The 411119-nt window shown below is 53.3% G+C and carries 372 protein-coding genes, 5 tRNA genes, 1 other RNA gene and 1 riboswitch; of the genes, 154 read left to right on the top strand and 224 right to left on the bottom strand.

The window, feature by feature from the left end; translation table 11 throughout:
- Window positions 1–15: 15 nt before the first annotated feature.
- The gene (locus K4305_RS09690) at window positions 16–1560 is read right to left on the bottom strand and encodes an IS1634 family transposase (RefSeq protein WP_442880453.1); all 1545 of its coding nucleotides are present in this window, start codon (window positions 1558–1560) and stop codon (window positions 16–18) included.
- Between the two features lie 225 nt (window positions 1561–1785).
- A complete protein-coding gene (gene typA / locus K4305_RS09685; protein WP_331562210.1) occupies window positions 1786–3612 on the bottom strand; it encodes a translational GTPase TypA in 1827 nt (608 codons plus the stop codon).
- Window positions 3613–3787: 175 nt separating this feature from the next.
- Between typA and K4305_RS09680 the strand changes: the two genes are divergently transcribed.
- The 4 genes from K4305_RS09680 to K4305_RS09665 all read left to right on the top strand — a co-directional run bounded on the left by K4305_RS09680 (window position 3788) and on the right by K4305_RS09665 (window position 7770).
- The gene (locus tag K4305_RS09680; RefSeq protein WP_331562209.1) at window positions 3788–4669 is read left to right on the top strand and encodes a cytochrome C assembly family protein; all 882 of its coding nucleotides are present in this window, start codon (window positions 3788–3790) and stop codon (window positions 4667–4669) included.
- Between the two features lie 113 nt (window positions 4670–4782).
- Window positions 4783–6054 carry a glutamyl-tRNA reductase gene (gene hemA / locus K4305_RS09675; protein WP_331562208.1) on the top strand — a complete coding sequence of 424 codons (1272 nt, stop codon included), beginning with the start codon at window positions 4783–4785 and terminating at the stop codon, window positions 6052–6054.
- Window positions 6055–6079: 25 nt separating this feature from the next.
- A complete protein-coding gene (gene hemC / locus K4305_RS09670) occupies window positions 6080–7021 on the top strand; it encodes a hydroxymethylbilane synthase (RefSeq protein ID WP_331562207.1) in 942 nt (313 codons plus the stop codon).
- Window positions 7021–7770, top strand: coding sequence for a uroporphyrinogen-III synthase (locus K4305_RS09665; RefSeq protein ID WP_331562206.1), 750 nt, complete (start codon window positions 7021–7023; stop codon window positions 7768–7770). Before hemC ends, K4305_RS09665 begins: the two co-directional genes overlap by 1 nt.
- Window positions 7771–7805: 35 nt before the next feature.
- On the opposite strand, the gene K4305_RS09660 is transcribed toward K4305_RS09665, so the two are convergent.
- Both K4305_RS09660 and hisN read right to left on the bottom strand, forming a co-directional pair.
- Window positions 7806–8372, bottom strand: coding sequence for a hypothetical protein (locus K4305_RS09660; protein WP_331562205.1), 567 nt, complete (start codon window positions 8370–8372; stop codon window positions 7806–7808).
- Window positions 8369–9142 (bottom strand): histidinol-phosphatase, encoded by a 774-nt coding sequence (gene hisN, locus K4305_RS09655; RefSeq protein WP_331562204.1) that lies wholly within the window; start codon window positions 9140–9142, stop codon window positions 8369–8371. Before hisN ends, K4305_RS09660 begins: the two co-directional genes overlap by 4 nt.
- Before the next feature lie 176 nt (window positions 9143–9318).
- Here hisN and K4305_RS09650 point away from each other — a divergent pair, with 176 nt between their 5' ends.
- The 6 genes from K4305_RS09650 to aroC all read left to right on the top strand — a co-directional run bounded on the left by K4305_RS09650 (window position 9319) and on the right by aroC (window position 15188).
- A complete protein-coding gene (locus K4305_RS09650) occupies window positions 9319–10860 on the top strand; it encodes an acyl-CoA carboxylase subunit beta (RefSeq protein WP_331562203.1) in 1542 nt (513 codons plus the stop codon).
- Between the two features lie 12 nt (window positions 10861–10872).
- Entirely contained in the window at window positions 10873–11244 is a 372-nt protein-coding gene (locus K4305_RS09645) for an OadG family protein (protein ID WP_331562202.1), read from the top strand.
- A 2-nt stretch (window positions 11245–11246) separates the two neighbouring features.
- Window positions 11247–11663 (top strand): biotin/lipoyl-containing protein, encoded by a 417-nt coding sequence (locus tag K4305_RS09640; RefSeq protein WP_331562201.1) that lies wholly within the window; start codon window positions 11247–11249, stop codon window positions 11661–11663.
- 6 nt (window positions 11664–11669) lie between these two features.
- The gene (locus tag K4305_RS09635; RefSeq protein ID WP_331562200.1) at window positions 11670–12806 is read left to right on the top strand and encodes a sodium ion-translocating decarboxylase subunit beta; all 1137 of its coding nucleotides are present in this window, start codon (window positions 11670–11672) and stop codon (window positions 12804–12806) included.
- A 111-nt stretch (window positions 12807–12917) separates the two neighbouring features.
- Window positions 12918–13904: a porphobilinogen synthase gene (gene hemB, locus K4305_RS09630; protein ID WP_331562199.1), complete on the top strand. Its 987-nt coding sequence runs from the start codon at window positions 12918–12920 to the stop codon at window positions 13902–13904.
- 90 nt (window positions 13905–13994) lie between these two features.
- Window positions 13995–15188, top strand: coding sequence for a chorismate synthase (gene aroC, locus K4305_RS09625; RefSeq protein ID WP_331562198.1), 1194 nt, complete (start codon window positions 13995–13997; stop codon window positions 15186–15188).
- Here the strand turns inward: aroC and cysE are convergent.
- Window positions 15179–16009: a serine O-acetyltransferase gene (gene cysE, locus K4305_RS09620; RefSeq protein WP_331562197.1), complete on the bottom strand. Its 831-nt coding sequence runs from the start codon at window positions 16007–16009 to the stop codon at window positions 15179–15181. The genes aroC and cysE overlap by 10 nt on opposite strands.
- Window positions 16010–16161: 152 nt before the next feature.
- Window positions 16162–18666 (bottom strand): PAS domain-containing protein, encoded by a 2505-nt coding sequence (locus K4305_RS09615; protein WP_331562196.1) that lies wholly within the window; start codon window positions 18664–18666, stop codon window positions 16162–16164.
- Window positions 18667–19522: 856 nt separating this feature from the next.
- On the opposite strand from K4305_RS09615, the gene K4305_RS09610 reads away from it, so the two are divergent.
- Both K4305_RS09610 and K4305_RS09605 read left to right on the top strand, forming a co-directional pair.
- On the top strand, window positions 19523–20776 hold the full coding sequence (locus K4305_RS09610; protein WP_331562195.1) for a response regulator: 1254 nt from the start codon (window positions 19523–19525) through the stop codon (window positions 20774–20776).
- A 53-nt stretch (window positions 20777–20829) separates the two neighbouring features.
- Window positions 20830–21498, top strand: a complete 669-nt coding sequence (locus K4305_RS09605; protein ID WP_331562194.1) for a PAS domain-containing protein — start codon at window positions 20830–20832, stop codon at window positions 21496–21498.
- Between the two features lie 64 nt (window positions 21499–21562).
- Here K4305_RS09605 and K4305_RS09600 read toward each other — a convergent pair whose 3' ends face one another.
- Both K4305_RS09600 and K4305_RS09595 read right to left on the bottom strand, forming a co-directional pair.
- Entirely contained in the window at window positions 21563–21925 is a 363-nt protein-coding gene (locus tag K4305_RS09600; RefSeq protein WP_331562193.1) for a response regulator, read from the bottom strand.
- Between the two features lie 14 nt (window positions 21926–21939).
- Window positions 21940–26127, bottom strand: a complete 4188-nt coding sequence (locus K4305_RS09595; RefSeq protein WP_331562192.1) for a PAS domain S-box protein — start codon at window positions 26125–26127, stop codon at window positions 21940–21942.
- 455 nt (window positions 26128–26582) lie between these two features.
- Between K4305_RS09595 and K4305_RS09590 the strand changes: the two genes are divergently transcribed.
- Window positions 26583–28865, top strand: coding sequence for a heavy metal translocating P-type ATPase (locus tag K4305_RS09590; RefSeq protein ID WP_331562191.1), 2283 nt, complete (start codon window positions 26583–26585; stop codon window positions 28863–28865).
- Window positions 28866–28888: 23 nt separating this feature from the next.
- Window positions 28889–29317 (top strand): hypothetical protein, encoded by a 429-nt coding sequence (locus K4305_RS09585; protein ID WP_331562190.1) that lies wholly within the window; start codon window positions 28889–28891, stop codon window positions 29315–29317.
- Window positions 29318–29409: 92 nt separating this feature from the next.
- Here the strand turns inward: K4305_RS09585 and K4305_RS09580 are convergent.
- From K4305_RS09580 to K4305_RS09555, 6 genes are all read right to left on the bottom strand, one after another.
- Window positions 29410–29482 (bottom strand) — tRNA-Pro (locus tag K4305_RS09580).
- 16 nt (window positions 29483–29498) lie between these two features.
- Window positions 29499–29571, bottom strand: a tRNA-Arg gene (locus tag K4305_RS09575).
- Between the two features lie 85 nt (window positions 29572–29656).
- Window positions 29657–31042 (bottom strand): FAD-dependent oxidoreductase, encoded by a 1386-nt coding sequence (locus tag K4305_RS09570; RefSeq protein WP_331562189.1) that lies wholly within the window; start codon window positions 31040–31042, stop codon window positions 29657–29659.
- A 45-nt stretch (window positions 31043–31087) separates the two neighbouring features.
- Window positions 31088–31708, bottom strand: a complete 621-nt coding sequence (recR, locus tag K4305_RS09565; RefSeq protein ID WP_331562188.1) for a recombination mediator RecR — start codon at window positions 31706–31708, stop codon at window positions 31088–31090.
- 6 nt (window positions 31709–31714) lie between these two features.
- Window positions 31715–32050, bottom strand: coding sequence for a YbaB/EbfC family nucleoid-associated protein (locus K4305_RS09560; RefSeq protein ID WP_331562187.1), 336 nt, complete (start codon window positions 32048–32050; stop codon window positions 31715–31717).
- Window positions 32051–32110: 60 nt separating this feature from the next.
- A complete protein-coding gene (locus K4305_RS09555) occupies window positions 32111–33091 on the bottom strand; it encodes a transketolase family protein (protein ID WP_331562186.1) in 981 nt (326 codons plus the stop codon).
- A gap of 79 nt (window positions 33092–33170) precedes the next feature.
- Between K4305_RS09555 and rsmA the strand changes: the two genes are divergently transcribed.
- From rsmA to meaB, 7 genes are all read left to right on the top strand, one after another.
- On the top strand, window positions 33171–34025 hold the full coding sequence (rsmA, locus tag K4305_RS09550; protein WP_331562185.1) for a 16S rRNA (adenine(1518)-N(6)/adenine(1519)-N(6))-dimethyltransferase RsmA: 855 nt from the start codon (window positions 33171–33173) through the stop codon (window positions 34023–34025).
- Window positions 34026–34198: 173 nt separating this feature from the next.
- Window positions 34199–36121, top strand: a complete 1923-nt coding sequence (locus K4305_RS09545; RefSeq protein WP_331562184.1) for a propionyl-CoA synthetase — start codon at window positions 34199–34201, stop codon at window positions 36119–36121.
- Window positions 36118–36525 (top strand): methylmalonyl-CoA epimerase, encoded by a 408-nt coding sequence (mce, locus tag K4305_RS09540; RefSeq protein ID WP_331562183.1) that lies wholly within the window; start codon window positions 36118–36120, stop codon window positions 36523–36525. The genes K4305_RS09545 and mce overlap by 4 nt, the downstream gene beginning before the upstream one ends.
- Before the next feature lie 30 nt (window positions 36526–36555).
- The gene (locus K4305_RS09535; RefSeq protein ID WP_331562224.1) at window positions 36556–38349 is read left to right on the top strand and encodes a carboxyl transferase domain-containing protein; all 1794 of its coding nucleotides are present in this window, start codon (window positions 36556–36558) and stop codon (window positions 38347–38349) included.
- Between the two features lie 29 nt (window positions 38350–38378).
- The gene (locus tag K4305_RS09530) at window positions 38379–40142 is read left to right on the top strand and encodes a methylmalonyl-CoA mutase family protein (protein ID WP_331562182.1); all 1764 of its coding nucleotides are present in this window, start codon (window positions 38379–38381) and stop codon (window positions 40140–40142) included.
- Window positions 40139–42286, top strand: coding sequence for a methylmalonyl-CoA mutase (gene scpA, locus K4305_RS09525; protein WP_331562181.1), 2148 nt, complete (start codon window positions 40139–40141; stop codon window positions 42284–42286). Before K4305_RS09530 ends, scpA begins: the two co-directional genes overlap by 4 nt.
- A complete protein-coding gene (gene meaB, locus K4305_RS09520; protein ID WP_331562180.1) occupies window positions 42279–43307 on the top strand; it encodes a methylmalonyl Co-A mutase-associated GTPase MeaB in 1029 nt (342 codons plus the stop codon). The genes scpA and meaB overlap by 8 nt, the downstream gene beginning before the upstream one ends.
- A gap of 85 nt (window positions 43308–43392) precedes the next feature.
- Here the strand turns inward: meaB and K4305_RS09515 are convergent, their stop codons facing one another.
- Genes K4305_RS09515 through K4305_RS09505 form a run of 3 tightly spaced genes read right to left on the bottom strand, consistent with a single transcriptional unit; the run spans window position 43393 to window position 45934 of the window.
- Window positions 43393–43854 (bottom strand): universal stress protein, encoded by a 462-nt coding sequence (locus K4305_RS09515; protein ID WP_331562179.1) that lies wholly within the window; start codon window positions 43852–43854, stop codon window positions 43393–43395.
- Window positions 43855–43867: 13 nt separating this feature from the next.
- A complete protein-coding gene (locus tag K4305_RS09510; protein WP_331562178.1) occupies window positions 43868–44638 on the bottom strand; it encodes a slipin family protein in 771 nt (256 codons plus the stop codon).
- Window positions 44639–44644: 6 nt separating this feature from the next.
- On the bottom strand, window positions 44645–45934 hold the full coding sequence (locus K4305_RS09505) for an NfeD family protein (protein WP_331562177.1): 1290 nt from the start codon (window positions 45932–45934) through the stop codon (window positions 44645–44647).
- A 285-nt stretch (window positions 45935–46219) separates the two neighbouring features.
- On the opposite strand from K4305_RS09505, the gene K4305_RS09500 reads away from it, so the two are divergent.
- Both K4305_RS09500 and K4305_RS09495 read left to right on the top strand, forming a co-directional pair.
- Complete coding sequence (locus K4305_RS09500) at window positions 46220–46912, top strand: zinc metallopeptidase (protein ID WP_331562176.1); 693 nt, start codon at window positions 46220–46222, stop codon at window positions 46910–46912.
- Between the two features lie 250 nt (window positions 46913–47162).
- Window positions 47163–47957, top strand: a complete 795-nt coding sequence (locus K4305_RS09495; RefSeq protein WP_331562175.1) for a sterol desaturase family protein — start codon at window positions 47163–47165, stop codon at window positions 47955–47957.
- A 4-nt stretch (window positions 47958–47961) separates the two neighbouring features.
- On the opposite strand, the gene K4305_RS09490 is transcribed toward K4305_RS09495, so the two are convergent.
- Genes K4305_RS09490 through K4305_RS09480 form a run of 3 tightly spaced genes read right to left on the bottom strand, consistent with a single transcriptional unit; the run spans window position 47962 to window position 50075 of the window.
- Window positions 47962–48426: a rhodanese-like domain-containing protein gene (locus K4305_RS09490; protein ID WP_331562174.1), complete on the bottom strand. Its 465-nt coding sequence runs from the start codon at window positions 48424–48426 to the stop codon at window positions 47962–47964.
- Entirely contained in the window at window positions 48413–49072 is a 660-nt protein-coding gene (locus K4305_RS09485) for a 3'-5' exonuclease (protein ID WP_331562173.1), read from the bottom strand. The genes K4305_RS09490 and K4305_RS09485 overlap by 14 nt, the downstream gene beginning before the upstream one ends.
- 1 nt (window position 49073) lies before the next feature.
- Window positions 49074–50075, bottom strand: coding sequence for a radical SAM protein (locus K4305_RS09480; RefSeq protein WP_331562172.1), 1002 nt, complete (start codon window positions 50073–50075; stop codon window positions 49074–49076).
- Between the two features lie 381 nt (window positions 50076–50456).
- Here K4305_RS09480 and K4305_RS09475 point away from each other — a divergent pair, with 381 nt between their 5' ends.
- Together K4305_RS09475 and trmB are read left to right on the top strand one after the other, a co-directional pair.
- Window positions 50457–50693, top strand: a complete 237-nt coding sequence (locus tag K4305_RS09475) for a hypothetical protein (RefSeq protein WP_331562171.1) — start codon at window positions 50457–50459, stop codon at window positions 50691–50693.
- A gap of 167 nt (window positions 50694–50860) precedes the next feature.
- Window positions 50861–51469 (top strand): tRNA (guanine(46)-N(7))-methyltransferase TrmB, encoded by a 609-nt coding sequence (trmB, locus tag K4305_RS09470; protein WP_331562170.1) that lies wholly within the window; start codon window positions 50861–50863, stop codon window positions 51467–51469.
- 135 nt (window positions 51470–51604) lie between these two features.
- Here trmB and K4305_RS09465 read toward each other — a convergent pair whose 3' ends face one another.
- Genes K4305_RS09465 through K4305_RS09455 form a run of 3 tightly spaced genes read right to left on the bottom strand, consistent with a single transcriptional unit; the run spans window position 51605 to window position 53062 of the window.
- A complete protein-coding gene (locus K4305_RS09465) occupies window positions 51605–52246 on the bottom strand; it encodes an HAD family hydrolase (RefSeq protein ID WP_331562169.1) in 642 nt (213 codons plus the stop codon).
- A gap of 46 nt (window positions 52247–52292) precedes the next feature.
- Window positions 52293–52601: a thioredoxin gene (gene trxA / locus K4305_RS09460; protein ID WP_331562168.1), complete on the bottom strand. Its 309-nt coding sequence runs from the start codon at window positions 52599–52601 to the stop codon at window positions 52293–52295.
- A gap of 17 nt (window positions 52602–52618) precedes the next feature.
- Entirely contained in the window at window positions 52619–53062 is a 444-nt protein-coding gene (locus K4305_RS09455; protein ID WP_331562167.1) for an OsmC family protein, read from the bottom strand.
- A gap of 215 nt (window positions 53063–53277) precedes the next feature.
- Here K4305_RS09455 and K4305_RS09450 point away from each other — a divergent pair, with 215 nt between their 5' ends.
- Entirely contained in the window at window positions 53278–53727 is a 450-nt protein-coding gene (locus tag K4305_RS09450; protein ID WP_331562166.1) for a 6-carboxytetrahydropterin synthase, read from the top strand.
- Complete coding sequence (gene folE, locus K4305_RS09445; RefSeq protein ID WP_331562165.1) at window positions 53687–54361, top strand: GTP cyclohydrolase I FolE; 675 nt, start codon at window positions 53687–53689, stop codon at window positions 54359–54361. The genes K4305_RS09450 and folE overlap by 41 nt, the downstream gene beginning before the upstream one ends.
- 91 nt (window positions 54362–54452) lie before the next feature.
- Here the strand turns inward: folE and K4305_RS09440 are convergent, their stop codons facing one another.
- The 18 genes from K4305_RS09440 to K4305_RS09355 form a co-directional block, all read right to left on the bottom strand.
- Window positions 54453–54923 (bottom strand): HyaD/HybD family hydrogenase maturation endopeptidase, encoded by a 471-nt coding sequence (locus K4305_RS09440; protein ID WP_331562164.1) that lies wholly within the window; start codon window positions 54921–54923, stop codon window positions 54453–54455.
- 5 nt (window positions 54924–54928) lie between these two features.
- Window positions 54929–55612: a Ni/Fe-hydrogenase, b-type cytochrome subunit gene (gene cybH / locus K4305_RS09435; RefSeq protein WP_331562163.1), complete on the bottom strand. Its 684-nt coding sequence runs from the start codon at window positions 55610–55612 to the stop codon at window positions 54929–54931.
- 12 nt (window positions 55613–55624) lie between these two features.
- Window positions 55625–57343 carry a nickel-dependent hydrogenase large subunit gene (locus tag K4305_RS09430; RefSeq protein WP_331562162.1) on the bottom strand — a complete coding sequence of 573 codons (1719 nt, stop codon included), beginning with the start codon at window positions 57341–57343 and terminating at the stop codon, window positions 55625–55627.
- Window positions 57344–57360: 17 nt separating this feature from the next.
- Window positions 57361–58446: a hydrogenase small subunit gene (locus tag K4305_RS09425; protein WP_331562161.1), complete on the bottom strand. Its 1086-nt coding sequence runs from the start codon at window positions 58444–58446 to the stop codon at window positions 57361–57363.
- 228 nt (window positions 58447–58674) lie between these two features.
- Window positions 58675–60210, bottom strand: a complete 1536-nt coding sequence (locus K4305_RS09420) for an NADH-quinone oxidoreductase subunit N (RefSeq protein ID WP_331562160.1) — start codon at window positions 60208–60210, stop codon at window positions 58675–58677.
- A gap of 37 nt (window positions 60211–60247) precedes the next feature.
- Window positions 60248–61885 carry a complex I subunit 4 family protein gene (locus K4305_RS09415; RefSeq protein WP_331562159.1) on the bottom strand — a complete coding sequence of 546 codons (1638 nt, stop codon included), beginning with the start codon at window positions 61883–61885 and terminating at the stop codon, window positions 60248–60250.
- 43 nt (window positions 61886–61928) lie between these two features.
- The gene (gene nuoL, locus K4305_RS09410; protein ID WP_331562158.1) at window positions 61929–64235 is read right to left on the bottom strand and encodes an NADH-quinone oxidoreductase subunit L; all 2307 of its coding nucleotides are present in this window, start codon (window positions 64233–64235) and stop codon (window positions 61929–61931) included.
- Between the two features lie 49 nt (window positions 64236–64284).
- The gene (gene nuoK / locus K4305_RS09405; RefSeq protein WP_331562157.1) at window positions 64285–64602 is read right to left on the bottom strand and encodes an NADH-quinone oxidoreductase subunit NuoK; all 318 of its coding nucleotides are present in this window, start codon (window positions 64600–64602) and stop codon (window positions 64285–64287) included.
- Window positions 64603–64614: 12 nt separating this feature from the next.
- Window positions 64615–65136 (bottom strand): NADH-quinone oxidoreductase subunit J family protein, encoded by a 522-nt coding sequence (locus K4305_RS09400; RefSeq protein ID WP_331562156.1) that lies wholly within the window; start codon window positions 65134–65136, stop codon window positions 64615–64617.
- Between the two features lie 32 nt (window positions 65137–65168).
- On the bottom strand, window positions 65169–65786 hold the full coding sequence (locus K4305_RS09395) for a 4Fe-4S binding protein (protein WP_331562155.1): 618 nt from the start codon (window positions 65784–65786) through the stop codon (window positions 65169–65171).
- 56 nt (window positions 65787–65842) lie between these two features.
- Window positions 65843–66961 carry an NADH-quinone oxidoreductase subunit NuoH gene (gene nuoH / locus K4305_RS09390; RefSeq protein ID WP_331562154.1) on the bottom strand — a complete coding sequence of 373 codons (1119 nt, stop codon included), beginning with the start codon at window positions 66959–66961 and terminating at the stop codon, window positions 65843–65845.
- Window positions 66958–68160: an NADH-quinone oxidoreductase subunit D gene (locus K4305_RS09385; RefSeq protein WP_331562153.1), complete on the bottom strand. Its 1203-nt coding sequence runs from the start codon at window positions 68158–68160 to the stop codon at window positions 66958–66960. Before K4305_RS09385 ends, nuoH begins: the two co-directional genes overlap by 4 nt.
- Before the next feature lie 33 nt (window positions 68161–68193).
- Complete coding sequence (locus tag K4305_RS09380; protein WP_331562223.1) at window positions 68194–68712, bottom strand: NADH-quinone oxidoreductase subunit C; 519 nt, start codon at window positions 68710–68712, stop codon at window positions 68194–68196.
- 36 nt (window positions 68713–68748) lie between these two features.
- Window positions 68749–69318 (bottom strand): NADH-quinone oxidoreductase subunit B, encoded by a 570-nt coding sequence (locus K4305_RS09375; protein ID WP_331562152.1) that lies wholly within the window; start codon window positions 69316–69318, stop codon window positions 68749–68751.
- 25 nt (window positions 69319–69343) lie between these two features.
- Window positions 69344–69775, bottom strand: coding sequence for an NADH-quinone oxidoreductase subunit A (locus K4305_RS09370; protein WP_331562151.1), 432 nt, complete (start codon window positions 69773–69775; stop codon window positions 69344–69346).
- A gap of 462 nt (window positions 69776–70237) precedes the next feature.
- Window positions 70238–70837: a tetratricopeptide repeat protein gene (locus K4305_RS09365; RefSeq protein ID WP_331562150.1), complete on the bottom strand. Its 600-nt coding sequence runs from the start codon at window positions 70835–70837 to the stop codon at window positions 70238–70240.
- Complete coding sequence (locus K4305_RS09360; RefSeq protein ID WP_331562149.1) at window positions 70834–71913, bottom strand: ferrochelatase; 1080 nt, start codon at window positions 71911–71913, stop codon at window positions 70834–70836. The genes K4305_RS09365 and K4305_RS09360 overlap by 4 nt, the downstream gene beginning before the upstream one ends.
- Complete coding sequence (locus K4305_RS09355) at window positions 71895–72488, bottom strand: hypothetical protein (protein ID WP_331562148.1); 594 nt, start codon at window positions 72486–72488, stop codon at window positions 71895–71897. Before K4305_RS09355 ends, K4305_RS09360 begins: the two co-directional genes overlap by 19 nt.
- A gap of 108 nt (window positions 72489–72596) precedes the next feature.
- On the opposite strand from K4305_RS09355, the gene K4305_RS09350 reads away from it, so the two are divergent.
- The 4 genes from K4305_RS09350 (at window position 72597) to K4305_RS09335 (ending at window position 74297) form a co-directional block, all read left to right on the top strand.
- A tRNA-Leu gene (locus K4305_RS09350) sits at window positions 72597–72678 on the top strand.
- Window positions 72679–72694: 16 nt separating this feature from the next.
- A tRNA-Leu gene (locus K4305_RS09345) sits at window positions 72695–72781 on the top strand.
- A 35-nt stretch (window positions 72782–72816) separates the two neighbouring features.
- Window positions 72817–73335, top strand: coding sequence for an HIT family protein (locus K4305_RS09340; RefSeq protein ID WP_331562147.1), 519 nt, complete (start codon window positions 72817–72819; stop codon window positions 73333–73335).
- A gap of 26 nt (window positions 73336–73361) precedes the next feature.
- The gene (locus K4305_RS09335) at window positions 73362–74297 is read left to right on the top strand and encodes a class I SAM-dependent methyltransferase (RefSeq protein WP_331562146.1); all 936 of its coding nucleotides are present in this window, start codon (window positions 73362–73364) and stop codon (window positions 74295–74297) included.
- A 5-nt stretch (window positions 74298–74302) separates the two neighbouring features.
- Here the strand turns inward: K4305_RS09335 and K4305_RS09330 are convergent, their stop codons facing one another.
- From K4305_RS09330 to K4305_RS09290, 9 genes are all read right to left on the bottom strand, one after another.
- Complete coding sequence (locus tag K4305_RS09330; RefSeq protein ID WP_331562145.1) at window positions 74303–75694, bottom strand: TolC family protein; 1392 nt, start codon at window positions 75692–75694, stop codon at window positions 74303–74305.
- 83 nt (window positions 75695–75777) lie between these two features.
- Entirely contained in the window at window positions 75778–77127 is a 1350-nt protein-coding gene (locus K4305_RS09325; protein ID WP_331562144.1) for a replication-associated recombination protein A, read from the bottom strand.
- Window positions 77128–77781, bottom strand: a complete 654-nt coding sequence (locus K4305_RS09320) for a riboflavin synthase (protein ID WP_331562143.1) — start codon at window positions 77779–77781, stop codon at window positions 77128–77130. It lies immediately after the preceding gene.
- An 82-nt stretch (window positions 77782–77863) separates the two neighbouring features.
- Window positions 77864–79816, bottom strand: a complete 1953-nt coding sequence (locus tag K4305_RS09315) for an alpha-amylase family glycosyl hydrolase (protein WP_331562142.1) — start codon at window positions 79814–79816, stop codon at window positions 77864–77866.
- A gap of 189 nt (window positions 79817–80005) precedes the next feature.
- A complete protein-coding gene (tpx, locus tag K4305_RS09310; protein WP_331562141.1) occupies window positions 80006–80506 on the bottom strand; it encodes a thiol peroxidase in 501 nt (166 codons plus the stop codon).
- 278 nt (window positions 80507–80784) lie between these two features.
- Entirely contained in the window at window positions 80785–81612 is an 828-nt protein-coding gene (locus K4305_RS09305; protein WP_331562140.1) for a L,D-transpeptidase, read from the bottom strand.
- A gap of 266 nt (window positions 81613–81878) precedes the next feature.
- On the bottom strand, window positions 81879–82325 hold the full coding sequence (locus K4305_RS09300) for a DoxX family protein (RefSeq protein WP_331562139.1): 447 nt from the start codon (window positions 82323–82325) through the stop codon (window positions 81879–81881).
- A gap of 18 nt (window positions 82326–82343) precedes the next feature.
- The gene (ribD, locus tag K4305_RS09295; RefSeq protein WP_331562138.1) at window positions 82344–83471 is read right to left on the bottom strand and encodes a bifunctional diaminohydroxyphosphoribosylaminopyrimidine deaminase/5-amino-6-(5-phosphoribosylamino)uracil reductase RibD; all 1128 of its coding nucleotides are present in this window, start codon (window positions 83469–83471) and stop codon (window positions 82344–82346) included.
- Window positions 83455–83979, bottom strand: coding sequence for a deoxycytidylate deaminase (locus tag K4305_RS09290; protein ID WP_331562137.1), 525 nt, complete (start codon window positions 83977–83979; stop codon window positions 83455–83457). Before K4305_RS09290 ends, ribD begins: the two co-directional genes overlap by 17 nt.
- 220 nt (window positions 83980–84199) lie before the next feature.
- Between K4305_RS09290 and K4305_RS09285 the strand changes: the two genes are divergently transcribed.
- The 4 genes from K4305_RS09285 to K4305_RS09270 all read left to right on the top strand — a co-directional run bounded on the left by K4305_RS09285 (window position 84200) and on the right by K4305_RS09270 (window position 87653).
- On the top strand, window positions 84200–85843 hold the full coding sequence (locus tag K4305_RS09285; RefSeq protein ID WP_331562136.1) for an NFACT RNA binding domain-containing protein: 1644 nt from the start codon (window positions 84200–84202) through the stop codon (window positions 85841–85843).
- A 121-nt stretch (window positions 85844–85964) separates the two neighbouring features.
- Entirely contained in the window at window positions 85965–86330 is a 366-nt protein-coding gene (locus tag K4305_RS09280; protein ID WP_331562135.1) for an acyl-CoA thioesterase, read from the top strand.
- Entirely contained in the window at window positions 86327–86977 is a 651-nt protein-coding gene (locus K4305_RS09275; protein WP_331562134.1) for a class I SAM-dependent methyltransferase, read from the top strand. The genes K4305_RS09280 and K4305_RS09275 overlap by 4 nt, the downstream gene beginning before the upstream one ends.
- 16 nt (window positions 86978–86993) lie before the next feature.
- On the top strand, window positions 86994–87653 hold the full coding sequence (locus K4305_RS09270) for an HAD family hydrolase (protein WP_331562222.1): 660 nt from the start codon (window positions 86994–86996) through the stop codon (window positions 87651–87653).
- Between the two features lie 117 nt (window positions 87654–87770).
- Here K4305_RS09270 and K4305_RS09265 read toward each other — a convergent pair whose 3' ends face one another.
- Entirely contained in the window at window positions 87771–88616 is an 846-nt protein-coding gene (locus K4305_RS09265; protein ID WP_331562133.1) for a phosphatase PAP2 family protein, read from the bottom strand.
- 94 nt (window positions 88617–88710) lie between these two features.
- Here K4305_RS09265 and K4305_RS09260 point away from each other — a divergent pair, with 94 nt between their 5' ends.
- Window positions 88711–89922, top strand: coding sequence for a Pycsar system effector family protein (locus K4305_RS09260; protein ID WP_331562132.1), 1212 nt, complete (start codon window positions 88711–88713; stop codon window positions 89920–89922).
- Between the two features lie 23 nt (window positions 89923–89945).
- On the opposite strand, the gene K4305_RS09255 is transcribed toward K4305_RS09260, so the two are convergent.
- From K4305_RS09255 to K4305_RS09240, 4 genes are all read right to left on the bottom strand, one after another.
- The gene (locus K4305_RS09255; protein WP_331562131.1) at window positions 89946–91031 is read right to left on the bottom strand and encodes an adenylate/guanylate cyclase domain-containing protein; all 1086 of its coding nucleotides are present in this window, start codon (window positions 91029–91031) and stop codon (window positions 89946–89948) included.
- Between the two features lie 245 nt (window positions 91032–91276).
- Window positions 91277–94030, bottom strand: a complete 2754-nt coding sequence (locus K4305_RS09250) for a BamA/TamA family outer membrane protein (protein WP_331562130.1) — start codon at window positions 94028–94030, stop codon at window positions 91277–91279.
- 201 nt (window positions 94031–94231) lie between these two features.
- Window positions 94232–95122 carry a hypothetical protein gene (locus K4305_RS09245; protein WP_331562129.1) on the bottom strand — a complete coding sequence of 297 codons (891 nt, stop codon included), beginning with the start codon at window positions 95120–95122 and terminating at the stop codon, window positions 94232–94234.
- Window positions 95123–95164: 42 nt separating this feature from the next.
- On the bottom strand, window positions 95165–96238 hold the full coding sequence (locus tag K4305_RS09240; protein WP_331562128.1) for a metallophosphoesterase: 1074 nt from the start codon (window positions 96236–96238) through the stop codon (window positions 95165–95167).
- Between the two features lie 411 nt (window positions 96239–96649).
- Between K4305_RS09240 and trmH the strand changes: the two genes are divergently transcribed.
- Window positions 96650–97309, top strand: a complete 660-nt coding sequence (gene trmH / locus K4305_RS09235) for a tRNA (guanosine(18)-2'-O)-methyltransferase TrmH (RefSeq protein WP_331562127.1) — start codon at window positions 96650–96652, stop codon at window positions 97307–97309.
- On the opposite strand, the gene K4305_RS09230 is transcribed toward trmH, so the two are convergent.
- Complete coding sequence (locus K4305_RS09230) at window positions 97261–97626, bottom strand: hypothetical protein (RefSeq protein ID WP_331562126.1); 366 nt, start codon at window positions 97624–97626, stop codon at window positions 97261–97263. The two genes, trmH and K4305_RS09230, sit on opposite strands and share 49 nt — an antisense overlap.
- Before the next feature lie 247 nt (window positions 97627–97873).
- Between K4305_RS09230 and K4305_RS09225 the strand changes: the two genes are divergently transcribed.
- Complete coding sequence (locus tag K4305_RS09225; protein ID WP_331562125.1) at window positions 97874–98062, top strand: 4Fe-4S binding protein; 189 nt, start codon at window positions 97874–97876, stop codon at window positions 98060–98062.
- A 78-nt stretch (window positions 98063–98140) separates the two neighbouring features.
- Here K4305_RS09225 and trxB read toward each other — a convergent pair whose 3' ends face one another.
- The 4 genes from trxB to K4305_RS09205 form a co-directional block, all read right to left on the bottom strand.
- On the bottom strand, window positions 98141–99076 hold the full coding sequence (gene trxB / locus K4305_RS09220) for a thioredoxin-disulfide reductase (protein ID WP_331562124.1): 936 nt from the start codon (window positions 99074–99076) through the stop codon (window positions 98141–98143).
- A gap of 76 nt (window positions 99077–99152) precedes the next feature.
- Entirely contained in the window at window positions 99153–99482 is a 330-nt protein-coding gene (gene trxA, locus K4305_RS09215; protein WP_331562123.1) for a thioredoxin, read from the bottom strand.
- A 140-nt stretch (window positions 99483–99622) separates the two neighbouring features.
- On the bottom strand, window positions 99623–103192 hold the full coding sequence (locus K4305_RS09210; protein WP_331562122.1) for a DNA polymerase III subunit alpha: 3570 nt from the start codon (window positions 103190–103192) through the stop codon (window positions 99623–99625).
- Between the two features lie 235 nt (window positions 103193–103427).
- A complete protein-coding gene (locus tag K4305_RS09205) occupies window positions 103428–105791 on the bottom strand; it encodes a glycoside hydrolase family 65 protein (RefSeq protein ID WP_331562121.1) in 2364 nt (787 codons plus the stop codon).
- Window positions 105792–106036: 245 nt separating this feature from the next.
- Between K4305_RS09205 and K4305_RS09200 the strand changes: the two genes are divergently transcribed.
- Window positions 106037–107239: a leucine-rich repeat domain-containing protein gene (locus tag K4305_RS09200; protein ID WP_331562120.1), complete on the top strand. Its 1203-nt coding sequence runs from the start codon at window positions 106037–106039 to the stop codon at window positions 107237–107239.
- Window positions 107240–107344: 105 nt separating this feature from the next.
- Here the strand turns inward: K4305_RS09200 and K4305_RS09195 are convergent, their stop codons facing one another.
- The 5 genes from K4305_RS09195 to K4305_RS09175 all read right to left on the bottom strand — a co-directional run bounded on the left by K4305_RS09195 (window position 107345) and on the right by K4305_RS09175 (window position 113216).
- On the bottom strand, window positions 107345–108895 hold the full coding sequence (locus K4305_RS09195; protein WP_331562119.1) for a sodium ion-translocating decarboxylase subunit beta: 1551 nt from the start codon (window positions 108893–108895) through the stop codon (window positions 107345–107347).
- Between the two features lie 41 nt (window positions 108896–108936).
- The gene (locus tag K4305_RS09190) at window positions 108937–110772 is read right to left on the bottom strand and encodes a biotin/lipoyl-containing protein (protein WP_331562118.1); all 1836 of its coding nucleotides are present in this window, start codon (window positions 110770–110772) and stop codon (window positions 108937–108939) included.
- Between the two features lie 58 nt (window positions 110773–110830).
- Window positions 110831–111112 carry an OadG family protein gene (locus tag K4305_RS09185; protein ID WP_331562117.1) on the bottom strand — a complete coding sequence of 94 codons (282 nt, stop codon included), beginning with the start codon at window positions 111110–111112 and terminating at the stop codon, window positions 110831–110833.
- 70 nt (window positions 111113–111182) lie between these two features.
- A complete protein-coding gene (locus K4305_RS09180; RefSeq protein WP_331562116.1) occupies window positions 111183–112703 on the bottom strand; it encodes a fumarate hydratase in 1521 nt (506 codons plus the stop codon).
- A 48-nt stretch (window positions 112704–112751) separates the two neighbouring features.
- On the bottom strand, window positions 112752–113216 hold the full coding sequence (locus K4305_RS09175; protein WP_331562115.1) for a universal stress protein: 465 nt from the start codon (window positions 113214–113216) through the stop codon (window positions 112752–112754).
- Between the two features lie 229 nt (window positions 113217–113445).
- On the opposite strand from K4305_RS09175, the gene K4305_RS09170 reads away from it, so the two are divergent.
- Complete coding sequence (locus K4305_RS09170) at window positions 113446–115002, top strand: bifunctional aminoglycoside phosphotransferase/ATP-binding protein (protein ID WP_331562114.1); 1557 nt, start codon at window positions 113446–113448, stop codon at window positions 115000–115002.
- Window positions 115003–115046: 44 nt separating this feature from the next.
- Here the strand turns inward: K4305_RS09170 and K4305_RS09165 are convergent, their stop codons facing one another.
- The 10 genes from K4305_RS09165 to K4305_RS09120 form a co-directional block, all read right to left on the bottom strand.
- Window positions 115047–115922, bottom strand: coding sequence for a VIT1/CCC1 transporter family protein (locus tag K4305_RS09165; RefSeq protein WP_331562113.1), 876 nt, complete (start codon window positions 115920–115922; stop codon window positions 115047–115049).
- Window positions 115923–115961: 39 nt separating this feature from the next.
- Window positions 115962–117839, bottom strand: coding sequence for a molecular chaperone HtpG (gene htpG / locus K4305_RS09160; RefSeq protein WP_331562112.1), 1878 nt, complete (start codon window positions 117837–117839; stop codon window positions 115962–115964).
- 452 nt (window positions 117840–118291) lie between these two features.
- Window positions 118292–119194 carry a hypothetical protein gene (locus K4305_RS09155; RefSeq protein ID WP_331562111.1) on the bottom strand — a complete coding sequence of 301 codons (903 nt, stop codon included), beginning with the start codon at window positions 119192–119194 and terminating at the stop codon, window positions 118292–118294.
- 102 nt (window positions 119195–119296) lie between these two features.
- A complete protein-coding gene (locus K4305_RS09150; RefSeq protein ID WP_331562110.1) occupies window positions 119297–119944 on the bottom strand; it encodes a hypothetical protein in 648 nt (215 codons plus the stop codon).
- A 233-nt stretch (window positions 119945–120177) separates the two neighbouring features.
- Window positions 120178–121047 carry an N-acetylneuraminate synthase family protein gene (locus K4305_RS09145; RefSeq protein ID WP_331562109.1) on the bottom strand — a complete coding sequence of 290 codons (870 nt, stop codon included), beginning with the start codon at window positions 121045–121047 and terminating at the stop codon, window positions 120178–120180.
- Between the two features lie 56 nt (window positions 121048–121103).
- Window positions 121104–121634 carry a KdsC family phosphatase gene (locus tag K4305_RS09140; RefSeq protein ID WP_331562108.1) on the bottom strand — a complete coding sequence of 177 codons (531 nt, stop codon included), beginning with the start codon at window positions 121632–121634 and terminating at the stop codon, window positions 121104–121106.
- A gap of 571 nt (window positions 121635–122205) precedes the next feature.
- Entirely contained in the window at window positions 122206–123609 is a 1404-nt protein-coding gene (gene fumC, locus K4305_RS09135; RefSeq protein WP_331562107.1) for a class II fumarate hydratase, read from the bottom strand.
- 4 nt (window positions 123610–123613) lie between these two features.
- A complete protein-coding gene (locus tag K4305_RS09130) occupies window positions 123614–124510 on the bottom strand; it encodes an ADP-polyphosphate phosphotransferase (protein ID WP_331562106.1) in 897 nt (298 codons plus the stop codon).
- A gap of 201 nt (window positions 124511–124711) precedes the next feature.
- Window positions 124712–125245, bottom strand: coding sequence for an inorganic diphosphatase (locus K4305_RS09125; protein WP_331562105.1), 534 nt, complete (start codon window positions 125243–125245; stop codon window positions 124712–124714).
- A gap of 126 nt (window positions 125246–125371) precedes the next feature.
- A complete protein-coding gene (locus K4305_RS09120; RefSeq protein ID WP_331562104.1) occupies window positions 125372–126703 on the bottom strand; it encodes an alanine/glycine:cation symporter family protein in 1332 nt (443 codons plus the stop codon).
- Window positions 126704–126898: 195 nt separating this feature from the next.
- Here K4305_RS09120 and K4305_RS09115 point away from each other — a divergent pair, with 195 nt between their 5' ends.
- The 3 genes from K4305_RS09115 (at window position 126899) to K4305_RS09105 (ending at window position 130769) form a co-directional block, all read left to right on the top strand.
- Window positions 126899–128497 carry a peptide chain release factor 3 gene (locus K4305_RS09115; protein WP_331562103.1) on the top strand — a complete coding sequence of 533 codons (1599 nt, stop codon included), beginning with the start codon at window positions 126899–126901 and terminating at the stop codon, window positions 128495–128497.
- 332 nt (window positions 128498–128829) lie between these two features.
- Entirely contained in the window at window positions 128830–129714 is an 885-nt protein-coding gene (locus K4305_RS09110; RefSeq protein ID WP_331562102.1) for a DNA-methyltransferase, read from the top strand.
- Window positions 129715–129836: 122 nt separating this feature from the next.
- The gene (locus K4305_RS09105) at window positions 129837–130769 is read left to right on the top strand and encodes an Abi family protein (RefSeq protein WP_331562101.1); all 933 of its coding nucleotides are present in this window, start codon (window positions 129837–129839) and stop codon (window positions 130767–130769) included.
- A 70-nt stretch (window positions 130770–130839) separates the two neighbouring features.
- Here K4305_RS09105 and K4305_RS09100 read toward each other — a convergent pair whose 3' ends face one another.
- From K4305_RS09100 to K4305_RS09045, 11 genes are all read right to left on the bottom strand, one after another.
- Entirely contained in the window at window positions 130840–131259 is a 420-nt protein-coding gene (locus K4305_RS09100; protein ID WP_331562100.1) for a hypothetical protein, read from the bottom strand.
- 56 nt (window positions 131260–131315) lie between these two features.
- Window positions 131316–131873, bottom strand: a complete 558-nt coding sequence (locus K4305_RS09095; protein WP_331562099.1) for a uracil-DNA glycosylase — start codon at window positions 131871–131873, stop codon at window positions 131316–131318.
- Window positions 131874–132074: 201 nt separating this feature from the next.
- The gene (locus K4305_RS09090; protein WP_331562098.1) at window positions 132075–133250 is read right to left on the bottom strand and encodes a DUF3322 domain-containing protein; all 1176 of its coding nucleotides are present in this window, start codon (window positions 133248–133250) and stop codon (window positions 132075–132077) included.
- Entirely contained in the window at window positions 133247–136612 is a 3366-nt protein-coding gene (locus K4305_RS09085) for an ATP-binding protein (protein ID WP_331562221.1), read from the bottom strand. The genes K4305_RS09090 and K4305_RS09085 overlap by 4 nt, the downstream gene beginning before the upstream one ends.
- Window positions 136605–137237, bottom strand: coding sequence for a DUF4194 domain-containing protein (locus tag K4305_RS09080; RefSeq protein ID WP_331562097.1), 633 nt, complete (start codon window positions 137235–137237; stop codon window positions 136605–136607). Before K4305_RS09080 ends, K4305_RS09085 begins: the two co-directional genes overlap by 8 nt.
- A gap of 2 nt (window positions 137238–137239) precedes the next feature.
- Window positions 137240–138685 carry a DUF3375 domain-containing protein gene (locus K4305_RS09075; RefSeq protein ID WP_331562096.1) on the bottom strand — a complete coding sequence of 482 codons (1446 nt, stop codon included), beginning with the start codon at window positions 138683–138685 and terminating at the stop codon, window positions 137240–137242.
- A 573-nt stretch (window positions 138686–139258) separates the two neighbouring features.
- Window positions 139259–139579 (bottom strand): hypothetical protein, encoded by a 321-nt coding sequence (locus K4305_RS09065; RefSeq protein ID WP_331562095.1) that lies wholly within the window; start codon window positions 139577–139579, stop codon window positions 139259–139261.
- A gap of 222 nt (window positions 139580–139801) precedes the next feature.
- A complete protein-coding gene (locus K4305_RS09060; RefSeq protein ID WP_331562094.1) occupies window positions 139802–140068 on the bottom strand; it encodes a hypothetical protein in 267 nt (88 codons plus the stop codon).
- Window positions 140065–140262: a hypothetical protein gene (locus tag K4305_RS09055; protein ID WP_331562093.1), complete on the bottom strand. Its 198-nt coding sequence runs from the start codon at window positions 140260–140262 to the stop codon at window positions 140065–140067. Before K4305_RS09055 ends, K4305_RS09060 begins: the two co-directional genes overlap by 4 nt.
- Window positions 140259–140510, bottom strand: coding sequence for a hypothetical protein (locus K4305_RS09050; RefSeq protein ID WP_331562092.1), 252 nt, complete (start codon window positions 140508–140510; stop codon window positions 140259–140261). Before K4305_RS09050 ends, K4305_RS09055 begins: the two co-directional genes overlap by 4 nt.
- Before the next feature lie 17 nt (window positions 140511–140527).
- Window positions 140528–141157: a glycoside hydrolase family 108 protein gene (locus K4305_RS09045; RefSeq protein ID WP_331562091.1), complete on the bottom strand. Its 630-nt coding sequence runs from the start codon at window positions 141155–141157 to the stop codon at window positions 140528–140530.
- Between the two features lie 97 nt (window positions 141158–141254).
- Here K4305_RS09045 and K4305_RS09040 point away from each other — a divergent pair, with 97 nt between their 5' ends.
- Window positions 141255–141413: a hypothetical protein gene (locus tag K4305_RS09040; protein WP_331562090.1), complete on the top strand. Its 159-nt coding sequence runs from the start codon at window positions 141255–141257 to the stop codon at window positions 141411–141413.
- 14 nt (window positions 141414–141427) lie between these two features.
- Here the strand turns inward: K4305_RS09040 and K4305_RS09035 are convergent, their stop codons facing one another.
- The 29 genes from K4305_RS09035 to K4305_RS08895 all read right to left on the bottom strand — a co-directional run bounded on the left by K4305_RS09035 (window position 141428) and on the right by K4305_RS08895 (window position 173368).
- Window positions 141428–141679 carry a phage tail assembly chaperone gene (locus tag K4305_RS09035; RefSeq protein ID WP_331562089.1) on the bottom strand — a complete coding sequence of 84 codons (252 nt, stop codon included), beginning with the start codon at window positions 141677–141679 and terminating at the stop codon, window positions 141428–141430.
- On the bottom strand, window positions 141676–141939 hold the full coding sequence (locus tag K4305_RS09030) for a hypothetical protein (RefSeq protein ID WP_331562088.1): 264 nt from the start codon (window positions 141937–141939) through the stop codon (window positions 141676–141678). Before K4305_RS09030 ends, K4305_RS09035 begins: the two co-directional genes overlap by 4 nt.
- A 2-nt stretch (window positions 141940–141941) precedes the next feature.
- Window positions 141942–143438, bottom strand: coding sequence for a hypothetical protein (locus K4305_RS09025; protein ID WP_331562087.1), 1497 nt, complete (start codon window positions 143436–143438; stop codon window positions 141942–141944).
- A gap of 63 nt (window positions 143439–143501) precedes the next feature.
- Window positions 143502–155729, bottom strand: a complete 12228-nt coding sequence (locus K4305_RS09020) for an LPD38 domain-containing protein (protein WP_331562086.1) — start codon at window positions 155727–155729, stop codon at window positions 143502–143504.
- Window position 155730: 1 nt separating this feature from the next.
- The gene (locus K4305_RS09015; protein ID WP_331562085.1) at window positions 155731–156627 is read right to left on the bottom strand and encodes a hypothetical protein; all 897 of its coding nucleotides are present in this window, start codon (window positions 156625–156627) and stop codon (window positions 155731–155733) included.
- 2 nt (window positions 156628–156629) lie between these two features.
- A complete protein-coding gene (locus tag K4305_RS09010) occupies window positions 156630–157340 on the bottom strand; it encodes a hypothetical protein (protein WP_331562084.1) in 711 nt (236 codons plus the stop codon).
- Window positions 157337–157741, bottom strand: a complete 405-nt coding sequence (locus K4305_RS09005; protein WP_331562083.1) for a hypothetical protein — start codon at window positions 157739–157741, stop codon at window positions 157337–157339. The genes K4305_RS09010 and K4305_RS09005 overlap by 4 nt, the downstream gene beginning before the upstream one ends.
- Complete coding sequence (locus tag K4305_RS09000) at window positions 157738–157956, bottom strand: hypothetical protein (protein WP_331562082.1); 219 nt, start codon at window positions 157954–157956, stop codon at window positions 157738–157740. The genes K4305_RS09005 and K4305_RS09000 overlap by 4 nt, the downstream gene beginning before the upstream one ends.
- A gap of 1 nt (window position 157957) precedes the next feature.
- The gene (locus K4305_RS08995) at window positions 157958–159262 is read right to left on the bottom strand and encodes a hypothetical protein (protein WP_331562081.1); all 1305 of its coding nucleotides are present in this window, start codon (window positions 159260–159262) and stop codon (window positions 157958–157960) included.
- A gap of 71 nt (window positions 159263–159333) precedes the next feature.
- Window positions 159334–159756 (bottom strand): hypothetical protein, encoded by a 423-nt coding sequence (locus tag K4305_RS08990; protein WP_331562080.1) that lies wholly within the window; start codon window positions 159754–159756, stop codon window positions 159334–159336.
- A 1-nt stretch (window position 159757) separates the two neighbouring features.
- Window positions 159758–160057, bottom strand: a complete 300-nt coding sequence (locus K4305_RS08985; protein ID WP_331562079.1) for a hypothetical protein — start codon at window positions 160055–160057, stop codon at window positions 159758–159760.
- Window positions 160058–160136: 79 nt separating this feature from the next.
- Window positions 160137–161399, bottom strand: a complete 1263-nt coding sequence (locus K4305_RS08980) for a P22 phage major capsid protein family protein (RefSeq protein ID WP_331562078.1) — start codon at window positions 161397–161399, stop codon at window positions 160137–160139.
- 30 nt (window positions 161400–161429) lie between these two features.
- Window positions 161430–162356, bottom strand: a complete 927-nt coding sequence (locus tag K4305_RS08975) for a hypothetical protein (protein ID WP_331562077.1) — start codon at window positions 162354–162356, stop codon at window positions 161430–161432.
- Between the two features lie 139 nt (window positions 162357–162495).
- The gene (locus tag K4305_RS08970; RefSeq protein WP_331562076.1) at window positions 162496–164568 is read right to left on the bottom strand and encodes a portal protein; all 2073 of its coding nucleotides are present in this window, start codon (window positions 164566–164568) and stop codon (window positions 162496–162498) included.
- 19 nt (window positions 164569–164587) lie between these two features.
- The gene (locus K4305_RS08965; RefSeq protein WP_331562075.1) at window positions 164588–165982 is read right to left on the bottom strand and encodes a hypothetical protein; all 1395 of its coding nucleotides are present in this window, start codon (window positions 165980–165982) and stop codon (window positions 164588–164590) included.
- The gene (locus K4305_RS08960) at window positions 165963–166502 is read right to left on the bottom strand and encodes a terminase small subunit (protein WP_331562074.1); all 540 of its coding nucleotides are present in this window, start codon (window positions 166500–166502) and stop codon (window positions 165963–165965) included. Before K4305_RS08960 ends, K4305_RS08965 begins: the two co-directional genes overlap by 20 nt.
- Window positions 166503–166558: 56 nt before the next feature.
- Complete coding sequence (locus K4305_RS08955; RefSeq protein WP_331562073.1) at window positions 166559–166849, bottom strand: hypothetical protein; 291 nt, start codon at window positions 166847–166849, stop codon at window positions 166559–166561.
- On the bottom strand, window positions 166846–167241 hold the full coding sequence (locus K4305_RS08950) for a hypothetical protein (RefSeq protein ID WP_331562072.1): 396 nt from the start codon (window positions 167239–167241) through the stop codon (window positions 166846–166848). The genes K4305_RS08955 and K4305_RS08950 overlap by 4 nt, the downstream gene beginning before the upstream one ends.
- Window positions 167234–168088, bottom strand: a complete 855-nt coding sequence (locus tag K4305_RS08945) for a YdaU family protein (protein WP_331562071.1) — start codon at window positions 168086–168088, stop codon at window positions 167234–167236. Before K4305_RS08945 ends, K4305_RS08950 begins: the two co-directional genes overlap by 8 nt.
- A gap of 201 nt (window positions 168089–168289) precedes the next feature.
- Window positions 168290–168817, bottom strand: coding sequence for a hypothetical protein (locus tag K4305_RS08940; protein ID WP_331562070.1), 528 nt, complete (start codon window positions 168815–168817; stop codon window positions 168290–168292).
- Complete coding sequence (locus tag K4305_RS08935; protein ID WP_331562069.1) at window positions 168814–169242, bottom strand: hypothetical protein; 429 nt, start codon at window positions 169240–169242, stop codon at window positions 168814–168816. The genes K4305_RS08940 and K4305_RS08935 overlap by 4 nt, the downstream gene beginning before the upstream one ends.
- Before the next feature lie 24 nt (window positions 169243–169266).
- The gene (locus K4305_RS08930; protein WP_331562068.1) at window positions 169267–169689 is read right to left on the bottom strand and encodes a hypothetical protein; all 423 of its coding nucleotides are present in this window, start codon (window positions 169687–169689) and stop codon (window positions 169267–169269) included.
- Window positions 169686–170270, bottom strand: a complete 585-nt coding sequence (locus K4305_RS08925; protein WP_331562067.1) for a 3'-5' exonuclease — start codon at window positions 170268–170270, stop codon at window positions 169686–169688. The genes K4305_RS08930 and K4305_RS08925 overlap by 4 nt, the downstream gene beginning before the upstream one ends.
- On the bottom strand, window positions 170267–171490 hold the full coding sequence (gene bet, locus K4305_RS08920; protein WP_331562066.1) for a phage recombination protein Bet: 1224 nt from the start codon (window positions 171488–171490) through the stop codon (window positions 170267–170269). Before bet ends, K4305_RS08925 begins: the two co-directional genes overlap by 4 nt.
- The gene (locus tag K4305_RS08915) at window positions 171442–172191 is read right to left on the bottom strand and encodes a siphovirus Gp157 family protein (RefSeq protein ID WP_331562065.1); all 750 of its coding nucleotides are present in this window, start codon (window positions 172189–172191) and stop codon (window positions 171442–171444) included. Before K4305_RS08915 ends, bet begins: the two co-directional genes overlap by 49 nt.
- On the bottom strand, window positions 172188–172562 hold the full coding sequence (locus K4305_RS08910) for a hypothetical protein (protein ID WP_331562064.1): 375 nt from the start codon (window positions 172560–172562) through the stop codon (window positions 172188–172190). The genes K4305_RS08915 and K4305_RS08910 overlap by 4 nt, the downstream gene beginning before the upstream one ends.
- A 120-nt stretch (window positions 172563–172682) precedes the next feature.
- Window positions 172683–172961, bottom strand: a complete 279-nt coding sequence (locus K4305_RS08905) for a hypothetical protein (RefSeq protein WP_331562063.1) — start codon at window positions 172959–172961, stop codon at window positions 172683–172685.
- Window positions 172962–172991: 30 nt separating this feature from the next.
- A complete protein-coding gene (locus K4305_RS08900; protein WP_331562062.1) occupies window positions 172992–173231 on the bottom strand; it encodes a helix-turn-helix transcriptional regulator in 240 nt (79 codons plus the stop codon).
- On the bottom strand, window positions 173228–173368 hold the full coding sequence (locus K4305_RS08895; RefSeq protein ID WP_331562061.1) for a hypothetical protein: 141 nt from the start codon (window positions 173366–173368) through the stop codon (window positions 173228–173230). Before K4305_RS08895 ends, K4305_RS08900 begins: the two co-directional genes overlap by 4 nt.
- A gap of 338 nt (window positions 173369–173706) precedes the next feature.
- Between K4305_RS08895 and K4305_RS08890 the strand changes: the two genes are divergently transcribed.
- On the top strand, window positions 173707–174063 hold the full coding sequence (locus K4305_RS08890; RefSeq protein ID WP_331562060.1) for a helix-turn-helix domain-containing protein: 357 nt from the start codon (window positions 173707–173709) through the stop codon (window positions 174061–174063).
- 191 nt (window positions 174064–174254) lie between these two features.
- The gene (locus K4305_RS08885; RefSeq protein ID WP_331562059.1) at window positions 174255–174830 is read left to right on the top strand and encodes a Panacea domain-containing protein; all 576 of its coding nucleotides are present in this window, start codon (window positions 174255–174257) and stop codon (window positions 174828–174830) included.
- 494 nt (window positions 174831–175324) lie between these two features.
- Here the strand turns inward: K4305_RS08885 and K4305_RS08880 are convergent, their stop codons facing one another.
- The 5 genes from K4305_RS08880 to K4305_RS08860 form a co-directional block, all read right to left on the bottom strand.
- The gene (locus K4305_RS08880) at window positions 175325–175747 is read right to left on the bottom strand and encodes a hypothetical protein (RefSeq protein WP_331562058.1); all 423 of its coding nucleotides are present in this window, start codon (window positions 175745–175747) and stop codon (window positions 175325–175327) included.
- Complete coding sequence (locus K4305_RS08875; protein WP_331562057.1) at window positions 175744–176031, bottom strand: hypothetical protein; 288 nt, start codon at window positions 176029–176031, stop codon at window positions 175744–175746. Before K4305_RS08875 ends, K4305_RS08880 begins: the two co-directional genes overlap by 4 nt.
- Before the next feature lie 65 nt (window positions 176032–176096).
- A complete protein-coding gene (locus tag K4305_RS08870; RefSeq protein WP_331562056.1) occupies window positions 176097–176606 on the bottom strand; it encodes a hypothetical protein in 510 nt (169 codons plus the stop codon).
- A complete protein-coding gene (locus K4305_RS08865) occupies window positions 176588–177418 on the bottom strand; it encodes a hypothetical protein (RefSeq protein ID WP_331562055.1) in 831 nt (276 codons plus the stop codon). The genes K4305_RS08870 and K4305_RS08865 overlap by 19 nt, the downstream gene beginning before the upstream one ends.
- A 24-nt stretch (window positions 177419–177442) precedes the next feature.
- Window positions 177443–177685, bottom strand: a complete 243-nt coding sequence (locus K4305_RS08860; RefSeq protein ID WP_331562054.1) for an Ada metal-binding domain-containing protein — start codon at window positions 177683–177685, stop codon at window positions 177443–177445.
- 249 nt (window positions 177686–177934) lie between these two features.
- Here K4305_RS08860 and K4305_RS08855 point away from each other — a divergent pair, with 249 nt between their 5' ends.
- Window positions 177935–178573, top strand: coding sequence for an NYN domain-containing protein (locus tag K4305_RS08855; protein WP_331562053.1), 639 nt, complete (start codon window positions 177935–177937; stop codon window positions 178571–178573).
- Between the two features lie 864 nt (window positions 178574–179437).
- Here the strand turns inward: K4305_RS08855 and K4305_RS08850 are convergent.
- The 4 genes from K4305_RS08850 to bcp form a co-directional block, all read right to left on the bottom strand.
- Window positions 179438–180646: a tyrosine-type recombinase/integrase gene (locus K4305_RS08850; protein WP_331562052.1), complete on the bottom strand. Its 1209-nt coding sequence runs from the start codon at window positions 180644–180646 to the stop codon at window positions 179438–179440.
- A 189-nt stretch (window positions 180647–180835) separates the two neighbouring features.
- Window positions 180836–181238, bottom strand: a transfer-messenger RNA (tmRNA) gene (ssrA, locus tag K4305_RS08845).
- Between the two features lie 192 nt (window positions 181239–181430).
- On the bottom strand, window positions 181431–181994 hold the full coding sequence (locus K4305_RS08840) for a YqgE/AlgH family protein (RefSeq protein WP_331562051.1): 564 nt from the start codon (window positions 181992–181994) through the stop codon (window positions 181431–181433).
- 8 nt (window positions 181995–182002) lie between these two features.
- Window positions 182003–182473, bottom strand: a complete 471-nt coding sequence (gene bcp, locus K4305_RS08835; RefSeq protein WP_331562050.1) for a thioredoxin-dependent thiol peroxidase — start codon at window positions 182471–182473, stop codon at window positions 182003–182005.
- Window positions 182474–182548: 75 nt separating this feature from the next.
- On the opposite strand from bcp, the gene K4305_RS08830 reads away from it, so the two are divergent.
- A complete protein-coding gene (locus K4305_RS08830; protein WP_331562049.1) occupies window positions 182549–183082 on the top strand; it encodes an NUDIX hydrolase in 534 nt (177 codons plus the stop codon).
- Here K4305_RS08830 and K4305_RS08825 read toward each other — a convergent pair.
- The 4 genes from K4305_RS08825 to K4305_RS08810 are packed head-to-tail and all read right to left on the bottom strand — an operon-like array spanning window position 183079 to window position 187867.
- The gene (locus K4305_RS08825; protein WP_331562048.1) at window positions 183079–184359 is read right to left on the bottom strand and encodes a mechanosensitive ion channel family protein; all 1281 of its coding nucleotides are present in this window, start codon (window positions 184357–184359) and stop codon (window positions 183079–183081) included. The two genes, K4305_RS08830 and K4305_RS08825, sit on opposite strands and share 4 nt — an antisense overlap.
- Window positions 184360–184366: 7 nt before the next feature.
- Window positions 184367–186160 carry a HAMP domain-containing sensor histidine kinase gene (locus tag K4305_RS08820; RefSeq protein WP_331562047.1) on the bottom strand — a complete coding sequence of 598 codons (1794 nt, stop codon included), beginning with the start codon at window positions 186158–186160 and terminating at the stop codon, window positions 184367–184369.
- A 1-nt stretch (window position 186161) separates the two neighbouring features.
- Complete coding sequence (locus tag K4305_RS08815) at window positions 186162–186863, bottom strand: response regulator transcription factor (RefSeq protein WP_331562046.1); 702 nt, start codon at window positions 186861–186863, stop codon at window positions 186162–186164.
- A gap of 23 nt (window positions 186864–186886) precedes the next feature.
- Window positions 186887–187867 carry an ABC transporter ATP-binding protein gene (locus K4305_RS08810; protein ID WP_331562045.1) on the bottom strand — a complete coding sequence of 327 codons (981 nt, stop codon included), beginning with the start codon at window positions 187865–187867 and terminating at the stop codon, window positions 186887–186889.
- Window positions 187868–187935: 68 nt separating this feature from the next.
- On the opposite strand from K4305_RS08810, the gene mfd reads away from it, so the two are divergent.
- From mfd to K4305_RS08790, 4 genes are all read left to right on the top strand, one after another.
- Window positions 187936–191262 (top strand): transcription-repair coupling factor, encoded by a 3327-nt coding sequence (gene mfd, locus K4305_RS08805; protein ID WP_331562044.1) that lies wholly within the window; start codon window positions 187936–187938, stop codon window positions 191260–191262.
- 150 nt (window positions 191263–191412) lie between these two features.
- Window positions 191413–192087, top strand: coding sequence for a 2Fe-2S iron-sulfur cluster-binding protein (locus K4305_RS08800; RefSeq protein WP_331562043.1), 675 nt, complete (start codon window positions 191413–191415; stop codon window positions 192085–192087).
- A 171-nt stretch (window positions 192088–192258) separates the two neighbouring features.
- Window positions 192259–193071 (top strand): 2Fe-2S iron-sulfur cluster-binding protein, encoded by an 813-nt coding sequence (locus tag K4305_RS08795; RefSeq protein WP_331562042.1) that lies wholly within the window; start codon window positions 192259–192261, stop codon window positions 193069–193071.
- A gap of 114 nt (window positions 193072–193185) precedes the next feature.
- The gene (locus K4305_RS08790) at window positions 193186–194397 is read left to right on the top strand and encodes an alanine dehydrogenase (protein ID WP_331562041.1); all 1212 of its coding nucleotides are present in this window, start codon (window positions 193186–193188) and stop codon (window positions 194395–194397) included.
- Between the two features lie 94 nt (window positions 194398–194491).
- Here the strand turns inward: K4305_RS08790 and K4305_RS08785 are convergent, their stop codons facing one another.
- Window positions 194492–196003, bottom strand: a complete 1512-nt coding sequence (locus K4305_RS08785; protein ID WP_331562040.1) for a phytoene desaturase family protein — start codon at window positions 196001–196003, stop codon at window positions 194492–194494.
- Window positions 196004–196148: 145 nt separating this feature from the next.
- Here K4305_RS08785 and K4305_RS08780 point away from each other — a divergent pair, with 145 nt between their 5' ends.
- From K4305_RS08780 to pscD, 6 genes are all read left to right on the top strand, one after another.
- Window positions 196149–196778 carry a sigma-70 family RNA polymerase sigma factor gene (locus tag K4305_RS08780; RefSeq protein WP_331562039.1) on the top strand — a complete coding sequence of 210 codons (630 nt, stop codon included), beginning with the start codon at window positions 196149–196151 and terminating at the stop codon, window positions 196776–196778.
- A gap of 28 nt (window positions 196779–196806) precedes the next feature.
- Entirely contained in the window at window positions 196807–197070 is a 264-nt protein-coding gene (locus tag K4305_RS08775) for an anti-sigma factor family protein (protein ID WP_331562038.1), read from the top strand.
- A gap of 141 nt (window positions 197071–197211) precedes the next feature.
- Window positions 197212–197601 carry an ArsR/SmtB family transcription factor gene (locus K4305_RS08770; protein ID WP_331562037.1) on the top strand — a complete coding sequence of 130 codons (390 nt, stop codon included), beginning with the start codon at window positions 197212–197214 and terminating at the stop codon, window positions 197599–197601.
- A gap of 398 nt (window positions 197602–197999) precedes the next feature.
- A complete protein-coding gene (locus K4305_RS08765; RefSeq protein WP_331562219.1) occupies window positions 198000–198404 on the top strand; it encodes an Hsp20/alpha crystallin family protein in 405 nt (134 codons plus the stop codon).
- Between the two features lie 84 nt (window positions 198405–198488).
- Complete coding sequence (gene dnaK, locus K4305_RS08760) at window positions 198489–200408, top strand: molecular chaperone DnaK (protein WP_331562036.1); 1920 nt, start codon at window positions 198489–198491, stop codon at window positions 200406–200408.
- Between the two features lie 579 nt (window positions 200409–200987).
- Window positions 200988–201422 carry a photosystem P840 reaction center protein PscD gene (gene pscD, locus K4305_RS08755; RefSeq protein WP_331562035.1) on the top strand — a complete coding sequence of 145 codons (435 nt, stop codon included), beginning with the start codon at window positions 200988–200990 and terminating at the stop codon, window positions 201420–201422.
- A 95-nt stretch (window positions 201423–201517) separates the two neighbouring features.
- Here pscD and K4305_RS08750 read toward each other — a convergent pair whose 3' ends face one another.
- From K4305_RS08750 to K4305_RS08680, 15 genes are all read right to left on the bottom strand, one after another.
- Window positions 201518–202024 carry a flavodoxin gene (locus tag K4305_RS08750; RefSeq protein ID WP_331562034.1) on the bottom strand — a complete coding sequence of 169 codons (507 nt, stop codon included), beginning with the start codon at window positions 202022–202024 and terminating at the stop codon, window positions 201518–201520.
- A 58-nt stretch (window positions 202025–202082) separates the two neighbouring features.
- Complete coding sequence (locus K4305_RS08745; protein WP_331562033.1) at window positions 202083–202361, bottom strand: hypothetical protein; 279 nt, start codon at window positions 202359–202361, stop codon at window positions 202083–202085.
- A gap of 149 nt (window positions 202362–202510) precedes the next feature.
- Complete coding sequence (locus K4305_RS08740) at window positions 202511–202735, bottom strand: FeoC-like transcriptional regulator (RefSeq protein ID WP_331562032.1); 225 nt, start codon at window positions 202733–202735, stop codon at window positions 202511–202513.
- A gap of 79 nt (window positions 202736–202814) precedes the next feature.
- The gene (feoB, locus tag K4305_RS08735) at window positions 202815–205175 is read right to left on the bottom strand and encodes a Fe(2+) transporter permease subunit FeoB (RefSeq protein ID WP_442880457.1); all 2361 of its coding nucleotides are present in this window, start codon (window positions 205173–205175) and stop codon (window positions 202815–202817) included.
- A 2-nt stretch (window positions 205176–205177) separates the two neighbouring features.
- Window positions 205178–205405: a FeoA family protein gene (locus K4305_RS08730; RefSeq protein ID WP_331562218.1), complete on the bottom strand. Its 228-nt coding sequence runs from the start codon at window positions 205403–205405 to the stop codon at window positions 205178–205180.
- Entirely contained in the window at window positions 205405–205704 is a 300-nt protein-coding gene (locus K4305_RS08725) for a FeoA family protein (protein WP_331562217.1), read from the bottom strand. The genes K4305_RS08730 and K4305_RS08725 overlap by 1 nt, the downstream gene beginning before the upstream one ends.
- A gap of 20 nt (window positions 205705–205724) precedes the next feature.
- Window positions 205725–206720: an LbtU family siderophore porin gene (locus tag K4305_RS08720; RefSeq protein WP_331562030.1), complete on the bottom strand. Its 996-nt coding sequence runs from the start codon at window positions 206718–206720 to the stop codon at window positions 205725–205727.
- Between the two features lie 176 nt (window positions 206721–206896).
- A complete protein-coding gene (gene ybgF, locus K4305_RS08715; protein ID WP_331562029.1) occupies window positions 206897–207649 on the bottom strand; it encodes a tol-pal system protein YbgF in 753 nt (250 codons plus the stop codon).
- 66 nt (window positions 207650–207715) lie between these two features.
- Window positions 207716–208225: a peptidoglycan-associated lipoprotein Pal gene (gene pal / locus K4305_RS08710; RefSeq protein WP_331562028.1), complete on the bottom strand. Its 510-nt coding sequence runs from the start codon at window positions 208223–208225 to the stop codon at window positions 207716–207718.
- Between the two features lie 79 nt (window positions 208226–208304).
- Complete coding sequence (pal, locus tag K4305_RS08705; RefSeq protein WP_331562027.1) at window positions 208305–208763, bottom strand: peptidoglycan-associated lipoprotein Pal; 459 nt, start codon at window positions 208761–208763, stop codon at window positions 208305–208307.
- 36 nt (window positions 208764–208799) lie between these two features.
- Window positions 208800–210128, bottom strand: coding sequence for a Tol-Pal system beta propeller repeat protein TolB (gene tolB / locus K4305_RS08700; RefSeq protein WP_331562026.1), 1329 nt, complete (start codon window positions 210126–210128; stop codon window positions 208800–208802).
- 200 nt (window positions 210129–210328) lie between these two features.
- The gene (locus K4305_RS08695; RefSeq protein ID WP_331562025.1) at window positions 210329–211216 is read right to left on the bottom strand and encodes a cell envelope integrity protein TolA; all 888 of its coding nucleotides are present in this window, start codon (window positions 211214–211216) and stop codon (window positions 210329–210331) included.
- Window positions 211217–211225: 9 nt separating this feature from the next.
- Window positions 211226–211648, bottom strand: coding sequence for a protein TolR (gene tolR, locus K4305_RS08690; protein WP_331562024.1), 423 nt, complete (start codon window positions 211646–211648; stop codon window positions 211226–211228).
- Window positions 211645–212322 carry a protein TolQ gene (gene tolQ, locus K4305_RS08685; protein ID WP_331562023.1) on the bottom strand — a complete coding sequence of 226 codons (678 nt, stop codon included), beginning with the start codon at window positions 212320–212322 and terminating at the stop codon, window positions 211645–211647. The genes tolR and tolQ overlap by 4 nt, the downstream gene beginning before the upstream one ends.
- Window positions 212323–212344: 22 nt before the next feature.
- Entirely contained in the window at window positions 212345–213922 is a 1578-nt protein-coding gene (locus K4305_RS08680; protein WP_331562022.1) for a DUF92 domain-containing protein, read from the bottom strand.
- Between the two features lie 511 nt (window positions 213923–214433).
- Here K4305_RS08680 and ilvD point away from each other — a divergent pair.
- The 8 genes from ilvD to cimA are packed head-to-tail and all read left to right on the top strand — an operon-like array spanning window position 214434 to window position 224027.
- On the top strand, window positions 214434–216131 hold the full coding sequence (gene ilvD, locus K4305_RS08675) for a dihydroxy-acid dehydratase (protein WP_331562021.1): 1698 nt from the start codon (window positions 214434–214436) through the stop codon (window positions 216129–216131).
- Between the two features lie 9 nt (window positions 216132–216140).
- On the top strand, window positions 216141–217862 hold the full coding sequence (ilvB, locus tag K4305_RS08670) for a biosynthetic-type acetolactate synthase large subunit (RefSeq protein ID WP_331562020.1): 1722 nt from the start codon (window positions 216141–216143) through the stop codon (window positions 217860–217862).
- Window positions 217863–217870: 8 nt separating this feature from the next.
- Window positions 217871–218350, top strand: coding sequence for an acetolactate synthase small subunit (gene ilvN, locus K4305_RS08665; RefSeq protein ID WP_331562019.1), 480 nt, complete (start codon window positions 217871–217873; stop codon window positions 218348–218350).
- Window positions 218351–218392: 42 nt separating this feature from the next.
- Window positions 218393–219385, top strand: a complete 993-nt coding sequence (gene ilvC / locus K4305_RS08660) for a ketol-acid reductoisomerase (protein ID WP_331562018.1) — start codon at window positions 218393–218395, stop codon at window positions 219383–219385.
- A 17-nt stretch (window positions 219386–219402) separates the two neighbouring features.
- Window positions 219403–220458 (top strand): 3-isopropylmalate dehydrogenase, encoded by a 1056-nt coding sequence (gene leuB, locus K4305_RS08655; protein WP_331562017.1) that lies wholly within the window; start codon window positions 219403–219405, stop codon window positions 220456–220458.
- Window positions 220459–220509: 51 nt separating this feature from the next.
- Entirely contained in the window at window positions 220510–221805 is a 1296-nt protein-coding gene (locus tag K4305_RS08650; RefSeq protein WP_331562016.1) for a 3-isopropylmalate dehydratase large subunit, read from the top strand.
- A 40-nt stretch (window positions 221806–221845) separates the two neighbouring features.
- Entirely contained in the window at window positions 221846–222424 is a 579-nt protein-coding gene (locus K4305_RS08645) for a LeuD/DmdB family oxidoreductase small subunit (RefSeq protein ID WP_331562015.1), read from the top strand.
- Entirely contained in the window at window positions 222417–224027 is a 1611-nt protein-coding gene (cimA, locus tag K4305_RS08640) for a citramalate synthase (RefSeq protein WP_331562014.1), read from the top strand. The genes K4305_RS08645 and cimA overlap by 8 nt, the downstream gene beginning before the upstream one ends.
- A 91-nt stretch (window positions 224028–224118) precedes the next feature.
- On the opposite strand, the gene K4305_RS08635 is transcribed toward cimA, so the two are convergent.
- Window positions 224119–225444, bottom strand: a complete 1326-nt coding sequence (locus K4305_RS08635; RefSeq protein WP_331562013.1) for an NAD(P)/FAD-dependent oxidoreductase — start codon at window positions 225442–225444, stop codon at window positions 224119–224121.
- Window positions 225445–225748: 304 nt separating this feature from the next.
- Here K4305_RS08635 and K4305_RS08630 point away from each other — a divergent pair, with 304 nt between their 5' ends.
- From K4305_RS08630 to K4305_RS08620, 3 genes are read left to right on the top strand one after another with little or no spacing between them, the layout of a single operon-like run.
- Entirely contained in the window at window positions 225749–227197 is a 1449-nt protein-coding gene (locus K4305_RS08630; RefSeq protein WP_331562012.1) for a circularly permuted type 2 ATP-grasp protein, read from the top strand.
- Window positions 227198–227218: 21 nt separating this feature from the next.
- Window positions 227219–228286 (top strand): alpha-E domain-containing protein, encoded by a 1068-nt coding sequence (locus K4305_RS08625; RefSeq protein WP_331562011.1) that lies wholly within the window; start codon window positions 227219–227221, stop codon window positions 228284–228286.
- A 52-nt stretch (window positions 228287–228338) separates the two neighbouring features.
- Window positions 228339–229175, top strand: coding sequence for a transglutaminase family protein (locus tag K4305_RS08620; protein WP_331562010.1), 837 nt, complete (start codon window positions 228339–228341; stop codon window positions 229173–229175).
- Window positions 229176–229298: 123 nt separating this feature from the next.
- Here K4305_RS08620 and K4305_RS08615 read toward each other — a convergent pair whose 3' ends face one another.
- Entirely contained in the window at window positions 229299–229811 is a 513-nt protein-coding gene (locus K4305_RS08615) for a CIA30 family protein (RefSeq protein WP_331562009.1), read from the bottom strand.
- 144 nt (window positions 229812–229955) lie between these two features.
- Between K4305_RS08615 and K4305_RS08610 the strand changes: the two genes are divergently transcribed.
- Window positions 229956–230450 carry a YqhA family protein gene (locus K4305_RS08610; protein ID WP_331562008.1) on the top strand — a complete coding sequence of 165 codons (495 nt, stop codon included), beginning with the start codon at window positions 229956–229958 and terminating at the stop codon, window positions 230448–230450.
- A gap of 19 nt (window positions 230451–230469) precedes the next feature.
- Here the strand turns inward: K4305_RS08610 and corA are convergent, their stop codons facing one another.
- Together corA and K4305_RS08600 are read right to left on the bottom strand one after the other, a co-directional pair.
- On the bottom strand, window positions 230470–231627 hold the full coding sequence (gene corA, locus K4305_RS08605) for a magnesium/cobalt transporter CorA (RefSeq protein WP_331562007.1): 1158 nt from the start codon (window positions 231625–231627) through the stop codon (window positions 230470–230472).
- A gap of 150 nt (window positions 231628–231777) precedes the next feature.
- On the bottom strand, window positions 231778–236037 hold the full coding sequence (locus K4305_RS08600; protein WP_331562006.1) for an autotransporter outer membrane beta-barrel domain-containing protein: 4260 nt from the start codon (window positions 236035–236037) through the stop codon (window positions 231778–231780).
- 328 nt (window positions 236038–236365) lie between these two features.
- Here K4305_RS08600 and K4305_RS08595 point away from each other — a divergent pair, with 328 nt between their 5' ends.
- The 3 genes from K4305_RS08595 (at window position 236366) to dxs (ending at window position 240303) form a co-directional block, all read left to right on the top strand.
- Window positions 236366–237829, top strand: coding sequence for an alpha-amylase family glycosyl hydrolase (locus K4305_RS08595; protein ID WP_331562005.1), 1464 nt, complete (start codon window positions 236366–236368; stop codon window positions 237827–237829).
- A 13-nt stretch (window positions 237830–237842) separates the two neighbouring features.
- On the top strand, window positions 237843–238268 hold the full coding sequence (locus K4305_RS08590) for a secondary thiamine-phosphate synthase enzyme YjbQ (protein WP_331562004.1): 426 nt from the start codon (window positions 237843–237845) through the stop codon (window positions 238266–238268).
- Window positions 238269–238371: 103 nt separating this feature from the next.
- Window positions 238372–240303, top strand: coding sequence for a 1-deoxy-D-xylulose-5-phosphate synthase (gene dxs / locus K4305_RS08585; protein WP_331562003.1), 1932 nt, complete (start codon window positions 238372–238374; stop codon window positions 240301–240303).
- Here the strand turns inward: dxs and K4305_RS08580 are convergent.
- From K4305_RS08580 to K4305_RS08570, 3 genes are all read right to left on the bottom strand, one after another.
- Window positions 240282–240758 carry a phosphatidylglycerophosphatase A family protein gene (locus K4305_RS08580; RefSeq protein ID WP_331562002.1) on the bottom strand — a complete coding sequence of 159 codons (477 nt, stop codon included), beginning with the start codon at window positions 240756–240758 and terminating at the stop codon, window positions 240282–240284. The two genes, dxs and K4305_RS08580, sit on opposite strands and share 22 nt — an antisense overlap.
- Window positions 240759–240763: 5 nt before the next feature.
- The gene (gene pgsA, locus K4305_RS08575) at window positions 240764–241360 is read right to left on the bottom strand and encodes a CDP-diacylglycerol--glycerol-3-phosphate 3-phosphatidyltransferase (RefSeq protein ID WP_331562216.1); all 597 of its coding nucleotides are present in this window, start codon (window positions 241358–241360) and stop codon (window positions 240764–240766) included.
- Between the two features lie 119 nt (window positions 241361–241479).
- Complete coding sequence (locus K4305_RS08570) at window positions 241480–243870, bottom strand: endonuclease MutS2 (RefSeq protein ID WP_331562001.1); 2391 nt, start codon at window positions 243868–243870, stop codon at window positions 241480–241482.
- Window positions 243871–244070: 200 nt separating this feature from the next.
- Between K4305_RS08570 and K4305_RS08565 the strand changes: the two genes are divergently transcribed.
- From K4305_RS08565 to K4305_RS08530, 8 genes are all read left to right on the top strand, one after another.
- On the top strand, window positions 244071–244790 hold the full coding sequence (locus K4305_RS08565; protein WP_331562000.1) for a pyridoxine 5'-phosphate synthase: 720 nt from the start codon (window positions 244071–244073) through the stop codon (window positions 244788–244790).
- On the top strand, window positions 244787–245485 hold the full coding sequence (gene rdgB / locus K4305_RS08560) for an RdgB/HAM1 family non-canonical purine NTP pyrophosphatase (RefSeq protein ID WP_331561999.1): 699 nt from the start codon (window positions 244787–244789) through the stop codon (window positions 245483–245485). Before K4305_RS08565 ends, rdgB begins: the two co-directional genes overlap by 4 nt.
- A gap of 18 nt (window positions 245486–245503) precedes the next feature.
- On the top strand, window positions 245504–246352 hold the full coding sequence (gene uppP / locus K4305_RS08555; protein WP_331561998.1) for an undecaprenyl-diphosphatase UppP: 849 nt from the start codon (window positions 245504–245506) through the stop codon (window positions 246350–246352).
- Between the two features lie 137 nt (window positions 246353–246489).
- Entirely contained in the window at window positions 246490–247350 is an 861-nt protein-coding gene (locus tag K4305_RS08550; protein WP_331561997.1) for a PHP domain-containing protein, read from the top strand.
- 109 nt (window positions 247351–247459) lie between these two features.
- A complete protein-coding gene (locus tag K4305_RS08545) occupies window positions 247460–248254 on the top strand; it encodes an MlaE family ABC transporter permease (protein WP_331561996.1) in 795 nt (264 codons plus the stop codon).
- Between the two features lie 4 nt (window positions 248255–248258).
- Window positions 248259–248993, top strand: a complete 735-nt coding sequence (locus K4305_RS08540) for an ABC transporter ATP-binding protein (RefSeq protein WP_331561995.1) — start codon at window positions 248259–248261, stop codon at window positions 248991–248993.
- Between the two features lie 21 nt (window positions 248994–249014).
- A complete protein-coding gene (locus tag K4305_RS08535) occupies window positions 249015–249893 on the top strand; it encodes an MlaD family protein (protein ID WP_331561994.1) in 879 nt (292 codons plus the stop codon).
- Between the two features lie 10 nt (window positions 249894–249903).
- Window positions 249904–251037, top strand: a complete 1134-nt coding sequence (locus K4305_RS08530) for a serine hydrolase domain-containing protein (protein WP_331561993.1) — start codon at window positions 249904–249906, stop codon at window positions 251035–251037.
- Between the two features lie 194 nt (window positions 251038–251231).
- On the opposite strand, the gene K4305_RS08525 is transcribed toward K4305_RS08530, so the two are convergent.
- On the bottom strand, window positions 251232–253166 hold the full coding sequence (locus K4305_RS08525; protein WP_331561992.1) for an FAD-dependent oxidoreductase: 1935 nt from the start codon (window positions 253164–253166) through the stop codon (window positions 251232–251234).
- Between the two features lie 128 nt (window positions 253167–253294).
- Between K4305_RS08525 and queG the strand changes: the two genes are divergently transcribed.
- A complete protein-coding gene (gene queG / locus K4305_RS08520) occupies window positions 253295–254323 on the top strand; it encodes a tRNA epoxyqueuosine(34) reductase QueG (RefSeq protein ID WP_331561991.1) in 1029 nt (342 codons plus the stop codon).
- Between the two features lie 95 nt (window positions 254324–254418).
- On the opposite strand, the gene purH is transcribed toward queG, so the two are convergent.
- Window positions 254419–255996, bottom strand: coding sequence for a bifunctional phosphoribosylaminoimidazolecarboxamide formyltransferase/IMP cyclohydrolase (gene purH, locus K4305_RS08515; RefSeq protein ID WP_331561990.1), 1578 nt, complete (start codon window positions 255994–255996; stop codon window positions 254419–254421).
- Between the two features lie 208 nt (window positions 255997–256204).
- Between purH and K4305_RS08510 the strand changes: the two genes are divergently transcribed.
- Window positions 256205–257389, top strand: coding sequence for an iron-containing alcohol dehydrogenase (locus tag K4305_RS08510; protein ID WP_331561989.1), 1185 nt, complete (start codon window positions 256205–256207; stop codon window positions 257387–257389).
- A gap of 284 nt (window positions 257390–257673) precedes the next feature.
- On the opposite strand, the gene K4305_RS08505 is transcribed toward K4305_RS08510, so the two are convergent.
- From K4305_RS08505 to K4305_RS08495, 3 genes are all read right to left on the bottom strand, one after another.
- Complete coding sequence (locus tag K4305_RS08505; protein WP_331561988.1) at window positions 257674–258156, bottom strand: toll/interleukin-1 receptor domain-containing protein; 483 nt, start codon at window positions 258154–258156, stop codon at window positions 257674–257676.
- A 66-nt stretch (window positions 258157–258222) separates the two neighbouring features.
- Entirely contained in the window at window positions 258223–260217 is a 1995-nt protein-coding gene (locus tag K4305_RS08500) for a tetratricopeptide repeat-containing protein (protein ID WP_331561987.1), read from the bottom strand.
- Between the two features lie 19 nt (window positions 260218–260236).
- On the bottom strand, window positions 260237–261406 hold the full coding sequence (locus K4305_RS08495; protein ID WP_331561986.1) for a patatin-like phospholipase family protein: 1170 nt from the start codon (window positions 261404–261406) through the stop codon (window positions 260237–260239).
- 283 nt (window positions 261407–261689) lie between these two features.
- Here K4305_RS08495 and purN point away from each other — a divergent pair, with 283 nt between their 5' ends.
- The 4 genes from purN (at window position 261690) to nfo (ending at window position 265019) form a co-directional block, all read left to right on the top strand.
- Window positions 261690–262304 (top strand): phosphoribosylglycinamide formyltransferase, encoded by a 615-nt coding sequence (gene purN / locus K4305_RS08490; protein WP_331561985.1) that lies wholly within the window; start codon window positions 261690–261692, stop codon window positions 262302–262304.
- Window positions 262301–262963, top strand: coding sequence for a 7-carboxy-7-deazaguanine synthase QueE (locus tag K4305_RS08485; protein ID WP_331561984.1), 663 nt, complete (start codon window positions 262301–262303; stop codon window positions 262961–262963). The genes purN and K4305_RS08485 overlap by 4 nt, the downstream gene beginning before the upstream one ends.
- A gap of 149 nt (window positions 262964–263112) precedes the next feature.
- Window positions 263113–264102: a glycosyltransferase family 2 protein gene (locus K4305_RS08480; protein ID WP_331562215.1), complete on the top strand. Its 990-nt coding sequence runs from the start codon at window positions 263113–263115 to the stop codon at window positions 264100–264102.
- 65 nt (window positions 264103–264167) lie between these two features.
- Entirely contained in the window at window positions 264168–265019 is an 852-nt protein-coding gene (gene nfo, locus K4305_RS08475; RefSeq protein WP_331561983.1) for a deoxyribonuclease IV, read from the top strand.
- A gap of 96 nt (window positions 265020–265115) precedes the next feature.
- Here the strand turns inward: nfo and K4305_RS08470 are convergent, their stop codons facing one another.
- Window positions 265116–265997: a cell division protein FtsX gene (locus K4305_RS08470; RefSeq protein WP_331561982.1), complete on the bottom strand. Its 882-nt coding sequence runs from the start codon at window positions 265995–265997 to the stop codon at window positions 265116–265118.
- A gap of 159 nt (window positions 265998–266156) precedes the next feature.
- On the opposite strand from K4305_RS08470, the gene K4305_RS08465 reads away from it, so the two are divergent.
- A tRNA-Ala gene (locus K4305_RS08465) sits at window positions 266157–266229 on the top strand.
- 121 nt (window positions 266230–266350) lie between these two features.
- Here K4305_RS08465 and K4305_RS08460 read toward each other — a convergent pair.
- A complete protein-coding gene (locus K4305_RS08460) occupies window positions 266351–266869 on the bottom strand; it encodes a hypothetical protein (RefSeq protein WP_331561981.1) in 519 nt (172 codons plus the stop codon).
- 259 nt (window positions 266870–267128) lie between these two features.
- Here K4305_RS08460 and purF point away from each other — a divergent pair, with 259 nt between their 5' ends.
- A complete protein-coding gene (gene purF / locus K4305_RS08455; RefSeq protein ID WP_331561980.1) occupies window positions 267129–268622 on the top strand; it encodes an amidophosphoribosyltransferase in 1494 nt (497 codons plus the stop codon).
- 107 nt (window positions 268623–268729) lie between these two features.
- Here the strand turns inward: purF and K4305_RS08450 are convergent, their stop codons facing one another.
- From K4305_RS08450 to hypA, 16 genes are all read right to left on the bottom strand, one after another.
- Window positions 268730–269164, bottom strand: a complete 435-nt coding sequence (locus K4305_RS08450) for a TraR/DksA family transcriptional regulator (RefSeq protein ID WP_331561979.1) — start codon at window positions 269162–269164, stop codon at window positions 268730–268732.
- A gap of 59 nt (window positions 269165–269223) precedes the next feature.
- On the bottom strand, window positions 269224–272478 hold the full coding sequence (gene ileS, locus K4305_RS08445; protein WP_331561978.1) for an isoleucine--tRNA ligase: 3255 nt from the start codon (window positions 272476–272478) through the stop codon (window positions 269224–269226).
- A 167-nt stretch (window positions 272479–272645) separates the two neighbouring features.
- Window positions 272646–272864 carry a hypothetical protein gene (locus K4305_RS08440; protein ID WP_331561977.1) on the bottom strand — a complete coding sequence of 73 codons (219 nt, stop codon included), beginning with the start codon at window positions 272862–272864 and terminating at the stop codon, window positions 272646–272648.
- 132 nt (window positions 272865–272996) lie between these two features.
- On the bottom strand, window positions 272997–274439 hold the full coding sequence (locus tag K4305_RS08435; RefSeq protein WP_331561976.1) for a mannose-1-phosphate guanylyltransferase/mannose-6-phosphate isomerase: 1443 nt from the start codon (window positions 274437–274439) through the stop codon (window positions 272997–272999).
- Between the two features lie 20 nt (window positions 274440–274459).
- On the bottom strand, window positions 274460–275437 hold the full coding sequence (gene galE, locus K4305_RS08430; protein ID WP_331561975.1) for a UDP-glucose 4-epimerase GalE: 978 nt from the start codon (window positions 275435–275437) through the stop codon (window positions 274460–274462).
- Between the two features lie 49 nt (window positions 275438–275486).
- Complete coding sequence (locus K4305_RS08425) at window positions 275487–275930, bottom strand: hypothetical protein (protein ID WP_331561974.1); 444 nt, start codon at window positions 275928–275930, stop codon at window positions 275487–275489.
- Between the two features lie 120 nt (window positions 275931–276050).
- Window positions 276051–277094 (bottom strand): dTDP-glucose 4,6-dehydratase, encoded by a 1044-nt coding sequence (gene rfbB, locus K4305_RS08420; RefSeq protein WP_331561973.1) that lies wholly within the window; start codon window positions 277092–277094, stop codon window positions 276051–276053.
- 13 nt (window positions 277095–277107) lie between these two features.
- Window positions 277108–277986 (bottom strand): dTDP-4-dehydrorhamnose reductase, encoded by an 879-nt coding sequence (rfbD, locus tag K4305_RS08415; protein WP_331561972.1) that lies wholly within the window; start codon window positions 277984–277986, stop codon window positions 277108–277110.
- A 35-nt stretch (window positions 277987–278021) separates the two neighbouring features.
- Window positions 278022–278609 carry a dTDP-4-dehydrorhamnose 3,5-epimerase gene (rfbC, locus tag K4305_RS08410; protein ID WP_331561971.1) on the bottom strand — a complete coding sequence of 196 codons (588 nt, stop codon included), beginning with the start codon at window positions 278607–278609 and terminating at the stop codon, window positions 278022–278024.
- Window positions 278610–278701: 92 nt separating this feature from the next.
- Entirely contained in the window at window positions 278702–279598 is an 897-nt protein-coding gene (rfbA, locus tag K4305_RS08405) for a glucose-1-phosphate thymidylyltransferase RfbA (RefSeq protein WP_331561970.1), read from the bottom strand.
- Between the two features lie 120 nt (window positions 279599–279718).
- Window positions 279719–280762 carry a hydrogenase expression/formation protein HypE gene (gene hypE, locus K4305_RS08400; RefSeq protein WP_331561969.1) on the bottom strand — a complete coding sequence of 348 codons (1044 nt, stop codon included), beginning with the start codon at window positions 280760–280762 and terminating at the stop codon, window positions 279719–279721.
- Window positions 280759–281856 (bottom strand): hydrogenase formation protein HypD, encoded by a 1098-nt coding sequence (hypD, locus tag K4305_RS08395; protein WP_331561968.1) that lies wholly within the window; start codon window positions 281854–281856, stop codon window positions 280759–280761. The genes hypE and hypD overlap by 4 nt, the downstream gene beginning before the upstream one ends.
- Window positions 281857–281871: 15 nt before the next feature.
- Window positions 281872–282147: a HypC/HybG/HupF family hydrogenase formation chaperone gene (locus K4305_RS08390; RefSeq protein ID WP_331561967.1), complete on the bottom strand. Its 276-nt coding sequence runs from the start codon at window positions 282145–282147 to the stop codon at window positions 281872–281874.
- A 53-nt stretch (window positions 282148–282200) separates the two neighbouring features.
- Entirely contained in the window at window positions 282201–284543 is a 2343-nt protein-coding gene (gene hypF, locus K4305_RS08385) for a carbamoyltransferase HypF (RefSeq protein ID WP_331561966.1), read from the bottom strand.
- Entirely contained in the window at window positions 284504–285283 is a 780-nt protein-coding gene (hypB, locus tag K4305_RS08380; protein WP_331561965.1) for a hydrogenase nickel incorporation protein HypB, read from the bottom strand. The genes hypF and hypB overlap by 40 nt, the downstream gene beginning before the upstream one ends.
- Window positions 285284–285287: 4 nt before the next feature.
- A complete protein-coding gene (gene hypA / locus K4305_RS08375) occupies window positions 285288–285638 on the bottom strand; it encodes a hydrogenase maturation nickel metallochaperone HypA (protein ID WP_331561964.1) in 351 nt (116 codons plus the stop codon).
- Between the two features lie 132 nt (window positions 285639–285770).
- On the opposite strand from hypA, the gene K4305_RS08370 reads away from it, so the two are divergent.
- The 3 genes from K4305_RS08370 (at window position 285771) to ispF (ending at window position 288301) form a co-directional block, all read left to right on the top strand.
- Window positions 285771–286697, top strand: coding sequence for an aspartate carbamoyltransferase catalytic subunit (locus tag K4305_RS08370; RefSeq protein WP_331561963.1), 927 nt, complete (start codon window positions 285771–285773; stop codon window positions 286695–286697).
- 54 nt (window positions 286698–286751) lie between these two features.
- Complete coding sequence (locus tag K4305_RS08365; protein WP_331561962.1) at window positions 286752–287627, top strand: DUF1207 domain-containing protein; 876 nt, start codon at window positions 286752–286754, stop codon at window positions 287625–287627.
- Between the two features lie 200 nt (window positions 287628–287827).
- A complete protein-coding gene (gene ispF / locus K4305_RS08360; RefSeq protein ID WP_331561961.1) occupies window positions 287828–288301 on the top strand; it encodes a 2-C-methyl-D-erythritol 2,4-cyclodiphosphate synthase in 474 nt (157 codons plus the stop codon).
- A 5-nt stretch (window positions 288302–288306) separates the two neighbouring features.
- Here the strand turns inward: ispF and K4305_RS08355 are convergent, their stop codons facing one another.
- The gene (locus K4305_RS08355) at window positions 288307–289581 is read right to left on the bottom strand and encodes an ABC transporter permease (RefSeq protein ID WP_331561960.1); all 1275 of its coding nucleotides are present in this window, start codon (window positions 289579–289581) and stop codon (window positions 288307–288309) included.
- Between the two features lie 177 nt (window positions 289582–289758).
- Here K4305_RS08355 and K4305_RS08350 point away from each other — a divergent pair, with 177 nt between their 5' ends.
- Complete coding sequence (locus tag K4305_RS08350) at window positions 289759–290964, top strand: 6-phosphofructokinase (RefSeq protein WP_331561959.1); 1206 nt, start codon at window positions 289759–289761, stop codon at window positions 290962–290964.
- A 150-nt stretch (window positions 290965–291114) separates the two neighbouring features.
- Here K4305_RS08350 and K4305_RS08345 read toward each other — a convergent pair whose 3' ends face one another.
- The 3 genes from K4305_RS08345 to glgP all read right to left on the bottom strand — a co-directional run bounded on the left by K4305_RS08345 (window position 291115) and on the right by glgP (window position 296243).
- On the bottom strand, window positions 291115–292881 hold the full coding sequence (locus K4305_RS08345) for a DEAD/DEAH box helicase (RefSeq protein WP_331561958.1): 1767 nt from the start codon (window positions 292879–292881) through the stop codon (window positions 291115–291117).
- A gap of 279 nt (window positions 292882–293160) precedes the next feature.
- On the bottom strand, window positions 293161–294105 hold the full coding sequence (locus tag K4305_RS08340; protein WP_331561957.1) for a dihydroorotate dehydrogenase: 945 nt from the start codon (window positions 294103–294105) through the stop codon (window positions 293161–293163).
- A gap of 17 nt (window positions 294106–294122) precedes the next feature.
- Entirely contained in the window at window positions 294123–296243 is a 2121-nt protein-coding gene (gene glgP / locus K4305_RS08335; protein ID WP_331561956.1) for an alpha-glucan family phosphorylase, read from the bottom strand.
- A gap of 154 nt (window positions 296244–296397) precedes the next feature.
- On the opposite strand from glgP, the gene K4305_RS08330 reads away from it, so the two are divergent.
- On the top strand, window positions 296398–297276 hold the full coding sequence (locus tag K4305_RS08330; protein ID WP_331561955.1) for a metallophosphoesterase family protein: 879 nt from the start codon (window positions 296398–296400) through the stop codon (window positions 297274–297276).
- 49 nt (window positions 297277–297325) lie between these two features.
- Here K4305_RS08330 and K4305_RS08325 read toward each other — a convergent pair whose 3' ends face one another.
- Both K4305_RS08325 and K4305_RS08320 read right to left on the bottom strand, forming a co-directional pair.
- Entirely contained in the window at window positions 297326–297820 is a 495-nt protein-coding gene (locus tag K4305_RS08325) for a ferritin (protein WP_331561954.1), read from the bottom strand.
- Between the two features lie 107 nt (window positions 297821–297927).
- Window positions 297928–298401: a rubrerythrin family protein gene (locus K4305_RS08320; RefSeq protein WP_331561953.1), complete on the bottom strand. Its 474-nt coding sequence runs from the start codon at window positions 298399–298401 to the stop codon at window positions 297928–297930.
- 828 nt (window positions 298402–299229) lie between these two features.
- Here K4305_RS08320 and K4305_RS08315 point away from each other — a divergent pair.
- Window positions 299230–301143: a potassium transporter Kup gene (locus tag K4305_RS08315; protein WP_331561952.1), complete on the top strand. Its 1914-nt coding sequence runs from the start codon at window positions 299230–299232 to the stop codon at window positions 301141–301143.
- Window positions 301144–301206: 63 nt separating this feature from the next.
- On the opposite strand, the gene K4305_RS08310 is transcribed toward K4305_RS08315, so the two are convergent.
- Complete coding sequence (locus tag K4305_RS08310) at window positions 301207–301713, bottom strand: NUDIX domain-containing protein (protein ID WP_331561951.1); 507 nt, start codon at window positions 301711–301713, stop codon at window positions 301207–301209.
- A gap of 227 nt (window positions 301714–301940) precedes the next feature.
- Between K4305_RS08310 and K4305_RS08305 the strand changes: the two genes are divergently transcribed.
- The 14 genes from K4305_RS08305 (at window position 301941) to K4305_RS08240 (ending at window position 315807) form a co-directional block, all read left to right on the top strand.
- Window positions 301941–302072: a hypothetical protein gene (locus tag K4305_RS08305; protein WP_331561950.1), complete on the top strand. Its 132-nt coding sequence runs from the start codon at window positions 301941–301943 to the stop codon at window positions 302070–302072.
- A 240-nt stretch (window positions 302073–302312) separates the two neighbouring features.
- Entirely contained in the window at window positions 302313–303500 is a 1188-nt protein-coding gene (locus K4305_RS08300) for a hypothetical protein (RefSeq protein ID WP_331561949.1), read from the top strand.
- Window positions 303501–303759: 259 nt separating this feature from the next.
- Window positions 303760–304017: a DUF4212 domain-containing protein gene (locus K4305_RS08295; protein WP_331561948.1), complete on the top strand. Its 258-nt coding sequence runs from the start codon at window positions 303760–303762 to the stop codon at window positions 304015–304017.
- 55 nt (window positions 304018–304072) lie between these two features.
- Window positions 304073–305854, top strand: coding sequence for a sodium:solute symporter family protein (locus tag K4305_RS08290; RefSeq protein WP_331561947.1), 1782 nt, complete (start codon window positions 304073–304075; stop codon window positions 305852–305854).
- A 99-nt stretch (window positions 305855–305953) separates the two neighbouring features.
- The gene (gene uvrC / locus K4305_RS08285) at window positions 305954–307837 is read left to right on the top strand and encodes an excinuclease ABC subunit UvrC (RefSeq protein WP_331562213.1); all 1884 of its coding nucleotides are present in this window, start codon (window positions 305954–305956) and stop codon (window positions 307835–307837) included.
- A gap of 111 nt (window positions 307838–307948) precedes the next feature.
- Window positions 307949–309346, top strand: a complete 1398-nt coding sequence (locus tag K4305_RS08280; RefSeq protein WP_331561946.1) for a tetratricopeptide repeat protein — start codon at window positions 307949–307951, stop codon at window positions 309344–309346.
- A gap of 26 nt (window positions 309347–309372) precedes the next feature.
- Complete coding sequence (locus K4305_RS08275) at window positions 309373–310260, top strand: shikimate dehydrogenase family protein (protein ID WP_331561945.1); 888 nt, start codon at window positions 309373–309375, stop codon at window positions 310258–310260.
- A 73-nt stretch (window positions 310261–310333) separates the two neighbouring features.
- A complete protein-coding gene (gene lspA / locus K4305_RS08270) occupies window positions 310334–310840 on the top strand; it encodes a signal peptidase II (RefSeq protein WP_331561944.1) in 507 nt (168 codons plus the stop codon).
- The gene (locus tag K4305_RS08265; RefSeq protein WP_331561943.1) at window positions 310830–311612 is read left to right on the top strand and encodes a TatD family hydrolase; all 783 of its coding nucleotides are present in this window, start codon (window positions 310830–310832) and stop codon (window positions 311610–311612) included. The genes lspA and K4305_RS08265 overlap by 11 nt, the downstream gene beginning before the upstream one ends.
- A 158-nt stretch (window positions 311613–311770) precedes the next feature.
- Window positions 311771–312451, top strand: coding sequence for a tetratricopeptide repeat protein (locus K4305_RS08260; RefSeq protein WP_331561942.1), 681 nt, complete (start codon window positions 311771–311773; stop codon window positions 312449–312451).
- Window positions 312452–312485: 34 nt separating this feature from the next.
- Window positions 312486–312977, top strand: a complete 492-nt coding sequence (locus K4305_RS08255; RefSeq protein WP_331561941.1) for a peptidylprolyl isomerase — start codon at window positions 312486–312488, stop codon at window positions 312975–312977.
- A 13-nt stretch (window positions 312978–312990) separates the two neighbouring features.
- Complete coding sequence (locus tag K4305_RS08250; protein ID WP_331561940.1) at window positions 312991–313680, top strand: YggS family pyridoxal phosphate-dependent enzyme; 690 nt, start codon at window positions 312991–312993, stop codon at window positions 313678–313680.
- A 37-nt stretch (window positions 313681–313717) separates the two neighbouring features.
- Window positions 313718–314938 (top strand): pyridoxal phosphate-dependent aminotransferase, encoded by a 1221-nt coding sequence (locus K4305_RS08245; protein ID WP_331561939.1) that lies wholly within the window; start codon window positions 313718–313720, stop codon window positions 314936–314938.
- A gap of 47 nt (window positions 314939–314985) precedes the next feature.
- Window positions 314986–315807 (top strand): purine-nucleoside phosphorylase, encoded by an 822-nt coding sequence (locus K4305_RS08240; RefSeq protein ID WP_331561938.1) that lies wholly within the window; start codon window positions 314986–314988, stop codon window positions 315805–315807.
- A gap of 171 nt (window positions 315808–315978) precedes the next feature.
- On the opposite strand, the gene K4305_RS08235 is transcribed toward K4305_RS08240, so the two are convergent.
- From K4305_RS08235 to K4305_RS08210, 7 genes are all read right to left on the bottom strand, one after another.
- Entirely contained in the window at window positions 315979–319062 is a 3084-nt protein-coding gene (locus K4305_RS08235; RefSeq protein ID WP_442880456.1) for a type I restriction endonuclease subunit R, read from the bottom strand.
- Window positions 319063–319078: 16 nt separating this feature from the next.
- Window positions 319079–319303 (bottom strand): hypothetical protein, encoded by a 225-nt coding sequence (locus K4305_RS08230; RefSeq protein ID WP_331561936.1) that lies wholly within the window; start codon window positions 319301–319303, stop codon window positions 319079–319081.
- Window positions 319300–319872, bottom strand: a complete 573-nt coding sequence (locus K4305_RS08225; RefSeq protein ID WP_331561935.1) for a zeta toxin family protein — start codon at window positions 319870–319872, stop codon at window positions 319300–319302. Before K4305_RS08225 ends, K4305_RS08230 begins: the two co-directional genes overlap by 4 nt.
- A 136-nt stretch (window positions 319873–320008) precedes the next feature.
- On the bottom strand, window positions 320009–321244 hold the full coding sequence (locus K4305_RS08220; RefSeq protein ID WP_331561934.1) for a restriction endonuclease subunit S: 1236 nt from the start codon (window positions 321242–321244) through the stop codon (window positions 320009–320011).
- Window positions 321241–321405 carry a hypothetical protein gene (locus K4305_RS12320; RefSeq protein WP_442880455.1) on the bottom strand — a complete coding sequence of 55 codons (165 nt, stop codon included), beginning with the start codon at window positions 321403–321405 and terminating at the stop codon, window positions 321241–321243. Before K4305_RS12320 ends, K4305_RS08220 begins: the two co-directional genes overlap by 4 nt.
- Window positions 321406–321437: 32 nt before the next feature.
- Complete coding sequence (locus K4305_RS08215) at window positions 321438–321821, bottom strand: ATP-binding protein (protein ID WP_331561933.1); 384 nt, start codon at window positions 321819–321821, stop codon at window positions 321438–321440.
- The gene (locus K4305_RS08210) at window positions 321811–323355 is read right to left on the bottom strand and encodes a class I SAM-dependent DNA methyltransferase (protein ID WP_331561932.1); all 1545 of its coding nucleotides are present in this window, start codon (window positions 323353–323355) and stop codon (window positions 321811–321813) included. The genes K4305_RS08215 and K4305_RS08210 overlap by 11 nt, the downstream gene beginning before the upstream one ends.
- Window positions 323356–323658: 303 nt before the next feature.
- Here K4305_RS08210 and mtnA point away from each other — a divergent pair, with 303 nt between their 5' ends.
- The 14 genes from mtnA (at window position 323659) to radC (ending at window position 336389) form a co-directional block, all read left to right on the top strand.
- On the top strand, window positions 323659–324723 hold the full coding sequence (gene mtnA, locus K4305_RS08205; RefSeq protein WP_331561931.1) for an S-methyl-5-thioribose-1-phosphate isomerase: 1065 nt from the start codon (window positions 323659–323661) through the stop codon (window positions 324721–324723).
- Window positions 324724–324931: 208 nt separating this feature from the next.
- A complete protein-coding gene (locus K4305_RS08200) occupies window positions 324932–326326 on the top strand; it encodes a cbb3-type cytochrome c oxidase subunit I (protein WP_331561930.1) in 1395 nt (464 codons plus the stop codon).
- Between the two features lie 30 nt (window positions 326327–326356).
- Complete coding sequence (gene ccoO / locus K4305_RS08195; protein ID WP_331561929.1) at window positions 326357–327028, top strand: cytochrome-c oxidase, cbb3-type subunit II; 672 nt, start codon at window positions 326357–326359, stop codon at window positions 327026–327028.
- Entirely contained in the window at window positions 327025–327186 is a 162-nt protein-coding gene (locus K4305_RS08190; RefSeq protein WP_331561928.1) for a CcoQ/FixQ family Cbb3-type cytochrome c oxidase assembly chaperone, read from the top strand. Before ccoO ends, K4305_RS08190 begins: the two co-directional genes overlap by 4 nt.
- A 39-nt stretch (window positions 327187–327225) precedes the next feature.
- The gene (locus tag K4305_RS08185) at window positions 327226–327687 is read left to right on the top strand and encodes a c-type cytochrome (RefSeq protein ID WP_331561927.1); all 462 of its coding nucleotides are present in this window, start codon (window positions 327226–327228) and stop codon (window positions 327685–327687) included.
- Window positions 327688–327734: 47 nt separating this feature from the next.
- Entirely contained in the window at window positions 327735–328874 is a 1140-nt protein-coding gene (locus K4305_RS08180) for a 4Fe-4S dicluster domain-containing protein (protein WP_331561926.1), read from the top strand.
- Window positions 328871–329308, top strand: coding sequence for a FixH family protein (locus K4305_RS08175; protein WP_331561925.1), 438 nt, complete (start codon window positions 328871–328873; stop codon window positions 329306–329308). The genes K4305_RS08180 and K4305_RS08175 overlap by 4 nt, the downstream gene beginning before the upstream one ends.
- Window positions 329287–329718 (top strand): hypothetical protein, encoded by a 432-nt coding sequence (locus tag K4305_RS08170; RefSeq protein WP_331561924.1) that lies wholly within the window; start codon window positions 329287–329289, stop codon window positions 329716–329718. Before K4305_RS08175 ends, K4305_RS08170 begins: the two co-directional genes overlap by 22 nt.
- Window positions 329705–332131 (top strand): heavy metal translocating P-type ATPase, encoded by a 2427-nt coding sequence (locus K4305_RS08165; RefSeq protein ID WP_331561923.1) that lies wholly within the window; start codon window positions 329705–329707, stop codon window positions 332129–332131. Before K4305_RS08170 ends, K4305_RS08165 begins: the two co-directional genes overlap by 14 nt.
- 7 nt (window positions 332132–332138) lie before the next feature.
- On the top strand, window positions 332139–332330 hold the full coding sequence (ccoS, locus tag K4305_RS08160) for a cbb3-type cytochrome oxidase assembly protein CcoS (RefSeq protein ID WP_331561922.1): 192 nt from the start codon (window positions 332139–332141) through the stop codon (window positions 332328–332330).
- Entirely contained in the window at window positions 332327–333010 is a 684-nt protein-coding gene (locus K4305_RS08155; RefSeq protein WP_331561921.1) for a sulfite exporter TauE/SafE family protein, read from the top strand. The genes ccoS and K4305_RS08155 overlap by 4 nt, the downstream gene beginning before the upstream one ends.
- 176 nt (window positions 333011–333186) lie before the next feature.
- Window positions 333187–334542, top strand: coding sequence for a cytochrome ubiquinol oxidase subunit I (locus K4305_RS08150; protein ID WP_331562212.1), 1356 nt, complete (start codon window positions 333187–333189; stop codon window positions 334540–334542).
- A gap of 19 nt (window positions 334543–334561) precedes the next feature.
- Window positions 334562–335575, top strand: a complete 1014-nt coding sequence (gene cydB / locus K4305_RS08145) for a cytochrome d ubiquinol oxidase subunit II (RefSeq protein ID WP_331561920.1) — start codon at window positions 334562–334564, stop codon at window positions 335573–335575.
- A gap of 142 nt (window positions 335576–335717) precedes the next feature.
- Entirely contained in the window at window positions 335718–336389 is a 672-nt protein-coding gene (radC, locus tag K4305_RS08140) for a RadC family protein (protein WP_331561919.1), read from the top strand.
- Between the two features lie 179 nt (window positions 336390–336568).
- Here radC and K4305_RS08135 read toward each other — a convergent pair whose 3' ends face one another.
- The gene (locus K4305_RS08135) at window positions 336569–336826 is read right to left on the bottom strand and encodes a cold-shock protein (RefSeq protein ID WP_331561918.1); all 258 of its coding nucleotides are present in this window, start codon (window positions 336824–336826) and stop codon (window positions 336569–336571) included.
- Window positions 336827–337031: 205 nt separating this feature from the next.
- Here K4305_RS08135 and K4305_RS08130 point away from each other — a divergent pair, with 205 nt between their 5' ends.
- From K4305_RS08130 to serS, 3 genes are all read left to right on the top strand, one after another.
- On the top strand, window positions 337032–337763 hold the full coding sequence (locus K4305_RS08130) for an SDR family oxidoreductase (RefSeq protein ID WP_331561917.1): 732 nt from the start codon (window positions 337032–337034) through the stop codon (window positions 337761–337763).
- An 87-nt stretch (window positions 337764–337850) separates the two neighbouring features.
- A complete protein-coding gene (locus K4305_RS08125) occupies window positions 337851–338309 on the top strand; it encodes a GatB/YqeY domain-containing protein (protein ID WP_331561916.1) in 459 nt (152 codons plus the stop codon).
- A gap of 24 nt (window positions 338310–338333) precedes the next feature.
- A complete protein-coding gene (gene serS, locus K4305_RS08120) occupies window positions 338334–339617 on the top strand; it encodes a serine--tRNA ligase (RefSeq protein WP_331561915.1) in 1284 nt (427 codons plus the stop codon).
- Here serS and metX read toward each other — a convergent pair whose 3' ends face one another.
- Window positions 339618–340694 carry a homoserine O-acetyltransferase MetX gene (gene metX, locus K4305_RS08115; RefSeq protein WP_331561914.1) on the bottom strand — a complete coding sequence of 359 codons (1077 nt, stop codon included), beginning with the start codon at window positions 340692–340694 and terminating at the stop codon, window positions 339618–339620. It abuts the gene before it with no gap.
- The gene (locus K4305_RS08110; protein WP_331561913.1) at window positions 340691–341986 is read right to left on the bottom strand and encodes an O-acetylhomoserine aminocarboxypropyltransferase/cysteine synthase family protein; all 1296 of its coding nucleotides are present in this window, start codon (window positions 341984–341986) and stop codon (window positions 340691–340693) included. Before K4305_RS08110 ends, metX begins: the two co-directional genes overlap by 4 nt.
- 115 nt (window positions 341987–342101) lie before the next feature.
- Window positions 342102–342209: riboswitch (SAM riboswitch) on the bottom strand.
- A 162-nt stretch (window positions 342210–342371) separates the two neighbouring features.
- Here K4305_RS08110 and rsmB point away from each other — a divergent pair.
- On the top strand, window positions 342372–343703 hold the full coding sequence (rsmB, locus tag K4305_RS08105) for a 16S rRNA (cytosine(967)-C(5))-methyltransferase RsmB (RefSeq protein WP_331561912.1): 1332 nt from the start codon (window positions 342372–342374) through the stop codon (window positions 343701–343703).
- Between the two features lie 2 nt (window positions 343704–343705).
- Window positions 343706–344620: a site-specific tyrosine recombinase XerD gene (xerD, locus tag K4305_RS08100; protein ID WP_331561911.1), complete on the top strand. Its 915-nt coding sequence runs from the start codon at window positions 343706–343708 to the stop codon at window positions 344618–344620.
- A 16-nt stretch (window positions 344621–344636) separates the two neighbouring features.
- Here the strand turns inward: xerD and K4305_RS08095 are convergent, their stop codons facing one another.
- From K4305_RS08095 to K4305_RS08085, 3 genes are all read right to left on the bottom strand, one after another.
- A complete protein-coding gene (locus K4305_RS08095; protein ID WP_331561910.1) occupies window positions 344637–345152 on the bottom strand; it encodes a tetratricopeptide repeat protein in 516 nt (171 codons plus the stop codon).
- Window positions 345149–345634 carry a DUF2721 domain-containing protein gene (locus tag K4305_RS08090; protein ID WP_331561909.1) on the bottom strand — a complete coding sequence of 162 codons (486 nt, stop codon included), beginning with the start codon at window positions 345632–345634 and terminating at the stop codon, window positions 345149–345151. The genes K4305_RS08095 and K4305_RS08090 overlap by 4 nt, the downstream gene beginning before the upstream one ends.
- 85 nt (window positions 345635–345719) lie before the next feature.
- Window positions 345720–347111 (bottom strand): MBL fold metallo-hydrolase, encoded by a 1392-nt coding sequence (locus K4305_RS08085; RefSeq protein WP_331561908.1) that lies wholly within the window; start codon window positions 347109–347111, stop codon window positions 345720–345722.
- Between the two features lie 339 nt (window positions 347112–347450).
- Here K4305_RS08085 and cydD point away from each other — a divergent pair, with 339 nt between their 5' ends.
- Both cydD and cydC read left to right on the top strand, forming a co-directional pair.
- Window positions 347451–349190 (top strand): thiol reductant ABC exporter subunit CydD, encoded by a 1740-nt coding sequence (cydD, locus tag K4305_RS08080; RefSeq protein ID WP_331561907.1) that lies wholly within the window; start codon window positions 347451–347453, stop codon window positions 349188–349190.
- Window positions 349187–350911 carry a thiol reductant ABC exporter subunit CydC gene (gene cydC / locus K4305_RS08075; RefSeq protein WP_331561906.1) on the top strand — a complete coding sequence of 575 codons (1725 nt, stop codon included), beginning with the start codon at window positions 349187–349189 and terminating at the stop codon, window positions 350909–350911. Before cydD ends, cydC begins: the two co-directional genes overlap by 4 nt.
- A 10-nt stretch (window positions 350912–350921) precedes the next feature.
- On the opposite strand, the gene K4305_RS08070 is transcribed toward cydC, so the two are convergent.
- The 5 genes from K4305_RS08070 to purU all read right to left on the bottom strand — a co-directional run bounded on the left by K4305_RS08070 (window position 350922) and on the right by purU (window position 354264).
- On the bottom strand, window positions 350922–351341 hold the full coding sequence (locus K4305_RS08070) for a DUF2784 domain-containing protein (RefSeq protein WP_331561905.1): 420 nt from the start codon (window positions 351339–351341) through the stop codon (window positions 350922–350924).
- Between the two features lie 156 nt (window positions 351342–351497).
- Window positions 351498–352070, bottom strand: a complete 573-nt coding sequence (locus tag K4305_RS08065) for a flavin reductase family protein (protein ID WP_331561904.1) — start codon at window positions 352068–352070, stop codon at window positions 351498–351500.
- A gap of 54 nt (window positions 352071–352124) precedes the next feature.
- A complete protein-coding gene (locus K4305_RS08060; RefSeq protein ID WP_331561903.1) occupies window positions 352125–352640 on the bottom strand; it encodes a lipocalin family protein in 516 nt (171 codons plus the stop codon).
- Between the two features lie 14 nt (window positions 352641–352654).
- Entirely contained in the window at window positions 352655–353194 is a 540-nt protein-coding gene (locus tag K4305_RS08055; RefSeq protein ID WP_331561902.1) for a lipocalin family protein, read from the bottom strand.
- 206 nt (window positions 353195–353400) lie between these two features.
- On the bottom strand, window positions 353401–354264 hold the full coding sequence (gene purU, locus K4305_RS08050; RefSeq protein WP_331561901.1) for a formyltetrahydrofolate deformylase: 864 nt from the start codon (window positions 354262–354264) through the stop codon (window positions 353401–353403).
- A 168-nt stretch (window positions 354265–354432) separates the two neighbouring features.
- On the opposite strand from purU, the gene K4305_RS08045 reads away from it, so the two are divergent.
- From K4305_RS08045 to K4305_RS08030, 4 genes are read left to right on the top strand one after another with little or no spacing between them, the layout of a single operon-like run.
- Window positions 354433–355059 (top strand): phosphatase PAP2 family protein, encoded by a 627-nt coding sequence (locus tag K4305_RS08045; protein WP_331561900.1) that lies wholly within the window; start codon window positions 354433–354435, stop codon window positions 355057–355059.
- Window positions 355031–356593, top strand: a complete 1563-nt coding sequence (locus K4305_RS08040; protein WP_331561899.1) for an ArnT family glycosyltransferase — start codon at window positions 355031–355033, stop codon at window positions 356591–356593. The genes K4305_RS08045 and K4305_RS08040 overlap by 29 nt, the downstream gene beginning before the upstream one ends.
- Window positions 356590–357522 carry a glycosyltransferase family 2 protein gene (locus tag K4305_RS08035; protein ID WP_331561898.1) on the top strand — a complete coding sequence of 311 codons (933 nt, stop codon included), beginning with the start codon at window positions 356590–356592 and terminating at the stop codon, window positions 357520–357522. Before K4305_RS08040 ends, K4305_RS08035 begins: the two co-directional genes overlap by 4 nt.
- Window positions 357509–358405: a lysylphosphatidylglycerol synthase transmembrane domain-containing protein gene (locus K4305_RS08030; RefSeq protein ID WP_331561897.1), complete on the top strand. Its 897-nt coding sequence runs from the start codon at window positions 357509–357511 to the stop codon at window positions 358403–358405. The genes K4305_RS08035 and K4305_RS08030 overlap by 14 nt, the downstream gene beginning before the upstream one ends.
- Before the next feature lie 5 nt (window positions 358406–358410).
- Here K4305_RS08030 and cutA read toward each other — a convergent pair whose 3' ends face one another.
- Window positions 358411–358737, bottom strand: coding sequence for a divalent-cation tolerance protein CutA (gene cutA / locus K4305_RS08025; protein ID WP_331561896.1), 327 nt, complete (start codon window positions 358735–358737; stop codon window positions 358411–358413).
- A gap of 29 nt (window positions 358738–358766) precedes the next feature.
- Entirely contained in the window at window positions 358767–359864 is a 1098-nt protein-coding gene (locus K4305_RS08020) for a M24 family metallopeptidase (RefSeq protein WP_331561895.1), read from the bottom strand.
- A gap of 123 nt (window positions 359865–359987) precedes the next feature.
- Here K4305_RS08020 and trpD point away from each other — a divergent pair, with 123 nt between their 5' ends.
- The 5 genes from trpD (at window position 359988) to K4305_RS07995 (ending at window position 364022) form a co-directional block, all read left to right on the top strand.
- Entirely contained in the window at window positions 359988–361043 is a 1056-nt protein-coding gene (gene trpD / locus K4305_RS08015) for an anthranilate phosphoribosyltransferase (protein WP_331561894.1), read from the top strand.
- Window positions 361044–361122: 79 nt separating this feature from the next.
- Window positions 361123–362115, top strand: a complete 993-nt coding sequence (gene chlG, locus K4305_RS08010) for a chlorophyll synthase ChlG (RefSeq protein ID WP_331561893.1) — start codon at window positions 361123–361125, stop codon at window positions 362113–362115.
- Window positions 362116–362209: 94 nt separating this feature from the next.
- On the top strand, window positions 362210–362428 hold the full coding sequence (rpmB, locus tag K4305_RS08005) for a 50S ribosomal protein L28 (protein ID WP_331561892.1): 219 nt from the start codon (window positions 362210–362212) through the stop codon (window positions 362426–362428).
- 78 nt (window positions 362429–362506) lie between these two features.
- Window positions 362507–362947, top strand: a complete 441-nt coding sequence (gene rnhA, locus K4305_RS08000) for a ribonuclease HI (protein WP_331561891.1) — start codon at window positions 362507–362509, stop codon at window positions 362945–362947.
- Between the two features lie 13 nt (window positions 362948–362960).
- Window positions 362961–364022 carry a hypothetical protein gene (locus K4305_RS07995; RefSeq protein WP_331561890.1) on the top strand — a complete coding sequence of 354 codons (1062 nt, stop codon included), beginning with the start codon at window positions 362961–362963 and terminating at the stop codon, window positions 364020–364022.
- Window positions 364023–364053: 31 nt separating this feature from the next.
- Here the strand turns inward: K4305_RS07995 and tilS are convergent, their stop codons facing one another.
- Window positions 364054–365034, bottom strand: coding sequence for a tRNA lysidine(34) synthetase TilS (gene tilS / locus K4305_RS07990; protein ID WP_331561889.1), 981 nt, complete (start codon window positions 365032–365034; stop codon window positions 364054–364056).
- Window positions 365035–365221: 187 nt separating this feature from the next.
- Between tilS and K4305_RS07985 the strand changes: the two genes are divergently transcribed.
- The 4 genes from K4305_RS07985 (at window position 365222) to dapA (ending at window position 369025) form a co-directional block, all read left to right on the top strand.
- Window positions 365222–365860, top strand: a complete 639-nt coding sequence (locus K4305_RS07985; protein WP_331561888.1) for a phosphatidylserine decarboxylase — start codon at window positions 365222–365224, stop codon at window positions 365858–365860.
- Window positions 365861–366024: 164 nt separating this feature from the next.
- Complete coding sequence (locus K4305_RS07980; protein ID WP_331561887.1) at window positions 366025–366237, top strand: Sec-independent protein translocase subunit TatA/TatB; 213 nt, start codon at window positions 366025–366027, stop codon at window positions 366235–366237.
- A 121-nt stretch (window positions 366238–366358) separates the two neighbouring features.
- Complete coding sequence (recN, locus tag K4305_RS07975) at window positions 366359–368065, top strand: DNA repair protein RecN (RefSeq protein ID WP_331561886.1); 1707 nt, start codon at window positions 366359–366361, stop codon at window positions 368063–368065.
- 69 nt (window positions 368066–368134) lie between these two features.
- A complete protein-coding gene (gene dapA / locus K4305_RS07970; protein ID WP_331561885.1) occupies window positions 368135–369025 on the top strand; it encodes a 4-hydroxy-tetrahydrodipicolinate synthase in 891 nt (296 codons plus the stop codon).
- 124 nt (window positions 369026–369149) lie between these two features.
- Here dapA and gcvPA read toward each other — a convergent pair whose 3' ends face one another.
- From gcvPA to rlmB, 3 genes are all read right to left on the bottom strand, one after another.
- On the bottom strand, window positions 369150–370481 hold the full coding sequence (gene gcvPA, locus K4305_RS07965; protein ID WP_331561884.1) for an aminomethyl-transferring glycine dehydrogenase subunit GcvPA: 1332 nt from the start codon (window positions 370479–370481) through the stop codon (window positions 369150–369152).
- Between the two features lie 33 nt (window positions 370482–370514).
- Window positions 370515–370898, bottom strand: a complete 384-nt coding sequence (gene gcvH / locus K4305_RS07960) for a glycine cleavage system protein GcvH (protein WP_331561883.1) — start codon at window positions 370896–370898, stop codon at window positions 370515–370517.
- Window positions 370899–371023: 125 nt separating this feature from the next.
- Window positions 371024–371770 (bottom strand): 23S rRNA (guanosine(2251)-2'-O)-methyltransferase RlmB, encoded by a 747-nt coding sequence (rlmB, locus tag K4305_RS07955; RefSeq protein WP_331561882.1) that lies wholly within the window; start codon window positions 371768–371770, stop codon window positions 371024–371026.
- 295 nt (window positions 371771–372065) lie between these two features.
- Here rlmB and nifJ point away from each other — a divergent pair, with 295 nt between their 5' ends.
- Window positions 372066–375626 carry a pyruvate:ferredoxin (flavodoxin) oxidoreductase gene (gene nifJ / locus K4305_RS07950; protein ID WP_331561881.1) on the top strand — a complete coding sequence of 1187 codons (3561 nt, stop codon included), beginning with the start codon at window positions 372066–372068 and terminating at the stop codon, window positions 375624–375626.
- 86 nt (window positions 375627–375712) lie between these two features.
- On the opposite strand, the gene K4305_RS07945 is transcribed toward nifJ, so the two are convergent.
- The 9 genes from K4305_RS07945 to K4305_RS07905 form a co-directional block, all read right to left on the bottom strand.
- Window positions 375713–377305, bottom strand: coding sequence for a tetratricopeptide repeat protein (locus tag K4305_RS07945; protein ID WP_331561880.1), 1593 nt, complete (start codon window positions 377303–377305; stop codon window positions 375713–375715).
- 151 nt (window positions 377306–377456) lie between these two features.
- Entirely contained in the window at window positions 377457–378488 is a 1032-nt protein-coding gene (gene ruvB / locus K4305_RS07940; RefSeq protein ID WP_331561879.1) for a Holliday junction branch migration DNA helicase RuvB, read from the bottom strand.
- 37 nt (window positions 378489–378525) lie between these two features.
- The gene (locus tag K4305_RS07935) at window positions 378526–379491 is read right to left on the bottom strand and encodes an ABC transporter permease (protein ID WP_331561878.1); all 966 of its coding nucleotides are present in this window, start codon (window positions 379489–379491) and stop codon (window positions 378526–378528) included.
- Window positions 379492–379500: 9 nt separating this feature from the next.
- Window positions 379501–381264, bottom strand: coding sequence for a peptide-binding protein (locus K4305_RS07930; RefSeq protein WP_331561877.1), 1764 nt, complete (start codon window positions 381262–381264; stop codon window positions 379501–379503).
- Entirely contained in the window at window positions 381254–382246 is a 993-nt protein-coding gene (gene hprK / locus K4305_RS07925) for an HPr(Ser) kinase/phosphatase (RefSeq protein ID WP_331561876.1), read from the bottom strand. Before hprK ends, K4305_RS07930 begins: the two co-directional genes overlap by 11 nt.
- A gap of 72 nt (window positions 382247–382318) precedes the next feature.
- A complete protein-coding gene (gene hpf / locus K4305_RS07920; protein WP_331561875.1) occupies window positions 382319–382642 on the bottom strand; it encodes a ribosome hibernation-promoting factor, HPF/YfiA family in 324 nt (107 codons plus the stop codon).
- A 74-nt stretch (window positions 382643–382716) separates the two neighbouring features.
- Window positions 382717–383724 (bottom strand): tyrosine-type recombinase/integrase, encoded by a 1008-nt coding sequence (locus K4305_RS07915; protein ID WP_331561874.1) that lies wholly within the window; start codon window positions 383722–383724, stop codon window positions 382717–382719.
- A complete protein-coding gene (locus K4305_RS07910) occupies window positions 383721–384575 on the bottom strand; it encodes a DUF4905 domain-containing protein (protein ID WP_331561873.1) in 855 nt (284 codons plus the stop codon). The genes K4305_RS07915 and K4305_RS07910 overlap by 4 nt, the downstream gene beginning before the upstream one ends.
- Window positions 384568–385275, bottom strand: coding sequence for a class I SAM-dependent methyltransferase (locus tag K4305_RS07905; protein ID WP_331561872.1), 708 nt, complete (start codon window positions 385273–385275; stop codon window positions 384568–384570). Before K4305_RS07905 ends, K4305_RS07910 begins: the two co-directional genes overlap by 8 nt.
- 141 nt (window positions 385276–385416) lie before the next feature.
- On the opposite strand from K4305_RS07905, the gene queF reads away from it, so the two are divergent.
- Complete coding sequence (gene queF, locus K4305_RS07900) at window positions 385417–385770, top strand: preQ(1) synthase (protein ID WP_331561871.1); 354 nt, start codon at window positions 385417–385419, stop codon at window positions 385768–385770.
- Window positions 385771–385853: 83 nt separating this feature from the next.
- Here the strand turns inward: queF and K4305_RS07895 are convergent, their stop codons facing one another.
- Window positions 385854–386555 carry a photosystem P840 reaction-center cytochrome c-551 gene (locus tag K4305_RS07895; RefSeq protein WP_331561870.1) on the bottom strand — a complete coding sequence of 234 codons (702 nt, stop codon included), beginning with the start codon at window positions 386553–386555 and terminating at the stop codon, window positions 385854–385856.
- 175 nt (window positions 386556–386730) lie between these two features.
- On the opposite strand from K4305_RS07895, the gene K4305_RS07890 reads away from it, so the two are divergent.
- Both K4305_RS07890 and K4305_RS07885 read left to right on the top strand, forming a co-directional pair.
- A complete protein-coding gene (locus K4305_RS07890; protein ID WP_331561869.1) occupies window positions 386731–389490 on the top strand; it encodes a phosphoenolpyruvate carboxylase in 2760 nt (919 codons plus the stop codon).
- Between the two features lie 260 nt (window positions 389491–389750).
- Complete coding sequence (locus tag K4305_RS07885) at window positions 389751–391307, top strand: YifB family Mg chelatase-like AAA ATPase (protein WP_331561868.1); 1557 nt, start codon at window positions 389751–389753, stop codon at window positions 391305–391307.
- A 236-nt stretch (window positions 391308–391543) separates the two neighbouring features.
- Here the strand turns inward: K4305_RS07885 and K4305_RS12315 are convergent, their stop codons facing one another.
- From K4305_RS12315 to K4305_RS07875, 3 genes are all read right to left on the bottom strand, one after another.
- The gene (locus K4305_RS12315) at window positions 391544–391738 is read right to left on the bottom strand and encodes a GtrA family protein (protein WP_442880454.1); all 195 of its coding nucleotides are present in this window, start codon (window positions 391736–391738) and stop codon (window positions 391544–391546) included.
- 72 nt (window positions 391739–391810) lie between these two features.
- Window positions 391811–392758 (bottom strand): glycosyltransferase, encoded by a 948-nt coding sequence (locus K4305_RS07880; RefSeq protein WP_331561867.1) that lies wholly within the window; start codon window positions 392756–392758, stop codon window positions 391811–391813.
- Between the two features lie 139 nt (window positions 392759–392897).
- Window positions 392898–394271 carry a DUF2142 domain-containing protein gene (locus K4305_RS07875; protein ID WP_331561866.1) on the bottom strand — a complete coding sequence of 458 codons (1374 nt, stop codon included), beginning with the start codon at window positions 394269–394271 and terminating at the stop codon, window positions 392898–392900.
- A gap of 307 nt (window positions 394272–394578) precedes the next feature.
- On the opposite strand from K4305_RS07875, the gene K4305_RS07870 reads away from it, so the two are divergent.
- Complete coding sequence (locus tag K4305_RS07870) at window positions 394579–395898, top strand: hypothetical protein (RefSeq protein ID WP_331561865.1); 1320 nt, start codon at window positions 394579–394581, stop codon at window positions 395896–395898.
- Window positions 395899–395978: 80 nt separating this feature from the next.
- Here the strand turns inward: K4305_RS07870 and K4305_RS07865 are convergent, their stop codons facing one another.
- Complete coding sequence (locus K4305_RS07865) at window positions 395979–397760, bottom strand: S49 family peptidase (protein WP_331561864.1); 1782 nt, start codon at window positions 397758–397760, stop codon at window positions 395979–395981.
- Between the two features lie 61 nt (window positions 397761–397821).
- A complete protein-coding gene (locus K4305_RS07860; protein ID WP_331561863.1) occupies window positions 397822–398805 on the bottom strand; it encodes an ABC transporter ATP-binding protein in 984 nt (327 codons plus the stop codon).
- 99 nt (window positions 398806–398904) lie between these two features.
- Between K4305_RS07860 and rsmI the strand changes: the two genes are divergently transcribed.
- The 5 genes from rsmI (at window position 398905) to acs (ending at window position 407583) form a co-directional block, all read left to right on the top strand.
- Window positions 398905–399657 carry a 16S rRNA (cytidine(1402)-2'-O)-methyltransferase gene (gene rsmI, locus K4305_RS07855; protein ID WP_331561862.1) on the top strand — a complete coding sequence of 251 codons (753 nt, stop codon included), beginning with the start codon at window positions 398905–398907 and terminating at the stop codon, window positions 399655–399657.
- Window positions 399641–400492: a pantoate--beta-alanine ligase gene (gene panC, locus K4305_RS07850; RefSeq protein WP_331561861.1), complete on the top strand. Its 852-nt coding sequence runs from the start codon at window positions 399641–399643 to the stop codon at window positions 400490–400492. The genes rsmI and panC overlap by 17 nt, the downstream gene beginning before the upstream one ends.
- 151 nt (window positions 400493–400643) lie before the next feature.
- A complete protein-coding gene (locus tag K4305_RS07845; RefSeq protein WP_331561860.1) occupies window positions 400644–402845 on the top strand; it encodes a polyribonucleotide nucleotidyltransferase in 2202 nt (733 codons plus the stop codon).
- Between the two features lie 154 nt (window positions 402846–402999).
- Window positions 403000–405417, top strand: coding sequence for a leucine--tRNA ligase (gene leuS / locus K4305_RS07840; protein WP_331561859.1), 2418 nt, complete (start codon window positions 403000–403002; stop codon window positions 405415–405417).
- 192 nt (window positions 405418–405609) lie between these two features.
- Window positions 405610–407583: an acetate--CoA ligase gene (gene acs / locus K4305_RS07835; protein ID WP_331561858.1), complete on the top strand. Its 1974-nt coding sequence runs from the start codon at window positions 405610–405612 to the stop codon at window positions 407581–407583.
- An 84-nt stretch (window positions 407584–407667) separates the two neighbouring features.
- Here acs and K4305_RS07830 read toward each other — a convergent pair whose 3' ends face one another.
- The 4 genes from K4305_RS07830 to K4305_RS07815 all read right to left on the bottom strand — a co-directional run bounded on the left by K4305_RS07830 (window position 407668) and on the right by K4305_RS07815 (window position 409802).
- Window positions 407668–407988 (bottom strand): (2Fe-2S) ferredoxin domain-containing protein, encoded by a 321-nt coding sequence (locus tag K4305_RS07830; protein ID WP_331561857.1) that lies wholly within the window; start codon window positions 407986–407988, stop codon window positions 407668–407670.
- 149 nt (window positions 407989–408137) lie between these two features.
- Window positions 408138–408551, bottom strand: coding sequence for a VOC family protein (locus tag K4305_RS07825; RefSeq protein ID WP_331561856.1), 414 nt, complete (start codon window positions 408549–408551; stop codon window positions 408138–408140).
- Between the two features lie 151 nt (window positions 408552–408702).
- Entirely contained in the window at window positions 408703–409131 is a 429-nt protein-coding gene (locus K4305_RS07820; protein ID WP_331561855.1) for an iron chaperone, read from the bottom strand.
- Window positions 409132–409157: 26 nt separating this feature from the next.
- On the bottom strand, window positions 409158–409802 hold the full coding sequence (locus K4305_RS07815) for a LysE family translocator (RefSeq protein WP_331561854.1): 645 nt from the start codon (window positions 409800–409802) through the stop codon (window positions 409158–409160).
- 597 nt (window positions 409803–410399) lie between these two features.
- On the opposite strand from K4305_RS07815, the gene K4305_RS07810 reads away from it, so the two are divergent.
- Window positions 410400–410948, top strand: a complete 549-nt coding sequence (locus tag K4305_RS07810) for a hypothetical protein (protein WP_331561853.1) — start codon at window positions 410400–410402, stop codon at window positions 410946–410948.
- Window positions 410949–411119 lie beyond the last annotated feature (171 nt).

Genomic DNA, 411119 nt, shown 5'->3' with positions numbered 1-411119 from the left:
TCCTGAGTTGTGCCATTAGTGCGAAAGTTCGGAACCCAAGAGTTTACCGAGCACGCTGCCAGCAAATTCATCGGTATCCATCTGCATCACGTGAACCTCGCCGGTTTGTTCATCACGGATGTGGGCTTCATGTACATTCAAGAGCTCTTTCCTGAGCTGCCGTAGCGATCGCCTCGTATTGATCTCCAAGTATTTGCCCATCATCAAGCCCATGAAGCAGATGAGCATATGGCCCCTGATGGAGTCTTGGGTGCGATGGAAGATCGGTCTTGCCTGCAGGTCTGACTTGCTCATGCGGAACGCTTGTTCCACATGCCAGAGATCGCGATAGTATGAGATCACATCCGCGCTTGACATCGTTTCTTCAGGAATGTTCGAGACAAAGCCCTTGACGCCGAGCAGTTTCTCGGTCTTGGCCTGAAGCGCCGTATCGAACATGAACGGCTTGTCTTTCTCTTTGGACTTCTTGACGAACTTTGCTCTCCGGCCAGGCTCATTTTTTTCAAGCAGGACAAGCGCCCGCTTGACCTGCTTGTCGAACTCTCGCTTGTCTTTCTTGTACCGGGCATCGGAGAACTCACAAATCATGGCAGCATTCTCGACAGCGTGTCCATAGTCGAAACGCCTCACGGCCTTGTCGGTACGGGGCAGTTTCCGGTCGATCTGGTCGATGAAGCCCGCTGCAGTGTTTGCCAAACGGGCTCCAACGATGTAGCAGTACCCTTCCTTCTCCAACTCTTGCATGTTGGTTTTCGAGAGCATCGCCGCATCGGCTATGATCACCGGTTTGGTTTTGCCGACCCGTTCCTGGAATCGCTTCAGGATGGCCAGCATCGTATGGCCTTCGAAGGTGTTGCCTTCAAATACCTCGTGCATGACCGGGAACCCTGATCGGGTGGTGATCAGGCCGATGACGATCTGCGGCTGCATCGGTTTGTTGTCCTTCGAGAAGCCGGGCTTCTGAAAGTTGTATTCCTTGAAAGACTCAAAGTACAGTGTGGTGACATCGTACAGCACCAGGCTGTACTTCTCCTGCATGTCGTCACGGGCGGTTTGAATCGCTGCGCTCTCAATCGCCGCTTGATGCTCAAGAAGCTTCGGCAACATGCGATGGAGCGTTCTTCTGGAATACTGGACATTGAAATGCGATTCGAGAAGCTCCAGCGTCATCAGCTTCGAGGCTGGTTCGATGATGCGCATGAGCGCCAGGTCCAGATACAGCTCGGGCAGGTTGCCAAGGCCGCATTTCCGGGCGCAGGCCAAGAGGACCCTGCGGGCAAACTGATGAGTGACGCCGACAAGTGTGGAGCGAGCAAAAGCGTCCTGAAACGATAATGGTGGCGGCGGGGGTGCTGGAGTTTCTGCAAAGAGGTTTGGCTGCCGGCAATGGGTTTCAGCGTATTGTCGGGCCTCGGCCATCAGTAACTCGAGCTCTTGCTCGGTATGAGCACTGCCGATATGCTTGAGGAAAGAACGTTGCTTCCCTTTGTTCTGGACTACCTGGACGGCAGTCGCTCCGGACTTGGTCCGAACGGTTCTGATTGTCAAGTCTCCGCGCATGGATGCAAGATACCATTAGTGCGAAAACCCGGAAACCAGAAAATGCTAACCGATAATAAAATAATGACTTAATTTCTGGTACCCGCGGATTTTTAAAAAATGGCACAACTCAGGACGGAGACAACGTCGCCATCAACATTAAAAGCCTCATGTCCGGCATAAGTACCGAACATGAGGCTTTCATGTTTCACGCAGCCCTCTCTCTGAGAGGAGCCCCGGAACCGCTTACGCTTTGGCCCGTTTAACGGCCTTTGCGCGCAAATTCCCGTCAAGAATCTTCTTTCGAAGCCTGATGCTCTGAGGAGTCACCTCGACCAGTTCGTCATCGTTGATGAACTCGAGCGCCTGTTCGAGCGAGAGCTTTCGGGGAGGAGTAAGCCTGACGGAATCATCGGTGCCTGAAGCGCGCATGTTCGTCAGTTTCTTGGTCTTGCATATATTGATGGTGATATCGAGGTCCCTCGATGACTCCCCGACGATCATGCCCTCATAAACACGGGTATTCGGAGAGATGAAAAAGGTACCGCGATCTTCGAGACTTCCGATTGCGTATGCCACGGAAACCCCTGTTTCTGTCACCACAAGCGCTCCGGTCTCGCGTGAAGGCAGCTTACCCTTGAAGGGCTGATAGTTATGAAAGACATGTGAAAGAATACCCTCGCCCTTGGTGTCGGTAGTGAATTCAAGATTGTAACCGATAAGGCCCCTTGTAGGAATTTCGAACTCGATGCGCACCATTCCGCCGCGCAACGTGCCCATATAGACCATTTCGGCTTTCCGGCGGCCCATCTTTTCGATCACCACGCCGGTATACTCCTCGGGCACGTCTATAGTGACATGCTCGACCGGTTCGAGCACCGTGCCGTCCACGTCTTCCTGCAGAATCACTTCGGGTCTTGAAATGGCAAGCTCGTATCCCTCGCGGCGCATGGTCTCGATAAGTACCGACAGATGCAGTTCGCCCCTGCCGGAAACGCGGAAAGTATCGGCGCTTTCGGTCTCCTCGACCGTAAGAGCGACATTGGTCATAACCTCCTTCATCAGACGCTCGCGGATCTTGCGGCTGGTAACCTCCTTGCCTTCCTGACCGGCAAAAGGAGAATCGTTGACCGAGAACAGCATCGAAAGAGTGGGCTTGCTGATTTCGAACGACTCAAGCATATCGGGAGTATCCGCAGCTGCAAGCGTCTGGCCGACATTCGCGTCGGCTATTCCGGCGACGGCGATGATATCCCCGGCGGAAGCCTCCCGGGCTTCAACCCGCTGCAGCTTGTCGAAAAGAAAGAGCTTGCTGACGCTGCCCTTGCTTATGACTCCCTCTGAAGAGACAACCGCAAGCTGACTGCCGGGAGTTACTTTTCCGCGATGGATCCTGCCGATAGCGATCTTTCCGATATATTCGCTGTAGTCGAGGCTGGTCACCAGCATCTGGAAACCGGCATTCTCGTCACCGTCCGGAGGCGGAATCTCCTTGATGATCATGTCAAGAAGCAGGCTCATGTCCTGATCCCCGTCATCCATGCTGTACTTGGCGATGCCCAGCTTTGCTGAAGTAAAGAGATAGGGAAAATCGAGCTGCTCCTCTTCCGCGCCGAGCGCGATAAAGAGATCGAGCACCTGGTCATGCACCTTGACGGGATCCGAATTAGGACGATCGATCTTGTTGATGACTACAATAGGTTTCAGATGAAGTTCGAGGGCCTTGCGAAGCACGAACTTGGTCTGGGGCATCGGACCCTCGAATGCATCGACAAGCAGGAGAACGCCATCGACCATCTTCAGGATGCGCTCGACCTCTCCGCCGAAATCGGCGTGACCGGGAGTATCGACGATATTAATTTTATGATCCTTGTAGAGCGCAGCGGCATTTTTGGAAAAAATCGTGATGCCCCGCTCTCTCTCCTGGGGGTTTGAATCAAGCACCCTGACGCTGACTTGCTGATTATCCCTGAAAACACCTGTCTTCTGAAAAATCGAATCCACAAGCGTGGTTTTTCCATGATCAACGTGCGCGATGATGGCTATATTTCTGATATCCTGTCTCTTGCTCATCTTTGTTATCTTTGCAAATAAGTATATTTTATTTCGTAACGGCCCGAATATACATTTTTTTCTGTGTTTCGTGCCGATAAACTTCGCGCCCTCAAGTCCAAAGGCAGAAATGGCTTTCGAAATATGGCGTCTCCTTGTTTTACCAACAACAACAGCTCCTGCTCATACCAACGTCATGGATCATTTCATACACAGCAATATAGCCCTGTTCGTTCTCATACAGCTTGTGTCGCTGCTCTATATCGTCACAACGCTGCTCTACGGGGCACATTTCTTCATGGACAACAAACCGGCGGGACGCTACAAACAGCCGGCCCTTGCGCTGACCGTCCTGTCCCATGTGGTCTACCTCGGACTGCTAACCTCCCTTGAAGGCTACAAACTGAGCTATTCCACCTTCAACATCATGAGCATGGTGGCGCTTACGCTGGCCATCACCTACATTTTTATCGAGTTCACCACCAAAAGCGACAAAACCGGCTTTTTTGTACTATCCTTTTCCGCCGGCGCACAGATCATATCGTCGATTTTCACCGCGCAATCTTCAGGATACGGTCCTGCATTCAGCGGCCTCGGCATCGGCGTCCACCTTATTGCGGCAATCTTCGGTTTCAGCGCAATCGCAATCGCCGGACTCTACAGCATTCTCTATCTTCTTCTCTTCCGCCAGATCCAGAAAAACCGGTTCGAGCTCCTTTTTCAGCGACTGCCGAGCCTCGAGGTGCTTGAAAGGCTCACCATGCATGCCGTGGCGTTCGGATTCATCTTTCTCTCCATAACCCTGTTCGCAGGCATCATCGAGCAGAAAGCATCAGGCGAAACAATCAGGCTGCTTGAACCCCGCCTGATTTCACTGATCGCGATCTGGATAATCTATGGCGCAAGCATTTTCGTAAGGCCGATAACCGGATGGGATCTCAAGCACATGGCTTATCTGTTCATCGCCCTTTTCGTTTTCATTACGGCACTGATCCTGCTGATGACCATATTTTCGCCATCTTTTCACGGGCTGGTGCTTGAAAATGCACAGCGTTATTTCAACAGCGCTTACATTTGATATTTATAGCCTTTTGCGATATATTAAACTTCGGACAGGTTTTTCTGCGCTCAGCGCAGCGCAAGAGATTTTCGTGCATATACCCTAATCTGCTCATTTAAAACAAGCCTGCTATGAACATCATTTCAGTCGGTGTCAATCACAAAACAGCACCCATTGAAATCCGTGAAAGAATCGCTCTTTCTGAGGTTCAGAATAAAGAGTTCATCACCGATCTCATCTCAAGCGGCCTTGCTCATGAAGCGATGGTGCTTTCCACATGCAACCGTACGGAGTTGTATGTCGTACCGGCAATCGCCGAAGTGACCGGAGAATACCTCAAGGAATACCTCATAGCATACAAGGATGCCCGCAAGGAAGTCAGGCCCGAGCACTTTTTCAGCCGTTTCTACTGCGGCACAGCCCGACACCTCTTCGAAGTGGCGAGCGCCATCGACTCGCTGATTCTCGGCGAAGGCCAGATTCTGGGTCAGGTCAAGGAAGCATACCGGATCGCCGCAGAGGTTCAGGCCGCAGGAATCCTCATCACCCGTCTCTGCCATACGGCATTCAGCGTCGCCAAGAAGGTGAAAACCAAGACAAAGATCATGGAAGGCGCCGTATCGGTCAGCTATGCTGCCGTAGAGCTTGCGCAGAAAATCTTCTCGAACCTTTCGATGAAGAAAATACTCCTGATCGGCGCGGGCGAAACCGGAGAACTGGCAGCAAAGCACATGTGCCAGAAAAACGCCCGCAACATAGTAATCACAAACCGGACCCTGTCAAAAGCCGAAGCGCTGGCCGAAGAACTTGGAACAGGAAAAGTACTTCCATTTGACGGCTACAAGGAGCACCTGCACGAGTTCGATATAATCATTACCGCCGTCAGCACGAAGGATTATATTCTCAAAGAGGCGGAAATGCATCAGAGCATGCAGAAACGCCGCCTGAAACCCGTTATCATTCTCGATCTCGGACTGCCCCGAAATGTCGATCCCGATATTTCGAAACTGCAGAACATGTTCCTCAAGGATATCGACGCCCTCAAGCACATCATCGACAAAAATCTCGAACGCCGCAGGGCCGAACTGCCCAAGGTTCAGTCCATTATCGAGGAGGAACTCGTTTCATTCGGTCAGTGGATCAATACGCTCAAAGTCCGCCCCACCATTGTCGATCTTCAGTCGAAATTCATCGAAATCAAGGAAAAGGAGCTTGAACGGTACCGTTACAAGGTAAGCGAAGAAGAGCTCAGACGGATGGAACATCTTACCGACCGCATTCTGAAAAAGATCCTGCACCATCCAATAAAGATGCTCAAGGCACCGATAGACACATCCGATACCATCCCCAGCAGGGTGAATCTTGTCCGTAATATTTTCGATCTCGAAGAACCAAATCAATAACTCTCACTTCAAATCTGTAACTGCTTTGAAAAAACAGCTTATCATCGGTACAAGATCCAGCCCTCTCGCCCTGTGGCAGGCAGAATTCACCAAGGCCGAGCTTTCGAGACATTTCCCCGAACTTGACATCACCCTGAAGCTGATCAAGACCACCGGCGACGTGCTCCTCGACTCTCCTCTGTCGAAAATCGGCGATATGGGTCTGTTTACCAAGGACATTGAAAAGCACCTGATTGCAAAAGAGATCGATCTTGCCGTCCACAGCCTCAAGGATGTGCCGACAAGCACTCCGGAAGGGCTTATCATCACCTCTTTTACCGAACGTGAAGATACTCGGGACGTAATTATTTCGAAAACTGGCGCCAAACTGCTCGATCTGCCCCCGAACGCAAAAGTGGCGACAAGCAGCCTCCGCCGAATGTCGCAGCTGAAAAGTCTCCGGCCGGACCTTGAAATCCGCGATATCCGCGGAAACCTCAACACAAGGTTCAAGAAATTCGACGAAAGCGACTTCGATGCGATGATGCTCGCGTACGCAGGAGTTTACCGCCTTAACTTCAGCGACCGAATCTCCGAAATACTTCCTCACGAGATCATGCTTCCGGCTGTCGGCCAGGGCGCTCTTGGCATCGAAACCCGCGTCGACGACGAACAGACCAGAGAAATCGTCAGAATCATGAACCACTCCAACACGGAGTATTGCTGCAAAGCCGAAAGGGCCCTTCTGCGCCACCTTCAGGGCGGTTGCCAGATCCCTATCGGGGCATACGCCTCCTTTAAAAACGGCACGCTCAACCTGCTCGCATTCGTAGGTTCTGTCGACGGCACCGTCGGCATCCGCGATGAAATAACGCGTACCGGCCTCAGTTCTCCCGATCAGGCTGAAGAAGCCGGCATAGCGCTCGCCGAAGAACTGCTCAAACAGGGCGCAGACAATATCCTTTCCGCAATACGCAAGACCTGCTGATGAAAAGCGTACTTGTAACCCGTCCGAAACATCAGGCGGAAACTTTTGTAAGGGAACTGGAACAGTACGGCCTGACCTCCTTCGTCTTTCCGACAATCGAGATCAGGCCCGTTCCGGGCTGGAAAGTACCGGATCTCTCTTCGTTCAGCGGAGCATTTTTCACCAGCCCGAACAGTGTGCGTTTTTTCATGGAACGGCTGCTTGAAGAGGCACCTGAAGAACTTGACAAACTTCGCGGCATCAGGGTCCGGGCTGTCGGCAAAACGACCGCAGGCGATCTGGCCCGGTATGGCATAGCGACCGAACCTGTTCCGAAGATTGCCGATGCCGTCAGCCTTATGGCCGAAATCGAGCCTGAAGTCATCAGCGGCAATGCATTCCTCTTTCTTCGCGGAAGCCTTTCGCTCGGCACCATTCCTGAAGTCATTTCGCGTCGCGGGGGCATTCTGACGGAAATCACGGTTTACGAAAACGTCAAACCCTCAGCAGCCGATGCCGAAATCGTCAGGCAACTGATCCGGGAAGGAAAGCTCGACTGTCTCTCTTTTACCAGCCCCTCTACCGCCGAAAATTTCTTTGAAGCTGTCGGCACAACCGAACTTCCGGAACGGTTGCTGACTGCAGCCATCGGCACCACGACAGCCGCCGCCCTTCAAAAACTCGGCGTACGAGTCGATATCGTACCGGAATACTTCGATGGCCCGAGTTTTGCGAAAGCGATCGCCGAAGCATTGCAATCACATCCCTGATTGCCGCCGCAACTGCTCCTTGACGGAATCAGGCTTCAGGAATCGCGTGAATCCGCATCAGGATCGTATGGCGGATCAAGATCCGGATCGATGTCCGCGGCAGGTACCGAAATAAATTCGGAACTGTCCCCGGATTCCGTGGCCGCATCAGCTTCGCTTCCGACTGTTGCGGCAGGAAAAAGAGTGAGCTGGCGTACGTGGCGTACGGCGTACTTCGTCTCTCTTTCGGAAGGAACGGTTTCCTCCATACATGATTCGCAGGATGCAATATGAGCATCTGCGGCCGCATCGCTGTCGAATTTTCGTTTCTGGCCTCTCCTGTTGTAAGCGGTCTGCTGCTGAAGAAGCGCCGTTATCCTTTCCGTCTGCTCGACAAGACCGGAAATCGTTCGACCCGGATTGTTCATGTCTTCGATATCGCCCCGTATCGCATGCAGATGCCGCATCATTTCGGCACGCAATTCGGCAAGATCGCGCCGAAGTTCCTTTCCTGTGGCGTCCGGTTCATGACGGCCTCCCTCAGGCCAGCCGGTAACCTGCAGGACAATCACTATGATGAGCAGAATAACCGCCAGCAGCAGCAGAATTGTCGTCAGCATCATAAGCTCTCTCCTTTGCGAACCGCGTCAAGAAGCAACGAGCCGAGAGCGGCATTGCAGCTTACCAGTCCCTGACCGTCGATAACTGTTTTTCCCCGGTAATCGAAACAGCGGCCACCGGCTTCGAGCACGATGGGAATGACGGCAGCGCAATCCCACGGACTCATTATTTTATCGACGGCAACCTCGGCCCTGCCGGATGCCACCAGCATATGGCCGTAACAGTCGCCCCATCCCCGCACAAGTCCCGCAACTGAGCGGAGCCGATCGACCGGGTGTTCGGACAGCGGATCGAGGAGGTACTCTTTTTCAGTAAAAACAACCGTTGCCTCTCCGATCCCGCCGATCGGGGAAACCGAAACCGGCGATCCGTTCATGAACGCCCCGCATCCGCTTTCGGCATAAAAAAGGTGACCGAGCGCAGGAAAGCTGATGGCGCCAAGCCGCAAGGAACCATGCTCTTCAAGAGCGATCATGACGCCATAGAGCGGAACGCCATGAATGAACGAACGGGTGCCGTCGATAGGATCCATGATCCATCGCCTGCCGTTATCCGATGGCTTTTCCTCGAACTCCTCTCCCAGCAGGCCGTCATCGGGAAAACGGGATGCGATAGCCGATCGGATCAGTTCCTCTGCCTGGCGGTCCGCTTCGGTAACCGGAGAGTCGTCCCTTTTGGAAAAAACCTTCAGCGTTTTCCTGTTGAAAAAGTCAAGGGTAAGACGACCGGCGCGCTCGGCTGTATCGAGCGCAAGTTGAAGCTCTGGAGTCATCGGGCAGGAATCTTCGGATGATAAGGTGTTAAAAAAAATAAAAATACATTCCATCCCGGGGACTGCAAAACTATCGCAACATTTTCTATCTTCCAGAGAATATTCAGGTTCGGGGCAATAAACGCCTCAGACTCATAAATAACTGCTGAAAACAGTCACTATCCCAACACCACCTCATGAAACGACTACTTGCCGAGAGAGAGAAAGCCCGACTCGGAGGAGGAGAAAAGCGTATTGCCGCGCAACACCATAAAGGCAAGCTGACTGCACGGGAAAGAATAGACCTGCTGCTTGACGAAGGCTCTTTCGAAGAATACGATATGTTCGTCACGCACCGTACAACCGATTTCGGACTTGGAAACGAACACTATCTCACCGATGGCGTCATCACCGGCCACGGCACCATCTCAGGTCGTCCTGTCTATGTATTCTCGCAGGATTTCACGATTTTCGGCGGTTCCCTTTCAGAGACCAACGCAAAAAAAATCTGCAAGGTGATGGACCGCGCCATGAAGGCGGGAGCCCCGCTCATCGGCATCAACGACAGCGGCGGAGCCCGCATCCAGGAAGGAGTACGAAGCCTGGCCGGCTATGCGAGCATTTTCCAGCGCAATATCATGGCGTCCGGCGTCATTCCTCAGATATCAGCCATTTTCGGCCCTTGTGCAGGCGGCGCTGTCTACTCCCCCGCACTGACCGATTTTGTCGTCATGGCCGAAAAAACCAGCTACATGTTCGTAACCGGCCCGAAAGTCGTTAAAACGGTTACCGGCGAATCGATTTCCGAGGAAGATCTCGGGGGGGCTTCGGTTCATGCGACAAAATCGGGCGTCACCCATTTTGTCGGAGCTGACGAGGAAGAATCCATTCTGCTGATCAAAAAACTGCTGAGCTATCTGCCACAGAATAACCTTGAAGACCCTCCGCTCGCATTCTGCGACGATCCCCCGGACAGGCTGATCGACGAACTGAACACCATCATACCGGAAAAACCTTCGACGCCTTACGACGTAAAGGACGTCATTCACGCTATCGCCGATAATGCGGAATTTCTTGAGGTTCACCGCCAGTATGCACGAAATATCGTAACGGGCTTCGTCACCTTCAACGGCATTTCCACCGGCATTGTCGCCAACCAGCCGAACTATCTGGCAGGATGTCTCGACAACGACGCATCGCGCAAGGGCGCAAGATTCGTAAGGTTCTGCGACGCGTTCAACATACCTATCGTCACCCTCGTCGATGTTCCGGGATTCCTTCCGGGAAGCGCCCAGGAGTTCAACGGCATCATCACGAACGGCGCCAAACTGCTTTTCGCATACGGTGAGGCAACCGTGCCGAAAGTCACGGTCATACTGAGAAAAGCCTACGGCGGCGCCTATTGCGTCATGAGTTCGCGTCACCTCAGGGGCGACATCAACTATGCCTGGCCAACAGCGGAAATCGCGGTCATGGGACCATCCGGCGCTATTGAAGTACTCTACAACAGGGATCTCAAATCGTTCAGTGACGAACAGGAAAAAGCCGCGTTTACAGCAGCTAAAGAGAGCGAATACCGTGATAAATTCGCCAATCCCTATGAAGCTGCAAAATACGGATATATCGACGACATCATAGAACCCAGAAATACGCGATTCCGCATCATCCGGGCCTTGCAGATGCTCGCAACAAAAAAAGACACCAATCCTCTGAAAAAACACTCGACGCTGCCATTGTAACCCTACAGGAACATGAATCGCATCTCAACCATATTTCCCGCAACAGGAGCAATCCAGGCCGACAACCTCATTCTGGCCGCAACCGGATACACGGTTGTGTTTTTTGCCCTGCTTCTGCTCTACTTCGCATTCCGTCTTCTCCCGCATCTCCTCGCTTTCAACCTGAAAAGAAAGCTCATCAAAACAGGGGAACCCGAAAAAGCCAGACAGGCGGGAACCTCCGTCACCGGTGAAGTCAACGCAGCAATCGCCATGGCGGTCTATCTCTACCTGCACGAGCTGCACGACCATGAAAATGCCGTGCTTACCATAAAAAAAGCCGCGAGAATCTATTCTCCGTGGAGCTCCAAGATTTATAACGTCATTCATTTCAGAGGGCGCTGAGCATGAAACGCTACACCTTTACCATAAGCGGTAACACCTATACGGTCGACATAAAATCCCTTGAAGAAAACCTTGCGGAAATCGAAGTAAACGGCACGCTGTACGAAGTGGAACTCGGCAAGGAGATACAGACTCCCAAAACGCCGAAACTGGTCCGCTATACCGCACCCAAGCCAAAAGCCCCCGAACCGCTTACGACGACAGGCCTGAGCCTCATCAAAGCTCCGCTGCCGGGAACGATTATCGCGGTGAACGTAAAACCCGGTTCAACGGTAAAACCCGACCAGCCGTTGCTGGTCCTCGAAGCCATGAAAATGGAAAACAACATCTATGCAGAAAAATCAGGCATAGTGAAAACCATCAACGTAACGACCGGCACGAACGTCATGCAGGGCGATATTCTCATAGAAATGGAGTAACCCGACATGGAAGGAATTCTCAGATTCATCGAATTTTCCGGCTTCGCAAATGTCACCGCCGGCCATATCGTCATGATCCTTATCGGTTTTCTGTTCATCTACCTTGCCATCCGTTATGAATATGAACCGCTGCTGCTTGTTCCCATAGGATTCGGCATACTTATCGGCAATATCCCCTTTCTCGAACATGCAGGCCTTCAGCTCGGCATCTACGAGGAGGGCAGCGTGATGAACTATCTTTATCAGGGCGTTCTAAAAGGCATCTATCCGCCCCTGATCTTTCTGGGCATAGGAGCAATGACCGATTTTTCGACGCTGATTTCCAATCCGAAACTCATACTGCTCGGAGCGGCAGCGCAACTCGGCATTTTCACGACCTATCTTGGCGCTCTCATGCTGGGATTCACCAATCCGGAATCGGCATCTATCGGCATCATCGGCGGAGCCGACGGGCCGACAGCCATATTCCTCTCTTCAAGGCTGGCCCCTGAGCTTATCGGCTCGATAGCTATCGCCGCATATTCCTATATGGCGCTGGTACCCATCATCCAGCCGCCGATCATGCGGCTCCTGACAACCGGAGAGGAACGGAAAATCAGAATGAAACCTCCAAGATCGGTAACCCGGCAGGAAAAAATTCTTTTCCCGGTATTGGGGCTGCTTCTGACAGGATTTCTCGCTCCGGGTTCTCTTCCTTTGCTCGGCATGCTGTTTTTCGGCAATCTGCTCAAGGAATCGCTGGTGACCAAACGGCTTGCCGATACGGCCAGAAATGCCATGATCGACATCGTCACCATCATTCTCGGAGTAACGGTCGGAGCATCGACACAGGCGACAACCTTTCTGACTCCCCAATCGATGCTCATTTTCGTGCTCGGCGCACTGTCCTTCATGATATCGACGGCCGGCGGCGTACTGTTCGCAAAATTCATGAACCGTTTTCTTTCAGATGACAATAAAATCAATCCGCTCATCGGTGCGGCCGGAGTCTCTGCCGTACCGGACAGTGCAAGGGTTGCACAGATGGAAGGACTGAAAGCCGATCCCACTAACCATCTCCTCATGCATGCCATGGCGCCAAACGTTGCCGGAGTAATCGGTTCAGCCGTCGCGGCAGGAATAATGCTGGGTTTTCTTATGTAAATACAGTTATCGTTTATTCGGATTTCACCCCTTTTTTTACGACACCGCACTTTATGAAATTCACGGCTTTTCGTATTTTAAGGCTTTTTGGAACCTAACCTGAAAACCATCATGAGCCAGCTCGATCTCCTCAATATTGTCCACCGCCCGAGAAGACTCCGCAAATCGGCAGCTATCCGTAACCTCGTACAGGAATGCACGCTCTCGGTAAACGATCTCGTGTTTCCCTTGTTCGTCTGCCCGGGGAACAATATTGTCGAAGAAGTCTCCTCGATGCCGGGCAGTTTCCGTTACTCTATAGATAACGCCGTCAGGGAGTGCCAGGAACTCCAGGACCTCGGCATTACCTGCATCGACCTTTTCGGCATTCCCGAAAAGAAAACCGAAGACGGCAGCGAAGCCTACAACGATAAAGGGATTATTCAGGAAGCGATCCGCGCCATCAAGGCAAAACTTCCCGATCTCTGCATCATGACCGATGTTGCTCTCGATCCCTTCACACCGTTCGGACACGACGGTCTGGTCAGGGACGGCATCATCCTCAACGACGAAACCGTCGAGGTGCTTTGTAAAATGGCAGCCTCCCATGCCAACGCAGGCGCGGATTTCGTCTCTCCGAGCGACATGATGGACGGTCGTATCGGCGCTATACGCGAGTCCCTCGACGACGCAGGTTTTTCCGACGTCGGCATACTCTCCTATGCGGCCAAATACGCATCGAGCTTTTACGGCCCGTTCCGCGACGCCCTGCACTCCGCTCCGCAGTTCGGCGACAAGAGCACCTACCAGATGAACCCCGGCAACACCGACGAAGCCATGAAGGAGATCGAACTCGATATTATGGAAGGTGCCGACATCGTCATGGTCAAACCCGGCCTTGCCTATCTCGATATCGTCAGGCGCGCCAAGGAGCGTTTCGACGTACCGGTAGCCATCTACCACGTTTCAGGCGAATACGCGATGGTAAAAGCCGCAGCTGAACGGGGCTGGATCGATGAAGAGAGGGTCATGATGGAGTCGCTGCTCTGCATGAAACGCGCCGGCGGCGATATGATCTTCACCTATTACGCCAAGGAAGCCGCAAAAAAGCTCCGCTGACAGAAAGCGCACCATTGCTGAAACAGGTTATTTTTCATATGCCCGGCTGTTCCATCGGTATAGCCGGGCCTTTTTACTCTTGAGCGACACATGATACGATACTTTACAGCGGGCGAATCCCACGGACCCGCACTCACGGCAATCGTCGAAGGCCTGCCTGCCGGCGTTACCGTTTCGCAGCAGGAAATCGACGCCCAGCTGCAGCGCCGCCAGCAGGGCTACGGCCGTGGCGGAAGAATGAAAATCGAGAGCGACAAGGCCGAAGTGCTCTCCGGAATCCGTTTCGGCAAAACCATCGGCTCGCCGATAAGCCTGCTCATAAGAAACCGCGACTGGGAGAACTGGACCGCCACCATGGCAAGGTTCGAAAATCCTGTAACGGAAATACCGAAAATCACCATTCCGAGACCGGGACACGCAGATCTTGCCGGAAAAATAAAATACGGATTCGACGACATCCGTCCGGTCATCGAACGATCTTCGGCAAGGGAAACCGCCGCGAGAGTAGCAGCAGGAACGCTGGCCCGAATATTTCTCAAGGCCCTTGGCATCGAAATCGGCAGCTATGTTTCCTCCATCGGTACCGCAACGGAACCTGCGCACAATCCTGAAATCGAAAAACTGCTCCGTGACGGAGCCGAAGCCCTCGCCCTGAAGGCCGATGCCTCGCCGGTCAGGATGCTCGACAACACAACCGAACACAGCGCCATTGCCGCTATCGATGATGTCAAACAACAGGGCGATACACTTGGAGGCGTTATCGAGATCTTCATTACAGGCGTGCCCATGGGGCTGGGAAGCTATGTACAGCACGACCGGCGGCTCGATGCCGAGCTTGTATCGGCCCTGTTGTCGATACAGGCCATCAAGGGAGCCGAAATCGGCCGAGCTTTCGATAATGCCTGCAAACCGGGATCCCGGGTTCATGATGAATTTCACCTTGTTCCCGGCAAAGGACTCGAAAGAAAAACCAATCGTTCAGGCGGACTTGAAGGCAGCATGACGAGCGGACAGACCATACACCTGAGAGCTGCCATGAAACCTATCTCATCGCTGGTTTCGCCATTGCACTCATTCGACCTTGCGACCATGCAGCCGACGCTCTCCCGTTTCGAACGCAGCGATACCTGCGCCGTACCTGCAGCAGGCGTGGTAGCCGAAGCCGTTATCGCCCCGGTTATAGCCAATGCGCTGCTTGAAAAACTCGGAGGCGACCATTTCGAAGAGATCAGCAGCCGGCTGCGGAATTACCGGCGCTATCTGCAGGAAGTCTTTCAGACCTGAAGACCGGCATGACGGGCGCTCAGGCCTTCCTTCTCCTTATCGACCAGCTTCTGATTCATTTCACGTGAAGGTTCGGCAACTTCCGTGCGACCGACAATCTGGGCCGGAACGCCGGCAACCGTATAATGCGGAGGCACATCGTCAAGCACCACGCTGCCCGCTCCTACTTTGGAGCCTTCGCCGATCACCACATTGCCGAGTATTTTCGCTCCCGCGCCTATAAGAACGGATTTGTGCACTTTCGGATGACGGTCGCCGGTCTCCTTGCCGGTTCCGCCGAGCGTCACCTCGTGGAGCAGCGAAACATTGTCGTCCACGACAGCCGTCTCTCCGATAACCAGACTGGTCGCATGGTCGAGCAGAATACCCTTGCCGATAACCGCCGCCGGGTGAATATCGACGGCAAACACCTCCGACATCCGGTTCTGAATGAAATACGCCATTGTCTTGCGGCCGTTCTTCCACAGCCAGTGAGCCAGCCGGTATGCCTGCAGCGCCTGGTACCCTTTCAGGAAAAGCATGATTTCAAAATAATGCACGGCAGCCGGATCGCGCTGCTGGGTCGCAACGAGATCGTGCAGCGCATACTCGACCTGTTCCGGGCTCTGGCGATAGAAATCCTCGAACAGCCCCTGCAGCACAAGCGGCGGAAAATGCTTCGAACCGAGTTTCACCGAAAGCAGCATGGCAAGCGAAGAGCCGAAATCATCGAAACGCAGAATATGCTGCTCGAGAAAAATACTGATTTCCGGATCGCGACCGCATTCGTTCGCTGCCTCGGCAACGATCGCCTTCCATATATTTCTTAAATCTTCATGCATGGGTCATTATACTTCTATCCCTTGAAAAAACATCCTCATTGCTTTCACGGCGGCGATTGCCGTCGCGTCATGCGCACTCAATGAAAGCAGATCGGAAACTAAAAGGTTTCAGCCGATAATACCAATCCTTAATGCACGGAAACGAATCGGCATCATACAGGCTGATCCTGCTGCATCTGAAACTCCGCAGTAAACCAGAAAGTAGATCCGCTGCCCTCGATGCTGTTCAGCCCGATCTCTCCCCCCATCAAGGCGACGAGCTGGCGAACGATGGAAAGCCCGAGCCCGGTACCTCCGTATTTTCTTGTCGTCGACGAGTCCGCCTGGGTAAACTGATCGAAAATAATCCGCTGCTTGTCGGCCGATATACCGATACCGGTATCCATGACCGAGAATAACAGCCGCAGCGTACCGGCATCGCAGGACTCGAGCTCGACCCTGATGACAACCTCCCCGCGTTCGGTAAACTTCACGGCATTACCCGCAAGATTGTTGAGCACCTGTCGGAGCCTGGCCGGATCGCCGCGCATAAGGAGCGGCACATCGGCTCCGAAACTGTAAGCAAACCCGATCCCCTTCTGCTGCGCGTTGCATGCGACGCCGCCGGCAACCTCATCGACAAGATCGGCAAGATCGAAATCGACGATTTCAAGCACAAGCTTTTTTGCCTCGATTTTACAGATATCGAGAATATCATCTATCAGTTGAAGCAGCGACATCGCACTCGAATCGACCGTTTCTGCCAGCTGCTTCTGTTCGCCGGTAAGTCCGCTATCGAGAAGCAGACCGGTCATTCCGATAACGCCATTGAGAGGAGTACGTAATTCATGGCTCATGTTTGCCAGAAACTCGCTTTTCGCCCTGCTTGCCTTCTCTGCATTCCGCGTCGCCTCTTCAAGCATCGTGTTGGCATCTCGTAACAGCTGTTCCTCCCGCTTTCTCTTTTCAAGGTCGTCGATCACCCAGATCACCCCCTTGTCGAGATCCTGCGGATCGAGCGCCTTGCCCGAGAGGCTGCACCATACAGGCGATCCATCCTTGCGACGCAGCTGGTATTCAACCTGAAACTGCTCGCCTTCAGTGAGCTTTTCATAGTGCACCTGTCCGAACTCCTCGAACCGTTCCATGCTCAGATGGAGCCGCGCCATGCCGATACCGGCGAGTTCATCCGGGGAATCGTAGCCCAGAATCCCGGCAAGACGCCGATTGCCGCGAACACAGACTCTCCCCCCTCTGAGCAGCATGATTCCGATATGTGAATTGTTGAAAATATGTTCGAACTCGAGCGTTCGGGCCCGAAGCATCTCCTCGGACGCCTTTCTTTCGGTAATATCCGTATGCGAACCGGCCATTCTGAAAGGAATGCCATGTTCGTCCCGTACAGCTTCTCCCCGCGCAAGAATCCACCTGCAGCCGCCATCCTTATGCTTCACGCGAAACTCCTGCCTGTACTGTCTGATGCCTCCCTTCAGGTAACGGGCAACATATTCTGTCACAGAAGCGCGGTCATCGGGATGTATGTTATCTGAAAATGAAGAAAATTCATTCGGCAGTTCATCGTCCGAATAACCGAGCATGCGCTTCCACTGCGGCGAAAGGTAGAGCGTACCGTCCCGCAGGCTCCAATCCCAGATGCCGTCGTTACTTCCATTGACGGCCAGCATGAACTGCTCGCGGCTCTTTCTCAATTCCGCCTCGACCATTTTGTTGCCGGTAATATCAAGCAGAATGCTTTCGCACTTGACATAATCTCCCTGCCAGTCCCGACGAATGGTGGTCATATCCTTGATCCAGCGAATACCGCCGTCGGCATGCATCACCCTGTAGTCGTCATGCTGAACCGTTGTAACGGATCTGTCGAGGAACGCCTTCTCCGCCCGCTTCAGAATAAGCACCAGATCCTCCGGATGAACAAGCGAAGCGAAAGAAACCCGACCCGACCTGAAATCCGATGCCGGATACCCGAACAGCTCGAGCGTATTGCCTGAAACATATTCAACCGGCCATGCATCCCTTTTTTTCCATATGAACGCCGCAGCCTGACTTCGTTCGAGCAGATCGTTGGCAAGCCGGAGCTTGCCCGCCTCATCGATTTTATGCAGCGCATACCCGATATCCCGAACAAGCTCGAAAAAATATTCCTGTTCACGAGATATGCGGGAAAAAGATTTCGGTACCGAAACCGAAAGTACCCCATAAACAATATCGTCGCAAGCAAGTACACCCGAAAACCCCGATCTGCCGCTATAGCATGACGAAAGAGGGCATTGCCGGCAATCGGCCGAAGGATCCTCGACAATCAGATGATGCCTGCCGCCCATTACCTCCCTGACGCAGTCCGGAAACTCACCTCTTCTCAACTGCTCTTCCATTTTTTCAAAAGCGGCACCTATACCGGAAAAAGCCGTATGACGCAGGGTACCGGAACCATCAAGAAGAATCGCCCATGCATTGAAATATTCAAGCGTGCCGGTAAGTGCCTGACAGACCCTTGAAATCAGCCGGCAGGGATCCTGCTCGGTAATGATCAGGTGATTGACACGACGAAGGGCCTGCAGCACCTGATAATCGTGATGGATCGGATCGGTTTCGATCCGGCTCCCGCCAGGCAAAGGATACCCGCACTGCCGCAACTGATCCGGAGATTGTTCGTTCATAAGTTCATAACAGATAATCTACTGAGCGAAGCTCATTCCTGCATGACGCAACCATGCTCTATGACAACAGCAACAAACAGAATAAACATGGGGAGAAAAATTGACCCTTTACTGTCCGGTTGACGGAAACCGTTAAAAGGCACACACCAAATATATACCATTCCTGCAAGTCGGCCAATAAAACAAGAAAATAAAAACATTTATACGCTCATCTCAATGTATCGCCCGAGCCTCTTGCCATAATCAGCCAGAGAGCGGGACGAAAGGAAAGCCTGTCGGGACTACGCAGCAGCAATGTGGGCGAGTAATGATTTTTCAGGATAGGGGTGCCCTCGTTCGAACACTCATGAAAACCTCTGAAAAGTGTATGCAATAACACGCATACATAGCACATTTCATATCAACAAAGAAATAAAAAAGGCGACATAAATGCCGCCTTTCGAGCAAGCAGAAGCCCCATCTTCCGCTCTACTCTTAATTCCGCGGGCGCGGAACATGTGCTGAATGTAATAAAACGATACCGACAAAAAAGTATAAAAACAATTTTACGCACAAATAAATACATCCCTTCTATACACAATACAATAGATATATCTGCACATCACAAATATCAATTCACATATAATATCAATATCATTAATGGGCGCATTCAGGAAGTCCGAAACAGGGTCGAAAACTTTCCGGTCAATATGGTCTTCAGGCTTAAGCACTGGTTCAATCAATACTTTCAGGCGTTCAATGAGGAAATGTCCGTTAAAAGACCCCACATTTTATGTCGATAGTATGAGAAAATTCTTATATCTTCATGTATCTGTTTCATGTAATGATTATAAAACATCACGTTCCATTCCCTGCAATGGCCGATAACAACGAGCAGAAAAAGGCCGGAAAACCATTCTGCAGAGATACTGCAAGGCACGACAGGGAAATAACGACACTGAAAAGCGAGTTTCTCAACAACGTTTCATACGAAATCAGAACCCCTCTTAAGGGCATCATCGGCATGACAGACTGCCTGCTCGATTCCGAACTTGACCTGAAACAGCGCTTTTTCGCTGAAACCATCAGATCGAGCACGGTTTCGCTCCTTCTACTTACCGATGCCATCCTGACGTTTTCTAACACCGTTTCCGGAACCCTCAATGCAGATCGACGCGCTTTCTCGCTTTCGGATCTGTTGTCGGAAATCGAAAAGGCGCTCTCTCCTGCCGCAGGGCAGAAAGGTATCGGGTTTTTCATTCATATCGATACCGGCGTACCCGACCGGATCGAGGGGGATCCGGAAAAACTGAATCATGTACTGACAAGCCTTGCGGAGAATGCCGTCAGGTTCACGGCCAAAGGCAACGTGGACATCCTGGTCGCTCTTGAACAACATGGCGAAAAGAACGATACACTACGCTTCACTGTCAACGACACCGGACCCGGCATACCTGAAGACAAGATCGGAACAATCTTCGATCCCTTTTCGCAGATTGACGGCTCATCGACGCGCAAACAGGAGGGACTCGGCATCGGGCTGGCATTAGCGAAAGCGCTGGCTAGGCTTATGGGAGGCGAAATCGGCATGGAAAACCGTAAGGAGCACGGCGCATGTTTCTGGTTTACTGTGCCGGAATGCCGTTCACGTCAGAAAAACCGCCCTGAAGTGCCTGCTGTGGCCGCAAACACACCTGCCGAACCAGCAACGCCATCTTCAGCCATAATAACCTCCTCGGATAATGAAAATCGGCCCAGAATACTTGTTGCAGAAGATAATCCCGTCAATCGGCAGGTACTGCACCTGATGCTGCAGAGATCGGGTTTACGGGCTGATTTTGCCTTGAACGGAAAAGAGGCCGTCAATGCTTTTGAAAAAAGACATTACGACCTCATTTTCATGGATATTCAGATGCCTGAAATGGATGGCCTCGAAGCGACCCGCATCATCCGGCGGATAGAATCCGGAAAAAACACTCCGATCGTTGCCCTGACAGCCCACACCAGACAGGAAGACCGCGAAAGCTGTTTCGAGACAGGCATGAACGACTTTCTTCCGAAACCATTGAACCGTCGGGAATTTGAACATGTTCTCCGGCACTGGCTGCCGGAATTCAGCATGCCTGACTGATGCCCGAGCGAGTAACAGAATCCCATATTAAGAATTCCTCTATGCCAGAGCATATGCAAACCCTTGCAAGGCCCGGAATAAGCCCGGGATTTCATTACCGCCTGAGAAAGTATATACAGAAAAAGCATGGATCGATCAATGCCTTCTGCCGGGCAGTCGGTATAAAATATCCGGCACAGATGACGCCATACCTTACCGGCAAATGCGCCCCTGGCAAAAAAATGATAGAACGGCTGGAAATGGATGGCGCCGATATCCAATGGCTCCTGGCGGGCGAAGTTCCCCATCAGACCTCGACGATACTCGGAGAAACCCTTATGCTTTCCCGATACCGCATGGACATCGATACCCTTTTTCGCAAGTTTCGTCTGCATGTACAAACGTTTTCAGACCTTTACAAACCCTGCATCGATGCATACGCCGTGCTTGACCACAACAAATCGATCGTTGACCTGAGCGGCTCTCTTGAAAACTATCTTGGGTACCCAGGAGACACGTTATCCGGAACGAACCTGAAAAACATCATGCATCCTGAAGACTTCAGCGTAATAGAAAAAGCCCTTGAAAAAGAAACGAGAAATGAGGCGATTGTAACGTTCAAATCCAGGTTCAGGAACTATGATGGTTCATATATCAATGCCGAATGGTCTCTGGCAATGCATACAAAACCTATGAGCGACCTGCCGGAGTATGCCATGATCGTCAAAAGCAGCGAATCATAAGCGCAACATACTCTGAGAGCAAAAAAAAATCTACTTCGGCACTGCATTCGACTTGCTATTATAATCACTGCAGCAGGTTCAGGCTCATGAGCAGTTCCTGGCCGCTGAACGGTTTCTTGAGCGTGGTATGCGCACCAAGCGCGTCCGCAAGAACCAGGTAGTTGTCGGGTCCGACTTTTCCCCCGCCGGAAATGGCTATAATCTTTATCGAGGGATATTGACGACGGATCTCCATGATGGTTTCGATACCTTCCTTTTCAGGCATGATAAGATCGGTGATCACCAGATCGATCTCCGGACGCCCCTTTAGGAACTCCAGGCCCGATTTGCCGTTTTCTGCCTCGAAGACGGTATGTTCGGCCTTTTTAAGCGTAACGCCGATGAATTTTCGTACGGCGCTATCGTCATCGATAACAAGTATATTCATTGTACCTGCAATTATTATTGATCGGATACGGAGAGGACTTCCCTGACTGACTGGGCAAGCTGGGCAAGCCTTACCGGTTTTTTCAGTAATTTTCTGATACCGTAACGGCTCAGTGGAACGGTATATTCAATATCTTTGCCATAACCGGTCATCAGAACAACCGGAAGATGCGGACTGATTTCGTGCAGCTCGCGAGCGAATTCTATACCGGTCATCTCCGGCATGGTAAGGTCGGTGATCACAATATCGAATGCGGCGGGATCATTGCGGAAAAGTACAAGCGCCTCTCTTGGCGAACTCAGGGCCCGAATGCTGAATCCAAGCTTGCCCATCATCACGCTCATGAGCTGTACGGTTGCCGGCTCGTCGTCGACAAAGAGAATGCTGGCGCTTTGGGAACCTTGCAACCGAGCGGCCTCTCCTTCCTGTAATGCCGTCTGTCCCTTTATCACTGGCAGGTAGATCCTGAAGGTACTGCCCTTACCGACAACGCTCTCGACTGCCACATCGCCCTTGCAGCTCGTCACAATGCCATGCACGACCGACAGACCCAGACCGGTGCCCTTGTTGACAGGCTTGGTGGTATAAAACGGCTCGAAAATCCGTTCCATCGTCGCATCGTCCATGCCATGGCCGGTATCGGAAACGCTGAGCTGAACATACCTGTCGCCGGTCAGTTTCGGCATAAGCTTGCGCAATTCGCTATCAGGAGCGATTTCCCGCAGATCGATTGCTATGTCGCCGCCTGAAATTTCCATAGCCTGGAACGCATTGGTGCAGAGGTTGACGATAACCTGATGGATCCGGGAAGGATCGGCCAGGATATGACCGCAGTTGCCGTCGATGGTCTGACTGATGGTGATGGTTGCAGGAATCGAAGGGCGGAGGAGCTTCAGCGCCTCATCGACGATTGCCTGCACGCTCACCACAACAGGTGTGCGTTCGTCCGCCCGACTGAAGGTAAGAATCTGCGCAACGAGGTTCTGCGCCCTCCCGGCAGCCTGCATGATTTCGGCGAAATACTCATGCAGCGGATCGTCATCGGAAAGGGACATGGCTCCCATTTCCGCATATCCGAGAACAGGGGTCAGAATATTGTTGAAATCATGTGCTATGCCGCCGGCAAGGGTGCCTATGGTTTCGAGACGCTGGGTTTTTTTCAGTCGCGACTCGAGCTGCTGTTTTTCTTCCTGAGCCGCAACTCTATCCGTTATATCGAACAGAATGCCGTCAATACCGGAATAGCTTCCGTCTTCAAAAAAAACCGAGGTTCTGCGATCTTCGATCCATCTTACTGCGCCATCGGGATGCACTATCCGATAGACGATAACCTGCAATCCTCTTGATTTTCGAAGCTCGCTGTATGAATCGACAACAAGCTGACGATCGTCGGGGTGTATATATGCAAGAATCTGTTCGATCGAACCCGCGACAGTAGACAGGATCTCCCTGTTGGAAGAGACCGTTTTGACATCCGAAAGAAACCGTATCGAATCATCGGTCGAGATATGGTATACTACCCCGGGAATATTGTCGATAATTGACCGGAACTCCTCGCTGACGCGTTGCTGCAACGCGCTTTCGCGCAATGCGGCTTCGGCGCGTTTGAGTTCGTAGAGATCGACAACGGTTGTTCGCACCCCTGTAAACGCCCCCTGCTGCCTGATCGGAGTACTGTATAAAAGAACCGGTCGCCGGCTGCCGTCCCTCATGATCACGGTGTACTCGTTTCCTCTGGGTATGTAATCCGGCTCAAACATCAGCTTCTGGTTTGCAAGCGCCTTATCCAGCTCGTCTGGTATGCAGAAGCTGAACGCCGAAACACCCTGCTGCAGCTCCTGGGGCTGCAAACTGAAAAACTGCTGTCCTTCAAGGTTGATATAGGTGACGATCCCCTGCATGTCGGTCTCGAAAAGCGGCAGAGGAAGGTACTCGGTGAGCTCACGGAATTTCTTTTCGCTCTCCACTATGGCGGACTGATTTTTCAACCGCTCTGAAATATCCCGACTGATGCCGAAAAGGACCGGCTTGCCGTCCCAGGTACCGTGCGTTATTTTTGTTTCAACCGGAAGCAGCTCCCCCGATTTCTGAAGCAGCGGAATGAGACAGACGTTCTTTTCTCCGGCGAGCATCCGTTCAACATTGGTTTCAGCCTCTTCACGCTGTTCAGGAGGATGCACATCGAGCACATGCATCTGCAGCAGTTCTTCCCGGGAATATCCCAGTAAAGCAACGGTTGCGGCATTGGTGTGCATGATGGTTCCGTCGGCGCCTATTATGAACAGCATATCGTCGATGGTATCGAAAAGCGCTTCCAGATTCTTGTTGACCGCGCTTATCCGCTCTTCGTGGTTGGCCTGAATGATGGCCGCGCCGATATGCGACGCCACCGTTTCAAGCGCTTTGCGTGAAAACGCAGGCACCTGCTCGAGCGAATGTGAGGCAACGTTAAGGCTGGCAACGACACGGTTTTTGCTGACAACCGGAAGCACGGCAATCGCTTTCAGTCCTTCCCGGATCAACGCTTCGGAGGGATTGTCGTTAATATCGGCGTAACGGCCGTATAATGGAGTGCCTGAAGCGACCAGCATGCATTGTGTTGAATCGGGCATGTAGTGGCATGTGCCCTGTACGAAATCATCCGACACGCCCTGACTGTAGGCGAGACCAAGAGTGCTGTCGGCTTCATTGACAAGATAGATTCCTCCGCAATCCATTCCCGAGATGTCTATCGCCGCCTGAAGACAGTGCCGCAGGGTCTCCCCGAACGACTGCGATGCGCTCAGTTTCAGGGCCAGATCGAGCTCGCTCTGAATGAGCTGCTCGACCTGCTTGCGCTGCAGCGCGTTTGCAATGATGCCGCCGGCCAGCATGAGAATCGAGGCCGCATCTGCCGGCCACTGGCGCTCTTCCCTCACGGCATCGAAACCGATATAGCCGAAAGGCACTTTCCCCGATACAAGCGGTATAAGAATGACGGAGAGGATATCCTGCTGCTGAAGTATGTCGCGTTCCGAAGCGGCTTCGTCAGGCAGTTCGGAAACCCTTGGAGCGATAATCACCTCCTTGTTTGCGATCTTGTCAGTCGACCACGAAAAATCCTCGGTCGGCAGCCGCTGGAGAATATCCATCTGCGGCTCGATGCCCCCGGCACACCACTCGTGGGTGTTGTCCATGAACCGAAGGTTGTCGTAGTACTGGAAAATATAGCTGCGATCGGCCCGGACGAATTCGCCGATGCTTCGCAGCGCCTCGTTGATCATGGCATCGATGCCATCGGCCGAAACATTGATGAACCGGTTCGCCAGCGACGAGACAAGACGCTCGAACTGACGGTTATAGGCAAGCGACGCTTCGGACTGCTTGCGAAGCGAGTTATCGAGCAGATACCCTTCATAGCAGGCGATACGGCCGTCATCGTCCCTGACGATTGCCGTAAAATCATAAACCCAGGCCGTTGTGCCGTCCTTGCGGAGCACGCGATATTCCTGCTCGAAGGAGGTTCTGTCCGGATCGGCTGAATAACGCTCAAGTTCTTCCTGTACCCGTTCGAGATCGTCCGGGTGGATCACCTCGACATAGTTCACCCTGCCGTCAGTGAAATCTTCCGGATCGTAACCGAACAAAAGGGAGACGTTGGGCGAAACATATTCGGCAGGAAGTCCCGGAACGTTGTTCCACCTGAAAACCGTCACGGGTCCTTCCAGAAACAGTTTCCGCTCCTGCTTCAGCCTCTCTTCGGCACGTTTTCGACAGCTTATATCCTGATGGGAACCGACCATCCTCAGCGGCTTGCCCGCTGCGTCGGTCTCGAAAACCTTTCCCCGGTCAAGCACCCATATCCAGTGGCCGTGCTTGTGCCGCATCCTCAGCTCTATTTCGTAGTAATCAGCCTCTCCGTTGAAATGCCGCGCAAGCAGCTCGCCTGATTTCAGGAAGTCGTCAGGATGGCAGAATGCTTCCCAGGTCTCTATGGTGACCGGTGCAATCTCATCGAGCTTGTAACCGATCATTTCAGCCCATCCGGCATTGACATAAACACTGCCGGTACGCATATCCCAGTCCCAGTATCCGGCTTTTGTGGCTTCGACAACCATATCAAAACGCCGAAGCATAGCCTTCATTTCGGCATGCTCAGCCTGCAGACGACAGAGTTCGCTCTCGCTCGTTCCGGCTGCAATAATAGAAGTATCGTCGTTCATCGTTCAGTTTTGCAATCAGAAAACCATCTTGACAGAAACACAACAGGACGCAGCGAAAGGACTTTTCCGTAGATATAAGACAATTTGAAGAATATACCAACACAACAAATAAAGACAACCCCGTTATATATAAAACGTATATGAATAATATATATACTCAATAACGCCATAAAAACCATTAACAGCATAGCAATCGAAACATTACCAAAGTACTCCGTTCCGCTCTTTTTTTTTTCAGGAATTTGCAATAACGATCCCTGCCATGGTTCTCTATAATAAAAAAGGGATATTTCAAAACGACCCGAACACCCGAAAAAAATCTCAATTTCACATCGCCACCGGAATCAAAGCCGACGTTACGCTGATCGAGGAACTAATCATAAGGACATTGCGTAGTCAATCAGGATAGCAGAGCGGACAACAATCAGAACAGGATCAACCGTTGCAGCGACTCCATGGATGATACTATTTACCACGTCAAAGGCATGCACTGCGCAAGCTGTGCCGCAATAATCACAAAGAAACTCTCTGAAACCGCAGGAATCGGAAAGGTCGATGTGAATCCTGCAACGGAAGAGGCAAAAATCACTTTCAGCGATAAACCTCTTTCCGACGATGAACTTAATGCCGTCGTAAGAAAATACGGCTATGAGCTTGTCAGTGAGAAAAGCGGAGCCGGATCTTCCGCAGCGGGCATCGGATCCGTAACCCTGACTTCAGGCAACGAATTGTTCGCCCACAAGGAGGAACAACTCGAACGCCAGAGAAAACTCGTCATGCGCTCGCTGCCTGCAGCCCTGCTTGTATTCCTTTTCATGATGTGGGATATCGCCGCATCGGCATTCAGCAGCCTGCCCCACATGCCTCTGTCCATGGAGGTTTTCAACGGCGTCACCATGATTCTTGCGGCGTTCTTCATTTTTCGCATCGGCACGCAGTTTCTCGACGGTATCAGGATGTTCTTGCGCCATAAAGTTGCCAACATGGATACGCTGATCGGCATCGGAACACTTTCGGCATTTACCTACAGCTCCATTGTCACGATTTTCCCCTCCCTCAGAGAACTGCTCGCACTGCCATCGCACACCTATTTCGATGTCACCATCGTCGTCATCGGATTCGTTCATCTCGGCAAATACCTGGAATCCCGATCGAGACTGAAAACCGGCGAAGCGATAGGCAGACTCGTCGGCCTCCAGGCAAAATCAGCAATAGTGCTCCGTAAAGGCGAGGAAATCGAGATTCCGGTAGAGGAAGTGAAAAAAGGAAATCTTCTGCTTGTCAAACCGGGAGCTAAAATTCCCGTTGACGGCATCATTGCAAAAGGCAGTTCCTCGATAGACGAATCGATGGTGACCGGCGAACCGTTTCCCGTTGACCGCAAAGAGGGCGACAAGGTAATGGCCGGCACGATTAACAGGCAGGGATCGTTCACCTTCACTGCCATGAAAGTCGGCAAGGAAACCCTGCTCGCCCGCATCATTGCCATGGTCGAAGAGGCGCAGGGCTCGAAAGCCCCGATTCAGAATATCGCCGATCGTATCGCAGCCGTTTTCGTGCCGGCGGTACTCGCGATTGCCGTATCAACCCTCATCGCATGGCTTATCCTGGGCTCATCGATCCTCGGGTTCCAGTCCGCGCTCCCCTACGCCGTCATGGGATTCGTGGGCATCCTCGTCATCGCCTGCCCCTGCGCGCTCGGCCTTGCCACCCCCACCGCCATCATCACGGGAATAGGGAAAGGGGCGCAAAACGGCATGCTTATCCGTAATGCAGAGAGCCTCGAACGCCTCAGCCGGGTCGATACCGTCGTGCTCGATAAAACCGGAACCATCACTAAAGGAGCTCCAACCCTCAGCGATACGATCTCGCTCGACAACGGCATAACGGCCGACGCCCTGCTTCAGTTAGCCGCCGGAGTGGAACGGTACTCCGAACACCCGCTTGGCGAAGCAATTGTCCGGGCAGCTAAATCAGAAAAGCTGGAACTGCCTGAAATGACCGCATTCGAGGCTTCCGAAGGTTTCGGCGTTAAAGCCATGCAGGGCGACGTTCAGGTGATGGTCAGAAAACCCGCCATGCAGGAAACCCTGCTGCCGGCTCTTCAAGCCTTGCTGGAGCAGGGAAAAACCGTCGTCATCGTGGAAATCGACCGGAAAGCGGCTGGAATCATAGCTCTTTCAGACTCGCTGAAAGAAGGAGCGAAAGAAGCCGTCGCTGCCATGAAAAAACAAGGAATGAGAATCGTCATGATGACCGGCGACAATCCTGCAGCGGCATCGCATATCGCTTCGCTTGCAGGAATCGACGAAGTGATCGCCGGAGTGCTGCCAACCGAAAAAGCCGCAAAAATCAAAAAGCTGCAGGATGAGGGAAACATTGTGGCCATGGCCGGAGACGGCATTAACGACGCTCCTGCCCTGGTCTGCGCAGACGTCGGGATCGCTATGGCCACCGGAACCGACATCGCCATGGAATCGGCCGGCATAACGCTCCTTAAAGGGGATATCCGCAAACTCCCGCAAGCCATCACGCTCTCCCGGGCCACAATGCGAATCATCCGGCAGAACCTGTTCTGGGCATTCATTTACAACATCGTCGGCATTCCCCTTGCGGCAGGGGCGCTCTATCCGGTTTTCGGCATCGTCCTCAATCCGGTTTTTTCCGGTATAGCCATGGCGGGAAGCAGCGTATCGGTCGTCAGCAACTCGCTTCGGCTGAAAACCATTAAACTCTGAACGAAACAGGCATATATGGAGAAATGATGCGCCACCTGTTTTCAATCCTCTGGTGCCTGGTCATATTGACCGGCAGCAGCGTAGGGCTTTACAGCGCACCTATGCCAGCCATCGGTCAAATGACGATACGGGGAACCATCGAAGAGGTAACCTGGCAGCCGGACAAATTCATAAAAGCATCTTACATCGTCCGCGACGGCAAAAGGCACTATGCATCGGGCTCTCCGGGTAAGGATCGTACTTTTCCGGCTCATTACGGCATCATGCTCGTAAGGACGCGGGTGACGAACGAAGATGGTGCCGATCCTGAATATTCCCATGCAAGCAGCAAGCCTCTCCGCGTCGTCATCAACCACGCTCAAAACGACGGATTTCTGAAAAAAGGAATGAGAATTGCCGTTTATGGATACAGGGTCCGTGGGGACGAAGGCGGCGACTGGCACTATTACTGAAAAATAGCGATACTGCGGCAGCCTGCAAGGTAATCGGACTTACCGGGCAATAAAAAAGGCGGCTACGGAACCTGCCGTAACCGCCTTTAACGTCGGGGTGGCGGGACTCGAACCCACGACCTCTGCGTCCCGAACGCAGCACTCTACCATCTGAGCCACACCCCGAAAACTTTTTTTCCTGCGCCCTTGGACAGACTCGAACTGCCGACCTTTGGTTCCGGAAACCACTGCTCTATCCACTGAGCTACAAGGGCACGCTGAGTCAACCGACGCCGATTGTATCAGGGTTTTGAAGATATAAAATTCGACCCTATCGCACAACTTTTTTCCCGAGAAAAATCAGTTCTCCCGTCCCTCTGCTTTCAGAATCGCCTCCGCGGCAAGATTTGCGCTCATGACCGCGCCGCCCATAGAATCGTAGTAGAGCTGGCGGGAAAAACCCCCGGCAATAAACAGATTGCGAACCGGAGTTGCCTGCGTCGGGCGGTACTGCTCCATATTCGGCAGGGGCGCATAGACGGAATTCGGTATTTTCACCAGGGTTGATTTAAGCACTTTCGCCCCATCGGTCTGGTAAGGATAACAGGAACGGACACTGAGATCGACCTGCCGGATAATCTCTTCCCTGGAAAGCCGCATGAGATCGCGGGCGGGCGCAACGCAGAACTCGAAGCGGGTCATGCCCTCGAACGGTTTTCCACGAAGCGTCCGGTACTCCGGGGTTGTGCGGGCAAGATCGGCATATACCGGAATGATGCCGTCGGGACTGAAGAGCACATTGTCATCCTGTACGATCTGCCGATCATACCAGATCTGGACGGAAATGACCGGAACGCCTTCGAGATTCGAAAGTCCTCCGAAAAAACGGTCATGCTGTTTGAGCCCGGCAGGAAGCACCCTGTTGAGCGTGTGGATCGGAAGAGCCGAGAGATAGTAGTCCGCAGTAAGGATTTCTCCGTTCCGGAGCTGTACTCCTCTGATCTCCCCTCCGTCGAAAAGCAGTTCATCGACAGCGGTTCTGTTCCTGAAAACCGCGCCGCGGGAGATCGAGTAATCGAGAAGGGGCTGATGGAGATACTCCTGGGGAGATCCTTTCAGAAACCCCATGCAGGAAGAATCCGGTATGCGATAGAAGGTTTCGGTAACATCGAGAATGATCTTCGCGGAAATTTCCTCGGGAGGAATGAACTTCAGCGCAAGCGACATCGGCCTGAACATTTTCTCCATGAGCCGTTTTCCGAACCGCTTCTGTTCGGCCCATTCGGCAAAGGTGAGATGATCCTGGGTCGGCGGATAACCGGACTGCTTCAGGGCGAGAGGTATAAGCGAACGGGAAAACGAAGCCATCTCGCCGAAAGAAAAATAACCGTTTCTGACAATGGCCGGCAGCAGATGGAGCGGGCTTGGAAGATCCCAGGTATTGAAGGTGAAGCGCTTGCCTCCTTCGAGCGTATAGGTAAGCTGATGATCTTTCCAGAGAACCGCATGATAGCTCCTGATCTCCTTCATCAGATCGTAAAGCACGTCGTAGGCACCGAAAAAGCAATGGGTTCCCGACTCTATCCAGTCGCCCTCCTCATCTTTCCACGCCGAAACCTTGCCTCCGTATATATCTCTCTTTTCCAGTACCCTGACCTGCAGCCCTCTGTCCGTCAGTCGTTTTGCGGCCGTAAGACCGGCAAGACCGCCGCCGAGTATCAGTACCGTTTTTTTATCTGAACTCATGATAATGCGTTTCTCGTTTAACCTCACCGGCAGGGAAAAACGGCCTCAGACCGCAAACCTTCCCTCCATCGCCCGTGAAAGCGTTGCTTCGTCAATAAACTCGAGCTCTGCACCGACAGGAATGCCGCGGGCGATCTTCGTGACGGCAATGCCGTACGGCTTGAGCAGTCTGCCGATATACATCGAGGTGGTTTCCCCTTCGACCGTAGGGTTGAGCGCCAGCACTACCTCCCTGACAGGATTTTCTTCGCAGGTTTTTTTTTCAAAGCGGACAAGCAGTTCATGGAGCCTGATATCGTCAGGCCCTATACCGTCAAGAGGAGATATAAGACCATGAAGCACATGGTACTGCCCCTTGTAATGTCCTGTTTTTTCAAATGCAAGTACATCGGCAGGAGATTCGACCACACAGATAACCGTACGGTCGCGGGCCGTGCTGCGGCAGATATGGCATGGGTCTGCGTCACGATCGGTAACATTCTGGCATACCGAGCAGCGTACGACTTTTTCCTTGATATCGACAAGCGCTCGGGCCAGCGTTTCGGCTGCGGTCCTCGGCTGCTGCAGGATGTACATTGCAAGACGCTGGGCGGTTTTACGCCCTATGCCCGGCAGTTTTGAAAACTCCTCAATCAGTGTTTCTATTGCCGCCGACGTATACCGCATGAAATGCTATTTACCGAGGTTCATGTTCTTAAGGATATCCGCGGGATTGATCATGCCTCCGGCCGCTTTGGATATCTCCTCCTGGGCAAGCGCCGCCGAAGCATCGAGAGCGTTGTTGACCGCTGCGATCACCAGATCCTGCACCATCTCGACATCGTCGAGGATATCGGGATCGATGGAAAGCGAAAGCAGTTTCTGCTTGCCGCTCACGCTGACCTTCACCATACCGCCGCCGGACTCGCCATGCGCAACAAGTTTTTCAAGCTGATTCTGCACATCCTGCATTTTCTCGCCGGCTTTCTGAATCTGCTTCATCATATCGCCTAAATTCGGCATACCCATCGTTCGGAGTTCCTTATTACAATAGTTTCGTTTACTTCCACGGTTAATGCACTGCAGACCTCACTTCCTGCGCAGAGCCAGATAGATTTTTTCGAGAATATCTGCTGTGGTGAGCTTGTACTTGTCAAGCAGCTCATCGGGTTTGCCCGACTCGCCGAACCGATCCTCGACGCCCACCATCTCGATCGGCACCGGTATGTTGCGGGCGCAGACACCAGCGACGGCATCTCCCAGGCCGTTATGGATCTGATGCTCTTCCGCAGTCACTATGGCGCCGGTATCGTTGGCGGCGCGGACAATGGCCAGGGTATCTATCGGCTTGATGGTGTGCATGTTGATCACCCGTACGCCTACGCCTTCTTTTTCAAGAATAATGGCGGCTTCGAGGGCTTTCCATACCATGATGCCGCAGGCTATGACCGTGACATCACTGCCTGGATGCAGCTCGATGGACTTGCCGATCTCGAATCCATCCTCGTCGAGCGTGAAATCAGGCACGTTCGGCCGTCCGAAACGGAAATAGAGCGGTCCTTCGTGCTTTGCGATCGCTCTTGCCGCACGTTTGGTTTCGCTGTAGTCGCAGGGCACCACAACGGTCATCCGCGGAAGTCCGCGCATGAGACCGATATCCTCGAGAATCTGATGGGTCGCGCCGTCTTCGCCGAGCGTCAGACCGGCGTGCGAAGCGCAGATCTTCACATTGAGGTTCGAATAGCATACCGACTGACGGATCTGGTCGTAAACCCTACCGGTCGCGAAAACGGCAAAACTTGCCGCAAAAGGAATTTTTCCGGTCGTTGCAAGACCAGCCGCCATGGAAATCATGTTGGCTTCGGCAATACCTGTCTGGAAAAAACGGTCGGGAAATGCATCGCGAAACCGGTTCATATTAAGCGAACCGGTCAGATCGGCACACAGCCCGACGACAGCGCTGTTCTCGCGTCCGATCTCAAGCAGAGCTTCGCCGAATCCGGTACGGGTAGCCTTGTTCCCCCGCGAAACATAGTGAAGGGGTGCCGCGTCGATGTTATTTTCTCCCATTAATTCCAGAATAACTTAAATTTAAAAAAGCAGTTCCGCCCGGCATCAATTGAATCCATAGAGAAAAACTCCGGACATCATGGCAAAAGTTGAATATAAGCATACAGAAATAGCGGTAAAAAAACAATTAGGGCAGAACTTTCTCACCGACCGGAATATCCCGAAAAAAATCGTCAGAATTTCGGAAGCCGAAGATGCTGATCGCATCCTTGAAATCGGTCCGGGCTTCGGCGCGCTGACCAGGGAAATCAGGGAAATCGTTCCTTCGTTCACGGTTGTCGAAAAAGATCCGAAACTCGCGGCATTCATCCGTTCCGAATACCCCGAACTTACCGTCATCGAAGCCGATTTCCTGAAAACCGACCTGCAGGCTCTTGCTGGAAGCGGCAAGCTGTGCGTTCTCGGAAATATCCCCTACTCGATAACAAGTCCGATCCTCTTCAAGCTGCTTGAAAACCGGAAGAGTATTAGCCGGGCCACGCTCATGATGCAGCACGAAGTTGCCATGCGTATCGTCGCTGAACCTTCCACCAGGGATTACGGCATCCTTGCCGTACAGCTGCAGGCTTTCTTCGACGTCAGATACTGCTTCAAGGTTGGGCGCAAGGTGTTCAGGCCGCAACCGGGAGTGGACAGCGCGGTCATCACCCTGAAACCGAAAAAAGATGTACCGCTCGCCGATCCTGAAGGGTTCAGTCGCTTTGTGCGGTGCGCTTTCCGTCAGCGCCGCAAAACGCTCCTGAACAACCTCAAGGATGATTACAACCTTGAGCAGACCTCGAATGAAACACTTGCGCTGCGTGCCGAAGCGCTCACTGTAGATGATTTTTTCAGGTTGTTCCATTCGATCACCAAAAAAGATCCGCAATGCCGATCGATCCGCAGAACGAACAAAAACGGCAGAGAAACCTCAACAATTGTTGATTGTCCGTAAATCGATTTTTTGTTAAAATGAAGTTTAGGTAATTTCACCATCTGAAAGTGCAGATCCGAAACAGCCACAGAAAACCCGGTTTCTCCGCCGTTCTGCCTGTTCAATGCTGTTCCTGCTGACAGATTCTCCCTGCATGTCACCAACAACCTTAGAAATTCAAGGGGGTTACTCGTATGTCGCATTCCTACAATACCGTATTCAAACAGTCGATCGAGCAGCCGGAAGAGTTCTGGGGCAACGCCGCATCGGAACTTCACTGGTACAAAAAATGGGATTCCGTGCTGGATTCCTCGAACCCGCCGTTTTACCGCTGGTTTTCAGGAGGCAGAACCAACACATGCTACAACGCGCTTGACCGCCATGTCGACGAAGGGCGGGGCAACCAGCTTGCCGTCATATACGACAGCCCGGTCACCGGCACAAAGGAACGCTATACCTACAGGGAGTTTCGCGATATCGTAGCGCTCTTTGCCGGAGCGCTGCAGTCAAGAGGGGTACGCAAAGGCGATCGGGTCATCATCTACATGCCGATGATTCCCGAAGCGGTGGTCGCCATGCTGGCCTGTGCGAGAATCGGTGCGATTCATTCGGTGGTTTTCGGTGGATTCGCCTCGCACGAACTTGCCGTAAGGATCGACGACTGCAAACCAAAAGTGATTATCTCCGCATCGTGCGGCATTGAACACGGCCGGGTTGTGGACTACAAACGTCTGCTCGACTTCGCTATCGAGCTCGCCCACTTCAAGCCGGAAATCTGCATCATCAAGCAGCGGGAGCAGCTGAAAGCGGAACTGAACGAAGAGCGCGACCTCACCTGGAAGCAGTCGCTGCTCGGCGCTGAACCTGCGCAATGCGTTCCTGTCGAATCGGGCGATCCGCTCTATATCCTCTACACGTCAGGCACGACGGGACAGCCGAAAGGCATCGTGCGCGACAACGGCGGCCACATGGTAGCCATGAAATGGTCGATGGAAAACGTCTACAACGTCAAGCCCGGAGAGGTATACTGGGCGGCAAGCGACGTCGGCTGGGTGGTAGGCCACTCCTATATCGTCTATGCCCCTCTTCTGCACGGCTGCACCTCGCTGATCTTCGAAGGAAAACCGGTCGGCACGCCGGATCCCGGAACCTTCTGGAGAATCGTCAACGAGTATTCTGTATCGGTGCTGTTCACCGCCCCGACCGCCTTCAGGGCCATCAAAAAAGAGGACCCGAAAGGCATGCACATAAAAAAATACGACATCTCCAGTCTGCGCACCCTCTTCCTTGCCGGAGAGCGCGCAGACCCGGACACGGTGAAATGGGCCGAGGAGAAGCTGCAGGTACCGGTCATCGACCACTGGTGGCAGACCGAAACCGGCTGGGCTATCGCCGCGAACTGCCAGGGCATTGAACCCGGACCGGTAAAATACGGTTCGGCATCGAGAGCCGTTCCCGGTTATGACGTCCAGGTGGTGAATCAGGAGATGCAGCAGCTGCCCGCCGGACAGATGGGCGACATCGTCGTCAAACTTCCTCTTCCCCCCGGCACCATGCTGACTATCTGGAAGGCGGACAACCGGTTCGTGGAAAATTACATGACCAGTTTTCCCGGCTACTACCAGACCAGCGACGCCGGGTATATCGACGAAGACGGCTACATTCACATCATGTCGCGCACGGACGACATTATCAACGTTGCCGGGCACCGCCTCTCGACAGGAGCAATCGAGGCCGCTCTGTGCGAACACCCCGACGTAGCCGAAAGCGCGGTGATAGGCGTGAAGGACGACCTGAAAGGCGAAGTTCCTCTAGGATTCCTGGTACTGAAAGCCAACGTCGATACGCCTGAAAACCAGATCATCAGGCATGTGATCGAATACGTACGCGAGAACATCGGACCCGTCGCCTCCTTTAAACATGCCGTCATCGTCAACCGGCTGCCGAAAACCCGTTCGGGTAAAATTCTGCGCGGCACCATGCGGAAAATCGCCAACAGCGAGGAATATGCCATGCCGGCAACGATCGACGATCCGACGATTCTCGATGAAATCAGGGTGGCGCTGCAAACTATAGGATACGCCGTAAACAGCAAGCCCGTAACAAAAGAAGCATGATCAAGAAAATCGACCATATCGCAATCGCCGTCCGGGACCTCGACAGCGCACTCGAAACGTTCCGAAACGTTCTCGGGTGCGCCCCTGAGGCCATTACCGTCGAAGAGGTTCCCTCGGAAAAGGTTCGGGTCGCATTCATACCTCTGGGCGAAACAAAAATAGAGCTGCTCCAGCCGCTTGCAGACGACAGCCCGATTTCGAAGTTCCTGCAGAAAAACGGAGACGGAATGCACCATATCGCCCTTGAGACTGACGATCTGGAACAAGAGACACGGAGAATCACGGCTCTGAACCTCAGCACCCTTGGGGCACCCAAAGATGGGGCAGGAGGTAAAAGCATCGTTTTTCTTCACCCGAAGGAGACCAACAGGGTACTGATCGAATTCACCGAACACAAATCGTAACCTAACCTGAAAGAACGTTTAGTGCCTACTGTGGAACATTTTTATCTGCCGTTCGAGAAAAGAGAGGGTTTCAGCTATACTCGCGAAGCTCTGGAAGCGCTGACCGAGTACGAAAAATATCAGCTCTCCTTTCACCCCGAACGCCCCAAATACCTCGATTATCTCTCCGTTTTCGAACAGCCGGAAGAGTGCCTGCAGAGCGACGAACACGGAAGCTGCGTCATCCAGACCCACCGGGCAGCAATCCGGTCGGGAGAATCTCTCCTGCCGGTCATGCTTATCGGACAGCAATCCGGTCCGACGTCGGACTTCGGGCTCATGAAAACGCTCATGAAGGATCCTGCCGGCGTGAGCCGATGGAACCACGGCATGCCCACTCCTGCAGCATTCCGCAAAGCCATCGAGGCCATCAGGACAGCCGAAGAGGAAAACCGTATCATTGTCACTATTGTCGATACGGCAGGGGCCGACCCGACGGAAGAGTCGGAAGCGGGAGGAATCGCATGGAAAATCGGCCGTTGCATGCAGGCCCTTGCCGAAGCGACGGTTCCCACCCTTTCGGTGATCGTCAACAGAGGATGCAGCGGCGGGGCTATCGCACTCACAGGATGTGATGTCGTGCTTGCCATGGAATACGCCACCTATCTGGTCATTTCTCCGGAAGCATGCTCATCCATCCTCTTCCGGACTCGCGACAAGGCTGGCCTGGCCGCGGAAATTTCCCAGATTACAGCCAGAGAGGCTCTGAAAAACGGTATCGTTGACGATCTGATCGCTGAACCGGAGGGACCTGCGCACCGTTTCAGGGAAGCCGCCATGGAATCCTTCCGGAATGCCGTATCCGCACAAGTCCGTAAACTCGGCGCAATTGCTCCCGGCGAGGTATTCGAAAAGAGAATGCAGCGATGGGAAAAAATCGGGCAATGGAATACCATCAGCGAAGAAGATATCCTTTCGTTCGAAAAACAGGTCTCTTACTTCATTCCAAAACCTGAAAAAGTCCTTTTCGTAGCACGGCACAAGAAATGCACAGACAGCGAAGGCAACAAGGTCCACGATCCTGTGCTCTATTCGAAACTGCTGGCCGACAGTTTCGTCTGCTCGACCTGCGGACATCGCTATGTCCGTCTGACGGCGCACGACTACGTCGATCTTGTGCTCGATAAAGGATCCTTCCGCGAGCACCCCGAAACCCGCTACATCGTCGACCGCGACATTCTGGAATTTCCCGACTACGAGCAGAAGATCCAGGAAGCGCGACGCAAAACCGGCGCCGCATCTTCGTTCATAACAGGAGACGGAACCATCGAAGGGATCGGCGTCGTTTTCTGCGCAACCAACTTCAACTTTCTCGGCGGATCCTTCTGCATGTCCACCGGCGAGAAAATCCGGCGTGCCGCAGCAATCGCAGTCGCCGAAAAAAAGCCGATCATCATCCAGGCGGGCGGCGGAGGCGCAAGAATGCATGAAGGCTGTTCATCGATGGTCAGTCTTCCAAAACTCCATGTCGCCATTTCAAGTGTCGAGAAGGCCGGACTGCCGGTCATAACCATTGTCACCGATCCCACGCTCGGCGGAGTTGCCATCGGTTTTGCTGCAAGGGGCTTGCGCATATTCGAGCATAACGCCGGCAACATCGGCTTTTCGGGAAAACGGGTCATCGAACAGTACACCGGCAGACGAACTTCAAGGGATTTCCAGACCACATGGTGGCTGAAGCAGAAAGGCTATGCCGATATGACCGCCCTGCCGACCGGGATGAAAAGCAAAATCGCCGAACTGCTGCGTCGTCTTGCGGCAACGCCGGTATTCAGGGCTCAATGAACCCTCAACATGTTCAGTAAACTACAATCATGACATCTACCACCGGTAAACCGCTGTTTCAGGACTTTCCCCCTGTCAGCTGGGAAGAATGGAAAACCAGGGCAACAGCCGATCTCAGGGATACCCCCTATGACCGTATCAGGTGGAGCACTCCTGACGGGTTCGTTCTTGAACCCCGATATGCCAGAGACCATATGCTCACGCCTCCCGGATTCAGCGTCGAAAAATCGCAAAACCGCTGGAACAACTGCCGACGCATCCCTGTAACCGACTGCGGGACGGCAAACCGCGATGCCATTGCCGCGCTGTCGGAAAATACCGCAGCGATTGAATATTTTATTTCCAGTTCCGATCTCTGCAGCAAAGAAAACCTTGAACTGCTGTTCAAGGGCATTCATATCCCTGCCGCGGGTATCTATCTTTCAGGATCCGTCGGAGACCCTGTCAGACTGCTGGAAAACCTTGCTTCAATACCGGGATTCAGTGAAAACGACGGATCTCTCCTGACGGAGCCGCCCCGGAACTCTCAAGGGCTGTTCCTTGCGGCGCTACCCATGCCGGCATTCCGCTTTCTGCCGGTCGATACCGTACCCTGGCATGATCGCGGCGCAACGCCATCACAGGAAATCGCGCTCGCACTGGCCGGAGTGAGCGATCTCATGCACCGGTTTACCGGAGAAGGCGAAAATCCGGAACGCATCGCTGCCGCCATCGAGATCGTCATGGCAGCCGGATCCAGCCACTTTCCGGAACTTGCAAAACCAAGAGCGCTCCGATCGCTGCTCCCCTTCGTACTGAAGGCTTATGGAGCCGCTGAAACCTCTGCCGTCAGGCTTTTCGCCAGAACCTCAGCAAAAAACATCTCACTGCTCGACCCGTTCACCAACGTACTCAGACAGACAACCGAAGCGGTATCGTCCATTCTTGGCGGATACGACACCCTTCAGATAGACCCGTTCGACAGCGGCATTTCAGTTCCCCGAAACGATGCCGAACGCATCTCGTCAAACGTCCATCTCATCCTCAGCGAAGAGTGCTTTCTTGACCGCGTCAGCGATCCGGCGGCCGGCTCGTACTATATTGAAACCCTGACCGCAGAACTGGCAGCGTCAGCCTGGAAATACTTCAGTGAGATCGAAGCCGCCGGAGGACTTGCCGAAGCAATACGCAAGAACATGGTATCCGATACCGTAGCACAAGCTGCATCCAGAGAAAAAAAGAACGTCGAAAACCGGAAAAAAAACCTGATAGGCGTAAACCGCTACCTCTGGCCTCTTACTGCGGCGCAGGAAAAGCATCTCGAAGAATTGCAGAAAGCTGCGGAAACATCCCCGCAAGCCAGCCTGACTGCATCCTTCGAACTGCTCCGGCTCAGGACCGAGCGACACCGGTTGCAGACGGGCTCCATACCTTCCGTCTTCATCTGGCTCTCGGGCGATCCGTCAATCGGTTTCAGGCAGGCCGCATTTACGGAAGACTTTTTCCTGTGCGGAGGATTCGACATTGCCGGAACCGCCATGCTTGACGCCGTCCGGGCATCCTGCGACACCGCTCTCGAAAACAGCCCGGCTATCGTTGCTCTCTGCATCGCCGAAAAGAATCCGGTGCCCGCCGCAGAACTGATCTGCCGGACTATCAGGGAACTACAGCCCGGAACTATCATCGTCATGGCAGGAAAACCGCCGGAAGAGCACGAACAATTGCTCGCCGCGGGTCTTGACAGTTTCATCCATACAGGGGTGAATGTTGCTGCCATGCTGCAATCGTACCACATTAAAACCGGAATACAATGAGACCGGACTTTTCCGCCATCGATATCTTTTCCGAACAAACCGGAATACCGGAGCTTGCCGCTCCCCGGCATAAGCAAACATGGACGACAGCCGAAGGCATCGACATCAGATCCCTCTACGACGCCGATGACAATAAAGATGCCGGGCACCTGCATTTCGCTCCGGGATTTCCCCCCTTTGCCGGAGGCCCGTATACAACCATGTACACGACGCGGCCATGGACTATCCGCCAATACGCCGGATTTTCAACCGCCGAAGAGTCGAACGCCTTTTACCGCAAAAACCTTGCCGCAGGCCAGAAAGGGCTTTCGGTAGCGTTCGATCTTCCAACACATCGCGGTTACGATTCAGATCACCCCCGGGTGGTCGGCGATGTAGGAAAAGCCGGTGTGGCCGTCGATTCGGTGGAGGATATGAAAATCCTTTTCAACCAGATACCCCTCGGCGACATTTCCGTGTCCATGACCATGAACGGCGCCGTACTTCCTGTCATGGCCTTCTACATCGTGGCCGCCGAAGAACAGGGAGTTGCGCCCGACAAGCTCAGCGGCACCATTCAGAACGACATCCTCAAGGAGTTCATGGTACGCAACACCTACATCTACCCGCCGGAACCCTCGATGCGCATCATCGGCGACATCTTCCGGTACACCAGCCGGAACATGCCGAAATTCAACTCCATCAGCATTTCCGGATACCACATGCAGGAAGCGGGAGCCACGGCGGATCTCGAACTCGCATACACGCTGGCCGACGGGCTTGAATACATCCGCACCGGCCTGAAGGCCGGGCTCGACATTGATGCATTCGCGCCGCGCCTCTCGTTCTTCTGGGCGGTCGGCATGAACTACTTCATGGAAATCGCCAAGCTGCGCGCGGCAAGAATGCTCTGGGCGAAAATCGTGAGTTCATTCAATCCGAAAAGCCCGAAATCGCTGATGCTGCGCTCGCACTGCCAGACTTCGGGCTGGAGTCTTACCGAGCAGGATCCATTCAACAATATCACCCGCACCTGTGTAGAAGCGCTCGCTGCCGCACTCGGCCATACCCAGTCGCTGCACACCAACGCGCTCGACGAGGCTATCGCGCTCCCTTCTCCATTTTCGGCAAGGATCGCGCGCAACACGCAGCTCTACCTGCAGGAAGAGACAGACATCACCCGCTGCATCGACCCCTGGGCCGGATCGCACTATGTCGAGCACCTTACTGGCGAACTCGCCGGAAAAGCCTGGAAACTCATAGAAGAAATCGAAGAAGCCGGAGGAATGGTAAAAGCCATCGAGCGCGGCATACCAAAACTGCGCATCGAAGAAGCTGCAACACGCAAACAGGCCCGTATCGACAGCGGAGAGGATATCATTGTCGGAGTCAACGGGTTCACCACATCGAGCAGAACCGACATCGAACTGCTTGAAGTCGACAACACCCTCGTGCTCCGCCAGCAACTTGATCGACTGCAGATGATGCGCGCGGAAAGAGACGGGGCATCGGTAGACGCTGCCCTGCAGGCCATCGAAACCTGCGCAGCCGATGGCCGGGGCAACCTGCTCGAACTCGCGGTCGATGCCGCAAGAAAAAGGGCAACGCTCGGAGAAATTTCTTCAGCATGCGAAAAAGTCTTCGGGCGTTACCGGTCAACCATAAGGCTCAATACCAACGTCTACCGCTCGCAGATGCACAACAACACCCTATTCCAGGAAGCGAGGGAACTTGCCGACAGGTTCGCCGCGCTCGACGGTCGCAGGCCGCGCATCATGGTGGCCAAGGTCGGTCAGGACGGACACGACCGCGGCGCCAAGGTGATCGCTGCCGGATTTGCCGACATCGGCTTCGACGTCGATATAAGCCCCCTCTTTCAGACACCGGAAGAGGTAGTGGAACAGGCGCTCGACAACGACGTGCATCTCATCGGCATATCGAGCCTTGCCGCCGGCCACAAGACCCTCATACCGAAAATCATAGAGGCCCTGAAAACCGCAAAACGTGAAGATATTCTCGTCATAGCCGGAGGAATCATTCCCGAACGCGACCACGAATTCCTCATCAGTCAAGGCGTCGCCGGCATCTTCGGACCTGGAACCGTGATTGCGGAGGCTGCCATACGCATTCTCGGAATGCTGATCGAACGGTTCGAGGATGCCTGAAGGCATTGAAACGTCCATGCCGGAAAAAAGGAAACCATACGAACCCGGCGTCGACGAGATTGTGGCGGGAATCCTGGAAGGAAACCGCAGAATGCTCAGCCGGGCCATCACGCTCGTGGAATCGACAAAACCGGAACACGAGTCGAAAGCGCACGAGGTGCTCGACCGCTGTCTTGCAGTAAAAAGGGAAACCATCCGCATCGGCATAACAGGATCGCCGGGAGCAGGCAAAAGCACCTTTATCGAATCGCTCGGCAAAGAGATCATAGCAGAGGGGCTCCGTCTTGCAGTGCTCGCCGTTGACCCCAGCAGCAGCCGTTCAGGCGGCAGTATCCTCGGCGACAAGGCACGCATGGAAACGCTCGCCGCGCATCCGGAAGCGTTCATCCGGCCAACGGCCTCCTCGGGACATCTCGGCGGAACATCGCCGAAAACACATGAAGCCATAGTGCTGTGCGAAGCCGCAGGATTTGATGTGGTAATCGTGGAAACCGTAGGGGTCGGTCAGTCGGAAATCACGGTAGATTCGATGGTGGATTTCATTCTCCTGCTCATGCTCCCGGGATCGGGCGACGAACTGCAGGGAATCAAACGCGGCATCATGGAAATCGCCGACGCAATAGCAGTCACCAAAAGCGATGGCGCACAGGAACCGCTTGCGCTGGTATCGAAAGCCGATTCCGAAGCCGCTCTGCGTATGCTTCCCCCTAAACACCGTTTCCATGAACGCAGAGTGTTTCTCACCTCGTCCGTTACCGGAAAAGGCATTGGCGAGGTGTGGAAGGAGATCCGCGAATCCGTCGCCTCCATGCGCAGCCGGAACATCCTGCAGGCACGCAGGAAGGAACAGTTGAAGAAGCTGCTCTATACCTCGCTTGAATCCATGCTCAAAACCCGCTTCTTCAGCAGCCGGGCCGTGCATGCAATGCTGCCCGGCATAGAGCAAAAGGTTCTTTCAGAGAACCTCAGCCCTTTCAGCGGGGCAAAAGCCCTGCTCGAAGCGTTTCAGAACAGAACCTGACGCAAAAAGAAGTCACCCGGAGTTATCCTCCTGCGCCTTGAGCCTCATAGCGCCTGAGGTGAAATGAGCTCCCCGCACTGAAGTTTCATTCCTGCTCCCCGATAAACTCCTTCTCGTCGTTTTTGACGATCAGCACCGGGCAATTGGCTTTCCTCACCACGGTTTCGGCAACGCTGCCCATTATCAGGCGGCTCAGTCCTTTCTTGCCGTGCGAGCCCATGATGATGAGATTCACATCGAGGTCGGCGGCTTTTTCAAGGATAACGTCGGCAGGATTGCCGATCTCCACCGTGCTCTCGACCTTGAGCCCTTCGTCGAGCAGTCCCTGCTTCAGCGCATCGAGATCCTCTGTGGAGGCTTTTTCAAGATCCTCTTCGAGAGGAATATAGTTCAGAGAGAGGTCCACTGCCATAGGTCGCGGCTCGACCACATTGAGCAGGAACATCGATGCGCCCATACTTACGGCAAATTCATGCGCATAACGCACGGCTTTCTTCGAAGCATCCGAAAAATCCACCGGGCAGAGAATGGTTCTGATCTTGAACATGACTGTTACGTGTTTAGGATTCCTTGTAAGGCATCGAGCTTCTGTTCTCTAAAAAAGGCCTGATCAGATCGATAGGAAGCGGAAAAATGGTTGTAGAATTTTTATCCCCCGCAATATCCTGCAAGGTCTGGAGATAACGCAGCTGGAGCGCTCCCGGTGTCGCGGAAATGATAGCCGCGGCTTCGGCAAGGCGCTGCGAAGCCTGAAACTCGCCTTCGGCATTGATAATCTTCGAACGGCGTTCGCGCTCGGCTTCTGCCTGCTTGGCCATTGCGCGACGCATCTCTTCGGGGAGATCGATCTCTTTCACTTCGACCTTGCCCACCTTGACACCCCATGGAGAGGTATCCTTGTCGAGAATTGTCTGGATACGCTCATTGATCTCGTCGCGCTCCGAAAGCAGGTTGTCCATTTCGCCCTGACCGCATACGCTGCGCAAGGTCGTCTGTGCAAGCTGGGAGGTTGCAAAATGAAAATCCTCGACGTCCACGATCGCCTTGACGGGTTCAAGAACCCTGAAATACACGACCGCGCTCACCTTGACCGAAACGTTATCCCTTGTAATGATATCCTGAGGAGGCACATCGAGCGTCACGGTACGCAAATCGACGCGCACCATCTTGTCAAGACCCGGTATAAGGATAATGATTCCGGGCCCCTTCGCTCCAAGAAGCCTTCCCAGACGAAACACGACTGCCCGCTCGTACTCGCGGATAACCTTTACCGATGACACCACAAATGCCAGCAGCAGCATGAAAATGGTCAGAAAATTGAATGTCAGCATAGTAGTTCAACCCTGTTTAGTAGTTACATGAACCTGAAGGCCCTTGACCTCTTTAACGAAAACATGCGTACCCGAAGGAATATGGCTGTCCGAAACGGCATCCCACAACTCGCCGTGAAGAAAGACCTTTCCGGCCAGGTCGGGCGAAATATCGCGAAAAACCGTTGCCGATTCCCCGATCATACCTTCCGTTCCTGAAACCTGACGACGAGCCGCAGACCTGGCGACAACCCACAGAATGCCGCCAACGGCAGAAGCAAAGACAAGAAAAACAGGCAGAAAAACAAGAAAAGAAAGCTCTATACCCGTGCCTGGCGTACTGAAAAGCATAAGCGAACCGGCAAAGAGGGCAATGAGGCCCGCTATGGCAAACAGGCCCCCGCTTGTAACAAACAGCTCAAGACCGATAAAGATCGCAGCCAGAACAATCAGAATGATTCCTGTTATGTTGACCGGAAGCATCTGCATGGCATAAAGACCGAGTATCAGTGAAATAGCCCCTGCTACACCGGGAAAAACGGCTCCGGGATTGGAGAGCTCGAAGTAAATCCCGGCAAGACCGGCCAGAAAAAAAATGTAGGCGAGATTTGGGTCGGCAAGCATCATAAGCGCCTTTTCCTGAAACGCAGGTTCGATCCTTTCGACAACTGCCCGAGCTGTCTCTATCGTCACTTCACCGCCGGCGGTTTTTACACGCTTTCCATCTATCGCTCTGAAAAGTGCCTGCCTGTCGGCCGCAACCACATCGATAACGCCCGCAGCGAGAGCCTCCTGAGCACTTGATGCCCTGCTTTCCTGAACCGCCTCTTCAGCCCAGCGGGAATTCCTGCCGCGCTCTTCGGCAAGGCTTCTGGCAAAAGCCGCCAGATCGCTGGCTGCCTTCTTGCTCATCACGTCGCTCTCTTTATCGCCTCCCCCCATACCTACAGGATGCGCTGCCCCTGTTTCCGTCCCCGGAGACATGGCAGCAACGTGAGCCGACAGCATCAGAAGAGCTCCTGCCGAGGCAGCCTGCGAACCCGAAGGTGAAACATACACAATAACCGGAATTTTCGAAGCCATGAGATCCTGAACCATTTCGCGGAGCGAACTCACCAGCCCTCCCGGAGTATCGAGTTCAACAAGAAAAGCATGGGAACCGTCAGCCTGGGCCTTGTCGAGGGCGCGTGAAAAATACTGCGCACTCGCCGGATTCACCGATCCCTTCAACTCTATGCTCGAGACCCTCTTTTCCGAAGCATCTGCCTCCACGGCAGCAAAAAACAAAACCTGTAAAAGCAAAGCGGAAGAGAACAATCGGCACAATCCTGTTAAAAGCCTGCCTGAAACATTCATAATCAATGTCGGAAATATTCCCTGATAAGTGTATCTGCTATTAATATAATAAACTAAACAGGCTTCAACGTTCCCCCATCATCCGTTATCCATCAGAAAAAACGGTTGAACGCACATACCCGTGACGGAATCAGCCCGATACACATTACCATCATGTGCTTAACGAAACTAATGCCGGTGTGTATTTGTTTTTTCTCTCGATAACGATGAACACATATTGCAGAATAACTCATAATACAAATACTTATGTACTTCGATCCTCTATATTTTTTGTTTGCTCTTCCGCCCATGCTGCTTGGCCTCTGGGCGCAATTCAGGGTAAAATCCGCATTCAGCAGATACGCTCAGGTACGCACCCGGACAGGCATCAGCGGTGCGCAGGCTGCCCGGAAGCTTCTTGACAGGGGCGGCCTTGCCGGCGTAACAATAGAAGCTGCCCACGGCATGCTTTTGGACCACTACGATCCCCGCCATAAAGCGCTTCGACTCAGCGAACAGGTTTACAATCTGCCGAGCATCGCATCGGTGGGCGTAGCCGCACACGAAGCAGGCCACGCCCTGCAGGACAAAACAGGTTACCTGCCGCTGCAGCTCCGTTCCATCATGGTTCCGGCTGTTTCCATCGGCAGCAACCTCGGCCCGATCATCTTCATGGTCGGCATGTTCATGGCCGGCACGCTCGGCACCACGCTTGCCTGGGCAGGCATAACCCTCTTCGCGGCAACGGCGCTCTTCGCTCTCGTCACGCTGCCGGTAGAATTCGATGCCAGCCGCAGGGCTAAAGAGCTGCTCGTTTCGCAGGGCATCGTCTCCCGCGCTGAAATGGAGGGTGTCAACGCCGTGCTCAACGCTGCCGCGCTGACCTACGTCGCTGCCGCAGCACAGGCAATCATGCAGCTCGTCTATTTTCTCACGGTAATGAACCGCAGGGATTCCTGATAGTACCAATAGTCCCCGCATAAGAATGGCCAGAACGGATTACAAGCATAAAGCCGGACACCTTTGACCGGCTTTATGCCCGGCTGACATTTCCGTTCGGCTTATCAGCGATGAAAGTGATGAAAAACCCGGGCAACACGGCAATCGGTCTTTTCTTCTTCAGGGAAAACTCCCTGTTGGAAATGTTGCTGCATTTCATGCAACTTCAGATGCTTCCCTGTTCAACTCAACCGGTTCTGATCTGACAAGTATGGCGGACAGTTTTTTTTCCATACCCGACCTCCGCATCTTCTCATACGGCGCAACTATTGGAGCGGGAGTACTGCTGTGGATTCTCGAAGGAGTCATCCCTTTTTTCTCCGCCCGGAACGGCCGCGCCCGACATGCCAGACTCAATCTTTCGATTGCCGGGATCAACCTGCTGATCCTGCTCCCTTCAGGCATACTCATGGCATTCATGCTCGACTGGTCGAAAAACTTGTGGCCGGGTATCGGTTTTCTTGCCCTTCACCCCGCAGCCGAAGCCCTCATGATCATCCTCGTCATCGACATGTGGATGTACGCATGGCATCGACTCAACCATGAAACGGCATTTCTCTGGAGATTCCACTCCGTGCACCACAGCGACACCGCGCTGGACGTCACCACGAGCTGGCGGTTCCATTACATGGAAATCCTCTTCTCGGAACTGCTGCGACTCCCCATTTTCATGCTGCTGGGTGCCGGTATCGAACACCTGCTCCTCTACTCGCTCCTCATGACTCCGGTCATCGAATTCCACCACAGCAACATCTCCATTCCGCCCGCCATGGACCGGCTGGCCCGGCTCGTCGTCCCCACCCCCATGATGCACCGTCTGCATCACTCGAGGCTGAGAAGCGAACACGACTCGAACTACGGCAGCATGCTCTCCCTGTGGGACCGTCTTTTCGGGAGCTTCCTTATGAAAGAGAGTCTCGATGGCCTCCATCTCGGCCTCGACAATGAAAGCGATCCCGGCAAACAGCGGCTTTTCCCCCTCCTTCAGCGGCCGTTCCGCCCATAGCTCGCTATCTGCGCCGGGCGACCATGACCGACCAGACCGGGTCGTACCCGTCTATATCGTCCGTCGTACCGGAGGCATCGACGACCGGCCTGCCCTCGTTATACCAGCGGAAAATACCTCCTCGCAGATTGCGGCAGCTTCTGGCCCCGGCATTCCGGCACACGTTCTCAACCCGTTCGATCAGTTCCGAGCTGCGTTGTCCGACCGAACAGTAAAAAACCGTGTCGCGCCCCTCGACAAGGAATCCGTACAGTTTCACGAAATCATCCGTACCGGTATCCGGATCAAGACGCATGGCCGTCGCTATCCTGCTCTTCTGGTACTCAGCGGCAGTACGAACATCGAAAAGCAGCGGCGGTTCAGGTCCGGCAAGCATCGCAGCCAGTTCGTCGGTCGCAAGGTTATCCACCCGGTGTGTACGCTCGATCATCATGATTGCGCCATCGAGCAGCCAGTCAGAACCGAACATCTCTTCCCTCCTCTCTTCCGGATTCCTCTGCCAGTGCGGAAAGAAACCGGTGAGTATACAGCTTGTCCATAGCGGCGAGCTCACACAGCTGGTCGAAGAAAATCATCGTGATTCCGTATTGACTCCGAATCCGCCCGATCATCGACATCCATAAACGGGCAGTCATCCCGGCGTCCGCCAGAGCTCGGTGAAACCTTCCTGTCTCCGGAATGGCAGCATGCGACACAAGGGTCTGCAGCTTATGGTTGGGGGCATCCTGAAAAATCCTTCTTGAAACAAGCAGCGAGCAGCAAAAGCTGCCGTCATATTCCAGTTTCGCCCGTCTGAACTCGTAATCCAGAAAACGGCGATCGAACGACGCATTGTGAGCGACAATATTTCTGCAGGCTATAAATTCCGAAAACCCGGCCATGACCTCTTCGCAGCGGGGCTGGCCTTTGAGCATGTCGTTTGTGATTCCGGTATAACGCTCTATGAAGGGACTGATCCTGAATCCGGGATTCATCAGCTTCTGAAAGCGACCGACAATCTTTCCCTGCTCCAGAAGCACCGCACCGACCTCGATAACCCGGTCGCCATATTGCGGCGACAGACCGGTCGTCTCGAAATCGATAACCACCACATTATCGGCCGGCATCCGCTGCATGTTACAAGGAACGATTATAAAACCGTGATGGCCCTTGCAGCACATCCCAGTTGCTCTCCTGAAAAATCGAATGACATGTGGTCACGCTTTCACCTCTTCCCTCCTCAGTCCTCTTCCGAACATCGCGAGGGTTTGCTCCTACTTCCGCCCAGAAAAGATTGGCGCCGGCAATAGCTCCTAACGTACAGGGTTCATGGGTGCAATTGCCTGAAACGCTCCTCGGCATGCCCAGCCTGGTAACGGCTACGATCTGGGCCATCCGAAGCTCGCTGATGATTCCGAGCGCAGCCAGCCTGGTGCCCGGAATGGGAATCCTGCGTGCTGCCCCGCTGTAGGCAGGATTGAACGACGCGGTAAATGCGATCATATCGGCAATCTCTTCATTGGTATGTTCAGGCCCGACAGGCTCCACGCATGTTCCAACTTCAAGACCGGCCTCAAGAAAATTATGAATACTCTTCTTTCTCTTTCCGGCATCGAGCGAGGTATCGATTCCTTCTCGGAGCCGAAGCGCATGATACACTCCGGCAAACCCGGCGTCTTTCAGCCTGAGGGCGCTCTTGAGCGACTGGTCGCCGACATTGGCAATCAATGTCGTTTCCGGCTTCAGATTTTTTCGCACCTCCCCTGCTGTTTCAAGAAAATGCTCAAACGGATAGTGAGCCGTAGACATCAGAAACAGAGCGTTCGCACCGTCTGTTTCAAACCGGCACGCATAAGCGACAGCCTCTTCGGAACTCAGGGCTGATGACGCTGTAAAAACTCCGTTAACTTCTGCAAACGAACAGAACAGACAATCGCAATTGCATGGCGCAAGATTAAGAGCAAACTGAGCATGAACTTCGGCTTTTCCCTCCGATACATCCTTTGATATACGGTTTGCCTCGGCCATAACCATATAAGCCTCTGAAGAATCAGGAGGCAGATCGAGCAGAAAAACAAGCTCGTCGCGCGAAAGAAATTCTCCCGATCCTGTTTTCTTCAGCAAATCATGAGTTTTCATGAATAAATAACAGTTTGGATTGTTCGGTGACGCAGCATAAATCCTGTAACGAAAACGCGCCTCGCCCGATTAACGGGTTGTCAGAGCACGTTTGACAGCATATTTCTCCGTATCAGGTTTCTGAAGCGCTCACCCTGAAAATATAGCCATTAAACAGCCGGCAACAAGGCTCTACCTTGCCGCATCTCCCGCTTTTCAGCAATCAGGACATCGAGCTGACCAGCCACTCATCAAGTATCCGCATCCCGGCCGCCGTACCTGAGTGGTTGTCGCGTTTTTTTTCAAGCCCGCTCATGCCCCTATCTCGACTTTGTGTATATTGAGGGCACTTTCAAGGAGTGCCGACTGAAACACGAAACCCTATCCCTCGGAGAAAATAACATGCAGACAATTTATGCAGATGGCATCGCAAACATGACCCTTATCGACGGCGTCATACGCATCGACCTTGTCAACGTCTCATCAATTGAAAAGGACAAGGATCCCAACATTCAGCTCTCAGGCCGTCTTGCCCTTTCTCTGCCTGCACTTATCCGTACTCACGACCAGCTTACGAAGATGATTGATAAAATGGTTGCGGACGGCATTCTCACAAGAAACGCTCCTCCGGCAAACTGAATTGTCAGGGAAAAAAGCGGCTGTCAATTTTCTCATAACCTGAACATGCAAGCGATTCTTCTCCTGCTCTCAGGTAATTATTCCAGCGTATTCAGCCGCCTTCCGGGTATTCCGCTACATGTTTTTTCAACACATTATGTGACTTATACCGCAATCCGGTACGCCTCATGGATACCAGAGAGATTTTTTGTAAAAACCCTGTCATTATCGCAGATCTGAAAGCATGGACCGGAAACCATCTGAAAAATGCCGGAACGATAGAGGTTGAAATCGGCTTCGGCAGCGGAGAGTATCTTCTCAGGAGGGCATCGGAACACCCCGAAAGACTCTTTATAGGGATCGAAAAAAAAACGGGAATGATAACTGAGGTGTCAAAAAGGGCAGAAAGCCGTAACCTCGATAATATCCGGCTGATCGAATCCTGCGCCGAAGAGGCCTTCAACAACCTGTTCCCTTCCTGTTCGATTGCAAGGGCCTATTCGCTTTTTCCCGATCCCTGGCCGAAACGGAAGCATAACAAGTACCGACTCTTTACAAAAGCCTACCTTCGCCTGCTCAACAATCGCCTGGTCTCCGGCGGCGAGGCGCTCATCGTTACCGACAGCGAAGAATATTACAGGTGGATACTGAAACAGACTTCCGATACGGGCTTCGAGCTCGAAAACGGACCCATACCGCCGCAGTTCGACACCCGATTCGAACGGAAATGGATAAAACAGAACGTCAGCACCTTCTACCGGATACAGCTCAATAAAGCGGAACATATCGATGCATAAACGCAAACACGGCTTCATCAGGGATTGCCTGATACAGACGCGACCGGTTTTCCATGACGATCGATGACAAAAGGCAATGGCTGCTTCAGAATACAATGCCTTCAGAAGCAGGAACAGGAAAATCCGATCTTCAACTCACATCAGACAACTCACGACATCTTCGAAGGCATCGATGATATAGGTGGGATCGAGACGACTGAGCTCAGCCGCTGTATTGTTTCCATAGGTAACCGCACAGGTATCGGCAAGTGCGCGCTGTCCCATCTCGATATCATAAACGGTGTCACCTACCATGAGGCTCTTTTCTGCCGGAATATTCAGGGTTTCCATTGCAAGCAGCACCATATCCGGAGCCGGTTTTCCCTGCTCCACATCCTGAGCTCCGGCTATAAAGGAAAAATACCCGTAAATTCCGAGATGTTGCATCATATCGAGAAGCCCCTGCCGGCTCTTGCTCGATGCCACGGCAAGCAGGTAATCATTCCGCAACCAATCGAGAGTCCCTTTCACGCCCGGATACAGACACGTCGTACTGCAAGCTGTTTCCTTGTAATGTTTTCTGTAAAGTTCAACCGCTTCAGGCACAAGTTCAGGAACAAGACTCAGCCCGGCCATGATCGTACGCTCCAACGGTAACCCGATGCTCTGTCGGGCACCTGCACGATCTACCCCCGGAAGATCCAGGTCCCTGGCAACGAGCTCCAGGGACTCGATAATACTTGCCTCGCTATCGGCCAGTGTTCCGTCGAAATCAAAAATCAGGAGCCGGTATGTCATATCGAATCATTAAATTTCTGCGCAAGGCAGTCAGGGTCATTGGCCCTCAGCCCACCAATACCTTCAGCACCTCAGCCTTGAGCTGTTGGTAGGGCAATACTCCGGAGGTTCGCCATGCGAGTCTGCCTTTATCGAAGAGCATGAGGGCCGGTATGCCCTGCACCTGGAATTGTGCGGCGGCAGCAGGCTGCTGGTCGACATTGACTTTTACCACGGTCAGCCGACCTGCGAACTCCCGGGCAAGCTGCTTCACGGCTGGCGCCACCATTCTGCAGGGCCCGCACCAGTCGGCCCAGAAATCCACGAAAACCGGCAGCGTACTTGATTGTATGAGGTCGTTGAGCGATTTCGACATACTTATTGTGTTATTATTCAGGATATCGTCCTTTCCGTTCTTTCATTATGAACCAGCTCGGCGCTCCACTCCAATCTGCACCCCGATGCTCGCAACATTGCCGATACGCTGCAGTACTTCTCCATCGAAAGCTCGATCGAGCGTTCGAAATCGGTCATGGTGCAGTCAGAGCTCTTCAGCCGATACATGATCCGTACGGCCGTAAAAACTTTCGGGTGCTCCTCTGCGCGCTCCGCATCGATATGGGCTGCAAGTTCACCGACTTCGCGCCGCTTTTTATTGAGGATACCTATGATGTCCATCATGGAACAGGCTGCCAGAGATTCGAGCATAACTTCCATGGGTGAGGGAGCCGAACCGGTACCATGGTATTGCGGTGAGGTATCGAACAGGGTTATGTGCCCGGCGCCGTTTGTGCCGCGAAGCGGCATCGATTCTTTGTAGCTTACGTTGACCTGCATGGTAAGATTACGGTTCCCTTGAATGTGCCTTCTTTGTCGTAAACCGGAGAAATCGCTTTTCAGTTTCCAGTGTGCGGCATCTCGCAGGAGGAGATCAAGTGCGCTGAAACTTATAAATTGTGCCCTCGGTTAGTTTGTCGATAACAGCAAGGCCGGAAGTAATCGCCGCTGCTGTCGTTCTCAGGGAACGGCTCCGCAACAGATAATGAAAGCTTATGAATCCTCTTCTGGAGAAACCGAGAAAGATCTATGTATCGAGAAAAATGGAGTTCAACGCCGCTCATCGGCTGTTCAATCCGGAATTCGGCGATGATGAAAACCGACGTATCTATGGCAAGTGCAGCAACCGCTACGGCCATGGCCATAACTATGAACTGGAAATTACGCTTTTCGGTACGATTGATCGCAGAACGGGGTTTCTTTTCGATCTGAAAGATCTGAAAACCATCCTTGAAGAGGAGATCGTCTCACGCTTCGACCACCGCCATCTGAACCATGACGTTGCGGAGCTCGAGGGCTCCGTACCGACAACGGAGATACTTGCCGTGCTGATATGGGATATACTTGAAAAACGACTGCATCAATTCAGCAACAGGGATATTTCCCTATACGAAGTAAAACTATATGAAACAGGAAAAAACGCTGTCCGATATCTTGGAGAATGAACAGGCACCGCCTTCCGGTCGCGGTACACAGTGCGTCGATGACGACTGCCTCGAGGAATTGCAGGACACAGATACATCGGCGCTTTCAGGCATAGCCGATGCCGTCTGCACGATGCTTGAAGGGATAGGCGAAGATCCCGAACGTGAAGGACTTATAAAAACGCCTGAACGCGTTGCCCGATCCATGCGCTTTCTAACAAGGGGCTACCGGCAGGACCCTGTAGAAGTGCTGAAAAAGGCGGTTTTTACCGAATCGTACGACGAGATGGTGCTGGTCAGGGATATCGATATCTTTTCGATGTGCGAGCACCATCTGCTCCCCTTCTTCGGCAAGGCTCATGTGGCCTATATACCGGACGGTAAAATTGTGGGGCTCTCGAAAGTCGCCCGCGTGGTCGAGGTCTATGCCCGCCGCCTGCAGGTACAGGAACGGCTGACACAGCAGATCCGGGATGCCATACAGAACGTGCTTAATCCGAGAGGGGTGGCCGTGGTGATCGAGGCTCGGCATATGTGTATGGTTATGCGGGGTGTTGAAAAGCTGAATTCCGTCACCACCACGTCGGCAATGTCGGGCGAATTCCTTTCCTCTCCCTCTACACGGAGTGAATTTCTGAGGCTGATAAAACCCTGAGCAGTCAGAAGACTGACACATCAACGGGGGATGCGGATTCGCACGCGGTGAATAAAAAAGGCCGGAATGAGAAATACATTCCGGCCTTTTTTTACGCATCTCCCTGAAGCCAGCCTTCGAGTATCTCCCTCCCCTTCTCTACCGATTTGCCAAGAAGTGACCTGGCTTCGGGAGTCAGGGATGAACCGAGGTCGAGGCATTTTGGCGGTATACCGATAAGCACGAATTTTTCGGGCATCCTGCCGCGAAGATTGGCCAGCCCTATCAGCTCGCTCAGACCCATCTGGTGTGATGACATTTTGCGGTGAATGAATCCCGGCAGTTCCTGTTTGTGATAGATATAGATTTGGCTTTCGAAATCCTCCGGTATCAAGGCATCGAAAACCATGACAGCATCGCATGACTCGATGTAATCAAGCAGATAGATTCCCTGTGTTCCTCCGTCGACGAACTGCACGGTTTCAGGATACTCCCCTTGCCGTTCAAATTCCCTTACAGCCTCGACACCGAAACCTTCGTCGCCGAAGAGAATGTTGCCGAGGCCGATAACGTTGATTCGCATCGAACTCAACCCGGCTCCTCCTCAACCTTGTGCTTGTATCCGGTCACGATCGACGATGTCACGCTGGTGCGGTCGACGACATCATGGCGGAATACTGCATAGAGGTGCATAATGAGATAGACCGGAAAAATCCAGGCCATCAGATGGTGCGCAAAATGCAATGTATAGCTTCCGCCGAAGAGCGGGATCATCCATCCGAAAAAGGAATCGGAAAAACCGCCCGGATTGTTCTCGCCGTACATTGCCATACCGCTTACGATCATGAAGGTGGAGCCGCAGAAGATGAAGACGAAATGGGCCAGCGCCGCAACCGGATTATGACCGACATAGTTCGGCTCTTCATGGCGAAGAAAAAGATAGGATTCCATCTGCTCCCTGAACGGCTTGCCCCACCATGCGGGCGACCAGGGCCTGAAACCGCCGAAACGGGCATACCTGTCGTCGCCGAAAAGCGCCCAGTACATCCTGAAAAGAAAATTGGCGATAAAAATGAACGCTGCAGCAAAATGCAGGTAACGCCACCACGACATACCGTTGTACCATACAGCCTCTCCGAGCGGTGGATTGATGACCGGCGCGGCAATGTACATGCCGGTTGCCAGGAGGACGACGGTACAGAGCGCGTTGACCCAGTGATAGAATCGTACCGGCAGGCGCCAGACGTAGATTTCTTCGATGATTCTGCCCATGGTTTCCTCCGGTTAAACGATTCTGACGCTGGTGACCTCATGGCCGTTCATGTCGAAAACATGCGAAGCGCAAGCAAGGCAGGGATCGAATGAATGGACGGTACGAATGATTTCGAGCGGCTGTTCCGGATTTGCCATCGGCGTACCTTTCAATGCAGCCTCATAGGCGCCGACCTTACCGTTTGCGTCCCGCGGCGATGCGTTCCAGGTTGAGGGCACAACGATCTGGTACTCCCTGATCTTCTTGTTTTCGATCTGTATCCAGTGGCCGAGAGAACCTCGCGGTGCCTCGCTGTATCCGAATCCCTTGCACTCTTCAGGCCAGGTTGAGGGATCCCAGCGTTCACTGTTGAATGTGCGGTAATCGCCCTTTTTGATGTTGTCGACAAGCTGGTCGTAATAGTGGCGCATGAACCCGGCAGTCTGCTTGCACTCGATTCCCCTTGCCGCAGTCCTGCCGAGCGTGGAAAAAAGCGCTTCGGGGCCTACCTGCAGCTTCGAGAGCACCATGCCGACGGTATCCCTGATCATGGGGTCGCCCTTGGCATAGGCAACGAGAACTCTTGCAAGAGGACCTACTTCCATCGGGTGGTTTTTCCATCTCGGCGTTTTGAGCCAGCTGTATTTCCTGTCGGTATCAAGATGCTCGAACGGGGGCTTCGGCCCGGTATAGGCAGGCGTAGTCTCGCCCTGCCAGGGATGGAGCCCCTTGTCATCGCCTTTCGAGTAGGTATACCAGCTATGGCTGACCTCCTCGGTGACATGCGATGCATCGCGCGGATCGACATCGAGCACGGTGTTGAGATCCTTGTTAAGGATCGCGCCTCTCGGCCAGAGCAGTGTCTTGAAATCGTCGAGGGTGGTTTCGGGAAAATCTCCGTAGCTGAGATAGTTGCCGAGCCCTCCGCCATAGAGCCACTCCTTGTAGAATCCGGCAATGGCGATCAGGTCGGGAATATAGACCTGATCGATGAACCGCCGGGTATCGTCGATGATTTTCCTGACCATGGCGAGCCGCTCGATATTGATTGCGGTATCGCTGTCAGGGTCGATGGCGCATGCCATACCACCTACCAGATAGTTGGGATGCGGATTCTTGCCGCCGAAAATGGTATGGATCTTGACGATCTCTTTCTGGAAGTCGAGTGCTTCGAGATAGTGCGCCACGCCGATCAGATTTACCTCCGGAGGCAGTTTGTAGGCCGGATGGCCCCAGTATCCATTGGAAAAAATGCCGAGTTGCCCGCTTTCGACGAAGCCGACGAGCCGCTGCTGCAGATCCTTGAAGTACCCGACCGATGATTTGGGCCATGAGGAGATACTCTGCGCGATATCGGATGTCATTTTGGGATCTGCCTTGAGCGCGCTGACGACATCGACCCAGTCAAGCGCATGCAGATGGTAGAAATGCACCAGATGATCCTGCGTCTGCTGGGTTGCGTTCATGAGATTTCGGATGATGCGCGCGTTCGGAGGAATCTGGATGCCGAGCGCGTCTTCGACGCAACGGACCGAAGCAAGCGCATGGACAGTAGTGCATACTCCGCAGATACGCTCGGCGAAAGCCCAGGCGTCCCGGGGATCGCGTCCTTTCAGAATAACTTCGATGCCGCGCCACATGGTACCGCTGCTGTATGCCTCCTCGATAACGTTATTGTCGTTGACTTTCGCTTCTATTCGCAAATGCCCTTCAATACGGGGAATCGGATCGACGACGATTTTTTTAGCCATTGTTCAACTCCTGAGTGTTATGCGTTTTCTTCTGAATCCTTTCCGGCCTTCACTTTTTTTACCGCAGTGACTGCTGCGTGGGCGGCGGCACCTGCTGCTGCGGCGCCGACTGCGATCATGCCAATCCTGTCGGCATTGCTGTCCGTACCGAGGAACGAGACGTCGGCAAGGCGCTCATAGAACGGCCCCCGATCCCAGAAGTTCGGCTCGGAGCAGCCGATGCAGGGATGTCCCGAACCGATCGGAAAGCTCGTTCCGCCATTCCACTCGATACTTGAGCAGGAATTGTAAGTCGTCGGGCCCTTGCATCCCATTTTGTAGAGACACCACCCTTTTCTTGTCGCTTCGTCGTCAAAACTCCTGACGAACATGCCGGCATCGTAGAAGGCGCGGCGATAGCACTTGTCGTGGATTCTGGTTCTGTAAAACGCTTTCGGTCTGCCCATTCGGTCAAGTTCAGGCAGCGTGCCGAATGTATGGAAATGGGCAATAACGCCGGTCATGACTTCGGCGATCGGAGGGCATCCCGGCACCTTGACGATGGGCTTGTCCCTGATGATCTCCGAAACCGGTGCGGCTCCTGTCGGGTTCGGATCGGCATTCTGTACGCATCCGTATGATGCACATGCTCCCCATGCAATGATGGCCGCAGCGTCGGCAGCAGTTTCCCTGAGCGTGTTCAGGAACGAGTCGCCTCCTACAAGACAATAGACCCCGTCGTCCTTGGTGGAGGCGTTGCCCTCTACAGCGAGTATATATTTCCCTTTATACTCCTTCATGACCTGCCTGCGAACAGCCTCAAGCTGATGACCGGCAGCGGCGCTGAGAACATCGTTGTAATCGAGAGAAATCATATTGAAAATGATATCCTCGATGGTGGGATGGGAAGAACGGATAAATGATTCCGAACAGCAGGTACACTCAAGTCCATGCAGCCAGATAACCGGAGTCCTTGGCTTTGTTTCCATGGCCTGAACGATTTCAGGAACCATCGAGGGAGAAAGTCCGAGATAGACCGAGGTCAGGGAGCAGAATTTAAGGAAATCACGTCGGCTGATACCGCTGGCCGAAAAGATTTCAGCGAAGGTCTTGTGGTTTTGCATTACTGCCTCCGGATAGATTGAACCGGATATACCGCCACACTCTGCCTTATCCGGTTTGACTTTGCTGTTATGTGATCGTAGTGATTATCCTTTAATTTAACAATCGTTGATTGATTTTACCAAAGCATGTTCCATGCTATTTTCGGACAAAACGGAAAAAACCCTGCATTTTAATGATAAATGCAGGGTTTAAGTCGAATTATATTGTATCGCCTTAAGAAAACCTTCTCAGTAAATGGTTAAACCGAACATCGCAGAGGAGGCTTTTGCAAAATCGGTCAGCGGCGCGAAGAAGAGACCGAAATAGATGGTAAGAATCATCAGTACCGCCAGCGCCACCTGATGCACCATTGCTGTGCGATCGTGATCATCATCGGGTTGCTTGGACTCCCTGAGGTACATGTTCAATGGAATGAGCATATAGTAGTATAGAGCTATCACGCTGGTAAGTACGCCGATTAGCGCAAGCCAGATATAGACCGAGCCTTTTGCAAGCAGCGCTGAAAAAATCATGAGCTTCCCGATGAATCCGATGGTAGGAGGCAGACCTACGAGCGAGATGAGAAATACAGTGAGAGCGGCTCCGGCCAGAGGCATTTTTCTGCCGAGACCGCGGTAGTCGTCAAGATTTTCACTGCCGGTTCTGTTGGCAATCAGAATAACCACATAGAAAGCCCCGATGTTCATCAGAAGATAGCCGAGCAGGTAAAACAGCGTAGCCTGTGTACCGAGCTCGTCCATAGCGATAATTCCCAGCAGCAGGTAACCAGCATGGGCAATAGAGGAATAGGCAAGCAGACGCTTGACGTTCTTCTGCCAGAGCGCAACCACGTTGCCGTAGACCATCGAAGCGACGGCGAGGACGATCAGGAGCATAAGCCAGTCGAGACCGGCGATATCCTGGAACGGCTCTCCGCCGTGCGGAATGGCGACATAAAAAAATCTCATGAGAATGGCAAAACCCGCAGCCTTGGAACCAACAGAGAGATAGGCGGTAATGGGGGTCGGCGCACCTTCATAGACGTCGGGACTCCAGAAGTGGAAGGGCACTGCGCCGATCTTGTAACCGAAACCTGCAAGGATGAGCAGCGAAGCGAGCATCATGACCAGAGGATCGTAGCCATGCCGGGCAAGTTCGGCGCTGATCTTCATGATGTTTGTCTCTGCCGTCATGCCATAGATAAGCGAAAAACCGTAGATCATCAGTCCCGAAGAAACCGAACCGTAGACAAGATATTTCAGTGCGGCTTCCGAAGAGCGTGCGTCTTTTTTCAGATATCCTGTCAGCACATATGCCGTAAGTCCTACAAGCTCCATGGAAAGAAACATCATGAGCAGGTCGGTTGACGAGGCCATCATGATCATGCCGACCACCATGGCGACTATGAGCGCATAGTATTCACCTATGCTCTGTACCTCCCTGTTGAGCTGCTCGTCAGCTACCGATACGAGAACGGCAAAAATACCGGAGATCACGAAGAAATACTTGAAAAAGAGCGCAAACTCGTCAAGCACATACATGCCAAAAAAGATCTCTCCTGTTGCAAGGGAATGCTGCTGGTAGATGAAAAAGAAACTCGCGGCAAGCCCCAGCGCTGTAACAGATGCGAGAAGGTTATTCTTCCTGCCTTTAACCGCCAGATCGACGACGATCAGCAGCATGAACAGCACCGAAAGCCAGATTTCAGGTACGAAAAAACCGACACTGGATTTCAACGTCGCTATGATACTCTCTATTTCAGCACCTGATGGAAGCTGGAACATAATTCTCTTCGTTTATTCTTTTATCTCATTAACCTTATTAATTCAATGCCGTCATGACGACCGGAGAAAGTACCTCGACAAGCTTGTTGATGCTTGAGGTCATCAACCCCATCACCGGCATCGGATAGATGCCGAGGAATATCACGATCACGGCAAGCGGCACAAGCATGACCAGCTCGCGCGTATCGAGATCGAGCTTGCCCTTCCAGTCATGGAAATGGATGTGCTCGTGGCCGTCCGCACCGACTTCAAGGTCGTAAGCTGCATCGGGCTTTCTCTTTCCGAGGAACATTCTCTGCAGCGACCAGAGGAGGTATGCCGCGCCGAAGACGATACCGAGCACCGAAACGATCGCAATGTTGCGGGTGGTTTCCGCACTGAAAGCTCCGACAAAGACGAATGCCTCCGAAATGAACCCGCTGAGACCCGGCAGGCCGAGAGAAGCGAACCAGGCTATAGTGACAACAGCCGCGTAAACCGGCATGTATGTTGCAAGACCACCGAATTTATCGATCTGGCGGGTGTGAGCACGGTCGTAGATCACGCCGACAAGAAGGAAGAGCATGGCGGTGATGGTCCCGTGGTTGAACATCTGGTAAAGAGCTCCGACCATACCTTCGCTGTTCGCAGCGGCAAGGCCGAGCAGCACGTAGCCCATGTGGCTGATGGATGAGTAGGCAACCATTTTTTTGAGATCCTGCTGGGCAAGGGCGCAGAATGCACCGTAAATGATATTGATTGCACCGAGCACCCCTATCACATAAAGCGAAGCCTGAAAGACTTCGGGAAAAAGCGGGAAGTTGATCCGCATCATGCCATAGGTGCCGAGTTTCAGGAGCACTCCGGCAAGAATGACAGAAATAGGGGTAGGAGCCTCTACGTGTGCATCAGGCAGCCAGGTATGGAAGGGAAACATCGGAACCTTGATGGCGAAACCGATAAAGAGCACGATGAAGGCAGCATACCGCCACATGACGCTGTCGGGGCCGAGAATTGCATCCTTGATATAGTTCTCCTGGCTTGCCATGGCGACAAGGCTGAAGGTATGGTTGCCGGTAACCGGATCGATGACGCTGAAATATAGGCCGATCATGACAAGCAGCATGAATACGGAGCCGAAAAGCGTATAGAGGAAGAACTTGATGGCTGCATATTCACGGTTCGGACCGCCCCAGATACCGATGAGAAAGTACATCGGAAGCAGCATAAGCTCCCAGAACACGTAGAAGAGAAAGAAATCAAGCGCTACGAAACAACCCATCATCGCGGTGGCAAGCAGGTTGTAGAGTATGAAGTATCCCTTCACCTGTTTCTGGATAGGCCAGCTTGAGAGTACACCGATAGCGGAGATGAGCGCAGTCAGGATCACCATGGTGATCGACAGGCCGTCCACGCCGAGGAAATACTCGATGTTCAGCGAACCGAAGCTGCCGAGATCGAGACTGATCCACGGCAACCGCTCGATGAACTGGAAGGAGCCTTCCGGGGCTCCTCCGGCAGCAGCGGTGATTCCCGGCAGTGCGGCATCATAGCCCTGCCAGATCAGAACAGCAAGCACACACTGGGCGACAGCCGCAAGCAGTGACACAATTCTGATTATCTGCTTCTGTGATGAAGGCACGGCAAGAATCACCAGACCGGCAATGATAGGCAGAAAAACAATGAGACTCAGCATGTTCCGTATCGGTAGGTTTTCAATTTAAAAGTAAATGCCTCTGTTAGTAGATCAGTTGTGTAAAGTAATAGATGAAATACCCCATGACTGCAAGCATCAGCAGCACAACATAGGTCTGCACCTTTCCGGTCTGCAGTTTCTTCAGTACGGCGCCGGAAGTATTAAAGAAGAATGCCGTAAAATTCACAGCTCCGTCGACGACATACTTGTCGAATCCTCCGGTAGCGAACCCGACGCGTCGGGTAAGCGCTCCTGCGCCGTTGACTAAACCATCTACTACATTTGCGTCGAACCACGAAAGCACTTTCGAAATAACGATCGAGCCTTTGATGAAGGTCGCCTGGTATATTTCGTCCCAGTACCACTTGTTGAACGAAAAGAGATAGAGGGGCCTGATAACCTGCGCCGTCCTGTCGGGATCGATGACCCTGAACACGTAGACAATCAGAGCAAGACTGATACCGAGTACGACCATCACACTGGAGATAACGATCGCGAGATTGTGCGCTTCGTGAGCATCATGCGCGATAGCCGCCTGTCGGGGATCTGCAAATTCATGACCGTGTCCATCGCCATGGCCTGATGCATGCGCATCATCACCATGAAGTGTTTCGGAGGCGACTCCCTCATGGTGGGCATCGGTCTCCGCACGATGCGCTCCAGCAGGAACCGCTTCTGCAAGAAGATGAGCAGCATTCTGATTGGCCGAAGATGTTTGGTGTTCAGTTTCTCCGGATGCCGACCCTACAACGGTTTCCGGAGTAGGAATCATCTTCATGAACCACCCCTTCGCGCCATCGAGAGGATCAGGCGAATAAACTGCAAAAATGGAGAGCGCGGCAAGAACGACCAGCGGAGCCCGCATATTCCATGCAACCTCGTGAACCCCGTGAGCCTCCTCGTGATGGCCGTCGTGACCATGCGATCCGTGTGCATCATGGCCATGGTGATGGTCGTCGGCAGGCTTCAGATGCGTCCTGCTTTCGCCGAAAAAGACCAGCCAGATCTGACGGCCCATATAGAATGCGGTCAGCATGGCTGAAAAGAAACCGAGGAACGGAATGAGATAATAGATACCGCCGCCTTCGGCATTCGCGAAACCGATGGCCCCGGCTAGAATGGCGTCCTTGCTCATAAAGCCGCTGGTCAGCGGAAGACCGGCAAGGGCGAGAGTGGCAATGGTGAAAGTGGCAAATGTCCATGGCATGTGCTTTTTCAATCCGCCCATCCAGCGCATATCCTGTTCGTGGTGCATGGCATGGATGATGGCACCGGAACCAAGGAAAAGACACGCTTTGAAAAAAGCATGCGTTACAAGATGAAAGAGTGCTGCCGAATAGGCGCCTACACCAAGGCCTAGCACCATGTAACCGAGCTGCGAAACGGTCGAGTAGGCGAGCACCCTCTTGATATCATGCTGGGTGATGGCGATTGTTGCCGCCATGAATGCAGTGATAGCGCCGATAAAGGCAATAACATGCAGAGCGTCTGCCGTCAGAAGAACGAATATCCTGGCCACGAAGTAAACGCCGGCAGCAACCATTGTCGCCGCATGGATCAGAGCGGAAACCGGAGTGGGGCCCTCCATGGCGTCAGGCAGCCATACATGCAGGGGAAACTGGGCTGATTTACCGACGCAGCCCATGAAGAGCAGAATTCCTGCCGCGGTAAGCCAGGCTTCGCTCATGTCGAATTTTCCGTCAGCGAGATTCCGGAATATCTCCTGATAATTGAACGTATGGAACTGGGAGTAGAGAATCAGAATACCGAGCCACATGCCTATATCGCCTACACGGTTGGCAAGAAAGGCTTTTTTCTGTGCATCCGCCGCGCTGTCCTTCTCGAAATAGAACCCGATGAGAAGGTATGACGAAAGCCCGACAAGTTCCCAGAAGATGTAAATGGAAAAAAGATTGTCCGACAGAACGATACCGAGCATCGAAAAGGTGAAGATGCCGAGATAGGCGAAAAACCTGCCGTAGCGGGGATCGCCTGCCATATAGCCGGTCGAGTAGAGATGCACGAGAAAACTGATCAGCGTAACCATGGCGAGCATGATGGCCGTAAGGTTGTCGATCACGATGCCCATCTTTATCTGCAATGGTCCGACTCCGGGTACGTTGCCGAAATCGATCCAGGTGAAATCCCATGCGATTCTGAATGACGGATCATAAGCCTGAACGACGACGCTCCAGAAAATATAGAACGAAAGGGCGAAGGTCGCGCCAAGGATGCCGACACCGACGAAATCGCCTCTTCTCGGAAGCCGCTTGTTAAAGAAAATAAGAATCACAAACGACAGCAGCGGCAGAAGCAGAACGGCTATGGATAACTGGATTAAACTGTGCATGTTCTTTCGGTTTTCAGGAAATAATGAAACTTGTTGCTGTTGCGCTCCGTCACTCTTTCATGGTATCGATTGTGGAAACATCGACACTTTTAAAGAGTTTGAAAATATTGATGACAATTGCAAGAGCGATGGCCGCCTCGGCAGCTGCAAGCACAATAACGAAAAGGCTGAACATCACGCCCTCCATGCCGCCGTTGAATTTCGAGAATGCGAGAAAATTGATGTTGGCCGCATTGAGAATAAGTTCAACCCCCATGAGAATCACGATGGCGTTCTTCCGGGTCATCACTGCAAAAAGGCCGAAACCGAAAAGCAGCGCCGATATGGTGAGGTAATGGTTGATACCTATGTTCGTAAGGATTTCCATGAAACAGAGTGCTTATTGTTCGTTTTTACGGACTTTATCGTATCGGGCAAGAAATGCGGCTCCTATGAGGGCAGCAAGGAGGAGGATCGAAGCCATTTCAAACGGCAGGACGTAGCGCGACATGGTTTCAAACCCAATTCGTTCGACGACACTGCCTTCAAGCTGGACATCCGAAGGTTTCCAGCTTCCGGTCGTATAGAAGGTGAACAGCATCCCTCCGACCGTTGCCAGAAGCAGCAGGATTCCGGGCACCACATGCAATACGTCGGTCTTCAGGTCGGCCTGCATGATCGAATTGGTGAACATCACGCCGAAAAGCAGCAGCACAAGAATACCGCCTACATAAACAACCACCTGGGTAACGGCAATGAAATCAGCGCTAAGGAAAACAAAAAGTGCAGCCGCACCGAAAAAGGTGAAGAGCAGCGAAAAAGCCGAATAGATCACGTTTTTCGAAAACACAACGAAGGCTGCGGAGAAAACCGTAATGGCTGCGAAAATATAGAAAATCGTGATGTAGGTCGCGTTATTCATGTGTCAAAGCGCATTTTGTTTCGTAATCCATCTTACTGTCCGCCGTTTTCAGCTGCGGTTCTGGCTGCAGCCGCCTGTTTTTCCTTTGCCGCCTGCGCCTGCTGTTCGGAAAGCTTCCGGCGCTTGGCCTCGGCTTCAAGATTGGTCAGGTTACCGAAATGGTAGATCATGTTCTGACGATCGAACTCCGAAAAATCGCTGACCGGAGTATGCACGAGGCACTCTGTAGGACAGACCGAAACACAGATGCCGCATGTCATGCATTTGGCGACATCGATATCGAATACCGGAATCCAGAATTTCTTCTGCTGTCCGTCGGAGGTCTTGCCGCATACGGCAAGATCGTCGCTGGTCACCTTGACAGTCTCCATCGAGATGCAGCCGATCGGGCATGCACGGACACATTGACCGCATCCGATGCAGTCCTCGATATTATTGTACAGACGGTACCGTCCGTTCACAGGTGTCGGAATGGCTTCCCGCGGGTACTGCAGGGTACAGAGGCCATCGACCTGGTTGAAATAATCGGCATCGTCGACGCCTGCATCGCCCTTGCGTTTCACGGCATTGAAGAAATGCTTGAGGGTAATGCCCATACCGGTAGCTATCGTTACCGCGCTGGTCCTGATATTACTGAAATACTCGCTCATATACTTACCTTATTACTATGCCTGTATGCCTGCGCCCGCTTGCGGGCACCGATTATTTACGGTACGTAGATTTCCCAGATTGCCGTCAGCACGAAAGCGACGAATGCAAACGGTGTCAGCACCTTCCAGCAGAGATACATCAGCTGGTCGACCCTGAGTCTCGGCAGCGTCCAGCGCAGCCACATCTGCACGAAGATGAAGAAAAAGCCTTTCGAAATAATCCAGAATGCGCCCCATACCGGACCGGTCGTCCAGTCGTAAAGTGCCAGTGCTCCGATATTGGGCAGCGGAGAATTCCAGCCGCCGAGAAAAACGATCGAGATAATGGCCGAAACCATGAACATGCTTCCGTATTCTGCAAGGAAGATAACTGCAAACTTCATGCCGCTGTACTCGGTGAAATAACCTGCGACAAGTTCCGATTCAGCTTCAGGAATATCGAACGGAGCGCGGTTCGTCTCGGCAAGAGATGCAATGAAATAGATAAGAAAAGGAAGCCATGCTATGGGAGACTGAAAGAGAAAGAAATGCGCGAATCCGTAAGGTCCGGACTGGAGCACACTGATCTGCTGCATACTGAGCGTACCGGCCATCATGGCGCCGCAGAGCAGGGCTATGGCGGCAGGAATCTCGTAGCTGACAATCTGCGCCACGCTTCTGACCGCTCCGTAGAGCGACCACTTATTGTTAGACCCCCATCCGGCGGCAAGAATGCCGACAACTTCGAGAGCGACGATGCCTATGGCATAGAAGAGACCGACGTTGAGATCTGCGCCGATAAATGCCGGCCCGAAGGGAAGAACGGCGAATGCGAGAAAAGATCCGACAAAAAGAATACCGGGCCCGATTACGAAAAGAAACTTGTCGGCGGAGGTCGGTACGATATCCTCCTTCTGCAGAAGCTTGAGAATATCAGCGAGGGTCTGAAGGATGCCCCACTTGCCGACCTCCATAGGACCGAGACGATCCTGCATGAAGGCCGAAATCTTGCGCTCGCCGTAGACGCCGTAAGTAAGGGCGTAGAGTGCGATGAAAACAAGGGGAATAGCGGCAATGATCACCAGGCCGAGAGGAAACCACGATATGGTGAGCCCGGCAAGGGCGTCGGACCAGGCATTGAGATTGTTACCCATAAGAAACGGCAGACTGATTAACGGTATAGCGGAAAACGTCATCGGTCAACCTCCCCGAGCACGATATCGATGCTGCCTATGATAGCGACAAGATCGGGAATGAGCTGACCTTTCGATAGGTCTTTCATTGCGGAAAGATTGACGAAACAGGAAGAACGAGCCTTGCAGCGCAACGGCCTGGTCGATTTGCCGTCGCTCTGTATATAAAATCCGAGCTCGCCTCTGGGATTCTCTGCCCGACCGTATACTTCTCCTGCTTTGGGACGGACCCTTTTCGGTACAGCCGACCTCGGATTGAACCCTTCGGAGCCAGGCATTTTAGAGAGGCACTGCTCGATGATGGAGAGACTCTCCTCCATCTCAAGCGCACGAACGAGATGGCGCGAGAGACAGTCGCCGATGTCGGAGAACCTGCCGTCAGGAACAGGTACCTTGAAATCGAGTTCGGGGTAGACAGAATAGGGGTCGTTGCGGCGAAGATCCCACTGCACACCGGAACCGCGAAGCATTGGACCTGACCAGCCATAGTTGATGGCTACCTCGGGAGGCATGATACCGATGCCTTTTGTCCGTTTAACGAAAATTTCATTTTCAGTCAGCAGCTTGTAGAGCTCGACAGCCTTGGGCCTGAAGTAATCGATAAACTCCCTGACACGTTTGCTGAAATCGGCAGGCAGGTCGAAGGCCACGCCGCCGATCCAGATATAATTATACAGCATGCGTGCGCCTGAAGCCCACTCGAGAAGACCCAGAATATGTTCACGGTCACGAAAACAGAAAAGAAAAGGAGTGAATGCGCCGAGATCGATGGCATAGGTACCGATGGCTACCAGATGTGAAGCGATGCGGTTCAGTTCCGAGACGATCACCCGAATGAACTCTACCCTGCGGGGAATTTCGATATCGAGCAGTTTTTCCACGGCAATGCAGTATGCCCACTCGTTATTCATGCCCGCAAGATAGTCCATACGGTCGGTGTAAGGCACGATGCCCGGATAATCGACCATTTCGCAATGTTTCTCGAAACAGCGGTGAAGATATCCGAGATAGGGTTCGGCCGATGTCACCACCTCGCCATCGGTGAGACACTCGAGCTTGAGCACGCCATGGGTAGAAGGATGTTGAGGCCCCATGCTCAGCACCATCTCCTCTGTCGCGAGGTCTTTTTCTATGACCACAACATTATTGTCCTTGCGGGAAACTCGTATCGAGCCCTGCTCAGCCATTCCTAATTCCTGCATACTTGAGCTGCTTTATTGCTGTTATAACCCCGTTTAATACGGCACCTTGATGCCATGGTAGCTCTCCTGCACCGCGTAATCCTTGCGAAGCGGAAACCCTTCCCAGTCTTCAGGACAGAGAATCCTGCGCGGGTCGGGATGACCGGTGAACTGCATGCCGAACATATCGAAGGCTTCGCGTTCGTGCCAGTTTGCCGTATGCCATACATAGGCCGCTGTCGGAATCGATCCGCCGTTACGGGCACACTTCACCTTTACGGCGATCCTGTGACCCAAAACGCCCAGCGATTCGAGGTTGCATACGATACCAAGCTTCTCTTCGGCAGGATAATCGACTCCGGAAAGGCAGGCCAGGTAGTTGAACTTCAGTTTGGGGTGGTCGCGCATGAAAAGCGCGATATCCGGCCACTTTTCCGTTTCGAGCACTTCGAAAAACGGCATGAATTCATTGGCGTCGAAATCCGATATCGCGCCGCCGAACGCCTCGCGAACAACTTCGTAAGCCGCAGCAGCCTGCTGTAGCGACTGCGGCACCACCCTGCCCTCTTCCATATCTGACATATTTTCCTGTTTCTTACCGTTCAGTTGTCATGCACGGACTGCCCGACGCTCTCTTTCTATAACCTGCTGCGGATCGACACTCTTTTCCGCAAGCCTCTTCAGCGCATCCGCTCTTGAGAGACCGATCTGCTCCATGCGGATCAGTTCCTGTATTTTCATGAGCCCGCCAATCAGCGATTCGGGCCTTGGCGGACAACCCGGAACATATACATCGACGGGAATGACTCTGTCAACACCCTTCAGCACATGATATCCATGCTCCCAGTAAGGCCCGCCGCAGTTCGAGCAACTGCCCATCGACAGCACATAACGAGGTTCGGGCATCTGCTCGTAAAGCCTGACGACCCGCTCCGCCATTTTCATGGTGACTGTACCTGCCACGATCATGAGATCGGACTGGCGGGGAGAGGAGCGGGGAAATATACCGAACCGTTCGAGATCGTAATTGGAGGCGTTGGTTGCCATCATTTCGATAGCACAGCATGCGAGACCGAATCCCATCGGCCACAACGATGACAGACGAGCCCAGTTCAGTACGTTGTCAACCGATGTCACAACTACATTATGCTTCGAGAAGGAGGCATCAAGTAAACCCATAACTCGTTAATCTGATAGTTGAAATTCAGTTCCGCCCGCTGCCGGGCTTTCCGGAAGGAAGCTCGGGCATTTCAGGAATATTGGGAGTCGGACGCACCCAGTCGAGATCGCCCTTGACCCAGGCATAGACAAGCCCGAGAATCAGAATGCCGGCAAAAACGAGGGCCTCGAAAAGAGCGAATGGGCCAAGCTGCTTGAAGACCGTTGCCCAGGGGTAAAGAAAGACAACCTCGACATCGAAGATGATGAAGATAAGTGCGACAACGTAAAACCTGATATTGAATTTGATCCACGCGCTGCCGATCGCCTCCTCTCCGCACTCGTAGGTGGAATTTTTTTCAGGATTCGGTCTGCTGGGCCGAAGCATTCGCGCCGTAAGATACCCACCGGCCACGAATACGATTCCGAGAGCGAGAAAAACAAAAACATTTCCGAAACCACTCAGCGTCTGGTCCATGAGCTGTCTGTTAAGGTTATCCCTGGGTTGCCGTGACGGATTTCCGCACTGATAACAATTATTACCGTTAAGTGGGCCAAATATAAAAAAAAATCCTTTACCGAACAGAAAAAAAGCCTCCCTACCGCAGAAGTCAGAAAAAGTTCGGTTCAGAACCGTTCGAGTTGAGCTGAATCTAAAAAAAAATCCCTTAACTCATAACTTTATTAAGCATAAGAACAACTTATGTGTAAATATATTTACCGATAAACCTGAAAACCCTAATAAACACAAACAATACAAGTGCCGTAATCGGTACGATCACGCTCTGGGTGAGCACAAACGACCCGGTAAAACCTGACAGGAAGGGGGCGAGCAGCGAAGAGAGAAACATCCATACAATCGGAGCCCAAGCGAAAGCGAGAATGAACGGAAGCCCTTTTTTCATAAAGAGCTTCCTTGTTCCGATATCGGGAAACAGTTTCATAACGGCTGGAAAAACAGGGTTTCTATCTGTGCGGCCATTGAAGGATCAAGATCCCTGAGGATATCATACTCCTTTTTCAGCCCCTTCATATCTCCTTGAGACACATAATACATGGCAAGCTTGCAATGCGGTTCGGCACCTTGCGGATCGAGCTCGTAAGCTTTTTCGAAGGCCTCTTTGGCCTTTCCGGGCTCTCCGGTATCGAGATAGACATCTCCAAGCACACAATAAAGCCCTGCATCTGAAGGATCCTTGTGAAGAGCTGCCTGCAGGGTTTTCAGCGCGGCCTCCTCCTTGCCGAGAGTAAGCTGGATGAAACCAAGATGGCGATAGGCATCGAGAAAATCACGGTCGAGTGCAATCGTCCGGAGAAAATCGCAGCCGGCCTTCCGGTAATCGTTCATTGACAGATAGACCACGGCCCTCGCATAAAAAGCACGCGGATCCCGCCTGCGCTCAAGGAGCATTCCGTCAAGCAGTTCCAGTGCCTGGCTGTTCCGCTCATGCTGCAGATAGCAGAGGGCAAGATCATAACGGAGGTCTGCGTCCTCAGGGTTGTCACGAAGTGCGGCCTCAAGTTTCTCTATCTCTTTCACGTGTTCGATGCTTTAGGGATTGACGGCACAAGTTCGTGCTCCAGTGTGTGCTGGATATTGTAAAGAATTTCCAATTCGTCGGTTATCATGTCTGCCAGCCAACAGGCAAATTCCGGGGATTCATTGATGCAGCGAACATACTGCGCTCTCCTGAAACCTGCACGGTCAAGCACCTTACGGGCCTCGTACTCGGTTTCGCTGTTATCGGCGAAAAAACCGTAGGGAAACATCACAACAGTCTCGATGCCCTCTTCCTGAAATGCGGCAAGAGCTTTCTGCACGGTTTCCGATGTCCACTCTCCACCCGCCGAATGGTTCATGCAGCCCTGACGGATATCAGTGAAACAGTTTCTGGGATCGTTCATGATACGCTCTTTCATCAGATCGAAAAAAAGCCTCGTTTCATCGAGACCGGTAAAAACTTTCGGCGGATTTCCGGCCCTGTCCCTTACAAGGGTTCCATGTATGACCAGCACCAGCCCGGTTCGAGCGGTGCCTTTAATTGATGCATCGAGTTCGGAAAAGAGGTAATCGATATAAATCCGGTGCAGTTCCGGCTCTTTCCAGAGCTTGTTGAGCAGGCGGATGCTGCCGTAGCGCATATCGCCGAACTGTTCGGCTATCATTCTGCATGCGACGCCGCATGAAAACGCCGACTCGACGGGAATCATCGGCACAATGACAATTCCATCGTAGTTCCGTTCGTTCTCTTTGAGCACATCCTCGAGGTACGGAGGGACGAAATAGTATGCATCGAATATATCGGCATCGAGTGAATCGAAAATATCCGCGCGGCTTTCGGCAAGGCAACGGGCTATCGCCCTCGTCTGGGCCCTGTTGATCGACAGCAGCGATGAACGGTAGCCGTTCAGCCGCCAGTTGATGAAATGCCTGGTCGAACGGTAATCGGCAATGAAATAGACAAGAAACTTCGGAACCTTCACTATCTGGCTGGTAATTACCTTGAGTATCCGTCTTGAACTCGGCCAGAGATTCCGCAACGTCAGCTTCTCTACCTCACCATACGTAACGATCAGAACTGCATACCGTTTTTTCCCTATAACCCTATCCACCATGTCAGTTCGGCATACATTAAAACAAATCCTATGATCCCGCCAACAAGTGTCTGCATGAAATTATGCGCTTTCAGATATATTCTCGACCACATGAGAAGGGGAACCAGAACACAAAGAAACAATGCTCCGGAACCGAACTGCAGGAACAGCAGCGAGATGCATGACGAAAGCGTAAAGAGATGAATGCTGATCTTCCATTGCAGGGTAACAAGGAGAATAAGCACCGTATTGACGGCATTGAACAGAAGAATGCCGCTGAGCAGTCTGGGCGCATCGAGCTGCTGCATGAACTCGTAACCAAGAACGTTCACCCCTGTCAGCACAAGCAGTGGAAGAAAACGCTGTTCCCTGAACGTAATATTGTAATCCGAAACCTTACCGATTTTTTTCAGTCCGTAAATCAGCAGCATAGGCGCAACCGTGCTTGATGCAAAAAGAACCGTCAGATAGGAAAACCTCGAAGGATCTTCAGGATAACCGAACAGCACGACAACGCAGAATACCAGAGGAGCCACGACAACAGGACTTATTGCCCATGAAAGCAGATCTGCAAAACGGTGAACGTCAAAACGCATGAGCACAACAAGTCGATAATAAAGAAAATTATGCGTATTATGGCTCGAAAGTTATTAACAAAGATAGTTTTTATAAAATAAAAAACCGCGTATATTCTTTGTCCATAGGCGAGAGTGGTGAAATTGGTATACACGCTAGTCTTAGGAACTAGTGCCGTGAGGCGTAAGGGTTCGAGTCCCTTCTCTCGCACGTCGTTTTTTTACAGGCCAAAGTGGCGGAACTGGTAGACGCGCTGGACTCAAAATCCAGTGGGCGCAAGCTCGTGTGGGTTCGAGTCCCACCTTTGGTACCATTGCTACAAAATAAAACGATCCATACAGCCCTGCCATGCAGCGAATGTACTCACCCTGGCGTGAAGTTTACATGCAATCCTTCAAGGATGTCAAAACTGCCATAAAGGAAGAGAAATCGGTCTTTTCAGACATTCCTCCCGAACAGGATGAAGAACGTTTCGTATTGTACCGCGGTAAAACCTGCTTCATCATCATGAATCTTTATCCGTACAATTGCGGGCATCTCATGGTGATTCCATACCTGCAGACCCCTGACTTTTCAGCTCTCGACAACGAGACTAAACTGGAGATCATGGATCTCACCGATCTCTGCATCAAGGCGCTTAAAGAAACCCTTAAACCGCAGGGTTTCAACTTCGGAGCCAACCTCGGCCGCGTCGCAGGAGGAAGCGTTGATACCCATATTCATTTCCATATCGTGCCCAGATGGGAAGGCGATACCAATTTCATGCCAGTACTTGCCGATGCCAAAGTGCTCAGCAACGACATGAAAACCACCTACAGCAACCTCAGAAAAGCCATTCTGGCGCTGGTTCAGGAAAAACAGAGCTGACATCTCCAGGTGACTCCCCGTTTACAATGGAAAACTCGGTCTGCCCGATAAGCGGCAAAAGGGATTTCGAACCTTTTCTCGCGGTTCCGGACCGTTTCAGACCTGATTCGCGCTGGCAGATCGTTCGATCCCGCCCCTCAGGGCTGCTCATGCTCGATCCGAGACCGTCTTTTCCCGAAATCAGCCGTTTCTATGGCCAGGAGAGCTACGATCCCCATCTGCATGACGCCATGGCAGGATCGTTGCGCAACAGGCTTTATCTTGCCGCCAGAACGCTCCTGCTCAATCGCAAAGCCTCTCTGGTGCTGTACGGCGAAAAAAAAACCTTGACCGGCTGCCGGATACTGGAGATCGGCTGCTCGACCGGAGATCTCCTGCGCCATCTGAAGCTCGCCAGAGGAATTCCTGCCGGACATCTTCGAGGCATCGAAACCGATCCTGAAGCTGCCGCTGTTGCAGAAGCGAAAACAAACGTGCCGATTGATCGACATCCCGCCGGAAGATCGCAGAGCAGAAAAGCGTTCGACCGGATCGTGCTGTGGCATGCATTCGAGCATGTGCATGACCTGCACAGCCTGCTTAACAACATTTCCGAGCAGCTTGACCGCCAGGGAACCGTGGTGATGGCGTTGCCGAATCCCGAAAGCCGCGATGCAAGGCACTACCGCCAACACTGGGTGGCATGGGACGCTCCGCGACATCTCTGGCATTTTACCCCTTCTGTGCTTGAAGCACTTCTTGCAAAACACGGCTTCGAACTCTGCAGGATGGTACCCTACCTGCCGGATACGCTCTATACCTGCTGGTACAGCGGTAAATTGGCCGCAAGAGAGTACGGCCGAAGTTTCGGACTCGCCGGGATAGCCGAAGCTCTCGTGCAGGCTGCTGCCGGAATCGCGTCAGCTCCGTTCAGCCGGGAGAAGGCCTCGACACTGGTCTACTATTTCAGAAAGGCTCGCTGATCCCTTCACCCCTTGAGTTCAGCCGGTGCGCCGGAACGTCCGAGCGCGCGATCGAGCAGCACGCTCGCCATCAGATAATCGTACACCGCCTGCAGATAATTGGTTTTAGCCTTGTTGAGCTGCAGCTCCGCATCGATGAGTTCGAGACGCGAACCGATACCCTCGCGAAAACGCAGTTGGGATATGCGGTAGCTCCGTTCGGCAACGGAGATGGTTTTCGATTGCACCTCGATACGCTTTCGGGCCTCATTGAAAGCCGACAGGCGCACTTCGATCTCGGCCCTGATGTTCGCCTTAAGATCGGCAAGCCTCGTCATGACCTGCAGGCGCGATATCCTGGCCTGCTCAACCTTCGCGCCGATCCTGAAACCGGTGAAAATCGGCATACTGACCTGCAGACCCACAGCGGCCGAGACCGGCCAATCGGAGTCGGCAAGACTTACGTCATCGTTGAACGCAGTCTGAGCTTGAAGCTGACCGAAAGCCGACAGCACGGGAAAGCGCTCCGATCTGGCTGAAAACACCTTCTGATCCTCGGCCTCAACCTGCAGTTCGAGCTGCCTCAGATCAGGCCTCGATAGCAACGCCTCCTGGCTGGCCTCAGCGATTTGTGCAGGATAAGACGAAGGCAGAACTTCAAGCCTGCCGGTCAGGGTTACGTCACTCTCGGAGGGAATTCCCATGGCGTTCTTCAGTTTCGTCATGGTAATGCCCACCATGTTCTCTGCCTGGATCAGGTCGGGGCGAAGGTTCTCAACCGAAAGAAAAGCCTGCAGGGTATCGATATCTGCGGCAATTCCCTGGCGGAACATGGCCCGCGTATCACGCTGAGCCAGCTCCCACCGTTCGATGCTCTGGCGGATAAGCTGCAGCCGGTCGCGGGAAATCAGGGCATCGAAATATGCCTGTTTGATGTCGGCTACAACCGCCGACCTGGTATTACGGTAAGACTCGTCACTTATTTTACGAACCACGGACGCCGCCCTGATACCGGCTATGGCCGAACCATCGAAGAGTTTCTGGCGCAGGTCGAGCGTTGCTGAGGCACTGTTGTCGGCACTGATTTCGAGAGGTATAAAAGAATTCGGATTGGGAGAACCGGAAAAAACATCCGGAAAAAAAAGAACGGAAGGCTTGAGTGTCCTGGTATACGTGAAACTCGTCGTAAGCTGCGGCAGCACTTCCGACCAGGTCTCGCGTATTTTCCCGGAAGCCATCTCTCGATCGAGACGGGCTAATTCGAGAGCGCGGCTTTTTGAAAGACCGAGACGTACGGCATCGTCGAGCGTCAGACTGTAACGCGACGAATCCGTTGCGGCGGTTGCCCCTCGGGGATGTAATGCAAAAGAGATGAGCAGCAGAACGAATGAGACCAGCGACAGAACGAACCTGTTCATGACAATCGTATTGAAATAATACCGAGAAACAGCGAATCCGGATTATGGCTCCAATATACAAAGAGAGGAATCATCGAAAAAATTCACTTGCCGTATCGATCCTTCCACAGAGCCCGGAGCCGGTCGGCAGCGATTTTTTCGCGACCCTCTTCCGTAGGACGATAGAAAAGCTGAGGTGACACTCCCTCGGGAAAATAGGTTTCCTCAACGAAATGTCCCGGAAAACGGTGCGGATATCGGTATCCTTCCCCGTACCCGATCTCTTTCATGAAGGCGCCCGAAGCGTTGCGCAGGTGAAGAGGCACGCCGGTATCCTGAAATAGTTTCGCTGAGCGCATTGCCTCATTCACCCCCTCGTAGCTCGCATTCGATTTTGGAGCCGAGGCGAGATATGTCACCCCCTGGGCGAGGTTGATGCGCGCTTCGGGCAGACCGATCATCTGCACGGCCTGGAACACCGATACGGATAGGGTGAGCGCGAAGGGATCGGCATTTCCGACATCCTCGCTGGCGAAAACAACCATCCTGCGCGCGATGAAAAGCGGATCCTCGCCGCCCTCCAGCATGCGCGCAAGCCAGAAAAGCGATGCATCGGGATCGCTGCCCCGCATCGACTTGATGAAAGCGGAGACCGTATCGTAGTGAGCTTCGGCTCCCTTATCGTAGATCGGGGCCTTATGCTGCAGAGCCCGCTCGAGCAATGGACGATCAAGCCTCACCTGACGCTGTCCCGCAGGCACGAGGGCAAGCGCCGCCTCAAGCGCGTTAAGCGCCTTTCGTGCATCTCCTCCGGCAAACTGCAGAAGAAAATCGAGATCCGGGATCTCCACCTGCCTCTCCTTCAGAAGCGTATCGCACGCAAGGGCTCTATGAACTACCGCCTCGATATCTGTATGGGTAAGCGGTTTGAGAATATAGACCTGCATGCGGCTGAGCAGCGCGGCGTTCACCTCGAACGACGGATTCTCGGTAGTAGCCCCGACAAGAATCACAAGCCCCTGCTCTATGGCGTGCAGCAGCGTATCCTGCTGTGCCTTGTTGAACCGGTGGATCTCGTCGATGAACAGAATGGTACGCAGTCCTGAACGTTGGGCCTGGCGTGCACTTTCGAGCGCCTTGCGAACATCCTTCACTCCGGCGTCGATAGCGGACAGCTGTTCAAAACGGTAGTGCAGCGATCGGGCGCAGATATCTGCGAGCGTGGTCTTGCCGGAACCTGGCGGGCCCCAGAATATCATGGAAGGAAGCCTGCCGGTCTCAAGAAAGCTGCGCAACGGTCCATCCCTGCCCGCAAGATGCTCCTGTCCGGCAAGATCATCAATCGAACGTGGACGCACCCGCTCGGCCAGCGGCTGGAATTCTCCGCCTGAAGCTCCGGAGCCTGCATCCGGAAGACCGAACAGATCGGCCTGAAAAAGATCGGGTACGCTCATCTAAAAACCGTTTTCCCTGAGCCACCCTTCATCGATGCGCGAAACGGAAGCAGCCGGGGCCGCGGTCTGCAGCTGACGCGCTGCATACTTGCCGAGAATATCGAACTCAAGATTTACCCTGCTGCCCGGTACAAGTCTGCTGATAGTTGTATGCGCGAAAGTGAAGGGAATGATCGCCACAGCGAAAGAGGACTCGCCGAGCCTTGCAACAGTGAGGCTTATACCGTCAATAGCAATCGACCCGGCTGGCACCATGTATGCGTTGAAAACGGCGGGATAACCGATCCATATCTCGCGGCTCGATCCCAGTTCACGCACCTTGCCGACCTCGCCGACGCAATCTACATGACCCAGCACGAAATGGCCTCCGAGTCTGTCGATCGGACGCAGCGCCCTTTCGAGATTGACCGGCATGCCGCTGCGAAGCGATCCGAGAGTGGTTTTCAGAAGCGTCTCCTCGACGGTATCAACCTCGAACCACCCGTTTCCAACAGCCACGACGGTCTGGCAGGCGCCGCTGACGCTGACGCTCTCGTCAATCGTAAGAGAGCTGAACGCCTCTGAACCCGCATGCACCACCCGCAGACGCAATCCGCCGTTTCTTTTCTGCGCTGCGTCTACGGTGCCCACATCCTTCACTATTCCCGTAAACATCCGATTGATGACTTGTTACCAGTTACCTTCACCTTAAAAGCAATATACGGCAACCCCGGGTAATTGCCGTTACGTACATCGTTCATCCATAGATAACAAACCCCGCTGCAGGCACCGTAATGCACACCGACGCGCCCTGACGGGCTTCGACCGTAACGTCGAGATGCTGGGTCCCTTCCGCTGTGCTGAAAAGGCACCGCATGATGCTGCCCGGAGAATGGATCGAACTGTCGACAACGACATACACCCTCAATGCCTGCAGAGTATCGGTATTGACTGCGCAAAGCATCTCGCTGTCCGCGAAAATGCGCGACCATGCTATAACCCAGCGCAGCGATCCACCCATCGGCTGGGGATAATAAAAATCCCCGTCATAGCCTGTAGCGGAAACCTGCCGCAGGTACTGCCTTCCCCGGCGCAGCTCGATACGCTGCTTCCGGATAGCGGTAAGGTCGCTTACGAAGCTGTAGACCGGATGTTTTTCGTTAAAAAAATGCTTCCCCGTGCTCTGTCGGGAACCGAACCGGCCGCCGAACATGCACTCTCTGAGGAACACATCACTCCAGGAATCGTCGCCCTGGCGATGGTCGGCGCCGTTGAATGCCTGTTCGGTACCGTAATAGATGCACGGAATACCCGAAGATGCAAGATTCACGCCAAGCGCGGCCGGAAGCAGCAACTCGCTCTGCGGAGCATCGCCGGCAAAACGGAACTTCTGCTTCACCCCGACCTGGTCGTGATCGTCGAACATCGTCACAATATGGCTGCCGTACCACTGCCGGGTATGCTTGTTGTCGAGCAGGCTGTTGCGGAAAAGATCGAAATACCCCTCCTGCTCTTCAGTATCGGGATTGCCCGGACTGCGCCATCCCTTTATCATGAACTCCAGCTTGTCAGCAATATCGTTGATACCGAGAGCTGCATCGAGGCCCGTATTGTCGAGAATCGATGCAGCATAACTCCTTCCGCCGGTAATTTCGCCGATGATATAGAAATTCTCCTTGCCGATCGAAGCCGCGAACTCGTGTACCGCAGTCGCAAAATAGCGAACTGCGCCGGGCTCCATATGCTTCACGGTATCGAGGCGATACCCGTCAATATCCGTATAGGCTATCCAGAACTTATAGATAACCGACAGGTCTTTCAGCGCCTGCGATGGCCTGAACTCGCGGATCCGTCGCTGCAGGTCCCAGGCTGCAGAAGGATCTTTGAGTCCTTCACCGAGATTGACATCCTTCAGCGTACAGAAATCGCCATCGAGAAACTCCGGGAATCCGTCCCAGTTCCTGATTTCGCCATGCCTCGACCAGACGGTCGCATGCTGGAGTTCGACAGGCCAGACCGCACCATCGAAATCCGCATTCTCATCCACATCAAAAGGGATGCTTCCCGAGTCACCGCTGCGGCTGCGATAGCCCTGCACAGGCCACTGATGGCCGTCATGATAGGTATACTGCCGGTTCCCTTCATATGAGAAAACGTCACCGGCATGATTGATGATGATATCGAGAATAACCCTTATACCCAGGGAATGCGCGACCTGAACGAAATCCTTCAGCTCCTCGCGGGTACCGAAATGCGGATCAACATCGAGATAATTCTGGATGCCGTAACCATGATAATCGCTGCTGCCGGTCACCTGGCGGAACACGGGACTTATCCAGACTGCAGTAATTCCGAGCCGCTTCAGGTATCCGAGTTTTTCCTTCATGCCGGAGATTGTGCCGCCGCACCAGCCCTTGCCTGCCTCGAACCAGCTCTCCCTATCTGCCGTTCCTGCATCGCTCTCCTGCGCAAACAGCGGGGTGCTCCTTTCGCCTGAAGGCTCTGTAACCTGTTTGCCATCGTTATCGGCAAACCCGCCGAACTCTCTGCCGTCAGAAAACCGGTCAAGAAACAGAAAATAGAGCACTTCGTCCTCCCATGCAGCCGGGGACGGATGATACGTGACGCCTTCGACAAGCCTTGCAAAATCGATCTCCCTGAGGCTGCGCTCCACAACCCTTTTTCCCTCTCCCTGACTAATGCCGATCATAAATACTGATAGTTTTGGGGTTGACAGTATCCGAACATTCATCGCATGCAGTATACGTATAAAATCACACCTCTGATCAAAAAGAAACCGTTTCGGCAGCAAAAAAAAAGCCCGCACGAGGCAGGCTTGGCAAAGAAACGCAGAAACAATCAGATACCGTAAAGGTGTCTTGCCGCGTCACAGAAGCTCCTATGCAAGAGCCTTCAGTGCGGCCTGATAATCCGGCTCCTGTACGATTTCTGACACAAGTTCGCTGTATGCAACCTTGTGCTCGTTATCGACAACGATAACGGCACGGGCAAGCAATCCTTTCAATGGACCGGTAACCAGCTCCACCCCGAAATCCTTGCCAAAAGCGGGAGAACGGAACACTGAAAGCGAAATCACATTGTTCAACCCCTCGACCTCGCAGAACCGTTTGTGAGCAAAAGGCAGGTCCGCCGAAATGCAGAGAACGACGGTATTGTCGAATGAAGCCGCTTCATGGTTGAAGCGACGCACCGACGCCGCACACACCGCGGTATCGAGACTCGGAAAAATATTCAACACAAGCTGCTTGCCCTCAAAATCGGCAGGACCTGCTTCGGAAAGATCGGATTTCACCAGACAGAAAAAAGGCATTTCGGAGCCGATAGCCGGAAGTTCGCCGCAGGTTTCGACAGGGTTGCCTTTCAGCGTGACTGTAGCCATAAATGTGTGAATTTATTGTTGTGTAAAGGTAATAACGAGGACGTTGCAGAAAAGATTAAACGAAAACCTGTCCGGACTGCAGAAAGTTTCAATCTGCTGAACCTTTATTCCCGCAATCGACAAACGCAGGTAACGTGAACCCGGTATTGCCGGTTACGACAAATCCTTTTCATCACGACAGCATTGCAATAGTATGCTGCTAATGCCAGCCGCAAATGAGCGACTGATTATAAGCTCCCCGATAATGCCGGAGGGAGCGGACGCAGCAGGAAAGCGCCTCAGTCGCGCACGATGGTAACGGCGTCGCGCACGCGTACCCAGTTGAAAAGCTTTTCGGCATCGGTCATCAAGAGACGCACGCAGCCGTGCGATGCCGGATAACCCGGCAGTGACTGCTGATGCATGAAGTAGCCACTGTAGTAATTGATCGAAAACGGCATGGGCGCATTGTCGTACTTGATAGAGCGCTTGTGACGCTGCTTGTAGTTCACGAAAAATCTGCCAGGATGCGTTGGATACGTCTTCCTGCCGCTCGATATCGGCCCCCAGAACACCAGTTTGCCCGACTCGTAGGCGCCGAAGTACTGACTGGAGAGAAACACCCGTATCTCGCGAGCTCCCCTTCCGTCGGTCAGGAGTTCGGGAACAGGGATATATCTGGCTGCTTTCTGCAGATCAACCGGCATGAGCACAGCTCGACCTGCAGGTACAAGTTTGCGGTCAATACGGTTGACTTTCATGTATATGCTCTGGCAGAGGGAGTCCCTTCCGCAATAATTCGACAGGGCTTCGGCTTTTTTCAGCTTCTGCAGAACAAAGCCTTCCGGGACAGGCTGAGCTGTTTTCGAATCGTTTTTTTTCTCCTCCGGATCAGGAACCGATACAGCTTTCAGGGAATCCGCAGCAGAAAGTTCCTGAGCAGCGAATGCGGGTTGCCCGATAGGGGCGGAATCGGACAACGAGGCCTCCCTTGAGAGCTGTGCCGTTGCGGTTTGTCCGGATGCTCCGGCTGCTGTCCGGAATGCCGAAAGAAAAAAGATCAGGAACAGACTCAGGAAAACCATACCGTAAGAATGCGCCGAACGAGAATGAAATAATGCAGTCATAGCCGTGTTTCAAACCATCGCCATTGATTATTAAGATGCGTTTCAGCATAGGAATGACATACGGGCTCATGGTACACCGGAACATAACCCGTTCATCGCTTCAGATACGTTTGCTCCACAACTAAATTTAACAAAAACACAAAAGAAATGGACAAAAAAAATCCCCTTACCGCACCCGTCAGAAGCACTGCGGCAAAAGGAAATCGTGATCGAAAAAACGAATGACACCGGATAATCAGAAATACTTCAAAAGCGGATCAGGCCATTCAATTCAATCGACCGTTCGATCCTCCGAGCGAAAAACGGCCTGCTCCGAGAAATACGATCGCCAGCGACCCGAACAGGTAGAGCGCTTGCAGCTCGAGCGCATAGGCCCCGTGCTCATTGAACGAGAAAAGGTCTCCCATATGTACAAGGTATACCGCCATGACCATTACGAATGCAACCATCATTGCAGCTGCACGGGCATAGACCCCGAGGATGATCAGGAGCGGAGCGAGAATTTCACCGACAAGTATTCCATGCGACAGATAGTCGGGCAACCCTGATTTCAGGAGCATCTGTTTGATGGATCCATAGCCATAGTGCAATTTGTGAAGACCGTGAAAAAGCATCAGTCCGCCGACCGAAAAACGCAACAGCAGCTTGCCGAAATCGGAGGAAAACATCCTGTCAAACATGCCATCTCCCTTTCTTGCGATATTTCGTTTCATAGTTACCAGTATTACATCTCACATGGAAATATATGCGGTGAGAAGAAGATCGGCCCCGAAAAAAACCGGCGGCCCCATATCGAGTCCGACCGCCAGATCCGGCGACGTGACGCCAAGGGGAGCGAATGCGCTCAGACCGTCGCCGCCGAACAGTTTGGGCGCAATGAACAGATAAAGCTTGTCGGCAAGCTTCGCATTAATGAACGATGAGACCATGCGGCTCCCTCCCTCGACCAGCACGGAGAGCACGCGACGTTCGTGCAGTGCTGCAAGCACAGCCGCGAGATCGAGTCCGCATTCCCGCCCTTCGACAGCAAGTACGGTAACGCCTTTTTCTGAAAGTCTGGCGGCTTTCTGAGATTTATGCAATGCCGGCGAGGTGAAAAGAACGGTTTTGGCTTCATCGCTGAAAACGCCTGCGTTTTCCGGAATGCTGAGCCGGCTGTCGAGAACCACGCGCAAAGGATTGCGCCCGGCGCAATGACGCACGGTAAGCCGGGAATCGTCTGCCATGACTGTTGCGGCCCCGGTCAGAACGGCATCATAATGACAGCGGAGACGATGCACCTCGCGGCGGGCATCGTCTCCGGTAATCCATTTCGATGCTCCGGTTGCTGTGGCGATCTTGCCGTCGAGCGTCTGGGCGAGTTTGAGTGCCACAAAAGGGCGACCTTTTCGGTGGCTGGTAATGAACGCTTCGTTGATTTTCCCGGATTCTTCCTGAAGAACTCCTTCGATAACCTCAACACCGGCAGCAAGCAGTTTTTCGATCCCCTTGCCGGCCACCTTGATATGCGGATCCCGGCAACCGATAACTACTCGCGGGATACCCTTTTCGATGATCAGGTCGCTGCAGGGAGGTGTTTTGCCGAAATGCGAACATGGTTCCAGGTTGACATAGAGCGTTGCCTGCCTCAGGAGGGCTTCGTCGGCGACAGCCGCCACGGCATTGACTTCTGCATGAGGGTCTCCGTACTTCCTGTGATATCCTTCACCAATTATCCGGCCGTCCGCAACAATAACCGAACCGACCATGGGATTCGGACTCACGCTGCCGGCGCCAAGCCGGGCAAGTTCGAGACAGCGGCGCATATAGCGTACGTGCATGGCGCTGCTCTCACCCCCTTTTTCAGCAATCGCCGACATGAACCTGCACCAGTCTGATTCCCGAAAGACGGAGCAGTTCGTCAATATGCTCGATCTTGTAAGGCTTATCGTAATAGATAGTTTTGATGCCGACGTTGATGAGCACTTTCAGGCAGTGGATGCATGGGCTTGCCGTGATGTAGATATCGGCATCCTTGATAGAAACCCCATGCCTGGCCGCCTGGGCTATGGCATTGATTTCAGCATGAATTGTATTGACGCAGTTCTCCTCCACCGTACCGTCGGGGTGGGTGCTGCGATAGATTCTGCAGTTGGTTTCGTTGCAGTGCGGCAAGCCGGAAGGGGCTCCGTTATAGCCGGTCGAGAGAATATTGTGATCCCTTACGATAACCGCACCGATATGCCCTCGGGTGCAGGTCGCACGACGCGATATCAGATGTGCAACGCTCATGAAATACTCATGCCAGCCCAACCGTTTTTCAGTATCCCCGTGGCCATCGCAGCCTCGATCCGAGCAGCACCCGCCTGAACCGTGTTTTTCCTCCATTGCCATACTTTTTAATACATTAAATGAATATGACTATAATAAGGGCACACTCGAAAAAGCGTCTTGAGCACCCGGAGTGCAAGGCGGACGGAGCAGAGAAACCGGAGTGTACACGTTGTACATGAAGATTTCGAGCACCGACCAACGCGGCAATCCGGGTGCGGAATAACTTTTTCGAGGTGCCCATAAAATAGGTAAAAAAAATCCGCTTGAGCAACTCATGCACCGCAATTACTTTACGCTTTATCATACCGCGATGGAACTGCATGCGAGGCTTGCCGGCGGGTTCGTCTTCGAGATCCACTCACAGCAGAAAAACGAACTGACGCTCAGTTTCATCACTCCTGCCGGAGAACACCTGCAGGTAATAATGGTGTTGCGGCTCCCGGAACTGTGCCTTTTCACAAGGGAGGGGATAAACCGCCGCAAACGGCAGAGCGCGAACCTGCTTCAGGACGCCTGTGAACGGGAAGTCCATGGAGTCTCGATGTCGCCCTGCGACCGTGAAATACTCATCAGCCTTTCCGGAGACTGTACGCTTGTACTGAGACTTTTCGGCGCATCAGCCAACGCGTTTCTCGTCACGGAAGAAGGGGTTATTGCCGATACCTGTATTGCCGGAAAGAGCCTTGCCGGAACTGCATATTGCGATAAAGCCGACCTGTCGTCACCTGATATCATCAGGGAACTCGAAAGACTTTCTCAGCAGAAAGAGCGTTTTTTTGCGCTTGTCGGAAACACTGAAGGCAGTAAACCGCAACTCGCCCCCGGCTCTCTGCCGGGTTTCGATCAGGCAATGCTTCGCACCCTTTCCGAACGGGCAGGTGAAAGCGGCGATCCTGAGCATCTTTTCGATGCTTTCAGCGACATGTTCTACGAATTGCTCGATCCGATGCCGCAGACCGGACGAACACCGGAAGGCAAACCTCTCTTCAGCATCCTGCACCGCCCTCTGCCGGAGAGCGCAGGGTATGCATCTGTGCTCGAAGGACTGAACCGGTACAGCTCGGCCATGTGGAGCTGGCTGCACGCCATCAGGGAACGGGGCGAGTTCGAAACGAAATTGCGGCAGCAATTGCGCAAAATCGAAAAGGAACTGCAGGAGTACGATCCCGGTATGCTTGCCGGAAAAGCCGATGAATATCAAACCAGAGGCCATCTGCTCATGGGGGCGCTTTCGTTTGAACGCTCTCTGCCGGACATCATAACCGTACCCGACATCTTTCATCCCGACCAACCGGATATCTCCATCAGCCTGAAACCTGAGCTCTCTCTGAGCGACAACGCTGCGGAATATTTCAGAAAAGCCGCCAAAACACGAGAAAAACTCGGAACCATGGAGCGGCGAAAAACAGAACAGGAAGAACGCAAAGCACTGCTTGAATCGCTTTCCGGAGAAATCACCGCCCTCCTTTCCCCAAAAGAAGTAAAACAATTCCTCGAAACCCGCAGATCGGAATTGCGGAGAACCGGCATAGAGCCGGCAAAAACCGCTTCCGGAATATCCTCCCGATTCAGAACCGTTAAACTTACGGCATCGGCCACGCTCTATATCGGCAAAAATGCGACAAACAACGATCTGCTCACATTCTCTTTCGCCAGGCCGAATGATATCTGGCTCCATGCAAGGGGCTGTTCAGGCTCGCACTGCGTGCTGCGCGGAGTCACCCTCCAGCAGAAAGATGAGATCCGCAAAGCAGCGGAGTATGCGGCAAGGTACTCGGCCGCAAAACATTCCGGACTGGTGCCGGTAATGTATGCCCTGAAAAAACATGTGCGCCGTTCGAAACGGCTTGCGCCGGGCCAGGTCATGCTCGAACGGGAAGCGGTTATCATGGTTCACCCTGCAACAGAAGCGGATTGAGCAGGTTTTTCCGCTTTTGCGGAACGATATACGGTTTTAATTCCTTACCTTGGGCAGGTTCCTCAACCTGACCGACTGCACAGCCCGATATCCTGAACCGGTAATAACTCCTGGCCAGAGAATGGAAAACTATAAACTTGTGCTGCCCGAACACCTGAACCACTACGGGTTTCTTTTCGGCGGCAACCTTCTGAAATGGATTGACGAGGTAAGCTATATCGCCGTCACGCTTGATTATCCCGGCTGCAACTTCGTTACCGTCGGTATGGACAAGGTTGAATTCCGTAGAAGCATCCGGGGCGGCACCATCCTCTGCTTCGTAACCGAAAAAAGCCGGATCGGTGATACATCGATCGAGTATACGGTAAACGTCTATAAAGACAGCATCGAGACAGGAGAACGCTTTATCGTCTTCAGCACGAATATCACCTTTGTCTGTCTTGATGAAAAAGGTCATAAAAAAACCATCTGCGGCAACGAAGGATGACAAAAATATGGAACAGCGCTGAACGATTCGATCGTTCCGCGGCGCAATGGGATGAAAACCCTCGCCGAACGGCACTTGCAGAAAACGTTGCGAAAGCCATCATGGAAGCAGTAACACCCGGATCTTCAATGCGGGCGATGGAATTCGGCTGCGGTACCGGGCTGGTAACGCTGGCGCTGGCGCCATATCTCAAATCCATTGCGGCAATCGACACCTCGGAAGAGATGCTTGCCGTGCTGCAGAAAAAAATCGAAACACTCGACATTCCCAACGTTCAGCCGATCCAGGCAGACCTTGTGCACGATACCCTCAGTCCGGTACCATCCGAAAGCCTTGACTTCATCTGCAGCAGCATGACCCTGCACCATATAGCCGATACTTGTGCGCTTCTTGAAAAACTATGTGGACTGCTCCGCCCCGACGGCACACTGGCCATGGCCGACCTTGACCGTGAAGACGGATTCTTTCATGACGACGGTACCGAAGAGGTGCATCACGGTTTCGAGCGTCCAGCGCTGCAGGCCATGCTTGAAAAGGCCGGCTTCCGGAACGTCGCATTCCGGACGGTTTGCGAAGTAAAAAAAATCAATCGCGCCGACAGGGAAGCCGTGTACCCGATCTTTCTTGTAACCGCAGTTAAAGCATAACCGTACTACAATGCCAATGCCTTTCAAAGCCGTTATTTTCGACCTTGACGGAACGCTGCTCGACACGCTTGAAGATGTCATCAACACCCTCAACGTCGTGCTCGATATGCATAACTACCCGACTCACAGCCTCGATAAAGGGCGCTATCTTGTCGGACACGGCATGCGGGAACTGGTCAGGAAAGCACTTCCTGATAACACGGCAACGGAAAAACTGATTGACAGACTGCTTAAGGATCTGATGAACCATTACAGCTTCAACTGGAACAGAAACTCGAAACCCTATCCCGGCATCGCCCGCATGCTCGACGACCTCACCCGAGAAGGGCTGAAAAAAGCCATCCTGTCCAACAAAGCCGACGCTTTCACGCAGCTCTGCGCACAGGAACTGCTTGCGGAATGGTCATTCGACGTGGTAATGGGCCATCACGAAGCAATTCCCCACAAGCCCGAACCGGAAGGAGCGCTGCTCATTGCCGGAATGCTGGAAAACGCACCGGAGGATATTCTGTATGTAGGAGACAGCGGCATCGACATGCTGACGGCATCTCGAGCAGGCATGTACCCGCTCGGAGTGCTCTGGGGATTCAGACCCGCAGAAGAACTGCTCGAAAACGGAGCAAAAACGCTCGTTGAGAAGCCGGAAGAAATAACGAAGTTCCTTGGAATTACATAAAAGCAGAGCGCCTGAGTTGATCAGCACAAGCTGATCAACTCGGGCGCCATCCGCTCCAATCCGTGGGCAACTCTCCTCTCTACCGACTCACCTCTCCTCCCTCCTCTCTCCTGTCTCCTAAAAAGTCACCGTCACGCCAACAAGCGGCACCGAATCCGCCACGGATTCGTCGCAGCCCCGCTCCATGCGATCCTCTTCGTCATTGATCATATTGCCCACTGCCAGTCCGACGGCAGTTCCTATTGCCGCGCCGACGATGGTATCGGAAAGCCAGTGTTTGTCGTCATAGACACGCTGCATGGCCGTCAATGTCGAAAGTGCGTAGAGGCCCGCTGTCGCCCAGGGGCGCCGCACTCTCGTGGCGAGTGCGGAGGATACCGCAAACGCCGCGGTTGCATGGCCGGAAGGAAACGACCAGTTCGGGTTTTCATCGGCAAACAGCGAAAAGCGCATATTGCCTTCGTTTTTGTAAGGACGACTCCGACCGGAAGTTGCTTTCAGAACCCCGGTAATCATCATGGCAAACGTATGAGCTTCGATCACCGCCCTGCCGGTCAGCCGGACATCGTCAGCGCCTGCAAGAATTCCGCCGAGATAGATCAGCGAACCAATGCCATAACCGGTACGAACCCTGCCATAGTAATCGCCGACAGGCATCACGGCATCGAGAAACGGAGTGTGATGGTGCATGGCGAAGTCGCGGACCGGTTCGTCAATAAAGAGCGTCGACAGGGTTGCCGCTCCGGCTACGGCAGCTACCCTCATCCAGTCGCTATCGTCGAAATGAGCCGGCGAAGAGAACACCCCCCTGAAATCGCGATAAAACCCTGTGGCGTCCTGTGAGAACATATCACCGGTACTTTCGGCCCTGCCTGTCCGGGGAAAGAATACCAGCAGGATCGTGAAAGCAAAAAAGATGACCGGAATCACGCCCTCAGCAGCTACGCAGCGGAAAGCGGACATTTTGCGGTGAACGCTTAACATATGCCGCATGTTATAGTGAAAAATCCATAACCCGGCCATGAGTTCCGGCCGATTTTCAGAATGTACTTCTTTTATGGATAATACGACATCGATCACAGAGAAGGCTGCAGATTACGTGTTCCGACTGTTCAGGGAAAGAGAGAACGGATGCTGCCCCTATCACAACTATGCTCATACCGCTGAAACCGTTGATACCTGCCGGGAAATAGCTGAAGGCATGAAGGCGACGGCGGCAGAAACAGAGATCCTCCTGCTCGCTGCATGGTTTCACGATACCGGCTTTCTTTTCGGCATCCAGGATCATGAGCAGAAAAGCACTGAAATAGCAAGGGGTTTTCTCAAGGAAAACGGTTATCCGGAAGAGGATATCGAACAGGTATGCCTGTGCATCCTTGCGACGAAACTGCCGCAACAACCCCGTTCAATGCTTGAAGAGATCATCTGCGATGCCGATCTCTCACATCTCGGAAAACCCGGATACCGCCAGAAAAGCGAACTTGTAAGACTCGAACTGGAAAAAAATGAAAACAGGAGCTTCAGCGATATCGAATGGCTGAAGCTTAACATTGATTTTTTCAACAGAAATCCGTTCCGAACGAAATATGCAAGCCTTGCTTTCAACACCGATCGAAAGAAAAATCTTGTCGATCTGCATCAGCGGCTGAGAAAAAAAAACAGCACGAATGAAAATGGTGCGGACAGCAATCAGGAGTCGGAAGAGAAGGAAAAGAAAAAAACAAAAGGCAAGACCGTGCCGGAAAGAGGCCTCGAACGCAACATGGAGGTCTACTACCGAACCTCGTCAAGAAACCATGTCGATTTCAGCGCCATTGTCGATCACAAAGCAAATATAATGATCCAGACAAATTCGCTGATTTTTTCTATCATCATCTCCCTTCTGGTCAGAAAACTCGACGAATTTCCTGAACTGGTGGCGCCGACTTTTGTGCTGCTGCTCAGCTGCGTGGCGACCATCATCACTTCAGTGCTGGCAACACGGCCGAAGGTGACGAGGTCTAATACCACCCTGGAAAGCATCAGGGAGAGAAAAGCCAATCTTCTCTTTTTCGGGTCATTCATCAACCTCCGGCTCGATGAATTCGAATGGGGCATGAAAGAGATGCTTAACGACAAGTCGTACTACATCGACAATATGATACGCGACACCTATTTCCTGGGAAAAGTGCTTGATTACAAATACAGATTCCTCCGCCTGTCATACGATATTTTCATGATCGGGCTGGTTGTATCGATTGGCCTTTACGCCTTCGCTTTCATGAAATGAGCGCACAGCGCCTGCAGTTTGCCTTAACCATCGATACGGTAGAGGCAGACGTCCTGCATACGGCCTTTGAGCTTCAGACAGCCAATGAACTCACTGTGGAGTTGATTCAGGTTCTTGATGGGAAAAAGGAGGAACAACTCTTCGGAAACCAGCAGGCTCGCATGATGAGCCACGCATTCGGCCTGGATTCTTGAAGCGGTATTGACGGTATCTCCATGAAAAACTACCTCTTTTTTCAGATCGCCGACCTCCCCGGCAATAACTTTTCCGGCATGCATGCCGGCCTTGAACTTCGGCTTGAAATGATAAGCGCTCATGTACTTGTCGGAAAGCTCTTCCATCTTGCTCTGGATCTCGAAGAAACATCGCACGCAATTAATTTTTTTCGCGCCCTGTCTTATATCCCAGGTGACAACGACGGCATCACCGACATATTGATAGACCTCCCCGGAATACCGTGAAATAATATCCGAAATATCGTTAAACACGTCATACAGCAGATCATGGTAACGCGTATGGCCGAGTTTTTCGGCTACCGAGGTTGATCCGTAGAGGTCCATGAACATGAACACACGCTCTTCCTCATGAGGAATACGATAACGGTCCGTCACCGTATCGAGGATTTTTTTTTCACCTACACGACTGACAATCAGATGAAATGTCCGGATGGGAAACGAAACAAAGAAGAGAAAAAGCAGCAAGGGAATACTTTCGGGATGCAGGAAAAGACGAATGGATGATTCAGGGTCGCCGTATCCGGGAACTGAAACAGCTATAACCGCATGCTCTATACCTGTACAGATAAAAAGACCGGCCATTGCAGCCAGTACATAAAGCACCGTACCCGCCAGCAATGACCAGAAAAAGCCGAGGTTTTTCGTCAGTCCTGTAACAATATGGAGGTTGGCTGCGGCAACCGTCAGACCGGAAGCCAGTGCGAGTGCAAAAAAATGAAAAACAGAGTGCGCATCCTGAGAAAAGGGGTAAGCGAACATCGTTTTTCCTGCAACTGTCATCAAGAGAAAATAAGCGATGAACGCCATCAGATATTCGGCTGTGATCCAGAATGCGGTTACTGTTTTCTGAATGGTCTTGTTTTCAAACTTCATCGGCTTAATGTATTCACGTCGAAAAACGGCAATCCTTTTTTGCAATATCTGCAATAAAAAAGAAAAGAAAAACCCGGCTCGCTCCGGGTTTTTCTTTTCTCCCTCCACCACTTCCTGCCCGTATCGACAAAACCTGCTCCCTGGATCTCACAGGTTTTAATACTGCTGCTCTTCTGAACAAAACACCTGGCATCGTTCTGATGCGAGGTGTAACAACCTACAGGAATAAGAGATTCGGACAATGGCTAAAAACTGAAACCCGTCCTGAAATAAATTCCGTAATCATCCATCAGGCGCCCATCGTCAAACCCTCTGGCGTAGACGATACTTGCACTGTATCTCGATTCGATAAATCCGAACCACAGACCACCGCCCGCAGCGGTATGCCATGCAGAGGAGTCTTCTCCATCGAGAAAAACCCTGCCGGTTTCCAGAAACGCAATCGGACCGTAGATGACAGGAACAAGAAACTTGAAGGAGCCCAGATAGAGACGCAGTTCAGAACCTGCATAGAGCGAGGCGTCGCCGGAAAAACGTTGCCTGTCATAGCCTCTGAGCGAAGTAGATCCTCCGAGATATGCCGCCTCCCAGAAAGGATAGTCACCCCACAGTTTTTCGCCTCCGATACGCAGCACCAGACGGGAATATCCGGGTGTCGAGAACGGGATATAGGTACGCACTTCTCCACGCAATCTCGTAAACGTTTCGTCATTACCGAAAAATTCCGGATAGTGGCTCGCTTCCAGATCCACAAGCATGCCGCTTGTAGCCGCAGTGGTACCGCCCCCTTCGCTTCCGGAAAGTCGTCCGGCCTGCTTGCGGGGAGAAAGCTCCACATAATCGCCGCTCTGGCGGGAATCGTAGTGAAACCCTATATGGAAACTGCCGGAAAAATCAGTGTCGATCCCTGGGATAACCGAGCGATTGAGATCAATGAACGAACCCGGTTCGATATCAAGATCGACCCACTTTGCGCCGAATCCGGCACTCCAGCGGTATTGTCCGTTCATCGGGTAACGCAGCGAGGCCCTGATGGTCGTCACCTGGTTCAATAACTCGAAGTCATCCTCCTTCATGCCTGAACCCCTATAGTAGTTTTCATTGCCCAGACCATAAAAGTTCATCATATCGAGACCCGAGGTACCGGCTTCCAGAAGAAGACTCGCATTACGGAACAGGGTCCTGAAATCACCCCGGTAGTACAATTGGTAACGAAGATCGTCGCCGGCAGCCACACCTCCGTTAAACCGCATGTTATAACGATAGGGTTCCGACCTGAAACCATAATCCTCGACCGAAAATCCCCAACCGAGATAAGGCCCGTAATCCGGCGAGTAATTAAGATCGAGACCGGTAATATTGGCCACTACTTCCTGTCCCGAATCCCTTGGCCTCAGGTCGTATTTGTCCTTGTCTTCCGTGGGTTCCGGCTTGGCAGGATGCCGGTCGACAACCGTATAGCGGGTACCGGAAAATTCCGACCGGTCGCCATGATCATAAAAAAAAGTCATCTTTTCGGCCGTCCAGGGATATCCGGCAACAGGTTTTTCTGTCTGGTCTTCGAACCTGTCCGCACCCTCACCGCCGATAACCCTAACCTTGACGCTGTTTTTAACCACCGGCCCTTCGACAAGTACCGCATCGTCGCCGCCTCCGAGATAGAGCCGCACTTCCCTGGTTTCCCGAGGATCGAATACCCGCCGGTAAACCGACTGCCCTGTAGCCTCCCCGGCCAGATCGGTTTTATGGAAAACGGAAACCTCTACCTGGCCATCCTGAAGACGATTAACTCTGGCAAATTCGGATTTATCGCTGGCGAAAACATCTACATCCTCTGCATAGAGCATATAGAGTTCCGAAGATGCTTCGCCCAGGAGATCCCGTCTGGATCGCAAATCCCGTTCGAGACGCTCGCCTTCCTTTGCATACATGGCCGGCGGCATGTTGCCGACAGCACGTCCGATGACCTCATCGGTCAGCTTCATCTGAAGGTCTGCAGTCACGGCATCCCATTCATCCCTGCCGATTCCCGAAAGCAGCCTTCGGTCAAGCGGCCTGCCGGACCAGCTGAGATATCTGATGTCCGGATACTTCTCGCCGAAACCCTCGATCTGGGGAATGATCTGGGTGATGATCCACGAAAAGACGCCATCCTGGCGGGAAAACGCATTGTCCCTGTCGCGTGGAACCGGAACCCATGTAGTAGCCCCATCTTTTTTATAACCGGCCCACCGCCACTGATCGGAGTGACGGTCCCAGTCACCAATGAAAAGGTCGATCAGCCTGGCGCGAAGATAAGCTCTGGCATCGACCCTGTTTGCACTGTCATCTTCAAGGCTGTCGAAAACCTTGTAGGTTCCCGATATTCTATCGGCTGCTTTGAAACCGGCTCCGGGAACGGAGCTCTCTTCGGGATGTTCCTCGATAGTTCCGACCAGACCGGCAAATTCATCGTGAAACTGCCCAAGCAAAACCTTGTCGTAAGGCATCACAACAATTGCAGGTGCGACATTGTAAACTCCCGCAGCATCCAGGAGAGGCGGAATTATCTGGCCTGAAACCGGATTCGAAGTGCTTACCTGATCCTGTACAACATCGGATACAACGGTATTTCGCAGTTTGGGAGGCATTCCCCTCGCCGGGTCCTTGTCGAGCGTTCTGAAACGGTACTCCTTGCCGTCCGAACCCCTGAAACGAAGACTGACAGTCTGAAAACCGCCCCCTTTTTCCAGCGGAGTCAAACCCCCGGCAAAGGTTCCAAGATCGAGAACAGGAACTTCGACCTGAGTTGTCCAGAGCGATCGCCAGTGTTTGCCGAAAAGAAGGGTATGCAGCGCACCGGCCTCATAATCCGCCCCTGGAACAACAGAGACGAGGTTACGTCCGGCAACACTTTCAAACGGCAATTTTGCCGGCTGAGCCTCAACGATGGCCGGATGCAGGATCGATGGGCAAGAAATGACAAACGCACAGGTAACACCTCTGAGAAATAATTTCATGGCAGGATCTCGTTGAAATGAAACATCCGATATACGACAAAGAAGAAAGCAGGAACAACGGAACCGGATGACTATCAGAAAAGAAGATAGCCAATCATGGAACAAGAGCAATAACACCCGGAAAGAATACAATAGCAAAGTAATAAAGGAACGTTCTTTATTACACTCCCACAAAAAAAAGACAGAGGAATGTGCGACCCTTCACTCTCTGAACCTGTAGATGGAAGCTCTTCCTCGCAGCATATCTTCGCTGCTTATCAGCAGCGAGTAATCAGGCAATACAGCTAAACCTTCCGGTTGCGGGTGATATACCGAAGGAAGGTTTTGCAGATCTATCAGAGAACCGTTACGGTAGTCGATTTCTGCAATAATCCCGGAACTCGACGAAACAATAAAAAAATTGCCCGAAAGAGGGTGCCTGGTTATCCCCGAAGGCCTGAAGCCTTTTTTACCCGCAGAATCGGCAATATGGCGGGCATCGATAATAAAACGGGCTTGCCGGCTGAGTTTGTTGGTAGTGAGAGAAAACGAATAAACTGGGCGCGATGCCGATTGCGCGAACGGTTTCTTGCCGGTGCCCGCTTTACATGAAAGCAGAAGCGAAGCGGTCGAAGGATCATGGCACAACCCTTCAACTTCATACGAAGAACCAAGCCCTGTCTTGTAGACGACAGCCTGCACCGTTTCATTATCCCGCCCCTCGCGGAACTCATAGAGCTTTCCTGAACTGGTAACCAGAAAAAAACGGTCCCCGGCTATGGCTATATCCTCGAAATCGTCTTCAACTCTTCCATTTCCGAACCAGCGTCTGGTTACAACATGAAATCGCTTGATGACCGTTCCGCTCAAAGGATCCAGCTGATAAATCGTGGAAACCTCGTCATCATGCGCAAACAGTTTTCCATTGCGAGAAACCGCAACACCCGATATTTCGCGAAGAGATGCCGGCAGGGTAAGATTACGGGATGGCTTTCCCGCAAGATCGTAGCGATGCAGCAGGCCGGGAGCAGCGGAAAACACATGATAAAACGGGCACAGGATGAAAACAGCTATTGTGAACAGTGTCGAAAACCGGTGCAGCGAGCTTTTCATAATAAATATCTATCCGGAGAAAAAACTGACATGGAAAGCTCGTCAAGCGAGCAGATGAATACGGGAAAAAACGTAATCGAGATGGTCCTCATTCAGGACGATACGATAATACCCCGAGTTTCCGAGTTCCAGGGGACGATTATCGCGATCGCTGCTGAATTTTCGGCTCTGCTTGCCGTTGAACCAGTAGACCAGACGGATAATGTTTCCTTCGATTTCAAGAGCGGTGATGCCCCGTTTGCCGATAGCACAGCCTGAATTGAAAACACTTGGGATGGTCAGCGTATTGTAAAGACCGCTGCGCAACCCTATTTTCTTGCCCTGCTTGTAACAGGAATCCAGCTCCTCTTTGAGCGAGTCTATTTTTTCCCTGATGGAAATCCGCTCTTCCGTTTTCGCTGCCGGATAAGCCCGGCATAGTTCCTCGATGCGATAGTTCAGATAATCGACTTTCGAAAGTGATTCAAAAAGCGGCCGGTGGGTATGACCGATAACCGATACGATCTTTGCGTTATTGGAAAAGTCGTAAATGGATTTCTCTATCGCAAACCTTCTGCGGCTGTTATAGGCAATTGAAAAATTCCGGATACCTGCCGGTTTTGCGATATAACGAAGAAAAAACACCACTGAACGACTGACGAGCGGATAGGTTTCCCAGAGCAGGACCGACGCCTGATGGCCATGAAAAAGCAGTATGGTCTCCTTGCCGTAAAAAAACTTGAGAGCTTCTATCATGTAAGGAGCAAGCCTGTAGTCCCTGTCTTCGAGAAGAGCCGCATCATGGTTGCCATAGGTTTTATAAAAAAAACCGTTGCGCTCGAACTGAAGAAACAGATCGTAAAATGCATTCCACTCTTCGGTGATGCTATGGAGGGAAAACTTGAACAACTCCTCGATATCGCCGTTAAGTACCAGGCTGTATTGCCCGGGATAATAAAAATCCGCAAGCATGGTCTTGACGAGATCGGCATTCCGACGGAATTCGTCGCGCCGCCCCCCGTTGCCCATATGCAGGTCGCTGAGAATCAGAACTCTGGAGGCGCCGTCGAGAACGACAGAATGGGCATTGCCGAGAAGGCGTTCAAGGTGAGGATGTTTCTTGTGATGTGGCTGCATTGCTTCTGCGTGTACCTCCCTGTTACTCCGAAACCTGCCGATAAACCCCCGTGAGTCCGTTTATCAAAGCGTCTCCGTTCACCCACAGGGATTTACACTCCGATATAATTATTTTTTTTCTCCCGACAAACTGTCGCTGCCCGGCCGGAAAAGAAACTCACTCACTCCCTGCCCGCTTCATACAACCGCAAATCCGGAATAAAACTCTCAACCACGCAATATATAATGGTTTCATCTACTGTTTCTGTTAACTTACCGTGAATTGAGCAACGCCCTCGACGCCATGCCGTAACGAATACATAAGCTAATATACTGTAAGTGCCGTTAAACCCGATATTCAGTAAAAAAGGATATACCGATAATTTTACGGCTCATCGCACTTTTCAGCCAACCCCTTTCATCCTGCATCTATTGGCATCACCCGAACGATTCCGGAAAATCCGTCAGATGCTGCGGCATCGCCAGACAAGTCTGACAGTTGTCATGGACAACGTCAATAAATCGCACAATCTTGCCGCAATCGTCAGAACCTGCGATGCTGCCGGCATCCATGAAATACATGCCGTATCATACCGTAAACACATTTTTTCACGACATAATGCGGCAGCGGGATCCAGCAAATGGGTCCATATCAATCTCCACCACACCATTGAGGAGGCATACAGGCAATTACGGAGAGAAAACAAACAGATTCTTGCCGCAGCTTCCGGAGAGCAGAGCGTTGATTTCAGGGAGATCGACTATACCCGACCGACAGCCCTTGTGCTTGGCGCAGAATGGGACGGGATTTCGCAGGAAGCGGTACTCGGAGCCGACCGGTGCATCAGAGTGCCGATGTTCGGCATGGTTGAATCACTGAACGTTTCAGTAGCCGGAGCTGTCATCATTTTCGAAGCTCAGCGGCAACGACTTCTGCAGGGCATGTACGACATACCCTCGCTGAATGAAAAGGATTTGAACAGCCTGCTCTTCGAGTATACCTACCCTCGACTTGGAGAACAGCTCAGGGAAAAAGGAGCCGACTATCCCCGCCTTGACGACGACGGCTTTATCGTTTCGCCCGATACGTAACAGCTCCAGCTTCCCGAGTGACTCTGATTGCGAAGATGGCTGTGCAGCGCGTGAAGCAACTGATCGATCTCCGAAAGAAGATGTCGGTGTTCAAATGCAAGGGCAACAAGAAAAAGCGGAAAGGAAATATGGTCCCTCCGCAGTTTTCGCAGCACATTGCCCATCGCCCGAGCCATCACCGGAAAAAAGCGATGCTCGACCTCTTCCGGCAGACGCCGGTCCTCAGGAGACGATATGTTGCGATAGTGGCAGGAGAACAAAAAATCCTCACTGTCTGTCCACTCGATTTCGATTCTGAACGGTTTTATCTCATCCATAAGCTCCCGCCTGTTTCCGATAGAAAAACTGAAGGCCGATAAGCTGATGTTACGCAACAGAACTGTTGTAACCCGTCAGATTTCTGTTACAGTTCGGAAAATCCTTCAGCTGCCCCTGGAGCGAAAAGAGGCGGCAAGTTCGGCTGCCCTTGCTGATCGCTTCGATATTGACGAAGAAAGACTTCGTTGGTATCTTTCTTGCGTGTTCACAGTAAAGATATTTCAATAACATAACGCCATATACATTATGTCACTGCAGATCACAGATGCATGCACCTACTGCGCAGCATGCGAATCCGAATGTCCCGTCAACGCGATCTCCGCCGGGGACGATATCTATGTTATCGATGCGGCAACATGCACCGAGTGCGAAGGATTTGCCGATTCACCTGCCTGCGTGGCGGTGTGTCCGGCAGAATGCATCGTACAGGCATGAACCGCGCGGCGGCGGGAGAGCCAAACAGCCTTTCAGCCATAGGGCTCTCTCGCCGTCCTGCCAGACAACGCTGTCCCTTTACCGGATAGACTCCAGAAAACGTTCCGCATCGACTGCGGCCATGCATCCTGAACCGACGGCCGTCACTGCCTGGCGGTAGGTGTAATCCTGTACATCGCCGCAAGCGAAAACGCCGGGAACACTGGTTGCTGTCGAGGATTTTTTCGTTTCGATATAACCGTAATCGTCAAGAGAAAGCTGGCCTTTAAAAAGGCCGGCATTCGGTTCGTGACCGATCGCCATGAACACACCGTCGCAATCATGTTCACTCGGTTCGCCGGTACGGACGTCTTTCAGCCTGATTCCGGTAACCTTGATTCCGTCACCGAGTATCTCGTCGACTACGGCATTCAGAACAGTGCTTATTTTCGGATTTTTGCTCGCCCTGAGGCTCATAATTTTCGATGCCCTGAACTCGTTCCTCCGGTGTACAAGCGTCACCTCGGAAGCGAATCTGGTGAGATAGAGTGCTTCTTCCATGGCCGTATCGCCACCACCGATAACAAAAACCCGACTATCCCTGAAAAAAAAGCCGTCGCAGGTTGCGCAGGCAGATACCCCCCTTCCCCTGTAACGATTTTCAGACTCGATACCGAGCCATTTTGCATTGGCGCCTGTTGCGATAATAAGCGAACGGGCAAAAATCTCCCGGCCGTCATCGAGAACAAGCGAAAACGGGCTTCGTGACAGGTCGGCTTCCGTAACGCTCCCATATACGAATTCGGCATTGAACCGCTCGGCCTGCCGACGCATTCTCGACATGAGCTCAGGACCGTTGATGCCTTCCGGAAAGCCGGGAAAGTTCTCGATATCGGTGGTTATCATGAGCTGGCCGCCAGGCTGCATACCCTCGATGACAAGCGGTCTGAGGTTGGCCCTGCCGGTATAGATAGCCGCAGTATACCCCGCAGGACCGGTTCCGATGATGACCACATCCCGAATATCCTTTTCCATAATAGGTATATATCAATGGCGTTGATAAAAAAAATCCCGGCAGGAGGCTGCCGGGATGCATCGAAAGCAGTTAAGATCAACCGATATGTTCGTCGATTTTTTTTGCGATCATGTTCTTCGGCATCGCGCCGACCATCTGATCGACAACCTGACCGTTCTTGAAAACCAGCATGGTGGGAATGCTGCGGATACCGTACTGGGCGGCGGTATTGGGATTGTCATCGACATTCAGCTTGGCAACGACAGCCCTGCCTTCGTAATCGCCCGCAAGCTCTTCGATAACCGGGCCGAGCATCATGCAGGGCCCGCACCATGCAGCCCAGAAATCGACAAGCGCGACCTTGTCGGATTCGAGAATCTCGGCCTTGAAATTCTGATCGGTAGCCGCAAGATATTTTCCGCTCATTGTAATGTTCAGTTTTATGTGATAGTATTATCTAAACTCTATAGCAATACAAGCAACAAGTTATAAAACTAACCAAAAAAAACAAGGCGGGCAGAAAAAACCTTACTGAAGAGAAGCATCCTGACTTGGCAGGGCATGTCTCAGCCCGAAATTCTCACATTATCCGGCCCGAGTATGTCCTCGAGTTTTTCAATCGTCGCATCCGCAGCATCCAGAGGGGTCCCGCGCGCAAACATTTTCATCATCTCGATATTTCCTTCGCTCTGCACCATCACCTCGAAATCGACCGGTACCGCTCCCCGATGCGCATTGAATACCTTTTTCAGCTCATCAAGCCTTTCCATCTGCCCCTCCTCATCGGCATCGACCTTGAGAATGATCTTGCGTACCAGACTGCTTCGTACCTTTTTGACCGGAATGACCTCCCTGACAAGGAGTTTGAGCATACCGCCGCCCACCTCCGCTTCTGCCACAAGCATAACGACCTCCTCAGGCTTGAGCAGATGCCCGTATTGTTCATAGACGCTTGCAAAAACGGTAAAATCCGCCTTTCCGGTAAAATCCTCCAGAGCCCCGAAAAGCATGGATTTTCCCTTCCGGTCCTGGTGCGGCTTGACTGAAACTATAACTCCGATGACCTTGTACTGCCGCGAAGGGGTCACCTCCTTGGCATTGAGATGAAGCGTAGCGAAAGCCTCCCAATCTCTCCGATACGTCGAAAGCGGATGGCGGCTGAGATAAAAGCCTACCAGCTTCTTTTCCTGGAGAAGTTTCTCCGACTCAGGCATGGGATCGGCCGGATCAAGATCGGGATAATGCACTTCATCGGTTCCCTCTCCCGACTCAGAAGTAAAAAATCCGCACTGACCGAGCGTAACCGACCGGTTCTGCATCTGACCGAACCTGATAGCCTTGTCCACGTTGGCAAGCAGCTTCGCCCTGTCAGGATCGAGTTCGTCGAGCGCCCCGGCAAGAATCAGGCATTCGAGCGCCTTGCGGTTCATGACGCGCAAATCTACAGAGACCGTAACATCGAAAAGATTCAGAAATTCCCGTTTTTTTCGCATCCGGGAAGTGACGATGGCCCGCGCGGCGCCGCCCACCTGCTTGATTGCGCTCAGTCCTACCCGTATAAAGGGCTTGCCCCGGACATCCTCGATAGCAAAAAGCGTATCGCTTTTATTGACCGAAGGAGGCAGCGTCATGATTCCGAAACTCTTGGCCTCGTCGGTCAGGTGCTTCATACGGTCGGTGTCGCCGATCTCGCTGTTGAGAATCGCGGTCATGAACTCGGCAGTATAGTGCGCCTTGAGGTAACCCGTCCAGTAAGCCAGAACGCCGTATGCCGCCGAATGGCTTTTATTGAACCCGTAACCGGCAAATTCAGCCATCAGCTCGAACACTCTGGTAGCGAGAGTATCGTGCACTCCCTGTGCAACAGCACCGCTCACGAAATCAGCCTTGAACTGCTCCATGATTTCAGGCATCTTCTTGCCCATTGCCTTGCGGAGGTTATCGGCTTTAGCCATGGAAAACCCCCCCATGACCTGGGAAATCTGCATAACCTGCTCCTGATAGACAATAACGCCATAGGTCTCCTTGAGAATCCATTCAAGCATGGGATGCATGTAGTCTATAGCCTCACGGCCGTGCTTGCGATCCACGAAAAGGTCAACGGCATTGCGATGCTCGTCGATTCTTGCATTGAGCGCACCGGGACGGTAAAGCGCGCTCATAGCGATGATATCTCCGATCTGCGTAGGCTGCAGACGGGTCATATAGCTCTGCATGCCGGACGATTCAAACTGAAAAATGCCGGCCATCTTGCCCTCCTGAAAAATGCGGAAGGTCTTCCTGTCGTTCATCGGCACCTTTTCAAGATCGATATCGACATTATGCCTCTTTTTGATAAGATGCAGCGTCTCGTCGATCACGGCAAGCGTCTCAAGACCGAGATAATCGATTTTCAGAAGGCCGGCAGTCTCGATCCAGTTCTTGTCGAACTGCGTCACAACCTGCTTTTCATCAACGGCATCGGTACCCTTCAGGCTGCCCGAAGAAAGATCGTCAAGATCGATCTCGTCGGCATAACGCCGAACCTCGGTTTCGATCTTGTTCGACACATAGAGCGGAACCTGTTCTTCGAGCGGCCCGTCGGTAATCACCACCGCTCCGGCATGCATCGATACATTCCGGGCCCTCCCTTCCAGAGCATGGGCATACTCGAGCAATGTCCTGATCTCAGGAGAGCTGTCGGCAAACTCCTTCAGCTCACGGTTTTCGGCAAGGGCCTTTTCAAGAGTGATTCCAGGCTTTCCCGGTACCAGCTTCGCAAGTTTGTCGACCACCGGAAGCGGCACTTCGAGCACCCGGCCTGTATCACGGATCGCAGCTTTCGCGCCGAGCGTACCGATAGCCACAACCTTGGCCACGCTCTCAGCGCCATACTTCTCCACGGTATACTCCAGAACCTTCTGTTTGCCGACCGGAGTGAAATCGATATCGATATCCGGCATCGAAAGCCTCTCGGGATTAAGGAACCGTTCGAAGAGCAACTGATATTTCAACGGATCGATCCTCGTGATACCGGTCAGGTATGCCACGATGCTGCCCGCAGCAGAACCCCTTCCCGGACCGACCGAGTAACCCATCTTCCTCGACGCTGCGATGAGATCGCTGACGATCAGAAAGTAGGAACTGAACCCCATCTTTTCGATAACGCCGAGCTCCAGCTCGATCCGGGAACGCACATCTTCCTGGGTGATGCCTTCGTTCCCGGAATCGGCATACTTCTCCCTGGCACCCTCCCATGTAAGGTGACGCAGGTATTTCGCCTCGTCGTCAAAACCTTCCGGCAGACGATAATGCGGAAGAATGGGATCCTTCTTCCGAAACGAAAAGGTGCAGGATTCCGCAATAACCGACGTATTGGAGAGTTCACCATGCGAATCCGCAAACAATGCCGACATCTCGGCAGCGGTTTTCAGGTAATATTCACTGCCCGGCAGGGCCTGCAGATTCTGGCTCGAAAGCTTTTCCTTCGTCCTGTTGGCGATCATTGCCCGATATCGCCCTGCATCTTTCCGCTCCAGATAGTGGACATTGTTGGTTGCCACGAGCGGCAGGGACAATTTGCCGGCAAGCGCAATCGCAGCGGCGTTGAGCTGATCGTCGAAGGGCGTCGAGTGTCTCTGCAGTTCCAGATAGAATCGATCTCCGAACAGCTCTCGATAGTAAGCGGCTACACTCTCAGCCTCATGCACCGCGCCGGCAAGCAGGGCCCTGCCGATCCTTCCTGAACAGTAGGCCGAAAGGCAGACGAGTCCTTCGTTACAGGTTTCGAGAAGTTTTGTTTCGAGATGCGGCATGCCGTTGACGAAACCGTCACGAGCCGCTCTGGAAAGCAGGATACAGAGATTCCGGTAGCCGGTTTCATTCTGGACGAGCAGGATGATAGAGGGAGAAACGGCATTCCTTGAAGACGAATGTGCGGCCGATTCAAGCAGATAGAGTTCGGTACCGATGATGAGCTTGACACCGGCTTTTTTCGCTTCGCTGAACAGCTCGGGCATGTTGAACAGCGAACAGTAATCGGTGACCGCAACGCTCTGCATACCGAGCTTGACGCACGCGGAAAAGAGCTCTCCGGGAAATACCGGACTGCTCTGCATGGAGTAATGGGTATGAACGTGGAGGTGCACAAATTCCATAAGGCTTTCCCGGGCGATAACTGTTCAACCAAAAAACGCTGACACGCGGCTCTGCTCGGAAATAGTACGATTTTTTCCGTTTTCCTGCCATCGTGAAAATCGTATCGGCAGGCTTTTTTTGTCGCCGTCATAGCAATGGCGAGGATCCGGAACAGCACGGACAAACACGTCCTGTTATTCCGTTAACAGGCAGGAACTGACCTGCCGCCGCGAGGGATTGTCTCATTGTGATCCTTCAGAAGGGACAGAAGTCAAGTGACACCGTCTTATTCGTGGGAATTGTATGCGTCGTGCGGTAAAGGCTGACGGGTATCTCTCCATCATAAGGAGCATGCACATGGATCGAAAGCCGGTCGTGCTTGATAGAAAGATCTATCTTCCGCTCATGCCACCGCACTGAAAAGGCAAGACGCTTCCATTTTTTCGGCAGCCATGGCCTCAGCTCAAGCCTGTCCGATTTTATCGAAAGTCCTCCGAAACCGGATACCACCGTCTGCCAGGTTCCTCCCACTGCAGCGGCATGAATGCCCATGGCGGTATTACCGTGCAGATTGTCGAGATCGAAAAGCGCTGTTTTCATGAAATAGTGATAGGCCCTCACCCTGTTGCCGACGGCAAGCCCCATCATGGCATGGGTACAGTGGCTCAGAGAAGACTTGTGCGCTGTACGTTTTTCATAATAATCGTAATTCGCCCTCTTCTGCTCTTCACTGAATGCATGGGGAAACAGATGCATCATCATCAGCACGTCGGCCTGTTTAATGAGCGTCGTCGATCCGATATTCCGGTAGGTCACTCCTTTTGGCAGAACGGGATGGCCTTTTCGGTCAAACCCCTCGATAACATGGTCTTTCAGCGAAAAATACCCATCGAACTGCTCGACGAGATTCGTATCCGGATCGATCCTGAATTTTATGCTCCTGCTGATTGAAAGCCAGCCTGCAACCTCGTTCTCGTCAAGACCGATTTTTTCCGAAAGCGCCTCAAGACTGCCGTGATGCTTTCGCGCCATGTACCTGTAAAGCAGAACGGCAAGTCTGAGATGCCATTTCACTATATGGTTGGTATATGCGTTGTTATCGACATGCTCGTGAAACTCGTCGGGACCGATCACCCTGCGTATCTCATGCATACCATCGACACATACCGTCCGGCTGGCCCAGAAGCGGGCTGTCAGAAAAACCATCTCGATGCCGCAATCAAAAAGAAAATCCCTGTCGCCGGTTGCCCGGAAATACTTCTCGACTCCGTAAATAACGTCCGAAACAATGTGGTCCTCCTCCATACCGGTATAGATAAGTCTGATGGTGCGTTCAAGTTTCGAGGCGAATCTCGGCGTCACGTCCTCTCCTGTCACGGCGGACTCCCATGCGTACCTTGCACCCCGGTAACCGCTCCGCGAGGCGTTCAGGAGAGCGCCCGGAAGCGTTGCATACCGGTAGAGAAGCATGTTTCTGGCTACCGGCGGAAAATTGTATATGTAAAACGGGAGAATGAAGATTTCAGTATCCCAGAAGACATGTCCGAGATAACCTTCGGAACTGAGGAATTTCGCGCCTATGCTGCCGACGGCAGGCGGCGCGTTGATGAGAAGCTGGTAGATGTTGTACCGCAGCGCCTTCTGTGCATGAGGATCACCGACGATTGTAATATCGGCCTGACTCCATCGATCGCGCCATGCTTTAAGATGAAGTGAGATATGCTTTTCGGCGCCTGCGCGAATAAAGGATTTCAGTTCGCATATCGAACGGCGGAACATGTTTTCAGGCGGAATCTCACGGCTGGTAAGGACAACAACAAGTTTTTCGAAAACATAGGTTTCACCCTTCCGCACATCGAGCGTCATCTCGCTGGTGAACTTTTCACCGTAGATTCTCGGCTCTGGATGCACCTGCTGCCGATGAGGACTGACCAGCTTCCATGATGCCGCTTCGGAGATACGAACCCCATGCTCCCTTGTCTTCATTTCAAGATACATGAAATTCCTGCCTCGCTCGATCTTTTCGAGCTGCAGGTGCTTCAGACGCTCCTCAGGAAAAAAACCGCGATTCAATACCTCGCCGTTCAGGCCGCTGAATACCCTGATGGGGCCTGAAAAGTTTTTCGGCGTAATGCTGAACCGCATGTATCCCAGATGCATCTGATGCATACAGACGAGTCGGACGCTGTCAATACCGATAATCCTGCCCGCTGAGTTTTTCATGATTGTCGAACGACGCAGCATCCCCTTTTTCATATCGAGCGACTGTTCATGCGAAAGTGTTCTGCAGGTTGACATGCAGAATTTCTCTCCTTCGCTCCATACCGATACGTCGGTCCACATAGGGCACTTTACCAGTTCCTCCACATCGGCTTCCGACTTGTCGTATATTCCGTTGAGATACATACCTCCGGCATTGCCCGGAGGCAGTTCCTCGAGGCTCCCCCGGATGTTGAGATACCCGTTTCCCAGGGTCAGCAGAGATTCGTTGATCTGTATAGTCCGGGAGTTTCTTCGAAATCCCTTTCGGATGATCATCCAGGCATCCTCGGAACGCTCAAGCAGTTTGTCGTATTTACGGTCGGCACCTGCAGGATGCAGGACTTCTGAAGTTGACATAATTTGCTTCCCCTTCAGCATTGCATCAACATGATATAAAACATCGGACTTCAGCTTATTGCCCGCTTTGAATCTGACTTTTATAGAACCGATAAAAGATATAATTAGTTTGTTTTTAAGAGTACTCGCCAAAAAGGAGATCAATCAAAAAAAGCAGATTATGCGACAGCACCTCTTTTTTTCTTATACTCCAGATTCGAAACTGTCACTGTTCCCTTCCAACAATATTAACCGCCTTCTGAACCTTGGAACAGAACACCTACAATAACTGCCCGATCTGCGGCTTTCCGCTGACAAGCGACAGCGCCGTCTGCCCCCGTTGCGGCAATGATATTCTTGAGGACATCACATCCCTTGACGAACAGAGCCAGGAGCTGCACCGCATGAATATCGAAGAAAAAAAAGCCGCATGGTATACCCGCTGCATTACTGAAAATCTCGGAGTCTGCGATACTCCCGGTACGGAAGATCTCCCCTGTCCCCGCATTCCTTCTGGAAACCGTCACATATACTGCAGCAGCGAAGAACTCGAATTCCTTGCAACGTGCTCGAAAAATTCCCTCGCAGAGGATAGCGGATTACGCAGAAAGTGGTGGAACTGCCTGAGCGAAGAATGGAAAGAGGTTGTAAAAAACACGCTGAAACTGGTGCGGGAACCGGGCGAAAGCGAACTGCTGGACTTTTTCGCAACAACCCATCTCCGCTGCGATAACCGCCGCGTACACGATCTGCTTCCGGTACGGATGCTTGATCATCTTCAGCAGCTCCGCTGCGACGAATCGCCGGTGGAACATCTCGACCCTGTCGCCGGTCTTGTCAATCTGCAGCGTCTCTACGCGTTCGATTGCGATATCGACTCCCTCGAACCTCTCAGACGTCTTGTAAACCTGAAGCTGCTCTGGGTATCGAGCACACAGATCACCTCCCTGGAACCGCTCTGCGGACTCATGAATCTCGAGGAGCTCTATTGTTCGGAAACCCTGATTTCGGATCTCTCACCCCTGAAATCGCTGATAAACCTCGAAAAGCTGAGCTGCTATAAAACGGACATACGAAACATCGCAGCGCTTGAAGGTCTTGAGAATCTCATAGAACTCGGCATCAACAATACTGAAGTAGATGATCTTTCGCCTCTTGCCGGCCTGCGCAACCTCGAATACCTCCGGTGCAACAAAACCGCAATCGAATCGCTCGACCCCCTGCGCTACGTAACCTCACTCAGGGAACTGAGCGCCTCGGCAACCCCTGTCGCATCGATCGAACCGCTGGCCGGGCTCCCCGATCTCGAAGAACTCGATATCGCCAATACGGAGGTACGCTCCATCGAACCGCTCATGCACCTCGTCAACCTCGAAAAACTTGAGCTCAGTGTCGGGCAGGTTCCTCAGGTGGAGATCGAACGTTTCGTGGAACTGCATCCCGGCTGCGAAGTCATCCTGAAAAACTGATCTGAAGTTCAGCCCGATCAGAAAAAAAACACACAACGAAAAAAGGCGGCATTTGATGCCGCCTTTTTTCGTTGTGTCGAGAATCCTCGATGCAATCGGAAAGGTCTACATGAACACCGCAAGCAGAACCCCGGCAGCGACAGCGGAGCCGATAACACCCGATACGTTCGGGCCCATGGCATGCATGAGCAGGAAGTTGTGAGGATCGGCTTCGAGTCCCACCTTGTTCGATACGCGGGCCGCCATCGGCACGGCGGAAACACCCGCCGAACCGATCAGCGGATTGATCTTCTGTTTCAGGAAAAGGTTCATGAACTTCGCCATCAGAACGCCGCCGGCAGTGCCGAGCGAGAAAGCGATAAGGCCGAGCACGATGATACCGAGCGTTTCGATGTTCAGGAACTTCTCGGCGGAGAGCTTGCTGCCGACGCCGAGTCCGAGGAAGATGGTGACGATATTGATGAGCGCATTCTGTGACGTATCGCTCAGGCGGTCGACGACGCCGCACTCCTTCATCAGGTTGCCGAACATGAGAAAACCGATAAGCGGCGCTGCCGAAGGAAGCAGAAGCGCGCAGAGTACGATAACAACGAGAGGAAAGATGATCTTTTCACGCTTCGATACATAACGGAGCTGGGTCATCTTGATCTTCCGCTCATCCTCGGTAGTGAGCAGCTTCATGATCGGCGGCTGGATAATCGGCACGAGCGCCATGTATGAGTAGGCCGCAACGGCAATGCTCCCAAGCAAAGCCGGACTAAGGCGCGAGGCCACGAAGATCGATGTCGGGCCGTCGGCTCCGCCGATGATGCCTATCGATGCCGCGTCTTTCATGGAAAAGTTGATACCAGGAACATACTGCGAAAGCACAAGCGCGCCTATCAATGCACCGAAAATGCCAAACTGGGCAGCCCCGCCAAGGAGGCTGGTTTTCGGATTGGCGATCATCGGACCGAAGTCGGTCATGGCACCCACTCCCATAAAAATCAGGAGCGGAAATACGCCGCTCTGAATACCGACGTTGAAGATATAGTAAAGAATACCGCCTTCGTCATTGATGAAAGCAAGCGGAATATTCGAAAGCACAGCCCCCATGCCGATCGGAATCAGAAGCAGCGGTTCGAAACCTTTCGCTATTGCAAGGTATATCAAGAGAGCTCCAACGCTCATCATGAGCACCCGGCCAAGACCTTCCGTCCAGGTGAGTTTGCTGTCGACGATGAGAGCGTAGATTCCGGTACTTTCGACAAGGTTGTCAAACACATTCCGCAGAGAGAGCCTTTCACTCGCACCGCTCGAACCCTGCACGCTTGTAAGCAGTTCCTGCTTTTCGATCTTCAGAAGCACCGCGCCGGCCGGAACGTTGGTATACTTGCCGTAAAGGCCTTCGTTGATATAGGTCACATGACCCGATACGCCTGCGGTGACGGTTATCTTGTTATGGTGCATGTCGGTGAAGAGTCCGAGAAAATCTCCCTGGTGGACATCGTCGCCCACTTTCAGGAGACGACTGTCTCGCACCGGCACCTTCAAGAGTTCAAGATCCTCCGGAACCAGCAGCGTTACCGTATCCCCTTCTGTCTGAAAGAATTGCTGCGCATGCCCTGCCGTGGTAAAACAGAGCAGGGAGAGCAGAATGAAAAAAATTTTACGCATGATGTATGCTTGTCCTTTATAGATTCAGGTGAATTGGTATTTCAGGCAATATACATCAGCACGTCGCCGTTAGCCACGGTATCGCCGACGGCGACATCGATCGAGACCACCCTGCCGCTCTTCGGCGCCTTCACGGGCGATTCCATCTTCATCGCTTCGATGATCACAACGTCATCTCCCTCCTTCACCGTATCTCCCACCTCGACCTCGATAGCCATGACGGTGCCCGGAAGCGCAGCCTCAACAGGGGTACCCTCGCCTGCAGACTGAACCTGAGGCGCCGATGCCGCAACCGTTGCGGAAGTAACTGATTTCACGGCGCCGGTTCCTTCGACTACCGAAACATTGTAGGACTTGCCGTCCACGGTAATGATATAATTTGACATGCCTGATTTTGCCGGTTTGGCGGTTGATGCGTTCTGGGTTGACTGTTGTTTGGGCGCCGCTTTTGCCGCAGCTTCGGCTTCGACATCGGCCTTGTAGCGGATGCCGAGCGGCTTGTCGCCATTGAGAAATGCGATGCCTTTGGCGCCGCAGGTCGCTGCGATGAAAATATTCTCCTCGGTTGTCGGCAGACCGGCTTTTTCAAGCAGCCCCCGGTTATATGCGATACCAAGCTCTGGATTGCGATCGTTGATATCGTGCACATCCTCGGTGGTGGGCTGGAGACCGAGCTGTTCGGATGCGAGGCGAACCACTTCAGGATCGGGTTCAGCCGGCGTACGGCCGAAGTAACCGAGCACCATCTTGCCGTAGCTGTCGGTGATCTTTTTCCATGGACCCTGAACCGTATTGGCGAAAGCCTGCTGGAAGTAGAACTGCGAAACCGGCGTGACCGACGAACCGAAGCCGCCTTTGGCCACCACCTCGCGCATGTTGCGGATCACTTCAGGGAAAAGATGCAGTGAATTGTTATCGCGCATCATCTGGGTGTTGGCAGTCAGCGCGCCGCCAGGCATCGGCGAGAACGGGATGAGCGGATTGACCTCCTTGGCCTCGGGAGGCATATAGTACTTTTCCATCTGGTTCATGAAAAGCGCCTCGACCTCGATGTACTTCTCGTGATCGATATCGAGCGTGTAATCGGTACCGCGAAGCCGGTGCCACATGGTGAGGATATCCACCTCGGAGGTGCCGCCGCTCACCGGAGCCATAGCCAGATCGATAATGTCCGCACCGCCCTCTATGGCGGCATAGTTACAGGCAACACCCATGCCTGCGGTGTCGTGGGTATGAAACTCTATCACCGTGCCTTCAGGAAGCATTTTCCTTGCGCCCTTGATGGACTCGTAGACGACAACCGGCGTGGTTGCTCCGGACGCATCCTTGAAGGCGACGCTGTCGAACGGAATGCCTGCGTCGAGAATTTCGCGAAGCTTGTCGAGATAGAACTGCGGAGTATGGCAGTAGGTCTCCTTCAGTCCGGGAGGAAGGCCCATGAGGGCTATGACCACCTGATGCTTCACCCCTGCGTTGTGGATGCACTGGCCGGAATAAGCGATGTTGCGCACGTCCATCAGCGCATCGAAATTACGGATAGTGGTGATGCCGTGCTTCCTGAACATGCGGGCGTGCAGATCGATGATATCGCGCGACTGCGATACCAGGCCTACTACGTTGGCGCCCCTCGAAAGCGTCTGCAGGTTGATGTCCGGACCCACTATCCTGCGGGCGGTATCCATCATGTCGAAAGCGTCCTCCTGGCAGTAGAAATAGAGGCTCTGGAAACGCGCGCCGCCGCCGATCTCGAAATTATCTGTCCCGGCCGCAACGGCGGCTTCGAGCGCAGGCACGAAATCTGCGGTTTTCACCCTCGCTCCGTAACAGGACTGAAACCCGTCACGGAAAGACACATCCATAAACCGTATTTTTTTCATAGACCTTATCTGGTTTTTTAAGCTGTTTTTTTATTACTGCTCCTGTTTTTTCGAAGGATTAGCGGTCACGGTGTGCCTGCACAGCAGCGGCAATCACCGCAGTCAGTCGTGACGAATCGTCAACGGACGGGCCGCCGGCGAAAGCTGCGGTTTGCTTCATATCTTTTTCCCTCTTTTTCCTGCGTTTCATCTCAGCTTCCTGAAGCAGCATTTTTTCCTCTTTGAGCGCATGCTCGCCGAATGCCGAAGAAAGCAGTTTTATCATCACGTTCATGACCACGAGAAAAAGGTATACCGTGAGCATACCTACAATCATGAGAATTAAGCCGTCGAGAACCATGCTGTTCTGTATTTAGAATTGTTAATTATTTCCGGACAGGAATCTACAGAGAACACCGCAGTAAAAAAAATCAGGACATTGCTTCAAGCAGGCCGAACGACTCATCCTCCACCTTCCGATGCAGGCTGTTGCCGTGCGCGTCCATGGTGACGATCGCCGGAAACGAATCGACCTCGAAATGCCACATCGCCTCGGGAACGCCCATCTCTTCGAGAAAATCCACGCCGGTCACCGTACGGATGCACTTCGCATAATACTGGGCAGCGCCGCCAATCGCATTCAGGTAGACCGCTCCATGCTCCTGCAATCCCTTAAGGGTTTTGGGGCCCATGCCTCCTTTTCCGATAATGGCGCGAAGTCCGAGTTTTTTTATGACATCTGCCTGATACGGCTCCTCCCGGATTGAGGTGGTCGGGCCTGCTGCCGTCACCCGGTAGCTGCCGTCATCGTTTTTCAGTACGACCGGGCCGCAATGGTAGAGAATACCCCCTTCGGTATCGATGCCTTCGGGCAGATCGTGATGCGTGACATGGTGATGGAACGCGTCGCGCCCGGTGTGCATCGCGCCGTTGATGATGACGATATCCCCCACCTTGAGACTGCGGACAGCTTCCTCGCTGACCGGAGCCTCGAGCACAACCTCCCTGCCGGTCAGAGGTATGCCCTCGCCCCTGGCCATGCGGACAATCTCGTCGGCATCCCGGTAGTGCCAGCTGATGATCGAACCTGTTTCAGGGTCGAGCAGAACGCCGAGACGACGATATGCCCAGCAGTTGTAAGCTACCGAAACAAAAAAGCTTGCCGGCACCCTGTGAGATTTGCCGATCTTGCAGCCAAGCAGCGTGGTTTTGCCGCCGAACCCCATCGGGCCTATTTCCAGAGAATTGGCTTTTTCCAGAATTTCCTCCTCGAGCGCTTTCAGGCCGTCATCGGCATTGCTGTCGTCAACCCTCCTGAAAAGCTGCTTCTTGGCCAGTTCGTAACCGCTTGTACGGTCGCCGCCGATACCGACGCCGATGAAGCCAGGACTGCACCCCTGGCCCTGTGCCTGGTAAACCGAATGCAGCAGGCATTTGCGAACGCCGTCGAGATCGCGGCCAGCCTTGCCAAGGCCGGGAATCTCCGCAGGAAGCGAGTACTGGATGTTCTTGTTCTCGCAACCGCCACCTTTGAGAATCAGCTTCACCTCGATCTCATCACGATCCCAGGGTTCGAAATGGATGACCGGAACGTTACAGCCGAGATTGTTGCCGGAGTTCCTGCCGGTAACGCTGTCAACGGCATTCGGACGAAGCTTGCCGGTTCTTGTAGCCTCGGCAACAGCCTCTTCGATATCCCTCTTCATGGCAAGCTGGTCCGCTCCCCTGGGGGTATGCAGGAAAAAGGTCGGCATGCCCGTATCCTGGCATATCGGTGAAACATTATCGACAGCCATATCGATATTGACCGATATGGCCGACATGGCCAGCCCCGCCTGTGAAGCTGCATCCTCGCGGTCAATGGCTTCTGCGATGGCTCGACGGACATCGGAAGGAAGATTTGCCGAGGTCTCGGTAATGAGCGACAGTACGGATTCCCTGAAATGGTTCATATGATCGGGAGAAAAAAAATTATGCGAATTATCATGGCGGACACCGGATCAGTCCCTTATGGCTTTTTCCGGCCCTGACTGCTTGACCAGAAGCACCGGCACATCGGCTGTCCTGAACACCGCTTCGGCAACGCTTCCCATCATGAAGCGCGCCAGACCGGTTCTGCCGTGAGAACCCATGATGATCAGGTCGGCACCCCAGGAGTGCGCATGGCTGGCGATCACCTTTGCCGCCTCTCCGCGAAGGATGTGCATATCTGTTGACAGGCCATTCTTTTTTTCCGACATCAGCAATGCCGAAAACAGCTGCGGAATCACCTCGAAAGCCTCCTCCCCGCCGACACTCAACCCGTAACCGGCAGCAGTTTTTGCGGCGATATTCTCCGGTGGATGCACATGCAGGAACCTGACGTGAGCGTTAACGCTTCTTGAAAACTCGATGGCATATCGTACCGCCTTGTCCGAAGTTACGGAATAATCCGTGGGACAGAGAATCCGTGAAAGATGAATCATGGCAAGGTCTGAAACGGATGACTGATAACGGAGGATTACTTCTGTTACAAATTTTTAATTTACAATATTTTTTATTGAAAACCGCACCGGGATACGGTAATCCTCAATGCCATATGCAGGCAGGAACAGGAAAAACAACAGCCGCAAGACGACTGTTTTCCCTTTACTTGCGTATATTGAAAAGCAGAACACCGGAGACACCCGCCGAAGGTGACAAAACACTTAAACGATGCATCCTCTCGCAGAAGCCCTCAGCCATCCCGAAGCCTATCCGCACGATACTTCGCCATCGATACAGGTTGCAGAAACCCACATATCATGGGTATTTCTTACCGGTTCGTTCGCATACAAGGTCAAAAAACCGGTCGATCTCGGATTTCTGGATTTCACGAGCCTGCAGCAACGCGAACATTTCTGCCGCGAAGAAGTTCGGCTTAACCGGCGCTTATGCCCTGAGATCTACATCGACGTCGTACCGGTTACCGCTGCTGATGATGCTGTAAGCATGGGGGGAAAGGGTTCCGTTGTCGACTTTGCGGTAAAAATGGTTCAGTTCGACCGCTCGCAGGAACTCGACCGGCTGCTTGCATCCAACAGGCTTACCGCAGAACAGATCGACCACATCGTCGAGACGGTCACCGCATTCCACAAGGCCATACCTGCAGCGCCCGACGATTCGGAATACGGAAAACCGGAAATTCTCATACAGCCGCTGCTCGACAATTTCCGCCATACCGCCGAACTGGTTTCCGGCAGTGCGGAACGGCAGATGCTCGAAAAACTGCATCTCTGGGCAGAGAACGAACATCGCAGACTGACTCCCCGTTTTCTTGAAAGAAAAGCTCGAGGGTTCATCCGCCACTGCCATGGAGACATGCATACCGGCAACATGGTCTGGCACCAGGGCCGGGTGCTCATTTTCGACTGCATCGAGTTCAGCCCCACGCTCTCCATGATCGACGTGACAAGCGATATAGCATTCCTCTTCATGGACCTCCGGCACGGCGGCCACCCGGAACTCGCCTGGAGGTTCCTGAACGGCTATCTCTCCGGAACGGGCGATTACGAAGGAATCCGGCTGCTTCGTTTCTACAGCCTTTACCGGGCCATGGTACGCGCGAAGGTAACGGCGATCCGTTACACTCAGGAACCTGACGAACAAAAAAAGCATGCCATACGAGAAGAGCACCTCTCCTACGTACGGCAGGCATTTCACGACACCATAGCGGAAGGAGGGCATCTCATCATCACCTGCGGCGTTTCGGGAAGCGGAAAAAGCACGGCGGCATCGGCAATCGCTCCAGCATCAGGGGCAATCCACATCAGGTCGGATATCGAGAGAAAACGTCTTGCAGGTCTCGGCGCCCTCGAACGCAGCAGCCATGACAACGACGACATCTACGCTCCCCGCTTTACCGAAAAAACCTATGATCGGCTCGCCGATGTCGCGTCGATCTGCCTCGAAGCCGGATATCCGGTCATTGTCGATGCAACATTTCTGCGCAAGGATGAGCGAAAAAGGTTCAGGGATATAGCCGAAAAACACGGAAGTCCTTTCACCATCATGCATGTTCATGCCGATATGCACATACTTCGCGAACGCGTGAGCAGAAGACTCAGGGAAGGATGCGACCCGTCGGAAGCCGACCTGGGGGTGCTGACGGAACAACTGAAGACGCGGGATCTATTGACGGAAGAAGAAAAACGCCTTACGCTGGAAATCGATTCAGGCGAAGAAACGGATTACGGCCTGATCGCAGAAAACCTCCGGCGCCGCGCCGGCTGACAAAAAAAGGGAAGCATGCCTGCCTCCCTTTTTTTGTCAGAAAATCACAGTTCTATACCGAAAACATAGCGAATTCCGTAACCTGCGGCAAAACTGAGCGCCGCAACGATAAAACAGAGACCTACCATCTCGAAAAATCTGCTTTTGAACGGCACATCCCTGGCTACGGCTATATAGAAATTGAAAAAACCTATGATGCATACCGCTGCGGCGAATGCAATACCGAGGCTCATATAGAGATCGGTAAAAATCAGATAGGGGGTAATCAGCACCAGAACCGTAAGAATATAGGCAAATCCCGTATAGAACGCCGCCTTGAGAGGATGTTTCCCGCCGGGCTCGGACTTCGTGGAAAGATACTCCGATGAAGCCATGGAAAGCGCAGCGGCAAAACCTGTGATCGAAGCCGTCAGAGCGACAAAAGAGGTATCCTGCAACGCAAAGGTCAGACCCGCAAGCACACCCATCAGTTCGACGAGCGCATCGTTGAGCCCAAGCACGACGGAGCCGGTGTACTTGAGACGATCCTCGTCGAGCAGGGTCATGAGAGCCTGTTCATGCTCCTCCTCGTCACGGATGATACCGTTGATCTCCTTGAAAGATCCCGGAATTCGGCTATACACGTCGTGCGACATCTTCTCGGCTTTCTCCATGAGCTTGATGCCGAAGGTAAACCCGAAAAGCATGCTGACAAAGGTATAGAACCACACTTTCAGCCTGCTCGGAGCGATATCCTTCCGTGTATATGTCTTCCAGACGTTATAGTGCCGCAGTTCGTCATCGGCTATCTGACTGAGAATGCGGCGATTTTTCACGCCGCTCACCTTTCCGGAAAGATGCTTGTAAATGTAATGCTCGGTGATCTCGTTTTTCTGGAAAACCGCCGCATCCCGCGCATCGAAATTCCCGCTCTGTTTCACAAATGTACCGGTTATGGAGTTGAATAAGATTTACACGGCTTACCGCTGCAGCGTCGCCGCTTCGATCAGGTCGTTCATTCTCGAAAGAAAGGCCGTTGTCGAATCGAGACCACCCTCATGCAGAAGCGCACCGTCATAGAGCTGCTCGATAACCGTTCTGATGAGCGGATTTCCGGCATTTGCCATATACATACCCGAAAGGTTCCGGATAATGGGATGAGCGGTATTGATTTCGAGTATCTTTTTGCCAGCAGGCATGTCGGCCTGCATCATCTTCATCATCCGCTCCATCTGGCTGTCCAGCGCATCCTTGCCGCTCACCAGCGTAACCGGGGAGCTTACAAGCCGATGCGACTCGACAGCATCCTCGATCCGATCTCCGAGGGTATCCCTGAAAAGGGCAAGTACCGGCTGCAGGAGATTCTCCGGAAGCTGTTCGCTGCTATCCTTTTTCTCTTTCGAAAAGTCAATATCGGCTTTTTCGATGGATTTCAGCGGTTTTTTCTCATACTCGCTGATCGAGGGAATAACGAATACATCGACGGGATCGCTGAGCAGCAGCACTTCGATACCCCTGTCCTGGAAATACTCGAGATTGGGATGCGCCAGCAGCTGCGCGCGATTGCTTCCCGAATGGTAGTAGATCTCTTTCTGCTCTTCCGGCATCCTTCCGGTATACTCTTTGAGCGTGACATACTCGTCCTCGTCGGTTCTGGTGCTTTCGAAGCGCAGCAGCTCTATCAGTTTGTCGCGGTTGGTGAAATCCGTATTCAGTCCGATCTTCACGATCGGCCCGAACGCCCTGTAGAATGTGCGGAACTTCTCCGGCTGTTCCCTGGCAAGGGATTCGAACCACGCAAGAATCTTGCCGGTGAGAATCTGGCGGATTTTGGCCATGACCGGACTCGACTGCACGACCTCCCTCGACACGTTGAGCGACAGATCCTCGGTATCGACCACGCCTCCAATAAAGCGAAGATATTCCGGAAGCAGGTCGCGGCACTCGTGCTGGATCATCACCTTTTTCACATAGAGCTGCGGCCCGCGGTTTTCCAGCTCGCTCTGCCGGTAGAGAAGATCCATCGGGGCCTCTTTCGGAAGAAACAGCAGCGCCTTGAAGCTCACCATGCCTTCGACGGAAACATGCAGGTAATCGAGCGGATCCTGAAAATCGTTGGCAACGAATTTGTAGAACTCGTTGACCTCTTCGTCCTTCAGCTCGCTTTTCGATCGCTGCCAGAGCGCTGTCATGCTGTTGACCTGCCTGTCCCCCAGCCGGATCGGAAAATCGACGAAGTTCGAATACTTTTTGATGATATGCTCGACACGGTACTCCTCGGCAAACTCCTTCGACTCCTCCTTGAGTTTGAAGGAAATTCGCGTACCGCGTCCAGCCTTTTCAATTTTCCCGATCGTGTAGGTACCCTGCCCGGACGATTTCCACCGGTATCCTTCTGAACCAACTCGGGCGCTGCGGGTTTCGACCGTCACTTCGTCGGTAACCATGAACACCGAATAGAAGCCAACGCCGAACTGGCCGATCAGATTGCCGTCCAGCTCCTTCTGCTGCTCCTTCAGCGCCTGCATGAACCCGAGCGTGCCTGATTTCGCCACCGTACCGAGGTTGGCTATCAGTTCCTCTTCCGTCATGCCGATGCCGTTATCCTCGATCACGAAGGTCAGCTCCCCGGGATCGACCGTTATCCTGATGCAGGGATCGCCATCCCCTTCCAGAAGCGACTGATCGGTCAGAGCGTCAAACCGCACCTTTGCCAGGGCATCGGAAGCATTGGAAATCAGCTCGCGCAGAAAAATTTCGGGGTGGGTGTAGAGCGAATGGACGATAAGGTCCAGAAGCTGCTTCATTTCGGCTTTATATTCGAACTCCTGTACAGGAGAAACTGTGTTGCTGCTCATAATGCGAATTATCTGATGGATTGTGATAACAAATGAAAAACCTGCGGCACAGCGCCTCTCCGGCAGCCGTGCAATCGAGGGGTAAATTTAAGGGAGGAAAAGAAATATCGCAAATTTCACCATCAGGCATAAAAAAATGCCGCTTGCGCAAAGATTTCACACAAGCGGCTAAGCCATTCTACCCGATGCGATAAGGCTAAACAAACCAATTATCATTGCCATGAAGAAAATCAAACGCACCTGAAAAACAGATCGTCTTTACAATTCATCAGGCTGAGCCCCAAACCCGATCAGAAAACTATGCCTGCTAATGGGCAGCTCAAACATCGCGTCACGCCATATAAACAGTACTTATCTGATCCTTATTACACAAAACCGTCTCAGAGTCTGGAAACTGAGACGGCTTTGATAAATACAGCAGAGATTCTCGAAAAAAGGGATATGGGCACAATCTATTTTGTTGCTTCATATCGTTTTTTTCCATTACCGTTCTGATTTGCTTCTGAAACCTCAACATCGGAAAAGCCCCGAGAGTAGTTTTCATTTATATTGATGGGACGCCCATTTTCGGTATCAGCGACAACAAGGAAGGTACAACCGACAATACCGGTCGGAACAGTTACACCACTTGCCTTTGAAAAACCGGAAGCTGCACCGGCAAGCAAACCGGCCGGTCCGTTAATCAGCCCTGAAAGCACCGGCGAAAGCGAAAACCCGTCACCCTTGGCATCAACACCGAGACCGTAAGAAATCCCCTTCTGTATTGAAAGCAGAGTGATATTATAACCTTTCAGATCCTTTCTCTGGGCTATGTATTGCGTGGCATCGTATATCAAGGTAGGGACATCGACTTCATCGGCTTTACTCTTTTTACTTTGTATTGTAATCGACCCTATAATCTCGCCGGTTGTTTGGCCTGAAAAATCGAAGGAGACTCTTCTGTCCTTGTTATCTGCCTTTTCCGGCAGCAGAGCGCCATTGTAGATAATTTTTGTGCCTCTGCTGCGCCCGATATCTAAATCATGAACCGCCGCAGAAAAAAAATTATTGGCAAGAATAGGAATTCCGTTAACCTGAGCGGGTCGCCCAATGATATTGAACAATGTCGGGCCAAGGACTGGCGCACCGACTGTTCCGGGCATATAAGGCGAGTTGTCAGAAGCCTCAAAGGTCTGAGAAAAATTCCCCACACCAACACCGACGCCCTGTGCTGCGGAAGTAGAAGCTGCACTTGACTCTGTCCCGCAAGACTCTGCCTGGCCTCCATTGTTGCTGTTATCGACTATCCCGGAATACGCCGTATTCCAGGAAAAGAGCAATGGCAGCAGTAACGTATACTTAGTAATCTTTCTCATAACGTTAATCACCCGGTTATGTTATAGAGAATAACCGGGCAGACATACATCCTGCCCGGCAGCACACCTGATTTCAAGTCAGCACAAAATAACCCTCGTTTATTACGGGGTAGGTGGCATGACGGAGCTGTTTTCCGAAACAATTGACTGGAAGCCGTTTTTCCAGAAATCAGCATAGGCAGAGCTCGCTCCATTGACACGACCATAAGCATCACCCGTCGTAAACACGCCACCAAAGCTGCTTGCCTGACCCCAGGCATTGTTGCCATCTTCCCAGGCCCCTGCAGTACCACCTACTATGGCTTCCAGGGTTCCGCCTTCCCCATCATCGTCAGGAGAAATGCCGCTCCAGTTCTCGATAGTACCACGGGAATACGCCTGGGCATCATCAAGATTATTCTCTGCAGATGCAAGAATATTGTAGCTTCCCTGAACATCGCCATCCACAAACGAATCATCGCAATTGCTGCAATTCTGAACAACGGCACTTCCTATCACACCGCCGCTGACCCATGCATAGTTCGAGGTTTCAGTCGGATTCATGCCAAGCTCCCAGAAATTGGCCGGATAAGCAGCGAATGCATTGGAGCTGAAACCGAAAGCGGCAGCCACAGCAATAGAGGCTATAACTGTTTTTTTCATGATTGATTCCCCCATGTTGTTTTTTAGAGAGTTTTGTGTTTTAACCACGTCTTCATCATGAACTGAACCACCATTCGATAAGGTCTGGTGGTCTGAAGAAAAGAACACTTATGCTTTATTATATAAAGCACTTATACATATACACAATATACATTAACAAAGTTCCCTATAAAACAATATAAATACATAAAACAAAGTGCTCTATATTCTGAAACACCTTAAAAGCCCCCATGCCGCCAACAGCAGCTGTGAGCCTCCTGACAAGCATAAAAAAAGCCGCAGGCGAGCCGAAAAGGCTCGCCTGCGGCTGAATTTGCTGCCGGCGTATCGAAAAAGATTCCCTACACTCTCCGCAGCTTTTTCCTGGCCGCGAGTTCACCGGCATAGACCCGCTTGACACCGTCGCCAAGCGCCTTTTCGATATCGCGTATATTCGAAACAAGCCGCTGCATGCCTGAAAGCTCAACCGATGCGGCCTGGTCGGAGCCCCACATGGAGCGGTCAAGCGTCACGTGCCGTTCGACGAATGTCGCGCCAAGCGCCACTGCCGCCCATGTTGTGGCAAGGCCGACTTCATGGCCAGAGTACCCTGCGGGCAGATCGGGAAAACAGGTCCTGAGCGTGTGAATCATTCGAAGATTCAGTTCCTCGACCGGACAGGGATAAGTGGAATTGGTATGGGCGATGAGCAGGTTACGATGTCCTGTCTCCAGTACAGCCCGATCTATTTCATCCATGGTTGACATGCCGGTCGAGATGATAAGCGGCCGTCCTGTTCCGGCTGTTTTTTTCAGCAGCGCGATATCGGTCAACGAAGCAGAAGCCGCCTTGTAGCATGGCGGTTCGAACTGCTCCATAAAATTCACCGCCTCTTCGTCCCAGCATGATGCGAACCACTGAATTCCGTTCTGTCGGCAGCAGTTGTCGATTTCGACATACTCTTCGCGCCCGAACTCCACTTTGCAGCGATAATCGATATAGGTCATCCTTCCCCAGGGAGTATCGCGCTCTATCATGCGCTGATCGGCAGGCACGCAGAGGTCGGGAGTGCGCTTCTGGAACTTGACCGCGTCGCATCCGGCAAGTGCGGCACCTTCAATCAGTTTTTTCGCCACATCGAGCGATCCGTTATGATTGATGCCGATTTCAGCGATGACGAACACAGGGTGCCCGTCGCCGACATAGCGGTTTCCGATTTTTACTTCAGCCATGGAAATAATTATTGTCAATTAGTGAAAAAATCCGGAAAGGACTGGCGCATACCCGGTCAATGTAAAAATGAAATTCCTTTTGCGGCAATCAGCCATTCAGCAAAATCCCTGAAAGCCCCATATCCGCCTCGAGACCCGCAGATATAATGAACTATTGGCTGGACACAGGGCATCGCATCGCCCGGGCATGCCGTAATGCCAGCTTCGGCTATTGCATGAAGGATACCGAGATCATTGACATCGTCGCCGATATAGGCAATTTCATGAAGATGCAGCCCCGTTTCCCGGAGGACTTCCTGCAATTTCGAGCGTTTATCCTTCACACCGAGATACAGGTGACGCATCTGCAGTTTTTCCGCCCGCCTGACGATACTTGGCGACACCTCACCGGTCATGATGGCCGTTTCGACACCATACTCCCTGAGCCGTTCCACGCCCATGCCGTCACGGATGGAATATCGCTTCATCACCTCCCCGTTTTCGCTGTAATAGACGCCGTTATCGGTAAAGACACCGTCGTTGTCGGAAATGACCAGTCTTATGTTTCGGGCCCTCCTTTCGAGTTCCCCTGCCGCGAGTTCAATCATGGTTCGAAGAAAAAAATATACCGCCTTGCTTTGCAGGCAACATGCATCTGCAAATTCTTCCGTTATGTCGGCAAATATAGAACTTTTACACTTCTTTCAAGCGTGAGGCAGGTAAACGACCGATGCGGTCTTCAGATAATCCGGGTTGTCAACAGGTTATCAACATTCCGTCAACACAACAAAAACCTGAACAGAAAGCAGATATGATGCAAAATGAAGTAATTCAGGAAGGCGGAACCGAAAACATAAAGTCATACAGAATAACAACTTGAACAATAAATAACAGAAACATGCATATCTGACGCAATTTGATTCAAAACTCGCTATCCTCTTGTGCGGCAATAACTGCGGCATGTTATCAACAAACCCTCAATCCCCGATTTCCTCAAGGTAAAAATAAAAACACGCACGCTATCGAAAACGTAAAATACGGCAAAAAAAACAAAGCCTGCCCTTTTTCAAACGTTAAGGGCAGGCCTGACGGAGAAAACCACCAAAAGAACACTAACCACACATGTTACTTTTATAATAACAACAGCAACCGGCTTTTTGTTCGGTCAGACCCGCAAATTCAGGCTTTTTTCTTAATACCGCACATTGCGGCCGGATCCACCCAGGCATCGAACTCTTCTGCGCTGAGATACCCGCTCCTGACTGCCGCATCCCGAAGGGATAACCTGTCGCGCATCGCAAGGTGAACGATCTGCGAAGCCTTGTCATAACCAATATGCGGATTCAGGGCCGTGACGAGCATGAGATTAGCCGAGAGATGACCGGCAATGACCTCCATGTCGGCTCGCAGCCCGACGATGCAATGGTCGGCGAACGAACGGCTCGCGTCTCCCAGCAGTAGCGCCGACTGGAGAAATGCGCTGATTATTACCGGCTTGTATACATTGAGTTCAAGCATGCCGCCTGCCCCGGCCACAGAAAGCGTAACGTCGTTTCCCATCACCTGCGCGCAAACCATCGCGAGAGCTTCAGCCTGCGTGGGGTTAACCTTGCCGGGCATTATTGAAGAACCGGGTTCATTGGCAGGAAGCACGATTTCACCGATCCCGCATCGCGGACCTGAAGCGAGCAGCCTTATATCGTTGGCTATTTTCAGGAGGCTTACAGCAATCGACTTCATGACCCCATGGGCAGCCACAAGAGCGTCATGAGAGGCAATAGCCGCAAAAGCATTCGGTGCACAGGAAAACGGATGTCCGGTAAGCGATGCGATGACTCCGGATGCCTTTGCGGCAAAACCTTCCGGAGCATTGAGTCCTGTACCGACCGCGGTACCACCTATAGGGAGCATGGCAAGCCACCCGAGGGAACCCTCGAGCATCTCGATACCCTGCCGGAGCTGTGCGGCATATCCCGAAAACTCCTGCCCGAGCGTAAGAGGAGCCGCATCCATCAGATGCGTGCGCCCTGTCTTTACAATGTTGCCAAAATCCCCGACTTTTTCACGTAATGCCTGTTCCAGATGTTTGAGAGCAGGAATGGTGTTGGCTGCAACGAGGCTGTATGCGGCAATATGCATGGCCGTCGGAAAGACGTCATTCGAAGACTGCGACATGTTGACGTCGTCAATCGGATGCAATGTTTTTTTTTCCTCGCCAGGCAGATACCCGGCAAGCTCCTGCGCACGATTGGCGATCACTTCGTTGACGTTCATATTGCTCTGGGTGCCTGACCCGGTCTGCCATATGACGAGCGGAAAATGATCGGACAACCCGCCGGCGACGATGTCGTCGCACACAAGGGCTATAGCGTTCATCTTTTCGGGTTCAAGCAGGCCTGACTCGCAGTTGACGATAGCTGCCGCTTTCTTCACGACAGCGAGCGCTCGTATGACCTCTCGAGGCATCGTGCCCGACGGACCTATGCGAAAAAGGTCCATGGATCTCTGTGTCTGGGCTCCCCAATACTTTCCTTCCGGAACAATCGTCTCCCCGAAAGCATCCCTCTCTCTCCGACCGTTCATCCTCTCAATCCTCCCCTTCAAGCAGACGACGACACTCCTGCAACTCGCGCTTGCGTTCTTCACCGGTTTCGGGAAAACGCACATCCAGGCTGCTGAACATGTCGAGAATGATGTTCGAAACAAGAAGACGGGCATTTTTCCTGTCGTCCGCCGGAATCACATACCAGGGGGCGTGCGCGGTACTCGTAGCTTCAAGACAGTGCTCGTAAGCGTTCATATAGTCATCCCAGTATTTCCTCTCATCGATATCGGCCTTGCTGAACTTCCAGTTTTTTTCCGGCTTGTCAATCCTTTCCAGAAAACGCCGGCGTTGTTCCTCTTTTGAGAGATGCAGAAAAAACTTGAGAATCCGGGTGCCGTTCCGGTACAGGTGTCGTTCAAGATCGTTGATGGAACGATATCGCTCTTTCCAGACATCGCCGTTCCTCAGATGCGCTTCAGGAATGCGCTGGTGGCGGAGAATTTCGGGATGAACGCGTACGATAAGCACCTCTTCGTAGTAGGATCGGTTGAAAATGCCGATGCGTCCCCTTTCCGGCAGGCTGCAATTGCTCCTCCATAGAAAATCGTGATCGAGCTCTTCCGGAGAGGGATGCTTGAAACTGAACACCTGGCAACCCTGCGGATTGATGCCCGACATCACATGGCGTATCATGCTGTCCTTTCCGGCGGCATCCATGGCCTGAAAGATAAGGAGAACGGCATACCGGTTGTCGGCATAGTGCGCTTCCTGTATATCGCTGAGCTTCCTGACCTGAGCTTCGAGCTTTTCGCGATACTCGCTCTTCGAACTGTAGCGGGGAGATTCAAGTGCAGGAAAACGGTCGAGATCCACCTTTTGCCCTTCACGCACGAGATAATCGTTATGATTGATATCCATATGCAGTGCAGCTTCAAGCATTTGTATAACCCGTCTGCTCATTTTGCCTGATTTTTTATTTCAACGGTTATACATCGTTGATCGTTCGAACCAGGATGAGCGGCAGCGATACTGCAGAACCCGGAATAGCGACACGGGAAAAAAAAAGCGAAGAAGGAAAAACATTCCTTCTTCGCTCTCTATGGTCAATATATCATACCCCGCTTCTATCGGACAATTGCTTCAGGCATAAACCTTGTTATAGTTGTCGATAGCATGCATAACGCTCTGGCGGGCGATCTCGGCGTCCTGAAAATCCTCGACGAGAACGGTCTTTTTTTCGAGCGCCTTGTACTCTTCGAAGAAGTGCTTGAGTTCCGAGTTGAAATGCGGTCTGAGCTGGTCGATATTGTGAACGCTGCTCATGCTCATATCGTCTTCAGCAACGGCAATGATCTTGTCGTCACCCTCGCCATGATCGATCATGCGCATGACGCCGATAACGCGAGCACGCACGATGCACATAGGAACGATATCGCACTGTGAGATCACCACGATATCGAGCGGATCATGATCGTCGCCAAGGGTTCTGGGAATGAAGCCATAGTTGGCAGGATAAAAAACCGACGAAAACAGCACCCGATCGAGTTTGAGCATACCGGTCTTTTTGTCAAGCTCGTATTTTGTTTTGCTCCCTTTGGATATCTCGATAATGGCATTGACGACGTTCGGCTGACCTTCTCCTGTCTCGACATGGTGCCACGGATTGAAATTCATAGCTTCTTCTGGATAATATTTTTTATGTGGTAACCGAAAAGCGTGGCATTATAGCATTTTTTTTCAAACCTGCATGAAAAGAAATCAACGAAAAACTGAAGACTCCTGCCGCCTCCGATTATCGTATCAACTCTTCCGGTGCCGATCGAAATACGCTTTTGTCTCGGCCGCCACTATCGGGCTCAATATGAGAAGCGATACGAGGTTCGGCAAAGCCATAAGTGCATTGGCGATATCGGCAAATGTCCAGACAACCTGCAGAGATACAACAGAACCTACCATCACCGCAGCAACCCAGGCCCAGCGGTAGGGAACGACAAGCTGTCTGCCGAACAGATACTCCAGGGCTTTTTCTCCATAGTACGACCAGCCGAGGATGGTCGAGAACACAAAGGTCAGCAACCCGAAAGTCAGCACGACGTTGCCGACGTGAGGCACCTCCCTGAAAGCCGCGTTGGTCAGTTCCGCACCTTTCAGACCTTCCTGCCACATACCCGAGTTTACCACGACGATACCGGTGACCGCGCACAGCACGACCGTATCCCAGAAGGTGCCGGTCGCGGAAATCAGCGCCTGGCGCACCGGGTGGCTGGTCTGAGCGGCAGCGGCTACGATAGGAGCGCTGCCGAGGCCCGACTCGTTGGAAAACAACCCCCTTGCGATACCGTACCGCATGGCCTCCCTGACGCCTGCACCGGCAAACCCCCCAAGCGCAGCCTGACCGTTGAAGGCTGACGAAACGATAAGCTGCAGGGTATCCGGGATCGTCTCGCTGCGCAGAACGAGCAGCACGATGCAGCCGGCGACATAGAACAGCGCCATTAACGGAACCAGATACTCACATACCTTTGCGATCGACCTGATGCCGCCGATGATCACGACGCCGGTGAACACTGTCAGCAGCGCCCCGGTAATCCATGGAGAGATATTGAAATTGGTCTCGACCATCGCGGCAATGGAATTGGCCTGTACCATATTGCCGATACCGAACGACGCTATAACGGTGAACGCGGCAAAGAGCACGGCAAGCCACTTCATGTTCATGGCTTTCTCGAGCACATACATCGGACCGCCGGCAACCGATCCGTCTTCACCAACTACCCGATACTTCACCGAGAGCAAGGCTTCTGAATACTTCGTCGCCATTCCGAAAACGCCGGTCAGCCACATCCAGAGCACCGCTCCGGGTCCGCCTGCAGCCACAGCCGTTGCGACACCGACGATGTTGCCGGTACCTATAGTCGCTGCAAGAGCCGTCACAAGAGCGCCGAAATGGGTAATCTCCCCTTCTCCCTCCCTTGTCCTTGTCAGCGACATGCGGATAGCGCTGAAAGTGTGTTTCTGTATAAAACCGAGCCTGAAGGTCAGGAATAAATGAGTACCGAACAGTACGGCAAGCAGGGGCACGCCCCACACATAACCGCTGATGGTATCGAGAAGTTGTTCAAATCCGCTCATGCAGCCTCCGGAATGGGGTTAAGGGGAATAAGCCGTTAACACAAGACAAAGCTTAAAAATACGGTATTGAACGGTAAGAGCATGAACCTGCCGATTCTTTTTTTATACCCTATCTTCGTATCTTTGCGCCTTGCGTCGATTTTTCACCTTCCGCAGCCACGGAAACACCAGAACAGAGAAGATAACAAACAGAGCATGGACGGAGCATTGAACAGGGAAACAGCCAAACGGAAAACCTTTGCCATCATCAGCCACCCTGATGCCGGCAAAACCACCCTCACCGAAAAGTTTCTGCTTTTCGGTGGCGCCATCCAGACGGCCGGTGCGGTCAAAAGCAACAAGATCCGCAAGACCGCCACAAGCGACTTCATGGAAATAGAAAAACAGCGAGGAATCTCGGTAGCCACTTCCGTAATGGGATTCGAGTACAAGGGCCGCAGGGTCAATATTCTCGACACACCCGGCCACAAGGATTTCGCCGAAGACACCTACCGTACGCTCACTGCCGTCGACAGCGTCATTCTCGTCGTGGACTGCGTCAAAGGCGTCGAGGAACAGACAGAACGGCTCATGGAGGTATGCTCCATGCGCCATACGCCGGTCATCATCTTCATAAACAAAATGGACCGCGAAGGACGGAATCCCTTCGAGCTTCTCGACGAAATCGAGGAAAAACTCAAGGTGCAGGTTCGGCCTCTCACCTGGCCTGTCGGACAGGGCCAGAACTTCAAGGGTGTCTACAACCTCTATAAAACGGAGCTGAACCTTTTCGAGGCCAACGCCACGAAAATCAGCGATACGCTTATTAAAATCCAGAGTCCCGACGACCCCGAACTGAAAAAATGGATTCCGGACAGTTTCTGCGAAAAACTGAGCGAGGATATCGACCTCATCGAAGGGGTCTACGAGCCCTTCAGCGAAGAGCTCTACCGCGACGGCCTGCTCGCTCCGGTCTTTTTCGGCAGCGCCATCAACAATTTCGGCGTTCAGGAACTGCTCGACACCTTCATCCAGATCGCGCCAAGCCCGCACGAGCGCGAAGCCGCACAGCGAACGGTCATGGCATCGGAAGAAGCTCTGACCGGCTTCGTTTTTAAAATCCATGCCAATCTCGATCCCAACCATCGCGACCGGACCGCATTCTTCAGAATCTGCTCGGGAAAATTCGAGCGCAACAAATTCTACCTCCACACCCGACTCGGCAAGAAAATCCGTTTCTCCAGCCCGACGCAATTCATGGCGAACGAAAAAAGCGTGATCGACGAAGCGTGGCCGGGAGACGTGATCGGCCTCTACGACAATGGCTCCCTGAAGATCGGAGATACCCTCACCGAAGGAGAGGATCTGCAGTTCCGGGGCATTCCGAGTTTTTCTCCGGAAATCTTCAAGGTTCTTGAAAACCGCGATCCGCTTAAGACAAAACAGCTCGACAAAGGCATCCGGCAGCTCACCGAGGAGGGCGTCGCGCAGCTCTTCATTCAGTACGGCAGCCGCAAGATCGTCGGTACCGTCGGCGAACTGCAGTTCGACGTCATCAAGTTCCGCCTCGAACACGAATACGGCGCCCAGTGCGACTTTCTGCCGCTCCGCTACCACAAGGCGTTCTGGATCACCAGCGACAACAAGGAGCAGCTGCAGGAGTTCATCCGGCGCAAGTCGGCCGCCATCGCTCTCGACCGCGAAGACCACCCGGTCTTTCTTGCCGAAAGCGAATGGATGCTGAAGGTCGCCCGCGAGGACTATCCGGAGCTTGAATTCCACGCCACATCGGAGTTCAAGACCGCAGGGGAGTAACCCGCCCTCCACGGCCTGAAAATGCCAAAGAGGACGTCTCGCGACTGGCTTTACGTAACATAAACAGTTCGTTTACCGAAGGAACAGCCACCTGATCTCTGGAAGTCACTGATGACGCGAACTGAACCATCAAAAACGTAAGCGCAGTAACGCGAACCATCAGACATGAAAACCCGGAACTTGCTGCATGTAACTCACCTGCAATCTGAATGGCTCAGGCAAAAAAAATCAGGGAAAAAATGTAAGTTTACCCGGTAGCGATAATGAGCCATCCCTGCCCTGAATGATGAACTATCACAGTAAAAATCTGAACCGGATTCATACGAGTAGTAATGGAAATTAAAACTGATCTCTATTTGGGTGACTGCCTGAATATCCTTAAAGAGCTGCCGGACAACTCGGTAGACTTGATATTCACCTCACCGCCATATGCAGATCAAAGAGAAAAAACCTATGGCGGCATTCATCCGGATAAATACGTTGCGTGGTTCCTGCCCATAGCTGAACAACTCCTGAGAGTCCTCAAACCAACCGGCACGTTTGTTCTCAACATAAAGGAAAAGGTTGTCAACGGAGAAAGAAGTACCTACGTGATGGAACTCATCCTTGAGATGAAAAGAGAGCAGGGCTGGCTTTGGACCGAGGAATTCATCTGGCATAAAAAAAACTGCTACCCCGGTAAATGGCCAAACCGGTTCAGAGACTCCTGGGAAAGACTGATCCAGTTCAATAAAAACAAACAGTTTTACATGAACCAGGAAGCCGTCATGGTTCCTATGGGCGAGTGGTCGAAAAGCCGTCTCAAGAGACTCAGCGAAACAGACAAAACCCGTGATGAATCCAAAGTCGGCAGTGGATTCGGGAAAAACATTTCAAACTGGCTTGACCGGGAAAAGGCCTATCCGACAAATGTACTCCATCTGGCAACAGAGTGTAACAACAAAAACCACAGTGCTGCATTTCCGCAGGGACTTCCGGAATGGTTCATCAAACTCTTCACCAAAGAAGGCGATACGGTACTTGACCCGTTCATGGGCTCCGGCACAACCAACGCTGTAGCCAAAAGAATGAAACGAAACTCGATCGGCATAGAAATTGTCCCGGAGTACTACGAGATGGTCAGAAACGAGCTCGAACCGACGGAACTTTACCTGCTGGAAAAAAAGAACAGCTATGCAACAAAATTGAAGTGGAATAGCATCGAACTGAAAGTGTAAAAAATTTTAACCTGGAGTATTGTATTCCGGAAACATTTACGTATTATGTGAACAACACGCTCACCCCGCTTCCCGTCAGAACAGCGCGCTCAGGGTGAGCTTTTTGTTTTTCTACCCCGCCTATGGCTGTACCATATAATAAAAGGGCTCTCGACCATGAAGAGCAACTGCTGCTCCTCAAAGAACGTGGCCTCGGTGTTGAAGATGAGAGAAAAGCCCTCCATTTGCTCCGGCATATCAGCTATTACCGCTTAAGCGGTTATTGGTACCCTCTGCTGCAAGAACCAAAATGCGAGCATTATTTTAAAGATAATGCGACGTTCAGTACCGCATTCAGGCTCTATTGCTTTGACCGGGAGTTGCGGCAACTGGTACTTGGAGAAATTGAGAAGATCGAGGTTGCCGTAAGAGCACAGATGATCAATACGTTATCGCTTGCATTCGGGCCTTTATGGTACACCGATTCGGCCAGGTTTAATAATCATAAGTTTCGGCATGACAAGATCATACAGAAACTGGAGGATGATTTTGTGAATAGCCAGGAAGAGTTCATTCTGGCGTTCAGAAAGAAATATTCGGATCCTTACCCGCCCTGCTGGATGATTATGGAAATTGCATCCTTCGGGCAGATATCCACCTTGTATTCCGATATGAAGGGAGGAAAAAGCAAACGGATTATAGCGAAGCATTTCGGGCTCGACGATACAACGTTTGCCTCGTGGCTTCACTGCATTGTTTACTTGCGTAACCTTTGTGCACACCATTCCCGATTCTGGAACCGGGAATTCGGGGTGAGCCCTCAGATTCCAAACCGCCCGTTGAAGAGTTGGTTGTCAGAAGACACCATAAAGGCGATCAGAGGCGCAAACAGTGGAAAGTCGAATAACCGTGCATTTTACATGCTTTCGATTCTGTTGTACTTCCTGCAGACCGTCAATCCGAAAAGTACGTTCAGGCAGAAGTTTTGCAGCCTGACGAGTAAATATCCAAACATTGATCTTGCAGCCATGGGGTTTCCGGCAACACTGGACAGCGAGACGTTGTGGAATGGTTAACTTTTTTCTGCACCTGCACAAGCAATTCTTAATCGGAATGTCTTTCGTTTTTTTCTGTCGTCTTACCAGTTTATAAGGGCGGAATTATTTCGAAATCATAGATGTCGTTTCCATAGCTGAATGACAGCTTCCCTGCCTGTTTCAGTTTAATTCGAAACGGTATATGTTTGCTATCAGGAAGACCCAATACCTTGAACGCCTGCCTGAGTGAGGTGAAATCGCCAATAAACGTGCCGTGTCGGTGCACCTTGACAGCATTCTTTTGCATCCTTTTTTTGCGGATTTCAGGATCTTCCCAGCTTTTTCTTACACCTTCTGAAATATTCTGATTTTTCTGCCCTTCATGAAAACCAAACACTCCCCCTCTGTTTTTTTCATTTCTGATTGTGTCAACCTGGATAGCCGATGTCCCTGTAACTTCATAAGTGGTATGATGACTTGTTGACAAGTCAGGGAGTGTGTTAAAGACCGAAGATGTTTCTATCTGCAATATTTTTCCTGCCTGTATGAACTTATCAGCGAGATCCTTTTTGCGACGATCCCGTTCTATTGGGTCTTTAGTCCAAAAGGCCCGGGAACTGGTGTGATATGTATATCTAATACCCGTAGCCTTGACATTTCGGGATATTTTCTCAATAATCGTTTCCACAGATGCTTTGCTTCTCCACCATGCAGCATCAGAACAGTAAGGTTGGGCAGCAAATCGATAATTGTTTTCAGAGGCAGGATGCCGGCTTCGAGCTCTGATGGTGTTGGCTTTTTATTGATGTACCATGGGTAGGCGTTCCATGGTACAATATCTTCTGCAGGAATGTTAACCCCGGCAAAAAGGTTGCTGAGTCTTTCAGCTGTTGAGTCATCATTTTCCATGCAAATGAACCCGCTTCCTCCGATTTTATCCTGGGTTTTGGGGCCAGGGTCTCTCAGAACACTCAATAAACGGGCCTTGATACCGCCGTACATAGGCGGCAAGTAAGGAACAGAATCGTTTCCGGCAACCTTGCGCAGCGTATCGACGTATTGATTGATCGGCGCAATATGATGATCAAACCGATGCTCCCATTGCCGTTGGCGGAATTCAGGGTTTCTCATGAGACGGGCCATTGTCACTGCTTTTTGTTATGGATATAATTGAGATTCTTGTCCAAACTTCGGCACATCCCTCTAACTCAAACGGCTGAATTCTCCAATTTCCGCTGAACCAAAACACGTAATACGGTGAAGGTACTGATTTTTTCGGTAAAAAAAGGAAAAGGAGGCACAGAACCTGCCGACCAACCGATCCCGTACTGCGCCGGAAAAACGTTACAACTTTCCCAGCGCATCAACAAGCCACTCGAACCCGATCCGTTCCTGTTCCAGCCTTACCCGCTCACCCAGGCTGTCGCTGCGCAAATCGTCATAAAGAGAGAATTCTTCGCTGGTCAGCCTCGTCAGCTCCACAGTCTCGGGTGATGGCTCAACGCCCCAGAGCGGTCTGTGAGCCAGAAGCGTCTCTTTGTCCATAAGCAGGGAGATTGCCTCGGGAAAGAACCTGCGCAACTGATTGAGAATGGCGAAACCATGGGTATCGATGTCCCCCCAGTAATGGATCTTCCGCTCATGAAGCCAGTGGGCGGTGGCGAGATTTTCGAAACCGTAACCGGCCCCGAAAATCACCATCGACCGGGAAACAGGGGGAAACGCAAGGAAGTTGATTTCGTTTTCGGTAATGAACACCGTTTCAACCGCAAGGTCCAATCCGGCAAACGCGGCCTCAGTCAGGGCAATATCCTGATCGGCATTCACCGGCAGGAGAGCCAGTTCGGGATCGAGAATCCTGAACCGTACCCTCAGGGGTTTATCCCTGAATCCGTAACGGCGGCAGAATCCGGCAGCGCCTGAAGCCCCGGCATCGATAGCGGAGGATTGAAGAGCGAGGTCGAACAGCTCGCCCAAAACGCCACGGTGAACCTCGATAAACTTGCTGTGCACGCCCGGCAGGTCGATCTGCCGCAGATAGATATCCGGACGCGGATGCATCTGCAGCCATGCGACGATCTGCAGAAGTTTCGGCCACGACCCGGCAAGTTCCAGCGTACGCAACGGACGCTTCCGGAGCCACGGAATGAGTTCCGGTTTCGTTTCGCGAGTCAGGGAAAGGAGATCGGCAAAGCGTTCGGCATCGCGAACCTTGCCGATGAAGGCCAATGCATCATCGATCGAATCGATCCATATCTCCGCCGGAATCTCGTTGACTCCGAGAACGCGATGATTGAGCGTGCGCCAGACAATCCGGTAGTGCTTCGCCGAACCGGACAGCTGCGCAATCCAGTCGCGCACATCGGAAAACGATTCGCTGAGCTGCCTCGAATCCGGCCCTTTCAGGGTCAGACGCCGTGGAAACAACTCATCGTCTCCCATCAGAGAGGAGAGCAGAAGTCCTCGATCCCAGAGCTTCTGCACATGGGTACGCAGATCAGCCGGAGTCGTCCAGTTCACCCCGGTTCTCCCTGTTTGGCAGCGCGATACTCCTCGATGGTGAGGTTGCGCAGCACCGAAGCCCGTCCATCCTCGTTACAGACAAAACCCACTCCGGAAACATAGGGCTCGATGATATGGATTTTCTGCAGCGGGGTTACGATGAGCAGCTGCAGGTTGAGCTGCGCGAAAAGCTGCAGGCCGTACTGTGCGGACTCGTCGGAACCGCGCCCGAACGCCTCGTCGATAACCACGAACCGGAACGACCGCGAACGCACCGCGCCCCACTCCAGACCGAACTGATAGGCAAGGCTTGCCGCAAGCACCGTATAGGCAAGCTTCTCCTTCTGCCCGCCGGATTTGCCTCCCGAATCGGCATAGTGCTCATGCTCGCTGTCATCTTCGCGCCACCGTTCGCTCGCCGCGAAAACAAACCAGTTGCGCACGTCGGTAACCTTGGCGGTCCAGCGCCGGTCGAGATCCGCATGTTCCTCGCGACCGCGGAACCGGTCGATGATCCGCCGCACCTGAAGGAATTTCGCTTCGGAGTACTGCGCGTCATCCGAACCGGTCAGGGACCCCTCGGTGCAGGCACGCAGTTCCGACTGAAAGTCCCGGATATCTGCGTCGAGGCTCATCTGCGCTTCGAGGGTGATGTACCTTCCCGGATTGTAATCGATCTTCGTGAGCGACTCGTTGATGCGGGCAATGCGCTCTTTGATGCTCTCCCGTTCACGGGCGAGCTGCGACTGAAAATTGGCGACTTCCCGGATGGTGTTCTCGTTGAGCAGCTCCTTGAACCGTCCCTCGAAACGAGGCAGATCGTCGGCCCGGAGCTGATCGAGCATCGAACGGTACTCGAACCCGGCGGCAATGTTCACATCGACCTCGCGGGTTTCAAGTTTCCACTCCTCCTTGTACTCGGTCATCGCCCTGATGATTTTTTCGCCTATGCGGGAGAGCTTTTTGTCTTCCGAATCGATTCTGTTCTGCAGAAAATCGCGCATCTCCCGTTCGCGGTTGTCGCATGACTCCACCGTCAGAGGCTGCCCGCCAAGCGCTTCGTCGCGCATCGACTCGAGCAGGGCGAACTGCCCCGCTGCCTCAGTACCGGCTTCATCCCGGAGTGCCTCCGCCTGCTGCCGCAACTCCCGCAACCCGCTGATCTTCTGCTCGGTTTTCGACCGCTTGTCCTTGCGTTCGTCGAGCTGGAGCTCCGTTGCCTGCAGTTCGCCCTCCACTTCGGCAAGCTGCCCGGCAAGGGTTTTCAGAATATCCGACGCCGCTTCGAGATCGCGTTTTTCCGCTTCGAGCCTGGCAATGGCGACAGCCAGCGGCTGCCAGTCGAGATCGCGGAAATCGGGGTACTCGTCGAGCTTTGAAAGGACGGTGAGCCGATCCTTGAGCGTCTTCTGCTCCTGCTGCAACGCATGGATCCTGCCGGCAAGTCCGGCAAGATGCTTCTCCTGCCGTGCGGCACTCTCTTCGAGCGCCGCGATCTTGGCGGCATTGCTCCACCCCAGCACATAGCGACTGCGGTCGTCAATCGGATGACGGTCGTCTTTTTCGTGGCGTTCACCCGGAGCCTTGATCTGGCCGGTGATGGTAACAGCTTTTTTCTCGCGCCGGAACTCCTCCTGATCACTGCAGCATACCAGATCGAAACGATTGGCGATCTCACGCTCCATCCAGTCGAAATAGGGCGAATCGGCCTTGATGGCGATCTTGCGTACGAGAGAGGCTTCATGATCAGGTTGCCGACCCGACTGCGACTGCTGCCGTACCCGGAAATAGACCAGCCTTCCGTGAAGGTGGGTACGATCCACCCATTCCGCAACCGCACCGTAATGACGGTCTGGCACCAGCAGGGAGAGGCCGAAGTTCCGTAAAAGGCGTTCGACAGCACCTTCCCACTCCCGCTCCTCTTCGAGAACCTGCAGCAGCTCTCCGGCAAAGGGCATCTCATCTTCGGCAATATCCAGCGCATGGCAGAGCGAACGACGAATGGCGACCTGCTTTTCATCGATGTTGCTGCGCCGCGCTTTCAGACCCCGGATTTCGGCTGTCAGCCGCTCATGCTCCTGCCGCCCCTGGGTAAAGAGGACGCCCGCCTCGTTGAGATCGTTCTGCACCCTCGCCTCCCCGTCTGCACACTCCTCGCGCATTGTGCCATGAGTGAATCGCTGATCGAGGAACTCATCCACGTTCGATGCCGGACGTTCCCCGAGCTGATGGACAAGCTCCTCGTACCGAACCGCCTTCTGCCGGCACCGTTCAAGCTCTGACTGTTTCTGGCGGATTTCCGCACCGATATTCTCAATCCGGTCACCTCCGTTCTCGGCAATGGTGCGGCGCAACTCCCGCTCGCGCTCCTGCTTCAACCGGCGCTGTTCCTGCAGGCGCTCTACAGCCATGCTGTGTCGACTCAGCTCATCGTCAAGCGAGGCAAGACGCTTGTCGAGCAGGTCGAGCTTCAGCGTCGCGAACCAGGGGCGCAGCGATTCGCGGCATGAGCGAAGGTTCTCGGCTGTCGCGGCAATCTCATGATGACGGTCGCAATCGGCGACGAGAGGACTCAGCATCTCTATCTGACGCCGTGCCTTGAGCACAGCTTCATGAGCGCGGTTGAGGTTTTCGAAATGCTGGATAAGCGCGGCTATGCGGGGCTCCACATCGAACGGTTCGAGCATGTGCGTGCGCACGAAATCTGTCAGATTGCCCACCGACTTGAGCGAAACGGTCTGATGGAAAAGGTCGAGCGCCTGTTCGTTGTCAATGCCGAAACGGCGACGGAACCATGCCCCGTAAGGAGGAAAACTGTCGAACAGCTCGGCCCCCTCACTGCGCAGCCGTTTGCGCAGACCGGCGATTTCAGTCCCGAAACCCGTAAAATCCCGAGCGATGGAGAGGTCGCGTTCACATGCCGTGTACAGGCGCGCAGGCTGTGCGACAGCATCCTTCATCCAGAAAACCTGGGCCAGGGTCACCGTCTTGTCGTACCCTTCGTTATGGAAGACGCCGAGAATCACCGAATAGCTGTTGTTGTCGCGCAGAGCGACCGGCTTCGCTCCGCCAACGCTCTCCTGACGTTCCGACTTGAAATAGCCAAGCACATATGAACGCAGCGAACGCTCGCGGGTATCGGCGCCTGCCGCCTTGTTATAGGCAATACGCTGGCTTGGCACCAGAAGCGTGGTCACGGCATCGACCAGCGTCGATTTTCCCGATCCGATATCCCCGGTCAGAAGCTCGTTTTTTCCGCCAAGCCTAAGCGTCCAGACCCGTCCGTCGAAGGTTCCCCAGTTGAAAACCTCGAGTCGCTGCAATCGGAAACCGGCCAGACGATCATCGGCAACAAATCCCATTTCAAGCAGCTCACTCATCGCGACCCTCCAACGGTTCCGCAGGTCGCTGCAGGTATTCGTCGAGCCGACGATCGAAATCCGACAGCCACTGGGCATCGATAAAAGCCTTGATGATCCGGCGGACTTCGATCATCTGCCTCTCTCCCCGCAAACGGCGGATAAAACCAAGCTCGGCGATTTTATTGAGCGAGGCATCCACCTGATCGATCAGCCTGACCTCGTTACTGCCGGGCGGGAGGAAAATCCGGATCAGTTCGACCACCTCATCCCGCGACATAATCAGGCGCGTCTCTCCGGCGCCGGCATCGAATTCGGCAAGTTTTTTGCGTAACAGCGCCAGAAGCAGGCTGACCGGGTAACTGAGCTGACGGCGCGCCATCAGACGGGGCATCGGATTCGTCCCCTCTTCCTGGCTGTCAGAGCGGGAACGCAGAAAAGCATACCCTTCAGCTTCGTCGAAAATCAATTCCAGACCAAGCACCGCCACGTAATCACGCACGGCAGCCGACAGGTTAAAGAGAGAACTCCACAACGCAGGGCTTTCGTCCTGGTAGATCACCCCCTTCAAAAGAGGAATCACGACAAAAGAGAGATCCTGAGCTGGGTATTGCGAATGGCTGTTTTCTCTATCTGTATGGATCATAATCAGTTTCTCAACAATATAATACGAGGCAGGATCGCCTGCCGGGTGATGCCCGACGCACTCTGCCATCTTACCTCATCCTCTTCACTTTCATCCACCGTCGTCCGCGGCCACTCCCCTGCAATCTGCAGATAGGCAACCAGCTCGGCAAGCCCGTTGCGTAACGGATGACGCATCACCACCTCCCCGATGGTGATCTGGCTGCTGGTCTGAAGTTCGATCCGGATATTTCGCAGCAGCTCGGCCCTGTCGATCCTTACCTGGGCGTAAAGAATTGCGGTATCGATTTCCGCATCCCCTTCGTCCATTGCGACGCCGGCAATCACCGGAGTGAATGGAAGCCGATAGAGCGCCCGTTCGAAAGGCAGTTCGATGAGAGCCGAAAAACCATCGAGAGGCATAAAGCCGCCCGAAGGAAAATCTTCGCGCAACTCGAGCGCACGGGTTTCAATCCCGCGCAGAATATCCATGATACGCCGGTTCTCAAGCCAGGCCTTGTCATCGAGAAACCTGCGCAACTGCTCGGAAAGCCGGGCCACCGTTCGCTGCGTGTGCTCTCCGGCCTCCAGCCAGTCGTAGTGAACGCGCCGCAAACGGCTGTCGGGACGCATCGTCACGATCGGCGGCAGATCGAGCACCGTTTGCAGAAGCAGGCTCAACTCCTCCTGGCGGGACTGCGACATCAGAAAATCCCAGAATGCCCTGAAACTTTTGCCCTGATCGGAATCTGCAATGGCATCGCGCTCTCCCATGATCTCCTCGAGCAGTGCGCCCTTCGATCCCTCCCAGAGGGCGATACGCTCGCGCACCCGGCGATCGAGAATGCGAAAGTTATGCTCCACCTCCCGAAAATCCGACAGCAGATCGCGCGCCAGCTGCAGAAACTGCTGGAACCGATCCTTAAGAGCCGTATCGTCGAGCATCGATATTTCTCCGGCAAGAATGCGCTCGATTTCGGCATCGATCTCATGACGACGCTCCTGAAGTTCGGCAATCCGCACCTCGGGATCTGCCTGGCTTCCCGTACTCATCTGGCGCAAAAGCTCAAACAGGGTGATCAGTCGGGACTCCGTGCCGACAAAAGCCCGCTCCGTCAGCCCCTCAAGCCAGGCCAGCGCCTTTTCGGTTGCCGGGGTCAGGTCGAAATGCGGTTCATCAGTTCCCTCCTGATAGAATTTGCGCAACCATCCTTTCTCGTTGTCGGCCCAATCATTCAGATAGTTTTGCGCCGTACCGGGAAAGAGATCGGCGCCATGCTGCTGGCGAAGGGCGAACAGCTCGTCTTCGAGCGCCTCCACCAGGTCGGCCTGCGGCAATATCCGAACGTTGGGCAAAATGAAAACCCTGAGCAGAAAGCTGGCTACCAGCGGAGCATGCTGGGCGCGCAGAAGCCGCCACGCCGGATGGTTCTGCCTGAGCAGTTCAAGGGTTGTGTAGTCGAGGGCCAAAAAGCACTATTGATCTCTGGTGAAAAAAACGTCCGCAGAAGCGTGCCGGAATCGAGACAGAAATTAAAATAATTTCTCCGGTTTAGCAGATAATTTTCCATCCCGTAGGGGCAACCCCCTGTGGTTGCCCATCAACCCCCTGTGCCGGCCTGTCGCATCCGCAACATCCAGACAGCACAACGATCGCATGAACATGATCGGGCATAATGACGAACGCATCGGCGTCAACGCAGACGCAATAAAGAGGAATTTCGTCCCATACGGTTTGAACCATTTCTTTTCCGGGCAGGCACGGGGGCCTGCCCCTACGGGCAATTATGCAATGTGTCCGATTGCCAATTGGACGGATTATTTCTGATGTATTCCCCGATTCGGGTCAATTCCTGTTCGGTTCGCACGATATGTTCCCAATAATTGCGCTGCCACAATCTACCCTCTAAACGTGCCCATCCGTTTTTTGTAACCCCATCCGCATAGCATCGGGTGGTCATGGTTTTAAACCGATGCACCACATCCCCCAACGATAACGATGCCATTCCCGATCCCGTAGGGGCAACCCCCTGTGGTTGCCCATCAACCCCCCTGTGCCGGCCTGTCGCATCCGCAACATCCAGACAGCACAACGATAGCATGAACATGATTGGGCATAATAACAAACGCCCCGGTTTCAACGCCGGCGTAATACCGGGGGATTTCATTCCACACGGCTTGAACCATTTCTCCGGCACCATTCAGATACATGTCGCCATCTTCGACAGCACCGAACAGACACTGACGATTATGCGCACAAATGGTAACGAAATACACCCCTGACTGCGAATAATCGTAACCCTTAAGGCGAATCGAATGTCGCTGTTTCCAGGTCATGGGTTCGAAACATATTTTTATTGCCATTATTCGGGCAGGCACGGGGTCCTGCCCCTACGCAATCCATGCGACCGATACGGCAATTCCGAATATGCCGAAAATGCGAAAAGCCCGTCTTTCAACGGGCTTTTGCGGGTTTTCGTGGAGATGGCGGGACTCGACATATGGCGCTAAAGCATTGCCATATTACGATTAACAAAACACTCGTTTTATCGGATACCAACATAATGACAACAAAAGCAAAATCGCTCACGGTTTAACTCCTGTTGTCAGCTCCTTCAGCTCATCCGGAGAGGGGTAATACATAACCAAACCCGGAAAGAATTTCACCTTCGCCCGCTTCCCCTGAGTACTGTCACTGAGCACTTGAACATCGGCCGTAAACTCGGAAAGCGAAAGCCATACTCCAGACATCGAAGGCGTAATGATAACGTCGGGATCCTTGACACTGATCAAGCCGGAACCGCCGCATCCAGCCAATATACAAAATACCACTGCTGCAAGCACCTGTTTCATCGTTTCAATCGTTTGAGAGCCCCTTGATGGGCTGTTTCGTGTTTTTTCGGAGCATCCACCACCTCAACGCCATGCTCTGCCTCGGCATCCCGCTGCTTCTGCCCGATAAGCAGCTTTAGGATGGACATAAGAAACGGCCCGGCGGCATCGAGGGCAACCTTCACTGCCAGGCCGAGTTTTGCAAGCCAAGTCATTTTGCTACCGTTGTCAGCTTCGCCAAGGCATCACGAAAATCCTTCGCTTCCGTGAACACTCGTCTTACTGTCTCAGGACTTGTCGTCTCGACCACAGAACCAAGAGCAGTCAAGACTTCTCCCGATTCACGCAGGACATTGGCAACAGCAACCTTTCTGGCGCCAATCGCTACGCCAATAACCACAGGTACCACGGCAATGGCAATGGCTAACCCGTTCTGCTGCAGGAACATCAATGCTTCATTCATAGCGGTATCACCTCCTTTTATCGTTTGTTCAATCCAAAAAATCCGGTCACGTTCAGCACGCTGTCCACGACACGAATATCCCGCTCAGTCCATCCGTGCAGGAATTTCTTATTAACGCTGTTATCATCGCAACGCTTACACCTGTAACCAATACGAACAAGCGCGAACTGTGAGAGAAAAAGCTCCTCATGAACGCTTCCCTGCTTGATTCGGTTCAGGGCCCCAAGAGTAACGGGCCCAAGATCTCCATCAGGAGTACAATCAAGACAGTACTGCGCGAAAATGATCGATCTCGACGGGCTGGTATTCATACCGAAATCAAAGATCGCTTCGGTAACCGCCATGTTCTCGATCTCGTCACCACGAACAGGAGCCCAGAACTTCACACGGTAGAAGTCCTCGACCATTTTTTTGCATTCAGCGGAAAGCCCCTTTCCAGCATCTACCAAGCGCCATCCCGGCCAATCCGGATGATAGTTTCTTGCAATACCAGCAAAAGTCCATCCGCCTTTATCTCCTGAAACCTTATGCAACTTGTAACCGCCCTCTGAATCGATCACATGAGGGAGTATCCTCAGTAAATCAGCCATCCATTCCCTCCTTATCATCTGGTTTAAAAATTTCCCTTGACGGACAACTGGGAGCATTCCAGCACTTCAGATTCGCGAGCATCTGATATACTTCCGGATTGACATACGTTTTCTTGACTTCCGTATCTGCATCAATGTTTCTCGCTTCAGCCATATGCCTTATCAGCCTGCCGGCAGCTATCATGAGCGCCGCCACACCGGTCATGATCGCGCCGGCCTCCGATACACTCAGCCCAAAAAAAAACCGACCGGCTATCACGGCAAAAGCTGCCCCGAAAATGCCGAAATCGACAACTTGGCCGAGACCATGTAATACCCGGTGTGGCATTACGTGATTATTAAGTTATCGATGCTCAGACTCTTAAGGTCGTCAGGAGTTGTTGCTGCTTCAATCGCAGGGTGCTTAGTAACATCCCTGAGCGCCTGTTTGCGTTGAGCAATATCCTTCTTTGCTGTCGTACTCTTTCGCTCATCCGCCTGCTGATACTCAACATCGAGAGCCGAAAGCATAGGCGCCCGCTCTGCTCGAAGCTGATTGCGCTTGATCCCCCGCGCCTTGGGCATGTTGATCGTGATCATAGTTCAGATGCCCCCTCCTGTTTTGCTGCTTGCTCGGCAAACCACGCATCACTCCCAATGCCGTAACCGTCTGGATCCGTAAAATCTGCCTCCCATGCATCACGGAACGTCCTGTCCGCAGGCACATCGGTAACTTCGAGAATCTTGTACGGGAGCCCTGCCGGAACATCCTTGCGTGCTATCTCGTTAATACTCAACCCGCAGGCCGCGGGAATTATTACAGCGATACCGTCGCCGTCCGGATAAATGATCCTTGCCATCATCAGTTAAAAATTATGACATTAGCCCACGCACAATCAGTGCTCGATCCATTATAGTGCGCCGTAATAAACTCCCAATACGACGTAGTTCTTGCTTGACCATCCTCATAACCTCTCGATCCACTCACACCCGTCGCACCGCCCGGTGTGATCAATCCAGAAAAATTAACATTCGCCATAGGTGTCGTAAAATTTACGCGGTACTGACCAGCTCCGCGATCCGTCACGCTCGATACATTCGCGCTACCGCGTATTGACACAGTCCCCGTACCGTTAAAAACCACCCACGCCCGACATGCGTAGATCGGAGCCGATCCTGAGGCGTTGAGCGCGGTTTTTACATCTGGCGCATTGGCCGTGCCGACTCTATTAACAAGCACATAGTCGAGGTTTGCGGGGGTGACAGGTTCCGTTGTGCTTGTACCTGTCAACGCATCCGCATTCGACGGAGGTTTAGCTATGAAAACATCAGCATCATTTGCGGCATTCCTGACTATGACGGGATACGCATCGGACTTCGGGATGATCCGTAACCCGCCTCCGGCTTGCCGGGTAATTTTCGTTCCATCCGAAAACACAATCCCCTTTGCATCCGCCTGACAAACGAGATCTCCATCGGCATTCAGGAAATCACCAGAGTTCCAGAACCCGCCAACGTTCACGGCAGCCTTCAGCCACTTGAAAAACCGCATCTTCCAGCGCTTTGTCCCTGGATTACTGTTCGGTTCAATCACGTTCGGAGACGTCTCCACTTCGCCCGAATCCGCATCCAGTTCATGGATTGTTACGGTCTGATCACCATGCAGGCAAATAGCCACATCATGATCAAGCAGCGACCCACCATTCGGGCCACCAGTTGCACCATCAATGCCATCAAGATTATCATCCGTACCACCTGTCAAGCCGGTCACGACGAAACCCGATGCACCACGGCCTGCAGTCTGAATGCCGCCGAACACAACAACCTGAGAATCAATCGAAGGAAGAGAATCCGAGGAAACCACACCCGCAGCTATGCCGCTGACTGCAGCCGTCAGTGAGAACGAAAGCGAAAGAGATATTGTTGTCACCCCTCCAACATAGCTCGACGACACAACATGACCGTAAACCGTCGAAGCATCAGAAATCTTTACCGCTCTTTTTGCCGAAAAAACACTGGTTACATTACCGACAACAGAAACAGAAGCCGCCCCTTCCATTGTCGCCGGATACTCGCCAAGCCACTCATCTTGACCGATTGAACGCACATCATCCTTTACCCATACCGGCACATCATCGGCATCCGTCACGACAATCTTGTAACAGCCGTCAAGATATATCGCTGCTTTTCCTGCCTCATCCAGTATGACCGGATTCGAGTTCTCGGTTACTCTGGATTCATCAGTGTAGGTAACACGCTGAAAGGTAGTCCCGGCCTCGTAGGTATGGACTTTCCCTCCTGAAAGGGGATTGCCGTTTGCATCAAAAAACTGTGAATATGCGAGTAGAGGTGTCGCCATAGCGGTTCACTGGTTTATTTCTCGCAGTGTACCGCATGGCGTTATTCATACCAATGGGAAAAATTAATTCAGAGCTTCCTCGATCTGCCGGTACGCATTCTTCAGCAACCCATTCTTCTGCTCATAGTAAGCATCGATCCGCTGTTCCTTCTCCTCTGCCAACAGATACGGATCGTACTTGATCGAGGCAATCCTCATCTCCTGATCGGAAAAAGCCTTATCAATCTGCCGGAACGCCTTGCTTGCAGCCGCAAGCTTCATCGAGTTTTCGTCTCCGGCAAAACGATCAAGCATCCCACGATCACGAATCGCCGGAGCCTTCTGCAACCTTGATAGCGAAGCCTCCTTCTCCGAAGCTCTCCGTCTAAGGTCATAATACTTTTCCGTCCACTTCGTCCGATACGGCACCCTCTTCTGCACGAACTGCTTGCCGATAAAATCACCGGCATCTTTTTCGAACGGACGCGCTCCCCACTGCTCCCGGTTCCACAACGCCCGCTCAGAGGCCTCGTTGAGGAAGTCAGACACATAGCCCGTATAACCGCGCACCAAGTGGTGAACTGCATCTGGAGCCACGCCAAGTTTCTGACCGATAGCGATATACAGTCCTGGAGTCCTGTCCGTGAACTGCATCTCCGGAGACAGCCCCTTCAATCGTTCCCCGATAATCGGAGCCCCCGTAAAGCTCTTGTTGACCGCCAGTTCATACACCGGGTTCACAAACCCCGGCATCACATCAGCGCCAAGCTGGTACGCAAGCGCAAACGCCATGAACTTCCCGGCATCATCACCACTCTGCCCCTTCATAGTATCGACAATCGCTTCCCCTGCCGCCGCCATCAGCGAGAAAAACCCGTGAGGTTTCGGGACAGTGAAGTGCTGGTCGCCAACAAAGAAGTGGAAGAACCTCGTTTTCTGATCTGGCGTCAAATCCCTGTACCGTTCATCATCGTCATTCATCAGCGCAATCAGCATCGCCGCCGTAATCATCGCGCCGCCAGCGGCATATATCCGAGCCTTCGCGCGATTCACCCGAACAATGTTCTTTACGCTCATTCTGCCGTCCATCTCAGCCAACGCCCGAATGTCTCGGTCTGCACCCTGAATGAACGCACCCAGGAACGGAGTTACCCGTTGCAGCATAACCCAAGGAGCATACGATCCATGCTTCCGGAAATCCGTCGAAATCTCCCTCGCCTGCCATGCCGCTTCCCGCGCGCCAACTCCGGACTTCCGCATCCGGATATAGAAACCAACTCTCGTACTCATTTCCGCAGAATCACCGATCGACATCAGCACATCAAGCAACCCCTGAGCCACACGTGCCGGATGATACTTCGATCTTGTTTTCGGCGCCATCGCTCCACGCTCCATCTCCCATGTATCAGTCATGATCGACCGAACCCGGCCCGACCACCCGCCGCCCTGAGCTTTCATTTCGTGATACCACCCGTCACGTTTCACCAAATCATGCAGCATGGACGCCAATCCGTACACGTTATCAACCACTGGCCTGAACTTCCCTCCTGAAAGAATGAACGCCTGCTGCATATCCCGGACAATGTTCGGCCCGGCAAACTGCCATGCAGCGGTAATCGTCATCGTCTGGATCTGTTTCACTGCCGCAGCCAACCTATACGCCACGCCAAGCAACCCGTCCGGCAACCTTGTCCCCGCCATACCGTTCACCATGTCCAGAAGCAACTCGTTATCCCGCTGGATCTCCACCCACCGGCGAACACCGGTATTCGGATCGATGAAACTGTCAACGCCCGTTTCTGTCGTTGACGGTTTGTGCCCGAACGTCCAGAACTGCATCAGCTCAGGATCTTGAAGCAGCACCTTCTGAATATCCTCAACGTCTGTAATTGTGTCGGCGGCAGGATCGCCAGAGAGAATCCGGCCACCATCGGCAACGGTCATGCCGAGAGCCGCCATTGCATCTGCGATAACCTTCGCCTGCTGCTCGATGTTGGTCTTTACCAGACGAGCATCCTTCCCGAGAGGAGCAATCCACTTGCCACCATCCTCGTGCTGCAACGCTGTCGAATACAGTTCCCGCATCGCCCTTGCACGAAGCGCCGCCTTGATATGCTGTGCATCGCCAAGAAGAATGTTGTCGTAAACATGCTTCAGGTTCTGCGTTCCACCCTTCAGACGCTTGAAATTCCCGCTTCCGGCAAACGATTGCCCGATCCCTTCAACCTCGCGATTGAACGGCACATAGTTCCGGTTCACCTCCATAAACTTCTTCGCTGCACGCTCTTCCAGGTATCCGCAATCCACCATGAACGCAAGAAGGTTTTCCCGGTACTTCTGGTAATCGCTGAACGACTTCTTGAACCACGGGTACTTATCCGCCAGCGCAAGCCCGATCTTGATCTGTGCGACACTCAACAGGTTCTCCCGGCCCTGCATCTTCAGCTCAGCCGCACGACGAGCAACGAAATACTTCTCCTGAGCACGGAGATTTTTCATCCCCTGTTGCAACGACTTCTTGAACACCAGCTCAAGCGAAGGCCCCTCGAACTTGATACTGCCATCATCAGCGATATACGGAGCGCCATGGATAAAGCTTTCCTGCACGATCCCTTCAACACCATTAATAAGCTGCAACTGCTTATACGGATCATCCTCCGCCCTGAGCGATTTCCCGTAAACATCAGCGCCCATCAGCTTTGCCGCATGAAGATGGTCAATATACTGCTGCCGCATGAGCGACACCGGGCGCTGTGCAACCCACATGGTAAGCTTCTGCATCGGAGTGAACTGATTGCCGCTCGTAAACGCCTCAAATCTCGCTGCATCTCCCTGACTTACCCACTTGTGCATAGCATCCTGCATCCAGGTCATCGCCTTCAACGTCCTCTTGTCATCCGCAAGGAACTTGTCAAACGCCTCAGTGAACTTTGGTGCCGCCTGCTTCGCCATATCGTACTGCGTGAACCACAGCCTCATATACTCGGCAAAACCCTCGCGGAGCGCCTTTCCATCTGCGGATGTGTAGCTCAGCGCCTTCAGTTCATCAGAGAACCGCTTGTCCGTATAGAGCTTGTGCAACGGATTATTCCCCTTGTTGCTGTCACCAAGAAAATGCGAAATCTCGTGAGCAAGCGTCTCGACATCATTGTAATTCGCCATACGAACCTCGCCGGTTTTCCGACGATGAAAGCCCGCCGTGTTCTTCAGCTTGATCTTCCCGAAATACAGCCCACGCCCGATAAGCTGTTCAGCCATCAGTCTGATCTGTTCGACGCGAACCGGTTTATCCTCTTCCGGAAGATCAACCGTCCTGTCTCCGATCTTCACCTTTCCATCTGCAGGCCGAGCCGGAAACCCGGCAGCCGATAAAGGAGGAACCCAACCCGGCATTGGTGTTGCCGAAGCCATGGCAGAAATGTCGTCACCGGCATCCTCCGACTGCGCCTTCTGTTCGCTTTTGGGCTGCAACTCCCTGATAACCGCAGCATGCCGCAACTTGACTTCTACAAGCTCCTTTTGATGCTCCCACGCGCGAATCTGCTTCTCCAAGGCAGGAATATCCGTCTCGATCCTTTTTATTTCGGAGCGCGTCGCATCAAATTCTTTCCCCGGAACCGTTCTGGCAACATTGAAAATCTGCGTAGCAATACCTCCCTTCTGCTCCTTCGACAGGTCATCCGAGCTTAAATCAACGTCACTTTTGGGGGTGTAGAGATTCTTTCCGGAAACCGACAGCTTGTTATGTCCAAGGTCATTCGTATGGACCGTAATCGAAAAACCGCCTATACTTCCAATCGATACCGGTTTTGCTGAACCGATCTTCTTTGCTGCAGCAACAAGAGCCTCCCCGGCTTCCTGCCGCTTATCAAATACCTTTTTGCCGACCTGTATAGCAAACTCCTGCCCTATCTGAGCCGCAGTCTCAGCATCAGCCTTCATGTCAGGAAGCTCCCCGTCCATTCGAACAAGAGCCTTCTTCTTGATCCGGATCGAGTCCTTAATCCGATGCTGCTCCCGGTCATGGTTCGTTTTCTGCTGGTTCAGCTTCTGCGCTTTCTGGCGCAACGTCATCTCTTCAAGAATCAGCGGGTTCCCGCTGGCAGCCGCCTTCATCTCTGCCGCATTGGCCGCCTCACCGCCGATATCCTCGATAACACGTTCGGAAGTCCCGCCCTTCTTGATCTGCTCGATGAACCTGGCTTTCGTCTCGATAGTCTGCCACATCCGGCTGTCCAGAGTATTCTTTGTCGCGTACCTTCCAACGAATACCCGAAACCCTTCCGGATCGGCGTCATAGAGCACATTCCCCTGGCGAATAATGCGGCCCTCACGCTGTTCAAGATCTGACGGCCTCCATGGCGCATCCAGATGGTGCAAGGCAACAAGCCGCTCCTGAACGTTCATGCCGGCACCCATCTTCTGTGTCGAACCCATCAGCACCCGAACACGGCCAGAACGAACCTTGCCGAACAAATCCTCCTTCTGCTGCTCTGTATTTGCATCATGGATAAAAGCAACCTCACTCTCCTTTATCCCCATCTTTACCAGCTTCGCCTTCAGATCGTCATAAACACTGAACTTCGATTCCAATGCCGCCAACTCATCCGGATCGATCTTGTCAAGCTCTGCAACCGCATCCTCGTCCCCCTCATCTGCACGGCGCAACAAATCACCAATCCTTTCTGACTCCTTCCCTCTTGACTTCGACGGGGTACTCAGGTCGCAGAACACAAGTTGAGCGCCCTTTACGTGATCCCACTGATCATACTGCTCCTTGATCCTGCGGGCAGCTTCATTCACCTTCGAACCCGGATCATCGGGGTAAGCCGGATCAATCAGCCGCATGTCAAGAGCCGCCTTACGGGCAAGCCCCATGATAACCAGCATGTTATCCTCACCCTTTGCAGGACGCCTCGGTAGATTCTCAGAGCGGTATACCAAGCTGTGCTCAGGATAAACCTCGTTCCCGTTCTTGTCTGTTATCGGCTCCCCGATATAATCAGCCTGATCCGCACTACGATCAACAACAACGTTCACCGGCTTCCCTGAAACCATCTCCGGCACCGGCAGCTTTTTGCCCTGAGCCGCCAGCTGGCGGTTAATGTCATCACGCGAAATCACATCGGCAAACGAGAGGTACTGCTGCATCAGCTCCGGAATATTCACAAACCGGGAAAACCTGCTCCGCATCACATACTTTCCTGCGGGCGAAAGCTCCCAATCGGACACCACCTCGCCATACATCCGCGCCCATGCGTCAAAATGCGCCACGCCCTGATCCTGCATCGTCTTATATTGCAGGTACCGCTGCATCGTGTACATTTCCGCCATAGTGTTACTGATCGGAGTCCCGGTAGCGAACACCACGTTTCGCCCGCCGGTCAAACGCTGGACGAACATCGTCTTCGAAAACATATCCGAAGCCCGCTGGCTCCCTGCCGGATTCAGGCCGCCTACCCTTGTCATGGACGTTGAGAATGAGAGGTTCTTGAACTCATGAGCCTCATCAACAAACAAGGCATCTATACCAAGTTCGGCAAAGTTCAGGTTGTCATCCTTCGAGCCAGAATCAAGCAGCCGCGCCAACTTCGACCTCAGTTTATCCCGCTGCTTCTCCTGCTGCTTGACGCTCCTCGAATCCTTCCCGTCAGCCTCCCGCAAATTCTCTATGGAAATCTCAATATCCCGAATCTGCATCTCGATGAACTCGCGCTCGAACTCCGGACTGCTTGCAAGCAACTTGAACGAACTATGAGCCACAACAACGGCATCCCAATCGCCGGTAGCGATACGAGAAAAAAACCGTTTCCGGTTCTGTGCTTCGAAATCCTGTTTTGTCGCCGCAAGGATATTCGCCCCGGGATAAAGCTTCACGAAATCCGCTGCCCACTGCCCGACAAGATGATTCGGCACCACAAAAACCGGTTTCTTCGCCCGTCCCATCCGGCGCATCTCCATGGCAGTAGCAATCATCGTGAACGTCTTGCCGGCACCGACAACATGATCGAGGAGGGTTGTTCCTCCCTGTAGGCATCGCCACACCGCGTTCGCCTGGTGTGGCCTCAGCTTCACAATGTCATCCGAGATTTTACCGGGAAACGACAAGTGCGAACCGTCATATTCTCGCTGCCGGTCCGTATTGAATATGTCATTATACAGCTTCGCAAGCCGCTCCCTGCGCTCATCCGACTGCCATATCCATGAAGAAAATCGCTCTTTTATCCGCTCGGCCTTATCGTTGGCGGCAGCGGTTTCGGCCTTGTTGACATACGATTTTCCGTCAGCATCCTTGTCATTCACAACAATCTGCTTGCTGTTGGCTACCGCCTCAAGAATGGAATCAGCATATTTCCTGGCAGTGCCAAACTCAGCCTGCGCTGCATCAGAAGGATGGGATTCCGAGAACGACCACTTTGCCGAAATAGCATCATACGAAGCTTTTGCACGTGGGTTCCCTGTGAGATGTGCGGCAAAATCCGACATATCGGACGGCGGGATCCAATGACCTCCAAGGCGAACGACGATATCGACAGCCTCAACATCCGCAGGAATCACCTCCTTCAGTTCCTCAACATTTCGATCGAACCGCGAATCCAGTTTCGCAGCATCCCTCGCCTGTGCCAGCTTCCGCTTCACGTTGCCGGAAAGATACTCGTCCCGCGTCACCCATCCTGATACGGGATCCTCGAACACCAGAGGACCAAGCTCGTTTATCATCTCCGCCTTTGACTTGCCATACAAGGCACCCATCCTCTCGAAATCGATACGTCCAACCTCCGAAAGCGAAGCCGAAAGCGCGTCCTTCGCCGTCGCCGCCATCGTGACCGGCTTATACGGAGACTGCGTTCTCTTGAAAAAGATAGCGGCTTTCTTTGCCGACGGCACTCTTGACTTTTCTCCAGTGGATTTGGCCACGGCAGGGGAAATCCCCTTGTCGAAGTTTTCCTCCAGTGCGGAAACCTGCGGCCATGTCGGATCCTGCCGGAACAGACTCTTGTTTGCCTGGCTGTTGATCGGCCCGTTTTCCTTGACAAACCGATCATAGATCGCATTGAGCTTCTGGCGTAGAAACTCGAGCTGTTTATCCTCTACCGTATCATCAAGCTGTGCGGATCTCAGTGAAGCAAAGGCATCCCGAACGGCAACCATGCCCTTCACCCGACCCTCCACCTTCTTGTTCGCAAACGACACCCGTTCAGCGACATACTTCAGAGCATCCGGATCGAAGGTCTTGCGATACACCGTGTCGTCATGGACAAACAAACCCGAATCCTTCACGCCTGACATATCCAGACCATCCTGCTTTACCACCGTTTCGCGCGTAACCGGAGCACCGGACGCGCCCATAATATTCTTCGGCAGTTTGCCGACAGCCTCAGTAAGCAGCTTCTCGGTATCTTGCCCTTCACGGGCAACGAGTGCTGGTTCATTCGGCCCATACATAGACCCGAACGCGCCCCACTCACCAAGCATCATATCGGGATTATCTGCAAAGTAACGGTTCAGCGGGATCTCGATACCTTTTTTATCCTTCACCATGACCGTTTCAAGCCAAGGCTGATTATCGGCAGAAACCTCGCTATCGGCCAGCTTCCGAAGGAAAATAATGTCTGTCGTTACCTCCGTGCCGGCATTCTTCAGGAAGGCATTGTTCGGCAGCCGGATAGCTCCAAGAAACTCCGTCCGGTCAGCGATATACTTTCTGGCCTGGTCTTTTCCGGAATCCATAAGGCGACTCGAAACAACCATCGCCAGCACCCCATTAGGGCGCAAAGCATCCACGCTTTTAGCGAAAAAGTAGTTGTGGATACTGAATTTGTTCAGATGCTTCCGCTTTTTGTCGTAAAGCTTTTGATCCCCGAACGGAGGGTTTCCTATGGCAACATCGAACCGGTTATCAGCGATGGCTGCATCCTGAAACCCCAACGGAGCATGGATGTTCACTCCGGGATAAAGATGCTTCGCAATCGCTCCGGTAATGGTATCAAGCTCAACAGCGGTAATCTGGCTCCCTGCCCGAAGATCAACCGGCATCAGGCCAAGGAAATTGCCTGTGCCAACAGAAGGCTCCAGAACGCGCCCGCCTGTAAACCCGAACTGCCGAACAGCCGACCAGATACCGTTCACAACGCTCCTGCTGGTGTAATGCGCATCCTGCGTCGAACGCCTGGCCGCTTCATATTCAGCATCAGACAGTGAGCCCTTCAGCTCTTTAGCCGCATCATCCCAGCCCTTCGTAACTGATCCATCCGGTTTGAAAAACGCCTGCGGAATACCGCCCCACCCAACATAGAGCGCAAGAACCCCCTGCTCATCCCGTGTCGCCGGACGGCCTTCAGTCTCAAGCTTTTTCAAAAGCCTGATAGCGGCAATGTTATTATTGAACTTGGTTTTCGCTCCACCGTCCCCGATCCTGACAGCATCGGTAATGGTGAACATCTCGACGGGAACCTCCGAAGCCTTCACCGCCGGTCTGTGAGTGGTTCCCGTCGGTTTGCTCTCCTCTGCGGCCTGCTCCTGGGCCTCTACCTGACGTCCATCTCCTCGATTGGTGGCAGCTCCTCCCCTGTCTCCGGATCGATCTCCCGCTGTAGAATCTCTCGTTGGATCTGCATCGCCAGATTGAACATCTCCCCGAACGAACTCGCTGCCGGCTCCTTGTCCCACTTCTTCCGAAGGCTCTCCTCTTCCGGCGGGAACAGATACCGCTCCCTCACCATCTCCCACGCTTCGTGTTCCTGGTACCCTGCCTCCATCAGCTCGTCCATCTCCCTTTCGGTCAGCATTGCGGCTTCCTCCGCCGCTTCGTCCAGTGTTCCTGTTGCCTTCAGGCTCCTGTACCGTGTCGGCTGGAACTCCCTCCAGTGGTTCTTTGCCTGAATCGCCCATGCGCTCAGTTGTGCCATTGCTCTTCCCTGTTATTGGTTCAGGTTTCTCCTTCGTTAAAGATACCGGCTTTTCCTTAACCAAACCAATATCTTCGTTAAGCCAATACTTTGCGTTATCGCGCAAACGCTCAAAAGTCCCGCCCTTGAGCACCTTGCGAAGCTCCGCGTCAGTCTCAGCCTCGATCCTTTTAATGTTAGCCTCAGCCTCTTCTCTTGTCTTGTACAGCTTGCCAACGGCAACCCCGTCACGAGAGGTTTGGCTATACCCTATAAGCCGGCGTTCGCCCGTGCTCTTGACACCCCAGGGGAACCCAGTGCCACGATACCACTTCCCATCAGTTCCAAGCAGCTCATATCTCTTATCGATTCGATTACGATGTTGTTTTGCTCTCGCGGCTCTTACTATGCGCTCAATTACCTCATCATATTCCGGCCCAAGCTCTTTCTTCGTTCTGGCTGGTTTGACTTTCGGAGCCGGGCGCTCTGCCGGCTTTGCTTGTACCTGCAATTCAGGAGGGGCTTCTCGAAGCTCGTCCTCGATCGCCTTTTCCACTGACCGAAGAGTATCCTCTTTCCTCGCATCTGTGGGCAGTCCTTTCTTGCTGAATTCTTCCAATTGTCCCTTCAGATTATCTCGAAGCACCTGTAGCTGCTCAAGCGTCATCTTGTTCTCTTCGTTCGGTTTCTTCTCTGAAGGTTTTTCGGTTGGCCTATTCTGCCCCATAGATTTCGTTTCAGCCGCACCAATGTCAACAACCTCTCGAAGTACGTGACGCGAACTCTTGATAAAGAGCTTTTCACCAGGCTTGAAAGGAGAGTGTTTTCCCGGCTGGATATACTTCACCTCATAAATTCGATTACTTCCAGACCCTTTTTCACGTCCTGTATATCTCAGCCAATCACTCCCCATTGCTCTATCTGGGTTACCGGTATCCTTCGACCTGTAGATTGGGGCTCCAGACATTTTATCAGTATCAACGATCTCTCTGCCCACAGGCTTCTTTGTGTCTCCATTTTTAAGCCATTCTTTGAACTCATCGCTACTCATCTCGGTTATATCACCGGCCCCTCTCCACCCATTTTCGTAATTCGACAAATAAGCCTTTCGAGCATCAACAGAGGATTGGAATCCCATCATCACCTTATGCTCATCGAATTTTCCATCGACAACCTGATCGATCACGAACACATTGCCACTGGTCGGATTATCGCTAAGGAACACGTCCACATGGTCGCCGTCCTTGCCCTCGGTGCGCTTGAAGTACCCGTAAGTGTTCTGTATGGTCTGTGACCATTCGCGCCCGGCCTTGTCCGTTCCGGATCGTACCGAACCCTTCGGATTCTCGATGGTGATATCGAAACCGTTGACTGAGACATGCCCTTTCTTGTAGTTCCCTGCCTCGATCTGTGCCGGGGTCGGATCGGTATTGACTTCGTGTTCGGCCTGCTCAACCTTCGCCTTGTCCAATATCTTTTGCGCGGCATCCGGATCAGCCTCCGGTACTCCTTCATAAATTTCATTTTGCGTTCTGTTTGCAAGGTCATCGCCAAACTTGTCTTTTGCTGATTGCCATGCCGTTTCAAATTGCGGCGTTTCAGGTAATTTTACATCTGGTTCCGGCACGGAAACACTGGCCTGCTCAGGCGTTTCAGGTAAATTTACCTGAATCTGCTCTTTTGAGCTGTCCTGCTGGTACCCCATGCCGGGAAGCTGGTCGCCAACCATATCCATTCCGGGAAGTTCCGGAGCTTCCGGCAACGATTCCGGTTCAGCTTGTGCTGCATGAACAGCTGACGGCATCCCTCCAGGCTGACCCATACGGGCAACAACCTGCCGGGCATACTCCGCATTGCTGATTCCGTGTGCATCCTTTGCGTTTGGCTTCAAATACCCAAGAGGCCCACCGTGGTGCATCATCGCCATTTCCTCAGCGCTCGGCAGCCTGCCGTTCTTACGCTGGAACTGCCTGATCCACAGCCCATGCACCGCGTTCTTTACCTGCTCCGCCTTTGCAGGATTCTTCATGTCCTGCATGGAATAATTCGTCCCGAGAAGTTGGTTGCCTTCCTTGAGGAAAACGGGCATGATCTGATACAGGCCGGTAGCACCAGACAACTTGTTCACCGCGTTCGGGTTCCCGCTGCTCTCCTGCTGGACAACCGCCTGATCGAATCCCCTTGCGCCGCTATTCAGCACCACACCGCGCTTCGCAAGCTTCTCCGCCATACTTTCCCGCTGCACGGGAGCCTGCCGAACCTGCGGCTGAGTCTGCCCGGCAATCGCGGTTTCAAGAAGCTGATCCCTCATCGATCCGGACTGAACCGACTGGTCAACCTGCCGATCAATAGCTCCGGAAACCTGCCGCTCAGGTGATCCCTGAATGACCCGGTTCGCTCCTGTCGCCACTCCGGACATCAAGCCCGTAGCGACAATCGTTGCAACAGCGGTCTGCCCGGCTGCGGATGGGCGCTCAGCGAGATATGCGGAGAAAGGTTTATCCCGATTTACTGGCAGTGTCGCCCATGCGTTCAAGTCCTGAAGAACCGTCGCAATCTGTTCGCCCGGAATTTCCGTTTTGAGCTGGTTTACGACTGTCTTGAAAAACCCGGAACTTTGCTTCAGGTCTCCAAGTAACTTCATGGCCGGGATTTTCTCGGTAGCAATCTCTATGGCTCCCTGAGAAACACTATGCACAAAAGCCTGTCCCGGCTCAACACCTTGTTCTCTCGCTTCTCCATAAGCCGAACCTGCTGTTTGCGCACCCATCATGCCGAGCCCGGCAGCGGGATTCATCACAAGCAACGGCAAGTTCGCGCCCATCTGTGCTGTTGAAGCGATGCCGCTTGCAATACCGGTTTGATCCTTCGGCATCACGGCATCCGCGCTTTGCTGAATCGATTGCTGGTAATCACCAAGCGCCTGCGAAACCCTGTCCGTATCTGCACCAGGCTGACCGGTTACGGCTTCATAGACAGGCTTTGCAACGTATCGGTTTAGCGGCTCAACAACACCCCGTACAGCGCCCACTGTGCCGGCACTGGCGTTATATAACCCGGCCATAGCTGAATCACGGATAAAGCCGGGAGCTTTCTTCGCAACATCAGCAACAGCTTTCAAATCCTGTCCCATATCCCGCTTCTCAATCTTGTCAGGATCGACTACGGAATCCGCAAATTCCTTGATCTTGCCGCCGACATGACGCATGTTCTCCCCGAACGTCATATCGCGGGAACCAAGCGCATTGTCGAACGAAACAAAATCGGCCTCTTTCGTCAAGAAGCCGTTCTGCTGCATATATCCGTGAAGCTTCTCCCTTCGATCCTTGCTCTGCATCTCTTTCGAGAACTGCTCGACAGTAACGGACTCACTGAGCGCACCATACCCCTTCAGGTAGTCATAAAGCTCCTGAACTTTTGCCATATCACATGAAAGGTTTGATTGTTTTCCCTGCTGCCGGAGCTCCGGGTTTCTGTGTGCCATCATCGACATTCACACCGTACTTTCTGGCCGCGATTGTCACTGATTCAGATCGGGAATATTTACCAGAGGCAAACAGCTTTGCCGCCTCTGTGGCGATTGCTTGAACCCTTGGCCTTGCTGACGCATCAAGCGCAATAAGATTTCCTGCCTGATCAAATGTGCCACCAAACAGCCCTGCCGCCTGCCGGTATATCAAAGCCTCATCTGCCGACTTCGGAACTCCACTCCCGCCATCCTCCATGCCTTTCAACGCAATCTTGTTCGATCGGTCAAGGTCTGCCTGTGTGTTATCGTTCGCCATCTTCAACATATTCATATTTGGCGTCGGCCTACTGATCGGCAATCCTCGCTGGTAAGCGACATCGTAGCCGCCGAGAGTTTTCACATCAGGGTTCTCAAGCAACTCTTTCATTTCCGTCGCCCTTGAAAGGTGGTACTGCACGAACGCCGGGTTATACTGTTCCGGCATCTGTCCGGCAATCTCAGGCTCCGAGTTCTGGCGAGCATACGAATATCGCTGAGCCCTCTCATTATCATCTCCTCCACTCAGGACGTAATGCGCGATACGGCCAACCTTATCAATCTGTGAAGAGGTTGACTTCCTCTCGTTCTCGTCCATAGCCCCGAAAGCGTCAGCAATTCGCTTTCCCTCTTCGGGATCAATCGTTATGAACTCTCTGGTTGCCGCCTCGTCACCAGATGCAACCCGGTTTCGAAGCTCACTCATTTTCTTGTCTTTCAGCTTCTTCTTGTACCCGGAAATGAGATTTGCAACGGGCGCGGCATCGAAAAGCTCTCCCCTTTGGGGGATTATTTGCTGTACAAGTGGCATCGTCATGGTTAAAGCAGTATCGAACTGCCGATTTTGAAGAGGTTATTTAATACGCCATTGTTTGCGCTTTGAACGGCATAGTTCGCATTGGCATTCCCGATGTTGGTGTACATATTCGCCAGCGCCGTACCCTGTGTGCCAAGGGCATTCGTAATCTGGCCACCGGTACTTGTGCCGGAACTCTGGATTGCGCTGTTTGCGGTCTGCCCTGATCCTGATAGCCCGGCAAGAATGTTGTAGTTGTTCTGTTTCTGGGCAACGTCGCTGTTGTACTCCGTCAACTGGTTCCCGTACTCTCTGTCATAAACCTGGTCATACTCCTGAGAAGCAAGATCCCCGGCATACCCTGCAGCCCGCTTCAACTGCCCTCCAGAAAGTAAGTTCCCCTTGGCAGCCGCAGAATTATCAATTGCCTTCAAGCCCTCGGAAAGCCGGAACTGGTAACCCGGATCCTTGGTAACATCAACCTTGCTTTCATCAAAGCGGAAGCTGCCAATGTCAAAAGATCCATCAGCTATCCCTTGCTGAATAGATGCAATAGCCGCCTTACCAGCCTCATACCATGGCATAGCAAGACTCTTCTGATCTTCATACAGCTCTTTATTGAACGCAATAATCTTATCCGTTGACTGCACTATCGCATCTGCCGACAGCTTGGCCGCCTTTATCTGCGCCTGCGCTGCCTTCTTTGCCCCTCCATCGCCAAATAGACTGCTCATAAAATGTATACGTTACCGATATGATTGAAGCGCCTTGCCATAACAGGATCAGCCCCGTTTCCCCTGTAGCTCATCGCCCGTATCTCTCCTTTATGTAGTTCCCTGACAGCTTTTAACAAATGAGATAAAATGCTTGATCGCCTTTTTTCCGGCACCACATACGCCATCAGAATAATCCAGTACCCGCCATCACGATGAAACAAATCCTCACATCGATCGACCACCATAAACCCGCCTCCCGGAACGCAATACACATGGCCATGATCGACCAGTCCGGACAGGTACAGCCGAAGCGTTTCCTTATCCCGAACAAACCCCTCAACCTCTCTGAAATACCCCGGCAACATGCCAAGCACCTCACCGAACAGGGCAGAACCAAGGATCAACCTCTCGACATTCATCGAATCACCCCCGCTTTTCGCAATGCAACAACCAAGTTGTTGAAATCAGCTCGAAGATCTTCGACTGTCTCCGCCAAACTATCAGCAACTTCTGGTACTTCGAGCCCCTTCAGCCTCCGCCAGATTGACTGCATGAAATCACCCATCGCCCTGGTCGGCATCCCCTGACGATCAACAAGAGGGGTATGAATCGGAGGAGGATCAACCCTTGCCATGTCACAGTATGTCTGCGTAAAGGCCCTGAATTACGACCTTCACTGGTGAGGAAATAGAAACCCTGAACAGCCGTTGCAAAAACACGCCCAGCCTGTTCACCTTCACGCGAACCTTCCTTTCTCCAATCTTCCCGAGAGAACGCCAGTGTTCATTGCTCCAGTTCTTACCCTCATCGTCAGACCAGGTAAACACGGCCTGCGGATCGGCACCTTTCCCCGAAACCCTTCCAACACCATGCAGCACGTCAAGTTCGATGCTCTTTACTGTCACGTTCCGCCCTCCGTTGTAGAGCACGGGAAACCGCACTTCTCGGTTAATGCACGTCCCGTTATCATCCGCAGCATTAAGATCAAGCGAGTAAATCATTCCGCTCTGGAAATCCCCCACAAGATTCAGTGTTCCAAACCGGACATGACAGGATGCAGGAACCCGCCCAAATCCGCGATGCTCTCGTTCATGCCACAAGCCCGTTGTCGCATCGAAACACCATGTCTTGCGCTGTGAAGGCAGCGTCAAGACATAGAAGGAATGTCCCTCATCGATATAGGTGAACGCCTCTGCATCATCGATACGCCCTTTCTTGATGTCGTACTCGACAGCATGAGTACTTATCCGCTCAGGAGTGTAGCCGATAAAACGGTACACCGTCGCATCATCACCAAGCCAGTACACCGAACTCCCCGTCTTGGCAATACTGTGAACGGCAACACAGCCCTTATCCACAATACCACCCTGTATCCGTTCATAGGGGAACGAGCTGTCGCCGCTGTTGTACCAGAACTCAATAGTTTTGCCTCCGAACATGAGCACATATCGGCTGTCTGATAAAACAGCAATCAGGTTATCGGCCGAACTCTCTGCTGTCGCAAAATCAAGAGGATCCAGCGAAACGTCTAACAAACCAGAGATGAAAAACTGCCCGGTATCTTTACGATTGAACAGGAACCGGCTATCATGCACGGTCACCGTATTGGCAGGATACCAGCCTTCTCCGGAAAACTCAGTGACCCCCGTTTCATGATGGAACCAATATCCCTTGATGCCATCCACAAAAACAAGCTGCACTCCATTGGTTGCCATCCACACCTTGCCGGCAATCGTCACGTTGCCAAGATCAAGCAATGAGCCATCATAAGCCACCCGGTACAGGTTTGTCGCCGTCACGGTATACACAAAGCCTGCATGCTCGATCATACCGTAAATCGGAGCCGTTGGCAGCTCGGCAAAAGGAGCAAGGCCAGGTGTACCGATCAACACTGCCGGCGTTTTCTTTGACGAAGGAACCTGTTCAGCATACAGGTTCACCAGTCGGCATCCGGAAGCAATCTCCGCCCTGCCTTCGGACGAATCAACAGTTAATGGTATCGGTTTCAGCATCAGACCTCAGTGCCATTGTAGATGTCGTAATACCCTGTCCGCCCAAGCAGTATGGGATCAAAAGTCATATCGGCAGGAGGTCGCACTGCTGCGTTTGCCTGCTTGATTGCCTCAATTGCCTCACCGGCACCGGCAATCAACATCCTGCTCGGCTGCAACCCGGCATCCTCGCGCATGTACAACGCAACGCTCATTCTGATAGCAATCTCATAGCCTGCCGGCAATGCGAGAACGTCGTCAATAGAGCTGAAAACAATCGCCCCGGTATCGGGAACAAGAAGCGGCTGCAAACTCCACTGCCCAAGTAGCTGGCAAGCATAATCAAAGGCATCGCGTACATCCTCAGGAGCTGGAGACTCACCAGCCGCAAGCAGGCCGGACGAGCGCAAAGCCTGCGTCATCAAGTCTCTGACTGTTGCCATGTTACTTGGTGCCCTTCTTACCTACAGTTGCTAAAGGCGCAACCGGATCGACAGGTTGCTCCGCCGTTATCTCCAAGGCCGGAACACGCAAGACAACAGGTTTCCCATTGTTGACACCTTCAATAACAGCGACATCGCCATCCTTGATATTACTGACAGGCCAGTCCAGAGCCTTCTCCGGTTCAGGAGCCACCGGAGAATCGCACCAGCCGGCAAGACGCAAAGCCTTCATATCGTCGGATGCTGCGTCGAAAAGTTTCATGCCTTCGGTTTTGTGAAAAAGGTATGTAGGTTGTTTCATGGCATGTCACGTTTTACGGTTATGAAAAACATTTCAGGCCGGGAACACTTTGCCCCGGCCCTACTCGAAAGAACATGGATCAGAGAGCTGCAGAGTAGACTCTGTGCGACAACTCAGGCATCAGCGAATCAACGCCCCATACCGCGTCCACGCGATATACCTGCATGTCCTCAGTGATATCGTACTGAGCAGTCATCGACAGCGACAGCCCGGTTTCCTCATCGGTAATACGGCCCTTCACCGGTGCCGATTCCGGGAGTTCCTTTTCTACCATGCACAGCGTAAACGCATCACGGTGGAACAGGACGTTCTGCCTGTAATACAGGTTTGCTGTTCCGATAACTGTGATGGGCGCATTGTTTGCCGGAGCATTGCTCACATTCTGGTACGCTCCAAGAGAAACTGTTTCGCCAGCCGCATTGGTTGTCGAAACCGTACCGTCATTAATTGCAGGGCTGATCTTGATAGACGAAGCTCCTGCTGCGCTCGAAGAGGCAATCTCGGTAACCACGAAGGTCTGCAGGCGTCCAGTGCTCAACCTTGTCTCCGGATGGATCTCATACACCCCAGTAATAGTGAACGAATCGCCAACACGAAGCAACTCCGCCTTACTTGCAGTCCACCCTTTCGTCACCAGCGTTGCACCTTTCTGCCCGGCGCCATCAACCTGAGGAGACCCGCCATAATCTCCGACACGATGCACCGGCATCACTGCGGATCGGTAAAATTCGATGTCCGAAATCGGAGCAAGATACCCCTTTCTGACAGCCCCCTTAACCATTTCCGGATTGTAGACGCGCTTCATTTCCTTGTCTATCGCTTTCCCATCTCTGGTATTAACGATACCAGTGCGCAGACCGTCTTCGGGCACAGCAACGTCAGTCATGTACCCAGCGGCATCTGTAAACGTGTCGCTATCGACAGCTACGCCCGGAACGCCAGACACGTTGTAGGTCTTTCGCACAGCGCATTCAAGAACTGACTGCTCAATATCAACGCCAAGCTGACGAACGCCAGATTTCAAGTACCGGTTACTGAAGTTTCGGATACTCAGCGTTCTGTCCCGCTGAGTGAACTGCAATCCAAAGTTCCGCTGACGGTCGATCTTGAATGAAATTTTCTGGTCAGCCATAGGCTGTATAGAAAGTGTCCTGCCTTCAGCTGTTTTGGTCTTGAACGGTTTTTCGATGGAAATGGTATCACCGACCTTTCCGAAATGTTTCTCAAGGTTCCTGTGTACCCTTTTCACTGCAACCGATGAGCTTTTCAGTTCTTTGAGCATTTCGCGAAGGATAATGTCATCGGTCAAATAGACATTTCCCTCTTCACCTTGTACACTCATAATTCAAAAATTGTATGGTTGTTCTGATTATTACAGCCACCCGTCATGCCCTGCGGCTTTGTCCTGAGCTGTGCGCAATGACTCATACTCCGCTTGGCTCGTCACATTCTTGAGCGTTCGCGGAACATCGCCACTGCCGCCAACGGGATCAATAGGCGGTGGAGCTGCGGTTATTTTCTTGGTTGGTTTCAGAGGTGCCGCGGCAAGTCTTGCCTCGATCTTGCCGATTTCCTTGGCCTGTGCAGCCGGGGATAACCCGGCAATCCGGGCAGACTCGTCTTTGTGCGTAGCGAGGTAATAGGTGATATCCTCCGGCTTATCGCACTCAGCGATAGCCGTGACCATCTCATTGGTCTGGAAAAAATCATCAGCATTGATTACCTGCTCGAAATCGGCATACTTGCGCTTGCCGTCATCGATCGAGTCTCGAATAACCCCGAGGGCATCGAGAACCTCCACAGGAAGCTTTTGTGCAGGCGCTTCCTCGGCCTTTTGTGCGGGCTGATCACCGTTCTGGCGCTGATTGAACTCTTTCTTTGCCTTCTGGTAATCATCGAAATTGTCAAAGTCGGTAATGTCAGGCTCATTATCGGCATCGCCTTCAGGTTTCCCCTGAGATAACTTTGCCTTCAGATCCTCGTTTTCGCGCCTCAGATCGTGTTTTTCCTTGGTGAGCCGGTCAATGCGCTTCTGAAGCCTGGGCTTGTGCCCTTCGCTTTCAGCTTCGTGGGCGGATGTGTCGTCCGTTTTCCCGGTTACCGATTCCTGAGAGGGAGTCGCGTCCCCTTTTTGATCTGCATCTGCTGGCTTGGTATCCCCTTCCGGATTCACATCTGCCTGCTGCTGCGCGGCTTGCTGTTGTGCTTGCGGGGGCGCATCGCTGAAAGTCACGATAAAACGCTCTTCTTCTGCTGCTGCTGCCTGCTGCTGTGTAGTCTGGTTGTTGTCTGTCATCACGATTGCGCATTGGTTGCGGAAATAGCCTGGTGAACTGCCACCAGTAGCTTTCGAAAAGCGTACAACCGTTTTCTATTCATACCAATGGGGAATTTTTTTTGGCAATAAAAAAGCCGGGAGAGGATCCCGGCTACGCGCTTTAAGATGCCTGTGCCTGCATAATCTCTGCCAACGCATCAGCCACAAGGTTTCGCACCGTCTCCTCGATGGTATCCGGTCCGGCAATGGCCGCCTGAACCTGAATCTCAAGGATCTTCGCCTGTGCCTCCACGGTCTTGGCCTGCGCCATAGCTTCGTCAGCCTTGGCCTTTGCAATGTCTGCCTGAGCTTTCGCCATTGCCGCCTGCGCCTCTGGTGAAGGTTGCGGAGGTTCGATACCTTCCTCCTGCATCTCCTGTTCGGAGAGCGTCCCGGACGGCAATATCTTCTTCAGCCTTTTTGCGATCTCATCAGCGCCCGGCCAGTCCATATTTTTAGCAACCAGATCGAGGATCACTCCGCCGGCCGCCGGAACAGCCTGAACGAACTGCATGAGGCTATCTGCGGCCTCAAGACGCATCGTCTGGTAACTCGGGCCCGTACTTACTGTACAGTCGTATTTGCCGGCAGAAATGTCGTGGACGAGAACAGGCTGCCCTGTCTGCTGGTCGATCACCGTCTTGTTGATTGTCACCCAGTCTTCTTTCCCATCCGGGAATATCAGGCGGACGATCCGCTCTGAATCGTACACGCGGGGAATCGAATCAATCAGGAGCTTGCCAACTCGGCGCAGCGCCCTGCTCAGGTTGTCGATGTATGCGAAAGTTCCTCGATCCCCCTGACGTTGACGGGCCAGAATGGCCTTACCGCTCGTCTCATTACCCTGATTGCCCATGGAGGCATCATACAGGCCCGTTGTGGCTTTTATCTCATCCGATCCAGCCAGGGCAAGTTGCAGCTCGGCAGCCGGCATATTCGGGGGCGCAACGGGGGCTGGTGGGATAACATCAGGACGGGCTTTGTACCGGAGCAATGCTTTCGCGGAAGTGTTCGCATTGGCCCACTCACTTTCAAACCCTTCGACACTCTTGGCATCGGCTATAAACTTTTGCTTTGGGGCCAGGGCGACACGTTCCGTTGCCGACGATAGCCAGTAGTTGTGCATCTTCTGGGCATCCTTGGCGTACCTGATCAGTCCTCGGTAATGCACCTGATTACCAATCACGACCTCTTTTCCGAGCACCGGCACCACTGGTATTGTCCTGAAAGGCACCTCCGTTGGCTTTTCGAGGATTGATCGCGCAGTTATCTTGCTCCACATGACCTTGTATGTCGAGACCTTCCGTTCCCTTCGGACCTCAATCCCCCGGGCTTGCAGCTCATCCAGTACAGGTTTGATTTCGTCCAGCCATACCGTTTCACCGCTACTCAGGAGCAAAAGCTTTCGTTTGACCGGCTCCCGGTAGAAATACTCGGCTACCCTCACCATGTCCTCGTTGTACCACAAATGCCAGTCCTCGCCGAGCACCTGGTCGCCCATATCGCCGAGAATGGCATCCGGATACCGCTTGTTGAACTCCTTGCGCCTCATCAGCTCAGAAATGAAGCACCAGTTGGCACATGAGAAGTCCGGCTCATTGGTTGCAAGTGGATCGAACAGCACGGAGAATCGGTTGCGAATGCTCTTGATAAGCAGATCCTGATCAAAGGTATCGTCATCCGAATAGGCCGTGAGTACCCGGAGAAACCCAAACCCACCCTCAACGGAATGCTGTGCTGCCGTGTCCGTATGGCTATCGGCATCGCTCATGTTCCAGATGTTGTAGATGAGACCGTTTCGAAGCTCAGCCTCGCTGTAATCCTTCGTGCCTGCCAAATTCGGTACTTTTCCACCCTGTGGCCCGCCTTGTGGCCCTGCAGGTTGTGGGCCAACTCGATGATCAGCTTCGACAGGATGAACCTTGATCGATGGCCGGTTCTGGCGAATGTCACCAACAACCTGGTCAATGAAGGTCGGCAGCTTGTTGAGTGTCAGGCATGGTCGATCCTTTCGAGCTTCTTTCGTCGCCTGATCCCACTGCTCGATGTAGGTGAAATTGAGATCCTCAAGGGCGTTATAGTAGTTGTCCCGCCAGTATGTTGTCGCCGTAACATATCGATCACGCGCAACGCAAAGGAAATCATCAGTTGTGCTGGTATCATCAGCCTTGATCGGCTCGGAACCTTGTAACATGGTCGTGTTGGTGTTATCGTTAAGCGCTCATCCACCCGCTGCCGGCAGGCTCTTTTGATCGATCCGCTGGGACAGGTGTCTTGTCCTCCCATGCCAGAGCCAACTGCTGCAGGGCATCTGCGAGGTTGCTCGTCCAATCATGTTCAGGACGAGACTTGAAAACCTTTCGCTCCTCGTCATACTCACGGTGATAGCTTGCGATGGCATTGATACCGTACTCACATCGCTCTGAATCGAATATCAGACGAGGGAATAACCGGCGCAGTGCCTCGATGCTATCCGATTTCTGGGAAACCCTGGGAACAGCTTCGAACTCGATCCCCATCTCTGACGCGGTTTCCTTACGACTTTTCCCGCTCATCAGCTCCCGCACCTGAATGTCATGAGGAGCATAGTGTTCTGCAAATCTGATCTCGTGCTTGTCTCGGAACTCATGCAGCCAGTTGATGTAGTGTTGCATGCCTTCCCCGCTGTTGTTATAGCTGGCAATCAGCCTGAGTTCTTTCCCGTATGGCTGCATCAACCAGATAGCCATATCATCGCCGATCCCGAGGTCCCAGAAGGTGTAAACCGGCAATACCTTCTCGATCGGTACCCGGCACACTCGCCCATCATCATAGGCGGCCTTCATCTCCTTGCCGAAATAGCATCCAGGCACGGCAGCATCGAACGAACAGTAATACTCCTGCTGGATCATGTCCTCACTCATGCCTTCCGCCCGCTCCTGATCGATAATCTCCTGTGTGATGATCGGATTGCCATCGGCATCCTTGGTATCGTCCACGGTGAGCACTGAGGAAAACCAGCGCTCCGGAAACTTCTTTGCTGCCTGCAGAAGCGAATACCCGTGATTGCGGCCACGGGGAGTATAGCAAAACATGGCCCATCCGCCGTTTTCGGCAAGGATAGGACGTAGATAGTCCCAAGAGGCAGGATCACACAGCGACCACTCAGAGTACACGACTCCAAGTGGATTGTTGCCAACAAGGTTGTTGTACGTGTCAGAGCCCAGAACATAGAGGAGAGAACCGTTTGTAAACTCGATGTACATCTCCGTGTTATTGATCGTCTTGATGATCTCTTTTGGGATGTGATCAATGAACGTCAACCCATCCTTCCCTCGTCCTTTCCAGATCGCCTTACGGGCCTGCGTCTGCTTTGGAAGCATGTACCAGTAAGAACCGATACGCTCTTGTGTAGCGGCAACGGCAATCTGCCAGTAGGTCTTATCCTTGCCAGCCCTGCGATGCCACACAACTGCAAACCGCAGAAGCTTCCTGACGAACTTCGCCTCGAACAATTCCTGCTGGTAAGGACGGGCTGTGTAGCGATACGGAAGACCAACCTCGACAGCCTCAACGGCCTCTGAAGAATCGATCACCTGAAGATCATCGTCAATGCTCAGTGCGAACATTCGCGTTTCCTTTAACGTTGACGGTGACATTCACCGGCCTATCTTGCTTCGGAGGAGCCGTAATTCCCTTGATCTCGCAGATCTTCTCCAGAGCCTGTAATTTCGGGTGCATCTCAACGTGAGTGATCTCCACCAGTTTGGCCTCTTCACCCTTGCCCTCGACATACCGTTTGAATTTCACACTCTTCACCGCCCGTCTTGTCGCCGCTGAGAGGCTTTTGAGACCCTTGAAGCCTCCTTGTTCGCCTTCAAGCTCCCCAACGTCTGAAAACGCGATTGCAGCAATCTCCGCCAGGATCCTGTTCTCGCTTATGTCCAGCTTCTGAGCACGCGACTTCTTCAGTTCCCCTATCCTTGCTAAAACCTTGCTATCCTTAATCAGTCTTGATGCAGCCTCCCAGACAGTCTTATCCTTCCACATGTGCGAAGACGGAAAAGCCTCTCTGTACGCCTTACTCGCGTCTCCGTACTCGACATAAAGCCGAGCGAACGACTCTCTTTTCTGGGTTAGTTTTGCCATGCTGGAGGCTATAAAACGGCAGCAAACATACCAATGGTGAAAATTCGGTGGGTGAGTTACTCAAGAGGTCTGCGCGTCGCAACAAGATCATCCACTGCTTTCCTGATCCTCTTCTGCCGGAAATACTCCTCAAGCAGCTTAAGCGCCTTCTTGCGCTCGATCCGATCCGCCATCACTCTAACAGCCTCATCCCGAGTGTCAGCATGCACAACAACCTTGAGCCATACGGCCTGCCAAGGCCCCGCCACACGCTTATGGAGCACGGACTCAATATCCCTGCGCTTCTCAACAAAAACCGTTTCATTATCGAGGATAATCACCTCTGCGTCCGTTCTTGAAGCTCTCATCCACGCCTCCCCTGCTGCTGTTGTTTGACAACCCACCGTGTCAGGTTGTACTGCTGCACATCCTCACGCTTTGCCCATCGAGGCATCTCCAGACCAACATCGATCGGTTCGTAATCCGACCAAGCTATTTCTCCTTTGTCGTGCTTATGGTTGAGTTCAGCGTAACTGAGCGTTTTCACCCTGCGGTTGAACCCGACGAAGTTTGCCACATTCGGGCACTTATCCCAGCCCTCATAGGTGTCGATCACGTGGTTTACTGCATCAATCGCTCGACAGCATGTAAACCCGTTATCCGCCAAGCGCTCAAGGATGATGCGCGAAACCCCATCTGTCATTTTCGGAAAGGCCTGCAAAAGCCTGAAGTAAAGCGCCCCCGCTGTCACATCATCCAACAGCTTGTCCGTGTACACCACCATCTCCCCCGTCCTCGTGTCGAAGACTGGGATGATTGCGGATCCAGTCAAGCGTTCTTCTTGCCTCGTCAGATGAAACACCCTTGCGCCCGGCTGTTGTTGTGCCTGTTCCATTGCCCTGCTGTTTGTGTTTGAAATACCACTGAAAACCCTGATAATTGTTCGCCACCGCGTACTGAAGCGCCTCGATAGCTTCCCGTTCATCACCCATCGCCAGCTTAAAGAGGTGCCTGAGAGCCACCTCCTGGGACTCTCGATTTTTGTACCTGCTCTTGCCAGTCTTGAGGTAGTATGGCCAGACCCGATTCATGAAATCCTGACTGAACCCAGGGGAAGCCAAAGCCTGCTTTGGCTGATCAGTATTCCCCTCTGCACTCCCCTTTACCTCTTCTTCTTGGTTATTGGTTAATGGTTTATGGTTTATGGTTAATGGTTGCCTTTCACTTGGGTTTTCAGTGGGTTCCGCTTGGGTTTCCACTGGGAACCCAGTGGGTTTTTCTTCTTTACTGACGCGCTTTTTCGGGCGACCACCCTTCCTGCCATTCTCACGGTTTTTCTCGGTATTTCGATGATATTCAGCAATCTCCGACTCACAACGAGGGTTTTTCCACCCCGTCTCGGTCTTAATAAACATGTCCTCCAGTACTGTAGAAACCGTTTCGGAATCCACTCGTATCCGTCTGGCAACCCACTGGGTTTCCAGTGGGATTTCCTTCTCAGAATCGTAATACATATCCAATAACCGCCGGTAACAAAGATCCTCCTCATTGGTAAGGTGTGAGGTGTCTGCCCGATAATCCCCTATGTGAAACTTGTAGAAATGCATATCACCTCCCCCACAAAAAAAATGATAGCTCCCCTGCACAGGTCGCGGAGGGCGAACACCAGTGGAGGACACCGGAAAGACCCATTCTGTGCAAGAGAGCTATCATAATTCTTGACGTTAAGTTCTGTTTCACGGCCCGCGACGGCCCCCCCTTCTCAATGCGTAACCTTTTCGCGCATTCATACCAATGGGAAATTTTATTCATCGGTTATCCCCCTTCCCGATCTCAACCATCGCATCGCAAGCCTGCTCCCAGGTTATACCCTTTCCGGGGCCAAATCCGTCAATAGGCCATTGTAACACACACACCTCAGTGTAACCCCTCACCCACACCACCAGGCCAATTCCACCGGCATCAACGGTATCATTGAGCGCCTTTATCTGGTGACTCTTGCGCTTGCGAGTAAACATGCTCCATGTGAGGTTCTGGTAGGGATCAGGCTGATACTTCACCTCACAATGCACGGAACGGCCTCCTGGGGCAATCGCCTTGATATCCCCCGACACCTTCTCCATCGGAAACGCCCCCGTAATCCTGCCACCAGAGCGCACAACCTGAAACCCCGTATGGATCGGTTCCACACACTGGAAGCCAAGGCGCCGAAGCGCCTCAGCTGCCAATTCCTCAGCCCAGGCTCCCTGCTGCCGGTTCCGCCTGCCACGTATCACCCGTTCGGGATCCGGGAGCTTATTGCCGCCCCCGGTTCTCCTGTGCATGAGATTCATCATTCCCCTTCATTCATAGCTTTCAATAAGCGAAACCCGGCACCATCGGCAGAAACATCCATAACGTCGGCCTCTTCAGCCTGCTCTTCGAACATGCTCTCCTGGCGCTCATCGATCGTCATGGCGCGTGATCGCACTATTGATCCACAATCGGTACGGATGACATGAATCATCATCTTCTCATAATCACGCTCTTCGATGCACTCCACCATACGGAACTCAAAACCGTCACGAATGATCTTTGAAATGTCCTCGACCTCAACCTCATGCCCCTCGATCTCCTTCTTCAGGCGGTCAGCATGAGCCTTTTTCTGCACCTGCAAATCACCGATCGTTGCAATGAGGCCGGACAATTCCCTTCCTTTTTCAATCTTCTCCCCATCCGTCAGAAGACAGGGAAGCGTTTCCCTGAACACTTTTTGTTTCATGGCTCTTGTTGTCTTATGGTTAAATCAAAACTCTAACACAGTCTGGTTCTTTACCCGTAAATGCTCTTGCAGTGCTTCTATAAGCCGCATACAATCCAGATATCTTTCTCGGTCATCACGCCCAACCCATGACCAACCATGTCGATTATTCTTCTCAAGCCATAAAGCACTCGCCAAGGCACTTTCACCTTCTATCCGTAGCTGAGTGATTGCAGATCGCACAAAGTGCTCCTCAGCCTCATCAAGCGATGAGAAATACGGGCCATCTTTATGTGCTCCACCTCCTGACCCCCATTGTTTCGTGTTGAGGTTCATAGAGTACACGTAGCCCTCCCTCGCATGATAGATAGACGCTTCAGCATGTACTCGTCGATCAACAGCCACAATGATCCGCTCGGCTTTGTCTCCGATAAAAACACCAAACTCATTTGCTATAGCGTATTTCATCTCTCTACCTCCAGCCCGTAATCCCGCAACAGCTTCCTCGTCAGATCATAGGTTGCCATCACATCATTCAACGCATCATGCGCCTTCTCGATCGGGATTCCGAAATACTCGCACACCGTCGAAAGCTTGTAGTTCATGAGCGAAATCCTCCCCGTATAATCAAGCAGGTAAAGCAACGGCAGCGGATCGACAGCACGCCAATTCAGGTGCGAACCAATACCGTACTTATTGAACCGCTTGAACATCTCCTGCAGAAACTCCAGGTCAAACCGCACATTGAAACCGGCAGGATACATCTTGTCACCCCGGTCATACTTCGACACATGCTTATCGAAAAACCCGAGAATCTGCTGGTACCCCTCATTATGAGGCATCAGGCCCGAAATCTGATTAACAGTAATCCCGTTCACCAGAAGAGCCTCCTTCTCGATGACAGCCCCGGAATGGGGCTGCATCTTAACATTGAGCCGATCAACCAGTTCTCCATCGATCTCAACCATACCAGCAAATTGCAGGATACCATGGTACTTCGGATCGGTACCGGTCGTCTCCAGGTCAAACCACAACGTTTTACGTTTCATCGAATCCCCTCCTCGTCATAACCTTCAAAAATGCTACCCGCCAGCCCACCCTGACAATCATCATCACCCTCAGGATCATGATCAGGACCATCATTACCATCACCAGGAGCAAACGACCGCTCAGCGATTTTCTCATTCAGCTTTATAATCCAGGCATTTCCCCGCTTGATAGACAACGGCAGCGTCAACTCGAACACTATAGCCTCCCTCTCCTGCTCCGTGAACACCTCATTCATCGAAAGAGCCCTGATCTCCTCACGAAGCATATCATTCGCCTCAGGCCTCCGGTTCTGGATATTCCCGATCAGCCATCCGATACACTCTTCGGCAACCTTCTGCGTAAATCCATCCTTCAAATCGGCGTTGACACGCGCAATCTCCTCCTTCTTCAGGTGAGCATCCTTCAACAAAGCCCGAATAAGCCGCTCCTGATCGGGAATCATCATCGGTTCCGTCGAAGCCGGTTTCTTCTGCTGCTTGCCATTGGAAGAACCATTATTCGGCTTCTTCTCGCCCTGCTTTTGCGGCTCTGTCTGCTGTTGAGATGCATCATTCTGCGACTGTTGCATCTCATCATCCGAATACAGCCCCGAAAGCTCATGCGGAAAAGCCGTGCGCAACGCCAAAGCCTCCGCACACTTGGCAATCATCACATCCCCCATCGACCTCCACATCCGGGTAAGACTTCCATCCCGTCTTTTTGCCGCATAAGACGAAAACCTTGCCACCCTATACAACGGCTCTATAAACCCAGCCTTGAACACCCCGACCCTCGCCGCTGCCGGAGGTTCATCCGAAAGCCACACATCCTTCCACACACCATCTTGACCACACCACTGCGCCGATGTCTGCCCCCGATACTTGCCCGTCCTCTCCGCAATAAGCCGGAGCCCATCGATCGACACCTGAACACCCAGCGTCTCCTTCTTCGCATCATCATCCCATCGCTTGATACCGAAAATCTGCCTCGTGAACGGATCAAGACCCGTCCGGCCACACTGGTACAAAAACACCTTCAACTCATCATCAGAACCACCCTTCAGAATCTGGTTCTTGATCAACTCCACCTGCTCAGGCGAAAACTGCACCTGCTGCACAGCTGCGGGGGTCATCACCCCCCCCTGCTGCTGAACCATCGCTGTTGACTCTGCCATTTTATCCCTCCTCTCGATTATCGAATTGCAAAACCTTTTTCCGCCGCCACCAGCCACTTCGGCCACCGCCTGTTTCCCTTGCTCCATCGGGCATGAATGCCCTCCAGATCATACTCCGGCTCGGTTACGGTCACGGTTAGCCCAAGGAACCGCTGCTTCAGCTCCGCAGCAAAACGCTCCACCTCTCCGCCATACGTCGCGGGGATCGTGATAACCACATTATGCCGTCTCAGCCCGAGCTTCTGCAAAGCCGCAGCATACTGCGGAGTCATATACTCCGGTAGAATCCTGACAGGACTTTTCGGCTTGATGAAATAGTACGTCCCCTCCGTCGTCTTGATCTTCTCTTTCCCCGTGGCGAATAACGCGGCCTTCATGCAGTTCTTCATCCAGTCGATCCCGTTCTTGATCCTGATCTTCCGGTTCTTGTACATCTTCTCACGGTCATCCAGATAGGTTATCTGCCCTTTCCAGTACTCGATCAGCCCCTTGCAGTTATCAAGCTTCTGCTCAATCTTCCCCTCAACAGCCGCCAGCTGGTCACCAAGTTCAGCAAGTCCGCCCGATTCGATCAATGCATCCTCGATCTCACGGTAAAGGTTCAGCATATCGACCAGGGAGAGTTTCTTGCCATCAGCCTTCACCAGATCAGCCAGAGGATTCGCTTTCGCCGGCTCCACCGTCACAACCAACTGTTCACCATCACACTCACAGGAGGCAACATCAGCCTCCAGCAATGCAAGCTCCTCTTGTTTCGTCTCTTTCATTGTTGTACCTTGTTTTTGTTAATAGCTCCTTGCGGGTTCGAGGGTACCAGCCACGAACTCGCTTTTTTTTTGTCCTCAACATTCCGCCCCGTCGTCCGGTCGATGATCGTGCAATCCAGGCGCAGATAATCCCGCATCTTGTCTCCGAAATTCTCCGGCAGACGAAACCCCGCAGCAATCCGCTCGACACTCAAAGCATGTACCACAGGAGCAAGAACCTCCCTGATCTTCTCCTCAACCTCCGCCACCGTAGCACCGGTAATCTTCTCAGCCTCGATCCATCCGCACGAATGCTTCACCGTATACCGCTGAGCACGATGTATAACACGATACTTCAGCACCCGGCCAGCCCGTAAAAGCAAACCATTCATCTATCAATCCTCCCTCGTTTCGATTTTCCATTCATAATGCCGAACCCGCCTGCAACACAGGAACCGTTTCACTGCCTGCACCATCCGGTCAAAAAGCTGTTTCATTTACCACCCCCCTGTTTAGTTCAGTATTGCCGATGAAGCACGTATTGCACCACCAACGCCATCCAGGAAGCGCACACTCATCACGTGCATGAAAGCCGCAGGCGTCGCCTCACGAAACTCCCGCACATAAAGCCGCATACATCCAGGAATATTTTCCGGCTCCGGCTGGTAGACGCGCTTACCGCACCTCCCGAACCGGTCTTCGTTCTGCAGCAACGCCTCCCCTTGCACGTGAGCGATCATGCAAAAGCATGGCGGAACCCCGCGAACCAGCATTATTTTCTGAATCGTCATAATTTTTCTCCTTCTGTTTTGTGGTTGTTGTTATTGACCTGACACATCAACTTCACCCGACAACTGCTTCGCCAGCTCGTCAATGTCCGTTGACTTCCATGCAGTTGTCCGCTCCGAAAGCTTTACCGGTTTCGGATACAATCCCTTCTTGATCCCCGCATACCATACCGATCGACATACCGGAATAATCGCGGGGATCCCGGCCTTCCTGTCGCCGATAATCTCTTTCAGGCGATAAAACCGCATCGGCGTCCGAACTTCCTCACTCATAACACCTCCCCGATTTCGCCGCCATTTTCAGACTGGTAAGCCTGAGCTTCTTCGATCGAATAGAAATACTCGATTGAACCCGGTCCCGAGTACACATAATGCGTGTACCCTTGCTCCCTCTTCCATGACTGTTTCATGATGCACATGGTTTATTGTTGACGATTGCCTTGATTTCACTTCGAATTTTTTGAAACTCTTCACTGTTTTGTTGTTCAGTAAGAGTCCGATTTTCCACGGCGGCCTTGTACGCCTTGGCCACCTTTACGTCTCCACGGTAGTACCGCTTCCGCGCAGCATCAACGCTCAGCGATAACTGGTACTCCTCGTTGACACTCGCAGTAACCTCAGGCCAGATGTCCTGGAGAAACTTTCGTCTCTTTGGTCTGTGATTGTTCGTCATTTGATTGTCTTATCTTCGTCTTATTGATGTCACAGTTAAATGATAGTCTTTTTTGACCACTATAACAAGTCTTTTATGACCATTACAAAAAATAATATAATGGAGAATCGTCTCCGGATGGTTATGGAGCGGATGGGATGCAATCAGACTGAGATGGCTGATATGCTGGGCATGCAGGCACAGAACTTCAGTAAACACTTGCTTCCTGAAGGTTCTCCAAATAAAAGAGACCCAGAAAATCTTGTGTCAAGACTGATTAAGATAGGAGTCTCTCTTGACTGGCTTTACACCGGAAAAGGAGAGATGTTTTTGAAAGACATTCGTTATAAAAGTGCAAGTGAGGCAAAAATAGAAAGGGCCGGCCAGCTCCTCATGGAGGCTGTCCAGCTGATCATGGAGGAGATTGAGGAGAAGAAGAGAGAGAAGGAGTAGCGGTCAGATTAAAAAAATAATGCGATGATTTTTCTTCAATTGTCTCACAATGGTCCCGCAAGTGTCCCATTATCGTCACAGTTAAATTTCCTTTTTATAGAAAATTCTTTAAATTAAGCAATAGCTTTATTTGAGTATATAACTACACAGGGAACGATGACGTATTATAACTTGTCTCAACGAAGCATAACATGCAAAGGAGAACAAGGATGCTAACTCATTTCAATCATTGGTTTAACGCAAGAAAAGCCGCTCAGGTTGCAGCTTTCTTCGCCATACAAGAAGGCGGTCACATAAACGTTCTAAAGCTGACCAAGCTTCTCTATCTTGCCGACCGGCACCACATGGAGAAGTACGACTACCCAATTCTTGATGATGAACTCGTCTCGATGCCACATGGGCCGGTAAACTCCATGACGTTCAACTTCATCAACGGATACAACAACGATGCCGGATGGGATGAATTCATTCGTGATCGAAACGCCCATAATGTCGGTCTGGCAGACAATCCAACCCTGAACGAGCTTGATGAATTGAGCGATGCAGAAATTGCAACACTTACGGAAACGTGGGAAGAGTTCGGACAGATGGATCAGTATCAGATACGCGACTGGACACATGAGAATTGTCCGGAATGGGAAGACCCTCATGGTTCATCCAATCCTATTCCCTATGAGCGAGTATTCAAGTTTCTCGGGAAAAAGAATGCCGAGGAATTAGAAAATGACATTATGGATAATCGCCAACTCACTACGGCCTTTTCCTAAATTCACAAATGAGTTATATCCCGTCAATCAAAGACACAATTTTGATTCCGTCCGGCGAGAAAAACCATTTATTTGTCATCCTTACCTCCAAATGCTCAAATAATGAGCATCTTCTTGTAAGCTTTTCCACCATACGGCCACCAACCTATCATGATCCCTCATGCATAGTGAATCCAGGAGAGCATCCTTTTATAAAACAACAAAGCTACATAGCATACAATAAGCCCGCATACCAAAAGGTAAATCATTTATCCAAATGTGCTAACGGGTACTATGTTCTTTGCGATCCTGTAGATGATGCGCTATTCAAACGGATTTGTGAAGGACTTATGCGCTCACCTCACACACCTCGACGAGTAAAACAATATTTCTTAGAAAACAAGCCGCTATGTATTGATTGAAACCACTGTCATGGCACGGCACCGAACCCCACCAATACCCCGAAATGCAGAAGCCCGGTGAATGGCCGGGCTTCGATTATTGCGGAAAAAACTTTATACCAGCTTTAATGGAGAAAGAGCTGCCAGCGCAATAATGAACGCAATAATATCAGTAAAAAAATAATCTTTATTCATTTGCAGCACGTAAAAGCACTTATCTTGGTCTTCCTGAGGCCCTGTCTGATTATTTTTAACAACTGCCTGCGCGATATATACTCTCTGTAAATCGTTCTGGATCATCGCTATAAACGGCAAAACAAACATGGCATAGCTTGTTTCAACATCAAAAAGCCCACAAATATAATCTGCTAATATTATCGAAAGATACATGGCTGTACCGTTAGCAATCTGGCTCATAGTCCGCCCAAGCTTCTTTTTATGAAGAGCAATCAGCACAGGCATAAACGGCAGCATAATCAAGCCACTTCCCCACCCAACAGTTAAAAACACCAGGAAATAAGCTATCACTGTTATCATTGATCTCCCCTGATTCTCGACTTGCTTGAAGCCACGAACACCATCGCAATCGCGATCAGCGTAGCCCCCATATACTGCAGAAACAGCTTATCCCCGTCGATCTGAGCAGCGATGTTCAGTACATCCCCGTTATAAACCGGGGTATGCTGAGTAAATATAGATCCGTATCCCGTGTAGATTACCGTGTTATGACCGGGCGCCTTCGCGTAAAACGGAGGAAACAGCGTCATAAGGAAAATGATTCCTGCATAGATCGAGATAACAATCTTTTGAATAGGATTCATTTAAATATTTATTTTAACTATGAAGAATTTTACACCCAAAAAAGTCTTCTCCTTACATGATAAAATTAAAAATCTTTATTCTTTTTTATTTTCAAAAAACGAACTCTATACTCAGAATACTTGACCGCATCAAGTGAAGACTGCATAACAGCAAAAAGAGCGTACATGACGAAAAAAAAATATATTGACATTAATGACACACTAATTCCCTCAATTAAAGCAAGAAGCGAATAAAAATAAAGAATAACTGAAAAAAATAAAGAAATAAATAAAAGTATCAATGTATATCTAAATGTCAATATAATATCCATATATGAACCATCTTCCTCTAAAAACCTTATAAACTCATCATCACCAGAAGCAACCAAAACCGCGTATGCAGCATAATAAACAGAAAATATAATTGATAAAAATGCAATGCATACCTCAAATATTTTCTCACACTTTTCAAGATTTATATTATCTTGATAAAGAAAATAAAAAAAAGTCGCCAGAAATATTGATACCCACAAATCCCATGACTTAATGACGCTCTCAATAAAGCGCCTATTTATTATTATTGCTTTCGATTCCAAATTTTTTCAAACCGCTTAAATAGTTGCCGTAAAAAGCCCTCCAAACTATCAACATCATTAACCTCACATATTTCTGGAGAATCGTAAGTATTAACAACCTTCTTTTCTCCATTCACAATCCCCTCAACAAAACCTTTACCATAACCATCCGAAGCCATAATCAAGCTTTTATATGAATCATCTTCAACAATTTTTTGTTTATTTAATCCATTCGTACCACCATTAATCTCCTGCTTATAAGAATCAGCCTCAAGCACTTTTAATCTATCATCAATATTTTGGTATAACTCCCTATTATGAGGATTAGTTGGATGAACCTCGACACTGATTCTATTTATTACTTCGAATTTATTAACAGCATCTTCAATCTTCATGCTCTCATCTATCGATTCAACATAACATCTAACCAATAATTCATCATTAAACTGCTCAATTAAACGGGAAAATATATAACGAAACTGCTTGGCGCTTATTTGATTTAAAATCGGCCTATATGCAATCACTTTTGATCTATAATCAAGATAAAAAGAAGCCTTAGCAACGACCCCATCTTGTAACTCTCCATCAACAACTTGATGTATACTCTCATCGACAACTTCTTTCTCATAAACTTGTTTAAATTTCACCAAAACACCAGAAATGAAATCATGCCCCTTGAATGTAATTTCATTCGCATCAAAAAAACCATATTTAAAACGACGAAAAACCGAAACCCTGTTTGACATTAATGCCCGAGAAATAATTTCACGATTATTATCCTTGGCACTAAATATATCAACTCTACCAAAATAGTATTTATGCTTATAACGCATATTTTTATGTTTTATAATTATTCCTCACGGCCTGCACACCCCACACGGCACATACCCCGCATCGATAGCATCCTGCCTGGTCTTGAACACAGCCGTACAATGAGGGCAGTTATAGTACCGGCACCCCGGAGAATGGAACTTGTAGGTGTTGGTGTTGCCGTGGTATCCCATACCTGCTTGCAGCTGGGCAGAACCGTTCAGAGAAGCGATAAGGGCGGCCAGAATAACCAGAGCGAAAAACAGGGAACGGGGACGTGTAACTTTCATATCCGAGAGGCTTAGGGTTAGCAAAGGGGTACTACTCGGGATACTGCGTATTACTGGAAAGGTACGGAATTTTATTGAAAAATAAACGTCCAATACGGTGCAAAACAACCCGAAGAAGTCTTTTTTATTGACTTTTTCTTTCCATTTAACTACATTTACAGAAGTAACCTCCAGCCTATCCTTCGGGATCGCTGAACCCCGCCGGGTCAAGGCCCGGCGGTTTCTTTTTTTACCCCTCCTAAAGCAGAGATGAACAGAGTCGCCTTTATCGTTGACGGGTTCAACCTCTACCATACACTCAAAAGGGCAAATCAACCTCCTCACAACAAACACTGCCGTTGGTTAGACCTTTCTACGCTTTGCAGAAACTGCCTCCCAACAATCGGAAAAAACACACAGCTTGCAGACATCCACTATATCTCAGCACTTGCAGTACACCTACAACGCACAAAGCCTGGCGTTACATTTCGTCATGAACAGTACATTCGCTGCTTGAAAGATTCTGGAGTGCAAGTTCTTCTCAATCGATTTAAAAAGAAGTCTGTATGGTGTAATAATTGTAAAACAACAATTCTGAAGCATGAAGAAAAAGAAACTGACGTCATGCTCGCGACAACCCTGTTTGAGTTGTTTCATAAAAATCTTTGCGATACCGCGGTATTAGTAACTGGCGACACTGACTTAGTTCCAGCCGTCAATACGGGAAAAAAATTATTCCCAGAGAAGAACATCATCTTCGCTTTTCCATTCGGCACACAAACCAAAGAAATGAAGGCCCTCGCCCCTGGCTCATTCACGCTCTCTCCAGAGGCTTACGTCAAAGCACAATTCCCAAACCCCTACCTACTGGCAGATGGGTCTTCAATCGCCAAACCAGCTCAGTGGTAAGACTCACTGAAAGTACTCATCAACAAATAACGTCCGGCAGTCTGGTTCGAAAGGATTGACCTCATTCTCCCGTAACCCCTAAATACGAGAGTATCCCTCTGTGGATTGGGTCGAATCAGTACCGGACGTTAGATAAGCATACATCCCCGCCATAAGAATACATTAAGTGTACTGATTATTATTTGTACTATTTATAGATAATCATTAAAGATCTACCCCCTCTATGGATATACACGACATTATTTCTGTAGTTTGCCATCGAAATGATTACACTTCATCCGGCCATATTTTTTAAATAATACTACCATGAGCCCCATCATATCATGCCTGCAAAGCGCCATAGAACAAAAAAAAACAGTGTCAGCTTTTTTCTATGGTGAGGGTGGCCATCGATTGCTTGAACCATACTGCCTCGGAACAACAGCCGATGAAGTTATGGCTCTTAGAGCCTTCCAGATTGGTGGATACAGCAACACATTCACAACATACGGATGGAAGATCTTCCGTGTCGAGTGCATTATATCAATCGATTTGACGGATAATTATTTTGACTCCCGCCGATACGATTACATCAAAAAAGACCCTATAATCAAAGAAGTTCTGTGCCAGGTAGGTTGAACTGTCGTCGTACACCACAGAGAAAAATGACTATGCGTCCATTATCCACTTTTAAGAGGAATTCCGTACCATTAAGAAAAAAACAGCCAAAAAAACGTACCAAAGGATGATAATCTGCCAATCTTTCAACAGGATATCAGGAAAAGGCATACTATTAATGAGGAGTGGGGTGTGAGGATTATTTACAAAAACGCAACATCATATAGTACAAATTATATCCGTTTTTACAAATAAATTCACCTCCAACTAAAAACAGACTCCACCCTTCAACCCATCCAAGTAATCCGCCCAGGCCTGCATCATCTCGCGCCTGTCATCGAGAAAACTGGTACGGTTGTACGCCCTGCCAAGAGCATCCCGTACCGTATGGGCCAACTGATGCTCAATAAGGTCAACACGAAACCTGAGCACCTCATCCAGCATCGTTCGTGCAGAAGCTCGAAAGCCGTGAGCCGTCATCGTTTCGCCATCATACCCGAGCCTTCTGAGTGCACCGGTAATCGCGTTCATGCTCATCGGACGCCTTGGAGAAAGCCCAGGGAAAACATACTGCAGATGGCCGGTAACAGGTACCATCCCCGACAGAATTTCCTTCGCCTGCCGTGACAACGGAACAACATGATCATGCCCCATCTTCATTTTTCCTGCCGATATGGTCCAGATTCCCGCCTCGAGGTCAACCTCCTTCCACTCCATGTGCCGCAGCTCACCAGGTCGAACAAAAACAAGAGGAGACAACAGCAAGGCGGAACGCACAGTGAACGTACCGGAAAAACCATCGATAGCCCGAAGTAACGCCCCGAACTCTTTCGGATCTGTTATTGCCCCAAGATGCCGCACCTTGTGCTTTGTCAAAACCTCGCTACTTCTTATCGAAGCAGTCGGATCATACTCTGCCCGTCCGGTAACCACAGCGTACCGACATATCTGTCCGATAATGATCTTAATCTTGTGCGCCTTAACGATCGCGCCACGCTCCTCTATTAACCGCATCACAGCAAGCACGTCCGCAGGCTTAATCCCATCTATCGGCATTTGCCCTATATGCGGAAACACATCGTTGAAAAGCCTCAGTTTCGTCGTTTGAGCATGACGCACCGACCATACCGGAAACTGTTTCTCAAGCCACTCCTCAGCAACAATCTGAAAAGTCCGTACCTTGTCATTACAAAGCTGTTCCAGCACCTTGTCAACCATAGGATCCACCCCTTTGGAAAGCTGCCGTTTCGCCGTCTCTCTCAATTTTCTTGCATCGGCCAGGCTGATATACGGATACTTGCCGAAGCTCAACGTTTTCTGTTTACCCTCGAAGCGGTACTGCATCCTCCACAACTTGCTTCCCTTCGTTGTAACAAGCAGGTGCAAACCCTCACCATCAGAGAGCTTGTAATCTTTCGATAAAGGTTTGGCAGTACGGATTTTAGTATCTGAAAGGGGGGTAGCTATTCTCGGCATCGTTTTGTTGTCAGAAAAGACATTATTTTGTTGTCAGCGGAAATTCCTGTTGTATATCTGACAACAAAATACCAACAAATCATTTGGATGCAAACAAACTCCAAAGAACTCAGATGCATACTATAAACACGAAAAGCCCTGATTTCTCAGGGCTTTTCGGACTTAGACGAATCAGGCAAAATCATCTAAAAGTGGAGATGGCGGGACTCGAACCCGCGTCCAGAACATTGCTCGATAAGGCCACCACACTCATCTCCGGTGTTTGATTTTTCGTGAACCATGTACACCTCCGGCAGCGTTCGGTTCCTTATCCTGAATGTGTATTCATCCGCCCCTTCAGGCAAAAACGAATGAAGCTTACTTGCGCGAGCGTCAGCTCAAGCGCGGGTTATGCCATTCTGCGTTTTCAGAGTAAGCGCCTCCGCCGCAAAACGATGGCCGATCAATTAACTTGTGCTAATCAGGCAGCCATTGCATACGAATAATCGTCTGCATCTATTAGGTACATAGACTTCTTTAACGAGTCCATCCATGCTGAAACTCGGAGTGCAGCATTATCTTGCACCTGCCCTGTCGAAAGCCTGTCATCCCCAAAACCGTCAAAGAACATGGTTGTCCTTAAGCAACCATATATATACATTTCCAGTAACAACAGCAAAATCAACCCTAACGTTTCATTACCGAATGCTGAAAAACCTGAAAACAAAACAGGTGCTGATCTGGGGAATCCTTTCCTGGATCGTTTTCATAGTGCTTCTGATCGTATTCGGCGGATGAATACGACTCAGTTCAGGCCGGGGAGTTCCGGAGAATTGGCGATAATGCGGTACTCCCCTCCCTTGGAACGAACGGAGCGGCTCCACATGCGTTCGTAGACGCCTCCGAAAACAACATCCCTTGAAGCATCGGCGGTATACCAGGAGCCCTCTTCAAACTCCTGTTCGAGCTGTCCTGCGCCCCACCCTGCGTAGCCAAGGAAAAAACGGATCTCGCCCGGCTGTATCACGCCGGTATTGATAAGAAAGCTGAGCTGATCCTTGTCTCCGCCCCAATAGACCCCGTCAAGAATTTCTATTGCTCCGTCTATGCTGTCCCCTCTTGAATGGATGAAATGAACGGTATCTACCTGTACCGGCCCTCCCATATGAAGCGGCTCTTCTATATCCTCGAAACCGGCAATGGCTTCGCATACCTTGAAATCCATAGGCCGGTTGAGAATGAATCCCATGGAACCCTTATCATTGTGCTCGCACATGAGAAGAACTGTCCTTTTGAAGTTCGACTCAAGAAGATTTGCCGATGCAAGCAGCAATTTACCCGGTTTGAGCAGTTCGAATTCGTTTACCATTCGCGATGTCACGTTGTTCCCCCAAGATAGTTCAATATTTCCTCAGCATGCGTGGCCGGCGTCACTTTCGGCCATACCTTTTCAATCATACCCTGTTCATCGATGAGATAGGTAACCCTGTTCGTACCCATGTACTCTTTGCCCATGAACTTCTTCCTGCCCCAGACGCCGTATGCTTCGACGACGCTTTTCGCTTCGTCGGCAACAAGACGGAACGGCAACTGGTATTTCCCGGCAAATTTCGAGTGTTTTGCGCCACTGTCTATACTGACTCCGAGAACTTCGACACCTATCTTTTGAAAGTTAGGGAAATTATCGCGAAAAGCGCAAGCCTCCCTGGTGCAACCGGGCGTATCATCCTTTGGATAGAAATAGAGAATGACTTTTCTGCCGCGGTATTCTTCAACAGAAACAGGTTTTCCGAACTGGTCGTTTCCGGATATCGGGGGTGCCTGCGCACCGGTCGAAAGAAGAGTCATCGATGAAACTTATTTGTGTTTTAAAAAGGTTTTAACTACTTAAACGCAACCTTGGGCAATTAGTTTCAACAACACATGATCTCATACTCTTTCTGTCCGGTATGCAGCAGACCTCTCAGCGAAGGGACTATCGAAGGCCGGAGCCGAATGTTCTGCCGGGAATGCGGCTGGATACATTACCGTAATCCCCTGCCGGTTGCCGTGGCATACGCGGTCAATCGGCATAACGAGCTTCTGCTGATACGGCGCGCCCACGAACCGGCGATACATGAGTGGGCCCTTCCGGGAGGGTTCCTGGAGGAGGGAGAGGAACCGCACGAAGGCTGCCTGCGGGAACTTATGGAAGAAACGTCACTGCATGGCAGGATCGATCGCCTGATCGGTATCTACCACCGGTCGGTTGAGCTCTATGGATCGCTGCTCGTTGTAGCCTATAAGGTTACGGTTCATGAACACGAGTGCATGGAACTTAACCATGAAGTATCGGAAGCGGGGTTTTTCGACGAACGGAACAGACCGAACGTCAACATTCCCCTGCACCGGCACATTATCGATGAACACTGCCGGATCGAACACCTTTCCGGGCTGTCGGGAGACCCGGCACGTTAAGAACGCACCCGCTCATCCGTGCTGATGCCGCCAAAGGCGCGAACCGCTTCTGCGATATCGGCTCCCGATGGGCTCTGGAAAACCCGAAGATCGAAAAACGGCAGCACGGCGAGCAGATGGTCCATGATGTCGGCCTGCACATCCTCGTAATTTACCCAGACCACATCACTGCAGAAAACATAAAGCTGAATCGGCAGGCCGTTTTCGGCCGGCTGCAGATGGCGCACAAGAAGAGTCATGTGCTGATTGATCCTGGGGTGGCTGCGAAGATAAGCGACAACATAAGCGCGAAAGGTGCCGATATTTGTCAGCCGGCGTCCGTTGACGGGCATCGAGGTATCCGTCGACAGCTTGCGGTTATACTCATCCAGTTCTCTGGTCTTCATCTCGATATAATCGCCAATCAGGGCAATACCCCGCATCCTGTCGAGCATGGCATCATCGCAGAATCTCACGCTGCGCATATCAATGGTAATCGAACGCGTGATCCTGCGCGCGCCCGACTCGCTCATACCTCGCCAGTTTTTGAAACCTTCGGAAATCAGAGCATAAGCGGGTATCACCGTAATGGTCTTGTCCCAGTTCTGAACGGAAACCGTGACGAGTGAAATATCGGTTATCTCGCCGTCCGCGCCGTATTTCGGCATTTCAATCCAGTCGCCCGTCCTGACCAGATTGTTTGTTGTCAGCTGGATCCCGGCAACAAAACCGAGGATCGAGTCCTTGAAAATGAGGATGATCACGGCGGTGAACGCACCGAGTCCGCTGAAAAAAACCAGCGGAGAAGTGCCAAGCAGTCTGGCAATCACGATAATGGCCCCCGAACTCACGACTATTGTCTTCACTACCTGAATAAAACTCTTCAGCGGAAGCCGTGCAGAAACAGGATGTTCATTGTAATAATCAAGCAGAGCATCCAGAGAACCGAGAATGGCAAGGATGGCGACAACGGTCAGATAGATCGTGATGACTGCCTGAATCGGCGGAATGATGTCAGGATAGAAAATCAGCACTGCGGGCAGGAAATTATAGAGCAGAACCGGAGGAACCATATGGGCAACCCATCTGAATACGCTGTGCTTCAGCAGCAGGTCGTCGAGCGACGAAGTGGTTTTTCCGGCCAGGACAGATATAACGTTCAGCAGAATCTTTTTTGTTACGATCTCTGCAGCAACAACAATGATAAGGACGGCAGCCGTAAACAGAAGGGTTGCAAGCTGTTCGGCATGGAGCGCGCTGAATCCCTGCTGTTTCAGATAGTCAATGACAATGTTCATGCGAGTCTTACCCGTTTTCTTTTTTCAATTCGGCGCAGAAGACCGGCAACGTGACGCTGAATGTCGATCCCTGGTTTATCCTCGAACGAACGGCAATATGCCCCTTATGGGCAATAACGATATGTTTGACGATGGCAAGCCCGAGCCCCGTGCCGCCGAGCTGGCGGGAACGGGCCTTGTCGACCCTGTAGAACCGCTCGAATATCCGGTCGAGATCAGCCGGGGCTATGCCGATGCCGTTATCGTCGATTTCCATGACAATTTCATCGCCGGAGCTGAAGACCGAAATCCTGATGCGCCCGTCCCGATCGTCGACATACTTGACGGCATTGTCGAGCAAATTGCGGACAACGATATCGAGATACGATACATCGGCGCAGACATCAGGCAGGTTCTCCCGGAAATTGCACTCGATACGTATACCCTTTTTGTCGATCGCCGGCCTGAGCATTTCCAGATTCCGGTTGACGACGCCGCAAAGATCAACAGGAGCGAAGGCATAGCTGATCCTGCCGGACTCGATCTTCGAAAGATCGAGCACATCGTTGACAAGTGCGGTCAGCTGTTCGCTCTCCTTGAGGATGATCTGCAGAAAAGCTGCGGCATGTTCCGGATCGTGCATGGCGCCTTCGAGCAGGGTTTCGGTATAACCCTTGATACTGGTCAGCGGTGTGCGCAGTTCATGGGAGACGCTCGAAACGAAATCCCTGCGAATTCGCTCGAGATTGCGCAGCTTCGTAATGTCGTTGAAAACAAACACCGTTCCCTCCGATCGTCCCTCTTTGAGTACCGGCATCGAGCTGATCTGCATGATGCGGGTTCCTTTGGAGGTACCCAGAGAAACTTCTTCTCTGAGAAGGGTACTTCTGTTCTCGTGAACGTCGTCGATGATCTCCTGAAGCCTGCTGTCCGAAAGCGTCTTGAGCGGACGGGATGCCGGGATGGCGTTCTCGATGCCAAAGAGCCGGGAGGCCACCGGATTGACGAGAATGATCTCTCCTGAGGCATTGGTGACGATGATCGCTTCCCGGATGCCGGAAAACACCGCCCGGTACCACTCTTCCTGACGCCGGTTCCTGCGTATCTCGTCGGAGAGATAATTGATGCCTCTGGCAAGTTTGCCGATTTCGTCGTTCCGATGCACAGGAATCACCCCGCGAAAATCGCCGTGCAGGCGTTTTTCGGCGGCATCGGCCAGACGCTGGAGCGGCCGCGCAAGAATGAACGCGGTTATGATTCCCGCAAGCAGCGATAAGAACAGCGCCCAGAAGAGAGCGGCCTCGATGCCTTTACGAACTTCCCGTTCAAGCGCTCCGATGTCACGGACAGGTTTTGCAAAACGCAATACCGCATACGCATCGGAATTTCCAAGAGGTACCGCAACGTAGAGCATGTTTTCGCGTACGGTGTCGCTGTAGCGGATATTCTCTCCGTACCCGCTCCTGAGGGCTTCCTGTATTTCAGGTCTGTCACGGTGATTTTCGATTGTGCCGAGCGATGAACCGGAGAGATAGGAGTCTCCGATAACGCGGCCATCGAGAGCGATGAGAGTCACGCGAAGATCGAGCACGCTGCCGATCGTATCGGCCAGGCTGTCAGGAGCGCCTTGAACATGCCAGTTTGCAGGCTTTGTCTCGAGCATCAAGCTGTTGAGCTTCAGCTCGCGGCCGATTTCCTGGCGGATACCTTTGAGCAGCAGCTCGTTGATGAACCGTACCTGCGTGAAATAGCTTACCGCAACGGTGAAAAAGATAATCAACCCGAAAACGATACCGAGCCGGACGGATACCCTCGAAAGCATCTTACACGTCCCCGTCTGTCTCTTCGAATTTATATCCCAGACCTCTGACGGTTTTGATCATCTTGCCGGTATCGCCGAGTTTTTCCCGCAATCTGGTAATGTGGGTGTCGATCGTTCTGGTATTGATCGATTTATCCACATCCCACACGTCGCTGAGCAGCATCTCCCTCGATTGGGCCTGCCCCCTGCGCTTGAGCAGAGCGACAAGCAGTTTGAACTCCATGAGGGTCAGCAGCAGGCTTTTTCCGTCAAGGGTAACCTGATGACGGGCGATATCGACATCGAGGGCGCCGGCACTGAGTACCTCCTGAAGACCTGCCCGCTGCCGGCGATCACGCTTCAGCACCGCACGTATCCGCAGGTTCAGTTCCCTCGGACTGAACGGCTTGACCACGTAGTCGTCAATACCGAGTTCGAAGCCCAGCACCTTGTCTATCTCCTCGCCCTTTGCGGTAAGCATGATGATGGGCAGATCCTTGAGCATCTGGTTCTCCCTCACCCTGCGGCAGACTTCGAAACCATCGATGCCCGGCAGCATGATATCGAGCAGCACGAGATCGAAGCTCCGTCGACTCAACTGGTCGAGCGCCTCCTCACCGGTACGGGAAACGTGATATCGGTAGCCCGCCCGTTCGAGATTGTAGCCAAGCAGCCTGGCAAGGTTGTCGTCATCCTCGACGACGAGAAGAAGTGGTTCAGACATGGCTTCGGTGATTCGTTATATCATTACTCTCCCGCATACCTCTCCCCGGCTTTCCAGCATGCGGCTTCATGGCCGGGTTCGAATACGGCGAGCTGCGGACGCTCCTTACGGCACAGGTCATCTGCAAGGGGACATCTTCCTGCAAACCTGCACCCTTCAGGCAGCCTTACCGCGCTCGGCACGCTTCCTTCGATGACATGCAGCCTCTCCCTGCGAGACCCCGGCCGGGGAATCGATCGCAAAAGACCTCTGGTATAGGGATGAAGGGGATTATTGAAAATACGGCGGACAGCTCCCTTTTCGACTATACCGGACGCATACATGACGATAACCTCCTCGCACAGTTCTGCCACTATGCCGAAATCGTGGGTGATGAGCATCACGCTCATGCCGTTATCACCCTGCAGCTTTCCTATCAGATCGAGAATCTGCGCCTGCACGGTAACATCGAGAGCCGTAGTCGGTTCGTCGGCAATGAGCAGGCCGGGATTGCAGGAAAGCGCCATGGCGATCATCACCCGCTGGCGCATGCCGCCGGACATCTCATGCGGATAGGAAGCGAACCGTTGCGACGGATCCGGAATGCCGACCAGATGCAGCAGTTCGACAGCCCGTTCACGTGCCTCCTGCCGGGAAACCTCACGGTGCAGGAGTATCTGCTCGGTGATCTGGCTACCGCAGGTAAAGACCGGATTGAGCGAACTCATAGGCTCCTGAAAGATCATGGCAATCTCGTTGCCCCTGATCCGCTGCATTCCTTCTTCGGGCAATTTGAGTATATTGTTACCTTTCCAGAAAATTTCTCCTCCGGCGAAATAGCCCGGGGGCATGGGAACAAGTCTCATTATGGAGAGAGCCGTAACCGATTTACCGCAACCTGACTCGCCGACAATGCCGAGCGTGCGGTTTTCTGCAAGCGTAAAACTCACCCCGTCTACAGCTTTTGCCACACCGTAACCGGTTTTATAGTAAGTTTTGAGATTGTTCAGTTCAAGAATCTGCATATGCAACGGTTATAGCGGTCAGGCCTCACTGCCCGGCCAAGCATGAAAATAGGCTTTGTACGACTTATATGAAAACGTTATCACTCTCACCCGGCAATACCCTTCAGGTAGTCAGGCGAACCCTCTCCTTTCTTTTCGACAAGCTCCGTGAAAACGAGAAATTCCGTCTTCTCACAGAAACCGTCCGCGATAAAGAGGCCATGGCTGATTCGGCCATGCCGAAACCCGTTACCGCAACCGGCCTTTGCGGCTCGCTCGCATCGATAACTGCCGCAAACTGCTTTCTCGAAATACAACAGACAGTACTGGTACTGAGCATGTCCGAAAAATGCGAACTGTATGAAAACGATTTCAGTGTACTGGTTCCTGAAGGCACATTTATCGACCTGGCCGAGCAGATGCCGCTTGCCATGGAAGCTCTTGCTGCAGAACGCCCCGTCATGCTGCTCGCATCGTTCGACGACATCCTGCAGCCGCTCTGTCGCCAGGAAGAAATCGAAGGCAAACTGTTCAGACTGAAACCGGACGATGAGGCAGGTTATGAAAAGCTGAAAGCCTTTCTCAGGGAAAACCGGTTCGAACACCGTGAATTCGTGGAAGACGAAGGAGAATTTTCCGTACGGGGATCTATTATCGACGTTTTCTCTTTCGGATCGGAGGAACCCCTGCGCATAGAATTTTTCGGCGATACCGTCACCTCGCTGAGAACCTTCGATATCAATTCGCAGCTTTCAGGCAGAACGCTCGGCACAGCGACAGTAACGGGAAATTTCGCCCCCGAAGGAACAACCGGCCCGGAGACACGTAACACCATTCTTGATTTTCTTCCTTCCTCCGCAATAGTCATCGTCGATGATACGGCAGAACTCGCCTCATCCGACAACCATGCCGCTATCGGGCAGGCTATTTTACGCTTCCGCCGAATCATGCTCTCGCCCCTCTCCGCGGGAGAGATCGATTTCGGCTCTGTGCCGCAGCGGAAATTCTCCGCGAATTTTCGTCTTGTCGCAGCAGCAGTCGGCGACAGCAGCAAAAAACAATGCCTGTCAATGTTCGCATCGGCATCCAAACGGGAGATCGAAGAACTGGCCGAGTTTCTCGGCGACGAACTGCACGATGAAAGACTCAGAGAGAACATCGCCATCGAATGGCTCCCGCTGAACCTGCATTCCGGATTTTCATACGGAAACATAGACCTTTATACCGAATCCGATATCTTCGGCAAGTTTCATACGCATAAATCGCACCGCAAGCGGAAGATCAAGGGTATTTCGCTGAAAGACCTGCACCGGCTCAAAATCGGCGACTATGTCGTCCATGAAGACTACGGAATCGGCATCTTCAAATCGCTTGAAACCATCACCGTCGGTAACTCCGACCAGGAATGCGTGCTGCTCGAATACGAAGGAGGCGACCAGCTCTTCGTCAATGTCCAGAGCATCAACCTCATTTCGAAATATTCCGCCGCCGAAGGTTCCCGACCGACCCTGTCGAAACTCGGAAGCGGCAGATGGGCGGCAAAGAAGGATAAGGTTCGCCGAAAAATCAGGGATATAGCCATCAACCTGATCAGGCTTTACGCCGAACGCACCATGAAGCCCGGTTTCGCTTTCGAACCGGACTCGATCTTCATGCGCGAGTTTGAAGCTTCATTCATTTTCGAGGAGACCCCCGACCAGCTCAAAGCCATCGGGGAGGTCAAGGCCGACATGCAGAAACCCCACCCCATGGACAGGCTGATCTGCGGAGACGCCGGATTCGGAAAAACCGAAATAGCCATGAGGGCGGCTTTCAAAGCTGTGGAATCCGGAAAACAGGTGGCCATTCTCACGCCGACCACCATCCTTGCCCACCAGCACCTGGAGTCGTTCGAACGGCGTTTCGAAAATTTCCCCGTTTCCATAACAGCCCTAAGCCGGTTCGTACCGAAAAAGGAACAGCTGGCGCGGCTGCGTCAAATCGAGAACGGCGATATCGATATCGTCATCGGCACCCACAGGATTGTCTCGAAAGACGTGCGGTTCAAAGATCTCGGACTGCTCGTCATCGACGAAGAGCAGCACTTCGGCGTCGAGGTCAAGGAAAAACTCAGGGAAGCCCACCCTGAAGTGGATACGCTCACCATGTCGGCAACTCCGATTCCCCGAACGCTGCAGTTCTCCATGCTCGGCGCACGCGATCTGTCGATCGTCACGACACCGCCGAAAAACCGTCAGCCGGTCGAAACAGTCATCTCGGATTACGACACCGCTGTCATCAAAGCGGCCATAGAAAGGGAAATACGGCGGGAAGGCCAGGTGTTTTTTCTGCAGAACCGGATCGGCAGCCTCGATGAGATGCAGAGCACCCTTCGCGAACTCGTTCCGTACGCAAGAATCGTATACGCTCACGGCCAGATGCCGTCCCGCGAACTTGAAAAGATCATGATGGACTTCATGCAGCAGGAGGTGGACGTGCTGATCTCCACCTCCATCATCGGCTCGGGTCTGGATATATCCAACGCAAACACCATCATCATCAACCGGGCGGACATGTTCGGCCTCTCCGACCTCTACCAGCTGCGGGGACGGGTAGGCCGGAGCGAACGCAAAGCATTCTGCTACATGATCGTTCCTCCTTTGCACACGCTCAAACGAGAAGCCGTTCAGAGACTCGCCGTCATTGAAAGCTTCACTGAACTAGGATCCGGTTTTACCGTAGCTCTGCGCGATCTCGATATCCGCGGAGCGGGAAATCTTCTTGGCGCGGAACAGTCGGGATTCATTCATGAACTCGGTTTCGACCTCTACCAGAAAATGCTCGAAGAAACCGTAGCAGAGCTGAAATCGACGCACTTCCGGGAACTGTTCGCCGAAGGGAGCGCGGCGCCTCTCAAGCAGGCCGTAACCTGCGATATCGTCTTCTTTTTCGATGCACTGATCCCCGACTATTACATCAGCGCGGTTCACGAACGCTTCGGGTTCTATGAAAAAATCTCTAAAGCCCGCAGCGAACGAGAACTCGAGTCTATCGGCACGGAACTCGGCGACCGATTCGGCAAGCTCCCCGAAGAGGTAACAAACATGCTGCACCTCTCGAAGCTGAAAATTATCGCCGCTTCGAACGGCATCGCAAAAATCGATCTGCAGCCCGAAACGTTTACCATTTTCCTACCGGATAACACTGAGGAAAACAACGAACACCTCGCATTTTTCCAGTCGCTTTTCTCCTCTGTGCAGAAACCATGGATGGCACCCTTCATGCCCGGATTTTCAATGGAAAAGAAAATGAAACTCCTGCTGCATCGCCCCCGACATATACCTGCCGTTCCAGGACAACTGCTTGCCGCCTACACGCAACTGCTCCTTCAGTTGAAGGAAGCTGCCGAACAACCCGATACGGCCGAAAACAACTGACATCGAAGAAGAACCGGAGTATCCCGAATTGTGGACTCCGGAGCGATCTCCCGCACAGACGCCTTGCATAGCGCGGCAACTTTTTACTGCCCGAATGAAGTTACATGAGTAAGATGCATCAAACTGAATAAGCATAAAACCATATAAGCAATGACTACCATTATAAATAACCGCACCTGTGAAGCAGCAACAGGCGAACGCCTTATAGACATAGCTCGCGAGAACCACAGCCACATTGGATATTTCTGCGGCGGAAACGGGATATGCCAGACCTGCTATGTTCAAGTGCTCGAAGGCGCCGAGTTCCTCTCGCCGCTCTCCGACACTGAAAAAGCAATGCTCTCTGATCGCCTTATCGAAGAAGGCACCAGAATGGCATGTCTTGCCACAGTCGAAAAACCTGGAACCGTCAAAATCCTCACTGCAGTGGAAGAGGTTAAACAGATGTTCGAAACAGCTCCATATGAGCTTCCTGCCTACTCAGCTAAAATGGGCTGGGAATCTCTGGTGAAGATGCCTGAAACCATTGCATTGCAGATACAGCGAACCGTCACCGGCCATTTCGATATTCTCCAGATTCTTTCGGATGTGGTTAAAGGTATCGGAGATGCCGTCGAACTCGCAATGGTTGCACTCTTCGGTACCAATAGTCATGATGAAGCCCACCTGACCCAACCGGACAGTACAACCCGGAAACGGCTTGCACAAGAAGGCATAGGCTCCCTTCTTGACGGATGCTGCAGGAAAGGAGCTGCAGACGTCGGGCCCAAAACGGCTAAGGATCATGAACCGGCATGCCGAAAAGAGAACGGAATTGCCGCCTGAAAATCAACGGCAGATAAAAGGCCCCGGCAACGGGGCCTTTTTCAATGAAACAAGAAGACGCACACTGATTGAAAAAAATCAGATAAGGCATGCCTTATCAGGAATTGTGCCGCATACAAAATGGTTATATTTTAAAACACATGATCTGTTCACCTGAAAACACCGGCAACAATGATCATTTATATTAACGACAAAGCATGCGAAGCCGAAACAGGCAGCCTTCTGCTTCATGCAGCGCAGCAAAACAATGCACATATCGGATGCATATGCGGGGGAAACGGCATCTGTCAGAGCTGTTTCGTCTATGTCAGGGAAGGCGCCGAACTGCTTTCGCCTCCAGGCGACGAAGAAAAAGCCTTCATCTCCGACAAACTGTTAAAGGAAGGCGGCAGACTTGCCTGCCAGACCGTCATCACCGGCGAGGGCACGATTAGGGTGCTCACTCGAGCTGAACACCTGAGAAGAATTGTTCTTGGGCTCAACGTTCCGGAATTCATCACCTATGCCCGGACGATCGGCTACAACGTAACCACCAAACTCCCAGGAGGAGCATCAAATGTGATTGCCCGTGTAAGAGACGGAAAACTCAATCCGGTGGAATCGATCGGAAAAATCGCAGGCAGTGTCGGCTATGGCGCAAATTTTGCGGTGCATACGGCCCTGGACACGCTGCCGGTGCTCCAGGCTCCATTCTCGTTTGTCTCAGGAGCACTGCAACCTCCGGTTTCACTGATATCAGGAGCACTGCAAGGAACCATCTCGCTCGTTTCAGGCGCATTGCAGGCACCCGTATCCTTCGTTTCGGGCGCATTGCAGACTCCGTTATCACTTGTTTCCATGGCAGCGAACGGCATCTTCAGTACGGCCAACGGCATCATCTGCTCGATATCGGGGGGCCGCATCAGTCTGCCGGGAACAAGTTGTTCGCCCGGCGACGGCGCAAAACCGAAACTTGTTGAAAACGTTACCATAACGGTCAGATAAATCGACAGCAACTCCCCTCGAAAGAGGGGAAGCCTGTATCAGGCATGTCAGCAGGAGGCCTTGGCACTACTTTCGGTCCAGACACCTCATAACATCTTGTAAAACGCACCTTGCATGGGATACGGTTGTGATATCGAGTTCGATCTCGGAGTCAAAACACTTGAACGATGGCTGATCAAGCCGGAAAAAACCATGAACATCTCCCTGGGAATTCCCAGGGAGAGAGCTCTGGATGAAAGACGGGTGGCAATATCTCCCGCAGGAGTACAGATCCTCGCCGAACATGGCGTCAGAGTACTCGTTGAAACAACCGCCGGACAATGCTGCAATTTTTCCGACACCGAGTATGCCGAAGCCGGTGCATTAATCGCCCCGTCTCCTGAAGAACTGTTCCGGCAGTCAAACGTTATCGTCAAGGTGCTCCCTCCCATGCCCGAAGAGCTTGGCCTGTTCTCGTCCGGCCAGATGCTTATCTCGGCACTCCATCTCGGCACGGTAAACCGCCACCTCATGAAAACCCTGCTTGAAAAGAACATCACCGCGCTCGGCTTCGAATTCATCGAAACCCGTGACGGAGAACTGCCCATCGTAAGGACGCTGAGCGAAATAGCGGGATCCCTTGCCATACAGACAGCAGCGAAATATCTTGAAACCGGATATGGCGGAAGCGGCATCCTGCTCGGCGGCATCGCCGGAGTTCCTCCGGCAAATGTGACGATCATCGGTGCGGGAACCGTAGGACTCTTCGCCGCCCAGGATGCACTCGGGCTTGGAGCCCAGGTGACGGTTATCGACAAGGAAATCAACCGCCTCAGAAGATTCGAGGCGTTCTTCAACCGTCACCTCGTCACGGCGATCGCCAACGACCACTATATCTCGCAACTGGCAAAAACATCCGACGTCATGATCGGAGCGTTAAGCCCGAAAAAGAAAATCATCAGACCGCTGGTCAGCGAACAGGTGGTTAAAACCATGAAACCCGGCTCTGTCATCATCGACGTCTCTATCGACCAGGGGTCATGCTTTGCAACGAGCCGCCATACTTCGCATACCAATCCGATCTACGTCAAGCACGGCGTCACCCACTACTGCGTGCCGAATATCCCCTCCGCAGTAGCGAAAACCGCCTCGTTCGCGCTCACCAATACCCTGCTGCCTTTCCTCCTCAAACTCACGGAGCATGAAACCGTATCAGACATCCTCTGGAAAAGCCACAGCCTGAGAAAAGGCACCTATCTCTTCAAAGGATACGTCACCAAGAAAATACTTGCCGAACTGACCGACTTTCCCTACCGTGAAATCGACATGCTGCTCGCCGCAAGCTGAAGGAAAAACCTGCACCAACCCATAACAGCGTTCCGGATGAGGGCCGCAGCACCACATCCGGCCCGAATCCCGGAGCAGGCTGGAAGCGCATGAATCAGAGGTAATCGAGAGGCTTTCCCATCCTGCGAGCCACCAGCGACGCGCACGACACCCCGGAATAGGTCACGGCGATAACGCCCTGTCCCGGAAACGTGCTGTCTCCGGTTGCGAAAAGATTGCTGACCGGCGTCCTGTTCTGCGGCTTCTGCAGAATGTTCTGGCCGGGCTTGAGAAGAGCACCGTAAGACCCTTTGTAACGGTTCAGATACCGCTCATGGGTCTGGGGAGTAGCAAGAATCTTCAGTTCCACAGCTTGTGCAAGTCCCGGCAGAATTTTTTCCGTTCGCGCTATGATCGAATCGGCAAACCGTTCCTTCGCCTCGCGATATGCCGCACTTCCCGGCTCATACTGCTCCCACAGGGCAGTCTCGGAGGTCACGAACGCATGCACTGCATGTTTGCCGGAAGGGGCCAGAGACGGGTCAAGGAGGGACGGAGCTGAAAAGTAAATGGTACCTCCCAGACTATCGAAGGTTTTCCAGTCATCAACGAGAATATGGTGCACATTGAACCCGCCAGGAATCACTCCGGCATCGACGCCGAGAAACAGCTGGAACCAGCTCGGAGCTCGAAGAAACCGGTCTTCCGGCACACGGTAACGCTTGTCGGCAATCAGCCGATTGAAGGTATCCCACACCGTGGCGTTGGTAATTACCGCCTCGGCACGAACAACCTCGCCGTCCGAGAGCCGAACGCCCGTTGCCGTTCCGTTTTCAACGACAATTTCAGTAACCTCGGTACGGTATCGCACACTGCCGCCGAACTTCCCGATCCCCTCGCACAACGCTTCGGGAATTCTGCCGGAACCACCCAGAGGATAGTTGATGCCACCGTGATGCCGGTCGGCAAGGCATATTCCCGCATTGACCAGCGGAGTTGATATCGCATCCTGAACGGCCCATGAATACGATTCGATATCGATGAACCGCAGCAGTTCTTCGTTGCTGATGTAACGGCGAGCCGTTTTTCCCATCGACCGAAAGGTTTTCAGGGCAAGCATGAAGGTCTTGACGGGAAATCGCCCTCCGACGGAAGCAAGATGAACCGCATCTTCGAGGGAGCCGGCAGGCAGCGAACTCAGAATATCGTAGACATCTTCCAGTTCCTGGTAAAAACGCATGATACCTTCCCTCTCCCGGGGAAAACGCATAACCAGAGAATCGAGAAACTGCTGACGGTCGTAAGATGCCGCCACAGAAAAACCGTTCGGCAGATGGTAGTGAATCTGAACCGGATCGGGAACGATCTCTACCGCAACACCGAGCTTACGGAATATCCGGGTATGCAGGTTCAGCGTACCGCTCCGGTCGTTATCGGAAAAACCATAAAAAACCGAAGCTCCGGCATCAAACGTATAACCGTTCCTCCGGAACGAAGCGCAGCTTCCCCCCGGAAAACCGTTTTTCTCAAAAACGACTGTCCGAATCCCTCTCTCCTGCAGGAGCGCAGCAGCAGTCAACCCGCCTATGCCCGCCCCGATCACTATAACATCTGTCTGTATGCTCATAACATTACTTCAGAAATATGAGATGCATTCTCGTTTACGTATTGCCGTCTTTACGATAAATGTTATAAATTAGTTATTTAACTCAGGAACGCCATGCCAGTTCATGGTTCAGGGAAATATCCCCGGTAAAGTATTAAAACCTGTTATGGATACTCACGAATCCTCAGAGAAAAAAAAACCGCGAAAGGGCAGGACTATACTGTCCAGGGAAGAGTTGAAAAAACAGCAGGAATTTCAGCAGGAAGCTGTTACTCACATCAACTCTCTCTATAACTACGCCCTGCATCTGACAATGAACCCTGACGACGCCGAAGATCTGGTGCAGGAAACCTATCTCAAGGCTTACAAATTCTTTAATTCTTTCGAACGGGGAACAAACTGCAAAGCCTGGCTGTTTAAAATCCTTAAAAATAATTATATCAACAGATTCCGCAAGAATTCACGCGAACCGGGCAAGGTTGATTATGATCTGATCAAGGATTTCTATCATTCCATCAAGGATGTAAGAAGCGATACCAGCGAAGCAGAGTCGGACTATTTCCACTCGCTCATGCACGAAGAGGTTTACCAGGCTCTGCAGTCATTACCGGAAGAGTTCAGGGAGGTCATACAGTTGTGCGATATAGAAGGGTTCACCTATGAGGAAATTGCAAACATGGTGGAAAGTCCAATAGGGACAGTGCGGTCAAGGCTTTATCGAGGAAGAAAACTGTTGCGGGGCCAACTTGAAACTTATGCCAGAAAATATGGTTTTAATACCGATTCAGAAGAGTAATACCTTTCACATACAGAGATCATTTGCCATGAACTGTAACAAAGCCCGAGTACTGATGAGCTGTGCTCTGGATTGCGAGCTTTCCGCCAGGGAAGAGGAGGAATTTCTGAAGCATCTTTCGGACTGTCCGGAATGTTCTGCAGAGTTCACCGAGGCGAAAAAGACCAAAATGATTATCAGAGAAAAAATCGTCCGGGTCAAAGCCCCTCAATCCCTTGTAGACTCCATACTCAAGCTCGGAACTCATGCAAGCCCCCAGGCAGAAGGCTCCCTCCTTTTCGATCAATTATAATCAATCGCTACCCAGGCCTGCCAATCAGGCTTTTTTTGGTTTGAATTGTATGAATTAATAGCTATATAGCTACGACTTACATTTAAACCGTCATACTGCAAGGGCAGGTATCAACAGACCTGCCCAACTAACTGGATTGTTATGGGTAAAACGATTACGATTTCCGAAGACGAAGTTAAGAAGTGGAATCTGAATATGCCTGACGAGATGCTTGAAGCCGTCTCTAACCGCTTCAAACTGCTGTCGGAACCCATGCGGCTGAAAATTCTGAGAGTTCTCTGCGAAAGGGAGCGCACGGTGCAGGAAATTGTCAACGAAGTCAGCGCAAGCCAGGCAAACATTTCCAAACACCTCGCCCTCATGCACGACAATGGCGTGGTCAACCGCCGAAAAGAAGGTCTGAAGTGTTATTACCGGATAGCCGACGACAGCATCATTTTCGCCTGCTATCTCATATCGAAAAGCGTCGTTGAAAACCTTCAGGACAGACTGAGCTGGATTCAGAAGGTCAATAACAATCTTACCGCCTGATTCTTTTTCCCCGCATTGAGCCCATTCCGCTCCGCGGTGAGGTGTTACGCCCGTTCGCAATTGCACCGCCTGCCACTCATGATCTTCAGTACCGCAAGTACAACCGGATCGGTACAGCAAATCACTTCCTCAGCCGATGACCTGCCAGCAGTTCCCTATCATCCTGATGTCCGCAGATGGACACCATAAAGACACACAACCTGACAATAATGCCGACATATGACATTTTGTCACCATTCTGCATACAAATATGACACACAGCGAGATCCATTCAGCGTAATCAAGCCGATAAACAGGTCTGGCACGCTATTTGTTGTTTAATAAGGGTGATAATAAATCCACTTGAAAAAACGAAAAGGCAAACAAAAAAAGAAAACAGATCTATGGAGGATACGACCATGCTTGTAAAATTAGCTAAAGATCCGCTCAGACTCTTCGACGATATCTGGTCCGGCGCACAGATGCCTGCATCGACAGCTCCTGCGTTCAAAGTGGACATTTCCGAAGACGAAGAAGGGTTTCATATAGATGCGGAACTTCCCGGACTGACGAAGGAACAGATAGCGCTGAATATTGAGGATGATGTACTGACCATCAAGGCCGAAAGAAAACAGGCATCAGAAGAGAACAAAAGGAATTTCCATCGGATAGAAAGAAGCTACGGCAGCTTCTCCAGAAGCTTCAACCTCGGAGAGATGATAGATCAGGAAAACATCAGTGCCGATTTCGATAACGGCATGCTGCATGTAACCCTGCCGAAAGCGCAGCCGGTGAGGAAAACCAAAGAAATATCTATCAGGTAATAACACCAGACCATCCGGCCGGCGACCACCAGGAAGCCGAGCCGGATAACTTTACAGACACACTCAAGAAAAGGAAGTAACACAATGGGAAAAATCATCGGTATTGACCTCGGAACCACCAACTCCTGTGTAGCCGTCATGCAGGGAACCCAGCCGACGGTTATCGAAAACTCCGAAGGCTACCGTACAACGCCCTCGATTGTTGCGGTAACCAAAACCGGGGACCGTCTTGTAGGCCAGGCAGCAAAGCGTCAGGCCATCACCAACCCTAAAAACACCGTCTCTTCAATAAAGCGTTTCATGGGACGCAAGTATGACGAGGTTCCGAACGAAAAAAAGCTTGCTCCATATGACGTCATAAACGAAAGCGGAGAAGCCCGCGTCAAAATCAACGATAAAATTTACTCACCGCAGGAAGTTTCGGCAATGATCCTGCAGAAAATGAAACAGACCGCAGAAGACTTTCTCGGCGAAAAGGTTACCGAAGCCGTCATTACGGTTCCTGCCTACTTCAACGACGCTCAGCGCCAGGCCACCAAGGATGCCGGAAGAATTGCCGGTCTGGATGTAAAGAGAATCATCAACGAACCGACTGCGGCGGCACTTGCCTACGGACTCGACAAGAAAAAGAACAATGAAAAAGTCGCGGTATTCGACCTTGGCGGCGGCACCTTCGACATCTCTATCCTTGAACTCGGAGATGGTGTCTTTGAGGTGAAGTCCACCGACGGCGATACGCACCTCGGCGGAGACGACTTCGACCAGAAAATCATAGACTATCTTGCCGAAGAGTTCAAAAAGCAGGAAGGCATTGACCTGAGAAACGACGCCATCGCCCTGCAACGCCTTAAGGAAGCCGGCGAAAAAGCCAAAGTCGAGCTCTCGTCGAGAACAGATACGGAAATCAACCTCCCCTTTATCACGGCAACCCAGGAAGGACCGAAACACCTGGTGATCAACCTCACCAGGGCGAAATTCGAGGCCATGTGTGAAGAGCTGTTCAGAAAAATGCTCGAACCGTGCCACCGCGCAGTGAAAAACTCGAAACTGGAAATGAAAGAAATCGACGAAGTCGTACTTGTGGGCGGGTCAACCCGCATTCCGAAAGTGCAGGCTCTTGTCAAGGAGTTTTTCGGCAAGGAACCGAACAGAAGCGTAAACCCTGACGAAGTGGTGGCAATCGGGGCCGCCATTCAGGGCGGCGTGCTCAAGGGTGACGTAACCGACGTGCTTCTGCTCGACGTCACGCCTCTTTCGCTCGGCATCGAAACGCTCGGCGGCGTAATGACAAGACTTATCGAAGCAAATACCACCGTACCAACCAGAAAGCAGGAGGTATTTTCTACGGCCGCCGACAGCCAGACATCGGTTGAAGTGCATGTGCTTCAGGGTGAACGTCCGATGGCATCCGACAACAAAACCCTCGGGCGCTTCCACCTCGGCGACATTCCGCCGGCACCGAGAGGAGTTCCGCAGATCGAGGTAACCTTCGACATCGACTCGAACGGCATTCTGAGCGTCTCGGCCAAAGATAAGGCTACGGGCAAGGAACAGAGCATCCGCATCGAATCCAGCGGAAAGCTCAGCGATGCCGAAATTGAAAAGATGAAACAGGACGCAAAGGAACACGCAGCCGAAGACGAAAAGAAAAAGGCTGAAATCGAAATCCGGAACACCGCTGACTCGCTGATCTTCAGTACCGAAAAACAGATGCAGGAACTCGGCGATAAAATTCCGGCCGATAAAAAACCGCGCCTCGAAGGCGCGCTCGAAAAGCTGAAAGAGGCATACAAAAACGGCACCGCCGAGTCTATCAGAACCGCTATCGAGGACCTCAACAGGGAGTGGAGCGATATCGCCTCCAACCTTTACCAGACCCCTGAAGCCGGTACACCGGGAGCATCCGGCCCTGCTCAGGGAGGCGACGCACAGAGCGGCAGAAAAGGCGGTGACGGAGAGGTTCAGAACGCAGAATACGAAGTCATCGACGGCAACGACAAGTAAACCTGCACCTGAAGCAAACAAAGTGAAAGGGCGACCTGAAAAGGTCGCCCTTTTGCAACCTCGACTCCACCTTATCCGGACACCCGGCCCGGAATTCAGCCCCCTGCAAGTACGGAGTCGACATAAAGGAATGAAATCCCCGGTTATGTTCAACCGTTACTTTATTACCTGCACCTGACAGCACCGATCGACGCTTCCTGCGCATTCAAAATCAACCTTTTTTCTTGCATAAAATGAACCATGACTTGTTTCAATCCAATCCGGATCCTAAATTCACGATCGTTAAGGAAAAGGAAGCATAGTGATCTTTATAAGGCGCCCGTCTATAAGTCACTTCATAGATGCGGATTTACAGGTGCCAGCCTGAAATCCGCATTTTCTTTTTTCTCAAATCCACATTCGGATAGTCAGGTAACAAATCAACGACGATTCGTAAAAGCATCCGCGAGCCAGGAGCTTGTTCTCTGAATGCATTCGGCCGGAATCCTTTTTTATTTGCCGATGTTTTACTAACTTGTAAGTTGTTGAAGGTACACACTGCTGTGTGTATTATTTGCCAATCCAAATCATGCGCAAACAATGCAACCTCAGCTCAGCCGGCCATTCACCTTAGATAACCAGGTACGCAAATCAGTTTCCGGTCCCTGGTCTGGTAACGCTGCTCATAAAGCGGAAAAGTATTTTATAACTTCAGCAAGGAGAGACCGGAACAATCGCCTTCAACTCGAAATTTCGCCCGCTACCGGACGCAGGAAACTCTCCCCGACCAAAGAGATGATCGACAAGATCATATCAGGGGAGATCGAGCTCTTTGTGCTGACCACGCAGCCGGATATCGCAATCGATCTCGCCCGGAAGGTGCTCGACAATGAGAACCGGTATGTCATCGACTTCGACAAGCGAGGTGTAAAATGGACCATGCGGGATATTCCTGTGTTCTACGATTCGCTTCACAGGCAGCTGTGCGTGGAAATCGATCGGCGCACCTATACGCTCGAAGAATTCTTCAAGTAAACCGGATTTTTCTTCAGCTGAAAAAGCCATGTATTCATTGTAATACATGGCTTTTTCTTTTTCAGATAAATGATCTGAAGAATGAACGACGACGTTCAGAAAAGCACGGGTTTTATCTGGTCTACCCAGGTCTGAACCCTTGAATGGGTCAGGTGATCCTGATTGTCGGCGTCAAGCGCAAGACCTACGAAGGAACCATGCACGACGGCTTTGGAAGAGGAGTATTCGTAGCCATCGACAGGCCAGCTTCCCGTCACCTTTGCGCCGCGTTCGATAAATTTCTCATAAAGAATTCCCATGGCGTCAAGATAATAATCGCCATAACTCAACTGATCGCCAAGTCCGAAAAACGCAACGGTTTTACCGCCGAAATCGATCGAATCGAGCTTGCCGTAGAAATTATACCAGTCATCCTGCAACTCTCCGGCACCCCATGTCGAAGCCCCTATGATCAAGGCGTCGTATTCCGCAAGCGTATCGCCAGACACATCCCTGATATTGTAGCTGTCAACGTAATCGTAACCGATGGCCTCTGCAATGAGTCCTGCTGCCTGTTCGGTATTGCCGGTCTCTGAACCCCAGAAAAGTCCGATTTTTTTCATGATGTCGATTTGTTTCATGTTACTTGAAAAGCAGATATTTTGTACCGCTACCGAAACCTCAAATCTGTCCAACAAGGGCAGGCAGTCCGAGCTCCTCGGAAACCGCATCGTTAATGGCCTTGCTGAACATCGGGAAATCTTCTTCAGGAACGATCAGCGAAACGATGCCGAGCATGATGATTAACGGCGATGACGATTTCTTTCCATCGCTGTTTCCTCCGGTCTCCTCCCAACGGTAGCACTCTTCCATAATCCGGAAAAGCGACTGCTTGTGCAGAACCACCATTGCATACCGATAGTGCAGATGAAATGCTCCGCAGGAGCATTTCTGAACCATGCACCGTGAATGACACCCTCTGTTTTTTCGCTCATGCGATTTCATACGTCCTCCCTCTGTCAAGATAATTTTATTAAGACTCATTATATATAAGATTCAGGCCACAAAAAAAACGGCATACGTGCCGTACCGCCGATTTATAGAGCGAACTATCCGCCAATCCAATGGTAGATATCCGATCGATGAGCGCTGCATTTTCCGCAGCAGGCATGCGAAAAGGAATCCGCAGCTTTTTTCTCGACCATTCCCTTTCTGATCCACTCATCGATCATGGTCTCTGCCATGACAGTATCGGAACCGAAATGCCTTGCAATATCGCCGATAGTGGCATGCCCCCTCTCCCGGAGAAACCCCCTTATATCAGACAGCGTCATATAAGCCTCCGTCGTTTTAATGAATGGAAGAGGCGGCATCCCGGAAGAAACCGCCGCATTCCGTTAGAATCATAACCGCTTACACAGAAGATTTCAGGTCATTATCGCGTCCACCTTTCAGATACATCAGACCTGTCGCTGCAAGGAAAAGAAGCAGCATGCCTGCGATCCATACCGACGAAGCAACGGGATTAACCGTAAATGTTGCAACCTGATAAACGATAACGGCAAAGAAATATGCCATTCCAGTCGTCCATGCACCTGCAAAAAGCGTCCAGCCGAGGTTGGTTTCGCGATAGACAGCTGCAATGGCGGCCGAACAGGGAAAATAGAGCAGAATAAAGACCAGATAGGCGAATGCCCCTGCCGTTCCGTCGAATAGCGAAATCATGGAACCGAATATGGACGTACTGACCTCCTGCTCTTCGGCTGCGGCTTCCTTATCCGATACATCGCCGATGGAAATACCAAGCGGATCGAGCAGCGTTTCCGTTATTGCGCCAAGATTATCAGGAATCGTAGCGACAGCTTCCGACATCGCACCGAAGAGACTGAACGCTCCCGCTTCTTGCGTATCGCTCTCCCCGGTCTCCGACATCTGCGCATAGAGATTGTCGAGCGTGCCGACAACCGCTTCCTTGGCGAAAATACCGGTAAAGAGACCGACAGCGGCAGGCCAGTTCTCTTCTGTAACGCCGAATGGCGCGAATGCCGGCGTTATAGCCTTACCGGTAACCGACAGCACCGAACGCTCGGTATCCTCATTACCGAACGATCCGTCGGTACCGAGAGAATTCATGAAACTCAGCACCATGATGACCGGCACAAGAACCCTTCCTGCTTTGAAAAGAAACGACTTCAGCCGCTCCCATACCCTGAAGACGATACCTTTCAATGTCGGCATATGGTAAGGCGGCATCTCCATGATAAACGGAGAAACGTCGCCCCTGAGCAGGGTATTTTTCAGTATGAATCCCGTCAGAACGGCAACGGCTATTCCCATAAGATAGAGCAGGAAAACAAGGTTCTGTCCTCCAACGGGAAAGAATGCCGCCGCGAAAAGCGCATAAACCGGAAGCCTTGCGCCGCAGGACATGAAGGGCACCATCATGACCGTCATGATCCGGTCGCGTTCGTCGTTCATGGTACGCGCAGACATGATAGCAGGCACCGAGCAGCCGAACCCTACAAGCATAGGAATGAATGCCTTGCCGGGCAGACCGATCGATCTCATGCCGCGATCCATGACATACGCGGCCCTTGCCATGTACCCGGAATCTTCAAGAATGGAGAGAAATATGAACATGAACCCGATGGGCGGAATAAAGGTAGCCATGGTCTGCAACGCTCCGCCGAATCCGCCGGCAAGAATGGTTACCAGCCACTCCGGAGACCCAAGTGAGGCAAGCATAAGTCCGAACCCATCAACAAAAAGCGCTCCTGCAGCAATATCGAAGAAATCGATGAAAGCTCCGCCGACATTGATGGTGAACAGAAACATCAGGTACATCACGAGAAGAAAAACCGGAATGCCCAGAAACCTGTTAAGCACGATCCGGTCTATACGGTCGCTGAATGTCGCCGATCTGTCGATCCTTCTTTTGATGGCGCTTCCGGTCAGATCGCCGATGAAACGGTAGTGCGTATCGGCAATGACGATATCCGCATCGTCCCCCAGTTGCCCGGCTACAGCTTCGCGACGGCGCCCCGCAAGTTCGCGCACGGAAACGTCGAGTTTTTCCTCAAGTCGCTCGTCGCCCTCCAGCAGCTTGAGCGACAGCCAGGCAGGATCGTATTTCAATACTCCGGCAGCAGAAGAAACCTCTTCCGACATTTCCTTTATAGCCTTGTCGAGCGGCTCCGGATATACAACACGATTGCCTGCCACACGCTTTTCAACAACCCCTGTCGCTATAGCCGCCTTCAACTCCTCAATCCCCTCATCCCTGGACGCGACGAGCGGCACGACACGCGTTCCAAGTCGTTCTGAAAGCTCCGAAACATCCGTTTCTATCCCTTTTTCAGCAGCAACATCGACCATATTGAGCGCAACCACCACTGGCACCTGCATTTCAAGAAGGCGGCTCGTCAGATAAAGGTTTCTGTCCGGATTCGAAGCATCGACGATATTGACGATCAGATCGGCTTCCCCGGACAAAATACAGTCCCGGGCAATCTCTTCATCCTGAGATAGCGCAGAAAGAGAATATATACCCGGCAGATCGACCAGCTCGAATCGCGTTCCCCTGTGAGTGTAATAACCGGTCTTCCTGTCTACCGTCACGCCGGGCCAGTTTCCGACCCTCTGAGTCAAACCGGTAAGCGCATTGAACAGGGTGGTCTTTCCGCAATTGGGATTACCCACTACCGCAACGACATAACCTTTTACCTTGACGCCATTCTTCTTCAGGGCCGCGCCAACCATTTCTTCAGCCTGCATCATCATCGCACCTCCTCCACAAGAATTCCTTCAACCTCATGTTTTCGCAGCGTAAGCCTGTAGTTTCTTACCTGCACCTCCATAGGATCGCCTAATGGCGCGACGCCCTCTACCCGGATAACCTCGCCTGCCAGCACCCCCATATCAAGAAGCCTTTTACGCAGAGCCGGCAAAGCAACCACCTTCAGCACCCTGCCCGACTGCCCTTTTTTCAGTTCCGATAAATTCATCACGATATTCTCCTTACTATTATTTCCATTGCGATTCGCTTGTCCACCGCCATTTTTCCATCCCTCACCTTTAACAGCAGCGGCACTCCCGGACTGTTCTGCACAACTTCTACTATCTGACCGGGGGAAAACCCCATCTCGGACAAACGGGCCGAGCGTCGCCGCCCCTCCCCATGGCGACCGGAGGCACAACCTGAATCCTCATGGAGTGCACTCTCGCCGCCATGGTGGCGAAAACCATTCCTCATGCCAACAATTTCAGCAGATTCGCCGCCTGCCAGCATCGCCAAAGGACACATCAAAACCTCCTCCTGGTTTATTAAAATCCCATTGCCAGCTGCAGCGTCACCATATCGCTCTTCTTCAGATCGTCGTTCTTCTGGTGAAGATACTCCAACGCCACCGTGGCATACTCTGCAAGATCATAAGCGAGCGTGGCGCCATACTGCTTTTCCACCCCGAAATCCTCGGCTCCCGCATAGCGCAGCGCCAAATGCAGAGGAAGAGGAAAATCGTAACCAACCTCAAAGTTGTAAGTCTTTGGCCTCAAGCCATCCATCAAGCCATCCGAAAACTTCTCTGCCGCAGACAGATACTCTGCGCGGAATTCGAAATCGCCGAATCCTGCAATGCCGTAGACACTGTAACCCGCAACAAAATCGGCTGTTTCGTCACCCAACGACTCCCAGGACTCCTGAAGGCCATCGGTATCGCCGATATTGCTGATATACGATGCACCAAGACCGTAACGGAACGATCCGTTCACCTCACCGGCAGCACCTATTGACGCAACGATAGTATTGATATCGTCCTTTCCTGTTTTCTGCACGTCGCCTTTGAGCACCGCTATCGATGCCGTTACCGGATCAGCCTCGTAACCGACTCTGAAGGTCGCATGATGCTTTGTTTCACCGAGTTCGAGCGTCAGCGGATCTGAAATCATCCCTGTCGCGAAATTGCCGAATGCCTGCGTCATCCGTCCGGCTTCCGCAAAAATCGGCGAATCCCCCTTTTTCATCCGTATATAGGCCTCATCCACAATCAGCTCGTCATCGCCATCTTCCTCGTACAGCAGCAAAGCATGTGCGCTGAGCCAGTCGGTAAGCTGTGCTTCGATACCCAGTTCGAATGTTGCCAGACTCAGGTCTGTCGCCTCTTCTTCGCTGTTATAAGCGGCTTCGACTTCGACAAGTCCGGAAAAACTCAAACCCTTTACAAACCCTTTCTTATCCGGCTCGTTTTCGGCGGCAAAAGAAGGGGCCGCAAGAAAGACTCCAAGACAGGCGAGAGAAATTGATCTGGTAATGGTATTCATGAGAGAAATGCTGTTGATAATTAGTAAATCAGAAGCTTCGCTTTTCAGCGAAACACGCGCAATCGTTAATTAATCAACAAATATATTGTTATTTAGATTAAATACAAATATAACCATAAAAAAAGAAAAACCCGGTATATCCGGGTTTTTCGATACTCTGCAGGCAAGACAGAAGGCTACTGCAGCTTCTTTTTTGCCTGTGCCGCTTCGGAAGAAGAAGGATAGACGTTCATCACGTCCCTGAACCTTGCTTTCGCATTGACCGTATCGCCAAGAAGTTCGAATGCGAGCGCCTGCTTATAGAGCGCCGAAGGCCGCTTGTTGCTCTTCGTATATCTGGCAATCACCGTCTGATATTCAAGCACGGCTTTCTCATACCACTTTTCGGCAAAATAACTTTCGGCAATATAGAATTGGGCGTCGTCCACGAGATCGGAAGAAGGATGGCTCTGCAGAAGAGAAACGAAACTCTCCCTTGCCGACGCATAACTTCCGCTTTCAAGTTTCTGAATTCCTTCTCCGAGCAGCGCAGCGGCTGTCCGGGCGACCGGCCCGGAAGAAACGCCCGAAGCGGCGGTAGCCTGGGATGCGGATTTCGAAGGGACCGAACCAAGCTGCTGCTCGAGCCTGGAAAGCCTTGTCTCTATGGCATCGAGCTTATGGACGATGAGAGAATCCTCAAGCCCGAGACGCCCGAATGTCTGTTTGTTCCTGTAGGCCATCTCATCGACATTGCCCTTAAGCTGCGCAACCTCGTCGCGAACAAGCTGCACATCTGAATAAGATGCCGCCGACTGGCTTCTTACGGTTTCGGTATCGGTTTTAAGCCGCTTGACGTCATCTGCCACAACAACAAGTTCCGATTTGGACGCACACGCGTTAAGAACAAGCAATGGGCATAAAAACACAACCGCGCTCCTGATATGCATAAGCACTGACCTGGTTTTATTCATTATCAACTGCCGGTGTCTTCCGGTAAATCCTTTATCGTCATCTTATTTTACAACAAAATGGGCTCTTCTGTTTTTCGCCCAGGCATCTTCGTTCTGACCCTTGTCGAAAGGACGTTCCTCTCCAAAGGTCACTGCTTCAAGGCGCGAGGAGGATACTCCAAGCCTTACAAGATACTCTTTGGCGGTTACCGCCCGTCTTTCTCCCAACGCAATATTGTATTCCGATGTTCCCCTGTCGTCACAATGGCCTTCTATCAGCACCGATCTGCCCGGATTGCTTTTCATCCATGCAGCGTTCTGAGCAAGCCTGTCCTGAGCTTCCTGAGCAAGCATCGAGCTGTCGAAATCGAAAAAAACATCCCCTATAGGGCCGGTCTGATACTCGTCAAATCCATATCCCCTTCCGGTCTGCGATCCTGAACCAGCAATCCCGCCCTGCTGCAGTTGCGATGCATCTGTGCCTGCGTCAGGTGAGGTCGCGACGTTCTTCGACGAACAACCCGCACTCGCTATCATCATGACGACAATCAATCCTCTGATTCTGGTATTCATGGCAGCATGGTATTAAATCGTGAAAAAAAAGGGCAGACATCACTGCCTGCCCGGTGTTCATATAAAGCAAGCAGTCTGCTTAACGGCCCTGACCGACGAAATGAGCCCTTCTGTTCTGCTGCCATGCCGCCTCGTCATGACCGAGAGCGAACGGACGCTCTTCACCGTAGCTGACAGTCTGCATTTTTGCGGGATCAGCACCGATGTTGATCATGTAGTCCTTGGCTGCATTGGCACGGCGCTCGCCGAGAGCCATGTTGTATTCGTTGGTTCCTCTTTCATCGCAGTGGCCTTCGATGATCAGAGTACCTGCGGGATTCTGTTTCATCCAGTCGAAGTTCTTCTGCAGCTGCTGTACAGCCTCTGCACGAAGCTCGGACTTGTCGAAATCGAAGAAAATATCTCCAAGCTCAACCTGCGGCGGCGGAGGCGGCGGCGGAGGTGGTGCGACTACAACGTCTTTTTCGCAGCAGCAGGCACCGAGAAGCAGCATGCCTGGAATGAACATGCTTCTGAGTAGTGGTTTTACGGATCTCATGTTTCCCCCTTTTTAAGGTTATTACAAAAACATATACTAACGGAACAAAGACCAGGAAGGCTGCATCTGCTCGCCTTCCATCTGTAATAAACGCCTCTGGTTTTCTCCATTCGAACCCATTACATATAATCTTTTGCCTCCCTGACGATTTGAGGTGAAGACAATCATGCTGCCGTCAGGAGACCAGGAGGGCGATTCGTTCTCACGAGCGCCACTGGTAAGGCGTTTCAAACCGGAACCATCGGCATTTATAACAAATATATTGATTTCCCCGCTTTTTTCCCATGTCGTATAGGCAATTTTATCTCCGCCGGGCGACCATGATGGCTGGGTATTGTATCGACCGCTGTATGTGAGCCGTTTGACGGCACCCGTCTGCATATCCTGAATAAAAATCTGAGGCAGACCGTTTCTTGCCGAAACGAAAGCCATACGGGTACCGTCCGGCGAAAACGTCGGAGATACGTCGATGCCCCGACTGTTGGTGATGCGCCTTGTAATGCTTCCGTCCGGACGGACAAGGTATATCTCCTGATCGCCTTCGAACGAGAGGGTCGTTGCCACCTCAGCCGCGTTACGCCACCCGGGATCGACGCTGACGCCGTTTTTGACGACCGATGCTATCGTATTGTCGGCAAGATTTTTCACATAAAGGGTGGGACGCCCGGATGTATATGATGTGTAAGCAAGATAGCGGCCATCAGGTGAAAAAACAGGAGTAAGGGATATCGAACGGAAATTGGTCAGCTGCTGCACCCCCTGACCATCGAAATCACACTGGTAAATCTCCTTGTTTCCGGTTATGCTTGAGACAAAAACGATTTTACTTCCGAAATACGACTTATTGCCCGTCAGCATCTCTATCAGATCTGCACAGAAAGCGTGACCCATCGATCGAAGCTCCGCCTCCGAACCCGTATAGCTTTTCTTCAAAAGCAGTTTTGAGCCGAACGTATCATAAACTTCCATATCGAGATGCACCTTGCCGCTTTTCTTTGAAACGCTGCCGCCGGCATAGACCTCGGAACCCACTGAACTGAGAGCGCTGAAATTGACAGCTTTATCCTTACCTTCGGCCCTGATATTCGAAGGTGGTGGCAGAATCGAGAAAAGATCGGAAAAAACCAGTCCGTCTTTAACAATTGCATCGAGGCTCCGGGCCCAAGCGGATTCCGTTTTCCCTTTTGCGGATGTGCGGTCAAGCACAATGGCTATTTTTCCGGTGCCCTGCTTGCGTATAGCGATATATTCGCCCTGTTCGACGGCAATCGAAGCAGGAGGATTCAGAAATATGCCGGCAAGAAGCAGAAGCGCGGCTGAGATGATAACTCTCGACAACCTGTTCATTGTTCCAAATCTGATCATAAAAAAACTTTTATCCCTGATAAGCAATACTACCGATTATCCTTGTCATTGCAAAGTGTCATCCCGATCACCCACCGGTTGGGGAAAACTTGACGGCCGAGCATAAAAAAAGACAAACCCCCGTCACGTAAATATGTAACAATATAAAGATAAAACCATACACAGAAAACACTGACTTCAAATCGAAACGGCTCGACAAGCTACATATCGATCCCTTCCGGAGTGAAAACAAAGCCTATCGACTTCCCGCCAGTACCGTTTTCACGGGGAAGTGGCGGCAACGGGGACGATTTTTCAAGGGCCCTCTTCACCGAATTGTTCAGGTATGCGCTCGGAGAACTTTTAACGTAGCGGATATCCCTGATAGTACCGTCAGGCAGCACGAAAATATGCACATAGACCTCCATGCCGTAATTGCTCTGCAGCATTTGAGAGAACTCCCAGTTCTTCTGGATTATCGCAGCCACCCTTACCGTATAGGGATCAGCCTTGCCACCGCCGCCGCCTCCGGGTCCACCGGAGCCGGTGCCGGGCTTTCCGGCACCCCCGCCGGCACCATTGGCATTGCCTCCTGCCCCGCCCTGCCGGGCAACCTTTTCCTGCAGCTTTTCCAGAGCGTTGCCAAGACTCTTTTGTTTCTGCTGTTCGGCGCTGCGGCTCTCGACGGACTGTCTGAGCTTGTCAAGCGCCTTTCCGAGATTCTCCGTTTTTTTCGGAGACTCAGGAATCTCTTTCCTCACAGCGGCAGGCTGTTTCCCGACCGGCATTTCCGGCGCCTTCGGTTTTTCCGGTTCCGGGGGCGCTGCCTCAAGCCTGATCCCTTCCGGCTCCGATTCCGGAAAAGCGCCTGCCGGCTCCCCGCCTTCCGGTTGCGGAGCCCCGCCGGGAACCGCAGCGGGCAGGGGCGAACCGCCTGACCCCGGAAGCGTTACGAGGCTGACACTCACAACGTTTCTGATCGGTTCCTTCTTTCCGGCAAAATGCTGCCATGCAAAAGCCGAAAGAAGAAGCATGATGTGCATGCCCGCCACTGCGGCAAGCCAGAACGAAAACCGCTGTCTCTCTATGGCGACTTCACGTCGATTCATAGTACCGGACTACCTTTGCCGTTCCGTCCGAACCGGAGATGGTTCGGTTACCATGCCGATTTTCCCGATGCCGGCATCCCTTATCTGAGCCATGACATCCATTACAATGCCGTAAGGCAGGGATTTGTCGGCTTTAAGAAAAACTTCTCCCGTCTGACGCACGTCGAGTATTGCCGGAAGACGCTCCCTGACTTCCGAGGCATCGAGCTGGTACTGATTGATAAAAACCTGACGGTTTCCGTCTATACTGATAATGAGCGCTTTTGCATCGACATCCATGTTTTCATGCGTTGTCTGCGGCGTATCAACTTTCACTCCATGGGTCATCATCGGGGCCGTTACCATGAAAATAATGAGCAGCACAAGCATGACATCGACAAACGGCGTTACGTTTATCTCGCTCATCAGACCTTTCTTTCCGGAAGTCATCATGCGTTCCGCGAGTTATCGGTTTGCTCCATGCAGGCTGCCGCGAATTCGCCGGAAAAGTCATCGAGGTCGCGTTCGATAGTACCGATCTGCTGGATAAAATAGTTATATCCCATGACTGCAGGAATTGCTGCGGCCAGTCCTGCAGCGGTCGCAATGAGCGCTTCGGAAATACCCGGTGCAACTGAGGCAAGAGATGCCGACTGAGTCAGTCCGATCGTATGAAACGAGTTCATGATACCCCAAACCGTACCGAAAAGTCCGATAAAGGGGGCCGTATTGCCGACGGTGGCCAGAAAAGGCACCAGACGAGACAGTCGCTTGCTTTCGGCATTAGCCTCTCTTTTGATCGCGCGTCTTATGCGATCGGCTGAAACTGAAGTCTCGCCGCTCTTACCGGCTGCCCGGTATTCCAGATAACCGGATCGGAACACCCGGGCAAGAGAACCGTTGCGGTATTTTTCGCTCTCGGCAAAAACCCGGTCAATACTGGAAACTTCAAAAAAGCATTCAAGAAATTCGTCGGATTCCTGTTTGGATTTTCTTACCGTGTTGAACTTGTACGCTATTATTGCCCATGAAATCACGGAAAACGAGAGAAGCAGGAAGAGGACAAAAAGGACTAACGGTCCCGAATCAGATATCAGCGAGAACAGCCCTGATGAAGAATCGTTCATGACGGTACAAACAGAAAAATGATTAAAAGATATTGAGATTTCCGATAACGATGTATGCCAGTGCCGACCCGGATACCGCGCAAAGCGTATTGACCATATCGTTATTCACAAAAGCAACTCCCTTGAGCAGACGGTTCTCGACAAGTGTTCCGTCGGGAGCAAAGCTGTGTGTCCGTTCGGTAACCTTTTCACGTATCGGATCATAGTACTGCGCCTGAACAGTCGCTCCGAAAAAGCTGTCCACAAGGCTTGCGACCAGCCCCGAAACCCCGATAAGCAGCATCGACTGCACAACACCGAACTGATAGAGCCATCCTGCATTAACCATTAATGCGCTCGCACATATGAAAAGTGAGCCGATAAAAGCACCGGAAGTACCAGGAACCGATACACCACCCGATGTTCCAACAGGTACCTCCCTGAGCGATGTTATCAGCCAGGCCTTGGGGTTTGGCCACATGGTTCCTATCTCGGTCGCCCAGGTATCCGCCTGTACTGCGGCCAGCGTTCCCAGGTATGCGAAAAACACGGCCGGATCATTGGTAAGAGAAAAAACCACCATAAGAATCCATGCAATTCCGCCGTTGGCATATACCTGGCCTGCATCCCTCTGGGATCCCTTTTCAAACACAAGATCGAATTTCGCCTTACGCTTCTTGCCAAGTTTCGAAAGTACCGAAGATAGCAGATAAAAAGTTAACATAGGAACCGTCCAGGTAATTCCGCCGATACCGAAAATAGTGGTTCCGAGAAGAAACGTCGCGACGGCACCGCTGTTGTTGAGGAATTTCACCCTGATGGAAAAAAGCGCAAGCAGCAGGGCAAAAAAACCGCCGAGCAGAAAGTTCTCAAGCAGAACGGTATGATTGACATCGAGAACGTACAGCGCATAGGCAACGGAAAAAGGAATGAAAAGATTGTCAAGCCCATAGGAGAGCAGCGCCTCGACCGCCGTTGCAACAAGAGCGAGAAAAAGCGCGAACAGCACGATCATCCACAATGGCCGGTCAGCGATCGAGCCGGAAATTTCCGGCCGGAAAAAGCCGAGGCACAAGAGAATGAGCATAAAGGAAATCCCGAACATGACGAATGACCCTTCCAGTGTTTTCGGGCTTTTAGTCAGATGTTCTATATGACGGCGGCCGGCGGTGCTGCCGACAATCGCGGCAAGCGAATCGCCCACGCCCATAACGAGCATTGCTGTCTGCAGAATCCATTTGTGGGATTCCCACAGCAGCAGCGAGAGAATGAGAAACGCAAGCGGAAAAAGCATCGAACCGTAGGTATTGACGCCTTTGGACCCCTCGGGCTCTATGGTTTCCTTATGCAGGGCTCGCAACCGGCCCGTCAGAGTATTATAGCCGTTGAACACGACGAACAGAAACGCCGCGACTACAGGATAGAAATTCGATTCGAAATAGTCCGGGACGAAAAACACGACAATACCCATGCCGAGATGAATGATCTTGCGAACGGCAAAAGCATTGACGCTGAACTTCCTGACAAGCAGTTCGCCCAGAATCACGAACAAGAGCGAAAGCGTGATTGTCAGAAAAAAAGCAGGAAGGTCCTGGGCTTGTGGCGGCTGAAGATGCAGCATAATACCAATTCTTTGATTTCGTTGCTGAAAAAAGCAGATCCGGAACGATTACCGCAAAAAGTGCATTCGTTCATTTTTACACTAAGAAAACTACAAATAAATAGAAAATCCGAAGGCGCTTTTATCCTTTTTTTTACAGTTTGTTTTAATTGGCTCCAATATGTAAATTAAGCCCTGTTTTTAAATTTTGTTCGTTTATAAAGCGCACCGCAACCGACAAACCCTGTATTGACCGAGTTACATGCAAGGAACAGGAACACATAGCCGCTCAGCACATACAGGATCCATAAGTTCCCTGGAAAACAGCGTCAATGCGGTTCGCATGCGCATCATCCTCAGCACCAGGATCGGAAAGTCGGTATCTGTACTTCCCGTACAGGTAATCATTTCTGTAATCTGAACAGAAAGCCGGTCCCAAGTCCATTTTTTCCTTCTCAGACAATAAGCAAATCTGATGGCTTCGGGGACGGCAGGCCCAGGGGTTGTCTTGTTAATTGTCAACATTGTCATCATGAGATCTGATACGGTAAAAACAGGATTCGAAAAAGCGCCTCACCGCAGCCTTCTCAAGGCTACCGGAGCAATCGCATCCAACAGCGATTTCAGAAAGCCGTTCATCGGCATCTGCAACTCGTTCAACGAGCTCATTCCCGGCCATGCGCATCTGCAGGAACTGGGAAGAATCGCCAGGGAAGAAGTTCGAAAGGCCGGCGGAGTGCCATTCGAGTTCAACACCATCGGTGTCTGCGACGGCATCGCCATGGGCCATATCGGCATGCGATACTCGCTCGCAAGCCGTGAAATCATTGCCGACAGCGTCGAAACCGTAGCCGAAGCGCACAGACTCGACGGGCTTGTCTGCATACCTAACTGCGACAAGATAACGCCGGGCATGATGATGGCCGCTCTGCGCATCAACATCCCGGTAATCTTCGTTTCCGGCGGCCCCATGAGAGCCGGCCATACACCTTCCGGTAAAACGGTTGACCTGATTTCGGTATTCGAAGCGGTCGGCCAGTGCAGCACCGGAGAGATAACCGAATCCGAGCTTGAAACAATCCAGGACAGCGCATGCCCCGGATGCGGCTCCTGCTCCGGAATGTTCACGGCCAATTCAATGAACTGCCTCTCCGAAGCCCTGGGCATGGCCCTTCCGGGAAACGGTACGATACTCGCTGACGATCCGCGCCGCAGAGAACTGGTCAGGGAGGCTTCGCGCAGGATCATCGACCTGGTAGACCGCAATGTCAGGCCAAGAGACATCCTCACCCGAAAATCGCTGCTTAACGCTTTTTCCCTCGATTTTGCAATGGGAGGAAGCACCAACACGATCCTGCACACGCTGGCCATTGCCAACGAAGCGGAACTGGATTTCGACTTTTCGGAACTGAACGGACTTTCCGCAAGGACACCCTACATCTGCAAGGTGAGCCCGGCAACCATGGAAGTGCACATCGAAGACGTCGACCGCGCAGGAGGCGTTTCGGCTATTCTGAAAGAGCTCAGCTCGATAGAGGGTCTGCTTGACCTCTCGGTGCCGACGGTAACGGGAAAAACCCTCGGTGAGAATATAGCCGACGCCGGGGTGCTCGACCGGAACGTCATCCGGAGCGTCGAGGACCCTTATTCCGCAACAGGAGGACTTGCCGTGCTGTACGGCAATCTCGCGCCGCAGGGCGCCGTCATCAAAACCGGCGCAGTCGCCCCTGAAATGATGCGTCATACCGGCCCCGCCAGAGTATATGATTCACAGGACGATGCGCTGAAAGGCATTATGGAGGGCGATATCGTTGCAGGTGATGTCGTGGTCATCCGATACGAAGGACCGAAAGGCGGACCCGGCATGCCCGAGATGCTCTCGCCCACCAGCGCGATCATGGGGCGCGGACTCGGCAGTTCGGTGGCGCTCATTACCGACGGACGGTTTTCCGGAGGGTCGAGGGGGGCCTGCATCGGACATGTCTCTCCGGAAGCCGCAGAGAATGGACCGATAGCCGCCCTGAGGAACGGCGACATGATCACCATTGATATACCGAACCGATCGATCAGCATGGACCTGCCCGACAGCACCGTACAGGAACGGCTTAAGGCGCTCACGCCGTTCGAGCCGAAAATCAAAAAAGGGTACCTTGCCCGCTACTCGCAGCTCGTCACATCGGCAAGCACCGGAGCGATCATGAAAAGCCCTGTTTTCTGCGAAACCAAATAATACCAGATCATGCATGCACCAGGACAGAAACTGAACGGTTCCGAAATATTCTTCGAGTGTCTGAGACGTGAAAAGGTCGAATACATTTTCGGCTACCCCGGCGGAGCGCTTCTGAAAGTTTACGAAACGCTCTACGACATCAAGGATATCCGGCATATCCTTGTCCGTCACGAACAGGGAGCCACGCACATGGCCGAAGGCTATGCAAGGGCTACCGGCAAACCGGGCGTCGTGCTTGTCACCTCCGGACCGGGAGCCACCAACACCGTCACAGGAATAACCAACGCCTATATGGACTCTTCTCCGATGGTGGTCTTCACCGGTCAGGTACCGAGTTCCCTTATCGGCAACGACGCATTTCAGGAAGCCGATATCGTCGGCATAACCCGGCCTATCACCAAGCACAACTTCCTGGTCAAGGACGTCAGGGAGCTGGCCTCTACCATCCGCAAGGCATTCTACCTTGCCACGAACGGCAGACCCGGTCCGGTTCTGGTCGATATGCCGAAAGATGTCCTGAACGCCCAGTGCGCTTTCGAATGGCCGGAAAGCGTCGATATCAGAGGATTCAAACCGACCATCAGGTGTCATCAGAACCAGATCGAGAAAGCCGCGCACAAAATAGCAAAAGCAAAAAAACCTCTGCTCTACATCGGGGGAGGAGTCATTTCGTCCGAAGCTTCCGAAGAGCTTCGCCGGCTCGCCGTCGAACAGAACATTCCGGTCACCATGACGCTGCAGGGACTTGGTGCATTTCCCGGCGACCATCCGCTCTCCATGGGCATGCTCGGCATGCACGGCACCTACTGGGCGAACCAGGCCGTCAATAACTGCGACCTTCTCGTAGCCGTCGGTGCGAGGTTCGATGACCGGGTAACAGGCAAAACGGATACCTTTGCCACCCAGGCATACATCATCCATAACGATATCGACCCGACAAATGTCGACAAGAACATCAAGGTCGACCTTCCCGTGGTCGGCGACGCCAGGGATTTCCTCACCGGACTGCTCCGTGAGATGCCGAAACACACCGAAGACCGTTCCGGATGGCTCGCGCAGATCCGCGTCTGGCAGGACGATTGTCCATTGACCTACACGATCGAGAGCGATTCGCTGAAAACCGAATACGTGATCGACGAAGTCAGCCGTCAAACGGAAGGAAACGCCGTTGTGACGACCGACGTTGGACAGCACCAGATGTGGACGACCCAGTACTACAGGTTCAGAAAACCCCGATCGATCATCACCAGCGGCGGCCTCGGCACCATGGGCTACGGACTTCCGGCGGCAATCGGGGCGGCATTCGGAGTGACCGACCGGCCCGTCGTGCTTTTCTGCGGCGACGGAGGTTTTATGATGAACGTGCAGGAGATGGTGACGGCCGTACACTACCGAATACCGGTCAAGATTTTCCTTATCAACAACAGCTTTCTCGGCATGGTGCGTCAGTGGCAGGAACTTTTCCACCAGGAAAAGTACTCGTTCACCGACCTCGCCGAAAGTAACCCGGATTTCGTGAAAGTTGCCGAAGCGTTCGGCTGCCGGGCAATGCGTGCAGAAAATCCGGAAGAGGCAAAGCTGGCCATCACTGAAGCGCTCGCATACAACGACGGCCCGATACTGGTCGATTTCAGGGTCATCAAAAAAGATATGGTATTCCCTATGGTCCCGGCAGGCGGATCGATTTCCGACATGCTGCTGAAGAGACTGAACCCGAAAACAATGGTTTGAAACGCACCATGAAACACATCATATCCGTTCTGGTCGAAAACAAGTTCGGCACACTGAACCGTGTCGCCGCGATGTTCAGTGCCCGGGGCTTCAACCTCGAAAGCATCTCCATAGGCGAAACCGAAGACACCGAAATTTCACGCATGACCATCGTCACAAGAGGTGACGACCAGATCATCAGCCAGGTGCTCAAGCAACTCAACCGGCTGATCGATACCATCAAGGTAACCGACCTGACGAAACAGCCTCATGTCGAGCGCGAACTGCTGCTTATGACCCTGAAACTCAGCAGAGCCACCCAGCATGAGATTTTCGGTCTCATCAATGTTTTTAAGGGAAAAGTCGTGGATATAAAACAAAAATCCATTACTATTGAGGTCATCGGTTCTCCGGACAAGATCAATACAACCATTGATATTTTCAGGCCGTACGGCATAAAGGAGCTTGCCCGCTCCGGAGCTGTAGCCATCCACCGGGGTGAATCCTGAACAATTTTTATTACATACACAAAATTCAAACATATCAGAAGAATGAACGCTTATTATGAGCAGGATGCCGATCTCGGTTATCTGCAGGGAAAAAATATCGCCATACTCGGTTACGGCAGCCAGGGCCATGCGCACGCCCTGAATCTCAAGGAGAGCGGAATGAATGTCTGCGTGGGTCTCCGCCCCGACAGTTCATCCTGCGACCGTGCCCGCGAAGCAGGCCTGCAGGTCAACACCGTGGCCGATGCCGTGAAATGGGCAGATATCGTCATGGTGCTCCTGCCCGATCAGTACCAGAAAGCGATCTATGAAAGCGAAATCGCGCCGAACCTGCAGCCGGGCAATACCCTGGCCTTTGCCCACGGATTCAATATCCATTACAATCAGATCGTGCCTGATGCGTCGATAAATGTCATCATGATCGCACCGAAAAGCCCCGGCCACCTTGTTCGTCGCACCTATACCGAGGGTAACGGCGTACCGTGCCTCATCGCCGTGCATCACGATGCCACAGGCGAAGCGCGCCAGATCGCCCTTGCCTGGGCAAAAGGCATCGGCGGCACTAAAGCCGGCGTCATCGAAACCACGTTCAAAAACGAAACCGAAACCGACCTCTTCGGCGAACAGGCCGTGCTTTGCGGCGGTTCGGCGGAACTCATCAAGGCAGGATTCGAAACCCTTGTCGAAGCCGGATACCCGGAAGAGCTGGCCTATTTCGAGTGCATGCACGAACTGAAACTTATCGTCGATCTCTATTATGAAGGCGGCCTTTCGAGGATGAACTTCTCGGTCAGCGATACCGCAGAGTACGGCGGCATGACCCGCGGTCCGCGCCTCATCACGCCTGCAGTGAAAGCCGAGATGAAAAAGATTCTCGAAGAGGTGCAGGACGGACGTTTTGCCAAAGAGTTCATCGACGAGTGCAACGGCGGCTACAAAAACCTCCGGAGACTCAGGGCGGAAAACAGCGGCCACGCCATCGAAAAAGTCGGCGCGAAACTTCGCGACATGATGAGCTGGCTGATCAGGAAATAACGCAGCAGGAAAACAGCATGTATAAAATAGTATCCATACCGGGTGACGGCATCGGCCCGGAAGTTGTATCCGGAGCTGTAGCCGTCATGAACAGGCTCGCGGAGAAACACGGCTTTACCCTCGGCATAGAAGAATACCCTTTCGGAGGAGCTTCTTACGACCTGCACGGCGAAATGCTGACGGACGCAACTCTCGAAGCCTGCAGAAACTGCGACGCCGTGCTTCTCGGAGCGGTCGGCGGCCCCAGGTGGGAAAACCTGCCGCACGAACACAAACCCGAAGCCGCGCTGCTGAAAATCCGCAAGGAACTCGGCCTTTTCGCAAACCTGAGACCGGCTAAGGTCTACGACGCGCTTGTCGAGGCATCCTCTCTCAAGGCCGATATTGTAGGAGGAACCGACTTCATCGTCTTCAGGGAGCTCACCGGCGGTATATATTTCGGTCAGCCGAGGGGCTATGACGAGAACAAGGGATGGAACACCATGGTTTACGAACGCTACGAAGTCGAACGTATCGCCCGCCTTGCGTTCGAAGCCGCCCGGAAACGCGGCGGAAAAGTAACCTCTATAGACAAGGCCAATGTGCTCGAAGTTTCGCAGCTCTGGAGAAACGTGGTGCATGAAGTCCATAGGGATTTCCCCGATATAGAGCTTGCCGACATGTATGTCGATAACGCCGCAATGCAGATCGTGCGTAACCCGAAACAGTTCGACGTCATCGTAACCGGCAACCTGTTCGGAGACATCCTCAGCGATATCGCCGGCATGATCACCGGAAGTCTCGGCATGCTGCCTTCGGCAAGCATCGGCAAGAGCCACGCTCTGTATGAGCCGATCCACGGAAGCGCGCCGGATATCGCCGGTCAGAACAAGGCAAACCCGATAGCCACGATCGCATCGGTTGCCATGATGTTCGAACACAGCTTCTGCATGCCGGACGTCGCCGACGAAATCTACAGAGCCATTGAAGCGTCTCTTGCCGAAGGACTGCGGACCGCCGACATCGCCGCCGCCGGCCAGAAACCGGTTTCGACAACTGAGATGACCGCATCCATCGTAAAAAATCTCGGCTGACGAAACACACATACAACCCAACAATAACGAGAACAGAGGGTTAACGATACCATGGCACAAACCATAACCCAGAAAATCCTTTCCCGGGCCGCAAACCGTAAATTCGTCGATGCCGGCGAAAACGTATGGCTCAATGTCGATATCCTGCTCACCCATGACGTCTGCGGGCCGCCGACATTCGATATTTTCAGACAGGAGTTCGGTCCCGACGCCAAAGTATGGGATCCGGAAAAAGTGGTCGTCCTGCCCGATCACTACATCTTTACCGCCAACGAGCACGCGCACCGCAATATCGATCTGCTTCGTCAGTTCGCGGCCCAGCAGGGACTCCCCAACTACTACGATGTAGGCACCGACCGTTACAAAGGGGTCTGCCACGTGGCTCTTGCCGAAGAGGGCTTCAATATTCCCGGCACCGTGCTTTTCGGAACCGACTCGCACACCTGCACATCCGGAGCTTTCGGCATGTTCGGCACCGGTATCGGCAACACCGATGCGGCATTCATCCTCGGCACAGGCAAGCTCTGGGAAAAGGTGCCGGAATCCATGAAGTTCACCTTCGAGGGCGAGATGCCGGAATACCTCTCTGCGAAGGACCTCATCCTGCAGATTCTCGGCGACATCGGTACCGATGGAGCGACATACCGGGCTATGGAGTTCGACGGCGAAGCGGTTTACTCGCTGCCTGTCGAAGAGCGCATGACGCTCACCAACATGGCTATAGAAGCCGGCGGCATGAACGGCATCATCGCCGCCGATGCCGTAACCGAAGCTTATGTGAAAGCTCACAGCAGCAAACCTTACGAAATATTCCATAGCGACCCGGACGCCCCATACCACAGCATCCGCCGCTACAACGTAAAAGAGATGGAACCGGTCGTAGCACAGCCGCACAGCCCGGATAACCGTGCCACGGTAAGAAGCGTTCAGGGGACGAAGATCACCAAATCGTATATCGGATCCTGCACAGGCGGAAAACTTACCGATTTCATGCTCGCAGCAAAGATACTCAAAGGCAGACAGGCCGCGGTACCGACCAATATTGTACCGGCAACCGTGAAAGTTGCTCGTGATCTCGAAATCGAAACATATGAAGGCGTAACGCTGAAAAAGATTTTCGAGGATGCAGGCTGCAGCATCGCCCTGCCTTCCTGTGCAGCCTGCCTCGGCGGCCCTGCAGATACGGTAGGACGATCGGTGGATTTCGACGTCGTGGTCTCGACCACGAACCGCAACTTCCCCGGGCGCATGGGAAGCAAGAAAGCCGGAGTCTATCTTGCCTCGCCTCTGACTGCGGCGGCATCGGCCGTTACCGGAAAACTTACCGATCCGAGGGATTTCCTCTGACCGGCAAGAGACAGCAACGAAACGCCAAGGAACAAGATACATGGAAACAATCATTCAGGGAAAAGCCTACGTATTAGGCAGGAATATCGATACCGACCAGATCATACCGGCCGAACATCTTGTATACAGCCTCTCCGATCCGGAAGAGGTGAAGCTGTACGGCAAATATGCCCTCTCCGGCGTCCCTCCCGAGCAGGGCGGTCTGCCGCAGGGAAATATCCCGTTCGTCAACGAAGGCAGTTTCCGGTCGGAATTCACCATCATAGTAGCCGGTCCGAACTTCGGCTGCGGTTCGTCGCGCGAACATGCCCCGTTCTCGCTGCAGGTCGCAGGAGCGAAAGCCATTATCGCGGAATCGTACGCAAGAATCTTCTACCGCAACTGTGTGGACGGAGGATTCGTTATACCTTACGAGACTGCTGATACGCTGACTGAAGCGGTCAGAACAGGCGATGAACTGAAAATCGACATAGAAGCGAACACTGTAACCAATCTGACGACAGGAGTGACCTGGCAGCTTAACCCTCTCGGCGACGTTTTCAACATTGTCAGGGCCGGAGGGATATTCGCATACGCGCGTCAGGAGAATTTAATGGCCGGAACTGAACCACATGAATGAAACGCCGAAGGCAATAGAACTCTACGATACCACCCTGCGTGACGGCACGCAGGGCGAGCACATCAATCTCTCCGTGCAGGACAAGCTGCTCATTACCGAAAAACTCGACGAGTTCGGCATGGACTTCATCGAAGGAGGGTGGCCCAGCAGCAATCCCAAGGACGAAGAATATTTCCTGAAGGCCCGTACGCTCAATCTTGCGCATTCGAAACTCTGCGCCTTCGGATCTACGGCCCGTTCTCTGCAAAACATCGACAACGACCCGAACCTCCTTGGCCTTCTGCAGTCAGAAACGCCGGTCATAACCATTTTCGGCAAAACCTGGCAGGCCCACACAAAAAAAGGACTCGGCATATCCGAGGATGAAAATGCCGAACTGATCTATCGTTCGGTTTCATTACTGCGAGCAGAAGGCCGGGAGGTATTCTTCGATGCCGAGCATTTTTTCGACGGCTACAAGGATAACGGGGAATTCGCCCTCAGAATGCTGCGTTCGGCAGCCGAAGCAGGAGCATCGCGCCTGGTACTGTGTGACACGAACGGCGGATCGCTGCCCGACGAAATCACCGCCATCGTGCGTACCGTTCTCGAGCAGACAGGCCTGCCGGTAGGTATACACAGCCACAACGACGGCGACCTTGCCGTAGCGAACTCCCTTGCCGCAATACTGGCCGGAGCGACCCATATCCACGGCACCATCAACGGTATCGGCGAACGGTGCGGCAACGCGAACCTCATCAGCATCATTGCCAACGTCATGCTCAAACTGCAGCGGAGTTTCACCTTCGTGGAACATCTAACGCAGCTCACCTCGCTGTCGAAGTTCGTTTACGAAATCCTCAATCTTCCGCCGGACGGAAAAGCTCCTTTCGTAGGCCGCTCGGCTTTCGCGCACAAAGGAGGGATCCACGTCAGCGCGGTCATGAAAGAGAGTTCGCTTTACGAGCATATCGACCCGATGCTGGTAGGAAACCGTCAGCGCGTGCTCGTTTCTGAACTTGCTGGCCAGAGCAACATCCGTTACAAGGCCAGAGAGCTCGGAGTGGAACTGCCGGAAAAAGGAGAACTCCTGAAAACCCTCGTACACCACGTCAAGGAGCTCGAACACAAGGGTTACCAGTTCGATGGGGCCGAAGCGTCGTTCGAACTCATCCTGCACCGTGAACTCGGCAACTTCAAGCCATTCTTCGATGTGCTTGAAACAAAAATATCGATAGAGTCACGCAAGGACATGAAAAATGTCGACCAGGCGGTGCTGAAAGTTGCCGTCGGCGACGAAACCGAACTTGTGGCGGCAGATGGCGACGGACCGGTAAACGCACTTGACAAGGCCCTTCGCAAGGCGCTCAGCCGTTTTTATCCGCAGATCCGAACCATCAAGCTGGTAGATTACAAAGTTCGCGTACTGGAAGAAAAACGCGGTACGAGCGCAAAAGTGCGGGTACTGATCGAAACCGGCAACGGTAAAACGATCTGGGGAACGGTCGGTGTATCCACCAACATCATCGAAGCCAGCCTGCAGGCGCTCTGCGACAGCATGAACTACCATCTCTTCACGGTAAAAGCCGTCGTACCGGGCAGGGAATCAGCTCTTTCGAACTGATCATCGTATGGTCAGTCATGATCGGATGCACCGTTCATGACTGACAACCCCGGCAAGTCATTCGACTTTCACCATCAGCAGACGAGAACAATCAACCGGAAACATAACTGCATCCGGGATGGGTGTGCAGCACTGTCGGCTCGGCAGGTTCGGCGCGCTCGGGCAGATCGGGATAAAAACGCCACTCCTTGTTGACGATGCGCGCTTCATGTCCGAACGTAAAAAATGACCACGCCCACTGCATCAGAACAAAAAAGCGATGTCTGACTCCGCTGAGGTAGTAGACATGCACTCCGATCCAGATGATCCACGCTAACAGGCCGTACAGCTTCACATTGCCCTTTTCGGCGATCGCCATCTTCCTGCCTATGGTAGCCATCTGCCCCTTGTCCTTGTAGCGGAAAGCCCTGCGCTTCTTCCCTTCTGCCGAAAGCAGAATATTACGCCCGATAGCACGCCCCTGCTGCAGGGCAACAGAGGCCATTCCAGGAAGAGACGTTCCGTCCTCAAGAGAAAAGCACGCCTGATCTCCTCCGGCAAACACATCCGGATATCCCGGCAAACTTAACTCATCGGTAACATATACCCTGCCGCCGCTGTCGGTTTCGAATACGCTGCCGCCAGGCAGGCGGCTCGCTTTCACGCCGGCAGCCCAGAGCACCGTACCGGCCTCTATCCGCTCGTTGCCTACCTGCACGCCATATTCATCGATCCCGTTAACAAGGCTGCATGTCCAGACCTGAACGCCAAGCTTCTCGAGTTCGCGGGTAGCTCGCCCGGAAAGTTCCGGCGAAAAGGTCTGCAGAATACGTGGAGCAGAGTGAACGATAAATATCCTTGTAAGCTTCGGATCGATATTCCTGTAGTATTTTGAAAGGTAATACCGGCTCATCTCGCCAATTGAACCGGCAAGCTCTACCCCGGTCGGACCGCCGCCGACAACAACGAAAGTCAGCATCCGTCGCTTTTCCGCACTGTCCTGCGTCCGTTCGGCCTTTTCATAGGCATCCATGACGCGTCTGCGGATTTCGGAAGCCTGCGCGATGGTCTTCAGTCCGGGGGCATGTTCCTCCCATCCGTTATGACCGAAGTAGTGGTGCTTCGCGCCGCACGCCAGAACGAGGTAATCGTAATCCAACGAGCCGAAATCAGTGTAAACTTTTTTTTCATCCGGATCGATCCGCTCAACAACCCCTTTATAGACGGTTACATTCCGGTAACGGGCAAGCATCATTCGTAAAGGGTAGGCGATTTCTCCTGCATTGAGTGCAGCCATCGCAACCTGATAGAGCAAAGGTTGAAACAGATGAAAATTATTTTTATCGATAAGCGTGACCTTTACATTCCGCTTGTTGCCGAGCTCTTTAACGACATTCAGGCCGGCAAATCCACCTCCGACAACGACGACATGCTTCATGGCTGAATCCGCTGAAATTAAACAATACCATATAACCATACAGTTAATTTAAAGAAAAACAATAAAACGCCTAATTATTTGTGCGCATCAGGCAGATTCTCCTGAAATTTTTAATCTTACAGGATTACAGGTGTTTTCCGGCAGCCCGTCAACCGCCTTCAGACAACAGCGACGATAATGACAGATTCAGGGATTAACTACATTGATGTATTATTTTTTTAGAAAAATTTTATATTTATCCGTAATATTTTAAGTTATGTAAATATCAGCTTGAAGATTATTAAAAGCACAAAGCTATCCGGAAATGATCAGTCTGTTTGAGCGATACGACGCATCCGCCGACCGTTTTTTTGACGAAGTGCTTTCGGCTGAAATGAAGCCGAGAGATCATTACGTTAAAATGGTACACCGGTTCGGTCAGTTTTCGCTTGAAGATATCAGAACCCGCAGGCAGATCGTCAATGTCTTTTTCCGCAATCAGGGAATAACCTTTACCGTCTATGGCGTTGAAGACGGTATAGAGAGGATTTTTCCTTTCGACCTTATTCCGCGGATCATTCCCGCCAATGAGTGGCATTGCATAGAACAGGGCCTCATCCAGAGAATCACGGCGCTCAACGAATTTCTTACGGATATCTATTCTGACCAGAAAATCCTGAAAGACCGGGTCGTCCCTGCCGAACTGGTGCTCGGCAGCAAGCACTTCCGCCGCGAGTTCGTCGGAGTCCGACCTCCGCTCGGCGTCTATATCCACGTAACCGGCAGCGACATCATCCGGGGGCTTGACGGCCGGTACATGGTTCTTGAAGACAACCTTCGCACGCCCAGCGGGGTCTCTTACATGCTGCAGAACCGGCAGGCGCTCAAACGCGCATTCCCGGTACTCTTCGACCGTTACAAGGTACGCCCTATCGACAACTATCCGCAGGAGCTGCTGCGCACCCTTCAGGAAATCAGCCCGACGTCCCGACCCGAGCCCAACGTTGTCGTACTCACGCCGGGCATCTACAACTCCGCATACTTCGAGCACAGCTTTCTTGCCCGACAGATGGGCGTGGAACTCTGCGAGGGAAGGGATCTGGTTATAAACAACAATAAGGTATATACCCGTACGACAAGGGGGCTGCAGCGGGTAGATGTGATTTACCGGCGCGTAGACGACGACTTTCTCGATCCACTGGTCTTTCGTCCCGACTCGAAACTCGGCGTCGCAGGGCTGATAAACGCATACAGAAAAGGCAACGTCGCGCTTGCCAACGCCATCGGCACCGGTGTTGCGGACGACAAGGTAATCTACAGTTTCGTGCCGAAAATCATACGCTACTACCTTGGAGAAGATCCGCTGCTCGAAAATGTTGAAACATGGCTTCCGAGCAACCCGAAAGAGATGAAGTATATCCTTGAAAATCTCGACAGGCTGGTAGTGAAAGCCGCGAACGAGTCCGGAGGCTACGGCATGCTCGTGGGACCTGAATCGACAGAAGAAGAAAGGGAACGGTTCGCTGAAAAAATCGTGGCAAATCCGCGCAACTATATTGCCCAGCCGACGATCTCTCTCTCGCGACATCCGAGCCTTTTCAACGACAACGAACTTGTCGGCTGCCACATAGATCTTCGGCCATATGTTCTTTTCGGAAAATCGCCGGTCATCGTTCCAGGCGGTCTGACAAGGGTTGCGCTCAAACGAGGATCTCTTGTGGTGAACTCCTCCCAGGGGGGAGGCAGCAAGGACACCTGGGTGATCGACGAATAACACAATAAAGAGGAATTGAACATGCTGAGCCGTGTCGCCGAATCGCTTTTCTGGATGAGCCGCTATGTCGAAAGGGCAGAAAACACCGCACGTTTTCTGGAGGTGAATCTGAACCTGCTGCTCGATCTGAACGACATCACCGCTATCGACCATCCGAACTACTGGAATCCGCTGATCCGCGTAACCGGCGATCCCGCGTCATTTATGGAACGCTATCCCGAGTTCAATGCCCATACCGTTACGGACTATCTGGTATTCAACCGCCAGAACAGCAATTCCATCAACGCATCAATCGGCATGGCGCGAGAGAATGCCCGCAGCATCATCGACAGCATATCGAGCGAAATGTGGGAACAGATCAACAATCTGTATCACTTTCTGCAGACCATCACGCCGCAGCAGGTGCATAACGACCCGTTCAGTTTTTACCGAGAGATAAAAAACGCATCGCATCTGTTCCAGGGCATCACGGACAACATCTTTTCACGCACCGAAGGATGGGAGTTCATTCAGATCGGCAAATATCTCGAACGCGCCGACAACACGGCGCGGCTTATCGACGTGAAATATCACATGCTGCTTCCCAGAGAAGGACGCGAACACGATCCTGTCCACGATTCGTTCGATACCATTCAGTGGATGGCCGTGCTGAAAAGCTGCAGTGCGCTCGAAGCGTTCCGAAAGGTCTACCTGTCAAAGATCGACCCCGAAAATATTCTCTGGTTTCTCGTCCTCGACCGGACTTTCCCCCGCAGCATCGCTTTTTCGATCTATGCGGCGCAGGAAGCTCTCTGGAGGATTTCCGGCAGCTCCCGACACCGCTACGCAAACAACGCCGACCGGCTAATCGGCAAAATGGAGGCAGAGCTGATATATACCACCGTTGAGGATATGTACAACAAAGGACTCCACAGCTTTCTCGAAGAGATCGAACAGGGGCTTAACAGAATCGGCGAACAGATACATCTGCTCTACTTTGCCTACCACACCCCGAAAATCGAACCGAACGACATTCACGAGGCGCTCCCCTTCACCGGACTTGCCGGAGGACGTGCGAACTGGAGCCAGTCGCAACAGCAGCAGCAATGAATATCCCGCTCTTTTCCGGCGGGAAATCTCCGGGAAATAAGTAGCTTGCGTTATGATACTCAAGGTTGAACATACCACCCTCTTCGAATACGACTCACCCATTTACGAGACCGCAACGGAAGTGCGCCTGCATCCTGCAGGAAACGGAATAACTGCTCAGCGATGCGTGAACTTCAACCTGCAGCTCCATCCTGATGCGACGGTATTCGACTACACCGACTTTTACGGCAACAAGGTACACCACTTCAATATCCTGCAGAGCCACAAAAGAGTGGAGATAGTAGCGACATCGGTAGTAGAAACAGCTCCCGCATCACAGGGAACGCCCGAAGAAAGAGAAATTTATCTCATGGACTTCTCTGCAGAGAGCCGTTACGTGCATTTCGACCCGGCAATTCTCAGCTTCGCCGAACCTTTCAGAGGAACCGTCGACCGTTATCAGCAGGCTCTCGATATCTGCCGGCACATAAACGAATCGTTCCGCTACGAGCCGGGGGTGACCGACGTTCACAGCACCAGCGCGGTGGTCATGGTTCTCGGACGAGGAGTCTGCCAGGACTTCGCGCATATCATGATAGCTGTCTGCCGCAGTCTCGGCCTGCCCTCACGCTATGTCAGCGGCTATCTTTTCGGCGGAGGCAGCACTCCTGAAGGTCGCGACGAAGCCAGCCACGCATGGTGCGAAATTTACTGCGGTGCGGAAAAAGGATGGACGGGGTTCGACCCCACACACAATACTCTCCTTGTCGACGAGCGGTACATCAAGATAGGCGCCGGACGGGACTATGGCGATGTGCCTCCCGTCAGGGGCACCTACAAAGGAGCGGCGACGGAAAAACTCAGCGTGGCCGTACGGGTCAGTTCTCTTGAATACTCTGCAGCGCTCTGACAACATCCCCCCTTCACCAGAAAGCCATGTTCACCGGTTTCTGCAGGATTCCATAACGCTGCCGCAACGATCTCCGGCAGCGAACGCGCAAATCCCATGAACATTGATCACAATCCTGTAAGGCTACAAAGGATTCCGATAGGCTTTGATCCAGTCGATATCAAGCGAGAAGCCACCGATCTGCTTTTTCGAAACGAGAATGCCGATCTGAACGATATTTGAGGCATCGAGCGGATGGGTTCCTTCGACAGTTCTTCCCCTGAATGCAGCCTTGAACTGCGAAAACGGAAGCGATACCTGAATCCACTCCCCCCGAACGGTATCGAAATCGTGTTTATAGACAATACCGTCAAAACGATCGTCGTTGCGTATGCGAAAACTGTACCGCTTGCCGTCACCCCGCACAGAGAGCTCTATGCCGGTAAATCCCGAATAATCCCTGTCGGGCAGAAATGTTCTGACAGAAGCGAATCCGCCGCTGTTTTCCGTTGTGAGAAATCCCTCGAACGTGCCGGTGCTGTCAGCATTACGATAAAAACGGCTGCCCGAAGCGCCGCCCATGACCACATCGTCTACGCTGTACCAGTCGAGGCAGTGAGGTGTCGTAAAATCGCAGATCAGTTTTTCCGTACTCATAAGCAAAACTCTGTTATACTACTGTAAAATGAAAACCGAAAGACCAACCAGGCAGTAACCGGAACCCGACCTTGTCTGCTTGAAGTATGGCCGACAATTTATATATTCTTGTAAAGAAGTAATTTAACATCAAAAAAAGCAACAATGGCATTTCTGCGCCGCCTGCTCTCGTCTACACGTTACCTCATCATAATCGCCGTTGCAGGCACATTCCTTTCCGCCCTCACGCTGATCATCTACGGGGGCATATCCGTCGTTCAGCAGATTGCCGACACCATTCTTGATGGCGCGGTATCGGCCAAGGGAGCGAAATCGCTTGCGCTCGGATTCATTGAAAACGCCGATCTTTTCCTTGTCGCAACGGCGCTCTATATCATGTCGCTGGGATTGTACGAACTGTTCATCGACGATACCATAAAACTGCCGGAATGGCTCATAATCCATAATCTCGACGACCTGAAAAGCAAACTCATCGGGGTCATTGTCGTCGTCATGGCCGTCATCTTTCTCGGCCATGTCGTAAAATGGCACGGTGAAACAGAAATACTCTACCTGGGTGGCGCCATAGGCATAGTCGTAGCAGGGCTGACCTACTTTACCGGACAGAAGAAAAAAGGAAAATATGAAGAAAAACACTGATTACCAGTAGACCTGATCGCTAAAACCACCGTTTTGTGCGAAAATAAAGCATCATACCGACAGAAAGGGCGAGCATGAAGCCCCATACGGCAAAATAACCCCATCGCCACTCGAGTTCGGGCATATAGCGGAAGTTCATGCCGTATACGCCGGCGATAAAGGAAAGCGGCATGAACAGGGTGGCAATGATCGTGAGAACCTTCATGATCCCGTTCATGCGATTGTTGACGATCGCAAGCCTTGTATCGTACATGCCGATTACAATATCGCGATAGGTATCGACAGTTTCTATGACCAGAATCAGGTTGTCGAAAATATCCCTGAAAAACGGACCGGTCGAGACATCGTCGATCACGTCGAACCCGTCCCGGCTGATGCTGTTGATGATCTCGCGCATGGGCCAGACTGATTTTCGAAGCAGAATAAGCTCTTTTTTCAGCGTGTAGATCGACTGGAAAGCCGCATCTGCAGACTGATCGAGCAACTGCGTGTCGAGCTGATCGATTCGGTTCTCGAACTGTTCGAGAACACTGAAATAATTATCGACGACTGCATCCATAAGCGCATAGGCGAGATAATCGGCGCCCCGCTTGCGCAGCGATGTACCGGATGTGGCGATTCTCTCCCGTATGGAATCGAAAACGTCTCCGTGCGTCTCCTGAAAGGTCAGCACATAACCGCTACCGACAACCATGCTCAGCTGTTCTTCGGCGACCGTCCCGGAACCTGCAGCGATACTGAGCATCCTCAGCATCAGAAACAGGTACCTGTCGTACTCCTCGATTTTCGGACGCTGATGGGTATGCAGGATATCTTCCTGCGTAAGCGGATGAATGCCGAACATCCTTCCCGCATCTTCGACGACCTTCACCTCGTGCAGCCCGTCGATGTTTATCCAGAGTACCTTGTATTTCCCCTGAAGTTCCCGACACTCGTCAAGGCTTTTCGCTGCAAGGCGGACATACCTCTCCTCATCGTATCCGAAAACCGTGATGACGGGGTGCTCCGTCATCCTCTCTCCGGTATGAAAAAGCGTTCCTGCCGGCTGACCGATCTTGCCGGAAAAATGACGCATCACCTTGTTCATCGGACGGACATCCTCCCGAGCGCCCTGTTCGCCTTTGGCCGTATGGCGTTTCTGCCTCATTATGGTGTCGCCTCCTTTTCGCAGATGCATTTCACGGGCGCCTGTCTATCTTGTACAAAGCCGGAAAACAGCCGATAGCCGGAAAAAGTTTCTGAACCCGACGTTCGCTGCCAATGCCATAAATAAAGAAAGCGGGCTTTCCGCCCGCTTTCCACATTGCCGCTGAACCGATTCAGGCAATCAGAATGTTTTTCTCAATCCGGCCATCAGCGAGTAGCTGTAGGAATCGAGACTGTCCATTCCATAGAGTGCGCCAAGCTTGATGTAGTAGCCAAGTGCATTCTTTTCGGATACTTCCCTGCTCAGGCCGACAGCTCCGCCGAGGAACCATCTTTCAGGGTTTGAAGCAAGCTCGACAGCCTCATGATCAAACGAAGGATCGAGTTCGGCGTTGCCCTGATAGACAACCTTGCCGCTTTCCGAGAAATCCCTGATAAGGGTAACCTCGAAGAACGGATTCGTGTCGTCCTTGCATGCACCGGCAATACCGGTCAGGCTCAGACGGCCCTGCAGCCCTTCGTGATCCTCGATGTTGACTTCTCCTACAAGAGTCTGCAGATCGATGCCGTCGGTATGCTGGTAGACGAGCTGCGCCTGCGGCTGGAGCCGGAACGAATCACCCAGGCCGATACATCCGCCCGTTTCGATTGAAGCCAGCCACGACCATGCATCGGGCTTCTGTTTCGCCTCGGTCAGGTAGTCGATGCTCAGGTCGTTGTAGATTGCCTGCGCCACGGCATCGAGGTACCATGCTCCCCGCTGGTGCAGCGTCATGTAGGCGCCTATGCCATAAGCGGTCTGCGAAAGTTCGCCTGCCTTGTCGCTCCTCAGGCCCGCAACGTCGGCCTCGCCATAACCGGCGCCGGCGAACACACCGATATTGAACCGGGTATCCTCGTTGCCGTCTGCGTAGAGGTCGGCACCGATCTGGAACCAGCCGGTGTAGCCTTCAAGCTCGCTGGCAGCATCGCCTTCCATGCCGAGGCGATACTTGCTGCCGGTCATACGCACCCAGTACGCCTCCTGCTCACCCTCGTCATACCGGAACCATCCGTAGGCGCGGCGCTCGTGGAACTTCATGATCGACTCGTATCCGAGGCGCTCGATGAACGGCGTTACAGCCTGAAGCACGGCAGCCTCTTCGCGATAGCCGGGCGATACGATAAACCAGCTTTCATCGGTCAAAGAAGACGTCCCCCGAGCGATGTCCACAGCGAAGGGGCCGAAATCGTTCGGATTTTCAAGCACGAACGCATCGTTCTGGCTTGAACCCGCCACCGCGGCAAACAGGATACCATCACCTTCGGTAACCGCAACATGGCTATCGACATTATTCAGCATCACCTTGGTCTTGCCGGAAACATCGCCGGCAACAATCAATCCCTCGGTCGATATTTTACCGCTTGTGCTCAGATCGGCATCGAGATAGTAAAACGCATCATTGCCCGAGCCGGAATAATCAATGAGAGCCATGACGTCATTGACCTCATCATCCATCTGGTCGAAAAGGCCCTTATTCGTCAGATTGCCAACGAGCCCGTAAAGACCCGGCGAATTGCCTTTGGCACGAACAGCCGATGTTTCATCGATCGTCATGTTCACCGGCTGCAACAGTTGCGATTCGTACTCCTGCAAGCCGTCAGCAAGGGTCATGATAACCTTGCTCTTGCCGAGATCGACATCGGAGTTGTTGAGAACATCGATGGTTTCCCAGTTGATCACCACATCGCCGAGCGTTCCGGTCCAACCATCAAAGGTCAGCACGTCGTTCTCGGAATTCTGGAAATCCAGGGTGGTCCCGCCGTTCAGCATCGGTACGCTGCTGATTATCGCCTGATCCTTCACGGTCATCTCATCATCACCGGCACCGAGATTGACGCTGCCGATAAGCTCTCCGTATTCTCTGACCGTCACCTTGTCGGTAACATTGTTCGACGTCAACAGCGAGCCGGACAGAACAGAGAAGCCGAGATTCTCTCCATTGATAAACGTATCGATACCTGCAACCGTACCGGTAATATCAAGGTTCATCGGGCCAAAAGCCACTATGCCCGCAGCTCCGATATTTGCCTTTGCCAGTACAGTACCTGAAATATCAAGCGACTCATCCGAAGTTGCGCCATAAATCCCGCCGAGAGCGCCAAGACCGAATGCGCCGATGCCGAAAGAATCGAATCCGTCACCGTCACCTTTTGCAATCGAGATAACCTTCCCTGAGAGCTCACCGGCGATTTCAATATCGCCCCCGGCCGAGAGACCTGCAGCCAGGTTACCATCGGCAATCGTAATCACTTTACCGGAAAGATCTTTGCCGATCTCGATGTTGTTCAAAGCCAGTATACCCGACGCTCCTGTGCCGCCGGCTTTCGTGATGATTTTACCGGAAAGATCGTTGCCGATCAGCACATCGTTACCCGATGACATACCCAGGGCAGCATTCCCTCCGGCTTTCGTGACGATTTTTCCGGACAGATCGCCGCCTGTTTCAATGTTACCGAGAGCAAGAATTCCCGTTGCCACATTGCCGCCTGCATCGGCCCTTACCGTTGCCGACAGATCGTTTCCGACTTCGATATCGTCGCCGGCGAAAACGCCTGTCGCTACATCGCCGCCTGCCGTAGACGACACTGAGGCAGAGAAATCGTTACCGACGTTTATGTTGTTTCCAGCAAATATACCCGAAGCCACATTGCCGCCAGCTGAAACCGATACCGTGTTGGCAAAATCAACGCCAACTTCGATATTATTGAGCGCGGTGATGCCCATGACGAAATTTCCGGCCGCCGAAATATCTATATCAGGATATCCGGAATCCATTACCGAAACCTTCGCAAGGTCGGGTACGCCTGTACCAAGGAAGGAACCGCCGACTATGATATCATTGGAGGCAAAAAGACCGAATGCGTTGGAACCGGTTGCTGCATCAACAGATACTTTACCGGAAAAATCACCGGTTAACGATGCATGGTCTCCGACTATAATATCCCCCTCCAATACGGAAACCGGGAGATTGTTGACGAAAATTGCCTCTCCGGCTTTCAGACCATAGGCGTTGCTGCCTCCAGCTTCCACATCCATCGTACCGGCAAAGTCTCCTCCTGTAACAATGTCGCCTGACGCATACATGCCGTACGCATGATCCTGACCGGCCCTGACAGTAACGAGACCGCCCTCTGAAGCGGAACCCTCTCCCTCTCCATTCAAGGTCACATTGAAGTTCCCTTCAGTAAAAGATCCATAAATAGTGATGTCTCCTGCTGCATACAATCCGTAAGCATTTGAACCCCCGGCTGCCTCGACGTCGATAATGCCGGAAAGGTCGCCGCCGTTCCCGCTGCTTCCGATAATAATGTTACCGGGAGCATAATTAACCAGACCAAGTAAATCAACCAGGCCATCATACTCACCCGGAGATACTCCAAGTTCTCCGGCCTTCAGGCCATACGCGTCGCTGCCGGCCGCTGTAACCGCAACCTCGCCTGACAACGCTCCGAGTGAAAGTGTGCCTGTCTTTATGCCGTTTCCCGATATATCCCTGGAAAGATCCAGCGACGTGCCTCGCGCATAGAGTCCGTATGCATTGTTTCCTTCAGTGGCTGTTGCCGTAACCGAACCCGAAAGATCGCCGTCGATCGTAATCGATCCGCTCGCGCTGCCCCTGCCGCCCTGCGCATAGAGACCGTAGGCATGGTCGTCGACCGCCGTCGCCGTAACAGATCCAGAAAGATCTCCGTATACCGTTATATCGCCGGCAACGCGAAAATTCGGAATACCAAGAATACCATATTCAGTCGGACCGCCAGCCCTGAGGCCATAGGCATGGCTTGCGGCCGACGTAGCTGTAACGCTGCCGGAGAGGCCGTCATCAGAAAGAAGACCGATGCTTATATTTCCCGAATGATAAGTCCAGTATCCACTAAAAATACCAGTAGAAGTCCATCTCGCATCCCCGTTGGCAAGAATACCGTAGGCTCCGTTTCCTGACTGGGTTTGCGCCTCATAATCGCCGCCAAGCCCGCTGAGGATATTTATGCTTCTCTTGCCGAAAATGGCTTTCACGTTGTTCTGCCCCTGCGCATAGAGATCCAGATTCGGCGAAATTGAAATCGAAGGACTGTCATTACCCAGGGTGAACAAACTTTTACCGGTCAGGCTCGATGAACGAATCTGCACACTGTAATCCGAAAGAAAGGAAACCCCTTTGTTGATCTCGGTCAGATCGTTTGAAAGATCAATCTCGCCATCTCCGTTTATAAACGTAATGGTATTTCCGGACGAGGAAACCCCTCCGCCACTCAAGTCGCTCAAGGCATCGCGCAACGTACCGGAAGAAGTGCCCCCATCATATAAAGAGACATTGTAGGAAAGGGGCGCCGCATGGGCATTCGACGCTCCGAGCGCAACAAGAAGCGCCACGATGGCTAAACGTGATTTTTTCATATGTTACATGAAAATTAATTGGAAAGTTGGTATTCTCGAAAAAAGCGTAAAAAACACTCTTCAATGCAACATATCGGGAAACGGGCATCTTCATGGGTAGAGCGAACCTGCCTGATCGAATCGAATGGGCAACAGCATACAAATTCCATCCAATATACATTTTTTTTATGTTGTATATATTAAAAATCGCTCAACGAATATGCCGAAAGCGTTCTGATACTTGAAAGTATCGGCAAAAAACGCTCCCGGGTTCTGCCGGTTTGCCCCCGGCAGTTGCTATATTGATGCAGCAAAAGCATCAAACCGCCAACCATTTACTTATCCGCACATGTTTCCTCTGGTCTACGAAATAAACACCCGCGTCTGGCTTAAGAACCTGACGAAAAAATACGGAACAGAGGTCACTCTCGGCTTTGTACCGGATGAGGAATTCCTGTTTTTTACCGAATGCGGCTTCGACTACGTCTGGCTGATGGGCGTATGGCAGCCCAGCCGGTACAGCAAGGCTATCGCCACGGCTCACCCCTGCCTGCGCACCACCTTCCTGCAGCATCTCGGCTCGGTAGATCCCGACGATATCGTCTCCTCGCCCTACTCGATTCCCTCGTATACCGTCAACCGCGATCTCGGCGGCGAAGACGAACTGCGCATGTTCCGGGAACGGCTGAAACAGGCGGGCATAAAGCTCATGCTCGACTTCGTGCCGAACCACCTCGCTCTCGACAACGAATGGCTTCCAGGGCACCCGGAATATTTCATTCCCGTCTCCTGCGACGAACAGTGCCATGATCCCGAATCCTGCTTCGAATATGCCGAAGGGAAGTATCTCGCTTACGGCAAGGATCCCTATTTTCCGGCATGGACCGATACGCTGCAGCTGAACTACGCCAATCCCGGCACCCATGAAATGATGATCGACAATCTGCTCACCATCAGCTCACAGTGCGATGCGGTCCGTTGCGACGTAGCCATGCTGGTGCTGAAAAGCGTATTCAACACCACCTGGAGCAATCTGAGCGGCCCAATGCACGACGAGTTCTGGACGAAAGCCATACGAGTCGTCAAAGAGTGCCATCCGGGTTTTCTCTTTATTGCGGAATCCTACTGGAACAAGGAGTGGGAACTGCAGCAGCTCGGCTTCGACTTCACCTACGACAAACCTTTCTACGACTACATCACGCACGTTCCGGCCAATATCGAAAAACTGATGGGACACATGCAGGCCCAGTGGCACTACCAGAAACATCTCTGCCGTTTTCTTGAAAACCACGATGAACCAAGGGCGGCCGCCAAAACGGGACTGAACAACAGCGCCGCCGCTCTTGTGCTGATGACCTCTCCGGGCATGCACCTCATACATCAGGATCAGATGGACGGCTATAAAAAGAAAATTCCGGTTCAGCTGATACGGCAGGCCGAGGAAACCGATCATCCGGAACTCGCAGGGCTTTACAGATCTCTTTTCATGCTGCAGAAACAGCGGGTCTTCCAGGAAGGGCACATCGAATGGCTGCACCTGAACGCGCCAAGCAGTTCCCACTGTTTCGGCTACCATCGTTTCACGGAAAAGGAGCACGCATTCGTCATAGCCAATTTCAGCGTGACCGGTATAGAGATAGCCTTCAGCCACCCGGCGCTGCTGTTGCTCTCTCACGAAGATATCGACCTGCTCAGCACGATGGAACGCGATAAAACCAGTATCCATATGGCGGGAGAAACCATGCAGGTGCGGCTCGCTCCTCATGAAGGCATAGTGATTACCTGCCGTACCGAAAGCACACATCAATCCTGACGAACGCCCTGACATGCGCTTTACGACAACAACCATAACCCTGGAAACCCGCAAGCCCGTCGAAATAATCGACATCACCGAAAAGATTCGGGAAGCGCCTGCAGCTTCGGGGCTTGCCGACGGCACGCTCACCATCTTAAGCCGACACAGCACGGCATTCGTCAATATCAACGAAAAGGAAGACCGCCTGCTCGAAGACATGGAAACCTTCCTGAAGCGGATTGTTCCCCGCGACGGCAACTACCTGCATAACATCGCGCCTGTCGACGGGCGCGACAATGCCCATGCCCACCTGCTCGGACTCTTCATGAACGCCTCGGAATCCATTCCGTTTTCCGACGGCAGGCTGCTGCTCGGAACATGGCAGTCGGTATTTTTCGTGGAGCTCGACGGACCCAGACCCCGCAGGGAGGTGCTCCTGCATATCATGGGAATGTGAAGCAGACGGGCTGATACGGAACCCTGTAGGCAAAGCTCCGGTTAGAGTGCATTGTACATTGGAACATTCGCAATAGAGTCTTTGCAAACCGAATAAAAACCACATGCCGGATTCCCTTCAGATTTCCCGTCCCGGGAGCGGCCCGCTGCTTCCGACGATTCACTCCCCTGAAGACATGAACAACCTCTCGATACCCGAACTGCAGCTGCTTGCAGAAGAGTGTCGTCAGGAAGTCATCAACCTCGTCGCAGAAAACGGAGGCCATTTCGCCTCCACTCTGGGCGTAGTGGAACTGACGGTTGCATTGCATCACGTCTACGACTCGCCTCGCGACAAGATCGTATGGGACGTCGGCCATCAGGCATACGTCCATAAAATCCTTACGGGAAGAAAGGATCGAATGCACACCAACCGCCAGTATGGCGGCCTGTCCGGATTTCCTAAAATCGCCGAAAGCCCGCACGATGCGTTCGGCACCGGCCATGCATCGACCTCCATTTCGGCTGCCGCAGGCATAGCAGCCGCACGGGACCTCGCCGGCACCGGGGAGAAGGTCATCGCAGTCATCGGCGACGGCAGCATGACCGGAGGCATGGCTTTCGAAGCCATGAACCATCTCGGCGATCTGAAAAGCGATGTGCTGGTCATCCTCAACGACAACCAGATGGCAATCTCTCCGAGCACGGGCGGACTCAAAACCCATCTGATCAATATCACGCTCAACAAGACCTACAACAGAACCCGAAAATTCATCTGGAACTCCATCTCGCTTCTGAACAACGAGTTCGGAGACGCCGCAAAAAACGCAGTCCGGAAACTCGAGGACGGATTCAAGGCCGCATTCACTCCGGGCGCGTTTTTCGAAGCCCTCGGCCTGCGCTATTTCGGCCCCATCGACGGACACAATATGGAGCAGCTGGTCAGAGCGCTGCGCGAAATACAGCAACTCCCTCATCCAAAACTGCTCCATGTGGTTACAACCAAAGGAAAAGGTTTCAAACCCGCCGAACTGAACCAGAGCAAATGGCACGCCCACAGCGGAGGCTTCGACACCGTAACGGGCAAAACGCTCGCGCCGGCCGGCAAGCCGCAACCGCCGAAATACCAGGAGGTTTTCGGCGAAGCCCTGGTGGAACTCGCCCTCAAAGACCTGCGCATCACCGCAATTACGGCAGCAATGCCGAGCGGCACCTCGCTCGACCTTTTCCAGAAAGCTCTGCCCAAACGCTTCTACGACGTCGGCATCGCCGAAGGTCATGCCGTCACCTTTGCGGCAGGACAGGCCACCAAAGGCTTTATCCCGGTCTGCGCGATCTACTCTTCATTCCTGCAGCGAGCCTACGACCAGCTTATCCACGATGTTGCCCAGCAGAACCTGCACGTGGTCTTCGCCATCGACAGGGCAGGCCTCGTCGGCGAAGACGGGCCGACCCATCACGGATCGTTCGACCTTTCCTACCTGCACGCGGTGCCCAACCTCACCATAATGGCACCGGCCAACGAACAGGAATTGCGCGACATGCTGCACACCGCGCTTTACGATATCAGGGGACCGGTGGCTATCCGTTACCCGAGAGGCAACGGAACCGGCATAGCCCTGCGGAAATCATTCACCCCGATCGAAGCAGGAAAAGGCGAGCTGGTCCGTAAGGGATCCGCCATAGCCCTGCTTGCCGCCGGGCCGCTGCTCTCCCTCGCGCTCGAAGTCGCCGACGAGCTTGCAAAAGAGGGAATCAACGCATCGGTCGCCAACATGCGCTTTCTCAAACCGCTCGACACCCTGCTGACCGAACAGCTTGCAGAAAGTTCAACACATATCGCCGTAATCGAAGAAAACAGCATCATAGGAGGCATGGGCAGCGCGGTTATCGACCACCTGAATGAAAAAAGAATGCACTTGCCGGTACTGAAAATCGGCCTGCCCGACCGCTTCATCACGCACGGCAGCATGAACGACCTCTACAGGGAGACCGGAATGACGACCGAAAACGTCCTGCAGCGTATCAGGGAATTTTACAATGGAAACAACGTCTGAGCAAGGGCGGCGAGGCCCATGACGGCTCTGACCGAAAGATTGGCGAAAAACCCTGCCAGAAGATCGTCAGCCATGATCCCCCAGCCACCATGAAGGCGCTGCACGCGGTCCACGGGACCCGGCTTGACGATATCGAAAAACCGGAACGCAGCGAAAGCCAGCAGTAGCGAAGGAAGCGTCGGAGGCAGGGCCAGCAGCGCGACCCACTGTCCGGCAAGTTCATCGATGGTGACGATCGATGGATCCTGTCCATACCGCTTTTCCATAATGCGGCCTGACCAGATTCCCGCTGCGGTAATGACGCAAACCAGAGGAATCATCAGCCTGAGATCGTGAAGCGACGGAATCAGGTAATAAAAAAGCACGGCTGCGGCGCTGACAACGGTACCCGGCGCCACAGGCGCATAGCCGAGCCCGAAACAGGTGGCAAGCAATCTGGCTATATTGAGTGCCATGGACCTCAATCCCCGCCCGAAGGGTTGCGAATGGAAACCTTCCAGTTTACGACCAGGTACGATACGCCCGTATAAAGGGTGAAAAGCGTGATCGCAAGCATGATGTAATCGGGATAATCCGAACGGAGAATGCCTTCTATCGAACCGGAGATCCTGCTGCCGAAAAAAAACTTCTCCTTCATGAGCAGCATGACCATGATCACATAGGCGAAAACATTCTGGGCAAGGGTTTTATATTTAGCCTCGCGGCTCGTCACCACCGGTCTGTCCTTGAACTCGGCGTAAACTCTCAACACCGTGATGAGAATATCGCGTATGGCTACAAGAACCACCATCCAGAGCACGAGATACCCCATGTGGACATAAAGCAGAAAAGCGGCGGTAATGAGAATCTTGTCGGCAAGCGGATCGAGAAAAGCGCCGAGCCTGGTTGTTTCGCCGTATTTCCGGGCATGGTAACCATCGTAGGCATCGGTAATGGAGGCCACCGCAAATACAATCACCCCCATCAGCTTCAGCCAGGGATCATCCTGCAGCATGAAAGCCACAAAAACCGGAACCAGCACGATGCGAAGCATGGTCAACTGGTTCGGTACCGTCATCTGTAAGGTAAACTGTTCTTTCACCCTGTCTGGATTGATTGCCATGCCGCCGTTGCCGGAACCGGACATAAAAAACTCAAATACGTCGTACTTTAAGATAGAATTTCAACGGCTGTTTTTCAACTCTTCAACTCCACAACGGTAACGCCCGTTCCTCCCTCTCCCCACTCGCCAAGCCTGAACCGCTCGACAGCTTTGTGGCGCTGCAGGCAATCGGCGGTTCTCCTGCGCAGGGAACCGGTACCTTTACCGTGTATGATGGTAACCTGCCGGATGCGGTTCAGGCTCATCCGGTCGAGAAAACGCTCGACGGCGGCAATGGCCTCATCGCCGGTCATTCCCCGGAGATCGAGGGATGTCGAATCCACTTCGGCCGCTACGGCCTTCCATGATGCTGTTTTACCGGTGGATCCGGATTCGCGCTGCATTCTCCTGACACCGGTTTTCGTGATTTTCTGAAGGCTCCCCAAGCCTGTCGTCAGCCTGAAATTCCCGCAGCGCACGACAGCGTTGCCGCCCTGAATCGACTCTATTTCGCCGGAGGCATTACTCTCAAGCAGGCGGACAAGATCTCCCGTCCGGAAAACTTCCGCGCTTTTTTCCATTGCCTCCCGTTCCTCTTCAAGCTCTTTTGCTCCGGCAAGAAGCTCCTTTTTCCGGAGTTCGAGCTTGCGCCGTGCATCGGCGACTTCCCGCTCGTCCGCAGACGAACTTTTCACATCCTGCACGATGCTGCGAATCTCGCGGCGCGCATGTTCAAGCTCTTTCTGCATATCGCGTACAGCCCTTCCTTTCAGCTCCCTCTGCCGCACGGCAAGATCCGCCTTCATGACGGAAAAAGCTTCCTGCTCCGCCGCAAGCTGCTGACGCTCCCGTTGAAGGGCGGCTGCCAGCGACCGGTTTTCCTGCATCAGATGCGTCAGGTCTTCAAGCAGACGTTCCATCCCGGGATGTCCGCTTTTCATGAAGCGCTCCGCTTCTTCTACCATCACCGAAGGATACCCGAGCCTCTTCATCATGGCGAACGCGAAACTGCTGCCTGGCACACCCTTGATGAACCGGAAAGTAGGCACAAGACCCTGGCGGTCGAACTCCATGGCACCGTTGACCACGCCGGCACGTTCATGTCCGTAGGCCTTAAGCTCGCCGAGATGCGTGGTCACGATCGTCATGGCCCCCTTGCGCAGCAGTTCCTCGATCACGGCCCTGGCAATAGCTCCGCCCTCCTCGACGTCGGTGCCGGAACACAGCTCGTCGATCAGGACAAGTGAACCGCTGTCCGCAGTATCGAGGATATCCCGTATCGCGGCAAGATGGGAACTGAAAGTGGAAACATCGTTCTCGATAGACTGCTCGTCGCCGATCTCGATCGAAATCGAGCGGAAAACCGGAAAAACCGAACTCTCGCTGCAAGGCAGCAGGTACCCGTGAACGAGCATCGCCGAAAGCAATCCGGCGGTTTTCATTGCAACCGATTTACCCCCTGCATTCGGCCCCGAAATCACCAGAACCTGTTCATCATCCTGCAGGTCGAGATCGAGCGGAAACACCTCGGCATGCTTCAATCTGTGCGTGATGAGCAGCCAGGGATGATAACCCTTCACAATGCGCAGCTTCCGGCCCGAAGCGATTTCGGGAAGCACGGACGATGTTTCGAGTGCAAGCCTCGCCTTGGCAAGGATTGCATCGAAACCTGCCATAATCTCCTGATTGTGGCGAAGATTCTCAAGTTCGGGACGTATGCCGGACGACACCTCGCGCAGGATACGCTCGATCTCCCTGCGTTCGTCGATTTCAAGTTCCTGGATACGGTTGCTCAGAAGAAGCGTTTCCGCCGGCTCGATAAAAACGGTCTGGCCGGTTCCCGAATAATCCTGGATATATCCAGGAACCTTGTATTTGTACTCCACTCTGAAACCGAGCGTAAGACGGCCGTTCTTCATTGCGATTGTATCGTCCATAAGCCACCCGTTCCCTATGCAGCGGCGGAGCAGCCGTTCCATCCTGAGCTGCAACGCGATCCTGCTCTCCCGAAGCTCGCTGCGGATCAGCATCAGCCCGTCACTTGCCGTATCGCGAATCCCTCCCTGTTCATCGAGAACGTTGCGAATCGTATACCGGATTGTTTTTTCGAGCCATAACCTGATGCAGAACGCATTCAGTTTCGGATATTGCTCCCGGCTTCCGAACATGAATTTCCTCAGCTCTGCCGACGCATGCAGAAAGTCGTGGATATCACGAAGGCCCGCCGGATCGAGATAACTGTCGATAATCTCCAGCTGCCTGAGAAGATGGCGGGTATCCGGCAGTGCCGAAAAAGGCAATGAATGACCTTCAAGCATGAAATTCCTGAGTTCCAGCACCCGTTCCAGCTCGTCGATCAGTTCCGAAGGCTCTGTAAGCGCAATGGCCTCGAGCAGATGATCGCGCCCCATGGCTGAAAGGCAATAGCGCGACGTGTAGTGTACAATTCCGGTAAACTCGAGTTTTCGTAATGCAGACGAATCCATGCTTTTCCCTTCTCCAGATCTGTTTCCTGACATTTTCCAGACAATATACAAGAATCATCCCGGAGACGCTCACCGCCATCTCAACCATGATAACCTCCTTTTGTTGATTTTTGCGCCGGAACTCGTTACTTTTGCAGGTCAGTTTTTTCCACAACAGGGAGATGCGGTTTTTACCCGGCATCCCTCGTTCCTTATCCATCATGAGACTCGCCGTCAATATCGACCATATCGCAACGCTGCGCAACGCCCGGAACGAATTCGATCCCGATCCTGCAGAAGCCGCGCTCCTTGCAGAAAAAAGCGGTGCAGCAGGCATCGTGTGCCATCTGCGCGAAGACCGTCGCCACATCAGGGATCTTGACCTTGCACGCCTCCGCATGGCGGTAACCACCAGACTCGATCTTGAAATGGCCATGACTGCAGAAATGCAGGGAATCGCGCTGCAGACGAAACCTGAACTTGTCACCCTCGTACCTGAAAAACGCGAGGAACTCACTACCGAAGGAGGATTCGACATAGCCCGTCACTACAATGTGCTGACCGAATACATAAAACCGTTCAGGGAACGCGCGATAGAAGTCAGCATTTTCATCGAACCCGATGAACGGGCGATCGAACTTGCCAAAAACGCAGGAGCAGACATCGTCGAACTGCATACAGGAATCTATTCACTCAGAGAAACGGATGAAGAACGCAAACTGGAACTCGATAAAATCCGGCATGCTGCACGTTTTGCCCGATCCCTCGGCCTCGCCGTCGTAGCCGGCCACGGCCTGAACTACCGGAACGCCGCAGCTTTCGCTTCCCTGAACGACATCGAAGAAGTCAGCATCGGACACGCCATCATCGCAAGAGCCGTCTTCACCGGCCTTGAAGCAGCCATAAAGGAGATGCTCTCGCTGCTTGGAGGAGAAGTATGAATTATTCTCGCTCCGAACCTGCAGAAAACCTGATACCTGTCGTCCTCGCCACCGGAAACCCCGACAAGGTCAGGGAACTTCGTCCGATGATGGAATCGGCCTCGCCGCTCTTTTCGGTACGCTCTCTGGCCGATCTTGCAATAACGGCAGAGGTCGAGGAAACGGAAAACACGCTCGAAGGCAATGCGCTGCTGAAAGCCGATGCCATATTCCGCCTTGTCGGGAAACTGTACCCTTATGTCATAGTCCTTGCGGACGATACCGGGCTGGAAGTCGAAGCGCTATGCGGCGAACCCGGAGTTTTTTCCGCAAGATTCGCTCCGGTTCCGGAAGGCACAAAACCCTCCTACGACGATAACGTCCGCCACCTGCTCCTGAGAATGGAAGGCATGAACGACAGAACCGCGACCTTCAGAACCGTCATAGCCGTAAAAGGACGAATCCCTTCCGGCAAATCGTTCCACGAGTTCCGGAGCATCGCTGAAGGAGCCGTCCGGGGCTCCATCACTCTCGAAACCAAAGGCTCTCACGGCTTCGGCTACGACCCTGTATTTCATGTGCAAGGCGCAGGAAAAACCTATGCCGAAATGACAACAGCCGAAAAAAACACGATCAGCCACCGTGCCCTTGCCCTGCGAAACGCATCGGCGATGCTTGCCGGCATCATGGCAAACCATTACTCACCCGAAACGTAACCCTCTCAACCCCCGCTAATGAATCTCTTCGAAGCAGTCATACTCGGTATCGTTCAGGGACTCACCGAGTTCCTGCCCATCAGCAGCACCGCGCACCTGAGAATCGTACCCGCACTTGCAGGATGGGAGGACCCCGGAGCCGCATTTACGGCCATTGTGCAGATCGGCACCCTTGCCGCGGTATTGATATACTTCTACCGAGACATATCCTCCATACTTCGAGCCGTAGTGCAGGGCATGGCAGGCGGGCGCCCTCTGGGCACCCCGGAATCTAAAATGGGATGGATGATCGCCGCCGGCACCCTCCCGATAGTGGTGTTCGGACTGCTTTTCAAAACCGAAATCGAAACCAGTCTTCGCTCGCTCTACTCGATCAGTGCCGCCCTGATCGGGCTTGCCCTGCTGCTCACGCTTGCTGAATACCGGATGAAAAAACGCCTTGCCAAAGGCCTCGAAATGAAGCAGATGGAAAAGATCGGATGGAAAGAAGCCCTTCTCATCGGTCTCATCCAGAGCATTGCCCTCATCCCGGGATCTTCACGATCCGGCGTCACCATAACCGGAGGTCTCTTCCTCAATCTTTCCCGAGAAGCCGCCGCAAGATTCTCGTTTCTGCTCTCGCTCCCCTCGGTCTTCGCAGCCGGCATCTACCAGCTCTATAAAACCAGGGATATAATCTTCTCCTCGCCGGACAACCTCGCGGCAATCGTTGTCGCAACCATCGTTTCAGGAATTGTCGGCTACGCCTCCATCGCTTTTCTGCTGAACTACCTGAAAAACCACAGCACAAGAATATTCATCCTCTACCGATTCGCACTCGGTGGAGCCATACTGCTGCTGGTCGCCACAGGCATACTTCCGAATTAGGAAGCAGGAGTCAGGTCTCCTCCCTCCCGATTTCCGGGCACTTTTTGTCCGGAAAAAGAATTCTCTTTTCTCATTGAGAGAGCGATTATTTTTTTCTTATATATAGATAATTTACTAACACGATTAACCAGTCGGCCATGCCATACAGCTTGGAAAGCGTAGGGCATAATGGCTTTGAAAAAGCAGACTTACATATACATACAAAATGTTCGGACGGAATCTTTTCACCGGAGGAAATCGTAGTCAAGGCTTCGGCTTCCGGTCTGGCGGCCATCAGTATTACCGACCATGATTCCGTTTCTGGTATTGACAAAGCAAAGCCATTAGCCTCAGCAAAAGGCATCGAACTCATTCCGGGCGTGGAAATGAGTTCAACCTTCAAGGGCTATGATATTCATATCCTTGGTTATTTTTTTGATTACGAGCACTCGGAACTGAAACGCTACCTCGACCACTGCCGGCACCTGCGCACCGAAAGGGCGGAGCGCATGGTTGGAAAACTGGCAAAAATGGGCGTAAAAATAGGCATCGAGGAGATCATCCTCAAAGCGCAGAACGGCAGTGTGGGCAGACCGCATATCGCGGCCGTGCTGCAGGACGGTGGTTATGTAAGAAGCTTCAGCGAAGCGTTCAGCAAGTATCTTGGAGCGCACAGTCCGGCTTACGTCAAAAGCATAGAAACGCATCCGGCGGATGTCATCAGGCTTATCAACGAAGCCTCGGGACTCTCTTTTCTTGCCCATCCTGCTCAGAACGTGCCCGACGAAATCCTCAAACAGCTTATAACCTTCGGCCTTGACGGCATCGAAATCGTACACCCTTCGCACGATACGTACAAACAGAACTATTACAGGGAGATCGCCAACGAATACTTCCTGCTCTTCTCGGGAGGATCGGATTTTCACGGGCTCAAAGAACGGGACGACGAGACCTTCGGCTCCATTGCAATTCCCTATGAATGGGTGACCAAGATGAAAAGCCGTCTGGTGAATGCATAAGGCCAGAGAACAGATATGTGATTTTCAGCTAAGATTTGCTATTATCAGGTGAAATTTCAGGCTCGGCTGAACCGTTACGGCTCGGCTGACTTCTCATGACACAGTATTTATGCCAATAACCGTCGTTCGCTCCCTCGAAAAAGAACTTACCCTGAAAGCGAAGGATTTTCTGCTCACCATGCAGGAGTTCTTCATTTTTTCGATGAGAGCTTTCTTCACGCTCCCCAAACTCAAGCGCTACTGGAGAGATTTTCTCGATCAGGCCAAAATCTGCGGCACAGACTCCATTCCGATAGTACTGGTAAGCGCCATTTCCATCGGTTCACTCCTCGCTATAGAGGTAGGTAACCTTCTCGAAGAGTTCGGAGCGAAAACCATGCTCGGCCGTTCAACCTCAATCTCCGTCATCAGGGAACTCGGCCCTCTGCTCATGGGGCTCATGCTCTCGGCAAGATTCGGGTCGCGCAACGGAGCCGAGCTCGGAGCCATGAAGATATCGGAACAGATAGACGCGCTCAGGGCGTTCGGCACCGATCCTATCGCAAAACTCATCATGCCGAGACTTGCAGCAGCGCTCGTCATGTTTATTCCTCTCACGGCACTCTCCGATTTTGCCGGACTGCAGAGCGCCGCGTTCCTTGCCGAAAACTACCATCGCCTCGACCCCGGCATCTTCTGGAACTCGGTCTACCCGAGGCTCGTACCGAAGGATTTCGTTGTCGGTTTTCTCAAGGCACCTGTATTCGCCATCATCATCACGCTTGTCAGCAGCTATAACGGTTTTATAGCAAAAGGCGGCACAGCCGGCGTCGGTCGTGCCACCATCAAAGGAATCGTCGTATCCTCGGGACTCGTGCTCATCGCAAACTTCTATGTGTCGAAAATAGTGCTGGAAAACATGTAAGAAGATGATTGAACTACGTAATATCACATTGAAGTACGGAGAACGGGAAATTCTGAAAAATGTATCCCTGACCATCAGGGACAACACCATCAAGGCGATTCTCGGACCCAGCGGCGTGGGAAAAAGCACGATTCTCAAGCTCATGCTCGGGCTGATCAAGCCCAACAGCGGTCAGGTTTTTGTCGACGGCACCGACATAACCAGACTCAAGGAAACCGAACTCTATCCCATAAGGCGAAAAATGGGCATGGTATTCCAGGGCAATGCATTGTTCGACTCAATGAGCATCAGCCAGAACCTCGGGTTCTTTCTGAGAGAAAACCTCAATCTGCCCGAAGAAGAAGTACAGGAGAGAGTTGCCGAACAGATCAGGTTCTCCGGACTTGAAGGGTACGAAGATCAGCTTCCGGAAAATCTCAGCGGAGGCATGCGTAAACGTGTTGCCATAGGCCGGGCGCTGATTTTCAAACCGCATATGATACTGTTCGACGAACCGACTGCTGGCCTCGATCCGGTCAGCTCCAAGCGTATACTGCATCTTATCAGCACGCTTCAGCAGTCGAGCAATCTCGGCGCGGTAATCGTAACGCATATTATCGACGACGTTTTCAGCATAGCCGACCATGCGGCAGTGCTCTATAAAGGGGAAATCATTTTCGATGACGAAACGGAAAAGCTGCACCAGTCAGAACATCCGTTCATCCGCTCGATCCTCTCCGACAAAATCCTGGAACTGTAACCTCAAGAGCGAATTACCTGTATGAGAAATCCGAACTCACTGAAATGGAGCGACCTGAAAACCGGCATATTCTTTCTGCTCGGTCTGGGCTTTGCCGCATATCTCGGACTCGTGATCGGCAAGAACAGCAGCCTCTTCACCGGAACGACCACCATCAAGGTACTCTCTCGTGACGTCCAGGGTCTTGCGGAAAACAACTTCGTCTCCGTCTCCGGCAAAAAAATCGGAACGGTATCAAAGCTCGATTTCGTCACCCATAACGACTCACTCTATGTGGTTGCCGAACTGAAACTGCGCGACGAATTTGCAGGCCTTGTCACCAGTGACGCAAAAGCCACCATCCGCGCTCTCGGCGTACTTGGTGATAAATATGTCGATATCATGACCGGCAAGGGCCAGCCGGTCAAGAGCGGTGACTTCATCGCCCTCGACTCCGAAGACGGCATGGCCGAGCTGACTGGCGGAGCAAACCAGGTACTTGCAAAAATCAACGAACTGCTTGACAGGCTCAACAGCGGCAAAGGGGTAGCCGGCAGGCTGGTTTCCGACGAAAAGATGGGTGCCGATCTGGCTGAAACCGTCAGCAGCCTCAGAAGCACCTCCGCCGAACTTTCGACGCTCTCACAGAAAGCATCGAAAGGCAACGGCCTCCTGCCGAAGCTTCTGAACGACGGAGAACTGGCTAAAAATACCGAACAGACCGTCTCGCGCCTGAACCAGGCAGCGGAAAAAACCGAAGCGCTGATTGCCAGGCTCGAAAGCGACCAGGGCACTTTCGGCCAGCTTCATTCCAACCCGGCGCTTTACAACAACCTGAACGAAACGCTCACTTCGCTCGACTCGCTGCTGGTAGACCTGAAAAAAAACCCGAAACGCTACGTCAAGTTCTCGGTCTTCTGAGGATCTCAGGATGGGCATTCGCAGAACGATTTCCATCATGCTGCTGGCCGCTGCTGCAGCGCTAGCCCTTCCCCGGCAGGCTGCCGCCGGGGATTTCCGGCCTCTTGAAACGCTTGTCGAAAATGCTCTGAGGGAAGGCGTTTTTCCCGGAACGGGCATAGCGGTGATCCACCGGGGAAAAACCATATTCCACAAGGCTTTCGGGCGGCAAACCTATGCAGCCGCATCCCCGGCTGCCGATACCGCAACCATCTACGACCTCGCATCGCTCACAAAACCTGTCGTCACAACCGGTATCGTCATGCAGCTTGTCGAGCGGGATTCGCTCGATCTCGACGCGCCGGTCTCGCGCTACCTGCCGGCATTCGCATCCCGGGGCAAGCAGTCGGTCACGGTTCGCAACCTGATGCTGCACAATTCGGGATTGCGCGCCCATACACTCTATCATAAAACCTGCCGAACTCCCGAAGAGGTATTCCAGGCAATAGACGCCGACACGCTGCTCTCGACGCCAGGCGTCAGAACGCTCTACAGCGACCTCGGCTTCATCACGCTTGGCAGAATCGTCGAAACCGTTACCGGAAGGACTCTCGATGCCAACTTCCGGCAAAGATTCGCCCTTCCGCTCGGCATGCGACACGCCATGTTCAACCCTCCGGCTTCGCTTCTCGGCTCAATCGCTCCGACGGAACAGGATACTACGTGGCACTTCCGTACGAAACGCCCTCTCGTACACGACCAGAACGCCGCGCTGCTTGGCGGTGTAGCCGGCCATGCAGGACTGTTCTCCACAACCGGCGATCTTGTGCCCTATATCAGGATGCTTATGCAGGGAGGAACCTATGAAGGAAAACAATATTTCACGCCGGAAACCGTAAGAATGTTCACAACGAGAACAGGACGCAACTCCCGCGCGCTCGGATGGGACCTTCGCTCGCTCGAAGGGCTCTCCTCAGCCGGAACGGCATTTTCCACCTCCTCATGGGGGCATCTCGGTTTCACCGGCACCAGCATCTGGATCGATCCCGAAAAGGATCTTGCCGTCATCATGCTCAGCAACCGCGTCCACCCCACCTCGGATAACATAAAGATCCGCAAATTCCGTCCCCTCCTGCACGACACCGTGGTTCAGTGCATAAAATAAACATGATCGGGACACAACAAAACCGGCTGGATAGCACCTCATCTCTCCCATCTTCCCATTATCAATTATCAATTCCCCTTTTTCCCCTTCGCAAGTTGAGCTGCAAAACAACGTCCCCTACTTGTTACGCCCTATACTCCCGTAAAGCGCTCCAGGCTTCCATCGATGAAAATCCGAGAAAAACGTCTCCTGTTTTAAGCAAAAATGCCATCCATCGGCACGATGGGCAACGGCGTGAGCTTCAGCGATTCACGGCTGAATATCGCGTTGGCCGCCATTCGCCCGGTGAAGGCGGCGGCCTCCATGAGAAAAACCGGAGCATCGACGCGCACCCAGTCGCCCGCAAGAAAAAGATTTGATATCGGGGTCTCGACTCCGGGCCTGCGGCTGTGGGCGCCGGGAGCCCAACGGGTAAAATTCGACTGCTGCATGTAGAGTTCGTGCAGGATGGACGCCTCCCGCGTTTCCGGAAACATCTGATGCAGTTCCTCCTTCATGGCAGCCCTGATAATCTCCTCCGGCTTCACATCTTCAGGAGCGATGGCATACGCATGCAGTTCGATAACGCATCCCCCATGCTCTTTTGCCCATGAAATAAAAGGCTCCTGAAAATCCGAGTAGACCGAAATGGAATCGGTATAGGTATAACCGGATACCGTGTAGAAGGGAAAATCCGCGGAACCCAGCGGCCTGTCGAGCCAGAGGCGGTAAACCGCGTAGGGATCCGCCTCGCAAAGCGACGCAACGGATGATTCGAGGGACGCCAGGCCCGGTCCGGAAGCACGCACCAGTTCCTTCGTCCCCCGGACGTCGGAAGCCATAACGCAGTAATCGGCTGCAAGCACCTCCGCCGATAACCCTGAGGCCGTCCGAGGAACCCTGAAAACAAGAACATTGCCATCTTCGACAGCGTCGAGCGGCGCAAGCGGAGCATCGGGCGGACCGCCGACCGGATTGCCCTCCGCATCGAAACGACCTGCATGGCAGGGGCAGTAGAATTCCCCTGCGTCGGCATCCCAGGTAACCGGGCAACCCATATGCGTGCAACGCGCGTCGAACGCCCTGATAACTCCTCCTTCGCGAGAAGCGATAACCGGCACGCCTCCATCCGTATGCAGCAGGGCCCAGCCCCGATCGGGAAGGCTGCCCCCGTCTGTCTGCCGAAAAACCACGCCTCCGCTGCCGGCCCCCCCCTGCAGTTCTACGCCTGTAACCTTGCCGTTCTCCACCTGCAGCCTGTCCGCTCTTCGTCCCTTCAGAATCGTAACGCCAAGCTCTCGAAGTTTCGCTTCGAGCGGATCGATCAGCGCCGTCATGCAGTCCCGGTTGGTAATCCGGAAGGCCAGCCCTTCGGGACTGCCCATGAAATAAAAATGAAAATAACGGATAGCCTCGGCGGCGGAGAGTACCTCCATCCGGTTCATGGTGGCATCGGCAAACGGATGCAGCACGGTATCGATGAATGCCGGCAGTATCTCCCCTTTCCGGCAGTAGGTCATGAAGTCGATGGAGTCATAATCCCTGAAAGTCGCGCCGTACTCGTAACGGAACATGCCGATCACCGGCCAGAGCCCTTTGTACTCTTTCAGGAACGAAGCGATATCGAGCGAACGGGACTGGCCTACCACGGAGATGATATTGAAGGGAAACCATTTCGGAGTCTTCCCGTAGACTTCGGCAGGTCTCTTGCTGAAGAGCACCGGATAACCCGGAGCCGGGTCGAACACTCCGCTTGTGACCCCGGCGAAGGCAAACATCTCGTTCAGGTTATAGTACTGATCGAAAAACCCGTGAAACCCGTGTTCCACCGGAAACCGCTCGCCAAGCGCTTCGAGATCCCACCCGGTCAGCTTTCCGCCAAGCGACCCGGAAGCCTCGACCAGCGAAACGCTGAATCCGCGACGGGCAAGTTCGAGAGCCGAACTGATGCCGGCAAGACCGCCCCCGATCACCACAGCGCTCTTCTCTGTCGCAAGACGTTCCGCTCCCTGGCCGTCCTTGCTGACTCCATTATAAAGCTCTTTTCTCGGCTGATAATATCCCACCGCACCAGCAAGAGCGGCCGCGCTCACTCCTGCGCCGATGCCTGTACGGGAAAGTACTGTTCGAATAAACTCACGACGTTCCATACACAGAGGTGAACTAAGACCCGCAGCGGATCGGTTGGAGAACAAAGCAAAATGTATATTTAACGATAAATAGTAATTCCGGCAACCATTGCCGCACTGGAAACGGCAAACGCAGAATATAATATATCATGCTCCTGCCCGATGAAAACCCTGCGATCACGATCCGCCGCGAAGCCCTGCGGCTCGGTATCGCTTCCATAGGATTTTCGCCGATCCAGCCCCAGGAAAAAGCAATCGCGCGCATCAGCTGCATGATAGAGGAAAAACGGCATGGAGAAATGCGCTATCTTGAAACCGCAATTCCGGAACGTGCCGATCCATCGCTGCTCCTGCCAGGCGTAAAAACCATTATCTCCGTTGCTCTCTGCTACAACAGGCCGGAATACCATGCACCGGCTTCCGGAGGCGCACGCATCTCGCGATATGCGCTCATCGACGACTACCATCGGGTAGTACGAAGTAAACTCGAAGAGCTGCTGACCTTCATCCGCACGATCTACGATGATCCGGTACAGGCCGTCATAGCAGTCGACAGCTCGCCAATGCTTGAAAAAGCATGGGCTGAAAGCTCAGGAATCGGAAAAACCGGAAAAAACACACTGCTCAACACAACCGCATCCGGCTCATACGTCTTTCTCGGAGAACTGCTGATTGACCGCGAAATCCATGATCCGGCACAAGAGCTGCCCAACCGGTGCGGAGCATGCAGAAACTGCATCGAAAGCTGCCCGACCGGAGCGCTCGTCGAACCGGGAAAACTCGACGCACGCCGCTGCATCTCCTACCTCACCATCGAACTCAAACGGGAGTTCACGCCGGAAGAATCGCGGATGGTGGGAACGTGGCTTTTCGGCTGCGACCTCTGCCAGGAATCATGCCCCGGTAACCGATCGCGCAAACCAGCTCCCGAAGGGCTCTTCGCTCTGAAAAAGGAACTGTTCGGCATTACGCCGGAGGATATTCTGAACCTGACCGGATCGGGTTTCCGCAAACTTTTTTCAGGCACGCCCATCTTCCGCATCGGCCTCAAACGCCTCAAACGCAACGCACGGGCCGTCATGGAAAATCTCTCGGCAGGTTCGTCTGCCCGTGCTGCGCAGGAACAGAATACCGGCAGCGCAACCAATCCCGGATCACCGATAAATCTACATTCATAATGCTCTGAACGACAGAAAAAGCTACCCTTCCGGATAGCTTTTTCTGTCGTTTCTCTCGTAAACCAAGCCCCGCAAAGGGGCGCGAGTATCAAACCTCAGTGCTTGAAATGCCTCATCCCCGTAAACACCATAGCCAGATTGTTGGCATCCGCAGCCTCGATCACCTCGTTATCCCTGATTGAACCGCCCGGCTGGATCACGGCGCTTACGCCAGCCTCGGCAGCGGCAAGCAGCCCATCAGCGAACGGGAAAAACGCATCGGAAGCCACAACCGATCCGTTCAGATCGAGATTCACCTCCGAAGCCTTCCAGCGAGCGATCTTCGAAGAATCGACGCGAGACATCTGTCCTGCGCCAACGCCATAGGTCTGGCGGTTCTTGACGTACAGAATGGTGTTCGATTTGATATGCTTGCAGATCTTCCAGGCAAACATCAGGTTGGAAAGTTCCTCTTCAGTCGGCTGCCGTTTGGTGACCACCTTCAGATCCTCGACGGCAACGATACGGGCATCACGCTCCTGAACAAGCATGCCGAAGGGTGTGGACTTGAACTCCCATCCGCCTTTCGGCAGCGGCTGCTTCTGCAGCACCAGCCTGCGGTCTTTCTTCTTCATAAGCAGATCGAGCACACCATCCTCGAAAGCAGGAGCGATCAGGATTTCGGTAAATATCCCGTTAACCGCAACTGCGGTATCCATATCGAGCGGCCGGTTGAAAGCGATGATGCCGCCGAAAGGAGCCTGCGTATCGGTAGAAAACGCCCTGCGGTATGCCTCCGCAAGCGTCGGAGCCTGAGCCACGCCGCACGGATTGGTATGCTTGATGATAACCACCGAAGGATCCTCACCTCGGAACTCCTCGATAAGGCCGGCAGCTGCGGCGATATCGAGCATATTGTTGTACGACAGCTCCTTGCCGTGCAGTTTCTCGAAACAGGCGCCGAACGAACGGCTGCCTTCGCTGTCGGTCATTTTATAGAAACCGGCGCTCTGATGCGGGTTCTCGCCGTAACGCATGTCGAGCTCCTTTTCAAGCGAAACAGTCATCTTTTCTGCAGCACCGACGGCCTCGGCACCTTCAGCCCCGACGAGAAATGCTGCGATGGCCCGGTCGTAGCGCGAGGTAAGTTCGAAAACCTTGCGGGCAAGCATGAGGCGGGTCGAACGCTTAGTCGTACCCCCGTTCTCGCGCATTTCGGCAAGCACCGATGCGTAATCGGCGCTGTCGGTCAGTACGGTCACAGATTCGTTGTTCTTGGCCGCGCTGCGAAGCATGGATGGGCCGCCGATATCGATATTCTCTATAGCGTCCTCGAAGGTCACCTCAGGCTTTGCCACCGTGGCCTCGAAGGGATAAAGATTAACCACCACCATATCGATGAATCCGATACCGTTCTCCAGCGCCTGTTTCACATGGTCCGCATTCTCACGGACGGCAAGCAGGCCGCCATGGATTTTCGGATGCAGAGTCTTCACCCGGCCATCCATGATCTCGGGAAACCCGGTAATGGTTGAAATGGAAGCCGCGGCAATACCGGCATCCTGAAGAACCTTCAGGGTTCCGCCGGTTGAAAAAATCTCGACACCCAGTTCGGAAAGTTCGTGACAGAAATCCACGATACCGGTTTTATCGGATACGGATACCAGCGCCCGCTTGATGACAGGATCAGACATGTGCAGAATATTTATATAAAATTGAATGGCTGTTCGTAAAGGCTGAATTTACGAAATAACCCATATTTTCTGAATTCTCCTGACGCATTCGTCCGCCGAAAGCACCCCAATAACAATGGAAATACCTTATTTTCCGATATGAACGGCAAACCGGCGATCAGCAAACAAGCCAACGTATGGAAAACACATAATATCACCCGGAAAACACATGAAATTCGAATTTCAGAATCCGACGCATCTTGTTTTCGGAGCGGGAACACTCTCGAAACTCGGCGAAGTCGTAAGTTCATACGGCAAAAAAGCACTGCTCGTGACCGGCAGCGGCAGCGTCAGGCGCAACGGCACCCTGGAGAAGGCGGTTTCGAGCCTGAATGCCGCCGGCATATCGGTAGCCGAATGCTCCGGGGTAGAACCCAACCCCCGGCTATCTACGGTAGAAAGAGGGGCGGAAATCGCGCTAAGCGAAAGCTGCGACGTGGTCATCGCCCTTGGCGGAGGCAGTGTCATGGATGCTGCCAAGGTCATGGCTGCAGCTCTCTTCTACAAAGGAGATCTGTGGAACATGATGGCCGGTCAGGAAAACCGGATACTTCCCTCGCAGGCGCTTTCAGTCGTCGCCGTGCCTACTCTTGCGGCAACCGGTTCCGAAATGAACGGCGGAGCGGTCATCACCAATGAAAAAACGACCGTAAAATCTTTTGTCTCCGCCCGATGCCTCTACCCGAAAGCTGCCATCGTCGATCCCGAGCTGACGGCAAGCGTACCGCAGGATCAGACCGCATACGGAATCTGCGACCTGATTACCCACGTGACCGAATCATACTTCAACGGGGTTGACGGTACGCCGCTGCAGGACCGATTTGCCGAAGGGGTTATTCTCACCGCAATGGAATGGGGCCCAAGGGCTGTAGCCGACGGAAACGATATCGAAGCCCGCTCGCAGGTGCAATGGGCATCGGTGGTTGCCCTCAACGGGTGGGTGCAGGCCGGCACCGCATCGCCCTTTCCGGTGCACATGATCGAGCACACCCTCTCCGCCCACCACGATATCCCGCACGGCGCAGGACTGGCGGTGGTCAATCCCGCATGGATGCGTTTCGCCTCCCGGACCCGCCCCGAGCGATTCGCAACGTTCGCCTCGCGCATCTTCGGAATACCAATGCAAAATCCGGAAGACGCCAGAGCTGTCGCCGAAGGAATCGACCAGTTCGAAGCATTTCTGCGCTCGATCGGCTGCCCGACCCGGCTCTCGGAAACGGGAATCGGAGAGAAGCTGCTTGAGCGTTATGCCACGGACACCCTGCTTGTAGCCCGTGACTCCGAAGGCCGCCTTCCCGGTCGTCCGCCCATGAGCAAGGAAGACATTGCAGACGTACTCCGATCGGCGCTGTAACGACTGTATAAAACCCCGGACGCATGCCTGACGAAAAAAGTTGTCAGCCTGCTTTCTGCAGAGGAGCTGCAGGAGTTCGGACGAGAATATGCTCGATTTCGTTTCCGAAAACGTTTGCCTTTCCGGAATCAGTCAGGTCCCGGTCGCGCAGATCCTGGTTCAGGTAGTTTCTGTAAAAAGCGGCAAGCTTTTCCCTGTAGATACGCGTTCATCATGGCGGTATCGCTCCCTGTGTTTATACATGTCCGTCGGTATTTTTAGTCCGCCAATAAATAAAAAACAACTCAATTTCCCATCAACTTGTCTCCGAACGATTTGCCTTTCTTGTAGCCTTTTCTGAACGACATCTTCGTGTTCTCCCAGAAATTCTTCCTTGCTTCAGCCGCCACAAGCTGTAACAGTTCGGCTTCGAGGTTCCCTTCCGGTTCATAAATGGTAAGTACTGATTTCAGTACTGCCGGTATGATGCTGAAATCCGTCGGTTCAAGCATGACGGGCAGAATTCTGCCTGCCGGATCAGGCCATTTCTCGCTCGCCCACTTCAACTCAGTGCGCGCATAACACCCCTTCGTGACTGACGCGGGTGAAATAAAAAAAATCACAAGATCGCTTGAGCGGATCGCATCGTGGATCTCTTCGTTGAATTTGCCTCCTGCCTGCAGATCCGTTTTGTCAAAAAAAACCTCGTGATGATTCGCTTCGAGTACGCGACAGACCGCTTCAACCCTGTCATGATTTTCACGTGCATATGACAGAAAAATATTCATGGCACGTTCCTCCGGATCCGGTTGTAAATAATTATGAAGAAAACCCCTTCTTTACCGGCGTATCTCTCATACTGATGAACCTCCCGCTATAAGCTTTCTGGTATCGAGATGCACGATCCTTGCCCCGAGGTCGCGGGCACGGCTGACCATATCGGCGGTTCCCCCCGGAGCGTCGCCGGGAGCACCGTCCCAGAGCGCGACAAGGGTCAGCGAATCAGGGGACAGGGTAAACGCGGAGAAAAGCATCCAGAGGTTGGAACGCTGCCAGATATTGTAATCCTTTCGGCTCCGGAGCCAGGCCGGCAGCTGCCCGTCGCGGCAGAGAACCTTCGGGGCATGCTTCCGGACAAGTGTTTCGAAACGCTCAACCCACTCGTGGCCGCCATCGGCCACCGACGCCCTGATGTAGTCACGCTCGGGAACGGCCAGATGAATATGCAGCGGAATACCCAGCTCTTCGCAGATTTCAAGAAAAATGATGTCCCCGCCTGAAGCCGCTCCTGCAATACCCGCAAGCGTCCATTCGCCCGCATGCTCCAGCTCACGCGTAACAGCTGCCCGGATCATTTCCCTTGCAGCATCTTCTCCCGAAGCCGGAAACCGCGGCGTTCCCCTTCCGGGAACATCGAGTCGATGGCCGGTAAACAACAGAGCCCGAACCTGCACGGCAGGTTTTTCGGACTCTGACGGAGATGAGGGAACTGCATGCTGCACCGCACCCGTTCTGTCGGAAAACAGAGACAGCTCGCGGAACAGCCCGATCTGTCTCATGGCAGAGTCACGGTAAAAAGGCGCGAGGCATGAAAGAAGCTGCCGGTATTTCTGGCAGATGAAAACAGTATTGTCGAGCGTCAGAAAAGCGTGATCGGCTTCGCTGATTTCCAGCCAGATATCGCGTTCCCCGTTTTTGGCACGCTCGCGTTGTGAATCGAGTGCAAGCCGGACCCCTGCAGCAAGAAGCCTGAGGTTTTCACGATACCCGTCGAGCATGAACGCGGCCTCCCTGTTGGTCTGATACTGGCTTTCCCATGTTGATGGATGCAGACCTGCAAGCTCGATCATGATGGTGAGCATGGCAAGGGCATTCAGTCCCGGATAATAGTGATTACGATCGACGGCAAATCCTTTGCTGTACCACTCATACGACTCCCTGATATGGATCGATGACAATGCCGTTTGCTGTTTTTCAGCCGTATTGGCGATTCCGGCCCATGCGCTGTGCCAGCGGGTTTTTGCGTTCCGCCCCCTGAGGGCCAGCAGTTCGGCCCGCCGTGCATCCGGCAGCATCCGCTCTCCGCCCTGCAGCGCCCGGTCGACGGCCTGATCGGCAAGGCATGACTCGCCGAGACGGTCGTAGATGGTTGCCAGTTCGCTGTTTGCCTCGACGTCGAATTTATCGTACTCAAGCACGGCATTCCAGGTAATACGTGCATCACGCCATGCATTCAGCGATGTCTGGGCTTCACCGATCAGACGCAAGCCGGCGCATTTCCATGGAATTCCGTGCAGTTCGGCACCCATGAGTTCAAGCAGAACCGTATCGCCTTCCGATACCGCGTGACGGAGCGCTTCCTGAAAATCAAGCGGCACAAGATTAAAGGGCTCCGAGAAAACATCCTGGAGATGAGGCAGCAACTGAAAAACCGGACTGTCGGTCTTTTTCGCTATCCAGGTTTCCCGGAGAGCCTCGGTGAGTGTCTGCAGCGATGCAGCCGGAGCGGAGGCATCGTAATGCAGATACCGGTCGGTTTTCAGATCGAAAGGCACCTCGTCAGGCGTCGAAGAGCGCAGCAAAAAGGTGTGACGCTTACGGAGGGCCTGGCGGATGCCGAGTTCATAAAAAACGTTGGCGTTGTGAATCGATATGTCGGCAATGACCAGATCTGCAATTAAAAGTTCGTAAAACATGTCTGTTCGTATGTTCCCCTGTTCGAGAAAAAGCGCTGTCGTTCCCCCGGAAAACCCGAGAGCCCGCAATGCAGGCATGATGAGTTCCGATTCTACACGATCGAAGTCGATTCCCTTTTTTTCTCCGAACGGGCGTACGATAAAGGCATGCATGAATGCCCCCCTTTTCTGGCTATGGTATGAACCCCCTGAAATGGTCAGGGGAAACCTGTTCCGCTGCCTTGCGGCCGATCTTTCTGAGATTTTCTATTTCGGTAACGGCATCGAGTTTCCGAACCTTTTCAGGATCGACAGCATCAAACCCCTGTCTGCAGAGTGCTTCGCTGCTGAGCGCCGCATCGTAACGGGCGTAAAGAAAACGACGGCCAAGGTTTTCAGAAAAGGGAATCCGCGCGCCGCTTGCGTCAACCGGTATCATATCGCCGATTTCACGATCTATGCAATCTCCATGCACACAGCGGCCGATATGACGGCAGTTGACATCCTGATCGACCATGGCACCATACATCAGAGCGAGCGGTATGCCCATGGCATTGGCAAGCAGTCCACGCTCCGGATCGATTGAGAAGGGCTCAACCCGTGGAGCCGAACCGGTACCGACTGAAACCAGTTGCAGCATAGTCTCTCCAGTCGGCCACCCCAGCCGGTATACCGGATCGGTAGCCATGCGGTACAGGAGAAATGCGGGATTGTTGTAAGGGGTCATGCCGCCATCCACAAATACAAAAGATTTGGCGTTGTCACCAGGGCACCAGTTGATCACTTCCGGAGGAAAGAAAACCGGAGCGGCGGTACTTGCTCGGACTATTTTCCAGAGCGGTATGCTCAGATTGCAGTCGGGACGCGAAAGCTCATTGTATCTGGCCAGCGGGTTGCTGCTGATTGGCCATGGAGAATCGGTGGTACGGTTCAGCGTTACGGCAAGAAACAGACAGTTCAGATCGTCCGGTTTCAGCGTGGTATGCGGGCCGAATGTTTTTTTCAGCAGCTTTTCAAGAGGATCGGATTTGTAGAGCGAGTACCAGCGCTGCAGCAGCCTGTTTTTATCGAACATATCCGGACCGGCGTGCTCGTAGAAATCAAGCAGTTCATCAACCTTCATGCCCCTTGCAATGCCTGCGGCAATGATCGCTCCTGTGCTGGTGCCGGCAACATAATCGAAATAATCCGAAAGCCTGAAGGCGGAGCCTTTACCGGTAGCATCGGCAAGCAGGCTCTCTATGTTCCTGAGTATTTCGAGGGTGAGAACACCTCGTATGCCGCCGCCGTCAAGCGCGAGAAGACGATGTTTGCGCGGCTCACTGTTCTCAAAACGATGGGAAAGCTTTCCCCAGATACTCATAGGTTTCTCCTTTGTCAATATGAAAAAACCGAAGGTTTGACTGACAACCCTGATAAGAGCAACTGCCTGCAGTACAGATAAATATACGATTACCGCCAAAGCACGGCAAGAAAAAGAGTACAGAATATCTAACGAAAGAATGAACTCCACCGTTTCGGAACTGCCGAAACCGCATAATGGGATGTTCTGCTTCTGAACTGATTTTCCTGCTGTTTGAAAAAAGCCGTCCCCGGATGCATATTAAGGCAAAAGAACTCTCTGTTTTGCAGAAAAACCCGACCACATGCCCAACCATAAAACCCGTCTTGCCGTGTTCTGCTCGGGAACCGGCAGCAACTTCAGATCCCTGCATAAGGCTATAGCCGAAAAGCCGCTCGATGCGGAAATCGTACTCTGCATTTCCAACCGCTCCAAGTGCGGCGCCATGGAGTACGCTCGCGAAAACGGCATCGCGGCTGCACATATTTCGGAAAAGCAGTTTGTCTCCTTCGATGAGTTCGTTGCAGCCATGCTCGATGCACTGCATATGCACGGAGTGGAAGCCGTCATGCTGGCAGGATACATGCGCAAAGTGCCTGACGCGGTTGTAGCGGCTTATCACGACCGGATACTCAACATCCATCCAGCCCTGCTGCCCAAATTCGGGGGAGAAGGAATGTACGGCATCCACGTGCATACGGCGGTACTGGCCGCAGGAGAGGCCGAAAGCGGAGCCACGGTACATATTGTAAATGAAGAGTACGACAAAGGTCGCATCGTGCGGCAGGAATGCATTCCGGTGCTGAAGGAGGACACACCCGAATCACTTGCCGAACGGGTGCTTGCCTGCGAACACCGGCTATATCCGGCAGCGCTTGAAACGTTTCTTGAGGAGCTGAAAGCCGCACAGGCACAATGACGCTCAGGATTTCTGAAATTTTCCACTCCATCCAGGGGGAGTCGTCATTTGCCGGATGGCCCTGCGCCTTCATCCGGCTTTCAGGATGCGGACACGGCTGCCGTTTCTGCGATACGGCATATGCGGAGCTGCCCGGCACGGACATGGAGATCGACACAATTATCGATATGATTGCGAAAATCGGTTCTCCGCTGGTGGAGATCACCGGCGGAGAGCCGTTGCTTCAACCGGAAGTTCATCCGCTTATGGAAAAGCTGTGCAACACAGGAGCGAACGTGCTCCTGGAAACCGGGGGATTCCTTTCAGTTGCGAATGTTGACCCTCGAGTGCACAGGATCATCGACCTCAAAACCCCTTCTTCGGGGGTTTGCAAGGAAAACAACCCTGAAAATATTTTGCTCGCTTTGCGTCAGAAGAGCAGCACTCAGGGTATGTTCGAGTTTAAAATTGTGGTGGCTGATCGGGAAGATTACCTCTGGGCAAGGAAGCTGCTTCAGGAAACAAGGATCATGGACGCCTGCACGGTAATGATGGGCGTAATATTCGGGGAACTCGAGCCCGAAAAACTTGCTCGATGGATACTCGACGACCGACTGAACGTAAGGATACAGTTGCAGTTGCACAAGTATATCTGGCCGCCGGATATGAGAGGAGTGTAAGTGCCCCTGTGCTGCATTGCCGCCGATAAGCTGATTGACCGGTTGGCAATACAGCATGAGCAAGCTGGCTGTAAATACCTGAGGATTTCATACTTTGTTGTTTTCCTGTTACACGGCAGTATCGCTATCATTTAATTCACTCATTGATTTTGACGTCGCTCTCGCTTGTCATACCGTTTTTCAATGAAAAACAGTCGCTGCCCGAGCTGATCGGGCAGCTTTATGATGCCATGGATGATCCGGAGTTGCAGAGATTGTTCGACGCGCCGTTCAGCTTCGAAATTATCCTTGTCGATGACGGTTCGACCGACGGCTCGACGGCTCTTGCCCGAACGCTCTGCGCTTCGAACCCCGAACTCCGGCTGATATCTTTCCAGCGGAACTTCGGCAAAACCGCAGCCCTCACGGCAGGGTTCCGAACGGCTGAAGGCAACGTGGTCTGCACGCTCGATGCCGATCTGCAGGACGATCCTGCATCGCTTCGACCGCTTGCAGCGAAACTGTTCGAAGGGTACGACCTGGTAAGCGGATGGAAGAAAGAGCGGCAGGATCCTCCTGGAAAGACCATTCCTTCAAAGCTCTTCAATGCCGTTACGCGTTTCTTTACCGGTATCCCCCTACACGACTTCAACTGCGGCATAAAAGCTTACCGTCGGGAGGTGATAGAAAAAATAGAGCTGCATGGTGAGATGCACCGCTACATTCCGGTACTTGCCGGATGGAACGGATTCAGAATAACCGAACTGCCGGTCAACCACCGTCCGCGGCAATACGGGTCGACGAAGTTCGGTTCTGCCCGTTTTTTTGCCGGTTTGTTCGACTTTCTCGCAGTGCTTTTCATCACGCGTTATTTCCGACGTCCCATGCATTTCTTCGGTATGGCCGGCCTGATCAGTTTTTTATCGGGCTTTTCCATAAGCCTGTACGTTACGCTCGACAAGATTCTGAACCTCAAACCAGTAAGCAACCGCCCCATCCTGTTCCTCGGCATTCTGCTCATCATTCTCGGAGCCCAGCTGTTCTCCACCGGTCTGCTCGGAGAAATGCTCTCGACCTCGGCACAGGGAGGCAATCGTTATACGGTCAAAGAAACAAGCAACCTCTCGCAGCAGCAGGAAGCACAACTCCGAGACCATTAGAAAACAGAAGACGGGAGGTGACAAACAGATTCTCCCCATTACCCATTACCCATTACCCATTATAAATGAAACGGATAGGCGCACATGTCAGTATTGCGGGAGGAATAGAAAACGCCCCGTTGCAGGCTTCGCGAATCGGGGCGAAGGCTTTCGCGCTGTTCACCAGAAACCAGCGGCAATGGAAAGCTCCGGCACTCAGTGCCGCTTCGATCGACGCATTCCGGAAAAACTGCAGCGATGGGGGCTACCTTCCAGAGCACATCCTGCCGCATGACAGTTATCTCATCAACCTCGGCAGCCCTGAACCCGACAAACTGGAACGCTCGCGCAACGCGTTTTTCGACGAGATGATGCGAATTGAACAGCTGGGCCTCTCGATGCTGAACTTCCATCCCGGAAGCCATCTCAACAGGATCGATCCCGACGCGTGCATCAGGCTGATCGCAGAATCGGTGAACATGGCCCTCGATCGCTCAAAAGGGGTAACAGCCGTCATAGAGAACACCGCAGGCCAGGGTTCGAATATCGGCCGCTCTTTCGAAGAGCTTGCGATGCTTGCAGAGCTCATCGAGGATAAAACCAGGGTCGGCATCTGCCTCGACACCTGCCATCTTTTTGCGGGAGGATACGACATCAGAACAAAAGATGCTCTTGAAAAAACCATTGCAGAATTCGATCGGATCGTAGGATTACACTATCTGAAAGCCATGCATCTGAACGATGCCAAACAACAGCTTGGAAGCCGTCTGGACCGGCACGAATGCATTGGCAGGGGCGCTATAGGAAAAGAAGCGTTTATATGCATCATGCAACATCCGCTCTTCGACGAGATGCCTCTCATCCTTGAAACTCCGGATTCCGACGGATGGGCGGATGAGATAACGATGCTTTACGGGTGGGCTGGTTCCGAGTGCTGAGTTCCGGGTTCTGAGTGCTGACGCCAATCGGTTTATTATAAAAACAATCGCCGGAGAAAACAATCGTCAGTGCATGAGTGAAGCCGCCTTCCCTGGTTATCTTTTTGAAACGGTCCGGAGATACTGGCCGACCGACAGGGCGCTGCCGAATACTCCGAGACCGAGACCGAGCAGAACTATAGCCGGATAGATGATGATGGCCGATGGATGCAGCACCTGATAGACTCCGGGTTCATAATTGTACAGGATCTGCTCGAAAACAAGATAGACCGCTCCGGCGGCAAGCAGACCGGAAAGAAGTCCCTGAAGAGCACCTTCGATGATATATGGCGCGCCGATGAACCAGCCCGTAGCGCCTACCAGCCGCATGGTTTTTATCTTCTCCTGACGCGAATAGAGGGCAAGCCTGATGGTGTAACCGATCATCACGACCGTGGCCACGGCAATGAGCATTCCGATACCGCCGGTCAGCAGGGTAAAGAGCTTGCCGTTCTGCTCGATCTGGCCGAGATACTGCTGGTTATAGCGGACTTCGAGACCGGGAGAGATCGCATTGATCAGCGGAATCACCTGTTTGATGCTGTCGGGGCTGGCATACTCGGGAATGAACTTCATGCGGATTGAACGGGGAAGAGGGTTCGAACCGAGTATCCTTACCACATCCTCGCCGAAATCATGTAAAAAAATCGCCGCCGCATCCTGTTTCGAAACATAGTCCGCTTCCCTGACGCCCCGAAGCTCCCTCACCTTTTCGGTAATCCCGGCAGCCTGCTTTTCGCTGAGTGATTCCCCGAGAAATACTTCGAGTTCAACCCTGCTGCGCAGCTCCTGCATGAGATCGAAAAAACTCAGCGAAACCGTGCTGAAAAGCCCAAGAAGCACAAGAGAGAAAAAACTGACGGTAACGGTCACGGCCGCCGGCATCTTTGCTCTTCCGATGCCTGAAAACCCTTCCTTGATGATATATGAGAAAGACATAACCTTGTTATTTTGCCGGGTACATCTCTTATGTTCTCAGGCAGACCGCATGACAAGGCATAGAGATACCCCCGTTGTTCCCAGCATGATTCTTTTCTAAGAATGTAGAAAACAAGTTGCAAAAACAATTTTTTTTTCTTTTAATTAGAACGTCGGAACGGGGCTATAGCTCAGTTGGTAGAGCATTTGCATGGCATGCAAAGGGTCAGGAGTTCGAGTCTCCTTAGCTCCACAATAAAAAAAGCGCAACTCATCGGTTGCGCTTTTTTCGTTTCCTGCATTTGCCCGTGCCCTCTTTCGCCTTCGACTGAACAGAGAGCCTGGCCCGACAGCGTGCGATAAATCCAGGTACCTCACTTCCGCCCTACCTTCGTCGCAATAAACACAACACCGACAAGAAGCGATGCGGCAAGACCTGCAAGAATATTCAGACCCGAAGCAACGCCTACGACCGGCATTGGAAGATTAACGGGTATGGCTGTAAAACCGGCACTCCACAGATAAGTCGAAGCCGTCAGACCCGTAAAAAAGAAACTTGTGGCAATACTGCCGGCAAACGATACGAACAGCCGCTCGCGTTTGCCGTCAACGACGGACTGCTGACGTTGCACCTGTTTTCTTCCTTGCGGATCGAGCAGATTTTTCACCATCATGGCGACAAGAGCGAAAGCGAGCAAAACGGGAATATGATAGAGATAAACGCGGAACATCTCGCTGCCGGATACCCTGAAATCTCCCGTTCCCATAATGCCGGCAGCGATGCCAAGCATCCACGAAGAGGTGAAAAAGAAAACCGTCCCCCAGAGAAGGGTTACCGAAATCCAGACGGCGGGCCCGGGTGCCTCGGGCGCTTTTTTCAAAAACGATGCCATAGTTGTTACTGTTTTGTTTTACAGTCAATGCAATACCCGGCAATCAAGCGGGTTGCACATGCACTATAAACCGGCTCCGGCGGCATACAATTCCTTGCGGCATGCATCAATCCCGGATCATATTCGCCAGAGATTATAATTAGTACCCATGCAGGGAGGAACGTGCAACGATTATTTTCCATTTTCCGTTTGGATCATTGCTTTCATTTGCCGAATTTGGCATCGGTAAAGTTTACATAAACTTAACATTCCAAAGCATATGTGTGGAGTTTTCGGCATTTTCAACTCTAAAACTCCCGCTGAAGATACCTTTTACGGATTGTACTCACTGCAACACAGGGGACAGGAAGCCGCAGGTATTGTAGTGGCAGAATACAACAAGGCAAAGAAAAAAACCCTGTTCAAGCAGCACAAAGGCATGGGCCTGGTCTCTGAGGTATTCAAGGATGAATCGCTGTTCGACAACCTTTCCGGATATGCGGCCATCGGCCACAATCGATATTCCACAACCGGTTCCTCCAAATCCTCAAACAACGTTCAGCCATTTTCCCTTACCTACCGCTCCGGAAGCCTCGCCATAGCACATAACGGCAATCTCACCAACTCCAGGGCGCTGCGACGCGAACTGACCGAACTCGGCGTCATTTTCCAGGCTTCGTCCGATACCGAAATCATTCCGCATCTTGCGGCAAGAAGCCGCGAGAAAGAACCGCTGAACCAGATTTACGATGCGCTGCGTCAGGTTCAGGGTGCGTACTCGATGGTAATCCTGGCCAACAACCAGATGATAGCGGCCAGAGACCCTTACGGGTTCCGCCCTCTCGCGCTCGGCAGGAAAACAGATCCGCTCACCGGCGAGCTTTCCTATATCGTTGCCAGCGAAACCTGCGCATTCGACATCATCCAGGCAGAATATATCAGGGATATCGAGCCGGGAGAGATCCTCATGATCGATCACCTTGCCGTAGCGAATGAAAATCCCACTTCGATCTTCCTGCCTCCATCGAAACGCAAAGCCCGATGCATATTCGAATACGTTTACTTTGCCCGTCCGGACAGCTTCATTTTCAAGCATTCGGTCGACAAGGTCAGAAGAAACCTCGGCAAAAACCTTGCGCGTGAATCAAATATCGAACAGCAGCCGGGAGAAAAAGATATTACGGTGGTCAGCGTCCCCGACTCGTCGAATACCGCCGCGCTGGGATTCGTTCGCGAACGCAATAAAATGGCAAAGCCGGCCCGTTTCGAACACGGCCTCATAAGAAACCACTATGTCGGAAGGACATTCATCCAGCCGGGCATCCAGAGCAGGGATATCAAAGTCCGCTCGAAATACAATATCGTCAGGGGGGTACTGGTCGACCGCCCCATTATCCTCATAGACGACTCCATCGTACGAGGCACGACGGCAAAAATGCTGATCAAGCTTATCCGAGAAGCGGATCCGAAATCCATCCATCTGCACATCAGCTCGCCGCCGATCACCAATCCCTGCTTCTATGGCATGGACTTTCCCACCAAGCGCCAGCTGCTTACCCATCTGTTCGATACGGCAGAAAACGAGCAGGACGAAATAGAAAAAATCCGCGAGTATATCGGAGTCGATTCCCTGAAGTACCTGTCAATGCAGGGACTGCTCAACAGCGTTCCGTCGTTTGAAGACGAAACATGCAGTTACTGCACGGCTTGTTTCAGCGGCGATTACCCTATACAGGTCAGCGACGCAACCACCGACAAGGAAGAAAACGATTGAGAACAAAAAGTCAGGGACAGAAAACACAAAACGCCTTCCGTTTCCGAGGAAGGCGCTTTGCGTTTATGTTTTTCTGATCACTTCCGCTCGATCCGGAAGTGCGGCAATCATTTCTTGCCCTGCTTGAATTCGATGCGCACTGCAGTATGGGGTACGGCTTCAAGGCGTTTCTTGGGAATCGGCTTCCCCGACTTCACACAGATGCCATAGGTTTTGTTACGGATCCGGTCAAGCGCCTGATCGATGTAGCCGATATACTTCTCGTCGCGAGCGATAAACATGAACCGCTGCTCCCTGTCCATGGTCTCCGTGCCGTGATCGGCCATGTGCATGGAGTAGTTGGAGTTAATCGAGTCTTCCACATTCTCGTCCGAAAGCGAGGAACGAAGAATATCGAGATCGCGAAGCACCTCTTCCCTTCTTTTGAGCAGAAGCTGCCTGAAATGCTCAAGCTCCTCATCGCTCAGATAGGTTTTCGTCAGGATCGGCTCGTCCGCTCCTTCTACTTCCTTTCCTGGCATGCTGCCGGTTTTTTTGGCCATGATAGCTATGATTTACATGTTCTGACGGTAAACCGTAAAAAAAGATATGTAGTATACGACTAACAACATGACTTTTCAAGTGATAACCGGCACATTTCACCGTTTACCAACTCTTCAGCACCATTTTGCAGCTCCGCTCCGAACAGTGCGGTTTCAAGAGAGGATGCAAGAGTTTCCTCTTTAATATACGCATCATTTCGATTGACCGCATCGAGAAGTTTTTCGCTGCAGGCGATCTGCAGCCTGATCCTGTCGGTAATCTCAAGCCCGCTCTCCTTGCGAAGCGACTGTATCCTGCTTACCAGCTCGCGGGCAAGACCGAGCATTTCAAGTTCCTCGTTCATTTCGGTATCGAGCGCCACCATGATTCCCAGAACATCATCCGACGCCACAAGCCAACCCTCGATATCCTCATGCATGATCTCCACGTCCTGCCGTTCGATCCCGAAAATCCGTCCGTCGAACTCCAGTGACAATCGACCTTCCTTCTCGATTGCAGAGATCTGCCGGTGTGTCATGAGCCGGATGGCGTCGGCAAGCATTTTCATATCCTTGCCGTATCGGGGACCGAGCGTCTTGAAGTTCGGTTTGACTTTCTTGCTGATGACCGAGCCTTCGTCCTCGACATATTCAATCTTCTGCACATTGACCTCATCGAGAATAATGCCGGCTACAAGTTCGTAGTCGCTCCGCATTGCCGGACCGCTGACGGCAAGCAGGATGCGCTTGAGCGGCTGACGCACCTTGATGGAGGCCTTCTCGCGCATGGTACGGACAAGCGAGCTCACGGTCTGCGCCTTTTTCATACGCCCTTCAAGCGGCAGATCGACCAGAGATCTTTCGACTGCGGGAAAATCCGCAAGATGTATCGATTCCCATGCCTCACGCCCGCTCGTGCCGTTAAGGTTCAGGTAGATCCTTTCGGCAATGAACGGCGTGAACGGCGCAAGCAGTTTCGCAACGGTCACCAGACAGGTGTAGAGCGTCTGGTAGGCTGCCAGTTTGTCGGGGCCCATTTCGCTTTTCCAGAACCGTTTCCGGGAGCGCCTTATATACCAGTTGGAAAGGTCGTCAACGGTAAAGTCGCTGATCAGCCGAACCGCCCCCGTGAGATCGTACTGCTCCATTCGCCCGGTAACCCGCTCCACCAGGGTATTGAGGCAGGATAGCACCCAGCGGTCGAGTTCCGAACGCTCTTCAGGTGCAATGTCCGCTTCGGCGTAGGTGAACCCGTCGACGTTCGCGTAAAGCACGAAAAAGTTGTAGCTGTTGATGAACGCCCTGAAAAACCTGCGCTGCTCTTCCTCGATTTCCGCGGTATTGAAGGATTTCGGCCTCCACGGAGGACTCGACACCAGCAGATACCAGCGCAGTGCATCCGCCCCGTAACGCTCCATCGTCTCGAACGGATCGACCACGTTGCCCTTCGATTTCGACATTTTCTGACCTTCACGGTCGAGAATGTGGGCGTTGACGATGAGGTTCCTGTAGGCAGTCTTATCGAAAATCAGGGTCGCTATGGCATGCAGGGTATAGAACCAGCCTCTGGTCTGATCGACCCCTTCGGCAATAAAATCCGCCGGAAAGGTTTTTTCGAACGTCTCCCTGTTCTCGAACGGATAGTGCAGCTGCGCAAAAGGCATTGAACCGCTGTCGAACCAGACGTCCACCAGCTCGGGCGTGCGTTTGAAGCGCACACCGTCACGAATGAAGTAGATGCGATCGACAAACGGCTTGTGCAGGTCGAGCTCCACAAGACCCTGGTCGAGAGCCTCGCCGAGCAGATGACGCTCTCCGCCGATATCGATGAACCCCTCCCGCAGTTCGGCGACCGAACCGATCGCAAACAGCCTGCCCGATTCGACTGTATCCCCGATAGCGAAATCTTCCGACACCCATACCGGAAGCGGAGAGCCCCAGAACCGTTCTCTCGACAGTGCCCAGTCCTTGTTCTCTTCGAGCCAGTTGCCGAAACGTCCGGAACCGATCTCCGGAGGACACCAGTTGACGGTCCGGTTAAGTTCCACCATCCTGTCGGCAATTGCGGTCGTCCTGATATACCACGATTCGCGTGCGTAGTAGATGACCGGCACGTCGTAACGCCATGAAAAGGGATAGGTGTGGGTGATGGTCTCCCTGCGGTAAAGCCTCCCGGCCTCCTTGAGCTGACGGATGATCAGCGGATCGGTATCCTTGAAAAACATCCCGTCATAATCGGGAACCTCGGCAGTGAAACAGCCATTGCGGGCGACCGGCTGGAGCATGGGCAGATCGTACTGCCGCGAAAGCTCATAATCGTCCGCGCCGAAAGCCGGCGCGATATGCACGATGCCGGTACCGTCGCCGGTCGAAACGAACGAGGCTGTCGCAACATACCAGCACCGTTTCAGCGGCTGCATATAATGAAAAAGCGGTTCGTATTCCAGACCCTCAAGATCCCTGCCCTTCATGGAGGCCGTAACTTCCCAGAGCGAAGCTCCCTCCTCGTCCTTTTCGACAAGCACCGAAAGTCGCGACAGGGCAAGAATGAGCACTTCGCCGGTAGCCTTGTTGCGAACCTTGACATAATCGATATCGGCGCCGACAGCAAGCGCAACGTTGGAAATCAGCGTCCACGGAGTGGTAGTCCAGACCAGCAGACTCTCATCCGAGCCAATGACGGGAAACCTGACGTAGACGCTCGGATCGCTTACCTCTTTGTAGCCAAGCGCCAGTTCATGAGAACTGAGCACGGTCTCCGATTTGGGATCCTGCGGCACGATCTTGTAATCCTTATATATAAGTCCCTTATCGAATATCGTCTTCAGCGCCCACCAGACCGATTCGATATAATTATTGTCGCAGGTGATATAAGGATCGTCCATATCCACCCAGTACCCCATCTGCTCGGTCAGCCTGCCCCACCCTTCGCGGTTATCTTCGATATGATGGTAAACAAGGGCGCGGGCTTCAGCGTTGAACTCGCCTTCACCGTATTCGACAACCTGGGATTTGTTTTTAAGACCGAGTTTTTTTTCGACCGAAATCTCGACCGGCAGACCGTGAGTATCCCAGCCGGCCTTTCGCGGCACCTGGAATCCCTGCATGGTTTTGTAACGACAGACGACATCCTTGATGGTTCGGCTGAATACATGGTGAACGCCAGGCTTGCCGTTGACCGTCGGTGGACCTTCATAGAAGGAAAAGACATCTGCAGATGCCCGTTCTTCAAGTGTTTTGCGAAAGATCCGGCGCTCGTTCCAGTAGGACAGCACCTCTTTTTCGATAGCGCTGTAGGGTAAGCCGGTTGCATATTCGGGAAAGGTATGGGACATAAAAGATTTCGATTCAGGCAGACACGAATGAACGGAAAAACAAAAAATAATAATACGCAATTATGCGGCGCATAACAGAACAGGCAGACCTTTCCGTCCCGGAACAGTCTGCCTGTAAAGTCTATGCGAGAGAAAAACGAAAATAACAATCCAGGAATGTTACTCCATTATTTCTTGTCGCCAAGAGAAGAACTGACTCCGTCAAGAATCTGTTTGGCAACAACCGTCAGAGAGTCGAGAGCCTGTGCAACCATCTTGCTCAAAGGAGTAAGGGTGCTGTCGAGTAAGGTTCCGACGCCTACGAGTATGGTTGAAAAGTCACCTTTAACCGCATCGCCACCGCGGCTCTGCTGACCCTGTGCGGGCGTTTTCGTTTCTTCGGCCATGGTTACAGTGGTTTAAATTATCTCGTTATTTCTGGATACTGTCTGCAATGTAATATTTTTCGCAAAGCTATCAAAGCCGCACAGCGGCATTAAGCGCTTTGCCGTATCGGAGCCGGAAATCGTGATAGACGCTTACCGGACTGTTGCGGCACCGGAATCCGGAATCCTGCCGTAACGGTCGTCGATACGGACTATATCGTCTTCTCCAAGATAGCTGCCTGTCTGCACCTCGATCAGTTCCAGCGGTATTTTGCCGGGATTTTCGAGACGATGCAGCGATCCAAGCGGTATATAGGTGGACTGGTCCTCTCCAAGCGTGATCTGCCGGTCTCCGACGGTTATCTGTGCAGTACCCTTCACGACGATCCAGTGTTCTGCGCGATGGAAGTGCTTCTGCAGCGAAAGCGCGGCTCCCGGCTTGACGATAATGCGTTTGACCTGGAACCGGTCTGCAAGATCGACGGTCTCGTAAGATCCCCAGGGCCGGTAGACACGTCGATGCGTTTCGGCTTCAACCCGTTTGGAATCCTGCAGCTTGCGGACAATGGACTTCACCTCCTGAACCTTGTCGCGAGACGAAACCAGAACCGCGTCGGGCGTTTCGACGATAATCAGATTATCGACGCCCACGGCGCCGACAAGACGGCTGGTGGCGTGAATATAGCTGTCCCGGACATCCTCCACCAGCACGTCGCCTTTGAGTACGTTCGATGCATCGTCATGTTCATTCAGTTCCCAGAGGGCCGACCATGCGCCCACATCGTTCCAGCCCGCATCGAGAGGAACGACGACCGCTCGCGACGTTTTTTCCATAACCGCATAGTCGATCGAATCAGCCGGACACGCCGTGAAAGCGGAACTGTCGAGTCGCAGAAAATCAAGGTCAACGGCAGCCGATTCGAAAGCCCGACGACAGAGAGCGAGCATCTCCGGATTGAGCTGCTCAAGTTCGCGGAGAAAGACGTCCGCCCTGAAAAGAAACATCCCGCTGTTCCAGTAGTAGCCGCCGGAAGCGATATATCGCTCCGCCGTCACCCGATCGGGCTTCTCGACAAACTCGAGCACGGGAAAGGCGCCCTCGCTTGTCTCTCCTCCGGCCTGAGCCCTGATATAGCCGTACCCGGTCTCCGGACCGGCAGGTACGATACCGAACGTAACGAGGGCACCCGCGGCAGCCGCATCATAACCGGTACTGACTGCGCGGGCAAAGGCTTCGGCATCGCGAATCACATGATCGGCTGGAAGAAGCAGCAGAATCGGCAGCTCATGTTCCGAAAGCGCATGCAGAGCTGCGACCGCAGCTGCCGGCGCCGTGTTCCGGCCGGCAGGTTCGAGAATGATTCCCCCAATGTTTCCGGTAACTGCATGCAGCTGTTCTGCGACCAGAAAACGGTGTTGCTCATTGCATATGCAGCATACCGGGCCGACGTTGTCGAGCGCGCCAAGACGAAGAACGGTCTCCTGCAGCATGGTTTTGTCCGTCATAAGCGGAAGCAGCTGTTTCGGGTAGAGCGCACGGGAAAGCGGCCATAGCCGGGTTCCGGCTCCGCCGCTGAGAATGACTGGAATAATCATATGGAGGAAGTGATTGAAAGTTAAGATCGCAACTGATCCTGATAGACTCGCCACGTCGAAGAAATCAGGGTATCGGCATCGCTGAACTGCGGCCGCCAGCCGAGCAGCTCGCGGGCTTTTTTTGACGAAGCCACCAGTTCCGAGGGATCCCCTGCACGTCGGCCGGTAACCGCTGCGGGAATAGGTCTGCCAGTTATACGGCGAGCCCGATCGACCATTTCAAGTACGCTGATCCCATGCTCGCTGCCGAGATTGACCGAGAGGCTCTCTTCATGTTCGCGAATATACTCGAAAGATCTCACATGCGCCGCCGCCAGATCGCTGACATGAACATAATCGCGGATGCAGGAACCGTCCCGTGTAGGATAATCGTCTCCGAAAATCGAAAGTTGCGGACGAAAACCGGCAGCAACCTCCATAACGACCGGAAGCAGGTTTTCAGGATTGCGTTCAAGTCCCCGGATTCGGCCGGCGACGTCGTAACCGGCTGCGTTGAAGTAACGGATCGCAGCATATTTCATCCCTTTCAGGCGGTCATACCAGGCCAGCAGGCGCTCGATCTCAAGTTTGGTGAACCCGTAGAAATTTTCAGGCTCCTTCGGGTGCTCTTCATCGATAGGCAGATAACGGGGGCTGCCGAACACCGCTGCCGACGAAGAAAAAATAACCCTGCCGAGCGAGGCCGCCGTTGCAGCATTGAGAATATTGATGGTCCCGACAAGGTTCGCCTCGGCATACTGCTCGGGGTAAAGCATCGACTGGCCGGCAGCCTTGAGTGCCGCAAGATGCACGCAGCCGTCGAACCCGGCTGCCATGGCAGCGCCGAGACGGGCAGGATGCATGATATCTCCATGGATGAATCCGGCATCTTCGAACAGATTATCCCTTGTACCGGTAGAAAGATTGTCGAACACCGTCACCTGATAACCGCTGTCGAGAAATGCCCTGACAACATGGCTGCCGATATAGCCGGCGCCGCCGATTACGAGAATGCGCATACGAAAAAAGATAAACGTTCAGAAAAAACCGGGCACATCATGCCGGTTATCAGTCAGGAACACCCGGTTCCAGAATCTCCCTGAGCTTCCTGCTGACCGCAAGACTCTTTCTTGCTCCGGAAATCGCGTCTTCTGCCTGATTTTCGGAAAAAATTTCCCAGGGCGACTGGTGCCCGGCTTCCCGTCCATACTTGGCCAGCATTTTTTCATGTGAATCGTGCTGTTCCAGTTCGGGAAGCAGCTCCCTGATCAGAAGAGCGACCTCGTCAGAAACCGTTCCCTCGGCAAGCAGCTGCGGCAGATGTTTCTCCGGATGATGGGTCGATCTCGATACCCCGAAGAGCATGAGTACGGCTATACCGCAGTTTTCGATACAGAGTATCGAACCCGAAACGCAGGCTCGCCAGCGTTTCAGGCTGAAATCAACTTCAGCCTCTCCAAGAAACCCCTCGGCCAGAAGAAACCGGTAGGCAATATCGTTATGTGTTTTCATGATGTACCTCCATGAATTGACTTCGGACAGCCATTATGGCTCAGTTTCGTCAGGCAGCCCCGCACTATCGGGAGCCCATGCCTGCTGTACGAAAATATAGCAATTACCCCCGGATTTCTGTCAATGGTACATGGTTTCGTAATACTCCATATATGCGCCGGAAGTCACCTTATCGAGCCACTCCTGATTGGCGAGATACCACTCGACCGTGCGCTCCAGCCCCTCCTCGAAACGAATCGACGGGCTCCATCCCAATTCGCGCTGCAGTTTTCCGGAATCGATCGCATAACGCAGGTCGTGGCCCGCCCGGTCGGTTACATACGTTATCAGCTCTGCGGACTCCCCCGGCTTGCGGCCAAGTTTCCGGTCCATGATGTCGCACAGCAGCAGTATGAGATCGATGTTTTTCCACTCGTTATGACCGCCGATATTATAGGTTTCGCCATTCTTTCCCTCGTGGTAGATGAGGTCGATCGCCGCAGCGTGGTCGATCACCCAGAGCCAGTCCCGCACGTTTTCTCCTTTTCCGTAAACCGGAAGCGGCTTTTTCAGAAGAATATTGTTGATGAAGAGCGGTATCAGTTTTTCGGGAAACTGGTAAGGGCCGTAATTGTTCGAGCAGTTGCTGATGACCGCCGGCAGCCCGTAGGTGTCGTGCCAGGCCCTCACGAAATGATCCGACGAAGCCTTCGATGCCGAGTAGGGGCTGTGCGGATCGTAAGGGGTCTCTTCGGTGAACATGCCCTCGCTGCCGAGCGAACCGTACACCTCGTCGGTTGAAATATGGTAGAAGCGCTTTCCGACGAAATCCCCGTTCCAGCAGCTTCGTGCTGCATCGAGCAGGTTCACCGTGCCGACGACGTTGGTCAGCACGAACTGCAGCGGACTGGCTATCGAACGATCCACATGCGACTCTGCCGCAAGATGGATGACCCCGTCGAACCGGTTTTCGTCGAACAGACTTCCGATAAAGGCACGGTCGGTGATATCGCCTCTGACGAACCGGTAGTTCGGCTTCCGCTCGATATCCTTCAGGTTTTCGAGATTGCCCGCATAGGTGAGGCTGTCGAGGTTGGTAATCCGGCAGTCTGGATGGGCGCTGACGAAATGGCGTACCACATGGGACCCGATGAACCCCGCTCCGCCCGTGATAAGTATGTGCATGGCTTTATGCTGGTTAGCTTGATGGCTGGTTGGCTTGACTGGTTTTCAGCTGGTCGGCGAGCGTATCGTACCAATGGGGAATATCGACTCCCCAATCGGTCTTTATCGCTCCTTTGTTGAGTACGCTGTACAGAGGCCTTGGTGCCGGAGTGGGATAGCCGGCGCTCTCGATCGGGCTCACCCTGCATGGCAGATCGCGCAGCCTCATGATTGCCGTTGCGAAATCGTACCAGGAACAGACCCCCTCGTTCGAGTAGTGATAGAGGCCCGCATACCCTTTGCCCGGTTCCGCCCTGCTGATCACCGACAGGATCGCGCAGGCAAGATCGGAAGCCCTTGTCGGCGTTCCGACCTGATCGAACACCACATCGAGCCTTTCACGTTCCGCACCGAGACGAAGCATCGTGTTCAGAAAATTCCGGCCATGCAGCGAGTAAAGCCACGAAGTTCTGATGATCAGATATGACGGGGCTATCTCCGCTATCTGCTCTTCGCCCTGGAGTTTCGAGCGCCCGTAGACGCCGAGGGGATCGGGAGAATCGGACTCGGTGTATGGCCTGCAGGCTCTGCCGTTAAAGACGTAATCGGTTGAAACATGCACCAGCAGAGCGCCGTAGGCTTTCGCGGATCGGGCAAGTACTGCCGCCCCGTCACGATTGACCCTGTATGATGTACCCTGATCGGTTTCGGCCCGATCCACGTCGGTATAGGCCGCACAGTTGACGATCACGCCGCATCCGGTACTCCGCACCGCGTCCGTTACCTGCACCTCGCTTGCAATATCAAGTTCAGGAAGATCGTAAAACGAAAACCGCCAGTCCGGATATAGCCCGACGAGTTCCTTTATCGCCGTACCGAGCTGCCCGTTTCCTCCGGTTACAAGAATGTTCATGGGGTGGTTCATGCTGATGGATGAAAGGATACCGTTTATCGTCCGCCGTAAAGGACTTCGCGGGAACAGGCCTCATAAGAAAAGCAGTCCGCCGCAGACAAATCCGGCAGGGCCGAATCCTTCGACGACACCCGCACCGCTTCTGCCGGAAGCGGCCAGTCGATTGCAACGGCCTCATCGTTCCAGATAACACCGCCGTCGTATTGCGGCGCATAATAATTATCGCACTTGTAGGAAAACACAGCATCCTCCGAAAGAACCAGGAATCCGTGAGCAAATCCTCTGGGAATCCACATCATGGACTTTGTCGCCGAATCGAGCTCTGCCGCAACATGCTTTCCATACCAGGGCGAGCCTTTGCGCAAATCGACGGCAACATCGAGTACCCGCCCGTAAACGACCCTCACAAGCTTCGACTGGGTAAATGGCGGCTTCTGGAAATGCAGGCCGCGCAGCACACCGTACGACGACTTCGACTCGTTATCCTGCACGAAATTCACCTTGCCGATATGCTTTTCGATGACATCCTGCCGAAAAGTTTCGAGAAAATAGCCCCGCTCGTCGCCGAACACCTTCGGCTCGAAAATCAGAACGTCGGGAATGGAGGTTGCTATTACTTGCATAATGAATTAAAACAGCAATAAGTGACAAGAAGGCAGGACTCCATATCGGACGGATCTGAATGATCCGGCACATCCGGCAGCCCACTGCCTCCTCAGAACTCGGAACTCTCCCTCGTCTGCCCGAGCAGACGCAGAAGATACTGCCCGTACTGGCTCTTTAACAGCGGCTGGGCGAGCCGGTTGAGATGTTCGTCGCCTATCCACCCTTTGCGCCAGGCGATCTCCTCCGGACAGGCGATCTTCAGGCCCTGTCGTTTTTCCACGGTTTCTATGAAATTTCCGGCCTCCTGAAACGAGTCGTGCGTTCCGGTATCGAGCCACGCGAATCCCCGACCCATATTATTGAGCTTAAGCCGGCTGATGTTCATATACGCTTCGTTTACCGAAGTAATTTCAAGCTCGCCGCGGGCAGACGGTTTTATTTGTTTTGCAACATCGATGACATCATTATCGTAGAAGTAGAGACCGACCACGGCATAATTCGATTTCGGGTTTGCAGGCTTTTCCTCGATGGAAAGCACATTGCCGGCCGCATCGAATTCCGCTACGCCGTAACGCTCCGGGTCACTCACATAGTAACCGAAAATATTGGCCATTCCTTCTTCCCGAACGCTCTGAACAGCACGTTCGAGCATACCGCTGAATCCGTAACCGAAAAAAATATTATCACCAAGGATCAGGCAGACATCGTCGCTTCCAATGAAGGTCTCGCCAAGCAGGAACGCCTGCGCAAGACCATCCGGTGACGGCTGAACGGTGTAGGAAATGTCGATTCCCCACTCCCGCCCGTCACCAAGCAGCCTGATGAACATCGGCTGATCTTCGGGCGTCGTAATAATGAGAATATCGCGGATACCGGCAAGCAGCAGCACGGAAAGCGGATAATAGATCATGGGTTTGTCGTATACCGGCAGCAGCTGCTTGGAGATACCCTTCGTAATCGGGTAAAGGCGGGTGCCGGAACCGCCTGCAAGAATGATTCCTTTCATAGCAGTTCTATTCTCTTTCTGTACGGTAACGGATTATCATGGGGGATTATCCAGAGTGTTACACAACAATAATACCAGTGAAGCAGGAATGCAACAACTATTCGTATTTTCTGTTACTTTTCAGCAGATTCTCGGCAACTGTTCCCCAAGAGGCAGATCGATGATTCTCCTGCTGCCGAAGGCTGTCCGCATAACCACCATTCCGGCATGATCTGCCGTAACCGATCCAACAGAAACAGCCTGTCGTCCTTCATCGAAACGCCGCATCACTTCGAGCGCCTTCGAGGCTTCCTGTGCCGGAACGACTGCAATGAGTTTTCCCTCGTTTGCGACATGCAGGGGATCGATACCGAGCAGTTCACAAGCGCCCCGCACATCATCCCGAACCGGGATGGCGTTCTCATCGATATCTATGCCTACCGAGGATGAAACTGCCAGTTCGTTTAGAACGGAAGCAACGCCGCCGCGGGTAGGATCCCGCATGGCATGAACCTCAGGAACCTCATCGAGCACCGCAGCGATCATCCGGTTGAGCGGGGCGCAGTCGCTTCTGATAGCCGATTGAAAAGAAAGTCTTTCACGTGCCGTCATAATCGACATTCCATGATCGCCGATGGTGCCGGAAAGCAGAATGCAGTCACCGGGTTTCAGGTTTCGGCAGGAGAGAGAAACGTCGTCGCGGAGCACGCCGATTCCGGATGTATTGATAAAAATACCGTCACAGGAACCTTTCTGTACAACTTTCGTATCGCCGGTCACGATCATCACTCCGGCCTCGACGGCAGCCGCCGCCATGCTTTCGGCGATATGCTCAAGATCGGCAATCGGAAACCCCTCTTCAAGCACGAACCCCGCGCTGAGGTAAAGCGGCCGTGCTCCGCCGACGGCCAGATCGTTGACGGTTCCGTTGACTGCGAGCGTCCCTATGGTCCCTCCGGAAAAAACGTACGGGACAACAACATAGGTATCGGTGGTAAAAGCAATCCTGCCTGAAGGCAGGTCGAGTTTTGCCTGGTCGTCAAGCTGGTCGAGAAAGCGGTTGCTGAAACGGGGCGTGAAAACCCGCGCCGTCAACTCCTGCGACAGGCGACCACCCGCACCATGAGCCATCTGAACGGTTTCATGCCGAAGTATCGGGAGCGGACAACTGAACGGCTCTGTCATAATACGAAAGGATTGCGGTGATACCGATAGTAAGCGGCGCAGGCTCCTTCGGAGGAGACCATCGTTGCGCCAAGCGGGGTTTGCGGGGAGCATTCCCGTCCGAAAGCCGGACAGTCGGAGGGTTTGAGGTGACCCTGAAGCACCTCGCCGCTCCTGCACAGAGGCGACTCCTGGGGGGCGATGTGGCCCACGTCGAAACGTTTTTCGGCGTCGAAGCGGGCGTACTCCGGAAGCAACACGAGGCCGCTCTTCGGAATGACGCCGATACCGCGCCACGGACGGTCGGCCACCGCGAACACCTCGTTCATGACACGCCGCGCCTCGCGGTTGCCCTCGCGGCTGACCACCCGCCCGTAAGCGTTCACCACGCCGCCGCGCCCCTCTTCGAGCATTTCAACCACCTTCAGAATGCCGTCAAGCAGATCGACCGGTTCGAATCCGGCGGGTACGACAGGAACGCCGAACTCTTCGGCAACCGGCTCGTACTCCTCCCACCCCATGATGGCGCAGACGTGCCCGGCGGCGAGGAAGCCCTGCACCCGGTTGCCGGGCAACGAAAGAATCGCCCGCATGGCAGGAGGCACCATCACCTGGCTCACGAGTTCGCTGAAGTTTGATAGCCCCTCCCGCGCCGCCTGCCGGACGGCCATCGCGTTGGCCGGAGCCGTGGTCTCGAAGCCGACGGCGAGAAACACCACCTCTTTCGATGGATTGTCACGCGCGATCTGCAACGCTTCGAGCGGCGAAAAGACGATGCGCACATCCGCCCCCTCGCTCCGAGCCATGAAAAGGTCTTTCTGGCTGCCGGGCACGCGAAGCATGTCGCCGAAACTCGTGAGAATCACCCCCGGCATGGCGGCAATAGCCAGCGCACGCTCGATGGTTTCCAGCGGCGTCACGCACACCGGGCACCCCGGCCCATGCACGAGCCGGATGTTCGGCGGAAGCAGCTGGTCCAGTCCGTTACGCATGATCGAATGAGTCTGCCCTCCGCAGATCTCCATGATGGTCCAGGACTTTGCAGCCCTCTTACCGATCTCCTCGACAAGACGTGAGACCAATTCCGGATCGCGATATTCGTCGATATGTTTCATGATGCCTGCAGGAGGTTATATGACGTCATCAGGCAATGGAGGCACTTCGTCAGGCTCGAACGCTCCGCTGTCGATCAGTTCCTGCCAGAGTCTGAGGCTTTCGGCAGCTTCCTCCTCGTCGATGATTTTAAGGGCGAAACCGGCATGAACGATCGTATACTGGCCAGGCAGTATTTCCGGCACATATTCGAGACACGCTTTGGTCTTTGTACCGTTGACATCGACGACCCCCATTTTCAGGCCGTTTTCATCGCTTATCCCGATAAGCTTTCCGGGTATGGCAAGACACATTTTATTAATTGATAATTTATAGTTGGAATGATCTGACGGATCAGACTGATCCGTCAGATTGATTCACCCACCCCCCCATACTTCCCTTTCAGATACTCCCTTCCGATAACCGCCTGCCCGAGCGAAAGTCCTCCATCGTTGCACGGTACGGCGGCATGGCAGAGAACCCGATACCCGGAGGCCTGCAGTTCGGTGACAAGCGTTTCGAAAAGCAGGGTATTCTGAAAAACGCCGCCGCTGAGCGCAACCGTCCGGACTCCCGAAGCAGCCGCGGCTCTGGCTGCTATTTCACAAAGCATATCGCAGAGCGTCCGGTGGAACCTGCGGCTGATCTCCGCAGGCCCCATCCCTCTCCGTACCGCATCCGCCACATTGCGCACCATCGGCGAAACAAGCATCTGCAGACGGCCCCCGAAATCCTCTATGCCGTAACCGAACCGCTCTGCGCCCACCGATCCCCCTGCCGCATGCATGAGCGCCGCAGCTGCCTGACCTTCATAGGTGACGCTGCCGGCATATCCGCTTATGGCAGCAATAACATCGAACAATCGCCCGCAGCTCGACGTTTCAGGAGAATTGATCTTTCTGTCAAGCATCTCTGCGACCGGCTCTGCAGGCAGGCCATCGAGAAACGGAAGATCGGGCACGTTCCCGAAGCTTCGATACAGATAGCCTATAGCGGCACGCCATGGCTGAAAAACGGCCGCATCGCCGCCCGGAAGCGGCATGCGTTCCAGAGAAGCGAACCGCCGGGCACCTGCGGCATCGCCGACAATCACTTCGCCGCCCCATATCGTACCGTCAATACCATAACCGGTACCGTCGAGAAGCAAACCTATTGCCGGTCCCTGTTCGCGGTTTTCGGCCAGACAGGAAGCAAGATGAGCATGATGATGCTGCACGCCCAATACCGGAATCCGCTGTTCGCAAGCCCAGCGCGTCGTAAGATAGTCCGGGTGAAGATCGCGAACAACAAGTTCGGGAACTGCGCGAAAAAGCCCCTGAAGATGCAACGCTGTCTGGCCGAAAAATCGCCATGTCTCGTAATTCTTCATATCGCCGAGATGCTGGCTGAGAATTGCGTTGCGGCCGTGAAGCAGGCAAAGCGTGTTTTTCAGCTCCCCTCCGACCGCAAGAAGCGTCGGCCCGTCGCCATCGAGCACGACCGGAGCGGGTACGAAACCCCGGCTCCTGCGTACAAGCCGCAATGCACCGGCAACATACAGGCCGACAGAATCGTCGCATCGCTGCACGATCGGCCGGTTGTGCACGAGAAACGCATCGGCAATACCCGCAAGACGAAGAAGCGCCTCCCCGTCTTCATGCAGAACCGGTTCGTCGCTGACATTCGCGCTGGTCATAACAAGCACATCCATACCATATGCCATCAGCAGCGCATGCAGCGGCGAATAAGGCAGCATCACGCCAAGACGAGCGTTTTCCGGAGCGACGGCATCATGCAGGTCGTACCCCTCGCTTTTCAGCAGAAGAACCACAGGCGCTTCAGGAGAGCGCAGCGCAGCTTCTTCGCCTTCACCAGCAAGACAGAGCCTTTTCACCGTCTCCATGTCTGAAACCATCACCGCAAACGGCTTCTCCTCCCGCTGCTTCCTCTGCCGGAGACGGCGGACAGCATCCCCGTTACGCGCATCGACGGCAAGATGAAAACCGCCGATCCCTTTTACGGCAACGATCCGACCCTGCCGCAACAGCTCTGCGGCATCCCGGATCGCATCGGAGCCGGAGAGCGGTTCGCCCGATCCGTCAAGCAGCGAAACCACGGGCCCGCATACCGGACAGGCATCCGGCTGGGCATGAAAACGCCGGTCAAGAGGATCGCGGTACTCCCTCATGCAATCCGCGCACATCACGAAACCCTTCATCGAAGTGAAAGGACGATCGTACGGAATCCTCTCGACAATCGTGTAGCGCGGACCGCAATCGGTACAGTTGATGAAAGGATAACCGTAACGTCGGTCTTCGGGATCGAACAGTTCGCTGCGGCATCTGTCGCAGAGCGCAATATCCGGAGGAATAAGCGTCTCCACCGAGCTGCCCTCTATGGAAGAATCGATGATGAATCCTCCTTCGGGTCGAACCGGAATATCCTCCGCGGAAATCGAACCGATACGGGCAAGCGGGGGAGCCTCTGCGGCAAGCGCATCGAAAAAGCGGTCAAGCTCCGTAACATCGCCCTGCACTTCGATCATCACTCCCGACACAGTGTTCCTGATGAACCCGTCGAGCCCCAGCGAAACGGCCTGCCGGTAGACGAACGGACGAAACCCGACCCCCTGCACGATCCCGCTGACGAGGATCCTTCGCCGAACTTCGCCGCCGGAAGCAGCCGCACCGTTCAGCTCTGCGAAAGCCGCTTTTCCAGCCACGACGCCCATAAATCGACTCCTTCGCCGGTTTTTGCCGACAGTTCGAACCATTCGAGGCCATGGCTGACCCGCATGGCGTTTTCGCGACAGACGGCGGAATCGAAATCCACATATGGAAGCAGATCGATCTTGTTCAGAATGCAGACATCCGCTTCATGGAACATGTACGGATACTTCAGCGGCTTGTCGTCGCCTTCGGTCACGCTGATGATGACAACCTTCAATGCCTCGCCGAGATCGAACATCGCAGGACAGACAAGATTACCGACATTTTCGATGCAGAGAAGCGAACCGTCCTGCAGCGGCAGTTGTCTTGCCGCCCGATTGATCATCTGCGCATCGAGATGGCATCCTGTACCGGTATTGATCTGGATTACCGGAACTCCGAGAGCGTCGATGCGATCGGCATCCCGGGTTGTCTGCTGATCCCCTTCTATAACCGCTACCGGCACGTTTTCCTTCAGAAGAGGAATTATTTTTTCGAGCAGCGAGGTCTTGCCGGAACCGGGCGAACTGAGAACATTCAGTGCGAGAATCCGTTTCGCCTCGAAAAAGCCCCTGTTCCTTTCTGCGAGAAGATTGTTCTGCTGAAGCACATCCTGCTCCATCTGCACCATCCTGGTCCTTCGCTCGTCATGATCGTGACCATGATGGTGGTGATGGTCGTGGTCATGGCTGCCTCCGCCCCTCTCACCGGGTTTGAGCAGCACGGCTTCACCTTCGGAACCGCATCCGCATGTATCGCACATAACGTTATTCCCCCTCTTCGATTGTAATTGACTCAATAATGAACTCGTCGCCCGAAACAACCCGCACGGCAAGCGAGCGGCACTCCGGACACTCGGCAACATGAAACGAAACCGCAAACGAAGCTCCGCAGGAAACACAAACCCCTCGTCCCTCGCGTTCCTCGATCACCAGAACGGCATCTTCGGCAAGCGTCCCCCTGGATGCAGCAGGAAAACAGAATCTCAACGCGTCAGGGACGACTCCGGCCAGTCGCCCTACGACAAGCGCAATTTCCGATATGACTCCGGAACCCTCCCGTCGCGCTCTGGCTTCCGCTGCCTCGACGATGGAGAGCGCTACCGACATTTCATGCATAACCCGCAACCGATTAACAATCGTTTCGCCACCTGATTTTTCATCATAGCAAAGCGTTTATTCCCGATCAACAAATTTTTTGTAACTTCGGAAGAATTGTTCAAATACAACAATAAAACACACGCAGATACGTTGAATAACCTTACCGGATTATGCGGCATTCCGGCAGGCGACATAACCGGTCTTCTCGACCTGGCTGAAGGTTTTAAAGAGAAGCTGGTCTCTCCCGAGCCGGTCTTTCCTCCCCTGCTGCAGAACAGGCGCATAGCGCTGGTGTTTTTCGAAAACTCGACCCGCACCCGTTTTTCATTTGAAATCGCCGCCCGTCACCTTGGAGCAGGCACCCTGAGCTTCTCGGCATCCGGCAGCAGCGTCAGCAAAGGCGAAACCCTCAGCGACACCATCAGGAATCTCGAAGCCATGAAGGTGGACGCATTCGTCCTGCGCCACGCGTCGTCGGGAGCTGCGGATTTCATTACCGGCATCACCCGTAAAAGCGTCATCAACGCCGGTGACGGAGCGCATGAGCATCCGACGCAGGCACTGCTCGACATATTCACCCTTCGCCGGCATTTCGGCGGCATTTCAGGCCTGAAGGTGGCCATTCTCGGCGACGTGCTGCACAGCAGGGTCGCCCGGTCGAATATTTTCGGCCTGCAGACGCTCGGCGCCCGCGTAGCGCTCTGCTGTCCCTCGACCCTCATACCTTCCGACGCCGACGCTCTCGGAGTCGATCTCTATACCGACATTGACCGGGCTATCGAATGGGCAGATGCAGCAATCGTGCTCCGACTCCAGCTCGAAAGGACGACAGGCGGATACATTCCTTCGCTCGAAGAATACTCCGCCCATTTCGGCCTCAACGACGAACGGCTTGAAAAAATCCGCAAGCACCTGCTCGTACTGCATCCGGGACCCATCAACCGGGAAATCGAAATATCCAACAATGTCGCAGACAGAATTCAGCCCCCCGGTTATTCGAGCAGCATGCTCCTCGAACAGGTCACAAACGGCGTGGCAGTAAGGATGGCCGTACTGCAGGCCCTGCTCGCGTCATGATGTTCGAACTCATATGCTGCAACCGAAAACAGAAAACAAACCAGATCAATAACCATGAAACCCGGATCGTTCCTCAGAAACATTTTCGCTCTCGGCATCGCGCTTTCTGCCTTCACCTCAGGCACCGCATCGGCCGAACCGCTCCTCAACCCCACGTTCAATACGCTCTTCAAACCCCTGCTCGCAGACCCGACTGAACCCAGGATCGCGGTCATGCCGAAAATCTCGGAAGACGGGCTGCAGCTCGATATCGGCACATCGGCAGACATCTATCAGAATGAGGAAAAAACCTTCGCCGTCGGCGTTGATTTCGGAACATTTTCGCTTCTCGGCACTTCAGACAACTTCAGGTTTCCGGTCGATACCATAGACTACCTGTTCGGCATCAACGCCACATGGAAAACATCTGTCGATACCGGAAGCCTTCCGTTCGACGAACTGAACGCCCGGCTTCGCCTCAGCCATATCTCCGCGCACTTCCAGGACGGACATACCGATGAAGACGGAAACTGGATCCAGGATGGCCCCTTCGATATTCCCTTCACCTACAGCAGGGAATTCATCAACCTTACCGTGGCGCTCAGCTCATCGGAAAACAACCGGGTGTATGCCGGATACCAGTACCTCTGGCACAGCATCCCCGATAACATCAGCTCCCACTCATTCCAGGCCGGAGCGGAGATTTCCACGCCATACAACACTTACCTTGCCGCCGACTTCAAGCTCCTGCCTGTATGGAAAGGCGAAGAAGATGGAGAAACCGATGGATACCGCGGCACCTGGAACCTGCAGGCCGGAATGCGCCTCACGGCCCTCGGGCTCGACCGCATAAGAATCGCGTACAACTACTTCTCAGGCATGAGCCGCCACGGCATGTACTTCTACAAACCCGAAAGCTTCAGCACGGTCGGCATGATTGTTGACCTGTAATAACGATATCGGTACCAGGAATAACGGTACGGGCTGTCCCCGATATGCTTGCCGCTTTTCTGCGCCATATTCCGGCGAATATGGCGCAGAAACTGTACTGCCTTGCGTTCCGGTAAATCCCTCCGTCCTTGCTCCTTCCGCCCGGCTTCCGTATATTCACCCGCAGGCTCACCTCCTGAAACAATCAAACCGCCGCAACCATGCGTATTGGAATAGGAATCGACGTCCATCCCTTCGCCGAAGGGCGCAAACTCGTCATCGGAGGCGTGGAAATTCCATCCTCAAAAGGCCTTGACGGCCACAGCGACGCCGACGTGCTTCTGCACGCCGTCAGCGATGCCCTGCTCGGAGCCGCAGCGCTCGGCGACATCGGCCTGCACTTTCCGAATACCAGCCCGGAATACAAGGACATCGACAGTATGATTCTTCTGGAACACGTCGGCAAACTGCTGAGAAATGAAGGGTTCGAAGCCGTCAACATCGACGCCATGCTGCTGCTCGAAGCGCCGAAAATCGCTCCCTACATCGAAGAAATGCGTCAGAACATCGCCCGCTGCCTCGACATGGAACCAGGAACGGTCTCTGTAAAAGCCACCACAAACGAAAAACTCGGCTACATCGGACGCGAAGAAGGCGCAGCGGCACACGCCGTCTGCATCATCAGGCAGTACTAAGGCCCCTATGCCCCCACCTGTCCCCTGAGTACACTCACCGGCATGTAGCGGGTCGCCTTGCGGGCAGGAGTTACAGATGAAAGTACGGCGATAAGGATACCGAAAACGATCACGATCAAGTGAGCTTCCGGGGTCTCGAAAATATTGATCCGATCGCTGCGAATAACGCCTGCCGTGCTCGCTTCGAACCGTATGAGAGAAATGAAGTGGCAAATCACATGCCCTGCAGGGCTTCCGACGACCACGCCGAAAATGCCTATTATCAATCCCTCAAGCATGAATATCCGGGTAATGCTTCCGCTCTGTACCCCCATAGAACGCAGGATGGCGATATCGCGCACCTTCTGCAGCACCACCGTCGTCATGACCGAAGAGACGCCAAGCCCGGCAACGACAAACACAAAACCGACCAGCACGAGCGTAATCGTCGCATTGCGGTTGTAGAACTCGATGACGTTGCGGTTGGTCTCGTCCCAGCTCTCGCTCCTGTACCCCGTAAGCCGGCCAACCGCAGCGGCAACCACTCCCGCGCGGCCCACGTCCGCCGTCCGAAGACCTATGCCGGTTGCGGAATTCGAGGCTATCCCCTCCATCCGCTGCGCGAGCGACAGATTCACATATGCCTCGCGCTCATCCTTCGCATTGAAGCCGCTGCTGAACCGCCCTACGACGGTAACCGGAAACTCCTCGCTGTTCTTCGTCACCAGCACGATCCGGTCGCGATACCCGACATCGAGCTTCCTGGCCAGCAGATTCCCGAGAAGAATGCCGTTCGGCGTCCAGGAAAGCTCCTCCAGGGCATTCTTATCGACAAGATTCTTTTTAAGGCCCGCAATTTCAGCCTCCAGCACGGGAACCACCCCTTTGGCGGCACAGGCCGTAAACCGGCTCTTGTTCCTCGCGATAACTCTCGAAACCACAAAAGGGGAGACGCTCACCACGCCGGGAACCCGCTCGATACGCTCCGCGACATCCGGATAATTCTTTATCAGCTCCTTCGCCTCGGTCGTCACATGCTTCCCGACCATCGACACCCTGCCCGGCGGATACCCGATAACGTTATCCGGCACCAGCGGTTCGATCCGCTCGGCATCCACCAGCACATGAGGCGCAGTATCGATCACTTTCGTCACAACGTTCGACGACGACCCGTTCGCAACCGAAATCGTGGTGACAAGCATGGCGGAACCCACAGCAACACCGAGAGCCGTCAGCGCCGTCTGGCGCTTGCGCTCCCTCAGATGCACCCAGGCTATTCTCAGATGGTCGAAAAAGGTCATGCAAAAACAGAAATCAAATTAACATAAACAGATAGTGCCTCCGAAAATGCTCCGGCGGCAATGAAAAATCCCCTAAAACATCTATCTTGACTGCCATATACATAAGGAGACGCTCCATAAATGTAAAGAAATCAGGCCGAAAACAATCTAACCCCTGCAAACAAGGAGAACAGAACCGTGAAAAAAATAGGAATCCTGACAAGCGGCGGAGACTGCGGCGGACTCAACGCCGTCCTCAAGGGAGCCGCACTGATGGCAGAATCCAATGGCCTTGAGCTATACATCATACCGAACGGCTACGCCGGGCTGTACAACCTTGTAGACCGCGGCAATCTCGTCAGGCTCGACAAGCAAAGACTCGACAGGTTCGACGCAAGTTTTGCCGGCTCCGAAGCCGGACACTCGAGGGTAAAAATCAAGGCTATCCGCAACCCCGACAAATACAACCGCATCAAGGAGGGCATGAAAAAGTTCAACCTTGACGGCCTCATCATCAGCGGCGGCGACGACTCCGGAAGCGTCATGGTCGACCTCAGCCAGCAGGGAATACACTGCATACACGCCCCAAAAACCATGGACCTCGACCTGCAGACCTACTCTGTCGGAGGCGACTCGACCATCAACCGCATCGCCCAGTTCGTCCACGACCTCAAAACCACCGGCAAAACCCACAACCGGGTACTCGTCACCGAAGTCTTCGGGCGCTATGCTGGCCATACGGCATTCAGAAGCGGCATTGCCGCCGAAGCCGACTGCATACTCATTCCCGAAATCCCCGTCGACTGGAACGTGGTCTACGAACACCTCGCAAAACGCTTCACCCGCAGGATCCGCCAGAGCGACGTGCACAGCGGAACATACACCATCGTCGTCGCTGAAGGCATGAAAAACGCCGACGGCAGCGACATCGTCGACGAATCTGCCGGCGTCGATCCGTTCGGACACAAAAAACTTGCCGGAGCCGGCAAATACACATGCCAGGAAATCCAGAAACGCATGAAAGCCGATCCCGCAATGCCGATCTTCATGAAAGAAACAGGCATGTTCGTCGAAGGGGTCTACGAAATTCCGGAAGTGCGCGAAATCCACCCCGGCCACCTCGTCCGGGCAGGCAACTCGTCGGCATACGACGTGAACTTCGGTTTCGAAGCCGGCGCTGCGGCAGTGCTGCTGCTGCTTGACGGCAAAAGCGGAGTCACGGTGTCAAAAGTCAAAGGGCGCAAAGTCGAATACATCGAATCGAGCAAAGCCATCATGCAGCGCCATGTCGATCTCGACCAGGTGGCACTCTACGAATCCCTCGGCGTCTGTTTCGGCCGCACTCCGGCAGCATATGAACCGATTCTGAGAGAAATGGACGGGGTCTACGAAAGAATATACTGATCCGCAGAGTGGAACGGTCGGAAAACGGCGGTTCAGAGCGGACGATCCGTTCTCAGGGTAAATGACAAAAGCAGAACGGCAGGAATAACCCTGCCGTTCTGCTTTTATACCCGATACCGGTGTGCCGGATGGAATAAGTTGCCGATTCGCTTACTTGCGTTTCTTCTTATGCCCGGTAAAAAACGACTCCTCATTGCGGAAACCGCTTTTTGCCTTCGGTTTAGGCTTGCGCGCCGAACCTGAAGAATAGTGCTCGCGCTCATCCATTTTCGTAAGGCGAAGCTGTCGTCCGCAAACGCGAACCTTGCGGAGCTCGTGAAAAACATCGTTCGGCATGCCCGCAGGAAGCTCAACCGTGCTGAAGGAATCGTTGATCGAAATACGCCCTATCGATTCGGGATCGAGGCCGATTTCATTGATGATCGCGCCCAGAATATTGCCGGCTTTCACGCCATGCTCGCTGCCGACTTCAAGTCGATAAGTCTCGCGCGACTCATCGGCATAGAGTCCATCCTGCTTCGGCTTCCTCAAAGCGCCCCGCTCTTTCCCGGAATGCTCCCTGCTCTCGGAACGCTGCGCCCTTTCCGGTTTTGCCGAAAGAAGAAGAGGTGTCTCGCCCTGGAAAAGCGATGCAAGCGCAGCTGCCGCCTCTATTTCCGCAACGTCGTGCTCACGACAGTACTGTTCGACAAGACGGGTATAAAACTCCAGATCTTCTGCGGCAATGGTATCGGTTATGCGCTGCTTGAACTTCGCTATACGCTTGTCGTTGATGATCTCCGTAGAAGGAAGCTCCATCAGTTCGATCCGCTTGCGTGTAGCCTTTTCGATTGCATAGAGCATATTTTTTTCTCTCGGTGAAACGAACAGAATGGCCTCGCCGCTCCTGCCCGCACGTCCGGTTCTGCCTATACGATGGACATACGACTCGGTATCGGAAGGAATATCGTAGTTGATGACATGGCTGATGCGTTCGACATCGAGACCTCGAGCCGCCACATCGGTCGCGATGACGATATTCAGCGAACCGTCCTTGAGCTGATCGACGGTGCGCTCGCGGTGATTCTGAGCCATATCGCCGTTGAGCGCCGCCGCCGCGTAGCCCCTTGCCTGCAGCTTTTCGGCAAGCTCCAGCGTCATGGTCTTGGTTCGTACGAATATGAGCATTCCCTCGAATTGTTCGACTTCGAGAATGCGGGTAAGCACATCGAGCTTGTGGCTGCCGCCGACAATCCAGTAACGCTGGCGGATCGTCTCTACCGTGGTGGTTTTTGCCTGAATGGTGATTTCTGCCGGACTCTTCAGATGCTTCTGGGCAATCCGGCGGATCGGTGTCGGCATGGTTGCCGAAAAGAGAGCGACCTGACGATTTTCAGGCGTCTGGTCCAGAATCCACTCGACATCGTCGATAAATCCCATGCGAAGCATCTCGTCAGCCTCGTCGAGCACCAGACACTGCAGGCCATCAAGCGAAAGAGAACCACGGCGCATATGATCCATGACGCGCCCGGGAGTGCCTACAACAACGTGTACTCCGCGCTTCAGCATGCGAAGCTGGGTACCATAATCCTGTCCGCCGTAGATCGGCACAACATGAAACCCTTTCAGGTATTCAGCGTACCGGTGAAACGCCTCGGCAACCTGGATGGCAAGCTCCCTGGTGGGAGTCAGCACCAGCGCCTGGGGCTCCGGCTTTGAAAGCACGATATTCGACAGCACCGGAAGGGCGAATGCCGCGGTTTTACCGGTACCGGTCTGCGCCTGGCCGAGCACGTCCCGCCCGTCGAGCAGCAATGGAATGGTCTGAGCCTGAATAGGCGTCGGCTTCTCGTAGCCTACCTCTTCAAGCGCCCTGAGCAGCGGCTCTGCCAGCTGCAGCTCATTGAAATGCGATACGGGGACTTTTTCTTCAATCATACGTTTTCTTTCCTCTGATAAGAATGTTGACAATGCTTAAAGCACTCACTGATGCGGCAACAATGCAGGAAAGGGTATAATCTGAAGGAGAGTTTCACCCGGCAGGAAAACATCCCTGCACACAGGCAGACACCATTACAGTCTGCAGAACAACAGGACACCTGAACTTTCTCGGCATCTTCACCACGAGGTAATATGCGGAACTTCAATGTATGAATAAATCCGCTCAATAACGAAAGCATTTTCAACTTCGGCACACAATACCGTACTCACGGACGTTTATACTTCGAGACTTCCTACATAGTTGAGGTATTCCGGAGCATCCGGAGCGGAAAACCAGGTTTCGAGGGATTCGGCTATGCGCTGGCTGATGTCGGGGTAGACGAAATTCATGGTGCCAATCTGGATGGCCCCGGCTCCTACGAGAAGGAACTCCATGGCATCTTCGAAGCTTGCAATGCCGCCCATACCGACAACCGGGATTCTGACGGCATTGAATACTTCCCAGACCTTTGCGAGGGCTACGGGCTTGATCGCCGGACCGGAGAGACCGCCGGTGACGTTTTTGAGAAGGGGCTTGCGGGTTCTGTAGTCGACCGCCATGCCGACAAGGGTATTGATAAGTGACACTGAATCGGCGCCGGCTTCTTCGGCGGCAAGCGCTATGGAGCTGATAGAGGTGACGTTCGGAGTGAGCTTGATCATGAGGTGGCGACTGGTGACCTTCCGCAGTTCGCTGACGATTTCGTACGTGGCATCGCGGCTGACGCCCATAATCATGCATTCGCCCTTGACGTTCGGGCAGGAAAGATTGATTTCATAGCCGTGGAGCCCGGGAACGCCATCGAGCCGCGATACCACTTCGCAGTAGTCGTCGATCGAACGGCCGGCTATGTTGACGATAACCGAGGTGCCGATGTTTCGCAGGAAGGGAACTTTTTCGGCGATGAACCTTTCCAGGCCTACATTTGCAAGACCGATGGCGTTAACCATACCGGAAGGAGTCTCGGCTATGCGCTGGGGCTGGTTACCCGTACGGGGCTCGAGGGAGATCGCCTTGGTGACGATCCCCCCGATTTTCGTCAGGTCGCACAGGGAGCTCAGCTCTTCGCCATAGGACACGGTGCCAGAGGCAAGCAGTACCGGTGAACGAAGGTCGAGCCCGCGACCAAGCGATATGGCGGCAGCGGGCTTTTTGCCGGATGTTGTGGCTTCGTTGCTCATACGCGGTCTTTGACGGTTCAGTTCTTCTCCCTGTTCAGATAATATGTCTCCGCGTACTCCCTGACCATCCGGTGCGTGTTGTATACCGGAGCGATGGTTGCGATGGCGTTGCGGATTTTTTTCAGCCAATTGTACGGCAGATTGCTTTCGTCGCGCTCGTAGAAGGTCGGAATGATCTGGTTTTCGAGAACATCGTAAAGCTTGTCTGCGTCGAAACGGTCCTGTTCCTCATAGTTTTCGAACACTTCACCGTTGCCGATCGACCAGCCGTTTTCTCCGTTGTACGCTTCCGGCCACCAGCCGTCGAGTACGCTGAAATTGAGTCCTCCGTTAAGTACGGTTTTTTCGCCCGAGGTACCGCTTGCTTCCATCGGCCTGACCGGGTTGTTGAGCCAGACGTCGACGCCCGAAACCATTCGCTTTGCCACGCCGAGGTTATAGTTTTCAAGAAAGATGATCTTTCCTGCGAACTGCGGCCTGCGCGAGTGCTCGACAATCTGGCGGATGTACTCCTTGCCGGCGTCGTCGTGCGGATGCGCCTTGCCGGCGAAAATGATCTGCACCGGCATGGTGGGATGGTTGATGATGCGGTTGAGCCGGTCGAGGTCCCTGAAAATGAGCGGCGCTCTCTTGTAGGTTGCAAACCTGCGCGCGAACCCGATGGTAAGCACGTCGGGCGAAAGCGTGTTTTTGGCAAGCCTCGACGAATCGTACTCGGGGTACATCGAATAGGTGTGCTGATGAAAGAGCTGGTTGGCCAGGTAACGATGAATGAAGTCGATGAGATTGCGCTTCAGATGATATCGCAGGGACCAGAGGTCTTCGTTGCTGACGCGGGCGAGAACCTCTTCGGCAGCCTCCTGCGAGCTGCAGAGGGTGTCGATGCTCCGGGTGAACCGGCGCCAGAAGCGGTCGGTCGTCGGAGTGGCCCAGCTTTGGGCATGCACGCCGTTGGTTATATGGCCGATCGGCACTTCGTCTTCCGATTCGACGCCATAGAGGGTTTTCCACATCTGCCGGGATACTTCCCCGTGCAGTCGGGAAACGCCGTTGGCCGCTCTCGAGAAGTTGAGCGCAAGAACGGTCATGGTAAAGAGCCCGTGAGGGTTTTTCGCATCTTCGGATCCGAGCAGCATCATCTCATCGAAACTGATGCCGCATTCCCTGATATAGTGATCGAAGGTGTAGTGCATCATATCGCGCGAGAAGCGGTCGTGACCGGCAGGCACCGGCGTGTGCGTGGTGAAGACGCAGCGATTTTTGACCTTCAGGCGGGCCTGTTCGATCGGAGTGCCGGCGGCAAGCTCCCTGGAGAGCAGTTCGAGCGTCAGAAATGCCGAGTGTCCTTCGTTCATGTGATAGACCGCAGGGTTGATGCCGAGCGCGTCGAGCAGCTTGACCCCGCCGATGCCGAGCACGATTTCCTGGTTGATTCGCATGTTCTGGTCGCCGCCGTAAACCCTGCAGCAGATGTCGCGGTAGTGCGATTCGTTTGCAGGAATGTTGGTGTCGAGCAGATAGAGCGTGGCCCGGCCAACCTTGAGCCTCCATGCCTGCGCGAAAACTTCGCTCTGGGCGATGCTGACGGAAATGATGAGATCCTTGCCGTCCGGACCGGTAACCTTTTCGATCGGCAGGCTTTCAGGATATTGCAGCGGGTAATCCTCGAGCTGCCAGCCGTCATGGTTGAGGTACTGGCGGAAGTACCCTTCCTTGTAGAAAAGCGTGATTCCTACAAAGTTGATGCCGAGGTCGCTGGCGGATTTGATGTGGTCTCCGGCCAGCACGCCGAGCCCTCCCGAGTAGATCCTGACACTTTCGTGAATACCGAATTCGGCGCAGAAGTAGGCAACGGGATTTTCGACGAGTTCGGGAGTATTCCTTGCAGCCCAGGTGTCGGTTTCGGCCATGTAACTGCGGAAACGCGCAGCGACCCGTTCGGTTTTCTCGCCGAGGTCGCAATGAAAGCGCGCCTGCAGTTCGTCGTTCGATATATGGCGGAGCAGTTCGATTGGGTTGTGGTTGACCCTCTCCCACAGTATGGGCGAAAGTTCCCTGAATATTTCTTTGGCTTCAGTATCCCAAGACCACCAGAGGTTTCTTGTGAGTTCCTTGCAGGAGGATACGGTTTTGCGCATGGCTTCGATTTTGTAGTAATGGATTGCGAATGGGTTCCGGGTACGTCTCAGGAAAACCTGTTTTGTTTTTCTTCACGGCGTTCCGGAACTGATGTATTGAAAAAAATATGGCTTAATTTAGTCTTTTAGTCTGTAAAACCGCAATCCGCATGATGTGATTCACAAAAGAGTAACTGTAGCGCATATTTCGGACATTCATCTTGCCGGAAAAAACGACCGCCGAACGATATCCATGCTTGGAAGAATGCTGGATCATTTTTCGGCGATCGGGATCGATCATCTTGTCATTACCGGCGATCTTTGCGATGCGGCCACACCCGATGACTGGTCGGTGATCCGAAATGTGCTGAAGGAGCACGGGTTCTGGAGCTGGGAGCGGACGACGCTGCTTCCGGGCAATCATGACCTGATCAATCTGGAAGAGGAGATGCGCATCTACAATGCGCTTAACCCCTTTCCCGGAAGCCGCCGGAAAGCTCTGCGGGAGCGCGTTGCCGCGTTCTGTTCCATGTTCGGCGAATTGATGAACGACGATCCGGAAATACCCGCAAGGTTTCCCTTTGTGAAGGTGCTCCGTTTTTCCCCGCTGAACATAGGATTCGTCGCGGTGGATTCGGTCTGGCCGTGGCACCGTTCGGACAATCCCCTCGGCGCGCGGGGTCTGGTTGATCCTTCGCAGCTGCGTGCCCTCTCGCAGCCCGAAGTGGCCGATGCCCTGAGGGAGAGCTTCGTAATCGGGCTCTGCCATCATGCCCTGAAAGTATATGGAACGATGTCGCCTGTCGATCAGGCTTTCGACTGGACCATGGAGCTGATAAACCGTAACGACTATGTTTCCGTAATGAAGGCCCTTCACGCAAACGTTGTGCTCCACGGTCATTTTCATCGATTCCAGTCATACGAAATGGAGGGAATCACGGTGGTGAACGGAGGGAGTTTCCGATATCTCCCCTACCGTTACAGCGAGATGACGATCGGCGAGGGGGGAGAGTTTTCCCGGCAGTTTGTCGATCTGCCCCCGACTCGAAAATGAAGAAGCTGCCCTGTCAGGGCAGCTTCAGAAGACCTTCTGTTGTCCTTTTTCAGCCCTGTCCGCGACGGGCAAGCTGTCGATCCATCATGATGAGCGCATGGCCTTTTTCGCCGGCCATCCTGAGGGTTTCCAGAATTTCCGAAGCGGCGGCTTCTTCTTCGACCTGTTCCTCTATGAACCAGTGCAGCATCACCTGTGCGGCATAGTCCTTCTCTTCGAGCGCGATTTCGTAAAGGCTGTTGATAAGCGAAGTGATTTTACGCTCATGGCCGAGCACCTGCTCGAAAAGCGCTACCGGAGACCTGAAATCGGCATCAGGCTGCCCGATGGCAAGCAGCTCCACGCGTCCGCCGCGCTCGTTGACAAATTTGTAGAGCTTCATCGCATGGCCCATCTCTTCCCTGGTCTGCAGCTTGAGCCAGTTTGCGAAGCCTGGCAGGTTCTCTGATTCGGCATATGCCGCCATCGACAGATAGAGGTACGATGATGCGAATTCGTGGTTTATCTGTTCATTGAGCGCTTTTTCAAGTTTTTTGCTGAGCATTCGGGTTCTCCCTGGTTGGTTGCTGATATAATTATTAAATACTTATAGATAAGCACATCGGCATGAAACGCCCCTGCGGGATTCATCGTTTCCGGTAACCGGTTTATTCAACAGGCAATGCCGTTTTCCCGCATATAGGAGCGGATTCTCTCGGCATGGTCGCGGTCTTCCTGATTGAGCTGCCTGAAAATCGATGCGGCGGGAGAAGGGTCCGGAGTGTCGAGAAAATCCTGAAAATGCGCTTCGCCAACCGAAAGTTCGAGATCGAGCGCGGTTCTGAACGCATCTTCCCTTGAGGGCGAGGCCTTTGCGAATGTTTCGAGCAGACCGAGAATACGGGCGTTTGCCTCGAAAAGCATCTGAAGATCGGCAGCGAGCAGATTATCCGGAAAAAATTCCGTCGGCTGCGGCTGCTTTTTTTCCTGCTGCAGAAGAGATGCGTGACCGCGTTCTTCCATGGCGAGCTGCCACCAGAAATCTTCGTCGTCTGGGAACAGGTCGTTGAAAAGCGTGTAAAGCCTGGCAAGGTTAAGTTCAAGTTTTATCGATTCCTCAAGATGCTCGATCATTGAAGCGGCCATGGTGTCGGTATTTTGGGTGGTTGCAAACTGCAGAATAATAATATACGAAAGAAGGCGGAAGATGGGAAGAGGAGGGAGTATCGCGCTCTGCGCGGGAGAATCGGAATTGCTCTTTCGGTAAGCCTTGCGGGTAATTTTTTTGACGGCTGGATGGCTGGATAGCTGGAGTGGAATAGGGGTCCGTCGGAAACTGAAACCCATAAATAGGGGGGGGCCATACCCGGGTTTGCACCCCGGGCTACCGATATTTCGCCCCTATGAGGCTGAAGACCCGGATCCGGCCTACGGCTCACTGCCCACAGTTCACGTTCCACGATTTTCATCTGTGAAAATCCGATTTCAATCAGCGGGAACCGCGTTCTTCAATCTTATGGCTGAATGGCGATAAAGCATAATCCATAGAGCTTAACCCAATCCCGCTCCTCTTCCATCTGTGCTCATCCGTGTCAATCCGTGGGCAAATCTTTTATTCTTTTGGTTGGATGGCGTGAGGGGAAAGGAGTTTGTCGGGAACGAAAACCCATTGGGGGGCCGTCCCCGGGTTGCACCCCGGGCTACCGATATGCCGCCCCTACGGGGCTGGGGATTGGGGAGTATCGGATAGGAGTATCGCGCTCACGTACGGCATAAGTGTTTTCTTATCCTCTTTTATTTACGCTTATTTTTTGCCGAACCTTTTGATATGACGTAATATGGGAGGTATAAAGGTCTTTTTATCTGGCTGGTTTGATTTCCCGGATTCTTTTTCTGTAAATTCGGTTTTGCTGATCCGGCAGTCCGGAGCATGCGCGTGTGACGCGTTACCTTTTTTCAATCAGTTTTTTTTTCATGGCAGGTTCAACAGAAGGCGGCGAATCGTCTCATTTATCCGGCGACTCGAGTTTTAAAGGCCTTGCGACGCTCTCTCTTGCGGCTCTCGGAGTGGTATTCGGCGATATCGGTACCAGTCCGCTTTATGCCATCCGGGAGTGCTTTCACGGCGACTACGGCATTCCGGTCTCTCACGATAACGTACTTGGAGTGCTTTCGCTGCTGTTCTGGGCACTGATTCTTATCGTTACCCTCAAGTACCTCACCTTTATCATGAGAGCAGATAACGAGGGGGAAGGCGGAATTCTCTCACTCACCGCGCTTATCATCGGCCACTGCAAAAAAAACCGGCATGAACGATGGCTTCTCGTAAGTATTGGTCTTTTCGGCACTTCTGTGCTGCTTGGAGAAGCAATGATAACACCGGCAATATCGGTTCTGAGCGCGGTTGAAGGGCTCCAGATCATTGCGCCCGGGGCCTCGGATCTGGTTATTCCCGTAACGGTCGGCATTCTGGCGCTGCTGTTCTTTTTTCAGCATAACGGAACCGCAAGGCTGGGATCTCTTTTCGGGCCGATTATTCTGCTGTGGTTCACCTGCATCGGCATACTCGGTTTTATAGAAATCATACGCTTTCCTGAAATTCTCAAAGCGGTTAATCCCGCTTACGGCATCGCATTCCTGCTCAACAACAGCATGCACGGCTTTCTTGTCCTCGGAGCGGTTTTTCTTGCCGTAACGGGCGCCGAAGCGCTCTATGCCGATATGGGCCATTTCGGGCGGCGCCCGATAAGACTTACCTGGGCGCTGTTCGTGCTTCCGGCCTTGCTGCTGAACTATTTCGGGCAGGGCGCCTTCCTGCTGGAGTCGCCGCACGGTTCACATCATCCTTTCTATGCGCTCGTTCCTTCATGGGCGCTCATCCCGATGGTGATACTTGCCACGATGGCCACCGTTATCGCTTCGCAGGCGCTTATTACCGGCGTCTACTCCATAACCCAGCAGGCTATCCAGCTTGGTTATCTCCCGCGCCTGACGGTAAAGCACACGTCGGCCAGCCACATGGGCCAGATCTACGTACCAGCGTCGAACTGGGGGCTGATGATTGCCACCATCGGACTGGTTGTCGGTTTCGGATCGTCAAGCAAGCTCGCTGCTGCATACGGCGCTTCGATGACCACGACCATGCTCATTTCGACAATTCTGTTCTTTTTTGTCGCAAGGGATCTCTGGAAGTGGAACAGAACCGCGGTTATCGTGCTGGTGAGCTTTTTTGCCCTTATTGATCTTTCATTCTTTGCTGCAAGCATGTCCAAGCTGTTTCACGGAGCATGGTTCCCTCTTGTCATAGGATTGCTGGCATTTACACTGATGAATACCTGGAAGCAGGGCAGAAGCCTGATGCTGAAGCAGCTGAAGGACAGAACGCTGACGGTCGAGGAATTCTCCGAGAGCCTCGCCCTGCAGCAGCCCCAGCGGGTTGCCGGTCAGGCGGTTTATCTGACGGCCAATCCCGATATCATTCCCGTAGCGATGCTGCATAATATGCGGCACAATAAAATCCTGCATTCGGAAGTGGCGTTGTTCCATTTCACCACCGAACGGGTGCCGAGGGTGCCGAACAGCCGGAAGGTGGAGGTCGTCAAATGCGGCGACGGCATCTACAAAGTTATCGCGCGCTACGGGTTCATGGAATCGCCGAGCATCCGGCAGGTGTTTTCGCTCGCACACCACAAGGGTTTCCATTTCAGGTTCGAAGCGACCAGCTTTTTCCTCAGCCGCGAGAAAATCGTGACCGGTCTGAAATCAAGAATGAGTTCGTGGCGCAAAAAGCTCTATGCGCTCATGATGCGCAATGCCATCAGCGCGACGGGCTATTACGACATTCCTTCCGGTCAGGTGATCGAAATCGGCATGCAGGTGCAGATATAATCGGTTGGAGGACTCGGTGATCGTTTTTTTTTCGTGCCCTCTCCGCTCAGGCCTTTGCGAGCCTCACTGCCATGAATCGAAAAATTCCGGCGCCGTCGCGACGAAGCCGCTTTCGCGGTGACTGAAAAGATATTGCTTCAGAAAGGGCGGGTAGAGCTCACAGGCGCCAAGTTCCTCGAAAGGCACCCACTTCGCCTGCAGAATCATCTGCTCGTCGTCGGCATATTCAGGATCCTTGCCCGTGATCAGCTCCCCGCCGGTTACCGTGCAGCCGAACCCGAGCGAAACCGAATGATGTCGGCTCCCCTGCTGGCGCGCTCCGGGAAAGGGATAAAGCAGTTCCTTGATGAAAAGCAGGGAACCCACACTGCACTGAAGACCGGTTTCCTCCTGCATCTCCCTTTTCAGCGCTTCGTCGAGAGTCTCTCCCGGTTCGACCCCGCCTCCGGGAAGAATCCAGTACTGATCAGGCAGCGCCGGATCGCCTGGAGCGAAACTTTTATGTTCGATAAGCAGGACGCTCCCCTGCAGAACGCAAAGCGCGCTTACTCTCAGAATGACTTTCGACATGATGCGGACGGATTTTTGATAAACAGAATGCGATGCTGTTCAATAAACTAATAAAAACAAATAAAGGCACGTAAAACCGAATCTGTTGCAGCGTCCGAAGAGAATCCCTGTTTTCTCAATTACCGTTTTCAGTATCCTGCTCTCGCCACGCACTCCATTGAATCCACCACCGAAACCCGAAAACCCCGACATTCAGCGAACCGCTGCGCAGCCATTGCGTCCTCTGCATGGGCAACGCATGGGCTGCCGCAGAAAGACGGGAGATCTGCGTGTTCAATACCGGCGGGCTCGGCAGCCATCTCGTGAAGCAGTACGACGTTACCGACTTCGACGACCTTCCGCCGCACGGCGAAAAATAAATTTGCATTCCACGGCATTAACAATTATTATATAAGCATATAGTAGAAGGTATGCCCCCGAAAACCAAAAAAGAGCAGACAAAATTTGTTCTTATGGTTGTATTTTCTTAACATAAAGCTTTACAAAAACCACACTTGTTCTTTTTTTAGCACGTATATGCCCTGCTAACGAGGGCGAAAACGGTTGATTGTTCGATCGAGACAGACACCACACACAAAACCACAACGGAGAAAACGACTATGAAAAAAATGCTGTCGCTTGCAGCCATGTTCGCGGTGCTTGCTTACGCATCCCCCGCATCCGCAGAAATCAAATTCGGCGGTGACGCTTCTGTACGCCTGAGAGGCCAGTTTGAAGACTACGACAACGGCAGTGCCGAAGACAACGAAGACGATCTGAATTTCGCATATCGTGTTCGCCTGAAAGCCTCCGCAGACCTCGGCAGCGGCTACTTCTTCAAAGCCATGCTCACCAGCGACAACGCTGCCGGCGGCTGGAACACGGTATCCGACAACAACAGGGAAGACGGCGAAATCGACATTTCCAACTTCTACTTCGGCCGCATGATGGAAAACAGCCACTACATGATGGGCCGTCTGCCGCTCAACAGCATGAACAACCCGATCTTCGATCTGGCAATGTACCCGATCCCGACCTCTACCGGTTTCGGTGCAATCGGCATAGGCGATCAGCCGGTTGGGACATACAACATGGATCGTATTTTCGGTCTGAACTACGGCACCAAAATCGGTGACGGCGAACTGAACGGCACGCTTATCGTGCTTGACAACGACATCAAGGATGACTCGGTTGCCGAAGGTGACGGCCTCTTCAACGACGGCTATGCCCTCCACCTGAGCTACAAGGCCAACATCGGTGATGTGACTGTCGAACCGCAGGCAATCATCGCATTGACGGATGTTGACGGTATTGTCTATGAGAATGTATCTCCATTCGTAGTCGGAGCAAACGTCACCATTCCTGCAGGAAAGGCCAAAATCGGCCTGAGCGGCTTCTATACCGCATCTGATGACGACAACGCCACAGGATTTAGGCCAATGACAGGGGATGATCCCAACACCACCACAGTAGAAAGTGGAACCCATAAGTATCTGTCAAGAATCGGCGCTGATGTCGACTACAGCGGTTACCTGCTTCGCTTGAAAGGCCAGTATGAAGGATTCACTGCATGGGTTGACTACAATCACACCGACGATAACTCGCGTACCTCGGTGAAAACTGCCGATGTAGATTACGACAACCTGTTCGTCTGGGCTCAGTACAACTACAAGGTATACGAATCAGCCATGGGCAGCTTCAGCCTGACCCCGACCGTCCGTTACTGGGCTCTCGGATCGGAAGTCGGATCGTCTGAAACCGACTACAGCAGACTTCGTACCGAACTCATCGCTACGGTGAGCTTCTAAGCGAAAGCTTGCCTGAACACAGAAAGCCGCAGGCGACTGCGGCTTTTTTTTGCCCCCTCCGAACAGAGTATCTGTTTTTTTCTTACGCAATCGAAAAAAACAGCGATGCAGCCATGGATGTATGCGACGGAAACAGTGATCCGAAAATAATCACGTAACAATTATTGACTGTTTTACACCGATTCTTTTCCGTAACTTCAATTTATAATGTCCATTCTCTCAGCCTTGCCTAACACTCAACAAACAAACGTTTCAAGCCATGGAAAAAGGGAAACTCCAGGAGTACTGGAAAATCAACCTCGGCTACCTGATCGGGCTGCTCATCGCCTGGTTCGTGGTATCCTACGGGTTCGGCATCCTGCTGGTCGAACCGCTTAACGCAATCAAACTCGGCGGGTTCAAGCTCGGATTCTGGTTTGCGCAGCAGGGATCGATCTACATTTTCGTCGTGCTGATCTTCGTCTACGTTTCGCTGATGAACAGCCTCGACAAAAAGTTCGACGTGCACGAAGACTGACCCGTTCAAAACCGTTTTCTATTAATTTTTTTCAACAATCAAGCGTATTACCACTATGGATGTACAGATGTGGACGTATACCATCGTAGGCATCACGTTTTTGCTCTATATCGCTATCGCGATCTGGGCGAAAGCCGGCTCTACGAAGGAATTCTACGTTGCAGGAGCAGGCGTTCCTCCTCTCATGAACGGCATGGCCACCGCTGCGGACTGGATGTCGGCAGCCTCCTTCATTTCGATGGCCGGCCTTATCTCTTTTATGGGCTACGACGGCTCGGTCTACCTGATGGGCTGGACCGGCGGCTACGTGCTGCTCGCGCTGCTGCTGGCCCCCTACCTCAGAAAATTCGGCAAGTTCACCGTTCCCGATTTCGTCGGTGACCGCTACTACTCCAACGTTGCCCGTACGGTAGCCGTCATCTGCGCCATCTTCGTCTCCTTCACCTACGTGGCAGGCCAGATGCGCGGCGTCGGCGTGGTGTTCTCCCGCTTCCTCGAAGTCGATATCAACACCGGCATCATTATCGGCATGTGTATCGTCTTCTTCTACGCTGTGCTCGGCGGTATGAAAGGCATCACCTACACCCAGGTTGCCCAGTACTGCGTGCTGATCTTCGCCTACATGGTTCCCGCCATCTTTCTGTCCCTGATCATTGCAGGCACCCCCATTCCGCAGCTCGGCATGGGCGCAACCGGCGCTGACGGCGTCTATCTGCTCGACAAGCTCGACGGTCTTCATGCCGAACTCGGGTTCGCCGCATACACAAGCGGAAGCAAGCCCATGATCGACGTCTTCGCCATCACGCTCGCCCTCATGGTCGGTACCGCTGGCCTGCCTCACGTCATCGTGCGCTTCTTCACCGTGCCGAAAGTACGCGACGCCCGAATCTCCGCAGGATGGGCGCTGATCTTCATCGCACTGCTCTACACCACGGCGCCTGCCATCGCAACCTTCGCCCGCCTGAACCTCATCGACACGGTCAGCAACCAGAGCTATGCCGAAATGCCTTCCTGGTTCAAGAAGTGGGAAAAAACCGGTCTGCTTGCATGGATGGACAAGAACGACGACGGCCAGATCCAGTACCTCGGCAAAGCAAAGAACGGCGGTGATGCGTTCGAAGGAAAACCGGCATTCACAAAGGAGACTGGTGAACACGGACAGCAGCTCATGTCGAACAAGCCGACCGACAACGCCAACGAGCTCTTTATCGACAACGATATCATGGTGCTGGCCAACCCGGAAATCGGCAATCTTCCAAACTGGGTGATCGCCCTCGTTGCGGCCGGCGGTCTTGCCGCGGCGCTTTCTACCGCTGCCGGACTGCTGCTCGTCATCTCGACCTCGGTCGCGCATGACCTTATCAAAAAGCAGCTCAATCCAAACATCAGCGAAAAAAGCGAACTGCTCTACGCCCGTATCGCCGTGGCCATCGCCATCGTGATAGCAGGCTATTTCGGCATCAATCCTCCGGGATTCGTGGCACAGGTCGTGGCGTTCGCCTTCGGCCTTGCGGCGGCATCCTTCTTCCCGGTCATCATCCTCGGCATCTTCTCGAAGCGGATGAACAAGGAAGGCGCCATCAGCGGCATGCTTGCCGGCCTGATCTTCACGGCGGCCTACATCGTCTACTTCAAGTTCGTCAGCCCGGATATGAACAAACCGGAGTTCTGGTGGTTCGGCATTTCGCCTGAAGGCATCGGCACGGTCGGCATGCTTATCAACATTGCCGTCAGCATGGTTGTCTCCCGAATCACCCCGGAGCCTCCCCAGGAGATCCAGGAGCTGGTCGACAGCCTCCGCTACCCGAAAGGGGCCGGCGAAGCTGTGGATCACTGAGATCGAACGTTCTTTCACTCAAAAGGCGCGGAACCATCCGCGCCTTTTTTTTTGTTACCTTCTGCATTGTCAACCATTGAAAGTAACGTGACATTTCCGATGACCGATTGCAACAGGACGGAAACCGGCGACGCATCCGCCGGTTCGCTGCATGAAAAACTCTCGGCCCTGCCGACGTGTCCGGGCGTCTACCAGTTCAGGAACAGAGCCGGCAAGGTAATCTATGTCGGCAAGGCAAAAAACCTGAAGAACCGCGTGCGTTCCTATTTTCGCGACTCCCGGCAGCTCTTCGGAAAAACCCTGGTACTTGTCGGACACATCGCGGACCTGGAGGTTATCATCACCTCGTCGGAAGTGGAGGCGCTGATCCTCGAGAACAACCTCATCAAGGAGCTGAAGCCACGCTATAACGTAAACCTGAAGGACGACAAAACCTATCCCTATCTTGTCGTCACCAACGAACCATTCCCCAGAATCTTCATAACCAGACAACTCAAACGCGACGGCTCGACCTGGTTCGGACCCTATACAGAGGCCGGCCAGCTTCGCTCCATACTCGAACTCGCGGAATCGATCTTCCCGATCAGAAGCTGCAGGCTGAAGCTGACCGAAGAGAATATCCGCGCCGGAAAATTCAGGGTCTGCCTTGACTACCACATCCGCAAATGCAAAGGCCCCTGCGAAGGACATCAGTCCGAAGAGGAGTACGGCGAGATGATCGGAGAAATCATAAAACTGCTCAAAGGCAGAACTTCGGGACTCATCCGGTCGCTGACGGAAAAGATGCATGCGCACGCCGACGCCCTGCAGTTCGAAGCCGCTGCGGAAATCCGTATACAGCTCGACAGCCTGAAACGATACGGTGAGCGGCAGAAAGTCGTCAGCCTTGACGGCGCAGACCGCGACGTTCTGGCCGTCGCATCGGGCGAGGATGACGCCTGCGCGGTAGTGTTTACCATCCGCGAAGGCAAGCTGCTCAGCTCCCGGCGCGTCTACATGAACAACACCGCCGGAGAGAGTGAAGCGGCCCTTCTCGCGAAAGCGGCGGAAAACTGGTATCTCGGCGCCATGGACGCCATGCCGGACGAAATCCTGCTCCAGCACAGACTGTCCGAAGACGAGGAGACGACCCTGAAAGCGCTGGTCGACGAAAAAAAACAGAAGGAATCCGGAAGAAAATCCTCCGTGCGGATCGTCGTACCGCAGATTGGCGAAAAAGCCCATCTGCTCGACATGTGCGGAAGCAATGCCCGACACCACCTCGAAGAGTACCTGATACAGAAACAGAAACGAGGCGAAGCGGCACGCGAAACCCCCGGCCTCCGCGAGCTCATGAAGCTGTTCCATCTGCCGAAACTGCCGGAACGCATCGAATGTTTCGACAATTCGCACTTCCAGGGCACCGATTACGTCAGTTCCATGGTCTGTTTCGCGCAGGGCAGACCGAAAAAATCGGACTACCGGAAATTCCGGCTCATAAGTTTCGAAGGATCCGACGATTACGCGGCCATGGAGGAGGTTATAACCCGCCGTTACAGCGGTTCGCTTGCCGGCGAACTCCCGATGCCGGACCTCATTGTGGTAGACGGAGGAAAAGGCCAGGTCAATGCCGCATATGCCGTACTTTCGGCTGCCGGCATTGACATACCGGTCATCGGACTCGCAAAACGGCTCGAAGAGATATTTCTGCCGCATACCGCAGATCCCTTCAACCTGCCGAAAACCTCCCCGGCGCTCAGGCTCCTGCAGCAGCTGCGCGACGAAGCTCACCGTTTTGCCGTCACCTATCACAGGAAGCTGCGCTCGGAGCGTACCCTGCAGACGGAACTGACCACGATTCCCGGCATCGGCCCCAAAACGGCCATGAAACTGCTCGAACGTTTCGGTTCCGTCGAACGTATAGCCGCCGCAGGCATGGACGATCTCAGGGCTGCTGCCGGCAGTGCCCTTGCCGCAAAAATCCATGCGTTTTATCACCCGTAAGGCCGCGACAGGGCGAACCGTGACGCGCCGCGGGATCTTGTTGTTACGAAAATTCTGTTATATTTATTGAATGTTATGCCTGATGAACACCGAACCTCTTTCTGACTGCCAATGAATCTGCCCGATTTTTTCGACGATAACCGTCACGACGCATCCGGGTTGTCACGCAAAGAGCCGCCCGATCTTGACGATATCGAAAACAGATACGACGCCGAAGAACTTATCGAGCTGATAATGCAGCTCAACGACGACGGTTTTATAACCGAAGCGCTTGCCGTTGCCCGTCGCGTTGAAACCATCGCTCCCTATAATGCCGAAACGTGGTTCCACCTCGGCAACTGCCTGACCCTCAACGGAGAGTTCGACGCTGCGCTCGACGCTTTCGAAGAAGCGGTACTGCTCAGCCCCGCGGACGGCGAAATGCAATTGAATCTTGCCCTTGCGCGCTTCAATACCGGTCGCTTCGACGAAGCGCTGGAACTGTTCGACGACCTGTTCGTGGACTCGTCCATCGAACGCGAGTTCCACTACTACCGCGGCATTATCCTGCAGCGCAAGGAACTCTACCCCGATGCGGAATCGGATTTCGAAAAATGCCTCGAAATCGACCCTGCGTTTTCTGACGCATGGTACGAGCTCGCCTATTGCCGGGATGTGCAGGGAAAGCTCGACGAAAGCGTGCTCTGCTACGACAGAACGCTCGACATGGATCCCTACAACATAAATGCGTGGTACAATCGGGGACTTGTGCTCAGCAAGCTGAAACGGTACGACGAGGCCCTCGACTCATACGACATGGCTCTTGCCATCGACGACGATTTCAGTTCGGCCTGGTACAATCGCGCCAACGTGCTCGCAATCACCGGCAGAATCGAGGAAGCCGCCGAAAGCTATCTGAAAACGCTCGAATACGAGCCTGACGACCTCAACGCGCTCTACAACATCGGCATTGCCTACGAGGAACTCGAAGAGTACGAAGAAGCGACGGGGTTCTATCTGCGCTGCATAGGAATAAACCGCGATTTTTCCGACGCATGGTTCGCGCTCTCATGCTGTTACGACGCGCTCGAACAGTACGAAAACGCCGCAGCAGCCATAGACGAGGCGCTGAGAACCCTTCCCGACAGCGTTGAATTTCTCCTGCTGAAAGCGGAGATAGCCTACAATCTCAACCTGCTTGACCAATCGCTGGATACCTACAGGGAAATCATCCTTCTCGAGCCCGACAATCCGCAGATATGGCTCGACTACGCCATGGTGCTGCGCGAAAACGGTTTGTTCGGGGAATCAATCGAAGCGCTGCACCAGTCGCTGAAACTGCAGCCGCTATCGGCCGACGCCCATTTTGAAATCGCGGCGGCTTATTTTGCGATGGGCGACAAGCTCAGCACGCTCAAGGCCCTCAGCAAGGCCTTCAAGATCGACCCCGATAAAAAACAGCTGTTCCAGAGCACCTTTCCGGAGCTCTACCAGCAGGATGCGGTCAGAAAAATGCTCGGAATATCCTGAACCCTCATTCCCGGAACGACTGCCGCATGAACGCATCGAGGCACATTCTCGGCCTTATCGGAAAAAACGTGGGTTATTCGTGGTCGCCGTTCATTCACAATACCGCATGCTCGATTCTCGGACTTCCTTACGTCTATACCATTTTCAACATCGGGAGCCCCGAACTGCTCGCCGACGCGTTGCGCGGCGCAAGGGCTCTCGGCATATCGGGGTTTAACGTCACCATCCCCTATAAAAAAGATGTGGTGCCCCTGCTCGACGAGCTCTCCGCCGAAGCCTCCTGCATACAGGCCGTCAATACCATCGTGAACCGTGACGGCAGACTTGCAGGCTACAACACCGACATCGAAGGGTTCGCAACTCCTCTGCTGCCCTATCGGGATCGCCTTGCGGGAAAACCCGTTGCCGTTTTCGGTTCCGGAGGCGCTTCGCTTGCCGCCATAGAGGCGTTCAGGCTCTATTTCCGGCCATCGGCCATCTATCTCTTCGTCAGGGATATCTGCAAGGGTCTGTTCATGCTCGAACACTACCCCTATAAAGAGCGGATCGCCGTCTCTCTTCTCGACGATCTCCTGCAAGGGAAAAACAATACGCATGAATACTTCAGGAACTGCGAAGTGGTGGTCAATGCGACCCCTCTGGGAACGAAGGGGAGATCCGGCGAAGGCATGCAAAGCATCCTTCCTGCCGGAAGCAACCTGCTTCACAGCGGCCAGATCGTCTACGACATGGTCTACAATCCGATACGCACCCCGCTGCTTCTGGCGGCCGAACAGGCCGGAGCGGTCACGGTTTCGGGAATCGAAATGCTTATCGGTCAGGCGGCCGGATCGTTTTCGCTCTGGACCGGCAGCGATATGCCTGTCGGCCGGGTGCGCGCCGAACTGCTCCGTCACATCGAAACCTCTCCGTAACCCTGCCGGTGCTCCACGAACCCGACGATTCGACTCTATCATCTCTTTCAACACTGCATAACCCTGCCTCTCCATGAAATGGTTTTTCACTCTTGCTTCGGCAGTCGTCCTTCTTGATCAGATCACAAAAAAACTTGCCGTCATGTTCCTCAGGGAACGCGGCTCGATCACCCTCATCCCCGACTGGCTGAAACTCACCTATGCCGAAAACCGGGGCATCGCTTTCGGCCTGGAATTCGCGCCGCAACTGGTCATGATTCTTATCGTCGGCGCCATATCGCTCCTCGTGGTGCTCTATGTGCTGCGATCGGCCAACCGCTCCACGCTCTTTCTGCTCCCCTTCTCCCTTATTTTCGCCGGCGGCATCGGCAACCTCATCGACCGCATCACGGTTGGATGGGTCATCGACTTCATCCATCTCGATCTCTATCAGGGGTTCGTCATGGGTTCATGGGTTTCGCTCTGGCCGATTTTCAACGTCGCAGACTCGGCCATCAGCATAGGCGCCTGCATGCTCGTGTTCATGCACAACCGGATCTTTCCGGAACCCGAACCTTCTGCCGACAGCAATGTACGTTGATGTCCACTGCCACCTGTCGTTCCCGGATTATGACGACGACCGGGAGGAGATCGTCCGCGAAATGACCGATGCGGGCGTCAGGCTGCTTGTCGATCCGGGTATCGATGTCGAAACCAGCCGAAAGTCCGTCGAACTGGCCGCCGCATACCCGATGATCTACGCCAACGTCGGCCTGCACCCGCATGAAACATCCGCAGAACTTTCGACGAACACCTACGACGATCTCGCACGGCTCGCCACGGCGCCGAAAGTTGTGGCCATCGGCGAAATCGGCCTCGATTACCACTATCCGGACTGCAATCCACAAAGGCAGCAGCAAGCCTTCCGAATCATGCTGAGAATGGCCCGCACCCTCGACCTGCCCGTGGTGATCCACTGCCGCGACGCGTGGGACGACCTCTTTACGGTGCTCCGGGAAGAAAACCATTCGGCACTGCGGGGTATAATGCACTGCTTTTCCGGCGATGCCGATACTGCACGGCGCTGCACGGCGCTCGGTTTCATGCTCTCGATTCCGGGCACCGTCACCTACAAGCGTTCCCTGCTGCCCGAAATAATCAGAAGCATCCCCATCGAGCACCTTCTCACAGAAACCGACTCGCCATACCTCAGTCCGGTGCCGTACCGCGGCAAACGCAACCGTCCGGCTCACGTTCGTCTGGTAACGGAAGCCATCGCATCGATTAAAAACATGACCATCGGGGAGACTGCGCACGCGATCGCCGAAAATGCCGCAGAAATATTCGGCAATTGCCGACTGACAGACGCATGAGTGGCGTACCCGGTATTTTGAAATTCCTGTAAACTTCTTTAGGTTGAAAGCCATGGTCTCTGTATTTTCCCCTGCAGTTGACCACAGTCGCCTCACTATTCATCATCAAACCATACCGGACCGAGAAAAAACCGGAACACAACAGAATCTCCTGACGCATGACACAGATACAGACCGAACCTTCAAACAGGGAAACGGCAAAAACCAGGGCAGCCGAGAATCTTCTTTATATCGCCATCAAGTACAGGAACACACTGATCGGTGTCGTTATCCTTCTTGTCGCCATCGGCGGAGGAACGGCTTTCTGGCTGAACCACCAGAAAAACGCCGAAACGGAAGCGTCGATGCACCTCTCGAAAATAGCGCCCCTGCTCGACAGAAACGATTTCCGCAAGGCCATCGACGGATCGGCAGGCAACCGGGGTCTTAAAAGCATTTCGGCAGACTACGGAAGTACCCCGAGCGGCAGGATGGCCTCGCTGCTGCTGGCAAATGCATATTACTCCATCGGCCGGTACGATTCGGCGCTTGCCGTCTATAAAAAGACGTCTCTGAAGGACAGGGATCTCGCAGCCGCTGTTCTGGCAGGAACGGGAGCCTGCCAGGCAGAACAGAAAAAGTACGGCGAAGCGGCGGCATCGTACGAGGCGGCATCGGAAAAAGCCGAAAACAAGACCCTCAAGGCGCACTATCAGGCAAACGCCGCAGACAATCACCTTGATGCCGGAAACCCGGAAAAAGCATCGGAACTCTATAAAAAAACGGTTGCCGACTATCCGGGATCTACCGGAGCCGCTCTGGCCCAGAGATCGCTCTGGCAGATGTCCGGAAACAGGTAGTCGCAACCGAACGCAACAATAAATCATCTACGCCATGCCGGAATCATTCATCATCGAAACCTCGCTGGGCAATATCACCGTCAGCCTCTATGACGACACGCCTCAGCACCGCGACAATTTCAAAAAACTCGTCGACGAGAACTACTACGACGGCATCCGCTTTCACCGCATCATCCGGGACTTCATGATCCAGACCGGCGATCCGCTCTCGCGCCACGACGACAAACGCATGCTCCACGGAACCGGCGGCCCCTCGTACCGCGTTCCGGCCGAGATCCGCCATCCGAACAAAAAAGGCACCCTTGCCGCAGCCCGCGACAACAATCCCCAGAAAGCCTCTTCGGGAAGCCAGTTCTACATCAACCATGTCGATAACCCCTATCTCGACGGAGAGTATACGGTATTCGGCATCGTGGAATCCGGTATGGATGTGGTCGATGCCATCGCGGCGGTCGAAACCGACTTCAACGACAATCCGCTGAACCCGGTGACAATCAGAACAATCGCGCCTTCACCGCAGCAATAAGCCAGAAAGGCCAATGGAATCCATCGCGGGAAATCTTGCAGCTATCAGGCAGCGCATCGACGCTGCCTGCGTGAAAGCCGGAAGAGATCCGGCAGCGGTCCGTCTTGTCGCGGTATCGAAAACCAAGCCCGCTACCATGATAAGGGAGGCTTTCGAGGCCGGACAGCTGGATTTCGGAGAGAGCTACGTCCAGGAATTCCTTGAAAAGGAAAACGACCCCCGGCTGACGAACCTTCCGCTCCGCTGGCACTTCATCGGGCACCTGCAATCGAACAAGGTGCGCCAGATTATCGGCAAGGTTGCGCTTATCCACGGCATCGACAGGCTCTCTACCGCCGAAGAGCTCTCCAGGCGCGCGGTTCAGCACGACATCTGCGTCGATTACCTGCTCGAAGTGAACACATCGGGCGAAGCCACCAAATACGGCATCAGACCAGAAGATCTTGCCAAAAACGCACAATCGTTCTTCAGTCTGCCGAACATTGTCCTTCGCGGTCTCATGACCATCGCATCTCCGGATCCCTCGCTTGCACGACAGGAGTTCAGAGTGCTCAAAAACCTCCTCGATACGCTCAGGGCGACAGCAAACGACCCGTCGCAACTTACCGAGCTCTCCATGGGCATGAGCCAGGATTTCGAGGAAGCCGTAGCGGAAGGGGCAACGCTTATCCGCGTGGGAACCGCAATTTTCGGCTGGCGGTAACCGCCGCGCCGATACCGTAAGCCTGCGGCAGCGAACCATGACGACACCACGAAGCACTTCGCGATTCGATGCTGCAAGCCGGCTTCGGAACTATTCCTACGCCATTCTCAATATCTCCGAGCTTGCCCGTCGCTGCGAAGCATCGGGCAGACCGGTAACGCACCTGAACATCGGCGATCCCGCCCTTTACGGCTTCCATCCGCCCGAAGAGCTGACAAGGGCCTGCATAGCGGCATTCGAAAAAAACGCGCACTGCTATACGGCCTCATGCGGCATACTCCCTGCCCGCGAAGCGATAGCGCGGGAAACGGCCTCGCGCGGCATGAAAACCGCGCCGGACGACGTCATCGTCACCGCCGGGGCGACAGAAGCCGCCGATCTCCTCTGCACCGCGATGCTGAACCCCGGGGACGAAGTGCTCTGCCCCTCGCCGGGCTATCCTCTCTACGCCGCGCTCATCGGCCGGCAGGAGGCGACCTGCGTTTCCTACAGGCTCGACCCCGCCAACCGCTGGCTTCCCGACCCGCAGGAGATAGAGCGCCTGATAACCCGGAGAACCCGGCTGCTCGTCGTCATCAATCCGAACAACCCCACCGGCTCGCTCTATCCGCCCGAGCTGCTCGCCGCCATTGCCGATATCGCCGAACGTCACAATATAGTCTGTCTTGCCGACGAGGTATACCGCAAGCTCGTCTACAGCCAGACGCACCACCCTCTCGCATCCTTTGCCGGAAACGATCTTTGCGTCGTCACGCTCGAAAGCCTCTCGAAAAACTACATGGCTGCAGGATGGAGAACCGGATGGATGACCATAACAAACAGCCGCCTTGTTCCGGATATCCGCGCCGCTCTGCAGAAACTCGCCGATGCCCGGGTCTGCGCGCCTGCAGCCCCGCAATACGCCATTCCTGCCGCGCTCTCGCTCGGAAATGATTATCTTGCGCCGGTAATGGAAAAACTCAGGGAACGGCGCGATCTTACCGTACGCATGGTCAACGCCATCGAAGGGCTCTCCTGCAGCACTCCGGAAGCCGCATTTTACGTGATGGCTAAAGCCGACCCCGCCGTGCATCGTTTTGCTTCCGACGAAGAATTTATTGTTGAACTGCTCAGGAAAAAGCAGATATTGTGTGTTCACGGTTCGGGATTCGGTACCGACCCCTCTGAAGGTTATTTCAGGATCGTCTACCTGCCCGACACCGCGACCCTCGAACGGGTCTATGCCGACCTTTCCGATTTTTTGCAGCACTGCCGGTAAGTGTTCCGGCGTTTTTTTCTTCAACACCATAAAACAACTACCCGATCATGATCGCACAGCAGGAAAAAATTCAGGAAGCCGTATCGTTTATCCGAAAAAAAATCCAGGGAGAATATCCGGTAGGCATCGTTCTGGGCACCGGTCTCGGCGCGCTTGCAAAAGAGATCGACGTAGAACTTGCGCTCGACTACGGAGACATTCCGAACTTCCCCATCTCGACGGTTGAAACCCATCAGGGCAAACTCATCTTCGGAACTCTCGCCGGAAAAAAAGTGGTCGCCATGCAGGGACGGTTCCATTTCTACGAAGGCTACTCGATGCAGCAGATCGTCTTTCCTGTCAGGGTCATGAAACACCTCGGCGTGAAAACCCTCGGCATCACGAACGCATGCGGCGGCCTCAACCCCGGATTCGGCAAAGGCGACATCATGCTGATCGACGACCATATCAACATGCTCGGCGGCAACCCGCTTATCGGCCCCAACGATCCGGAAGTCGGCTCCAGATTCCCCGACATGTGCGAACCATACTCGAAACGCATTCTCTCAATAGCCGAACAGGCGGCGCTCGACCTGAAAATCAAGGTACAGCGCGGCGTTTACGTGGCGCTTTCGGGACCCTGCCTCGAAACCCGCGCGGAGTACCGCATGCTCCGCATTCTCGGCGCGGACGTTGTCGGCATGTCAACCGTTCCTGAAGTCATCGCCGCCGTCCATCAGGGCACCGAAGTGTTCGGCATGTCCATCATCACAGACGAGTGCTTCCCCGACAGCCTGCAGGCAGTCAGCATCGAAGAGATCATCGAGGTATCGAACCAGGCCGAACCTAAAATGACCGCCATCTTCAAAGCCGTCGTCGCAAACCTCTGAGCCGTCAGACCCGTCGCAAACGCTTCCGGAATACCTGATTATTCCCGGAAGAACGAAAGTAAAAAGGCTTCGGACTCTTTCCGAAGCCTTTTTTGTGTTCTCCTGAAACCCTTTCGTTCCGGGCTTCCTGCTCTCCGGATTATCATGTAAGGCGAAAGCGCCTCATAATCTTCACGCTGCCCACGATTCGCCAAGCGTTTCGGCCTGCTGGAGAACGAGCCGGACGGCTTCGTCCTGCTTTGATGGGGGATATTTGTATTTGCGCAGGATGCGTTTGACGAGGAGACGGAGACGGGCGCGGACGCTTTCGCGTTTCGACCAGTCAACGGTGATGCTTTTACGGAGACTCTCGGCGAGTTCGTGGGCGATGGTTTTGAGGATGTCGTCGCCCATCTGGAGGACGGCTTCTTCGTTGTTGGCAAGGGCGTCGTAGAAGGCGAGTTCGTCGGGGTTGAGGCCGAGGTTCTCTCCGCGTCTGACGGCCTCCTGGAATTTCTTTGCCATTTCGACCAGCTCTTCGATGACCCGGGCTGTTTCGATGGCGCGGTTCTGGTAGCGTTTGACGACGCTGTCGAGAAGGTCGGAGAATTTTTTCTGCTGAACGACGTTCGTGGCGAACCGTGATCGGACTTCGCCGTCGAGCAGGCGCTGGAGGAGTTCGACGGCAAGGTTGCGTTCGGGCAGGTTGCGGACCTCTTCGAGAAAGGCGTCGTCAAGGATGCCGATATTGGGCTTTTCGAGCCCGACGGCTTCGAAAATATCAACAACATCTTCGGAGACAAGGGCGGAACCGATGATCTGGCGTATGGCGAGCTCTTTTTCATCGGCAGTGCGTTTCTTTTCGGATGTTTCCCGTTTGGTGAGGATGACTTTTACCGCCTGGAAGAAGGCGACCTCTTCGCGGACGGCTGTGGCTTCATCGAGCGTGCAACAGAGGCTGAATGCTCTCGTCATGGCCAGGGTCGTATCGCTGAATCGCTTCTTGCCGTCTTCGATACCGAGAATGTGGTTTGCGGCCTGAGCCATGAGGCGATGACCTCCGGTGAGATATCCGCTGTAATCGAAACCGTGCATCATGCTGCGAAGGATATCGAGCTGTTCAAAAAGAACAGCAAGTGCTTCGTAAACATCGACGGCGGGTTTTCCCCGGCCTTTGCTCGACGTATAGTCCCTGAGGGCTTTCTTGAGGTCGTTCGCGATACCGATATAATCGACGACGAGTCCGCCCTGTTTGTCACGAAATACGCGGTTGACGCGGGCGATTGACTGCATGAGGTTGTGCCCTTTCATGGGCTTGTCGACGTACATGGTGTGGACGCTCGGGGCGTCGAAGCCGGTGAGCCACATGTCGCGGACGATGACGAGCCGGAGCGGGTCTTCGGGGTCTTTGAAGCGCTTTTCGAGGCGCTTTTTGGTTTGGGCGGAGTAGATGTGCGGGCGAAGCAATGGCTTGTCGCTGGCTGAGCCTGTCATAATCACCTTGATCGCCCCTTTCTCCGGATCGTCGCTGTGCCATTCGGGGCGAAGCGCAACGATGGCATCATACAGGTGAATGCAGATTTCGCGGCTCATGGCGACGATCATCCCTTTACCTGCCATTACGTTGCAGCGTTCTTCAAAGTGGGTGACAAGGTCTTCGGCAACCTGCCGGATACGGGGTTCTGAGCCGACCACCTTTTCGAGTGCAGCCCACCGGCTTTTCTGTCGATTGCGTTCACCCTCTTCCTCGTCCTCGGTGAGTTCTTCGACCTCGTCGTCGATTTCCGGCAGGAGTTCCTGATTGAGGCTGAGCTTTGCAAGGCGAGATTCAAAGTAGATCGGAACGGTCGCGCCGTCTTCACGTGCCTGCTGGATGTCGTAGATATGGATGTAGTCTCCGAACACGGCGCGAGTGTCGCGGTCTTCAGTCGAAACCGGGGTGCCGGTAAAGGCGACAAAGGTGGCATTCGGCAGCGCGTCGCGCAGATGCTGGGCGTAGCCGACCTGCCAGCCTCTGGCGTCGCCCTTGAACTTCGCTTCGAAGCCGTACTGCGTGCGATGCGCTTCGTCGGCAATGACGACGATGTTATTGCGGCCGGAAAGCATGGGGAACCGCTCTTCCTCATCGGTCGGCATGAACTTCTGGATGGTGGAAAAAATGATTCCCCCGGAAGGACGGTTGGTGAGTTTCGCTCGAAGATCGTTTCGGTCTTCAGCCTGCACGGGTTCTTCACGCAAAAGATCCTGTGAAAGTGAGAAGACGCCGAAGAGCTGGCCGTCGAGATCGTTGCGGTCGGTGATGACGACGATGGTCGGGTTCTGCATGGCGGTTTCGCGCATGACCCGTGCAGCAAAGCATACCATGGTGATGCTTTTGCCGGAACCCTGCGTATGCCAGACCACGCCGCCCTTGTGGTCGCCCTCGCTCTCAGATGCCCCGATGACCCGTTCGATGGCCGTTCGGACAGCGAAGTACTGATGATAACCGGCAATCTTTTTGATGAGTTCGCCTTCGTCCTCGAAGAGGATGAAAAAGCGAAGATAGTCGCAAAGGCGGGCCGGGTCGAAGATGCCCCGGATCATGGTTTCGAGTTCGTTGAACTGACCGAGAGGATCGAGAGTTTCTCCGTCGATGCTGCGCCATGCCATGAACCGTTCAGGGTTGGCCGAGAGCGAGCCCATGCGTGAATCGCTGCCGTCCGAGACGACGAGGATTTCGTTGTAGCAGAAGAGGTCAGGAATCTGCTCCTTGTAGGTCTGAAGCTGATCGAACGCCTTCCGGAGGTCGGCGTTTTCGTCGGCGGGATTCTTCAACTCGATGACGACGAGCGGCAAACCGTTGACGAAGAGCACGATGTCCGGGCGCCGGGTATGATGCGGCCCCTGAACGGTGAACTGGTTGACGGTGAGCCAGTCGTTTCTTTCGGGATGCTCGAAATCGACCAGCCGCACGAGGTCGCCGCGAGTCTCCCCGCCCTGCTGATATTCGACCGGAACGCCATTGACGAGGAGGCGGTGGAATGCCCGATTGGCGGAGAGCTGAACGGGATGATCGAGCTTGAACACCTGCTGGAGAGCCTCTTCACGGGCGGCGGCGGGAATCTGCGGATTGAGCCGGGCGACAGACTCCCTCAAGCGCGAAGTGAGCACCACGTCTCGGTAGCTCGCGCGTTCAGGCGCGTCTCCGTCCGGCGCAATGTCGGGGCCGAAGCGGTGGTGGTATCCGGTTTCCGCGAGCCAGGCGATGGCTTCCCGTTCGAGCTGATCTTCCGTCATCATTTGGGGGACGGTTTCAATGGTTTACACGACTGTGGCAAGATTCTCCTCTCTTGGTTGGGGTTGTTTCCCTCTGATTCTCTTCGGAAAAATCAATGATTTTCGGTTTGCCGTCCTGCCAGATGACGGCATATTGCCCAAGTCGTTTTTTCCTGTCGAGGGCATTCTTTACCGCTTTCTGAAGCGCCTCCAACGCAAGCTGCCCCTCTTCAGAAAGGCCCTTTTTCCTGGTTATCATCATGGTCGAAAAATAGTTAGCAACAGGTTAAAATACTCTTCATGCAGCACTTCCCGATCGGATCCGTATTGTTCGAAAACTGTTACCGGTTCGTCCATGTCATTCATAAAACAAAGACAGTGATCCACGCGGAAGCTGTATTCTTCAAACAGGTTGCGCAAGCTCCGGGGGAAACGGCGTTCAATATCCGAAACCGGTATGCTGTGCCCGCCGCTGGCCACACGTTCAGCAACGCGCTTTCTGGAGAGTTCAACGGATGGAAGAGCCAGATAGAACAGTACCGTCTGCCAGCCATCCAGTCTGAGACGGTCAATGAGTTTCAGGTAGGTTCGCCCGGCAAGGGTTGTTTCGAGAGCAAAATCTTCTCGACGATCAATGCGTTCGGCCACCTCATGCAGGAAAATCCGGCTCGCGGCCATCAGTTCCCTCTCCGGAGCAAATGGAGACAATCCGGCGGCAATGAGATCGGCGTTGATGAATCGCTCACACCCGGCAACACCCGGCAGATATTCAAGAGCGAAGGTTGTTTTGCCTGCCCCGTTTGGCCCGGCAATAATCCAGCATGTCGGCATGGGTTGTCCCCGGTTCAACGCATTGTTTGTTGCCACGTCTGCATCCACCGAACTTTGCTGGCGGACACTTCAAGATAACTGATACCATCCATACCTTTTTTCCCCGACGTTTTCTCCGACACTTTTTCCGACGTTTTCACAGCCCTGACTCCCCGGCCATCGCCTCAGCCTCCGGCAGACGAAGCTTCCCCGAAATCAGGCGCGGCAAAAGCGCGTCGCGGATCGAAGCGAGGGTTTGGATTTTATCAGTATTAGCTCTGATTTTATCATATATCGGTTTAATAGTGTCTCCAAAGCACTCACAGATATTCAGAGAAGGAAATAAAAATGGAATTCTCCACATATTTGATTGACTTAACTTCGCCTGAACAGCCCCCGTGATATAAGGCTTAACGCATAAGTTTTTTGCAAAAATCATCGCATGCTCAGTTGTAATACCATTTTTACCCTGTAAAATATGCGCATGATTATTTACCCAAAATCTCCCCCAAACATATTGAACAACAGCTCTTCCATCATTCCGTACAACAGAGCCATCTTCACCCATCAAGAAATACACGCCTTCAAAAAGATAAGAATCAATATAATCCATAACACTTGCTGCACCGTAATATGGATAACTCCCTTGGCGTTTCGCTCTCTCGTTACCAGAGAGAGGAATGCGTTTTGAGTCAAATATTGATACTGCTTGCTTTAAACTCCCAACCTTCCACCCCGCCGGTATCGCCCCAAGCTCGGAGTCCTGAAAGGCGTCGGGAAAAAGCGCGGCGGTGGCGGCATCCATGCCTTGCGGCTCCTCGCCTTGCTGTTTGGCTTTGACGGGGTCGAAGTCGATGAACCACGACTTGAAGATGGCCTGCGCGATGGATTCAAGCGTCGCGTTGGTTTCGCGAAGCAGCGCGATGCGGTCGTCGATGGGTTCAATAATACCCGCTATCGCTGATGCGGATTTGACAGATATTTCAGGAACACAGAGTTCGAATAACATCTTGCCCGAAACATTTGGAAATGTCGATCCAGTTGCCTGAACTAGCAAGCCCTCAAGCTGTGATTCAATGAGCGTACGAATAAATGAGTTTGGATAACCATTCTTTCCTCGAATTGCCGCAATCCCGCGACCAATAGAATATTCTTGATCTGCCCAATTCATTCTGCCGGTTGTCGATCCTCGAACACAAAAAAGTAAATCGCCTTTGTTGGCTTTCTTTTTGGGGTCTGTTGTAAACTGTACAGGCATGGGATGGCTATCACCAAACTCAGTAGGGCCATTCAGTAACGGGAATCCATCCCCTTCTTTATTGCAATGAACTCCGGCAGGAGATTGCCCCATCGTAATTTCAGCAACATCGCCGAGAAACATTTCAGAACTCATACCCCAGCCCTCCCGGCTTTTCGCGGGTCAGCGTTATCTGCGTCCAATACCTCCCAACGTCCTGACTTGGTCGGACCAATATGATGGATTTTTCCAGCGGCTTTGAGCGCATTGAGGTGATGTTGAACGCTGTTGATGCTCATACCACAGAGCGCAGACATTGCTTTAACGCTGAGTTCTGGTTGTTCCTTAATTAATGCAAGCAATTTTTCTTTGGGGTTTCTTTGGGGTTTCTTTGAGGTTTCTTTGAGGTTTCTTCGGTTTTAACCTCTTTACTGTAGTCCGTAAACTGAGATGCATCATCACCATATGAAGGGCGCTCGAAGCTTGCGATAAAGAGTCCGGCGGTCTGGCGGAACTGCACGGTCGGTGCATTTTCAAGAATGAGCGGCATTCCGCGACCCCACCCTTCAACCATATGGATTCGGCGAAACAGGTCGGCAATCAGCGGATTTCGGCGGCGCGACACATTGCCCTGGCGCATCTCTTCTATCGTCAGTCCGTCATACAGCGTGCCGGGATTGCGTACCTCGACGCGCTCGCTCTCCCGCAGCGGCTCACTCCGCTCAGAACTCATACCCAAGCCCTCCCAGCTTTTCACGGATCGTCTGATCCAGTTCCGCGCCTCGTGCCATCTGCTCGCCGAGGGTTTCGGTCAAACGCTGCATCTTTTCGGCGAAGGCTTCGTCGTCCTCCTCGACGGCTTCGGCTCCGACGTAACGGCCGGGGGTGAGCACGTGGCCATGTTCGGCGATCTTTTCCAGCGACACGGAAGCGCAGAAGCCGGGAATATCTTCGTACTGGCCATCACCGCGCCAGGCGTGAACGGTGTCGGCGATTCTGGCGATATCCTCGTCGGAGAACATTTTCTGCACGCGGTTGATCATCGAGCCGAGCTTTCGCGCGTCGATGAAGAGCACTTCGCCCATGCGTGTGCGCTTCTCCCTCGCAAGGAACCAGAGGCACGCCGGAATCTGCGTATTGAAAAAGAGCTGGCCGGGCAGAGCGACCATCACCTCCACCCTGTCGGCCTCGATCATCGTGCGGCGGATGTCGCCTTCGGTGTTGGTCGTTGAGGACATGGAGCCGTTGGCCAGCACGATTCCGGCCCTGCCTGTCGGCTTCAGGTGGTGCAGAATATGCTGCAGCCAGGCGTAGTTGGCGTTGCCTTTGGGAGGCGTTCCGTACACCCAGCGGGGGTCGCCTTCGAGACTGCCGTGCCACCAGTCGGAGATGTTGAACGGCGGATTGGCGAGCACGAAGTCGGCGCGGAGGTCGGGGTGCTGGTCGCGGATGAAGGAGTCGGCAGGCTCCTTGCCGAGGTTGTAGTCGAGCCCGCGGATGGCAAGGTTCATGGCTGCAAGCCGCCATGTGGTAGGGTTGGATTCCTGGCCGTAGATGGAGATGTCGCCCCTTCTGCCGCCGTGGGCTTCGATGAATTTTTCGGACTGGACGAACATGCCGCTGGAGCCGCAGCAGGGGTCGTAGACCTGGCCGGTGTGGGGGGCGAGGACTTCGACGAGTGTTCTGACGATGCTGGCCGGCGTGTAGAATTGACCACCCCGCTTGCCTTCGGCGCTGGCGAACATGCCGATGAAGTATTCGTAAACCTGACCGAGGAGGTCGCGGGCGTTATTGGGATTGTCTCCGAAACCGATGGTCGAGATGAGATCGACGAGCTCGCCGAGTTTGCCGTCCGGAAGATGGACACGGGCGTAGCGTTTGTCGAGTATGCCTTTGAGTTTCGGGTTTTCGGTTTCGATGAGGGATAATGCGTCATCGATGCGTTTGCCGATGTCGGGTTGTTTGGCTTGTGCCTGCAGGTTTTCCCAGCGAGCGCCTTCGGGTACCCAGAAGACGTTGGATTCGGTGTAGTAGTCGCGGTCTTCGAGTTCTTCCTGTATGAGAGCAGGTTCGGTTTTCGGGATATAGTAGTCGTCTTCAGCATCGGCAAAGCGAAGGGTCAGTTGCTGGCGATGCGAGCGGAAGGTGTCGGAAATGTATTTGAGAAAGATGAGACCGAGCACAATGTGCTTGTAGTCGGCGGGGTCCATGTTTGCCCGGAGCTTGTCGGCCGAGGCCCAGAGGGTTTTTTTGATCTCTTCTATCATGTGCGATTCAGATGGTGCCGAGGCTGTTGCCCGTTGTGCGATAGCGTACCGGCCATGGGAGTTCCGGGTTGTTGCCGGGCAAAACATGCGTAATCGGTAATGTACCAAAGGTTTTGGATTTCGGGAGGAGTTGGGGAAAGATTGTGGCGACGAACCGGGAATCACTCCCGGCTTTTTTTATCCCGCGTGAAACCGTATGTTTGGGTTTCCATTTTTTTCTGCTGCTGAGAGAGGATTTTCCTGTGTTTTGTGATCCGTTTTGTACCTCAACAACCTGAAAACCCTATAACTACAGGCACTCTTATGATAGACGCCATTTCCTTTTCCAACGGAACGTTCCGCTACCTCGACCAGCGCTACCTGCCTCTGCAGGAGCTTCACGTCGAAACCCGGGATTACCGTGAGGCCATCGAGGCCATCAAGACTCTCGCCGTCAGGGGCGCTCCGCTCATCGGCGCATCGGCCGGCTATACCGTCGTGCTCGGCCTCAACGCCTATCAGGGCGACAAGGCCGGTTTCCCGGCATATTTCGAAAACCTGATCGCCGAGGTCAACGCATCGCGCCCGACCGCGGTGAACCTCTTCTTTGCAACAAGGAAAATGCAGGCCGTCTATGACGCAAACTTCGAGGCCGATTCCCTCGAAACGCTCTTTGTAAAAATGACCGGGGAGGCGCACAAGATCTACAACGACGAGGTCGATAACTGCGACCGGATAGCTCGCCACGGCGTCGAGCAACTGAAGCGGGATATGGCCGATGTGCTGAAAACACGCAAACTCAACGTGCTGACCCACTGCAACACCGGCACACTGGCCTGCTGCGGCATCGGTACGGCGCTTGGCGTGATCCGCCTCGCATACCAGGAAGGACTTATCGAACGGGTGATCTCATCGGAAAGCCGCCCGCTTCTGCAGGGGCTGCGCCTGACCGCATGGGAACTCGAGCACGACGGCATTCCGTTCGCTTCTATTTCAGACTCCTCTTCGGCAATCCTCATGCAGCGCGGTATGATCGATTTCGCCGTGGTCGGCGCCGACCGCATCACGGCCAACGGCGATACGGCAAACAAGATCGGCACCTTTGCCCATGCCATCAGCGCAAACCACCACGGGATCCCCTTCTACATCGCCGCTCCGGTCTCGACCATCGACATCACCATGTCCGAAGGGTCGCAGATACCGATCGAGGAGCGCAATGCCGACGAACTGCGCACCATTTTCGGCACGCAGGTAGCCACGCCGACCACGCCGGTGGTCAACTACGCTTTTGACGTTACGCCCGGCACCCTCATCCGCGGCATCATAACGGAGAAAAAAGCTGTCGTCGGCGACTACGTCAAAGGACTGGCTGAACTGTTCGAAAACTGAGAACACCTATCCATTTTTCCTGTAAAAGACCGGAATTCCAGACAATTCCGGTCTTTTTTATTCCGGTTTTTGTAAATCAGTCGTTTTTTCTTGTTACATTTACACTGTGTTACGCTGCATGGCACACGGCGTTCATGATAGTCGGTTTCTCCAGCGGTTCTACAGCCGTGCGCCCGTTTCAGAAAAACAACTATCCGGAGAACGCCTCATGAGCGAAACAGGGTACGATTACAGGGTTGTGCGCGGTTTTGCATTCTCAGCCCTGTTCTGGCTGGTTATCGGTCTTGTCGTCGGGTTGTGGATTGCTTTCGAGATGTTCAATCCAGCCCTTAACCTCACCCCATGGCTGAGTTTCGGGCGCCTCAGGGTGGTTCACACCAACGGACTCGGCGTCGGATTCGGGCTGTCCGGCATTTTCGCCACGGCCTACTATATGCTGCAGCGCCTGACACGTACGCCATTGCCCTTTCCCGGACTCGCCAGGGCGCACCTGTGGGTCTTCAACGCGGCCATCGCCGCCGCCGCCGTGTCTCTCATGGCGGGCATGAGCACCACCAGGGAATACGCCGAACTTGAGTGGCCGCTTGACGTCGGCGTGGTGATCATGTGGGTGATGTTCGCCATCAACGTTTTCGCGATTCTCATCAGGCGGCAGGAAAAACAGATGTACATCTCGCTCTGGTACCTGGTCTCCATGACCGTCACCATCGCGGTGCTCTATATCGTCAACAACCTCGCAATTCCGCTCAACTTATTCAAATCCTACAGCATCTACGCCGGCGCCAACGATGCGAACGTGGAGTGGTGGTACGGCCACAACATCGTAGGCTTCATCTTCACCGTGCCTGTGCTGGCGATGTTCTACTACTTCCTGCCGAAAGCCACCGGATTGCCGATCTACAGCCACCGGCTCTCGATTGTCTCGTTCTGGGCGCTGATCTTCGCCTACCTCTGGACGGGAGCTCACCATCTCATGCTGACTCCGCTTCCCGAGTGGATCCAGACGGTGGCCATCGCCTTCAGCATCTTCCTCATCGCCCCGTCGTGGGGTTCGGTGGTCAACGGCTATTACACGCTGCAGGGCAACTGGGATCAGATGCGCACCAACTACCTGACCAAGTTCTTCATCCTCGGCATCACCTTCTACGGGCTCCAGACCCTTCAGGGACCGTTGCAGGGTCTCCGGACGCTCAACGCCTTCTTCCACTACACCGACTGGGTGGTTGGCCATGTGCACATGGGCACGATGGGCTGGGTGACGATGATCATCTCCGCGTCGTTCTACTACATGATTCCGAGGATCACGGGCCGGGAACTGTTCAGCATCAGGCTCGCCAACATCCACTTCTGGCTCATTCTCGTCGGCCAGTTCGCCTGGACGGTCACGATGTGGATCGGCGGCATCCAGCAGGGCGCGATGTGGAAAGCCACAAATCCCGACGGGTCGCTGACCTACAGCTTCCTCGACGGACTGACCTCCCTCTATCCCTACTACCAGATGCGCTTCGTCGCAGGCATCGTCTATTTCATCGGCATCCTCATCTTCGCCTGGAATATCATCCAGACCGTCAGGCAGGAGCCATCGACCGCCGCAGAAGCCTAACCACCTAACCTGAAAAAAGGAGCTTGCATCATGGGGATCTATTCAAAACCGGTCGTCTTCGCGGTCATCGCGACGCTGGTCATCCTTGTCGGTACGGTGGTCACGGTGTTCGTGCCGATGTTCATGCCTTCAACCCAGCCGGTGAGCGCGTATGTCAAACCCTACACGGCCATCGAGCAGGAGGGAAGGGACATCTATATCCGTGAAGGATGCCACAACTGTCACACGCAGACCGTGCGCCCGCTCAGAACCGAAGTGCTTCGTTACGGCGAGTACTCCAAGGCAGAGGAGTTTGCCTGGGATCGTCCCTTCCTATGGGGTTCGAGAAGGACGGGACCCGACCTGAACCGCGTCGGCGGCAAGTACCCCGATTCGTGGCACTACAAGCACATGCACAGCCCGCAGTCGATGTTCGCCCTCTCCAACATGCCGCCATACGGCTGGCTTGCCGCGAACAGACTCGACACCTCCGAGTCGTTCAGAAAGACCCGGATACTGGGTTACGGCTTTTCCGAGGACGAGGTTCAGCAGCAGATCGCCGATTACAGAACAAAAGTCACCTCGCCCGATTACGACTCGAAAGCCACGCGTGACGAGGTCACTCCCGAAAAGCTCCGGGGCGAGCTGACCGAGATGGACGCCATCATCGCCTATATGCAGAAGCTCGGGCGTGACGTCAAGACAATGGAGAGTCAGCAATGAACTTTTCGCAAATAGCCTATGTCGCGTTCACCATTGTGCTTGCGCTCGTGATGGCGGGCATCATGATCTACTACTTCAATCCGAAACGCAAAACGAAGGTCGAGGAACCCAAATACCGGATGCTCGAAGAAGACGAAAAATATGAGCATCATGACTGATTATCAACCGTTCAAGAAACCTGTTACGAGGAGGTTCATATGAGTGATTCCGGAATTCCGCATGAGGGTCATAACAAGATCCCCAAGGGATGGATGGCTTTCTTTATCGGAGTTATCATCTTTCTCGTCGTGTATATCGTACGCTTCACTCCCGCCATTTCCGGATGGTCTTTCTACAAGAGCTACGAAGAGGAGATGAAAGCCGGCGAAAAAGCGGCGGCAACCGCGCCCGCTGATCCCGGCATGTATATCGGCAATGCTGACGCCATCTCCGCGGGCAAGACCGAATATGAGACGAGCTGCGCAGCCTGCCACAAGGCTGACGCCAGCGGCGGTATCGGCCCGAACCTGAAGGTGGCGCTGAAGTATGGCTCGACTCCCGCCGATCTTTTCGAATCGATCGCCAATGGCCGCCCCAACGGCATGCCTCCCTTCGGACAGCAGCTCGGGAACGACAAGATCTACAAGATAGTCGCCTTTATCGAAAGCCTGAAGAAATAGGCCCGAAAACCACAGCCACGGAAACCTGTTCCGGGGCTGATCACTTTATGCTTTCAACCACACTGTTCAGTACCATGCAGATTGTCTGGAAACGTTACCGGAGAACCGTCGAAATGCTTCAGGCGCTTCTCCTTACCGGCCTGCCTTTCCTGAAAATCAACGGGCAGAGCGCATTCAGGTTCGACATAGGGGAGCTGAATCTCTACTTTTTCGGCTCCGTCATCAGAATCGGCGACTTCTACCTCATCCTTGCAGCTACCCTTTTTCTGTTACTGTTCATCTCCGCGGTCACCGTGATCCTCGGCCGGGTCTGGTGCGGCTGGCTCTGCCCGCAGACCGTACTGCTCGACCTCACCGAAAACCTGGCATCGCTGTTCGGCAGACAGCACCGGAAAACAGTGCAGAAACTCGTCCTGCTGCCGGTATCGGCGCTGGTGTCGATCACCATGATCTGGTACTTCGTGCCTCCGGCGGAGGCCATTCATGGACTTTTTACCTCTCCGCTGATCGCCGGATTCTTCATCGTGCTCTGGGTGCTGGTCTGGCTTGAACTGGCCCTCCTCGGACGGAAATTCTGCACCACGATCTGCCCCTATGCCATGATGCAGAACACCCTCTTCGACAAGGATACGCTCGTCATCGAGTACGACCGGTCGCGTGACTCGACCTGCATGAAATGCGATGACTGCGTGCGCGTCTGCCCGGTCGGCATTGACATCAAGGAGGGGCTGAGCACCAGTTGCATCGCCTGCGCGGAGTGTATCGACGCATGCTGGCTGAAAAGCAGCAAACGCAACCTGCCCCCCTTCCCGAACTACAAGGGCAAAATCATGCGTCCGAAAACCTTCTGGCTCGCCGGCATTACCGCTGCCTCGGCCCTGATGGTCGTGCTTCTGTTCGCCATGCGCCCGCCTGTCGAATTCACCCTCAGCCGGATGCAGGAGCCGCTGCCTTCCGGCCTGAACCGCTATGCCTGGACCATCTACAACAACACAGGCCACACACTTGAACTGAACATCGAAGCTGATGGTGACCTCACCCTGATCGGTGAGCGAACCGTTTCGGTCAAACCATTCGGGGTGGCAAGAAACAAGCTGCTCATCAGGGCAACCGGAAAACGCGACAAGGTCAGATTGACGCTCACCGGTACCGGCATTTCAGTCAGCAGGGAGGCCGGATTCCTGTGAAATCATTCATCATTGCACTGTACGCCATTTTCCTGATGGCCATGATCAGCGGTCTCGTGGTGGCTTACCGCAGCTCCGAGGGACTCGTTGAAACTGATTACTACCTGAAACAGAAAAGCTGGTTCCAGGCGAAAACGGAGGAGCGGCGTCTCGGACTCGACATCGAAAGACCGGCGTCTCTCCGGAAGGGCGAGAATCACCTGACCTTCGTGCTCACCGGGCATGGCGAACCCCTGCACAATGCCGGAGTGAAGCTGTTTATGGGCAACGTCTCCACCAGCGATCTGGATGTCACCTGCGCGATGCGCGAAACCTCTCCAGGCACCTACCAGGCGCATCTCACTGTGCCTTCAGCGGGCAAATGGCTGGTCAGAATCGACATCTCCATCAACAAACTCAAAACCAGCAGATCATGGTTCTACGACATCAATTGAAAAGAGCAGGAATGGCCCTCCTCGTGGCGATGACACTCGGCGCAGCTCCTGCACAGGCAGATTATGCCGCCGACAGCAACGCTATCCACAACGGCCCCTGCACGAAAGAGGCCGAAAACCGGAAAGTGACGCTCGACATCACCCCCCGACCGGTCAGGCACATGCAGGAGCTGACCTTCAGGGTGACAATGGCCCCGGCGAAACAAATTCCTTCAACCCTGATTCTCGACCTCTCGATGCCCGGCATGGTGATGGGCAAGAACCAGGTCACCCTGAAAAAAAGGCCGGACGGCGCATGGGAAGGGAAAGGAATCATCGTCAGGTGCATGAGCGGCCGCACCCTCTGGAAGGCCACGCTCCTCTCGTCAGAACTTGGCAATCCCGCGTTCTCCTTCAATGTCCGTGACTGAGGCAAAGGGAAAAAAGATGATCCGCTGCGATCACTGTATGCTGGAGATGGAAGCATCTTCGGCGGTGACGGCGGTGATCGGCAGCGAGACCCGCCACTTCTGCTGCCATGGATGCCTCGGGGTGTATGAGCTGATCCACAGCGAGTCGCTCGACGCCTTCTACCGGCAGCGCTGTGACTGGCAGCCGGGCCGTCCGGCTTTCGCTGCCGTGGATCCGAAGGATTTCACGGGCGACATTGTCACCGAAGGATCGAAGAACCGGATCGAGCTGCAGCTGTCAGGCATCCGCTGCGCCTCATGCGTCTGGCTCGTGGAAAAGGTGCTCGGGCGGCTCGATGGTATCGTATCGGCAAGGGTCAATTACGCCACCCACCGCGCGACCGTCGAGTGGCGAAGCGAAGCGGTCACTCTCGACGCGATTCTCACAACCCTCTCGGGCATCGGGTATCTGCCGAAACCTGTCCGGTACGGCATGCAGATCGAGATTATTTCGGCTGAAAAGCGTGACCTCCTGTTGCGGTTCGGCACGGCGGGCTTCTTTTCGATGCAGCTCATGCTCATCATCGCCGCACTCTACGCGGGGTTTTTCCAGGGTATCGAAACGGAGTACCGCCTCCCCTTCCAGCTCATCTCCTGGGCGCTTGCCACGCCGGTGGTATTCTACTCCGGCTATCCTTTCATCTCCAATGCGTTGCGCTCGATACGCAACCGGGCGCTGAACATGGATGTGCTGGTGGCTCTCGGTTCGCTTGCTGCATATGTTTACAGCATCGCCATGATCTTCACCGGCGGCGAGGTCTTCTTCGACACCGCGGCCATGATCGTCACCTTTATCCTGCTCGGGCGCTTTCTCGAAGCAGGCTCGCGTCTGAAGGCGGGCGGAGCGCTGGCGGCTCTCGCCGACCTGCAACCCCGCGAGGCGCTGCTTGTCGGCATGGACGGCGTAACTTCCCTCGCTCCGCTCGAACAGATCGGCGAGGGAGCACTGATCGAGGTGCTGCCCGGCGACCGCGTACCCCTTGACGGTATCGTAACCGCAGGAGATGCAGAGGTAGATGAGTCCATGCTTACCGGAGAATCGGCTCCGGTTCTGAAAAGCACCGGAAGCACGGTCCATGCGGGCACCTGCCCCATCACCGGACGGTTGCGCGTCAAGGTTTCCGGCAATGCGAAGCAAACCCTGCTGGCGAGCATCATCCGGACTGTCGAGGAGGCGCAGGCGCGCAAGGCCCCGATCCAGGGGATAGCCGACCGGATCTCAGGATGGTTCGTGCCTGCCATCATCCTGCTGGCGGCAGGCACCTTCGCCTTCTGGCACCTGGCAGGAGCACCGCCGGTCAAGGCACTTATGAACGCCGTCTCGGTGCTGGTGATCGCCTGCCCCTGCGCCCTCGGCCTTGCAACGCCTCTGGCCATCCTCGTCGGCACCACGGCGGTGAGCCGCAAGGGCATCCTCGTCAAGGGGGGCGACATTTTTGAATCGGTTTCAAGAACCACCACCGTCGTGCTCGACAAGACCGGCACAATCACACGGGGCGCACCCGCACTGACCGACCACTTCGACTATGGCGTTTCCGGAAGCTTCATGCAGTACTGCGCCTCCCTCGAAGCCCTGTCGAGGCATCCCGCAGGACGGGCCATCACTGCCGGATGGCAGGGTGAAATTCTGCCGGTCGAAAAGTTCCATGCAGTGACAGGCATGGGCGTCTCGGGCGTGATCAACGGCGAGGCCTGGCTTGCAGGATCGCGTGCCCTGCTTGAAAAGGAAGACGTCAGGATCACCGACGACTGCCTCGACACTGCAGCACGGCTCGAAGCTTCGGGAAAAACAACCGTTTTCGTCGCCTGCAACCGCAAGCTGGCCGGGCTCTTCGGGCTGATCGACGACCTGCGGGATGACGCCGGACGGATGATCGACGCGCTCCGCTCACAGGAACTCCGGCTGATGATCCTCACCGGCGACAATGCGGGCGTTGCACGTTATATTGCCGGTAAGTGCGGCATCACAGACGTGCGCTCCGGACTCGACCCCGTCGGCAAGGCAGAAGCAGTCAGAAAGCTGAAAAGCGATGGCCAGACCGTGCTGATGGCCGGGGACGGTATCAACGACGCTCCGGCGCTGACCGAGGCCGACACCGGCGTCACCTTCGGCACCGCCACGGGCATCGCCATCGAAAGCGCCGATGTCACCATCATGAACGACGACCTCGAACTGCTCGGCACGCTCTTCGCCCATTCGCGCAAATGCTTTGCCGTGATCCGCCAGAACCTCGCCTGGGCGTTCGGCTACAACCTGGTCGCCGTGCCGCTGGCCGTCACCGGTATGCTGCACCCGATCATCTCGGCCTTGCTCATGGCGACCAGTTCCCTCGTTGTGGTGAGCAACTCGCTCAGGCTCAGAAAAACCGGATGATCAACTCATGGCAAGCACCTTTTTTCTCATAGCGATCGGCTTTGTCATCGGCCTCGGCGGATGGGCGCTTTTTCTCTGGGCGGTGCGCAGCGGCCAGTTCGATGACGCCGAAGCTCCGAAATACCGCATGCTCAACGACGATGACGAACAGTTGCATTCGCTTCCTGCCGGCAAAACTCGAAAATCAGCCAAACGATGAATGCCATCACCAATACCGCGATCACCATGTTCATCACCGGGCTCACCGGAGGATTCGGACACTGCATAGGCATGTGCGGCCCTGTCGTTGCCGCCTACTCGCTCGGCGAGACCCGCAAGGGGATGCTCCATCATCTGCTGTACAACGCGGGTAGAGTCACCACCTATACCGTGCTCGGCGCCGCTGTCGGCCTGTCGGGGTCATTTCTCGTCCTGACCGCATCGATCGAACGGTTCCAGACCGTGATCATGGTGCTGGCAGGCGTCTCGATCATCCTGATGGGACTTGCCACGCTCGATCTACTGCCTGCGGGAAAAACCATCAACAGCTGCTCCTGGATCATGCCCCGCATCAATAAGCTGATGAACCTTTTCAGGGGATCACGCTCCACAGGAGCCTATTACCCTATGGGCGTGCTGCTCGGCTTCCTGCCCTGCGGCCTTACCTATACGGCGCTGCTGACGGCTGCACGTATGGCCATGGAAGCAGAGAATCACGCTGCCGGACTGCTCGAGGGCGGCCTCATCATGCTCTGCTTCGGTCTCGGTACCGTTCCGTCTCTTCTCGTCGTGGGCAAGGCTGTCCACCTTTTCAGTGATAAATCCCGTAAAACCCTCTACCGCATTGCCGGAGCAATCATGATCCTCACCGGTATCTACTTCACCCTGTCGGCATTCTGAGCATTGGTGCATCTGCGGGAATTCGGGAAATAACTGTTACAAATCCGAAAATATTTCACTTTCATTTGGCTTCGAGCTAAAATAGACTATTTTTAGCCTGTTTTATAATGGAACTGCATTCCGTTATATTGCATCGTGTTACTTTTCCTCATGTAACTACCGCCATGGAGATCATTATGGAAACACTTTTTCTTGCCCGGCTCCAGTTCGCACTGACTTCCATCTTTCACTTTTTCTTCGTACCGCTTACCCTCGGCCTTTCCATTTTCACGGCAATCATGGAAACCGCGTATGTGAGAACCGGTGATGAAAAGTACAGGAAGCTCGCGCAGTTCTGGGGCAAACTCTTTCTCATCAACTTCGCCGTCGGCGTGGTGACCGGCATCGTCATGGAGTTCCAGTTCGGCATGAACTGGTCGGAGTACTCCCGCTTTGTGGGAGATATCTTCGGCGTTCCGCTCGCCATCGAAGCGCTCCTCGCGTTCTTCCTCGAATCTACCTTTCTCGGCATCTGGGTTTTCGGCCGCGACAAACTCCCCAAAACAGTTCATGCCGCATCGATCTGGCTGGTCGCGATCGGTTCGAACCTCTCGGCGCTCTGGATCCTCGTTGCCAATTCGTTCATGCAGTCGCCTGTCGGGTATAAAATGGCTGCCGACGGATCGAGGGCGGAGATGACCGATTTCGGCGCCCTGCTTTTCAATCCCTATGTTTGGAAACAGTTTCCGCATGTCATTGCCGGGGGAATCGTAACTGGCGGGTTCATTGTTATAGCTGTCAGTTCCTGGCATATTATCAGGGGCAGCCACGAACGAGAAGCGTTCCGGACATCCATGAAGTTCGGCTCCATCTACGCATTCATCGGCACCATTCTCGTCACCCTGGCCGGACACACGCAGATGCAGGATCTCATCGAATCACAACCGATGAAAGTCGCTGCTGCCGAGGCGCTCTGGGAAAGCGAGAATCCGGCAAGCTTTTCGCTGTTTACGGTCGGAAACGAAACGGAGCTGAAAGACGAGTTCGCCATCAGAATTCCGGGCATGCTATCCTTTCTGGCATACAACAAGTTCGAAGGCGAAGTCAAAGGCATCAAGGATCTGCAGAAAGAATATGAAGCCAGATACGGACCGGGCAATTATATCCCTTCGGTCATCACGGCATACTGGAGTTTCAGGTTCATGGTCGGCGCAGGCACCCTTATGCTTTTCGTCTCGCTTATTGCGCTCTACAAGGTGATCCGGGAGAACTACACCTTCAATCCGCTGCTCGGAGCTCTCCTGTTCTGGTCGTTCCTGCTGCCTTACATTGCCAACACTTCCGGCTGGATACTCGCTGAAATGGGGCGACAGCCGTGGATAGTCTTCGGCCTGCTGAAAACCGAGGATGCCGTAACTCCTGCATCGGTTGTCAACAGCGGCGAACTTCTCCTCTCGATCGCCGTCTTCGTTCTCATTTACGGCCTGCTCACGATTGTCGATGTGTTCCTTCTGAAAAAATATGCCGCAGCAGGCATTGAAGCTGCCGAATAACCTTTTAAGGAGAACAACCATGGATCTGCAAACAATCTGGTTTATACTCGTAGCCGTACTCTTTACCGGATTCTTCGTTCTCGAAGGCTTCGATTTCGGAGTCGGCATCCTGCACCCCTTCATGAGCGCTGACGACCGCGAACGGCGTACCGTCATCAACACCATTGGCCCGTTCTGGGACGGAAACGAAGTCTGGCTCATCACTGCGGGCGGCGCGATGTTCGCAGCATTTCCGGAATGGTATGCCACGCTCTTCAGCGGCTTCTACCTCGCGCTGCTCCTCATGCTTGTCGCTCTGATTATGCGCGGCGTCGCATTCGAGTTCCGCAGCAAACACGACAACCCCGCCTGGCGGAGCTTCTGGGACTGGAGCATCTTCGCCGGCAGCGCCATTCCGGCGCTGCTCTGGGGCGTGGCGCTGGCTAACTTCATCCGCGGCGTGCCCATCGACCAGTCGATGAACTATGCCGGAGGATTTTTCAACCTGCTCAATCCCTATGCGCTGGTCTGCGGCCTCGCATCCCTGTCGATCTTCACCCTGCACGGCGCGGTATTCCTCACGCTGAAAACGACAGGAGATCTCCATGCACGGGCGATGAGCCTGGCAAAAAAGGCATGGGCTCCGGCAACACTGCTCTCCCTTGCATTCACGATCTATACCTTCATTGAAACCGACCTCTTCAGGAGACTTGGCGTCAATCCCGGCATTGTTCCGGTATTCAGCGTCATCGCGCTCCTTTCGGTCATCGTGCTGCTGAAAAAAAACGCATCGGGATGGGCATTCGCCATGACTGCCGTCGCTATAGCATTTTCGACCGTCACGATCTTCATGGGCCTCTTTCCGAGGGTGCTTGTTTCGAGCCTCAATCCCGAATGGAGCCTGACCATCTACAACAGCTCTTCGTCTGACTATACGCTCGGCATCATGACTGTGGTCGCAGCGATTTTCGTTCCTCTGGTGCTGCTCTACCAGGGCTGGAGCTACTGGGTCTTCCGCCAGCGCCTCACCCCGGATTCCGAACTCGAGTACTGAATAACCTGTCGATCGTCATCCAGCGCCCCGTTTGATCACGGGGCGTTTTTTCAGGGGATAACAAACAAAAACCAATGGCAATTATTTGCTATTATCAGGTGTAACCTGAATCGCTTGAAGATCATAATTCCAACCGTCCGGTATGCGCATTCACGATCTCGATCCCGAAAACCGGCCGAGAGAACGCTTTCTTGTTCACGGCGCCTCGTCGCTCAGCCCTGCGGAGCTTCTTGCTCTGATCCTGCGTTCCGGCACGAAGAACCTCAACATCATCGATACCTGCAACGAACTGATAGCGATGTACAGCCTTGAACAGCTTGCCGACCTGCCCCTTTCCGAACTGCAGAAAATCAAAGGCATCGGTCAGGCAAAAGCCATGCAGATCGCGGCTATTTTCGAACTCAACAAACGAATCCACTTCCGCCGCAATGAACTGAAAAAAATACAGTCGGCAGCGGATGTATTCGAATACATGACAGGAAGAATACCCGACGAAACAAAAGAACACCTGTTCGTACTGCATCTGAATACGAAAAACCGGGTAATCCGCCATGAAAATGTCTCGGTCGGAACCCTCAACGCTTCGCTGATACACCCCAGAGAAGTCTTCAAATCGGCAATAAGAGAGAGCGCTCATTCGATCATTCTCGTGCACAACCATCCGTCGGGAGATGTGGAGCCAAGCAATGCCGACCGGCAGGTTACCGGCATTCTCAAACAGGCGGGATCGATCCTGCAGATCGAACTGCTCGACCATGTGATTGTGGGAAAAGAGAAGTGGTTCAGCTTCCGCGAGCATTCGCTGCTGACATGACCGGGGTAACGAACCGCTATGCGCCAGGGAGTTCCTTCGGGTTCTGCGCCTGGAACGCCTGCGGCAAAGCCCTGTGTTTCCTGCCGGAAAAACAGAACGACTGAGTTGCTGCTGCTGTATGTATGACGGTCATGCCGGCGTGGGATTTCGCTGCACGATCAGCCGGATAACATGCCATGTCAACCGGCGGCAGTCTGCCCGGCAGGCGGAACCCCGGGCTCGGGCGCCGGGGAGAGTTCCCTGACGTTTTTGGCCTGATACCCTTTCTGGGTTTTTTCGAGATCGAATTCCACCTCGGCATCCTGGTTAAGCACCTTGAAAGTCTGTTCCGAAACGATGGCGGAAAAATGCACAAACACATCTTCCCCTCCGTCAGGGTTCAGAATAAATCCGTAGCCTTTTTTGCCATCAAACCATTTAACCTTACTTCTTTCCATGATAAATGCGGGGCTTTATCATTAACCTGACAGCTTCTGCTGCTTATTTATATAAAATAATATAAATATTTCCCACTCCGTTTATGCTCATTTATTTCACTTTTCCACCAACAATCCCGTCTTAAATACACTGATTGCTTTTAAAAAAAAGGCAGAAACAGTAATCGAAGCAATCGAATACTCATAATTAATCCGGATAATTTTTATGAAACATTCCATTCTTATCACCGGAGCCGGCAAGGGAATCGGAAAAGCTATCGCTCTGGAATTTGCACGAACGTCAAAGAATAACCCGGACTTCAACCCGGTGTTACTGCTGGTTTCGAGAACCGCAGGCGATCTTGAAAAAACCGCAGACGCATGCAGGATAGAGGGGGCACTGGTCGAAACGTATACTGCCGATATTGCCGACTTCGCGCAGACAGCAGCGCTGGCCGAAACGATTATCAGCCAACACGGCACGATCGACTGTCTTGTCAACAATGCAGGGGTAGGCAGGTTCAAGCCCTTTGGCGAGTTGAGCGAAGATGATTTCGACTACACGGTGGCAACCAATATGAAAGGCACTTTTTTCCTGACCCAGAAGCTCTTTGCAGCCATGGAGCGCGCGCGCAAAGGGCACATTTTCTTTATCACCTCGGTCGCAGCGGAAAAAGCCTTCAAAAGTTCCTCCATTTACTGCATGACGAAATTCGCACAGAAAGGACTTGTCGAGACGCTCCGGCTGTATGCAAGAGAGTGCAACGTACGTATTACCGATGTCATGCCCGGCGCGGTCTGGACGCCGATGTGGGGAGATGTGCCGGAGGAGATGAAATCGGCCATGATGATGCCTGAAGATATTGCCGTACCGGTTGTGCAGGCATACCTGCTGCCTGGAAGAACCTCGCTGGAAGAACTGGTATTCAGGCCGGTTGGAGGAGACATCAATGAATGATCATTCAAAGCTCTTGTGGGAAAGCATGGTTTTTTCCTGTATTTTCAGATTCTTCTTTATCAACCTGCCTGTAAATCGGAACAAGTCATGAGCCTGAAGGAAAAAATAGATGCGGATCTGAAAGAGTCCCTGAAAAGCGGTAAAAAAGAGCGCCTGAACGCAATCCGTTCCATTCGCGCGGCACTCCTCGAAAAAGAGGTGTCCATCCGGGTAGGAGGCGTAGCGACGCTCTCCGAAGAACAGGAAACCGAAGTGCTGGTCAGTCTTGCAAAAAAACGGCGCGACGCCATCGAGCAGTTCACTGCGGGCAACCGGCCCGATCTTGCCGAAAACGAGCAGTCCGAGCTTGCCGTGATCGAAGAGTACCTGCCTGAACCGGTTTCCGAAGAGGAGATCGTCGCAGCCATAGAGGAGATCATCGCGAAAACCGGCGCATCATCCATGAAAGAGATGGGTCGGGTTATGGGCGAAGCCATGAAACAGCTGAAAGGAAAAGCCGATGGCGGAAAAGTGCAGCAGATCGTCAAATCGCTGCTTTCAGCATAACCATTTGCCACACCGACCACAGACATGCTTGACATCAACTACATCCGGCAGAACAATGAATCGGTTTCTGCCATGCTGCGTGCCCGGCAGCTTGAAGGCGAAACGGCGCGCGTTGAGGAACTGCTTGAACTCGACCTGCGCCGGCGCGAACTTGTGCAGCAGGCCGACGATATGAAAGCTCTGCGTAACAGGGTATCGAGGGACGTTGCCGAAATGAAAAAATCCGGAAACGGCCCTGCCGACGAACTGATATCGAAAATGAAAGCCGTAGCCGACGACATCGCGGCATGCGACGCCTCGCTGAAAGCCATCGAAAGCGACATGGAAAGCATCCTGCTCGCACTGCCCAACCGGCTCCACGAGTCCGTGCCGGAAGGAAAGAGCGCGGCAGACAATGTTGTCTGCAAGGCTCCGGTCGAGTTTGACTACGATCTCCATTTACCGCTGAAAAACCATCTCGAACTCGGCAGGACGCTCGGCATTCTCGATTTCGAGCGGGGCGCGAAAGTGGGCGGAGCCGGTTTTCCCGTTTATACAGGAAAAGGGGCAAGGCTTGAACGTGCCCTCATCAATTTCATGCTCGACACCCACACCGGAAACCACGGATACACGGAAATCTTTCCTCCGTTCCTCGTGAACCGCGAATCGCTCAGGGGTACTGGCCAGTGGCCGAAGTTTGCCGATCAGGTCTACACCATCGAGGAAGACGGCCTCTACGCCATCCCGACGGCAGAAGTGCCGGTCACGAACCTGCACCGCGGCGAAATGCTCGAAGCAGAATCGCTGCCGATTGCCTATGCGGCTTATTCGGCATGCTTCCGGCGAGAAGCCGGCAGTTACGGCAAGGATACACGGGGATTCCTGAGGGTACATCAGTTCAACAAGGTCGAGATGGTACGGTTCACCCGACCGGAAGATTCGTACGAGGCGCTCGAAGCCATTGTCGGTCATGCCGAGGCTATCCTGGCGGCATTGAGGATTCCCTACCGCGTGCTCCTGCTCTGCAGCGGCGACATCAGCGCCAACGCGGCAAAATGCTACGATATCGAAGTCTGGTCGCCAGCCGAGGGCAAATATCTGGAAGCATCGAGCTGTTCGAATTTCGAGGACTATCAGGCACGGCGCATGAACATCCGCTTCCGTCCCGACGGCAAGTCGAAACCGGAATTCGTGCATACGCTCAACGGTTCGGGCCTTGCCACGTCGCGCCTCATGGTCTCGCTGCTCGAACACAACCAGACCCCTGAAGGCGCGGTCGTCGTACCGGAAGTTCTGCGCCCATACACGGGCTTCGACATGATCGACTGATCAGGCGGCGCTCTGCTCCCCGGCGGACAGCTCCTCCTTGAACTCTGCAACCATGCGGCTGACCTTTTCCATATCGATGAGAAAAGCGTCATGGCCGTATGGTTCGTCGAGATAGATCACCCGCGACTTCGCTATGAGGCGTCCAAGCTCTTCCTGCTCCTCTTTGGGATAGAGTACGTCGCTTCTGATGGACAGGATCTCCACCGGTATCTGCAAAGAACCCAGTACCGTCTCGTATGGGCCCCTTCCCCGTGCAAGATCGTGCATATCCATTGCTCTGGTAAGCGTGACATAAGTGTTCGCATCGAACCTGTCGACCAGTTTGCGCCCCTGGTAGCGCATGTAGCTTTCCACGCTGAACAGTCCGTCATCCTGCATCCTGCGCCCGAACCTCGACTGGAAATTCTCGAAACTGCGGTAGCTGCACATGGCCATCATTCTGGCCGCTCCGAGTCCGGCCGCCGGCGGCCGCTCCGGAGCATACCAGCCGTCGTTCCAGTCGCGATCGGCATAGATGGCCTGCCGCTGCGCTTCGCTCTGGCCGATGCACCATGAAGAGTGCCGTCCGGATACACCCATCGGCATCATGGCCTGAACCATGTCGGGATAGAGGAATCCCCACTCGAGCACCTGCATGCCGCCGAGCGAAGCACCTACCACCAGCCGCAGTCGTTCGATGCCGAGTTCTGCGAGGAGCAGTTTCTGGGCATGAACCATGTCACGGATGGTAATGGGCGGAAATTCGGGGCCATAATGCCTGTCTGTCAGCGGATTCAGGGATATGGGGCCGGTCGTGCCGTAACAGCTGCCGAGCACATTGCTGCATATAATGAAATCCTTCGACTCGTCGAATGCTCCACCCCTGGAGAACATGCCGTCCCACCATACATCCGCGTCGGCATTTCCGGTCAGCGCATGGCAGACAAGAATGACGTTGTTTCTGTCGGGGCCGAGCGTCCCCCACGTTCTGTATGCAATACGAAGCTCGGGCAGCTCGCCTCCAAGTTCTGTGGCGAATGGCTGCTTCGAATCGAAATATCGTGTCTGAGGAGAAACGAACTCCCTGTAATCTCTCATTGCTGTCCGTTCAACGTTGCAAATGCCTGTTCAAAATCCGCCTTGATATCGTCGATATGCTCGATGCCTACCGAAACCCTCACCATGTCGAGCGATACCCCGGCCGCAGCCTGTTCTTCAGAATCGAGCTGCTGATGGGTTGTTGACGCCGGGTGGATCACGAGGGTTTTCGCATCTCCGACGTTGGCCAGATGGCTTGCGAGCCGTACCGTATCGATAAAACGCACAGCGGCGTCGAAACCGCCCCTCACTCCGAAGGTCAGCACGCATCCAAAGCCGTTTGTCAGGTATTTCAATGCCTGCGCATGGGCAGGATGATTATCGAGTCCCGGATAGTTCACCCATGCGACCGCAGGATGGCCTTCGAGCCAGCGGGCAAGGGCGAGCGTGTTGTCGGCATGGCGCTGTACCCGCAGCGAGAGCGTTTCGAGCCCCTGCAGCAGCATGAAGGAGTTGAAGGGGCTGATTGCCGGCCCGAAATCGCGCAGCCCCTCCACACGCGCTTTGATGATGAAGGCAAGCTCGCCGAACGTTTCATGGAACTTCATGCCGTGATACCCTTCGGAAGGCTCGCTGAGCATTGGAAACCTCCCGTTGCCCCAGTCGAAGGTTCCGCCGTCTACGATGACGCCGCCCATCGAAGTGCCATGGCCGCCGATCCATTTGGTGGCCGACTCGACCACGATCGATGCCCCATGCTGAAGCGGCCTGCAAAGGTACCCGCAGCAGCCGAACGTATTATCCACGACGAGCGGAATGCCATGGTTCACGGCGACTTCGGCGACCGATTCGAAATCCGGAACATGGAAAGCCGGATTGCCGATCGATTCGAGATAGAGCGCTTTGGTCTTCCCGTCGATGGCTTCGCTGAAGGCCGAAGGATCGTTGCCGTCCACGAACGTAACGTCGATACCGAGGCGCCGGAAAGCAACCTTGAACTGGTTGTATGTGCCTCCGTAGAGATAGCTGGAGGAAACGATGTTGTCTCCAGCTCCGCAGAGGCTCGTCAGGGCGATGAACTGCGCCGAATGCCCGCTTGCCACGGCAAGGGCGGCCTTGCCGCCTTCAAGCGCGGCAACCCGCTGTTCGAAAACGTCGGTCGTCGGGTTCATCAGCCGGGTGTAAATATTGCCGAATGTCCTGAGAGCGAACAGGTCGGCCCCATGAGCCGCGCTGTCGAAGGTATAGGCGGTTGTCTGGTAGATCGGCACGGCACGCGAATTGGTGGCCGGATCCGGCTGCTGGCCGGCATGCACCTGCAGGGTTTCGAATCGGTATGGGGCTTTGCTCATGATACACGACGGTTAATGATTGCCGCTATCCTGAGAGCAGGAAGAACCGGGAGCCGGACAGGCAGGGAACAGCAGTATCTGAAGAGAGGTATGAACATGCAGAATGGCAGACATACCATCATCTTTCCCGGTCTGTTCTCCGGGATGGAATTGGCACCAATCACTGTGCATGACGGTTGCCAAGGCTTCTCAGGGCCAGTCCCTCCACCTTTCTCGATGATAGCGCTAAATGCTGAAAAGAACATTTTTTCTTTATATCCCGGCAATCTACGACAGCAATCGCTATTTTACAAGTGCGCCGACATTTATTGCAGTCGGCTCCTCCGGGAGCCCTGGCGTCTGAATAGTAAAAAATCAGCGCCCAACGCGTAACACATTGACTTCAATGACAGCAAGAGAACTCGTCCTGAACGTCCTGCAGCAGGTTGACGCAGGAAAAAAATCGGGGAATGTCCTGCACGATCTCCTCGGATGCACATCGCTCGAACGGCATGACAGGGCACTGGTTACGGAACTGGTCAACGGCGTGCTCCGCCGACGCCTTACCCTCGATGCCGTAATCGCCGGTTGCTATCATCACCGTTACGAAAAAACCGCTCCGGTGATGAAAAACATACTGCGTATGGGTGCCTACCAGCTGCTCTGGCTCGACCGGATTCCGAAATGGGCTGCGGTCAGCGAATCGGTCGCGCTCGCACGGAAATACAAAGGCGAACGCATGGCCCGGCTCGTCAACGCGGTGCTGCGCAAAATCGATCCTGGCTCTGCCCTGCAACAGGCAGTGCAGAACGAAACGAGCGATATCCGTCGGCTTGCCATAGCATTTTCACATCCCGAATGGCTGATCGAACGGTGGACATCGCGATACGGAACGGAAAAAACCGGGGCAATGCTCGACTATAATAACCGGACGCCGCTTACAGGGTTCAGAATCAATGCCCTGAAAACAACGCCTGACGAGTTCGCGTCAGCACACGACACCAGGAAGCATATCCTCAAGGCAGCCGGTCTTGACGATTTTTTCCTTTCAGATGAGTTCACCCTCTTCGAAACCTTCGTCAAGCAGGGCCTCCTGACCGTTCAGAATCCTGCGCAAGGTCTCTGCTGCCGTCTCTGCAACCCGAATCGAGGCGCTCTCGTCCTCGACCTGTGCGCTGCGCCTGGAGGAAAATCCACCTATCTCGGCGAGCTCATGCAGAACGCCGGAAGCATCACCGCAGTCGATCTTTACGGCGCCAAGCTGGAAAAACTGACCCGACATGCCGCCGAACTCGGCATCTCCATCATCACGACCGTCGCAGCCGATGCGCGAACATTCCAGCCTGGAGAAACACCTGACATCATCCTGCTCGACGCTCCGTGCAGCGGCAGCGGCGTGCTTGCCAGAAGGGCGGAACTTCGCTGGAAGATATCTCCGTCCATGCTTGCCGAACTCGTATCCCTGCAGGCTGAAATCCTTGATCATGCCGCATCGCTGCTCGGCGCTGAAGGTACCCTGGTCTACGCGACCTGTTCCATAGAACCGGAAGAAAACGAACGCCAGATAGACGCTTTTCTCAGGAGACATCCTGAATTCGCGAGGGATCCTCTTTCCGGAATACTGCCCGAACCCTTCAATGCAGGCGCTGAAGAAAACGGAAGCATCCTGATGCTGCCTGGCCAGGAGACCGGGTTCGACGGAGGTTTTGCCCAGCGCCTGAAAAAAAATGCAGACTGACCATGCCGGAACTCAAAGAGCCCTTTCACACGCTGCTTGAAAGTTTTCTCAACCATCTTTCCGTCGAAAGGAACTTCTCCCCGAATACAAGAGACGCCTACCGGAACGATCTCTGCAGGTATTTTCAGTTCATACAGGAACAGAAAAAAACGATCGATGCCATCGAAACGCGCGACATCCGGCGATTCATAGCGGAGCTGCACGAAACAGGACTGGCTGTAAGCACGCTCGGCAGGAACATCTCCGCCATCCGTACCCTGCACAAATTCCTGCTTGCAGAACGAAGCGCGCAAACCAACCCTGCCGAAACTGTACTGCAGCCGAAACAGGCAAAAAACCTGCCGGATGTGCTGAGCGTCGATGAGGTATTGAAGCTTCTCGACGCCCCGCTGAAAAAAGAGCCGCAAGGAAAATTCATGCTGCGGGACAAAGCCATTCTTGAATTTCTCTACGCATCTGGTGTCAGGGTCAGCGAACTTACCGAACTGCAGCAGCAGAACCTTTACTTCGAAGCGGGTTTCGTCAGGATTTTCGGAAAAGGATCGAAAGAAAGGCTTGTTCCTGTGGGCAGATCGGCCATAGAGTGGATAACGCGCTACCGCAACGAACTGCGTATCGGACTATCGGGCAAAAACTCCCATGACGCGCTCTTTCTCAACGCAAGGGGAAAAAAACTGTCAAGAATGGCGGTTTACAACATGGTCAGGGAGTATGCGGCAATTGCGGGCATCCAAAAGGATATCAGCCCCCACACGCTCAGGCACTCCTTTGCCACCCATCTGCTCGAGGGAGGAGCGGATCTGCGCGCCGTTCAGGAGATGCTCGGCCACACGTCCATTCTCGCAACCCAGATCTACACCCATATCGATCGCTCGTTCATCCGCGAGGTGCACAAGACCTTTCATCCGAGAGGGTGAATTCGTTCCGGGAGGGTCACTTTCCTGCAAGCCATTCTGCCGCTTTTCTGTTTCCAAGCTCGGCTGCGCGTCTCATATCGGCAATCGCGCCGTTGCGGTCGATCATTTCTTCCCTTACCAGACCTCTGGCATACCATGCCTTGTCGTAACCGGACCGGATTTCAATTGCCCGGTCATAATCGGCAAGAGCCTGCCGATAATCCTTAAGGGCCGCATAAGCCTTTCCCCTGTGGTAGAAAGCCCGGGCGCAATCCTTCCGAAGCTCGATGGCCCGGCTGTAATCGGCTATCGCCTCCCGGTATTTCTTCTGCTCGAAGTAAGCCTTACCACGGGCATACCAGGCTTTCTGGTAGTTGACGTCCGCAGCCAGTGCAAGATCGAACTCGGCGACAGCCTCGCTGAAACGGGCCAGTTCGTAATACGCTTCGCCTTTCTTCACATGGCTCTTCGGCGACTCTGCAAGCAGGGTGCAAGGCATGAAGAACGAAAAGAGAAGCAGAACTGCGATGATTTGAGCGGCAAGACTTTTCATTGGCAAGGCATTCTGGTTTCCATAATCACCCGCTTCCGGTTATGGCTTTCCCTCTCTATTTTCAAAGCCGCAAGAGTCAGGTTCACGTCGAAAAGGAAAAACACAAGCGAACATGAAAGAGAGAACATGCTTGCAATAAACACAACCGATATGGCTATGGGAATATCCAGACCTGCCAGTACGGAGAAAAAAAGGAGAATGATCAGCATCGATGCGCCCAGGCAGGTGAAACTCGCAAGCAGAATAGCCATCCTGATATAACGTGCCCTTTTCCACAGAATATCGACTTCCCGGTTTATTCTGAGAATATAGGACTCCGGCTGGGCCTCGAGGTTGTCGAGCAGGGCTCTCGACCGATCTATGATGCGCCCCAGCCGGTTTGTCATGGTGAGGAGCAGCAAGCCGATCCCTGAAACGAGGATCATCGGTCCTATAGCAGTCTGCAGAACAGGCACAAGTTCCCGTACCGTGGTAATGGTCATAACGTTCATTCTTCCTGAAAAATCCTTTCTTGCTGTAACATAGCAAATACATCCCCCCTGATATAACATCTCCTGAAACAAAAACCTACAAAAGGTTCAACAAATCTCCGGCTTCCGGAACAACCGCATGGAGATGCAGCTGCTCCTCGACAATGTTCCGGAACGACTCTTTCGCCCCCGCATCACCATGAACCACATACACATCCGGCTTGTTTGAAAAACCCTGCAGCCATCGCAGCAGATCGCTCCGGTCGCCATGAGCCGAAAGGCCTCCGACGGTATGGATGCCGGCTTCCACCTTGTAGTTCCTTCCGTGAATGGAGACCTCCGGTTCACCGTTGACAATCAGTCGGCCCAGCGTTCCGGGAGCCTGGTATCCGGTAATGATCACCCGGCACTCGGGCCGCCAGATATTGTGCTTGAGATGGTGGAGGATCCGGCCTCCGTTGCACATGCCGCTTCCGGCTATGATGATGGCGCCCTGCCGGATGTCGTTGATTTTTCGGGAAGCCTCGACGCGATCGGTAAAATGCAGGTTCCGGAGCGGGGGCAGAAGAGCGGGGTTGTTCCTGAGTTTGAGCGCATCTTCGTCGAGCAGCGCCGGATAATCCCAGTATATCCTTCCGGCATCGATAGCCATTGGGCTGTCGAGATAGACCTGCCATTTTTCAAGCTCCCACTGATCGTAGTACGTGGCGAACAGATAGAGCAGTTCCTGGCTTCGCCCGATCGAAAACGCGGGAATGAGAATATTGCCGCACTCCCTGCAGGCCATCCGAAAAATATCTCCAAGCTCGGCAACCGTATCATTGAACTGGCGGTGCAGTCTGTCTCCGTAAGTGCTCTCGATAAGCAGGACATCTGCTTTTTCGGGAGTTTCGGGATCTTTGAGTATCGGACTCCCGTACTGGCCGAGATCGCCGCTGAAAACAAGGATACGCTCCTCTTCGCCGTCCCTGATTCGGAGCTCAACAACCGCCGAACCGAGAATATGGCCGGCATCGTAAAAACGCAGTCGGACTCCCGGCACGACCTCCTTTTCCTCATTGTACTCCATCCCTCTCATCCGGGCGACGGCTTTGAGGGCATCCTCTCTGGTGTAGAGCGGCTCCGCATTCCGATCCCGGCGGCTTGCAGGATGACGCCGCCGGAGATCGGCATCGCGCTCGGCAAGCGAAGCCGAATCGAGCAGCAGCACTCTCGACAGGTCAATGGTCGCATGCTGGGTGAATACCGGCCCCCGGAAGCCTCTTTTTACAAGCAGCGGAAGCCGTCCTGAATGATCGATATGACCATGACTGAGCACAACCGCGTCGATGGCTGCGGGATCGAAAGGAAATGGATCGCGGTTCAGCGACTCCTCTTCGGGAGAACCCTGTATCAGGCCGCAATCGAGCAGCAGGGTGTATTCACCTGTCCTCAGGATATGGCAGGTTCCCGTCACCCGTGCCGTAGCGCCGTAAAACTGAAGTTCCATAATACCTTCTCCAGAGAAATATTCCGGCCTCATTGTTCAGATCGTTCTGGTAAAGATACGCAGCAACATTGGCAAAAAACGACAGAATATCTCCCGCGGAAAGAGGGATTATGAAAACTGCCCGTAAATTTCATAATTCTAATATCGAAAACGATCCCGGACAGGGAAGAGGAACTCTGGTGAAAAGTGAATCATAAGGGCGATGCGGCATTTTCCATCCCCCGATCCGGAACGTTGCATACATCTTTTTTATTGCTTACAATTGGGCTCTTCATTCTGTTATACGACAAACGGAAACAGACAATGACGCGTTGTTTCCCGAAACATGCTCAATGAACCATGAACGTTGACCGGCGCCTGACAGCTCTCGCCAAAACCCGCAAAGTGCCGTTTATCGTTTCGCTGGTTTCCGGAACAATTGCCGCGCTGACGATTGTCTGGCAGGCAGCCCTGCTCAGCAGGATCATCGATGGCGCATTCCTCGGCAAGCAGACGTTCGAGGACCTGTGGCCGCTGCTCTGGCTCTTCGCGCTTGCAAGCATCCTGCGCATGCTGCTGTCCTGGTTCGCATATTACCAGGCAAAACAAGGGGCTATCCTTGTCAAGCAGGATCTTTTCAGCCGGCTGACATCGGCAACCGGACGGCTGGGGCCGCAGTTTGCCCGATCGCTCCAGAGCGGCAGCCTCTCTGCAACGCTGACAAAAGGTATCGAAGCTCTCGACGCCTATTTCAGCCAGTATCTGCCGCAACTCTGGTTTGCGGTTGCAATACCGCTGATTATTGTCGTTGCAGTCGCAGCCTCCGATCCGCTTTCCGCTCTTATCCTGATTCTGAGCGCCCCGCTCATTCCCCTGTTCATGATGCTCATCGGCAAATCCGCCGGCGCCATGACCGACCGGCAGTGGCAAACCATGAGCCGGATGAGCGGTTACTTTCTCGACAGACTGCAGGGGCTCACCACGCTCAAGCTCTTCGCTCGAAGCCGCGAACAGCGCCAGGGTATCGAGAGTACCGGAGAATCATTCCGCCATGCGACCATGCAGGTTCTTAAAATAGCGTTCCTCTCTTCGCTGACCCTCGAACTGACAGGCACCATCGGCACGGCCATCATCGCCGTAGGAGTGGGCATACGCCTTCTGGGCGACCACATCGCATTTTTACCGGCGCTGTTCGTACTGCTGCTCACTCCCGACTTCTATCTCCCACTCCGCCAGCTCGGTCTGAGGTTCCATGCCGGCAAGGAAGGAATCAGCGCTTCGAAGGATATTTTCTTCCTGCTGGACAAGGCGGAAGAAACACCGAATCCCGGGCACGGGAAGCTGCCTGAAAATCTGCTGAAAGAGCAGCCGATAAAATTCAATAATATCTCCTACACCTATCCGGGCGCCGTCGCCCCCGCCATCGAAGGCCTCACCTGTTCGTTTCCGCCCGGCAAGACCACGGCCATAACCGGCCCGAGCGGCTCCGGCAAAAGCACCCTCGTCAGCCTGCTTCTGCGTTTCGTGATACCGGAAAAAGGCTCGATAACGATAAACGACACATCTATCGACAGCCTTTCCGAGGAAGCCTGGCTGAGCCGGATCGCATGGGTTCCGCAGCACCCTTTTCTTTTCAACGCATCCATCAGGGAAAACCTGCTGCTCGCACGGAAGAACGCCGACGACGCAGAATTGCGCGACGCACTCGCACACGCCGGACTCGACGAGCTGCTGAAAAACATGCCGGAAGAACTGGATACGATAATCGGCGAACAGGGTGCACGACTGAGCGGCGGCGAAGCCCAGAGGCTTGCCCTTGCACGTGCGTTCCTCAGAAATGCGCCGGTGCTGATACTCGACGAACCGACATCGAACACCGATCCCCTGCTGGAAAGATCGCTGCGCACTGCCATGCATCGACTTATGGCAGGAAGAACCGTCATCATCATCGCGCACCGTCAGGAAACCATCCGGAATGCCGACAGCATCATCGTGCTGCGCGACGGAACGATCGCCCAATCCGGCACCCATAAAGAACTTATGGCGGCAGGAGGCTACTACAGCTCCGTGAGCCATGCCGTTCCGGAGAAGGGCGCATGAAAACCTTCCTTCGTCTCGCCGGCCTTGTCAGGCCTTTTTTCTGGTGGATGCTGCTTGCCGCCATTGCGGGTTTCGCGGCAACCGGCAGCGGCATCGGGCTGCTCATGACCTCGGCCTACATCATCGCCAAAGCCGCTCTGCAGCCGCCGATGTCCGACATTCAGCTCGGCATCGTAGGCGTCAGATTCTTCGGTATAGCACGCGGGGCGCTCCGGTATGCAGAACGGCTGATCTCCCACGACGCCACGTTCCGCATCCTCGCCCGGCTGCGCCTCTGGTTCTACGACGCCCTTGAACCGCTCGCCCCGGCCCGACTCCTTGCATTCAGAAGCGGCGACCTTCTGCAGCGGATCGTCGACGACATCCAGAGTCTCGAGAACATATACGCGAGGGTGCTCGCGCCCCCGGTAACGGCTGTCATGACCGCCCTGCTCATCTGGTTCCTTATCGGCATCTGGTCCCCTGAAGCCGCTCTGGTAACACTCGGTTTCCAGCTTGCCGCCGGTATCGGCCTGCCGCTGCTTGCCGCCGGGCTCGGCAGGGGCTTTGGCAGACGCATAACCGAGCTTCGGGCCCGACAGCAGACAGAGACGGTGGATTTCACCCAGGGACTCGGCGAACTTCGGGTTTACGGTCAGCTCGACGCCTGCCTGGAGCGCATGAAGGCCAACGAGGCTGAAATCCTCTGGCTGCAGAAAAAAAACGCGTGGATCGAAGGCATGCAGGAATCGCTCGTCGGCATATGCATGAACGGCGCCCTGATCGGGGTGCTGCTTGTACTGCTCCCCTCGGTACCGTCCGGACAGCTCAGCGGCATTACCCTTTCGGTGATCATGCTCGCAGTCATGGCATCCTTCGAAGCCTTTGCGCCACTGCCTGCCGCAGCAGGCCATATCGAGGCCGACATCCATGCCGGAAAGCGCCTTTTCGATATCATCGATGCAAAACCCGAAGTCTCAGCCCCGCAAGAGCCGCAGCCATTCCCTGCGCAACACGACATCCGGATGCGCAACCTGACCTTCAGCTACCCCGGAAGCCCCGATAAAACGCTCGATGGCGTAACAATCGACATACCTGAAGGTCTTCACGTCGCCATCGTTGGGCCAAGCGGAGCGGGTAAATCCACAATTGCCGCGCTCCTCGTGCGATTCTGGAACGCAGCGCCCGGCGAGCTCGTCATCGGAGGTACCGACATCGGCGCTTTCGACCCTGAAGAACTGCGACGCAACCTCTCGCTCGTCTCGCAGCGCACCTACCTTTTCGGCGAAACCATTCGTGAAAACCTCCTTCTGGCAAAACCCGACGCCAGCGACACTGAACTTGCCGAAGCTCTCGAATCTGCCGGCATAGGCCACTTCACAAGCCGGCTCCAGGACTGGGCAGGCCAGCACGGCATGCAGCTCAGCGGCGGCGAAAGACAGCGCATCGCCATAGCGCGCATGATCCTGCAGAATGCCCCGATCGTCATCCTCGACGAAGCCACTGCCAGCCTCGATATGCCCACCGATCGGGCAGTCACCAGAACCATCGATACCCTGACTGACGGAAAAACCCTGCTCACCATCACCCACCGGCTTTACAACATGGAACGGTTCGACACTATCTATGTGCTGGATAAAGGAAAGGTGACGGAAAAAGGAACGCACGCGGAGCTTCTGCATCGGAACGGGCTCTACCGGCAAATGTGGGAGCTTCAGCACGAGGAAACTCCCGCTGTGTAAAAAAACAGAGTCATGAGTCGCCGCTTCTGCAGCGGTCTGCCTTCGGAGGAAACCGCAGCCAAGCCCAGGCCACAATCAGCCCGAAAAACGTGTATGCTAACGTGAAGACCCATTGAGGGGCATCGAAGTAAAGAACTCTCTGAAGCCAGTGCTCGATAAAGCTGTTCTGATACTCATGCTGCCCCGCCTTAATACGGAATGCGGATTCCAGATCGGTCAGTATGCAGTACTGCCCCAGCCAGTCCTGAAGAACAACGACTCCAATAAAAGCAAGATGAACCAAACGCCACCAGAGGCTGTTCACCCACGTCCAGCCAAACCTGTTGCCGATCAGGATTACCGGCAAACCCAGAACGACAAACAGAACGATTCCGAAATGAATAACCAGAACCGCGTCTGCAAGCATTTTGTATGACAGCAGCGTATCCACGGCCATAATTCCATTAAAACCGTAAAAACAGCGTCTTATTCAGAGTCGCATTCCTTATTCCACCATTAGATCCATGAGCTTCTTCATGATGCAATTCACTCGTCTGCTCTTCCCGTCTTCTCATCTTTCCATAAAAGTGCAGTATGGTTGTCGGACTCACGATTGCAGCGTTTTTCCGACAGAGAACGCTGCAGCAAGACGCGGCCCCACGCCGTGGTACCCTCTCCGGGCGGTATCGTAGACGAGAGGCCGGATTTTCATGATGTCGAGGCGACCGTCCTGGCCGAACACAGCGGCATCGGCCTTGACGTCGATGATTTCTCCGATGAACTGGGTGTGCAGGCCGATTTCGATAACATGCAGCAGTCTGCATTCGAGTACTACCGGAAACTCCTCTGCATAAGGCGCGTCGACAAGGTCGCTTTTCACATGTGTCAGTCCTGCAACGGCGAACTTGTCGGCGTCGCGCCCGGAAGCGATCCCCATGTAGTCGGCCTGGACCACCAGCCCTTCAGATGCGATGCCGACCGTAAACCCCTTTCGTTCAATGATACAATCGTGTGAGTATGTAGCCTTGCGCAATGAAACGGCAACACAGGGCGGCTGCGAGCAGCAGATACCGCCCCATGCGGCGTTCATCAGGTTGGGTTTGCCGTTCCGGTCATAGGTTCCGACCATCAGCACCGGTGTGGGAAAAAGTTGTGTTTTAGCTCCGACAGATTGTTTCATGTGACTGTTATCCGGAAATGATTTCGCCAATGCGCACAAAATACTGTTTTATACCTACCGCTGCTGCCCGAAATACCGCAGTTTCCCGGTCTCGAACCCGAGGGAATCGGCTTTGGCCACAAGCTGCTGAAGGAGCGCAGGTTCCATCTCCGGCGTTCGGGCGAGTATCCAGAACAGGGATTTTTTGTGTCCGCAGACAATAGCCCAGGAGTAATTCTCCCGGTCAAGGGCCACGACGTTGTAACTTGCGTAGAAGGGCCCGAAAAAAGAGACCTTGAGAGCGCCTTCCGTAACGTCGCCCACAAATACAGCTTTGCCTTCGATGGACTTCCACTCCCCTTTTTCAGCATCGTAACCGCGGTTCATGACCTTTACTTTTCCGTCTTCGCGAAGCGAGTACTCTGCGGAAACCTGCCCGAGATTTTTCTCGAACCGGTTGTCGAGCCGGGCAATCTCGTACCATGTGCCGAGATACCGTTCAAGACGGAAACCGTCGACCACGGTAAGCCCCTCCGGCACGCCGGTACAGCCGGAAAGAAGCATAATGAAAAGCAATAACAGTTTTTTCATGATTATAGCGTAGTTTAGTTGGCACCATCCTTAGGCTTGCCGCTGTATCCGGCATATCGCAATTTCGTCGTGTCGAAACCGAGCGAATCGGCTTTTGCCGCCAGACGCTTCATAAGCGCCTTGTCAATTACCGGTTCGCGTGACAGAATCCAGAACATGGATCTGTCGCGACCGCAGGCAATTGCCCAGGAGTAGTGTTCTTTATCGAGTGCAATAATATTATACTCGGAATAAAACGAACCGAAAAATGAAACTTTAAGCGCACCCTTGCTTTTGTCGCTGGAAATATGTGCTTTTCCGCGCCTGAAACGCCAGCGTTCGAGTTCGACGTCATACCCCTTGTTCATTATCGAGATCCGCCCGGAATCGTCGATCGAATAAACTGCGGAAACCCGGTCAAGATTCTTTTCGAACGAATTGTCGGAACGGGCTATTTCATGCCATGTTCCGAGAAATCGATCGAGCCGGAACCCATCGACGACACGAACACCATCGGGAACTTCGGAGCAGCCGGAGATCAGCAGAACAATAAAAACGAGATACTTCTTCAACATGGGGAATAGACAGGGGTTAGGGATTAGGGATTAGGGATTAGGGATTAGGGTAATGATACATTTTTTTTACTATCATAATCCGATAACATTTTATTTGTTTCTCTTTTTCACGAATCCGTCATCCTTTTCCGGCTGACGCTTCAACGGGAACGCTCCGGGAACAACTTGCCGAATAGCCTGATGGCCTGATAGCAGTACCGTTTGCTTCAATCAAACACTACCGTCTTTTTTCCGTTAACCAGTATTCTCCGCTCGCTGTGCAGGCGCAGGGCTCTGGCAAGGACAAGCCGTTCGAGATCGCGACCTTTTCGTATGAGGTCATCGAGAGTGTCCTTGTGGGTGATCCTGACGATATCCTGCTCGATGATCGGTCCCTGATCGAGATCTTCGGTTACGTAGTGGCTGGTGGCTCCGATAATTTTCACTCCGCGTTCGCTGGCCTGTCGATAAGGGCTGCTGCCTACGAAAGCCGGCAGGAAAGAGTGATGAATGTTGATGACCCTTGAGGGATATCGGTTGACGAACTGCGGTGAAAGCACCTGCATATACCGGGCGAGTACCACGGTATCGATATCGTGCTGCTGCAGAAGATCGATCTCCTGTCTTTCGACATCGTCCTTTGTCGCTGCAGATACGGGAAACACATGGAACGGAATACCGTAACGTGCGGCCAGGGGTTCGAGATCGGGGTGATTGGAAACGATCAGGGGAATATCGATCGAAAACTCGCCGATGCTGTGCCGCCAGAGGAGATCCTGGAGGCAGTGATCATATTTCGAGACGAAAATCGCGACTCGCATCTTCCTGTCACCAAGGCTGATATTCCACGAGGCGCCGAACTCTTTTGCAAGCGGAGCGAAAGCGTCATGCAGTTCGCATGCCGGTATGGAAAAGTGTGCGGTGCTCCATGAAACACGGATGAAAAACATCTTTTCGGATGTATCGACATGCTCGTCAAGATCGAGAATGTTGCCGCCTCGTTCGTAGATGAAATGGGATATACGGGAAACAAGTCCGGACCTGTCCGGACAGGAGAGCAGCATGATGGCGCGCGGATCGGCAGAAGACATGTAAAACTGACTGAAAGATTTGCTGGAGCTGGCCGCCGGCCCACAATGGACGACGGGTTATGAGGCATTTTAAAATTTAATGTATTTTCACGAACGTCGGTTTAACCTGAATAATTTCAAAAACCTGAAAAACCCGCCCGACCTCCGGCGACCTGCGGAAAAACCATCATGAGTGAACGACACTACTGGATAATAGCTGTTTCTGCGGTCTGCATTGCCGGAGTCCTGAGCTTCTTTTTTCTCGACCTGCCCGTCGCGATCTTTTTCAGGGATCTGAAGGATTCCGGATTCTCCCGGTTCTTCAGGTTCGTTACCCGCCAGGGCGAGTCGCAGTGGTATCTTGCAGCCGGGCTTGCAGCATTCATGCTGTTTCGAAGAAAAAAACCTTCTGCTGCCTCATCGGGACTGCTGCTTTTCTCTTCCGTGGCGTTTTCGGGTCTTACTGCCGATATTGTCAAGGTAGTTGCCGGTCGGGCCCGGCCGAAGCTTTACTTCAGGGAAACGCTCTACGGGTTCGACTTCCTGCAATTCGAGCATGCGTGGATTTCGTTTCCATCGGGCCATTCTGCGACGGTGTTCAGCGTAGCCGCGACGCTCGGCATACTTTATCCGCGATATCGCCCGATCTTTTTCCTGTGGGCCGCACTGATCGCTTTCAGCCGTATCGCAACGACCCAGCACTATATCAGCGACGTACTTGCCGGGTCGCTGCTCGGAGCGGCGTCGACGGCTTTCCTCTATCACCGTTATTTCAAAAAGCCTTGCCATGCGATTATCCCTTCCGCAATCCCGTGAGCTGACACCGGCGCTGGTACTGGCGCTGCTCGTCGGCATCAGCTTTTTTGCAGGACTCGGTTCGGGGCCGCTTTTCGACGTCGATGAAGGTGCTTTCAGCGAAGCTACCCGCGAGATGCTTGTGAGCGGCAACTACCTGACCACCTATCTGAACGGCTTGCCGCGATTCGACAAACCGATCCTTGTCTACTGGCTGCAGGCGCTCAGCGTAAAAACGTTCGGCATGAACGAATTCGCGTTCCGCTTCCCGTCGGCTGCGGCTTCCGGTGTCTGGGCCGGGGCAATCTACCTCTTTACCCGGCGGGAACCGGGCACCGGCACCGCCCTGCTCGCATCGGTCTTCATGGTACTCTCTCTGCAGATCACCATCATCGCCAAAGCGGCCATTGCCGACGGCCTGCTGAACTGCTGCCTTGCCGTCACCATGTTTGCGGTTTACAGACATTTCGAAACAGGTTCTGCCGCTTCCCGATATCTGGCATTTGCCGCTGCCGGACTTGGCGTGCTTACGAAAGGACCGGTGGCCGTCGTGATTCCCGGCGCGGTTTCCCTGCTCTTTTTCCTGCAGCAGGGGATGCTGAGGCAATGGCTGAAAACCGTGCTGAACCTGCCGGCGATTCTGCTTTTCCTTGCCATCGTTATGCCCTGGTACACACTCGAATACCTCGACAAGGGCATGGCTTTCATCGAAGGATTCATCTTCAAACATAACGTGAACCGGTTCAGTTCGTCGCTTGAAGGACACTCGGGCTCGATACTGTACTACGTACCGGTCGTGCTTGCCGGACTCATGCCCTTTACCGGCATGTTTTTTACCGCGTTGCTGAACCTGAAAAAGCTGCTCGATGAACCGCTTAACCGCTACCTTGGCATCTGGTTCGTGTTCGTCTTCGTCTTTTTCTCGCTCTCGGGCACCAAGCTGCCGCACTACATGATTTACGGCTACACGCCGCTGTTCATCCTGATGGCCAGAGCGTCGCAATACGCCAGACATATTCGCCTGCATGCGCTCTGGCCTGCGACGTTTCTGCTTCTCTTCGCCGCGCTGCCGCTCCTGATTCCCGTGATCGCGCCGACAATCGACGATCTCTACATACAGGCGGTGCTGCGGAGCGCAACAGAGCTGACCGGGATAAACCACATGCTGCTGCTTGCCTCGGCTGCGCTCGCAACGGCTGCCGTGACGTTCGTTCCCGGCCTCTCCACCGCCCTGCGCGCGGCTTTGACCGGAATCATCTTCTGTCTTTGCGTTAATTTCCATCTCATGCCGGTTGCCGCCCGACTGCTGCAGGAACCTGTTCGCGATGCTGCTCTGCTCTCGAAAGCGAGAGGATACAAAGTTGTGATGTGGAAGGTCTACTACCCCTCTTTTTTGCTATATTCCCAATCTTTCGCTGAAAGACGCGCGCCGCTGCCGGGAGAGATCGTGCTGACCACGGTAAAATATCTTGAACGGCTCGACAATCCCGACATTCTTTTCAGCAGGCATGGCATCGTCCTTTTGAAAAACAACGACCTGAAACCCCGTCGATGAAACTCTCAGTGGTCATCCCGCTCATGAACGAAGCGGAGAACATCCGTCCGCTTTTTGAAGCGCTCGACGCGGCACTCGGAACCATCGATCACGAAATCATTCTCGTAGACGACGGCTCGACCGACGGGACGGCAGCAGCCATACAGGAAGCTGCGCCCCCGAACGCCCGACTCGTGATACTTAACAAGAACTACGGACAGACGACGGCAATGGCTGCCGGCATCGACCATGCCATGGGCGAATTGATCGCAACGATGGACGGCGACCTGCAGAACGACCCCGGCGATATTCCCATGATGATCCGACACCTTGAGGCGCACGGACTCGATGTCGTGGCAGGACGAAGGGCATCGAGAAAAGACGGCATGGTGCTCCGCAAAATTCCCAGCGCTCTTGCAAATGCCATGATCCGCAACCTCACCGACGTGCATATCCGCGATTACGGCTGCACGCTGAAGGTGTTCAGAAAGGATGTCGCCAAGAATCTCGGCCTTTACGGCGAACTGCACCGGTTCATTCCTGTGCTGGTTCAGCTCTACGGAGCAAGAATGGAGGAGGTCGATGTCCGCCACCATCCAAGGAAATACGGACGTTCGAAGTACGGCCTAGGCAGAACCTTCAAGGTACTGAGCGACCTGCTCTTCATGGTGTTCTTCCAGAAATGGGGCCAGAAACCCATGCATCTGTTCGGCACGCTCGGTTTCTTTTCGTTTTTTCTCGGAATTGCCGTCAACCTCTATCTGCTGGCGCTGAAACTGCTTGGGGAGGAGATCGGCGGACGTCCGCTGCTCTCGCTGGGCGTGATACTCACCTTCATCGGCATCCAGCTCATCACTACAGGCTTTGTGGCCGAATTCATCATGCGAACCTACTACGAATCGCAGAACAAGAAACCTTACATTATCCGGAAAATCGTTGGCAAACCGTAAGCAACAGCTCTCGAAGCTTCTGAAAACCCTGGTGCAGCTCGTCATCACCGTGCTGGCGCTCTATCTTGTATTGACGAAAATCGACCTGACGAAACTCTTCGGGATCATCCGCAATGCAAACCCCTGGTACCTCCTGCTCTCGTTTCTGTTCTTCAACATCTCGAAAATCGTCAACGCCCTCAGGTTGAACCGGTTTTTCAGGGATATCGGCATCGAGCTTTCGACGATGTACAACATGAAGCTCTACTACCTCGGTATGTTCTACAACCTCTTTCTGCCGGGGGGCGTCGGAGGGGACGGCTACAAGATCTACATCCTGCAGAAGAACCACGGCATCAGGATGATCAATGTATTCAATGCCGTGTTCTGGGACCGACTATGCGGCATCATAGCGCTTGCCGTCCTCTCACTCGCATTGCTCCTGCCGAGCACCTTCGCGCAGAAGCTGCCGCAGTTCATCCCTCACGCATGGGCGATTATGGTATCGCTCTATCCGCTTTCGTTCCTGCTCAACAAACTCTTCTACAAGCAGTTCCTCCGAAGCTTCGCCATTACCGCATGGGAGTCGATGCTGATTCAGGTTACCCAGGTCATCTCCGCATTTTTCATCCTCAAGGCTATCTCTCCGGCATACCACGCCATCGACTACCTGGCTATTTTCCTGATCTCCTCCATAGCAACCGTACTGCCGATCACTGTCGGAGGCGCCGGGGCCAGGGAGGTGACCTTTTATTTTCTGCTCGAATACCTCTCGCTCGATACCAGCACGGGCGTGGCGCTTTCGCTGATCTTTTTCGGCATCTCGGCAATTTCGGCCCTGGCCGGCATCCTTGGCCGTACACGCCATGAAACAAGCGCCGGAAGCCTGCCGCAATCGCCCTGATTCGCTCAGCCGGATGGTGATGTCGTCGAGGAGAGCCAGGCAAGGTAGCCCGAGAGACCCCCGGTTATGGGAATCCTTATGATCTCGGGAACGTCGTAAGGATGGTACTCGCTGATATATGATTCGAGCGCGCCGTATCGGGCGAAAGTGGTTTTGATGAGAAGCAGCATTTCAGCCTCCCGCTGCACTTCGCCTTCCCAGAGAAAATAGCTGCGGACGGCAGTCATCTGGACGCAGGCGGCGAGATGGTTGCCAAGAATGCCTTCGGCAAGTTCCTCGGCTTCCTCCCTGCCGGAAATGGTGGTGATCGCCATGCAATATTCTTCGTTCATCGGCTTGCCTGTTTCGATGCTGCGATTCGTTACTGTAATTCAACAAGCTGTTTCGTGAACCGCTGGAAAGGGTGCGCCCCGTCACTGCGGAGCACTACGGTATCTTCGATGCGTACGCCGAACCGCCCTGGCAGATAGATGCCCGGTTCGACGGTAAAAACCATGTTTTCCTCCAGTATGCGGTCGTTTTTGGAACTGATGCGCGGCTCCTCGTGCACGTCGATGCCGACGCCGTGGCCCAGACTGTGTCCGAAAGCCTCACCGTAACCCTGGCCGGCAATGAACGAACGTACCGCGCTGTCGAGTTCCGAGGCTTTCATCCCGCACCTCGCGCTGGCGAGACCGATCTGCTGTGCATCCCGGACGATCCGGTAAACCTCCCTTGCCTCGTCGGAAACCCTGCCGAGCGAAACCGTCCGCGTCTGATCGGAAGCGTACCCTTCAACAACGCAACCCATATCAATGACGATCAGCTCACCAACGCGAAAATGCGCTGCAGATGGTTTTGCGTGCGGCATGGCGGCTCTCGGTCCGGAAGCGACGATCGGATCGAAAGAGTCCTTCTCAGCGCCGAGCTTTCTGTGCTGGTACGATATTTCCGCAGCAATATCGAGTTCGGTGGCCTCAGGCCTGATCATGGGCAGAACCATATCGAGCACCTGTTCGCTGATTGCGGCAGCCCTCTGCAGGTGCGTCAGCTCGATGACGTTCTTGAGCATCCGAAGGTCGTCGAAAAAGGACTCAACAGGAACCGCCATGGAAATTCCCTGAAGCTTGTCGCACAACCGGCGGGCTTCGTTCCATGTCATACTGTCGGACTGTATACCGACAGCGCTGCCGAGAGGGTAAGTGCCGGAAACCAGTTCAGCGGCAAAACCGTCCTGCGTTATGACGGTTTCGGCAACCCGAACCTCAACAGCTGCCTGCTCGCGATAGCGGAAATCGGTAAAAAGAATACACTGGCCAGTGCCGATGAGCAACCGTCCGCTCGAACCGCTGAACCCGGTCAGCCACCGGATAACGGAGAGATCCGAAACGATCAGGGCATCGAGCCGGCGACGGGCCATGCCGTCACGAACATGTACGAGAGCCTCCGTACGAAGGAAATCATGTAATGCGAGATCCATACCGGCGCCTGAGTGCGTTAAAAATACCCGTAAGAAAAGCATGAGCGCTTGCAATGCGCCATATTCTTGTTATAATTTACATTTATTGCTTTTTTGATTCTCTCTCCGCCAACCATTTTTTTCATGGCTCACAAGAATTTTCTTCATAAGCTGCTCTCCGGCGAACATTTCACGCAGGAGGAGATGACGCAGTGCATGAACGCCATCATGAACGGCGTTTTTCCCGATACGGTGGTTGCCGCCCTGCTTGCCCTGCTGCAGCGTAAAGGCATTACCTCGCCTGAGCTGACGGGAGCCTACTTCAGTCTTATCGCAAAAGCGAACATCATCGACCTGCACGAGAATGCCGTCGATACATGCGGTACAGGCGGCGATCATGCCGGAACATTCAATATTTCCACGATCGGCTCCATTATCGCCAACAGCGTCGGCGTCCCGGTCGCCAAGCATGGAAACCGTTCGGTCACGAGCAGTTGCGGCAGCGCCGACGTGCTGGAGGAACTCGGTTTCGCCATAGACCTTCCTGCAGAAGCAACCGGCGAACTGTTCACGCATACCGGTTTTGCCTTTCTGTTCGCACCGATCTATCATCCCTCGATGAAGCGGGTCGCCCAGGTACGCAGGGACCTCGGTATCAGAACGATATTCAACATGCTCGGCCCCCTCGTCAATCCGGCCCGCTCCAGGCGTCAACTTGTCGGGGTCTTCAGCAGCGAGCTGATGGAGCTCTATACGGAAGTGCTGCTTCAGACAGGCGCCCAGCATGCCATGATCGTCCACTCCATGACTGAGGAAGGCATCGCACTTGACGAACCAAGCCTCAACGGCCCGACATACATCGTTGAAATCCAGAACGGCTATGTCTGCCGCCATACGGTACAACCAGAAGATTTCGGCCTCGACAGACATCCGCTTTCGGCTATACAGGGCGGCGACCGCAAAAAAAACGCGGCGATCATCCGTTCGATCCTCGACGGAAGCGCATCGCCGGCGCAGGTGGATGCGGCACTTTACACTGCGGCGATGGCATGTTACGTTTCCGGAAAAGCAAATTGCATCGATGACGGAATGGACATGTCGAGAGAAACGCTGGAAAGCGGCGCGACCGCCAGAAAATTCGACCGGATTCTCGAGCTGAATGCCGGGCTTTCCGCGCGCTGCAGTAAGGCAGTCAACTAAGCCCTTATATTTTTACCAAAAAACTTGTATTATTGTTGCTTTCACCGCGGCAGCCGAAGTGCGTTTTTAATTGTCGATCATGAACGGAAACAACATCCTGCGTCCGGATATTCAAGAAAGCATCAGCGATAAACTGCGCATGTCGGGCGTGAGCGCTTCCAGGCAGAAAGCCATTCAGCAGGCCCTGGAAAACGTGAACAAGCCGGGGTTCAGAATAGAGCCTTCGGCAATTCTGCCGCTCATGAAACCGGTCACATGGTTCCCTCCGATGTGGGCCTTCGCCTGCGGCGTGGTTTCGACCGGCGAGGATATCCTGTCGAACTGGTCTATCCTGCTGCGCGGGGTAATTCTTGCAGGTCCGCTCATGTGCGCGATGTCGCAGACCATGAACGACTACTTCGACCGGGAGGTCGATGCCATCAACGAACCCGACCGCCCGATACCTGCAGGAAAGATATCGAAATCTGCAAGCTGGCTCATCACTTTCGGCCTCATCATCACCGGATTTCTGGTAGCCCTGTCGATTCACCCCTATGTGGTAGCCATCGCTTTCGTGGGAGTACTGATGTCCCATGCATACTCCGGGCCGCCTGTCCGGGCAAAACGCAACGGCTGGTTCGGCAATCTGATTGTGGGGCTCGCCTATGAGGGCGTTGCGTGGCTGACGGGAAGTTTTGCCATCACCCAGGGGATACCTTCCGGGGAAACCATCGCTCTTGCCCTCATTTTCTCGCTTGGCGCCCATGGCATCATGACGCTCAACGATTTCAAATCGGTAGTCGGCGACAACATCCGCAAAGTTGCCTCCATTCCGGTGCAGCTCGGTGAAAAGAAAGCCGCCGTTCTCGCTTCGGTTATCATGGATCTCGCCCAGATTGCCGCAATAGCCATCCTCGTGGCAAAAGGTTCATGGATAAGCACCGGAATCGCATCGGCGCTGCTTGTGGCGCAACTGCCCATGCAGAAGATACTGATTGCCAATCCACGAGAGAAGGCCGTCTGGTACAATGCCTTCGGCACCCTGCTCTATGTTCTCTCAATGATGGTATGTGCCGTCGGCATCCGTCCCTGAAGGAACGGGCACTGTTAGAAAACAAGAGATTTCAGGTTTTCAAAACTATTGTTATATTCCGTTTCGTTTTTTTAACACCAATAGATTGTGCATCATGTCCAAAGTCTGCATCCTGACCGGTAAAAGACCAAAATACGGCAATAATGTTTCGCATGCCAATAACCACACCCGAACCCGTTTCGAGCCGAACCTGCATACGAAGAGAATCTGGATTGAAGAGGAAAAACGCTGGGTCAAGGTGAAGCTTTCCGCAAAAGCCATGAAGATCATCTCCAGAACCGGCACCGCCGAACTCGCCGCTCTCCTGAAATAACCGTTCTTCCTCTCGGAAGCGGGACAAGGGGTTTTTCACAGGCTCGATCCGTAACAGGATTGAGCCTTTTTTACATCTATGAAAAAAAGAATAACCATTTACACCGACGGAGCCTGCAGTGGCAATCCGGGAGAAGGCGGCTGGGCCGCTCTCTTGATGTACGGCGACCGGTGCCGCGAACTTTCGGGTTACGAGCCGGCAACCACCAACAACCGCATGGAGCTGACCGGGGCCATTGAAGGCCTCGAAGCACTCAAAGAACCCTGCATCGTCGATCTCTACAGCGATTCGGCCTATCTGGTCAATGCCATGAACCAGGGGTGGCTGAAACGGTGGACGACCAATAACTGGACGACCGCAGCCAAAAAGAGCGTCGAAAATATCGATCTCTGGAAAAAAATCCTGAAGATGGTTACATTGCACGAAGTTACCTTTCACAAAGTCAAAGGCCACAGCGACAACAGGTTCAATAACCGATGCGACGAACTGGCCCGCCTGGCGATTAAAAACAAATCCTGATACCCGGAAATTCATGCAGAAAACCATGCAAGGCGATCCCGGACATGACACACCTCCCGGCCCGGCATCTCCGGCAAAACGCTCCCTGAAAAAAGGCCCGGGACTGCTCATATCGATCAGCCTCATCAGCATGGTCTTCTTTATCGGCATCGTAATCTGGGTGAACTGGGAAAAACCCCGCATGCAGCCCGAAACGCTCAGTGCGGAACTGAAAAGCCTCATAGATCGGGTGCCCGGCAAATCGGACGCCCTGATCTACATCGGCATGAAAGAGATCCGGAACAGCGCGTTCTGGCAGGAAATCATGCCCGACTCCATGAAACAGGCTCCGATAATCAGCATGGGCAAAACGCTTGACAGCCTCAGCAGGAGCAGGAAAATCGTCATGTCGGAAGATATTGACACGCTTTTCATCAGTTTCCGGCAGAGCGGTTTCAAACAGAACGATTTCATTGGAGTCGTTTCAGGCAGGTTAACCGCAAAACTCCCCGAGGCCTTTCTTAAAGCCGGAAGCATTGAAACCATATCGGCAGGCAACAGAATCCTGTACCGCATCGATGAGCATTTCTGGCTTTCCCCCTTTGGACCGGAACGGATTGCAGTAGCGAGCAGCGGAGAGATGCTCGCAGGGTTTCTGGAACCGTCAGGAAGCTTTTTAGAGCGGGATTCGCTCTCGACGGCGCTGATCGGCAAGGCGGTCTACAAATCGCAGCTCTGGTTCGCCCTTCCTTCGGCTGAATGGACAGGCGGCGCGCTCAGGAGCCTGACATCGGCCAACAGCGACATGAACACCGTGGGCAACCTGAGCCGCATCCGGCACCTTATCCTTTCGGCCAGGTTTGACGAAGGCATCGAGGCGCAGTCCGAATGGGTCTACAAAACGCGGAGAGCCGCATTTTTTGCTTCGACCTTTCTCTGGGGAGCCGTAAAACTGAGCGGCCTGTCGGAGTCGAGAACCACTCCCCAGACCAGAGAGCTGCTCGACAGGGTAGATATCCGGCAGAATCTCGAATCGGTCATCATCACTGCCGACCTGCCGGAACAGATATTCAGGAAAACAGCGAGTCAGCCATAGGGTTCCGGACTGCCGGGTACAATGGCTGCCTTCACCCTCGGGTTTGCAGGAAATGAAGCTGGCCGCCGCGCCACTCGACGACAAGCTTCCTGCTGACAACGATCCTTCGTCCGGGCTGCGTCCCGAGAAGCCTGACCAGCCGCTGCAGCATCGCAGCATCCGTAGCTTCGCCGTATTCCTGCAGCGCCCTCTTGAAAAGCTCCTTCTGCTCGAACACGCTCAATTTCTGCAGTTCCCTTGCATCAAGCCTTCCCTCTCGAAGAGAAAGGCCGGGAGATGCATCGCACAAACGATCGAAATGCCCTTCGAGAAACTCTTCGAGTTCCCCGGCCTGCTCTGAAAGCCTTTGCAGAGAAGGCAGCAATTTATGGCGAAACCGCTCCTCGACGAGAGGGATCACCCTGTTACGGATAAAATTCCGGTCGTAATCGGTTTCGAAATTGCTCGCATCGCTGCGATAAGCAATCCTCTTTTCATGGAGATAAGCGAGAATATCGGTTTTGCGGAAAAGCAGCAGCGGCCGGATAACCCTGCCGTTCATCGCCCGGATACCCTTGAGACCGAGAAGCGACGTGCCGCGGAACAGATTGAACAGCATGGTTTCGGCATTGTCGCTCACATGGTGTCCGGTTGCGATTTTCGTCATCCCATGCTCCGCAAGCAACTGCGCGAACCAGTCGTATCGCAGCTTTCGTGCACATTCTTCGATCGAGAGCTTCAACTGTACTGAAAGATCGGCCGTATCGAATCCTGTATGAAAACACTCGATACCCATTTCGTCGCACCGGTTGACGACAAATTGTTCGTCGCAGTCGCTCTCCCGGCCGCGGAGGCGGAAATTGCAATGAGCCACGCTGAGACGGCAGGAAACAACCGGTGCGACGGCGCGCAACAGATGCAGCAGCGCCATGGAATCAGGGCCGCCCGATACCGCAACGAGCACATGATCGCCGTCGGTGACAAGCCGATGTTCGCGAAGCTGCTGAAGAAATTGCTTTTCAAGAGGAATCACCGGCGTCGATGGATTTTCATGGTTGGCAATAGCATGACTAAAATGTATTTTTTTCCTCGTTATTACTATAAGGACATCTGTGATTATTGCCGCCAGAGGCTGGATTACAAAGCGGGACAACGCAGCAGATCGGGATCGGGTTTCGCAGACAATAACTACAGGTGCCCATAACTGCTTATCGATCGACATGCTTACTCGCTGGGGATATCCGACCATAGTGAAAACCTTTCTTGCAGCGCTGCTCGTTTCACTGCCGACAGGCCTTTTTGCGACTTCCTTTCTGCCCGGAGCGCTGCTGTTCTCATTTCTGCTGCTCTTGTTCAGCTGTTATTTTTTCCGCGATCCCGAGCGACATCCGCCTCCGGAGTCCGGAACAATAATCGCACCGGCAGACGGCAGGGTTCTGCTTGTACAACCGGCTGAGAACGATTTCACCGGCCCGTCATCAACGCTCGTAAGCATATTCATGTCGCCCTTCGATGTGCATGTCAACAGGATACCGCTTGACGGCACAATCACGCACCTGCATTATCATCCGGGAACGTTCATGATGGCATTCGACCATCGCAGTCTCGAGAGCAATGAAAAAATGGAGATCGGCATAACCAGCGGGAAAACCAAACTGCTTTTCAGTCAGGTTTCGGGCTTCCTTGCCAGAAGGATCGTCTGCGAACTTCGTGAAGGTGACACGGTCAGACAGGGGCATCGATTCGGCATGATCAGGTTCGGTTCGCGTGTAGATATGGTGCTTCCTGCACATGCGACGGTAACCGTCCGGTCGGGAGAGCGGACAAGGGCCGGAGAGACCGTTATAGCCCGGTACTGATGAACAGGGCCCATAGAGCATCCCTGCTGTTTATGTCCGTCTGAAGAACGGCGCCGCGACCAGCAGCGTTTAGAGCCGAAAATGTTTGGTTTAGGCTATCGTATTGATTATATAAGTAGCAAGGAATATACTTTCAACACCACAATCTCACGGGAGAAGTCACCATGTTCGGATTAGGCGGTCAGGAACTCATCCTTATTCTCTTGATCATTTTGCTTCTGTTCGGAGCAAAGAAACTCCCCGAACTTGCCAAAGGACTTGGAAGAGGCATGAAAGAATTCAAAAAAGCCCAGACTGAAATCGAAGACGAATTCAACAAGGCAATCGACGATACACCGAAAAAAAGCCCGGAGAATTCCAGCAGCTCAAAATCCTGACCGCATACCTGCTTTTTGTCAGGAAAGCCCCGAACAAGGGCTTTCCTTTTGTACTCGTTCCTTCTGTTTCAGCGTTATCTTGCCTGCAGTCATACAAACCGCCGCCAAAGACATCCGGTCTATGCTCAGCAGCCTGTACATCAGAAATCTTGCCCTGATACGGGAGCTTACCGTTTCTTTCACCAGAGGACTGACCATCGTCACCGGTGAAACCGGTGCCGGCAAATCGATGCTGATCGGCGCATTGAACCTCGTGCTTGGCGACCGGGCGAGCAGCGATCTCGTCCGTTCGGGCGAAAACAAGGCGGTCATCGAAGCCGTCATCTCGGGACCTCTGCCGAAACAGCTCGATCATCTTCTTGACGAGGCCGGGATCGAACGATTTACGGAAACGCTCCTTCGCAGGGAACTCTCCGCTTCCGGACAATCCCGCTGCTTCATCAACGATACTCCCTGCACGGCCGGAGTGCTCAAACAGGCAGGGGAACTGCTCATCGACCTGCACGGCCAGCACGACCATCAGCTGCTGCTCAATGCGGCATCGCATGAGGGCATGCTTGACGCCTATGCCGGAACCGCTGCTGAAACGCTGGCCTACAGGGAAATCCTGGACAGTCTCTCGAAGCTCTGTCGTGAAAGAAACCTGCTTGCCGAACGCGCACGCGAAGCACGCGAGAAAAAGGAGATGAAAGAGTTCCAGTACAACGAGCTTCACTCCCTCGAATTGAAGATGGGAGAAGAGGAGGAACTGCAGAGGGAATGCTCCCTGCTCGAAAATGCAGAAACGCTGCACAACCTGGGTTCCGAACTGGGAGGCATCCTTTACGAAGCCGAGCATTCGGCTTATGCGTCCCTGGCAGCAGCGCGCCACATTCTTGAAAAACTCGCGGCTATCGACAGCCGTTTCGATAGCCGTCTCGAAGAGACCCGATCGGCTGAAAGCATGGTCGAAGATCTCTACCGTTTCGTGAACCGCTATACCGACTCCATCGAATTTCAGAACGACCGGCTCGATACGCTCAGAAGCCGCCAGCATCAGCTCCAGCGGGCACAAAAAAAATACGGCAGAACTATAACCGGGCTGATTGCTCTCCGCGATGAACTGGCAGCAGAGCTTCTCCTCGAAGAGACGATTGCCGAAGAATCGGCACGGATCGAATCCGCGATCGAACTGCAGCAGGAACGGCTTTCGGCTGCCGCTGCAGTACTGTCGGAAAAACGCCGAAAAGCCGCACTTAAGCTCGATCTGATCCTGCAGCGGGAGCTTACCCGACTCGGCATTGCGGGCGCAAGGTTCCGGACATCTTTTACAGCCCGGGAAGACTTGCAGGGAGACATAACTCTTGGAGAGACCCGCTTCCGGGCATTGGCGAACGGGCATGAAAAAACCGAGTTCCTCTTCTCGGCCAACGCAGGTGAAGCGCTCAAGCCGTTAGCCAAAGCGGCATCCGGAGGGGAGATTTCCCGCGTGATGCTTGCGCTGAAAAGCGCGCTGGCAGAATCTGCGTCCCTTCCGATCCTCGTATTCGACGAAATCGACACAGGCATCAGCGGCTCGACAGCCATGGCTGTCGCTTCGAGCCTGAAAAAGCTCTCGCGCCTGCACCAGATCATCGCCATTACCCATCTCCCCCAGATCGCAGCCATGGCCGATCTCCATCTCCGGGTCACAAAAGCCGCCGATGAGGGAAGAACCTCGGCCGAAGTCGCCCCTCTCGATGAAGAAGCGCACATCAGGGCCGTAGCCACCCTGATCAGCGGGGAAAATATTTCTGAATCATCGCTGAAACTCGCAACCGAACTGACCGAAAGAGCAAAATCAGTTTAGAAAAGCGGGAAGTTTGCCTTATTATGCATTCCATACACGATCACAGCTATTAACAAGGTTTTTATCAGAATGTCCACACGACTCATTTCAGGCTCCGCCGTCGCCCTCGTCACTCCTTTCAGGCAGGACAGGTCCCTGGATACCGATGCATTGAAGAGACTGGTGCGGTTTCACAGAGAAGCCGGAACCGATATCGTCATTCCCTGCGGCACGACCGGCGAATCGCCGACACTATCCGAAGAGGAACAGGTAACCATAATACGCATCGTCAGGGAAGAGGCCGGCGATAGCCTGATGGTTGCTGCCGGTGCCGGAACGAACGCCACCGAGCATGCCGTCCGGCTTGCCATGAACGCCGAGAAAGCCGGAGCTTCTGCCATCCTGTCGGTGGCACCATACTATAACAAGCCTTCCCAGGAGGGGTATTTCCAGCATTACCGGTGCATTGCCGAAGCAGTCTCAATACCGGTCATCATCTACAATGTTCCCGGCAGGACAGGAAGCAATGTCACTGCATCGACCATTCTCAGGCTCGCGCGTCATTTCGGCAACATAGCTGCCGTCAAGGAGGCTTCGGACAACATGGCCCAGATAGCCGAGTTGATCGAGGAGAGACCGGCCCACTTTTCGGTGCTGACCGGAGAGGACATGCTGATTCTGCCATTCATGGCCATGGGAGGAGATGGCGTGATTTCTGTCGCTGCAAACCAGGTGCCTGCAGCTGTCAAACAGCTTGTCGATGCTGTACGAAACGGCAATCTCGATGAAGCGCGCGCCGTCAACAGCCGCTACCGCCGGCTTTTCAGACTGAATTTCATCGAAAGCAATCCCGTACCGGTCAAGTATGCCCTTGCGGAAATGGGAATGATCGAGGAATGCTATCGCCTGCCTCTGGTACCGCTTGCCGACGAGAACAAGCGCATCCTTCGCGAAGAACTGCAGAGTCTCGGGCTGGTCTGACAAGCCCTCATCCGCCGCATCTGCAGAAACAAATCCGGATAAAAACAGAAAGGGCTGCCCGTTGAAGGCAGCCCTTTCTGTTTTTATCCGGATGTTCCTGATGCCGGGTCAATGAGGCTTCCGTTCAGAGCTCCCCGAGAAGCGCAACGAACTGATCGAGTTCCGCTCTTGTACGTTTTTCGGTGACTGACACGAGTAGACCGCTTTCGCCGACAGCCGAAAGGTCATAACCGGCGAAAATCCCCTTGTCGAGCATTGCACCGACCACTTCCGAAGCGGGAAGCGGCGTCTCTACAACGAATTCGCGGAAGAAAGGCGCTGTGAACTTCAGCGCATAACCCGGAAGAGCTGCAATCCTGTCGGCAAGATAATGCGCCTTTACGGTACACTGGCCGGCAACTTCGCGAATTCCCTGTTTGCCGAGCAGAGAGAGATATACTGCGGCCTGAAGTGCGCAGAGTGCCTGGTTGGTGCATATATTCGAAGTGGCTTTTTCACGCCGTATATGCTGTTCGCGAGTCTGCAGCGTCAGGATGAACCCGTCGTTGCCGTCACGATCACTGGTCATGCCGACAAGTCGGCCGGGAATCTTGCGGACATGTGCCTGACGAACAGTGAAGATGCCAAGATAGGGACCTCCGAAATTCTGGCGGCTGCCGAGCGGCTGCCCTTCACCGACAGCGATATCGGCGCCGTAGTTACCCGGAGCTTCGAGCATACCGAGAGTAACCGGATCGGCAGAGACGATGAAAAGTGCCCCGCACTCGCGTGCAGCAGCACCTGCATTTTCGACATCTTCGAGACATCCATAGAAATTAGGCTGCTGGACAACGACGGCAGCCGTGCGTTCGCCGACGAGCGAACGGAGTCCATCGACGCTTCCCGTGCCGTTATCGAGTGAGTTCTGTACTATAGCTCCGTGGCCCGATGCCTCGAGGTAGGTTTTCAGAACGCTCTCCGTACAGGGATTCAGCCTGCCTGCAATCACAACCTGTTCCCGTCCGGTAATGTTCATGGCCATCAGCACGGCTTCGGCAAGAGCGGTGGCACCGTCGTACATCGAAGCGTTCGCAACATCCATGCCGTAAAGACGGCACATCATACTCTGATATTCATAAATCGCCTGCAGTGTACCCTGAGAAACTTCTGCCTGATAAGGAGTATAGGCGGTGTAGAATTCGCTGCGCGAAACAATGCTTTTTATGGCGGAAGGAATGAAATGGTCATAAGCTCCTCCGCCGAGAAAACTCACATACCCTGCGGTGCTGCGGTTGGCAGAAGCGAGCCCTTCGAGCAATTTCATGACCTCCGGCTCGCTGAGAGCAGGAAAGAGATCGAGCGCTTTCTTCAGGCGGATCTCCTCCGGAATATCGGTAATCAGGTCATCAAACGATGCCGCACCGATACTCCGGAGCATCTCCTCACGTTCGCTGTCGGTATTGACGATAAATGGCATGGATTCAGATAGCTGCGATAAGGTTGAAATGTTTTACTCTCCGGTCAGCTCGCGGTATGCCGCGGCATCGAGAAGATCCGCGACGGCTGAAGGATCGTCAACCTTCATCTTCACCAGCCATCCTTCCCCGTAGGGATCCTGGTTGACGATTTCGGCGGCATCAAGTGCGCCGTTTGCCTCGATGATCTCGCCGGCAACGGGAGCAAACAGATCGGCGACGGTTTTTACCGCTTCGACCGTTCCGAATATCTCATGGGGTTTCAGTTTGGTTCCGGCAGGTTTCACCTCGACAAAAACGATATCGCCGAGTTCCGACTGGGCAAAGCCGGTAATGCCGACCAGTGCCGAACTGCCATCTTCGAGCAGTTTGATCCATTCGTGGTCTTTGGTGTAGCGAAGATCTTCAGGAATGCTCATGGGAATAATTGCTTGTTAGGTATTTGTCTTGCATCGTTGAAATGAACAGTGAGCATAAAGGTAATATTTTTTTCAGAGAGCTGAAACATACCGACCGCTTTAGGGCGGCAGAACATCCGCCCCGTTCAGGACAACCTCTGACGCATCGCTTCGTAAAGAAGAATGCCCGCAGTGACGCTGACGTTGAGGGATTCCACACATCCGGCAACGGGTATGCGTACAGTACTGTCGCAGTGCTTCATTGCCTCCGGCGAAAGACCGCTGCCTTCGGCGCCCAGCACAAGCACGGTCGGACCTTTAAGATCGGTCTCGGTATAGTTCAGCTCGGCATCCATATCTGCGGCATAAACACGAAAATGCCTCTCCCGCAGATATTCCAGCGTTCGCACGAGGCTTTTCACCTTGCAGAGTCTCATATGTGAAAGTGCTCCTGCTGATGCTTTATGCACCGCCGCATTGACCGGCGCGCCGCGCCCCTCGATCAGCACGACCGCATCCGCCGCGGCAGCTTCCGCGGTGCGGATGATGGCCCCGACATTGTGCGGATCCTCGAGCCCCTGCAGCACCACGAGCAGCGGAAAGGTATTGCGCGGAGCGGAAAGAATATCGTCGAGCGAATAGAACGAGACGGTACTGATGAGAGCGCAGACTCCCTGATGCTTCGTTGTACCGGCGATCTGGTTGAGTTTGTCGAGGCGGGCCTTGCCGGTAACCAGCTTCAGCCGGCGTGCGGTGATCACGATCTCCTTGAGCTTTGGATGGGCGGTATTGAACTGAAAATAGATTTTCTCGACGCTTTCAGGCTTTTTCTGAATAAGCTCGAGCACCGCATTGCGGCCGTAAACGACATGTTCCGATTGTTCTGTCTGCATTTGTTATTCTGATTCCAGCGGGTTACCATGCACGAAACCTGCGTATGCAGGCTGCCGGACTCCGCTCTGTCCTGAAAAAAGTCTCTGCCGGTTCGATCCCGGAATGTAATTAAATTACCTTACATTAATTTTTTTTGTATCTTTACTGTTTATTTCATTTAGCACTTTCTGCCTCGGATATTACTTTTTCGGATGTCGCTTTTTCACATCCGCTGAAGTTATTATTCCGTGATATGTGCGTTTCAATCAGTCGCTGTTTTTCATTTATCAAATAAAACCAGTAATAACTGCAAATATGAGCCGGATATTCAAGACAATGGAGGGAAATGAAGCTTTGGCTTATATTTCCTACCGCACCAGTGAAGTCATATCAATTTACCCGATCACGCCGGCCTCTCCCATGGGAGAATACTCCGATGCATGGGCAGCCGAGGGACAAACAAATATCTGGGGCACTATTCCCAAGGTAGACGAAATGCAGAGCGAAGCCGGTGCGGCGGCAGCCGTTCACGGAGCATTGCAGACCGGAGCGCTCACCACGACATTTACGGCGGCACAGGGGCTTCTGCTGATGATTCCGAACATGTACAAGATCGCAGGCGAACTGTCGCCATGCGTGATTCATGTATCGGCCCGATCTCTTGCCGCACAGGCTCTCTCCATTTTCGGCGACCATGGCGATGTGATGTCGGTGCGCGGCACAGGCTTCGCCCTGCTTGCGTCGAGCTCCGTTCAGGAAGTCATGGACATGGCGCTGATCACGGCCGCAGCGACTCTTGAATCGAGAGTGCCGATCCTGCACTTCTTCGACGGTTTCAGAACATCGCACGAAATATCGAAAATCGAGGTTATCCCGGACGAGGTCATCAGGGCCATGATGAGCGACGAACTGGTCATAGCTCACCGGAACCGCCGGATGAGCCCGGATGCGCCGATCATCCGCGGAACCTCGCAGAATCCGGACATCTACTTCCAGGGGCGCGAAACCGTCAACAAATACTATCTCGCGTTTCCCGGCATTGTCGAAAAGCTTATGGGGCAATTCGGAGAACTGACAGGACGCCACTACAAGCCCTATCAGTACTACGGAGCGCCTGACGCCGAACGGGTCGTCATTCTTATGGGATCCGGAGTGGAAACCGTAAGGGAAACGGTCGAGTACCTCAACCGCAGCGGCGAGAAAGTCGGCGTCATCAATGCCCGCCTCTTCCGTCCTTTCGATATAGCTATGTTTGTCAACTCGCTGCCAGCTTCGGTTAAATCCGTTTCAGTTCTCGACCGCGTCAAGGAACCGGGAAGCGCCGGCGAACCGCTCTACCTCGACGTCATAAACGCCCTGCACGAAGGGCTTCAGAAAGGCCTGATCAAAGCGATGCCTGCAATTACTGGCGGCCGTTACGGGCTTTCGTCGAAAGAGTTCACACCCGCGATGGTCAAAGGCATCTTCGACAACATGGCATCGGAATCTCCGAAAAATCATTTCACGGTCGGAATCAACGAGGACGTCACCGGTTCGAGCCTCAATTACGACCGTTCGTTCTCAATCGAGCCCGACAGCGTCTTCCGTGCTATTTTCTATGGCCTCGGCTCGGACGGAACGGTCGGCGCCAACAAGAACTCCATCAAGATCATCGGCGAAAACACGCCGAATTATGCGCAGGGATATTTCGTCTACGACTCCAAGAAAGCGGGTTCAATCACCACATCGCATCTGCGTTTCGGACCGGAGCAGATCCACTCCACCTATCTTGTCAGCGATGCCCACTTCATCGGCTGCCATCACTGGATATTCCTTGAGATGATCGATCTGGTCAGAAATCTCAAACAGGGCGGAACCCTGTTGCTGAATTCGCACTATTCTGCTGAAGAACTCTGGGAAAAACTGCCGAGAATCGTTCAGGAACACCTGATCGGCAAACAGGCGAAGCTTTACACTATCGACGCGTACAAGGTGGCCCAGGCCAGCGGCATGGGTCAGCGCATCAACACCATCATGCAGGCGTGTTTCTTTGCCATTTCAGGCGTCCTGCCCGGCGATGAAGCGGTCGAAAAAATCAAGGACGCCATTCGCGAAACCTATGGAAAAAAAGGCGACGATGTGGTCAACCAGAATATCAAGGCCGTAGAGGACACGCTCGCCAACCTGCATCAGGTAACGATCGGATCCGTTGCCAAAAGCAAGAAGGAACTTCGTCCGCCGATTGTCGGCGAGGCTCCGGAATTCGTCTGCAACGTCCTTGCAAGAATCATTGCCGGCGAAGGCGACGACATTCCCGTAAGCGAACTGCCGGCCGACGGCACCTATCCGGTGGGCACCGCGAAATTCGAAAAACGCAACCTCGCCGAAATGATACCGGCATGGGAGCCCGATCTCTGCATCCAGTGCGGCAAATGCTCCATGGTATGCCCCCATGCGGCGATCCGCGCAAAAGTCTATGCGCCCGAATACCTCGGCAACGCTCCGCGCACTTTCAAGTGCATCGATGCCAAAGGCGCGAACTGGTCGGGAATGAAATTCACCATCCAGGTCGCTCCGGAAGACTGCACCGGCTGCGAAATCTGTGCGCATGTCTGCCCCGCACGCGATAAAGGCAATCCGGATCGGAAAGCGCTGAACATGCACATGCAGGCACCGCTGCGCGAAACCGAAAGAGACAACTGGAACTACTTCCTCCATATTCCCGAGTTCGACCGGAACAAAATCAATGTCCGGCTGATCAAGGAGCAGCAGCTGCAGCAGCCGCTCTTCGAATTCTCCGGAGCATGCTCGGGATGCGGCGAAACTCCGTACGTAAAAATGATGACCCAGCTCTTCGGCGACCGCCTCGTCATCGGCAATGCTACCGGATGCTCGTCCATCTACGGCGGCAACCTGCCGACAACGCCCTACACCACCAATGCTGACGGTCGCGGGCCGACATGGTCGAACTCGCTCTTCGAAGATACCGCAGAGTTCGCTCTCGGTTTCAGGATTTCAATCGACAAGCAGCGCGAATATGCGCGCGAACTGGTACTGAAGCTTGCCTCGGAAACCGGTGAAACGCTCGCACAGGAGATACTCGATGCGAAAGAGGCCTCCGAGCCTGAAATATTCGAACAGCGCCAGCGCGTATCCATACTCAAAGAGAAACTCCGCAATATCGATTCCGCGGATGCGAAAAACCTGCTTTCGGTAGCCGACATGCTTGTCAGGAAAAGCGTCTGGGGCGTCGGTGGCGATGGCTGGGCTTACGACATCGGATACGGCGGCGTCGACCACGTGACGGCCGGAGACAAGAACGTCAATCTGCTGGTGCTCGATACGGAGGTCTACTCCAATACCGGCGGACAGGCATCGAAAGCAACACCGAAAGCTGCAGTGGCAAAGTTTGCCGCGGGAGGCCGGACTATGACCAAAAAGGATCTCGGTCTTATCTCCATGAGCTACGGCAACGCCTACGTGGCCAGCGTAGCGTTCGGTGCGCGCGACGAACAGACGCTGAAAGCGTTTCTCGAAGCCGAAGCCTATGACGGCCCATCGATCATCATCGCATACTCGCACTGCATCGCTCACGGCATCAACATGGCTACCGGACTTGACAACCAGAAGGCGGCAGTGGATTCAGGCCACTGGATTCTCTACCGCTACAATCCGGATCGACTGAAAGAGGGTAAAAATCCGCTCGTTCTCGACTCGAAAAAGCCGAAAATCCCGGTAGCGCAGTTCCTGAACATGGAAAACAGGTTCAGGATGCTCAAGAAAAGCCATCCCGAGATCGCCGAGCAGTATTATGCCGCGATCCAGAAGGAAGTGGACGCACGCTGGGCGCACTACGAATATCTGGCGGCCAGATCGTTCGATGAGCTGAAAGCATGAAATAAGGGTACTTAAAGCCCTGTGATTCCGAAAGGAAAAGGGAACGGCAATGACAACAGGGCCGTTCCCTTTTTTTTATGTTCTTCTTATCCTGCGGGCTTTATCATCTCTCTCAGCTTTCCGGCTTTATCCTGCATGCCGAGTTTTTCATAAACATCGATGAGATGCCCGATGATCTCGACTTCATGAGGAGCCAGCGATGCCGCTTTTTCGAGGTGTACAAGCGCTTCCTGCCAGGCACCGAGCCTGAACAGCACCCATCCGAGCGTATCGAGATAAACCGGATTGTCGGGTTCTTCGGCAACGGCTTTCGTTGCAAGCGTTTTTGCGGTTTCAAGGTCACGACCTTCGATAGCGAGCATATAGGCCAGGTTGTTCATTGCAAGCGTGTTGCCTGGCTCGAGAAAAAGGATCCGACGGTACATGTCGATGCTCTTTTCAGTCTGGCCAAGCTTGTCGTAAGACATGGCAAGCGTCGATGCTGCCTGGAGATAAAGCCATCGCTCCTTTTCGGGTTGCTTTAGTCGCAGGGCTTTTTCAAGATGTGTTACGGCGATTTCCGTCCTGCCGGTCTGAAACGCCGCAAATCCTTCGAGCACCAGCAGCCGCATCTGGCTTGCCGATGCGTTGCTTTTAGCCGAAACGACGGCACGCATGGCTTCGGCGTAATTATTCTCTGCAAGCAGGGCAGAAACCAGTTCCTCCCACGCCTCGATACTCGATGGATCCTTTCGAAGCACCGCCCTGAATTCCTTTTTCGCATCCGCCGACTTTTTCTCACGCAGAAGCAAACGTCCCCTCATCAGCATTGTCGAAGGTTCACCGGGATGCCTCCGTTCTATTTCCGCAATCATGATGCGCAAAGGGTTCTGATAGGTGCTGTCCTTCGATGAACGGACATAAAACAGCTCGGCAAGACTCATCTTCTGCTCGAACTTCATACCTATGGTATCATAAAACGCTGTAAGATCGCCCAGAAAGGTCTCCTTCGCACCCGACTGTACGGAAATCTCGAGCAGTGCCAGCCATGCCGGAACGAACCGGGGATTCGCGGCAATAATCTCGCGGTAGGTTTTAACGGCCCGCTCTGTCTGACCCGTCTGCATATAAAGCTCTCCGAGAGTGAGTTTCAGACGCTCTTTTTCCTCTCCTTCCTCAATCAGGGCGGAAAGGGTTTCAATAGCGTCGTGATAGTGTCTGAGCTTGATTTCGAGCAGCAGCACCTGGGCCCGGGTCTGTTCGTCGGCGGGATCGAGTGAAAGCATCCGCTGGAATATCTCCAGCGCCTTTTCGGCATCGCCCGAAGCGATATATTCAAGAGCAAGCAGCGTAAGAAATTCCGTGTTTGCGGGTTGAAGCGCAACAAGTCTGCTGAAGGCCGAAACGGCTCCGGAATAATCTTTTATATGATGCGCGATTGCTGCCTGCATCCTCAGATAGTGCCGGTTATCGGGCTGGTTCATCACGGCCTGGTCGGCGTGATGCCTTGCGGAATCGACGACGCCAAGATCGAAAAAAGCCCTGGCTGCAGCATGATGAACCGCAGCCCGTGATGATGGGTCGGATGGGCGAATGGTGCGATAACCCTCAATCGCCCCCCAGTAATCGCCTTTTTCGGCAGAAAGAAGCGCTTTGACGAAACGGTTCCTGGCCTGTTCGGAAAGCGAATCGCGCGGCATGGCTGCCGGAGCGGTATCCTTATCGGATAACGGAAGTGAACTGCAGGATATAAGAAAACATCCCGAAAGGCACAGCAGGAACGTCGCAAGCAGACCGACGAGGCCACCTGCGTTTATTTTACTTCGTTCCGTTAAAGCAGCTGGTTTCCTGTCAGGATGGATTTTCGAAAAGCGGGCCTTCGCCGGAACTTCCTTCGCCTCGCGAGAACCTGAGATGCGCGCGGCGCGTGGCGACGCGTCCCCGCGGAGTTCGGGCAATATATCCCGCCTGGATAAGATAGGGTTCATAAACCTCCTCGATAGTGTCCTGCTCCTCCCCGACCGATACAGCCAGCGATGCTGCTCCCACGGGGCCGCCGTTGAACTTGTTGACAAGGGTATCCATGATCCTCTTGTCCATATCGTCTAGACCTTCTTCGTCGATTTCGAGACGTTCGAGCGTCGTCATTGCAAGGCTGCGGGTAATAAGCGGAGCATCTGCGACCTGGGCGAAATCGCGCGCGCGTCTGAGGAGACGGTTCGCAATCCTTGGAGTGCCGCGCGAACGTCCGGCAATTTCAGCCGAGGCCTCTTTTTCGATTCCAATACCAAGTATGCCGGAAGCTCTTACGATGATCCGCTCAAGCAGTTCGGGCGAGTAATAGTCGAAACGGCTGTTGATACCGAAACGGGCCCTTAAGGGAGAGGTCAGAAGGCCCGATCGGGTTGTCGCTCCGACAAGAGTGAACGGTTCTATGCGCAACTGTACCGCTCTGGCAGAAGGACCGCTGTCAAGCATGATATCGATACGGAAATCCTCCATAGCCGAGTAGAGATATTCTTCGACGGCTGCGGGCATGCGATGAATCTCGTCGATAAAAAGCACATCGCCTCTCTGCAATCCTGTCAGAAGCCCGGCAAGGTTCCCGGCCTTGTCGAGCAGGGGGCCTGATGTAGCCTTGATACTGCCGCCCATTTCGGCGGCAATGATATGGGCAAGTGTGGTTTTACCAAGCCCGGGAGGGCCTGAGAGCAGGACATGATCAAGCGATTCGCCTCTTTTTTTCGCTGCGGATATGAATACTTTCAGGTTTTCTGTCAGACGCTGCTGACCGGCGAAATCATCCATTCTCAGCGGGCGGATCTGTTCCTCGAATCTGGTCTCGACCGCATCTGCCGGAGTGTTCAGGAGTTCGATTCTCACAGCAGGCCTGCCTTACTCATTTTCATTGTCGTGCCGTTCACAGCCGTATCCTCGGATCGGCAACCGCATAAAGCACATCGGCAACCAGGTTCCCGAGTACGATCAGCGTACCGGAAATGAAGGTATTGGCGATGATGAGCGGATAGTCCCTTGCAAAAATCGCCTCTACCGTCACCCGGCCCATTCCGGGAAAGGCGAAGATCACCTCGATGAAAAGCGCTCCGCTGAAAATGAAGGGAAGAGAACTGCCCATGAGCGTGATCACCGGCAGAAGCGCGTTACGAAGAGCATGACGGAAAATAACCACCTTCTCCGGCAAACCCTTTGCCCTTGCAGTACGGATATAGTCCTGACGGACCACTTCGAGCATGCTCCCCCTGACATAGCGGGCTATGCCGGCTGCGCCGTTTATGCTCAGCACCGTGACAGGCAGCGCGAGATGCCATATCCGATCGATGAAAAATCCCGGAAGGCCGAAACTTTCAGCGCCGATTTCGTTGAGACCCGATGCAGGAAACCATTGCAGCTTGAGAGCGAAAACGATGATCATCATGAGCGCGAACCAGAACTCCGGCATCGAGTAAAAAAACAGGGCCGTAACCGTCAGAAAACGGTCAGTGAAGGTGTTCTGGCGCACGGCGGAAATGATGCCGATGATAATGCCGAAAGTGAAATTCGCAACGAGCGTCAGTGCGGCGATAGTCACTGTTATAGGCAATGCCGTCGCAATCACCTCGAATACCGGCTGCTGGGCTCTGCTGAAACTCCGTCCGAAATCTCCCTGAAGAACGTTGCCAAGCCATTTGACATACTGCACAGGCAGCGGATCGTTCAGCCCGTACTGCTCCCTGATCTGCTCGGCGACATTGGGACTTATGCCCGGCTGAATGAAAAATGCCGCCGGATCGCCAGGCGCCAGCCGGATAATGAAAAAAGTCAGGGTAAGCACACCGAAAATCAGCGGCACCGAAAGCAGGAGTCTTTTTAAAATATAAATCAGCATACGGATCTCTTATGGCGCAATGGTTGACGATGGCCTGAGCGTCCAGTCATCGATATTGTAGAACGTACCGGAAATATTGATCTCTTCGCCCTCGATGCGGCTGCTGAAACCCTGAGTCTCCCTGATCCAGTAAAGGAAGGTCACCGGCTGATCGCGATGGATGATCTCCTGGTATTCGAGCCAGTATGGCTTCGCATCCGTCTGTACAAGTTTCTCCTTGGCCAGTTCGCACAGTTCGTCGATTCTCGGATTCCGGTATCCGGTAAAATTGAAGGTACTCTTTTTCAGATCCGAACCCCAAACGTCGAGCGGATCGATCTCCAGTCCGATGGACCATCCGGCCATCCATGCCTCAAGCCTGCGGTTCTGCAGGTTTTCGAAGAAGACGTTCGACTCCTGCACATCGAGCCGGCAGTCGATGCCGATTGCCTTGAGGTTCTGCTGGATGATGACGCTTGCATAGTTTCTGCGGGCATTGCCGGCATTGGTGTAGAGCACGAAACTGAACTTCCGGCCATCTTTCTGCAGAATACCGTCGGGACCGGGAAGCCAGCCCTCTTTTCTGAGAATTGCCGCCGCTGCAGCCTGATCGAAGACATGAGGCACTATCGCGCGATTGTATGCCCATTTCAGGGAGGGCGAAATATCGGTATTGCATATGGTGCCGTACTGTTTCAGATACCCGTCGATAATCGCTTCCCGATCGATGGCCTTGGTAAGCGCTCTGCGTACCGCTGCGGAACCGAAAAGCGGATGCGGCAGGATTTTGCCGCTTTTGTGATATTCAGCCTGATCGATATTCGACCAGCCGACATAATCGTAAACCCGCAACCCCACGCTTTTAATCTCGATCCCGGGATTTGCCTTCTGAAGAGAGGAAAAATCTTCGGGTTTGATATTTTCGACAATGTCCACCGCATTGGTCTGCAGCTGGGCAAGGCGTACGGTATAATCCGGAACGATGCGCCAGTTGATGAACGCAATGTTACCCGGTTTCGGCAGATTCGATTTACGGTTTGAAGCCAGAACCAGCGACTGCTGCTGCGCCCATTCGTGCAGCCTGTATGGTCCGGCGCCGACCGGATTCTGATTGAGCGTCGAGCTTCTGAAATCCTCCGGCTTCACATCCTTCCACAGGTGAGCGGGAAGCGGCGTCAGCGAAGTATGGAACAGTGCGAGATGTTCCGGAACCGGTTTGTAAAACCTGAAAACGAGCGTGGTATCGTCCGGGGTTTCGATAGCCCGATCAAAATCAACCGTACCCTTGTCGGCTCCGACCAGTTCGGCAAGGTATTGCTGGCGGGGACTTGCTATGAGCGGATTGCCGTATAGCCGGTAGGTGAATTTGAAATCTCCGGAAACAACCGGTTTGCCGTCGTCCCAGAATGCATCGCTGCGCAGAATATAGGTAATGGATTTATGGTCTTCCGCCATAGTCCAGGTTTTCGCAAGCGCCGCTTCCGGTTTTCTGCCCCCTGTCGAAGGTCGGAATTTTTTTTCAAGAGCCATGAAGTTCAGAAGCCCGCTGGTAGTATCGAACTCGCTCTGCAAGAGGCCGGGATAGATCAGGCCGGATATGTTGCTTGATGTGACGCTCGATCCGATAACGGGATTCAGGTAATCGGCATCGCCGAGCATGGTAATGACGAGCGTCGAATCTTTCGCGCCGCCGCTGCCTGCCGAACCCGACGGTCCGCGGCCGCAGCCGCTCATGAGCAGCATGGCGACCAGAAAAATGCATACCGGGATGATTCCGTTCCGGTCAGTTTTCATAATCCGGCTCCTTTCCTTTATCGATATTGATCCGTATCCTCTCGGTAAGCGCTTCAGCCGCCACGTAGTTCGAGTAGTGTTTCAGAAGGAAGTTCAGTGCTACAACCTCTATGATGACGGCAATGTTCTTGCCGGGGAAAATCGGGAGCTGGACAAGCGGTACATCGACACCGAGAATTTTTATTGACTTCATATCGAGCCCGAGCCGCTCATAGTCGGTTTCGCGGTTCCATTCGAGGAGTTCGACGACAACCTGCACATCCTTGATATCGCGGATTGCCCTGATGCCGAAATTAGCTTTCACGTCGACAACCCCAAGACCGCGTATCTCCATGAAATGGTCGATGATATCGTTGCGACGGGCATTCAGCTCATGCGACTCCCCTTTTCGCCTGATGACGACGACGTCGTCGGCAACGAGGCCGTGACCGCGCTCGACAAGATCCAGCGCAATTTCCGATTTCCCCAGACCGCTCTTGCCGGTCAGCAGCACTCCGACGCCGCAGACATCGACCATGGAACCGTGATACTGCTGGTGCATGGAAAACTGCTCTTCAAGAAAATCGGTTATCAGGTACATGGCAACCGTCGATGAATGACGGGTTGCGTAGACGGGAACGCCGGCCGCAGTAGCCATGTCGAGCAGATCGGGATGCAGCTTGTTTGTACTCGTGAGAATGATACAGGGTATCTTGAAATGCACCAGATGTTCGAACGCCTGCCTTCGCCCCGGTTCATCGAGATGGTTGAGATAACGGGTCTCGGTATTGCCGAGAATCTGAACCCGTTTGTATGTGAACAGGTTGGTAAATCCGGCAAGAGCAAGCCCCGGACGATGGAGTTCCCGCTCCGAAATTCTTCGTTTCTGCTCGTCAACGCTGTTCAGCCTGCGCAGCTTGATATCGTGGTCGCGCCCGATGTTCTCAAAAAAATATGCGACCGTTATCGATCGCTTTCTAATGCCCTTCTGGTCGAGATTCATGGCACAGGAGTAAATAGTGATATGGAAGGTTCCGTGCCTGCAGGTCGCATCCGGCAGGCACGGAACGTCCGGTTACGGAGCCATTTTTTCCTTGTATTTCTGCAGCTGCCGTTCAAGCGATTCGACGCAGCTGTCTATAGCCGGTTCATAGGCCGGCGCCGCATCTTTTGCCACCAGTACCTGCTGAGGGACATGCAGGGTAATTTCAGCTATTTTGTTCTTCTCGAAATCGTTCTTCTGATGGTCGAGAATAATATGACATGAGAGAATACCTGGATACACTCTGGCAAGAGCCTGCACAGCATCGCGGGCATAATCCTCTATACTGCTGTGATTACTGGAATGACGCAGGGTGACCTGAACGTTCATGGTTTCTGTATCGACAGACTTGGTCATGGAAACCTCCATTGATAGTATGTGAACGGATTGAAAGAACAGTCCCTTCCGGTCTTGCCGGAGGACGAAAATACTCAGGCTTTCGGGTGGGCTTTCAGATAAACATCCCTGAGCCTGTTAAAGGTTACATGGGTATAGATTTCTGTTGTCGAGAGACTGCTGTGGCCGAGCATTTCGCTCACGCTTATCAGGTCGGCCCCGCTATTGAGCATATGGGTAGCGAAACTATGTCGAAGAATATGAGGATTTCTCTCTTTCCGCTCCGTCACAGGAGTCAGATATTTTCTGGTAACCCTTTGTACAAGCATGGGATACAACTTTTTGCCTTTTCTCGTTACAAATACATGCGTCAAGGCGTCCGCATCGCTCTTCATAAATATTCTAAAGAAGTTTCGCCGGACTTCAAAATAATTTTTCAGCGCATCCGCCGCACAGGAACCCAACGGAACAATGCGTTGCTTGCCGCCTTTCCCGTTCACCTTCAGCGAACCTGTTTCGAGGCTCACGTGATGCATCTCAAGTGCTATCAGCTCGGATATTCTCAGACCGCTTCCATAGAGCACTTCAAGCATGCCGAGGTCGCGCGCGACTTCAAAACGTTCATCGAGCCCGCCGGTCTGTTCATCTCCGGCAGCACAGACGGACGCCGGACGATCGAAAAGATCTCCGGTCTGCTTTTCGGTAAGAAAACCGGGAACAGGCCTCGGATATTTCGGCGTCGTCACATAGGAAAGCACCGAATGGCTCACAATGCCGGATTGCATCAGATAACGGTAAAAACTCTTCAACGTGGCGAGCTTTCGTGCAATGGTCTTCGGCTGCATGCCGTTTTTAAGGAGTTCCCCCATAAAAAGGCGGATATCGACAACCGTAACCTGTCCGGGAAAAAAACATGCCGGATCCTTCAAACCGAGATGCCGCATGATGAAACTGAAAAACTGATCGAGGTCGTTTCCGTATGCGGTCAGGGTGTGAGGCGACACGTTTTTTTCGCGTTTCAGATAATCGAGAAACCGGTCGATTTCGCCATAGCGCTCTATCGGGCAGGCGGCAGACAGATCATCGGACGACAGCTCTTTCATACATCAAGTGCGATAAGTTCCGTCTCGTTACGTATGTAATATAAAACTCCCGTGCGGAGCAGAAAACTGCTGACGGCAGGGCGCTCGCTGCGTTCGGCCAGGATCTCTTCATAGCATATATCCATGTCCCACCAGATGCGCAACAGGCTCCTCCAGAGTCCGGAACGCTCATCGAATTCATGAAATGCTGCCGCGACGAGAGGTCCGGACACAATGCACTCGCAATGCGCAGGAACAGAGGGCTCGCGATCCCTGATAAGCCCGTATTCGGCGCTGCCTTCAACGACCGTATCCGGAAGGATGATGTTCTGCCGTAAGGTTTCCGGACGCATCGCAGATCTCAGGGCATTGATGGCGCCGGTGTCGTTATCCGGACGCCGAAGCTCAATGCCGGTCAGAGGATCGATAATCAGATAACTGCGCTCGGGAAAACCCGCAAAAACGGAAGGGATATAAACGAGCAGCCCTTCGTCGAGCATGCCGCAGCAGACCACATCCCTTCTTGCCCATTCGACCGAACCGGTATCCGGATCGACTGCCCAGAGACCGATATGCTCAGGACTGTTCTGCTGCCATGCGTGCAGAAAAACGAACTGCTCCGAAACCGTTTCCATACCGGTAAACCAGCTCTCGCCGATAGCCTGCTGCGTAGCCTGATCAAGAAGCAGATAGTCGTCGAAAAGCACCTGTCCGGAAAGCTCGTCGATCGAGAAAAAAAGCGAACGGCGCTCTTTTCGGTTTCTCTTCTGACCCGTGATCCTGCCGTTGCCGGTAAACATGAGCTGCCAGACCGCCGAATTCTCGCCGGCGCTGTACATCCATCTGCGGCATACATCGCCCCGATTATCCATGAACCTCCCTGCTCAACCGGTAGATATTGACGGCAACAGGCTGCGCCCCCCCATCGTAGCTTGTTGCGAATGGAGTGATTGAAAAACCGTTTTCTCCTGCAAGTTCCAGAAACTGGCCGGCAAGCCGTCTCCGGGGATCGGCGATCCATGCCGAACCGCCCGGCTTGAGCAGCTTGTCGATCGCCGTTACGACCGGCAGCAGGTTTACCCGTTCGTAAAGCACATCGGCGGCAAACACCATATCGAACCGCTCCTTGCATTGAACCAATCGCCAGTCGAGGGTTGCCGTTTCAAGACAGACGCCGTTTTTCAGCGCATTATAGGCAACGAAACGAAGAGCCTCAGTTGAATAATCGGTTGCCAGCACATTGGCGCCATTGGCTGCGGCAACTACAGAAACCATACCGACGCCGGAACCTATCTCTATCGCCCGCTTTCCTGCAAGAGGAAGCTTGCCGGCAATGAAGGACGAAAGCATGATCGCTGAAGGCCATATTTCAGCCCAATACGGCATCTGCTCGTCTTTGAGAAACTCTTCGGCAGAGATCCTGTCGAGCAGAGCGTAGCTGTCGAGCACGCTGAGAAAACTGAATGAACGCGATTCGATCGTACAGGTAATCTCCCTGAGATCGTACTCGCCCGCAAGTTCGCGATAGAGTGCATCGCACCCGGTACGAAGCTGTTCCTTTTTCAGGTTCATTGACTGAAAAGATATTGACGCTGTTGTCGCTTTTGGCGAAAAAATAAAGTTCGCTCTGAATGTACTGAAAATCAGATCGTATTTCTATTTTCCCCTTAGCGGCAGCTTGCCGCAATAACCAAAAACCATCAACCAGTCCAGATGAAACGAGAGCTTCTTGAAGTATTCGACAACACCTTTCCGCAGAGAGACTACACCATCGAAATCGTCAATCCGGAATTCACGTCGGTGTGCCCGAAAACAGGGCTTCCCGATTTCGGTACCATCACCATCAGCTATATCCCCGATAAGGTCTGCATAGAACTGAAATCCCTCAAATACTATTTCCTCGATTTCAGGAACGCGGGCATCTTCTACGAAAATATCACGAACAGGATCCTTGACGACCTGGTTGCCGTATCGCTGCCCAGAGAAATGACCGTCAGGAGCGAGTGGAATGCGAGGGGCGGTATCACCGAGACCGTCACAGTCAGATACGTTGCGACAACAATCTGATCAACCGGAAAAATCCATTAAAAAAGAAACCCCGGCATGATAACCGGGGTTTTGTTCATTTATGCGTTCAGGCAGAGTCCCTGTCAGTACTTTGCATTGAACCATGGAACCATCTGCTTCACATCGGCATCGGTGATACCTGAGTTGGGTACGACTTTCATGGTCACTACGATTTTTTCGGTCTCGCCCTGCTTGATATACTTCTTCATCTTGTCCTTGACGGAATCAAGCGTATGGCATTTGTTGCACTTGTTATCGACAAGGGTCTTAGCGGCATCGAAATCGATCGAAGCTGTCTCGCCGGAAGCCGGAGCGGCGGCAGCGGCAGCGGCCTCGTCGGCAGCGGCCTTCTCAAGGCTTTCTTTCGTGGCCTTTTCGAAATCGGTATCGCCTTCAAGGAATGCGGTCAACTGGGGAACCGAACGGATGTATTTGTCGTCGACGGTCGTTGTGCGTCCGGCAGAGGGATGCAGAAAACCTGAAGGCCAGATCCACAGAATGACGAAAAGGAGCGCAACAAGACCGAGAGAACCGAGAGGAAAACTGAGAAACCACCTGTCACTGATACGGGAAGACATCTTGCCGAGAATCATGATGATCAGCGAAGCGCAGAAAATCAGCATGAACCAGCCTGTAAACGAGCTCAGCGGCGTCGTCAAGGCAGAAATGTTTTCAGCCGGCACCTTGTAGCCGGTTAAAAACGACACCCCGAAAAACAAAGCCCCCATTAAGACAGCCCCGCCGATTGCAAGTGCAATAAGCTTACCGTTTGATTTGTTGTCCATGACAGGTAATGAATTAGGTGTTAGTGGCTTGCAAATGTTTTATTGAATAAGATAAGCATTATAAGTAAAGGCGGCAAACATAAAGGGTAAAAACCTTTACTTTAAAAGTTCCTGCAGAGGGACTGCTGTTCCGTGCGACTTGATATGAACGTTAATTCCTATTCTGAAAACACATATGATCACCTCGGCAAGCTGCGTCATGGACTTCGACAAGGCGGAACGCGATTTCAATTTTCTTCTGGAGTGCTTTCTCGAAGTGCTCGGAACCCTCGAAGAAAACGAAGCGGTCGCGCATCTGCCCTGGAATAAAAGCGGTCTCCCCATAGAAGGGCTGAACAATTCCGAAAGAACCTTGCAGGCATTCTCGATTGTCTTCCAGCTGATCAATATGGCGGAGGAAAATGCAGGCGCGCAGTACCGCCGCTCGATGGAGAGCGAAAAAGGAACCGCGGTGCTTGCCGGGCTATGGGGAAAAGTTTTTACGGAACTCAGGGAAAACGGCATGACGGAACAGGAGATCCTGCAGTCGCTGCCCGACTCCTGCATCGATACCGTCCTGACGGCACATCCTACCGAGGCCAAAAGAAAAACCGTGCTCGAACACCACCGGCAGCTCTACCTGCAGCTTGTGCAACGGGAAAACGGCATGTGGACGCCTCAGGAACGGAACGATATCCGTAACAATATTATAGTAATACTCGAGCGGCTCTGGCGAACAGGAGAAATCCTCTATGAAAAACCCGAAGTATCCGCCGAAAGAAGGAATGTCATCCACTATCTCTACAACATTTTTCCCGAAGTCGTCGCCCTTCACGATAAAAGGCTCATCCAGGCCTGGAAAGAATCGGGGTTCGATCCGGGAGCCTTTGGCGGACCGGCAGACCTCCCCCAATTCCGCTTCAGCAGCTGGGTAGGAGGCGACCGCGACGGCAACCCCTTCGTCACCGCCGACGTGACTGCAGAAACGCTCCTCGAAATGCGTCGGCACGCATTGAAACTGCTCAAAGCGAAACTCTCGGAACTTGCATCGAAACTGAGCTTCTCCGAACGGCTGGTGCAACCCGCCGGGGAGCTCCTCAGTCGTATGGCAGCACTTTCGGCAGCGCTTGGACACCGGGGCGAACATGCGCTGCAAAGAAACCGGCACGAACCGTGGCGGCAGTTCCTCAACCTGATGATCGCCGCGCTTCCTCCCGAAAAAGAACCCGTATCGACGGAAGGAACCGTCTTCCATTACCGGCTCTCCCGGGAACTGCTTGCCGATCTCGACATGCTTGACAATTCGCTCAGAATCGCCGGTGCCCGCAACATCGCCGCAACGGACCTCATGCCGGTCTACCGGATCGTACAGACCTTCGGCTTCCATCTCGGAGCGCTCGACATCCGCCAGAACAGCCGCATACACGACCTTGCGCTTTCACAGCTCATGACGGCAGCCGGGCTTGACGGCGCCGGATACCCCGAGTTGAGCGAACCCGAAAAAATCCGCTTCCTCGCCGAAGAGCTCCGCTCTCCGAGGCCCTTCACCCATCCCGACATGACCGCAGGAGCTGAAGCCGAGAAGGTACTTGCCTGCTTCCGCGTCCTGCGGCGCCACTGCAGCCGGTTCGGCCCGGAAGGAGTAGGATCTCTCATCGTCAGCATGACCAGAGGAGTATCGGACCTTCTGGCCATCTACCTCTTTGCCCGGGAAACCGGTCTTATGGTGCCCTTCGAAGATGGCGACGCATGTATGCTGCCGGTCGTTCCGCTCTTCGAAACCATCGACGACCTGAAAAAAAGTCCGGAAATCATCGAAGGCTTCCTGCAGCACCCCATGACAGCGCGATCGCTCCGCTACCAGCAGAAAACAGCCGGACCAAGCGCTCCGGTCCAACAGGTGATGATCGGCTACAGCGACAGCAACAAGGACGGCGGCATCTTTTCAAGCATCTGGATGCTCTACCGGGCACAGGAACTTCTGCAGGAAGCCGGAGCACGGTTCGGCACGCAAATACGATTCTTTCATGGACGCGGAGGCAGCATCAGTCGGGGAGCCGGTCCGACGAACCGGTTTCTGCGCGCGCAGCCGCACGGATCTTTCAACGCTGGCATCCGGTTTACCGAACAGGGCGAAACCATCGCCCAGAAATATGCCAACAGAATCAGCGCCATATACAATCTCGAACAGTTCGCCGCAGGAGTTACCGCAGAGCGATTGCGACACAACTCGACATCAGAACCCTGCATCGACATCAAGCCTGTAATGGACGCTCTTTCCACGCAGGCAAACATCGCCTACCGCAGGCTGACCGGCACCGGGGGATTTCCCCTTTTCTTCAGGCAAGCCACTCCGGTGGACATCATCGAACAGATGCGCATCGGGTCGAGACCATCGAGACGAAGCGGCGAACGCAGCATAGAAGACCTTAGGGCGATTCCCTGGGTATTCAGCTGGAACCAGGCCCGCTTCGCCCTCTCGGGCTGGTACGGCGTCGGATCGGCGCTCGAACATCTCGAAGAGCACTTCCCTGACGTCGCGGATAAAATCCGGAGCAGGGAACTGCTCTGCCCCACCCTTTATTACATCGTCAGCAACGCCGACGCAAGCATCGCAAGCGTCGATCCCGTCATCATGCGGCTCTATGCGGCTCTGGTTGCCGACGACGCGTTGCGGACGAGCATTATGGAGACGATAGAAACAGAACTCGCAAAAACGAGGCGGTACATCGACCTGATCTACGGGGAGCAGCTCGAAGAACAGCGGTTCAACGTTATGCGTTTTATCGGCAAACGCCAGGAAGCGCTGCGGCTGCTTCACCGGAGGCAGGTGCTGCTGCTCTCCGAATGGAGGAAACTCGGTACCGGAGGGCATGAGATGGAAGCGGAAAGGATGCTGCCGGAGCTCTTTCTCAGCGTCAACGCCATAGCCGGCGGGCTGCGAAGCACCGGCTGAAATGATTTTCCGGAAGCGAAACGGCAGAGAAAAATAAGCCGCCAACGTAACTTTCAAGCTATTTTTACGTACCATTCTCTTATGGGCACCTCGAAAAAGTGTCGTGAGCACCCGGAGTGCAACGCTGACGGAGCGGAGAAACCGGAGTGTACACGCAGTACATGAGGATTTCGAGCACCGACCAACGCGGCAATCCGGGTGCGGAATAACTTTTTCGAGCTGCCCTTATAAGCAGTTGCAACAGAGAAAACCGCCTGCCCATGCTCTCAAAACTCTCAGCCGCATCCATCGTCGGCATCGATGCCGTCAGGATCGACGTCGAAACCAACGTATCGGGAGGCATCCCCTCCTTCACCGTCGTCGGACTCCCGGATAACGCCATCCGGGAGAGCCGGGAACGGATTCTCACGGCAATCCGAAACTCCGGCTTCGACCTGCCGCCCAAAAAAGTGACCGTCAACCTCGCCCCTGCCGACATCCGCAAGGAGGGTACGGCATTCGACCTGCCGGTAGCCATCGGCCTGCTCGGTTCGCTCGAACTCGTCAAACGGAAATTCGATGACACGCTCATCATGGGGGAACTTGCCCTCGACGGATCGATCCGCAGGGTGAACGGAGCGCTGCCCGTCGCCATCATGGCCGCTAAAGAGAACATCAGGCGCATCATCCTTCCGCTTGCCAACGCGCCGGAAGCCGCCGTGGCGGTTTCGGCATCGAAAGCCGATATCGACATCTACGGCGTCGAAACCCTGAACGAAACCGCAGCACTGCTCAACGGCAATGAGAGCCGTCCGCCGATAGAGGTCAACGTCGCCGACCTTTTTGCCGCCGAACCGGAATACCCGGTGGATTTTGCCGACATCAAGGGACAGCAGGCGGCAAAGAAAGCGCTCGAAATCGCCGCGGCCGGCGCCCATAATCTGCTGATGATCGGACCTCCGGGCAGCGGAAAAACCATGCTCGCCAAGGCGCTGCCGGGCATTCTGCCGCCGCTCGGATTCGAGGAATCGCTCGAAACCACGAAAATCTACTCGGTTGCGAACCTGCTTGACAAAGACCGTCCGCTCATGGTGACCAGACCGTTCCGCAACCCGCACCATACCACCAGCAACGTCGCGCTTATCGGCGGCGGCACCACGGCGAAGCCCGGCGAGGTCAGTCTTGCCCATAACGGCATTCTTTTTCTCGACGAACTGCCCGAATTCAGCCGCAGCGCGCTTGAAGTGCTGCGCCAGCCGCTCGAAGACCGGGAGGTCACGGTATCGAGAATTTCGGTAACCACCCGCTACCCTGCTGGCTTCATGCTCGTAGCGGCCATGAACCCGAGTCCGGCCGGGGCGCTCAAGGATCGCGACGGAAACCTGACCGCCGCGCCGCAGCAGATCCAGCGCTACCTCTCCAAAATTTCAGGCCCCCTGCTCGACCGCATCGACATCCATATCGACGTGCCGAAGGTAGAAAACACCGAACTCTTTTCGGGCTCGATTGCCGAAAGCTCGCGGGAGATCCGGAAGCGGGTGATACGGGCGCGCGAGATACAGAACCGCAGGTTCACCGAAGCCGCCTGCGCCGGCATCTACACCAACGCCCAGATGGGTTCGAAACTGATCAGAAAATTCTGCGCACTCTCGCCGGAAAGTTCGCAGAAGCTGATGGACGCCATGAACATGCTGAACCTCTCGGCAAGAGCGCACGACCGCATCCTGAAAGTCAGCCGGACCATCGCCGACCTCGACGGGTCCGGGACGATCGAGATGAAACATCTCGTGCAGGGCATCCAGTACCGCAACCTCGACAGGGAGTTCTGGAGCTTCTGAAAGCACCCCGGCCTGCAGTTGACATCTGCATCGACATTAAAACGCATTTATAGTTATTACTTCCGAAATCGAAACAATAAAAACCGGGATGTAAGAAGATTGATAAACATCCCGGCCAGACTCCCCGCAGCGACGCCAGAAACCGGGTAATATGCAACTATCGAACAGGACGCGATTAAAAACGAATAGACCCCGATATTAATCCCTCCGCCTATTGCCATCAAGGCAAGATATAATCAGAACTCCTTTGCTTTCGAATACCCTGAATCTTGTTCACTGAACGTGATTGTGCGATTAAATAGCCATGTCGAAAATACGGCAGTCATAAACGAAACCAGACGGGCAACATAAAGACCCAGACTATCTTTTAGAAGGTACAACACAAAAGAATCGATAACGAAGCCAACGATTCCTGATAATCCAAAAAAAATAACCGGGTTGATACTTTGATTTTTTTATTAGCGTTCATTTATATAATAAATCTAATAAACAATTCCTGTTTATTAGATTTCCATATCATGAAGAGGAATCGCAAGATACGCTAAACGCTTCATTTCATGACGACCTTTAGTGACATTATCCAGAATAAGACCGCAAAAAAATGAAAGGAGAGCTGAAACCATAACAGAGGCGGAAAGTATAATTGTCGGGAAACGGGGAACAAGACCTGTCGTAAAGAATTCGCCAATAACCGGAATTGTAATTATGACGGAAAACGCGGCCATTAAAGCCGCACATATACTATAGAATGATAAAGGACGTTCAGAAACGTAAAGCCTGAAAATAGTTTTAAGTATCCTCAAACCATCACTATAGGTGGATAATTTACTTTCCGATCCTTCAGGCCTTGCTCCATATGGAGTCATAATTTCACCATAAGGCATTCTAAGTTCCAGGGCGTGTATCGATAACTCCGTCTCGATTTCAAAACCCTTGGATAAGGCAGGAAAGGATTTTACATATCGTTTGGTAAATACCCGATACCCCGATAGCATATCAGTATATCCTCCGCCAAATATTTTTATGACACTTTGTGTCAGAATATGGTTTCCAAACTTGTGTCCTCGTCTGTAGGCAGAACCCGCTGTATCCTGAGGTGCTGTCCTTGTGCCAACCACCATATCCAGATGCTCATCGATCAACTTGTCGACCATTTTAGTGACCGATGAAGCATCATATGTCCCATCGCCGTCCACCATCACATAAATATCCGCATCGACATCTGCAAACATTCTTCGCACAACATTGCCTTTTCCGCGCAGAGATACAGATATGACCTGAACGTTTTCTCCTTTGGCAACGAGAGCTGTCCTGTCAATTGAATTATTGTCAAAGACGAATATCGCGATTCCAGACATCGCATTACGGAAGTCCCTGATTACCTGTGCAATAGCAATTTCTTCATTATAACAAGGAACAATAAGGGCTACTTTCAGGCCTCGATAAAGCATATGCATATTATTTAACAAATAATTCTATCCGTAAATGTATTTATAATAAAATCCTCTTATACTCACAGTCAGGGCACACAACATAAAAACCGAAAAGAACGGTGAACCATTGATCTAAACAAGAGAATCCGATTACAATCTAAATATAATATCTCTGCAAAATGGAAAACAAGGAAGAAAGCCCAACCGCATACATTATAAACACTACCATTACAATAACGGCTTTTGAACGGTAATCATATTTTTTTATCCATTCCTCACTCAAAGCATAAGTAATCAATAAAAATATCGGGATCATATATCGACCCTGCACACCATCGACATGACCTTCTCCAACAGCAGTCCATGTTATATACAAACTCAATGAAATCACAAACAACGAAATTAATGCCATAAATATCGACAGCAGAGAATAATATTTTTTCTTTATCGCAGACGCCACCACACCTGTAACGACCATCACATACACAATTAACTTCATAAAAAAATAGGAAATCGCAGATAGCTGTATATCCAACCACCCAAGAATACCGAACATACCTTTTGATAAACCGTCAATATTATAAATTGAATTACGCAATACAACATCAATCAAAACATGCAGATTGTTTTTAATATATTCTATTTGCGCAACCGGATCAACACCTCCATGCAAAGGTATTTTAGTATACGGCGATACCACGACACACCATAAAATTACCATACCAAGAATGATAAGACCTGAAACAAATACAGCAACTCCATTGCCCGATCGCCTGTATAATAAAATATAGAATAAAAAATACATATATATAAAAACATACGGGGGCTTGCCAAATGCCGCCACAGACAGCAATAAAAGTCCTGACAACTGTAAAAAAAAGTATTTCATTCCACTTTTTTCATAATTATCATATTTTGTAACTATTGCAATACCCAACGCTGTAGAAGCAATCAATATACCATCCTGTGAAACAGATGCGTACTCAAACAGCGTCATCGGAAATGACAAAATCACAAACATCAATAATTTTCCGTAGTCATATATTTTGATCGCAAAAAAAGAAAAAAGAATACAAACAAAAGCGACAAGATATCTGGAAAAATAGAATGATGATATCACATTCATTCCTATATTTTTAGAAATCAACAAACCAATTGCTTGCACAAAATACCCTGCAGCAAAATATGGCGCCGTATTATTGTTATTTACGAATTCTGTTTTGTTATCCCACAATATTTCGGACGGCCTCACATTATTTGATGTAATAGCATCGACTTTAATTTTATTGTTAGATGCAATATCATTATACCCCTTTATTTCAATCAGCTTTTTCACCCCCAAAGAGGTTTCATTACCAACAACAGAATCTTTATTTATACCAGGCATAAAAACGCCACGAGAGACCTGATCTGTTTTTGCGAAATGCGAGAATTCATCCGGCACCTGAAATGGCGGAGTAAAAAAAGCCATCACAATTACAAAAGGGGCAATAAAAAAAACCCATAAATATTGAAGCTTATCATAAAGCAATGTATACCTCCTTGTTATAAACCACTATTAAAAGCCAAGCATAATTCCCACATTCATTTTCAGGAAACCGTCTATAAAGGGCACCTGAAAAATTCTGAAAAGAAAGCATACTATCCGTAAGAACTGAAATGTTGTACAGGTTCACAAGCGGGCCTGGGGGTTAAACACTTCGCTGCGAAATTACGAAAAATTCAGGAAAATGAAGCCCAAAACCTCCCTGTTCCGAGGATTCCCCTCCATGATGTATATTCAGATTTTTCCCGCTCCGGAACAGGGGCGGACAATCTTCAGAATGTGCACACACACCATGAAAACGAAACGCATCCTTCCATACACGCTCATGCTTGCAGGGCTTTTGCTGGCTCATCCGCCGACGATAGCCGCCGAAACCCTCGAAGAGAGGGTGGCCAGGCTCGAAAATGAACTTGCCGAACTGAAAACCCTCCTTATAAAGAGCCCTGAAACAACAGCGACATCACCTGAGCCTCCGGTTGCGAGCTACGCAACTAAGGCGCCGGCCAGCATAGCGGTTACCACGAATTCAGGCGTCAGTGCGCAGCTGTATGGGTTCGCGCGCCTCGACGCGTCGTACGACAGCAGCCCTGTCAACCCCGGAAACATAGCGCTCTGGGCGCAGCCCGGAACCGGCGGCAGCGACGGGGAGTGGAACCTCACCGCAGGGGCAACGAGGCTGGGCATCAATTTCAGCGGACCCGATACCGGATACCTGAAACTTTCGGGCAACGTCGAGCTTGATTTTCTCGGCGGCGGCAGCGAAAACAACCTCAATCCCCGTCTGCGGCACGGCTATCTGAAGGCCTGCTGGCCGGCTTCGGATTTCAGCGTCACAGCCGGCCAGACCTGGGATCTGGTCTCCTCGCTGATTCCTTTCGTGGACGATCCGGGGATGATGTGGGCATCGGGCAACATCGGCACGCGGCACCCTCAGTTGCGCCTGACGAAGGGCTTTGCGGTGGGAGAAAAAAGCCGTCTTGAAATCGCAGCGGCAGCGTCGAGAACCATAGGCGAGAAAAACACTCCGGGTACCGATACCGGAAAAGATGCCGATATGCCGACTGTTCAGGGTCGCATCGCATTCTCCACTCCGCTGACAGACTCGGGAAAAACTGCAGCAATAGCGCTGTCCGGGCATTACGGGCAGGAGGAGTGGGACTCCGACAAGCTGAACCACCATGAAACCATCGACTCATGGTCGTGCAATGTGGAACTTTCGTTTCCGCTCTCATCCAGACTTCTGCTGGCCGGCGAGTATTTCACCGGATCCAATCTCGACGATTACTGGGGAGGCGTGTTCCAGGGAGTCAATGCAAAAGGAGCGAAACCCGAGGGTATCCGTTCGAGCGGAGGGTGGGCCGCGTTACGCTACGCATATTCGCCGGCCGTAACCATAAGCCTCGGGGGAGGCTTCGACGATCCCGAGAACGGCGATCTCTCCGGCATGGAAAACCCGAGAACCTTCAATCGGAGCCTGTTTGCGGCCTACGTCAACCAGCTGACGCCGAACTTCGTCTTCGGTCTGCAGCTTTCGAAATGGGATACCGGATACCTGAACACTCCCGACAGCGATGCGGTAAGGGCCCAGAGTTCGATGACCTACAGATTTTAAACGAGAACACAGGCGATTGTTTCTGCCCTGCACAACGGCATCCCTGCCGATGCCGTTGCCAGGCAACAACGAGGCACTCCTCAGCGGATGATGATCTCTCCCGGCATGGCAGCAAGCATCTGAACCCGTCCGGACCGTACCGCAATGGCAATCATGCGAAGCATGGCTCCGGCAGGCAGCGGGGATACCGCTTCGCCGATGGCCGCAGCGCCGAACGAGCGGGCAACCGCAGCCGGACCTCCGTCGAAAAACATCTGCCACCACGGCTGCCGTTCGGGATAGAGCAGGATGCGCGGCTTTTTGGAAACATCCATCTTCGCAAGACGCTGCGCCTCCCTGACGGCGTCGAACAGTCCTCCCGTACTGTCTGCAAGGCCGAGCTCCAATGCCTGCCTGCCGGTCCACACCCTTCCTCCGGCAACGGAATCCACCGCAGCGGCCGACATCTTTCTTGACCGGGCAACCTTGGCGACGAAATCGTCGTATATGAAACCGGAAGCTTCGTCGAACTTCCGGTATGCTTCGCCTTCAAGAGGCTTGAATGCCGTATTGGCATCGGCAAAACGCCCTCTGGTCACGACATCGCGGCCAAGGCCGGTTTTTGCTGCAAGAGCGCTGATATCGGGTTTAAGCGCATAGACACCGATCGAACCGGTCACGGTAAGCGGCTGGGTGAACACGGTTTTTCCCGCCAGCGCGGCCATGTAGCCTCCCGATGCGGCAACGCCCGACATGGATACCACAAGCGGTTTTTTAACGGCTGCCGAATCGAGCATCTGCAGCATATCGGCGGCGGCAAATGCGTCCCCTCCGGGACTGTCGATGCGGAGCACCATCGCCTTTACCTTGTTGTCTTCGAGCGCGGCATCGAGCGAACGGCGAAGCATCCCGACGTCGGCGCCTTCGTCCGAAGCCATTGCCGCTCCCGAAGCCGAGCGGACTATAGGTCCGGAGAGGGTAATGACGGCAACCGCATCGTCAGTATCGGCCTTTGCCGGCCAGTCGATCGATTCACGGTATGCCGCTGCGGAAACGAAAAGATCGTCGGCTTTTTCAGGCTCTTTACCGCTGATGCGTCGAGCCATCGAACGCTTCAGCTCCCAGTGCGAGGCTACGCCGTCGGCAAGGCCAAGCTTTACGGCTTTCTCCGCCTGCACCAATGCGATATTGTCGATGACGGATTCGAGCGAATCGCGGCTAAAGCCCCGCCGTTTCGAAACATAAGCGGTATAGTCGCCATAGACGACATCGAGCAGCGAGTTGACCTGCGCAAGATACTCTGGACTCGCTCCGGTGCGTGTAAAGGGCTCGATGCCGCTTTTATATTTTTTCCATTGCGTCGCCTGGAATGCGATGCCGAGCTTTTCAAGCGGTGCGGTATAATAAAGCGTTTCGGCTTTGAGGCCGTCGAGCAGCAGATAGCCACCCCGTTCTACAATCACGGAATCGCAGGCCGAAGCGAGATGATAATCGCTGTCCTCGGCGGAGTGGAGCCAGGCCACAACCTTGCGTCCCCCGGCCCGGACTTTGGCTATGGCGCTCCGCAGTTCCGTGATTTTTGCCGGCGATACCTGCAGATTTCCGATTTCCAGCAGGACGGTATCGATTCTTTTGTCGTGCGATGCCTGATCGAGGATAAAGAGCATATCCTGAAAAGAGAGCTGTTCCCCCTCGCCGGAAAGCGGAAACGCATCGCGTACGCTTCCAATCTCTTCGAGAGAGCCTCCCAACGGCACAGTCAGCACGAAACGTCCGGGCAGATCGTGCGACGAACGAAAAACAAAAAACAACACTGCTCCGACTATAAGCGGAAGGAGGAACAGTACAAGGCATCCTTTGAGAAAACAGCTTTTTGCTTGCATAACAGACAGCATCGATTGATAAACGAAACGGAAAGATTCGGAACAAAAAACGACAATGAAATCATTCATACAGCAGGCAGCTCACCTGATGCAGCGGATCGCTGCCCGATGCTTTCAGCCTGGGCTCCATAGTGCTGCACTCTGGCCTGGCGACCGGGCACCGCGGGTGAAAACCGCATCCCGAAGGCACATTGAGCGGGCCGGGGAGATCTCCTTTCAATAACGTTCTGTCACGTTTGGCGTCGGGCTCCGGTATTGGAACGGCTGAAAGCAGCGCCCTGGTGTATGGATGCAGGGGATTGCGGTACAACTCTTCGGAAGAGGCGATTTCGACGATTTTTCCGAGATACATAACCGCGACCCGGTCCGAAATGTATTCGACCACGGAGAGATCGTGCGCTATAAAGAGATAAGTCAGGCCGAGATCCCGCTGGAGATCTTTCAGGAGATTGATGATCTGCGACTGGATTGAGACGTCGAGCGCCGAAACCGGCTCGTCGCAGATGATGAACTCGGGGCCGACCGCAAGCGCGCGGGCTATGCCTACACGCTGCCGCTGTCCTCCCGAAAATTCATGCGGATAACGGTTCGCATACTCCCGGTTCAGGCCGACGAGATCGAGAAGTTCGAGCGTGCGCCTGAGTGCGGCGTCACCTTTTGCTATCCGGTGTACCGCAAGCACTTCGCCGAGCATCTGCCCGACGGTCAACCTCGGGTTCAGCGAACCAAAGGGATCCTGAAATATCATCTGCATCTTCTTGCGAAACGGTCTGAAACCGCCAGCGTCCAGAGCTGAGACCACCTTTCCGTCAAAGGTGACGCTGCCGCTTGTGACGCCGTGCCCGAGTCGCAGAATCGCCCGTCCAAGCGTAGTTTTACCGCATCCCGATTCGCCGACGAGGCCGAGCGTTTCGCCCCGATAGATATCGAACGACACGCCGTTCACCGCACTGACGCGTTTTGCCCTGCCGTTGCCTCCCCCCGGTTTGACGGGAAAATGCACATTGATATCCCTTGCCGAAAGAAGCTGCCGTTGTAGGTCCATCGTGTGACGAATAGCTGTTTATCGTATTTTTATTAGTATACTAAAAGCGTGCTGAAACTTCCATAAGAAACCTGATCCACCGTTACGAACCAGACTGTTTTGCCTTCCGGAAACCAACATAACGGCACCCTCTACGTTGTTGCGACGCCGCTCGGCAATCTTGACGACATCACCCTGAGAGCCATAAAAACCCTTCAGCAATCCGAAGCTGTCGCCTGTGAAGATACAAGACGGGCCTCGATTCTGCTTCGTCATCTCGGTATAACCGGCAAGCAGCTGGTCAGCTATCACGATTTCAACGAACAGGCCGCCATCGGACGCATCTCGCGGATGCTCGCGGAAGGACTCGACGTATCGCTCATCACCGATGCCGGCACTCCGGCCATCAGCGACCCCGGCTTCCTCATGGTACGCACGCTCAGGGAAAGAGGGTTCGCGGTCATTCCCGTTCCGGGCCCGAGCGCCCTTACCGCCGCGCTCTCTGTCTGTCCGCTGCCGGTAAGCAGCTTTTATTTTGCGGGCTTTCTTCCGCATAAAAAAGGCAGAAAAAGCCGTCTTGAATACCTTTCGTCTCTCGGCACGACTTTCGTGCTGTATGAATCGCCGTACCGCATAAAAAAACTGCTCGACGAGCTCTCGGCGCAGATGCCCGAAGCGAATGTTTTCATCGCCCGGGAGATGACCAAAATACATGAAGAGTATCTCGCCGGGCCGGCGGAAATGGTATCGGAGCAGCTTCCCGAAGAAAAGGTGAGAGGCGAATTCGTTGTGGTGGTGCATCCCGTCAACGAAGGAAAGCAGAAAACCAATACGTCATACAACAAGTACGAGGACAATGCAGATAATAACTGAACCTGCCGTGATGCAGGCTACCGCAGAAAAACTAAGGCTGCGCAGGCAGCGGATTGGCGTCGTCATGACCATGGGCGCTCTCCACGAAGGGCATCTCAGCCTGATACATCAGGCCCGCAGCGTTTCGGGAACCGTAATTCTGACGATCTTCGTCAATCCTAAACAGTTCGGGCCGGACGAGGATTTTCATCGGTATCCGAGGCCGTTCGAACAGGATGCCGCCCATGCCCGAGCTGCAGGTGTGGACTATCTTTTCGCGCCTTCCGTCGAATCGATGTACCCTGAAGGCTTTCAGACTGCCATCCGGGCCGGCAGCATAGCTGAAGGGTTCGAAGGCATGAAGCGTCCGGGACATTTCGACGGGGTTGTTACCGTCGTCACCAAGCTGCTGCAGATCACCAAACCCCATACTGCCGTTTTCGGAGAAAAAGATGCCCAGCAGCTTGCCGTCATCCGAAGGCTGGTTCGCGATCTGAATATGGATGTCGAAATCGTTGGTGCGCCCATCATACGCGAAAAAAACGGGCTTGCCGTCAGTTCGAGAAATATCTACCTCTCCGGAGAGCAGCGCGAAGCGGCACAGGCGCTCTACCTGGGTATCTGCCATGCGAGCCGGGAAATCGAAAAAAAGCGGACAGACCTCTTTGGTATCGCAGCCGAAATCGAGCGCATGATCGCCGAAGAACCGGGATTCCGGTGCGACTATGTCGCATTCGTGGACGAAGAGAAGTTCATGCCGGCGGAAACCGCGGAACGGGAAAAAAAGTACCGTCTGCTGCTTGCCGTTTATGCCGGAAACGTGCGGCTGATAGACAACTGCCTATTCACCGCCTGATTACAGAAAAACACTTTTTTTCTTATATTGTAGGATTGATTGTTTTTTCTGTTCCGTAGCCGATTCGAACGGCAGAACCCGGAAGGCAGGTCGCCCATGGCTGTGCACAAGAGATGAGGAACACTTTTATCACTAATTTCAACCGATTTTCATGATTATCAAAAAAGAGATCGATCTTGGCCAGGGAAAAATACTGTCGATCGAAACCGGAAAGATGGCCAAACAGGCCGATGGCGCGACCGTCGTCCGGCTTGGCGACACGATGGTGCTCGCCACGGTAGTATCAAGCAAAACTCCTCCTCCTCCCAATCAGGACTTCTTTCCTCTCCAGGTAGAATACCGCGAAAAATATTCCGCAGCGGGCAAATTCCCCGGCGGTTTCTTCAAACGTGAAGGCCGTCCTTCAGAGAAGGAAATACTCTCTGCCCGCCTGATAGACCGCGCCCTGCGCCCGCTCTTTCCTGACGGCTACTATTACGAAACGCAGGTCATCATCTCGGTCATCTCTTCAGACCAGCAGAACGACGCCGACGTGCTCGGCGGCATTGCCGCATCGGCAGCAATCATGGTTTCCGATATCCCCTTCCCGAGCGCCATGTCGGAAGTGCGCGTCGGCAGAATCAACGGCGAGTTCATCGTCAATCCCGATATCAATGAATTGCAGCGGAGCGATCTCGACATCTGCATCGGAGGTACGGCAAATACCATCTGTATGCTGGAAGGCGAGATGAAGGAGATCTCCGAAGCGGAAATGCTCGAGGCCATCAGATTCGGTCACGACGCCATCCGCAGAATATGCTCGGTTCAGGAAGAAATGGCAAAAGAGGTCGGCAAGGCGAAACGCGCTTTCGCTCCGGCATCGGTTCCGTCGGAACTCACCGGAAAAGTCCGCGAGATCTGCGAAGCCCGACTCAAACAGCTCGCTTATACCCCGCTGGCAAAAGAGGCCCGTGCAGAAGAAACCGCCGCGATATACCGCGAAACCCTGCAGGAATCGCTCGACCACTTCAAAACGCTTTACGCGGATGCCGATGTTTCGGCCGATCCGTCTAAAGCCATGTGCCTGAACGCCCATGTGATAGAGGAAGAGATCCACTCGATCGAAAAAAAGGTCATGCGTCACATGATCCTCGACGACGCCAAACGGCTCGACGGCAGAACTTTCGAACAGGTACGCCCCATTACCATCGAACTGGGCGTCATCCCCAGAGCCCACGGTTCGGCGCTCTTTACCCGCGGAGAAACCCAGGCACTCGTCACTGTCACGCTCGGTACCAAAAAAGATGCCCAGTCGGTCGATACCCTTACCGACACCGCAGACAAACGTTTCATGCTTCACTATAACTTCCCGCCCTTCTCGGTCGGCGAAACCGGACGCGTGGGAGGAACCGGACGCCGGGAGATCGGCCATGGCAATCTTGCCGAGCGGGCAATCAGAATGGTGGCACCCACGGAACAGGAGTTCCCCTATACTATCAGAATCGTGTCCGACATTCTTGAATCCAACGGCTCTTCCTCGATGGCTTCGGTCTGCGGCGGCACCCTCGCACTCATGGACGGCGGCGTACCGATCAGAAAGCCGGTATCCGGCATCGCTATGGGCCTGATCAAGGAAGGCGATAACTATGCCGTCCTTTCAGACATTCTCGGCAACGAGGATCATCTTGGCGATATGGACTTCAAGGTAACAGGCACCGCAGAGGGCATTACGGCATGCCAGATGGATATCAAGATCGACGGACTTGACTACCATATCCTTGAAAACGCTCTCGAACAGGCCCGCAGGGGAAGACTCCATATCCTCGAGGTCATGGAGCAGGCCATCCCTTCTTCCCGCGATGAACTTGCCGCTTATGCGCCGAGGCTCACAACCATACAGATTCCCGTCGATGCCATCGGCCTCATTATCGGCAAAGGCGGCGAAACCATCCGCAGCATCACCGAGGAGACCGGCGCCGAAATCAATATCGAGGACGACGGAACCGTAACCATCGCCTGCTCGAACGTCGAAGGAACCCACGCCGCCCTGGCCACGATCAAGACCCTCCTGGCCAAGCCCGAAGTCGGCACGACCTACCTCGGCAAGGTCCGCGACGTCCGCGATGAACTTGGCGCCTTTGTCGAATTTCTTCCGAAAACCGATGGGCTTGTACACATTTCGGAAATTTCGTCTACCGTAAGGGTCGCCAAAGTCAGCGATCATCTGAAAATCGGCGACCGTGTAAAGGTCAAGCTGGTCGATGTCCGCAAGGATCCCCGTACCGGCAAAACCCGCTTCGCGCTCTCCATGAAAGCGGTCGAAATCGACGCCGCCAAAGACGAACAGAAGGAAAACGGCCAGGAAAACAACTGAGCAGAGCCCTGTTTACGCAAAAAAGCAGTGCAGGCTCTCCTGCACTGCTTTTTTTTATGAAAACCGTTTTTTCAGCGGGCGGCAATTCATATTTTCAGCCTTCCCGATGCTCCTTTAAGAGCTGACAAAAAAAATCCGAACGAAAAAGAACATCATGCGTTACGATTTTTCGGCAGTTGAAAAAAAATGGCAATCCCTCTGGCAGAATACCGATACGTTCCGAACCGCCGAGTACCGGGACAGGCCAAAATATTACGTACTCGACATGTTCCCCTATCCAAGCGGATCCGGCCTGCACGTAGGACACCTTGAAGGGTATACCGCTTCGGACATCGTCGCCAGATACAAAAGAAGCTGCGGTTTCAACGTACTGCACCCCATGGGCTGGGACGCATTCGGACTTCCCGCCGAACAGTATGCCATCAAAACCGGCACCCACCCCAAAATCACCACTGAAAACAACATCCGCAGTTTCAGGGAAACCCTGCAGGCCATGGGCTTTTCCTACGACTGGTCTCGTGAAATCAATACAACCGATCCCGCCTATTTCAAGTGGACGCAGTGGATATTCCTGAAACTCCACGAGATGGGGCTGGCCTATATGTCGGACGTCGATGTGAACTGGTGCGTCGAGCTCAAAGCCGTTCTTGCCAACGAGGAAGTGGACGAAAAAATCGCCGATGGCTATACCGTTGTGCGCAAGCCGCTTCGACAATGGGTATTGAAAATAACCGCCTATGCCGAACGCCTGCTTGCCGATCTCGACGAACTGGAATGGCCGGAAAACGTCAAACAGATGCAGCGCAACTGGATCGGACGATCGGAAGGCGTTGAAATCGACTTTGAACTGCGATGTCACAATAAAAACCTGCGGGTCTACACCACCCGGCCCGACACGCTCTTCGGCGCGACCTATCTGGTCATCTCGCCTGAACACCCGATGGCCGAAAAGCTCGCCACTGCTGAATACCTCAAAGCGGTCAAGGCATATATCGGCGGAGCGAAACTGAAAACCGAGCTCGAGCGCACCGGCCTGCAGAAGGATAAAACCGGCGTATTTACCGGCTCGTACGCAATCAATCCCGCAACGGGCAAGCCGCTGCCGGTCTGGATATCCGACTTCGTGCTCACCAGCTACGGAACGGGCGCCATCATGTCGGTACCGGCTCACGACAGCCGCGACTGGGAGTTCGCAAAGAAATTCGATCTTCCCATCATCGAGGTCATCAGAAGCCCGCACGAGGTTCAGGAAGCGGTCTTCGAAGGCAAGGACAGCGTCTGCGTCAACTCGTCGAACGGCGATATCAGCATTGACGGACTCTCCTTCAGCGAAGCGTTCGAGGTCATGGCAACATGGCTCGAATCGAAAGGAGCCGGAAAACGCACGGTTAACTACAAGCTGCGCGACTGGATTTTCAGCCGTCAGCGCTACTGGGGCGAGCCCATTCCGGTCAAGCACTATGAAGACGGCACGCTTCGTCCGGAAACGAACCTTCCGCTCACGCTGCCCGAGGTTGAAGCCTACCAGCCTTCCGATACCGGCGAATCGCCGCTGTCAACAATTCACGACTGGCTCTACGGAAACGACGGGCATGGATCGTTCAGAAGGGAAACCAATACCATGCCCCAGTGGGCAGGAAGCTGCTGGTACTACCTGCGCTTCATCGACCCTCTGAACGGCGATAATCTCGTCGATCCTGAAAAGGAACGCTACTGGATGAATGTCGATCTCTATATAGGAGGCGCCGAACATGCCGTACTGCACCTGCTTTACGCCCGTTTCTGGCACAAGGTGCTTTTCGATCTCGGAGTCGTAAGCACCAGAGAGCCTTTCCGCAAGCTGTTCAATCAGGGCATGATCCTCGGTGAGGATAACGAAAAGATGTCGAAATCAAGGGGCAACGTCATTCCGGCCGACCATGTCCTGGAGAAATATGGAGCCGATGCCGTCAGGCTCTACGAAATGTTTCTTGGCCCGCTCGAACAGGTCAAGCCCTGGAATACCAACGGCATCGAGGGAATAAGCCGGTTTCTCGGCAAGGTCTGGCGCTTGGTCTACCCCGAACAGGAAGGATCGATGGCTCAGTTCACATGCGACACATTGCCCGAAGAGTTGCTGCGCCGCATGCATAAAACCATAAAAAAGGTCTCGGAAGATACCGAATCGCTCAAGTTCAATACCGCCATCTCGGAAATGATGGTTTTCGTCAACGAACTGCATAGAAGCGGCATCCGCTCGATAACAGCAGCAGAAACACTGCTTCTGCTGCTGGCCCCATACGCGCCGCACATTTGCGAGGAGCTCTGGCAGGCTCTCGGCCATGATGGATCGATAAGCGGAGCTCCATTTCCTGCATTCGATCCGGCACTCGCTGCGGACAGCGTCGTTGAAATTGCCGTGCAGGTCAACGGAAAACTCAGGGGCACATTTACCGCCCAGGCCGGAACAGCCAAAGAGGATCTTCTCAGAGAGGCAGGAGCTGTCGAATCGGTCGTAAAGTTCCTCGAAGGAAAAACCGTTGTGCGGGAAATCGTCGTTCCCGATAAACTGGTCAACTTTGCCGTCAAATAGTCCGGATGAAACTACCGGAATGTCGTATCACAGGGTAACAATTATTGACAACAAGTTTTTTTTTATGTAAAATGAGAATTATGTCATTCGTGCGCTATCCGAAAAAATAATCTCCACAAGCCACAGTCACCGTTCATGCTCACATGCCTGTGAGCAGGATTTTTTTTCTGTCAACTCATAAAAACCGGATCAATGGCAACAGACGAAAAACCATCAACCAACCAGGAATCCATCAGCTCCGTTCTTTCGGAAAAGCGCAAGTTCCCTCCTGCTGCGGAATTTTCAGGGAACGCCCACATTTCGTCGATGGAGGAGTACGAAAAGCTTTATGCTGCTGCAGCCGAGGATCCAGAATCCTACTGGGCAGGTATAGCCGAACAGTTCCACTGGTTCAAAAAATGGGACAGTGTGCTTGAATGGAACACCCCTTATGCAAAATGGTTCAACGGCGCAAAAACCAACATCTGCTATAATGCCGTCGACGTGCACATGAACAGCTGGAGAAAAAACAAGGCCGCCATTATCTGGGAAGGCGAGGAAGGAAACCAGCAGGTCATCACATACGGCGAACTGCACCGTCAGGTCAGCAAATTCGCCAACGTGCTTAAAATTGCCGGCATCAGACCCGGCGACCGCGTTGCCATTTACATGGGCATGGTTCCCGAACTGGTTATCGCCGTTCTTGCCTGCGCCCGCGTCGGCGCCGTGCACAACGTCATTTTTGCAGGTTTTTCGGCTCATGCCATTACCGAAAGAGTCAACGACTCCCGCGCCAAACTCGTCATATGCTGCGACGGAACGAGACGCCGCGGAAGTTCGATCAATCTGAAGAGCATCGTTGACGAGGCTATCGTCAACACACCCTCCATCCGCAGCGTTATCGTGCTGAAAGTGACCGGAGAAAAGGTCAACATGCACGACGGCATGGACCACTGGTGGCACGACCTCATGGGCCTTGCCATGGATGTCTGCGAACCGGTCGAGGTCGAAAGCGAACATCCGCTCTTCGTGCTCTACACCAGCGGATCGACCGGCAAGCCGAAAGGTATCCTGCACACCACGGCCGGCTATATGGTGCATGCGGCAAGCTCCTTCAAATACGTATTCGATATCAAGGACGAAGACATTTACTGGTGTACCGCCGACGTAGGCTGGATCACCGGTCACAGCTATATGGTTTACGGCCCTCTGCTCAACGGCGCCACGCTCCTTATGTACGAAGGTGCGCCGAACTACCCGCAGTGGGACCGCTTCTGGGACATCATCAACCGCCACAAGGTCACCATTCTCTACACCGCGCCTACCGCCATCCGCGCATTCATCCGCGCCGGCAACGAATGGGTCACCAAACACGACATCAGCTCGCTCCGACTTCTCGGTTCAGTCGGAGAACCCATCAACCCCGAAGCATGGATGTGGTACCACAAAATCGTCGGTCAGGAAAAATGCCCGATCGTCGACACCTGGTGGCAGACCGAAACCGGCGGCATCATGGTATCTCCGCTGCCCGGCGCAACACCGACCAAACCCGGAACGGCAACCCGTCCGCTTCCCGGCATCATGGTCGATGTCGTACGCAAGGACGGCACCCCGTGCGAAGCCAACGAAGGCGGCTATCTGGTCATCAAAAAGCCATGGCCATCCATGCTCAGAACCATCTACGGCGACAACGAGCGATATGAAAAAACCTACTGGTCGGAGTTCGACGACATGTACTTCACCGGTGACGGCGCACGCAAGGACGAAGACGGCTACATCTGGATCATGGGCCGCGTCGATGACGTTGTCAACGTCTCCGGCCACCGCCTCGGCACCAGCGAAGTCGAAAGCGCCCTTGTATCCTACGAAGCCGTTGCGGAGGCTGCGGTTGTCAGCCGCCCCGATGACATCAAGGGCAACGCCCTCGTGGCATTCGTCACGCTCAAGGACGAGTACGAAGGCGACATGAAGCTGCGCGAAGCGCTGCGCAACCACGTTGCCAAGGAGATCGGCCCGATTGCCAAACCGGACGAAATCCGCTGGGCAAAAGGACTCCCGAAAACCCGCAGCGGCAAAATCATGCGCCGCCTGCTCCGCGAGCTTGCAACCAGCAACGAAGTCAAAGGCGACGTCACCACGCTCGAAGATTTCGGCGTCCTGGAAAACCTTCGCGATCAGGAAGACTGACCGATCGCCTCGAACGCATCACAAGCAGGAAGCGCAGCCCGAAAAGCTGCGCTTCCTTGTTTTTCACCTTAACCAGCCATCCCGCTATCTCGCCCCCTGCCATCGCTCTCCGGCAATGAACCGCTCGATAACCGACACAATACCCTCAACGTCATCCGGCGATACCCCGGTAAACAATACCTTCTGCGGGTAGATCACCACATTGGGCCCCGTAGCGCAAAGCCCCATGCAGCCGGACGTCGAAACCCTCACTTTTCCTTTCCACCCTCTCTCTTCAACAACCCTCTTCAATGTTGCCTTTACAAGCTCACTGTTATCGTCCGCACATGATTTTCGTTCTCCGCCCCGATCGTTGGTGCAGACAAAAACATGAGCGGCGTATGGAGATTCACGTTGCACAGCCATGATACACGATCCCTGTTATGAATTCATTTTCCCGAACCATAGGCCTGATTGCTGGCCTTCCTGTTCCTGACGCTGCTTACCATTACTGGCATGAAGCCGAATCAGGACGAATGAACCGCAACGGGCATTGTCGCGACTGTTATGATTATTTATTGCATCGAGTGCAAACCAATCATATTCCCTTCGGTATCGCGAACCAGCGCAATAAAACCGTACTCCCCGATAGACATTTTTTCGCTGACTGTTCGCCCGCCGTTTTTGACTGCACGCGCAGCAGTCGCCCCGCATTCTTCACAGCCAAAATAAACCAGGGTGCCGCCTGCGCCGGGCCCGAAGCCCTCCATTTTCACCAGCATGCCGCTTGCGCCAGGTGTAGTCATGGCTGTTTCGCTATCCCTGGGCCCGGGAAAGCTCCACATTTCCATATTCGCTTCCTTGCTCATTTCCTCAGTTGGCGGCAGCATCTTTTCCAGTACAACATCGAGCGTGGCTTCGTAGAACGCCCTGGCGCGCTCCATATCCTCGACGTAAATTTCAAACCAGACAACGGGATTGCTGTTCATGATCGTTCTCCTTTTGTGAGTGCGAAACACTACGCAGGTATCATACCTGTCACCTTAACCCGGATTGTTATCGATCCTTATCATTATCTCTTCAACCGGACGGCATGTCTATCAGTTCATGAAAACCAGCCAAACAGCATCGATGGGCATATCATCCTCCCTTTCGTATCTCCATCATACGCGCCTTGACGAGCTTCTTTATGAGCCTCACAGGAAGCATGTTCCCGGGCTGGAACCGTATTGTTCCCTTCGAAACCTTATACTCCTTCAGTTCTGAAGCATACAGGCTGATAACGGCAGGGCTCATGGGATAGAATCCGCAATGGCTCTTGAAACCTGCGTAGCAAGCAAGCGGCTTCCCCTCCAGCCTGAATCCGGGGACGCCATACACAAAAGCTTCTTCCGCATCGGGTGCGACAGCCTGGATGGCTTCACGAAGAGTCTGCAAGGCTCGCCGAAAGGCTTCCGGCTGCAAGACCAGATAGGCATCCACCTCTTTATTACCCGGCTTCATAGTTACCTCCTCTTTCGATTTTCCGCCTGACGTGGCCGTGGATAGGCCAACGGCTTCATCGCGCATCGTCCGTGTTGATGAATGGGTTTGGCCTATTTGGCATTTCGCGATCCCGCAAACGCAGTGAAAATACCAGGACCGATAAACATGCCGCCGCCGAGACGCCGGCAGAAGTTGTCAACAACGCCGCCACGCAGTACGGGCGCAACCACTCCGGCAACCAAAGCATAAATGCTGTCGGTTACGGCGGCAATTGCCACGAAAAGGAAACCAGGCGCGATGGTCTGAAACATGGGAGGCGCAACGGGACTCAGGAACTGCGGGAGAAAGGCGGCAAAGAAAACCGTCGTTTTCGGGTTGAGCAAGGCAACAACGAAACCGTCACGAAAGACACGCTCGGTTGACACTGCGTCGGGAACAACGGCTGAATTGCCGGCAGATGATGAGCGAAGCATCTGCACACCGAGGTACACAAGGTAGAGGGCGCCTGCATACCTGACGACGTTAAAAGCAAGGGACGAAAACGCGAACAAAGCGGCAAGTCCAATTGAAGCAGCAAAGGCATTGCCGAGGTTGCCGAGAGCCACAGCCGCTACCAAAACCAACCCGAACCGGCGTCCCTGAACGAGGCTGCGGGTGACAATATACAGCACGCCGGGCCCCGGCGTCACGGCAAGCACGGCGCTCGCAAGAAGAAATGCGTAAAACAACGGCCAGGATGGAAGGAAATCGGTCATATCGGCAACCTTGACAGGCCCGGCATGGCCGCGGATGAGCAGTGTTCCGCGGTGGTAAATTTATGTAACGCGGAGTATCTGCTCCATCCGCTTGTTCACCAGTATCTGTCAGCGTAAAATAATACAGAAATCCTTTACGGGGGAATTCTCTCTCGATCAGTTCCGGATGCAATCGTGATTGGTTACAAGGATAAATGCTTCATTGCCGGGATCAGCCGCGTCTACCGCGCAATTAGTTTACGTAATTGCGCGCGTCCCCATTCTTTCTCACATTCTTTCTCCCACATGGCATTGTTCGGCAATCTCATTTTGTTGCGGATACATTGACGGATTAAACAGAACCCGCCTATCTTCAATCTCTGTAATCAACCTTTGTGCAGCTTCAGAATCTGGTTTTGGTGGGTTCCAAGAAACGCCAGAAATTGGAGTACTAAATCCTGTAAAACGATGAGCTATTTCCTTAAAGTTCACTGGACTCTCCTTGAGGCATAACAATGTTTATACTGATCTGCCTAATTCAGGAAAAGCAGAATCTAAATTTCTTATCTTGAAATGTAGTGTTTCCATAAAAAAAGTCACACTAAACCACATCCCCTCATGAAACCAGCACACATCATTCGCGTACTCCCGCTCTGCGCAGTTCTGCTGTTCACCGGATGCAGCGGCAACGACCCGGAGAAAACTGATGTCGGCAGCGGAAATCCCGCAGTAGAGCAGCAGGCATCGAAACTCATCGAGCCGTGCAACCTCATCACCGCGGAGGATGCGGCAACAATTCTCGGCGAAGCGGTTAAACCTGCGGAGAAAAGCGAAAAGCAGGTTGTGGGCATGAAGCTCTGCATGTACAACGCTCAGAGCGACTCCATGGAGTTCCTGCAGGTGACGCTGACCCAGGATGCGTTCATGCAGCCGGGAGGCATCCCGACAGCTTCGATCTACAAGAGCCTGAAAGATAATTTCGAAGGTATGAGAACCGATATAGAGGGCGTGGGAGATGAAGCGTTTATATCGACCGGCGGTATCTACATCATGTCTGACGGCTATTACATCCAGATCGGAGCCGGCAACACCAGCAAGGAATCGGTGCGGAACCGGCTCATCGAAGCGGGAAAGATGGCAGTCGCGAAGCTGAACACCCTGAAGTAATCACCTCTCCAAGAGCAACCTACCCCGATTGATCGAGGAATAAAGGGCACCTCTATTTATTGTCGTGAGAAGCACGAGGGCAAGGCGGACGGAGCGGAGAAACCGGAGTGTACACAGAGTACATGAGGATTTCGAGCACCGCCCAACACAGCAATAGGGATTCGGAACAAA

Source organism: Chlorobium sp., from assembly GCF_036528655.1.
GTDB lineage: Bacteria > Bacteroidota > Chlorobiia > Chlorobiales > Chlorobiaceae > Chlorobium.
The sequence above is the reverse complement of the archived record's forward strand: the minus strand, read 5'-3'. Positions and strand labels throughout refer to the sequence as shown.

Excerpts from the sequence above, each read along its gene's own strand:
- nfo (WP_331561983.1), top strand. The coding sequence starts at position 264,168 with ATGAAACGGATAGGCGCACATGTCAGTATTGCGGGAGGAATAGAAAAC.
- K4305_RS09650 (WP_331562203.1), top strand. The coding sequence starts at position 9,319 with ATGAAACGACTACTTGCCGAGAGAGAGAAAGCCCGACTCGGAGGAGGA.
- K4305_RS08945 (WP_331562071.1), bottom strand. The coding sequence starts at position 168,088 with ATGCATTTCTACAAGTTTCACATAGGGGATTATCGGGCAGACACCTCA.
- K4305_RS09120 (WP_331562104.1), bottom strand. The coding sequence starts at position 126,703 with ATGAGCGGATTTGAACAACTTCTCGATACCATCAGCGGTTATGTGTGG.
- dnaK (WP_331562036.1), top strand. The coding sequence starts at position 198,489 with ATGGGAAAAATCATCGGTATTGACCTCGGAACCACCAACTCCTGTGTA.
- K4305_RS08935 (WP_331562069.1), bottom strand. The coding sequence starts at position 169,242 with ATGAAACAAAAAGTGTTCAGGGAAACGCTTCCCTGTCTTCTGACGGAT.
- K4305_RS08525 (WP_331561992.1), bottom strand. The coding sequence starts at position 253,166 with ATGGAACGTCGTGAGTTTATTCGAACAGTACTTTCCCGTACAGGCATC.
- mtnA (WP_331561931.1), top strand. The coding sequence starts at position 323,659 with ATGATAGACGCCATTTCCTTTTCCAACGGAACGTTCCGCTACCTCGAC.
- K4305_RS08280 (WP_331561946.1), top strand. The coding sequence starts at position 307,949 with ATGAATCTGCCCGATTTTTTCGACGATAACCGTCACGACGCATCCGGG.
- K4305_RS08890 (WP_331562060.1), top strand. The coding sequence starts at position 173,707 with ATGACCATTACAAAAAATAATATAATGGAGAATCGTCTCCGGATGGTT.
- K4305_RS08210 (WP_331561932.1), bottom strand. The coding sequence starts at position 323,355 with ATGATAGAAGAGATCAAAAAAACCCTCTGGGCCTCGGCCGACAAGCTC.
- K4305_RS09060 (WP_331562094.1), bottom strand. The coding sequence starts at position 140,068 with ATGAAACAGGTGCTTGCAGCAGTGGTATTTTGTATATTGGCTGGATGC.
- K4305_RS09510 (WP_331562178.1), bottom strand. The coding sequence starts at position 44,638 with ATGCTGACATTCAATTTTCTGACCATTTTCATGCTGCTGCTGGCATTT.
- K4305_RS09420 (WP_331562160.1), bottom strand. The coding sequence starts at position 60,210 with ATGTTCCAGCTTCCATCAGGTGCTGAAATAGAGAGTATCATAGCGACG.
- K4305_RS08680 (WP_331562022.1), bottom strand. The coding sequence starts at position 213,922 with ATGCTGCATCTTCAGCCGCCACAAGCCCAGGACCTTCCTGCTTTTTTT.
- K4305_RS09300 (WP_331562139.1), bottom strand. The coding sequence starts at position 82,325 with ATGAAACGAAATATCGCAAGAAAGGGAGATGGCATGTTTGACAGGATG.
- K4305_RS09500 (WP_331562176.1), top strand. The coding sequence starts at position 46,220 with ATGTACTTCGATCCTCTATATTTTTTGTTTGCTCTTCCGCCCATGCTG.
- radC (WP_331561919.1), top strand. The coding sequence starts at position 335,718 with ATGCGCATTCACGATCTCGATCCCGAAAACCGGCCGAGAGAACGCTTT.
- K4305_RS08985 (WP_331562079.1), bottom strand. The coding sequence starts at position 160,057 with ATGAAACAACCTACATACCTTTTTCACAAAACCGAAGGCATGAAACTT.
- K4305_RS08980 (WP_331562078.1), bottom strand. The coding sequence starts at position 161,399 with ATGAGTGTACAAGGTGAAGAGGGAAATGTCTATTTGACCGATGACATT.
- K4305_RS08365 (WP_331561962.1), top strand. The coding sequence starts at position 286,752 with ATGAAACCCGGATCGTTCCTCAGAAACATTTTCGCTCTCGGCATCGCG.
- K4305_RS08620 (WP_331562010.1), top strand. The coding sequence starts at position 228,339 with ATGATACTCAAGGTTGAACATACCACCCTCTTCGAATACGACTCACCC.
- K4305_RS08915 (WP_331562065.1), bottom strand. The coding sequence starts at position 172,191 with ATGAAAGAGACGAAACAAGAGGAGCTTGCATTGCTGGAGGCTGATGTT.
- K4305_RS08810 (WP_331562045.1), bottom strand. The coding sequence starts at position 187,867 with ATGCAGATTCTTGAACTGAACAATCTCAAAACTTACTATAAAACCGGT.
- ccoS (WP_331561922.1), top strand. The coding sequence starts at position 332,139 with ATGGCAAGCACCTTTTTTCTCATAGCGATCGGCTTTGTCATCGGCCTC.
- K4305_RS09615 (WP_331562196.1), bottom strand. The coding sequence starts at position 18,666 with ATGAACGAACAATCTCCGGATCAGTTGCGGCAGTGCGGGTATCCTTTG.
- bcp (WP_331562050.1), bottom strand. The coding sequence starts at position 182,473 with ATGACTCTTCTTTCGACCGGTGCGCAGGCACCCCCGATATCCGGAAAC.
- cutA (WP_331561896.1), bottom strand. The coding sequence starts at position 358,737 with ATGAACGAAGAATATTGCATGGCGATCACCACCATTTCCGGCAGGGAG.
- K4305_RS08505 (WP_331561988.1), bottom strand. The coding sequence starts at position 258,156 with ATGAATATTTTTCTGTCATATGCACGTGAAAATCATGACAGGGTTGAA.
- K4305_RS08325 (WP_331561954.1), bottom strand. The coding sequence starts at position 297,820 with ATGCTCAGCAAAAAACTTGAAAAAGCGCTCAATGAACAGATAAACCAC.
- K4305_RS08020 (WP_331561895.1), bottom strand. The coding sequence starts at position 359,864 with ATGGATCTCGCATTACATGATTTCCTTCGTACGGAGGCTCTCGTACAT.
- K4305_RS08955 (WP_331562073.1), bottom strand. The coding sequence starts at position 166,849 with ATGAGAGCTTCAAGAACGGACGCAGAGGTGATTATCCTCGATAATGAA.
- nifJ (WP_331561881.1), top strand. The coding sequence starts at position 372,066 with ATGAGCCGGATATTCAAGACAATGGAGGGAAATGAAGCTTTGGCTTAT.
- K4305_RS08165 (WP_331561923.1), top strand. The coding sequence starts at position 329,705 with ATGTCCGTGACTGAGGCAAAGGGAAAAAAGATGATCCGCTGCGATCAC.
- K4305_RS08470 (WP_331561982.1), bottom strand. The coding sequence starts at position 265,997 with ATGTCTTTCTCATATATCATCAAGGAAGGGTTTTCAGGCATCGGAAGA.
- K4305_RS08750 (WP_331562034.1), bottom strand. The coding sequence starts at position 202,024 with ATGAAAAAAATCGGACTTTTCTGGGGTTCAGAGACCGGCAATACCGAA.
- K4305_RS07815 (WP_331561854.1), bottom strand. The coding sequence starts at position 409,802 with ATGACCGATTTCCTTCCATCCTGGCCGTTGTTTTACGCATTTCTTCTT.
- K4305_RS08440 (WP_331561977.1), bottom strand. The coding sequence starts at position 272,864 with ATGGCCGAAGAAACGAAAACGCCCGCACAGGGTCAGCAGAGCCGCGGT.
- trxA (WP_331562123.1), bottom strand. The coding sequence starts at position 99,482 with ATGAGCGGAAAATATCTTGCGGCTACCGATCAGAATTTCAAGGCCGAG.
- K4305_RS08090 (WP_331561909.1), bottom strand. The coding sequence starts at position 345,634 with ATGACCATTACCACGGTACGGGAACTTGTGCCTGTTCTGCAGACTGCT.
- K4305_RS08960 (WP_331562074.1), bottom strand. The coding sequence starts at position 166,502 with ATGGCAAAACTAACCCAGAAAAGAGAGTCGTTCGCTCGGCTTTATGTC.
- K4305_RS08745 (WP_331562033.1), bottom strand. The coding sequence starts at position 202,361 with ATGGTTCAGAAATGCTCCTGCGGAGCATTTCATCTGCACTATCGGTAT.
- K4305_RS09415 (WP_331562159.1), bottom strand. The coding sequence starts at position 61,885 with ATGCTGAGTCTCATTGTTTTTCTGCCTATCATTGCCGGTCTGGTGATT.
- lspA (WP_331561944.1), top strand. The coding sequence starts at position 310,334 with ATGAAATGGTTTTTCACTCTTGCTTCGGCAGTCGTCCTTCTTGATCAG.
- K4305_RS07945 (WP_331561880.1), bottom strand. The coding sequence starts at position 377,305 with ATGCCGCGCGATTCGCTTTCCGAACAGGCCAGGAACCGTTTCGTCAAA.
- K4305_RS08930 (WP_331562068.1), bottom strand. The coding sequence starts at position 169,689 with ATGAAATACGCTATAGCAAATGAGTTTGGTGTTTTTATCGGAGACAAA.
- K4305_RS07825 (WP_331561856.1), bottom strand. The coding sequence starts at position 408,551 with ATGAACAGCAATCCCGTTGTCTGGTTTGAAATTTACGTCGAGGATATG.
- K4305_RS09205 (WP_331562121.1), bottom strand. The coding sequence starts at position 105,791 with ATGTCAACTTCAGAAGTCCTGCATCCTGCAGGTGCCGACCGTAAATAC.
- gcvH (WP_331561883.1), bottom strand. The coding sequence starts at position 370,898 with ATGAGCATTCCTGAAGATCTTCGCTACACCAAAGACCACGAATGGATC.
- K4305_RS08910 (WP_331562064.1), bottom strand. The coding sequence starts at position 172,562 with ATGAATGGTTTGCTTTTACGGGCTGGCCGGGTGCTGAAGTATCGTGTT.
- K4305_RS08130 (WP_331561917.1), top strand. The coding sequence starts at position 337,032 with ATGAAACATTCCATTCTTATCACCGGAGCCGGCAAGGGAATCGGAAAA.
- K4305_RS07995 (WP_331561890.1), top strand. The coding sequence starts at position 362,961 with ATGCAGAAAACCATGCAAGGCGATCCCGGACATGACACACCTCCCGGC.
- K4305_RS09645 (WP_331562202.1), top strand. The coding sequence starts at position 10,873 with ATGAATCGCATCTCAACCATATTTCCCGCAACAGGAGCAATCCAGGCC.
- K4305_RS09490 (WP_331562174.1), bottom strand. The coding sequence starts at position 48,426 with ATGTTCGGTTCTGACTGGCTGCTCGATGGCGCAATCATGATGATCGAG.
- K4305_RS08795 (WP_331562042.1), top strand. The coding sequence starts at position 192,259 with ATGATCATTTATATTAACGACAAAGCATGCGAAGCCGAAACAGGCAGC.
- K4305_RS08315 (WP_331561952.1), top strand. The coding sequence starts at position 299,230 with ATGGCAGGTTCAACAGAAGGCGGCGAATCGTCTCATTTATCCGGCGAC.
- K4305_RS07860 (WP_331561863.1), bottom strand. The coding sequence starts at position 398,805 with ATGGACCTACAACGGCAGCTTCTTTCGGCAAGGGATATCAATGTGCAT.
- mfd (WP_331562044.1), top strand. The coding sequence starts at position 187,936 with ATGAAAACGTTATCACTCTCACCCGGCAATACCCTTCAGGTAGTCAGG.
- K4305_RS09640 (WP_331562201.1), top strand. The coding sequence starts at position 11,247 with ATGAAACGCTACACCTTTACCATAAGCGGTAACACCTATACGGTCGAC.
- xerD (WP_331561911.1), top strand. The coding sequence starts at position 343,706 with ATGCCGGAACTCAAAGAGCCCTTTCACACGCTGCTTGAAAGTTTTCTC.
- K4305_RS09380 (WP_331562223.1), bottom strand. The coding sequence starts at position 68,712 with ATGGAAGAGGGCAGGGTGGTGCCGCAGTCGCTACAGCAGGCTGCTGCG.
- rpmB (WP_331561892.1), top strand. The coding sequence starts at position 362,210 with ATGTCCAAAGTCTGCATCCTGACCGGTAAAAGACCAAAATACGGCAAT.
- K4305_RS09440 (WP_331562164.1), bottom strand. The coding sequence starts at position 54,923 with ATGCGAATCAACGTTATCGGCCTCGGCAACATTCTCTTCGGCGACGAA.
- K4305_RS08275 (WP_331561945.1), top strand. The coding sequence starts at position 309,373 with ATGAACGCATCGAGGCACATTCTCGGCCTTATCGGAAAAAACGTGGGT.
- rfbD (WP_331561972.1), bottom strand. The coding sequence starts at position 277,986 with ATGAACATTCTTGTAACCGGAGGAAACGGGCAGCTCGGTACGGCGATA.
- K4305_RS08725 (WP_331562217.1), bottom strand. The coding sequence starts at position 205,704 with ATGTGTCCTTTGGCGATGCTGGCAGGCGGCGAATCTGCTGAAATTGTT.
- K4305_RS09330 (WP_331562145.1), bottom strand. The coding sequence starts at position 75,694 with ATGAACAGGTTCGTTCTGTCGCTGGTCTCATTCGTTCTGCTGCTCATC.
- K4305_RS08300 (WP_331561949.1), top strand. The coding sequence starts at position 302,313 with ATGAAAAAAATGCTGTCGCTTGCAGCCATGTTCGCGGTGCTTGCTTAC.
- K4305_RS09210 (WP_331562122.1), bottom strand. The coding sequence starts at position 103,192 with ATGGAATTTGTGCACCTCCACGTTCATACCCATTACTCCATGCAGAGC.
- feoB (WP_442880457.1), bottom strand. The coding sequence starts at position 205,175 with ATGCAGGCTGAAGAAATGGTTGGCGCGGCCCTGAAGAAGAATGGCGTC.
- K4305_RS09195 (WP_331562119.1), bottom strand. The coding sequence starts at position 108,895 with ATGCGTAAAATTTTTTTCATTCTGCTCTCCCTGCTCTGTTTTACCACG.
- K4305_RS08150 (WP_331562212.1), top strand. The coding sequence starts at position 333,187 with ATGGAAACACTTTTTCTTGCCCGGCTCCAGTTCGCACTGACTTCCATC.
- K4305_RS07865 (WP_331561864.1), bottom strand. The coding sequence starts at position 397,760 with ATGCAAGCAAAAAGCTGTTTTCTCAAAGGATGCCTTGTACTGTTCCTC.
- K4305_RS08355 (WP_331561960.1), bottom strand. The coding sequence starts at position 289,581 with ATGACCTTTTTCGACCATCTGAGAATAGCCTGGGTGCATCTGAGGGAG.
- purH (WP_331561990.1), bottom strand. The coding sequence starts at position 255,996 with ATGTCTGATCCTGTCATCAAGCGGGCGCTGGTATCCGTATCCGATAAA.
- cimA (WP_331562014.1), top strand. The coding sequence starts at position 222,417 with ATGAATGAAACGCCGAAGGCAATAGAACTCTACGATACCACCCTGCGT.
- K4305_RS08580 (WP_331562002.1), bottom strand. The coding sequence starts at position 240,758 with ATGGCACTCAATATAGCCAGATTGCTTGCCACCTGTTTCGGGCTCGGC.
- hemB (WP_331562199.1), top strand. The coding sequence starts at position 12,918 with ATGAGCCAGCTCGATCTCCTCAATATTGTCCACCGCCCGAGAAGACTC.
- K4305_RS09030 (WP_331562088.1), bottom strand. The coding sequence starts at position 141,939 with ATGGCAAGGATCATTTATCCGGACGGCGACGGTATCGCTGTAATAATT.
- nuoK (WP_331562157.1), bottom strand. The coding sequence starts at position 64,602 with ATGGAAATCCTTACGAACATAGGTATCAACCATTACCTCACCATATCG.
- cydC (WP_331561906.1), top strand. The coding sequence starts at position 349,187 with ATGAAAACCTTCCTTCGTCTCGCCGGCCTTGTCAGGCCTTTTTTCTGG.
- K4305_RS08900 (WP_331562062.1), bottom strand. The coding sequence starts at position 173,231 with ATGAGTGAGGAAGTTCGGACGCCGATGCGGTTTTATCGCCTGAAAGAG.
- K4305_RS09015 (WP_331562085.1), bottom strand. The coding sequence starts at position 156,627 with ATGACGATGCCACTTGTACAGCAAATAATCCCCCAAAGGGGAGAGCTT.
- typA (WP_331562210.1), bottom strand. The coding sequence starts at position 3,612 with ATGAGCAAGAGACAGGATATCAGAAATATAGCCATCATCGCGCACGTT.
- K4305_RS08825 (WP_331562048.1), bottom strand. The coding sequence starts at position 184,359 with ATGAACATTGTCATTGACTATCTGAAACAGCAGGGATTCAGCGCGCTC.
- K4305_RS09000 (WP_331562082.1), bottom strand. The coding sequence starts at position 157,956 with ATGGCAAGGGTTGATCCTCCTCCGATTCATACCCCTCTTGTTGATCGT.
- K4305_RS12320 (WP_442880455.1), bottom strand. The coding sequence starts at position 321,405 with ATGTCTGCGCTCTGTGGTATGAGCATCAACAGCGTTCAACATCACCTC.
- corA (WP_331562007.1), bottom strand. The coding sequence starts at position 231,627 with ATGCATCTGCGAAAAGGAGGCGACACCATAATGAGGCAGAAACGCCAT.
- K4305_RS08135 (WP_331561918.1), bottom strand. The coding sequence starts at position 336,826 with ATGGAAAGAAGTAAGGTTAAATGGTTTGATGGCAAAAAAGGCTACGGA.
- K4305_RS08590 (WP_331562004.1), top strand. The coding sequence starts at position 237,843 with ATGCGCTTTACGACAACAACCATAACCCTGGAAACCCGCAAGCCCGTC.
- K4305_RS08570 (WP_331562001.1), bottom strand. The coding sequence starts at position 243,870 with ATGGATTCGTCTGCATTACGAAAACTCGAGTTTACCGGAATTGTACAC.
- K4305_RS08535 (WP_331561994.1), top strand. The coding sequence starts at position 249,015 with ATGAGAAATCCGAACTCACTGAAATGGAGCGACCTGAAAACCGGCATA.
- K4305_RS08780 (WP_331562039.1), top strand. The coding sequence starts at position 196,149 with ATGGATACTCACGAATCCTCAGAGAAAAAAAAACCGCGAAAGGGCAGG.
- K4305_RS09315 (WP_331562142.1), bottom strand. The coding sequence starts at position 79,816 with ATGATCGGCATTAGTCAGGGAGAGGGAAAAAGGGTTGTGGAGCGCAGC.
- K4305_RS08990 (WP_331562080.1), bottom strand. The coding sequence starts at position 159,756 with ATGGCAACAGTCAGAGACTTGATGACGCAGGCTTTGCGCTCGTCCGGC.
- hypF (WP_331561966.1), bottom strand. The coding sequence starts at position 284,543 with ATGGGCGTCGTGGCTGGAAAAGCGGCTTTCGCAGAGCTGAACGGTGCG.
- ilvD (WP_331562021.1), top strand. The coding sequence starts at position 214,434 with ATGAGATCTGATACGGTAAAAACAGGATTCGAAAAAGCGCCTCACCGC.
- tolB (WP_331562026.1), bottom strand. The coding sequence starts at position 210,128 with ATGATCAGATTTGGAACAATGAACAGGTTGTCGAGAGTTATCATCTCA.
- K4305_RS09690 (WP_442880453.1), bottom strand. The coding sequence starts at position 1,560 with ATGCGCGGAGACTTGACAATCAGAACCGTTCGGACCAAGTCCGGAGCG.
- hypD (WP_331561968.1), bottom strand. The coding sequence starts at position 281,856 with ATGAAACATATCGACGAATATCGCGATCCGGAATTGGTCTCACGTCTT.
- K4305_RS09305 (WP_331562140.1), bottom strand. The coding sequence starts at position 81,612 with ATGACTGCATTATTTCATTCTCGTTCGGCGCATTCTTACGGTATGGTT.
- K4305_RS09680 (WP_331562209.1), top strand. The coding sequence starts at position 3,788 with ATGGATCATTTCATACACAGCAATATAGCCCTGTTCGTTCTCATACAG.
- K4305_RS09515 (WP_331562179.1), bottom strand. The coding sequence starts at position 43,854 with ATGTTCAAGATCAGAACCATTCTCTGCCCGGTGGATTTTTCGGATGCT.
- K4305_RS07870 (WP_331561865.1), top strand. The coding sequence starts at position 394,579 with ATGAAAACGAAACGCATCCTTCCATACACGCTCATGCTTGCAGGGCTT.
- recR (WP_331562188.1), bottom strand. The coding sequence starts at position 31,708 with ATGCGGTATACGTCGGCGGCAATAGAAACACTGATTGAGGAGTTTTCA.
- K4305_RS07810 (WP_331561853.1), top strand. The coding sequence starts at position 410,400 with ATGAAACCAGCACACATCATTCGCGTACTCCCGCTCTGCGCAGTTCTG.
- K4305_RS08240 (WP_331561938.1), top strand. The coding sequence starts at position 314,986 with ATGATCGCACAGCAGGAAAAAATTCAGGAAGCCGTATCGTTTATCCGA.
- K4305_RS08060 (WP_331561903.1), bottom strand. The coding sequence starts at position 352,640 with ATGAAAAAACTGTTATTGCTTTTCATTATGCTTCTTTCCGGCTGTACC.
- K4305_RS09385 (WP_331562153.1), bottom strand. The coding sequence starts at position 68,160 with ATGCAGGAATTAGGAATGGCTGAGCAGGGCTCGATACGAGTTTCCCGC.
- K4305_RS09370 (WP_331562151.1), bottom strand. The coding sequence starts at position 69,775 with ATGGACCAGACGCTGAGTGGTTTCGGAAATGTTTTTGTTTTTCTCGCT.
- K4305_RS09005 (WP_331562083.1), bottom strand. The coding sequence starts at position 157,741 with ATGAATGTCGAGAGGTTGATCCTTGGTTCTGCCCTGTTCGGTGAGGTG.
- K4305_RS09375 (WP_331562152.1), bottom strand. The coding sequence starts at position 69,318 with ATGGGTTTACTTGATGCCTCCTTCTCGAAGCATAATGTAGTTGTGACA.
- K4305_RS08815 (WP_331562046.1), bottom strand. The coding sequence starts at position 186,863 with ATGTCTGAACCACTTCTTCTCGTCGTCGAGGATGACGACAACCTTGCC.
- K4305_RS08820 (WP_331562047.1), bottom strand. The coding sequence starts at position 186,160 with ATGCTTTCGAGGGTATCCGTCCGGCTCGGTATCGTTTTCGGGTTGATT.
- K4305_RS08880 (WP_331562058.1), bottom strand. The coding sequence starts at position 175,747 with ATGATAACAGTGATAGCTTATTTCCTGGTGTTTTTAACTGTTGGGTGG.
- K4305_RS09335 (WP_331562146.1), top strand. The coding sequence starts at position 73,362 with ATGGAAAACTCGGTCTGCCCGATAAGCGGCAAAAGGGATTTCGAACCT.
- rfbC (WP_331561971.1), bottom strand. The coding sequence starts at position 278,609 with ATGCAAGTAATAGCAACCTCCATTCCCGACGTTCTGATTTTCGAGCCG.
- acs (WP_331561858.1), top strand. The coding sequence starts at position 405,610 with ATGGCAACAGACGAAAAACCATCAACCAACCAGGAATCCATCAGCTCC.
- K4305_RS08095 (WP_331561910.1), bottom strand. The coding sequence starts at position 345,152 with ATGAAAAGTCTTGCCGCTCAAATCATCGCAGTTCTGCTTCTCTTTTCG.
- chlG (WP_331561893.1), top strand. The coding sequence starts at position 361,123 with ATGAACGGAAACAACATCCTGCGTCCGGATATTCAAGAAAGCATCAGC.
- K4305_RS08925 (WP_331562067.1), bottom strand. The coding sequence starts at position 170,270 with ATGAAACGTAAAACGTTGTGGTTTGACCTGGAGACGACCGGTACCGAT.
- K4305_RS08800 (WP_331562043.1), top strand. The coding sequence starts at position 191,413 with ATGACTACCATTATAAATAACCGCACCTGTGAAGCAGCAACAGGCGAA.
- rfbB (WP_331561973.1), bottom strand. The coding sequence starts at position 277,094 with ATGCACATACTTATCACGGGCGGAGCGGGGTTCATCGGGTCCCATGTG.
- K4305_RS09110 (WP_331562102.1), top strand. The coding sequence starts at position 128,830 with ATGGAAATTAAAACTGATCTCTATTTGGGTGACTGCCTGAATATCCTT.
- K4305_RS09275 (WP_331562134.1), top strand. The coding sequence starts at position 86,327 with ATGACAAAAATATGGAACAGCGCTGAACGATTCGATCGTTCCGCGGCG.
- K4305_RS08770 (WP_331562037.1), top strand. The coding sequence starts at position 197,212 with ATGGGTAAAACGATTACGATTTCCGAAGACGAAGTTAAGAAGTGGAAT.
- K4305_RS09255 (WP_331562131.1), bottom strand. The coding sequence starts at position 91,031 with ATGAAGTTTGAAAACAAGACCATTCAGAAAACAGTAACCGCATTCTGG.
- K4305_RS08565 (WP_331562000.1), top strand. The coding sequence starts at position 244,071 with ATGAGACTCGCCGTCAATATCGACCATATCGCAACGCTGCGCAACGCC.
- K4305_RS08885 (WP_331562059.1), top strand. The coding sequence starts at position 174,255 with ATGCAAAGGAGAACAAGGATGCTAACTCATTTCAATCATTGGTTTAAC.
- K4305_RS09545 (WP_331562184.1), top strand. The coding sequence starts at position 34,199 with ATGTCGCATTCCTACAATACCGTATTCAAACAGTCGATCGAGCAGCCG.
- K4305_RS09025 (WP_331562087.1), bottom strand. The coding sequence starts at position 143,438 with ATGGCGACACCTCTACTCGCATATTCACAGTTTTTTGATGCAAACGGC.
- K4305_RS09035 (WP_331562089.1), bottom strand. The coding sequence starts at position 141,679 with ATGATCACGATCAACATGCCCAAGGCGCGGGGGATCAAGCGCAATCAG.
- K4305_RS08645 (WP_331562015.1), top strand. The coding sequence starts at position 221,846 with ATGGAAACAATCATTCAGGGAAAAGCCTACGTATTAGGCAGGAATATC.
- K4305_RS08170 (WP_331561924.1), top strand. The coding sequence starts at position 329,287 with ATGGTTCTACGACATCAATTGAAAAGAGCAGGAATGGCCCTCCTCGTG.
- folE (WP_331562165.1), top strand. The coding sequence starts at position 53,687 with ATGAAACAGGAAAAAACGCTGTCCGATATCTTGGAGAATGAACAGGCA.
- K4305_RS07915 (WP_331561874.1), bottom strand. The coding sequence starts at position 383,724 with ATGAAAGAGCTGTCGTCCGATGATCTGTCTGCCGCCTGCCCGATAGAG.
- K4305_RS09455 (WP_331562167.1), bottom strand. The coding sequence starts at position 53,062 with ATGCAGGTCAACGTAAGCTACAAAGAATCGATGCCGCTTCGCGGCACA.
- K4305_RS08860 (WP_331562054.1), bottom strand. The coding sequence starts at position 177,685 with ATGAAAGTTACACGTCCCCGTTCCCTGTTTTTCGCTCTGGTTATTCTG.
- ispF (WP_331561961.1), top strand. The coding sequence starts at position 287,828 with ATGCGTATTGGAATAGGAATCGACGTCCATCCCTTCGCCGAAGGGCGC.
- K4305_RS08045 (WP_331561900.1), top strand. The coding sequence starts at position 354,433 with ATGAGTGAACGACACTACTGGATAATAGCTGTTTCTGCGGTCTGCATT.
- hypB (WP_331561965.1), bottom strand. The coding sequence starts at position 285,283 with ATGTGCGATACATGCGGATGCGGTTCCGAAGGTGAAGCCGTGCTGCTC.
- K4305_RS08540 (WP_331561995.1), top strand. The coding sequence starts at position 248,259 with ATGATTGAACTACGTAATATCACATTGAAGTACGGAGAACGGGAAATT.
- K4305_RS09240 (WP_331562128.1), bottom strand. The coding sequence starts at position 96,238 with ATGCAGCCACATCACAAGAAACATCCTCACCTTGAACGCCTTCTCGGC.
- K4305_RS09265 (WP_331562133.1), bottom strand. The coding sequence starts at position 88,616 with ATGTCCGCTTTCCGCTGCGTAGCTGCTGAGGGCGTGATTCCGGTCATC.
- pscD (WP_331562035.1), top strand. The coding sequence starts at position 200,988 with ATGCAACCTCAGCTCAGCCGGCCATTCACCTTAGATAACCAGGTACGC.
- K4305_RS07890 (WP_331561869.1), top strand. The coding sequence starts at position 386,731 with ATGATCACCTCGGCAAGCTGCGTCATGGACTTCGACAAGGCGGAACGC.
- K4305_RS09495 (WP_331562175.1), top strand. The coding sequence starts at position 47,163 with ATGGCGGACAGTTTTTTTTCCATACCCGACCTCCGCATCTTCTCATAC.
- K4305_RS08720 (WP_331562030.1), bottom strand. The coding sequence starts at position 206,720 with ATGAATACCATTACCAGATCAATTTCTCTCGCCTGTCTTGGAGTCTTT.
- K4305_RS09605 (WP_331562194.1), top strand. The coding sequence starts at position 20,830 with ATGCAAACCCTTGCAAGGCCCGGAATAAGCCCGGGATTTCATTACCGC.
- K4305_RS09245 (WP_331562129.1), bottom strand. The coding sequence starts at position 95,122 with ATGAAAAGCTCGCTGCACCGGTTTTCGACACTGTTCACAATAGCTGTT.
- K4305_RS08855 (WP_331562053.1), top strand. The coding sequence starts at position 177,935 with ATGAACAGAGTCGCCTTTATCGTTGACGGGTTCAACCTCTACCATACA.
- K4305_RS09040 (WP_331562090.1), top strand. The coding sequence starts at position 141,255 with ATGCCTTATCAGCCTGCCGGCAGCTATCATGAGCGCCGCCACACCGGT.
- K4305_RS08875 (WP_331562057.1), bottom strand. The coding sequence starts at position 176,031 with ATGAATCCTATTCAAAAGATTGTTATCTCGATCTATGCAGGAATCATT.
- htpG (WP_331562112.1), bottom strand. The coding sequence starts at position 117,839 with ATGAGCAGCAACACAGTTTCTCCTGTACAGGAGTTCGAATATAAAGCC.
- K4305_RS09660 (WP_331562205.1), bottom strand. The coding sequence starts at position 8,372 with ATGATGCTGACGACAATTCTGCTGCTGCTGGCGGTTATTCTGCTCATC.
- K4305_RS07820 (WP_331561855.1), bottom strand. The coding sequence starts at position 409,131 with ATGCGCGATGAAGCCGTTGGCCTATCCACGGCCACGTCAGGCGGAAAA.
- panC (WP_331561861.1), top strand. The coding sequence starts at position 399,641 with ATGCAGATAATAACTGAACCTGCCGTGATGCAGGCTACCGCAGAAAAA.
- fumC (WP_331562107.1), bottom strand. The coding sequence starts at position 123,609 with ATGAACGGTCGGAGAGAGAGGGATGCTTTCGGGGAGACGATTGTTCCG.
- K4305_RS08245 (WP_331561939.1), top strand. The coding sequence starts at position 313,718 with ATGACGACACCACGAAGCACTTCGCGATTCGATGCTGCAAGCCGGCTT.
- recN (WP_331561886.1), top strand. The coding sequence starts at position 366,359 with ATGCTCAGCAGCCTGTACATCAGAAATCTTGCCCTGATACGGGAGCTT.
- K4305_RS09225 (WP_331562125.1), top strand. The coding sequence starts at position 97,874 with ATGTCACTGCAGATCACAGATGCATGCACCTACTGCGCAGCATGCGAA.
- K4305_RS09395 (WP_331562155.1), bottom strand. The coding sequence starts at position 65,786 with ATGAGCGAGTATTTCAGTAATATCAGGACCAGCGCGGTAACGATAGCT.
- ileS (WP_331561978.1), bottom strand. The coding sequence starts at position 272,478 with ATGTCCCATACCTTTCCCGAATATGCAACCGGCTTACCCTACAGCGCT.
- K4305_RS09050 (WP_331562092.1), bottom strand. The coding sequence starts at position 140,510 with ATGAATGAAGCATTGATGTTCCTGCAGCAGAACGGGTTAGCCATTGCC.
- uppP (WP_331561998.1), top strand. The coding sequence starts at position 245,504 with ATGAATCTCTTCGAAGCAGTCATACTCGGTATCGTTCAGGGACTCACC.
- K4305_RS08610 (WP_331562008.1), top strand. The coding sequence starts at position 229,956 with ATGGCATTTCTGCGCCGCCTGCTCTCGTCTACACGTTACCTCATCATA.
- K4305_RS08435 (WP_331561976.1), bottom strand. The coding sequence starts at position 274,439 with ATGATTATTCCAGTCATTCTCAGCGGCGGAGCCGGAACCCGGCTATGG.
- K4305_RS08040 (WP_331561899.1), top strand. The coding sequence starts at position 355,031 with ATGCGATTATCCCTTCCGCAATCCCGTGAGCTGACACCGGCGCTGGTA.
- ilvB (WP_331562020.1), top strand. The coding sequence starts at position 216,141 with ATGCATGCACCAGGACAGAAACTGAACGGTTCCGAAATATTCTTCGAG.
- K4305_RS09560 (WP_331562187.1), bottom strand. The coding sequence starts at position 32,050 with ATGGGTATGCCGAATTTAGGCGATATGATGAAGCAGATTCAGAAAGCC.
- trmB (WP_331562170.1), top strand. The coding sequence starts at position 50,861 with ATGGATACCAGAGAGATTTTTTGTAAAAACCCTGTCATTATCGCAGAT.
- K4305_RS09320 (WP_331562143.1), bottom strand. The coding sequence starts at position 77,781 with ATGTTTACGGGAATAGTGAAGGATGTGGGCACCGTAGACGCAGCGCAG.
- K4305_RS09250 (WP_331562130.1), bottom strand. The coding sequence starts at position 94,030 with ATGAAATTATTTCTCAGAGGTGTTACCTGTGCGTTTGTCATTTCTTGC.
- rsmB (WP_331561912.1), top strand. The coding sequence starts at position 342,372 with ATGACAGCAAGAGAACTCGTCCTGAACGTCCTGCAGCAGGTTGACGCA.
- mce (WP_331562183.1), top strand. The coding sequence starts at position 36,118 with ATGATCAAGAAAATCGACCATATCGCAATCGCCGTCCGGGACCTCGAC.
- K4305_RS08865 (WP_331562055.1), bottom strand. The coding sequence starts at position 177,418 with ATGCGTTATAAGCATAAATACTATTTTGGTAGAGTTGATATATTTAGT.
- rfbA (WP_331561970.1), bottom strand. The coding sequence starts at position 279,598 with ATGAAAGGAATCATTCTTGCAGGCGGTTCCGGCACCCGCCTTTACCCG.
- hpf (WP_331561875.1), bottom strand. The coding sequence starts at position 382,642 with ATGACCAAGTCTGTCGATACAGAAACCATGAACGTTCAGGTCACCCTG.
- K4305_RS09140 (WP_331562108.1), bottom strand. The coding sequence starts at position 121,634 with ATGATTGAACTCGCGGCAGGGGAACTCGAAAGGAGGGCCCGAAACATA.
- dxs (WP_331562003.1), top strand. The coding sequence starts at position 238,372 with ATGCCGGATTCCCTTCAGATTTCCCGTCCCGGGAGCGGCCCGCTGCTT.
- K4305_RS09055 (WP_331562093.1), bottom strand. The coding sequence starts at position 140,262 with ATGACTTGGCTTGCAAAACTCGGCCTGGCAGTGAAGGTTGCCCTCGAT.
- K4305_RS08850 (WP_331562052.1), bottom strand. The coding sequence starts at position 180,646 with ATGCCGAGAATAGCTACCCCCCTTTCAGATACTAAAATCCGTACTGCC.
- K4305_RS08635 (WP_331562013.1), bottom strand. The coding sequence starts at position 225,444 with ATGAAGCATGTCGTCGTTGTCGGAGGTGGATTTGCCGGCCTGAATGTC.
- hprK (WP_331561876.1), bottom strand. The coding sequence starts at position 382,246 with ATGAATCTCGACCAGAAGGGCATTAGAAAGCGATCGATAACGGTCGCA.
- K4305_RS09280 (WP_331562135.1), top strand. The coding sequence starts at position 85,965 with ATGGAAAACTATAAACTTGTGCTGCCCGAACACCTGAACCACTACGGG.
- K4305_RS08065 (WP_331561904.1), bottom strand. The coding sequence starts at position 352,070 with ATGAAACAATCTGTCGGAGCTAAAACACAACTTTTTCCCACACCGGTG.
- K4305_RS07930 (WP_331561877.1), bottom strand. The coding sequence starts at position 381,264 with ATGAAAACTGACCGGAACGGAATCATCCCGGTATGCATTTTTCTGGTC.
- K4305_RS09105 (WP_331562101.1), top strand. The coding sequence starts at position 129,837 with ATGGCTGTACCATATAATAAAAGGGCTCTCGACCATGAAGAGCAACTG.
- K4305_RS09190 (WP_331562118.1), bottom strand. The coding sequence starts at position 110,772 with ATGAAAAAAATACGGTTTATGGATGTGTCTTTCCGTGACGGGTTTCAG.
- purF (WP_331561980.1), top strand. The coding sequence starts at position 267,129 with ATGTGTGGAGTTTTCGGCATTTTCAACTCTAAAACTCCCGCTGAAGAT.
- K4305_RS09595 (WP_331562192.1), bottom strand. The coding sequence starts at position 26,127 with ATGAACGACGATACTTCTATTATTGCAGCCGGAACGAGCGAGAGCGAA.
- ccoO (WP_331561929.1), top strand. The coding sequence starts at position 326,357 with ATGGGGATCTATTCAAAACCGGTCGTCTTCGCGGTCATCGCGACGCTG.
- K4305_RS08425 (WP_331561974.1), bottom strand. The coding sequence starts at position 275,930 with ATGAAAACACATAACGATATTGCCTACCGGTTTCTTCTGGCCGAGGGG.
- rdgB (WP_331561999.1), top strand. The coding sequence starts at position 244,787 with ATGAATTATTCTCGCTCCGAACCTGCAGAAAACCTGATACCTGTCGTC.
- K4305_RS08630 (WP_331562012.1), top strand. The coding sequence starts at position 225,749 with ATGATCAGTCTGTTTGAGCGATACGACGCATCCGCCGACCGTTTTTTT.
- K4305_RS08495 (WP_331561986.1), bottom strand. The coding sequence starts at position 261,406 with ATGAGTATCTGGGGAAAGCTTTCCCATCGTTTTGAGAACAGTGAGCCG.
- K4305_RS08695 (WP_331562025.1), bottom strand. The coding sequence starts at position 211,216 with ATGAATCGACGTGAAGTCGCCATAGAGAGACAGCGGTTTTCGTTCTGG.
- K4305_RS08790 (WP_331562041.1), top strand. The coding sequence starts at position 193,186 with ATGGGATACGGTTGTGATATCGAGTTCGATCTCGGAGTCAAAACACTT.
- K4305_RS08320 (WP_331561953.1), bottom strand. The coding sequence starts at position 298,401 with ATGGCCGCTTCAATGATCGAGCATCTTGAGGAATCGATAAAACTTGAA.
- K4305_RS09355 (WP_331562148.1), bottom strand. The coding sequence starts at position 72,488 with ATGCGTTTTGACGTTCACCGTTTTGCAGATCTGCTTTCATGGGCAATA.
- K4305_RS08305 (WP_331561950.1), top strand. The coding sequence starts at position 301,941 with ATGGGCAACGCATGGGCTGCCGCAGAAAGACGGGAGATCTGCGTGTTC.
- K4305_RS08340 (WP_331561957.1), bottom strand. The coding sequence starts at position 294,105 with ATGAGCAACGAAGCCACAACATCCGGCAAAAAGCCCGCTGCCGCCATA.
- K4305_RS09095 (WP_331562099.1), bottom strand. The coding sequence starts at position 131,873 with ATGGCCCGTCTCATGAGAAACCCTGAATTCCGCCAACGGCAATGGGAG.
- K4305_RS08905 (WP_331562063.1), bottom strand. The coding sequence starts at position 172,961 with ATGACGATTCAGAAAATAATGCTGGTTCGCGGGGTTCCGCCATGCTTT.
- K4305_RS08830 (WP_331562049.1), top strand. The coding sequence starts at position 182,549 with ATGATCTCATACTCTTTCTGTCCGGTATGCAGCAGACCTCTCAGCGAA.
- purN (WP_331561985.1), top strand. The coding sequence starts at position 261,690 with ATGCCCAACCATAAAACCCGTCTTGCCGTGTTCTGCTCGGGAACCGGC.
- purU (WP_331561901.1), bottom strand. The coding sequence starts at position 354,264 with ATGTCTTCTGCCGATCCGCGCGCCATCATGCTGCTCTCCTGTCCGGAC.
- K4305_RS08970 (WP_331562076.1), bottom strand. The coding sequence starts at position 164,568 with ATGTTACAAGGTTCCGAGCCGATCAAGGCTGATGATACCAGCACAACT.
- glgP (WP_331561956.1), bottom strand. The coding sequence starts at position 296,243 with ATGCGCAAAACCGTATCCTCCTGCAAGGAACTCACAAGAAACCTCTGG.
- tolR (WP_331562024.1), bottom strand. The coding sequence starts at position 211,648 with ATGATGACTTCCGGAAAGAAAGGTCTGATGAGCGAGATAAACGTAACG.
- K4305_RS09065 (WP_331562095.1), bottom strand. The coding sequence starts at position 139,579 with ATGGCAATAAAAATATGTTTCGAACCCATGACCTGGAAACAGCGACAT.
- trxA (WP_331562168.1), bottom strand. The coding sequence starts at position 52,601 with ATGTCGAAATCGCTCAACGACCTCATACAATCAAGTACGCTGCCGGTT.
- galE (WP_331561975.1), bottom strand. The coding sequence starts at position 275,437 with ATGCGCATTCTCGTAATCGGCGGCGCCGGCTATATCGGCAGCCATGTT.
- K4305_RS08265 (WP_331561943.1), top strand. The coding sequence starts at position 310,830 with ATGTACGTTGATGTCCACTGCCACCTGTCGTTCCCGGATTATGACGAC.
- K4305_RS08460 (WP_331561981.1), bottom strand. The coding sequence starts at position 266,869 with ATGGCATCGTTTTTGAAAAAAGCGCCCGAGGCACCCGGGCCCGCCGTC.
- K4305_RS08200 (WP_331561930.1), top strand. The coding sequence starts at position 324,932 with ATGAGCGAAACAGGGTACGATTACAGGGTTGTGCGCGGTTTTGCATTC.
- K4305_RS09010 (WP_331562084.1), bottom strand. The coding sequence starts at position 157,340 with ATGAGCAGTCTATTTGGCGATGGAGGGGCAAAGAAGGCAGCGCAGGCG.
- gcvPA (WP_331561884.1), bottom strand. The coding sequence starts at position 370,481 with ATGCCATTTATCGTCAATACCGACAGCGAACGTGAGGAGATGCTCCGG.
- K4305_RS08510 (WP_331561989.1), top strand. The coding sequence starts at position 256,205 with ATGAAATTCGAATTTCAGAATCCGACGCATCTTGTTTTCGGAGCGGGA.
- K4305_RS08085 (WP_331561908.1), bottom strand. The coding sequence starts at position 347,111 with ATGGAACTTCAGTTTTACGGCGCTACGGCACGGGTGACGGGAACCTGC.
- K4305_RS09665 (WP_331562206.1), top strand. The coding sequence starts at position 7,021 with ATGAAAAGCGTACTTGTAACCCGTCCGAAACATCAGGCGGAAACTTTT.
- K4305_RS08255 (WP_331561941.1), top strand. The coding sequence starts at position 312,486 with ATGCCGGAATCATTCATCATCGAAACCTCGCTGGGCAATATCACCGTC.
- pgsA (WP_331562216.1), bottom strand. The coding sequence starts at position 241,360 with ATGACGGTACCGAACCAGTTGACCATGCTTCGCATCGTGCTGGTTCCG.
- rnhA (WP_331561891.1), top strand. The coding sequence starts at position 362,507 with ATGAAAAAAAGAATAACCATTTACACCGACGGAGCCTGCAGTGGCAAT.
- K4305_RS08485 (WP_331561984.1), top strand. The coding sequence starts at position 262,301 with ATGACGCTCAGGATTTCTGAAATTTTCCACTCCATCCAGGGGGAGTCG.
- K4305_RS08615 (WP_331562009.1), bottom strand. The coding sequence starts at position 229,811 with ATGAGTACGGAAAAACTGATCTGCGATTTTACGACACCTCACTGCCTC.
- ilvC (WP_331562018.1), top strand. The coding sequence starts at position 218,393 with ATGAACGCTTATTATGAGCAGGATGCCGATCTCGGTTATCTGCAGGGA.
- hypE (WP_331561969.1), bottom strand. The coding sequence starts at position 280,762 with ATGACAGAGCCGTTCAGTTGTCCGCTCCCGATACTTCGGCATGAAACC.
- K4305_RS08250 (WP_331561940.1), top strand. The coding sequence starts at position 312,991 with ATGGAATCCATCGCGGGAAATCTTGCAGCTATCAGGCAGCGCATCGAC.
- K4305_RS09290 (WP_331562137.1), bottom strand. The coding sequence starts at position 83,979 with ATGGAGGAAAAACACGGTTCAGGCGGGTGCTGCTCGGATCGAGGCTGC.
- K4305_RS08450 (WP_331561979.1), bottom strand. The coding sequence starts at position 269,164 with ATGGCCAAAAAAACCGGCAGCATGCCAGGAAAGGAAGTAGAAGGAGCG.
- queG (WP_331561991.1), top strand. The coding sequence starts at position 253,295 with ATGCTCCTGCCCGATGAAAACCCTGCGATCACGATCCGCCGCGAAGCC.
- cydB (WP_331561920.1), top strand. The coding sequence starts at position 334,562 with ATGGATCTGCAAACAATCTGGTTTATACTCGTAGCCGTACTCTTTACC.
- K4305_RS09185 (WP_331562117.1), bottom strand. The coding sequence starts at position 111,112 with ATGGTTCTCGACGGCTTAATTCTCATGATTGTAGGTATGCTCACGGTA.
- K4305_RS09400 (WP_331562156.1), bottom strand. The coding sequence starts at position 65,136 with ATGAATAACGCGACCTACATCACGATTTTCTATATTTTCGCAGCCATT.
- ribD (WP_331562138.1), bottom strand. The coding sequence starts at position 83,471 with ATGTCGGCGATTGCTGAAAAAGGGGGTGAGAGCAGCGCCATGCACGTA.
- K4305_RS09145 (WP_331562109.1), bottom strand. The coding sequence starts at position 121,047 with ATGGCTGAAGTAAAAATCGGAAACCGCTATGTCGGCGACGGGCACCCT.
- leuB (WP_331562017.1), top strand. The coding sequence starts at position 219,403 with ATGTATAAAATAGTATCCATACCGGGTGACGGCATCGGCCCGGAAGTT.
- K4305_RS09360 (WP_331562149.1), bottom strand. The coding sequence starts at position 71,913 with ATGGTGGATAGGGTTATAGGGAAAAAACGGTATGCAGTTCTGATCGTT.
- K4305_RS09020 (WP_331562086.1), bottom strand. The coding sequence starts at position 155,729 with ATGGCAAAAGTTCAGGAGCTTTATGACTACCTGAAGGGGTATGGTGCG.
- K4305_RS08260 (WP_331561942.1), top strand. The coding sequence starts at position 311,771 with ATGACACAGATACAGACCGAACCTTCAAACAGGGAAACGGCAAAAACC.
- nuoH (WP_331562154.1), bottom strand. The coding sequence starts at position 66,961 with ATGACGTTTTCCGCTATACCGTTAATCAGTCTGCCGTTTCTTATGGGT.
- K4305_RS09610 (WP_331562195.1), top strand. The coding sequence starts at position 19,523 with ATGGCCGATAACAACGAGCAGAAAAAGGCCGGAAAACCATTCTGCAGA.
- tolQ (WP_331562023.1), bottom strand. The coding sequence starts at position 212,322 with ATGAACGATTCTTCATCAGGGCTGTTCTCGCTGATATCTGATTCGGGA.
- K4305_RS08545 (WP_331561996.1), top strand. The coding sequence starts at position 247,460 with ATGCCAATAACCGTCGTTCGCTCCCTCGAAAAAGAACTTACCCTGAAA.
- K4305_RS08310 (WP_331561951.1), bottom strand. The coding sequence starts at position 301,713 with ATGTCGAAAGTCATTCTGAGAGTAAGCGCGCTTTGCGTTCTGCAGGGG.
- K4305_RS09155 (WP_331562111.1), bottom strand. The coding sequence starts at position 119,194 with ATGAGAAAGATTACTAAGTATACGTTACTGCTGCCATTGCTCTTTTCC.
- K4305_RS08190 (WP_331561928.1), top strand. The coding sequence starts at position 327,025 with ATGAACTTTTCGCAAATAGCCTATGTCGCGTTCACCATTGTGCTTGCG.
- K4305_RS09170 (WP_331562114.1), top strand. The coding sequence starts at position 113,446 with ATGCATCCTCTCGCAGAAGCCCTCAGCCATCCCGAAGCCTATCCGCAC.
- K4305_RS09465 (WP_331562169.1), bottom strand. The coding sequence starts at position 52,246 with ATGACATACCGGCTCCTGATTTTTGATTTCGACGGAACACTGGCCGAT.
- K4305_RS09340 (WP_331562147.1), top strand. The coding sequence starts at position 72,817 with ATGCAGCGAATGTACTCACCCTGGCGTGAAGTTTACATGCAATCCTTC.
- queF (WP_331561871.1), top strand. The coding sequence starts at position 385,417 with ATGAAACGAGAGCTTCTTGAAGTATTCGACAACACCTTTCCGCAGAGA.
- K4305_RS08530 (WP_331561993.1), top strand. The coding sequence starts at position 249,904 with ATGGGCATTCGCAGAACGATTTCCATCATGCTGCTGGCCGCTGCTGCA.
- K4305_RS09230 (WP_331562126.1), bottom strand. The coding sequence starts at position 97,626 with ATGGATGAGATAAAACCGTTCAGAATCGAAATCGAGTGGACAGACAGT.
- K4305_RS08965 (WP_331562075.1), bottom strand. The coding sequence starts at position 165,982 with ATGTTCGCACTGAGCATTGACGATGATCTTCAGGTGATCGATTCTTCA.
- K4305_RS09125 (WP_331562105.1), bottom strand. The coding sequence starts at position 125,245 with ATGAATTTCAATCCGTGGCACCATGTCGAGACAGGAGAAGGTCAGCCG.
- K4305_RS08110 (WP_331561913.1), bottom strand. The coding sequence starts at position 341,986 with ATGAGCAAAGCCCCATACCGATTCGAAACCCTGCAGGTGCATGCCGGC.
- K4305_RS09175 (WP_331562115.1), bottom strand. The coding sequence starts at position 113,216 with ATGATTCATCTTTCACGGATTCTCTGTCCCACGGATTATTCCGTAACT.
- K4305_RS08225 (WP_331561935.1), bottom strand. The coding sequence starts at position 319,872 with ATGCCGACATGCTGGATTATTGCCGGGCCAAACGGGGCAGGCAAAACA.
- metX (WP_331561914.1), bottom strand. The coding sequence starts at position 340,694 with ATGAGAGATTACAGGGAGTTCGTTTCTCCTCAGACACGATATTTCGAT.
- tpx (WP_331562141.1), bottom strand. The coding sequence starts at position 80,506 with ATGGCTACAGTCACGCTGAAAGGCAACCCTGTCGAAACCTGCGGCGAA.
- K4305_RS09555 (WP_331562186.1), bottom strand. The coding sequence starts at position 33,091 with ATGGGAGAAAATAACATCGACGCGGCACCCCTTCACTATGTTTCGCGG.
- K4305_RS09480 (WP_331562172.1), bottom strand. The coding sequence starts at position 50,075 with ATGAAAACTCATGATTTGCTGAAGAAAACAGGATCGGGAGAATTTCTT.
- serS (WP_331561915.1), top strand. The coding sequence starts at position 338,334 with ATGCTTGACATCAACTACATCCGGCAGAACAATGAATCGGTTTCTGCC.
- K4305_RS08500 (WP_331561987.1), bottom strand. The coding sequence starts at position 260,217 with ATGCATGCCTTTATCGTACGCCCGTTCGGAGAAAAAAAGGGAATCGAC.
- K4305_RS08230 (WP_331561936.1), bottom strand. The coding sequence starts at position 319,303 with ATGATGATAACCAGGAAAAAGGGCCTTTCTGAAGAGGGGCAGCTTGCG.
- rsmA (WP_331562185.1), top strand. The coding sequence starts at position 33,171 with ATGGCAAAAGTTGAATATAAGCATACAGAAATAGCGGTAAAAAAACAA.
- K4305_RS07905 (WP_331561872.1), bottom strand. The coding sequence starts at position 385,275 with ATGAACCTGAAAAAGGAACAGCTTCGTACCGGGTGCGATGCACTCTAT.
- K4305_RS09425 (WP_331562161.1), bottom strand. The coding sequence starts at position 58,446 with ATGCAAAACCACAAGACCTTCGCTGAAATCTTTTCGGCCAGCGGTATC.
- K4305_RS09585 (WP_331562190.1), top strand. The coding sequence starts at position 28,889 with ATGATGCGCCACCTGTTTTCAATCCTCTGGTGCCTGGTCATATTGACC.
- K4305_RS08625 (WP_331562011.1), top strand. The coding sequence starts at position 227,219 with ATGCTGAGCCGTGTCGCCGAATCGCTTTTCTGGATGAGCCGCTATGTC.
- K4305_RS09045 (WP_331562091.1), bottom strand. The coding sequence starts at position 141,157 with ATGCTCCCAGTTGTCCGTCAAGGGAAATTTTTAAACCAGATGATAAGG.
- K4305_RS07985 (WP_331561888.1), top strand. The coding sequence starts at position 365,222 with ATGCTTACTCGCTGGGGATATCCGACCATAGTGAAAACCTTTCTTGCA.
- K4305_RS09590 (WP_331562191.1), top strand. The coding sequence starts at position 26,583 with ATGGATGATACTATTTACCACGTCAAAGGCATGCACTGCGCAAGCTGT.
- dapA (WP_331561885.1), top strand. The coding sequence starts at position 368,135 with ATGTCCACACGACTCATTTCAGGCTCCGCCGTCGCCCTCGTCACTCCT.
- K4305_RS09475 (WP_331562171.1), top strand. The coding sequence starts at position 50,457 with ATGCAGACAATTTATGCAGATGGCATCGCAAACATGACCCTTATCGAC.
- K4305_RS08895 (WP_331562061.1), bottom strand. The coding sequence starts at position 173,368 with ATGAAACAGTCATGGAAGAGGGAGCAAGGGTACACGCATTATGTGTAC.
- K4305_RS08775 (WP_331562038.1), top strand. The coding sequence starts at position 196,807 with ATGAACTGTAACAAAGCCCGAGTACTGATGAGCTGTGCTCTGGATTGC.
- K4305_RS09600 (WP_331562193.1), bottom strand. The coding sequence starts at position 21,925 with ATGAATATACTTGTTATCGATGACGATAGCGCCGTACGAAAATTCATC.
- K4305_RS07980 (WP_331561887.1), top strand. The coding sequence starts at position 366,025 with ATGTTCGGATTAGGCGGTCAGGAACTCATCCTTATTCTCTTGATCATT.
- K4305_RS09570 (WP_331562189.1), bottom strand. The coding sequence starts at position 31,042 with ATGAGTTCAGATAAAAAAACGGTACTGATACTCGGCGGCGGTCTTGCC.
- K4305_RS09115 (WP_331562103.1), top strand. The coding sequence starts at position 126,899 with ATGGACGGAGCATTGAACAGGGAAACAGCCAAACGGAAAACCTTTGCC.
- K4305_RS08765 (WP_331562219.1), top strand. The coding sequence starts at position 198,000 with ATGCTTGTAAAATTAGCTAAAGATCCGCTCAGACTCTTCGACGATATC.
- scpA (WP_331562181.1), top strand. The coding sequence starts at position 40,139 with ATGAGACCGGACTTTTCCGCCATCGATATCTTTTCCGAACAAACCGGA.
- K4305_RS08730 (WP_331562218.1), bottom strand. The coding sequence starts at position 205,405 with ATGAATTTATCGGAACTGAAAAAAGGGCAGTCGGGCAGGGTGCTGAAG.
- K4305_RS07895 (WP_331561870.1), bottom strand. The coding sequence starts at position 386,555 with ATGGACAACAAATCAAACGGTAAGCTTATTGCACTTGCAATCGGCGGG.
- K4305_RS09260 (WP_331562132.1), top strand. The coding sequence starts at position 88,711 with ATGGATAATACGACATCGATCACAGAGAAGGCTGCAGATTACGTGTTC.
- K4305_RS08235 (WP_442880456.1), bottom strand. The coding sequence starts at position 319,062 with ATGACGGAAGATCAGCTCGAACGGGAAGCCATCGCCTGGCTCGCGGAA.
- ilvN (WP_331562019.1), top strand. The coding sequence starts at position 217,871 with ATGAAACACATCATATCCGTTCTGGTCGAAAACAAGTTCGGCACACTG.
- K4305_RS08595 (WP_331562005.1), top strand. The coding sequence starts at position 236,366 with ATGTTTCCTCTGGTCTACGAAATAAACACCCGCGTCTGGCTTAAGAAC.
- K4305_RS09285 (WP_331562136.1), top strand. The coding sequence starts at position 84,200 with ATGCACCGCAATTACTTTACGCTTTATCATACCGCGATGGAACTGCAT.
- cysE (WP_331562197.1), bottom strand. The coding sequence starts at position 16,009 with ATGCATGAAGATTTAAGAAATATATGGAAGGCGATCGTTGCCGAGGCA.
- K4305_RS08550 (WP_331561997.1), top strand. The coding sequence starts at position 246,490 with ATGCCATACAGCTTGGAAAGCGTAGGGCATAATGGCTTTGAAAAAGCA.
- K4305_RS08035 (WP_331561898.1), top strand. The coding sequence starts at position 356,590 with ATGAAACTCTCAGTGGTCATCCCGCTCATGAACGAAGCGGAGAACATC.
- nuoL (WP_331562158.1), bottom strand. The coding sequence starts at position 64,235 with ATGCACAGTTTAATCCAGTTATCCATAGCCGTTCTGCTTCTGCCGCTG.
- K4305_RS09635 (WP_331562200.1), top strand. The coding sequence starts at position 11,670 with ATGGAAGGAATTCTCAGATTCATCGAATTTTCCGGCTTCGCAAATGTC.
- K4305_RS09180 (WP_331562116.1), bottom strand. The coding sequence starts at position 112,703 with ATGAACCATTTCAGGGAATCCGTACTGTCGCTCATTACCGAGACCTCG.
- K4305_RS08215 (WP_331561933.1), bottom strand. The coding sequence starts at position 321,821 with ATGAGTTCTGAGCGGAGTGAGCCGCTGCGGGAGAGCGAGCGCGTCGAG.
- trxB (WP_331562124.1), bottom strand. The coding sequence starts at position 99,076 with ATGGAAAAGGATATTCGGGATGTGGTCATCATCGGAACCGGTCCTGCG.
- pal (WP_331562027.1), bottom strand. The coding sequence starts at position 208,763 with ATGAGATCCGTAAAACCACTACTCAGAAGCATGTTCATTCCAGGCATG.
- hisN (WP_331562204.1), bottom strand. The coding sequence starts at position 9,142 with ATGACTCCAGAGCTTCAACTTGCGCTCGATACAGCCGAGCGCGCCGGT.
- K4305_RS08600 (WP_331562006.1), bottom strand. The coding sequence starts at position 236,037 with ATGAAAAAATCACGTTTAGCCATCGTGGCGCTTCTTGTTGCGCTCGGA.
- K4305_RS08295 (WP_331561948.1), top strand. The coding sequence starts at position 303,760 with ATGGAAAAAGGGAAACTCCAGGAGTACTGGAAAATCAACCTCGGCTAC.
- K4305_RS07935 (WP_331561878.1), bottom strand. The coding sequence starts at position 379,491 with ATGCTGATTTATATTTTAAAAAGACTCCTGCTTTCGGTGCCGCTGATT.
- K4305_RS07880 (WP_331561867.1), bottom strand. The coding sequence starts at position 392,758 with ATGCTTTATCGAGGCCTGAAAGTAGCCCTTATTGTTCCTTGTTATAAT.
- K4305_RS09080 (WP_331562097.1), bottom strand. The coding sequence starts at position 137,237 with ATGATCCATACAGATAGAGAAAACAGCCATTCGCAATACCCAGCTCAG.
- aroC (WP_331562198.1), top strand. The coding sequence starts at position 13,995 with ATGATACGATACTTTACAGCGGGCGAATCCCACGGACCCGCACTCACG.
- K4305_RS09530 (WP_331562182.1), top strand. The coding sequence starts at position 38,379 with ATGACATCTACCACCGGTAAACCGCTGTTTCAGGACTTTCCCCCTGTC.
- K4305_RS07830 (WP_331561857.1), bottom strand. The coding sequence starts at position 407,988 with ATGGCTGTGCAACGTGAATCTCCATACGCCGCTCATGTTTTTGTCTGC.
- K4305_RS08290 (WP_331561947.1), top strand. The coding sequence starts at position 304,073 with ATGGATGTACAGATGTGGACGTATACCATCGTAGGCATCACGTTTTTG.
- K4305_RS08185 (WP_331561927.1), top strand. The coding sequence starts at position 327,226 with ATGAGTGATTCCGGAATTCCGCATGAGGGTCATAACAAGATCCCCAAG.
- K4305_RS07845 (WP_331561860.1), top strand. The coding sequence starts at position 400,644 with ATGATTATCAAAAAAGAGATCGATCTTGGCCAGGGAAAAATACTGTCG.
- K4305_RS09430 (WP_331562162.1), bottom strand. The coding sequence starts at position 57,343 with ATGGCTAAAAAAATCGTCGTCGATCCGATTCCCCGTATTGAAGGGCAT.
- K4305_RS08155 (WP_331561921.1), top strand. The coding sequence starts at position 332,327 with ATGAATGCCATCACCAATACCGCGATCACCATGTTCATCACCGGGCTC.
- K4305_RS08785 (WP_331562040.1), bottom strand. The coding sequence starts at position 196,003 with ATGAGCATACAGACAGATGTTATAGTGATCGGGGCGGGCATAGGCGGG.
- trpD (WP_331561894.1), top strand. The coding sequence starts at position 359,988 with ATGGCTCACAAGAATTTTCTTCATAAGCTGCTCTCCGGCGAACATTTC.
- K4305_RS09085 (WP_331562221.1), bottom strand. The coding sequence starts at position 136,612 with ATGAGTGAGCTGCTTGAAATGGGATTTGTTGCCGATGATCGTCTGGCC.
- K4305_RS09450 (WP_331562166.1), top strand. The coding sequence starts at position 53,278 with ATGAATCCTCTTCTGGAGAAACCGAGAAAGATCTATGTATCGAGAAAA.
- K4305_RS08390 (WP_331561967.1), bottom strand. The coding sequence starts at position 282,147 with ATGTGTCTTGCCATACCCGGAAAGCTTATCGGGATAAGCGATGAAAAC.
- leuS (WP_331561859.1), top strand. The coding sequence starts at position 403,000 with ATGCGTTACGATTTTTCGGCAGTTGAAAAAAAATGGCAATCCCTCTGG.
- cydD (WP_331561907.1), top strand. The coding sequence starts at position 347,451 with ATGAACGTTGACCGGCGCCTGACAGCTCTCGCCAAAACCCGCAAAGTG.
- hypA (WP_331561964.1), bottom strand. The coding sequence starts at position 285,638 with ATGCATGAAATGTCGGTAGCGCTCTCCATCGTCGAGGCAGCGGAAGCC.
- K4305_RS09485 (WP_331562173.1), bottom strand. The coding sequence starts at position 49,072 with ATGCAGCGGATGCCGGCCGATAATGTGGTGGTTATCGATTTCGAGACG.
- K4305_RS08840 (WP_331562051.1), bottom strand. The coding sequence starts at position 181,994 with ATGGTAAACGAATTCGAACTGCTCAAACCGGGTAAATTGCTGCTTGCA.
- K4305_RS09270 (WP_331562222.1), top strand. The coding sequence starts at position 86,994 with ATGCCTTTCAAAGCCGTTATTTTCGACCTTGACGGAACGCTGCTCGAC.
- rlmB (WP_331561882.1), bottom strand. The coding sequence starts at position 371,770 with ATGCAGACAGAACAATCGGAACATGTCGTTTACGGCCGCAATGCGGTG.
- K4305_RS08180 (WP_331561926.1), top strand. The coding sequence starts at position 327,735 with ATGCTTTCAACCACACTGTTCAGTACCATGCAGATTGTCTGGAAACGT.
- K4305_RS08055 (WP_331561902.1), bottom strand. The coding sequence starts at position 353,194 with ATGTTGAAGAAGTATCTCGTTTTTATTGTTCTGCTGATCTCCGGCTGC.
- K4305_RS09130 (WP_331562106.1), bottom strand. The coding sequence starts at position 124,510 with ATGCTTGAAGCTGCACTGCATATGGATATCAATCATAACGATTATCTC.
- K4305_RS08740 (WP_331562032.1), bottom strand. The coding sequence starts at position 202,735 with ATGACGCTGTCTGATATAAGGGGGTTTCTCCGGGAGAGGGGGCATGCC.
- K4305_RS08345 (WP_331561958.1), bottom strand. The coding sequence starts at position 292,881 with ATGATTGAAGAAAAAGTCCCCGTATCGCATTTCAATGAGCTGCAGCTG.
- K4305_RS09325 (WP_331562144.1), bottom strand. The coding sequence starts at position 77,127 with ATGAGCGTACCCGATCTTTTTCAGGCCGATCTGTTCGGTCTTCCGGAT.
- pal (WP_331562028.1), bottom strand. The coding sequence starts at position 208,225 with ATGAATACCAGAATCAGAGGATTGATTGTCGTCATGATGATAGCGAGT.
- ybgF (WP_331562029.1), bottom strand. The coding sequence starts at position 207,649 with ATGCATATCAGGAGCGCGGTTGTGTTTTTATGCCCATTGCTTGTTCTT.
- K4305_RS08940 (WP_331562070.1), bottom strand. The coding sequence starts at position 168,817 with ATGATGAATCTCATGCACAGGAGAACCGGGGGCGGCAATAAGCTCCCG.
- K4305_RS08125 (WP_331561916.1), top strand. The coding sequence starts at position 337,851 with ATGAGCCTGAAGGAAAAAATAGATGCGGATCTGAAAGAGTCCCTGAAA.
- K4305_RS07910 (WP_331561873.1), bottom strand. The coding sequence starts at position 384,575 with ATGGATAATCGGGGCGATGTATGCCGCAGATGGATGTACAGCGCCGGC.
- K4305_RS07885 (WP_331561868.1), top strand. The coding sequence starts at position 389,751 with ATGCTCTCAAAACTCTCAGCCGCATCCATCGTCGGCATCGATGCCGTC.
- K4305_RS08650 (WP_331562016.1), top strand. The coding sequence starts at position 220,510 with ATGGCACAAACCATAACCCAGAAAATCCTTTCCCGGGCCGCAAACCGT.
- cybH (WP_331562163.1), bottom strand. The coding sequence starts at position 55,612 with ATGGGCAGAATCATCGAAGAAATCTACGTCTGGCGCCTGCCGGTACGA.
- hemA (WP_331562208.1), top strand. The coding sequence starts at position 4,783 with ATGAACATCATTTCAGTCGGTGTCAATCACAAAACAGCACCCATTGAA.
- meaB (WP_331562180.1), top strand. The coding sequence starts at position 42,279 with ATGCCTGAAGGCATTGAAACGTCCATGCCGGAAAAAAGGAAACCATAC.
- uvrC (WP_331562213.1), top strand. The coding sequence starts at position 305,954 with ATGACCGATTGCAACAGGACGGAAACCGGCGACGCATCCGCCGGTTCG.
- K4305_RS08220 (WP_331561934.1), bottom strand. The coding sequence starts at position 321,244 with ATGAGTTCTGAAATGTTTCTCGGCGATGTTGCTGAAATTACGATGGGG.